Genomic DNA, 461,373 nt, shown 5'->3' with positions numbered 1-461,373 from the left:
TCGGTACCAGCTTCTCGAGGAGGTGGTCGCCGAGCTTCCCCAGAACGTTCATGTGGATTCAGTCCTTCATCGAGCGATGTGGGCAGCCGAAACGTTATTTTGGGGACATACAGCCGCCGATACAGCCGAGCTACAACCGGGCGGTGAGCAGCATCTCCAGCACCGGATCGCGCCGCATCCCGGGCATCGCGAAGAGGACCTCGGCCCTGCGGGCGTCCTCCGCCGCCGCATGCGAGTCGCCCAGCGCGGCACGCGCCCTGGCGAACTGGCGAGTGGCGGCGGCCTGGCCGTAGGTGTCACCGACCTGGGCGGTCAGCTCCAGCGTCTGGGCCAGGTCGGCCACAGCCGCGGCAGGATCACCGTGCCGTAGCCAGATCTCGGACCTGCTGAGCAGCACTTCCCACTCGTCCTCCCGGTTACCGGTCTCCCGGCAGCGGCTCAGCGCGTCCTCGAACGTGGCCAGTGCCTCGCCGCGACGATCGAGCAGGCAGTAGGCACGGCCGAGCGCGGCCAGGGTGATGCTCTCCCCGAACAGGTCACGGTCCGCCCTCCGGACGGACAGGCACCGTTCGAAGCAATCGGCTGCCTCTGTCGAACGGCCGAGCTGGAGCAGGACCTCGCCCAGGTTGTGCCTGACCATGCCGGCCCGGTTCGACCCGTGTGCCTCGATCAGCCGCAGCCCCGCGGTGATGTGGTCGAGGGCGTCATCGAGATCACCGGTGCGCATGCTCAGCCAGCCGAGGTTGTGCAGCGCCAGCCCTTCGGCCTCCTGGTCGCCCAGGCCGCGCCGGAGTTCGAGGGCGCGGTGCAGGCAGTCGCGAGCGGCGTCGATCCGGCCGGTGCGCCATTCCACCACCCCCAGCGTCGTCAGTGTGAACGCCTCACCGGTCGTGTCACCATGCCGCCGCGCCACCTCGATGGCGAGCCGGGCCATGGTCTCAAGCTCCCGCCAGTGACCGCACTTCGTCGCCCGAGCTCTGACCAGCGGCATCAGATCGGTGGCGAAGCGAGCGACCTCGGGCTCTCCGGTCGTCGCCTGGGTGACGGCCGCGACCAGGCACGGCATCTCGGTTTCGAACCACTGCACCGCCTCCGCAGGGCTCCGGAAGGCCACGCCTGTGTCCCGCCCGTCCGGCGGGCCCACTTTTGGCCGCAAGTGCGGTTCCACCAGGTCGCTCATCTGCCGGCACAGATCGAGGTACCAGTCCAGTGCGCGCCGGAGGGCCCGTACCCGATCAGTCGGCACATCCTCGGCCACGGCCAGCTCGGCGGCGAACAGCCTGAGGAGGTCGTGCATGCGAAATCGCCCGTCGCCGGCCGGCTCCAGCAGGCGAACCTCCGTCAGCTCGTCGAGCGCCGCCTCGGCCACCTTCGGCTCGACGTCGAGCAGAGCGGCGGCGAGCTCAAGGCTGACCTCCGGCACATCGAGCACTCCGAACAGCCGGAAGGCGCGCGCCGCCGCGCTCACGCCGCTCCTCAGCGTTTCGTAGCTGATCTCAAAGCAGGATCGGATGGCCAGGTCAGCGGCCTGCAACTCGTCCAGGCGACGCTGCCGGCTCCGCAGCCGCTCGCCGAACCGCTCGAGCGACCAATCGGGGCGGGCGGCCAGACGGGCGCCGGCGATGCGCAACGCGAGTGGGTGATAGCCGCACCGGCGGGTGATGTCGGCCGCCGCCTCGGCCTCGGCGGTCACTCGCGACCGACCCGCCAGCTGCGCGAGCATCCGCACCGAGTCCGCCTCGTCGAGTACCTCGACGGCGACCTGCACGGCCTCCATGGTGGTCAGCGCCGCCCGGCTGGTGACCAGCGCCGCGCAGCCGCCGCTCGCCGGCACCAACGGCGCGACCTGGGCGGCGTCGACGGCGTTGTCAAGAACGATCAGGACTCGCCGGTCGGCCAGCAGAGACTGGTAATGGGTGGCCGCTTCCGCCGGCGCCGCGGGGATGTCGCCGTGCGGCACTCCCAGGGCCCGTAGGAAACGGCCGAGCACCTCGGCGGGCTGCAACGGCGGCAGGCCTGGACTCGATCCCTGCAGGTCGACGTAGAGCTGGCCGTCGGCGTAGCGGCCGGCCATGGCGTACGCCGCCCGCAGCGCCAGCGTCGACTTGCCGACTCCGCCGGGGCCGTGCAGCGTCAGGACCGGCGGTGCGGTACCCGCCTCCGGATGGCCGCGCAGCACGGTGAGCATCCGGGCGAGTTCGGCCGACCGGCCGACGAACATCGTCGGCTCCCGCGGCAGCTGACGTGGCCGGGGGCGCCCGTCCGCGGCTGTCGGTGATCTGGCCGGGTTCCCGCCGGTCGGTGGCCTGCCCGGCGACATCAGATCCGCGTCCCTGCGCAGGACCGCCTGGTGTAGCCGGCGCAGGTCCGGTCCGGGGTCGAGCCCGAGTTCCTCGGCCAGGGCCCGGCGAGCCATCCCGAATACGTCCAGCGCGCCGACCACGTCGCCGCACCGGTACAACGCCACCATCAGCTGGCCGTACAGCCGCTCCCGCAGCGGATGTCGCCTGATCAGCTCGCGCAGTCGCCTGACCACCGTCGCGTGCCCGCCCAGCATGAGCTGGATCTCCGTGTGCTCCTCCACCGCGCTCAGATACTGGTCGCTGAGGCGGGCGACCACCTCCCGCATGGTCGGCCCCAGCGGCACGTCCTCGGCCGCCGTCCCTCGCCACAGTGCGAGAGCTCGGGCGTACGCGTCCTGCGCGGTGCCGAGGTCCCGGCGGGTCAGCGCCTGGCGACCGTGCGCGGACAGCGCCTCGAACTGGGAGAGATCGAACTCGGTCGGCTCGACCCGCAGCAGGTAGCCGGCCTCCGTGGTGACCAGCTGCTCGTCGGCCGGATCGTCGGCGGAGGTCACCAGCCTGCGCAACTGCATGAGGTAGGTGCGCAGGTTCGCCACCGCCGAGTGGGGTGGTCGTTCGTCCCACACCTCCGCCACCAGTGAACGGACCGGGACGACGTGCCCGGCATGGGCGAGCAGCATGGCGAGGACGGTGCGTTGTTTCGGTGCCGCGATCTGTACGGGTGAACCGTCGACCTCGATCCGCATCGGCCCAAGGAGTCGAAACCTCAAGGTCATTCCTTCCTTGCCGGCGTCGGCTACAGGGCCGGTCCGCCCAACCGGCGCAGCGCGACACCGAGCACCTGGTCCGCGGGAAAGAACCCACGTTGCCGGGAGTCGACACTGCCCGCCGGGTTGTCACCGAGAACCACCACCGCCCCGGAAGGCACCTGAGCCACGCCGGCATCGGCCGCGATCCCCGCCGGCACCGGATCACCGGGCAACGCGGTGACCCGTTTGATGTTCCAGCGTCGGCCGTCCAGACCGGACGGCCCGGGCATGTATCGACCGGAAGGATCCAGCGGAGGCTCAAGCACGACGACATCGCCCCGGCCCACCTGATCGAGCCGTCGCCGCCGCACCAGGACGCGGTCGCCGTCGCTCAGCGTCGGCGTCATGCTCGTTCCGTCAACGGTGATCACCACATAGCTTCGGCGGGCCCAGGAAGCAGCTGCGGCCAGGAGGAGAACACCGAAGAGCAGCACACCGATGATCAACGTCACCGTACCTTTCCGCTGCCGGCCCGAGGAAGGGCCGATCCGTTCCGGGAAAACGATCTCCGTTGCGGTGGGACTTGTCAACCTGCGGCTCCGGCGCGGTCCAGGTGTGGTAAAGTCGCCATCGCCGCGGCGATCGGCCTCGTCCTGATTCAGATCGGCGGCATCGCGGTCCACCTGAGCCGCAGTGAGGTCAGGAAGATCGGACTCAACATCGCCCTCCTGGCAGCCACCGCGGCAACCGTCTGGCTCTGAACCGGGCGGGGCATCAGCGTTCGACGATCTCGTTCTTGCCGATGACGACGACGCCGCCCCTGGTCACCGCGAACCGGCTGCGGTCGTACTCCGGGTCGAAGCCGATCCTGGCGCCGTCCGGGATGATCACGTTCTTGTCGATGATGGCCTTGCGGATGACGGCGCCCCGGCCCACCTTCACGTTGCCCATCAGGACCGAGTCCTCGACCTGGGAGTGGGAGTGCAGCACCACGCCGGGGGAGAGGATCGAGCGCTCCGCCAGCCCGCCGGAGACGATCACGCCCGCGGAGACCAGCGAGTCGATCGCCCGGCCCACCCGGTCGCCGTCGTTGTGCACGAACTTGGCCGGGGGGAGCGGATCGTGGCCGGTGTAGATGGGCCAGCGGCTGTTGTAGAGGTTGAAGACCGGATGTGCCGCGATGAGGTCCATGTGGGCCTCGTAGTAGGCGTCGAGCGTCCCGACGTCCCGCCAGTAGCCCCGGTCGCGCTCGGTGGAGCCGGGCACGATGTTGTCGGCGAAGTCGTAGACCTCCGCGCTGCCCGACTTCACCATCATCGGGATGATGTTGCCACCCAGGTCGTGCTTGCTCGTCGGGTCGAGCGCGTCCTCCCTGAGCGCGTCGATCAGCGCCTGGGTCTTGAAGACGTAGTTGCCCATCGACGCGTAGACCTGGTCCGGCGCGTCCGGCAGGCCCACCGCGTCCTTCGGCTTCTCGCGGAACGCGACGATCCGCCGCCCCGCCGGGTCCGCCTCGATGACCCCGAACTGGTCGGCGAGGGAGAGCGGCTGCCGGATCGCGGCCACGGTCACGTCGACCCCGGTCTCGATGTGCTGCTCCACCATCTGCCGCGGGTCCATCCGGTAGATGTGGTCGGCGCCGAACACGATGACGTGGTCCGGCATCTCGTCGTAGATCAGGTTCAGGTTCTGGAACAGCGCGTCGGCGGAGCCGGAGAACCAGTGCGGCCCGAGACGCTGCTGGGCGGGGACCGGCGTGACGTAGTTGCCGAGCATCGCCGACAGGCGCCAGGTCCGGGAGATGTGCCGGTCGAGACTGTGGCTCTTGTACTGCGTCAGCACGACGATCTGGAGATAGTGACCGTTGGCCAGGTTGGACAACACGAAGTCCACGAGCCTGTATATCCCCCCGAAAGGCACCGCGGGTTTCGCTCTATCAGCTGTCAGAGGCATGAGCCTCTTACCTTCTCCACCGGCGAGCACGATCGCGAGGACTCTCATGTGTGGACCTTAACCTGATGAACAGGCGTGAAAACACTAGGCTGATCGTATGCGAGTGGATCTGCTGACCCGTGAATATCCCCCCGACGTGTACGGAGGTGCGGGAGTCCACGTCGAGTACCTCGCCCGGGAGTTGCGCAGGCTCGCCGACACCCGGGTCCGTTGCTTCGGAGCGTCACGGCAGGAGGAGGGCGTCGCGGCCTACCGGGTGCCCGGCGGCCTGGAGGCGGCCAACGCCGCGCTCCAGGTGCTCGGTGTCGACCTGGAGATGGCCGCCGGATGCGAGGGCGCGGACCTGGTCCACAGCCACACCTGGTACGCCAACTTCGCCGGTCACGTGGCCAAGATGCTGTACGGAACGCCCCACGTGGTGACCACGCACAGCCTGGAGCCGCTGCGGCCGTGGAAGGCCGAGCAACTGGGCGGCGGTTACACGCTGTCGTCGTGGGCCGAGCGCGGCGCGCTGGCAGGCGCCGACGCGATCATCGCGGTCTCGGAGGGGATGCGCCGCGACGTGCTGGCGAGCTATCCCGAGATCCCGCCGGAGAGGGTCACGGTGATCCACAACGGGATCGACACCGGGGAGTACGCCCCCGACCGCGGCACCGACGCCCTGGTCCGGCACGGCATCGACCCGAGCCGGCCGTACGTCGTCTTCGTCGGGCGCATCACCCGGCAGAAGGGCCTCGTCCACCTGCTCCACGCGGCCCGTGACGTCAACCCCGACGCTCAGCTGGTGCTGTGCGCGGGCGCGCCCGACACCCCGGAGATCGCCGCCGAGGTGACCGAACTGGTGCGCGGGCTCGATCGCGAGGGCGTCGTCTGGATCTCGGAGATGCTGCCCCGCCCCGAGGTGATCCAGATTCTCACCCACGCGACGGTGTTCGTCTGCCCCTCGGTCTACGAGCCGATGGGCATCGTCAACCTGGAGGCCATGGCCTGCGAGACCGCGGTCGTGGCCACCGCCACCGGTGGCATCCCCGAGGTGGTGGCCGACGGCTCCACCGGCTTGCTGGTCCCGATCGACCAGGCGGCCGACGGCACCCCGCACGACCCCGGCGTCTTCGCCGCCGACCTCGCCGAGCGGGTCAACCGGCTGCTGGCCGACCCGGCCCTCGCGGCCCGGATGGGCGAGGCCGGGCGCCTCCGCGCGGTGGAGCACTTCTCCTGGGAGCGCATCGCCGAGCGGACCATGGAGCTCTACCGGCAGGTCGCGGATGGCCGGACGACGGCCTCCGCCGGGGGGTGAGGGATTCCTCAGGCGGCGATGAAGTGCAGAATCACGTTGTGCACGTGGTGCGCCTTGTTGTCGCCCCGGAACTCCACCTCGTAGGTGTGGGTGCCCACGTGGATGGCGATGGCACCGGAGGAGAAGAAGGAGCCGGCGAGCGACTTGTTGCTCACCACGCTCACCGCTGAGACCCTGGAGTAGGGAATGCTGGTGATGGCGATCCTCTTGCCGACGAACGACTTGTCCTGCACGATCACCCGCTTGTCGGTGAGCCCCAGGAAGCCGGTGCCCGTGCCGATGGCGTCGTAGACCGCGATGATCTGCTCGCCGGGCATGAGACCGCTCGCGATCTGCTGGTACTGCTCCTTGCGGTCGTACACAACCTCCGCCATGACGCTCGCAATCTCTCGGGGGATCCGTGTTCCTGTGAAACGAACGTCCGGGGAACGAGGTTCCTGGGCGAGTAAGGTCGGGGCCGTGCACTTTCAGATGAGGATCACCGATCGTCATGGTGGCGTCAGCGCCGAGCCGTACAGCAGCCGCAACCTCGGAGGGCTGTGCGGTGACGAACCGGGCGCGGTCGCGGCGAACAGGGCCAGGACGGCCGCCGAGTTCGGCCTGGAACGGGTCGTGTTCATGCGGCAGGTTCACAGCGCCGACGTCCGCTACGTCACCGAGCCGTTCGGTGACGACCCGCCGCCGCTGGACGGGATCTGCACCGACGTGCCGGGTCTCGGCCTGGCCGCGCTCTGTGCCGACTGCGCGCCCGTCCTGCTGGCCGAGCCACGGGCGGGCCTGGTAGGGGCCGCGCACTCAGGAAGGGTCGGTACCGTGTCCGGCGTGGTAACGGCCCTGGTCGAGGAGATGGCCAAGCGCGGTGCGGACCCGGCGAGGATGACCGCCCTGGTCGGCCCGATGGCCTGCGGCACCTGCTACGAGGTCCCGGCCGAGCTGCGCGAGGAGGTCGCGGCGCACCTCCCCGAGGCCTGGTCGATCACCTCCAGGGACACCCCGGCACTGGACCTGCGGGCCGCGATCACCTCGCAGCTCGGCAGGGCGGGTGTCGGGGAGATCACCCACGACACCCGCTGCACCATCGAGACCGCCGACCTGTTCTCGCACCGCAGGGAGGGCACGACCGGCAGGTTCGCGGGTTACGTCTGGCTGGAGCCCTGACCGGTTCTCACCCCGGTCCCGCCTCACAGGGTGGTGCGCTCTGGCGCGACCGAAGGTGGTGGAATCCGACCGGTCGCCGTAACGCCGGTCATGAGGCGACGCGTTCCAGCACGACCACCGGAATCTCCCGGCCGGTCTTCGTCTGGTACTCGTCGTAGGCGGGCCAGGCCGCCGTCATGATCTGCCAGAGTTCGGGCTTCTCCTCCGGGGTGGCGGTGCGCGCCCTGGCCGTGAAGCGGTCGCCCAGCACCTGGACCCCGACCTCGGGGTCGGCCTGGAGATTGAGGTACCACAGCGGAGGGTTGTCGGCGCCGCCCTTGGAGGCCACCACGAGGAAGTCGTCGCCGTGGCGCTGGTAGATGAGCGGGGTGTCGTGCCGTTCGCCGCTCCTGCGACCGGTGGTGGTGAGGATCAGGGTGGTGGTGCCCTGCCACTCGTGTCCTTCTGCACCATCGGTCGCCCGGTACCGCGCAACATGTTCTTTTCCGTACAGCATGATCTGTCCCCTCTGACAACGTACGCAGGTCATTACCCGTCAGAGGGGATCCGTCACCTCGGGTCGCTCAGTCCGCCGACAGGATGCTTCCGTAGGCGCGGGCGGCCAGATCCGCGATCAGGTCGTGGGAGCCGAGGAGGTCGGCGCACTCGGCCCCGATCTCCTCGGCCGCCGCGCTCGCGAGCCCCGGGGCCGCCTCGGGACCCAGGACGCACGGGGACAGGGCGATCCGCTGGGCGCCGATGCCGCGGAGCCGCCCGGCGGCGTCGGCTACGGCGGGTGCGCTGTCCAGCGAGGCGACCAGGACGGGCAGCGTCAGCCGAGAGGCCAGCAGCACAGCCGTCGGCTGTGCCTCCGCCGCCGCGTTCTCTCCGCCGGCGGTGGCGAGGATGACCGCGTCGACCGGGGTGTCGACCGGGTTGGAGATGTTGAGCAGCCGCATCCGGTCGGCCCGGGCCAGGCTCTTCTCCGACAGCCGGATGTGCAGTGCCTCGGCGAGCAGCGGGTGCGGCCCCAGCGGGTCGGTGACCGTCACCGGAACGCCGCTGGCCGCGACGGCCATGGAGATCAGCCGGTCCGCGACCGGGTGCGGGCCGGTCAGCAGCGGCACCACGATGGCGGCCGTGGCGTCCTTGGGCCGTTCCCTGGCCGCTGACTCCAGCTCGGAGGTCAGCTCCTTGGCGTCCTCGCCGAGCCCGGCCAGCCTGACCTGGATCTGCGGGTTGTCCACCCGGATGAGGGCCGCGAGCTCCGCGGCGGTGCCGGAGGCGTCGCCGAGCGTGGCCAGCACCAGTGCCGGCGCCTCGGGCGGGAGCTGGGAAGGCACGGGCCTGCGGTGCCTGCCGGAGGGCCGTACCGGGCGCCCTCGTACGGGGAGGATGGGACTCTCACTCACATGCGCGGACTCTAGGGCCATTTGATTCTTCCCGTGACCGGAAACGGCAGCATTTCCGTCACAACATTCTGAAAGGTGAGATGCGCGGGATCATCGGGGACGGGTCTCCCGGTGTCTCCCTTCGCTGCGCGGCCGGGGGATCCTCCGAGGTCAGACATCGCGGTGGCCTTCCCATTCGTCCTCCAGAGCCGAGTGCACGATGGAGTCGCGCCAGGCTCCGCGAGCCCGGACGTGGTGCCTGATCCTGCCCTCCTCGACCATTCCGGCGACCAGCATCGCCAGCTGGGCGGCGGTGTTGGCCGGGGAGCGGGCACCCCAGATGCGGTGCAGACGCAGGTCGCGGAAGCCGAACGCGAGGATCAGCCGGATCAGGTCGGTGCCGATGCCCCGGCCCCAGTGGTCGGGGCGGAGCCCGAGGCCGATCTCCGCGCTGTGCGGGTGGTCGGCCTCGATGTGCAGCCTGGCGACGCCGAAGGCCTCGCAACCGTCGAGGTCGGTCACCGCCAGTACGTAGAGACGCCGGGGCTCGGCCTCCGAGGACTTCATCGCCTCGATGATCGACTCTTCGACCTCCTCGCGTGTACGGGGGTTGAACGGCAGGTGCTCGGTGGCAGTGGGGTCGCCGTATACCGCGTGCAGGGCGTCCACGTCCTCGATGGTGACTTCCCTCAACCGGAGTCTCTTGCCCGAGATCTCAACGTGGCGCATGCGCAGACGCTAACCTCTCGGGAGTTCCAGGACCAGAGATCATTCCAATAAGCGGACATACCATCATTTAATGATCTTATATGTACCGCTTCGTGCCTGCCCAGGCCCAGGACGCCATGTGACCTCGTCGTCGCCCCGGGACGTGGGTGCCGCTCCTCGTGGGGTGAGGCTCGCCCAAGGCGGTCCGGACGTCACCTCGACGGGACGACGACATCGGAGTCTCCCGGAGCGTAGACGGTGATGCCCTCGGGGAGGGCCTTCAGCTTGTCGATCTCAACGCAGGCGCGGCATTTCCGGTAGCTCTCCTGGAGCTTCTTGTTCGCCTCGGCCCTGCCGGAGGCCAGCGCGACCGACGCCTTCGCGTCCGCCTCGGCCTGCCTGATCTTCGTCTCGGCCTCGACGTCGGCCTGCGACGCCTTCGCCTTGGCCTCGGCGATCCCCGCCTGGGCGACCTGGGCGCTGTTCACCGCGGCCTGGATCTCGGACGGCAGCGTCACCCGGACCAGGGTGAACCGCAACCCGGTGAAGAAACGGCCGCCGAGCAGCTGCTCCAGATCGCGCTCCAGGAGCTGGTTGATGCCGTTCTGGGCCCGGGTGATGGAGGCATTGCTGTCGACGGCGGCCGGATCGGCCTTGTCGTTCGAGGTCTGTACCAGCGAGCAGGAGGAGAGCAGGTCGGCGCAGTCGGCGGCGCCGATCTGGGTGCGCAGGGCGTTGTAGACCACCGGGCGCACGGACTGGATGAAGAACGCGTTCCACCCCTCATCCCCGTCCCAGGCGTAGCGGGACTCGCCGTCCTGACCCAGGTAGGTGCGGGTGCCGTACCTGTCATCGAAGCGCTTGAGCATCTCCTGATCGAGGTTGAGCGTGAAGTAGAGCGTGCCCTCGATGCCGAGGTTCACCCCGTCGGCACTCGGCACGGTCACCTCGTCCACGCCGCTGCTGCTGGCCCGCTTGGCGTCGGTGGTGATGGTGTAGATCCGCTGCTGGGCGGGATAGGAGTGCAACGACGACCACAGGCCGACCCAGGTGAGCCCCGAGTCGGGCGGGATGACCTGGCGGATCCCGGTGTCGTCCAGCGGGCCACCGTCCCTGACGACGGCCACCTGACCGGGGTCGGTGCGCTTGAAACCGCCTCCGACGACGATCAGAACGGCCACTGCGGCGACCGCGAAAACCACGGCGATGATGCTCTTGCCAAGGCGCATGCCGGTCCTTTCCGGGGGACGGGCACCGGAGGGCGGTGGCGGGGGGATGGCCCTCCCAGGCCACCGACCCACCCGGCTTCCCTGCGTGGTGGGTTCTGATGGGTTTGACGGGCTGGTGAGCCGATGAGTTCGGTGATTTGTGGAAAAGCTTCGGGAGATGCGTCCGTTGCCGGCCGACCTCCGCCCGGCCTTCCACGTGATGAGAACCCGCGCGCCTTCCACGAGTCCTTCGTGGCCCGCGACCTGGAGTCGATCGGGCTCGTCGAGGACGGTCGTACGCCGAGGCCGAGCGGGTCCTGGGGGCTGTCTGGACGACGCGGAGGAGGTGCTGGTACGGGCGTATAGCCGCGGACCGTAATCACGGAGTAATGCGGCAGAATGGGCGAATGATTCCCTCGAATCTGCATGTGCTCGTGGTCACCGGCCCCGGCCTGGTCGCGGACCTTCGCCTGCTCACCGAGGTGGCCGACCGTGAGTTCGCGGCCCTCGGGGTCGGTGGGACGGTGTCGATGACCTCCGACCTGCCAGGTTTCCGGGCGGCGCTGGAGTCTCCCGGCGCCCTGGTCGTCATGCCGGGTCCGGATCCGGGGGCCCGCGGCCTGTTCGCCGAGTATCCCGAGGCGGTCTGGCTCGACCTGACGAAGTCCGAGGCCCCGCTCCCCGGGGCGGCGGACGGCGCGTCGGGCACCCACCTGCACGGGCGGGGGATCTGGGGGCTGACCTGGGCGATCAGGCACGCCGTACACCGGCTGCGCCGACCGGCGCACCGGGTCGCCTACGGTGATCACCCCGACCAGTGGGCGGAGATACGGCCGCCCTACGGGACCCCGGGGCAGGCGCCCTCGCCCGAGGCCGACGGACAGACACCCGTCGCGGTGCTGCTGCACGGCGGTTTCTGGCGCTCGATCTGGGGTGCGGACCTGATGGACGCGCTCGCCATCGACCTCGCCGAGCGCGGGTTCGCCGCCTGGAACCTCGAATACCGCCGCTCCGACCTGCACGGCTGGGACGCGACCACCGCGGACGTCGCCCGGGGTATCGCTCTCGCGGCACAGGGCGCCCGCGGCCCGCTCGTGGTGATCGGCCACTCCGCGGGCGGGCAGCTCGCCCTCCGCGCCGCCGCCGACGACCATCGGATCTCCCTGGCGGTCTCCCTGGCGGGGGTGCTCGACCTGGCCGAGGGGGACCGCAGGGACATGAGTTCCGGCGCGGTCGCCGCGGCGCTCGGCGGATCCGCCGCCGAGGTGCCCGAGACCTACCTGCGGTCGGGGCCGCTGGAGCGACTCCCGCTGGGAGTGCCCCAGCTCATCGTGCAGGGGGGTGGGGACGACTTGGACCTGGTCGACTTCGGCCGTCGCTACGCGCGAGCCGCTCAGGAGTCAGGTGACCAGGTGATATATCTCGAAATGTCGGGTGATCATTTCGATGTCATCGACCCCGCGTCGCCGATCTGGCGGGCCACCGCCGGGGCGATCACCGAGCACGGCAAGGTCATCTGACGCGGCGGTGGGTCTCAGCCGGACGACAGGGGGCGCCAGGGGACGGGGCTGGACAGCACCATCATGCTCGACGGGTGGCCGTACGGGGCGAGCCGGTCGATCATCTCCTCGAATGTCGTCATCGAGGAGGTGACGACCCGCAGCAGGCAGCAGGCGTCACCGGTCACCCGGTGCACCTCAAGGATCTCCGGCCAGGCCAGTGCCTGCTCGTCGCGGAGCACGCAGCGGGGGCCGTAACACGACATCCTGATCAGGGCGACCACCCCGCGCCCGGCCCGTGACGCGTCGACCCGGGCGTGGTAACCGGTGATCACCCCGGTCTCCTCCAATCGCCGTACCCGCTCCGCCACCGCCGGAGCGGACAGATGCACCCGTCGGGAGAGCTCGCTGTAGGACAGTCGCGCGTCCTGCTGCAACTCGGCCAGCAGTGCCCAGTCCATCGCGTCCACGATCACACTCCGTCATGCCGTAAGTTGATCTGCCTGATGCCTTCCGTTCCGAAGGCACAACCCAATAATCACCTTTCCCGCATTATTTTCGTACAGACCGATACGGAGCACCATGGGGGTGTACAGGCGTAGGAGGAGCGATGACCGCTATCAAGCAGCTCACGGAGCAGGACCGCAAGGCGCGCGCGGAGGCCAACGACGGGCTGCCGACACTGGGCTTCGAAGCCGGCACGCCCTACGACGAATACGTGGGCACCGCCGCCCTCCATGATCTTCAGCACACCGTCACCGACGCCCCGGAGGAACTGGCGTTCCTGGTCACCACACAGGTGATGGAGCTCTACTTCGGGCTGCTCCGCTCGGAGTGGCGCCTGGCCCAGCGGCAGCTCGACGAGGACGACGTCGACGCCGCGACGTGGACGATCAGGCGCACGGTACGGCACTTCGAGGCGCTCAACGCCGCCTGGGCCGCGCTGAGCTGGCTGACCCCGGCGCAGTTCAACACCTTCCGCGACGCCCTCGGCGAGGGATCGGGTTTCCAGTCCGCGCTCTACCGCCATGTGGAGTTCCTGCTCGGCAACAAGTCCGAGGCGCTCATCAGGCCGCACCGCCGCAACCCCGAGGCGCACCGGGAGCTGATGGAGGCGCTGCACCGGCCGAGCCTCTACGACTCGGTGCTCGCCATGCTCGCCCGCGCGGGCCACGCGATCCCCACCTCGGTGCTCGAACGCGACCTCGCCGCGGAGTACGAGCCAAGCGCCGAGGTCGAGGCGGTCTGGGTCGAGGTCTACGCCGGGCAGCTCGCCCCGCTGGCCGAGACGCTGACCGACCTGGCCGAGCAGTTCTCCGACTGGCGCTACCGGCACCTGATGGCGGTGCGCCGCTCGATGGGCGCCAAGCCCGGCTCCGGCGGATCCAGCGGCCTGAGCTGGCTGGAGCGGAGCATGCGGCGGGAGGTCTTCCCCGAACTCTGGACGGCCCGCACCCTGATGTGAGCGCGCCCGACCAGGGCCTGCGAGTCCCCGGAGGCTACTCGATCTCGCCCGGTGCGGCGCCGTCAGCCGGTCTGGCAGGCCGGGCACCAGAAGAGGTTGCGCCCGGCGAGCACCTGCGTGCGCACCTCGGTGCCGCAGAGGAGGCAGGGCATGCCGGAACGCCGGTAGACGTAGACCTCGCCACCGTGCTCGTCGACGCGGGGCGGACGGCCCATCGCCTCCGGAGTGTGCTCGGGCCTGACCGTGTCGATGCGGCCCACCCGGACACCGTCGGCCATCAGCAGCACCAGATCCGCCCAGATCGCCTCCCACCGCTCGCGGGTGAGGTCGCGGCCGGGCCGTGACGGGTTGACGCCCTGCCGGAACAGTGCCTCGGCCCGGTAGATGTTCCCCACGCCCGCGACGACCGACTGGTCCATCAGCAGGACCCCCACGGAGGTGCGGCTGCGGCCGATCCGCCGCCAGGCCGACTCGGGATCGGCGTCCGCGCGCAGCGGGTCGGGGCCGAGTCTGGCGTGCAGCGCGGCCTTTCCCGCCGGGTCGAGCAGTTCGCAGGTGTTGGGGCCACGCAGGTCCGCGTACTCGCCGGTATTGCTCAGGCGTAGCCGCACCATCCCGGTCGGCGCGGGCACGGGAACCGGGCCGAAGGCGTACTTGCCGTAGATGCCCAGGTGGATGTGGAGCCACTGCTCGTCGTCGAAGCCGAGCAGCAGGTGCTTGCCGTGGGCGTCGGCCTCGGTGAGCACCCGCCCGTCGATCCGCAGCGCCCCGGCGGTGAACCGCCCCTGGGGGCTTTCCGCGCGGACCTCACGGCCGCCGAACGCCCGCCGGTGCTCCCCGGCCAGTCGATGAATGGTGTGTCCTTCAGGCATGGTCACGAAATCATACGGCTCCCCGGTGGCGGTCAGGGCGGCGTGGTCACCGGCTCGGGGCGGTGCTCGCGCCGTCGCCTGAGCAGGGCGTGGGCCGAGGCGGCGAGGGTGGCCCCGGCCGCGTAGGCCACCAGGTCGGCCGCGCCGAACGTGCTGCCGAGCACCAGCCTGGCCACCACGCTCACCTCGGAGAGCGCGGCCGGCACGGGTGTCAGCTGGGCGAGCTCGACCGCCCAGCTGAACGCCAGCGCGCCGAGCGCGGCCCGCGCCGGCGTGATCCGGGGCCACACCAGCACGATCAGCGCGTATACCAGCACGGTGTAGAGGGCGTCGCCCGCGTACTTGCCGAACCAGCCGCCGGTGACCGCGCGGACGGTCAGTCCGGCGGCGACGGTCAGGGCCGCGGCGAGCGCGGCGAGCAGACGGGTGCGCAGGGCGGGCGGCATCCACCCACGATAGCGATCACGCTCCCCGGCCGCGCCGGACACCGTCCGGAGGGAGCGGCGCTCAGGGCAGCCGCCACACCGCGGGCAGGCCCTTGCCCGCGCCGTCCTCGGAGTAGTCGTGCGTGACCTCCAGCAGTTCGGCCATCCGGGCCTGCCAGGTGATGTTCACCGGCAGACCGGCCAGCGACGAGAGCAGCGCCTCGTAGTCGTCGCACTCGATCACGTGGAACAGGTCCTGGCCGCTGCGCCAGATCGTCCACTCGTGCGCGCCGCCCCGCTTGATGGCCTCGACCAGCTCGGCGGGCACCTCCCGGTGCGCCTGGTCGTACTCGGACTCCCTGCCAGGCTTGACCCGGGTGTGCAACGCGACGCGCATGTTGTACCTCCACAAAGTTGTAGACCGTTATAGCAGTGGTCCGATGTGGGGAGGCCGGGGAAGGGGGCACGCGGCGCGCCCGTTGACGCTCCTCCGGTGCGGACTTAAACTCATCGCACAGTGAATTTACTGCGGCGAACGGCCGCGCCACAGGCGGCACTGCCGACGCCGTCACCGGCCGGTCGTGACACGGGAGTGTGACGCTGTGCGCAGGACACCCGCGGCCCTCGGGAGCACGATCTTCTTCGCGCTGGCGCCGGGCACCGTGGCCGGGTTCGTCCCCTGGTGGATCACCCGGTGGGAGACGGCGGACCCGATGCCGGCGGCGCCGTCCTGGGGCACGGTCTCGCTACGCCTCATCGGCGCGTCATTCGTCGTCGCCGGGGTCGTGGTGCTGGTCAGGGCATTCGTCCGGTTCGTAGTGGAGGGGCTGGGCACCCCCGCCCCGGTCGCACCGCCCGAGCGCCTGGTCATCGGAGGTCTGTACAGATACGTCAGGAATCCGATGTACGTGGCCGTCCTCGCGACGATCGGCGGGCAGGCGCTGCTCTTGGGCCGGCCCGTCCTGCTGCTGTACGGCGCCGTCACGGCAGCGGCCGTCGTCGCGTTCGTCCACTGGTACGAGGAGCCGAGTCTGCGCCGCAGGTTCGGCGCCGACTACGAGAGGTACCACGCGGCCGTGCCCGGCTGGTGGCCCCGTACACGCGCCTACCGTCCCTGATCCCCGGTCCGGTGGGAGGCGGAGCCGCCGTCACGGACGGGGCAGCCACCCTCTGGTGGCCGCGAGGTAGCCGGCCTGGAAACGGCTGCGGGCTTCGAGCCGCTCCATCAGGTCGGCGGTGACACGACGCAGGGTGCGTACCGAGACGTCGAGCCTGCGGGCCACCGCCTCGTCGGTGAGTCCCGCGGAGAGCAGGCGGAGCACCTCGCGCTCCTGATGGCTGAGGCCCTTCTCGTCGCGCCTGCGTTCCGCACCGAGGGGGGTGGCGGCACCCCAGGTCTGCTCGAACAGCGCGACCAGGGCGGTGACGACGCCCGCGCCGCGGAGCAGGACCGCGCCGACGCTGCTGTCCTCGGGATCCGTCGGCAGCAGGGCCACCCGGCGGTCGAAGACGAGCATGCGGAGCGGAAGGCCGGGAGTGGTGCGCACCTGGCCGCCGCGGTCGGTGAGCCAGGCCGCGTACGCGCTGGTCGGCTGGTCGTTGCGGATGCTGTCGGTGTAGACGACGCGGATCGCCGCACCCCGGTCGAGCAGCGCCTCGTCCAGGGGACGGCTCGCCGCGATGTTGTCCGGCGTCTGGGCGCTCTTCGGCTCGAACCCGAGCAACTCCTGCCGGCACTCGGCGACCTGCTCCTCGATCCTGGTGCGGATCGTGTCGATGCCGACGAGTGACTCGGAGTCCTCGCCGGAGCGCGCCGGGTTCTGGTCGGCGTAGGCCGCGATCATCTGGGCGACGGCCATCCGGCTCCGCTCGATCTCCTGCTGCTTGGCCAGCAGCGCGGCCTCCTCGCGGGCCAGCAGCGCGGCCAGCCCCACCTCCGGCCGGACCAGGCGCAGCACGTCCGGCTCCTCCCAGGAGGGGCGCAGGAGCGACAGCTTGGCCAGCTCGTCCAGCGTGTTGCGGATCTGATGAACCGGCCAGCCCAGCTCAAGGCTCAACTCCACCACGCCGTAGGAGGGATTCTCCAGGATGGTTCGATAGACGGTTTCCTCGGCGGACCCGATGCCAAGCAGCATGAGCACGACTCCTCCACGGTTCGAGCATTACCAAGACCCGATCTGCGGGCAGGGCCCACGATGGTCTCAGCCTGAAACTAGCCAGGCGTAGTGACGACGGGGTTATGCGCTCGCCTCCGGGCACGCCGGGGGTCGGAACGGCGGGTGGCGGGGGCGGGGGAGCCGCCCCGGGCCGGCCCGCGGCACGCTGGCATGACCCTGCCACGTTAGGGACCTGCCAGGGGAAATACCTGTTCTGTTCGCCACATGCCGACCACTGTCGATTCATGTATCTCATCAACGTGCGCCTACGCGCCCCCGAGATCGAAGGCCGCCTGGCCCCACCCGGCGGCCGGATGTCCGCGCGCGAGATCCGGCGTCTGCTCCTGGTACTGGCGGAGCCCGAGGAGGGGCTTGAGCACGTCTACGGCGAGGAACGCGCCGGCGGCGTGGACCTCGGCCTCTTCATTCGCAGACGCACCCTCGACGCCGCCGAGAGCGCGGCGGCCCGGCTCTGCGGGCGCTGTCTCGACGGCGTGCCCGAGCTCGCGGGCTGGTCGCTGCTGGGCTGCGGCACCGACCTCGCCCTCGCCCTCGCCCGTTTCGAGGCCTCCGGCGGCCAGGCCTGTCAGCGTCCTGCCATTGCAGCGCGCTGACAGCCCCGAGGCCTTCCGGAATACCCGGATATCAACCAAGAATCGAAGTGTCAGAACAAAACGGGAAATGTCCGGTGAAAGTAAGCCGGAAGATCACCCGGGAAACAGTGAAAAGGGCGCCGATGATTACCGGCCGAAAGGGAGAAGAACGATGAATGCCGCGGTTTGTCCAGTCGCCCCCGTAGTCGGCGTCCGCTCGCTCACCGTCATCCTCGCGACCGCCGTGGCGGCCGCGACCGCGGCCGGGAAGAAGGCCGGTGGTCCCGCGGCGGCCGCGGCCCTCACCCTGGCCGGCGGAGCCGGCTGGCAGTGAGCCGACCAGGAGAAATCCATTCGTAACGGGCACCGTGCCCGAGAAGTCGTCCGGGAGGCGACCACCGTGAAGCACCAGGAAGTCGAGTTACTCGCCCTCGGCGCAGGGCCGTCCAACCTCGCCCTCGCCGTGGCCCTCGAAGAGCTCGCTCCGGAACTGGCAACCAGAACGCTGATCATAGAGCAGCACGAGAACGTGGCCTGGCAGCGGGGAATGCTGCTGCCCTGGACGCAGAGCCAGGTCTCCTTTCTCAAGGACCTGGTCACCCTGAGGAACCCGCAGAGCAGATTCTCCTTCGTGAATCACCTGCACTCGGTGGGAAGGCTTAGTGAATTCGTCAACCTGGGTAGTTTCACCCCGTACAGAATGGAGATTTCGAATTACCTGCTCTGGGTCGCGGAGTCGCTCGCCCAGGTGCGCATCGAGTACGGCCGGTGTTGCGTGGCTGTCGAGCCGGTCCTGTCCGATGACGGCCGGATCGAGCGCTGGATCGTCCGGCTCGCCGACGGTTCGACCATCGGCTGCCGCACCCTGGTGGTCGGCGCGGGCCGCGATGCGCACATCCCCGAGGTGTTCGAGACGCTCCCCCGCGAGCGGATCATCCACAGCACCGAGTACAGCGAGGGGATCGCCGGGCTCGACCACGACGCCCCGCACCGGGTCGCGGTGATCGGCGGCGCGCAGAGCGCGGCCGAGATGCTGTGGGCCACCCACCAGAGCATGCCCAACGCCGAGTGCACGATGATCATGCGCTCCATCGGCCTCAACGGCTACGAGAGCAGCAAGTTCACCAACGAGCTCTTCTACGCCTCCTTCGTCGACGAGTTCTACGAGTCGCGCCCCGAGGCCCGCCGTCAGCTTCTCAGCGAGATGCACCGGACCAACTACGCGGGTCTCTCCCCGGGCCTGCTCGAAAGCCTCTACCGGCAGATCTACCTGGAGCGCCTCACCGGACAGGAGAGGATCCGGATGATCACGATGGCCGAGATCTCCCAGGCCAGGATCGAGGGCGGCGAGATCGTCCTCACCCTCAGGGACAGGAAGAGCGGCCGTCACAACGAGCTGCCCTGCGACGTCCTGCTGCTCGGCACCGGCTTCGACCGCCGGATGCCCTCGCTCATCCGCGACCTGGCCACCAGGGCCGGCCTCGGCGAGATCGGCGTCGACCGTTCCTACAAGCTGGCCCTGCCCGCCGGGTCGAGCGCCGCCTGTTACCTGCAGGGCGTCAACGAGGACACGCACGGCATCGCCGACTCCCTGCTCAGCACGCTGGCCAACCGGGCGGAGGAGATCGTCGGCGACATCCAGGAGAGCCAGGCCACCGCCGAGCTCCTGTCACCGTTCGTCCTGCCGGTCGCCTCCTGATCCCCCCGAACCCTTCTGAGGAGAATCCCCGTGGACCTCCGTTCCTATGACCCTGCCCACCTGCGCCCGGACAACGGCCTGCTCGCCAAGAGGCTGCTGCCCTGGGAGACGCTGAACGCCCCGTTCGAGGGGGCCTGGTGCGTCATCGCGCCCGGCACCGCCTCGACCCGGCACGCCCACCACGAGTACGAGATCTTCATCGCGGTCTCCGGTGAGGCGGTCCTGGAGAGCGAGGGCGAGCGTGCCCCCTTCGCCGCCGGGGACGTCGCCTACTTCCCGCCCGGCACCGACCACCAGGTGGTCAACGACGGCACCGCCGACTTCGAGATGTACGGCATCTGGTGGGACCACGACCTCGCCCGCGCGTTCGAGACCCGGCACCTGGAGGAGAAATGACGGGGACGATCGTCATCGCCGCCACCCCGACGCCAAACGGCGACCTGCACGTCGGCCACATGGCCGGCCCCTACATCGCCGGTGACGTCTACGCCCGCTACCTGCGGGCCGACGGCCGCCCCGTCAACTACAACACCTGCACCGACGACAGCCAGTCCTACATGATCTCGACCGCCCGCAAGCACGGCACCACGCCCGCCGAGCTGTGCGCGACCTCCACCGCGGCCATCCAGCGGTCGGTCGAGGCGATGGGCATCTCGCTGGCCCCGCTGCCGCCCGTCGACGACGCCTACCGGCAGACCGTGCTCGACTTCGTCACCGCCCTGCACCGCGAGGGCCGCTTCGAGCTCCGTACCGTGCGCATGCCGTACGCGGAGAACGCGGGAACCTACCTGTTCGACGGGCTGGTCAAGGGCGAGTGCCCGGCCTGCCTGACCGAGAGCTGCGGCGGGTCGTGCGAGGGCTGCGGCCACCCCAACCACTTCGACGACCTCGGCGACCCGCGCTCGGTCCTGGACCCCGGCGACCCGGTGACCTCGCGCGAGGTCACCGTCCTGGTCCTGCCCATCGAGAACTACCGGGAGGAGCTCACCGCCTACTACGCCGCCCGGATGAGCACCTGGCGGGGGCACAGCAGGCAGCTCATCCGCGAGATCCTGGCCCGGCCGCTCCCGGAGATCCCGATCACGGTGCCGTCACCGGGGTGGGGTATCGACGCCCCGTTCGCCGAGACCCCCGGCCAGATCCTCTACCCGTGGGTCGAGGCGATGCCCGCCTCGATCTACAGCACCTGGAAGGCGGCCGGCGGGCCCGAGGGACCCGTCGACGGCGCCTGGCGCGCCGACAGCGGCAACCAGCTGGTCTACTTCCACGGCTTCGACAACGTCTACTTCTGGGGCATGGTCGACCTGGTCATGCTGCTGGCCCACGGCGACCGCTACATCACCCCGGACGCCAACGTCTGCAACGAGTTCTACGAGCTGGAGAACGAGAAGTTCTCCACCAGCCGTAACCACCTGATCCGCGGCGCCGACCTGGTCGCCGAGGTGCCGCGCGACCTCGTCCGGTTCTACCTCGCGCTCACCTGCCCCGAGGACCAGCGGGCCAACTTCACCAGGGAGGGACTCGACAAGGTCACCGGCAGGCGGCTGCGCGAGCCGTGGAACGCGCTTGCCGACCGCCTCGACACCCTCGTCACCGACCCGGGGGAGGAGCTCAAGGTCACCGCCGCCGGCCGGCACCGGGCCGCGGTGATCGTCGAGAGGTTCCGGCTCTGCTACGACCTCACCTCCTTCAGCCTGACCAGGGCGGCGGACGGCATCGTCACCCAGCTCGGCAGGTTGCTGACCGCCGAGCGTGACGAGACCGGCGACCTGCTGATGGAGGTACGCACCTTCCTGGCCTGCGCCGCGCCCATCCTGATCGACGTCGCGGCCGAGGCCGAGGCGGCCGGCGTCGAGCTCACCCTCGACACCTCCGCCGAGACGATCGACGCCTTCTCACTACCGCGACTGCCCGGGAGTCCCCGATGAAACTCCTCGCCATTGAAGCCAGACAGAACGCCACCTACTACCAGTCCCGTTACCAGCAGGTTCAGGACTTCGGTGCCGAGCTCTACGTGCTCAACGGCATCGGCACCCCGGACTTCTGGCCCAAGGACCGCTACCGCGTCGCGGGTTCCCAGCGCATCGACGACCTCATCACCGAGGCCAAGGACTGGCACGAGCAGGAGCGCTTCGACGGGATCATCACCTTCTCCGAGTCGGCCGTGACCACGGTCGCGGCGGTCGCGGAGGCGCTCGGCCTGCCGGGCGTGGGCGTCGAGGCGGCCAGGACCAGCCGTAACAAGCTGCTGATGCGCGAGGCGCACCACGGGTACGGCGCCCCGCATCCGGACTTCCGCTTCGTCACAGACCTGCGGGAGGCGCTCGGGGCCGCGGAGGACTTCGGCTACCCGGTCATCCTCAAACCCACGCTGGGCGCCGCGAGCAACTTCGTGTTCAAGGTCGACGACAGCGAGGAGATGGCCGAGCTGTTCCCGCAGGCCCTTGAGGGCATCGAGGGGATGTCGTGGTTCGAGATGGAGGCGCACGGCCTCGACCTCGGCCCGCACGGCCTGCTGATCGAGTCGTTCCTGGACGGCGAGGAGTTCCTCATCGAGGCCGTGGCCTGGGACGACGAGGTCTACCTCGGCTCCATCGTGGACCGGATCACCGTCGAGGGCGGCACCTTCGACGACGACGTGCACCACGCGCCGACCTCGCTCACCACCGAGCAGGTGGCCGCGGTCCACCGGGTGGTCAGGGCCGGCGCGCACGCCCAGGGGCTGCGGCGCAGCGTGCTGCACGCCGAGGTCCGCTTCCACCGGGGCGAGCCGTACCTGCTGGAGATCGCGATCCGGCCCGGCGGCGGAGGGCTGGATCTCATCGCCGGGATCACCGCCACGCACAACCCGATCCGCGCGGTGATGGACGTGGCGCGAGGTGCCACGCCGAGGGTGCGTCACTACCGGCCGACCGGCGTCCACGTCACCGCGATGTGCCTGCTCTGCGACGCCGGCCGGGTCGCCTCGATCGAGGTGCCGGCCGAGGTCGCCGAGTCCGACCGGGTCTTCTTCCTCAAGATCACCGCCAGGCCCGGGGACGTCATCCGGCGCCCGCCGGAGGGCAACAGCATCCTCGGCTTCCTCGGCACCACCGGCACCTCCCTGGAGGACGCGAGGGAGACGATGCTCGACTACGCATCCAAGATCAACGTCACTTTCGTCCAGGAAGGAGAACCGGCATGACACAGCTGGCCACCGAGGCGCCGCAGCGGACCCGGCGGGTGGCGCGCACCCGCCGCTACCTGATGTGCCCGCCCACCCACTTCGACGTCGTCTACTCCATCAACCCCTGGATGAACCCGGACAAGCCGGTCGATGGCGCGCTGGCCAGGCTCCAGTGGGACGGTCTGCTCCGCGCCTTCCTGGCGCTGGGCCACCAGGTGGAGTTCATCGAACCGCTGCCCGGCTATCCCGACATGGTGTTCGCCGCCAACGGCGCGACGGTCATCAACGGAAAGGTGCTGTCGGCCCGCTTCCGGTACGAGGAGCGGGCCGCGGAGGGCCCCGCCTACCTGGAGTGGTTCCGCGCCAGAGGCTACGAGACCCGCGAGGCGGTCCACGTCAACGAGGGCGAGGGCGACTACCTGCACGCCGGCAGGTACCTGCTGGCCGGCACCGGGTTCCGCACCGACATCCGCTCGCACCGCGAGGCGGAGCGGTTCTTCGGGATGCCCGTGGCGGGGCTGCGCCTGGTGGACCCGCACTTCTACCACCTCGACACCGCGCTGGCCGTGCTCGACCACGACCAGATCATGTACTACCCGGGAGCCTTCTCCAAGGAGAGCCAGGGCGTCCTGCGCGTCCTGTACCCCGACGCGATCATCGCCACCGAGGCCGACGCCGAGGTGTTCGGGCTGAACGCCGTCTCCGACGGCCGTCACGTCCTGATGCCGCCCTCGGCCACCCACCTGATGGACGAGCTGCGCGAGCGCGGCTACGAGCCCATCGGCGTCGAGCTCTCGGAGCTGCTGAAGTCCGGCGGCAGCGCCAAGTGCTGCACCCTCGAAATCAGGGCGGGCCGATCATGATCGACTACGACGGGCGCCGCTTCACCACCGGCGGCGTCCCCTCCACCGAGAGGCACCCGATCGCCCTGTACCGCCAGGACGGGGACCTGCTGTGGGGCGAGTTCTCCGGCGGGCACGCCCGCCGGGGGACCCTCACCGGGCTCTGCGCCCCCGACGGCACCCTCGACTTCGCCTACACCATGGTCCTCGACAACGGCGCCGTCGTGTCGGGCCACTGCCGCAGCACCCCCGAACTGCTCCCCGACGGCCGTGTGCTGCTCCACGAGACCTGGGAGCGCTACGGCTCCCACGCGGACAGCGGCGTGTCCCTGCTCGAGGAGATCGACCCGAAGACGTTCGCACAGAACCACCAGACGACTGGGAGCAGGCCATGACCCTGAACACCATCGCCCGACCGAGCCTGGAAAGGCCCGTCGAGGGCGGCACCGTGACCTGGGCCTGCGCGCCGGGATTCCCCCCGTCCATCATCTTCCCCTTCACCCCGCCCGAGCGCTTCGGCACCCGCAACCTGCTTGAGTTCCAGATCCTGATGTACCGGCCGCTCTACTTCTTCGGCACGCACGGCACCCCCGAGGTCGACTACGACCTCAGCATCGGCGAGCCGCCGCAGTGGAGTGAGGACGGTCTGACCGTCACCGTCACCGTCAAGCCCTGGAAGTGGTCCAACGGCGAGACGATCTGCGCGGACAACGTGCTGTTCTGGGTGAACATGATGGCGGTCAAGGGCGAGCGCTACGGCGAGTACGTCCCCGGCTGTTTCCCCGACAACCTGGTCTCCTACGGCAAGCTCGCCGAGGACAAGGTCTACTTCACCTTCGACAAGGTCTACTCCAAGCGCTGGGTGCTGATGAACCAGCTCAGCACCATCACCCCGATGCCCAAGGCGTGGGACCGCACCGCCGAAGGACCATCCGACGCCTCCTACAGCCTGGAGAACGTGGCCGCGGTCTACGACTTCCTGATGGGCGAGAACGGCGGCGTCATCGAGGAGGACAACTCCGACCGGGTGCACTGGGCGACGAGCCCGGTGTGGAGCGTGGTCAGCGGCCCGTGGCGGCTGAAGAGCTACACCATGGAGGGCGTCGTCACCTTCGTCCCCAACGAGCACTACTCGGGGCCGAACAAGGCGCACCTGGACGAGTTCCGGCAGGTCCCCTTCATGTCCGACGGGGAGGAGTACCAGAAACTGCTGGAGGGGCCGGACGGACCCGACGGCGTCCAGGTCGGCTACCTGCCGCTGAGCTTCAGCGCCGAGCCGACGGACGACCCCACCAAGGGCGGCCCCAACCCGCTGGGCGAGAACTACACGCTGGTCCCGCAGGCGGCCTTCTGTATCCGCTACATCCCGCTCAACTACAACAACCCGACGGTCGCCGGCAAGATGCTCGCCCAGACCTACATCAGGCAGGCGATGCAGCACGCCCTCGACCAGGACCGGGCGGCCCGCGACATCTACCACGGCTACGCCTACCGGCAGGACGGCCCGGTGCCCCGCTACCCGGTGAGCGACCTGGTCTCGCCCACCCTGCAGGGCGCGCCGATCCTGCCCTTCGACCCCGACCGGGCCCGCGAGCTGCTGGAGGCCAACGGCTGGGACACCAGCGTGACGCCCGCCGTCTGCGTCAACCCCGGAGAGGAGCCCGGCCAGGCCGGGGCGGGCATCCCCGGCGGTACCGAACTCAGCTTCTCCCTCAGGTACGCCGAGGGCCGGCCCGCGCTCACCCGGCTGATGGAGCAGTTCCGCGACGACGCCGCCAAGGCCGGCATCGAGATGCGCCTGCAGGAGGTCTACGGCTCGGTCCTGGTCGCCGAGGACGCCCCCTGCGTCGTCGGCCCCGACAGCCCCTGCCTGTGGGAGCTGAGCACCTGGGGCGGCGGCTGGGTGTACCACTACCCGAGCGGCGAGATCCTGTTCCGGACCGACGCCGGCGGCAACTTCGGCCACTACACCGACCCCAAGGCCGACGAGCTCATCGACCGCACCCTGACCAGCGACGACCCGGCCGCGCTCTACGAGTACCAGGACTACATCGCCGAGCAGGTCCCGGTCATCTTCATCCCGAACTTCTCGCTGCGGCTGTTCGAGGTGGCCAACAACCTCCGGGGCTTCGAGCCGATCAACCCCTTCGGGATGATCAGCCCGGAGAACTGGTACTACGTCGAGAACGGTGAATGATCCCGTGACGCTCGCCGCGGCGCCGGTCGCCGTCATCCCCGCGCAGAACCTTATGGTCCTGCTGCTGCAACTCGGGCTGCTCCTCGGCCTGGCCACCGTCCTGGGCCGCCTCTCCGTCAGGTTCGGGCTACCCGCCCTGCTCGGCGAGCTCAGCGCGGGCATCCTGATCGGGCCCTCGCTGCTCGCCAACATCGCCCCCGACCTGTCCGCCTGGCTGCTTCCCACCGATCCGGCCAGATTCCACATGATCGACGCCGTCGGCCAGCTCGGCGTCCTGCTGCTGGTGGGCCTGACCGGCATGCATCTCGACCTCGGCTTCATCCGCCGCCAGGGCAGGACCGCAGCCTGGATCAGCGGCACCGGGCTGGTCATCCCGCTGGTCCTCGGCATCGGGATCGGCTTCCTGGCCCCCGCCGAGATGATCGCCGAGGGCGTCGACCACACGGTCTTCGCGCTCTTCCTCGGCGTCGCGCTCTGCGTCAGCGCCATCCCCGTCATCGCCAAGGTGCTGATGGAGATGCGCCTGCTCCACCGCGACATCGGCCAGCTCATCCTGAGCAGCGCGGTGATCGACGACGTGGTCGGCTGGCTGCTGCTCTCGGTGGTCTCCGCGCTCGCCACCGCCGGGGCACGCACCGGACAGGCCGCGCTGACCGCGATCGCGCTGCTCGCCGCGCTCGTACTGGTGGCCGTCCTGCTCGGCCGCCGGGTGGTCGCCACGGTGCTGCGCGCCGCCGACCGGGGCGGGAGCGTCACCACGATCGCCGCGGTGACGATCATGATCCTGCTCTCGGCGGCGGCCACCCAGGCGATGGGGTTCGAGGCCATCCTCGGCGCCTTCGTCTGCGGCGCGCTCGTCGGCTCCTCACCCGACCTGAAGGTAGCCAGGCTGGCGCCGCTGCAGACGCTCGTCGCCGCGGTGCTGGCACCGATCTTCTTCGCCACGGCGGGCCTGCGGATGGACCTGACCGAGCTGACCAAGCCGCCCGTACTCGTGGCGGGGATCGTGGTGCTGGCCGTCGCCATCGCCGCCAAGTTCGCCGGCGCCTACCTCGGGGCGCGCATCGCCAGGCGCACCCGCTGGGAGGCCCTCGCCCTCGGCGCGGGTCTCAACTCCCGCGGCGTGATCGAAGTGATCATCGCGATGGTGGGCCTCCGCCTGGGCGTGCTCACCACCGCGTCCTACACGGTCATCGTCCTGGTCGCGGTCGTGACCTCGATGATGGCGCCGCCCCTGCTCCGCTTCGCGGCCTCCCGGATCGCCCCCACCGAGGACGAGTCCGTCCGCGAGGAGTTCTTCGACACACTGCAGGGCTCCGACCGGGAGCTCGTGACCACCGCCAAGGAGGCGTGAGATGACCACCGACACCAGACCGCTGATCCTGGTGGTCTCGACGGGAATGCGGCACTACCGCGAGTACCTGCTGAGCTCCATCGCCACCGAATACCGCATTCACCTCCTGGTGACCGCCGAACCCGGCTGGGAGCAGGAGTACGTCACCGGCTGGACCGTGGTCGCCGACACGACCGACGGCCCCGCGATGGCAGGCGTCGCACTGGAGCTGGCCGCCCGCGAACCCGTGCACGGGGTGCTCTGCTGGGACGAGGCCAGGATCCTGGCCGCCTCGTACGTCTCCGAGGCCCTCGGCCTGCCCGGCGGCGATCCCGAGATGGTGCGCCGCTGCCGCGACAAGCACCGCACCCGTGTCGCGCTCGACGCGCTCGGCGTGCCGCAGCCCAGGTCGCTGGCCGTCGCCACGCTGGAGGAGGCCCTGCGGGCTGCGGAGGAGGTCGGCTATCCGGCCATCCTCAAGCCGCGCGGCCTCGGCGGCAGCCTGGGCGTGATCAGGGTCGAGGACCCCGCGGAGCTGGCGGAGCGGTTCGCCTTCGTCCGGGAGCTGACGGTCCCCGACGGGGCGACCTACGAGATTCCGGTCCTGGTCGAGGAGTTTGCCGACGGCCCCGAGGTCAGCGTGGACGCCGTCGTCCAGGGCGGTGTGGTGACCCCGCTTTTCCTCGGCAGGAAGGTCCTGGGCTACGAGCCGTACTGCGAGGAGGTGGGTCACTTCGTCGACGCCCAGGACGAACTCCTGCAGGACCCGGAGTTCTGCCGCGTCCTGCAGGACACGCACACCGCTCTCGGGTTCACCGACGGGTTCACCCACACCGAGATCAAGCTCTCCTCCAGGGGACTGCGCGTCATCGAGGTGAACGCCCGCCTGGGCGGGGACATGATCCCCTACCTCGGGCTGCTCACCACCGGGATCGACCCCGGCCTGGCCGCCGCCGCGGTGGCCTGCGGCCGTACCCCCGCGCTCGCCCCCGAGCGCAAGCTCGTGGGCGGGGTGCGCTTCTTCTACGTCGCCGAGGACGACACCACGATCGAGTCGATCGAGTTCGACGAGGCCGGCCTGCCCCCGGAGATCGACCGGGCGATCCCGGTGGTCGCCCCCGGGGCGACCGTCTCGCCACCGCCCAAGGGCACCCTGTGGGGGCGTATCGCCTACGCCACCGCGCTGTCAGAGACCGTCGACGAATGCCGGGCGGCGCTGGACGCCGCCGAGGCCAACCTGAAGGTGAAGGCGACCAAGTGACCGCCGTTATCGAGAACGAGAAGAACGTGCCTCCGGGGCCCCCGGACAAGCCGGACGACGGGGTGTTCGTCACCCTGCGGGAGACCCCGCGCGCCGTCAAGGCGCTGCTCTTCGGCGGCTTCATCAGCAGGCTCGCCGCGTTCATCCAGATCTACCTGGTGCTCTTCCTGACCGACCGGGGCTTCTCCGCCACCCAGGCCGGGCTCGCGCTGGGCGTGTACGGAGCCGGCGCGGTGGTGGGCTCGTTCGCCGGCGGATCGCTCTCCGACCGGCTCGGCGCCCGGACGGTCACGCTGATCAGCATGGCCGGCTCCGCGGTCCTGATCGTGTCCATCCTCTACGCCCCGACCTACGCGCTGCTGCTCGCCGCGGTCTTCCTGGTCAGTACGGTCGGTCAGTTCTACCGGCCGGCGGCCCAGACCATGCTGACCGAGCTGACGCCGAGGCACCGGGTCGTGATGATCACGGCGATGTACCGGCTCGGCCTGAACCTCGGCATGACCGCCGCGCCGCTGATCGGCGCCGCGCTGCTGTCGGTCTCCTACAACGCGCTCTTCTGGGGCGAGGCCGCCGCGGCGCTGATCTTCGGCGTCACCGTGATGTTCGCACTGCCCAAGCGCGCCGCGCACGCCGCGTACGTGGCGAAGGAGCAGGAGGCGGCGGCGGATGCGGACCCGGCACCGCAGGGCCGCTCCGGCTACCTCGCGGTGTTCGCCGACTGGCGCTACAGCGTCTACCTGCTCGCGATGCTGCTCACCTCCATCGTCTACTGCCAGTACACGGCCACCCTGCCGCTGGACATCTCCGCCGCCGGGATCAGCCTGTGGTGGTACGGCGCGGCCGTCTCGCTGAACGGCTTCATCGTCATCACCTGCGAGCTGGCGATGACGAAGATCGTGCAGAAGTGGCCGATCCGGCTGACCGCGCTGCTCGGCCTCGGCCTGGTCTCGGTCGGCTACGCGATCTATGCGATTTCCCCGCTGCCGATCTGGTTCATGATCGGCACCCTGGTCTGGACGCTCTCAGAGATCATCGGCGGGCCCACCACGTTCGCCTACCCCGCCCTGGCCGGCCCCGAGCGGCTCCGCGGACGCTACATCGGCGCCATGCAGAGCGTCTTCGGGCTCGGCACCGCGATCGGGCCGGTGATCGGAACCCTGGTGTGGTTCCAGGTCGGACGCTCGGTGTGGCTGTGGGCGGCCCTGGTCTCCGCGATCGCGACCGTGGCGGGCCTGATCGGCATGCGTGACCCGCACAAGGCCGACGAGTCGCGGCCCGCGACCGCCTCGGCGACATGAACGGAGGGGTGAGATGCTCAGAATCGCTGTTGTGGGCGGTGGGATCGCGGGGGCCATGCTGGCCTGGCGGCTGTGCGAGGTCATCAGGGGCAGCGCCGTCCACCTGTACACCGGAGAGCCACACAGGCGGGCCGACGCCAGCTCTGCCTCAGGCGGCCTGACCAGGGCGTTCGAACCAGATCCCGCGCTCTGCCTGGAGGCCGCCGACAGCCTGGCCGAGCTCCAGTCGAGTCCGGAGCTGCGCCAGTGGGCCTCCTACCGGGAGACCGGCTCGGTATACCTGCTCCCCGGTCTGGGGCCGGGCACCGAGGGCCTGGTGGAACTGGTGCGCAGCCGCCTGCCCGGCTCGATCTCCCTGATCGGCGGCGAGGAGCTCAGCAGCCGCGGCACGTTCCGCGAGCTGCCCGAGGGAAGCGTGGCCGTCGTCGAGAAACGCGCCGGCTACCTCTCCCCGAACGGCTTCCGCGACCGGCTCCTGGTCGAGCTCGCCCGGTCGGGCGCGTTCGTCACCGACGGGCAGGTCGACGGGATCACCGCGGAGGCCGAGGTTCGCCCCGCCGAGGGCAGCCCGGCCAGGTTCGACGCCGTCGTGGTGGCGGCGGGGGCCTGGACCCAGGACCTGCTCGCCCGCACCGGCCTGTCGGACGCGGGACTGCGCACCAAGGTGATCCAGTACGTGCTCGGGCCCGCGGCAGGGAGGAATCCCGGCGCGTTCGTCGACGACACGTCCGGCCTGTACGGCAGGACGTACGCGGAGGGAAGGATCCTGCTCGGACTGCCCACCGACAGATGGGACATCACCCCTGGAACCGCGCCGATCGACCGCGCCCTCACCAGCAGGATCCTGGACGTCGCCGAGTCCAGGATCGGGTACCGCCCGCCAGGTGTGGGGGTCAGGGCCGTCACCGCGGTCGAGTGCTACCACCCTACGGGCGGGCTGTCGCTGCGCCCCTTGGCGAAGGGCGTCTACACCTTCACCGGGGGCAGCGGCGGCGCGGGCAAGACGGTGCTCGCCGCGAGCCGCACGGCCGCGCGAAGCCTGGTCAGGTCACTGCGCTGACCGGGGAGAAGAGGGCCTGGCCGGGGCGCGGTGAACGTCACCGCGGCACCCGGTCAGGTCGTCGCGGTGAACACCAGATAGCAGTAGTCGTCCAGCATCTTCGCCAGCGGCCGGCCAGGCCGGCCCAGCCGCACCGCCAGCGCCTCCTCGCCGAGACCGGCCTCGGCAAGGAGGCGCCGCGCCCACTGGCGGCCCAGCCGCAGGTGCGCGCGGTAGGCGTCGGCGCTGCGGGCACCGTGCAGGGCGTCGGCGATGGCGGCGTCCCAGGGCATCAGCGCTCGCGGGCGCAGGGCGTGCAGCATCTTGGTCGCCGCGGTCGGTCCCAGCGAGCGGGGTCTGGAACCGGGGGCCGCCCGCATCGCCGCGAGGTCCGCGTAGCACTCGCCCACCGTGTCGATCTCGGCGTCGCCCAGCTGGGCGAGTGCGACGTCCCGGCCGGGAAGACGGTCCCGCCAGCGCTCCCACCAGGCGCCGGTCTCCGCGCAGAAGACGTCCGGCTCGCCCTCGCGCGGGTAGCGCAGCCGGCACCCCCAGGCGTTCAACCAGGTCAGCAGTGCCCGGCGATGGGCCGCGAGCGCCGGGTCGACCCACGGCCCGGTCGCCAGCAGCAGCCGTTCCCAGGACCGCTCGGCCGCGGTGTAGCCGGCGAACTCGCCGACCGCCGCGCGCAGGCGCTCCAGGTCGGGCCCCCCGTCCGTGACGGAGCCTCCCGGGCCGGGAACGGCGGACCATGATCCCGTCTTCCCCAACGGAGTCGTCATGGTCACCGGCCGGTCAACGGCGGCCGGCTCCGGCCCCGCATCAGCGCGGCCAGCAGCCGTTCGGTGCGCTCGTTCGGCTCCACCCCGAGGTCGGTGCGGAGCCGGTGACGGCACACCTCGTACCAGCTCAGGACGCGGCCGAGCTCGTCGAGCTCGCCGTGCATCATCATCAGGGTCTGGTAGGTGGCCTCGTGGTGGGGGTCGACGTCGAGGGTCCGGCGACACCAGTGCATCGCGGCCGGCCAGTCCTCTCGCTCCAGCGACTCGCTGCGCAGCGCGGACAGCGCGCGCAGGGCGGTCCCGCGCATCCACTGCCGCTGCTCGTTGATCCAGCCGCCGGTCTCGCCGGTGAGGAAGTCACCGATGTAGAGGTCGGCGGTGCGCTGGAACCACGCGATCGCGGTGTCGTGGTCCTTGGCGACCCAGGCGTCCCGGCCCCGGTCGAAGGCGCGCTGGAACTCCTCGATGTCCACCCACGCGCTGTTCGTCCGCAGCAGGTAGCCGTGGTTCTGGTGGAGCAGGGTGAAACCGTCCCTGTCCTCGAACTCGTTGAGCACCCGGCGTACGCCGTGCACGGCCACCTTGAGCGAGCTGGAGTGGTGGTCCGCTCTTTCCGGCCACAGCACCTCGTGCAGCCGGTCCCGGTGGACGAACCGATCACGGTTGACCAGCAGGTACTGGAACAGGGCCCGGGCCTTGCCGGCGCGCCAGTGTGACACGGCCTGCCCGTCGACCTCCAGACGGAAGTTGCTCAGGCAGCGGGCGACGACAGAGGGCGTGCCCTCGTCGGCTCCGGAGTTGTGGGGGCCAGGTACCGCCAATTGTTGAACAGGCATGTTCGCTTCCCTCAGGAGAACGGACTCCGCCGCTCGCGGAGTCAACCGCGGACGCCGAAATACGTCGTGTACGAGTGCGGTGCCAGCACGACCTGGATGTGATAGGGCATGAACTCGTCGTGCATTCTGAACATCACCGTGACCTCCGGATAGGAGGTGGTCATGCCAAGCCCGGCGAAATAGTGGTCGGTGGCCAGGATGAGACGATAGAGCCCGCGCTCCATGAATTCGTCCATCCATTCTTTTACGTTTCCCTCGATGTCGGTCTCTCCCTCGGAGACCTGCTGCCAGTCCGCGCCCACGGCTCGCTCCAGGCGAGCTCGGACACCGGCCGCGGATCGGCCGTAGACGCCGTCAAGTGCCTGCGTGGCGATGCTCATGGTGAGGATACCCATCTTCTGGTCGGGGCCGCGTGACCTGTATCACGCGACCTCGGTCCCATCAGGTTCCACCGGAGCGTTATCCGTCCGCTTTCGGCTCGCTATCCATCGGCTACCGCTCCCTATCTTTTGCCGGCGAATGGGGCGGATGCCGGATCAGAAGAGATCGGATAAAGGCCGGATAGGGGGGCTGCCTACGTTTTGAAGCAGACAGGCGAACAGCAGCCAGGAAGACACGACAAGAGGTGCAGAAAATGCGGAAATTCGCTAGCTCCAACGCTCTCCGGTTCATCGTCGCCGCCGCCGCCATCCTCGGATGCCTCGGCCTCGGCGCCGTCCTCCCCGCAGTCGCCGCCGGCGGGACCCCGGAGACCGTGGTGCTCGCCAGCAACACTCCCTGGGGCTGAACCGCACCCCCGCCCGGTGGTCACCGGCGGCGGGGATTCGCCGGAGCGGTCGGAGCCGTCCAAGGCCCGGCCGCTTCTTCGCGTCTCAAACCCACCCGTTAGTCGCAAGTCAGGCCAGACCTTAACAAACCCCCCTGGTTCTCCATCCAGTGACGTTGTATGATCCCGGGCAGACACTGGTTCATGCTGATAAAATCACCCACCGTGATCATCGAGTTATGTGCTCGGGATTACGGAAAGCCGAAATTCGGTATATTTCCTTGAATTTATGGTAATAGTCAGATGCCTGACGTCTCTCTTACGCAAAACCATGCGGTGATTTCCTGGACAGGCCGCGACTCTGTAAGGAGATTCGGGTGGAGTATCGGATCCTCGGTCCTCTGGAAGTCGTGGCCGGTTCCCAGCGCCTGGATCTGGGCGCACCCCGGCAACAGGTGGTTCTCGCCTGCCTTCTGCTGGAGGCCAATCGCATGGTCACCATCGGGCGACTGACCGACGCGATCTACGGTGACGACCTGCCCAGCACCTCGCGCGCGCAGGTGCAGATCTGCATCTCCTCACTCCGGCGATTATTCGCCGCGCACGGCAACCTCGACGTCATCGCGACCCATTCCCAGGGATACACCCTGCGGGTCACCGAGGGGCAGCTCGATTCCCAGAACTTCGAGAATCTGCTGAGCCAGGCCCGCCAGGCCCGCGAGAACCGCAACCCGGAGGAGGCGGTCAGACACTACCGGGACGCGCTCGCCCTCTGGCGGGGCCCCGCCCTCGACGGCCAGGAGAGCCGGCTCGTGCAGGCGGCGGTCAGCAGGCTGACCGAGCGCCGGATCAACGCCAACGAGGACTGCGTCGATCTGGAGCTGGAACTCGGCAGGCACCACGAGCTGGTCGGCGAGCTCAGCGAGCTCGTCGAGGAACATCCGCTCAGGGAGCGGCTCCGCGGCCAGTTGATGCTCGCGCTCTACCGCTCCGGGCGCCAGGCGGAGGCGTTGACGGTCTACCGCCGCGCCCGCCAGACGATGATCGACGAGTTGGGCATCGAGCCCAACGAGAGCCTGCAGCAACTCGAGTACGCGATCCTCACCTCCGACGAGAGCCTCGACCCGCCGGAGCGGCAGCAGCAACAACCGCAGCAGCTCCAGCGCCACGGGGAGACGAACGAGGTGCCGGTCGCCCACCGGACCGTACCCCGGCTGCTTCCCACCGACATCGCGGACTTCACCGGCCGGATCAAACTGGTCGAGGCCATCCGCAGGCAGCTCACGTTCGCCGCGGAGGACCGGCAGCGACTCGCGGTGCCCATCATCGCCGTGGTCGGCAAGCCGGGGATCGGCAAGTCCACGATCGCGGTGCACGTCTCGCACAGCGTCGCCGGCCGCTACGAGGACGGCCAGCTCTTCGCCGACCTGCACGGAGGGGAGTCGCGCCCGCTCGGTTCCGGGCAGGTGCTCGAACGCTTCCTGCGGGCGCTGGGCGTGCCGGGCACCGCCATCCCCGACGGGGTGGACGAGCGGGCGGAGATGTACCGCGCGCTGCTCGCCGGACGCAGGATGCTGATCGTCCTGGACGACGCCAGGAGCGAGAGCCAGGTGCTGCCCCTGCTTCCCGGCAATCCCGAGGCCGCGGTGATAATCACCAGCAGGACCCGGCTGGCCGGCCTGCCCGGTGCCGCCCACCTCGACGTGGACCTCTTCGACTCGCGGCAGTCGGTCGACCTGCTCTCCCGTATCGCGGGCGTCGAACGGGTGCAGGCCGAGCACGAGGCGGCGGCCCGGCTGGCGGACCTCTGCGGTCACCTCCCGCTGGCGCTGCGCATCGCGGGCGCCAGGCTCGCGGCCCGCCCGCACTGGACGATCGACCAGCTGGTGGGCCGGCTCGAAGACGAGACCCGCAGGCTCGACGAGCTCAAACACGGGGACCTGGGCATCAGGGCGAGCATCTCCCTGACCTACGAAAGCGTCAGCGAGGACGCGCGGAGGCTGTTTCGGCGCCTGGCCATCCTGGAGTTCCGGCACTTCTCCGGCTGGGTCGCCGCCGCGCTGCTCGACAGCGATCCCTCCGACGCCCAGGACCTGCTCGACGACCTGGCCGACACCCAGCTGATCGAGGCGACGGACACCGGGTACGGCGTGCACGGCCAGTACCGCTTCCACGACCTGATCCGCGTCTTCGCCCGCGAGCGCCTCGCCACCGAGGAGGCGGTCGCCGACCGCAAAGCCGCGCTGGAGAGGGTGCTCGGCGGACTGCTCTTCCTGACCGGGGAGGCGCACCGCCGCGAGTACGGCGGCGACTACGTGCAGGTGCACAGCGACGCCCCGCGCTGGTCGCTGCCCGACCGGCTGGTCGAGAAGCTGGTCATGGCCCCCCTGCCCTGGTACGAGCGCGAGCGGCTGACGCTGGTCGCGGGGATCCGCCAGGCGGCGCAGGCCGGGCTCGTCGAGCTCTGCTGGGATCTCGCGATCAGCGCCGTGACCCTGTTCGAGTCGAGGATCTACTTCGACGACTGGCGGGAGACCCACGAGGTCGCGCTGGCCGCCGCCCGGCGGGCGGGGGACCGCAGGGGGCAGGCGGCGATGCTCTACTCGATCGGCTCGCTCTACATCGCCGAGCAGCGGTTCGGAGACGCGCGCCGCGACTTCGAGGCGGCCGCGGAACTGTTCGAGGAGGCGGGCGACGACCTCGGCGTGGCCCTCGTCATCCGCAACATCGCCTTCCTGGACCGGATCAGCGGCCGGCTCGACGACGCTGTGGAACGCTACGAACGCGCGCTGACCATCTTCCGCAGGACCGGTGACCAGGTCGCCTCCGCCTACGTGCTGCACAGCGTGGCCCAGATCAGACTGGACTGCGAGGACCTCGACGCGGCCAAGCGACTGCTGAGCGAGGCGCTGGAACTCAGCAGGGTCGGCGGCAGCCGGCGGGTGGAGGCACAGGTCCTGCACCGGCTGGGCGAGACCTACCTCCGCTCGGGAGAGCTGCCGTCGGCGGCCGAGGTCTTCGAGCGGACGCTCACCACGGTACGCAACATCGGGGACCCGACCGGAGAGGCGTACGCCCTGCACGGCCTGGGCATCGCGCGGCTGCGCCAGGGCGACTTCACCGATGCCGACCTCATGCTCCAGCGCGCTCTGGAACTGGCGAGCACCATGGGAGAGAAGCTGGCCGAGGCGCGGGTCGTGCTCGGCCTCGGCGAGCTGGCGCTGGCCACCGACCAGACCGAACAGGCCATCGGCCGCTTCCACCAGGCCCTCGGCCTGTTCCACAAGATCGACGCGCCGTTCCACGTGGTCCGCGTCCTGGTCATGCTCAGCGAGGCGTACTCGGCCGTCGGCGAGACCGAGGCGGCGCGGAGCGTCTCGGAGGAGGCGCTCGAACTGGCCGACACGATGCCACCCGCGATCGCCGCCCAGATCCGCACCCAGCTGGCGGATCCTCCCGCCGGCTGACCTCGGCCGTGCCCGGCGAGAGGCGACGGAGACGGCGCGGCCGCGCTCCCCGAACGGGGCGCGGACATGTGGTGCGGTGGGTCGGTCGCCGGCCCCGGTCGAGTGGCCGTTGTCGTTGTGGGCGGTGCGGGCGGTCAGCGGTGGCCTTCGTGTGATGTCGCCTGGCGGCCGGTCGTCCGCCCTGGCGGGACCGGCCGCCGTCGGCGACATCACATGAGGTGGGGGGCCGAGGATCAGCCGATCCGGCGCAGGGCGTCGGCCAGGCTGGACAGGCCGACCGGTCCGAGCTCCAGCGCGGCGGTGTGCCAGGCACGCAGGTCGAAGGCGTCGCCCTGGCGCAGCCTGGCCTCCTCACGGGCCTGCACCCAGGCCCGCTCGCCCAGCTTGTAGGCGATGGCCTGGGCGGGCCAGCCGAAGTAGCGGACCACCTCGGCCTCGACCCGGTGCGGCTCGCAACGGCCCCGGTCGCGCAGCACCTCGCAGGCCTTCTCGAAGGTCCACTTCGAGCCGTCGGGGAGCGGCAGGTCCAGGTGGACGCCCAGGTCGATGACCACCCGGGCGGCACGCAGCGCCGACCAGTTGAGCATGCCCAGCCGGGTACCGGGGTCGGTGAACCAGCCCAGCTCGTCGGCCAGCCGCTCGGCGTACAGGCCCCAGCCCTCACCGTGGCCGTCCACCCAGGAGACCTTGGCGAACCTGGACAAATTATCCCCGGCCATCCGCATCGCGCCGAACTGCAGGTGATGGCCGGGAACGCCCTCGTGGAAGATCGTGGTCAGCTCGGTCCAGGTGGCGAAGCGGGTCCGCCCGCCGACCGGCCACAGCGTGCGGCCGGGCCGCGACAGGTCCTCGCTGGGCGAGTTGTAGGAGGCCGCGCCGGAGGTGGAGCTCACGTCGACCTCGGCCACGATCAGCTGCAGCGGCTCGGGGATGTCGAAGTGGGTGCCGTGCAACTGCTCGATGGCCCGGTCATGGCGCTCCTGCAACCACGCCTGGTACTCCTCCAGGGAGTCGACGGCCTGGGTCTCGTTGAGGATCTCGGTGGCCTCCTCGATGGTCGCGCCCGGCTTGATCCGCTCGACCTCGGCGGCCATCTCGGCCCCGATGCGCTCCAGCTCGGCCCAGCCCCACTCGTACGCCTCGCGCAGGTCGATGTCGGAGCCCAGGCTGATCCTGGCCGCGACCGCGTAACGCTCGGGGCCCACCGCGTCGGCCTCGTCCGCCCTCGGGGCGTACTCCTCGCGCAGGTAGCGCCCGGCGTCGGCGTACGCGGCGTGGGCCGCCGCCGCCGCGCTGAGCAGTTCCTCCTTGACCGGACCCTCGCCGTAGGTGGCGACGAAGGCGTCGTGCGCCGGGGGAGTCCCGCCCGCGCCGGCGAACTGGTCGGCCTGGTCGGCCATGGCCAGCGCCTGCCTGCGAGCACCCCGCAGCCCCGAGGCCAGGCCGGCCTCCAGGCTCTCCCGCCATCCGGCGAGCATCGTGGGGATCGCCGCCAGGCGGGCGGCGACGTCGCGCCACTCGTCGTCGTTGCCGTGCGGGAGAAGGACGACGCTGGAGCGCACCCGGTAGGGCAGCCCGTACGGCGCCGCCACCCAGCGGAGCGGCTCGCCCATGTCGTGCCAGCCGAGCTCGGCCTCCAGCCGCTCCCGCAGGTGGGCGGCCGCCCGGACGTCCGACTCCCCGGTCGGGACCAGCTCGTCGAGACGCTTGAGGGTCGTACGGATCAGCTCGGCCCGGGCGGCGCTCCCGGCGGGGCTGTGGTCGGTGGCGGCGACGAAGTCGGACACGATGCCCTCGGCACCTGCCGCGATCGGGTCGAGGGCCGCCCAGCGGGTGACGTACTCATCGCAAAGCGCAAAGATCGGAGTGCTCATGTCCGAAACGTAGGACGGCTCAACATCCATGCCTTATCGGTTGGCTATCGAGCCTGGTGGTGGGCGTGGCTCAGCGGTGTACGGGTATTTCGGGTCGGGGCTCGATCGCGCGTGGATTCGGTCGTCATCGAAGGTGGCGCCAGGCCGTTCGCCCACCGTCGCCGTGCCTGTCGTCCTTTGCCCCGGGCGCACCCGGGCCGACGCACGGTCCCCGGGCCTCTCGCGCTTTCGCTCTTCTCCCCGAACGGATTCGCGCCACCTTGAATCCCTGTCCGGCCGTCGCCGCGTTTCTGCCGTGTACGGCCCCGGATATTCACTCGTACCCATCATGAAATGGCGAGGGGGCCGGCCTGTGGTGATACTCGTCCGGCGCCTCGCATGCCTTGGAATTCTCTTCTTGTTCTCTGGAATTCGTATGGCCAGCATGCCGAGGAATGGCTACGCTTGGTAGTCGAATGGTTACCGGATTCGATGGTTGGGGTTCGCGTCGTTGTCGTTGAACTCCGGCGAGGAGGGCATCGTGGTCAACCTCTACACGCCTCAGGCGATATGGGGTAGGGAGCTGAAGCACTACCGGAAGGCGGCGGGCCTCACCCAGGGGCAGCTGGCCGAGATAATCCACTTCAGCGAGTCCCTGATCAGCGGGGTGGAGACCGGTCTGCTCCCGGCCAGCCCGGAGTTCGCCGACGCCTGCGACACGGCCCTCAACACGGGCGGTGCCCTCCGCCGCCTCCTCGACTGGCGGAAGGGGCAGGTCTTCCCGTCCTGGTTCGGCAAGTGGCGTGACACGGAACAGTTGGCGACCACCCTTCGGACCTACCAGCCGTTGGTGATTCCCGGTCTCCTGCAAACCGAGGCATACGCTCGTGTGCTGCTGAGGGGAGATGGGGTGGCTGTGGAAGCTCGTCTGGACCGCCAGGCCGTCCTCGTCCGTGAGGATCCCCAGCCGCCGATCTTTCGATGTGTGATTGACGAGGCGGTGCTCCATCGCTCAATCGGCGGACCCGAGGTGATGCGAGAGCAGCTGAAGCATCTCGTCTCGATGACCAATCCTCGGCTGAGTGTTCAGGTGCTCCCGCACGGAATGCACTCGGGCTTGATGGGTGGATTCGTAATCGCGACGATGGATGGAGGAAGCGACATACTGTACGCCGAGACGGCCGTACGAGGTATCACCACGAACGACCAGGAGGATGTCTCCGTGGCTGTGGAGCGTTTCGATGCCATCAGAACCGAAGCGTTTCCGCTAAGTATGTCCATCGATATCATCCAGAAGGCGGTTGAGGAAAAATGGACCTGAGTAACGCCAAGTGGTTCAAGTCGAGTTTCTCCGGAGACAACGGTGGTGACTGCGTTGAGGTCGCGGAGCTCAGAGACGTCGTCGACGGCCCCGGTCCCAAGGCCGAGCGCCCCGACCTGATCGCCGTACGTGATTCCAAGGACCCCGACGGTCCCAAGCTCTTCTTCACCCCCGCCGAGTGGGACGCCTTCGTCAACGGTGTGAAGGCCGACGAGTTCGATCTCGGCTGAGACGCCTCCAACCGGCTGCTGGGAGATCCCCTCCTGGCGGCCGGTTGTCACTGGGGCCGAGTCTCCTTCCGGCCGATGCGGAATGGGCGCCGCGCGATCCTGGCCGGTGCCCACGGGCACGACTCCTACGAGGGGCGCCCAGAGCACGCGGCCCGTACGAAGGTGGAAGGGATCGTTCCGTTACGGTTCCCGCAGCGAGTTCTTCTTTCTCACCCGCCGCCCGAGCCGTCAAAGGAACCCATGGAAATCTGGATAAATCCTGACTGTTCCAAGTGTCGCTCCGCGTTGTCCGTCCTGGACGCGGAGAAGGCCGAGTACACGGTCCGTCGCTATCTGGAGGACCCGCCCGACGAGGGAGAACTCCGCGAGGTGCTGGCCAGGCTCGGCCTCGAACCGTGGGACATCACTCGGACGGGTGAGAGCGTGGCCACCGAGCTCGGCCTGGCCGACTGGCCCCGCACCCCCGAGAGCCGTGACCACTGGATCCGGGCGCTGGCCGCCCATCCGATCCTCATCCAGCGCCCCATCATCACCGCCGACGACGGACCGGCCGTCGTCGCCCGAACCGAGGAGGCCGTCCGCTCGCTGCTTCCGCGTTCGTAGGCGTCGAGCATCCTGGGCACATCCGCGAAACACGGATGACGGCCGGCCGGAAGGCAACGGCTGGCTGTTCCAGCCAGTGACGCCCGCCCCTGGATGTCCACCACGCCCGATCCGGCGGGCATTCCGGCGCGCGGCCGGGTGTCAACCGGTGATGGTGCCCAGCGCCGCGACGAGGTAGAGGCCTCCGGCGGAGGAGACCGCGAGGCCGGCGGCGGCCGGGGCCCAGGCCATTACCGCGGAGGCCAGTGACCACCTGTGGGTTCCGCGGGCCAGCAGGGTGTAGCCCCGGATCGTCACCACGCCCACGCCGGTCAGGGTGAGGGCCATCCCCACGCCGAAGGCGCCGACGAGCGCGACGGCGTCGAAGGCCCGGCCGGTGAGCAGCCCGCTCATCAGGACGACGAACGCCGACGGCGAGGGCAGCAGCCCACCGGAGAGGGCGAGCGCGACGAGGCCCCGGCGAGACCAGGGGTCTGGCCCGTCCTCGATCTGATGCCCATGCCCATGCCCATGCCCATGCCCATGCCCATGCCCATGTCCGTGTCCGTGTCCATGTCCGTGCTGAGCCTGGCGCCGGCGTCCTTGGAGGTGGCGGTAGATCAGGTGGATGCCGACGCAGATGGTGACCAGTCCGGCCAGCACCTGCATCCAGGCGGTGACGCGCTCCGTGCCGAGACTCGCGGCGCTGCTCAGTCCCACCCAGGCGAACGCCAGCACCAGCACCGAGAAGGTGTGCATCAACGCGACGATGACTCCCAGGCGCAGCGCGTCGCGGTAGTTGCCCCGGGTGCCGACCAGGTAGGCCGCGGTGACGCTCTTGCCGTGGCCGGGGGCGACCGCGTGCATCGCTCCGGCGACGAGGGCGACGGCGAGGACCACCCAGAAGACGCCCCTGTTGTCGAAGAGCGAGATGAACCGGCTCTCGAAGCCGCTGAGCTCCGTCATGACCGCGTACCCGTCGTACTCACCCTGCGCCGGGTGCGCAGCATGACGAACGCGCCCGCCCCGGCCAGCAGTACGGCGGCGCCGACGGCGACACTCGTCGTCTGCCAGGACATGCCGTTCCCCGCCGTGCCGGAGAAGCTCAGACGCTGGGTGCTGACCGCCTCGGTGAAGAGCGTCTGCTTGGGGGTGGCGGGCGTGTCCGCGACGAGCATCGTCCGGTACGCCGTGTTGAGGTCGGTCAGGGCGGCGACGGTCACGTCCACCTCGGTGACCGGGCTCCGGCAGTCGAAGACGAACCGGGCGCCGTCGACGAGCAGCGCCCGGAGTTCCGCCAGCCGGCTCTCGCACGGCCGGCCGGCCTGGGCGACCGTGATCCTCTCCAGCAGGTAGTCACGGAGGACCGTCGAGCGCTCCAGCTTCTGCTCACCGGTCAGCTCCGTCGAGACGGTTCCGGTGGACGGGTCCTCGAACGCGCCGAGCGACTGGCCGAGCGCGACCCAGTCGTCCTCGGCCGGGAGCCAGGAGATGGTCACCCGCGAGCCGTCGGCCTCGATCCGCGCGGTGGACGGCGGCCCAAAGGGGTGGGCGGTGGCCGGGGTGGCCCAGCCGGTCAGGGCGCAGACGAGCAGCGCGCCCGCCAGCGTACGGGCATGGACTTTCAACAGATCTCCTGTCCGACAGAACTCCGGCGCGGCTCCGGCATGTCCGGGTGCGGCTCGGCACCGGGAAGACACGGCTCCGGCATGCCTGGGTGTGGGGCCGCCGTGATCGACGGCCCCGCCCCCGGTGGGCTTACTTCTCGTTGACCGTGACGGCCGGGCTGGTGATCTTCTGGTTGGCGCTGTCCAGGTGGACCACGTAGGTCTCGCCCTTCTTCAGGTTGCTCGGCACCCTGAAGGTGTAGGTCAGACGGCCCAGCTCATCGGCGTCCCGGACATCGACCGAGACGCTGTCCTTGCCCCGCGCGTTCGCGTCGGCCTTCCGCAGGGAGACGGAGACGCGCTCGGCCGGGTCGTAGCCGTACGCGGAGACGGTGAGCTCGCCGCGGTGGTCGACGGTGGTCTTGTCGACGGTGACCTGCTCGCCGACGGTGTTCTCCGCGGTACGGAGCTCGTTGACGGTGCGCTCGCCCTTGCCGTTCTTCCGGACGACGAAGCCGTCGTGGTGCTCGCCGTTGGCGTAGCGGGCCTCGAACGTGATCTTGTCGGCCTCGATGTCGATCAGCTGGTAGAGCTGGGTGTTCTGGCTCTTGCTGACGACCTCGGCGCCGTTTCCGGTCCAGTTCTCGCCGTTGTTGAGGGCGTACATCTTGCCGCCGGAGACGGACACGACGTAGGCGACGCCGTTGTTGACCGTGACCGACTTGCGGGCGGTCGCCACGTTGCCACGGCCGTAGGAGTGGTCGTGGCCCTGGAGGACCAGGTCCACGCCGTACTTCTCGAACAGCGGGCCCCACTGGTCGCGTACGGCGGGGTTGTTACGGGTGCCGGTGGTGGAGTAGACGGGGTGGTGGAAGGTCACCACGGTCCACTTGTTCGGGTTGTCCTTGAGCAGCCCCTCCAGCCAGGTGGCCTGCGCGGCCATCAGGGCGGCGTTGCTCTGCACGTTGGAGTCCAGGCCGACGAAGCGCACGCCCTGGTAGTCGACGGTGTAGGCGGTCTGCTTCAGCTCCGGGTTACCCGGTCCGTTGTCCGGATAGGGGAACTGCGGGCGCCAGAAGGTGGACAGGCCGCCGCTGTACTCGTGGTTGCCGGGGATCGAGAGGTTGTTGACCTGGCTGTCGATGAAACCCGCGGCCTTGTACCACTGGCCCCACTGCTCCTCGCTGTTCGCGGAGTCGATGAGGTCACCGGCGTTGACGATCATCTTGGCCTGCGGGCGCTCGGCGAACGCCTGGCGGAAGACGCGCGGCACCGCGGAGTCGATGTAGTTCTGCGCGTCGCCGTAGTAGATGAACGAGAACGGCTGGAGGTCGGCCGCCGCGGTGGTGAAGTCGCTCCACTCGGCCCAGTTGGTGCCGTCGCCGACCCGGTAGCTGTAGCGGGTGTTCGGCTTCAGGCCGGTGAACTCGACGGTGTGGTAGACGGAGGCGTACCCCAGCGTGGTGTTGACCGGGGTGGTGCTGATCGCCTTGACGTTGGTGACCGCGCCCGCGGGCGGTGCGACCCCGCCGAGCGCGCGCGGGGCCTCAAGGATCTCGGCCTGTGCGGACTCGGCGTCGGTCACGGCCCGCCAGGTGACCTTCTGGCCGGTCGACGGTGTGGTGGTCGGGGTGAGGATGACCCGGTCGGGCATGGGGGAGGGCTTGTGGATGTCGGCGGCGGGGTACTTCGGCGGCGCGGCCGCGCCGAACGCCACCGGGCTGAAGGCGAGACCGCCGGCGATCAGCGCACCCGCGCCGACCGCCGCCAGCCTGGTACGCCGGGATCCGGCGGATCGGGGCAGCTTGACTTTGCCCATCATGAGCTCTTTTCCAGGGAGGATCACATTCCACCGAGGGAGTGCGGTGGACGTTGGCATTGATCCAGAAAAGACGGACAAAAGCACATATAGAGCATTACGCCCGGATGAACACCTCCTCTCTGGCATCTCTAGCCCCAAACGCACCATTGATGTCGCCGGAAGGCCGTGCGCTCGACACTTTCCGTTGCCCTCACGTTCGGTGGCGCGCACCTAACATCGTGCGAGCGGGCTCGGGTGGAAAGGGAACGCGTACGCCTACTTAGCGACCTGCGCCACATGGCACGCGGTTTCGCTGAGGGTTCCTCCCGGACCGAGACCGAGGTCGCCGAACGGGAGGTATTCGATGACGGGCCCCCGGCAGGCCGGTGACCGGCGGTCCGCCCGCCGCTGGACGCTGCTTCCCGGCTTCGTGGTGCTCGGCGCGCTCTTCCTGCCGCCGTCCACGTCGGGGACGACGGGTCCGGCGGGGCCGATGGTCAAGGACGAGACCTTCATCACCGCGGAGACCGGCGGGCTCCTGCACATCGAGGCGGGGGAGTGTTTCACCGACCCGGCCTACTCCCCGGAGGCGGCCGAGGTCGTCGTGCTCTACACGCCCTGCAGGGAGCAGGCGGCCAACCAGTCGTACGGCTTCGTGCACGCCCCCGACGGTGCATGGGATCCGGCCACGCTGACCACGTTCGCCCGGGAGAGCTGCCGGCGAGGGTTCGACGGCAACTGGAGCGGTGAGTCGGCCTCGGGACTGGATTTCTACCCGGTCATGCCGACCCGGGAGACCTGGGCCGACGGCGACCGCGATGTGATGTGCGTGGTCTACAGCCCCGAAGGCCCGATGAACGGCTCGGCGCTCCCCCTGGCGAGGTGGTGATCGCAGGTCGTCCGCAGGTAGACCGAGTCCACCGCGCGCAACGTCTCGGTGAGACGGGCGGCGTCCCAGCGCGGCGGCACCCGGACCCCACCGGCCGACCGGGTGCCGGTGGGGTCGTCATCGAGCACGACGGTCTTCAGTCCAGCTCTTCGAGCACCTTGGCGACGACGGTGCCGGTGGCCAGTCCGTACTTCTCGTGCAGGGTGGGCAGGGCGCCGGCGTCCAGGAAGGCGTCGGGGAGGGCGATCGGGACGATCCGCCTGCTGATGCCGGCCCGCACGACCGCCGAGGCGACCGTCTCGAAGAGCCCGCCCACCACCGTGTGGTTCTCCAGCGTGACCACCAGCCGGTCGCTGTCGACCTCGGCGAGGACGGTCTCGGTGTCGAAGGGCTTGATCGTCGGAGTGTGCACCACCGCGACGTCGACATTGTGCCTGGCCAGCTCCTCGGCCGCCTGCAGGGCGCGCATCGTCATCAGGCCGCTTGACACGAACACGACGTCGTTGCCGCCGCGGAGCACCGCCGCCTTGCCGAGCCGGAAGGTGTAGCCGTACTCGTCGAGGACCGTCGGCACCTTGCCGCGCAGCAGGCGCAGGTAGGTCGGGCCGTCGGACGCGGCCAGCTGGGGCACCGCCTGCTCGATGTCGACGGAGTCGCACGGGTCGACGATCGTCAGGTTCGGCATGCCGCGGAAGATGGCGATGTCCTCAGTGGCCTGATGGCTCGGGCCGTACCCCGTGGTCAGGCCGGGCAGGCCACCGATCACGTTCACGTTCAGGTTCGGCTCGGCGATGTCCAGGCACAGGAAGTCGTACGCGCGGCGTGCCGCGAACACCGAGTACGTCGAGGCGAACGGGATGAGGCCGACCTCGGCCATGCCCGCCGCCGCCCCGAGCAGCAACTGCTCGGCCATGCCCATCTGGAAGAACCGCTCGGGGTGGGCCTCGGCGAAGACGTGCATGTCGGTGTACTTGCCCAGGTCCGCGGTGAGTCCCACGACGCGCGGGTCCTGCTCGGCCAGGGCGGCCAGGGCGTGGCCGAAGGGCGCGTTCGCGGTCCGCTGCCCGGGGTCGGCGAATGAGGCGATCATCGCCGAGGTCGTCAGGCGCTTGGCGCCCGTCGCGGTGCTCACAGTGCTTCCACTCCCTCGTACCCGGCCGTCAGCTGCTGACGGCACAGCTGCCACTCGTCCTCGTCGATCCGCATGAAGTGGGCCTTCTCCCGGGTCTCCAGCAGCGGGACGCCCCGGCCGATCCTGGTGTCGCACAGGATCACCGAGGGCCTGCCCTCCGGGCGGGCCTGCTCGGCGGCGGCGTCGAAGGCCGCGAGCAGCGCCTCCACGTCGTTGCCGTCCACCCGCTGGGTGAACCAGCCCGCCGCGACCCATTTCTCCTCCGCCGGCTCGATGCGCATGACCGCCTCGGTCTTCCCGTCGGCCTGCAGGGCGTTCATGTCGACCATCGCGGTCAGCCGGCCCAGCCTGTGGTGGGCGGCGCCCATCGCCGCCTCCCAGGTCGAGCCCTCGTCCAGCTCACCGTCGGACAGGAAGTTGTAGATCCGTGAGTTCGACCCCTGGTGGCGCAGTCCGAGGGCCATGCCGACGGCGACGGTCAGTCCGTGGCCGAGCGATCCTCCGGAGATCTCCATGCCGGGCGTGTAGGACGCCATTCCGGACATCGGGAGCCGCGACCCGTCGGAGCCGTAGGTCTCCAGCTCGTCGAGGGGCACGACGCCCGCCTCGGCCAGGGCCGCGTAGAGGGCGATGGCGTAGTGACCGGTGGAGAGCAGGAACCTGTCGCGCTCGGGCCAGTGCTCGTTGTCCGCCCGGTAGCGGAGCTGGTCGACGTAGGTGACCGCCAGCATGTCGGCGACCCCGAGTGCCTGGCCGACGTAGCCCTGGCCCTGCACCTCGCCCATGTTCAGGGTGTGGTGACGCATCCGGTAGGCCGCACCGCGCACCCTCTCCGCCCGCGCCGCCGGATCGAGGCGGCCGGCCTGCGGTTCACTGAGTGTGGTCATATCTGTTCTCGTTCTCTCTTCAGACGGTCGCGGCCGTGGTCCTGGACGACGCCGGGGTGCCGACCTTGACCGGAGCGGTCTCCGGGGTGAGGGCGGCGGCGATCGTCGAGACCACGCCGAGCAGCATGAACAGCACCGCCGGGCCGATCCACCCGATGGATCCGTACAGGGCGGTGGCCAGGAAGGGCAGCAGGCCGGCGACCAGCGAGGCGCCGTTGTAGCCGAGGGAGATTCCCGAGGAGCGGACGTCGCGAGGGAACTGCTCGGAGAACCAGGAGGACTCCACGGCGAAGATCGGGTCGTGGCTCAGCAGCAGGCTCAGGGCGACCGCGACGACGACCATGACGACCGCGCCGGTGTTGATCATGAGGAACATCGGGACGCCGAACGCGATCGTGAACAGCGAGCCGACCAGGAACACCGGCTTGCGGCCGATCCGATCGGACAGCGCGCCGTACAGCAGGTGACTGGCCAGGCCGAGCGCGGATCCGACGATGGTGCCGATCAGCACGTTCTGCTTGTCGGTCAGCTCGGCGAGCACCACGTACGAGAGCATGAAGCTGGTGGTCACGTAGTATCCGCCGGTCTCCGCGAGCCGCAGCGTCATGATCTTGAGGATCACCCGCCAGTCGCGCCTGATGACGTCCAGCGCCGGAGCCTTGCGGATCTCGTTGTTCTTCTTCATCTCCGCGAAGTCGGGCGACTCGGAGACGCCCATCCGGATGAAGATGCCGACGGCGACCATCACCACGGAGAGCAGGAAGGGCGCCCGCCACACCCAGGAGCCCTCCAGCAGGGCCTCGCTGAGCAGGAACGCGCCGTTGGCCAGCAGCAGCCCGGCCGGGATGCCGATCTGCGGGACCGCGCCGAAGAAGCCGCGGCGGCGTTCGGGGGCGTGTTCGACGGCCATCAGGACGGCTCCGCCCCACTCGGCGCCGAAGCCGATGCCCTGCAGGATCCGCAGCAGGATCAGCAGGATCGGCGCGAGCGCGCCCGCCTGGTCGTAGGTCGGCAGCACGCCCACCAGGACGGTCGCGACGCCCATGAGCACCAGCGACCACATCAGGATCGTCTTGCGGCCGACCCGGTCGCCGTAGTGTCCGGCGAGGTAGCCGCCGAGCGGGCGGAACAGGAAGCCGACGGCGAGCGTGGCGAACGACGCCAGCACGCCGACGAGCTTGTCCTCGGCGTGGAAGAACACCGTGCCGAAGTAGGCGGCCGAGGCGGTGCCGTAGATGAAGAAGTCGTAGCTCTCCACCGCGGTGCCGACCATCGAGGCGAAGGACACCTTTGCCGGGTTGTCCCGGTGAGCACCGGCGACGTTGGATGCAGCGGTCATGTGCCGCTCCTCGCTATCTTAATGATCTTGATTACTTGGGGGGTTCGTAGGTTTCGATGACCCGTGAGTCGTCACGTGTCGAAAGACCCGCGTCGGCGGCCTGCCGGTAGCGAGCCCGGGCGACGTCGAGGAGGGGGGTCTGCGCCCCGGCCGCCCGCGCGGCCTCGTACACGAGGCCGCTGTCCTTGACGAAGATGTTGATCGTGCTGGTGACGTCGACGTCGGTGCCCCGCAGCATGCGCGGCCCACGGTCGGAGAGCATCCATGATCCGGCGGCTCCCCGCTCCACGAGGGAGAGGACCTTCTCCTTGTCCAGCCCGAGCGTGGACGCGAGAGCGAGGGCTTCGGCCGCCGCCACGATATGGACCGAGCAGAGGTGCTGGTTGACCACCTTGATGGCCTGACCGTCACCGAGCGCGTCTCCGACCGGTTGGACCGTTCCAAGCCTGTCGAGGACGGGGCGGGCGGCCTCGATGTCGGTGGCCGGGCCCGAGGCGAACAGGGTGAGCTCACCGGTCCGGGCCCTGGCCACCCCGCCGGTGACCGGCACGTCGACCACGACCGCGCCGGCCACCTGCAGCCGGGCGCCCTGCTCGCGCACCGCCTCCGGGCCCACCGTGCTCATCACGATCCAGCGCTGACCGGTCACATCCACTGCCAGTGCCTCGGTGACAAGGGCTTCGAGCTGCGCCGGAGTGGCGACCATGACGACCACGAACTCGGTCTTGGGCGCTTCGGAGAACCGGGAGACCGCCCGTACGCCGGCGGCCTCGGCCTGCTCGTGCGCGGCCGGTAGCGGGTCCACCCCGGTGACCGCGTAGCCGGCGGACACCAGCTGGGTCGCCATCGGCAGGCCGATGGCGCCGATACCGACGAAAACGACTGTTGGCTCGCTCATGGACATCCTTCTGTTCTGAGTGATCCGGCCCTGTTTCTGGGCATGGCATGGCCCACTGTCCGCGCGGGGGTGGCGTGTCGTTGTCGTGTGGGGGAGACCTAGGGCGAGTGCGTGAGGGAGGACCACACCTCGAAGTGCCTGCGCATCGCGATCCGTGCGCCCTCGCCGTCCCGTTCGCCGATGGCCTCGACGATTCCGTAGTGGACCGTGTCGATGACCCGGGTCTTGCCCGGGGTCAGGGGCTCGCGTTCCACCGCCAGCCGGCGGCGCTCGACGACCTCGCTGCGGAGCACGTGGCTGAGGCCGTCGTGGACAAGGTTGAAGACGGGGTTGTCGACGATCAGGAACAGCCGGTGGTGGAATTTCAGGTCCGCTTCGAGGGCGCGCTCGCCGTCGCCGTCGCCGCTGGCCTTGACCATCTCGTCAACGAGTTCACGCAGGGCGTCGACGTCGTCCGCGGTGGCCAGTCTCGCCGCCGCCTCGGCGACGGACACCTCCAGCATCTTCCGTGCCGACGTGAACTGTTCCTGGCTCAGGTGGCCGAGCTGGACGCCCAGGTCGAAGTAGAGCTGGATGAAACCGGCGTCCGGGGTGCTCAGGTAGGAACCCCTGCCCTGCGTGCGGTCCAGGAAGCCCAGCATCTCCAGCATCGACAACTGCTCGCGCAGGGATCCCCGGCTGACCTCCAGGGAGGTCACCAGCTCGCGCTCGGTGGGCAGGCGCAGGCGGCCGGTGGCGGGCTCAGGGCTCGCCTGCTCGGCAAGGCTCCGAACCAGGGCTGCCAGATCCATACCCATCCCCTCTCGTGACTCTTTGGTCGAACCAATTGCACTGAGGTTAAGGTGGCGTTGCTTCCAGGTCAACAGATTGGTCAAACCTATTTTCGGGCGGGGTGCTCTGCAGGAGAGGTGGGGCCGTCGGCTGTGATCCTTGACAAGATCTCTGGGTCAACAACGGTCTTCCCGCAACGCCGGCGCCGGTGCTGACGACAACCCGGAACGGCGGATATCGCCCGGAGAAGCAAGAAGGCCGCCAAGGCCCCTGAGTCGGGACTTTGGCGGCCGTTTGATCTGGCCGGCATAGATGCCATGGACGGTGGTGGACGATACAGGGATTGAACCTGTGACCTCTTCCGTGTCAGGGAAGCGCTCTCCCGCTGAGCTAATCGTCCGCATGGGGAAGGACCAGAGGTGGAGACGGGATTTGAACCCGTGTAGACGGCTTTGCAGGCCGTTGCCTCGCCTCTCGGCCACTCCACCGGAGTGAGAGCCCGAAGACCCTTCGAGCGGAAGACGGGATTCGAACCCGCGACCCTCACCTTGGCAAGGTGATGCTCTACCACTGAGCCACTTCCGCGTGTTTCCTCCGGGTTTCTCTCCCGGTGGCGACGAGAGAACTCTAGCGGGTTTTCCGCGCGGTTGCGTAACCGTGCGTTCAGCCGCCCGTCCGGTGGCCGTAGGGCGGGCGGCTCAGCCGGTCTGGCCGGTCTGGTGGCGCAACTGACGGACGACGGCGCGTTCCACCGCGGGCAGGGTCAGGAAGATCTCCAGGATGCGGGTGAGACGGTGCACCTCGATGCGGTGGAAGGCGGGACCTTCGGCGCGGGCCAGCAGGAAGGTCAGGGCCAGCGGGGGCAGCGGGGCGGCGATCACGTGCAGGCCGGAGTCGAGGGTGAAGGAAGTCGGGCGGGCGGGGGTCTCGGCGGGGAAGGGGACCTGCTCGGGAGCCCGCCAGCTGGAGTGGACGGTCACGCGAGGGATCTTCTCGGTCGCCGCCGCGGCCCAGTCGGCGCTGAACAGCACGGGCATGGAGTCGATCAGGGTGGCCAGCGCCCGATCGCCCGCCGTGGTGATGTATTTGAGGATCTCCAGCTCCGGGTAGGTGCCCGGTGCCTCGCGCGTGCTCCAGACACCCTCGATCGTCACCCCCGGCACGCTCTCCAACCCCTCGACCAGGGTTTCCCTGGGTGCGGAGTCGGGCCAGTAGACGGTGATGTCGTCCAGCGCCCGGCCCTCGCCGCGCTCCAGGACGACCACCTGGGTGATGTCCGCGCCCGCGACGCCGAGGACGCGGGTGACCTTCCCCAGGGAGCCCGGCCGGTCGGGCAGTGCGATCCGCAGTCGCAGCAGCATCCGCGGCCTCCCATGTCACGTCGGGTTACACCAGGTACACCATATCCAGCGGATGATTCGTCCCGCTCGTCGTGGTGCGGTAGAAAAGCCAGGTGGAGTCGTTGAAACTGGGATCGCTGGAGGTGTGGCCGCCGGTCGTCCTCGCCCCGATGGCCGGGATAACCAACACGGCGTTCCGCGCCCTCTGCCGGGAGCAGGGCGGCGGTCTGTTCGTCTGCGAAATGATCACGACGCGGGCGCTGGTGGAGCGTAGCCCGAAGACGTTGAAGATGATCCGGTTCGAGCCCGACGAGCGTCCCCGCAGCCTCCAGCTCTACGGGATCGACCCGGTGACGGTCGGCAGGGCCGTCCGCATGATCGCCGAGGAGGACCTGGCCGACCACGTCGATCTCAACTTCGGCTGCCCGGTGCCCAAGGTGACCCGCAAGGGCGGCGGCTCCGCCCTGCCGTACAAGCGGAACCTGCTCCGGGCGATCCTGCGTGAGGCGGTGCGCAACGCCGGGACGCTGCCGGTGACCATGAAGATGCGCAAGGGCATCGACGACGACCACCTGACCTATCTGGACGCCGGGCGGATCGCCGTGCAGGAGGGCGTCTCCGCGATCGCGCTGCACGGCCGCACCGCGATCCAGCACTACGGCGGAACCGCCGACTGGGAGGCGATCGCGCGGCTCAAGGAGAGCGTGCCGGAGATCCCGGTGCTCGGCAACGGCGACATCTGGAGCGCCGACGACGCGCGCCGCATGATGGACGAGACCGGATGCGACGGCGTCGTCGTGGGCCGGGGATGCCTGGGGCGCCCGTGGCTCTTCGCCGACCTGGCGGCCATCTGCGAGGGCGGCGACGAGCGGCGCCGTCCCCGGCTGGGCGAGGTCGCCGCGACCATGGACCGGCACGCCACCCTGCTGACCGAGTGCTTCGAGAGCGAGCCGCACGCCGTGGCCGACTTCCGCAAGCACGTCGGCTGGTATCTCAAGGGCTTCACCGTCGGCTCCGCCCTCCGTCGCCGCCTGGCCACCTCCGAGACCCTGGCCGGCCTGCGGGAGGGGCTCGCCGAACTCGACGCCGACCAGCCCTGGCCCGAGGGCGTGGACGTCCCCCGGGGCAAGACCAACCCGCGCGACCGCGTTCACCTGCCCGCCGGCTGGCTCGACGACCCGTACGACCTCACGGTCCCCTGCGCCGACGCCGAGACCGACACCTCGGGCGGCTGACCCGCGGCCCCGCTCCCGTTGCCGAGCCTCGCCGTGTGCCGTCGTTGAGGCGGATGGTCGGCCGGGGCCGATGAACACGCCATCGGTGGCCGCGCGCTCCGATCCTGCCGCCCGGCGCTTCGCCACGCCGTTGGGGTAGAGGTCTCCCACGAGGACGGGCGTGACGCGAATGTGACCCGTCCTGACAGATAAGAGTCAACCTTCTCGGTAATCTGCAGTCGAATATCGCGGCTCACACGTGGAGACGACGGTTGACGAGCACCACATCAGCGGATGAGTTGATCGCGGAGTTCGACGCGGAACGGCCCGCCCGGCGCCTTTCCGGCCGGGTGGCGCAGGCTGTCACGCTGGTCGCCCTCGGCCTGTCGCTGTACGTCCTTTACCGCGCGTTCCGGCCCGGCCCCGTGCTCCCGTACCGGATGCTCTTCCTCGCGGTCGTGCTGCCGCTCACCTTCGTCTGTTACAAGCCGGGGCGGCGGGGCACCGATCGGCCGGGCGCCGGCGACTGGGTGCTCGCCGCACTGGCGCTCGCGGTCTGCCTCTACCCGCTGGCGGTCTTCGACGACTTCATCCGGCGCGCCTTCGAGCCGACGACCCTCGACGTGGTGGCCGGGGCGGTCATCGTCCTGCTGGTGCTCGAGGCCTGCCGGCGCACCGTCGGCTGGATACTGCCCGCGGTCTGCGCCGGGTTCGCCGCCTACGCCTACTACGGCGGCTACCTGCCCTTCGACTGGGTCGTCGGGCACCGCGGCTACGACCTCGACCGGATCGTCGTCTCGTTCGTGATGGGCACCGACGGCGTGTACGGCGTGCCGCTCGACGTGGCGGCCACCTACATCATCCTGTTCACCGTCTACGGCGCCGTCCTCGACCACTCCGGGGCGGGAAAGTTCTTCGTGGACGTCTCCCTGGCCGCGTTCCGCCGCTCGCGCTCGGCGCCGGGCCGCACGGTCACCCTCGCCGGATTCCTGCTCGGCACGGTCAGCGGTTCCGGCGTCGCGACGACGGTGAGCGTGGGCAGCGTCGCCTGGCCGATTCTGCGCCGGGCCGGATACCCGCCCGAGCAGGGTGGGGGAGTGCTCGCGGCGGCGGGCATCGGAGCGATCCTGTCGCCCCCGACTCTCGGCGCCGCGGCGTTCATCATCGCCGAGTACCTGCGCGTGAGCTACCTGACGGTGCTGCTCTACGCCACCATTCCCACCGTCCTGTACTACCTGGGCATCTTCCTGGCCATCGAGATGGACGCCCGCAGGTACGGGACACGGGCGGTCGGGGTGGACGCGCCGAGCCTCTGGCCGCTGATCAGGCGGTTCGGTTACCACTTCAGCTCGCTGTTCGTGATCGTCATCCTGATGGCGCTCGGCCAGTCGCCGTTCCGTGCCGTGGTGTACGCCACGCTGCTCGCCCTCGCGCTCTCCTTCCTCGACTCCGAGCATGCCCTGACCCCTCGCAGGGCGGCGAGGGCCCTGGCCGCGGGGGCGACCGGGGTGCTGCCGGTCGCGGCGACCTGCGCCGCCGCCGGGCTGATCGTCGCCGTCGTCACGCTCACCGGGCTGGGCCTCAAGGCGAGTTCCCTGATCGTCGGCGCCTCGGGCGGGATCCTCGCCGTCACCGCGCTGCTGTGCGCGGTCGCGGTGCTCGTGCTCGGTCTGGCGGTGCCGGTGACCGCGTCGTTCGTCATCGCGGCGGTCGTCATCGGACCCGCGCTGACGGATCTCGGTGTCAGCCAGGCCGAGGCCTACATGTTCATCTTCTACTACGCGGTGCTGTCGGAGGTCAGTCCGCCCACGGCGCTGTCGGCCTTCGCGGCCTCGGCCATCACCGGGGGCAACGCCTACCGGACCATGATGACCACCTGGGGGTACACCCTTCCCGCGTTCCTGGTGCCTTTCGCCTTCGTGCTGACTCCCGGTGGGGCCGGGCTGCTGGCCCAGGGCACGTTCGGGGAGATCCTGGCGGCCACGACGGTCTCGGCGGTGGCGGTCGCCGCGCTGGCCGCCGCCACCGGCGGGCGGCTGCTCGGTCCGGCGGGGCCGGTCGAGCGGGTGCTGTGCGCGGTGGCGGCGATCCTGCTGCTGTTCCTGTCGCCCCTGTCCGTGCTCGCCGGAGCGGTGGTCCTGATCGTGGTCGTCTCCCTCCATCTGATGACCCGCGAACGAGAGGCAGAGCATTGACAGTCAGACGCGTGACCGCCCTGGTGGCGGCGGGGCTGCTGTTCCTTACCGGCTGTGGCGGAGACAGGTCGGCCGACCAGGCCGCGGGCAAGAGGCTGTCGATCGCCACCGGCAACACCACGGGCGTCTACTACGTTCTCGGCGGGGGCCTGGCCGACCAGATCGGCAAGAACATCCCCGGCTACCAGGCCACGGCCGAGGCGACCGGCGCCTCGGTGGAGAACATCCAGCGGATCGTCAGAGGCGACTCCGACATCGCCTTCACCCTGGCCGACTCCGCCGCCGACGCCGTCACGGGCAGGGGCGCCTTCACCACGCCCCAGCCGATCCGCGCGGTCGCCCGCCTTTACGACAACCACACGCAGGTGGTCGCCACCACCGGCTCCGGCGTGAAGTCCGTCGCCGACCTTAGAGGAAAACGGGTCTCCACCGGCTCGCCCAACTCCGGCACCGAGGTGATCGCGCTGCGCCTGCTGAAGGCGGCCGGTCTCGACCCGGAGGAGGACGTCACCCGCCAGTCGCTGGGGCTGCCGGAGAGCGTGCAGGCGCTCAAGGACGGCGACCTCGACGCCCTGGTCTGGTCGGGTGGCCTGCCGACACCGGGCATCACCGATCTGCTGACCTCGCTCAGCGGCCAGGTCGCCTTCGTACCGCTGGACGGGGTGCTGCCCGCGATGCGCGCCGAACACGGCTCGGTGTACGCCCCGGGCACGATCGCCAAGAACGTCTACGACACCCCCTCGGACGTGTCGACCATCTCGGTGACCAACCTGCTCGTGGTGCCCGAGAAGATGGACCCCGCCCTGGTGGAGAGCCTGACGAGGCTGCTCTTCGAGCGCAGAGCGGAGCTGGAGAAGATCCATCCCGTGGCCAGGGAGATCAGCCGCGACAACGCGCCGAAGACCGAGCCGGTGCCCCTGCACGACGGCGCGCGGAAGTACTACGGCTGATTCAGGCCTCGACGGAGCCGCCGCTGCGCCAGTAGAGGTTGTTCTCCCTGCTGAGCATGCCCTCGTCGACCAGGTAACGGCGCAGCGCCGGGTAGTCGTCGTGGAAGGCGCGCAGCGCGACGTTGACCTCCTTCTCCGGGTAGCGGACCCCCGGCTCGAAGACCTGGACCACGTAGTCGAGCACGACCAGTTGCTTGTCCCGCTTGCTGGGGATAGCCCGCAGCCGCCCCTCGACGAGGAAGGAGCGCAGCACCTTCTCCTCGGCAGAGACCGCGGGCGTGGGCTTGGCCGTGGTGTGCAGCAGCTCGCGGAACCGCTCGCGCCGCACCTGCCACTCGCCGCTCTCCTCCCGTACGGCGAGCCCGCCGCGTTCCAGGCGGTCCAGCGCGCGCCTGACCGCCTCCCTGTCGAGGCCGGACTCCTCCTCGGGCTTGCCGCCCAGTGCCAGAGTCGCCAGCACCCGCAGCGTGTCCTCCTGGTAGAGCAGGCCGAGCACCTGCCTGATCGCTTCGTCGCTCATCCCGCCATTCTCGTCGGTCCCGTCTGATATTTCTGCGCCATGGACAGCCAGGGAGTGAGCCCGGAGGAGTTCCTGCGGATGGCACCGGCCTACCCGCCCTCTCCGCCCGGAGGTCGTCAGAGGCGGTTCAGGCCGATGACGTGGACCACGGCGCGGCCCTCCTCGTCGGAGGCGGCCAGGTCGACCTGGGCGTCGATGCCCCAGTCGCCGTCGCCGGCCGGGTCGGAGACGACCTGGCGGACCCGCCAGAACTCCTTCTCCTCCTCGATCCTGAGCAGCCCCGGACCTCGGGCGTCCGGGCCGGTGCCGATCTCCTCGTGGTCGTCGTAGTAGGCGTCGAGCGCGGCGCCCCAGTCGACGTCGGGGGCCAGTTGCTCCAGCTCCTGCTCGTTCTCCAGGGCGGCCAGTTCGATCAGGCGGAACATCGCGTTGCGGACCAGCACGCGGAACGCGCGGGTGTTGGCGGTGACCGGCTTGGTGCTCTCCTCCAGGGAGGGCGCCTCCAGCTCCCCGGTCGGATTCTGCAGCTGCTCCCACTCGTCCAGCAGGCTGGAGTCGACCTGCCGGACCAGTTCGCCGAGCCACTCGATGAGGTCGACCAGGTCCTCGGTCTTGAGGTGCTCGGGGATGGTCCGCGACAGGGTGCGGTAGGCGTCGGCGAGATAGCGAAGGACCGTGCCCTCGGACCGGGTCAGCTCGTAGAACTGCACGTAGTCGGCGAAGGTCATCGCCCGCTCGTACATGTCGCGGATGACGCTCTTGGGGCTGACCGTGTAGTCGCCCACCCAGGGGTGGCCGCGCCGGTAGGTCTCGTACGCGCCCAGCAGCATGTCGGCCAGCGGCATCGGATAGGTGACCTCGTTGAGGAGCTCCATCCGCTCCTCGTACTCGATGCCGTCGGCCTTCATCTGCGCCACCGCCTCGCCGCGCGCCTTGTTGAGCTGCGCGGACAGGATCTGGCGGGGGTCGTCGAGAATCGACTCGATGATCGAGACCATGTCCAGGGCGTAGTTCGGCGATTCCATGTCGAGCAGTTCGAGGGTGGCCAGCGCGAAGGTGGACAGCGCCTGGTTCAGCGCGAAGTCCTCCTGCAGGTCGACGGTCAGGCGGGCCATCCGGCCGTGCTCGTCGGGCTCGTCCAGCTTCTCCACCACGCCTCCGGCCAGCAGCGACCGGTAGATCGCGATGGCCTGGCTGATGTGCCGCCGCTGCCACTTGCGGTCCTCGTGGTTGTCGGTGAGCAGGTGGCGCATGGCCGCGTAGCAGTCGCCGGGCCGGTTGATCACCGCGAGGAGCATGGCGTTGCTGACCTTGAACCGGGAGTTCAGCGGCTCCGGTTCGGCGCCCTGCAGCTTCTCGAAGGTCTCCTCGCTCCAGCCCACGAAGCCCTCCGGCGGCTTCTTGCGGGCGAACCCGCGCCGCCTCTTGGGGTCGTCGCCGATCTTGGCCAGCGCCTTCTCGTTCTCCACCACGTGGTCGGGGGCCTGGCAGACCACGTAGCCGATGGTGTCGAACCCGGCCCGCCCGGCCCGCCCGGCGATCTGGTGGAACTCGCGGGCGCGCAGCCGCCGCACCTTGTTGCCGTCGTACTTCGACAGCGCGGTGAAGAGCACGGTCCTGATCGGGACGTTGACGCCGACGCCGAGCGTGTCGGTGCCGCAGATGACCTTCAGCAGGCCCGCCTGGGCGAGCCGCTCCACCAGGCGGCGGTACTTCGGAAGCATCCCGGCGTGGTGTACGCCGATGCCGTGCCGCACCAGGCGGGAGAGCGCCTTGCCGAACCGGGTGGTGAACCGGAAGTTGCCGATCATGGAGGCGATCGCCTCCTTCTCGGCCTTGGTCGACATGTTGATGCTCATCAGCGCCTGTGCCCGCTCCATGGCCGAGGCCTGGGTGAAGTGGACGACGTAGACCGGGTACTGGTTGGTGGTGAGCATCTCCTCCAGCGTTTCGTGCAGGGGGGTCATCCGGTAGGAGTAGACCAGCGGGACCGGGCGCTCGGTGTTCTTCACCACCGCGGTGGGCCTGCCGGTTCGCCGGGTGAGGTCCTCCTCGAACCTGGTGACGTCGCCCAGTGTCGCCGACATCAGGATGAACTGAACGTTCGGCAGCTCCAGGAGTGGCACCTGCCAGGCCCAACCGCGGTCGGGCTCGGAGTAGAAGTGGAACTCGTCCATCACCACCTGGCCGATGTCGGCCTGGGCGCCGTCGCGCAGCGCGACGTTGGCGAGGATCTCCGCGGTGCAGCAGATGATCGGCGCCCCGGGGTTCACGCTCGCGTCGCCGGTCATCATCCCGACGTTCTCGGTGCCGAAGACCTCGCACAGGTCGAAGAACTTCTCGGACACCAGTGCCTTGATCGGGGCGGTGTAGAAGGTGCGGACATCCTTGGTCAGCGCGGTGAAGTGGGCTCCGGCGGCGACCAGGCTCTTGCCCGAGCCGGTGGGGGTGGCCAGGATCAGGTTGTTTCCCGAGACCACCTCGATCAGCGCCTCCTCCTGTGCGGGATAGAGGGTCAGCCCTCGCTCGGAGTTCCATTCGACGAAGGCGTCGAAGATGGCATCGGGATCGGCGTCGATCTCTTCTGGCAGGCGGTCTACAAGGCTCACAGTCCAATACTGCCGAAGAACTTGTGGTGGTCGAACCGGTGGCGGCAATGGATGACATTACATTTCGCGTAAAGTGTGTAACATTATGTAGTTATGATCACTTTTTTTGGCATAAACAGCTACTAAAAGGACTTGGCGTCGGCTGGAGCGCCGGAGCCGTCAGACGTGTCGCGGGTGATCCGAGGCCGGACGCGGCCCGGGAACGCCCGTGAGGCGGGTGAGGTGCGAAAGGACGGGCCGGTGAGCGCCAGGCCCGCCACGATCGCGCCCGCCCCGAGCAGGGGAGCCGTCCCCGGGACGAAGCCGATCGCGGTGAGCGTGAGCAGCCCCAGCCCCACCAGCACGGTGGCCACGACGATCCTGGCCATCCCTCCGGTGTACGGCCTGCCCGAGGGGGGCGTCTCGAACCGTGCGAGACTCCGCAGCAGCGGCCACATCGCCAGGGTGAGCATGAGCAGCCAGTGCGGCCAGCCGGAGACCCAGGCCGAGGTGCCCGGCTCGGGGGTGGAGACTCCCAGACCCACCACGACCATCGAGACGATGACGAACAGCGCGCTCATGTGCCACAGATAGAGGGTCATCATCCGGCCGCCGGCCCAGCCGAGCGCCCTCGACACCCCGGGCCACTCCGCGAATGAGACGATCCAGCGGCGCAGCGCCAGCGCCAGCCCGATCTGGCCGACCCCGACCGAGAGCAGCGCGAGCGTGGGCGGTGCCATGTTGGAGACGGCGGCACCCGGCATCCCGATCATGCTGAGCGGGTAGGGGCCGAAGGTCACCAGCGCCGCGGCCAGACCGTACCCGGCCGGCGCCAGGATCCAGGGGCGGCCCAGCCGCCCGTCGGCGTACAGGAAGCCGAGCTGGTGCACCGCCAGCCAGATCAGCACGATGTTGGGGAGACCTGCCACCTCCAGGCCACTGGTGAAGCGCAGGAGATCCACCGCCACCGCCCCCGCCGCCAGCGCGGCCGGCACCCGCCAGCCGTACGCCGTGTTGAGCCTGAGCATCGGCGGGGTCAGCGCCACCGCGACAAGATAGATCACCAGGAACCAGAGAAGCTGCCCGGCCAGCCGCGAGGCGGTCATGACCGGCTGCTCCGGCATGCCGAGCGTCAGGAGCAGGTGGGGGAGGGGCAGCCAGACCGCCGCCAGTGGCACCACCGGCCAGGCCAGGCGGCGCAGGCGCGTCGCCAGCCAGGCGGGAGTGGCGTCACCGCGTTGTACGGCGGCGCGCCTGCTGATCGCGCCCGCCGCGCCCCCGGCGAAGAAGACCAGCGGCATCACCTGGCTGATCCACGTGATCATCCAGCCGTTCCCGGTGGCCAGCGCGTTGCCGGTGGTGATCCGGCCGTCGGCGAAGGAGAGCACCGGCATGCTCCAGTGCTGGAGCACCACCAGGGCCATGCCGAACACGCGGAGCACGTCGATGAACGGGTCGCGACCGGCGGGCGCCGGTGCCGTGCGGGCTGTCGGACGCGTTGCCGGGCTGGGGATCACGGCGGTCAAGGGGGTCTCGATTCTCGGAGAGGGCTGTGTGAAAAGCCTCCCGCCGGGACCGCCGCGGCGCAGTGACGTATGCATCAGTCTTCTCGCCGGATCCCCCCACCGCCGAAGGTAGTGCTGGCCCCACCCCGACAAGCAGGTGCGCAGGGTCGCCTGCGGTGGTCCGGCCTCATAGCGTTGGCGGCATGAGAACCCTCCTCGGCCGCATCGGCACCGACACCCGCTACCTGCTGGTGGGCTTTCCCCTCTCGGTCATCTGGTTCGTCCTCATGGTGGCCGGTTTCTCCGCGGGCGCGGGCACGGCCGTCGTGTTCGTGGGCCTGCCCATCCTCGCGGTGACCCTCCTGGTCGCCAGGGGATTCGCCGATGTCGAGCGGCGCTGGCTGCCCGAGGTGCTCGGCCGGTCCGTCGCCAGGCCGAGGTACCGGCCCGCCCCGCAGGACGCCGGATGGTTCCGCAGGATGGTCAACCCGCTCACCAACGGCCAGTCCTGGCTCGACATGCTCTACGGGGTCGTGGCCTTCCCGATCTCCATTGTCACCTTCGTGTTCGCGGTGACCTGGTGGGCCGGGACGATCCTCGGCCTCACCTATCCGCTCTACGGGTGGATCGTCTACGCCATCCCCGGCAACGACGGCGGGCTCGGCCTGCTCCTCGGCCTGGGCGGCGGTCTCTGGGTCGAGGTGGTGATCAACACCGTCATCGGCGTGCTGTTCGCGATCACTCTCTCGCCGGTCGTGCGGGGCGCCGCGCTCATCCAGGCCGGGCTCGGCAGGGCCATGCTGACCGGGGTGGCCGAGCTGCACGATCGCATCGACGACCTGGCCGAGGGGCGGGCCGCCGCGGTGTCGGCCGAGGCCAACGCGCTGCGCCGGCTGGAGCGTGACATCCATGACGGGCCGCAGCAGCGCCTGGTCTCCCTGGCCATGGACCTGTCACGGGCACAGCGCCAGCTCAGGCGCGACCCGGCGGGAGTCGAGCAGATGCTCGGCCAGGCCATCACCTCCACCCGCGAGACGCTGGACGAGCTGCGTGCCCTCTCGCGCGGCATCGCCCCGCCGATCCTCAGCGACCGCGGCCTGACCCCCGCGCTCGCCGCGCTCGCCGGGCGCTGCACCGTCCCCGTCGAGCTGGACGTCCAGGTGGAGGGACGATTCCCCGCCGCCGTGGAGAACAGCGTCTACTTCGTCGTCGCGGAGTCCCTCACCAACATCGCCAAGCACAGCCACGCCACGATCTGCACCGTGACGCTGACCAGGACGGGTGACTTCCTGATGCTGACAATCGGGGATGATGGGGTTGGCGGCGCACATGTCGCCAAGGGGCATGGCCTGTCCGGTCTCGGTGACCGCCTGAAGGCGGTCGACGGCGAGCTGGTGGTCGATTCACCCGTCGGCGGGCCGACGGTCATAGTGGCGGAGGTTCCGTGCGGGTAGTCGTGGCCGATGACGCGGTGCTCATCAGGGAGGGCCTGATCAGGCTCCTGGAGGAGTTCGGCTGCCAGGTGGTCGCCGCGGTGGGGGACGGTGACCGGCTGGTGGCCGCCGTCGCCGAGCACAGGCCCGACGTCTCGGTGGTGGACGTGCGGATGCCGCCCGGCTTCACGGACGAGGGGCTGCGGGCGGCGGTGGAGGCGCGCCGGAGGGTGCCGGGCGCGCCGGTGCTGATCCTGTCCCAGTACGTGGAGGTCTCCTATGCCGACGACCTGCTCGCCGACGCCAGGGGCGCGGTGGGATACCTGCTCAAGGACCGCGTCGTGGATGTGGACGACTTCATGGCGGGCCTGCGCACCGTCGCGTCCGGTGGTACGGTCTTCGACCCCCAGGTGGTGGCACAGCTGATGGTGCGGCGCCGTCGTGACGACCCCCTCGCCCAGCTCACCCCGCGCGAGCGCGAGGTGCTCGGCCTGATGGCCGAGGGCAGATCCAACCCCGCCATCGGCCGTCAGCTGGTGATCAGCGACGGGGCCGTGGAGAAGCACATCCGCAGCATCTTCGCCAAGCTCGGCCTGTACGCCGAGGACGGCGACCAGCACCGCCGCGTCCTCGCGGTCCTGGCCTACCTGCGCTCCTGACCTCGGCGGTCGCGCCGGTCCCGCCCGGCGTACCTCGGCGTCGGACCGGTCACGTCGGACGCCCGCTCGACAGGCTCCGGACACGCGACCGGACCCGGCTCGTGACCGTCGCCTACGACTTGGGCCCGGCCACCTGCCATCGGTTCCGGATATCCGTTGGCGACGAGCTACGCCACCGGCACTTCCGGGGACGTCCGGGAGCGTCGGGACGTATCTGCCGACCAGGTGGTGCCGCCCCCTGCCCGCCGGCTGGAACGCCGCCTACCGCGCGTGCTGTTACTTGATCGTGACTTGACGCCCTCTGTTGCGTGCGAGTTACATTCCCCTGATCCCGTAAACGTTTTCAGTACGTCATCAAGATCACCGTAATCGTTTACAGAAAGGCGTGGTCTCTGTGAGCGACGGGCCGACGATCACTACGATCGCGGAGCGGGCGGGCGTCTCGATCGCCTCGGTCTCCCGCGTCCTCAACGGTTTGCCGACCCGTGAGAACACCGTGCGCCGGGTGCTCAGCGCGGCTGAGGAACTGGGGTACGTCCCCAACTCGGTGGCCCGGTCGCTGAAATCACGCCGGACCAACCAGGTGGCTTTCGCGATGGCGGACATCGGCAACCCGGTCTACCTGGCGATGGTCCGTGAGATCCAGCCGGTGCTGAAGGCCGCCGGATACCGTCTCGTGCTGCACTCCACGGACGCGGACGTCGCCGACGAGATCGATGTGCTCCGCAGCCTCGGCGAGCGCTACGTGGACGGGCTGATCATGATCCCGCTCAGAGTGAGCGAGGCGCATCTGAAGGCCGTCGAGGCGGCCCGCGCCCCCGTCGTCATCATCGGCTCGGTGCCGGACGGCACGCGGGTGGACAACATCCGCACCGACTCCCGCACCGGTGTACGGCTGGCGCTGGACCACCTCCACTCCCTGGGACGCCGCCGGATCGGGTTCGTCAACGGCCCGCTGGACACGGTCCCCGGTTCGGCCCGGTCCACGGCCTACGCCGAGGCACTCACCGCCCTCGGCCTGCCGTACGACGAGAACCTGGTGGAGATCGGTGACTTCTACCGCGCCGAGGGCGCGGCCGCGGTGAGCCGGCTGCTGGCCAGGGCCCCCGACCTGGACGCGATCATGTGCGCCAACGATCTGATCGCGCTCGGCGCCCTGGACGTCCTGCGCCGGACCGGCCGCGGGGTGCCCGAGGACGTGGCGGTGGCCGGCATGGACGACATCGACATGGCCGCGACCGCCTGGCCCGCCCTGACCAGCGTCTCCCTCGGTTCGGCCGAGCGGGGCAGGGCGGCGGCGGAACTGCTGCTGGACCGGCTGGGCAACGGCGAACGGGAGCCCAGAGTGGTCACCGTGCCGCCCCGCCTGGTGGTCAGGGCCTCGACCGTAGGAGAGGAGACGCCGTGACCCTCACCGCCGACCGGCCGGTCAGGACGGCGAGCCCGAGGAAACCCCGGAAGGGCGGGCTGCAGGGGCGTGAGGCGCTGCTGCTGATGCTGCCCGCGCTGGTGCCCGTGCTGGTGTTCAGCGTGGGGCCGCTGCTCTACGGGATCTTCCTGGCGTTCACCGACGCGCGCTCCGGGCGCAACTCGGTCACCTCGTTCGTCGGGCTGTCGAACTTCGGGGACCTGCTCTCCGACGGGGACTTCTGGGCGTCGTTCCGGATCGGGATGATCTGGGCGGTCTCGGTGACGGTGCTGCAGTTCCTGGCTTCGCTGGGGCTGGCCCTGCTGCTCAACCAGGATCTGCGCTTCCGGGGGTTCGCCCGGGTACTGGCGATGGTGCCGTGGGCGATGCCGCCCGTGGTCATCGGGCTGATGTGGCGGCTGGTCTACCACCCGGACGCCGGAATCCTCAACGGCATGCTGGGCACCGAGATCGACTGGCTCAACGACTTCTCCGTCGCGCTGCCCGCGGTGATCGTCGTCGGGATCTGGACCGGTATGCCACAGACCACGGTAGTACTGCTGGCCGGGCTGCAGGGCGTTCCCAAGGAGCTGTACGAGGCCGTCGAGGTGGACGGCGCGGGTGTCTGGCGGAAGTTCTGGAGCATCACCCTGCCCCAGCTCCGCCCGGTCATCGTGGCCATCACCTCGCTCGACTTCGTCTGGAACATCAACCAGTTCGGGCTGATCTACGTTCTCACCCAGGGTGGCCCCGGCGGGCAGACACGCCTGCCCATGCTCTTCGCCTACGAGGAGGCCTTCCGCTACGGCTTCTTCGGCTACGCGGCCACCCTGGGGGTGGCGATCGTGATCGTCGTGCTGGCCGTGCTCGGCGTCTATCTCTGGCGGCAGATGCGGGAGGCAAGCTGACATGGGCAGGTCACTGCGTTATCTGGCCCTGGCCGGTTACCTCGTCTTTCTTGCGTTCCCCCTGGTCTGGCTGCTGTCCACGGCGTTGAAGACGCCGCAGGAGCTGGCGAGCCTGCACCCGACGTGGATCCCGCGCTCACCGACACCGGCCAACTTCACCGACGCCTTCGGCGAGCAGGACCTGGTCGGCAGCGGCGTGCGCAGCCTCGTCGTCGCGGTGGCCAGCGCGGTGCTCACCGTGGTCCTGGCGCTGCCCGCCGCCTACGCGCTGGCCCGCCACCGCTCGCTGGTCAACCGGATCGCGATCGGATGGGTGCTGGTCAGCCAGGTCTTCCCGTTCATCCTGATCATCATCCCGCTGTTCATGGTCCTGCGCGGACTGGACCTGGTGAACACGTTGCCGGGGCTGACCGTCGTGCACGTCACCTTCACGCTGCCGTTCGCGCTGTGGATGCTCCAGGGCTACGTGCGTGCCGTACCGCGTGAGCTGGAGGACGCCGCCGCGACGGACGGGGCCGGGCGGGTGCGCTCGCTGGTGAGTGTCGTCGCCCCGCTGCTGGCCCCGGGAGTGGTCGCGACCCTGCTGTTCGCGTTCATCTCCTCCTGGAACGAGTTCCTGTTCGCTCTGATTGTTCTCAAGGACCCGGATGTGGCGACCCTGCCGCTGACGCTGGTGAAGTTCACCGGCGCCGAGGGCGTCGTGCGGCTCGGGCCGTTGGCGGCCGCCTCACTCCTGGCGACGATCCCGAGCCTGGTGTTCTTCGCATTCATCCAGCGACGGCTGAAGTCCGGCCTGATGGCCGGGGCCGTCAAGGGATAGCCCCACCCCCCGATAGGAGAAGTCATATGCGCATGAGGGTCGTGCTGGCCGCAGGCCTCCTCGTTCTGGCCGCCGGATGCGGTTCGGAATCGCCCGCGGCCGCCCCCGACGAGCCGGTGACGATCAAATTCCAGAGCCTCGCCTGGCAGAAGGAGTCGATCGCCGCGAACAAGGAGCTGGTCGCCGAGTGGAACAAGGCCAACCCCAAGATCCAGGTCGAGTACATCCAGGGAAGCTGGGACAACGTCAACGACCAGCTCGTCACCTCCTTCGAGGCCGGTGACCCGCCGGACGTCATTCATGACGACTCCCCGGCCCTGTCCGGATTCGCCAGCCGCGGCTACCTGATGGACATCAAGGACAAGGTCCCGGCCGAGCTGAAGAGCGACATCCCGCAGCCCGCCTGGGACACCGTCACCTTCGGCGACGGCAAGGGTGGCCAGGGCGTGTACGGTGTGCCGTTCCTGCAGGAGTCGCAGGTCACCATCGCCAACAAGAAGCTGCTCGAGGCGGCGGACGTGCGGATCCCGACCCCGGACAGCCCGTGGACGTGGGACGAGTTCGCCGAGATCTCCAAGAAGCTCACCAAGGGCGACACCTACGGCGTCGCCTGGCCGATGAAGTCGCCGGTCAACAAGGTGCTCAACCTCGCCCTGAACTTCGGCGGCACCTTCTTCCAGACCGACGCCGACGGCAAGACGACTGTCAAGGTCGGAGCCGAGGAGCGCGAGGTGCTCCAGCGCATCCATGACCAGCTCTACAAGGACAAGTCCGCCGACCCGTCCGCGCTCGGCATGGGCTCGGCCGATCCGTTGCCCGGTTTCTACGCCGGTAAGTACGCGATGCTGCCCGCCGGCGTCTACCTGCGCCAGCAGGTCGTGGAGCAGGCGCCGGACGGTTTCGAATGGATCACCCTCCCGCCGCTGAAGGGCGTCGGCTCCGAGCAGGGAGCCGTCTCGCAGACGCTGTCGGTCGCCGCGGACAGCAAATATCCCGAGCAGTCGCTGAAGTTCATCTCCTTCTTCCTCAACGGTGCCAACCAGGTCAGGCTCGCCAAGGGCGACTGGCTGCTGCCGACCTCCGTCAAGGCCGCGGGCGACCCCGCCATGACGGTCGAGGAGAACGGCTGGAACGTGGCGACCGCATCGGCCAAGAACCTCGTGGTGGCGCCGTTCCTGAAGGTCAACGGCTTCGACGAGTGGAAGAGCAAGGTCGCCACGCCGACGCTGCAGCAGTACTTCGCCAACAAGATCACCATTGACGAGGTGGCGAAGAAGCTGGTCGACGAGGGCAACAAGGTGCTGGAGCGATACACCCAGTGACCTTGACACATCGGGGGCGCGCCCGGGGATGTCTGCTCGGCCTCGCGGCCGGCGACGCCCTCGGGCGCCCGGCGGAGAACCTCTCGCCCGAACAGATCGCCGCCCGCTGGGGGAGGCTGACCGAGATCGACGGCGGTGGCACCGACGACACCGAGTACACCATCTTCGCGGCCTCCCTGCTCATCCGGCACGGGCACGCGCTGACCTCTCAGGACGTCGTCCAGGCCTATCGCCAGGAGATCATCCCGCTGATCGACGGGCCGATGAAGGGTGCGGGCTTCTCCGAGCTCGGCGCCATCCAGGCACTACGGCAGGGACTCCGGCCACCGCTGACCGGCCAGTGGCACCGCCACGGCTGGTCGGACGGCCTGGCCATGCGCGCCGCACCGTACGGGATCTTCGCTGCGGGTGATCCCGGCGAGGCCGCCCGTCTGGTGGAGGTCGACGGCAGCGTGAGCAACGCGGGGGAGGGCATCCTCGGCGGACGCGCGGTCGCCGGGGCGGTGGCCGCCGCGATGGCGGGCGCCTCCCCGGACGAGGCGGTCGCGGCCGGCCTCGGCGTGATCCCCGAGGACTCGTGGACCGCCCGCAGCGTCAATCGTGCCCGCAAGGCCCTCGGCCCCGGATCCGGCGACGTCGCCGGGCGGCTGCACGAGGCGGTCGTGGTCCGGCACTACCCGTGGACGGACCTGGCTCCCGAAGCGGTCGCCCTCGCCTTCGCCGCCTACCTGCTGGGCGGGGGAGAGGTCGAGGAGTCCGTGGTGATCGCGGCGAATCTGGGACGGGACGCCGACACCACCGCGGCCATCGCCGGCGCCCTCGCCGGGGCGGGACGCGGCGAGGCGGCGGTGCCGGAGCGTTGGGCACGGCAGATCGGCCCGGTCGAGGGGCGCTGCCTGCCGGTGACCGCGGGACGGCACGTGCTCGACGTGGCCGATCAGCTCCTGGAAGGGACGTAGGGCGATGATGTCGGGGGACAGGATCCTGGGGGCGTTCGCCGGTCTGGCGATGGGCGACGCGGCGGGATGGCCGTCGTCACGGCACCGGGCGGGGGTGCACGCACCGTGGAGCAGACGTCTCCACCGCGAGCTCGACGCCTTCGCCGAGGAGCATCGGGTGACCACTCTGCCGGTGCCGTTCGCGCTCAACCAGCCGGTCGCGCCGCTGATGATGGGGCCGTCCGACGACGCCGAATGGCTCGCCTGGACCGTGCTCACCATCGACGAGGACCGCGTGGCGGCGTTCGCCGGCCTGACCGGCAGGGACGACGTCAGGGCGCGGATCTCGGTGCGGACCGCGCTGGACAACCTCGCGCGTGGTCTCGGCCCTCCCGCCAGCGGGCACGACAACCCGCACTTCTTCGACGACGCCGCAGCCGTGCGGGCGGTCGCCTTCGGGGCCGCCGGGCTGGACCCCACGGCCGACGCCCAGGTCACCAACGCCGGTGACGGCGTGCTCGGAGCCGTCGCGATGGCCCGGGCGATCGGCGTCCTGGTGGACGGCGGTCCGATGGGCGACGCCGTGCGGGCCGCGTTGGAGGCGCTTCCCGACGACACCGTCATCGGCCGCGCGACCCGCACCGCGCTCGCGGTCGCGCGCGAGGCGGGCGATCCGTTCGCGGCGGTGCCCGCGCTGGACGCGGCGCTGTTCGACCACGTCTACAGCTACGGGGTGGCCGCCGCCGAGACGCTTCCGGTGGCTCTCGCGCTGGCGGAGGTCTCCGGCGGCTCGATACGCACCGCCGTGCCGGCCGCCGCCTGCCTGGCCGCCGCGGCGGACTCCGCGCCCGCGCTGACCGGCGCGCTGACCGGCGCGTTCACCGGCCACGACGGGCTGCCGCGGGGGTGGAGCACCACCCTGACGGGCTGCTGCCTACCCGAACTGGCGGGAATCGATCTACTGGACATCGCGAGGGGATGGATCGGATGAGTACAGCGGGCAGGGGCACGCTTGAGGACAGGGCCGTGGGATGCGTGGCGGGTGCCGCGGTCGGCGACGCCCTCGGCGGTGCCACCGAGGGCTGGACGCCCGAACAGATCCACGAGCGTTACGGCGGGTACGTCGAGGGCCTGGTCCCGCCGTACTTCGAGGACTGGCGGAACGCCCGCCCCATCGCGCCCTACCACAAGGGTGACGGCCACATCACCGACGACACCCTGATGACCCACGCGCTGATCCGGGTCTACGAGCGGGTCGGGGGCCACCTGGACGCCTACGCGGCGGCCGAGCACCTGGTACCGGAGATGATGGGGGAGAAGCGCTGGATTCCGGAGCTGGAGGCCGAGGCACTGCCGCTGCAGCGGGTCTTCCTGGCGGAGAAGTGGCTGGTGCTGCGGCTGCACTACGGCCATGTGGACCCGCGTGAGGCAGGCGTCGGCAACATCGTCAACTGCGGTGCCGCGATGTACATGGCGCCGGTCGGCGTGGTGAACGCCGCCGACCCCGACGCCGCCTACGCCGAGGCGATCGAGCTTGCCGGCGCCCACCAGTCCAGCTACGGCCGGGAGGCGGCCGGGGTGCTCGCCGCCGCGGTGGCCGAGGCCATGCGCCCGGGCGCGACGCCTGACTCGGTGGTCGCGGCCTGCCTGCGGTTGGCACGGGACGGTACCAAGGCGGCCATCGACGCGGTGTGCTCGGCGGCCCGCGGCCTCGGCCACTGGGACGGCTCCTTCAAGACGCTGCGCGCCGCCATGAAGCCCTACGACACGGTTGCCGACACCTACCGTGACCAGGGTCTCGGCGCCCGCCGCCCGAGCCGCCTGCACAGCATCGAGGAACTCCCACTCGCCCTGGCCTTCCTGCTGATCGCCAAGGGCGACTACCGCGACACCGTCCTCGGCGGCGTCAACTACGGTCGCGACGCCGATTCCATCGCCTCCATGGGCGGCGCCGTCGCCGGAGCCCTCGGCGGGCGCGAGGCCGTCCCGGCCGACTGGGTGGAGCAGATCTCCATCGCCAGCCGCACCGACCTCCTCACCCCCGGCCTGAGTCTGGCCCGCGTCGCCCGCCGTATCCACGGCGCGGACCTGGAACGCCGCCGCGCCCACGAGTCCGCCTTCGCCGCTCTCGCCGGGGACGCCGGATGATCAGGCTGACCTGGGTGCAGCCGGAGGACCTGGTCGGCCACGAGCTGCGCCAGGCCGCCGAGGACGGCCGCGAGGTGACGGAGATCGCCGCGCGCTGGCACGCCGCGGGAGGACACGACGCCCCGCCCCGGGCGGGAGCCTCGCCAGAGGCTCCGCCGGCGCGGCTGCGCCGCCTGGCCGAGGACCTGCTCGACGAGCTCGCCGCGATCCCGTCCCCGCTCGCCGAGCCCGCCACTCTGGCCGAGATCGTCACAGCCTGCCCGAGGTGGCCGTCACAAAGGGGCACGGCCACCTCGGGCACACAGGTCATGGACCGGATGCTCGGCGGGTGGGTCGGCCGGGCGGCGGGTTGCGTGCTGGGCAAGCCGGTGGAGAAGATCCCCCGGGAGGGGATCAGGGCGATCGCCGAGGCGACAGGGAACTGGCCGATCCGGGGATGGTTCACCGCCAGGGGACTTCCCGCCGAGATCGGCCGGCGCTGGCCGTGGAACCGCCGCAGCGCCGTCAACAGCCTCGCCGAGAACATCGACGGCGTCCCAGAGGACGACGACCTCAACTTCGCGCTGCTCGCCCTGGTCCTGCTGGAGCGGTACGGCCGAGGGTTCGGCACCGACGACGTCGGGCGGCTCTGGCTGGACGAGCTGCCCGGCGGCCGGGTCTTCACCGCCGAGCGCGCCGCCTACCGCAACCTGCTGGCCGGCCTGGAACCGCCCACCCCCCACGACCCGGGAGCTCTCTCCACGGCGACTTTCCGTAACCCGTTCCGGGAGTGGATCGGTGCGCTGATCAGGGCCGACGTCTACGGCTGGGCCAACCCCGGTGATCCGGCCACGGCCGCGGAGTTCGCCTGGCGCGACGCGCGGCTCAGCCATACCGCCAACGGGATCTACGGTTCCATGTTCGTGGCGGCGATGTGCGCCACGGCGCTGACGGCCTCCTCCGCCGAGGAGGTGGTCGCCGCCGGACTCGCAGTGATCCCGCCGGACTCCCGCCTGGCCGCCGCCGTACGGCAGGCCGCCGAGGACGCGCGCCGGGAACCGGACTTCGAACGGGTCGTCGACCGGCTCCACGCACGCCACGGGGAACTGCACTGGGTCCACACGATCAACAACGCCGCACTGATCACGGCGGCACTGGTCCACGGCCAGGGTGACTTCACCGCCTCGATCGCCGGCGCTGTGGCGGGTGGCTGGGACACCGACTCGGCGGGGGCGACCGTGGGCTCGATCGTCGGCGCGTTACGCGGCGCGTCGGGAATCCCGGAGGGGTGGTCGTTGAAGAATCGGCTGTCCAGTAGCATCAGCGGGTTCGACGGCATCGGCCTGGACGAGTTGGCCCGCCGTACGCTGGCCTTGGGGGCGGAGGAATCATGATCTCGGTGTTCGGCAGCGTCAACATGGACCTGGTGGCCTATGTCGACGTCGCACCCGCGCTCGGCGAGACCGTGGCCGGTCGCGCCTTCAGCACGGTTCCCGGCGGTAAGGGCGCCAACCAGGCCATCGCCGCCGCGCGGGCGGGTGCCAAGGTGGCCTTCCTTGGGGCCGTGGGTGACGACGACTTCGGGACCGAGATGCGCAGGACGCTCGCCGAGGCGGGCGTCGACGTGACGAACCTGCGCACGGCCCCCGGCCCCTCGGGCATCGCCCAGATCGTGGTGGACGGCGGCGGCGGCAACTCGATCATCGTGGTTCCCGGTGCCAACGGGACCGTGACCGCCCCCACCGAGGCCGAGATCGAGGTCATCTCCCGCTCCGACATGCTCCTGCTGCAGCTGGAGCTCCCCATCGAGGCGGTCACCGCCGCCGCCAGGGCCGCCCGCGCCGCCGGGACCACGGTGGTCCTCACCCCCGCACCCGTCCAGCCCTTGCCCGCTGAGCTGCTGGAGGCGGTGGACATCCTGGTGGCCAACGAGCACGAGGCCGTCGCGATCACCGGTCAGGCCGACCACGAGCGCGCCCTGGAGGAGCTGAGGGGTACGGTCGGCTGGGTGATCATCACCCTGGGGGCGCGCGGCGCGCTCACTTCCTCCGGCGACGAGGCCGCCGTGTGGGTCGAGGCGCCCAGGGTGAACGCGGTGGACACCACGGCCGCGGGCGACACCTTCGTGGGCGCCCTCGCCGTGGCCCATGTCGAGGGGCGGCCCGCCGACCGGGCCGTCCGCTTCGCCACCGCGGCGGCGGGCCTGTCCGTCCAGCGCGCGGGTGCCAGTAGCTCGATGCCCACCCGCGCCGAGATCGACCGGAGCCTTTCCACGGCCGGTGCCTGACATCCGGCGGGGATTTCCCGGTCGACCTCGGGGGCGGGAGCACTAGCCGCTGATCAGGGAGGTCTCCGAATATATCCCGCTATGACCCTTCCCAGAGGGCGGCGGCGGCCTCGGCGCAGGCCACGTCCTGGCCGATGGTGCCGCCGCTGACGCCGACCGCGCCCACCACCCCGCGGCCGTTGCCGGGCGCCCCGAGCGGGATGCCGCCGCCGAAGCACACGTACCGGTCGCCGGCCAGGCCGTGAAGTTCGCCTCCCGGCAGGACCAGCGGCGCGAGGTCGGCGGTCGGCATGTGGTGGGCCACCGCGGTGTGGGCCTTGCCGGGGGCGAGGACGGGGCCGGAGATCCGCGCGCCGTCCATCCGCTGGAACGCCACCAGATGCCCGCCCGCGTCGACCACCGCGACCGAGATGAGCGCCCCCTCCCGCACGGCCTGCCGCACCGCGGCCTCACACATGCGCAGCGCGAGTTCCAGGTTCACCGGGCTCCTCACCGTTTCGAAGACCGCCGGCTCCGACTGCCGGGTGTGCGGGCGTCGCCGGTCGGGCGATCCGAGGTGTCATAACGATCCGACGCTTGCCCGAGGCTTTCGGAGGACCGGCGCGGGCCGGGACTGTCGCCCGGTGAGACGGGAGAGACCGCCAGGCGACATTCCGACGACGCTTACCAAGAGTGACCTTCATCTTACTTCAGGCTACGATCTTGTCACCGGTGGGATATCGAGGTGTCGTCCAGACGTGGGGAGAGACATGCACGGTCACAACCGCGCGCGCATCGTTCACCGGCTCAGGTACGCCCTTGGCCATCCGGGAAGAGTCCCCCGGCACCTGCGACGGGTGACCAGGAACACGTGGCTGCGCCTGAGCACCCGCGACCACGTCGCCTACTACCGGGCCGTCATGAGGTCCGAGACCGCGCGCAGTCCTCGCGGGGCCGTGGGCAGTAGGTCCTACCGGCGCTGGGTCGCCCTGGGGAAGGCGCAGTTCGACTATCTGGTGCGGCACGGTCTGAAACCCGAGCACCGCATGCTGGAGATCGGCTGCGGCAACCTGCGGGCCGGGCGCCTGTTCATCGGCTACCTCGACACCGGAAACTACTACGGTCTCGACATCTCCCCGGAGATCCTGATCGCCGCCCAGGAGACCCTGGTCACCTACGACCTGCGCGACAAACTCCCCCATCTTCTGCCGGTCGCCGACCTGCGTTTCGCCGCGTTGCCCGGCGGGGCGTTCGACGTCGTCCACGCCCACGGCGTCTTCTCCCACTCCCCGCCGCACGTGATCGAGGAGTGCCTGCGGAACGTCGGACGGATCGTGAGGCCGGGGGGCTGGTTCGACTTCACCTTCGAGCGCACCGAGGGCAGGGAGCACCAGGTCCTGGGCGAGACCTTCTACTACCGGACCGAGACCCTGCTCGACCTGGCCGCCGGATGCGGCCTCCAGGCGACCCTCATGGATGACTGGGAGCGCCTTCCGCAGCGGGAGTCCAAGATCCGCATCAGGTTTCCCGGTCCCGGGCCTTCGACGGGGCACGCCGTACGTGACCAGGACCGGGGAGAAGCGGACCGCCGGAGCGACCTGGACCGCGCAGCCGGGCGGGCGATGTCGGATCTCGGATAGGATCTGGCGCCCTGTGCGACTGAGCTGGAGGAACCGATGCGGGCCCACGACCTGTCCGCCGGGGGCGGCGTGCTGGCCCGTGCGCATGACGTGGCACGTGCGGCGGCGCGGATCCACGGCCTGCCCGACGCCGAGGTCACGCTGATCAACGTGTCGGAGAACGCCACCTACCGGGTGGAGGACCCGGCCACGGGGAGGCGCTCCATCCTGCGGGTGCACCGCCTCGGCTACCACTCCATCCCGGCGATCCTGTCCGAGCTGGCCTGGCTGGAGGCGCTCCGCGAGCAGGAGGGGATCCGCACCCCCCGGGTGCTCCAGGCTCCCGGCGGTTCCCGGGTGCTGACCGTCCCCGGCGCGGAGCCCCGAGAGTGCGTCATGTTCGAGTTGCTGCCCGGTTCCGAGCCGTCCCTGGAGAACCCGGTGCCCGGCTTCGAGCGGCTCGGCGCGCTCACGGCGCGGATGCACCGGCACGCGCGCCGCTGGTCACGGCCCGAGTGGTTCACCCGCTTCCACTGGGACTACGAGGCGGCCCTCGGCGCCGGGTCGCGGTGGGGCCGCTGGCAGGACGGCCTGGGCATGGGGGCCGAGGCGCGGACCGTGCTGGGGCGGCTGGACAAGGAACTGCGTGAGCGGCTCCACCGCTTCGGCCGGGGGCCGGAGCGCTACGGCCTGATCCACGCCGACCTGCGTTCCGCGAACCTGCTCGTGGCGGGTGAGGGGCCGCCCAGCGTCATCGACTTCGACGACTGCGGTTTCGGCTGGCACCTCTACGACCTGGCCGCGGCGGTCAGCTTCATCGAGCACCTCCCCGAGGTTCCCGAGCTGGTCGACGCGTGGGTGCGGGGTTACCGGACCGTCCTGGACCTTCCGGCCGAGGACGAGGCGGAGATCTGGACGTTCGTCATGTTCCGCCGCCTGCTGCTGGTCGCCTGGATCGGTACCCATATCGGCGCGGACATCGCCGCCGAGCTGGGCTCCGGTTACACCGAGGGCACCTGCGAGCTGGCCGAGCGCTATCTCGGCGGCTCGCTCCGCTGACCCGGTCCGCCCCGTGGTACCCGCGGCGTTCCCGGCGGGGCCGTTCGGCAAAGTGGCGCGCTGTGATCGCGCATCGGGAAATCATCCCTACCCACCCCCGGGGCGCGACGGGTCCGTGACGGCGAATACGCGCCGGTGTCCGCATCACCGTGCGGGTAACGCGTAATCCGATAATGAGATTTTCGCGATGGGGATTCCGTCTTCCCGGCCGCTGTTTTCCGACCCACTCCGCCGAATCCGGGGTGTTTTCCGGCCGCCTTCGTCTCCGTGGCCGCGGGCGGCGGTCCGGTGGGGTCAGGATTTCAGCTCGCGCCTGATGTCCTCGTCGTCCGGCGCCAGTTCCAGTGCCCGGGTGAGGTCGGCGACCGCCTCCGTCTCCCGCCCGGCGGCGCGCAGCGCCATCGCCCGGTTGAACAGCAGTGCGGGGTCCGCTCCGGGGTCGAGGGCCCGGGTGAAGTCCGCGACGGCGCCCTCGGGGTCACCGGTCTCGAAGGCCAGCAGTCCTCGGTTCGCCCAGGCGGCCGCCAGCGAGGGGGCGAGCTCCAGCGCCCTGTCGAAGGCGGTACGCGCCCTGTCGTAGCGACCCTCCGCCGTCTCCACCTGGCCCAGCGCGCACAGCAGGTACGGGTTGGCCGGATCGATGGCGAGCCCGGTCTCCGCGTCCGCCCTGGCCTTGCCGTACTCACCGAGGGCGGCCAGCAGCCCGGCCCGGTTGGCCAGGCCGTCCACGAACTCCGGGTCCAGCTCCAGCGCGTGGTCCAGATCGCTGAGCGCACCCCGGTGGTCGCCCCTGGAGAAGCGGATCTCGGCCCGGTTGTAGTAAGGCTCGGGGAAGGGCGGGCCGACCCGCATGGCCGTCTCGTAGTCGTTGATCGCCGCGTCCATCCGGCCCAGCCGGTGCAGCAGGTTGCCCCGGTCGATGTAGTAGTCGGGGTAGACGGGGTCGGCTGCGATCACCGCGTCCAGATCCTCCAGCGCCTCCTCGGGGCGGCCCAGCATCACGGTGAGCTGCGCCCTGTTGGCCAGCAGCACCAGCCGGTGTATCGGGTGCTCGCCGGGACGCAGGTCGCGGTCGGCCAGGGCGACGGCCTCGGAGACCAGTTCCAGTGCCTTGGCGGGGCGGCCTCGCCGTACCTCCACCAGTGCCCGGCCGTTGAGGTCGAACCCCAGCTTGAACGCCCGCTCGCGCGGGTCGGGCAGCAGCGAGGAGATGGCGATCGCCTGGTTCACCAGCGCGAGCGCGGCATCCGGGTCGCGCCGGGCCTGGTCATGGTGGCGTACCTTCAGCATTCCGGTGGCGTAGGCGACCGAGGCGTGGACGGCGGGGGAGACGCTCTCCCGCCTGGCCAGGTCGAACAGGTCCTCGGACTCGTCCTCCCTGCCCAGCGCGGCCAGCGCGGTCGCGGTGCTGTGCAGGAGCCGCCACCAGGTCCCGGTGTCGCCTTCGGGATCGGCGAGGCGCAGGGCGCGCCTGCCGAGATCCACCACGGCGTCATGGCAGCCCGCGTCCAGACACCACTGCACCGCGAACAGGAACGCCTCCACCGCCTTCGAGGTGTCGCCGCCGCGCTCGCGGTGATAGGGGACCGCTCCAAGTCGCGCGCCGACCGTCCCCTCCCGCTCCAGCTCGTCGGCGAGGGCGCCGTGCTCCTCCTCGCTGAGCCGGTCCTCGACGGCGGTCCCCTGGCGGGTCACCACGGTCAGCGACTCCGCGGGGACGCGGCGCCGCAGTACCGTCAGGAGTTCGAGGTCGGTGGGGTCGGCCCGGTCGACGTTCTCGACGACCAGCGTCCGCGGGCCGGTTTCGGCCAGGTGCTCGCGGACGAACTCGGCCAGGCCGTTGGCCAGGCGCAGCGTGCGCCGCGGTGCGTGCACCAGGATCCGCTCCGCGCTGGGCAGGCTCGCGGCCACGGAGTGGCGCCGGTCGGGAACCAGGTCCTGCAGGTCGGGGGCCGCCGCGCGCAGCTCGATGTCGTAGCGGGCGACGAGCTCGGGCCGGGCCGCGGGCGCCAGGGCGGCGACGAGCGCGCCCCCCGCGGTGTAGGGTCCGCGCAGGTGCCGGTCAGCGTCCACCACGAGCGGCGGCACGGGAAGAGACGGGTTTTCTGGCGGTTGGGCTCCCCGACTCACCGGACTCCTCTAAGTCGATTTAGATGATATTCGATGATATATGGCTATGTCCTGCTGGGGGCCGGCGCCCACTGCTGGACGCCGGTGCTGTGATTCGTCTCAGCCGACATGCTTGGCGCTCGCGGTGCCACTGAGCGTGACGGTGCCAGGTTTGTGAACAATAACGCGCTTCATTACAGGCCTCTCTCGCGAATAAGAACAAATCGCAAGTATTCGCAATAATCGCCCATATTGACAAGATCTGTTTCTTATAGTGGCCGCATCCGGACAGCCCTATGGACAGGTGGCGTGTGGTGGTATCCACGAACACCTTCGCGGGTCCATGTTCGGTCTGGCCGCTGTGAGCGGCTCCCAGGGGGGATGAGACCCTGGTCCGGTGACTCCTCCGCTCCCCGAAGGGAACGGCTTCTCGCTAAGCCGCTCGCGCAGCTTCACGAAGGGCAAGCCCTGCCCTCAAGATGTTGATAGCCGCGTTCACGTCGGCGTGCGCGATGTGCCCGCATACCGTACAGGCGAACTCGGCCTGGGTGCGGCGGTTCTCTTTCGCGCAGTGCCCGCACCGCGAGCAGGTGCGGGAGGTGTGGGCGGGGTTCACCGCGATCAGCTCTCGACCGGCGCTTTCAGCCTTGTGCGACAGGATCGTCAGGAACACCCCCCACCCCGCGTCCAAGATGCCGCGGTTCAGGCCCGACTTCGCCGCACCGCCGTTGGGCAGATACCCGCCCTCGCCATCGGGCTTCGGGGCGGCGCGCCTGGTCATGTTCGTGACGCGCAGGTCCTCGCACACGATCACGTCATAGCCGACAACCAAGGCCAGTGCGGCTTTGTGCGCCCCGTCCAGGCGCCTGCGGCGCACCTGAGCATGCAGTGCGGCGACGCGGGCCACGGCTTTGCGGCGACGCGTCGAGCCGCGCTTCTTTCGGGCCAGGTCCCGCTGTGCCCTGGCGAGCCGGTCGGCGGAGACGGCCAGGTGACGGGGGTTGTCGAGGGGGTCGCCGTCGCTGGTGGTGACCAGCGACGCCACCCCCAGGTCGATGCCCACCGCCTTGCCGGTCACGGGCAACGGCTCGGCGGGCACGTCGTCACACGACAGGATCACATACCAGCGCGAACCCTCCCGCTTGACACTGATCGTCTTCACTGTGCCGCGTACCGGCCGGTGCCGGTGCACCCGGACGTGGCCGACGCCCTGGAGACGGACGTAGGTGGCGCTGGGGTGTTCGGGCTGGGAGTCCCAGCGGCAGCCGTCGCCGTCCCTGGGCCACTCGATGGTGTCGAACCGGTCCTTGCCCTTGAAGCGGGGGAAGCCCGGGGTGCGGCCGGCCTTGACGCGGGCGAAGAACGCTTGAAACGCCTTGTCCAGGCGGCGCAGGGTGGCCTGCTGGGAGGAGAACGACCAGCGGCCCTGCCCGTCGGTGTCCTCGGCGCGGATGTACTTCAACTCCGCCGACTGCTCACCGTAGCGAACACTCACCCCTGCCTTGGCGTAGGCGGTGCGGCGGTGCTCCAGTGCGGCGTTGTACAGGGTGCGGTGATCGTCCAAACAGGTGGTCAACGCGATCGCATGCCTGACGGTGGGACGCAACAGGAACTTGTAGGACCTGCGCATCACACCACCGCCCTCACTGGAACTCCTGTTCCCACCGTATCGAATTTGGAAAAGAGGCGACGCGGAATGCGCAGACCTGACAGGTCACCACACGCTCGGGCCTGGGTGGCTCTCCCGCTCCCGATTCCCCCGTCGCCTGAAGGCAACGATCCCCTCGGGAGAGTCTGATGGAACAGAGAAGTCGCTGGGCGGACATCGCGGGAGATGACGCCGGGGAGCGGTATGCGGCGAGGTTCGCCAGACTGGCCGAGTCGGGGGCGGACACGCACGGTGAGGCACGGTTGTGCGCGGGGCTGCTACCGCCGGGCGCGCGGGTGCTGGACGCCGGGTGCGGCACCGGGCGGGTGGCGATCCGGCTGGCGGAGCTGGGATACGACTGCGTGGGCGTCGACCTCGACGCGTCCATGCTGGAGGTCGCCCGGCGGACCGCGCCGGAGCTGCCCTGGATCCTGGCCGACCTCAGCGACCTTGGTGATCTCGGTGACCTTGGTGATCTCGGCGGCTCCGCGGAGTTCGCGGACCGGGCCGTGTCCGGCGAGCGGCGTGGGCAGGGCGAGCGCTTCGATATGGTCGTCGCCGCGGGCAACGTCATCCCCCTGCTGGCCCCCGGGACCGAGGCGCGGACCGTCGCCGGACTCGCGGCACTGCTGCGTCCCGGCGGGCTGCTGGTGAGCGGGTTCGGGCTGGACGCCGCGCATCTCCCGCTCACCTCCGCCACGGTCACCCTGGCCGACTACGACGCCTGGTGCCGGGCCTCGGGGCTCGCCCCGCTGCGGCGCCTGGCGACATGGGACGGCGCACCCTACGACGGTGGTGGATACGCGGTGAGTGTTCACGTACGAACCCCCGGCGGGCGAGGCTTCGAGGGGTAGTAGCTTCATCCCATGCGACTGGGCGTTCTCGACATCGGTTCCAACACGGTCCACCTGCTGGTGATGGACGCGCATCGGGGGGCCCGGCCGCTGCCAGCGTACTCCCACAAGGAGGAGTTGAGGCTCGCCGAGCACATGGACGAGGGCAACCGCCTGTCGGCACAGGGCGCGACGCGGTTGCGGGAGTTCGTCGAGGAGGCGCTGCGGATCGCCGAGGACAAGGGGGTCGAGGACCTCATGGCCTTCGCGACCTCCGCGATCAGGGAGTCGGTGAACGGTGAGGAGGTCCTCGCCGGGATCAAGGCCGACACGCAGGTCGACATCGAGGTGCTGTCCGGCCAGGACGAGGCGAGGCTGACGTTCCTGGCGGTGCGCCGCTGGTTCGGGTGGTCCTCCGGGCGGCTGCTGGTGCTGGACATCGGCGGCGGGTCGCTGGAGATCGCCTCGGGGATCGACGAGCAGCCCGACGTGGCGGTGTCGCTGCCGCTGGGGGCCGGCCGTCTCACCCGCGACCGCTTCACCGCCGACCCGCCGTCGGCCGACGAGGTGCGGACACTGCGCAGGTATGTGCGGGCCGAGATCGCCCGCGTGGTGGGCAAGGTGTCGCGGTACGGCCAGGCCGATCACGCGGTGGCGACGTCCAAGACCTTCAGGCAGCTCGCGAGGATCGCCGGCGCGGCGCCCTCGCACGAGGGGGTGAACGTACGCCGGGTGCTCGGGCACGCGGACCTGGTCGGGTGGACCGACCGGCTGGCCAGGATGAGCACGGGGGAGAGGGCCGGGCTGCCCGGGGTGTCGGAGGGGCGGGCGCCGCAACTGCCCGCCGGAGCCATCGTCGCCGACGCCACCATGGACCTGTTCGGAGTGGCCCAGCTGGAGGTGTGCCCGTGGGCGTTGCGCGAGGGGGTCATCCTGCGCAGGCTGGACGCCATGCCCGAGCAGTAAGGTTTATCCGGCCGTCCGCGGGTTAGCGCGGATAGTCATGAACAGCCCTCAGACTCAGGTGGCAGGTGCCGCTCACAGAGCGGCCAACAGTCAGACGCTGGACAGGTTGGCACGGGTCGGTATGGCCTGCAGGGGAGTCCTCTACGGGCTGATTGGTTTTCTTGCCCTGCAGATCGCCTTCGGCGGTGGAAGCGGCGGCAAGGAGGCCGACAAGACCGGGGCCATTGAGACGGTGGCCGAGCAGCCGTTCGGCATGGCGCTGCTCTGGCTCATGGTCGTCGGTTTCACGGCCCTGGTCCTCTGGCAGCTGTCGGAGGCCGTCATCGGCCGGGGGCAGACCAAGGACCGGGTGGAGTCGGCGGCGCGCACGGTGGTCTACGGGCTGATCGTGACCACGCTGCTCGGTGTCGTGCTGCGCGGAGACCCGGGAAGCTCAACGGACAGTCAGTCCAAGGACCTCACGGCCACGCTGATGGAGCTGCCCGCCGGGCAGTTCATCGTGGGCCTGGTCGGTCTGGGCGTTATCGCCCTGGGGGCCTACTGGATCCACAAGGGCTGGAAGAAGAGGTTCCTCCAGGACCTGCGCACCGGCGAGATGCCTCCGAAGGCGCGTGACCTCGCCGAGAAACTCGGCATGGCCGGCTACCTCGCCCGCGGTGTGATCGCCGCGGTCGCCGGTGTCTTCGTCATCCAGGCCGCGATCACCTACGACCCCGACAAGGCCAAGGGCATCGACTCGACGCTGCGCTCGCTGGCCGACACCCCGGCCGGTCCGTGGTTGCTCGGGGTCGTCGCGATCGGCCTGCTGCTGTTCGCGGTCTACTGTTTCTTCGAGGCCCGCTGGCACCGGATGTGACGGGTGAAACCGCACGGTACGGCAGGTGCGGGCATGCAGCTGAAGGCCCGCCTGGCAAGCCCCACCTGTCTATCCGGTAAGTGATCGCATTCCTACTTTTCCGAGACATCTTCCCTTTCGAGCTCCGCGTCTTCCCAAAGGCAGGAACGGTATCGGAGGGGACATATGGACTCGTCGGAGTACGACGGAAGCGAATGGGTTCTCCGCCTTGCGGGTTCCCCGGACCAGGTGGTCAGAGCCCGCCGCCTGGTCTCGATGACCCTGGGGCGAGACCATCCCCTCCACGACGACTGTGTCCTGCTGACCAGTGAGATCGCCACCAACGCGGTGATCCACTCCCGCTCCGGGGACGGTGGGGCGTTCACGGTCACCGTGGCCTACTCGGCGACGGGCGTGCGGGTCTGCGTCCAGGACGAGGGCTCCTCGCAGGCTCCCTGCGTCTGCCACGCCTCGGCGGACGCGACGGGGGGCCGCGGCCTGCCCCTGCTGGAGGCCCTGGCCCACCGCTGGGGCCTGGTCAGGGAGGCGGGGGCCAACCAGGTCTGGTTCGAGCTGGTGCTCGAACTGGCCGGGATGCGCGCGGGCAGCCTGGCCGGTGCCAGGTGAGCGCCGATCAGACCAGCCGCTCCGAGGGCGAGGCCGGGCGCGTGGCGGGACGGACGTCGAGTTCGGTCAGCAAGCCGGCCATCCGGGCGGCGCGGAGCGGATCGACGGGCAGGACGTGGCCGGTCCACCAGCGGGCGATCTCCGAGGACGGCCCCTCGGGCACCAGTTCCAGGTAGTCGTCCAGCGGAGGGTCGTAGATGAAGCCGGGCACCACGCCCCGGCTCTCCAGCCGGGCGACCACCTCGTCGCGGTTCTCGACCAGCAGGGGCACCCGCAGCAGCGGCTGCGGCGTCGCGTCGCGGACACCCTCGGCCGCCCAGGGCAGGGTACGCAGCAGTTCGACCCCGGCCACCCGCCGGTCGCGCTCGCGGTCGATCACCCGGAAGCGGGAGCGCTGGTAGCGGCGGAGCAGCGGCCCCTGGCGCATCCGCCAGTCGTCGAGGTCGATCCGCAGCCAGTGGTCCATGGCGCGCAGGTCTACCGGATCGCCGGCGAGGGCCGCGCGCAGTTCCTTCTCGCGGGGCGGGCAGCGGTGGCCGGTCCACTGGACGAGGCCGAGCGCTTTAAGGGCGTGCCACATCGGCCGGACCAGCCCGGTGCGGTAGATCGTCTCGCGCAGCACGGGCCGCAGCGTGCCGAGCAGCTGGGCGCGCGCCCCGCCGGGGAGCAGCGATGCGTCCCTGGCCCGGGCCAGCTCGGGCAGCGCGGCCGGATCCCGCGCGGTGAGGAACCCGCCGGACATAGCCCGTCCGTGCTTGGCGAGGCTGAACACCCCGGCGGTGCCGAACGTGCCCGCGGGGCGGCCGTGCACCGTCGTCTGCATGGCGTGCGCCGCGTCGTCGAGAAGGATCACGCCGCGCCGGTCGCACTCGGCCCGCAGCTCGGTCACCCGGTCGGGCTGGCCGTACAGGTGCGTGGTGACGACACCGGCCAGGCCGCTCCAGTCGATGTTGGGGACGTCGATGTTGCCGTCGCGCCAGGAGACCGGCGCCATCACCGGTTCCAGCCCGGCGGCCAGCACGATGAACAGCACGGTCTCGCAGTTCGTCGGTGAGATGAGCACCCGGTCGCCGCGTTCGAACCAGTGCCGCAGCGCCAGGAGCAGACCGAACCTGGCGGAGGGCACGTGCAGGCACTCCTGGCCGATCCGGTCTCGCATGGCCGCCTCAAGCTCGCGGCCGCCGTTCTGCCCGCTCACTGGGCCTTCCCCCGGGTGCGCAGCCGCCCGTACCGCTTCATGGCCCTGTCGGCGGCGCCGTACAGGGCCGGGCTGTCAAGGATGAACCGTCGCACGCGGCGGACCGGGGCGGTGCGCAGCCAGTGCGCCGCCGCGCCGGCCGAACGGCGGCGCGCGATGCCCTCGGTGACTGGAATCGTCCTGCTGCACAGTGCGTCCTTGTACTCCGAGCCGTTACTGATGCCGAGGTCCAGCGCGCTGACACCGATCTTCGCGGCGGCCTCGACCATACGCAGGTGCTGGATCAGGCCGGGGGAGTACTTGGCGTAGTCGGGGTCGTACGCGGGGAACCAGCCGATCATCATCGTGCCGGTGCGCAGCCCGAAGTGGCCCGCGACGGGCCTGCCGTCCGCGTACAGCATGGACAGCGGCCCGGCGAAGTCGGGGGTGTCGATGGCGTGCAGACGCTCGGTCAGCTCCACGACCCATGACTTGGCGAAGCGGTCGGGGCGGCCCATCCGCTGGTACTGGGCCGATTTCCAGCCCCGCAGCAGCCGGAACTGCTCCGCGTCGCGCACCGCGAACTCGGAGGTGATCTCGCCCGTGTCGCGGCCCAGCTTCCGTTCCTTGTACAGGGTGCTCTTGACGAACTTCGGAGAGCGTTCGCGCAACTCGTCGAGGAAGGCCGGGTAGCCGTCGGTGAAGTCGAGGACCACGGCCTCCTGCCTGAGCGTCTCGAACGGCTGGAACCAGGGCTGGTGATCGACCATGCAGCCGAACTCCCACACGCTCAGCCCGCACTTCTTGAGCAGGGTGTTGGAGTCGAATTCGGCGCCGGGCACGTGGACCACGCCCTGGGAGAGCGAGACCCATCCGCCCAGGGCGGTGCCCACCCCGCCGCCGTGCCGCTCGAAGGGGAAGAACCCGACAGGCCCGTCCGACTCGGTGATCACCGCCACCCGCGCTTCGGTGTGGACCTCACCCATCGCGATCGTGAAGTCCGGGCTGAGGAAGGGGTTGGCAAGGTGCGCGCTGGAGCGTTGCATCTCGCGCCAGGCCGCGACCTCGTCCGGGCCCAGCTCCGCCGGCCGGATGACGTCGACCCTCATGCGACCCCTCCTGCCGTGCCGGGGTGACCGGCGACCGTGCCTGCGGTGCGCGTCAACCTACCGTTCACGAGGAAGTGATCCTTTCTCGAAGCCCGGGTAAGGAACTGAACGTCGTCCTCGGAGCGGAGCACGTGCGATCCGACTGGCCCGTGGACATGGGTGATGTGCGTCACGGAGCGCGGGAACCGTCCCGGAACCGGGCAGCGATCCCCCTGCCGCCGCCCGATGCAGTGAATCTACCCAAAAATTAACTTACTTGCTAAGCGATATCGGAGACGGTCGGACTCGGCAGCACCGGGGGAACCCGGCGAGGGGTGGGTGGGATGGCCGGGACGAGCCGTTCGACGACAGGCAGGGCGCGGTGGGCGTAGAGCGGATCGACCGGCAGCACGTGCCGGCCCCACCAGTGCGCGATCTCGGGCTCCGGCGAGGGACTGGTGAATCCGGGCAGGTAGCTGTCGTACGGCGGGTCGTAGAGGTATCCGGTCGCGACCCCGTGCCGCTCCAGCTCGGCGATGGCCTCGTCCCGGCCCGAGACCAGCAGCGGGACCCGGAACAGCGGCTGATCCAGGTGCCGGTGGACGGCCGGCGCCACGGTGGGCAGCGTGGCCAGCGCCGAGACGCCGGCGATCCGCCGCGACCGCTGCCTGGGCAGCGTCCGCAGGCGCCTCGACTGGTACCAGCTTGAGAGGTGGCCACGCCTGGCCCGGTAGTCGTGCAGGTCGGCCTGGACCCAGGAGTCGAACGCCGGTAGCTGCGGCGCGTACTTCAGCGCCCTGACCAGATCCGCCGGGCGCGGGGCGATCCGGTAGCCCTCGCGCTCCTCCTCCATGCCGAACGCGCGCATCGCCCTCAGCGCCGGGCGGACCATGTTCAGGCGCAGCGCGGCGTGCCGGCCCACCGAGGTCAGCACGCTGTGGATCTCCTTCCTGAAGGCGCCCGGCTGCAGCAGCCGGTCACGGTCGCGCTCCAGGGTGCGCAGGTCCTCCAGGTGCTCGACCGCGATCACCCCGCCGGAACCCGCTCCGGCGTGCTTGGACAGGCTGAACACGCCCGCCACCCCGAAGGTGCCCAGCGGCCTGCCGTGCACGCTCGTCTCCATCGCGTGCGCGACGTCCTCGATCAGGATCTTGCCCGTGAACGCCGTCACCCGGTCGGGCAGGCCGTACAGGTTGGTGGTCAGCACCGCGTCGACCGTGTCGAGGTCGACGGCGCCCGCGTCGATGTTGCCGTCGTCGGCGGAGAGCGGGGCGATGACCGGGCGCAGCCCGGCGGCGAGCACGAGAAAGAGGATCTCATCGGCCGACAGCGGCGACATCAGCAACCGCTGGCCGGGACTGCACCAGTGCCGCAGGGCCAGATACAGACCCAGACGGTTGGAGGGCAGCGAAAGGCAGCGGCGGCCCGTTCGCTTCGCCACAATGTGCTCAGGAGTCACTGGAGACCGTTTATCACGTACGAGATCAAGACTGCAAACAGAGCAACGCCGTCCCTAACCTGCGACGACCTGGGACGCCTTGCCGTGGTTGATCACTCTGCGGATGTTCGGGAGGATCAGTAGCGCGACCAGGAGCTGGCTGCCGAGCATCGCGTAGCCCACCGCGGCGATCCCGAAGAGGGGGAACAGCAAGGCGATCGAGGTGAGGACCAGCACCGCCATCCCGATCTGGATGAGTGCGAGCTTGCGGGCCTCGCTCTGCGCGCGCAGCATGCTGAGGCAGATCTCGATCACCGTCTGGGGGAGCACGGCGATCGCCATCAGGCGGAGCAGCGGCGTGCCCGCCTCGGCGAACCCGGGGCCGAACACGCTCAGGATCAGGGGTGCGCCGACCACGACCACCGTGATGACCGGTCCGACGATCAGGAAGGTGCGACGCAGCGCGTTGCGCACGCTCTGCGCCAGCTGGGCGGCGTTGAAGGATCCCTCGACCGTCAGAGACACCGCCATGTTGGCCGCCAGCAGCCCGATCATGGAGCCCAGCGTGTGGGCTATCGAGAAGTAGCCGAACGTCGGCGCGTCGTCGAGCCAGCCCGCGATGATGACCGGGACCAGATAGAGGATCAGCAGGATGGAGAACGCGCCGGGGAAGTCTCCGGCCAGGAAACGCCCCACCTCGCGCAGGCGCGGCGGGTTCGCGGCGCTCTCCTCGGTGTTCTTGACGTGCTTGGGGATGATGACGCCGAAGATGAACCAGCTGATCGGGATCAGCGCCATGGCCGTCGGCACGATCCACGAGACGAAGATCCCGCCGAAGAGACCGCCCTCCGGCAGCGCGACCGCGAGCGCGGCGAGCATGCCCATCTTGACCAGGCCGAACGCCAGGCTGTTGACCGGTACCCAGACGGCCTTGCGCAGCCCGGCCAGGGTCACGTCCTGGAGGGTGAAGACCGTCCAGACGAGAACCGAGACGAGGAAGAACAGTCCGGGGCCGAACCCGGCGAGGTCGGCGTAGACCGCTCCCCACACCGGCAACGTCAGCAGGAACCCCAACGCCGCCACCAGGCCGGTGGCCCCGGCGATCGCGTAGCCGCGCAGGACGAACTCGGCGGTGCGGCGGCCGGCCACCGGGATGAACCTGGCCAGCGCGCCCGCGAAGGCGAGCCCGGTCAGAGAGGCGAACAGCCGCATCGCGCTGATCACGGCCTGGCCCTCACCGAACGCGGCGGCGGTGTACAGGTGCGTGGCGAGGAACCAGTAGCCGAGGCCCAGCACGGCGGTGATCCCGGTATTGATCATCAGTGCGTAGCCCTGGAGGAACAGGGGGTTTCTCAGATCCTTGCGCAGGCGGTCCATCAGCCCGGTCCTGCGCTCCTCGGTCACTGTCCGGCCCATCGCCTGGTCGCCTCCGTCGCGCGTCACCTCGTCATCATCGGGTGGAGCGCTTGCAGCGACCTTGCCGTCGGCTGCACGCAGGCCGGTGGCCGAGTCCGGTCGCGTCCCCGGCAGGTCCGGCCGGGTGCCCGACGGGGGGGTGCCGCCCTCGTGCCAGGCGGGCAGCCCCGTGCCGTTCTCATTCACCTCGACGCCCCCGATCCGCACTACTCTCCGAGGCGGTGCCGGACGCCCGCTCGGCACGCGTGCGGGATGGTTCGACGGCATTCCCGAGGGGAGCGGGATGGCGCCGCACCAGCGTTCGCGTCTCGTCACGAGATCGGCCGGTCACCGAGAGGTACATGAGAATCGGCACGTGAGCCATGATGCCCCAGTTTCAGGCGGGCCGTGTCCGGCATGTATCCGGAAGTACCCGGCAGGGCTCGATCGTGATGGGGAGCGCCCTGTTTTATCCGGGAATGGTGCTGCCACCAGCGGGGGAGGCGAGGAGGCGATCCAGGACGCGGACGCCGAACTCCAGGCCCTCGACGGGAACGCGCTCGTCCACGCCGTGGAACATGCCGAAGTAGTCGAGTTCCGGGGTGAGCATCAGCGGGGCGAAGCCGTAACCCCTGATGCCGAGCCTCGCGAAGGACTTGGCGTCCGTGCCGCCGGACATCACGTACGGCACCGGTCGCGCCGCCGGGTCCTCGGCCACCAGGGCCGCGCCGAGCCGCTCGAAGAAGGGCGAGTCCATCGGGGCGGAGGGGGCGTCCTCCAGGTTGACGAACTCCCTCCTCACCCGGGGGCCGAGCAGGCGGTCGATCGTCTCCAGGAACTCCTCCCGGCCCCCCGGTAGGAACCGCCCGTCGACGTGGCCCACGGCGGTGCCGGGAACCACGTTGACCTTGTAGCCCGCCTGGAGCATCGTCGGGTTCGCCGAGTTCCGGATCTGCGCCCCGAACAGGGAGCCGATCCGGCCGAGCCGTTCGGCCTCCTCCTCCAGCCGGTCGAGGTCGATGCGCTCACCGAGGATGTCCGACAGGCTCTCGATCAGCGTCGCCACCTCGGGCGTCAGCCGCACCGGCCAGTGGTGAGAGGCGATCCGGGACATGGCATGGCAGAGCTCGGCCACCGCGTTGTCCACCGGCGGGCGGGAGCCGTGGCCCGCGACGCCGGTCGCGGTGAGTCTCATCCAGGCGGTGCCGCGCTCGCCCACCGCGACCGGGTAGATCCGTGCTCCGGGAGCCTCGACGCTGTAACCGCCGGACTCGCTGATCGCCTCGGTACAGCCGTCGAACAGCTCGCGGTGGTGTTGCACCGCGTATCGCGCGCCGTACTCGCCGGTGGCCTCCTCGTCGGCGAGGAACGCCAGCACCACGTCCCGCCCAGGCCGTACTCCGCGCCGTGCCCACTCACGGACCAGGGTGAGCGTCATGGCCAGGGTGCCCTTCATGTCGACCGCGCCCCGGCCCCAGACGCAGCCGCCGGAGACCTCTCCGGAGAACGGATGAACCTGCCAGTCGGAGGCGTGGGCGGGGACCACGTCGAGATGGCCGTGGATCAGCAGGGCGTCGGGGGAGTCGCCGGGGATCCTGGCGACCACGCTGGTCCTGTGCCTGGCCGACTCGAACACCACCGGTTCGATGCCGGCCTCCGACAACAGGGTGGCGACGTGCTCGGCCGCCGGACGTTCGCCGGAGCCGGGATTGGTGGTGTCGAACCTGATCAGGTCCGAGCAGATCTGTGTGACCTCACTCATCGAAGAACGCCCCCCGGAGACGATGGCCCAAATACAGGACCAAAGGTGCATACCCCTCCGGAGCGGGAGGGGCACCTCGAGGTTCGCCTCAATGTACTCCCGGTCGGCTGTGACGCCGCTACCTCCAAGAGGGGCCGGGAGCCTGGCCGCTACCGGCCTGATGTGGTCTGCGGGGCCTTCTTGGCCGCCGCCTTGGCCACGCTGGGGTCGCCCGCCGCGAAGGCCTCGGCGACCTTTCCCCCGATGCGCCCGCGCTCACTCACCTCGATTCCGTGGGACTTCGCCCACGCCCGGATCTCGGCGCTCCGCTCGCGGCTGCCGCCGGAACCCTTTGCCCGGCCCTTGCGGCCCAGGGAGGTGCTCGCCTTGCGGGCGGCGGACTGGAAGGGCTTAAGGGCCTCGCGGAGTTTTGTGGCGTTCTTCGTGCTCAGGTCGATCTCGTAGGCGGTCCCGTCCAGGCCGAACGAGACGGTCTCGTCCGCCCGCTTCCCGGTGATGTCATCGGTGAACGTGACGACTTGCTGACGTGCCATTGTGTCACTCCTTAATCTTGGCGCCAGAGTGTGCGGCTGTGAACCCGGCCGGCGATGGCTCCCGCGTCTCTTCCCCGGTAGTAAAACTCTAGCCTCTCCTTTCGCGGTCGCGCCGGAGATCCACTCGCTCGGGTTAATTACCCAAGGTTGAACTCCGGCGTCTCCACGTCATTGGGAAATGCTTCCCGCCGGCGAGGGATTAAAAACGACGGCGGCGCCGGGACCCCCTTGGTGTCTTGTATCCCGGGATCTGTCGGTTACCCCTGGCGGGTTTTCTGGATGGAGGTGTCCGAGCGCTTTGGAGATTCGTGACCTCCGGGTGGTTTCCACCCCGGTCGCCGTGAAAAATCGACTTCGGCTGCTTGGGGGCGTTCGGGTTCATCGTTCCACTGCCGTTCGTTTCGAGGGATCCACCGTGTCGGCCGTGCTGCCCTCCTGGTGTGCGGGTGCGTCCTCCGTGCCGTTTTCGCTGGTCGTGGCAATTGCCGGGATGAGGCGGCGGGGAGCGGCGAGCGGGACCGGGTCCGCCGGGAGGGGCGGCGGAGGGGCGCTGTGAGACCCGCTCCGGAGGTTCGTCGGACAATTCACGCATGCCCGGTGTCTGTCATCGAACGTGTTGCAGGATTTCCGGAGGACAAATGACTTCCTCGCGCTCCGGAATGCGGGCCGTGTGTCCCCGGTTTTGCCGGCCCGCTGGATCCGGATGCGTTCGAAGGTGGTCACCGACACACGGTCGATCACATTGGGGCGTGCTCCCGGCACTCTCGGGTGAGGCAAGGCGCGCCGCGCGGACCGCATGATTTCGGACGTCTCGCATTGCGAGCGAGCGGGAGCCGCCGACCTCGTTTGCTCCTTGACCGCCATTGGCCCGTTCCATCGTCCGGGTGGACCAACAAGCGGTGTTCCCCGAATTGTTCGCGTAACGGCCGGAGAGTGATACGGGCATTGCCCGTTCCCTCAGGGGCGGGTGTGTCGTCGCGCCTCGTCCCGTTCTGTTCCGCCATCCCCGGTTCTTCAGCGGGTTGCTCACCCAGGCCGCATGACCGCGGAGACCTCCCCCCGCCCCGCCGTGCGGGAGGTCAAAGGTAGAGACCGGTGTTCTCGGGGACGGCCGTGCGGCTGAACGCGCCGTCGCGGAGCGCGAAGAGCTCGGCGAGGGTCGCACCGGCGGGAGAGAGCCCTTCGGTGCCGCCGAGCCAGTGGGCGGCCTCGTCGTAGGGGAGAGAACCGATCTCGATCTGGGCGAGGCAGCGGCCCGGGCGGGTGACGGCCGGGTGCAGACGGGCCAGATCCTCGTTGGTGGTGATGGCCACCAGGACGTCACGGCCCTGGCCGAGGAGCCCGTCGGTCAGGTTGAGCAGGCGTGACAGGCCCTGTCCGGTGGCCTCCTTGGCGCCGGATCTGATCAGCTCGTCGCAGTCCTCCAGCACCAGGAGCCGCCACCGCTTACCGTCGTCGTCGTCAAAGCCGACCGCGACCTCCATGAGGTAGCCGGGGGAGTCGAACAGCCGCTCCGGGTCGAGCACGCAGTCGACCTGGCACCATGACCGCCACTCGTGGGCGAGCGTACGCAGCAGCGTCGTCTTGCCGGTGCCCGGCGGGCCGTGCAGCAGGACCAGCCTGCCGTGCGCGTCGGAGGGGGTGACGGACATCAGCCGTGACAGCCGCTCGCCGACCGACCTGGCGTAGTTGCCGGAGATATCCGCCCAGGGGGAGACGGTGATCGGCTTCTCCGAGCGACGGCTGCCGTGGGAACCCTGCCACCAGAAGCCCATCTCGACGTGGCCGCTCTCGGGGGCGGGCTCCTCGGCGTCCTTGACGATCTCGTCGATCACCGAGCGGGCCAGCTCCTCGTCGACCGCGGTCACGCTGACCGTGGCGGCGCGGTTGCGGTGGCGGACCACGCGCAGCGTCCAGCCCTCCCCGCACAGCAGTCGCGAGTCACGGCCGTCCTTCTCCACCGCCGCCCGGAGGAGTGTCCCGGAGGCGGGGGTGAGGGGGGCGTCGGAGCGGACCCGTTCCAGGTCCGCGGTGCACGACCACGGCTGGGCTCCGGTGGCGAACGGCGACAGCGCGAGGGCGTCGATCACATCCACCGCGGAGTCGGCGTCGTCGAGCCAGATCTTCATCGGCAGCTCCACCGGGCGGGGCTCCGGGGAGAAGTGGACCTCCTTGAGTACGGACATGGCGGTAATGATCCTCTTGGGGCGTCCGCCGGTCGACGGGTTTTCGCAAGGGGCCGGGCTCAGGGGGCCGCCGGCGGCGCGGGAGCCTCGGGGGCGGTGCGGAGCAGGGCGTCGACCAGGGGGCTCGGCGGGCGGGTCAGCGGGCCGGTGAGGACGAGGGCGCGGGTCAGGGACGGCTTCAGCGGGATCATGACGAGCCCGGGGGTGAGGAGACCGCGGCCGAGGTCGGGAACCGTCGAGACGCCGATACCCGCGGCGATCATGCCGATGAGCGTGCCGAGCTCGCGCACATGCTGGGCCGGAGCGTAGGGGACGCCCGCCAGGGAACACAGGGTGCGGGTCTGTGGCTCGCAGCCCCCCTTGGAGACGAGCAGCGGATCCTCCGCCAGCTCGGCCATCGTGATGTACGCCTGGCCGGCCAGCGGGTGGTCGGCGCGGATCACCGCGTGGAAGGCGTCGCGGCCCACCACCACATGCGCGGGAGGCGGGGGCACCGGATCGACGAGGATCGCGGCGTCGACGACTCCGGTCTCCAGCCAGGGGGACAGCTCGTCGTCGTCGCCCTCGAAGACCTGCACCTCGACACCGGGAAGCTCCGCGCGCCACGTCCGCATGAGCTGGGGGAGCAGCCCGCAGCAGACCGTGGGCGGGGCGGCGACGCGGACGACTCCGGTGTGCTGCCCCAGATGCGCGGAGACGGCCTCGTCGATGGCGGCGACCGAGGCGAGCGCCGCCTGGGCGTACGGCAGGATCGTCGCCCCCAGGGCCGTGGGTCCCACGCCTCCGTGCCGCAGCACCAGCGGTGCGCCGAGAGCGCGCTCGAGCGCGGCGAGCGCGTGGGAGACCGCCGACTGGGACATGCCCAGCTCCTCGGCGGCCACGCCGAAGCCGCCGTTCGCGATCACGGCGGTGAAGACCCGGAGCTGCGCGACCGTGGCACTCATGAGGACATCTCATCACACTGCTGGGGAAACTCATTGGACACATGATCCGGGCCTGATGAGACTGCTTGGATGACCCGTGAAAGAACCGCCTCGCCATCTCCACCGGTGCGGGCGGTCGACGTCGTACCGTCCCCGGCGAGCCGGTCCGTGCTTGCCCAATATCTCGCGCTGGCCCTGACCTGGGGGGCCAGCTTCCTGTTCATCAAGGTCGCCCTCACCGGGCTGTCTCCCGTTCAGACGGTGCTGGGCCGTCTCACGCTGGGAGCGCTCACCCTCAACGTGATCATGTTGGTGACCCGCCGGAGGTGGCCGAGGCAGGCGAGACTCTGGGCGCACCTGGGGGTGGTCGCACTGCTGCTGTGCGTGGTGCCGTTCCTGCTGTTCGCCTGGGCCGGGCAGTACATCCCCTCGGGACTCTCCAGCATCTACAACGCCACGACGCCGCTGATGACGATGGTCGTGACCCTGGCCGCGCTCCGGCAGGAGCGCCTGGCGGCGGCGGGGGTGCTCGGTCTGCTGCTGGGTGCGGCCGGTGTCGTCGTCGTCCTGGCCCCGTGGAACCTGACCGGGGCCGCCGGCCCCGGATGGGCGCAGGCGGCCTGCCTGGGGGCGACGTTCTGCTACGGCCTGGCCTTCGCCTACACGCGGCGCTTCGTGGTCTCCTACGGCTACGACGCCCCCACGATCGCCGCCGCCCAGATCAGCGTGGCGGCCCTGGTCATGCTCGCGCTGAGCCCGCTGCTGGCCACCGGTCCCGTGCGCCTGGACCTGCCCGTCGTGGCGAGCATGGCCGCCCTGGGCATCCTGGGCACGGGGCTCGCCTACATCTGGAACACCACGGTCATCGTCCGTTGGGGGGCGACGGCCGCCTCGACGGTGACGTACCTGACCCCGCTGGCGGGTGTCGTCCTCGGGGTGCTCGTCCTGGGCGAGGCGCTGACATGGAACCAGCCGCTGGGTGCGGTGGTGGTCGTTGTCGGCATCATGGCCGGCCAGGGCGTGTTCGGTTCCCGGCCTGGCCGCCGGTCTCGGTGACCAGGCCTGCGGGTCAGGGCGTTGTCCTCGCGCCCGGGCCACGCGGCGCCGGCCACGCGGCCGGTGTCGAAGCCGAGGGCGGTCAGGGGTGAGGGGGGCGCGACCATGAGGGCGAGGCCGTCCATGCCCACCCGGAGCGGGAGGTGTCGCGGGTAGGCGAGGTCTGCCGAGAGGCCCGCGGGCGTTTTTCTGGTTTAGGGCGCCCGGCTGCGGTCAGGGGGATGGCTGTTTCGCTGCCCGGCGACCAACCGGAACGTTCCCACATCACGATACGACGATAGATCAGTTGATTAACAGCACCATACGGTGTCGTATCAACCATTACGCTCCGGTAGGGGAATATCACTCAGACAGTGGAGACGTTCCGTGGCCATCGATCTTGTTACTCGCCGCGAGTGGGGCGCTCGCCAGCCGCGCGGTTCCTACAGCGGGCTCAGCTCCACCCGGGGAGTGAAGGTCCACTACACGGGCGGCCAGGTCAGCCCGGATATCGTGAACGACCACGCCAAATGCGTTGCTTTGGTGAAATCCATCCAGAATCACCACATGGACGGCAATGGATGGATTGACGTGGGTTATTCCATGCTGGTCTGTCCGCATCGGAAGGTCTTCGAGGGCCGGGGGCCGAATCGCGTGCCGGCCGCCAACGGCGCCGGTCTCAACAGTGACCATTACGCGGTGCTCGGCCTGGTCGGCTCGTCGGGGCTCACCAAGCCGACCGACGGCATCCTGCACGGCATCCTCGACGCCGTCGAATACCTCAGGGACAAGGGCGGGGCGGGTAAGGAGATCAAGGGCCATCGCGACGGCTACTCGACCAGCTGCCCCGGCGAGCCCCTGTACGCGTGGGTCAAGCGGGGCGCCCCCCGTCCCGGCGGAGGGGCCTCCAACCCGCCGGAACCGCACCCCTCCTTCCCCGGACGCACGCTCAAGCAGCCGCCGATCATGGAGGGTGCGGACGTCCGCACCTGGCAGCGGCGGATGCGCGACCGAGGCTGGAACATCGACGCCGACGGTCTGTACGGCCCTGCCTCCAGCGATGTCTGCACGAAGTTCCAGAAGGAGAAGGGTCTGCCCGTCACCGGCGCCGTCAACCGCGCCACCTGGGACGCGGCCTGGCAGGAACCCGTCAGCTGACCGGCGGCTCCTCCGGATGGTCCGGGAATCCCCCTTCGGCTCCTTCCGACGACTCTCCTGTTGATGTTTGTCCGGAGCCCGGGGAGAGTTCGAAAAAAGGCAACCTTTAGTATCCGGTGCATGACGGTGTCGCCTGAGGAACCCCGACCGGCCGCCGAGTTCCCACCGACCACGCGTGAGCGGTGGCGGGAGCTGGCGCTCGGGGTATTGCGCAAGTCCGGGGTTGAGACCGGCTCCCCGGAGGAGGCGTTGGCCTCCACCACCTACGACGGTGTGACGATCGCGCCGCTCTATGACGCGTCCGATCTGCCCGGCGATCCCGGCCTTCCCGGATCCGCCCCCTACATCAGGGGCTCCGCCCCCGAGGGGGGCTGGGAGGTGCGGCAGCGCCACGAGGTGCCCGATTCCGAGGCGATCCTCACGGACCTGGAGAACGGCGTCACCTCACTGTGGCTCACCCTCGATCCCGAGGACCTGCCGCGGGCCCTGGAGCGGGTCCACCTGGATCTGATCTCGGTCACGCTCGACGCGGGCAAGCGGACCCGCGAGGCGGCCGAGGTGCTCCTCGGGCTGGCGGGTGAGAAGGCCGGCACGCTGAGGGGGAACCTGGGAGCCGACGCGCTCGCCGACGCGGAGACCGCGATCGAGCTGGCCCGCCGCTGCGTTCGGGACCACCCCGGCCTCAGGGCCGTCACGGTGGACGCCACCGTCTATCACGACGCGGGAGGCGGTGACGCCGAGGAGCTCGGTTGCTCCCTCGCCGCCGGAGTCGCCGCGCTGCGTACCCTGACCGGCGCCGGCCTGACCGTGCCCGAGGCGTTCGGGCAGCTGGAGTTCCGGTACGCGGCCACCGCCGACCAGTTCCTCACCATCGCCAAGCTCCGGGCCGCCCGCAGGCTCTGGGCGCGGGTCGCCGAGGTGTGCGGCGCCCCCGACGAGGGACAGCGGCAGCACGCGGTGACCAGTTCGGCCATGATGACCGCCCGCGATCCGTGGGTGAACATGCTCCGTACCACGCTCGCCTGTTTCGCGGCCGGGACCGGCGGGGCCAACGCGGTGACCGTCCAGCCCTTCGACGCCCGCCTCGGCCTGCCGGACGCCTTCGCCCGCCGTATCGCGCGCAACACCCAGTCGCTGCTCGTCGAGGAGGCCGGTGTGGCCCGGGTGATCGACCCGGCCGGCGGCTCCTGGTACGTCGAGCGGCTCACCGAGGACCTGGCCTTCAGAGCCTGGGAGTGGTTCCAGGAGATCGAGCGCGCCGGGGGCGTCGGGGCCGCCGAGGGCTCCGCGCTCGTCGCCGGACGGCTCGCCGCCACCTGGGAGCGGCGCTCGGCCGACATCGCCAGGCGCCTCGATCCGATCACCGGCGTCAGCGAGTTCCCCGACCTCGCCGAGCGGCCCCTGGTCAGGCAGGCCCGGCCCACCGGGGACACCGGGGTGCACTACGCGCAGGAGTTCGAGGCGTTGCGCGACCTGGCCGACGCCCAGGCGAGCCGGCCGAAGGTCTTCCTGGCGACCATCGGCCCGGTGGCCGCGCACACCGCCAGGGCGTCGTTCGCGGCCAACCTGTTCCAGGCGGGCGGCATCGCCACCGTGGCCGGTGGCGCCACGACGGACCCCGCGGAGATCGCCGCCGCGTTCTCCGCGTCCGGTACCGAGGTCGCGTGCCTGTGCTCCAGCGACCGGCTGTACGCCGAACACGCCGAGGCGGTGGCCGCCGCGCTGCGGGGTGCGGGGGCACGCAGGATCTGGCTGGCAGGAAAGGGAGGGTTCGAGGGCGTGGACGCCAACCTCTACACCGGGTGCGACGCGCTCGGCGCGCTCCGGACGACCTTCGACGACCTGGGGGTGGCTCGATGATTCCCGACTTCTCCGAGATCGAACTCGGTGCGCGACCGGCGGTGCCCGGCCCCGCCGCGGGAGACGGACCTCGTGGCCCGGCGTGGGAGACGCCCGAGGGGATCGACGTCAAGCCGCTCTACACCGCCGCTGACATCGACGGTCTCGACTTCCTGGAGACCTACCCCGGCGCCGCGCCCTACCTGCGCGGTCCGTACCCGACCATGTACGTCAACCAGCCGTGGACCATCCGGCAGTACGCCGGTTTCTCCACCGCGGCCGAGTCCAACGCCTTCTACCGGCGTAACCTGGCAGCCGGGCAGAAGGGACTGTCGGTCGCCTTCGACCTGGCGACCCACCGGGGCTACGACTCCGACCACCCGCGCGTCGCCGGGGACGTCGGCATGGCGGGCGTGGCCATCGACTCCATCTACGACATGCGGCAGCTGTTCGACGGGATCCCCCTCGACAGGATGAGCGTGTCGATGACCATGAACGGCGCGGTGCTTCCGGTGCTCGCGCTCTACGTCGTGGCCGCCGAGGAGCAGGGGGTGGCGCCCGAGCAGCTCGCCGGGACCATCCAGAACGACATCCTCAAGGAGTTCATGGTCCGCAACACCTACATCTATCCGCCGGGCCCCTCGATGCGGATCATCTCCGACATCTTCGCGTACACCAGCGAGAGGATGCCGAAGTTCAACTCGATCTCGATCTCCGGGTACCACATCCAGGAGGCCGGGGCCACCTGTGACCTGGAGCTCGCCTACACCCTCGCCGACGGGGTGGAGTACCTGCGGGCGGGTGTCGAGGCGGGCATGGACATCGACAGGTTCGCGCCGCGGCTGTCGTTCTTCTGGTGCATCGGCATGAACTTCTTCATGGAGGTCGCCAAGCTGCGGGCCGCCCGGCTGCTCTGGTCGCGGCTGGTGTCCGGGTTCGACGCCAAGAACCCCAAGTCGCTCTCGCTGCGGACCCACTCGCAGACCTCCGGATGGTCGCTCACCGCCCAGGACGTCTACAACAACGTCGTCCGCACCTGCGTCGAGGCGATGGCCGCGACCCAGGGCCACACCCAGTCGCTGCACACCAACGCGCTGGACGAGGCGCTGGCCCTGCCCACCGACTTCTCCGCGCGGATCGCCCGCAACACCCAGCTGCTGCTCCAGCAGGAGTCGGGTACCTGCCGGGTGATCGACCCCTGGGGTGGTTCCTACTACGTCGAGCGGCTCACCCACGAGCTGGCGACCAGGGCATGGGCCCACATCGAGGAGGTGGAGGCCGCCGGAGGCATGGCGAAGGCCATCGACGCCGGGCTGCCCAAGCTCCGCATCGAGGAGGCCGCCGCCCGTACCCAGGCGCGCATCGACTCCGGGCGCCAGCCGGTCATCGGCGTCAACAAGTACCGGCCCGACGCCGACGAGCCCATCGAGGTGCTCAAGGTCGACAACACCTCGGTACGCGCCCAGCAGCTCGACAAGCTGCGCCGCCTGCGCGCCGAGCGCGACCCCGGGCGGGTGGAGGAGGCACTGGCGGCACTCACCAAGGGGGCCGCGGGCGACGGGAACCTGCTCGCGCTGGCGATCGAGGCGGCCCGTGCCATGGCCACGGTCGGGGAGATCTCCGACGCCCTGGAGCGGGTGTTCGGGCGGCACGCGGCACAGATCCGTACGATCACCGGCGTGTATCGCGAGGAGGTGGGATCCGGCGTGGACGCGGTCCGCGAGGCGTGCGCCGAGTTCGAGCGGCTGGAGGGCCGCCGCCCCCGCATCCTGGTGGCGAAGATGGGCCAGGACGGTCACGACCGGGGCCAGAAGGTGATCGCCACGGCCTTCGCCGACCTCGGCTTCGACGTGGACGTCGGCCCGCTGTTCCAGACGCCCGAGGAGGTCGCCCGGCAGGCGGTCGAGGCGGACGTGCACGTGGTCGGCGTGAACTCGCTGGCCGCCGGCCACCTCACGCTCGTGCCGGCGCTCCGCGAGGCGCTGGCCGAGCTGGGTGCGGAGGACGTCATGATCGTGGTCGGCGGTGTCATCCCGCCGGGCGACTTCGACGAGCTGCGCGCCGCGGGCGCGAGCGCGATCTTCCCGCCCGGCACCGTCATCGCCGACGCGGCCAGGGGACTGCTGGCGGACCTGCTCACCCGGCTGGGTCATGACGCGGACGCTTGACGACTACGTCCAGGGGGTGAAGAAGGGCTCCAGGGTGTGGATCGCGCGGGCGATCACACTGGTGGAGTCCTCCAGGGCCGACCACAGGGAACTGACCCAGCGGTTGCTGGCCGAGCTGACCCCGCTGGCCGGCACGGCGCGCCGGGTCGGCATCACCGGCGTGCCCGGCGTCGGCAAGTCCACGTTCGTCGACGCGCTCGGCACGCGGCTGACCGGGGAGGGGCACCGGGTGGCGGTGCTCGCCGTCGACCCGTCCTCGACCCGTACCGGCGGGAGCATCCTGGGCGACAAGACCAGGATGTCCCGCCTGGCGGTCGACCCGGCCGCCTTCATCCGCCCCTCGCCCACCTCGGGCACCCTGGGCGGGGTGGCCAGGGCGACTCGCGAGGCGATGGTCGTGGTGGAGGCGGCCGGGTACGACGTCGTCCTGGTGGAGACCGTCGGGGTCGGCCAGTCGGAGACCACCGTCGCCGACATGGTCGACACCTTCCTGCTGCTCACCCTGGCCAGGACGGGCGACCAGCTCCAGGGCATCAAGAAGGGCGTGCTGGAGCTGGCCGACGTGATCGCGATCAACAAGGCCGACGGTGCCGAGGGCAGCTCCCACGAGCTGGACGCACGCAGGGCCGCCAGGGAACTCGCCGGAGCGCTCCGCCTGCTGGGCGCGGAGCGGACGCCTCCGGTGCTCACCTGCAGCGGGATGACCGGTAACGGCCTGGAGGAGGTCTGGCAGCAGGTCGTCAGGCACCGCGACGCGCTGGAGGCCTCGGGGGAGCTGGCCGAGCGCCGCCGCCGCCAGCAGGTCCGCTGGACCTGGGCCATGGTCACCGACCGGTTGCTCGCCCGGCTCCGCGAGCACCCCGAGGTCGCGGCGATCATCACCGAGGTGGAACGCGAGGTCGCCGAGGGTGACCTCACCCCGTCTCTCGCGGCCGACCGTCTGCTGGCCGCCTTCACACGTTGACCGGTGCCGCCCGTTCTCCCGCCGACACCCCGCGTGCCCACATCCGCGTGGCGTGTACGACCGGGAGAGCGGGCCGGTCTTCGGAGTGCCCCCGCCTGCCCACATCCGCGTGGCACCCACGGAGCCCGCGTTCGCGCCGTCGTAACCGCCGCCTAACCCCGCACCCGCGTCCGTACAGAATCCGAAAGCTCGGCGTGACACGTGATCATGCTGCTGACCTGCAGAGATGGGTCGCCTTTGGGTAACGTCCACCTTTGATCGTCAGTACGCCGCCGCCGGACGGTTGGACCGTTCACATGGCGGAGTCGAGTGCGGAGGCGACAGGGGGACGGCAGGCGGAGGCCGGGGCCGAACGCGGCCCGTCACCGTCACACGCGACATTAACTATGTCAAGTGGGTGGTCGACGATTTTTGTGTTAATAGCATGTTTCTCCGCATTAAGGCGAAGTATTTTACGGCACGGGTTGATCGTTCCAGGGTGATCATGTGATAATTCGCCCTAACGGTTATGAATGTTGCAATAAATACTGCTTTAGATACGCACCGTATGAGAGAGCGCGATAGGGCATGCGAGGGCTACCGGGGTGACCGGTTCCAGGTTTTTCTCGTACGCAAGCACAGCCATGACGCGGTGGCCCGTTCGCGGATCGCGTCGCCCCGCCCGTGCGCTCCGGCGCGGGTGGTCGTTCACGCTGCGTTGGCTCACACGGCGCGAGGTGGGAGAACATACCGATGTCGATCGACGCGAGCGCTCAGACGCTCCGCCGGGTCAAGACCATCCCCGTCCACCGCGTCCTGCCGGACTTCGCCCGTGACCCCGTGAACGCCCTGGCCGACATCGGCGGGCAGGTGGGTGGCGAACTCGTCCGGTTGAGCCTCGGCCCGTTCCGTCCCTATCTGGTGACGCATCCGGAGCACGTCCAGCAGGTGCTGAAGGGTGACTGGACGAACTACCAGCGCGAGGGCATGTTCTGGCGCCCCCTGCGGCGCCTGCTCGGCGCCAGCATCCTCGGAGAGGGCCGGCCATGGGAGTCCAGCAGGAAGGCGCTGCAACCCCTCTTCACCACGCGCTACGTCGCCTCGATCGCCGACCGGCTGGCGGAGACCATCACCGCGCGGATGGATGAGCTCGACGAGTACGCCGGAAAAGGACAGCCGGTCAACGCCGCGGAGGAGATGGCCGGCATCGTCAACGACGCCGTGGTGAGGGTACTGTTCGGAGACAAGATCAGCCGCGCGGACGGCGAGCGTCTCGCGCCCGCCTACCACACCGCGGCCGGCTCGATCACCTTCCGCCTGCTCATGCCGTTCATGCCCTACTCCATCCGGGTACCCGGCGACCGGGCCTTCATGAAGGCGGTCAAGACGATCGACGACGTGGTCTTCCCGGTGATCAGGAAGGCGCGGGCCGAGCCCGGAGACGGTTCCGACGTGATCTCCGCGCTCTGCGGGCTCCGCGACGACGACACGGAAGGGGCCGGTGACCGGCAGATCCGCGACGACCTGGTCAGCGTCTACGGGGCGGCGTCGGAGTCCACCGCGACGACCCTGACCTGGCTCTGGCCGCAGCTGGACGCGCACCCCGAGGTGGCGGCCAGGCTCTACGCGGAGATCGACCGGGTGGTCGGTCCCGGTCCCGTGAAGCCCGAGCACGTCGCCGAGCTGCGCTACACCCGGATGGTCCTCCAGGAGCTCCTCCGCCTCTATCCGGCGGGCTGGATCTTCCCCCGGATGGCGATGCGGGACGGCGAGATCGACGGGGTGCGGATCAAGGCGGGTTCCCAGATGCTGATCAGTCCCTACGCCACGCACCGGCTGGAGAGGTTCTGGGATCGGCCGCTGGAGTTCGACCCGGAGCGGTTCGCCCCAGAGGAGCAGCCACGCCGGCACAAGTACGCCTACTTCCCCTTCGGAGGTGGCCCGCACCAGTGCTTGGGCCAGCACCTCTTCTACGTCGAGGCGCCCCTGCTGCTCGGGGCGATCCTCAGCCGCTTCCGGATGAGAGTCCGCACCGAGGGGCCCTTCACCCCGGCCCCGGCCGCCTCGCTACGGCCCCGGAAGGACATCGAGCTGGACGTCGTCCGGGTCGAGCGCGTCACCGGAGGCACGCCATGACCGCTCTCCAGGGCCTCGAAGGTTCCGGCGGCCAGGGCGATCTGCCCGACGCCGTCGACAGCGGGATGGTCTGCGCCGTGGCGGGGCAGTCCCAGCGGGACATGCGCGGGTGGACCGCCACCTACCCCGAGCTGTTCTCCGCCAAGCCTTTCGACGCCGCCCTCTACAGCACGCTCTCGCTGGCCATGGCGTTCAGTGGCCCCTGGTTCGACGCCGAGCGGCTGCGGATGGCCAACAAAGCCTGCCTGTGGGCTTTCGGCCTGGACTGGCTCGTCGACTACGTCGCCACCTCGCCCGCCGAGGCCGAGGCCATCGCCCGGCGGAGCCTGGCCACGGCCGAGGGCGCGCCGCCGGTTCCCGGCGACGACCTGACGCGGATGCTGGCCGACATCCGCGACGAGCTCGTCACCTCCCCCGCGTTCCCGGTGCTCGGGCCCGTCTGGCACGAGGAGTTGCGGCTCATGCTGGACGCCATGCTGCGCGAGTGGCACTGGAAGAGCGAGGGAGGCCGGCCTTCGTTCGAGGAATACCTCGGCAACGCCGACAACCTGGGCTTCTCCTTCGCCTTCACCTCGCACTGGATCCACACCGGCGGCCCGGTCGCGGAAGCCGACCTCGCGCCGATCCGGGAGGCGAGCCGGGCGGTGCAGCGGGTGATCCGGCTCCTCAACGACCTGGGCACCTACGAGCGCGACCTGAGCTGGGGCGACCTCAACGCCCTGCTGCTCGGCGTCGACCGCCCCGAGGTCGAGCGGCACGTCGCCGCGCTCGCGGCCACGAGCCGGGAGCTGATCGCCCCCCTACGCTCCGGGCACCCGGAGATCGCCGGCTACCTGGAGCGGCAGATGGACTTCTGCGCGGGGTTCTACCGGGTCGGCGACTACTGGGGAGTGCTGTGAGCGTTCCCGAGCTTCTCGCGTCCGGCCCCGAGCAGAAGCGGGCGATCGCGCGCGTCGACGTGGCCGCCGAGGCGCGCGACCTGGTCGCCGGGCTCGTGGCCGCCCCCTGGGGGCAGGTCTCCGCCTCGGTGTACGAGACCGGGCGGCTGGTGAGCACGGCACCGTGGCTGTCCGGCCATGCCGGCCGCGTACGCTTCCTGCTCGACTCCCAGCGCCCCGACGGGGGCTGGGGCACTCCCGGCGGCTACGCCCTGGTCCCCACACTGAGCGCGACCGAGGCGCTCCTCGCCGAGCTGCGCCGCGGAGCCTCCGCGCGCCCCGCAGGCACCGAACGCGGCGTCACCCGGGACGCCGAGCGGCTCCCCGGCCCGAGTTCCCGCGTCCTGACCGAGGCCGCCGCGCGGGGACTGCGGGCGCTGGAGCGCTGGTCGGGTGAGGAGACGCGAGCGTCCCTGCCCGACATGCCGGCGATCGAGCTCATCGTGCCCACCCTGACCTCCACGATCAACGCTCACCTGGTCTCGGGTGGCGGGAGACTGGAGACGCCCGCGGGCATGGACGGGGTGAAGCTGGCCGCGATCCGCGAGTGGCTCGCCTCGGGCGCCGCCGTGCCCCAGAAGCTCGTCCACGCCCTGGAGGTGATCGGCGAGGTCGCCTCGGAAGCGGCGGGCGTCAGTCCCGTCCCGGTCGGCGTGGCACGGGTCGTGCCCGAGGAGGCCACCGGGGACGGTGATCCGACGACCGCGGCCCCATCGGAGCCGATCGCGGCCGTCGGCGCCTCGCCGGCGGCGGCCGTGGCATGGCTCGGGACGCGGGGCGCCACGGAGCCGGACGATCCGGTGCTGCGCTACCTGGAGGAGGTCGTGGGCAGGAGCGGTGGTCCCGTGCCCTGCGCCACCCCGATCACGGTGTTCGAGCGGGGATGGGCACTGAGCTGGCTGCTACGCGCCGGGGTCACCCCGGTGGTGCCCGCCTCCCTGACGGCGAGCCTGCGCGAGGCGCTCGGCTCCGGCCGCAGCGCGGCCGGCCCGGGACTGCCGCCGGACGCTGACACCACCTCCGTCGCCTTCTACGCGCTGGCCCTGCTGGGAACCCCCCTCGAACCCGCCGGGTTGTGGGCGTACGAGACAGGCACCCACTTCTGCACCTGGGAGGGGGAGGAGGGTGCCTCCCCGACCGTCAACGCGCACGTCCTGGACGCCTTCGGTGAGTACCTGCGGCGCGGTCCGGCCATCCCTGACCCCCGCTATGCCGAGGCCGTGCGAAAGCTGTCGGCCTGGCTGCGAGACCGGCAGGAAGCCGACGGGAGCTGGCTGGACCGCTGGCACGCCTCGCCGTACTACGCGACGGCCTGCTGTGCGATCGCACTGGCGGACTTCGGCGGGGAGGAGTCGGCGGTCGCGGTGCGGGCGGCCGAGAGCTGGGTGCTCGACACCCAGCGCCAGGACGGGTCCTGGGGACGCTGGGAGGGGACCGCGGAGGAGACCGCGTACGCGTTGCAGACCCTGCTGCTGGCCGCAGGTCCCCTGGCACGGCACGACGACGCGCGCGCTGCGGCCCTGGAGCGGGGCCATCGCTACCTGCTGGCCTCCGTCACCGACAGGGGCGAATCCATCGACGCCTCGCCGCTCTGGCACGACAAGGACCTCTACCTGCCGGTCGCCATCGTGCGGGCGGCGGTGCTGGGCGCACTCCATCTCGTGCGCCGGGCACCGTCCTCCACGGCCCGGCGCCCCGCGCAGCCTGACGACCTCCACGCTGTGACGGAAAGTAATCAGGACTCAACGGAGGAAAGCTGACCGGAAAAGGACAAATGAACACAGGGCTCCAATGTCGCCTTGAGTGTATTTGGGGACATTGCTAGGGTTCACCGGGTGTGTTCGTGATGCCGCCGATATGCGTTGTTGGCTGCGATGTGGCATCCGGTGATTCACGCGTATCGATCGCCGTGAAACGCACTGCGAATTTATTTCACTTTCACCGGGATGGATGCTATGCGCGTGCGCAACGGGCGATTGCGGGCCAAGGTAACGGCACTGCTGGTGTCGCTGACCGCGCTCTGGGCGTTCACCGCATGGGTCACGGTGCGTGAGGGTGTGAACATGTTGGGCGTCACCACGCTCGACTCCAACGTCGCCCAGCCAAGCGAGAAGCTCCTCGGCGAGCTGCAGGCCGAGCGGCGCCTCACCCTGGTCATCCTGGGAGATCCGGCCGCCGGCCGCAGATTGCGCGAAGCGCTCTCCGCCCAGCGCAAGCGGACGGACGCGGCCGGCGCGGAGTTCCGTGAGCTCGTCGGCAGCAACGGTGTGCGCACGTTCGGGAGCGCCGAACTCGGTGAGCGCATCACCGACGCGCTCAAGGACCTGGACGGCCTCGCGGCCGATCGCAGGGCGATCGACGCGGCGCGGGTCGACAGGACCAGGGCGGCAGCGGCGTTCACCGGAGTTGTCACCTCCCTGTACCGCATCTACGACTCGATGGCGACGCTGGACGACAAGGAGATCGCCAGCGACACCCGCACGCTGATCGACCTGAGCCGGGCGCTGGAGACGCTCTCCCAGGAGGACGCCCTGGCCGCGGGCGCCCTGGCCGCGGGCCGCTTCACCGATGTCGAGCGCGCCACGTTCACGCAGATCGTCGGTGTGCAGCGCTTCCTGTTCCGGCAGACCGTCGACGAGCTTCCGGAGGCCGACCGCGTCCCCTTCGAGAAGCTGGCCTCTGACGAGCTGTACATCCGCATGCGGACCATGGAAGACCAGATCATCCAGGCGAGGACGGTGGTGAACCTGCCCGAGCCGGTGGAGGCCGCGCGGTGGGCCTCCGCCCAGCCCGTCCTGGACAGGATGCAGCAGGCGATCCTGGCGGCGGGCGACGGGCTCGTCGAGCGCTCCACGCCGGTGGCAGCCGGCGTGATCGTGCGGCTCGCGCTCGCCGGCGGCCTGGGCCTGGTGGCGGTCATCGCCTCGGTCGTCCTGGCCATCACCACGGCTCGCGCCCTGGTCCAGCAGCTGGAGAAGCTGCGGGCCGCCGCCTGGGAGCTCGCCAACGAGCGGCTGCCCTCCGTGGTCGAGCGGATCGGCCACGGGGAGACCGTGGACGTCGCGGCCGAGGCGCCGCCGCTCAAGTTCGGCGACGACCAGATCGGGCAGGTCGGCCAGGCGTTCAACGCCGTACAGCAGACCGCCATCAAGGTCGCCGCGGAGCAGGCCCAGCTCCGTCGCGACATCGCCGACATCCTGCGTAACCTCGCCCGCCGCACCCAGTCGCTCGTGCATCGCCAGCTGAGCGTGCTCGACGTCATGGAGCGGCGCGAGAACGACCCGCAGGAGCTGCGTGACCTGTTCCGGCTCGACCACCTGGCGACCCGGATGCGGCGCTACGCGGAGAACCTCCTCGTGCTCTCCGGCGCGGCGCCCGGCCGTGCCTGGCGCGACGCGGTCCCGATGATCGACGTGGTCCGCGGCTCGCTCGCCGAGATCGAGGACTACACCCGGGTCGACGTGATGCCCCTGGGAGAGGTGGCGCTGGACGGCCGGGCCGTGAGCGACGTGATCCATCTGATCGCCGAACTCATCGAGAACGCGGCGTCCTTCTCCCCGCCCTACACCACGGTCCAGGTCGGCGGCCAGCCCGTGGCCCACGGCTACGCGCTGGAGATCGAGGACCGGGGGCTGGGCATGAGCGCCGCGGACATCGCGAGCGCCAACGAGCGGATCGCCAACCCCCCGGAGCTCAAGCTCTCCGGCAACGCCAGGCTGGGCCTGTACGTCGTCAGCCGCCTGGCCGAACGGCACGACATCCGGGTGACCTTCAAGGCGTCCCCGTACGGCGGCACGACCGTCGTCGTCCTCATCCCGCAGGACCTGATCAACGAGGAGCAGCCGGAAGCCTCCGTCGGCGTCGGCGTGCCGCAGGCACGCCCGGCGAGCACCGGCGAGATGAACGGCACCACGTCCGCGGTCGCCGCGGTCCGCGGCCGGCCCGGCGATCCCCTGGGCATCACCGCCGGCCCGGTGCGGATCGGCGGCGCCGAGGGAGAGCCCGTCGACGAGTCCGTCCCGGGGGCCTGGCCCGAGGCGTGGGAACCCATGTCTCCTGGCCGCGTCGCAGACCAGGGCCTTCCCGCGGGTCTCGCCGATCCGGCGGCCCCCGGCCGTTTCGCCGATCCCGCGGCACTCAGGCAGCTGCCCGACTCCGGAGCACCTATGAGCCTGCCCGACTTCACGAACCCCGGGCCCCCCGCCGCACCGGGCGCGCCCGACGGCTCCGCCGCTCCCGGACGTTCGGGCGGCCCGGGGGCGGCACTGCCGCCCGTGCTGCCCCCGCCCGACAGCAGCCACACACCGGGTGGCCTCCCGAGGCGTGTTCCCCAGACGCATCTCGCCGCCCCGCTGCAGGACGACGAGGTGGCGGCGCCGGTGCCCCCGGACGACGACGCCGACGGGCGCTCCCCGGAGATGATCCGCGCGGCCATGACGTCCTTCCAGGCGGGCACGCGCCGCGGCCGCGACGACGCGGCCCAGCTGACCAGGCGGGCAGGCGATCCCGTGGACGAGGGTGGGCCCGTCGCGTGATCCCGAATCCCAATGTGTGAGCGCGTGCCGGGCCGGTGCCGATGAGGCACCGAGGACCGGCGACGGAACATCGGCAGGCAGAAGGAGAGGACAACGAGTGGTGCAGGGAACAGGATCTTTCACGGACCTGGCCTGGTTGCTGGACGACCTGGTCTCGCGGGTGGAGGAAGCTCAGCACGGAATCGTGTTCTCCACGGACGGCCTGCTGCTCGCCGCGTCGGCGGGGTTCTCCCCCGCCGACGCCGAACATCTGGCCGCCGTCGGATCGGCGATCCAGAGCCTGGGCCGGGGGGTCAGCGACCGGGTCGGTGGCGGGCCGATGCGCCAGACCATCATCGAGATGCGGACGGCGTACCTGATCGTGACGGCCGCCGGGCAGGGGGCGTGCCTGGCGGTGCTCTGCGGAGCCGATGCCGACGTCGGCCTGGTCGCCTACGAGATGGCCATGCTCGTCACCCGGGTCGGCCAGTACCTCACCTCGCCCACCCGGACTGCCGACTCCTCCTTCAGAGGCGACGGCACGCGATGAGCATCTTCGACGAGCAGCCCGAGGCCCAGTGGGTCGGCGACGAGGCGGGGCCGATCGTCAGGCCGTACGTCCTGACGCGGGGCAGGACCGAACCGACTCGCGGCAGGTTCGACCTCATCACCCTGGTGGTGACCATCCGGCAGGTCTCGTCGAGGGAGCCGGGCCTGGACCCGGAGTGCCTGGCCATCGTCCGGCTCTGCCAGTTGGCCCAGTCGGTCGCGGAGATCGCCGCCCACATGAACCTTCCGGCAGGCACGGTCCGTGTCCTGCTCAGTGACCTGCTCGACCAGGGATTCATCGCCATACAAGAACCGCATTCGGAGACGGACATGCACGACGAGATGCTGTACAGGGCGGTGCTCGATGGACTCCGTGCGCTCTAGCCGTGACGCCGGGCGCGCGAAGCTGCCCAAGGCGATCAAGATCCTGGTCGCCGGAGGATTCGGCGCGGGCAAGACCACGCTGGTCGGCGCGGTCTCCGAGATCGAGCCGCTGCGCACCGAGGAGACCCTGAGCGACCGGGGTATCGGTGTCGACGACCTGTCGGGCGTGGAGACCAAGCAGACCACCACTGTCGCGATGGACTTCGGCCGCATCACCATCGGCGACGACTACCGCCTCTACCTGTTCGGCACGCCTGGGCAGGAGCGCTTCTGGTTCCTCTGGGACGAGCTGGCGCTGGGCGCGCTGGGCGCGGTGGTCCTCGCCGACACCCGCAGGCTGGCCGACTGCTTCCCCTCGCTCGACTACTTCGAGCGGCGCGAGACGCCCTTCATCGTCGCGGTCAACTGCTTCGACGGGGCTCGCCGCTACGAGCTCGACGAGGTCAGGCTCGGGCTGACCCTCCACGAGGACATCCCGATCGTGCTGTGCGACGCCAGGCAGCGGGAGTCGGGCAAGGAGGTGCTCATCGCCCTCGTGGAGCACGCGATGCGGATGCGGCTGGGCATGCCGTCCTCTCCGGGGAGCGTCGAACCCTCCGCGGAGCGGACCGGGACCCGCTGACGCCCGTCCCCCTTCCGGGGCGGACGGATCCAGCGAGACCGTCCTCCCCGTGTAGCGGGTGGTCCCGCACGGTGGGCACGCCCACCTCCGGGGCGGATCGTCACCGTCTCGGGAGCGTTTTTGTCCCTCCGGCAGGGATGAATCCCTCCCCTTCGGACACGTGTACACGATGCCCCGTGCCCGGTGTGTCACGATAGCGGCGATCACCGGGAGTCCTACCGCGCGGAGAGCCCTATGTGTGACGATCCGAACATGCCTCTCACCGTGGCGCGGGCGCTCGGAGAGTACCGGGCGCTGCTGGCCGAGCACGGGGTCACCTGGGGTGAGGATCCCATCTTCTACGTCAAGTCGATGGCCACCGACGCCTACCTGATGGGCACGACGACCTTCTGGGAGGTCTGCTACGGCACGCTCGGCGCCCGCTACCCGGGAATGCCGTTCAATGAGCTCAGGGACCGCCTCGACGAGCTGGACATGGACGAGGTGGTCCGCGGCGTTCTGGCGGGCAGGGTGCTCGACAACCTCGCCGCGCTCCGCCTCACCAGGGAGGGCGCCGCGGTCGAGGCACGGGCGCGGGCCGTGCTGGACGGCAGCCCCCTGCGCACGACGCTGCTGGTCGACTCCACCAGGCCGGAGCCGGTCACCGTGCTGGTGGACGGGCGGGCGCACGTGGTCGGCCCCGGCGGTGCCCGGCTCATCAAGATCACGAACCGGAGCGAGGTGGTCGCCGACGGCCTACCGGTCGACCTGTCGTCACTGGCACGCCGGGCCCCCGCGGCCCGCCTGCGGGTGCGCGCGGGCCTGGCGTGCAAGTGGAGCGTGTACGGCGAGCACGGGCAGGGCTGGTATCCCGAGGGTGCCCCCGACAGGTACGACTACCACGTGATGCCCTACTTCCACGGCGACGACCTGGTCCTGGACGTCCCGGCCGAGACGCTGACGGTTCGGGTCTCCAGGGGCATGGAGTACGGCTCCGCCGAGGTCACGCTCACCCCGGCCGCGGGGGAGGAGACCCTCGTCGAGCTGACCCCCGAGCGGCTCTACGACGCGGCGGCCCTCGGCTGGTACGGCGGGGACATGCACGTCCACCTCAACTGGGCGGGCGACATGGTCGGCACGCCCGAACTCGCGGGGGCCATGCAGCACGGCGAGGACCTGCACGTCCTCAACCTGGTCGCGGGGAACGTCTCCTCCGAGCGGGTCTACGACTCCGAGGCGCTGGAGCACTGGGCGGGACGTGACCTGCCCTGGTCCGACGCCTCGCACGTGGCCAGGATCGGTGTGGAGTACCGCAACGACCTGCTCGGCCACCTCTACGCCTTCGGCGTCTCGGCTCCGCCCTCACGGTTCCACACGGGTTTCCTCGGCACCGCCGACTGGCCGCCCAACAGCGTCGCCTGCGAGGAACTCCGCGGCCTCGGCGCCGTGACCGGCTACAGCCATCCCTTCCACACGCCGTTCGCGGACGCCGACGCACCGGACAAGGCACTGCTGTGGGGACGCAACTGCTCCTCCAGGGAGATCGTCGCCGATGCGGCCCTCGGCCTCGTCGACACCCTCGACGTGCTCAGCCAGACCTCGATCACCGCGACCGCCACCGTCTACCGGCGCCTGATCGGGGCGGGCAACCGCATCGCGGTCACCGCGGGGACCGATGCGATGGTCTCCTTCGCCCGGCGGGGAAACCAGTCCAACCCGCCCGGCTGGGCGCGGGTCTACGCCCGGGTGGACGGAGCGCTGACCGCCGCGTCGTTCGCCGAGGCGGTCAGGAGGGGCCGTACCTTCGGCACCACCGGTCCCTGGCTGGAGCTGTCGGCCGGAGGCCACGGCCCCGGTGCCACCCTGGACCTGTCGCCGGGCGAGCGGATCACGATCACCGCCCGGTCGGTGGGTCCCGAGGTGCAGCGGCTGGAGATCCGCACAGCCGACGGCGTGCTGGCCGAGGGGCCGCCCGGCGAGCTGACCGCGGAACTGGTCGTCGGCGACCCCACCTACGTGGTCGCCCTCGCCACCGGCGGCCCGCACGAGCGGTCCTTCACCGGCGAGGTGTACGCCCACACCAGCCCGGTCTACCTCGACGTGGGCGGCCGTCACGTGGCCAGGGCCGAGGACGTCGGCTGGTGCCTGGAGTGGCTGGACACCCTGGAGGCGCTCCTTCGCGAGGAGGGCGTCTTCGAGACGGCCGGGCAGCTCACCGACCATCTCGACCTGATCGGCCGGGCCAGAGAGGTCTACCGGGAGCGCCTGACCTGACGGCACGCGACCGGAGCCGCTCTTCGGGAATGCATACGGGATGGGACATGCGAGGCTTGTCAGCATGAATCGCCTGGCTGAGGTTGACCTGTCACGGAAGCTCACCAAGAACGAGGCCTCCGAGCGTCTCGACGCCGCTCTCGAACGCCTGCTCCACCTGCGGCTCACGCTCGGAGGTCAGATCGGCGAGCAGCGCATCGGTCCGCCGCTGTGCGTGGTCTTCGAGGGGTGGGACGCCTCGGGCAAGGGGGGTGCCATCAAGCGGCTGGTGCGCCCGCTGGACCCGCGCCACGTTCGCGTCGCGCAGTTCGCCGCGCCGACCTACGACGAGAAGCGCCACCACTTCCTGTGGCGGTTCTGGCCGGTCCTGCCCGGCTGGGGCGGGATGACCGTGCTCGACCGCTCCTGGTACGGCCGGGTGCTGGTGGAGCGGGTCGAGGGCTTCGCCGGCGAGGAACAGTGGTCCCGCGCGTACGGGGAGATCGTGGAGTTCGAGCGGACCCTCACGGCCGAGGGCATGATCTTGGTCAAGTTCTGGATGCACGTCTCCGAGGACGAGCAGCTACGGCGCTTCCAGGACCGGGCCGGTGACCCGCTGCGGGCGTGGAAGCTCACGGACGAGGACTGGCGCAACCGCGAGAAGCGTCCACTGTACGAGGCGGCGGTGGAGGACATGCTCGCACGTACCGACCATCCGAAGGCACCGTGGCACGTGGTCCCCGGCGACGACAAACGCCTGGCCCGCGTCACGGTGGTGGAGACCGTCTGCGCCGCGATCGAGGCCGAACTCGCCGCCCGGGGCTACGAGCAGGCGATCCCCGCCGCGCCGGAGGCCGGGGCGGAGGGTGTGGCGGACGAGTAGTGGGACCGTGTCGTTAAAGCCGTTCTGACAAGAAGTATGGAAGCGGTGGGGACGCGCCGGGCACCGCCTGTCGGGGTAGGCGGCAGAATCAAATGACTGTCCGTTCGTCTGTCATCGTTCTTCGTCGTCGCGGGAGGGTGTGACGCATGCGGTTGAGCTCGCGGCTGAGCAGGCTGGACCGGAGGGTGTTCGCCATGGTGGCGAGCGCGAGGTTGCCCGGTCTTGAACGTGTCGTGCCCGCGCTGTCACGCGCGGCGGACAACTCCCTACTGTGGGCCGGGGTGGCCGGAGCGTTCGCGGTCAGCGGGCGCCGGCCGTTGCGCCGCGCCGCGACCAGAGGGCTGCTCGCGGTCAGCCTGGCCAGCCCGCTGGTCAACCTGGTCGGCAAGCAGGCCTTCCGCCGGAGCCGGCCGTCGGCAGAAGGGCTCCCGCTCGCCCGGCTGATCAAGATGCCCACCTCGGCGTCGTTCCCCTCGGGCCACTCCGCCTCGGCGGCCGCCTTCGCCGCGGCCGTGGCGATGGAGGCGCCTCGCGCGGTCGCGGTCCCCGTCGCGCTTCTCGCGGCCGCCGTCTGCTTCTCCCGCGTCTACACCGGCGTGCACTATCCGGGCGACGTGCTCGCGGGGGCCGGGATCGGCGTGGCGGCGGGACTGGTCACCCGCCGCATCTGGCCCGACGCCGGAGAGGCGGGGCACGCCCGCGCCGCCCTCACGGCGCCCTCCGCGCTGCTCGACCCGGAGGGCGAGGGGGCGGTCGCCGTGGTCGACGGCGCGGCCGACGCCGTCGCGGGAACGGCGGAGACGCTACGCGCGGCCCTTCCCCGGGCCGAGGTCGTCGAGGTGGCGCCGGGTGCCGACCTCGGGGCCGCCGTGCGGGACGCCGCTTCGCGGGCCAAGGTGCTCGCGGTGGCCGGAGGGGACGCCGTGGTCAACCTCGCGGCACAGGAGACGGCGGGCGCGGCGACCCCGCTGCTGGTCGTCCCCACGGGCGTCCGCGGCCGATTCGCCCGCGCGCTCGGAGTCGAGACCGTGCAGGAGGCGGCTGAGGCGTACCGCAACGGTGACCTCGTGGCCGTCGACGTCGGTGAGGTTGCGGGCCGGACGTTCGTCAACTCCGTCAGTGTGGGCCTCTACCAGGCGCTGGCGGAGCGCAGGGAACGACGGCAGAGCCGGATCGGCACGTGGCCCGCGCTGTTCTGGGCCATGGCCGAGGTCCTCGGCCCCGGGGGCGCGCGGCCGGTGGATCTCATCGTGGACGGTGTGTCCAGGCGTGTCTGGACGGTGTTCGTGGGCAACTGTCGTTACGAGGCACGCGGTGCTGCTCCCGCCAGGCGGCAACGCCTGGAAGACGGTCTGCTGGACATCCGCGTGCTCGCCGCCGCCGACCGGCTGCCCCGGGCGCGGGTGTTTCTCAGCCTGCTGGCCGCAAGGGTGAAGCTCTCACGTCACTACCAGCAGTGGCAGGCCGACACGCTGCGCCTCTCGGCTCCCTCGGGCCGGCTGCCGCTGGCGCGTGACGGTGAGACGTTCACGGTCATGGGCGAGGTGGAGTTCACCAAGCGCCCGCGCTCGCTCCTCGTGGTCCGGCCATCCGGCTGAGATCCGGGTGACGCCTCGACAGTGATCGGGATTCGCACCGGTCGCCGAGGGCGACCGGTGCGGAATATCCCGATCTGTTGACGCGGGCTCACTGCCGGAGCCGTCCCGATCGTCGGGCGGGCGCCGATGTTTCTAGCGGTCTCGGGTGCATCTGGCGATGGTCTCCGAGGCTGTCGGTGGATCAGCCGCCGCCGCCACCACCGCCACCACCGCCTCCGCCGCCGCCGCCGCCTCCGCCGCCACCGCCGCCACGGGGGCCGCCGCCTCCGCCGCCGCCTCCGCCGCCGCCACGGGGACCGCCGCCTCCGCCGCCTCCGCCGCCGCCGCCGACGATGTTGGTGTTGGTGTTGACGTTGCTGACATTGGCGCCGCCGCCGCCGCCGCCTCCGCCGCCTCCGCCGCCGCCTCCGCCGCCTCCGCCGCCGCCTCCGCCGCCACCACCGCCGCCTCCGCCGCCACCGCCACCGCGCCTGGCGAAGCACCTCGCGGGATTCGCGTGTTCCCTGCAGGGCTTCTGAGCGGCGGTGAGGACGGTCGTGGCGGCCTTCTGTGCCACGGTGCCCGCGCTGGCGGGCTGGGCCGACATCGCTACGGGGGCGGCGAGGGTCGAGACGACCATCGCGCCGGCTGCGAGCATGTTCCTAAGGATGATCATGAGAGATCACTCCCTGCCGAATCGGTGGAACCCTGGGAGATACCCGGGCTGCCAAGACGCCTGACCGGTATCGAGGACGACACCCGACCTGGCGTCCGGATCTGACTCACGCTAGGTGCGAAGCGTGAGAACGGTCATCTCAGGGAGGCAAAGGTAGCGGTTCAGTCTGATTGCCCTGGGGTTTCCGACAAGAATTAATCAAAGGCGTTTAATCACTTTGAGCTACACCTCAAGTGGCGAGGGTAGTTGTTTTCAAAGTTCTCCTGATCCGATGGCATGGTTTTTCCGGGAACTCCTCATGGCGCGGGCGGCCTTCTGGCGCGAAAACCTTGTTTAGGTAAGCAACGGAGCCTTCCGTCGCACACTCCAGCGGGAGCCGGGCCGACACGGAGCACGCGCCGGCAGGCCGGGGGGAACATGCCACCACCCCGGCTCTCCAGGTGAGACGGGGGTAGATCATGCTGTTCCGCCCGCGGTGATGAGCATGACCTTAAACCGCCATATTGGAGCCATATCGGAGCCGTAGGGTGCCATGAGACTCCGGCGTATTGGATGAATGTCCCGCAGCCGGCCAGGCGTTGGGGGCCTACCGGCGCACATGTCGTCGTCAGCCACGACCTGCGCTTCCCGAGGACCGCCGGTATCAGGGGAGATACCGCTGAATCCCGGCATTGTTTCACGCGCAATGATCGATGCGGCAATAGGTGGGATAAGTGACTGCCCCTCGTATTCTTGCCTGTGCCGTGGTAACCCTGGCGGCCCTGACCGCCTGCACCCTGATCCCTGACGAGCCCGTGGCCGGGCCGGCCACCGCGGGTGGCGTGGTTGGAGTGGGTCGGGGGGCCGGTGGCCAGACCTCTTCATCGCCCACCGCCTCACCCACCGTCGTGACGCTGACGCCCGAGGAATACCGGACCGATCTGGAAAAGGCGCGCGAGCCGGTGCGTGACGCGATGAAGAAGCTGGCCGCGCCCGGCGGGCTGAAGACCCTCGACAAGCGGCTGAAACAGACCGTCACCGCGGTGGACGACGCGGTGACCCGGCTGGCCGAGCTGGCCCCTCCCGCGGAGGTGAAAACCCAGCACGACGACTATGTCGAGGCCCTGCGCGCCCTGTCGGCCTCCTTCGGAGACGCCCGCCAGGACGCCGAGGCGCAGCGGCTGTGCACCGGTCCGGCCGTGCTGACCAGCATGGACAGGGCGGGTGAGCTGTCCGAGGTGGAGAAGGCCGCCGACGCGCTGAGCGGATATCCGGCGAGCGTCATCTCGGTCAAGGCGCCCAAGAAGCGCACCCGCCGACTCTCCAGCGGCAAGTTCATCACCTCAGAGAGGCGTCCGGGGCGTGCCTTCCTCGAACTGCGCAACGGCAGCCGGCAGGACGCCATCGTCGTCCTGGTACGCGGCAAGCGGAAGGCCGTCACCGTATACGTCAGAAAGAAGTCGAAGTTCAAGATCCGGGGGGTACGGGACGGCAGCTACAAGATCTACTACGCCTTCGGCGAAGACTGGGATTCCAAGGCCCGCAGCTTCACCCGGTCATGCTCCTTCGAGCAGTTCGGCAAGTCCTTGAGGTTCAGGACCGTCCACACCGCGACCCAGGTCCGCTGGACCGACTGGACGATCACAATGCACAACGTCACCGGTGGCAATGTGAAGGGCAAGCGGATCAAGCCGGGCGACTTCCCCGGCTGACACTCATCCCGCCGGCCCGCCAGGGATGCGAAGACCGCGATCTCGTCGTGAGATCGCGGTCCCTGTGTTCCCCCGGCTCCGATCAGGTCGAGAAGAGCATCCCCACCCAGCTGCGCTGGCGGTGGTGACCGTAGTGACCGTGGTGCGGTGCACCCCAGGCGGGAGCACCGTAGCCGGGAGCGCCGTGCACGGGCGGCGGCGGAGGAGGCGGCGGAGCAGCGTGGGACTGCTGTGACCACTGGCTCTCCATGCGGGTCAGCGTCTCAAGCTCGCCGTAGTCCAGGAAGATTCCGCGACAGCTCTCACACTGGTCGATGTGGACGCCGTTGCGCTCGTAGGTGCGCATGGCGCCCCGACACTTGGGGCACTGCATCTGGCTGGTCTCCTTTTTCGGGCGTGATTACCAAGTAACCACAACCTACTGCGTGGGCACAGCATGGCAGGCGCTTCTGTGCCGGACAATCCTCAGGCACGCCTCGACGAGGATCTCCTCGACCTCGTCCAGCGGGCGCCCCGCCCGCCCGGCGGTGGCCACCGCCGCCGCCGCGAGCTGTACGGTCATCGCCTGCGCCGGGATCTCCAGCCGTTCCCACGGGTCACCGCTCGGCGGGACGGCGCCCCCGCCCGCGGCGCGGTAGGCGTCCAGGAAGCGGTACCACACCTGCGGTTCCAGCAGCCCGGCCGCGAACCAGGCGGCCGGCCTGGACAGATCCCATGCCTGGTCGCCGACGCCCAGGTCGTCGATGTCGATGAGGATCCACTCGTCCGGCGCGCGGACCATCTGGCCCATGTGCCAGTCGCCGTGGGTCAGGCCGCCGGGGTCCGCGGCAGGGGAGGGCAGGCAGCCGAAGGCCCGGCGTACCGCCAGTTCGGCGGCGGAGCGGTCGCCCAGGCGGGCGACGGTCGCGGCCACCCGGCTCGGTCCTCCCGCGGCTCCCAGCGGGGGCACGGTCCGCGCGGGTACGGCGTGCAGCCGCGCCAGCAGCCGGGCGGCGGCCTCCCAGGGCGCCGCGTCCGGATCCTCGGGGTTCACCGGAGTTCCGGCCGGCCAGACGGTGACCAGCCGATCCCCGGCGGTCATGACCTCCTCGGTCACCGGCTGGAGCATGATCTGGCGCAGCGCCGGGTGGGCGGCGGCCCGCATCCGCTCCACCAGCGGTTCCCGCTCCGCCCCTGGTGCGTGCGCCTTGACCACGACGGAGCCGGCCCGCATGATGATCACGTCCGGCCTGGTCGGCAGCACGGTGCCGGCCACACCGCCGTACTCGACGCCGATCCGGCGTAATGTGTCGATCAGGTCGTCGCTGTCCACCGGGCAAGTGAACCACTCGATCCAGGATCTTGCCGAGCAGCCGCATAAAGTACGAGATATGAGGATCGGGTTTGCGGTGCCGGTGTCGGGATCATGGGCGACGCCGGGCAACATGACGCGGGTCGCACGCCGGGCCGAGGAACTCGGCTACCACGAGGTGTGGACCTTCCAGCGTCTGCTCTATCCGCAGGGGCACGACATGGGCCCGATCTACCGTAGCGTGCACGATCCGGTGGTCACGCTCGCCTACCTGGCGGGGTTGACGAGCCGGATCAGGCTCGGGGTCGCGGTGCTCAACATCCCGTTCGCCTCGCCCGCGCTGCTGGCCAAGCAGCTGGCCAGCCTGCAGGCGGTCTCCGGCGGGCGGCTGGACGTGGGACTCGGGCTGGGCTGGCTGCCCGAGGAGTTCGCCGCCTCGGGGGCGTCGTTCGAGCGGCGCGGGCGGCGCGGGGAGGAGTTCGTCCCGCTGCTGCGGCGCCTGTGGACGGAGGAGGTCGTGGAGCACAGCGGCGAGTTCTACGAGCTGCCGGCCGCGTACCAGGATCCCAAACCGCCCACCGTGCCGCCGATCCTGCTGGGCGGGTCGGCAGAGGTGGCGCTGAGGCGCGTCGGGCGGCTGGCGGACGGCTGGATCAGTTCGAGCCGCGAGGACCTCGACGAGATCGACAAGAAGATCTCCGTCGCCAAGGAGGCGGCTCGGGACGCCGGGCGCGATCCCGAGGCGCTGCGCTTCGTCACCCGGGGCGTCACCCGCATCCGCCCCTCGGGGACGGCCGGACGAGAGCCGCTGACCGGCTCGTTCGAGGAGATCAGGCAGGACGTCGACAGGCTCGCGGCCAAGGGCGTCACCGACGTCTTCCACGATCTCAACTTCGATCCGGAGATCGGATCGCCCGACGCCGACCCCGAGGAGTCGATGCGCAGGGCGGAGGCGGCACTGGAGGCACTCGCGCCCTGATCAAGCGTTTGGTTCGATAGGGGTATGAGGGCACAGGAGATGGCGGACCGGCTGGAGATCGGCGAGTTGCTCGCCAGATACGCCTACGCGGTGGACATCGGAGACTGGGAGCGGCTCGACCTGGTCTTCACCCCGGACGCGGTGATCGACTACACCTCGGCGGGCGGCATCAGGGGCAGTAGGGACGAGGCACGGCGATGGCTCGCCGAGGTGCTGCCGACCTGGCCGGGACGCCAGCACCTGATCGGGGCGACGACCATCAGGTTCGACGGGGACGAGGCGGCGGTCACCGCCTCGTTCACCGACACGCTCGCGCCGTCCAGGGACATGATCGCCGCCGACACCGCGGGGCTCATCCGCGGCGGCGGCTGGTACCACCACCGCCTGGTCCGCACCATGTACGGCTGGCGCAGCAGAGAACTGATCGAGGAACAGACCTGGCGGACCGTGTGTTAGGCCATGGCCCCTGGGTCTTTCGCGCACCGTTCCCCGCCACGGCAAGATCCGCGGACAGGGGTCGGCGAGGGAGCGGGTAGAGGCGGTCCGGCACCGTGCGATGGCCGTTCAACTGCGCGATGCTCTGATGTACGGGCCTGATGGCGCATTGTCGGTCTTGCCCTGTCATCCTGGTTCTCGTACATATACGTCCGGAACTGGGGAGAGCGGTGGACGAGCGCAAGCCGATCGAGTGCTGGCTGTCGGACATGGATGGGGTTCTCGTCCATGAAGGACACCCGGTGCCCGGTGCAGACGAGTTCATCCGCCGGCTGCGCGAGTCCGGCAAGCGGTTCCTGGTGCTGACCAACAACTCCATATACACCCCGCGTGACCTCGCCGTACGGCTGCGCGCGGCAGGCCTGGACATCCCGCCGGAGTCGATCTGGACCTCCGCGCTGGCCACGGCCAGGTTCCTGGACGGCCAGCGCCCCGGAGGCTCGGCGTACGTGGTCGGGGAGGCCGGCCTGACCACGGCCCTGCACGAGATCGGCTACGTGCTCACCGACATCGCCCCCGACTACGTGGTCCTGGGCGAGACCCGCACCTACAGCTTCACCCAGATCACCCGGGCGATCCGGCTGATCGAGGGCGGCGCCCGGTTCATCGCCACCAACCCCGACGCGGTCGGGCCCTCCAACGAGGGGTCGCTGCCCGCCTGCGGTGCGGTCGCCGCGATGATCACCAAGGCGACCGGGGTGGAGCCCTACTTCGTGGGCAAGCCCAACCCGATGATGATGCGCAGCGCGCTGCGGGCCATCGACGGCCACAGCGAGAGCACCGCGATGATCGGTGACCGGATGGACACCGACATCGTCTCCGGCATGGAGGCGGGGCTGCACACGATCCTGGTGCTGACCGGGGTCGTCAGCAGGGACCAGATCGACCGCTACCCGTTCCGTCCCTCCCTGGTGGTCGACTCGGTCGCCGACCTGATCGAGCTGATCGACTAGGGCCTGTCCGCCGGGCGGGGAGTACCGGAGGCGTCGAGTCCAGCGGGGCACATTCCTCTCGTGATCTGTCAGGTACGGGTGCCATGCTGTCGCGCATGACGCGTGTTTACCTGGAGATCGGCCCCAAGAAGGTCTTCGCCTGCTCGGCGGAGTGGCCCGTCCGCTACGCCGCCCGCCGCATCGCCTGGCACGTCATTGACCACCTGTGGGAGATGGAGGACCGCCGGACCTGGTAGGGCTTGGTTGTCGGTGGATCGCCAGGGAGGAACGGACCTGGAAATCGGCCCAGCCGAGCTCGTCCTTGACCTGCTTGTAGCCCTGCTCGATCCACGATCGCAACGCGTACAGACGCACGACGTGCGCCAGGTCGGCCGGTGTGCGGCGAGAACACTTGAACGAGCATTAATAGGGTGATATCCGGTACGCAGCTTGATCCAACAGACTACCGATACCTCCGCAACGATTCCCTTAACCCATCCCGAAGCCCGATATTTCAGTCGATCAGTGGGATGGGTATCCGCCGCAGGGCCGGCACGGCAAGGCCGATCTGGGCACCCAGCGCGTCCGCGTCCACCGTGTCGAGCGACTTGAGAGCCGTCGCGCCGAGACGCGCCCAGGCTGCTCCACCCGGTGAACCAGGCTGGTCGCGAATGGCCGCCAGAGTGATGTCCGGCTGCAGTTCCAGGGCGCCGAGCAGCCGCTGCCAGTCGTGGCGGTGCGGGCATGGCACGGCCTCCCCATCGGGACCCGGAGGGTGGGGCGGCCTGTCGCCGATCACCAGCAGAGCCGCCCGCTGGGGACGGGGAGCGGTTTCGAGTCGGCGCACCACCTCGGCCAGCATGTCCTCAAGCTGGGCGGCGCGGGGGTACCCGAGCTCTGCGGTGCCGAGCCAGCCAAGTGACTTCAGCGCGTCCTCGGGGGCCGCGAGCCAGTCGGTCACGATCACACGGTCGCTGCGGCCGCCCCGGTCGAACCGGTGCCCTCCGTAGGCCAGGAGCCCGATGCGGAGCCGACCGGGCTGGGGAAATTGCCGGTGGATGGCTTTGATGACCTTCTCGGCGCAATCGAGCCGTGCAGCCACCCGGGCGGCTGGTCCGGCGACCTCGACGGCACAGATGAAGTGGGCCTGCTCGACAGGATCAAATGAGCGGGGGATCGCCGCCATCAGCTCGGCCACGCTGCGTGGGTCCCTGGTCAAGCCGGGCGGTGAAAGGAAGTCGACCGCGCCGGGCAGGCGAAGCCTGGCCTTGACGCGGTACGGGCCCGGCCGCAAGTGGGCGGATTCGGCCAGCAGGAGTGTTGGCGTGGAGTCGTTCCAGGCGACCACCGCGAAGACGACGGCGCGCCCGTCGGCGGCCTCACTCCGCACGGTCACCTCGGCGATGTCCCCGCGTCTCGCACCGATGGGGAACAGCCGCTTGGAAGCGAGCTTGATCTGGCCGGTGTGCGGGTCGGCGCGGGCGACGAGCAACCCATAGCTGCGCCGGATCGGGGATCCGGCGCCGGCCTCTGCCACCAGCTCGCCGACGTCCATCCCGGCCTCGGTCCAGACCGGGGCGTCCGGACGAGCAGCGCGAAGCCGGTCCAGCGTTACCATGGCACCCGGTTCGTCCGCGACGCAATTCACGATGAAAAGGTCACCCGCGGGCTCCGGCCACACAATTTCGGCATTCCAGTCGCCAACCGGGTGCCGAGATACCCGCAGAACACCCGAATCATCAATGTCGATCTGAAATGTCACAGGTCCAAGAGAGGTGACCTCTAACACGGTGAGCGACTTGCCGTGGGTGAGCTTCGCGACGGCGGTGGCGAGCGCCTCGCGCAGCGGCTTCCCGTCATACCGTGTCAAATCGCGCTCCCATCAAAGCGGCTCATGAGTGTCGAGCAGCCGCAATCGCATGTGGCCATAGGTCGCTTTCCGCATGATCTCACCTCGAGGCGGAGGATTGGCCTAAAATCGCCATGCCGAGCGGCTCACAGCGATGGGGAAGGGCGGCGATGCTGCGGCTCCTGATCTTCCTGTCCGGCGCCCGGCGCGATGTTCTCGAGAGATGTCCCACCGAAACCGGCAAGTTCGCGGGGCTCGGCTCTGCGCTGCTCATCACGAGCACCCTGGCCTGCGTCTCCATGACTTTCACGCTGGCTTCGCTGCTTGGCGTCAACCTCGTCCTTGCCGTGATCTTCGGCCTCGGGTGGGGGCTGAGCATCATGTCGCTGGATCGGTGGTTGATCGGCTCCATCAACACGGACGGTCCGGGACGGCTCTGGCTCGCACTGCCCAGGTTGGCGATGTCCCTTCTCCTGGGGATAGTGATCTCCACTCCGCTGGTCCTGTACATCTTCAAGCCGGAAATCGACACGCAGATCGTCCAGATCAAGCTGGAGCGCGCGAACACATTTGATCAGCAGCTCGCCCGTGGAGACGTCGGCACGGAAATCTCCCGCCTGACCAAGATCATCAACGATCTCCACAAAGTGATCGAATCGAGGGGTGATGTCGCGCTCGATCCAGCCAAGGATCCGACTGTCAAGACGTTGAGCACCCAGAGGGACGCAGCGCAGCGCCAGGCGAACACGTCCTACGACAGGTGGCAGTGCCAACTCTACGGCGGATCGCAGTGTCCAAAGGCGATAAAGGGGAATGGCTCGCAGGCGCAGGCCGCCGAGCAGAGCTACAGGGCCGCCCGGCAAGAGATCGAAAAGCTCAACACGCAGATCGTGGACCGCACTCGCGCTCTCACCGCGAGCAGTGAGAGCGCGAGGCGAGCCCGGCTCGCACAGGCCCAGGCGGACCTGCCGGGATATCAGGAGCAACTGGACCGGCATCTGCGACAGCAGAACGCCCTGCGCGCCCAGTTCGATGCGCAGAACCAGAACCCGGACGGCCTGCTCCTCCGGCTCACGGCACTGAATGAGATATCAGGCACGAACACCTCTCTGAGCCTCGCCCTGCTCCTGCTCTTCCTGTCCCTGGTATTGGTCGAGTGCCTGCCTGTGATCGTCAAGCTCATGCAGAGGCCGGGCACCTACGAGAAAATCCTCGCGATCATCGAACATCGCGAGTTCCTCATGGCGCGCGAGCGGTTCCTGTCCGCCGAGACGGCGCTGGGCGAGGCCTCCGGCAAGGTCAGCCTTGAAGAGGTCTGGAATCGCGAATCGTACGGGTCCCGGCATCCACCACAGCCTCCTCCCGACATCCTTCGTCCGGAGGAGGAGGACGTCGAGGACCAAGCGTTACGTGGCATGAAGGACGCGCGTACCTCGCCCTCCCCGGACGACCAGGTGGTACGCCCCCCGCAGGGCGGCGGCGGCCATGGCTGATCTCGAGACAGCGGGTCCCGGACTGTTCCCCTGGGACGAGCTGGCCGGCAGCTGCCGGGACGATCCCCGCATTCGCTTCTACGTCGATCGAAAATCGCCACATGACATGGCCGCACAGCAGCTCGTGGACTGGGCTCAGGTACTCACGAGCAGCAGCAGGGACAGGGCCTTCCGAGACTCGACGGCCCTGGACAGCTACGCCGAGTTCGCCGAACTCGCCAATGCCGCCACGCGGGCGAAGGCGGACTTCGAGGAACTCACCGCCGGGTTCAGCCTCGCGGCCGTCCGGCGGTTCATGTCCACGAGGACGACTGTCCTTCTGGTCGCCGCACTCTCACTGCTCGTCACCTCGTGGGCCGATCTCGTGCTGCTGGCATGCCAGGTCGTGGCCATCGCAGTCGTACCGTCGGCCGGTCTGTCCTTACGCGCCGCCCGCACCACAGGCAGCCTCCCGAAACACCTGTTCGCCGCCTCGTGCTTCGTGACGGGCCTGGCCTTGCTGGCGGTGCCACCAATGTTCGGGCTGCCCTTCTCGTTCGCTTCGGTCCTCCTCATGGGCGCGTTTCTCGGCCTCGCGTGGATTCTCAGTCTGGACCACACCGGCCGCCCACTGCGTATGACCATGAAGATGTATCTGCTGCTCCCCGCAGCCCCCGGCCTGGAGAGCCGAGCCGGGCGCGCACGTCGGCGCTGGCTCGAAGACGCCTGCGAGAACGCGGTCATGCCCGAGCTCATCCAGACGATCAACCGGCTCCTGCAACCCCAGCTGGACAAACGGCTGCTCGTCCAGGACACCACGCGGCTGCGCGCGATCTATCATGCGGGGCTGCTGGTGCCCACACGGGCAATTCACCGTGCCCAAGAGGCCCTGCGCCGATCGGATGGCGCCAGCATCGCCGTGTCAGGGCTGCGCGGCTCCGGAAAGACGACCTTGTTACGGCGCCTGTGCGCGGGCGAGTCGCAGTTCTCGGTCTTGGTGTCGGCGCCCACGCAGTACGTGCCGAAAGAGTTCCTCATCGAGCTCTTCCAGCGCCTGTGCGCCGCGTACATCGCCGACCAGGGGTTCACCGTCGAACGCCCCACGATGCTGAAAAGGCGCAAGAACCTCTTCCGCTACCTGAGCGGGGCCACCGGGCCGATCGTGCGCATGATGCTGGCCTGCCTGTTCACCGGTGTCCTGATCTGGACGCTCACCACCGAGCTGTCCCACATGGCCGCCATCGCGGCCGCTAGCGTGGACGAGGGCCTACGCGAATTACGAGAATGGTTCGCGTCCTGGTGGGCCGGTCACCGGCTGTTCGTCCAGATCTCACTGCTCTTCCTCATCTTCGCTGCTGTCCCGAAGCGGAACTGGCGGCGGCTCTCCTGGCCGTCCGAGCCGGAACTGGTCACGGAGGCCAGGCGGCACTATCAGCGCCTGCAGGCCGAACAGACGGCGACGGTGCAGGCCGGCGGCGCCCTGCCCGTCCTGCAGGCCGGGTTCAACCGCAGTGTCGCGACGAAGGCCCTGCCCTGGACCATGCCGGAACTGGTTGGACATCTGTGCCGGTTTCTGGAGGCGGTCACCAAGGCCGAGCAGGCTCGTGGGCGCAGGGTGCTGATCTGCATCGACGAAGTCGACCGGATCGGTACAGCGGAGGAGGCCACCCGATTCCTCAGCGAGATCAAGGCGGTCTTCGCGTCAGTGCCCTGCCACTTCCTCATCGCCGTCGCCGACGAGCTCGGCGCCGCGCTCGCCCGCCGGGTCATCACCGGGCATTCTCACATCGAGAACGCCTTCGACGAGATCGTCTCGCTGGAACCGATGCCGTTCGAGCTCTCCCGGCAGCTCCTGCAACGACGCGTCCCGGGATTCACCGATTCATTCGTGTGGCTCGGCGTGGCGCTGTCCGGTGGCCTGCCCCGCGAACTCATCCGGGTGGCACGCCGGCTCGTCGAGATCAACATAGAACACGAGTACGAGTTGTGGCTCTCGGAAATCGCCGACCGGCTCATCCGAGAGGAGGTGCAGGGGGCGATCACCGGCACCCGCGGCCTGATCGCCAGGCTGTCCGCCAGCGCGGAATGGGGAGCGGTCCTCGACCGGCTGCGCCTGCTCGCCCGATTCTTCGAGCCGGACGCCGGTCTCGCCGAACTCCTGCCCGCATTGAAGGAGCTGGCCGACCTGTCATCCGAGCAGCCGTCCATGAGCGCTCCAGATGAATCACCGATCAAAATGGCCATCGCTGAGTTGTCGGCGTTCGCCTTTCTCGGCATGACCATCTGCGACGCGTTCAAGGACCGCTGTTTCGACTCCGCCGGAACCCGCGACCCGGCCCCGGACTCGACCGGGCCGTACGTCGAGCTCGCAGCGGCGCGTCGCGAGCTTGGCGTATCGGCGGAGAGTTGCCGGGCGGCGGTCCGGCGGATCAGGCTCGGGCTCAACCTCCCATGAGCCCTATGTCGGGCAGCCTGGAGGGATCCCACCGTCCGGCTCCCGCGGATCCGTACGTAACCGGGGTGGCGCAGGACCGCCTAGACCTGTTCGGGGTCCGGGATCAGGTCCACGGGTCCGCCGTCGCTTCCCCGGTCGAGCCCGGCGCAGTCTGCCCGGCTGGGGCGGTACCTGGAGCAGGGCCTGCTCTGCCGGCCCAAGGAGGCATGGGCCTGCGCACCCGGCGGGCGCCAAGAGCTCACTCCCGCCCGACCGCCGGCCGGGGGCGGCGGTCGGGCGGCTCCGGCCTGGCGTCGGCAGGGCGCGGCCTGCCGAAAGCCATGCGAGGCAGCGGGGGCGAACTTAGCGATGTTCCGCACCGGACGTACAGATCCACCTTGGTCCTGGCATTAGGAAGGCAGACCCGACAATCTCGGTTTCCCCGCAGCGTGTTCGCAACCTCCGCTGAGGCTGGCCCTCGCCGTTTTGGATGTCACGCGGGTGAACCGCCGGATCCTCGGGAATCTTCGCGGGGAGTCCTCCGCCACGGTCCGACCCCGCCCAGTCATCGCATCATGCTGATCATAGTGTGAAATAGCACGATGTGATGGGTGTTGTGGAAAAAGTCATGGTTCGGCCACGTGGCCGAACCCGCCTGCCGGAGGTGATCCCGGCGGTGGTGGCGACGGTGATCAGCCTCTGGGGCATCGCCACCCCCTCGTTCTGGCGGGACGAGTCGGTCAGCGTGCTGGCCGCCGCGATGCCCGTCGGCGACCTGTGGAACCTGCTCGACAGCATCGACCGGGTGCACGCGCTCTACTACCTCATGCTCCGGCCGGTCGCCGCGATCTCGACCGGAGAGCCGGCCATGCGCCTGCCCTCGGTCCTCGCCACGGCCGCCGCCGCGTACGGCATCGCGGTTCTGGGCGGGAGGCTCGCCACTCCGAGGGCGGGCCTGCTGGCCGGACTGTGCTACGCCGCGCTGCCGATGGTGAGCCGGTACGCCCAGGAGACCCGGAGCTACGCCATCGTGACGGCGGTGGCCGTGCTGGCGACCTGGGTGCTCATCGAGGCGACGCGACGATCGAGCCGCCGGTGGTACCTGGGCTACGCGGCCTGCCTGGTGCTGCTCGGCTGGCTGCACGTCTACGCCCTGCTCCTGGTCGTCGCGCACGCGGTGACGGTGGCGGTGTGGCACCGCCGCGATGACGTCTCGTCCACCGAGGCGTCCCGCCAAGGCATCGCGCCGGTGCTGTCGCCTCGTCATGATTCCTCGTCGGTGACCGCGTCCCGCCCAGGGATCGCGCGGTTCGCCGGGGCGCTGACGGTGGCCGGGGCCGGGATCGTCCCGCTCGCGCTTCTCGCGGCCGGTCAGCGCGAGGCCCAGCTGTCGTGGTTGCGATCGCCGGAGTTCGTCGACGTCGCCAGGTTCGGGAAGGAGATCGCGGGCAACACGTGGCTGGTGCTGCCCCTGGCCGCCCTCGTGATCTTCGGGGCGATCTCCGGCGGGCGGCTGACCGGGGTCGCGCTGCCCTGGGCGCTGCTGCCGTTGCTGTCCATGGCGATCTCGCAGATCCATCCGGTCTACCAGAATGTGGGCCAGTGCTCTGGCGTTCACGCCGGGGGTGAAGGCCCACGCGGGAGTGCCCGCCAGGGCGCGAGCGTGCCCTGACCTTTCGGATTTGTCGGCAGCTTCACTCACACAGGTCGTTTCTGCTGCTCGATGTACTGTTTGAGCACGGTGAGCGGCGCCCCGCCGACCGACCCGGCGAAGTAGGAGCCAGACCAGAAATGTCCGCCCCAGAGGTATTCGCGGACGTGTGTGCTGTATTCCTTACGAAGCATCCGAGCCGAGACCCCCTTCAGCGAGTTGACAAGTTTGGACAGGGCGACCTTGGGCGGGTAGTGGACCAGCAGGTGGACGTGGTCGTGCTCGCCGTTGAACTCGCGCAGCTCGACCTCGAAATCGGCGCATACCTCGCGCATGAGTTCCTCGCAGCGGATCAGCATCTCGTCGGTGAACACCCCACGCCGGTACTTTGTCACGAACACCAAATGGGCGTGGAGGTTGTAGACGACATGTCGTCCCGTTCTCACATCGGGGTTCGGATTCCATCGCGGTGACATAAACCAAACGATATGATCAGTGTGTGGAGAAGGTGAAGCGGGCTCGTGCGCACGTGGCGCGACTCGACCTCAATCCGGCCCAGATGGCCGTTTTGGACGGTCAAGCCCACACCGCGCGCGCCTTGTGGAACGTGCTCCATGAGTTCACGACCTTCCGCCAGGGCCGGTTCGCGTCACCGAAGGAGTGCGACGCGGCGATTCGAAAAGCACGCCGCGAGATCGAGTGGATGGGGCAACTCCCCGCTCAGGCCGCGCAAGCCGTACTGAAAACCTACCGGCAGGCGTGGGCGAACTTCTTCAACCCCGACCACCCGGCCAAGCGCCCGACGTTCAAGAGCCGGTTTCGGTCCCGATCCCGGATGGCCGTGGACGTCCCCCAGGCCCGCGACCTGCAGATCAGCCGGATCAACCGCAGGTGGGGCGCGGTGAGTCTGCCCAAGGTCGGACGGGTGAGGTTCCGGTGGACAAAAGACCTGCCCGGCATCACCAAGGGCGGACCGCCGGGCAGAGTCACCGGGGCTCGCCTGGTGAAAGAAGCCCACGGGTGGAACATCGTCTTCCGTATCGAGCTGCTCGTATCGGCCCCCGTCGCGCACACCGGGCCGAAGGTCGGCATCGACCGGGGCATCACGGTCCCCCTGGCCCTGTCCACCGGGCAACATCTTCGGCACGGCCTATGGCTCACCGGCGGGCAGAGCGAGCGGCTCTTGCGTCTGGAGCGCAAAAGCGCCCGTCAGCGTGCCACCCGCGAGAAAGGCGACCCGGTCTCCAACCGGGAACGCCGCACCTACGACCAGATCGCCCGGCTCCGCGCGACAGCCAAGCGCCGAGCCGTCGACTGGCAACATCAGAGCACGACCGATCTCGCGCGGCGATTCAGCGCGATCGTGGTCGAAGACCTGAAAATCACCACCATGATGGCCTCGGCGTGTGGGACCGTGGAGGAGCCGGGGGTCAACGTCGCCCAAAAGCGGGGCCTGAATCGCTCGATCGCGGGCGAGGCGTGGGGCCGAGCGGTGGAGTTGCTGACCTACAAGAGCGCCGATCGTGGCGGTCTGGTCGCCAGGGTCCGCCCGCACGGCACCAGCCAAGAGTGTCACCGCTGTCACACCACCACCGCGGGATCACGCGAAACGCAGTCGCGGTTCGCGTGCAAGAACGTGGCGTGCGGATGGATCGGCAACGCCGATACCAACGCCGCCCGAAACCAGCTTCATCGGTACAACTCTGCCGCCGGACGGGCGGTCACAGGGCGTGGAGACTCCGGGATACCGGGGCCTGTGAAGCGTCAAGCATCCTGTTCCACAGTCTCGCCCGCACCCGCGCTGCGAGCTGCTGCGTAAGCAGCACAGGAATCCTCCACATTTATGTGGAGGAGCACGTCAAAGTCCGAGATACCTGCTCTTCGCCGTTCCCGCCATGGCGCTGCTCGCGGGGGCGGGCCTGGACGCCCTGCGGCCCCGGGCGTCGGCCGGGGCCGGACTGGTCCTCGTCGCGGCGCTGACCGTTCCGGCGCACCTGACGATCCGCGAGCCGGACACCCGCCCCGACGATCTGCGGAGCATGGCGGCCACGCTGCTGGCCGAGCAGCGACCCGGTGACGCCGTGCTGTACGTGAAGGAGAACTGGCGCCTGTTCGCCGCCGTGTACGGGGACGCGTACCGGAACCTGCGCGATCTCACCTACGCTCCCGGCCAGGTCGCGCCGAGAACCGCCGCGCAGTTCACGGCCGCCCTGGACGGCGTCGAGCGCGTCTGGGTGGTCACCGGCGGGAGGAAGCGCCAGAACAGCGCCTTCCTGGAGGACGACGAGCGCTATCTCGCCCTCATGGGCAACCGTGACTTCGAGCTGAGATCCACCGATGATTTCGGGTATTCGTGGATCGGCCTCTATGTCCGCAGGCCGGCCTGCTGCGGTGCCACTGCCTCGCCCGGCGCGAGCCGGTGAGGCCGTTCGAGATGACCTCGGCGGGCCCCGGTGGACGGGAAGGTCAGGAGATCAGGCCGGGCAGCAGGGTGACGGTGCCCGCGAGGTAGGTGCCGAGCTCCGGGGGGACGAGGTTGATGGCGGAGATCTCGGCCGGGTCGAGCGGGAGCCGCACCACCTCGTAGTGGCCACGGGCGGGATCGTCGAACTCCGGGCCGCAGCGCAGGGCGAGATCCATCGAGACCAGGCGGCAGCCGTAGACGTGCTGGGTCTTGATCCCCTCGTCGCGCACGCATTCCAGGGTGGTCAGCGGGGTGACGCCGGAGACCACGGCGCCCAGCTCCTCCATGACCTCGCGGTGCAGGGTGTGCTCCAGCGAGGCGTCCTCGGGCTCGACATGGCCGCCGGGGACGGACCAGTAGAGCTCCTTACCGGGGACCGTACGCCGGAAGACCACCAGCCGGTCGTCGTCGAGGAGGACGGCGCGAACACTCGGCACGTCAGGCATGGGGCCCATTGTGCCACCGACCCGGTGACGCGATCCGCATCCGGGCCCCGGGGAGGCGGGATTTCCGTACGGCACGGGCGGCTGTTCACCTTTGGAAGGGAGGTTTCGGCGTCAGGCACTTTGGTCCGTCCCGTGTCCCGCCGAGGTCCGGCAGAGAGGGGCGGCTCTGGTCACCCTGCGTACCAGTGTGCATGGCAATGTGCCGCATAAAGGATACTTGTCATGTTTTCGGGGTGAACCACATTAGGGTCGTAAGGTTCATGGAATTCCATGATGGCGAACGCCCTAGCGGTGGCGGGATGGAACTCTGCGTTGAACGGCAACACCTGGATCATGATGTTGTCTCGGTCGGCGAATTCGACGAGCTTGGCGTACTGATCACGCATGGTCTCCGCTGAACCGGCCCGACGGGTGAGAGCGGCATTGGGGTCCGAGTTTTACGGCAAATCGAACGTGCACGAGTAACCGCCGAGCAGTCGCATTGCTGCACCGCACGAGTGTCACCCGCCGGTAATTCGCCAGGTGAATCCATATGGTGACGGCCATGGCGCATCCAGGTAGAGATCCAGTTATCCGAGGGTGAACGGGGTCGGCGGAGTCATCGAGAGTGGCGGTCCGGACACCACGTTCGGAGGGCAGGCGAGTCTCATCGCCTCAACGGGTGTCATCACCGGCAGTCGCAAGACGCCGCCCAGCGCATTTTGCATTGCCGTTCGTTCCTCCCCGGAACCACGATGATTTCGTCCGCCGCGGCAGGACGGACCGCAGCCAGAGGTGCGGGGTTCGGTCAACGTGGCCGTGGCCGAATGTCGGGAAGGCCCACGAAATGGCCGTGCAACGCCCTACATGGGTCGTAACAAAGTGTCATCCTTAGCGTGATGGCTGCTCTTTCCAGAAGAGCGGGCTGATGAAGCTTTTTTCAGGCGCATTGATTGCCGGAAATGCAGATGTTGACAGGGGACTCGTGAACGATTGTCGCGTTCTGTAATCACGCTGATGCGGGGTCGAGGGCGGAGGGCCTGCGAGTGGCGCGGCGTCTTCCCGTCACAGAATGTGTGATAAGGCGGATGGGGCTGGCGATAATACCTCTCGCGCCGCGTGCGTGTGAGAAGGGTGCGGAGTTGCGGATGTCACATCGTGGGGCTTAGTTGATCGCCAAAATCTCTTGCGGAGTTGATCACGAAGCTGCTTAGGATGAGCCCGACATGTCCTGCGAGAGTGGGATGTGTCGCTCGCACTCATTGCCTTGAGGGGGAGATCGCTCTCTGGTGGCTGGTTACGGGGGACAAGGCAAGATAGCGGTCATCGGCGTGGCCTGCCGCTTTCCGCAGGCAGCAGACATGGCAGCCTTCTGGAAGGTGTTACGCGATGGCACGGACGCTGTGGCGGACATGCCGGGCGAACGACGGGACGATGAGCCGGGCTTCGCCGACGCGCCGGCGTACACGCTGCGGGGCGGCTGGCTGGCCCACGTCGACCGGTTCGACGCTGCGTTCTTCGGCATCTCGGCCCGGCAGGCCGCAACCATGGATCCGCGCCAGCGGCTGCTCCTCGAACTGAGCTGGGAAGCGCTGGAGGATGCCCGGGCGGTGCCCGAACGATGCCAGGGCAGCCGTACCGGTGTCTTCGTCGGTGCGATGTGGGACGACTACGCCGCGCTCGCTCAGCGCTATGCCGCAGGTCCCAGGTCGCCGTACGAGATGAGCGGTCTGCACCGCGGGATGCTTGCGAACCGGATCTCCTACTTCCTCCGGTTACGGGGCCCCAGCCTGGTAGTGGACACGGGACAGTCGTCGTCGCTGGTCGCCGTTCATCTCGCGGCCGAGAGCCTGTTACGCGGTGAGTGTGATGTGGCTCTGGCGGGCGGGGTGAACCTGGTGCTCGATCCGGGCAGCGCCGCCACGTCGGCGGCGTTCGGCGGGCTGTCGCCCAGTGGCCGGTCCGCCACCTTCGACGCCGAGGCCGACGGCTACGCGCGTGGCGAGGGCGGCGGAGTGGTCGTGCTCAAGCCGCTCGAGACGGCACTCGCCGACGGTGACCGGATCCACTGTGTGATCCTCGGCAGCGCGGTCAACAACGACGGTGGGGGCGAGACGTTCACCACCCCTGACCAGGAGGCGCAGGAGGATGCCATCCGGTGGGCGCACGCCTCGGCCGGGGTCCGGGCCGCCGAGGTGCAGTATGTCGAGTTACACGGCACCGGGACCTTCGTGGGCGATCCCATAGAAGCCATGGCGTTAAGGACGATCTTCGGCCGAGGCGATCCGGGCGCGTTACGGGTCGGATCGGTCAAGACCGGCATCGGGCATCTCGAAGGGGCCGCCGGGATAGCGGGCCTGATCAAGACGGTCCTGTGCATCAGGAACAGGAATCTTGTCCCCAGCCTCCACTTCGAGCATCCCCACCCGCGCATCCCGCTGGACGAGCTGGGACTACGCGTCCAGACCGAGACGGGGCCGTGGCCGGAGCCACACCTTCCGCTGATCGCGGGGGTGAGCTCGTTCGGGATGGGAGGCACGAACTGCCATCTCGTCCTCGCGGAACCGCCCGCCCCTCATCCCGCGCCACCGGATCCCCGGCCCGGCGCGGACGCATCGTCCCGGCCGGTTCCCTGGGTACTGTCAGGACGGAGCCGAGAAGCGCTCCGCGACCAGGCACGACGACTTCTCGACCAGCTGCACGAGTACCCGGCTCGCGACCTCGATATCGGCCTCTCCCTTGCCACGACGCGGACCGCCTTCGACCACCGGGCCGTACTCCTCTCCACCGACCGCGCCGGGTTCGAGCGCGGACTTGCCGCCCTCGCCGCCGGACAGCCCGCCCCCGGACTCGTGGAAGGCGGCGCCGGACGCCGGGACGGGGTCGCGTTCATATTCCCTGGGCAGGGATCGCAGTGGACGGGTATGGCGGTTCCTCTTCTGGAGAGCTCGCCGGTCTTCCGCGAGCACATGCACGAATGTGCCGATGCCTTCGCGCCCTACCTTGACCGGCCGTTGCTGGACGCCCTCGACGACCCGGCCACGTTGGAGCACTCCGATCTTGTGCAGCCCGCACTGTTCGCGGTGATGGTGTCGCTCGCCACCCTGTGGAAGTCCTTCGGGGTACGGCCATCGGCGGTCGTCGGGCACAGCCAGGGAGAGGTCGCCGCCGCCTACGTCGCGGGCGCGCTCACCCTGCCCGACGCCGCGCGCATCGTCGCCCTGCGCAGCCGGCTGCTGATGAGACTCGCCCACCGTGGCGGGATGCTCTCGATCGTGCTCCCGGTCGAGGACGTCATGAGGCGACTGCCCGATGGCCTGACGATCGCCGCCGTGAACGGGCCCGGCTCGACCGTGGTGTCAGGCGACCTCGACGCGCTCATGGCGCTGCAGGAGCGATACGACGCCGAGGGGGTGCGCACTCGCCGGGTGGCGGTCGACTACGCCTCGCACTCGCACCAGGTCGAGGCCATCCGCGCGGAGATGCTGGAGGCACTCGCCCCGATTCGTCCCGTCGCCACCCGGGTGCCGTTCCACTCGACGGTCACGGGAGGCCGGTTGGCCGGCGAGGAGTTGACCGCCGAGTACTGGTATCGGAACCTGCGGCACCAGGTCAGCTTCGCACAGACCATACGGACGACCGGCTGCGGGGTTTTCATCGAGGTCAGCCCGAACCCGGTCCTTACCGGAGGAGTGCGGGACACCGTGCCGGAGGCGGCGGTACTGGGAACGCTGCGCCGGGGTGAGGGTGGGCTGGACCGCTTCCTCACCTCGCTGTCCGAGGCGTACGTCGCCGGGGGCATGGCCGCCTGGGACCGCTGCTTCGCGGGGACCGACGCCCGGGTGGTCGACCTGCCCACCTACGCCTTCCAGCGGCAACGGCACTGGCTGGACACGAGCGAGCGCGTCGCGGATTCGCCTGTGAGGCAGCGGGCCGAGGTCGCACGGGTTGTCGATGAGACGCCCCCGGATCCGGTCGAGCTGGTGCGGACGCAGGTGGCGGCGTCGCTCGGGCACCACGACCCGGGCGCGGTGGACATGACGTCGACGTTCGCGGAACTCGGGTTCGACTCGCCGCTGACGGTCGAGCTGTGCAGCCGGCTCGCCGCCGCCACCGGTCTGCGCCTGCCGGTCGCCGTGGTGTTCAACCATCCCACGCCCGCGCGCCTGGCCGAGCACCTGCGCTCGGAACTGCGGCCGCCCAACCCGCTGAGCACGATGCTCGACCGGCTGGCCGACGCGCTCAACGCTCCACCTGCCAACGAGGGGGAGCGTGCGGAGGTCGCCGCTCGTCTGGCGGCGCTGGCCGACCGGATGGCGGCGTGGGCGCAGGCGCCATCGCAGGCGGAGACGCCACCGGCGGACGAGGTCGCCGGGCGGCTGCGAACGGCTTCGGTGGACGAACTTCTCAGCTTCATCGACGGGGAACTCGGATGAGCCACGGCGGGACGGACTCGGGGGCGGGCGGATGACGGACAACGACCAGCTGGTGGAGTATCTGCGGCGGGTGACCGTCGAGTTGCACGAGACCCGGCAGCGGCTGCGGGAGGCGGAAGAGCGCGACCGCGAGCCGATCGCGATCGTGGGGATGGCGTGCCGGTATCCGGGTGGGGTGGGCTCGCCTGAGGATCTGTGGGAGCTCGTGGCTTCGGGTGGGGATGCGATCGGGGGTTTTCCGACGGATCGGGGCTGGGATCTGGGGGCGTTGTTCGATCCGGATCCTGAGCGGTCGGGGTGTTCGTATGTTCGTGAGGGCGGGTTCTTGTATGACGCGGCGCAGTTTGATGCCGGGTTTTTCGGGATTTCGCCGCGTGAGGCGTTGGCGATGGATCCGCAGCAGCGGTTGTTGCTGGAGACGTCGTGGGAGGCGTTCGAGCGGGCCGGGATCGATCCACGTACGTTGCGTGCCACCCGTACGGGCGTCTTCGTCGGCGCCGTCCCGCAGGACTACGCCGCTCCTCTGCACGCGGCGCCCGAGGGGTTCGAAGGCCACATGCTGACGGGGACGACGCCAAGCGTCGCGTCGGGCCGTGTGGCGTACGCGTTCGGGTTGGAGGGCCCGGCGGTGACGGTGGACACGGCGTGTTCGTCGTCGTTGGTGGCGATGCACCTGGCCGTTCAGTCGCTGCGCCGCGGTGAGTGCACGCTGGCGTTGGCAGGGGGCGTCACCGTCATGGCGAACCCGGGGATGTTCGTGGAGTTCAGTCGTCAGGGGGGGTTGGCGGTCGATGGGCGGTGTAAGTCGTTCGCGGAGGGGGCGGATGGGACGGGGTGGTCGGAGGGTGTCGGGGTGTTGGTGCTGGAGCGGCTGTCGGATGCCAGGCGTAACGGCCATCGGGTGCTGGCTGTTTTCCGTGGTAGTGCGGTCAATCAGGATGGGGCGTCGAATGGGTTGACGGCTCCGAACGGTCCTTCGCAGGAGCGGGTGATCGGTCAGGCGTTGGCGGATGCGGGTCTGGTTCCGGGTGATGTGGATGTGGTGGAGGCGCATGGGACGGGGACGGCGCTGGGGGATCCGATCGAGGCGCAGGCGTTGCTGGCCGCCTACGGTCGTGATCGGGTCGGGCCGTTGTGGTTGGGGTCGGTGAAGTCGAATCTTGGTCATGCGCAGGCGGCGGCGGGGGTTGCCGGTGTGATCAAGATGGTGTTGGCGATGCGGCATGGGGTGTTGCCGCGGACGTTGCATGTGGACGCGCCGTCATCGCATGTGGATTGGTCCTCGGGTGCGGTGGAACTGCTGACCGAACAGCGGCCGTGGGTGGTGGGTGGTCGGCCGAGGCGGGCGGGGGTGTCGTCGTTCGGGATCAGTGGTACCAACGCGCACGTGATCCTGGAGGAGGCGCCGCCGGTTGAGGAGCCGGTGGTCGAGGCTGCCGGACCGGTGCCGGTGGTGCTGTCGGCCAAGACCGCCGAGGCACTGCGCGATCAGGCGGCGCGGCTGGTACCGGTTGTGCGAGCGCATGGCCCGGCCCGGGTGGCGGCGGAACTGGCGCGTCGGTCGGTGTTCGAGCATCGGGCCGTGGTGATGGACGGCGTGGAGGGGTTGCGGGCCCTGGCGGAGGGTCGTGAGGCGTCGGGTGTGGTGCGGGGGGTGGCGGGGGGTGATGGGCGTGTGGTGTTCGTTTTTCCTGGTCAGGGGTCGCAGTGGGCGGGGATGGGGGTGGCGTTGCTGGATGCGTCGCCGGTGTTCGCGCGGCGGTTGGGTGAGTGTGCTGAGGCGTTGAGGGAGTTTGGTGTTGTGGATGTGGAGGGGGTGTTGCGGTCGGGGGTGGTGCCGGAGCGGGCCGAGGTGGTTCAGCCGGTGTTGTGGGCGGTGATGGTGGCGTTGGCGGAGTTGTGGCGTTCGGTGGGGGTTGTTCCGGCGGGGGTGGTGGGGCATTCGCAGGGGGAGATCGCGGCTGCTGTGGTGGGTGGTGCGTTGTCGGTGGAGGACGGTGCGCGGGTGGTGGCGTTGCGTAGCCGGGTGTTGGGGCGGTTGGCGGGCCGGGGTGCGATGGCGTCGGTGTCGCAGTCGGTGGAGTGGGTGGAGCGGCGGCTGGGGGAGGGGGGTTTCGCGGGGGTGTCGGTGGCGGCGGTCAATGGTGTGGCGGCGACGGTGGTGTCGGGGCCGGTGCGGGGTGTTGAGCGGTTTTTGGAGTTGTGTGCGGGTGAGGGGGTGTGGGGGCGGCGGATCGCGGTGGATTATGCCTCGCATGGTGCTGCGGTGGAGGAGGTCGAGGCTGAGGTTCGGGCGTTGGCGGTGTCGCCGCGCCGGTCGGAGGTGTCGTTCTTTTCCTCGGTGACGGGTGGGTTGATTGATACCGGTGGTTTGGATGGTGATTACTGGTATGTGAATCTGCGGCAGCGGGTGCGGTTCGCTGCTGCGGTGGAGGCGGCGCGGGCTGCTGGTCTGGGGGGTTTTGTTGAGGTGAGTCCGCATCCGGTGCTGGGGGTGCATATCGATGGTGCGGTGGGGACGTTGCGTCGTGATGAGGGTGGGCTGGATCGGTTCTTGTTGTCGGTGGGTGAGGCGTTCGTTCGTGGGGTGCCGGTTGAGTGGCCTGGGGTGAGGGGGGTGCCGGTCGATGTGCCGACGTATCCGTTCCAGCGCCGGCGCTACTGGCTGAAGACGCAGCCATCACGGACCGACGTCCGGCACCTCGGCCTGAGCTTCGCCGACCACCCATTCCTCGGCGCCACCCTGGACACCGCCGACGGCGGGTCCACCTGGACGGGGCGGATCTCGTCCGATACCCATCCCTGGCTGGCCGACCACGCGGTGTGGGGCGAGGCGCTGCTGCCGGGAACGGCGTTCGTGGAACTCGCACTCCAGGTCGGTGACCAGATCGAGGAACTCACCCTGCACGCGCCGCTGACCCTGCCCGAGCAGGGCGGCGTCCGGCTCCAAGTCGTCACCGGGCCCCAGGACGAGGCGGGACGCCGCACCGTGGCCGTTCACTCACGACCCGAGGACGCCAAGGACGATGTCCCGTGGACCAGCCACGCCACCGGCGTGGTCGTCGGCTCCGACGCGGGCAGCGTGGGCGTTGTCGAAGGGCCGGCTGCCTGGCCGCCACCGGAGGCGCGGCGGATCGAGGTGGCGGACCTCTACGACCGGCTCGCCCTGCAGGGGTACGACTACGGGCCGGCCTTCCAGGGAGTGCGGGCGGCCTGGCGGCGTGGGAACGAGGTGTACGCCGAGGTGGTCCTGCCGGAGGAGGCGGAGGTACGAGGCTTCGCCGTACATCCTGCGTTGCTGGACGGAACCCTGCACGTGATCGGGCTGGGCGCGCTCACCCCGGCTGCCGGACCGGATGAGATCCTGTTGCCGTTCGCCTGGAGTGGTGTGCGCGTGTACGGGACCGGCGCCTCGATCTTGAGGGTACGGCTCCGACCAGGCCGTGACGGCGCCATCCGCCTGGAGGCGACCGACGACCAGGGGCGGCCGGTGGTCTCGGTGGACGCCCTGGCGATGCGGGCCGCCTCGCGGGGGCGGTTCAGGACGACCCGGCACGACTCGTTGTTCCAGGTCGGCTGGACCGAGATCGGCGACGTCCCCGACCTGGCGGCGGCACATCCGACGACGGTGATGTGCCCCGAGGGCTGGGATGATCCCGGGAACGCGGCGCGGTGGGCGCTGGCGCGGGTCCAGGAATGGCTGGCCGAAGGCGGGAGCTCGCCTCTGGTGGTGGTGACTCGCCAGGCTGTGGCGACGGACACCGGCGACGAGGAGATCAACCCTGGTCAGGCGCCGGTCTGGGGGCTGGTACGTTCGGCCCAGTCCGAGCACCCTGGCCGGTTCGTGCTGCTCGACGTGGACGACCTGGAGAACGTGGCGGAAACGGCACTCCTGGCCGTGGCGTCCGGTGAACCCCAGCTCGCCCTCCGTGGCGGCCGGCTCCGCGCGCCGCGCCTGACCCACGCGGAGAACACCACGGCGCTGAAGACCACGGCGTTCGACCCGGAGGGGACGGTACTGATCACCGGGGGGACCGGAACCCTGGGCGGAGAGGTGGCGCGGCACCTCGTGGCCCGGTACGGCGTCCGCCGGCTGCTGCTGGTGGGCCGGCGTGGCAAGGACGCGCCGGGCATGGGCGGGCTGATCGCCGAGTTGGAGGCGGCGGGCGCGGACGTGACGGTGGCAGCGTGTGACGTGGCGGACCGGAACGCGCTGGCAGCCGTGCTGGCCGGAATGCCCGCCGATCGGCCGCTGCGGGGTGTCGTGCATGCCGCCGCCGTGCTCGACGACGGCGTGGTCGAGGCGTTGCGGCCCGAGCGGGTCGACCGGGTACTGCGGCCAAAGGCGCTGGCCGCCTGGCATCTGCACGAGCTGACGCGGGACCTCGACCTGTCGGCGTTCGTCCTGTTCTCGTCGATGTCGGGCGTGCTGGGCGCGGCCGGCCAGGCCAACTACGCGGCGGCGAACGCCTACCTCGACGCGCTCGCCGCCTACCGCCGCTCTCTTGGACTTCCCGCGATCTCCCTGGCATGGGGGCTGTGGGAACAGCGCAGCGCCCTGACCGGAGGCCTGCGGACCGTCGAGCTCGGCTGGTGGCGGGAGGCGGGCGTCACGTTCATGCCGACGCGGGATGGTCTCGCGCTGCTCGACGCCGCCCTCGCCGCTCCGTCGGCCGCGTTGCTGGTGCCCGCCCACCTGGACGCCCGCAGGGCCACGGATCCGGTGCCGCCGCTGCTGCGCGACCTGGCACGCCGTACGGCCAGGCGCCGCCCGTCCACCGGAACGGAAGGGACGTTGTGGCAGAAGCTGGCAGGGACGCCGGAGGCCGACTGGGATCGGGTGCTGCTCGACCTGGTACGCGCACAGGTCGCCACCGTCCTGGGGCATGCCGACGGCAGCGCCATCGAGCCGCGACGGACCTTCAGAGAGCTCGGCTTCGACTCCCTGCTGGCCGTGCGCCTGCGTAACACGCTGAACAGCGTCACCGGCGTCGCGCTGCCCACCACGGTCGTGTTCGACCACCCGACGCCGGAGGCGGTCGCGCGACGGCTGCGCGAGGAGCTGTCGGGGAGCACGGCCGCGGCACCGGCCGTGCCGGTGCGGGAGGAGGCGCACTCCGCCGACGACCCGATCGTCATCGTGGGGATGGCGTGCCGGTATCCGGGTGGGGTGGGCTCGCCGGAGGATCTGTGGGAGCTCGTGGCTTCGGATGGGGAGGTCGTCGGGGACTTCCCGACCGACCGGGGCTGGGATCTGGCCGCGTTGGCCGACGCCGGGTCGGGCCGGTCGTCCGATACCCGGTTCGGCGGTTTCCTGAGTGATGCCGCCGATTTTGATGCCGGGTTTTTCGGGATTTCGCCGCGTGAGGCGTTGGCGATGGATCCGCAGCAGCGGTTGTTGCTGGAGACGTCGTGGGAGGCGTTCGAGCGGGCCGGGATCGACGCGGAGTCCCTGCGTGGCAAGGACGCGGGGGTGTTCGTCGGCGCCATGCACCAGGAGTACGGCCCCCGCACCGACCAGGTCGGCACCGGCGCGGACGGGTACCTGCTGACCGGTGGCGCGGCCAGCGTGCTGTCCGGGCGGATCGCCTACACGTTCGGCCTGGAGGGTCCGGCCGTGACGGTGGATACGGCGTGTTCGTCGTCGTTGGTGGCGATGCATCTGGCGGCGCGGGCGTTGCGGAGCGGGGAGTGTTCGCTGGCGCTGGTGGGTGGGGTGACGGTGATGTCGTCGGCCGGGGTGTTCGTGGAGTTCAGTCGTCAGGGGGGGTTGGCGGTCGATGGGCGGTGTAAGTCGTTCGCGGAGGGGGCGGATGGGACGGGGTGGTCGGAGGGTGTCGGGGTGTTGGTGCTGGAGCGGCTGTCGGATGCCAGGCGTAACGGCCATCGGGTGCTGGCTGTTTTCCGTGGTAGTGCGGTCAATCAGGATGGGGCGTCGAATGGGTTGACGGCTCCGAACGGTCCTTCGCAGGAGCGGGTGATCGGTCAGGCGTTGGCGGATGCGGGTCTGGTTCCGGGTGATGTGGATGTGGTGGAGGCGCATGGGACGGGGACGGCGCTGGGGGATCCGATCGAGGCGCAGGCGTTGCTTTCGGTTTATGGGCGGGATCGGGTCGGGCCGTTGTGGTTGGGGTCGGTGAAGTCGAATCTTGGTCATGCGCAGGCGGCGGCGGGGGTTGCCGGTGTGATCAAGATGGTGTTGGCGATGCAACACGGCCTGCTGCCGCGCACGTTGCACGTGGAGCAGCCGTCATCGCATGTGGACTGGTCCTCGGGTGCGGTGTCGTTGTTGACCGAGGAGCGGCCGTGGGTGGTGGGTGGTCGGCCGAGGCGGGCGGGGGTGTCGTCGTTCGGGATCAGTGGCACCAACGCGCATGTGATCTTGGAGGAGGCGCCGCCGGTTGAGGAGCCCGTGGTGGACGAGCCCGGGGTGGTGCCGCTGGTGCTGTCGGCGCGTGGTCCTGAGGCGCTGCGGGTGCAGGGGCAGCGCTTGCTGTCCTATCTGGAGGAGCGTCCGGAGGTGAGCGCTCGGGACGTGGCGCACACGTTGGCGACCGGTCGTAGCGTGCTGGAGCACCGTGCCGCCGTCGTGGGCGCGGATCGTGGCGCGCTGATGGCCGGGCTCGCCGCGCTCGTCGAGGGTCGTGAGGCGTCGGGTGTGGTGCGGGGGGTGGCGGGGGGTGATGGGCGTGTGGTGTTCGTTTTTCCTGGTCAGGGGTCGCAGTGGGCGGGGATGGGGGTGGCGTTGCTGGATGCGTCGCCGGTGTTCGCGCGGCGGTTGGGTGAGTGTGCTGAGGCGTTGAGGGAGTTTGGTGTTGTGGATGTGGAGGGGGTGTTGCGGTCGGGGGTGGTGCCGGAGCGGGCCGAGGTGGTTCAGCCGGTGTTGTGGGCGGTGATGGTGGCGTTGGCGGAGTTGTGGCGTTCGGTGGGGGTTGTTCCGGCGGGGGTGGTGGGGCATTCGCAGGGGGAGATCGCGGCTGCTGTGGTGGGTGGTGCGTTGTCGGTGGAGGACGGTGCGCGGGTGGTGGCGTTGCGTAGCCGGGTGTTGGGGCGGTTGGCGGGCCGGGGTGCGATGGCGTCGGTGTCGCAGTCGGTGGAGTGGGTGGAGCGGCGGCTGGGGGAGGGGGGTTTCGCGGGGGTGTCGGTGGCGGCGGTCAATGGTGTGGCGGCGACGGTGGTGTCGGGGCCGGTGCGGGGTGTTGAGCGGTTTTTGGAGTTGTGTGCGGGTGAGGGGGTGTGGGGGCGGCGGATCGCGGTGGATTATGCCTCGCATGGTGCTGCGGTGGAGGAGGTCGAGGCTGAGGTTCGGGCGTTGGCGGTGTCGCCGCGCCGGTCGGAGGTGTCGTTCTTTTCCTCGGTGACGGGTGGGTTGATTGATACCGGTGGTTTGGATGGTGATTACTGGTATGTGAATCTGCGGCAGCGGGTGCGGTTCGCTGCTGCGGTGGAGGCGGCGCGGGCTGCTGGTCTGGGGGTTTTTGTTGAGGTGAGTCCGCATCCGGTGCTGGGGGTGCATATCGATGGTGCGGTGGGGACGTTGCGTCGTGATGAGGGTGGGCTGGATCGGTTCTTGTTGTCGGTGGGTGAGGCGTTCGTTCGTGGGGTGCCGGTTGAGTGGCCTGGGGTGAGGGGGGTGCCGGTCGATGTGCCGACGTATCCGTTCCAGCGCCGGCGCTACTGGCTGGAGCCCACCCGCCAGGACCACGCGGACACCGAGCTCTGGCGGGCCGTCGAAGGCGGCGACCTCGACGGTCTCACCCGCAGGCTCCACCTGGAGGGTGACCCACCGCTCAGCTCGGTCCTGCCCGCGCTCGCGAGCTGGCGCGACCGCCACCACACCCGTTCCATGCTGGACAGATGGCGCTATCGCGTCACCTGGCAGCACGCCGAATCCCCACCTCCCGCGCTCTCTGGCTCCTGGCTGGTCGTCGTGCCGGAGAGCCACACCGGCGACGCGACGGTGGAGGCGGCCGTACAGGCGCTGAAGAGATTCGGCGCCCTCCCGATGACGTCGGTCAGTCCTGACCGGGCCGCGCTCACGGCGGCGCTGGCGGCGGAGCCCGCAGGCGTGCTGTCGCTGCTCGCCCTTGACGAACGGGCCGGGCAGGACGGCGTGCCCGGCGGTGCGGCGGCCACGCTGGAACTGATCCAGACGATGGCGGCGGCCGGAAGCAGGGCCCCGTTGTGGTCGCTCACCAGCGGAGCCGTCGCAGCCGGGCCGGACGACACGCTGCGCAACCCGGCGCAGGCGACCGTCTGGGGTCTGGGACGGGTGGCGGCGCTGGAGCACCCAGAGCTGTGGGGCGGCCTCATCGACCTGCCGGAAGACCCCGACGAGGCCGCGTACGAGCGGGTCTGCGCCGTACTGGCGGGGCTCGGCGAGGAGGATCAGGCCGCGGTGCGGTCCGCAGGGGTGTACGTCCGGCGGCTCATCCGCGCCCCGCTCGCGGGAAGCCCCGCCGCCGAGGTTCGGCTACGCGGTACGGCGCTGCTCATCGGCGGCACCGGCTCCATCGCCCCGTACATAGCCCGCTGGCTGGCCGGGCAGGGTGCCGAGCACGTCGTCCTGGTCAGCCGCCGGGGCCCGGACGCCCCAGGGGCCGCCCAACTGGTGGCCGAACTGACCGCGATGGGCACCCGTACGAGCGCCGTGGCCTGCGACGTGGCCCACCGGGACGCGGTGGCCGGCCTGCTGGCCCGGCTCGACGCCGACGGGCAGACCGTGCGGACGGTGGTGCATGCTGCCACCGCCACCCGGCTGGCCCCGCTCGCCGACGTCACGGTCGCCGAACTCGGCACCGTGGCGGCGGCCAAGATCCGCGGTGCCCGGTATCTGGACGAGCTCCTCGATCCCGACCAGCTCGACCATTTCATCTGCTTCTCCTCCGTGGCGGGGTTGTGGGGGAGCGGCGACCACGCCGCGTACGCGGTGGGCAATGCCTACCTGGACGCCTTCGCCGAGCATCGGCGGGCGCGGGGCAGAGCCACCACCTCGATCGCCTGGGGCGTCTGGGCAAGCGAGCGCATGCCCGAGGAGGTGGACGAGGCGCACCTGCGCCGCCAGGGACTGCCGACCCTGCCGCCCGAACTGGCACTCACCGCCCTGGCGCAGATCCTGACGGAGGACGAGACGTGCGTGACGGTGGCCAACGTCGACTGGGCGGTCTTCGCGCCGGTGTTCGCCTCTGCCAGGTCCCGGCCGCTGCTCGCCGCCATCGAGGAGGCACGTGCCGACGGCGACGCGCCGGCCGCGCCGTCCACCGGGGAGTCCTGGGCGGATCGGCTGGCCAGGTCGCTGCCCGCCGAGCGGGAAGCCGAGGTGCTGGCGCTCGTCACCGAGCATGCCGCCGCCGTACTCGGGCACGCGACGCGGGACGCGATCGATGCCGAGCGGCCCTTCAAGGATCTGGGCCTCGGGTCGCTGAGCGCGGTGGACCTACGTAACCGGCTGGGTGCGGCGACGGGTTTGAAGTTGCCGGTCACTCTCGTGTTCGACCATCCCAGCCCGGCCGCCCTCGTCCGCTATCTCTGTACGGAGCTGGAAGGACCGTCCACGGTGTTCGACGATCTCGACCGGCTGGAGGCGGCCGTCGCGGCGATGCCGGCCGACGGCCCGGACCGCGGTCACGTCCAGCGCCGCCTGGCCGCACTGGCGGCCAGATTCGGCGGCGCCGCCCAGGACGAAGTCACCTCCGTCTCCGTCGACGACGACCTCGAGTCGGCGACCGACATGGAGATCTTCGACCTCATCGATCGCGAGCTCGGCAACCCCTGAACAGCCCGGCGACCAAGGACGGCGGTTTCGTATGTCCGAAGACGAGAAGCTTCGCGAATATCTCAAGAAGGTCACCACCGAGCTGCGGGCCACGCGCAGGCGGCTTAAGGAGAACGACGATCGTGATCGGGAGCCGATCGCGATCGTCGGCATGGCCTGCCGTTACCCGGGCGACGTCGACACGCCCGGCCAGCTGTGGGAGCTGGTCACGGCGGGCCGGGACGCGACCTCCGAGCTGCCGGGGGACCGGGGCTGGAACCTGACCGCGCTGTACGATCCCGACCCGGGCCGGTCGGGGACGACATACGTCAGGCGCGGCGGCTTCATGAGCGAAGTGGCCGACTTCGATGCCGGGTTTTTCGGGATCTCCCCGCGTGAGGCGCTGGTGATGGATCCGCAGCAGCGCTTGCTGCTGGAGAAGTCGTGGGAGGCCCTGGAGAACGCCGGGCTCGATCCCCAGGGACTGCGGGGCAGCCAAACCGGCGTGTACGTCGGCATCAACTACCAGGAGTACGGCCCGCTGTTCCACCAGGCGCCGCCGAACGTCAAGGGTCACGTGGTGACCGGTGTCGTGCCGAGCGTGGCCTCCGGGCGCATCTCGTACACACTGGGACTGGAGGGCCCGGCGGTCACCGTTGACACCGCCTGCTCGACCTCGCTGGTCGCACTGCACCTCGCCGCGCGCGCCCTGCGCAACGGCGACTGCGACCTCGCCCTGGCCGGAGGCGTCACCGTACTGTCGTCTCCCGGCCCGCTCGTGGAGCTGGGCGGTCAGCGGGTGCTGGCGGCCGACGGCCGCTGCAAGGCGTTCTCGGCCGGGGCCGACGGCATGGGCATGGCCGAGGGTGTGGGCGTCGTGGTGCTGGAACGGCTCAGCGACGCCCGCCGCCACGGCCACCGGGTGCTTGCCGTGGTACGGGCCAGCGCCATCAACCAGGACGGCGCGTCCAACGGCCTGACCGCGCCCAACGGGCTGGCGCAGCAGCGGGTGATCCAGCAGGCGCTGACCGCCGCGGGGCTGTCGTCCGATCAGGTGGACGTGGTGGAGGCGCACGGCACCGGCACCGAGCTCGGCGACCCGATCGAGGCACGCGCCCTGCTCGCGACGTATGGGCAGGGCCGGGAGCGTCCCCTGTGGCTGGGGTCGGTGAAGTCCAACATCGGGCATACGCTCGCCGCGTCGGGCGTGGCCGGCGTCATCAAGATGGTGCAGGCCCTGCGGAACGGCACGCTCCCGCGCACCCTGCACGTGTCCGAGCCGACACCCCACGTGGACTGGGACGCTGGTGGACTGGCGTTGCTCGCCGAGCCTGTGGAGTGGACGCGAGGTGAGCAGCCACGCAGGGCGGGCGTGTCGTCGTTCGGGCTGAGCGGTACCAACGCGCACGTGATCCTGGAGGAATTCCCCGAAGAGGCCGTCACAGATCGCATGGACGTGCCCGTCATGCCGGTCGTGCTGTCGGCCAAGACGGCCGAAGCACTGCGCGCCCAGGCGCGGCGGCTGCTGAAGGCCGAACACGAGGCGCTCGATGTCGCCTACACCACGAACCTGCGGTCGGTGTTCGAGCACCGGGCGGTCGTGGTCGCGGGCGACCGCGAGGAGCTCGTGGCCGGGCTGGCCCGGGTCGCCGAGGGCTCGTCGGAGGCTGTCGGTCCTGGCAAGGTGGCGTTCCTGTTTTCGGGTCAGGGGTCGCAGCGGCCGGGGATGGGGCTGGAGTTGTATGGCCGCTATCCGGTGTTCGCGGCGGCTTTTGATGAGGTGTGCGCGGAGCTGGATCCGTTGCTGGGCCGGTCGTTGCGTGAGGTGATCGCGGCTGATGGGCAGGCGCTGGATCGGACGGTGTACACGCAGGCGGCGTTGTTCGCGGTGCAGGTGGCGTTGTTCCGGTTGGTGGGGTCGTGGGGGGTGCGGCCGGATTATCTGCTGGGGCATTCGATCGGTGAGGTGGCGGCGGCGCAGGTGGCGGGGGTGTTGTCGCTGACCGATGCGTGTGTGCTGGTGGCGGCTCGGGGCCGGTTGATGCAGGCCCTTCCCGCTGGTGGGGTGATGTGTGTGCTGGAGGCCGGGGAGGCGGAGATCACTCCGTTGTTGTCGGAGGGGGTGGAGATCGCGGCGTTCAACGGCCCCGGGTCGGTGGTGGTCTCCGGTGATGCCGGGCAGGTCGAGCGGATCGAGGCGCGGGTGGCCGGGCTGGGGCGGCGTACCCGCCGGTTGCGGGTCAGTCATGCCTTCCACTCCCATCGGATGGATCCGATGTTGGGGGAGTTCGCCGGGGTGGTGCGGGGGTTGAGGTTTCAGCCGCCGTCCATTCCGATCGTTTCCACCCTCACCGGTGAGCTCACGCCTGACATCGCCACTGCGGGCTACTGGGTGCGGCAGGTGCGTGAGCCGGTGCGCTTCGCTCAGGCGTTGGAGTGGTTGCGGGAGGTGCCGGTGCTGGTGGAGGTCGGTCCGGACGCGGCGCTGACCGCGATGGCCGCCGACCGCGAGGTCATCCCCCTGCTGCGCAGAGGCAAGGACGAGCCTCGGACGCTTCTCACCGCGCTGGGTGAGGCTCACGCGCGCGGGGCGCGTGTCGACTGGCGCGCCATGCTCACCGGCACCCTGATCGACCTGCCCACCTACCCGTTCCAGCGGCAGCGCTACTGGCTGCCACCCGCCTCCAGTACCGACGCGAGCGGTCTGGCCCCGACGGGCCACCCGTTGCTGAGCGGGGCCGTGGAACTGGCCGAGGGCGACGGGATGCTGCTCACGGGCCGGATCTCCCCGGCCACGCAGCCGTGGCTGGCCGACCACGTCGTGCTCGGCACCGTGCTGCTGCCCGGCACCGCCTTTGTCGAGCTGGCGCTACAGGCGGTGGCCCGCGTGGGCTGCGACCAGATCGAGGAATTGACCCTTCAGGCGCCCCTGGTGCTGCCCGAGCATGGGGCTGTACAGGTCCAGGTAGAGGTCGGTCCGGCGGACGAGTCGGGGCGGCGTGCCCTCGCGATCCACTCACGGCTTGAACAGTCCGACGACGCGGACCACGGCTGGGTCCGGCACGCGGGCGGCTTCGCGGGCGTGCGGACCGACCCGGAATCCACCCCGGCTGACCTGGCCACCTGGCCGCCGCCAGGTGCCGAACCGGTCGAGATCGAGGGGTACTACGAACTGCTGGCCGGGCGTGGCTACCACTACGGGCCCGCCTTCCAGGGGTTGCGCGCGATGTGGCGGGCGGGCGACGAGATTTACGTCGAGGTGGCGGCCGACGTCGACGCGGGAGCGTACGGGCTGCACCCGGCGCTTCTCGACGCGGCTCTGCACGCCCTCGCCTCCGGAGACCTGCCTGAGGGGCGGGTGCTGCTGCCGTTCTCCTGGGCCGACGTCTCCCTTCGCGCTTCCGGCGCGGAGACCCTGCGAGTACGCCTGCGGCACACCGGCCCCGACACCCTGTCCATCGACGTGGCCGACGGCTCCGGGACCCCGGTCGTCTCGGCCGGAGCGCTCACCCTTCGGCCGGTGACCGCGGCTGCCTTGTCGCGGGACCGGAAGAACCCGGGCGCCCTGTACCGGGTCGAGTGGAAGCCCATCGAGGCGCCTGCCCCTGAGCCTGCCCGCTGGACGCTCCCGGATGACTGGGACCTGGCCGCCTGGCCCCACTCCGATGCCGCTGACACGCCCGACGTAGTGATCGTCCCCTGTGTGGGAGAGGACGCCGTCGGCGCCGTACATCGGGTGCTGGGCATCCTGCAGGAGTGGCTCGCAGGCGACCGCTCCGGTGGCTCCCGGCTGGTGCTGGTCACGCAGGGGGCGATGGCCCTTGACGGCGAGGTCGCCGACCCGGCCGGCGCGGCGGTGTGGGGGCTGGTGCGGTCTGCCCAGACCGAGCACCCGGACCGGTTCACGCTGTTCGACCTTGACGCGGACGGCGCGGGCCGCGGCCTGCTCCCCGCCGCGCTCGCCACCGGAGAGCCCCAGGTCGCGATACGCGGAGGCGAACTCCACGTGCCACGCCTGGCCGAGCACCCGACCGCGGCCGTGCCCTGGACGGCTCCCCAGGGGACGGTGCTGGTCACGGGTGGGACCGGGACGCTGGGCCGGTTGGTGGCGCGTCATCTGGTGTCGGTGCATGGGGTGCGGGATGTGGTGCTGGTCGGGCGGCGGGTGGTCGCGGGCTTTGACGAGTTGCCGGGTGTGCGGGTGGTGGCGGCTGATGTGATGGATCGTTCGGCGATGGCGGCTTTGGTGGGGTCGTTGCCGGATCTGTCGGTGGTGGTGCACGCGGCGGGTGTGGTGGATGACGGGGTGGTCGCCGGGCTGAGCGCCGAGCAGGTGGGTCGGGTGCTGGCCGCGAAGGTGACCGGCGGCACCGTTCTGCACGAGGTGACCCGGGATCGGGATCTGGCGGAGTTCGTCGCCTTCTCCTCGGCTGCCGGAACACTCGGCGGAGCCGGACAGGCCGCCTACGCGGCCGCGAACGCCTTTCTGGACGGCCTGATGTCCTGGCGGCGCGGCCACGGACTGCCCGGTACCTCGCTCGGCTGGGGGCTGTGGGCGGAACGCAGTGACATGACGAACCAGCTCAGCCAGGCCGACCTGGCCCGCTGGGAGCGGATCGGACTCGGCGCCATGGAGACCGGCACCGCCCTGCGGCTCCTCGACCGGGCGGTCGCGACGGGTGAGGCCGCGCTGCTGCCTCTCCAACTCGACCTGCCGACGTTGCGCGGGACCGCCGAACAGGTTCCCCTCATGCTGCGGGGGCTGTCCAGGGTGCCGGGGCGGGGGGGCCGTACGGGGGCGCGCGAGATCCTGCGGCAGCGCCTCGCCGACCGGCCCGCCGCCGAGCGGGAACGGCTGGTGCTCGACCTGGTACGCACTCATGTCGCCACCGCCCTCGGGCACCCGTCACCGGCGTCGGTCGAGCCAGGACGTTCCTTCAAGGACCTGGGCTTCGATTCGCTCACCGCGGTCGAACTGCGCAACCGGCTCACCACCGCGACCGGGCTGCGGTTGTCCGCCACGCTGATCTTCGACTATCCCGAACCCGCCGCTCTGGCCCGCCACCTGCTGGGGGAACTGGCCGGGACGCTGCCGAGCCGCGCTCCCGCACAGGCGCAGCGGAAGGCCGCCGACGATCCGGTGGTGATCGTGGGGATGGCGTGCCGGTATCCGGGTGGGGTGGCCTCGCCTGAGGATCTGTGGGAGCTCGTGGCTTCGGGTGGGGATGCGATCGGGGGTTTTCCGACGGATCGGGGCTGGGATCTGGGGGCGTTGTTCGATCCGGATCCTGAGCGGTCGGGGCGTTCGTATGTCCGTGAGGGCGGGTTCTTGTATGACGCGGCGCAGTTTGATGCCGGGTTTTTCGGGATTTCGCCGCGTGAGGCGTTGGCGATGGATCCGCAGCAGCGGTTGTTGCTGGAGACGTCGTGGGAGGCGTTCGAGCAGGCCGGGATCGACACGGCGTCCCTGCGTGGTAAGGACGCCGGGGTGTTCGTCGGCCTGATGCACCACGACTACTCGGCCCGGCTGCACACCACACCGGCCGATCTCGAAGGCCACCTCGGCATCGGTAACTCCGGCAGCGTCGCCTCCGGTCGGGTGGCGTACACGTTCGGGTTGGAGGGCCCGGCGGTGACGGTGGATACGGCGTGTTCGTCGTCGTTGGTGGCGATGCACCTGGCGGCGCAGGCGTTGCGGCGCGGGGAGTGTTCGCTGGCCTTGGCGGGTGGTGTCACGGTGATGGCGACGCCGGGTGTTTTCGTGGAGTTCAGTCGTCAGCGGGGGCTGGCGCCGGATGGCCGGTGCAAGTCCTTCGCGGAGGGGGCGGACGGGACGGGCTGGGCGGAGGGTGTGGGCCTGGTGTTGCTGGAACGGCTGTCGGATGCCAGACGTAACGGCCATCGGGTGCTGGCTGTTTTCCGTGGTAGTGCCGTCAATCAGGACGGCGCCTCCAATGGTTTGACGGCTCCGAACGGTCCTTCGCAGGAGCGGGTGATCGGTCAGGCGTTGGCGGATGCGGGTCTGGTTCCGGGTGATGTGGATGTGGTGGAGGCGCATGGGACGGGGACGGCGCTGGGGGATCCGATCGAGGCGCAGGCGTTGCTGGCCGCCTACGGTCGTGATCGGGTCGGGCCGTTGTGGTTGGGGTCGGTGAAGTCGAATCTTGGTCATGCGCAGGCGGCGGCGGGGGTTGCCGGTGTGATCAAGATGGTGCAGGCGATGCAACACGGCCTGCTGCCGCGCACGTTGCACGTGGAGCAGCCGTCATCGCATGTGGACTGGTCCTCGGGTGCGGTGTCGTTGTTGACCGAGGAGCGGCCGTGGGCGGTGGCCGGTCGGCCGAGGCGGGCGGGGGTGTCGTCGTTCGGGATCAGTGGTACCAACGCGCACGTGATCCTGGAGGAGGCGCCGCCGGTTGAGGAGCCGGTGGTCGAGGCTGCCGGACCGGTGCCGTGGGTGCTGTCGGCGCGGAGTCCTGAGGCGTTGCGGGAGCTGGCGGGCAGGCTTCTCACGGTCGTCGATGACGCGGACTCCCACGACGTGGCGCGCACATTGGCGACCGGTCGTAGCGCGTTGGAGCACCGCGCCGCTGTCGTAGGCACGGATCGCGACGCGCAGAAGGCCGGGCTCACCGCGCTCGCCGAAGGCCGTGCGACACAGGGGCTGATCACTGGTCAGGCGACCCCTGGGCCGTTCGCGTTCCTGTTTTCGGGTCAGGGGTCGCAGCGGCCGGGGATGGGGCTGGAGTTGTATGGCCGCTATCCGGTGTTCGCGGCGGCTTTCGATGAGGTGTGCGCGGAGCTGGATCCGTTGCTGGGCCGGTCGTTGCGTGAGGTGATCGCGGCTGATGGGCAGGCGCTGGATCGGACGGTGTACACGCAGGCGGCGTTGTTCGCGGTGCAGGTGGCGTTGTTCCGGCTGGTGGGGTCGTGGGGGGTGCGGCCGGATTATCTGCTGGGGCATTCGATCGGTGAGGTGGCGGCGGCGCAGGTGGCGGGGGTGTTGTCGCTGACCGATGCGTGTGTGCTGGTGGCGGCTCGGGGCCGGTTGATGCAGGCCCTTCCCGCTGGTGGGGTGATGTGTGTGCTGGAGGCCGGGGAGGCGGAGATCACTCCGTTGTTGTCGGAGGGGGTGGAGATCGCGGCGTTCAACGGCCCCGGGTCGGTGGTGGTCTCCGGTGATGCCGGGCAGGTCGAGCGGATCGAGGCGCGGGTGGCCGGGCTGGGGCGGCGTACCCGCCGGTTGCGGGTCAGTCATGCCTTCCACTCCCATCGGATGGATCCGATGTTGGGGGAGTTCGCCGGGGTGGTGCGGGGGTTGAGGTTTCAGCCGCAGTCCATTCCGATCGTTTCCACCCTCACCGGTGAGCCCACGCCTGACATCGCCACTGCGGGCTACTGGGTGCGGCAGGTGCGTGAGCCGGTGCGCTTCGCTCAGGCGTTGGAGTGGTTGCGGGAGGTGCCGGTGCTGGTGGAGGTCGGTCCGGACGCGGCGCTGACCGCGATGGCCGCCGATCGCGAGGTCATCCCCCTGCTGCGCAGGGGGATGGGCGAGACCGAAGCGGTGATGCGCGCCTTGGCCGGCCTGCACGTGCGCGGCGCGCATCCGCACTGGCCGGCCGTGCTGTCCGGCCGGCTGGTCGACCTGCCCACCTATCCGTTCCAGCGCCGCCGCTACTGGCTGGCCCCCACTTCGGGCGCGGATGCCGCCGGGCTGGGGCTGACCCCGGCCGGGCACCCGCTGCTCGGCGCCGCCGTCACCCTCGCCGACGGTGACGGGCTCCTCCTTACCGGGCGACTGTCCGCGCAAACCCACCCATGGCTGGCCGACCATGCGGTGGCGGGAGCGGTGATCGTCCCCGGGACCGCCCTGACCGAGCTGGCCTGGCAGGCCGTCGAACATACCGGGCACGCGGGGATCGAGGAGCTCATCCTGCACGCCCCGCTGGTATTGCCGCAGACGGGCGGGCTGCAGATCCAGGTGCGGGTCTCCGCCCCAGCCCCGGACGGTCGTCCGGAGCTGACCGTGCACGCCCGTGCCACGGACGACCAGCCATGGGTACGGCACGCGGCGGGGACACTGGCCGACGTTCCGGCCGCTCCGGCCGGAGATCTCGCCGTCTGGCCGCCGCCCGGCGACCCGATCGACGTGGATCTGCTGTACGAGGAGCTCGCGTCGGCCGGACTCCACTACGGTCCCGCCTTCCGTGGGCTGGTGAAAGCCTGGCGCGACGGCGACGACACCTATGCCGAGCTGGCACTACCGGAGTCGTTGTCCACGGACGCCGACCGCTACGCCTTTCATCCGGCCTTCCTCGACGCGGTCCTGCACCTGCTGACGCCGGACGGCAGCGGGATGGCGCAGGTGCCGTTCTCCTGGCGGGGCGCCTACCTGCACGCCGCCGCCACCACCCGGCTGCGCGCCCGGGTCACCGCTGTGGCACCCGACCAGGCGTCGATCATCGTCGCCGACGACACCGGCAGGCCGATCGCGGACGTCGACGCCGTCGCCGTCCGCCCGCTGGACATCGGGGCCGTCCAGCGGGTTCCCGCCGCTGACGCACTGTTCGACGTTGAGTGGATCCCCCTGCCTACGCTCCCGGCCGCCCAGACGACCCGATGGGCCGTCCTCGGGGAGGCGGAGCCGGGGCTGGAGGGCGACCGGTACCCGGATGTGGAGTCGGTGGCCGCAGCGGGTGTGCCGGATGTGGTGCTTCTCCCGCTCGGCGCCGCCGAGCCCTCACCGTCGCGCGCCCGTGAGGCCGTGGCGGTAGTGCTGCGCACGCTGCAGAGCTGGCTCGCCGATTCCCGCCTCACCCACTCCCGGCTCGTGGTCGTGACCCGCGACGCCTCGTCCACCGACCCGGTGGGGGCAGCGGTCTGGGGCCTGGTGCGGTCGGCCCAGGCCGAGCATCCTGACCGCTTCACACTGCTCGACCTCGGTGAGGACGCCGCCGCCGCGCCTGCCGCGCTGGCCGCCGAGGAACCGCAGCTGGCCGTGCGGGGCGGCGCCGTTCTCGTGCCCAGGCTGATCAAGGTCACGCCCGGAGGAGGCGATCTCGGGGGCAACGCGCCGCGCACCGGCTGGGACCCCGACGGCACCGTGCTCATCACCGGTGGCACCGGCACCCTGGGATGCCTGCTCGCCCGCCACCTGGTGGCCACGCACGGCGTACGGCGGCTGGTGCTGGCGAGCAGAAGCGGCCCCGGCGCACCGGGTGCGGCCGATCTGGCCGACGAGCTCACCCGCCTGGGGGCGAGCGTCCGCGTAGTCGCCGTCGACGTCGCGGACCGCGCAGCCCTGGCAGCGTTCCTCGCCACGCTCGACCGGCCGTTGACCGCAGTGGTACACGCGGCGGGGGTGACCGACGACGCGCTGGTCGAGTCGCTCACCCCGGACCGGCTCGACACCGTCCTACGGGCGAAGGCCGAGGCCGCCTGGAACCTCCACGAGCTCACCCGTGACCACGAACTCACCGCGTTCGTGATGTTCTCCTCCGCGGCAGGTGTGCTCGGCAATCCGGGGCAGGCCAACTACGCCGCCGCGAACCAGTTCCTCGACGCGCTGGCCAGGCGCCGCCGGGCTGCCGGACTCCCCGCGACCTCGCTGGCCTGGGGGCTGTGGGCGGAGGCCAGCGACATCAGCGAGGGACTCAGCGTGGCCGACCACGCCCGCATCGCCCGGCTCGGCATCCGGCCGCTGGCCACCGACGAGGCACTGGCTCTGTTCGATGCCGTGCTCGCCGACAACCGGGCCACCGCCGTACCGGTCAAACTCGACCGTGACGCCGAGCGCGTACATCCGCTCCTGCGCGGCTCCTCGCCCGCCGCGCGGAGGGCGAAGCGCCCCGCGGAGCCGCTGCTGGAACGGCTGGCGGCACTGCCTGACGCCGAAGCCGCGAGCCTTCTCCTCGATCTGGTACGGCGGCACGTCGCGAACGTGCTCGGCCACGCGGACACCGGCGAGATCGACCAGGACCGGCAGTTCAAGGAACTCGGCTTCGACTCGCTGACCGGTGTGGACCTGCGCAACCGCCTGCGTACCGAGCTCGGGCTGGACCTGCCCGCCACGCTCGTCTTCGACTACCCGACGCCGGAGGCGCTCGCCGGGCACCTGCGTGAGCGGGTCCGCCAGGCGGCCCCCGACCTGGTCGGCGCCGCGTTCGACCGCTTCGAGGCCATGCTGACCGCGCAGCAGGACGACGCGTCCCGCGACCGGATCGTGGCCCGGCTGCGCGCACTCGTCTCGCAACTGGCGCCGGAGGCCACCGACCTGGTCACCGCCAGCGACGACGAACTCTTCGACCTTGTTGAGAACCTGGGGGCTGACACCGTATGACGAACGCCAACGAGGACAAGCTTCGCGAATACCTCAGGCGGGCCATCGCCGAGGCCCAGGACGCCCAGCGGCGCCTGCGCGAGGTCGAGGAGGCGGGCCGCGAGCCCATCGCGATCGTCGGCATGGCCTGCAGGCTCCCCGGCGGGGTGACCTCGCCGGAAGAGCTGTGGGAGCTCGTCGCGGCGGGGCGGGACGCGATCACCGAGTTCCCCGCCGACCGGGGCTGGGACCTGGCCGCGCTGCTCGGCTCCGGGACGGGGCCGGGCACCTCCTCCACCCGGTACGGCGGGTTCCTGCAGGACGCTGCCGATTTTGATGCCGGGTTTTTTGGGATTTCGCCGCGTGAGGCGTTGGCGATGGATCCGCAGCAGCGGTTGTTGCTGGAGACGTCGTGGGAGGCGTTCGAAGGGGCCGGGATCGACCCCGGGACATTGGGCGGCAGCCGTACCGGTGTGTTCGCCGGGCTGATGTACCACGACTATCAGTCGCGGCTGCACAGAGTGCCGGAGGAACTGGAGGGCTTTCTCGGCAACGGCAATGCGGCGAGCGTCGCGACCGGGCGGATCGCCTACACGTTCGGGTTGGAGGGGCCCGCCGTCACGATCGACACCGCCTGCTCGTCATCCCTGGTGGCACTGCACCTGGCCGTTCAGTCGCTGCGCCGCGGTGAGTGCACGCTCGCCCTGGCGGGCGGGGTCACCGTGATGGCGTCGCCGAACACCTTCGTGGAGTTCAGTCGTCAGCGGGGGCTGGCGGTCGATGGGCGGTGTAAGTCGTTCGCGGAGGGGGCGGATGGGACGGGGTGGTCCGAGGGTGTCGGGGTGTTGGTGCTGGAACGGCTCTCTGATGCCATCCGCAACGGCCGCCGGGTGCTGGCGGTGGTGCGGGGGAGTGCGGTCAATCAGGATGGGGCGTCGAATGGGTTGACGGCTCCGAATGGTCCTTCGCAGGAGCGGGTGATCGGTCAGGCGTTGGCGGATGCGGGTCTGGTTCCGGGTGATGTGGATGTGGTGGAGGCGCATGGGACGGGGACGGCGCTGGGGGATCCGATCGAGGCGCAGGCGTTGCTTTCGGTTTATGGGCGGGATCGGGTCGGGCCGTTGTGGTTGGGGTCGGTGAAGTCGAATCTTGGTCATGCGCAGGCGGCGGCGGGGGTTGCCGGTGTGATCAAGATGGTGCAGGCGATGCAACACGGCCTGCTGCCGCGCACGTTGCACGTGGAGCAGCCGTCATCGCATGTGGACTGGTCCTCGGGTGCGGTGTCGTTGTTGACCGAGGAGCGGCCGTGGGCGGTGGCCGGTCGGCCGAGGCGGGCGGGGGTGTCGTCGTTCGGGATCAGTGGTACCAACGCGCACGTGATCCTGGAGGAGGCGCCGCCGGTTGAGGAGCCGGTGGTCGAGGCTGCCGGACCGGTGCCGTGGGTGCTGTCGGCGCGGAGTCCTGAGGCGTTGCGGGAACTGGCGGGCAGGCTTCTCACGGTCGTCGATGACGCTGACCTCAACGACGTGGCGTACACACTGGCCACCGCGCGGGCGGGGCTGCCGCATCGGGCTGCTGCCGTCGGGCGGGACCGGGAGGAACTGACCCGGGAACTCGCCGCGGTGGCCTCCGGAGCGCAGCCGGCGAACCCGGTCAAAGGCCCGGTCAAGGGCAAGGTGGCGTTCCTGTTTTCGGGTCAGGGGTCGCAGCGGCCGGGGATGGGGCTGGAGTTGTATGGCCGCTATCCGGTGTTCGCGGCGGCTTTCGATGAGGTGTGCGCGGAACTGGACCCGGGGTTGGGGCGGTCGTTGCGTGAGGTGATCGCTTCCGGGGGGGAGGCGCTGGATCGGACGGTGTACACGCAGGCGGCGTTGTTCGCGGTGCAGGTGGCGTTGTTCCGGTTGGTGGAGTCGTGGGGGGTGCGGCCGGATTATCTGCTGGGGCATTCGATCGGTGAGGTGGCGGCGGCGCATGTGGCGGGGGTGTTGTCGCTGGCGGACGCGTGTGTGCTGGTGGGGGCGCGGGGCCGGTTGATGCAGGGGTTGGCTCCTGGGGGTGCGATGTGTGTGCTGGAGGCCGGTGAGACGGAGGTGGCTCCGTTGTTGTCGGAGGGGGTGGAGATCGCTGCGTTCAACGGGCCGGGGTCGGTGGTGGTGTCGGGTGATGTGGTGGAGGTGGAGCGGGTCGAGGCGTTTGTGGCGGGGTTGGGGCGGCGGACGCGGTGGTTGCGGGTTGGTCATGCGTTTCATTCGCGGCGGATGGAGCCGATGTTGGAGGCTTTCGCCGGGGTGGTGGGGGGGTTGACGTTTCATGAGCCGTCGATTCCGATCGTGTCCACGTTGACGGGTCGGCCGACGTCGGAGATTGCTTCGGCGGGTTATTGGGTGCGGCAGGTGCGTGAGCCGGTGCGCTTCGCTCAGGCGTTGGAGTGGTTGCGGGGGGTGCCGTTGCTGGTGGAGGTCGGTCCGGATGCGGTGTTGGCCGCGATGGCCGGCGACCGTGAGGTCCTGCCGTTGCTGCGCAGGGGGGTGGGTGAGGTCGAGGCGGTGATGATCGCGCTGGCCGGCCTGTATGTGCGCGGGGCCGGTCTGCGGTGGCCGGCGGTGTTGTCGGGTCGGCTGGTCGATGTGCCGACGTATCCGTTCCAGCGCCGCCGCTACTGGCTGGCCCCCACTTCGGGCGCGGATGCGGCCGGGCTGGGGCTGACCCCGGCCGGGCACCCGCTGCTCGGCGCCGCCGTCACCCTCGCCGACGGTGACGGGCTCCTCCTTACCGGGCGACTGTCCGCGCAAACCCACCCATGGCTGGCCGACCACGTTGTCGCGGGCACGCCCATGCTGCCCGGCACCGCCCTGGTGGAGCTCGCAGTACGAGCCGCCGACCAGGTCGGCTGTGACCACCTGGAGGAACTCACGCTCGAGGCGCCACTCGTGCTGCCGGAGCGCGGCGCGGTGTCGGTCCAGCTCCTGGCCGGCCCGGCCGACCAGGCCGGCAGGCGTGAGGTGAGCATCTACTCCAGCTCCGAAGGGGAGGACTGGACCCGGCACGCCACCGGAACGATCACTCCGGGACCGGCCGGGCGCGGCACCGGCGGGCAGACGCTCGGGGTCTGGCCGCCGCCCGGCGCCGAGCCGGTCGAGCTGGACGGCCACTACGAGGCCCTCGCCGAGGCGGGTCTCGGCTATGGTCCGGCCTTCCAGGGATTACGGGCGGTCTGGCGGGCGGGTGACGACGTCTACGCGGAGGTCGTCCTGCCCGAGGCGGCCGGGGCGGACACGTACGGACTGCATCCGGCGCTCCTGGACGCGGTCCTGCACGCCCTCGCGGTCGCGGCGCCTCCGGCGGCCGGGCAAACGCCTCGCATCCCGTTCTCCTGGTCCGGGGTGACGCTGCACGCCGCCGCGGCGACCACGCTGCGTGCGCGACTGTCACCGGCCGGCGCGGACGCCGTGTCGATCGTCACCGCAGACGCCACCGGCGCGCCCGTCATCATGGTCGACTCGCTCGTTCTCAGACCGCTGGCGGCCGCCGCTCCCCGGCATGACGACTCCCTCTTCCGGGTCGAGTGGACACCGGTGCCGGTCGAGGCAGGAGAGAACGCGGGCGTCACCGTCGTGCACTGCGAGCCGCACGAGACAGGCGACCTGGCCGCGGATGCCCATGCCTCGGTTCACGGCGCGCTCGCCGCCGTTCAGGAGTGGCTGGCCGCGGAGCCCGGTGGCGACGCCCGTTTGATGATCGTCACCAGGCGAGCGGTGGCCGCGGTCTCCGGCGATCCCGCGCCAGATCCGGCCGCCGCAGCGATCTGGGGACTGGTCCGCGGCGCGCAGGGGGAGCATCCCGGCAGGATCCTGCTCGTCGACACCGACACGCCCGCCGACTCCGCGGGGCTGATCGTCTCCACCGAGCCCCAGATCGCGATCCGGGCCGGCACGGCCTACACTCCCCGGCTGGCACGCATGTCCACCCATCCCGGCCTGGTGCCGCCCGCGTCGTCGGACTGGCGGCTGGAGGTGACGGCCAAGGGCACGCTGGACAACCTGACCCTGTCCGTACATACGCCAGAGGAGCTCGCGCCCGGCCAGGTGCGCGTCCGGGTGCGCGCGGCGGGCGTCAACTTCCGGGACGTGCTCATCGCACTGGACATGTATCCGGCCGATGTGCCACTCGGGGGTGAGGGCGCCGGAACCGTCATCGAGGTGGGCTCCGGAGTGACCGGGCTGGCGCCGGGAGATCGGGTGTTCGGCCTGTTCTCCCACGCGTTCGGGACGAGCGCGCTCGCCGATCATCGGATGCTCGCGCGGATCCCGGGCGGATGGTCGTACGAGGAGGCGGCCTCGGTCCCGATCGCCTACCTGACCGCGTACCACGGCCTGGTCGAACTCGCCCGGCTGGAGGAGGGGGAGCGCGTCCTGGTGCACGCCGCGACCGGCGGTGTCGGGTCCGCCGCCGTCGCGCTCGCCCAGCACCTGGGCGCCGAGGTGTTCGCCACCGCGAGCCCCGGCAAGTGGGACGCCCTGCGCGAACGTGGCCTGGACGACGCGCACATCGCCTCCTCGCGCACCCTGGACTTCGCCACGGCCTTCACCGGCGGTATGGACGTGGTTCTGAACTCCCTCACCGGTGAATTCCTCGACGCCTCGCTGCGGATGCTGGCGTACGGCGGCCGGTTCCTGGAGATGGGCAAGACCGACCTGCGCTCTCCCACGAGCCTGCCCGGGATCGACTACCGGCCGTTCGATCTGATGCTGGTCGACCCCGCGCGCATCCAGAGCATGCTGGCCGACCTGCTCGCCCTGTTCGAGTCCGGCGCCCTGCGGCTGCCGCCGATCACCACGGGGGACGTGCGGCGCGCGCCCGAGGTGTTCCGCCATGTCAGCCAGGCCCAGCACATCGGCAAGGTCGTCCTGACCGTGCCCCGTCCCCTCTGGGACCCCCAGGGGACGGTGCTGGTCACGGGTGGGACCGGGACGCTGGGCCGGTTGGTGGCGCGTCATCTGGTGTCGGTGCATGGGGTGCGGGATGTGGTGCTGGTCGGGCGGCGGGTGGTCGCGGGCTTTGACGAGTTGCCGGGTGTGCGGGTGGTGGCGGCTGATGTGATGGATCGTTCGGCGATGGCGGCTTTGGTGGGGTCGTTGCCGGATCTGTCGGTGGTGGTGCACGCGGCGGGTGTGGTGGATGACGGGGTGGTCGCCGGGCTGAGCGCCGAGCAGGTGGATCGGGTGCTGGCCGCGAAGGTGACCGGCGGCACCGTTCTGCACGAGGTGACCCGGGATCGGGATCTGGCGGGCTTCATCGTTTTCTCCTCGGCTGTCGGGACGCTCGGCGGAGCCGGACAGGCCGCGTACGGCGCCGCGAACGCCTTCCTGGACGCCCTGGTCGCCCAGCGGGTCGAACGGGGACTGCCCGGCGTGTCGCTGGCCTGGGGACTCTGGGCGGAGTCGAGTGGCATGACCAGCGGGCTCGGCGCGGCCGACCTGGCCAGGATGGCCCGCTCCGGTGTCGCCCCGCTCACCACTGAGCACGCGCTCGGCCTGCTCGACGCCGCCCTCACCGTGGCCGAACCAGTGCAGGTGCCCATCGCTCTCGACCTCGCCGCCCTCCGTGGCGGCGCCGAACTGCCCACGATGCTGCGCGGCCTGGTCAAGGCGCCGGTTCGCAGGACGACCGCACGGTCCGCGACCGAGACCTCCTACGCCCAGCGCCTGGCAGCCATACCGGATGCGGACCGGGACCGCGCGCTCCTCGACCTCACCCGCGAGCACGCCGCGGCCGTCCTGGGACATGCCGGGCCGGATGCCGTCGACGGTGAGCGGCCGTTCAAGGATCTCGGCTTCGACTCGCTGACCGGCGTCGAGTACCGCAACCGGCTCACCGCCGCCACCGGGCTGCGGCTGCCCGCCACGCTCACCTTCGACTATCCGACGCCGGTCGCGCTCGCCGCCCATCTGCGGCATGAGCTACTGGGGTCGTCGCCGGTCGGGACCGCGCCGGTGGTCGCCGACGTGTCCGGCGATCCGGTGGTGATCGTGGGGATGGCGTGCCGGTATCCGGGTGGGGTGGCCTCGCCTGAGGATCTGTGGGAGCTCGTGGCTTCGGGTGAGGATGCGATCGGGGGTTTTCCGACGGATCGGGGCTGGGATCTGGGGGCGTTGTTCGATCCGGATCCTGAGCGGTCGGGGTGTTCGTATGTTCGTGAGGGCGGGTTCTTGTATGACGCGGCGCAGTTTGATGCCGGGTTTTTCGGGATTTCGCCGCGTGAGGCGTTGGCGATGGATCCGCAGCAGCGGTTGTTGCTGGAGACGTCGTGGGAGGCGTTCGAGCAGGCCGGGATCGATCCGGCGGCGCTGCGCGGCGAGCCGGCCGGGGTGTTCGTCGGAGGGATGTACCAGGAGTACGGTCCGCCCTTCGGCCAGGGCGCAGAGGGGGTGGAAGGGCATCTGCTGACCGGCAGCGCGGCCAGCGTGCTGTCCGGGCGGATCGCCTACACGTTCGGCCTGGAGGGTCCGGCCGTGACGGTGGATACGGCGTGTTCGTCGTCGTTGGTGGCGATGCATCTGGCGGCGCGGGCGTTGCGGAGCGGGGAGTGTTCGCTGGCGCTGGTGGGTGGGGTGACGGTGATGTCGTCGGCCGGGGTGTTCGTGGAGTTCAGTCGTCAGGGGGGGTTGGCGGTCGATGGGCGGTGTAAGTCGTTCGCGGAGGGGGCGGATGGGACGGGGTGGTCGGAGGGTGTCGGGGTGTTGGTGCTGGAGCGGCTGTCGGATGCCAGGCGTAACGGCCATCGGGTGCTGGCTGTTTTCCGTGGTAGTGCGGTCAATCAGGATGGGGCGTCGAATGGTTTGACGGCTCCGAACGGTCCTTCGCAGGAGCGGGTGATCGGTCAGGCGTTGGCGGATGCGGGTCTGGTTCCGGGTGATGTGGATGTGGTGGAGGCGCATGGGACGGGGACGGCGCTGGGGGATCCGATCGAGGCGCAGGCGTTGCTTTCTGCGTATGGGCGGGATCGGGTCGGGCCGTTGTGGTTGGGGTCGGTGAAGTCGAATCTTGGTCATGCGCAGGCGGCGGCGGGGGTTGCCGGTGTGATCAAGATGGTGCTGGCGATGCAACACGGCCTGCTGCCGCGGACGTTGCACGTGGATGCGCCGTCATCGCATGTGGATTGGTCCTTGGGTGCGGTGGAACTGCTGACCGAACAGCGGCCGTGGGTGGTGGCCGGTCGGCCGAGGCGGGCGGGGGTGTCGTCGTTCGGGATCAGCGGCACCAACGCGCACGTGATCCTGGAGGAGGCGCCCGCGCAGGCACCCGTGGCGGAGGCGTCGGGGGAGGCGCCTGTTCTCCTGTCGGCGCGCAGCGCGGACGCTCTGCGGGTCCAAGCGGCCGAGCTCGCGGCATTCCTGCGGAAGAACCGGGAGGTGCCGGTGGGGGACGTGGCCTATTCGTCCGCCCAGCGCCCGGTATTCGCACACCGTGCCGCGATCGTCTCAGGCGACCGCGACGAACTGCTCGCCAAGCTGACCGAGGTCGGCGAGACCGCACCTGTCAGCCCCGGCAAGGTGGCGTTCCTGTTTTCGGGTCAGGGGTCGCAGCGGCCGGGGATGGGGCTGGAGTTGTATGGCCGCTATCCGGTGTTCGCGGCGGCTTTCGATGAGGTGTGCGCGGAGCTGGATCCGTTGCTGGGCCGGTCGTTGCGTGAGGTGATCGCGGCTGATGGGCAGGCGCTGGATCGGACGGTGTACACGCAGGCGGCGTTGTTCGCGGTGCAGGTGGCGTTGTTCCGGCTGGTGGGGTCGTGGGGGGTGCGGCCGGATTATCTGCTGGGGCATTCGATCGGTGAGGTGGCGGCGGCGCAGGTGGCGGGGGTGTTGTCGCTGACCGATGCGTGTGTGCTGGTGGCGGCTCGGGGCCGGTTGATGCAGGCCCTTCCCGCTGGTGGGGTGATGTGTGTGCTGGAGGCCGGGGAGGCGGAGATCACTCCGTTGTTGTCGGAGGGGGTGGAGATCGCGGCGTTCAACGGCCCCGGGTCGGTGGTGGTCTCCGGTGATGCCGGGCAGGTCGAGCGGATCGAGGCGCGGGTGGCCGGGCTGGGGCGGCGTACCCGCCGGTTGCGGGTCAGTCATGCCTTCCACTCCCATCGGATGGATCCGATGTTGGGGGAGTTCGCCGGGGTGGTGCGGGGGTTGAGGTTTCAGCCGCCGTCCATTCCGATCGTTTCCACCCTCACCGGTGAGCCCACGCCTGACATCGCCACTGCGGGCTACTGGGTGCGGCAGGTGCGTGAGCCGGTGCGCTTCGCTCAGGCGTTGGAGTGGTTGCGGGAGGTGCCGGTGCTGGTGGAGGTCGGCCCGGACGCGGCGCTGACCGCGATGGCCGCCGACCGCGAGGTCATCCCCCTGCTGCGCAGAGGCAAGGACGAGCCTCGGACGCTTCTCACCGCGCTGGGTGAGGCTCACGCGCGCGGGGCGCGTGTCGACTGGCGCGCCATGCTCACCGGCACCCTGATCGACCTGCCCACCTACCCCTTCGAACGCGAGCCGTACTGGCTGGCGCCCACCCCTGGCGGCGACCCGGCAGGGCTCGGCCTGGTTCCGGCCGGGCATCCGCTGCTCGGCGCCGCAGTCTCCCTCGCCGAGGAGGGCGGGATCGTCGTCACCGGCCGGCTGTCCACGCGGTCCCACCCGTGGCTGGCCGACCACGTCGTGGGCGGCGCGCACGTGATCCCCGCCGCCGTCTTCGCCGAACTGGCCCTCCACGCCGCCGCCCACGCCGGCCGCGACCAGATCGGCGAGCTCTCCCTCGAAACCCCGCTCGTCATCCCGGAAAACGGCGAGGTCACCGTCCAGATCCGGGTGGACCCCGACGGGCACGCGCTCATCGTCCACGCCCGCCCCGACACCCACCAGCCCTGGACGCGCCACGCCACAGCCACACTCGGCACCGCGCCACCCGAGAGCGGTCCGGAGCCGGACCTGGCGAACCGGCCTCCCGGGGCCGACCCCGCCGACGTCGACACGCTGTACACCGCCCTGTCCGCGGCCGGGCTGAACTACGGTCCGGCCTTCCAGGGGCTCCAGGCCGCATGGCGACACGGTGGCCGGGCGTACGCCGACGTCGCACTGCCCGAGCCGCAGCGGCCGGGCGCCGACCGGTACATCCTCCACCCGGCGCTGCTCGACGCGGCACTCCACGCGGCCGTGCTCGGTGTGCTCCCCGACACGGAGGCGGCGCGGATCCCGTTCGTCATGACCGGCGTCCGCGTGCGGGTACCCGGCGTGACCGCGGCGCGAGCCCGCCTGACGCCGCTCACCCCGGACTCGCTGGCCCTGACCCTGGCCGACGCCACCGGCCGCACGGTCGCCACCGTGGACGCGATCACCTTCCGTCCGCTCCCGCACGCCCGGCTCGACCGCGACATGTACTGCGTGGACTGGGCCGAAGTCGAGGCACTCGACGCCGTTCCCGAGGCCGGTGTCGTCGTTCTCGGTGAGCCGTACGACGGGATCGCCGCACCGGCCTACCCCGGCCTGGCAGCTCTGCCCATCGGCGCGCAGGCGCCGGAGTTCGTACTGGCCCCCCTGACGGCGGCGCTCGAGACCGGCCAGGCCAGGCGGCGGGAAGACGAGGTGACCGCCGTGCACAGGACGGCCGAGCGCGCGCTGGCGCTGGCGCGCGACTGGCTGGCCGACGACCGGCTCCCCGGCGCCCGCCTTGTCCTCCTGACGCGGGGGGCGATGGCGCCACGATCAGGGGACGACGTCACGGACCTGGCCGGCGCGGCGGCGTGGGGTCTGCTCCGCTCCACGCAGTCCGAGCATCCGGGCCGTTTCGTCCTCCTCGACCTTGACGGGACGGCGGAGTCCCAAGACGGCGTGCGGAACGCACTCGCCACCGGCGAGCCACAGCTGGCGCTGCGCGGCGGCAGGATCCTGGCGCCACGTCTGGCCCGCGCGAGGATCCAGGACGAGGCCCCCACCGCGTACGACCCGGAAGGGACGGTACTGATCACCGGCGCGACCGGGGCGCTGGGCACGTTGCTCGCCCGGCACCTGGTGGCCGAGCACGGCGTGCGCAGGCTGCTGCTTGCCGGCCGGAGCGGTCCGGATGCTCCCGGAGCCCCCGGGCTGCGGGCCGAGCTGGAGGGTTTGGGAGCGCACGTCGAGTTCGTGGCGTGTGATGTGTCCCAGCGCGACCAGGTCGCCGCCCTGGTCGGTGCCGTCGATCCCGAGCACCCGCTGACGGCCGTGGTGCACGCGGCCGGTGTGCTCGACGACGGCGTGCTGGAGTCCCTCACCCCCGAACGGCTCGCCGCCGTGCTCCGCCCGAAGGCCGACGCCGCACTACACCTGCACGACCTCACCCAGGGCCTGGCCGCGTTCGTCCTGTTCTCATCGGCCGCCGCCACGTTCGGAACGCCCGGCCAGGCGAACTACGCCGCCGCCAACGCCGTGCTGGACGCGCTCGCGCAGCGCCGCCGGGCCCGCGGCCTTCCGGCGACCTCGCTCGCCTGGGGTCTGTGGGACGTGGGGACCGGCATGGCGGGCACCGCCAGGCCCGGGACCGCCGCGCTGACGCCCGAAGCGGGACTGGCCTCGTTCGACACCGCCGACCGGTATGGCCAGGCCGTCCTGCTGCCCGCCCGCCTGGACCTCGCGGCGGCCGCACGCTCCGGCGAGGTGCCGCACCTGCTGCGCGGTCTGGTCCGTACCCGCCGGCGTCCCGCGGAGTCCGGCGGCCCACAGCTGGCACGCCGCCTGGCCGGGCTGTCCGGCGAGGAACGGGAGCGGGTCGCCCAGGAGGCGGTGCGGGCCGAGGTCGCGGCGGTTCTCGGGCATCGCGGCCCGGAGGCCGTACCGCTCACCGCGACGTTCGCCGAGCTGGGCCTGGACTCGCTCACCGCCGTCGAGCTGCGCAACGCCCTCGCCACCCGCACCGGCGCCCGCCTGCCCGCCACCCTGGTCTTCGACCATCCGACGTCCGCCGCATTGGCCGCATTCCTGCTGCAGGAGCTCCTGGACACTCCGGCGGCGCCCGCCCTCATGGTCGAGAACCGGCCGAGTGCGGACGAGCCGATCGCGATCGTGGCGATGGCCTGCCGCTACCCAGGCGGCGTGCGCTCGCCGGAGGACCTGTGGGACCTGGTCGCGGCCGGCGGCGACGCGATCTCCCGGTTCCCCACCGACCGGGGCTGGGACCTTTCCGCCCTGTACGACCCCGACCCGGACCGCCCCGGCACCAGTTACACCCGCGAGGGCGGCTTCCTGTACGACGCCGACCGGTTCGACGCGGACCTGTTCGGCATCGGCCCCCGCGAGGCCCTGGCGATGGATCCGCAGCAGCGGTTGTTGCTGGAGACGTCGTGGGAGGCGTTCGAGCGTGCGGGGCTGGACCCCACCTCGATGTCCGGCAGCGACACCGGCGTCTTCGTCGGCGTGATGTACCACGACTACGTCACGCTCGTGCCGTCCGTTCCCAGCGACCTGGAAGGCTATGTCGGCACCGGTACGGCGGGCAGCGTCGCCTCCGGCCGCCTCGCGTACACGTTCGGGTTGGAGGGCCCGGCGGTGACGGTGGATACGGCGTGTTCGTCGTCGTTGGTGGCGATGCACCTGGCGGCGCAGGCGTTGCGGCGCGGGGAGTGTTCGCTGGCCTTGGCGGGTGGTGTCACGGTGATGGCGACGCCGGGTGTTTTCGTGGAGTTCAGCCGTCAGCGGGGGCTGGCGCCGGATGGCCGGTGCAAGTCCTTCGCGGAGGGGGCCGATGGGACGGGGTGGTCCGAGGGTGTGGGCCTGGTGTTGCTGGAACGGCTGTCGGATGCCAGGCGTAACGGTCACCGGGTGCTGGCGGTGCTGCGGGGGAGTGCCGTCAATCAGGACGGTGCCTCCAACGGGTTGACGGCTCCGAACGGTCCTTCGCAGCAGCGGGTCATTCGGCGCGCGCTGGCGGATGCGGGTCTGGTTCCCGGTGATGTGGATGTGGTGGAGGCGCATGGGACGGGGACGGCGCTGGGGGATCCGATCGAGGCGCAGGCGTTGCTTTCGGTTTATGGGCGGGATCGGGTCGGGCCGTTGTGGTTGGGGTCGGTGAAGTCGAATCTTGGTCATGCGCAGGCGGCGGCGGGGGTTGCCGGTGTGATCAAGATGGTGCAGGCGATGCGGCATGGGGTGTTGCCGCGGACGTTGCATGTGGACGCGCCGTCGTCGCATGTGGACTGGGCCTCGGGTGCGGTGTCGTTGCTGACCGAGGAGCGGCCGTGGGCGGTGGCCGGCCGGCCGAGGCGGGCGGGGGTGTCGTCGTTCGGGATCAGTGGCACCAACGCCCACCTGATCCTCGAAGCGGCCGTCGCCGCCGAACCCGAGCCGGTGGCAGACCAGGAAACCGGGCCGCTGCCTTGGGTGCTGTCGGCGGCGACCGAGCCCGCGTTGCGCGAGCAGGCCCGGCGCCTGCTGACCCGCCTGGAGCGCGACCCCGCGCCCGACCTCGCCGGTCTGGGCCTTGCCCTCGCCACCACCCGAGCGAGCCTGGAACGGCGCGCGGTGCTGGTGGGTGACGACGTGCCCGCCTTCGCCCGGGGGCTGGCCGTGCTCGCCGAGGGTGAGCCGGCAGCCGGAGTCGTGCGGGGATCCGCCAGCGCCGAGACCAGGGCGGTGTTCGTCTTCCCCGGTCAGGGACCACAGTGGCTGGGCATGGGCGCGGCGCTGCTCGACTCCTCGCCGGTGTTCGCCGCGCGGATCGCCGAGTGCGCGCAGGCGCTCGCGCCCTACGTGGACTTCTCCCTTGAGGACGTGCTGCGCGGGAAGGGCGACCTGCAGCGGGTGGACGTGGTCCAACCCGCGCTGTGGGCCACGATGGTCGCCCTGGCCGAGCTGTGGCGCGCCCACGGTGTGGAGCCCGCCGCCGTCGTCGGACACTCGCAAGGGGAGATCGCCGCCGCGTGCGTGGCGGGCGCCCTGTCGCTGGCCGACGGCGCGCGGGTGGTCGCGCTGCGCAGCCGCGCGCTGCGTGCGCTCGCCGGTACGGGCGGGATGGCATCGGTACTGGCGCCGCCGGACCGGCTCGACCTGCACGGCACCGGGCTCGCCGTCGCTGCCGTGAACGCTCCGTCGGCGGTGGTGGTCGCGGGCGACGGTGCGGCCCTCGACGCCCTGATCGTCCGGTGCGAGGCCGAGGGCATCCGCACCCGTCGGCTGCCCGTCGACTACGCCTCCCACTCGCCCGGAGTCGAGCCGATCCGCGACGAGCTCCGCGCGGCGCTGGCCGGGATCGTGCCCCGCCCGCCCGCCGTGCCGTTCCTGTCCACGGTGACGGGGCAGTGGGTGGAGGGTGACCTGCTGGACGCGGAGTACTGGTACCGCAACCTGCGGCAGCCCGTCCTGTTCGCCGAGGCCACCCACGCGCTCCTTGGCCGGGGGCACCGGACGTTCCTGGAGGTCAGCCCGCATCCCGTGCTCGCCCCGAGCCTGCAGGAGAGCGGCGAGCAGGCGGAACTCGCCGTTACCGTGGCGGCGACGCTCCGACGTGACGACGGCGGCCTGGATCGCTTCCTGACCGCGCTGGGCGAGGCGTATGCGGGTGGCGTGCGCGTTGACTGGCGGGCGGCCTACGAAGGCCGTACGGCCACGAGGGCCGAGCTGCCCACGTACGCGTTCCAGCGACGGCGGTACTGGCTGGAGGGCGCCCCCTCGACCGCCGGAGCCGACCCGGCGGAGACCGCCTTCTGGGAGGCGGTCGCGAGTGCGGACGCCGATCAGGTCGCCCGCACGCTCGGCGTGGACGATCCCGGTTCGCTCGGTACGGTGCTGCCCGCGCTGACCGCCTGGCACGCCGGGCGCCGCGAGCGGACCGCGACGACCTCCTGGCGCTACGAGGTCACGTGGACGCCTGTCGCACCCGAGGCATCCGGACTGTCCGGCACCTGGCTCCTGGTCGTTCCCGAGACCTCCGCTGCGAGCGCGAGCGCCGCGTTCTGCGCCGCCGCGCTCGCCGAGGCGGGCGCCGAGGTGGTGACCGTCACCCGCGGCCTGCGATGCGCACTGCCCGACGGGCTCGCCGGAGTGGTGTCCCTGCTCGCGCTCGACGACGCGCCCGTGCCCGGACACCCCGCCGTCTCCGCGGGGCTCGCCGCCACAGTCGCGCTGGTGCAAGAGCTGGACGGGGCCGACGTCCCGCTGTGGCTGGTGACGCGCGGTGGCGTGCGTACCGGCGGGTCCGACGGGCCGGGCGAGCCCGGCCAGGCGCAGGTGTGGGGGCTGGGACGTACCGTCGCGCTGGAACTTCCGCGTCTGTGGGGCGGCCTGGTCGACCTGCCCGCCGCGCTCGACGCCCGCGCCGCCACTCACCTGACGCGCGCTCTCGCGGGCGCGGGAGGCGAAGATCAGCTCTCCGTACGGCCCAGCGGCCTGCTGGCCCGCCGCCTGACCCGATTGCCGACCCCGGCGTCAAAGCCGGGCTTCCGCCCTCGCGGCACCGTACTCGTCACCGGAGGGACCGGCGGCTTCGGCGCGCACGTGGCCCGCTGGCTCGCCGACCTGGGCGCCGAGCACCTCGTGCTCGTCCCGGAACACCCCGGAGCCGACGACCTCGACCCCGGCGCGTTCGGCGGCACCCGGGTGACCGTCGCCGCCTGCGACCTCACCGATCGCGTCGCGCTGGCCGCCCTGCTCGCCGAGCATCCGCCGACCGCCGTCTTCCACACAGCGGGCGCGCTGAACGCCGTCGCGCTGGCAGGCACCACTCCGGCCGAGCTGGACACGGCCCTCGGTGCGAAGGCCCTTGCCGCCACGCACCTGCACGAACTCCTCGCCGGACACGAACTGGACGCCTTCGTGCTGTTCTCCTCGATCGCCGGCACCTGGGGCAGCGGCGGGCAGGCCGCCTACGCCGCCGCGAACGCCCACCTCGACGCGCTGGCCGAACACCGCCGAGCCCAAGGCCTGCCCGCCACCGCCGTGGCGTGGGGCCTGTGGGCCGAGGTCGATCTCGGCGACCCGGCGGCCGAGGCCGGACGCCGTGAGCAACTGCGCCGCCGGGGTGTGTCGCCGATGCCGCCGGCGCTCGCGCTGGCCGCGCTCGGCCAGGCACTGGGGGAGGACCGTCCGGCCCTCGTCCTGGCCGACATGGACTGGGAACGGTTCGTGCCCACCTTCACCGCGCTGCGGCGACGGCCGTTCGTCGAGGACCTGCCCGAGGTGGCCGCTCTCCTGCGCGCCGCCGCCGAGAGCCGGCTCGCCGACGCCGCAAGCGCCGAACTCCCGCGCAGGCTCGCCGGGCTCACCGATGCCGAACGGCGCCGTCGGTTACTGCGAGCCGTACGCGGCGAGATCGCGGCAGTGCTCGGCCACGACGGCGTGGACGCGGTCGAACCCGGCCGTCAGCTGCGGGAGCTCGGCCTCGACTCCCTCGCCGCAGTGAACCTGCGCAACCGGCTCGGCGCCGCCACCGGGCTCGACCTGCCCCCCACACTCGTCTTCGACCATCCGACGGCCGAGGACCTGGCGGCACACCTGGGCGCTCGCCTGGACGAGGCCGCCGGCCCGTCCCTGGACGACGCGCTGGCGGAGGTGGCCGCGGCGATGGCCGCGATCCCGCCGGGCGATCCTGCGGCCGAGCGGGCCGCCGCCCGGTTGCAGGCGCTGCTCGGCGAGCTGGCCGCACGCCACGAGCCGCCCGCCCCGCCGTCCGAAGCCGTGGCGGAACGGCTGCGCGTGGCCAGCGACGCCGAACTGTTCGATTTCCTCGACGCCGAGCTGGAGGGGTGAGGATTGGTGACCGCTGGCGCCGCGCCGACCGGAGAGTCGGTCGAGGACAAGCTGCGTGATTACCTCAGACGGGCCACGCTGGAGCTGCATGAGACCCGCCGCAGGCTCCGTGAGGCCGAGGAACGGCAACGCGAGCCGATCGCGATCATCGCGGCGAGCTGCCGTTACCCCGGGGGCGTACGCACGCCCGAGGACCTGTGGAAGCTCGTGGCCGGGCAGGTGGACGCGATCGGTCCGTTCCCCGCCGACCGGGGCTGGGACCTCGAGTCCCTGTACCACCCCGACGCCGACCATCCCGGCACCACGTACGTCGTCCAGGGCGGGTTCCTCGACGACGCGGGCGACTTCGACGCGGCCTTCTTCGGCATCTCCCCGCGCGAGGCCCTGGCCATGGATCCGCAGCAGCGGCTGCTGCTCGAAACCTCCTGGGAGCTGCTCGAACGCGCCCGCCTCGATCCGGAGTCGACGCGCGGCAGCCGGACCGGTGTCTTCGTCGGCACCAACAACCAGGACTACGCCACACTGCTCGACCCCGTCCCTGACGAGCTGGAGGGCTACCTGCTGACCGGGGTGGCGGCGAGCGTGCTGTCAGGCCGGCTCGCCTACAGCCTGGGGTGGGAGGGGCCGGCGCTCACCGTCGACACCGCCTGCTCCTCCTCACTGGTGGCGTTGCACCTGGCCGCACAGTCGCTGCGGCAGGGGGAGTGCACTCTGGCCGTGGCGGGCGGTGTGTCGGTGCTGTCCACTCCCTCCGGGTTCGTGGAGTTCAGCAGGCAGCGAGGGCTGTCGCCGGACGGCCGCTGCCGGTCCTTCGCCGCCTCCGCCGACGGCACAGGCTGGGCCGAGGGCGTGGGCCTGCTGCTGCTCGAACGGCTCTCCGACGCCCGCCGCAACGGGCATCGGATTCTCGCCGTGATCCGGGGCAGCGCACTGAACCAGGACGGCGCCTCCAACGGCCTCACCGCGCCGAACGGCCTCGCCCAGGAGCGAGTGATCCGCGCCGCGCTCGCCACCGCGGGGCTGACGCCCTCCCAGGTCGACGCCGTCGAGGCCCATGGTACGGCGACCGCGCTCGGCGACCCGATCGAGGCACGGGCGCTGCTCGCGACCTACGGCCAGGACCGGGACCGGCCACTGTGGCTGGGATCGATCAAGTCCAACCTGGGGCACGCCGCGGCCGCCGCCGGGGTGGCCGGGGTGATCAAAATGGTGGAGGCGATGCGGCACGGCCTGCTGCCCGCCACCCTGCACGTGGACGAGCCGACACCCAGGGTCGACTGGTCACGCGGCAACGTCGCCCTGCTTACCGAGGCTCGGCCGTGGCCCGACACGGACGAGCCGCGCCGGGCGGGAATCTCGGCGTTCGGCGTGAGCGGCACCAACGCTCACGTCATCCTGGAATCCGCGTCACCTCCGGAGCTCAGCACGGAGCCCGAGCCCACGACGGGCGTCGCCGGGGGAACAGCCGTCGCGTGGCTGCTGTCGGCCGGATCCGAAGCCGCACTCCGCGCCCAGGCCGCCCGCCTGCGCCCCTACGCCGAAGGCCCGCCTGCCCCCTCGGGGGCGGATGGGATCACCCACGTTCGTCAGGTCGCCTGGTCGCTGGCGACCACGCGGGCCGCGCTCGACCATCGTGCGGTGCTGGTCGGCGCCGAGCCGGCCGACTTCGCCCGCGGTCTCGACGCGCTGGCGGCGGGAGAGTCCGCCGCCTGGCTCGTGCGGGGGAGGACCCAGCCGGGGGCGCAGGTCGCGTTCGTGTTCTCCGGGCAGGGCGGGCAGTGGGCGGGGATGGGCCGGCAGTTGCTGCGTTCCTCTCCGGTGTTCGCCGAGGAGATCGGTCGCTGCGCCGACGCCCTGGCGCCGTACGTCGACTGGTCTCTGACCGAAGCCCTCGACGGTGGCCCGAACGCCCCCGACCTGCGTCGCGACGACGTGGCACAGCCGGTGCTGTGGGCGATGATGGTGGCGCTCGCCGGATTGTGGCGGGCGGCAGGGGTGGTCCCCGACGCCGTGGCGGGGCACTCGCAGGGAGAGATCGCCGCCGCGACCGTCGCCGGCGCGCTGTCCCTGGACGACGGCGCCCGGGTGGTCGCGCTGCGCGCCCGGCTGATGGCCGAGGCGGGCGGCGCAGGCGGACTGCTCGCGATCACGCTGCCCGCCGACGAGGTCGAGCGGCGCTGGGGCGATCTGGTGACGGTCGCCGCCGACACCGGGCCGCGCTACACGACCGTGGCAGGAGAGGAGGGGCCGCTGGCGGAGGTGCTGGCCCAGTGCGAGGCCGCCGGGGTGCGGGCCCGCCGCATCGAGGTCGGCTACGCGGCCCACTCCCGGTACGTCGAGCCCGCCCGGGACCGGCTGGTCGCCGAACTCGCCGGCCTGACGCCCGGCACGGCGCGGATCCCGTTCTACTCCTCCGTCACGGGCGGGTCGCTCGACGGCCGTGAACTCGGCGGCGACTACTGGGGGCGGAACCTGCGCGATCGTGTCCGCTTCGCCGACACGATCCGGGCGCTGCTCGCCGACGGCGCCACCCTCTTCGTGGAGCCCGGACCGCACCCCGTGCTGACGGCGGGCGTGGCGGCGACGGCGGAGGCGGCGGGCTCACCTGCCGCCGTGCTCGACACGCTGCGCCGCGACTCGGGCGACCTGCGTCGTTTCCTCACAGCGCTCGGCGAGGCCCACACGCACGGGGCACGGGTCGACTGGCAGGCCGTCCTTGCGCCCGCACCCCCGATCGATCTGCCGACGTATGCCTTCCAACCACGGCGTTTCTGGCTCGCACCCCGCAGACCGGCCACCGGCGGGGCCGACTCGTGGCGCTACCGGCTCAACTGGCGGCCCATGCCCGCGGCGGCTTCGGTGCCTGCACTGTCCGGCACCTGGCAGGTGCTCGTCCCCGCGGCTCACGAACGGCACGAACTGGTCGAGGACGTCGTCGCCGCCCTCGTCGAGCACGGTGCCAAGGTCGAGACGAGCAGCGAGGCGCGGCCAGGGGCGTACACGGGAGTGGTGTCGCTGCTGGCCCTGGACGAGTCCGCACATCCGGAACATCCCGCGCTGAGCCGGGGCCTGACCGCCACGCTGACGCTCGCCCAGCCCGGCGGCCTCGACCGCGGACCCCTGTGGCTCGTCACTCAAGGCGCGATTCCCGACGCGGGCGGCGTCGCCGGGGATCCGGCCCGCTCCCGGATCTGGGGTCTGGGACGGTGTCTCGCGCTGGAGCGGCCCGAGCTGTGGGGCGGCCTCATCGACGTGCCGGAACGGCTGGATGAGCGGGCGCGCGCCGCTTTCGCCCGCGCGCTCGCGGGACCGCCCGGCGGCGAGGACCAGGTGGCGGTGCGCGGCGGCACGCTGCTCGTCCCCCGCCTGAGTCACGCGCCGCACGCGGCGCCGGTGTGGCAGGCCGGCGGCACTGTCCTGGTCAACGGCGGATCCGGCCCGTACGGACCACACCTCGCCGGCTGGCTGGCCGACTCCGGCGCCGACCGGGTCGTCCTGGTCGCCGACGAACCGGTCGCGGACCTGGGGGAGCGGATCACCGTCGTCGTCGTCGACCCCTCGGACCCGGCCGCGCCCGCCCGGCTGGTCGCCGAACACCAGCCGTCCCTGGTGGTGCACGCGGCCGACCATCTGGAGGAGAGCACGCTGGCCGGGCTCACCCTCGACCGGCTGGAACGCGTCCTGGTCGCCAACGCGGCCGAGGCCAGGGCGCTCAGCGAAGCCACCGAGACGGACCTGGTGCTGTTCTCCACGATCGCGGCCACGTTCGGCGGTGTCGGCCAGGCGGCATACGCCGCGGCGGGCGCGGAGATAGAAGCGCTGGCCGGGCGCCGGCGCGCTCTCGGCCGTTCCGTCATGACGGTGGCCTGGGGGCCCTGGCTCGAACCCGACAACGGTGAGCGGGGCACGCGCCTGGAGGGCCAGGGCGTGGCGTTGATGCGGCCCGGCCCCGCTCTGGAGGCGCTACGGCGCGAGCTCTCCGCAGCGGGCGCCGGCGGTACTGCCGCGATCGCCGATCTCGACTGGCCCCGGTTCACCTCCGCCTACGCCGCGGCCCGCCACCGTCCCCTGATCGCCGATCTGGACGAGGCTCGGCCGCGCGGCTCCGTCACCGCGGGCGACACCGCCGCGCAGATCGGCGCCCTCGACCAGGAGAGCCTGATCACCCTTGTCCGCGGCCACGCCGCCGCCGTCCTCGGCTACGACAACCCCGCCGACATCGACGCCGACAGCCGCTTCACCGACATCGGCTTCGACTCACTGACCGGGCTGAGGCTGCGCAACGCCCTCGGCGGGATCGTGGACCACCGCCTGCCTCCCGACCTCGTCTTCGAACATCCCACCCCACGCCGTCTCGCTCAGCACCTTGAGCGGATTTTGAAGGAGCACGACCGATGAACCAGCGCGGCAAAGTCCTGATCGTCGGAGCCGGGCCCGTCGGGCTGCTGGCGGCATGTGAGTTCCGCCGCCGTGGTGTCGAAGCGGACATCGTGGACGCGGCGCCGGATCCCGGCGCCGGATCCCGCGCCATCCTGCTGTGGCCGCCGTCTCTGGAGATCTACCGTGACCTCGGCATCCTGCAGGAGGCCCGCAAACGTGGCGTGGCGGTCGACGCGCTGAGCTACCACGTCGGCGGCACCACGCTGCGGCTGCCGCTCGCCCTGGCCATGTCGCCGCTCATCCTGCCGCAGCAGGACACTGTCGAGCTGCTGCAGGAAGAGCTGCACAGGCTCGGCGGCGAGGTACGGCGCGGCCTGCAGGTGGTGGCCCTGACCCAGGATCGGGACTCGATCACCGTGAACGCCCGCGGCGCGGATGGCCGTGAGACGACGCTGGAAGCGGAGTGGCTGATCGCGGCCGACGGCTTCCGCAGCACCGTACGGGACCTGATCGGCGCGGACTTCACCGGCGCGCCCTTGCCGATCACCTTCCTCCTCGCCGAAGGCCGGCTGGAGGGCGACTACGACACGCAAGCGGTGAACTACTACCTCGGCCGGGCCGGGGTGGTGCTCGTGGCGCCGCTGCCCGGCGGCCGGGTACGGATCTCGGGCGCGGTCCCCGACGGCACCGAGCTCACCGCCGAGACGGGACAGCGCCTCCTGGACGAGCGCGGGCCGGGCGGCCTGCGGCTCACCGACCTGACCATGAACACGCTGTTCACCAGCCACGAGCGGATCGCCTCGCCGCTGCGGGCCGGTCGCTGCTTCCTGGCCGGTGACGCCGCGCACGTCCACTCCGTGGTCGGCGGGCAGGGGCTCAATCTCGGGTTCGGAGACGTACAGAACCTGGCGTGGAAGCTGGCCGGCGTCCTTGACGGCAGGTACGCGCCGGACATCCTGGACAGCTACCACATCGAGCGCCGCGCCGCCGCCGAGCAGACCGTGCAGGCGACCGGCCGGATGGCCAGGCAAGCGGTGCTCAGCCCGGTCGCGCACCGGATCCGCGACCTCGTCATGACACTCATGCACCGCACCGGCGTGCTCGGCCGCCGGATGCCGCCGCTGCTGTCGGGCCGGCTGATCACCTATCCGGACACGCTGATCCCGGCCGCGGGCAAGGTGCCGCCGGGGCTGCCCAAACCCGGTACCCGCCGGCCGGAGTGGGCGCTCGAACCCGACGCCGCCGACCGTTTCCAGCTCATCACCACCGGGCCGGACGGCGGCCGGGCCAGGAGCCAGGGGCAGGCGCTCGCCGACCGGCTGCCCGAACTGGTCGCCCATCACCACCGGCCGGGCGCCGTCGACGGGTTCGTGCTGCTCCGTCCGGACGGCTTCGTCGGCGCGAGTGGCCCGGCCACCGCACTTCCGCATGCCGCCATTGCTCTGGAGCGGCTCGCCCCCGACGCCTCGCACCACGTGAAGGGACAATCCTGACTTCCTCTCCTCCCTTCCCCGCGGCGCCGTGCCGCGTTTCCTCCCCACGCCTCAAAGCGGGGGTCTCCACGCTCAAGGAGATTCGATGACCGAACAGCAAGAGCTTCCCCCCGTACTCGACGGGTTCGACCTTTCTGACCAGAGCCGGTTCGGCGACGGGTTTCCTCACCACGTCTTCACCCGGTTGCGCGAGGAGGCGCCGGTCTTCTTCCATCCGCCGGGCACCACCGCCGACGGGGAGGGGTTCTGGGTGTTGAGCCGCTACGCGGACATCCGGGCCGCGGCGGCTGATCCGGCGTTCTCCTCCCAGGGCGGGGGCGGCCGGGCCGGCGGCGGCACCCACATCGACGACCTCGCGCCCGGCGTCCACGCGGGGACCATGCTGAACATGATGGACGACCCCCGGCACCAGGCGCTCAGAGACCTGGTCAGCCCCTCGGTCGACGGTGAGACGGTCGCCTCGCTGGAGCCGGAGCTGCGCGCCATCGCGGAGAACCTGGTCGCCCAGGCCGTGGCGGACGGCAAGGGCGACCTGATGGTGGACATCGCCGGGCCGTTCGCGATCCAGACGGCGCTGCTGACCCTCGGCGTGCCCCGCCGTGACTGGCCCGTCCTGCACGCGTGGGCCGACGTGAGCATGGGCTTCGACGACCGCGAGGTCGGCGAGGACACCGAGCGCTCGCAGATGTCGCGGCTCGGGCTCTACCAGTACGGCAGCGGAGCACTCAAGGCACTCGCCGCCGAGCCGGGCCCCGGGCTGCTCTCGCTGGTCGCCACAGGCGAACTGCCTGAGGGGGAGCGGTCCCTGTCGGGCTACGAGCGCGAGGTGTTCTTCAACCTGATCCTCGGCGCCGGCTCCGAGCCGCCGCGCAATGCGATCGCGCATGGCCTGCTGGCCCTGGCCGAACATCCCGGCCAGTGGAAGGCGCTGCGCGAGGACCGTTCGCTGATCCCGGGCGCGATCGAGGAGATGCTGCGCTGGTCGTCGCCGACACCGTACAACCGGCGTACCGCCACCCGTGACGTGCAGGTGGGCGGCATGCAGATCAAGGCCGGGCAGAAGGTGACGTTCTGGTGGGCCTCCGCCAACCGGGACGAGGAGGTCTTCGCCGACCCGCACACCTTCGACATCCGCCGCGAGCACAACCCCCACCTCGCGTTCGGGTTCGGCACCCATGGCTGCATGGGCGAGCGCCTGGGCCGGCTGGAACTACGGCTGGTCCTGGAGGCCCTGCTGGACCGGGTGGGCGAGCTGAGCACGGCCGGTCCTGTGAGGTGGGCCAGCAGCAACAAGCACACGGTGATCCTGCGCCTGCCTGTCACCTACGGCGGCCTCACCCCGGCCGACCCGCCCGAGCTGCCAGAGCAGCCGCCGCCCACGATCCCGGCCAATCCCGGCCAGTACGCCATCGGCAGAATGCTGCCGTTCAACCCCTTCGATCCGGAGTTCCGCGCGGACCCGTACCCGGTGTACCGGCGGATCGCCGAGAACGGCCCGGTCATCCGAACTCCGGGCGGCATGATCGCCGTGACGGGTCACCGCGAGGTATCGGACGCGCTGCGAGACCCGCTCATCGGCTGGGGAGACGGCCAGGCGGTGGCCGAGCACTTCGGCCGCGATCCCGAGGGCAGGCCGGTGCGCCAGTTCATCTTCATGGACCCGCCCGACCACACCCGGCTGCGATCGCTGGTGAGCGGGGCGTTCACCGCCCGCGTCGTCGAACGGCTCCGCCCGCGCGCCATCGAACTCACCGACCGGCTGCTGGCCGCGGCCGGATCCTCTTTCGACCTGATGGACGCCATCGCCCATCCTCTTCCGGCGCTGCTGCTCGGCGAGCTGATGGGTGTGCCGGAGCAGAACATGGATCGCTTCCGCGGCTGGTCGGCGGCGATCGGACGGGGCCTCGACCCCGACTTCGTGCTCACCAGGGCCCAGGTCGCGCAGCGGCAGGGCGCGCGGGAACAGTTCAACCAGTACTTCACCGAGCTGGCCGCGCAGCGCCGCGAGGAACCCGGTGACGACCTGCTGAGCAAGCTGGTCGCGGTCGAGCAGGAAGGCGACCGGCTCACCGAGACCGAGCTGGTGACCACCTGCACGCTGCTGGTCTCGGCAGGGTACGCGTTCACCGTGCACCTGATCGGCAACGGCATGCTCGCGCTGCTGCGCGAGCCCGGCCAGCTTGCCTGGCTGCGCGCCAACCCCGACCGGATCGGGCCCGCCGTCGAGGAACTGATCAGGTACGACGCGCCCGCCCAGGTGATCTCACGGACGGCCTTGAGTGACACGGTGATCGGTGACACACCGATCCAGCAAGGCGAGTCGATGCTGCTGGTGCTGGGCGCGGCCAACCGCGATCCGGTCGCCTATGACGAGCCGGACCGACTCGACCTCGCCCGCCCGGCGGCGGCGCGCCACCTCGGCTTCGGGCACGGCATCCACTTCTGCCTCGGCGCGCCGCTGGCCCGCCTCGCCGCACAGGCCGTGATCGGACGGCTGGCCGAGCTGGACCTCACCATCGCCGACCCCGGCCCGCAGCACACCGAGGGCATGGTCATCCGGGGCCTTGCCTCCCTCCCGGTGGTGGCCGGATGACCGCGCTCGACCCGGATCTCTGGCTACGCCGTTTCCACCGGGGGCCCGGCACGGGGCCACTGCTGGCGCTGCTCCCGCACGCGGGCGGCTCGGCGACCTACTACTACGGCCTGTCGGAGCTGCTGGCCCCGGCGCTCGACGTGATCGCGGTCCAGTACCCCGGTCGCCAGGAACGCCGCGGCGAGAGGGCCGTCGAGGACATCCGGGTACTCGCCGACCAGATCACCGCCGTCGTGACGGCTGCGGCGGCCGGCAGGCCGGTCGCGTTGTTCGGGCACAGCATGGGGGCCGGTGTCGGCTACGAGATGTCGTTGCGGCTCCAGGCGGACGGCGTGGAGGCGGTACGGCTGTTCGCCTCGGGACGCCGGGCGCCGAGCAGGCGGCGGCAGGAGGTCCCGGGTGGGCAGGACGACGGGTCCCTGCTGGCCGAACTACGCACGCTCAGCGGCACCGACGCCCGCCTGTTCGACGACCCGGAGGTGGCGGAGATGATCCTGCCCGCGCTGCGCGCCGACTATCGGGCGATCGAGGCGTACGCGTGGCGGCCCGGCGAGGTGCCGAGGTGCCCGATCACCGTCCTCGTGGGGGACGCCGACCCCCGGGTCAGCAAGGACGACGCGCAGGCCTGGGCCGAGCACACGAGCGGCGACTTCGAGCTGGTCACCTTCAGCGGCGGCCACTTCTATCTGGCCGAGCAGAGCGAGGAGGTGGCGAAGACCATCGTCGCCCGCCTCACCTGATGGTGAGGACGGCTCCCAGCGTCACCGCAGTGGCTTGAACACCCGCACACCGGCCCGCCCGGACTCGCCCCGGGCAGGCCGGGCGCGGCAGCCGCCGACTGAGCTTGGAGCCGCCGAGTAGTTGGGTGGCCTCCACGCACAGCTGCAGGTGGGTGCCGACGTCGGTCGTACGCAGCTCCGCGGTGAACGCCTCGACGGCCTGCCAGGCCCGCTCCCGCTGCCGAGGCCCGTCATTTGCGTGGGCCCGTTGAAGGAGGTGCGGTAGGCGACGCGCCGCTGGGAGGGCAGGGAGACCCGCTTGCGGCGCGCGGACCTCCTGGGGTGACCGGTGAATCACTAGGGTATGAGCCAGCCCCTTGCCGAGCTGGTCAAACAGGACGATCGTGACGACTGCGAGCGGGCTTCGACGCGATGGACTTTCCTACTCTACTAGGAAGGACCCTCCTAGTGGAGTATTCTCACAGGTGTGACCGAGGTTCCTCCACCACACATGCGCCAGCTCGCCGAGGTAGCAGCGATTGTGGCCGCCGCAGGCGCCACAGCTGACTGGCTGTATCACCTCAAGGGTGACATGTGCGCGCTGCGTGTGATCAAGGATGGCATCATTTCGGTTCCCGTCATGATCCCTGCCGACCCGGATCGTGACCCGGAGCTTTTTCGTGAAGCCCTCAAACGCCTGGAGGCGGTCGCAGAAAGGATGAGCCGATGAGTAAAACGATCACCTATGTCATCACCTTTGAGAACGAGCGATGGGTCTCGCGCTGCCCCACCGGGGAGGTGGAAGGAGTCGGTGTGGCCCGCTCCTTGTCGCAGTTGGAGCGTGACTTGGCGGAGATTCACACCTGGGCCTGGCCTGAGAACACCCCTGGCGTGAAGTTCGTCTTCGATTTGCCCGAGGATGTGGCCGCGGTGGTGGCCGAATACAACCGTGAGAAGGAGCTGGCTGAAGCTCACACCAAGCGCGTCGCGGAGCTGGCCGTCAAGGCTGCGAAGGTGCTCACGAGCCACTGGTCGGAGCCGGATGCGGCACGTGTCATGGGTCTGTCCAAGCAGCGCGTCCACCAGTTGAAGGTCAGCGCCTGACGGGTGCCGGACCCCTCTGCGTCAAGCTCAAGTTCGTGTCGGCAGTGTTAAGGCGCCCGAAGCTCGAACCCGGAACCTACCAGGGCCCCGGCGTTGATTCACTCTGTCCCGGTTCGTCGGATTGATCAGATGGTGTAGACGGCGAAGGCGTCACCGTGGTCGAGGAGGTCACGGCGGGCATGGGCGATGTTGGCGCGGTCGGCCAGCCGGGCGGTGCTGATCGCCAGGTTTCTGAAGCCGGCCAGCGCTCTGGGCGCGGTTCCCGACCTGACCTGGGAGTGATCCTCCCGGAAGGTCACGTCGCGGACCCGGTGGAGACGGTTTTCCACGCCCCAATGCGCCCGTTCACAGTGGTTGAGATGAGCGGGCCCGGCCGCTTCGGCGGGCAGGCCGGTGATGCCGTACACGATCTCCTTGCTGGTCCAGACGCCGTCCAGGTCGCCGACGTCGCGGCGGAGCCGGAAGGCTTGGCGGGCGCCGGGGAACAGGGCGTCGTCTGCTTTGGCGGTGCGGATGGTGCGGCGTTCGGTGCGGTCGTGCCCGTGATCGTCATCGATGGCGGTGGTCGCGGTCCAGTCGGCATCCGGGCCGGTCAACAGAGCCTGGGCGGCCGCACGGGCCAGCGGCTGGTTACCCTTCAAAATGAGGATGTGGTGGGCGTCCGGATGCTGGGTGATCAGGCGGGCGGTGGCCTTGGTGGTGTGCGGCGCGTCCAGGGTCAAGACCGTCCCGGCCACGTCCGGCTGGGCCAGCAGAGCACGGGCGGCGGGTCCCTCCCCGTGCTTGTCGGCGACCTGGCATTGGCCCAGGATTACGCCGTGCTCGTGGCTGATCGCCCCGACCAGGAAGACCCGCCCGCCCTGCTCGGTCCGGGCGTCGCGACAGGCCTTGCCATCCAGGGCGGCGCCGGGCAGCAGCCCGGCCGGGGCAGGATGGGTGACCTGTCGCTGGGCTACGCGCCGCTGCTCACGCTCGACGGGTCCAGGGGTGTGGGGAATCCGCGGCGCCGGCGCCGCCCGGCGCACCACCTCGGCCACGTAGCCGCTGATCGCCGTGTCCAGCGCGTCGGCGTCCAGGTCGGCCGGGACCCGACGGAAAGTCCGCTCACCGGGCACGACGAACAGGCCGGTGAACGGATCGCGATAGGCGCCCAGCCGCTCCAGCACCGTTTGCGAGGTCCGGGCGGCCCGCTGCCGGATCGCCGCGACGCTGTCGCCGCCGACCACGAGGGTTGCGCACGCCGTCAACGTCAAGATGACCAGCAGCGGATGCCGCAGCCCGCAGGCCGAGCGCCGCTCGGGCACGGCCGCCAATCGGCGTATCAACGCCGATTCCACCACGGCCGGATCAGTCGCCAACTCGGCTTCCCGCAACGCCAGGTCGGCGAACCGGTCAAGACACGGGACGAGACGAGAGCTGGTCAGGGAAGATGGGGACACGAGCGCGACTCCTGCGGCGATCTTCGGATTCGAGACCTGAAAGATCAGCAGAAGTCGCGCTCTTTCGTCTTTCACCTGGCCAAACACTCAACGTCGGCATACCGCATCAGAACCCGGGAACGCCGGGGCCCTGGGTCCATGTGGAGCTGCACTCCAGCATCACCGGCTCCGCGGTCATTCTGGGCCGTCCCCCCGAGGGCGTGACGGACGGGTGGCGGCGTGATGTCCGCCGCGCTGACGACCGGCACCGGTACCTCACCGTCCACGTCGGACGCACCCGTATCACTGTTCATTTAGACCCAGTCACCACGGCCGATGGATGGCAACTGGACCGTAACCACCACCGTGTCGTCGCCGAACGTGACGATGTGGTTCTCCACGACCAGGTCATTGAGGACTCCCCGCTACGGACGGCCATCCGCGAGGCCACCGATGCGCTTACCGGTCTCCGTCCGTTGCCACCGCTGGACCTGGGGCCGTTGCGGCGCATCACCGCGCTGGCCGAGCACCTGCGTGCTCGGCGGACCGAAGCGCTCACCAGGGACCCGGACTTGTTCCAGTTCGAACGACGTGGGACCTGCTTGTCTAGTGGTGGTCCCGGCGCAGGCGTTTGAGGTCGGAGCGTTGTTTCTTGGCGGTGATCCGCCGTTCGATCGCGCCCCTGCTCGGTTTGGTCGGGCGGCGTTTCTTGGGGGGCGGGGCGATCGCCTCGCGGAGCAGCTGGGCCAGGCGCATCTCGGCGGCCTCGCGGTTGCGCAGCTGGGAGCGGAACTCCGAGGCGGCGATGGTGATCACGCCGTTCACCAGGCGGGAGGCGAGGCGTTCGAGGGCCCGGGCCTTGAGGACGTCGCCGAGCGCACCGGTGGCGGTCAGGTCGAAGCTGAGCTCGACCCGGCTGTCGGTGGTGTTGACCCCCTGGCCGCCGGGGCCCGAGGAACGGGAGAACCGCCAGCCGAGCTCGGCCTCGGGGACCGAGACCGAACCGCTGATCTGGAGCGGACCGGGCATGGCGGTGACTTCCTTCTCGCAGGGGGTGTGTTCTCAGGGTACCGAGGAGTGACAAGCATGGACCAACTGGTTTTATGCCTCGTTTCTCGATGTGCGATGGGCTGTGCAGCGGTACACGGGCAATCTTCCGCCCCTTGACGCTGCTCCCGGACCGGAGAAACCACAGGCCGTACGGGGGCGGCCGTACCGGATGAAACTTTCAACGGCGGTTGACGCGCGTGGCGCCAGCCCACAAGATCATGGTGCCTCCCTGGTCAGGAGGGGGCGTCGACTGGATTCCGCTACCGAATTGCGGGCCAGTGCTCCGGCCTTCAGGACTCCGTTGCCCAATTCGTTCTCGATCTCCGCAACCTGCGTGCCCGGCACCGGATAACGACGCCAGACGTCGACCGGCGGCAATTAAGCAACGGAGTCCTTCAGGTCGGGGGTGAAGGCCCGCGCGGGAGTGCCCATAGGGCGCGAGCGTGCCCTAGCGGGCACCTTTGGCTTAGGTGTCAGGGGTGGGGTGTTTGCGGGCAGGGTGGGCGGCCCGCCAGGCGTCGAGTTCGGTTTTCGGCCAGAGCAGGGTTCGCCCGACGCGGGCAGGCTGGGGGAAGCCTGCCAGGCGTCGGGCGAAGGTGTAGACCGACGTCACCTTGACGCCCAGGTGTTCGGCGGCTTGTTCGGTGCTGAGGAAACCGTCTGTGTTCACAGTGACTACGATACGTGCGCTAGACTATTCGCAGTCAGTGTGAACAGTGAGAGGGTGTGGGATGCAGCTCAGGTACAATTTCCGGCTCTACCCCAGCGCTGCTCACGAGAGTTCCCTGGCGCGGGCGTTCGGGTGCGCCCGCGTGGTGTTCAACGACGGGCTGCGCGCCCGCCAGGAGGCCCACGAGAACGGTTTGCCGTATATCGGCGACGCCGACCTGTCCAAGCGGGTCATCACCCAGGCCAAGCAGACCCCGGAGCGGGCGTGGCTGGGCGAGGTCTCGGCGGTGCTGCTCCAGCAGGCGCTCGCGGACCTGAACACCGCCTACCGCAACTTCTTCGCCTCCCTGTCCGGCAGGCGCAAGGGCCGCAAGGTCGCCGTGCCCCGGTTTCGGTCCCGCAAGGACAACCGCCAGACGATCCGGTTCACCAAGAACGCCCGCTTCACGATCACGGCGGGCGGGAGACTACGGCTGCCGAAGATCGGGGATGTACCGGTCCGCTGGTCACGCTCCCTGCCCGCCGGCCCGTCCTCGGTCACGGTGATCAAAGACGCGGCCGGGCGGTACTTCGCCTCGTTCGTCGTCCAGACCACCACCGAGGCGCTGCCCGAGGTGCTGCCCGGGCCGCCGAACGAGGTGGGCATCGACCTGGGGCTGACCCACTTCGCGGTCACCTCCGACGGCACGAAGATCGACAACCCGCGTATTCTGCGGCGCGCGGCCAGGAAACTCCGCAAGGCACAGAAGGCGCTGAGCCGCACACAGAAGGGTTCAGCCAACCGGGTCAAGGCCAAACTGAAAGTCGCCAAGGCGCACGCCGGGGTGACCGACACCCGCCGGGACTGGGCACACAAGCTCTCCACCACGCTGATCCGCGACAACCAAGCGATCTATGTGGAGGACCTCGCCGTGTCCGGATTGGCCCGCACCCGCCTGGCCAAGAGCGTGCATGACGCCGGGTGGTCACAGTTCGTCGCGATGTTGGAGTACAAAGCCGCCCGATACGGGCGGACGTTCGTCAAGATCGACCGCTGGTTTCCCAGCTCGAAACTGTGCTCGGCGTGCGGAACCGTCGCCGACTTCATGCCGCTGAACGTCCGGTCATGGGTGTGCGCCTGCGGCGCCGTCCACGACCGCGATGTCAACGCGGCCATCAACATCCTGACCGAAGGACAACGAATCGTCGCCGCTGGACGGAAACCTCCCCGCTGAAAAGCGGAGAGGAGGCGGAGACGTTAAACGCCCGTGGAGGCCAGGTAAGACCACCGCTCGCGGTGGCACAGGCCGATGAAGCAGGAAGCCTCAGAGGTGCCGCGTGACGCGGCACGGGCTGAATCTCCGGCCTTCGGGCCGGAGAGCGCGTCAAACGGTCAACGTGATCGCGCGGGACGGCGGCGGCGGTGTCTCGCCGGCCTCCCCGCCCCTCACGTTCACGACCGGCACGCCCGCCTCCAGCTCCTGCGCGGTCCGGCTGAGTAACCAGTCCGACTGGGGCAACGGCTATGTCGGCGCCATCGACATCACCAACAACGGCGCGCCGATCAACGGCTGGACCCTGAACTTCAGCTGGCCCAGGACGTGGCAGAGCCTGGGCGGCGGCTGGAGCGCCGTCTGGACGCAGAACGGCTCGAACGTCAAGGTCGTCAACGAGCCCGGCAACGGCTCGCTGCCCACCGGCGCGTCGACCACGATCGGCTTCGTCGGCAACTACAGCGGCCCGAACGTCCTCCCCGCCGTCTTCACCCTCAACGGAACCGTCTGCACGACGCGGTAGAGCAGTCCGGGGCCGTCCCGTGCGGACGGCCCCGGACACGCCCACCGCGTGTCGCAACCCGGTGAACCTATCTGGTCAGCTGTGGTCAGCGCAGTGGTGGGTTTTCGAGACCGCCGCGGTCAGGTCATGGGCCGATCCAGGGCGGCTGCCCCTCGCAGGAAGAGGTCGACGACTTCGCAGGCCCGCTGATCGGCGGGAGGCGGAGCGGGACGCTCCTGCGAGGGCATCGCCACATCGGCGGGCATGGGCTGGAGCATGCCGGCCAGTTCCATGAAAGCCATGGCCAGGAAGCCCGGATCAGCCTTCCGTAGCTCGCCCGTCTGCACTGCCTGGGCCATCAGGTCGGTGACGGGCGTGATCAGACCACGCACGTAGGCGCGCGAGATGTCGGCGCGCTGTGCGTCCTCCAGGTGGCGGGTGGCGTAGTAGATCTGGTCACCGAGAACGGAGTCGTACGTCCCCCGCGCATAGGTGTCGGCGAGGGCGAGGAGGCGGTCGCGGAGATCGCCGTCGCCCTCCAGCGCCTGCTGGAGCGCGGCGGAGGTCTCCTCGATGTAGTGGTGGGCGACTTCCATGAACAGGGCGGGCTTCCCGCCGGGGAAGTGGTGGTAGAGGCTGGCCTTCTTCACGTCCACGGTTCTGGCGATCTCGTCGAGGGAGACCCCGAGGTAGCCGTGTTCGGCGAGGAGACGGGCGAATTCATCGCGGGCGCGGACGCGGGTATCGGCTTGGCGTGGCATGGCGGTTCAGACTCCTGTACGGGTACGGCGGATAAGGGCGAGGCGGGCCGCGACAGCGCCCGCGGCAAGAATGCCGGCGGTGACGAGAGTGCCGGAGAGAAGGTTCTGCTCGCTCCAGGGTGAGGTGAGCAGGCCGCGCATCGCTTCCAGTGGCGGGGTGAGGGGGTTGATGTCGGCCGCGTAGGCCATCCAGCCGTCGAGTTGGTCACGCGGTACGAAGGTGGCGGTGAAGAACGAGAGAGGGAAGAAGATCAGGGTGACGGATCCGATCGCCGAGCCGTTGCCGGTGTGGAGGGCGACTGCGGCCGTCAGCAGCTGGAATCCGGTGCCGAGGAGTACGGTCGCGCAGACCAGGGCGAGCAGGGCGGGGAGGCCGGAGACGGGACTCAAGCCGAGCAGCAGGCCGAGTGCGGTGAGCGCGCCGGCCTGCACGGTGAGGATGAGGATCCCCGCCAGGACGGGGGCGGCGATGAGCGTCCAGCGGCCCACCGGGGTGAGCCATAGCCTGGCGTGATAGCCGGAGCCGATGTCGCGCACGAGGAGCTGGCCGGCGGTGGCGCCGCCGGTGAAGGCTGTGGTGAGCAGGCACAGCGGCAACACCACGTCGATGTAGCGTCCGCCGGGCGTGGTCGCGGAGACGACCGTGGAGAGCTGCGCCTCGTAGACGATCAGGAAGAACGCGCTCATGAACAGCGGTGAGTAAAGCAAGGAGGGTGTGCGGGCGCAGGCCCTGAGCGAGCGGGCGGTCAGGGCCCGGAACGCGGCGAACGATGCCGGCGCTGCGGACAGGGGCATGCGGTCGGCATCGAGGGCGGTGACGGTGGCCGGGGCGGTGTTCATGCGGCGGATTCGCCTTTCGGCGTGGTGGCGAGGCGGCCTTCGCGCAGGATGCCCACGCGGTCGCAGAGCTGGTCGGCCTCCTCCAGATACTGGGTGGTCAGCAGGACGGTCACGCGGTGGCCGGCGGACAGGGTGCGGATTTCCTCCCACAGGCGGCGTCGGCTGACCGGGTCGAGGCCGGTGGTGGGTTCGTCCAGGAAGAGGACCAGGGGGCGCTGGACCAGGGCGACGGCGAGGTCGACGCGGCGGCGCTGGCCTCCGCTGAGCCGGCTGACGGGGGTGTCGGCGAACTTCTCCATGGAGAAGGAGGCGAGGAGTTCGGCACCGCGGTCACGGGCCTGCCGGGTGGTGAACGACTGCAGCCGGCCCTGCAGGTACAGCAGTTCGCGGGCGGACATGAGGGGGTCGAGGGCTGTTTCCTGCAGGACGATTCCGATGCGGCGGCGCACGGTCTCGGGATCGCGGGTGATGTCGGCGCCCGCGACGTGGGCGGTGCCCCGGGAAGGGCGGAGCATCGTGGTGAGCATGCGGACGGTGGTGCTCTTGCCGGAGCCGTTGGGGCCAAGCAGTCCGTAGACCTCTCCGGCGTTCACTTGAAGATCGAGCTGGTGCACCGCGGAGCGGTCTCCGAAGTCCCGGCCGAGTCCGGCTACACGAATGGCCGGTGGGGTGGTTCTGTCCATTCGCAAAACCTACCTATCGGTAGGTAGATTTTGCAAATGGTCATCCTGTGCCGCGGTGGACCGGCGGCCATCACCACCCGGCGAGGTGAACCGCTGACGTTCACCGGTCATCTCATCGGTGCGCCTGTCGTTGACCCTCGGCGCACAGACCTCGATCGCGCCGGCCCGCGTGGCACGCGGGGGTGCCGTCTTGTTCGAGGAGGGGCAACGCGACAGTCACCCGGTGCCGAGTCGTCCCTGATCACCAGATCTCAGGTGGAGTCGCGCTCGACCAGGGCATGGGTCCACAGGGTGAGGACCGCGACCGGGCGTAGCTCGGCCCAGGCGCGGGCGGCGGCCATGCCTTTCAGGTGGCGCGCGCCGTACTGGATCATGGTGTATCCGAGCCGGCTGAGCTCGCGGTCCAACTCCTCCATCAGGCCGACGGCGAGCGGGCCGTACGGGATGTCGGCCAGCGGCACCAGCACCAGTCCGCTGTGCCCGGTCCGCGGCGTCCGGGCTCCGGCGTGCGGCACGTACCCGAGCCTGTCGACGGCCTCTTGGGCGCGCGCCCGCGTCTCGTCGCTGATCCGCGCCCCCTCGCGGTTGTTGAGGACGTACGACACCGTCGCCTGAGAGACCCCTGCCTCACGGGTGACGTCGAGACTGGTGGGTGGCTTGGCGGACATCGAGTCCATTCTGGATCATCGCGAGTTCGTTAAGGCCGGAGCCGTGCCCTTGTCGCCTTGCGAAGGCGATGCTATCAATTGCTTATACGTATAAGCGATCTCGGCGGCGGCGGGGTGACCTGCGGGGGCGCCACCTCTCGTCGGCGCGGCCGCCATCCTGTTGATCACGTCTGTGAAGGAATCCAATGCTGCACACTCGCGAATGGGGCCGCGGTGACCGGGTCGCCGTGCTGATCCACGGCATCATGGCCGACTCCCGTTGCTGGTGGCGGGTCGGCCCGGCGCTGGCCGAGCGTGGCTACCGGGTCGTCGCGGTGGACCTGCCCGGCCATGGCGAAAGCCCCCGTGCCGAGGAGTACACCCCCGAGCTGTACGCCTCAAGCGTGCTGGAGTCGGTCCCGGCCACCCCCGAACTGGCCATCGGTCACTCACTCGGCGGCCTCACCCTGTCGCTCGCGGTCGAACGGCTCAGGCCGGGAAGGGCGATCTACTCCGACCCGGCGTTCCGCTTCCCCCGGATCGACGGAGTGGACTTCGGTGCGATGATGGCCGCGGCCAAGGACCAGACCGTGGAGATGGTGCGGCAGGTCCATCCCGGCTGGTCCGCCGAGGAATGCGCCCTGGAGATCGAGATGCTGGCCAGGTGGGACCCGGCCACCGCGATGGCGCTGAGCTCGTTCGCCGGCTCGGACTTCACGCCCGAGCCGGTGGTGCCGTCACTGGTTCAGCAGGCCGACCCGAGTGAGCTGATCTCCCCGGAGGCGGCCGAGGCCCTCGTCTCCAAGGGCTTCGAGGTGCGCGTGGTGAAGGGCGCCGAGCACACGATCCACCGCCACCTGTTCGAAGACTTCATGGCCGGGCTCGACGGCTGGATCTAGATCTTTCCGACACGGCTGCTCGCGCCGCTCGTCGCCGTCGTGGTGGAGCCGACCGTGCTCCCCGTCAAGTCCGTCCGCCGATCCGTACCGCTCCGGACGCGGAAACCCGGCCTGGCGGGGAGCACGATGAGTCCAGGGCTCTTCCGGTCGCCGGCCCGGAGGTACGAGACGAGCGCGCGGAAGCTCGCGGACGAGGTCCTGGACGAGTTGTCCCCCGGCCGCGCCGCGCGTCCGGACGGCCGGCGTCAGAAGGCCGGATCGGTGTGGACCCGATCGCCCTCGACGTAGGTGGCCAGCACCGTGGTCTCGGCGATCTCGGTGGCCGGAATCGAGAAGGGGTCGCGGTCGGTGATCACCAGGTCGGCGAGCTTGCCCTTCTCGATCGTGCCGGTCCGGGTGTCCAGGTGATTCACCCGCGCCGTGCCGATCGTGTAGGCGGCCAGCGCGGCCGTCAGGCTCAGACGCTGTTCCGGCAGGAACACCGTGGCGCTCTCGCCGGGGATCGTCCGGTTGACCGCGACGTGGATGCCCAGGAACGGGTCGGGGCCGCTGACCGGCCAGTCGCTGCCCGCCGCGAGCGGAGCGCCCGTGCGGGCCAGATCCCCGAACGGGTACTGCCAGTCTGCCCGTTCCGGGCCGAGGAACGGAATGGTCAGCTCGTCCATCTGCGGCTCGTGCGCCGCCCACAGCGGCTGCATGTTCGCGGTGATCCCAAGAGCGGCGAAGCGCGGCACGTCGTCGGGATGCACGACCTGCAGGTGCGCGATGTGGTGGCGGAGGTCGTTCATGCCGTTGGCGGCCCGCGCCGCCTCGAACGCGTCCAGGGCTTCGCGGGCCGCGCGGTCCCCGACGGCGTGCACGTGGATCTGGAAGCCTTCGGCGTCCAGGCGGGTGACGTACGCGCGCAGCGCCTCCGGATCGACGAAGCTGATCCCCTGGTTGCCGGTCCCGCACCCGCAGCCGTCCAGATAGGAGGAGGTCATCGCGGCGGTGAAGTTCTCCGCGACCCCGTCCTGCATGATCTTGACGCTGGTGGCGTGGAACCGTCCGGCCGTGCCTCTGCGCGCGAGCAGTTCGGGGATCTGCTCCTCGCCCCTGTCGCGGTCCCACCACAGCGCGCCGATCACCCGGGCGGTGAGCAGCCCGGACTCGGCCGCGGTGAGGTAGGCCCGCTGCACCGCGGGGTCGACCATGGCGTCCTGCCAGGCGGTCACACCGACGGAGTGCAGCCGATGCTGACCGGCCCGCAGGGCGGCCAGCATCATGTCCGCGGTCGGCTCGGGGACGTGCCGGGCCACCAGGTGCGACGCGCCTTCGTGGAGCGTTCCCTGCGGGGTGCCGCCGGCCTCCCGCTCGATGCGCCCGTCGACGGGGTCCGGGGTGCCGGCGTCGACGCCGCACAACTCCAGGGCCCTGGTGTTGACCCAGGCCCCGTGGCCGTCCCGGTTGATCAGATGGACGGGCCGGTCGGGGACCACCGCGTCCAGCAGCTGCCGGCTCGGCGTCCCGCCCGGAAACCATTCCATGGACCAGCCGCCTCCGCTGATCCATTCGGCCTCGGGGTTGGCCTCGGCGTAGGCGCGGACGGCGGCGACGGCCTCATCCGCGTCCTCGGCGTCGTGCAGGTCGCACTGGATCATGGTGAGGCCGGCCAGGACGGGATGCACGTGGGCGTCCTGGAACCCGGGGAGCAGGGCGCGGCCGGCCAGGTCGACGACCTCGGTGGCCGCGCCGATCAACGGCCGGACGTCCGGGTCCTCGCCGACGGCGATGATCCGGCCGGCCCGGACGGCGACCGCCGTGGCGGTGGGGGCGGCGGGTCCGAACGTGTGCACCGGACCACCACGGAGGACGAGGTCGGCGGGGGCGGTCATGCGGATTCTCCTCGAGATGAGATCAGGGGGTTCACAGCGACTCCGGGCGGTAGGCCCAGGGGCGGACCCGCTCGACGGCGGCGCCGACCTGGAAGACGGTCGCGTCGTCGTAGCTGCGGCCGACGATCTGCACCCCGGTCGGCATGCCGTTGGACGCGCGGCCGGACGGGACGTTGAGCACCGGGCAGCGGCTGGCGATGTTGAAGACCGGAGTCAGCGCGTACTCCAGATAGTTGTCGAGCTCCACGCCGTTCACGGAGAACTTGGTGTCGACGTACTCCTCACCGGCGAGCAGGCCGGTGGCTCCGGTGGTCGGGCAGATCAGCGCGTCGTAGCGGTCGAGCAGCTCGCCGATCGGCGCGTAGATCGCCGCCTCCAGCTTCAGCCCGTGCAGGAAGGCGCCGCTCTCTCCCATGGCCCGCTCGGCCCTCGCGGCGAAGTCGAGGGCATAGGGGTTGAGCGTGTCGCCGTGCTCGGCCGCGACCTGGCCGACCATGGGGCCGAAGATGGCGCCGAAGTGGATGAAGACGGCTTTGGTGACGTCGGCGCTGCGCAGGCCGACCTCGACCTCCTCGACGATCGCCCCGGCCTCCCGCAGCGCCTCGGCCACGGCCCGGGTGTTGGCCGCGATCTCCGGCTCGATCTCCCAGTCGCCCAGGTTCGGCGCGTACGCGATGCGCAGGCCGGTCACGTCGCCGAGCCGCTCGGGGACGCGCACGGCGGGGCGGAGCGAGACCACGTCGTGGGGGTGCGGGCCGACGATGACGTTCTGCAGCAGCGCGCAGTCGGCGACCGTGCGGGCCATCGGCCCGTCGTGGCAGTAGTGGTCGAGGTTGAACGGCGGCATCGCGGGCACCCGGCCGTAGGGCGGCTTGTAGCCGACCGTGCCGGTGTTGGCGGCGGGTAGCCGGATCGAGCCGCCGATGTCGGAGCCGGTCGCGAGGGTGGCGGTGCCGGAGGCGAGCGCCGCGCCCGCGCCGCCCGAGGAGCCGCCGGGGGAGTAGTCCAGGTTCCACGGGTTGCGGGTGATTCCCCACAGCCGAGAGTGCGTGAAGCCCGCGCAGCAGAACTCGGGCGTGGTGGTGCGGGCGTGCACGATGCCGCCGGCGGCCAGCACCCGCTCGATGACCGGATGGGTCACCTCGGCCACCTGGTCGGCGTAGGCGAGGGAGCCGTCCGTGGCGAGCCGCCCGGCGATCGGCTGCTCGTCCTTCGTGGCCACGGGAATGCCCTCCAGCGGGCGCGGCGAGCCGTCGCGGTAGGCGCGCTCGGCCTGCTTGGCCTGGAGGAGCGCCTCGTCGAAGGTGCGCTCGCTCAGCGCGTTGACCTGAGGCTCGACGGCCTCGGCGCGCTCGGCGACGGCGGTCATCAGCTCGACGGGGGACAGCTCGCGGGACCGGAACAACCGCAGGGCCTCGGTCGCGGAGAGGTAGGCAAGGTCTGTCATGAGAGCTCCTTCGAATCGGTCGCGAGGGCACGTCGGTCCGCCGCGATCTGGGCGGGGTCCCAGCCGGGGCGCGGCACCGAGTGCAGTAGCAGGCGGGTATAGGGATGCTCGGGGGCGGCCAGCACCTGCCGGGTCGGGCCGTACTCGACCACGCGGCCCTGGTAGAGCACGAGGATGTCGTCGGCGATGTGCCGGACGAGCGCGAGGTTGTGGGTGACGAACAGATATCCGACGCCGGTGTCACGGTGGATCTCCGAGAGCAGGTCGAGGATCTGGGCCTGGATGGACACGTCGAGTGCGGCAGTCGCCTCGTCCAGGATCAGCACCTTCGGCTCGGTCGCCAGCGCGCGGGCGATGGCGACCCGCTGGCGCTGGCCGCCGGACAGCCGCCTGGGGAGCGCGTCCGCCTCCCGCTCGCCGAGACCGACCCGCTCCAGCAGTTCGTCGCGGCGGGCCCGCCGTTCCTGCGGGCTCATCCCGAAGTGCAGGCGCAGCGGTTCCTCGACGCACTGCGCGACGCTGACGCGGGGGTCGAGCGAGAGGTAGGGGTCCTGGAAGACCATCTGGAGCTCTCGGGCACGGGCAAGCCGGGTCGCCCTGCCGCGGGCCACATCCGAGCGGTCCCGTCCGCCGACGCGGATCCGGCCGGCGTCCGGCCGCTCCAGGCCGACGAGCATCCGCGCGGTCGTCGTCTTCCCCGATCCCGACTCGCCCACGATGGCCAGGGAGCCGCCGGGTTTCAGCGAGAAGGAGACGTCGTCGACGGCCACCTGGTCGCCGAACGACTTGCGCAGGTTCTCGACCTCCAGCGTGTACTCAGTCATGGATGAGCTCCTCCGCGCGCAGGCAGGCCACCTGAGCACCGTCGATCTCCCGCTGGACGGGTTCCTCCTGTGTGCAGGCGGGCTGGGCGTGGGCGCAGCGGGCCGCGAAGGCACATCCGGCCGGGCTCTCGGCGAGTGACACCGGACGTCCGGGGATGCCGTGCGGCGGCTCGTCCGACCCCAGTCGCGGGGTCGCGGCCAGCAGTCCCGAGGTGTACGGATGGCGGGGCCGGCCGAAGAGCCCTTCGGTGGACTGCGCCTCGACGATCCGTCCCGCGTACATCACGTAGATGCGGTCGCAGATCGCCGCGGCCAGCTCCAGGTCGTGGGTGACGAAGAGCATCCCCATGTCCCGCTCGGCCCGCAGCCTGGTGAGGATCGAGATGACCTCGGCCTGGGTGGTGACGTCCAGTGCCGTGGTGGGCTCGTCGGCCAGCAGCAGCCGGGGCCCTCCGGCGAGCGCGCCGGCGATCATCACGCGCTGCAGCATGCCGCCGGAGAACTCGTGCGGGTATCTGCGCAGCGCCGCGCGCGGCTCACGGATGCCGACCGACTCCAGCAACTCCCCGGCCTGCTTGAGCGCTTCCTTCCGCGACACACCGCCGGCCCGTATCCCTTCGGTGACGAAGTCGCCGATCCTGCGCAGCGGGTTGATGGAGGCCCGAGGGTCTTGGAAGATCATGGAGGCGTCGCGGCGGCGCAGCTCGCGAAGCCGGGTGGGGGACATCGTCAGGACGTCCTCTCCGTCCACCCGCAGGCTGCCGGCGGCCCGCGCTCCCTCGGGGAACAACCCCAGCACCGAGCGGCAGGTGACGGACTTGCCCGATCCGGACTCGCCGACCAGCCCGACGGCCTCGCCCCGCTCGACGTGCAGCGACACACCGTCGAGGATGGGGCGCGCGGCCTTGCCGGCCGCGAGCCGCACGTTCAGGTTCTCGATCTCCAGTAGCCGAGTGGTCATCGCTCCTCCCGCCTCGCGACGCGGTCGGCGATGGACTCGCCGACGATGCTGAACGCGACCACCGTGATCACGATGGCGACGCCGGGGGCGAGTGCGGGGAGCATCGCGCCCTGGAGCAGGGCCGAGGAGCCCTCGTTGATCATCGCGCCCCAGTCGGCGGTCGGCGGCTGCACACCGAAGCCGAGGAAGGACAGCGCCGCGAGATCCATGAGCGCGTACCCGAAGTTGATCGCGGACTGGGCGAGGATCAGCGGAGCGATGTTGGGAAGCAGATGCTTCACGCAGATCACCCAGCCCGACCAGCCCTGCACCCGGTACGCCTGGATGTAGGGGCGGGCCTTCTCCTGCAGAGCCACGCTGCGTGCCAACCGGCCGACGTACGGGGCGTAGGCGACGCTCATCGCGATGACCGGAGCGGTCAGCCCGACACCGAAGAGCGCCACCAGGATGATGGCCAGCAGCAGGGCGGGGAAGGAGAAGACGAGCTCCATGGCGCGCGACAGCACGGAGTCGACGACTCCGCCGTGCCAGGCGGCGGCCACCCCGATCAGCGTGCCGAGCACCGTCGAGACGACCACGACCACCAGCGGGCCGAGCAGTCCCGTCCGGGCACCGAAGATCAGCCGGGACAGGACGTCGCGGCCGGACTGGTCCGCGCCCAGCAGGTGCTCGGGGGTGGAGCCGCTCAAGGTCGCGGACAGGTCGACGGCGTCGGGGTCGTGCGGAGCGATCAGCGGGGCGAGGACCGCCGCGATGATCAGCACGGCCAGCACGGCGAGGGCGGCGGTGACGAGCTTGTCGCCTCCCGCGAGGCGGGCCAGCGGGGCGAGGAACCTGCGCCGGTGGACGGGCAGGGTGGTCATCGTGTGCCTCCCTTCGCGGGGGACAGGCGGGGGTCGATGAGCGGATGGACCAGGTCGACGATGAGGTTGGCGGAGACGAAGGCCAGCACCACCAGCAGGCTGACGGCCTGCACGACCGGGAAGTCCTTGACGGTGACGGAGCTGACCAGCAACTGGCCGACCCCGGACAGGCCGAAGGCGGTCTCCACGATCGAGGTGGCGACCAGCAGGCCGGCCACGATCGTCCCGGCCACCGTGGTGATCGGGCCGAGGGCGTTGCGCAGCACGTGCCGCCGTACCACGTCCGAGCCGGGCACCCCGCGTGAGCGGGCCACCTCGACGTGCTCGCGTCCCAGCTCCTCCAGCATCGACGTCCGGGTCACCCGGGCCAGCAGGCCGACGAAGGTCAGGGCGAGCGCCGCCGCCGGGAGCGTCAGATGGTAGATCCGGTCACCGAGGCCGCTGCCGTTGCCGAAGGCGGGGAACCAGCCCAGCTGGACGGAGAACAGCGAGATCAGCCCGATCGCGGCGACGAACGAGGGGGTGGCAGTGGCGACGCCCGTGCCGATGAGGACCGCCCGGTCGACGACGCCCCGCCGCAGCGCGGCCAGCGCCCCGAACGCCAGCCCTCCGACCAGGATGAGCAGGCCGGCATAGCCGATGAGCCACAGCGTCGTCGGCAGCCGGGCGGCGATCAGACCGCCCACATCCTGCCGGAACTGCGCGGACTTGCCGAAGTCGCCGGTGACGACGCCGCCGATCCACTTGGTGTACTGGACCAGGAACGGGTCGTTCAGGTGGTACTGCTCTTTGATGGCCGCGACCGCCGCCGGTGACGCCGAGCGCCCTCCCATGAGGAAGGTCGCCGGGTCACCGGGGGCGAGATGGACGGAACCGAAGACCAGGAACGACGTGATGAGCAAGGTCACGACGATCCCCGCGAATCGGCGGAGGAGGAAGCCTGCCATGGTCGAACTCAACCGGCCGAACCCAGACGAGCGGCCCACGGATAGACGAGCTGGGAGATGCTGGTCGGCGCGCCGGTGAGCCGCTTGTTCAGGAACAGGTTGTGCGGCGGCTCGTACAGCGGGATCCAGACCACGTCGCGGACGGCGATCTCCTGCAGCTTGGCGACCACCGCGGCGCGCGCCGCCGGATCGGCCTGGGTGTTCGCCTCATCGACCAGGGCGTCGTACTCGGAGTTGGAGTAGCCGCCGTAGTTGGCGAAGTTGCCCGTCTTCAGGATCCCGTAGAACTCCAGCGGGTCGGGGGTGGAGTCGTACCAGATCGTCATGACCAGGTCGATGCCCTCGCGGGCCTTCGGGTCGGAGAACAGCGCCGTGTAGGCATCAGGGGCGACCGCCTTCAACTCGACCTGCAGGCCGATCTCCCGCCCCGCCGACTGCACCGCGTTGGCGATGACGCCGATCTCGGGGGCGAGCGTGCTGGTCGCGATCACGATCTTCTTGCCGGAGGCGCCGGCCTCCTCGATCAGCTTCTTCGCCCCGGCGACATCCCTGGTGAGGGGCGGAAGCTTGGCGTAGTACTCCTTGGCCGCCTCCGGGGCGATGCCCCAGGCGCCGATGGCGCCGGGCGCCTTCGCGGGTGCGGCGGTCCCGCCCGTGGCGGCCTTGATGATGCCGTCGCGGTCGAGCGCCATGGACAGCGCCTTGCGGACCTTGACGTCACCGAGCGTGCCCTTGAGGTCGGTGGGGATCAGGTTCACGGCCGTCGTGTTGGGGCCGAAGTAGAGCGTGCCGCTGCCGGCGGTGCGGAGCTTGGGGAACCCGGGGGGCGGTAGCAGGTAACCGCCGTCGACCTCGCCGGAGAGCAGCGCGTTGACGCGGGCGGCGGGGTCCGGGATGAACACCATCTTGAGCGTGTTCACCTTGGGCGCGAGCGACGGGTCCCAGTAGTCGTCGAACTTCTTGAGGTTGATCGCCTGGCCCTTCTGCCATGAGTCGAGCGAGAAGGGGCCGGTGCAGTTGACTCCGGCATCCGGGGTGCCGTAGCCCTCCTTGGCCAGGGAGGCGGCGCTCTCGATGGTTCCGGCGGAGGTGCCCATCTCCTCGTTGAAGAGCTGGTCGGGCTGCTTCAGATGGACCGTGACCTCCATCGGCCCGGTCTTCTCGATCTTGTCGACGTTCTCGTAGGCGGAGACCCAGTACGAGCCGACCTCGGGGTCGAGGTGGCGGCGCATGCTGGCGACGACGTCGTCGGCGGTGAGCGTGGAGCCGTCGTGGAATTTCACCCCGGAGCGGATCGTGTAGACCCAGCGTTTGGGATCGGGGGAGGTGGCGGCACTGGCCAGGCCGGGCTCCACCTTCAGGTCGGGAGTGATCCGCATGAGCTGCTCGCATATGTTGGCGAGCACGGTGTTGGGGTGGTAGTCGAAGGCGTACACGTAGTCCAGGGACTGCGGTTCGGCGTACAGCGACCAGGTCACCGAGTCCACGGCGCCCTTGGCCGCCGGAGTGTCCTTCGTGATCTCGAAAGCGGCGGAGCCGCCGTCCTTACCGGCGCTTGTGGCGCCGCCGCAGGCGCTGACCGCGAGGGCGAGCAGGGCGGTCGCCGCGACCAAACGGGAGGTGCACATCAGATCACCTCTTTCTGAACGGGCCGCAACGATCCGATGTGCGGCTGAGATTGCAGTGAGTATTCGTGAAGGAACGTTCCTGCACAAGAGGTTGGCGGAACGATTCTGCAATGCTTGGATGGGTGGCGGCAGCGCCCGGCAGGATGACAGGATCGTTTTCATGAGCCAGCCAGAGCGCACGGCCCGGGTTCGCCTCGTGGATGTGGCCCGTGCCGTGGGGGTGTCCAAGACGACCGTGTCGGACGCGCTGAACGGGACCGGCCGGCTTCCCGCGGCCACCCGCGAGCGTGTGCAGAGGGTGGCGCGATCGCTCGGCTACCGCCCGAACGCCACGGCACGGCTCCTACGCAGGGGACACACCCGGCTGCTCGGCCTCGCGGCACGTGAGCACGTCGAGACACCGTGGGTGTACGCCGATCTGGCCTACTTCTCACAGCTCGTCATCGCCACGACCCAGGTGGCTCTGTCCCATGGATATGGCGTCGTCCTGTTGCCGACCTCAGGGCCGGAGGACTGCTGGCTGGACATGCCGCTGGACGGCGTGTTCGTCGTCGACCCGGTCGCGGGAGATCCGATGGTCGGAGACTTCCTCGCGGCGGGCGTCCCCGTGGTCTCCGATCGCCGGGCCCTGGCGGAGGTCACGAACGGAGTACGGGAGGTCGGCCGGTGGGTCGACTTCGACTACGACGGCGCCGTACGCCAGGTCCTCGATCACCTGGAGGACGCCGGTGCCGAACGGATCGCGGTCGTCGCGGCCGCGGCCACAGCCTGCTTCCACCAGCAGTCCGTGGGCGCCTACCAGGACTGGTGTGCCGAGCGGGACCGTGAACCCTGGATCGTCTACCTGCCCGGCCCCGGTGTGCAACAGACGCTCGACGCCGTGCGGGAACTGCTCGCCGCCCCGGTCCCGCCGGACGCGCTGTTCACACTGGTCGAGGTCAGCTCGCCGCTCCTGCTGGACACGATCCGCAGGCTCGGCCGCTCCATCCCCGACGACCTGCTGCTTGTCTGCACCACGGAGGATCCGGCGGCCGCCTACACCGACCCGCCGATCAGCACGCTCAGCTTCCTGCCCGGCGAGACCGCCCATGCGGCGGTGGAACTGCTCGTCGACCGCATCGAAGGGCGCGAGGGTGACCACGGCCGCCTCTTCTCGGCCGACTTCCAGATCCGCGCGTCTTCGGCCTTTCCCGGACGGCGGCGGACGCTGCGGCCGGCGGTGTCCACACTCACTCCCGGGTGACGCTCGTGACCCGTCATGTGGCTCCAGAACCGGGTCACGCCGACGATCCCGGCGGGAGAGCCTCGCTGTTCTCCTACAGGGGTATGGCGGTGGTGAGGCGGATGTCGTCGAGTGAATGCCCGGTCTGGAGCACGTAGTCCCCGGAGACCAGGCGCCATCCGTGCTCGCTCCAGACCTCGGCCGCGCGGCGCGGGATCTCGACGGATACCTCGGCGGTCTCGCCGGGGCCGGTCTCGGCGACGGCGAACCCGACCAGCCAGCGGGCGGGCCGGGACTCGTCGGGAACCGTGGGTGCCAGGTAGACCTGTACCACCTCGCGGCCGGGCCGCTCGCCGGTGTTGCGCACCCGGACGGTGAGCGTCCCGTCGGCGTACCCGGCGTACTCGTAGTGCCAGGTCGTGTATCCGAGACCGGCTCCGAACCCGTAGGCGGGAGCCGTACCCGACCGCTCCCAGGCGCGGTAGCCGACGAAGACGCCCTCCTCGTACCGCAGCACACCGTCGACGGGGGTGACGTCGATGACCGGACAATCCTCGAGCACGCCGGGCCAGGTGGTCGGCAGGCGGCCGCCCGGCTCCGTACGGCCGAGCACTACGTCGGCCAGCGCGTGGCCACCCTCCTGGCCGGGGAACCAGGTGAGCAGGATGGCCGCGACCTCTTCCCGCCACGGCATCTCCACCGGGGAGCCGGCGTTGACCACGACGACCGTCCGCGGGTTGGCGGCGGCCACCCGGGACACCAGCTCGTCCTGGCGGCCGGGCAGCTTCAGCGACGTGCGGTCGAAGCCCTCGCTCTCCACCTCCTTGGTCGTGGCCACGACGACCACGGCGACGTCCGCCGCCGAGGCGACCCGTACGGCCTCCTCGATCAGTTCGTCCGAACCGGGCGACGGCTCCCGGTGACCGAGCGTGGCGCCGACGAAGGGGAACGACAGCGGTGAGGACCGGGACACCGTGTGCTCGAGGCTGATGTCGACCGGTTCCCCGGCGCGCAGCTCCACGTCGACGACGGTGTGCGGCGGCGCCATGAACAACGCGATCGGGTCATCGCTTTCCGGGACCATCGTCCCGTCGAAGCGGGTCTGTCCGTCGACGACGAGCCGGAAGCGGCCGACCCCCTCGATCGAGAGCCGGTGCACGCCGCCGACCGCGGGAGTGAACGTGCCGGTGATCTCGACGCTGCGCAGCTCGTGGAAGGCCACGCCTTCCGGCATCTCGCCGAGCCACTGGATCGCCCCCTCGGACAGTGGGAGGTCGCCGAGCATCCGCCCGTCCTCCGACCGGCAGACCACACGCAGCGGGAAGCGTGCCGGGTTGAATCTGCCGCTGGGGTCGGCCCCGCGGGCGTACGCCATCCGGACCCCCGCGGACGCGAGCCCCTCGTACGGCGACACGACATGGGAGGGGAAGACCTGCGCGCTGCCCCCGCCCATCACGCGGGCCTCCTTCGCCGCTCCTCCGACGAGGGCCACGCTCGTGTCCGGGCCGAACGGCAGGACGCCGTCGTTGCGCACCAGCGTGAACGACGCCGCCGCGACCTCGCGGGCCAGCGCCTCCCCGTCGACGGCCGGAAGGGGCTCGGCGCGGGGCGCGCCCTTCAGGGCGCCCACCCGGCGGGCCAGGGTCAGCACCCGGCGTGCGTGTTCGTCCACGACCTCCTCGTCCAGCTCTCCGGCGCGTACGGCCGCCGCGAGCGCCGGGCCGTACACGGTGTGGGGGCCGGGCATGGCGATGTCGAGCCCTCCGAGCGCGGCGCGGATCGTGTCGCGGGCAGCCGTCCAGTCGGAGACGATGACGCCGTCGAATCCCCACTCCTCGCGCAGGACCTTGTTCTGCAGCTCGTCATGCTCTGTCATGGTGGGCCCGTTGACCCTGTTGTAGGCCGCCATGACGCCGAACGGCCCCGCCTTCCTCACCACGATCTCGAAGGGGGCCAGGTAGAGCTCGCGCAGGGCGCGCTCGCCGATCAGGACGTTGGCGGTCATCCGCTCGGTTTCGGAGTCGTTGGCCACGAAGTGCTTGACCGTGACGGCGACCCCGCCCTCCTGGACTCCGGTGACGTACGCGGCGGCGATCTCGCCGCTCAGTACCGGGTCCTCGGAGTAGCACTCGAAGTGCCGGCCGCCGAGGGGGGAGCGGTGCAGGTTGACGGTCGGCGCCAGCAGCACGTGAACGCCCTTGCGTCGGGCCTCCTGGGCCAGCAGGTTGCCGACGCGGCGGGCCAGCGCCACATCCCAGGTCGCGGCCAGGGCGGTCGGGCTCGGCAGGGCGACGGACGGGTCGTCGGCCGTCCACCTGGCGCCTCGGACGCCGATCGGCCCGTCCGACATGACGATCGAATCGAGGCCGGCGCCGGGCGCCGCGGGCAGGCTCCACATGTCCTGACCGGCCAGGATGCGCGCCTTGGTGTCCAGGTCGAGTTTGCTCAGCGCCTGTTCCACGATGTCGTCGTGCTCGATTCCCGACACGGTCAGTGAACCTCCTTGATGCGAGTGACCAGAACTGTGCCCACGATCACGCTGATCGGGGCGCAGAGGAAGAGTGCGGGCCGGTTTCTCCGGCGGTCGTGCGGAGCGTCGCCGGGGAACCGGGGCCGGCGAGGGCGAGGCGGCGCGCGAAACCAGAACGTGCGGTGGCCGGGAGAACGCCGGGCCTCCCTGGACCGACGACGAGGGGGTCGGCCACGTGATCTCCTTGAATCTCGCGGTACGCGCTTTCCTTCGGGAGTATGCTCACAATTACCGAATAGTCGGTAGGTCATGATATGCAATTGTTATTCTTGGTGATCGCGTTAGGCTCGGCGCGACGAGAGGAGCTGACGCATGGTGCGACGCCGAGGATCACGCGAGAGCCGGCGGGAGGAGATCCTGCTGGCCGCGCTCGACGTGTTCGCCGAACGCGGCTACACGGGGGCGTCGATCGCGTCGATCGCCGAGCGGGTGGGCCTCAGCCAGCAGGGGGTGCTGCATTACTTCCCGAGCAAGGATCGGCTGCTCGCCGAGGTTCTGCGGTTGCGCGACGAGCGCAATCTCGATGTGCTCGTGCTGCCCGGTGAGGGAGGAGCGATCACGCTGGACACCGTGGCCGCGCTGGTCGAGTACAACGCACAGCGCCGCGGCATCGTGCAGTCCTTCACCGTGCTCTCCGCGGAGAGCGTGATCGAGGACCACCCGGCCAGGGATTTCTTCAAGGAGCGCTACGGAACCTCCCGCGTCTGGATGGCCGAGGTGATCCGCGCCGAACTCGGCGACGATCTGCCCGCCGGCCTCACCCCCGAGCAGGCCGCGCCGCTGATGTTCGCGGTGATGGACGGACTCCAGCTCCAGTGGCTGCTCGCCCCCGACGAGATCGACATGCCGGGGCTGTTCCGGGCCTTCCTCTCCCTCCTGAAAGCCCGCCACCCGGTCTCCGAATAGCACTCCATCCGGCTCAGCGGACCGACTTGACGGGGATCACGGTCAGCGCCCCCACGATCGCCACCACGGCGGACGCGATGAAGAGCGTCGGGTAGCCGCCCAGGCCGATGAGGAACGCCGCGGCGAACGGCGCGAACATCTGCGGTCCGGCGTTGGCGATGTTGAGCACGCCCAGGTCCCTGGCGGCGCTCTCCGGGTTGGGCAGGACGAGGGTGACCAGGGCGGTGTCGACGGCGTAGTAGGCGCCGAAGCCCACCCCGTTGACGGCCGCGAAGATCATCATTCCGGTCCAGGTAGGCGACAGCAGCAGGATCAGCATGGCCAGCCCGGTGACCGCGCTGGCGATGAAGACGAACATCCGGTACCGCTGCAGCTTGTCGGCCAGCGGCCCGGTGATCAGGCTGGCGACGATGGAGGCCACCGTGTTGATGATGGTCACGGTTGCCACGGCTCCGACGGCGGTCATGCCCGAGGGGAGCGCGATGTAGTCCTGGAGGATGTAGAGCTGGAACATCAGCACCATGAAGTAGCTGAGGGTCATCAGCGCCCGGCCGATGAACACCCACATGAAGTCGCGGTACCTCAGGGCGGACACGAAGTACGCCAGCGCGGCGAGCGGCGACCTGCGCTCCTTGGCCACCACCGCGTACTCCCCGGGGCGGGGGTCCCTGCTGAACAGCACCAGGAGCACCGCCGACGCGACCACGCCCGCGCCCAGCAGCAGGTAGCCTGCGATCGAGCCGATGTACGCGGCCGCGATCTGGGTGCCGACGACGGCCGCGACCGAGGTGGCGATGCCGATGACGGCCGAGGCGGTGCCGCGCAGTTCCCTGGGCACGCGGTCGGGGACGATGGCCGTGAGCGCGGCTTGGAAGAGGTTCATCATGGCCTGGGCGATGGACCAGGTGACCAGGATCACGATGATGCTGTCGGCCGTGCCGAGGAACCACAGCGTGGCGAAGGCGCCCAGAGCGCCGCCGAGCAGCCAGGGGTTGCGGCGGCCGAACCGGGAGTGCGTGCGGTCGGAGAGTGCTCCGCCGATCGGGTTGAACAGGGTGGCGAAGATCGCGCTGACCCCGGCGACCATGCCTGCGTTGGCCACCTTGTTGACGGGGTCGACGACCTCGATGGCGCTCTGCACGAGCAGGCCGCCCACCCCGAAGTAGAGGGCGAACATCGCGGTGTTGGCGAAGAACAGGAGCCCGAAGAGGCCGGCCTGGCGGGTCCCCGGGCGAGAGGTCCTGACGGTCATGATGCTCCAAGGGGGTGATCGGCATCAGTGGTTGCGACGTGGCCCGCCTCGTGCCGGAGCCGTACCGGGGACTGGTGGGTTCGGAGGAAACGCCGGCGAACGACCGGTCCGAAGCGGTTCTCCGAGGTCAGCGCAGACCGGCGAGGCGGGCGGCGGTCGTGGCGTAGGTCACCGGGGCGGCCGTCCAGTCGGCGTCGATCGGGGTGATGCTGACCTTGCCCTGGATGAGGGCGGCGAGGTCGCTCTTCGCCTCGCCCTCGGTCTCGTTGAAGGCGGCCTCCAGCGTGTAGCTGTCGCCGCCGTTCGACTTGTAGGCCACGCTGAACAGCGCCTCACGGGTCTGCTGGGTGAGCGTGATGCCGGTGGGCGAGGCCAGACCGGGACGCGTCGGATAGTTGACGTTGAGACCGGCGTACTTGGGCAGTAGGGGCCCGCCGCGCGCCGTGCGCTGAAGCTGCGCCACCAGCCTGGCGACGAAGTCCCCCGTGGCCGGCATGTTGGCGATCGTGTTCCGCGGGTTCTCGAAGTCGATCTCGGTGCTCACCGCGATGGCCGGCATGCCGAACTCGATCGCCGTGACCGCCGCGCCGACGGTGCCGGAGTTGTTGACGATGCTGCCGATGTTCTGCCCGAAGTTGGTTCCGGAGACGACCAGGTCGACCTTTTGACCCGCGAGGACGTGGCCGAGGCCGAACATGACCGAGTCGGCCGGAGTCCCGTCAACGGACCAGACCTTGTCGGCCACCTTCTTGGCGGTGAGCTGGGCGCCCTCGTCGATGGTCCGCTTGACGCTCGCGCCGCTCTGGTTGGTGGCCGGGGCGACGATGGTGACGTCGTGTCCCGCGGCGGTGAGCTTGTCGAAGACGGCCTTGATACCCGGGGCGCCGTAACCGTCGTCGTTGCTGAGCAGGATGGTCAGCGGCCTGGCGGGCTCGGAACGCGGGGCGGAGGCGACGGCGGAGGCGGTCGGAAAGGCGGCCGTGGTCACGGCTACGGCGGCGAGGAAGGCGGCGCGTCGGTGGCTCGGCTTCATGGGGGCTCCGAATCTCGGCGAGGGGGTGTCGCTGAGCAGGAGCATGAGCTATCAGACCGAGTGCTCGGTAGATCTTATTGCTGAATTGTTATTCATATCGGGCCGAACCGTGATCCATTAGGAGGTATTCACTACGGCTTCGGTGCCCCGCCCGCGTCGTCGGAGGCTCCGCCCGTGCCCTCCGGACGCGACTCCAGGCCGGCGACGAACAGATCGGTCAGCCGGGAGACGGCCGCACCGACCCGTTCGTCCGTCCACAACCCGGGGTCCTCGGTGTCGGCGATATAGAAGCCGCGAAGCAGCAGGTAGAGAACATCGGCCGCGAAGCCGGTGTCAGTCACGCCCGCCCACGCTGCCCGCGGGAGGGATCCGCGCACAGCGACGCGTCATGTGCGATCCACGGATCATGAGCCCGTCGCCGGGTTTCGCCGGTGCCGCCGTGGTCTTGTGGCGCGGGGCTCGCTTCCGCCACAGTTGCTCGGGGCGAATGTCATCGACACCCGTGAAAACCGGGCATCCAACACAGAAGGCGGGGGCGGATGGACACGATCGTCGGGGTGCACGGTATCGGTAAGTACCGCTACTACCGCGACGCGGGTAACTCGGTCAGCGGCGCGGCCGTCGCGATGCGCGACAAGTGGGACCGCTACCTGCACAAGGGCCTGACCGGCGGCAAGCCGCACGCCAAGGAGCGCTACATCACCGAGATCGCCTACTACGCCCACCTGCTGGGTGAGAGCAAGGACGACTCTCCGCGCGCGGTGCGGAACATGAACGTCGGCGCCCAGGAGGTCTTCGTCGCCTGGGCCAAGCAACTCGACTCGGTGGGGGAGGGGCTGACCGGCGCCCTGCACCGGATGACCGGCTGGCTGCTGGACCGGTTGCAGGGCAACGCCGCCGACTTCGCCAGGTTCTTCTGTCCCGAGGTCGCCGCCTACATGGCGGCCGGAAGCGAGGCACGCGAGAAGTCGAGGGCGGCCGTGGCCGAGGTGATCAGGCGGAACCGGCCCAGGGTGGTGATCGCGCACTCGCTGGGCAGCGTGGTGACCTACGAGACGCTCTGGGCCAACCCCGACCTGGAGGTCGACCTGCTGATCACCCTGGGCAGCCCGCTCGGCATGCGCAATGTGATCTTCGAGCGCCTGATGCCCGCACCGGTCAACGGCTGGGGAGGCCGGCCCTCCAAGGTCAGGCGGTGGGTGAACATCGCCGACAAGGACGACATCGCGGCGATCCCGCCGGGGCTGCGGACCTGCTTCACCGGCGTCGACCAGGAGGCGCTGGTCAACCTCGACTGGCTCGACTTCCACACCGCGGAGAAGTACCTGGGCTGCGGCGCCCTCACCCCCCACCTCAAGCCCTACCTGGGTTGACGCCATCCGGCACGCTCGACCACATCAGCAGGTGCGGCGCTCCGGCGAAGACCGGTGCCCGGTTCACCATTCCGGCAGGACAGGCGGCACTGACCTAAAGCGCCAGAGGAATTTCTGAAGAGTTGTTGGATGATGCCGCTTATGAGTCCCCTCACCACGCGACTCAGCGTCGCGGCTCTCGCCATGGCACTGGGTGGCACCCTCCTCGTCCAGACCCCCGCCTCGGCCGCCAGGTCCGCCCCACCCGCCCCATCCGCCGTGTCACCCGCCGCCGCGGCGCCCACCGACTTCAGGTACGTGATCTTCTTCCCCAAGCACGTCCGCCGGGGTGGATCCCTCGTCTACACGGTCAAGGTCAGTAACAGGAAGGCCCGCGGCCAGCACTACGTGGCACTCGTCGGGGACTTCTCCAGCCGGTTCCGCAAGATCAAGGTGATCTCCAAGCCACGCAGCGTCAAGTGCTCGGTCAAGCGCCGTGACCTTTCCTGCTGGATCACCTCCCTCGACAAGGGCGACTCGACGACGGTACGGATCCGCGCCTGGGCGGGCTCGCGCCGGGGCGTCGCCACGGTCAGGTTCGGTGTGATCGTCACCACCGACGCGAAGGCCGACATCGATAAGCTCCGCAAGGAGATTCGCCGCCCGGTCAAGGTCAGCACGCGTATCCGTTAGCCTCCCGGCGGACCGGGGTCGTGCGGCCCGGCTCTCCGGTGTCCCGGCCGCACGGGACGGGCCCCTCCCGTCCTGCTGCGGAACGAGCCGGAACGAACGGTCAGATCCCGGCGCGGTTCCGGGGACGCCGGGGAGCGCCGTTCGGCTTCGAGGTCGTGCCGGCCTGCAGGAAGTTCTCGATCACGAGGGTGGCCGCGCCCAGTGCGACGGAGTCGACACCGAGGCGGCCCAGACCGATGGAGACCGTCTTGTACGGCTGCGCCAGGCAGTTGTCCGCGGCGACCTTCCTGATCCTCGTCAGCAGGTGCTCGCCGAGCAGCACGCCGGCCCAGCCGCCGATGATGATCCGTTCAGGGTTGAACAGGTTGATCAGGTTGGCCAGGCCGATGCCCAGATAGGTGACGGTCTCGTCGATGACGGGGGAACCACCGGCCACCAGTTCGGCCAGTGCGGCCTGCTCGTCGACGCTCTCCGTCCAGACCCCGGCACGTTCCAGAATGCCCCTGGCCCCCACGTACGCCTCCAGGCAGCCCTCTCCGCCGCAGCGGCACCGGTGCCCGCCGACCATGATCTTCGTATGGCCCCACTCGCCGGCGCTGCTGTTGGCCCCCAGGTACGTGGTTCCGTCGGTGATGATGCTCGCCCCGACTCCCGAGCCGATCAGCACCACCACGGCGTGCCTGGCACGGCGCCCGACGCCGAACCACAGCTCGGCCTGCCCCATCGACTTGGCGCCGTTGTCCACGAAGAGCGGCAGGTCGGTGCCCGCCCGCAGGAGCCTGCCGAGGGGGACCGCGTCCCAGCCGAAGGTCGGGGCGTGGATCAGGGCGTCGGGCCCCGTCTCGACGACGCCGGGAACGCCCACCCCCACGCCGAGCACCCGCTCGGCGGGCACGCCGCTCTCGTTCAGGACCACGTCGATGCCCTCGATGATGTGGCGGACGACCAGATCGACGTCGTGCCGGGTCGGGCGGAGCGCGTACTCGGCCCTGGCCTGGCGGTTCATGTCCAGATCGAAGAGTTCGACGTGCACGTGCGTCTCGCCGACGTCGACGCCGATGGCGTAGCCGTGGGTGGTGTTGACCCGTAGCAACACGCGCGGCCTGCCTCCGTCGGAGTCGGCCAGGCCCGCCTCGACGATGGTCCCGCTCGCCAGCAGATCTCCCGTCACGTTGCTCACGGTGGCGGGGCTGAGCCCGATGGTCTCACTGAGCTCCTGGCGGCTGGCGGGCCCCTCGAAGTAGAGGGCGCGCAGCACTATCGCCCGGTTGCCTCGGCGTAGGTCGCGGACGGTCCTGTGCTGTGCGTCGAACATGACCATCATCTTAGGTAGCGAGTCGAAGAAAACGGTCGTCTACCGGGGTGAGGACGAGTTTGTCAGGGCGTAACCGAACAGGGTGCCCTTGGCGGCGCCTGCCGGCGTCCTCGCCGTCGACGGACGGATACCGGGGTAGGGGCCCTTCCGCACGGTCCCGCGCGGCAGGGTGAGCCTGTCGTCGCGCGGGGCGGCGACGACCAGGCCGTGGCCCGCTGGTTCTCGGTCAGGCCCTCGCCCGGTACGCCGATCGCCAGGTCGGCGCAGCGGTCGCCGTCGAAGTCACCGGTCGCCAGCGCCGAGCCGAACGCGTCCCCGGTCTCGCTCTCGCCGGGCACGCCGGGCTCGTCCTGGGCCGGCCTCCGGGCGGTGCGCATGTCGTACAGGACGGTGACCGCCCCCGCGCGGACGTGGCCGCCGGAGCGGGTGTAGGGCGCGGCGACCGCGAGATCGGCCCGTCCGTCGCCGTCGAAGTCGGAGGGTACGCCGGAGCAGGCGCTCGCGTTGGAGGGGGAGATGGAGACCAGAAGGGAGGTGAAGGCGATGGAGACGAGAAACACGGCTCTCATAGCCGTAATGATTTCCGATAATTCGGACACGCGGCCCACAAGGCTATGAAATTCACGTGGCCGGTACGGATAAAGAACGTGCCAGGATTGGAAGTATGGAAATCGACCTGGCCGACCTGGGATTCTGGCGGCGGCCGCTCAAGGAGCGGCATGAGGCGTTCGCGCGGCTTCGGGATCTCGACCGGCCGGTGTTCTTCGAGGAGAAGCGGGTGCCGTTGCTCCGCTCGGGCAAGGGTTTCTACGCGCTGGTCAGGCACGCCGATGTGGTGGAGGCCAGTCGCAACGCCAAGGTGTTCTCCAGCGAGCCCGGCGTGACCAGCCCCGAGCCGCCCGGCTGGGTCAAGCACGTGTTCGGTGAGTCCATGGTCAACATGGACGACCCCCGGCACGCCCGGCTCCGCCGCATCGTCTCCCGTGCGTTCAGCCCGAAGATGCTGAGCAACCTGCAGGGCGACATCGACGCCGCGTGCGCGCGGATCGTCGACGACGTGACGGCCTCGGGACCCGGCGACTTCGTCACGCAGGTGGCCGCCAAACTGCCCATCCACGTCATCTGCGACATGATGGGTATCCCCGACGACGTGCGGGCCAGGGTCCACCAGCACGTCGACATCTCCACCGCCTACTCCGGCGTGCGGCCCAGCCTGGCGCACACGGTCAGGATGGCCGCCCAGAACACGCTCGCGCTGCTCGCCCTGCAGCGCCTGGTGATCAACCTGGGCAGGGAGCGCTCGGGGGCACCGGGCAACGACCTCGTCTCCGCGCTGGTCACCGCCAACGTCGACGGTGAGAGGCTGACTGACAGGGAGCTGGGGTCGTTCTTCACGCTGCTGCTCGTGGCGGGCAACGAGACGGCCCGTAACACCATGGCGCACGGTATCAAGCTGCTGACCGACAACCCCGAGCAGCGGCGCCTGCTGACAGACGACTTCGACGCCCACATCGGCGGCGCCATCGAGGAGATGGTCCGTTACGTCTCACCCATCATGCAGTTCCGCCGCACCGTCACCGAGGACTACGATCTGCGCGGCCTGCAGCTGAAGGCGGGCGACAAGGTGGTGCTCTTCTACGGCTCGGCCAACCGCGACGAGACGGTCTTCCCGGACGCCGGCCGGTTCGACATCACCCGGGACACCAAGCCCCACGTGGGTTTCGGCGGCCCGGGGCCGCACTTCTGCCTGGGGGCCAACCTGGCCAGGCAGGAGATCAGGGCGATGTTCCGCGAGCTGTTCACCCGGCTGCCCGAGGTCCGCTCGGTCGGCGAGCCGGAGCTGCTGGTGTCCAACTTCGACAACAGCGTCCGCAGCCAGGCGTTCACCTTCTGAGGGCGGTCACCTGCCGGGCTGGGGAGCCGTCACCGGGCAGCCGGTCTTCGGCTCCGAGCGGATCAGCACGTTCTCCCGGATGGTGAGGAAGGTGAGCAGCGCCGCGAGGCCCATCATCGACGCGCTGACCAGCATGGTCGTATGGAATCCGGTGGTGAAGATCGCGGGGGAGTCGAAGGCGTCACCGGTCAGCCCGGCCAGCGGGGGGATCGCGGCCACCGCGAGCAGCCCGCCGGTCCTGGCGACGGCGTTGTTGACGCCGCTGGCCACCCCCGCGTGCCGCTCGTCGGCGCTGGCCAGCACGGTCGCGGTGAGCGGCGCGACCGCCGCCGACAGACCCAGGCCGAACAGGGTCGTCACGGGCAGCACGTCCACCACGTACGACGAGCCGGGGCCGATCCGTGACATCAGCAGCAGGGCTCCCGCGCAGACCAGGATGCCGATCGTCATCGGCAGCCGTGGCCCGACGCGCCTGGCCAGCTCGCCCGCGCGCGACGACAGCAGCAGCATCAGGATCGTCACCGGGATCATCGCGGACCCGGCCAGCAGCGGGGAGAAGCCCGCCGACACCTGCAACTGGACCACCAGCAGGAAGAACACCACGCCCATCGCGGCGTACATGACGAACGTGACGACGTTGACCGCGGTGAACACCCTGGAGGCGAAGATCTCGACCGGTACGAGTGCCCTGGGCGAGCGCCTGATCTCCAGCCAGACGAACGCGGCGCCCAGCGCCACGCCTGCCACGATCGGGACGACCTCCAGGCCGATCAGGCCGTAGGTGATCCCGGCCAGCGCCAGCGCCGCCAGCGCCGAGCCGAGAACGTCGAACCGGCCGGCGGCCTCGGCGTTCCTGCTCTCCGGGACATGCCGCAGGGCGACCAGCACGACGAGCGCCGACAGCGGCAGGTTGATCAGGAACACCCAGCGCCAGCCGGCCGTCTCCACCAGCCACCCGCCGAGCAGCGGGCCGATGGCCGCGGCCACCCCGCCCAGACCCGACCACGCCCCGATCGCCCTGGGACGGTCCTCGCGGTCGAAGGAGGACTGGATGATGGCCAGGGAGCCGGGGGTGAGCAGCGCCCCGCCGATGCCCTGCAGCGCGCGGGCCGCGACCAGCGTCTGCACGTTGGGCGCCAGGCCGCACAGGGCGGAGGCGAGGGCGAACCAGACGACGCCGATCAGGAAGATCCTGCGCCTGCCGTACCGGTCACCGAGCGAGCCGCCCAGCAGGATCAGACCCGCCAGGGTGAGGGTGTAGGCGTTGACGGTCCACTGCAGACCGGCCATGTCGGCGCCGAGGTCGGCGCCGAGGGCGGGCAGCGCCACGTTGACCACCGTGCTGTCCAGCAGGGCGATGCCGGAACCGAGCACCGTGGCGAGCAGGATCCAGCGTCCCGCCGCAGAATTGAGACGGATGTGACCGTTGTCCATGCCGTCCATCATCGCCGGGCTTTCACGTCTGTCTGACCTGCGCACATGATTCTTAAAGTGTCGTGCACCTCTGGTAGGACAGGTTCTGTCGTGTCACGCCTGACGGGAGTCTCCGATGGACTACAGCGAGTTCAACGACGATGTCGATGGTCTCTACCGTGGGGAGTACGCGGGCCTGCCCATCGTGAGCCTGCGTCCGCCGGGGGCGCCCATGCCCGCGGCGGGCGAGGCGGCGTGGCGCATCTCGGTCCGCGTCCACGACGCCAAGGAGACCTTCGAGGAGCACTTCGCGCGCTTCGTCGAGACCGTCGACACCACCGAGGTCAGGGCGATCATCGTCGGCGGCTGGGATGAGGCCTACGAGGTCGACGCCTCGGGTCCCATCCGGCTGCTGGCCGGGAACGCGGCGCGCCTTCCCAAGCTGCGATCGCTCTTCTTCGGCGCGATGCCCTCGGAGGAGTGCGAGATCTCCTGGATCGTGCAGAGCGACGTCACCCCGCTGCTGGAGGCGTTCCCGCTGCTGGAGCGACTGGAGGTGCGCGGCGGCACCGAGCTGAAGCTGCGGCCTGTCCGGCATGACAACCTCAAAATCCTCCGGTTCGAGACCGGCGGCCTGCCTCCGGCCGTGGCCAGGGCGGTCGGTGCGAGCGATCTTCCCGCGCTGGAATACCTGGAGCTCTGGCTCGGGGCGGAGAACTACGGCGGAGACACCACGGTGGCCGATCTGGAGGGCATTCTGTCCGGCGAGCGGCTGCCCGCGCTCCGGCATCTCGGTCTGCAGGACAGCGAGATCCAGGACGAGGTCGCCGCGGCCGTCGCCTCAGCCCCGGTGGTGGCCCGGCTGGAGTCGCTCGCCCTGTCGATGGGCACGCTCACCGACACCGGCGCCGAGGCGCTGCTCGCAAGCCGGCCGCCGGCCCACCTCAGGCGGCTGGACCTGCACCACCACTTTCTGAGCGACGCCATGGTCGAGCGCCTCAGGGCGGCGTTCTCCGGCGTCGAGCTCGACCTGTCCGAGCAGGAGAAGCCCGACGACGACTGGTATTACGTCGCGGTCTCCGAATGACCGCGCTCGCCGTCGTCGGCACGCCGGGGGAGCGGCGGGTGACCATGTTCGCCGGCGCCTGCGTCCGGCAGGGACTGCGCGAGCCCGCGGTCCTGCCGTGGACGTCCGTGCTGCGCGGCGCGGAGATCCGGATCGAGCCGGAGACACTGGTACGGATCGACTCGCCAGGGGAGGACGCGGAGACGGACGAGCTGCTGCGCGGAGGTGGCGAGCCGTCCCGGGTCGGTGGCGGGGCCCGCTGGCACGCCGCGTTCGTCGCCGGGGCGGCGCGGGTCCGCGAGGCCGTCGGCCAGGCTCCGGGGGCCGTGCTGCTCGCCGACGTCGACGACATCTCGGTGATGTTCGACAAACGACGCTGCCACGCCAGGCTGTCGGCGGCCGGGGTGCCGGTGCCGCCCGCGCTTCCCGGACCGATCCGCGGCTATGCCGAGCTGCGCGAGCGGATGGGCGAGGCCCGCTGGGGGAGGGTGTTCGTCAAACCGGCCCATGGCTCGTCGGCCTCGGGGGTCGTCGCCCTGCACGCGTCGGGCGACCGGGTCAGGGCGATGACCTCGGCGGAGCTGACCTCCGAGGGGCTGCGCAACTCCCTGCGAGTCAGGTGCTACGAGGACGAGTCCGACCTGGCGGCGATCGTCGACCTGCTGGCCGGAGACGGGCTGCACGTCGAGCGATGGTTTCCCAAGGCGAGCCTCGGCGGGCGCGCGATCGATCTGAGGGTGGTCGTCGTGGACGGCACGCCCACCCACGCGGTCGTCCGTGCCGGGCGCGGCCCCATGACCAACCTGCATCTCGGCGGCACCCGGGGTGACCTCGGCACGGTCACGGCCATGCTCGGTCCCGAGCTGTGGGCACGGGCACTGGAGGTCTGCGCGCGGGCGGCGGCCTGCTTCCCCGGGAGCCTGGCCGTGGGAGTCGACCTGATGGCCGGGACCGACTGGCGGAGCCTGGCGGTGGCCGAGGTGAACGCGTTCGGCGACCTGTTGCCCCGGCTGGAGGGCCTGCCGGGTAGCGGCGCGGAGGGCCTCGACACCTACGGCGCCCAGGTCCGCGCGATCCTCGCCCGGCACTCGCCACAGGGGCCTCGTGACATCGGGGGCGAAGGAGGGCCCGATGCGTGACATGAACGAGATCGTGGGCAGCCACGATCTGCTGCTGGTGACACTCGACACGCTCAGGTACGACGTGGCGGAGGAACTGCTGGCCGCGGGGCGGCTGCCCGCGCTGGCGCGGGCGCTGCCCGGCGGACGCTGGGAGCGCAGGCACAGCCCGGGGAGCTTCACCTACGCCGCGCACGCGGCGATCCTCGCCGGTTTCCTGCCGACCCCGGCCGGGCCGGGACCGCACCCCCGCCCGTTCGCCGCCGTGTTTCCCGGGAGCGAGACCACGGCCCCGGGCACCTGGGTGTTCGACGCGCCCGATCTGCCCAGCGGGCTGGCCGGGGTGGGGTACCACACGGTCTGCGTCGGCGGGGTGGGGTTTTTCAACAAGCTGACCCCGCTCGGGTCCGCGCTGCCGGCGATGTTCGCCGAGAGCCACTGGGAGCCGGGGTTCGGGGTCACCTCGCAGACCTCGTTCGAAGCGCAGATCGCATGTGCCGAGCGGGTGGTCACCGGGGCGGACGGTCCGGTGTTCCTGTTCGTCAACGTGTCGGCCCTGCACCAGCCGAACTGGTTCCACCTGCCGGGCGCCACTCGCGAGCACGGTGACAGCCGGCGGAGCCACGCCGCCGCACTCGAATACGTCGACCGGCACATCGGCAGGCTGTTCGCGCTGATGAGCGAACGGCGCCCCGGGTTCGCGATCGTCTGTTCCGATCACGGCACCGCCTACGGTGAAGATGGATACGTCGGGCACCGGATCGGTCACGAGGTCGTCTGGACCGTGCCCTACGGTGAGTTCACCATGGAGCGAGGGGAGTGGCGTTGACTCCGAGTCCTGGCCGGACACCAGAGGTGGTGGACGGCGAGCGGCGCGCATCCGCGCCGCCGCCGGACGCCGCCTCACCCGATGCGGGGCCGTACCAGGGGTACGTCTACGCCTACCCGCACAAGACCGCCTACCGGCCGCTCGATCCACGTCCGTCACTGGCGGAGGTGTGGGCCAGGGAGCCCGTCGACCACCTCTTCCTCTACCTGCACATCCCGTTCTGCGAGATGCGCTGCGGATTCTGCAACCTGTTCACCCGCACCGGCGCCCCCGAGGAGCTCGTCGACGCCTATCTCGGCGCGCTGGAACGCCAGGCGAGCGCCGTACGGGACGCCCTGAACGGTCCCCGCTTCGTGGCGGCGGCGGTCGGCGGCGGCACGCCGACCTATCTCAAGGCCGCCGAGCTCACCAGAATGTTCGACCTCGCCGAGCAGATCATGGGCGCCGACCTGCGGGCCGTCCCGATGGCCGTGGAGACCTCCCCGGTGACCGCGACGGCCGACCGGCTCGCGGTCCTCGCCGAGCGGGGCACGACCCGCGTCTCGATCGGCGTGCAGAGCTTCGTCGACGCCGAGGCCCGCGCGGCGGTCAGGCCGCAGCGGCGGCAGGAGGTCGAGACGGCGCTCGGCCGGATCCGCGAGGCCGGGTTCGAGACGCTCAACATCGACCTGATCTACGGCATCGACGGGCAGACGGAGGCGTCCTGGCGTTACTCGCTGGACGCCGCGCTCGCCTGGAAACCCGAGGAGATCTACCTCTACCCCCTGTACGTCCGCCCGCTCACCGGTCTGGGCCGCCGAGCCCGCGACTGGGACGACCACCGGCTCACCCTCTACCGTCAGGGCCGCGACCACCTGCTCGCCGCCGGGTACGAGCAGATCTCGATGCGGATGTTCCGGCTGCCGGGGCGCTCCAGCCCCGCCGAGTACAGCTGCCAGAGCGACGGCATGGTCGGCCTCGGCTGCGGCGCCCGCTCCTACACCTCTCATCTGCACTACTCCCACGAGTACGCGGTCGGCGCCGGCCGGGTGCGCGCGATCATCGACGACTACGTGCGCCTGGCTCCCGGGGAGTTCGCGGTCGCAGCCGTGGGTTTCCGGCTGGACGGGGAGGACCGGCGCCGTCGCCACCTCATCCAGTCGCTGCTCCAGGCCGACGGGCTCGATCCCGAGGTCTACCGTGCCCGCTTCGGAGCCGGGGCCGAGGCCCACTTCGGCGAGGAGCTGGAGCGCCTGACGGCTGGGGGCCTGCTGGAGCGGGACGCGCCGCCGCCGGGCGGAGAAGGGACGCGCCCCGGGTGGCTCCGGCTCACCGCCGAGGGGCTGGCCCGCTCCGACGCGATCGGTCCCGCGCTGTTCTCCGGCAGGGTCCGCGAGCTGATGGCCCGATACGAGGAACGGTGACAGGCCTGGCCGGCTCACCCGGCGCCCCCGCCTCCGGAATCCGCCACCTGCCGCTCCTGCCGGGCAGGCCCGGTGGATCAAGCGATCCGAGCGCCGACGGCGAAGGTCGCGATCACCTGACGATCCTCTACCGGGGGCCGCTGGCGAGCTGCGACTACGACTGCCCCTACTGCCCGTTCGCCAAGCGGCGGGACGACCCGGAGCAGCTGAGCCGGGACCGGGCGGCGCTGGAGCGGTTCACCGCCTGGGTGGCGGGACGGGGCCATCCGGTCTCGGTGCTGTTCACCCCGTGGGGCGAGGGCCTGGTCCGCTCGTGGTACCGCCGGGCGATGGTCGAGCTGAGCCACCTCCCGCACGTGCGGCGGGTCGCCATCCAGACCAACCTCAGCTGCCGGCCCGGCTGGCTGGCCGAGGCCGACCTGGACACGCTCGCCCTCTGGGTGACCTACCACCCCGGCCAGGTCACCCACGAGCGCTTTCTCACCCGCTGCCGCGACCTGGTCGCGCGTGGGGTCCGTTTCAGCGTCGGCGTCGTCGGGCTGCCCGAGCACCTCGGCCACGCCCGCCGCATCCGGGCCGATCTGCCCGCGGAGGTCTACGTCTGGGTGAACGCGGCGGAGGGCACCGCCTACACCGACGACGAGGCCGCCGGCTGGACGGCGATCGATCCGCTCTTCCGGCACAGCCGGACACCGCACCGGAGCGCCGGCCTGCCCTGCCGTACCGGCGACAGCGTGATCTCCGTCGACGGCGACGGCACCGTGCGGCGCTGCCACTTCGTCCCGGCCGTGCTCGGAAACCTCTACGAGGGCACGTTCAGGCCGAGGGCCACGGTGTGCCCGGCGGCGATCTGCGACTGCCACATCGGCTACGTGCATCTGGAGGCGACCGGTCTCTACGACGTCTTCGCCGGGGGAGTCCTGGAACGCATCCCCGCCCGCTGAGGTCGGATGACGAACGGCCAGGCGTGCCAGGCGGCCCGTCAGGATGTTCCGCGACCGACATGGTGCCGGAAAAATGGCGGCGCAAGAGCCGTGCCGCCTCGTCAAGCAGATGCCGCCCCCCTGTCATCAAGCCGTCTCCGGATGACTCCCGGCAACCAGGCGAGCGCGAGAACCGCCACGAACACCGGAAACCAGGCCAGCCGGTGCAGCAGCCAGACCGGCTCGTCCGGCACGGCCAGCAGGCCGGGGACGTCGCCGAGGCGCAGGGCGGCGACGGCGATCACGGCCGGCGCGCTCTGGTGCCACAGGAAGAGCGTCATCGCCGACAGGTTGGCCAGCGCGACCGTCGCCCACAGCCGGGGACGCCGCATCAGCCGGGCCAGCGGAGCGCGGGCCAGCAGCGCGAGCCCCACCTGGGCGAGCCCGAAGCAGACCACCGCCAGGGTGGGCGGAGACAGGTTGGAGAGCCTGACCCCGGTCACCCCCACCATGCTCGCCGGATACCCGAACCCGGCGACCAGCAGTGTCGCCCCGGCCGCCCCGCCGGCCAGCAGGCCCACCGCCACCCGGCGCGAATCGAGCAGGCCGCTCGCCCAGGCGATCCCCAGCGCGTACGGCACCAGCCAGCCGGCCGCCAGGTTCGCCCATCCCAGCCAGGCGGGACCACCGAGCCAGAATCTGGCCAGGTCCACCCCGAGCACCACCGCGAACGCCGCGGCGGCCGTGACAGTCGGACGCGCCCGCAGGAGCAGGGGAGTGGCCGCGGTCAGCGCGGCGAAGACGGCCAGGAACCACAGCGGCCCCACCGCCGGGAACATCATCGACCTGATCAGCCCCACCGGCGCCCCACGCAGCGCCATCCCCGTTGCGATTCCCGTCCAGACCAGGGCGAGCGGCACCACCGGCCCCAGCAGCCTCCCCATCCTGGCCCGCACCCACGCCCCCGCTGGAGCGCCTTCCGGCCTGAGGGCCGCCGGGCGGAGGCCGCGCGCCGCCGCGTAGCCGCCGACGAAGAAGAACACCGCCAGTGTCTGGAACACCCAGGACAGCGGTGTCAGCGCCGGTAGGTGGCTGAGCGGGCTGGCCAGGTACACCGCCCCCGCCGGGCCCGGCGCCCACGCCGTCACCAGCCAGTGCCCCAGCACCACGCCCAGGATCGCCAGCGCCCGCAGCGCGTCCACCCCCCTGTCCCGGCCGGCCGGGGTGGCCGCCTCGATCCCGGCCGTGAGGCTAGCCACTGGACACCTCGCCGCCTCGGCCGAGGGCGATCAGGGTCAGGTTGCGCAGCGACTCGCTGCCCGGCTTGAGATAGTCGTCGTGCCCGGCGGCTTCGGTCCCGAACGGGTGGGCGCCGAAGGCCGGGGCGGCGGGATCGGGGCCGAAGCCGAACGGGCCGATCCGGAGTTTGGGCACCTCGCGCATCCAGTCGAGGGCGCCGCTGCCCACCCACAGACGGGTGCCGCCCAGCTCGGCGGCCGAGGAGACGCCCAGTCCCGGGCTGCCGAAGACGGCCGTGTCGGCGACGCCGGAGGCGGGTACGGCTCCGGCGCACACCACCGAGCCGTAGCTGTGGCACAGCAGGCTGACCCACTTGCCTCCCAGGGCTCCGGTGACGTAGCGCCGCAACTCCACCGCGCCCCGCTCGGCGGCCCCGCCGGTCATCACGCGAAGGCTGAGCATCGCCGGGCTGTCATAGCCGAGCCAGGCGACCACCGCCAGCCTCGCCTCCGGATCCAGCGCCCGGGCCTCGGCCAGCACCGCCCGCGCCCCTCCCCCCGGCGTGCTGTACCGCTTGGCCCTGCCGCCGTCGAAGGTGGCGGCCGTGGTGTCGGCCCCGGGGACGATGACCGCGACGTACTCGGCCGCGGCGAGATCGCCGTAGACCCGGACCACCCGGTCGCCCACGGGCGACGGGACCATCAGGTAGGCGAGCGCCGTGGCGACGGCCACGACGAGCGTGCGGCGGAACATACGAGCCTCCTGTCCGGCCTGCGGGATTGGACAGGAGGCTAGGAACCGCGGCCCGTCGATCGCATCACCCCGGGGAGGTGTCTTCGCGATCCCTCTCGGGGGTGAGGCGGGCTCACCCGGCGAACGAGGCCGGTGCCATCAGGGCCCTCAGGCCGGAGGTGGGAACCCGGCCGGGGGCGAGCGTCCGGTGACCGGTCGCGTCTCCACGCGAACCGTTCGTCGTCCGGTGCCGTGTCCGGCGGGCGGGGGGCGGGGGAAGGTGACTCCGGAGGCCCCGAGGCGCCACGGACTCATTCGCCTGGGCGTACCAGGCCCGTCTCGTAGGCGTGCACGATCGCCTGGGCGCGGTCGCGCAGGTTCAGCTTCGCGAGGATCCGGCCCACGTGGGTCTTGACGGTCTGCTCCGACAGGATCAGCTCCTCGGCGATCTCCTGGTTGGACCTGCCCCGCGCGATGAGCGCGAGCACCTCGGTCTCGCGTCCGGTGATGTCGTCCAGGCGCCCGCGCGGGCGGCGCGGGCCGACGCGGGCGAACTCCGCGATCAGCCGCCGGGTCACCGAGGGCGCCAGCAGCGCCTCCCCGGCCGCCAGCACCCGTACCGCCTCGGCCAGCTGCTGCGCCGAGGCGTCCTTGAGCAGGAACCCGCTCGCCCCGGCCCGCAGCGCCTCGTAGACGTAGTCGTCGAGATCGAACGTCGTCAGAATCAGGATCCTCGGGGTGGGACCGGTGGACTCCATGATCTCCCGTGTCGCCGCGAGGCCGTCCATGACCGGCATCCGCACGTCCATCAGCACGACGTCGGGCCGCAGCTCGGCCGTCCGGGCCACGGCCTCGCGCCCGTCGGCGGCCTCGCCCACGACCTCGATGTCCGGCTGCGAGCTCAGGAAGACGGTGAAGCCGGTCCGTACCATGCCCTGGTCGTCGGCTATGAGCACCCGGATCGTCATCGAATCTCCTTGAGCGTGGAGACCCCGGGCTTCGGCCACGGGGCAGGAGGTCAGGCGTTCTCCGTGATCGGCAGTATGGCGGTGACCGCGAAGCCCGTCCCGACCGGCCCGGCCCACAGGCTTCCGCCGAGTACGGACACCCGTTCCCGCATCCCGATCAGGCCGTGCCCCATGCGCCGGGATTCCCCGGGGGAACGGCGCCCGGCGTCGTTCGTCACCTGGACGTGCAACTCGGCGCCGTACCGGGCGATCCTCATCGAGACGGCCGAACCGGGGGCGTGCCGCATGGCGTTGCTGAGCGACTCCTGGGCGATCCGGTAGGCGGACAGGCTCACCGCCGTGGGCAGCCCCGTCAGGTCGCCGCCCACCTTGAGCGTCACGGTGAGCCCCGCGGAGCGCGCGGTGTCGACGAGTTCCTCCAGGCGGCCGAGGCCCGGCTGCGGCGCGATGTCCGGGTGCCCGTCGTCATCCCTCAGCACGCCCAGTACGCGGCGCATCTCGGTCATGGCCGCGAGCGACAGCGCGCGGATCTCTCTCAGCCCTTCCTCCAGGCGCTCCGTGTCTCCGGCCGCTCGCAGCGGAACGGCCTCCGCCTGGATGGCGATCACCGACATGTGGTGGGCGACGACGTCGTGCAGTTCCCTGGCGATCCTGGCCCGCTCCTCCAGCACGGCCTGTCCGGCCAGTGCCTGCCGGCTGCGCCGCTCCTCCTGGGCCAGCAGGCCGATGGCCAGCCGCCGGGCGCGCACGTTGTGGCCGAACAGGACGGTCGCCGTGACAATGCCGGTGACGACGGCCAGCGAGCCGGGGTGGATCATCCAGGCGACGAGGACCGAGACGAGCCACACGCCCACGGTGATGTGCCGCTCCGAGCGGACCGCGACCGCGTAGACCACGAGTACGTACATGATCGCGGCAGCGGTGCTGTACGGAGGATCGGACAACTGCCGCGAGACGACCGTGCCCAGGGGGATCAGCACGATCGCCATCCGCCAGGCGGCCAGTGGCCACCGGCCACGGAGCGCGAGCGGCAGGGAGAAGGCAAGGGCCGCGAACGTGAGCCCCTCCGCGTCGAGCGGGGAGTGCGCCCGGATCGCCTCATCCCTGAGCAGGGAGAGACCGGCGTCGAACAGCATGAAGGTCAGCGCCAGGTCGGCCAGCAGGACCAGGTCGATCGTCTGGAACGGCAGCAGCCCCAGCGCCCTCGGCATGCGGGGGCGGAGGCGGCGTGACCGGGGGCGGCCGGCAGGATCGGCCGCCCCGGTCACCAGCGCCTCGACGAGGGGGTGGGCCAGTCGCGCGGCGGCCTCCCGTACCGGCCGCGCGTGCCGTGCGAGGGCCTGCCGCGCGGAGCTGGGGATCACCCGGATCAGCCTAGGCGGCGCGGCCGTGGTCCGCGTCCCACCAGGGGGTGATCTTCAGTGTCACCCGCCTCCGGGCCGCGGCCAGGACGTCCCGCACCATCCGGTGGGCTCAGGCCGTGCTCAGGCCGCGCAGCACGAAGCCGGAGACCATCTCCGCGGCCTCCTCGGGCGTCACCGCGCCGCTGAGCAGCGGGACCCGCTCGGCGCCGATGACGGCGAGGATGAAGCGGGCGGCGACCTCCACGTCGGGGGCGTGGAAGTCGCCCGAGGCCACGCCGCTGTCGATGATGCCGGTCAGGATGCGCTGCATCGGCTCGACATGGTCGGCCAGACGCTGGTAGGCGTCGGGGCCCAGCGCCGCGGACAGGTCGGCGGGGCCGGGATGGGGGTGGGCGAGCAGCCCGTCGAGCTGGAGCCTGACGAAGACCCTCAGCCGCTCGGCGGGTGAGGCGTGCTCGGGCAGCTCCCGCTGGTAGCTGTCGATGAAGTAGTGCGTCACCCGCTCGGTGAAGGCCAGCAGCAGCGCGGCCTTGTCCGGGAAGTAGTTGTACAGCACGGTGCGGGTGATCTCGGCCTCGCTCGCCACCTCGGTCATGGAGATGGCGTCGATGCCCTGCTCCCGGGAAAGACGCGAGACCGCCCGCAGGATGCGGTCCTGTGTCTGGGCGCGGTGCTCGCCGATGGTCGCGGCCGAAATCCGGGGCATGGCCCCATGGTCGCACAGTGCCGTCGCCGGCTGTCAGGTCGTTCCGGGTCCGGCCGCGAGGTCAGCGCTGGGGGCGGGCCGAACTCATGGCGGCGTTCAGGTCCTTGGTGCTGGGGGCCGGGGGGAGCGGAGGGCCGACGCGGTCGGCGCGGCAGGCGTCAAGGATCAGGCCGATCAGCCGCCGCCACGCCTGAGGGGCGGTGCAGCGGGTGGAGCCGAGCACCCCGGCGTTGGCCATCATGATCAGCATAAGGTCCTGACCGGTGAAGTCGGCGCGCAGCGTCCCCGCGCGGCGGGCCCGCTCGATCACCCGGTCGACCGCCGCCATCGCCCGCGCTCTCGGCGCCTCCAGCGCCGCGGTGGGGAAACAGGTGGTGAGGGCCTCGGTCACCCCCCGGTCGGCGGCCTGCATCCCGCAGACGTGTTCGACCAGCCCGGCGAACGCCTCCCAGGGGTCGTCGGCGAGCTCCGCCGCCTCGGCGGCCTCGACGAAATCGGCCATGTGGTCGGCCAGGATCGCCTCGATGAGCGCCTCGCGGTCGGGGAAGCGCCGGTAGAGCGTGGCGATGTTCACCTCGGCCCGGCGGGCGATCTCCTCCAGGGGCACGTCGAGCCCGCGCTCGCGGAACGCGCCGCGCGCCGCCGTCATGATCCGTTCCCGGTTGATCTCGGCGTCCTTGCGCAACCTCCGCCGTTTGCACGCTTCCATGAGCCGATTCTACAAAGTGAAGGCTGCCCTGCGGTTATGCTACGGTGGCGACAAACGAAGGTATGCCTTCACTTATTTTTCGGAGCGCCTCATGAACGTTGTCCTCTGGGTCGCACAGGGCCTGCTCGCCGCGATGTTCCTCATCGCTGGTCTCACCAAGTCCACCCAGCCGCGCGAGAACCTGATCGCCAACTTGGGGGGATGGGTGGAGGATTTCTCCGGCGGACAGGTCAAGGCCATCGGCATCCTTGAGGTGCTGGCCGGGATCGGGCTGATCCTGCCCGCCCTCACCGGCATCTTGCCCGTGCTGACCCCGCTCGCCGCCGCCGGCCTGGTGATCACGATGATCGGCGCCATTATCGTGCACGTCCGGCGCAAGGAGTATTCGGCACTCGCGATGAACCTGGCGCTCCTCGCGCTGGCCGCCTTCGTGGCCTGGGGCCGTTTCGGGCCGTACGCCTTCTGAGCACCGTATGTCTTTTGGGGCCTTGCCGGGACCGTGCGACCTCCGAAGACCGGAGGGCGCCGGACAGGCGAACGCTCCGGCACGGAGAATCCGTGCCGGAGCGTTCACTCGTGCTGTGGGACGACCTGTGGGACGACCGGGTTCAGGCGGCGACCTCGGACCGGGCCACCCGGCCGAGCTCGCCCAGGACCTCGGTGTTGAGCAGGTAGGCGAGCTTGGTCTCGCGGATGAGACGCTGCTTCTCGGCCTCGTCCAGGGATAGTGCGTCCAGCCGGGCCCGGTACTCGTTCTTGAAACGGGGCAGGCTGCCGATCTCGTCGAACAGGTAGAAGTCGACGCCGCCGCCCGGCTGGTAGCCGTAGATCTTCTGCAGCTCCATCCGGATGAACTGCCCGCCGGACAGGTCGCCCATGTAGCGGGTGTAGTGGTGGGCGATGTAGCCGGCCGGCCAGATGGCGACCTGGTTGATGCGGGCGACCAGGGTCAGGGTCGGCTTGGAGGGCTCGATCCTGGACCGCCAGTCGGATCCGTAGATCGTCTCCAGGTCGCGGACCAGGGCCTCCTCCCGGTAGAGCTCGGGAAAGACGAACGGTGCCGCGACGGGGTCCTCGGCGAGCGACCGTGCGGCGCCGTCCAGGGCCACGTAGGCGAAATAGTGCTGGGCGACCATCTCGCCGTACGCCTCGGCGGTGAGCTGGCCCGCCATCAGGGCTTTGAGGTAGCTCTCGTCCTCGGCGGATTCGTGGTCGCCCCAGGTGGCGTTCCTGAGGACTTCGGAGAACGGCGACTCACTCATGATCACTCCGCGGCGAGGAAACTTTTCATGACGCAGTGTCACAAAAATCGCACCCTCCCGTCAAGCCGATGACGACACCTCGTCATTAAACCGGCCGCCCGTCGTGTCGGGTGTCGGGTGGGGTTCTCGGTGCGAGCGGGTGGGACATGTCGCCGGGAGCCGGGCGCATCGGATGGTGCCGTGGTTTCCGGGGGGGTGCCTTCGCCGCCAATCTACCCTTAGGTTAGGCTCGGCTAACTTTTACAGCGTTGTCGAAGCCGTGATCGGACTCCTCTCGATCGACAGAAGGAAAACACAGCCATGCCCGCTGAACCTCCCAAAGCTGTGCTCGCACCGGCAGCGGGTGCCCTGCTGCTCGGACCCGCCGCCTGCGGAAACGATTCCGGGAGCGGCTCCGCCGCGATGGCCGGCCGGCTCCTCGAAGAGGGGGGCCGGTCTCCGGCGGACGCGTTCTTCGCCCAGGACGCCGGCGCGCTCCAGGTTCCCGCGGTGGATCTCAACGATCTCGGTCGGCCTGGGACCACGATCGCGTTGATCGGGGAACCAGGACTCGTCTGCTGACCATGCGACTGCATCTCGCCAAGCGGGTCCGCCACGACGGACCCGCCCCATGGTCGTTCGGGCGTGTCCTGCCGGTGGCCGGACGTCCTCGCAGGCCGCTACTGCTCGCCCTGTCGGTACTGGCCGTCGCGGTGGCCCTCATCCCGGTGCTCTATCTCGGCGTGCGGACGGCCGAAGCGGGCTGGGAGCGTATCGCCGAGGAGGTGTTCACCCCGCGAGTCGCGCTACTCGCGCTCCGTACCCTCGGCCTGGCGGTGGTGGTGAGCGCCGGTTGCCTCGTGCTGGGGGTCGGCTCGGCGTTCCTGGTCGTGCGGACAGATCTGCCCGCCAGGCGCGCGTTCGCGGTCCTGGCGGCCCTGCCGCTCGCGGTGCCGACCTATATCGCGGCATTCGCGTGGAGAGCGACCGTGGACGGGTTCGAGGGCTTCTGGGCGGCGGCGCTGGTGCTGACGCTGTGCTCCTATCCCTACGTCTTCCTGCCCGTCGCCGCGGCGCTCAAGGGCGCCGACCCGGCCCAGGAGGAGGTGTCCCGGTCGCTGGGCAGAAACGCCTGGCGCACCTTCACCGGCGTGACACTGCGGCAGGTTCGTCCCGCGGTCGCGGGCGGCACGCTTCTGGTGGCACTGTACGTTCTGTCGGATTTCGGCGCGGTGTCGATCGTACGGGCCGACACCTTCACCCGGGCCATCTTCGTCGCCTTCGACCTGGGCTTCGACCGGACCGGGGCGCTGGTGCTGTCAAGCGTGCTGGTCATCCTGACGATGCTGATACTCGCGGGTGAGACGGCGAGCCGCCATCGCGGTGCCCGCTACGCTCATCTGGGCGCCGCCCGCCGGGCCCCGGCCCGGTTCCGCCTCGCCCGGACGCGGTGGCCCGCCACCTTCGTGCTGCTCGCTCTCGCCGGGCTCTCCCTCGGTGTCACCGTGGTGAGCCTCGGCCACCGGATGATCGAGGGTGTCTCGCGGCCGGGGACCTGGTCCGAGGTGGCCGCCGCCGCGGGAAACTCGCTCTGGCTCTCCTTCGCGGGCACCGCGCTCACCGTGCTGCTCGCGCTGCCGCTGGGCGTGCTCACCGCCAAGGCGCCAAGCCCGCTGACCACACTGCTCGATCGTCTCGGCTACCTCAGCCACGCCCTGCCGGGTCTGGTCATCGGACTCTCCCTGGTCTCCTTCGGAATCAGCCTCGCCTACCCGATCTACCAGACGACCTGGCTGCTCGCGCTCGGCTACGCCGCCCTGTTCCTTCCGCTGGCGGTGGCCGCGGTCACCGCGGCGGCGGCCCAGGCGCCACCCGTCCTGGAGGACGTCGCCCGATCACTGGGCCGAAGACCGCCGGCCGTGCTGCGCACGGTGACCCTGCCCCTCACCCTGCCCGGGATCGGGGCCGGCGCCGCGCTGGCCTTCCTGGCCTGCATGAAGGAACTGCCCGCTACGCTCCTGCTGCGCCCGACGGGTGTCGACACCCTCGCCACCGAACTGTGGACGCACACCACCGTGGCGGCCTACGCCGCCGCTGCCCCCTACGCGGCGTTGCTCGTGCTGCTGTCATCGGTGCCCGCGTGGCTGCTCACCACGCGCACCGGCATCCTCACCAGGGAGTCCACCAGATGAGCCGGCTGGAACTGAGTGGTATCGCCAAGAGGTACGGCGCGATGGCCGCGCTCGCCGGAGTCGACCTCACCGTGCCGAGCGGCACCCTGACCGCCGTACTCGGCCCTTCGGGGTGCGGCAAGACGACCCTGCTGCGCTGTGTGGCGGGTTTCGAACGGCTCGATGCCGGTGAGATTGCCATTGACGGGCGGATCGTCGCGGGTCCGGGGACGCACACATCCCCGGAACGCCGGCATGTCGTCACCGTCCCGCAGGAGGGTGCGCTCTTCCCGCACCTGTCGGTGGGCGACAACGTCGGGTACGGACTGAACCGGGAGGAACGGCGTTCGGACCGCGTCGAGGAAGTGCTCACCCTGGTGGGCCTGTCCGGACAGGGGGAGCGGATGCCGCATCACCTGTCCGGCGGGCAGCAGCAGCGCGTGGCGGTCGCCAGGGCGCTGGCACCGCGTCCCTCCCTCATCCTGCTCGACGAGCCGTTCAGCGCGCTGGACGCCGGATTGCGCGCCGACCTGCGGCGCGACGTGCGCGCCGCGCTACGGGCCGACGGGGCGACCGCCATCCTCGTCACCCACGACCAGGGCGAGGCCCTCTCCAGCGCCGATCAGGTCGCGGTGATGCGCGACGGCCTGGTCATCCAGAGCGGACCGGCGGTCGATGTCTACCGGGAACCGGTGGACCCATGGGTGGCGGCGTTCGTGGGCGACGCGGTGTTCCTGCCCGCCGGAACCGATATCGGCCCGGGCACGGGTGGCACCGTGCTGTCCACGGCACTCGGTCACATCCCGGTGGGTGGGGTACCGGCGGGGACCGGGAGCCTCACCGCCATGGTGCGTCCCGAACAGATCCGCCTCACCACGGCGTCGACCGGTCCGGCGGTGACCGCGACCGTGACCGGTTACGACTTTCACGGCCATGACGCGATCGTCACGCTCCGGCTCGCCGACGGCACCCAGATCATCGCGCGAGTACCCGGCCACGCGGCCCCGGTGGCGGCGGGATCCGCTGTCGGGGTGCTCGTGGAGGGTGTCTGCCAAGCCTGGCGCCGGTCCGTGTAGCACGGGTACGGCGTCCCCGATGACATCCGGTGCCGCGCCGACTCGGTGGCCGGCCGACCGTCCACCGAGTCGGCGCGGCTGCCACCGATGTGGCTGAGCCGCCGCACTCCTTCGTCGTTCCAGGCAGGATCACGGAGCGGGGAGGCGATGAGGGTGGCGTCGAGCTGAGGCAGTCCTATTCTGTGGCGGTCTGTGGCGGAGTGGCGCCAAGAGTACCGGTCTCGGGTGGTGTGGAGTCAGGGTCCGCGGTTGGCGGCAGGTCGCCGAGTGCCAGGAGTATCGCGATCGCGATCGACTCGAGCAGATCGATGGTCTGCTCGGCCTGCTGTGCGGTGATGGACTTCTTCTGGCCGGAGCGCTCAGGGTCGTGATCGGCCGTGTGCGCGATGTTGTTCCGACGCCAGGCGATTCGGGGTCCGGCCATTGGAAGTCCGATGAGACGCGCCCGTTCGCCTGGAGCACCCGGTAGGCGTTCTCGCCCGCGGCGGACGAGGTCGTAGACGACCTCTCCGGTGGTGAAGTCGCGGACGTAGCTACCACCGGGCCGCACCGTACCCGGGGTCTTGTCGCGGTGATGACCGATCATCATGAAGTTGGGCGCGTGCAGCAGGCCCGCGTCGAACGCGAACACCGGGGCGCGGGAGAGCGACTGGCGGGCCGCCGGACGGCCCACCCCTCGGATGAGAGGGGGTGGGCCGTCGTGGGGATCGCCGCTCAGACGGTGGCGTGTTCGGCCACCTTGGCCGGGGTGAGCGCGATGTCCAGGACCTCGCGCACGTCGCTCACCGTGTGGACGGTGAGCTCGTCGCGGACGGCCTGCGGGACGTCGTCCAGGTCGGGCTCGTTGCGCGCCGGGATCAGCACCGTCGTGATACCCGCCCGGTGGGCGGCCAGCAGCTTCTGCTTGACCCCGCCGATCGGGAGCACCCGGCCGGTGAGGGAGACCTCGCCGGTCATGGCCACGTCGGCGCGGACCTGACGGCCCGACAGCAGCGAGGCCAGAGCCGTGATCAGGGTGACGCCCGCGGACGGGCCGTCCTTGGGAACGGCGCCGGCCGGGAAGTGGACGTGCACCGAGCGGTCCTTGAGGGAACCGACGGGCAGCTCCAGCTCCGCACCCCGCGAGCGCAGGTAGGAGAGCGCGATCCTGGCCGACTCCTTCATCACGTCGCCGAGCTGGCCGGTCAGGGTCAGGCCGGTGTCGCCGGTCTCGGGGTCGGCCAGGGACGCCTCCACGTAGAGCACGTCACCGCCCGCCCCGGTGACCGCCAGGCCGGTCGCCACGCCGGGCACCGCCGTGCGCTGGCTGGACTCGGGAAGCGAGGACTCCGGCACGTTGCGCGGGCGCCCCAGATAGGGGACCAGGTCCCCCACCGTCACGGGCAGCTCGCCCTCGCCGAGCGCGACGTTGGCCGTCACCTTGCGCAGGATCCTGGCGATCGAGCGCTCCAGGGACCGGACCCCGGCCTCCCTGGTGTACTCACTCGCGAGCCTGCGCAGCGCGTCCTCGTCGACCGTGACGTCCTCGGCGGTGAGGCCGGCCTTGTCGAGCTGGCGCGGGAGCAGGTGGTCCCGGGCGATGGCGACCTTCTCGTCCTCGGTGTAGCCGTCGAGCGTCACGATCTCCATGCGGTCCAGCAGCGGGCCGGGGATGGCCTCCAGCACGTTGGCGGTCGCCAGGAAGAGCACGTCGCTGAGGTCGAGCTCCACCTCCAGGTAGTGGTCGCGGAAGGTGTGGTTCTGCGCGGGATCGAGCACCTCGAGCAGCGCCGCCGTCGGGTCGCCCCGGTAGTCGGAGCCGACCTTGTCGACCTCGTCGAGCAGCACGACCGGGTTCATCGAGCCGGCCTCGCGGATGGCCCTGACGATGCGGCCCGACTGGGCGCCGACGTAGGTGCGCCGGTGACCGCGGATCTCGGCCTCGTCCCGGACACCGCCGAGGGCGACGCGGACGAACTTGCGGCCCATCGCGCGGGCGACGGACTCGCCGAGGGAGGTCTTGCCGACCCCGGGAGGGCCGGCCAGCGCGAGCACGGCGCCGCTGCGACGGCCGCCGACCACGCCGAGCCCCTTCTCCGCCCTGCGCCCGCGGACGGCGAGGTATTCGATGATGCGGTCCTTGACGTCGTCGAGACCGGTGTGGTCGGCGTCGAGGACGGCGCGGGCCGCGGCGATGTCGTACGAGTCCTCGGTCCGCTCGTTCCACGGGATGTCGAGGACGGTGTCGAGCCAGGTACGGATCCAGCCGGTCTCGGGAGACTGGTCGGAGGTCCGCTCCAGCTTGTCGACCTCCTTGAGCGCGGCCTGGCGCACCTTCTCGGGCAGGTCGGCGGCCTCGACGCGGGAGCGGTAGTCCTCCTCCTCGGAGGCGGAGGTGTCGCCGTTCAGCTCGGCGAGCTCCTTGCGGACCGCCGCGAGCTGCTGGCGGAGCAGGAACTCGCGCTGCTGCTTCTCCATGCCCTCCTGGACGTCCTTGCGGATCGTCTCGGCCACGTCGATCTCGGCCAGGTGCTCGCGCGACCACTCGACCAGCTTCTCCAACCGGTCGGCCGGGTCGGCGGTCTCCAGGATCTCCGCCTTGCGCGAGGTGCTCAGCCAGGGGGCGTAGCCGGAGTTGTCGGCCAGGACCGAGGGATCGTCCATCTGGTTGACCGCGTCTACGACCTGCCAGGCGCCCCGCTTCTGCAGGATCGTGGTGGCCAGCGCCTTGTACGCCTTCGCCAGCTCGTGGGCGCGCTCGTCCGCCGCGACGACGGGAACGCGGGTGGCCTGCACCCACAGGGCCGCGCCCGGACCGGTCGTGCCGGTGCCCACCCGGACCCGGTCGACTCCGCGCAGCACGGCTGCCGGCTCGCCGCCGGGCAGCCTGCCCACCTGCTCGACGATCGCCCGCACGCCCACCGAGCCGTATCTTCCGTCGATCCGGGGAACGAGCAGGACTTCGGGCTTGTTGTCAGCGAGAGCCTGCGCCGCGTCGATCGCGGCCCGGACCTCGGTCTCCGACAGGTCAAGCGGGACCACCATGCCCGGCAGCACGACCTCGTCGTCGAGCGGCAGGACCGGGAGGATCAAGCTCTCACTCATGGGAACTCCAAGGGTTGAGTTGTACTCACTCAATTAATGGGAGCCTGAGAATGTTCCCGAGGTTGAGCGTGTTCGCTGTGAGCGATCGTAATTGTGTAAGTGTTGCTATCCGAGCATCCGGGGCGCCACATCATCCGGCCTGATGAGCCGAGGCGCGCCAGTTGTCACATAGGCAGGCTTTCGGGCACCAGAAGGTTTTTGTTGATCTTTGCGTCTGTCACCCCCAGTGCCTGCAGGCGCATTCCCAAGACCCTGCACATCTTGCGGATGTTCGGCAAGCTCAAGCGGTGGCGGGGGATCGCCATCCGCTTCTACGAGGGCCCGGACGCCGAGCGGGTGCCGGAGCTGATGGCCGAGCCGGTCGCCTGGCTCAACGAGGGCGACCCGGCGGCGCCGAGCTACGTGCGGGCGGCGATGGCCCACTTCAACCTGGTGAGCATCCACCCCTGGCGGGACGGGAACGGCAGCATGTCGCGGGCGCTCCGGACACTGCTGCTCGACCGGGTCCCCTCGTGAGACTCGATGGTCACCACGCGGTGGCCTTGGTGGCCTTGCCGGGCGCGGGTGCTCATGAGGCCGGTCGCCTTAACATAACATGTCGGGAATGATGGTAAACGGGGGTAGCGTTGGGTTGGGCGTGAAAGTGGTCGGCAAGGCCCGAGGCCATGATCTTTTCGGCAGATCATCTCCTCCCGCGCCATCTGGGCCATCCGCCCCCGCCCCCGCCCCCGGAGGCCCGTCGGCGTCCCACCCGTAGCCCTGCCAAGACCCGTTTCGTTTTGAGGAACAGCTGTGATTGACGTGTCGGACCTGCGAAAGGTCTATCAGGATCGGGGACGTGAGGTGGTCGCCGTCGACGGCGTGGACCTCCATGTCCGCGAGGGTGAGATATACGGCGTGCTCGGGCAGAGCGGCGCCGGCAAGAGCACCCTGCTGCGCTGTGTGAACCTCCTGGAGCGGCCCACCTCCGGCACCGTCTCGGTGGCGGGCCAGGAGCTGACCGGCCTGGCCGAGCGGGACCTGCGCAAGGCGAGGCAGCGGATCGGGATGATCCACCAGCATTTCGCGCTGCTCTCCTCCCGCACCGTCGCCGGCAACGTCGCCTTCCCGCTTGAGGTCATGGGGGTGGCCAAGGCCGAGCGCGCCAGGCGGACCGCCGAGTTGCTGGAGCTGGTCGGGCTGGCCGACAAGGCCGGGGCGTACCCCGCGCAGCTGTCGGGAGGGCAGAAGCAGCGGGTCGGCATCGCCCGCGCGCTGGCCGGCAGCCCTCCGGTCCTGCTGTCGGACGAGGCCACCTCGGCACTCGACCCCGGCACCACGCAGTCGATCCTGGCCCTGCTCAAGAGCCTCAACCGCGAGCTCGGCCTGACCATCCTGCTGATCACCCACGAGATGCACGTGGTCAAGTCGATCTGCGACTCGGTCGCGGTCATGCGCGACGGCCTGGTCGAGGAGTCCGGGACCATCCCCGAGCTGATCTCCAGGCCCGGCTCCCGGCTCGCCGCTGAGCTGTTCCCCCTCCCGGAGCCGGGGCCGGGCAATGTCACGGTCACCTTCACCGGTCAGGCCGGTGAGCCCGTGGTGTCGCAGGTGATCCGCAAGTTCGATGTGGACGTCAACATTCTCGGCGGAGCCCTGGAGGAGGTGGCGGGCGTCTCGACGGGGCGGCTGCGCCTGCTGGTCACCGGTGACGAGCGCGCCGCCGCGCTCAGCTACCTGGCCGAACGCGGCCTGCTGGTCGAGGAGGCCCGATGACCTGGGACGAGATGTTCCCGATGCTGCTGGAGTCGACGGGCCAGACCGTCGAGATGGTGCTGTGGTCGACACTGTTCACGGTGCTGCTCGGGCTTCCGCTCGGGGTGGCGCTGGTCGCCACCGACCGGGGCGGGCTGTTCCCCTCCGCGGTGCTCAACCGGGTGCTGGGGCTGGTCGTCAACCTGGGCCGCTCGCTGCCCTTCATCATCCTGATGATCGCGGTGATCCCGTTCACCAGGCTGATCGTCGGCACCACCATCGGCACCATCGCCGCGGTGGTCCCGCTGACGCTCGGCGCGGCGCCGTTCTTCGCCCGGCTGGTGGAGACCGCGCTGCGCGAGGTCGGCAGGGACAAGGTGCAGGCGGCCCAGGCCATGGGAGCCGGCCGGGCGACCATCGTCGGCAAGGTGCTGCTGCCCGAGGCGATGCCCGGCCTGATCGCGGGGCTCACGGTGACCGTGGTCGCGCTGATCTCGTACTCGGCGATGGCCGGGGCGATCGGCGGGGGCGGGCTCGGAGACCTGGCCATCCGTTACGGCTACCAGCGCTTCGAGACCACCCTCATGATCGTCACCGTTGTCGTGCTGGTCGCCGTCGTGCAGCTCGTGCAGAGCCTGGGCGACACCGTCGCCCGCCGTCTCGCGCGCGACTGACCGGTGCGCCGCCATGCCGGGGCGAGCCGGGGATTGGGAGCGCTTCCAGGGCCACGGAAAACCGTCATCCACCGGGCCGCGACCTCGTCCGCGAGGTCGCGGCCCTGCCGGTTTCGAGTACTTCTCACCGAACCTGAAACCGAGTAATGTTCCGCTCCATGCACCCGGGAGCCATCGCAGCAGTTTCGCCGGACAAGCCCGCTGTGATCATGGCGGGCTCCGGGCGGATCGTCACCTACCGCGAGCTGGACGAGGAGTCCAACCGCCTCGCCCGGCTCTTCCACGCGGCCGGTCTGCGGCCGGGTGACCACATCGCCTTCATGCTGGAGAACCATCCGCTCTTCCTGGTGGTCGCCTGGGCCGCGCACCGCTCGGGCCTGTACTACACGGCCATCAGCTCGCGCCTGAAGACCGACGAGCTCGCCTACATCGTCGACAACTGCGGGGCCCGGGTCTTCATCTCCTCGGCCGCCCTCGCGGACGTTGCGGTCTCCATCGCCGATCTCACGCCCCAGGTCGGGCTCAGGCTCATGCTGGACGGTGTCGCCCCTGGCTTCGAGTCCTACGAGAAGGCCGTCGCGGCCCACCCCGCCACGCCCGTCGAGGACGAGTGTCAGGGGGTGGACATGCTCTACTCCTCAGGCACCACCGGGCGGCCCAAGGGTGTCAAGCCCATGCTCTCCAAGGCGCCGCTGGATCATCCGGGGCCGCTGCTGCAGCTCATCCAGTTCCTGTTCGCCCCCTCGGCCGACAGCGTCTACCTCTCCCCGGCTCCGCTCTACCACGCCGCCCCGCTGCGCTACTGCCTGAGCTTCCAGCGGATGGGCGCCACGATCGTCGTCATGGAGAGGTTCGACCCGGAGCAGGCGCTCGCGCTCATCGAGAAGTACTCCGTCACCCATTCGCAGTGGGTGCCGACCATGTTCATCAAGATGCTCAAGCTGCCCGCGCGGACCCGTGCGCGCTACGACCTGTCGTCGCTGGCCTGCGCGATCCATGCCGCCGCCCCCTGCCCCATCCCGGTCAAGGAACAGATGATCGACTGGTGGGGGCCGATCATCCACGAGTACTACGCGGGGACCGAGGGCAACGGCTTCCTGTACGTCGGCTCGCAGGACTGGCTCGCACACAAGGGAACGGTCGGCCGCCCGCTGCTCGGCGTCATCCACATCTGCGACGAGGAGGGCAACGAACTGCCGCCGCGCGAGCACGGCACCGTCTACTTCTCGGACGGCCCCCAGTTCGTCTACCACGGCGACGAGGGCAGGACGGAGGCGTCCCGCGACCCGCTGGGACGGGGCTGGACCACCCTCGGCGACATCGGCTACCTCGACGAGGAAGGGTTCCTCTACCTCACCGACCGCCGCTCCTACATGATCATTTCTGGCGGGGTCAACATCTATCCGCAGGAGGCCGAGAACGTCCTGTCCGTCCATCCCAAGGTGGCGGATGTGGCGGTCTTCGGCGTTCCGGACGAGGAGATGGGCGAGCAGGTCAAGGCGGTCGTCCAGCCGGCCTCCATGGACCTGGCGGGCCCGGAGCTGGAAGCCGAGCTGATCGAGTACTGCCGTTCCCGGCTGGCGCCCTACAAGTGTCCCAGGTCCGTCGACTTCCGCGAGGAACTGCCCAGGCACCCCACCGGGAAGCTCTACAAGCGCCTCCTGCGCGACGAGTACTGGCCCGCCGGCTCCTGACCCGCCCGGCCGCGACGACGATCGTCGCCACATCGCGTCGCCACGCCCCTCTCCGGCCGGTCGCCGCACCGCGAGAAGGCTCGGCCGAAAGGCGCCTTACCGCCTATTGCATAGGAAGGTTTCCTATTTAATACTGTGGTCGGCGCAGCGTATCCCTATCGCGCCGCACTCCGCCACGCTCAGCCGCCCCGCTCTCCGTGTCGCACGCCTTCCTGGATCCCGGAGGTCCTTCATGCCTCGTCGTGTCGTCGCGCTCGCCACCGTCGCGCTCGCCTGCCTCGGCGCACTTGCCGTCTCCGCCGTCCCCGCGCAGGCCGCCCGTTCCGCGGGCGTTCTCGAAATCGTGTACAGCCCGCTCTCGCTCGGTGAGTACTGCGCGGCTAACGTCAACCCCTCCTCCATCGTCGGCTTCTACAACGGCAGCCTGGGCTGCTACCGCTGGAACGGCACCCAGACCACCTACGTGGGCAGCGGGAGCCCTTCCGCCGCGTGTGCCTACTTCCACCCCACCTACGCCTACATCGGCCACGCTCAGGGCGGCAGCCAGGCGTTGATCTGCAAGTACTCGGTCTGACCCGTCCCCTCACCCCTCCTCGCGGCGTCGCCCGCACGGATACGGCGGGGCGACGCCGGTGGAGGGTGCGCGTGCCTCGCTGCGCGCGGATTGTGTGCGGCCACCTCTCGGGCGGCCCGGTCCCCGATGGGGGACGGATGCTCATTGCCCCCTCGACCGTCCAAGCCTCGAAAGAGTGGCCGAGAAAGATTTTCGAGCTGCCACCCAGGGGCTGAGCACGGCTGATAAAGCCGTTGTCAGAAGATCCCGATCACCAGGATCAACCTCTTAACCTGCGCTTATACGCCGTCGGGCATCGTTTGTGTCAACCGGTGAGCACCGGCTTCCACCCCGTCGAGGCGGGGGGATGTTGGACGTGGGGGAAGACATGGACCCGAACAGGAACGAGCAGCAGGACACACCGACCGAGGCGACCCCCGGGAACGACGGCTGGACCCAGTTCGGCAAGGTGCCGCCACGCGCCGGCGCCTATCGTGCCGGTGAGGAGACCGGACCGCAGCCGACGCTGATCCACCCGGTGCCGGAGCAACTCGCCGCCGAGGCTCCCGAGAAGACCGGAGGACCGGTGACGGTCCCCGCGCAGCGCGGCAGGCTCACCGCCGGGCAGAAGATCGGCGCCGGTCTCGCGCTGGCGGCCATGGCCGTCGGGGGCGGGGTCGCTGGGGCCTTCGTCGCGACGAGCCTCAACGGTTCCGCCACCGTGGTCTCGTCATCCAGCCCGATCGTCAGCCCGGTCGGCAACGTGACGACGGTCGCCGACATCGCCCAGCTGGTCCAGCCCTCCGTGGTGTCCATCGAGATCAGGACCGCCGCGGGCGGGGGCGAGGGGTCCGGGGTGGTGCTGTCGGCCGACGGCCTGATCCTGACCAACAACCACGTGGTGGCGGCCGGCGGCCAGGCGGGCCCGGACAGCCGGGTGACCGTCAAGTTCAGCGACGGCAAGACCGCCACCGCGAAGGTCATCGGCACCGACCCGGCCACCGACCTCGCGGTCATCAAGGCGGAGGGCGTCTCCGGCCTCACCAAGGCCTCGATCGGCGACAGCGACCGGCTCAAGGTGGGTGACTCCGTGCTCGCCATCGGCAGCCCGCTCGGTCTGTCCGGGTCGGTCACCGCCGGGATCGTCAGCGCGCTGAACCGCACGCTCACCGTCGGCGGAGACCAGGGACAGCAGCAGCTCCCGCCCGGCTGGGGCAGGCCGCAGGAGAGCGGCCAGAGCCCCACCACCATCGGGGGCGCCATCCAGACCGACGCGGCGATCAACCCCGGCAACTCGGGCGGCGCGCTGGTCAACGCCGCCGGTCAGGTGGTGGGTATCAACACCGCCATCGCCACCAACGGCGGGGAGGGCAGCATCGGTGTCGGCTTCGCCATCCCGATCAACACCGCCGGCCACGTCGCCGAGCAGCTGATCAAGAGCGGCAAGGTCTCCCACGCCCTCCTGGGCGTGAGCGTGACCGACGCCACCGGGGACGCGGGCGGCGCCCTGGTCGGCCAGGTCACCGAGGGCAGCCCCGCGGCCAAGGCGGGCATCAGGCAGGGCGACCTGATCACCAAGATCAACGACACGCCCGTGGACGGGGCGGCCACCGTGGTCGGAGCCGTCCGCGGCTTCAAGCCCGGCCAGCAGGTGACCGTCGCCTACGTCAGGGACGGGCAGTCCCAGACCGTCACGGTGACCCTCGCTGAGAAGACCGGCGAGTAGTCCCATCGGGGTGGTGCCGCCGGGGGCCCCTGTGACCCGGCGGCACCACCCGTTCGCGGGACTCAGGAGAAGCGGCGGCCCTCGTCACGCCGGTAGGCCCACACGGCCAGGGCTCCGGCCACCAGGGTCCAGAGGCCGAACATGGCCATCGACAGTGTCCCGGGGGTGCCGTGGCCGACCGCGGCCCAGACCAGCTCGACCGCGCCCCGGCTGGGCAGGAAGGGCGCGACCAGCTCGATGAACGCCGGTGCGTCCACCGGATTCATGAACAGCCCTCCGCCCACCGCCATCGGGAACAGCGTCAGCTGCACCACCGCGATCGCGGCCTTGGCGGGCAGCGCGTAGCCGATGAACAGGCCCAGGAGCTGAAACGGGACCGAGGCGACCACCAGGGCGCCAAGGCCGAGCAGCAGCCGAGCCGGGGTCACGACGGCCTCGGTGAGCAGCGCGGCCACCAGCAGCACCGGCACGATCCCGATCGTCGTCATGGCCAGCGCGTTGAGGATCCGGGCACCGAACCTCGGCCAGGGGCCCGCGGGAAGAGTACGGGTGTAGGGGTCCCAGGGCTGGGCGCGGTCCTCGGCGATGCCCAGGCCGTGGGTGAACAGGGCGCTGGACATCACCGCGAAGACCAGCATCGACGCGGTGGCCAACGTGGCCCCGACAGGATGGTCCCCGGCGAACGGCACCACGAAGAAGAGCATCGAGGCGGCGGGGAAGAAGCCGTTTCCGATCAGTGCGATCGGCACCCGGATGTTCTCCATGAACTGATACCGGGTATGGGTGAGAAGAAGCGACATGGGTGATCCTCCCAAGAAGACTGGACGGGCCGTATCGCCTCCCGCTGAGATGCCGGACGGGAATCCGTGAGCTCCGGGGGGCGAAGGTTCAGGTGGTCCGGGACTGACGGGCGGTGATGGTGAGGAACGCCTCCTCCAGCGAGGTGGCGCGGATCTCCAGGTCGGAGAAGGGGATCTCGGCCCGGACCAGAGCGCGGACCAGGGCGTCCGCGTCGGTGGTGAGCAGGTGGGTCCGAGTGCCCTCCCGTTCCGTCCGCAGGACGCCGGGCAGCTCGGCCAGGTCGCCGGCGGTCAGGGTGACGCGGCGGACGCCGGCGATGCCCCGCACCTCCGCCGTGGTGCCGTCGGTGAGCACGCGGCCCTGCCCGATGACCACGACCCGCTCGGCCAGCGCCTCGATCTCCTCCAGGTAGTGGCTGGTCAGGACGACGGTGCCACCGTCGGCGTGGAAGTGCCTGATGCCATCCCACAGCGCCCGGCGGGCCTCGACGTCCAGTCCGGTGGTCGGCTCGTCCAGGAAGACCACCCGGGGCTCGCCGACGAACGCCAGCGCCACCGCGAGCCGCCGCTTCTGCCCGCCTGACAGCCCGCCGACCTGGCGGCGCTCCAGCCCGGTCAGGGCGAACCGCTCCAGTAGCGCCCCCCGGTCGACACGGCGCGGGTAGTGGGCGGCGACGAAGTCCACCACCTCGCCGACCCGTAGTGCGGCCGGTAGTCCGGTCTCCTGTGGGGTGACGCCGATGCCGAGCCGCCGCGCGGGGTCGGTGGGAGAGCCGCCCAGCAGCTCGACCCGGCCTGAGCTGGGCCTGCGCAGTCCCACGAAGAGGTTGATCAGGGTGGACTTGCCCGCGCCGTTGGGGCCGAGCAGGCCGACCAGCTCGCCGGCGTGGATGTCGAGGGAGAGGTCGTCGAGCGCGAGTACGTCGCCGTAGCGCCGGGTGACCCTGACGGCACGTGCCACGATCTCCGCCACCGGTCTCATCGGCTGGTCTGGCATGGGGGCCTTCTTTCTCGGTTGGTGGGGTCAGCGGTCGCCGGCGGGTGGTGTCGTGGCCGGGTTCAGTAACCGGTGGATCGCCGCCGTGTAGTCCTCGAAGGCGAGGCGCCCACGGCGGGTGAGGGCGACGTAGGTGACGGGGGTGCGGCCCCGATGGGTCTTGACGATCTCCACGTAGCCGGCCTCCTCCAGCTTGCTGAGGTGCACCGACAGGTTCCCCGCAGTCATCCCGAGGAGGTCCTTCAGCCCCGGGAAGGTGATCCGGTCCCCGTCGCCCAGGGTGTTGAGCGTGACGACCACCCGCAGCCGGGCCTGCGCGTGGATCACCGGGTCGAGTTCGGGGGTCACCGGCCGGCGCTCCGGCGGAGCACCAGCCCGGCGGCAATGGATCCGCCTCCCGCGCCCAGCGACATCAGCAGGGCGTGCCAGCCAGGCCCGGCCGCCGTGCCGATCGCGTTGAGCACGGCCAGCCCCGCGCCGAAGACGAACATCGACCGGAGGAGCCAGATGGCCCCACCCGCCATGTAGAGGACGGCGACCACCGTCATCGACAGGCTCGCCCACAGCAGGCTGCCTTCCGCGGAGGGAAGCTGCGGGGCGAACCGTATCCCGGCCACCCAGACGGCGAGGGAACCAAGGAACCAGGCGAGGCCGTACATCGTGCCGCGCTGCTGGGACACGCCCCGCACCGGGCTGCCCGGCTGCCAGATGGTCAGCACACTGACCAGCATCGCCGCCGACATCGACCCGAACAGCAGTGCCAGCACCGCCGGGAACGGGATCGGCGCGTACGGCGTGCCGGACAGGCCGTGGTGGAGGAACATCGCGCTGTATCCCACCAGCCAGGCGACTCCCCATGCCAGGTAGTGCGGCACCGGGTCGGGGGTGAGCCGGTTGGCCGCCGCCGAGCCCTGCTGCTCGATCAGCCGGAGCGTCTCCTGCGGGCTCAGTTTCCGTTCGGCGTCGTCCACAGCAGTCCTCTTCAAGGTTCAAATTGGTTTGTATCGCAAACTCGCTGGTTTGAAATATAAATCACATTGCCCTGCAAACTCAAGAGGGAGTGCTCGTCGGCCCTCACCAAGGACCCGAGGGGCCCAGGTGGACGCGCGCCCCTCGACGGCCGGCGGGCGCTCCCGCGAGGCGATTGGAGAACGACACAACGGATCGGGTCCGGTTCGTCGTGGAGGCCGAAGAAGCGTCGCCGGGGTGGGCTTAACGTTCGGACATGCCCCGCCTCTCCCTCAGCGACCTGTATCACATCGCGATACCGGCGGATCCCCGGCTGCACCCCGGCGCAAGCAGCGTGGCCTACGTGGTCACCACCGCCGATCGGGAATCCGACGAGAACCGGTCCGAACTCTGGCTGGCCGCACCCGGCGTCGAGCCGCGCCGTCTGACGGGTGGCCCACGCGACTCCTCCCCGCGCTGGTCGCCCGATGGGAGCTCGCTGGCCTTCCTCCGCCCCGTGGAGGGAAGACCACAGCTTCATCTGCTGCCGATGGACGGCGGAGAGCCCCGCGTCCTCACCACCGCGGCACTGGGCGCGGGCCCGGCGGTCTGGTCCCCCGACGGCACCAGGATCGCGTACGGCGCGCCGCACGGCGACCTCGACCGGAACGCCCCGGTGGTGGCCGACAGCCTGGAGTACAAGGCCGATGGCGCGGGCCTGCTGCGTGGTCTCACCACGCACCTCTTCGTGGTGGACGTGGCGACGGGTGAGACCGGGCAGCTCACCGCGGGCGACTTCCACGCGGGTGAGCCGTCCTGGTCGCCGGACGGCCGGCGGCTCGCCTTCACCGCGAGTATGGAGCCCGATCGCGACCTGGTCGTCAGCAGCGAGGTCTACTCGGTGGACGCCTCCGGCGGCGAACCCGAGCGGCTCACCGGCCCCGGTGTGATCTGCACGGGGGTCTGGTGGCTGGGCGGACGGCTGCTGGTCGCCGGATACGCCGGTGACCCCGTCGGGCACGTCCGCCTGTTCGAGCTCGGGACGGACGGGCTCGTGGAGGTCAAAACCGGACTCGACCGCAACGTCATGCTCGGCGCGCCGGGCTATCCCGGCGCGACGCCTCAGCTGGCGGGGGACGACCTGATCTTCTGCGCCCGTGACGGTGGCTTCACCCACCTCTACCGGGCCCCCGGCGAGAAGATCGTCGGTGGGGACCGGGTGGTGTCCGGGGTCAGCGCCGTGGGGGGCAGGATCGCCTACGTCGCCGCGACGCCGGACAGCGCGGGAGAGGTCTATCTCGCGGACCTCACCGCGGGCCGGGCCGGTGCCCCGTCAGGCGATGTCCCGGCCGTACCCGGAGTGACGGCGCCGGAGACGACAAGGCTCTCCGCCTACGCGCTCCCCGGCGTCGAGCTGTTCACCCCGCGAAGCCGTACCTTCACCGCCCCCGACGGGACACCGGTCGAGGGTTTCGTGCTGCGGGATGAGACGCTCACCGAGCCCGGGCCGCTTCTGCTGGACGCGCACGGCGGCCCCCACAACACCTGGGCGCCGGTCTTCGACGGCGTGCACCTCTACCACCAGGTGCTCGCCGCACGGGGCTGGACCGTGCTCACCCTCAACCCCCGGGGCAGTGACGGGTACGGCGAGGCGTTCTACACCGCCGCGCTCGGTGCCTGGGGCCTCGCCGACACCGGTGACTTCCTGAGCCCGATCGACCAACTGGTCGCCGAAGGCGTCGCCGACCCCGACCGGCTCGCGGTGACCGGCTACAGCTACGGTGGCTACATCTCCTGCTGGCTGCCCACCCAGACCGGCCGGTTCAAGGCCGCCATCCCGGGCGGGTGCGTCAGCGACCTGGTCAGCATGGCCGGCACCTCCGACGCGGGACATCTCCTGAAGACGTACGAGTGCCGCGGCGACATCGCGGCCCAGTCCCCGATGAGCCACGTGGCCCAGGTGACCACGCCCACCCTGATCCTGCACGGTGAGAACGACGACCGGTGCCCCGTCGGCCAGGCCGAGCAGTGGTTCGCCGCGCTGCGCGAGCGGAACGTGCCGGTACGGCTGGTTCGCTACCCGGGTGGCTCTCACCTGTTCATCCTCAACGGCCGTCCGTCCCACCGGGTGGACTACAACGAAAGGATCGTCGAATGGCTGGAGCAGTGGATCCCGGTCACTGGCACGCCCGTCTCGCCGAGCTGATCACCGAGTACGAGGTTCCCGGCGCGAGCCTGGCCTTCCTGCACGAGGGGGAGGTGCACGAGTTCGCCGCGGGCGTGCTCAACGTGGAGACCGGGGTGGAGACGACCACCGACTCGCTCTTCCAGATCGGCTCGGTCACCAAGGTCTGGACCGCCACCCAGATCATGCTCCTCGTCGAGCGGGGCGAGCTGACGCTCGACACCCCGGTCGCCGAGGTCCTGCCGGAGTTTCGGGTCGCCGACCCCGAGGTGACCAAGACCGTCACCGTCAGGCACCTGCTCTCGCACACCTCCGGCATCGACGGGGACCTGTTCCTCGACACCGGCCGTGGTGACGACTGCATCGAGAAGTACGTCGAGGCCTGCGCGGACCTCGCGCAGAACCACCCCCTCGGCGCCACCCAGTCGTACTGCAACTCGGGTTTCATCATCGCCGGGCGCGTCGTCGAGCGCCTCACCGGCAAGGGGTGGGACGCCGCGCTGCGCGAGCAGATCGTCGAGCCGCTCGGCCTGACCCACACCTGGACCCTGCCGGAGGACGCGCTGCGCTTCCGCGCCGCCATGGGCCACGTCGACGGCGCACCCGCCTCCGTCTGGGGCCTGATGCGCTCCTGCGGCCCGGCGGGGTTGATCTGCGCACGTCCCGCCGACGTCGTGGCCTTCGCCCGCGCGCACCTGGGCACCGGGCTGCTCGCCGACCCGCAGGCGATGTGGGAGCCGCAGGTGGACATCCCCAACCCGCACACCCTCGGGAAGCAGTGGGGTCTGGGCTGGATCCTGGACGAGTGGCAGGGGCGCCGGATCATCTCCCACGGCGGCAACACCATCGGTCAGGCGGCCATGCTCTGGGCGGTCCCCGACACCGAGACGGTCGTTTGCGTGCTGGCCAACGGCGGCCACAGCGCCGCGTTCCAGCATGCCCTGGCCACCGAGCTCTTCGGCGAGCTGCTCGGCCTGGCCGTGCCGCCCGTGCTGGGACCGCCGGCCGAGCCGTTCGAGACCGACGTCGAGCGGTACGCCGGCGTGTACGAGCGGGCGGGCAACCGGATGACGCTGACGGTCCGCGACGGCAGGCTCTCGCTGTACAGCGAGGCCACCGGAGCCCTCGCCGGGCTGCAGCCGCCCATGGAGTTCGACCTCGTGCCGGTGGACGACGTCACCTTCGTCGGCCGCCCGGAAGGAGAGCCGCAGTGGCTGTCGGCGGTGTTCTACGAACTCCCCGACGGTTCGCCGTACATTCACCTGGGTGTGCGTGCCACGCCCAAGATCGCTTGAGGAGCCGGCATGTTTGAGAACCTGCGGGAGCGTTTCGACGAGGCGGCACGGCGGCACGGCGTGCCCGGCGCCGCGCTCGCGGTCTGGGCGGGCGGCGAGCTCGTCGAGGTCGCCACCGGCGTGGTGAACAGGAACACCGGAGTGGAGACCACGACCGACAGCGTCTTCCAGGTCGGCTCCACCACCAAGGTCTGGACCGCCGCCCTGGTGATGCAGCTCGTGGACGAGGGGCTGGTCGAGCTGGACCGGCCGGTCCGCGACTACCTGCCGGAGTTCGCCGTCGCCGACGGCGCGGAGAAGTCCATCACGGTCAGGCACCTGCTCACCCACACCGGCGGCTTCGACGGCGACCTGTTCGAGGACACCGGGCGCGGCGACGACTGCCTGGACAGGTATGTGGACTTCCTGCATGACGCGGGCCACGTGCACGACCCCGGAGCCCTGTTCTCCTACTGCAACGCCGGGTACTGTGTGCTCGGCGCCCTGGTCGCGCGGGTGCGTGGCACCACGTGGGAGCGGGTGATGCGCGAGCGTCTGCTGGACCCGCTCGGCGCCACGCACTCGGCGCTGCTGCCCGAGGAGGCGATTCTGTTCCGGGCGGCGGCCGGTCACGTCGGCCCCGAGGGCGCCGTCCACCACAGGTGGGACATGCCGCGCTCCAACGCCCCCGCGGGTTCGACCATGTGCCTGGCCCCGCGTGAGCTGGTCCGCTTCGGCCGGATGTTCACCGCAGGGGGCTTGACGGAGGACGGCACCCGGCTGCTGTCTGAGGAGTCGGTCGCGGCCATGCGGACCAGGCAGGTCGACGTGCCCGGGGTCTCCGGGCTACTCGCCGACCGCTGGGGCCTGGGCTTCGAGCTGTTCGACTGGGGAGGGGAGGTCTACGGTCACGACGGCGGCACGATCGGGCAGAGCACGTTCTGGCGGGTCGCGCCGGGAGCGGACTTCGCGATCGCGATGAGCGCCAACGGCGGCGGCTTCCTCGGCCTGCTCGTCGATGTGGTGCTACCGGTGATCCGCGAGGCCACCGGGCTCGCGGTCCCGGACTTCCCGGTTCCGGCCGGGACGCCGCAGGTCGTGGACCTCACGCCGTACACCGGCAGGTACCAGGGGCCGATGATCTCCTATGAGGTGGCCGAGGTGGACGGCGGCCTGGACATCACCATGATCCCCGGCGAGTTCATGACGAACGCGGGCACCCCGCGCACCACCACCCGCTTCGTCCACCACTCCGACCACTCCTTCATCGCGGTGGAGCCGCAGGACAGCAGGCACGAGACGATCACCTTCGTGGTCGAGGACGGCCGCGCCTCCTATATCCACAACGGACGGGCGCTGCCCCGTGCGTGACGCGCTGCGTGAGGTGTTCGACGACGCGGACGTGGAGGGCTTCATCCACGTCCGCGACGTCGACGGCGACACCGAGACCGGCCTCGGTGCAGACGAGCCGGTCGTGCTCGCCTCGGTGTTCAAGATCCCAATCGTCCTGGAGTACGCCAGGCAGGCCGCGGCCGGGACCCTGGAGCGCACCGAGCGGCTGACCGTCACCGCCGCCGACAAGGACGGCGGCATCGGTACCTCCGGCTGCGCCGACGACGTCTCGCTCACCCTGCGCGACCTGGCCCACTTCATGATGACGATGAGTGACAACGCGGCCACCGACGTGCTGCTGCGCCGGGTCGGGCTCGGCAACCTGCATGCCACGCTGCGCGAGCTCGGCCTGGAGCGCACCCGCCTGATCGGCGGCTGCGCCGAGCTGCTCGGGAGCGTCGTGGCCGAGCTGGGCCTCTCGGGTGAACTCGGCGTCTCCGACGAGGAGCAGCTCGCCGGGGTGAGCGAGGAGCGGATCCGGGCGCTGTCGGTCCTCGACCCGGAACGGACCACCTCGGGTACGCCCCGTGAGACCACGACCCTGCTGAGCAGGATCTGGCGGGACGAGGCCGGACCTCCGGAGGCCTGCGCGGAGGTGCGGAGGATCATGGGCAACCAGATCTGGCCGCACCGGCTCTCCTCCGGGTTCGGCGACGAGGTGAAGGTCTCCGGCAAGACCGGCACGCTCTGGGGCATCCGCAACGAGGCAGGTGTCGTGGAATATCCGGATGGGAGGCGCTACGCCGTCGCGGTCTTCCTGCGGACCGGCTCGCTTGGTCTCCGGTTGCCCAAGGCTGACGCGGTGATCGGCCGTGCGGCTCGCATGGCTATTGATCACCTAAGAGAATAATGTCGCTTTATGTCCGTTATCGTGAGCGGATGACCAATCGGCCACGGGCAAGCCTGCAGCGGATCCTGGAGGATCTGGGCAGTAGCGTGCTGGACGCGGCAGCCTCCCCCGAGGAGCTCGACGCCGAGGTAACCGGCGTGCACATCTACGACCCCCTCGACGAGTTGCTGCTCCCGGCGGGGAGCATCCTGCTCGCCGTCGGGGTCGACCGCGCCGAGCAGATCTGCGCCCTGCTCGACGCGGCGGGTCAGGCGGCGGGGGTGGTCGTCAAGCAACCGGTGGACATCGACGAGCTCGTCCGAGCGAAGGTCCGCCAGACCGGGGTGGCGGTGCTGGGCCTCACCCGGGCCGCCTCGTGGGCGCAGGTGGCCGCGCTGCTGCGTTCCCTGCTGGCCGAGGGCGACCTCGCCGAACCGGGGGAGGACCCGCCGGACGACCTGTTCGCGCTGGCCAACGCCGTGTGCGCGCTCCTGGACGCGCCGGTCACCATCGAGGACCGGTCATCGCGGGTGCTGGCGTACTCCGGGCGGCAGGACGAGGCCGATCCCGGCAGGGTGGCGACCGTGCTCGGCCGCCAGGTGCCGGAACGGTACCGGCGGATGCTGGAGGATCGCGGATTCTTCCGCAGGCTCTACCAGAGCCGCGAGCCGATCTACATGGAACTGGACGACGACAGCATCAACCGGGCGGCGATGGCCGTCCGGTCCGGAGACGAGATCCTCGGCTCCATCTGGGCCGCGGTGCGGGAGCCGCTGAGCGATCAGCGGCAGCGCGCCCTCGCCGACGCCGCCAAGATCGTCGCACTGCAGTTGCTCCGGCAGCGGGCCGGGGCGGACACCAGGCGGCGGCTCCGCGCCGACCTGCTCTCCACCGTGCTGGCGGGTGGCCGGGACGCGGCGGAGGCCGCCGGGCGGCTCGGCATCGCCAGCGGCCGGCTGTGCGTGCTCGCGGCTCAGCTCAGCGGCGGATCCCACGTCGACGCCGCACACCGGGAGAGCGACAGGCAGCGATTCTGCGACGCGCTCGCCCTGCACGTCGGGGCCATCCACCCCAAGGCCGCCGCCGCGCTGGTCGGCTCGGTGGTCTACGCCGTACTGCCACTGCACGCCGGTGGCGAGGAGGAGTCACGGGCCGTGCGGGTCGCCGAGAGCTTCCTCGCCCGGGTCGGTCCCCGGCACGCGGCCAACATCGGCGTGGGGCGCCTGGCGGGCAACCTGGCCGAGGTGGCCAGGTCCAGGGCCGACGCCGACCGGGCGCTGCGGGTGCTGCGTGCCCGCGAGGCGTCCGGCGCGGTCGCCGGCTACACCGGTGTGCACTTCGAGGCGCTGCTGCTGCAGCTGTCGGACCTGGTCGAGGCCGAGGAACAGGTTCCCACCGGGCCCTACGAACGGCTCGTGAGGCACGACGCCGAGCACGGCAGCGAACTGGTCGCCACTCTGCGGGCCTATCTGGACGCGTTCGGCGACGTCAACGCCGCCTCGGCAAGGGTGCACGTGCACGCCAACACCTTCCGCTACCGGTTGAAGCGGCTCATCGAGATCAGTGGCCTGGATCTGGCCGATCCCGACGCGCGGCTGACCGTGATGCTCCAGATGCGGATTTTCGGACGGTAGCACGATGGATTACGGGCTTTTCGTGGTGGAGGACGAAGAAGGATCGCCGGGAAAAGGCAAATGTGGGGCATCACCCCCACCTCCTTGGAGTCCCGATGAGAAACGCAGGAGCGGTGGCCGTGCTCGGCGCCCTCAGCCTGTTCGCGGCCGCGTGTGGCGGTACGGCGGACTCCCCGCCGGCTGGAACCGCCGGCGGCGGCACCTTCAACTTTGCGATCGCCAGTGACCCCGGGGTGCTGGACCCGGCCATGGGCGTGCTCTCGGTCACCAACACGGTGCTGTCGCTGGCCTACGACACGCTGACCCGCGTCGGCCCCGACGGTAAGATCATCCCCGGTCTGGCCGAGAAATGGGACGTCAAGCCGGACTCGGTGACCTTCACCCTCCGCAAGGACGTCACCTGCTCCGACGGCTCCAAGCTCACCCCCGCCGATGTGGCCGCCAACATCAACCACATCGCCGACCCGGCCACCAAGTCGCCGGTCTACGGAGTGCTGGTGCCCACCGGGATGAAGGCCGAGGCGGACGACACGGCCGGGACGGTGACGCTCTCCACCCCGAAGCCCTTCAGCTTCATCCTGCAGAGCACGCCGATGGTGTTCATCGTCTGCGGCAAGGGGGTCGAGGACCGCTCGGTGCTGGCCCGCGGCACCTCCGGTTCCGGGCCCTACACGCTTACCGAGGCGGTGCCCGGCGACCGCTACACCTTCCAGATCCGCGAGGACTACGCCTGGGGGCCGAACGGCGCCACCACGAAGGAGCCGGGCCTGCCCGCCAAGGTCGTGCTGAAGGTCGTGCCGAACGAGCAGACCGCCGCCAACCTGCTGATCTCCGGTGACCTCAACGGCGCGGTCATCTACGGCGCCGACCGCGCCCGCCTGGAGGCCAGCCCGGGAATGGGCAGCACCACCCCGCCCATGGGCAACGGGCAGTTCTTCTACCACCAGGGCGACGACCGGCCCGCCAAGGACCCGGTGGTGCGCAAGGCGCTCACCCAGGCGGTCAACCTCAAGGAGCTCGCCGGGATCGCCTCCAGCGGCACCGGCCGTCCGCCCACCGGGCTGGTGCTGGAACCGCGGCCGTGCCAGGGCGACACCGTCACCGGCCACCTCCCGGCATTCGACGAGGCGGCCGCGGGCGCCGCGCTGGACGCCGCCGGCTGGAAGGCCGGCGCCGACGGCATCCGTGCCAAGGACGGCCGGAAGCTGGAGTTGCGCCTGCTCTACATCACCACCAGAGGACCGGGCGTGCAGGCCGCGGCCGAATACCTCGCCGCCGGGTGGAAGAAGGCGGGCGTCGACGTCAAACTGAACGGCGTCATCGACACCAAGTTGTCGGAGTCGCTCAACACCACCCAGGACTGGGACGTCGTCTGGCTGCCGATCGGTGTCACGCTTCCCACCCAGCTCGTCGGCTTCCTGTCCGGCCCGGCGGCGCCGAAGGGCGCCAACTTCTCCCACCTGGCCAACGCCCGCTACCAGAAGCTGGTGGCCGAGGCCCAGCTCAAGCCCGCCGAGGAGGGCTGCAAGCTCTGGCTGGAGTCGGAGTCCGCGCTGTTTGAAAACGCCGACCTGGTGCCGGTCGTGGAGAACACCGTGCTGATCGCCGCAAAGAACGCGAAGTTCAACATGATGGCGGGCCTGTTCTCCCCGACCTCCATCCGGATGACCGAGGCGGGCTGAGTGGCCGAGACCTCTCGCCCGCAGGCCGGCGGGCACCTGCCCGCCGGCCGGGTGCTTTCTGGGCGGACGCTATCCGGCCGGGCGCGCGGCGCGTTCGCGCTACGGCACCTCGTCCGCTTCGTGATCTCGCTGGCCGTGCTGCTCGTCGCGTCGTTCGCGATGATCCATCTGATCCCGGGCGACCCGGTGCGTGCCTCGCTCGGCCCCGCCGCGCCGGTCGAGTTGGTCGCCGCCAGGCGGGCGGCGCTCGGGCTGGACCAGCCGGTCCTGTCCCAGCTGGTGTCCTACGTCCGCAACGTGCTGGGCGGGGAGTTCGGCACGTCGTTTCTCAGCGGGGAACCGGTCGGTGAGGTCATCGCCACCCGGCTTCCCAACACGCTCGCCCTCGCCCTGCTCGCGACCGTCGTGGCACTGCTCGTCGCGGTGCCGCTCGGCATGTGGGCGGGGGTCCGCACCGAGAACGGCCGCCACCGGGGCACCGAGGCGACCTTCACCTCGGCGACCGGCGCGGCCGTCGCCGTGCCCGAGTTCCTCTACTCGATCGCCTTGGTGACCGTGTTCGCGATCGGTCTCGGCTGGTTCCCGCCGGCGGGCAAGGGCGGGCCGGAATCCTATGTGCTGCCGGTCCTCGCCCTGGCCATCGCGCCGGCGGCGATGATCGCGCGTATCTCCCGGGTGGAGACGTTGCGCGAGCTGGGCAGGGACTATGTGCGGCTGGCACGCGCCAAGCGGCTGCCCGCCGCCCGGCTGTACGTGCGGCACGTGCTGCCCAACACGCTCACCGCGACCCTCACCGTGGGCGGGCTGCTGCTCACCGGCCTGATCGCCGGAAGCGTGCTGGTCGAGTACGTCTTCGCCTGGCCGGGTCTCGGCCTGCGGATCGTGGAGTCGATCACCCAGAAGGACTATCCGGTCGCCCAGGGCGTGATCCTCGTCTACGGCGCGATCGTGCTCGCGGTGAACCTCCTCGTCGACCTGCTGCTCGGCGTGCTCGACCCCACGTCCGCCCTGAAGGAGAGCTGATGCGGCACCTGCTGCGGACCCCCGCCGGGCTCGCCGGGACCACGCTGGTCGCGCTCATGGTGGTGCTGGCGATCGCCGGGCCGCCGATCTGGGGCGCCGAGGCCGAGCGCATCGACCCCGCGGCCATCCTCCAGGGAGTCTCGGCCGCGCATCCGCTCGGCACCGACAACCTGGGCCGCGACATCCTCGCCCGGGTGCTGGTCGCCGGCCGGCTCTCGCTGGCCCTCGCCCTGCTGGCCACGCTCATCGGCGCGATCGGCGGGACCGTGCTCGGCGCGCTCCCCTCGGTACTGCCCCGTCGTGCCGCGCGCCTGGTCAACGGCATGGTGAACGCGCTGGTCGCCTTCCCGGGACTGCTGCTGGCCATGTTCACCGCGGTGATCGCGGGGCTCGGTGCGCGAGGTGCCGTGCTGGGCATCGGCGCCGCCATCGCGCCCGGTTTCGCCCGGCTCACCCAGACGCTCGCCGCCTCGGTCGCCGGGGCCGACTACGTGTCGGTCGCCCGTATGCTCGGGGTCCCCCGGCGGCGGATCATGGCGCGTCACGTCCTGCCCAACATCGCCGAGCCGTTGATCCTCAACCTCACCCAGGCGCTGGGCGGCGCGCTGCTCGGGCTCGCCGGGATGTCCTTCCTCGGCCTGGGGGTGCAGCCGCCGTCGTTCGACTGGGGGCGGTTGCTGTTCGACGGCTTCGGCCGCATCTACTCCACCCCGGCCGTCGCCCTCGGACCCGCCGTCGCGGTGGCACTCGCGGGCATCGGGTTCAACCTGCTGGGGGACGTCCTGGCACGTGCCGCGTCGCGCACCGCCGTACCGGCGGGGAAGGCCCGTCCGCAGGCCGTCTCCGCGCCCGGAGAGCCCGGAGAGCCCAGAGAGTTCGGCGAGCCCGACCCGGAGGCGATACTGGAGGTGCGCGACCTCACCGTCACCTTCCCCGGCGGCGTGACGCCGGTGCGCGGACTGTCGCTGACCATCGCGCCCGGCGAGATCGTCGGCCTGGTGGGGGAGTCGGGCAGCGGCAAGAGCCTGACCGCGTCGGCGATCGGCGGGCTGGTTCCCTACCCGGGCGAGGTGAGCGCGGCGCGGCTGCGGTTGTGCGGCGCCGACCTTGGCGAGCTGCCGGAACAGGAGCGCCGCAAGCTGCTCGGCACATCGCTGGCGATGGTCTTCCAGGACCCGATGGCCTCGCTCAACCCGGCGCTCAGGGTCGGCGGGCAGCTCGCGGAGGTGGCGACCGTGCACCAGGGCGCGAGCCGTGCCGAGGCCCGGACCAGGGCCGTGGACCGGCTCGGGCATGTGCACATTCCGGAGCCGGGCAGGAGGGCCCGGCAGCACCCGCACGAGCTGTCCGGCGGCATGCGGCAGCGTGCGGTGATCGCGATGGGCCTGATGGGCACACCGCGACTGATCATCGCCGACGAGCCGACCACCGCTCTCGACGTGACCGTGCAGCGGCAGATCCTGCGCCTGCTGCGCGAGGTGACCGGCGAGGCCGGCGCGGCGACCCTGTTCATCTCCCACGACATCGCCGTGGTCGGCGAGCTGTGCCACCGGGTCGTGGTGATGTACGCGGGCCGGGTGGTGGAGGAACTGCCGGTCGAGAAGCTGGCCTCCGGCGCCGCGCACCCCTACACCCGCGCGCTGGTCGCCTCGCTGCCCGACATGGACACCGACAGGTCCCTGCCGCTGGCCAGCATCCCCGGCCATCAGCCCGCACCCGCCGAGGTCGGCGGGGGGTGCGCCTTCGCGGCCCGCTGCGAGCTGGCGACCGACCGCTGTGCCGAGCGTCCGCCCCTGATCCCGTACGGCAAGACGCATCAGGTCGCCTGCTGGGAGGTTTCATGATCATTAAGAACCTGGCGGTGCGGTTCGGCGCGTTCACCGCCGTCGACGACGTCACGCTGGAGATCCCGGCCGGGGCGATCGTCGGCCTGGTGGGGGAGTCCGGGTCGGGGAAGTCCACGCTGGCCAGGGCGGTGACCGGGCTGGTGCCGTACACCGGTGAGATCGTCGGCGGTGATCCGCGGCGGATCCAAATGATCTTCCAGGATCCCTACGCCTCGCTCGACCCGCGGATGACCGTGGGCGCGTCGGTGGCCGAGGGGCTCCGCGTGCCCCGCGCCGCCTGCCGGGCGGAGGTGGAGCGGTTACTGTCGCTGGTGTCGCTGCCCGTCTCACTGGCGGGGCGCTATCCGCGTGAGCTGTCCGGTGGTCAGCGCCAGCGGGTGGCGGTCGCCCGGGCGCTGGGCGCGCGCCCCGAGCTGCTGGTCGCCGACGAGATCACCTCCGCCCTGGACGTCTCCGTCCAGGGGGCGGTGCTCAACCTGGTCCGCTCGCTGCGCGCGGAACTCGGGCTGTCGATGCTGTTCATCTCGCACAACCTCGCCGTGGTCCGGTACGTCTCCGATGCCGTCGCGGTGATGCACCGGGGCAGGCTGGTCGAGATGGGGGCGACCGAAGACGTGGTGGGGTCGCCCCAGGACGACTACACCCGCTCCCTGCTTGAGGCGGTGCCCCGCCTCAGGCGCAGCTGAGAGACGGCCGGTCTCCCGCCTCTCTCCCGTCCGGAACGGGGGAGGCGGAAGACCGGCCGCGTTGTGGGAAGTTCCGGCCGCGGCGTGTGCCACGACCGGCTCCCCTTCCCGCTGATTCCCACTGAGGCGGGAAACGCCCGCTAGACGGTGATCCATTCGGTGGAGACGGTGACCTCGTCCAGGATGTCGTGGACGGGGTCGACGCCGATGCCGGGGCCGGTGGGGACCTCCAGATGGCCTTCGTGCAGCTCGAAGGGGGCGGTGACGTCGGTGGCGTAGTAGCGGCGGGAGGCGGAGGTGTCGCCGGGCAGGGTGAAGCCGGGCAGGGCGGCCAGGGCCAGGTTGGCGGCGCGGCCGATGCCGGTCTCCAGCATGCCGCCGCACCACAGGGCGACGCCGTGGGCGCGGGCCAGGTCGTGGATGCGGCGGGCTTCGAGGTAGCCGCCGATCCGGCCGGGTTTGACGTTGATGATCGAGCAGGCGCCCAGGGTGATGGCGGCGGCGGCGTGTTCGGCTGATTCGATGGATTCGTCCAGGCAGATGGGGGTGGTCAGCCGGGTGGCGAGCCGGGCGTGCTGAACCATGTCGTCGTCCGCGAGGGGCTGTTCGATGAGCAGCAGGCCGAAGTCGTCGAGTCTGGCCAGGTGGGGGGCGTCGGCGAGGGTATAGGCGGCGTTGGCGTCGACCTGTAGCAGGAGATCGTCGCCGAAGCGTTCGCGGACGGCGCGGACGGGGGCGAGGTCCCAGCCGGGTTCGATCTTCAGTTTGATCCGGGCGTAGCCCTCGTCGAGGTAGCCGGTGACGGCGTCGAGGAGTTGGGGGATGGAGTCCATGATGCCGACCGACACTCCGCAGGGCACACGGTCGCTGTCCGCGCCGAGGAAGGAGGCCAGGGACTGGCCGCCGGTGCGGAGCTGAGCGTCCAGGACGGCGGTCTCCAGGGCGGCCTTGGCCATCCGGTGACCTTTGAAAGGCCGCAGGGCGCGGCCGGTGGTGTGGGCGTCGGCGTGGGCGGGCAGGGCGGGGATGAGGAAGCGGCGCAGGACCTCGGCGGCGCCGTCGACGTATTCGGAGGAGTAGAGCGGCTGGGACATGGCGACGCATTCGCCCCAGCCCTCGGCGTCGGGGGTGACCACGCGCAGGAGCAGTATGTCGCGTTCGGTCTCGGTGCCGAACGAGGTGCGGAAGGGGGCGACCAGCGGCATCCTGATCCGCCGCAGTTCGATTCCAGTGATCTTCATCATGGTGTGCGGCCTCCGCCGCGTCTCCTTCCGATAGCGCCGCCGGTCAGGCGACCCTGTTACAGGATGTCGCGCGGCTCGCGCCGCGTCCTTCTCCGAGTGCCCCGCCGACCGGCTCCCGGTGGTCTCCCGGCCCGTGCCGGCCTTCCGCCGCAGGCCTTGCCGGTCAGGGCGGTCAGACGGTCCGTTCCACGAGGTAGTGGCCCTCGCCGGTGAACCCGGTCACCCGGGCACCTTCCCCCATCAGCGTGCCCAGCACATCGCGCACGGCGTGGCGCCATGTCTTGGCCGCGCCGGGGTCGGTGCGGCGCAGCGCCTCGATGTCGGGCGGGACCGCGACCAGCAGCGTCCGGGCGTCGGTCCGTCCGGCGACCGGGCGGCCGTCGCGCTCGGCCAGGGCGGTCACCGCGTCCGGCGGGATCTTCGGCCGGTGCGGCTCGCCTCGTACGGCGGCCAGTACCCGCGGCTCGGTCAGCCGCCAGACGGCGAGTATCCGGTCGGACTCGTCGCCGGTGTTGATCGCGTCCTCCATGACACCGTAGAAGGACGGCAGGTACTTCTCGGGGCGGGCGCCGAGTTTGACCAGGTTGAAGTGAGCGTTGCGGCGTATCAGCGGGTCGTAGGTCCAGGTGATGCGATCCAGGCCCCGGTCGAGTGCCCAGCCGCGCTGGTGCAGCTTGAGCGCGAATCCGATCCCGCGCCCGATGGCGGAGCCGGTGATGTGCGAGTGCAGCACCTGCCCGGCCGGGGCCGCGAGGAAGCCGACCGAGGCGCCCACCAGGCGGTCGTCCTGGTAGGCGCCGGTCACGTAGTTGCCCGCGTGTGACAGCGCCCGCATGAGCTCGACGGTGATGGGCTCGCTGCCGGGATCGGGGTGCCAGATGCCGTCGAACAGCCGGAAGACCTCCTCCAGTTCCTCGATGGAGCGAAGTTCGCGCAGTACCACGCCGTTCACCCGAGCATCGCCCGGATCAGGCCGGTCAGCAGCGCCGTACGGCCGGGCATCTCGGCCACGAGCACATGCTCACTGTCGGCGTGGGCGCCGCCGCCCACCGCGCCCAGCCCGTCGAGGGTGGGGCAGCCGGCTCCGGCGGTGTAGTTGCCGTCGGAGGCCCCGCCCACTCCGACACCGGAGAGCGGGGCGAGTCCGAGGCCGGCGGCGATCCGCTGGGCGACGGCGAACAGCCCGGCCGATGAGGCCTCCTCCAGGGGAGGACGGTTCGGGCCGCCGATCACCTCCAGCCGGGTTCCGGCGAGCCGGGGGGACAGTGCCCTCATCAGCTCGTCCACCCGCTGCTGCGCGGCGAGGGTGGGCACCCGCACGTCCACCGACACGCGGGCCAGCGCGGGCACGGTGTTGACCGTGGTCCCCGCCGACAGCACCGTGGGCGTGACGGTGGTCGGGCCCAGGTCCGCGGGTCCGCCGGGTGCCGCCGTGCCGAACGGCGTCCCCGGTGCCGTGGAGCCCGGCCGCCGACCTGGAAGGAGGGGCAGCCCGCGCGTCGCGGCGGGTGACGTCTCCGCCGTCCTCATGGCGGAGGGGCCACCGTTCACCTGATCGGCGATCCCGGTGACGGCGAGGATCTGGTGGGCCAGCTCGATCCCCGCGTTGGCCCCCTTCTCGGGCTCCAGACCGGCGTGTGCGGCCGTTCCGCGCACCACGAGCTCGTAGACCGACGTACCCTTGCGCGCCGTCTTGAGCGCTCCGCCATCGGCGCTCGCCTCCAGCACGAACGCGGCCGCGCGGCCGCGCGCCGACTCCTCGATCAGCGCGCGTGAGGACGGTGAACCGACCTCCTCGTCGCCGGTGACCAGCACGCACACCCCATCCGGCGACGGCAGCGCGGCCAGTGCGTGGAACGCCTGCACCAGCCCGGCCTTCATGTCGAACACCCCCGGCCCCCGGGCGATCCCGCCGGCTACCGACCAGGGGCGCTCGGCCAGCGTCCCGAGCGGCCAGACCGTGTCGTGGTGGCCGACCAGCAGGACCCGGGGCGTGCCGAAGGTCCACCGCAGGTGGGTGACCCCGCCGATCACGATCGTCTCGGGGCGTGCGCCGAGCCTCCTGAACCCCTGGTCGGCGACCACCCGGGCGCTACGGGCCACCGCCTCGTGGTCGGCGGAGAACGACTCGCACGTGACGAGCTCCTCCAGGTCCTCAAGCATGACGTCCAGGTTCACCGTGGTCGTCCCAGCTCCGCGCGGAACAGTCGCAGGACGTTGCCGCCGAGGATCTTCACGATCTCCTCGTCGGCGAAGCCGTGCTTGAGCAGGGCGTCGGTGACCAGGGGCAGGCCGCTCGGGCCGGACAGCCCGGGCAGGACGGCCAGGGGGTCGATCTCGCCGTATCCGAGATCCTCGCAGCACGGAGGTGTGACGTCGGTCAGCACCTCGCGGACGAAGTCCGGGCCGAGGCCGACGTGGTCGATGCCGCCGACCTGTGCGATGTGCTCGATGTGGTCCACCAGGCGGTCCACGGTGAACTCCGCGGGGTCCGCGGCAAGGAAGCTCGGCACGAAGTTGACGCAGACCACGCCGCCGGTGGCGGCGACGGCGCGGATCTGGTCGTCGGTCAGGTTGCGGTGGTGGTCGCGGAGCGCGCGGGCCGAGGAGTGGGTCGCCATCACCGGCCTCCTCGCCAGCTCCAGCACGTGCCCCACCCCCGAGGCGCCCAGGTGGGAGATGTCGAAGATCATGCCGAGCCGTTCCATCTCCCGGACCGTCTCCACCCCCGCCGCGGTGAGCCTGCTGCCGGTGGCGTCCTCGCCGCTGCCGTCGGCCAGCGCGGTACGGCCCCAGTGCGCGATCGAGGCGACCCGCACGCCCAGCCGGTGCAGCGTGGCCACCAGTTCGACGGCCGAATCCAGGCCGGGCATGCTCTCCAGCGCCAGGACCAGGGCGATCCTGCCCTGGGCGAGCGTCTCGTCGATCTGCGCGCCGTCCAGGCAGAGCCGTACGGCGTCGGCGTTGCCCTCGGCCAGCACGTGGGCGCACTCGATCATGCGCAGTGTCTGCCGGAGCGCGCCCTCGGGGCGGTACTGGTCGTCGATGAAGACCGGCAGTACCTGGAGGTTCACCCCGCCCTCGCGCAGTTGCGGCAGCCAGCGCTCGCGGAAGAACGACGCCCAGCGTTGCGGCGGACGCGCGGTGACCGCTATCAGCAGGTCGTTGTGGGTGTCCGCGACGACGGCGCGGTGATGGAGCTCAACGGACACGTGCCAGCCCTCCGATGCGTGGTTACCGCGACGGTATGACAGGTTGGGGGTGGCGGAATTCGTCCGGTTTTCCTAATAGCGGTGAGTTGTTCGTCCATTCGGCCAAGATCACTAGACGATCGGGACGGTGTGCGGGCGGCGCGGGTGGCCGGCAGGCGAGTAAGGCGTCACCGGCCGGCGGTCAGCGCCTCGGAGTGCCACAGGTCGCGGTAGTAGCCGGGGGAGGAGACCAGCTCCTGGTGGCTGCCCCGCTGCGTCACCGAGCCGTTCTCCAGCACGACGATCTCGTCCACCCGCTCCAGCCCGCGCAGGCGGTGGGTGACGAGCAGCGTCGTGCGGCCGTGGGTGGCGTCCAGCAGGTCGGCCATCAGCGCGTCCGCCGTCGTCTCGTCCAGTGCCTCGGCGGGCTCGTCCAGCAGCAGCAGCGGAGGGTCGTTCAGCAGCGCCCGGGCCAGTGCCAGCCGCTGCAGCTGCCCACCTGACACCGTCCGCCCGTCCTCCCCGAGGACGGCGTCCCAGCCGGTCCGCTCCACCCAGCGTTCCAGGCGCGCCCGCCGCAGGGCCTCGGTGAGCTCCTCGTCCGAGGCCTCGGGACCCGCCAGCCGCAGGTTGTCCCGTACCGAGGCCTGGAACACGTACGGGTCCTGCGTCAGCCCGGTCATCACCCGCCGGACGTCGTCGGAGGCCAGTTCCCGGACGTCCACCCCGCTGACCCTGATCGTCCCCGACTCGGGCTCGACCAGGCGCATCAGGGCGGACAGCAGGGTGCTCTTGCCGGCACCGCTGGGGCCGACCAGGGCGACCCGCCTGCCGGGAGTGAGCGTGAGGCTGACCCCGTCCAGCGCGGGGGCGCGGCCGGCGCCGTGCCGGACCACCAGGTCCTTGATCTCAATGGTCGGCGCCCCGGCGGGCACCTCGACCGCGGTGGCCGGCTCCGCCACCGCCGGAGCGGTCGCGCCGACCTCCCGCAGGCGGCGCAGGGCGGCGAGCACCCCGGTCAACCGCTCGGCGGCCGAGGCCATCGGCAGCACCGGCTCGAAGGAGACCAGCGAGGTCAGCGCGAGCACCGCGGTGGCCACGGAGCCCGCCCCGGAGTTCTGCGCCACCAGGACGACCGCCGCCACGGTCAGGCCCTGGGTGAGCACGCCCAGGGCGGAGGCCACCGCGTTCGCCCGTGCCTGCCGGCGCTCCAGCGCCGCCAGCCGGGTGTCGGCCTCGGCGGCGGCGGCCAGAGCCCGCTCGTTCGCCCCGTAGGCGGCCAGGTCGGCCGCGCCGTGCACCAGGTCGGCGACCCGGGCCGCCAGGTCGGCCCGTGCGGGGGCGATCCGCGCCGACCAGCGCCGTGCGGCGGCGGCCGTGCCCGCGGGGATCACCACCCCGGCCACCAGCAGCCCGGCCAGCAGCACCAGCGCCGCGGCCGGGAGCAGGAACAGCCCGATCACCATCGCGGCCACACCGGTGATCAGCGCCGCGGTGGCGGGAAGCAGGCACCGTACGAGCAGGTCCTGCGCCGCGTCGGTGTCGTCGACCATGCGGCTGAGCAGGTCGGCCCCCCGCTGGTTCAGCGGTCGTGCGGGGATGAGCGCCTGGTAGAGCCGCTCCCTGGTCGTCGCCTGGGCTCGCAGCGCCACGTCGTGCCCGGCGAGCCGCTCCCCGTACCGGAAGACCCCCTTGGTCGTCGCGAACGCCCTGACCCCGACGATCGCCACGCTCAGTGCCGCCAGCGGCGGCTGCTCGGCGGCCCTGGTGATGAGCCACCCGGCGGACCCGATCAGCCCGAGCCCGGCCAGCTCGGCCGCCGCCCCCGCCGCCACGGCAAGGGTCATCCGCCCGCGCGTCCTGCCTGCCGGGATCTCGTTGACATCGGTCATGGGGAGGCGATCTCCTCTCGCGCCCCGGCCACCACGCGGCCGTCGGTGATCCGGATCACCCGGTCGGCCAGCTCGATCATCGCGGGCCGGTGGGCGACGATCACGGCGGTACGGCCCTCGGCGAGGTCGCGGGTCGCGCTCACGACCGCGCTCTCGCTGCGGCCGTCGAGCCGCGCGGTCGGCTCGTCCAGCAGGAGCAGTCCGGCTCCTGGGCGGCAGAACGCGCGGGCGAGCGCGACCCGCTGCCGCTGCCCGGCCGACAGGTTCGTCCCGCGCTCGCCGAGCACCGTGTCGTAGCCCTCGGGCAGCGCCAGGATGAACTCCTCCGCCTGCGCGGCCCGTGCCGCGGCCCTGACCTCGTCGATCGTCGCGCCGGGGGCGCCGAGCCTGATGTTGTCGGCCACCGAGGTGGCGAAGAGGTGCGGGCGCTGGGGCACGAACGCCAGGCGCGCCCGCCAGGGGTCGTGGTCGCCGATCTCGGCGCCGTCGACGAGCACCCGGCCCTCGGCAGGGGTGACGAAGCCGAGCAGCAGGTGGAGCAGGGTGCTCTTGCCCGCGCCGCTCTCGCCGACCAGGGCCACTCGCTCGCCGGGGGCGATCACCAGCGACACGTCCTCCAGCGCGGCCTCCTCCCGGCCCGGGTAGCGCACCGTGACATGCTCCAGCCGGATCTCCGGCGCCGTCGTCGCCCCGGGGCCCGGGTGCCCGGTGGCGGGCGCGCCACGTGGAGCCTCCGCGTGGCCGTCGAGCACGGCGAACGCCTCGTCGGCGGCGGCGACGCCCTCCATCGCCGCGTGGAACCTGCTGCCCATGTTGCGCAGCGGCAGGTACGCCTCGGGTGCCAGGAGCAGGACCAGCAGCGCGGTCGACAGGTCAAGGGAGCCCGACAGCAGCCGCAGGCCCACCGGCACGGCGACCAGGGCCAGTGAGAGCGACGCGGCCAGCTCCAGTACCAGTGAGGACAGGAAGGCCACCCGCAGCGTGCGCATCGTCGCGACCCGGTGGGCGTCGGCCACCCGCTGGATCACCTCGGCCTGGTAGCGGGCCCGGCCGAAGGCGCGCAGCGTGGGAAGGCCCCGGACCACGTCCAGGAAGTGCCCGCCGAGGCGGGACAGGGCCCTCCACTGGCGTTCGGTGACGGCCTTGGTGTGCATGCCGACCAGCGCCCCGAAGATCGGGATGAGCGGCAGCGTGACCAGCACGATCACCGCGCTGGCCAGGTCGGCGGTGAAAAGCCGGACGAGCACCGCGATCGGCACGACGCCCGCGACCGCCACCGCGGGCAGGTAGCCCGACAGATAGGGGTCGAGGGCGTCCAGACCGCGGCCGGTCAGCGTCACCAGCTCTCCCGAACGCACCGAGGCCGGCCTGGCGGGGCCGGCTTCCTGCAGCCGCGCCAGCAGGCGGTGGCGCAGGGTGGACTTCACCCCGCCGCTCATCCGCCCGGCGGCCGTTCCCTGCACCAGGGTGAGCAGCCCCCGGGCGCCGACGACCACGGCCAGCAGGATCAGGGCCGGGGCCGCGAACCGCCCGGACAGCACCCCGGCGAGCAGCTCGGCCTGGAGGAGGATGAGCAACCCGGCCAGGACTGCGGCGGCCAGGCACACGGCCAGGTGACGGCGGACGGCCCGCTCGCCCAACGCCAGCCGTACCAGATCCTTGTGCATGCCAACCCTAGAGACCTCAGAAGAACGACGGAACCCGACCGGCGGCACGCTCGGGGCCGAACGTCCGCCACACCCATACTTGCGCACCCACCATGATCGGTGCGAACGGCAGAATCATGACACTCAGCACACTTAACGTACCGGCGGGCGCCATATGGTCCAGCAGCCAGGGGGAGAGCACGGCGAGCAGCGCCGCGACGGGCGCGGCCGCGGCGCACGCCGAGCCCAGGAGCGCCCACCCGGTGCGGTGCGCCCCGGTCATCCGCTCGGGCAGCCGCCAGGAGAGGAACGTCCAGCCGTGCAGGGCGAACAGCGCGGCCATCACCAGGGCGCCCGCCAGCCCGAGCAGGCTGATCGCCGGCCCCGACAGGCCGCCGGCCAGCGCGACCAGTGCCATGCCCCAGCTCAGTGCCAGGCCGCAGGAGCCGGCACAGATCGCCCAGTCCCAGGTCGTACGCCATGCGCTCCCGTCGGCACGGCGGCGGAACCAGAGCCCGGCGTCGCGCAGGATCCACGACACCAGCAGCAGCACCACCAGCGGGTAGAGGCCGAACAGCACCTCTCCCTCGATCGCGGGGAAGGCACCGAACAGCACGCCCGCCACGGCCACCAGCCACACCTCGCCCGCCAGGACGAACGGCGCCATGGCGGTGACGATCTCGTCCCGGTCCCGTTGCGTCCTGCCGAGCACGGGCAGCAGCATGCCCACCCCGATGTCGAAGCCCTCCAGGGCGAAGTAGCCGATCAGCAGGAGGGCGAACACGCCCAGCCAGAGGATGTCCACGATCGGCTCCCTAGTAGCTGAGCGCGTGCGCGCGCTCGGTGGGGTCGGCGGGGGCGTCCGCGCCGAGGGTGGCGGCGGCGGGCCCGCGCCGTACGGTACGGGCGATCAGCAGGTAGTCGACGAGCGCGAGCAGGCCGAGCAGGCCGCCGAAGGCGATGAGCGAGACGGTGACCATCCCCGAGGTCAGCCCGGGGGACATGGCGTCGGCGACGGTGAGCCTGCCATTGATCATCCAGGGCTGCCGCCCCGACTCCCTGGCCAGCCAGCCGAGGATCGCCGCCAGGAAGGGCAGCGGGGTCATCGCCATCAGCAGGGGGTGCGCCCAGCGCCAGCGCGGCAGCCAGTACACGGTCGGTGCCAGCACGAACATGATGAGGGCCTGGAACAGCTGACCAATCATGATCATGAAGCCGAGTCCGGTGCCGGCCAGGGCACCGTCGAACTTGTCCGGCTGGAACTGGGAGATCGGGCCGAACTGCGCGTAGCCGAAACCGACCGTGATCAGTGAGCCGACCAGCGAGACGATCACTCCGGTACGGAGCGAGCTCGTGAAGAACTCCCGCTCGGCGGTGTGCCTGAACAGCTGGTACGCGCTGGCCCCCAGCATCACGAAACCGCCGGTCCACAGGCCCGCGCCGAGCACGTGCGGCAGCGCCATGGTCAGCATCGGGTTGGTGAGCAGCGCGCCGAAGTCGGTCAGCACCAGGTGGCCGTCCCGCTCCACGGCCCCGGCGGGGTTCTGCAGGAACGAGTTGGCCACCATGATCCAGAGGGCGGAGGCATAGGCGGTCAGCGTCACCACCCAGATGCACGCCAGATGGAGCCATGTGGGCAGCCGGTGCCAGCCGAAGATCCACAGACCCAGGAAGGTGGACTCCAGGAAGAAGGCGCCAAGCGTCTCGATCGCGAGCGGTGCCCCGAAGACATCGCCGGCGTAGTGCGAGAGACCACTCCAGTTCAGGCCGAACTGGAACTCCATCACCAGCCCGGTGAGGATGCCGAGCGCGTAGTTGATCACATAGATCTGGCCCCAGAAGCGGGTCGCCCGCTCGTGGACCGGCCTGCCGGTGATGGCGTGGCGGGTGTGCATGATCGCGATCAGGGGGGCCAGGCCCAGGGTCAGCACGACGAACAGGAAGTGCAGACTTCCCGTCACGGCGAACTGCGTCCGGGCCAGGTCGAGCACGTCCACACTCTCACCTCCGTTGTTATGTCTGTCTACCTATAGACACTCTACATGTAGGATGCCTACATGTAGAGTGTCTATGCGAAAGGTAGGCTGACGACGTGAGTGAGCGAAGCGAACGGGCCGCCGGGTGCGGCGACGAGGGATCCGCCCGGCCCGCGGAGGCGATCGCGTGAACCCCGACGCGCTCCGCGGCCACATGGACGCCCTGCTGCTCTCCGTGCTGGAGCACGAACCGCTGCACGGCTACGCGATCATCGAGGCGCTCCAGGCGCGCAGCGGCGGCGCGCTGAACGTGCCGACGGGCACGGTCTACCCGGCGCTGCGCCGGCTGGAGCAGGCGGGATACCTGGCCAGCGAGTGGGCCACGGTGGGCGGGCGCAAGCGGCGCACCTACCGGCTGACCTCCTCAGGGCGCACGGCCCTCGCCGGCGAGCGCTCCGCCTGGCAGCGGTTCGCCGGAGCCATCGGCAGCGTCCTGGAGCCGCGGACCACCCGCTGACCCCGGCGGGGGCGGGGACTATGCGCAGGCGAGGACGGGGCCACGGCGGGTGAGGCTCAGGCATTTGAAGGCGCCGTAGAGCTGCAGGCCCCAGAACAGGAAGCTCACCAGCGCCGCACCGACCCCCGGCAGGTAGCCGCCGAAGCCGGTCGGCCCGCTGGAGCCGAACATCAGCGCCCCGGACAGCACGAGCATGACCGGCAGCATCGCCCAGACGAGCAGGCCGAGGAAGCGGGTGACGAGCCGGGGCCGCCTGATCCTGCGCAGACCCCGGCCCAGCGCGAACAGCGCGACCCCGCCGAGCACGCCGATGAGCATCTGGAGGATGTCCAGGCCCCGGGCGACCGGGACGAACCAGGCGGGGCTGGTCTGGTAGGCCGTCGGGGCAGTGGGAAAGATCTTCCAGATCACGCTCCACATGACCGTGGTGAGCGGCACGGTGAGGAACAGCACGGCGGCCAGCCTGCGGCCCGCCGCGATGGACAACTCCTCCTGGTAGCCCGGCGCGATCTCACCGATCGTCCCGAACTCCTCGACCGCGGTCCGCTCGGCCTCCTCGCGCCCCAGGCCGTCGCCCTCCAGCGCCTCGGCGGTGTCGAGCAGGCTGTCGCGGGCCTCGGTGATCATGTCAAGCCTGGGGCCCCTGGGACCTCGGAGAGCGCGGCTGAGCCCGGTCACGTAGTCGTCGATGACCCCGCTGCCTGCCATGTGCTCTCCAGATGCTCTTCAGCGGCCCGATCCCCGTTCAGGGTACGGGTCTCCCATCCTGGTCGCCCGTCCGTGACCCCGCATCGGGGACCACCCTGAGAAGACCCGGAGTCGGCACCCGTTCGGATCCCGTACGGTCTCCCGCGGGCGGGTCTCAGCCGTGGTTCGGGGCGCGCCGCAGGGGCCACCAGCGCAGTCCCGGCCATGACCTGCGCGGGACGACGGCGAGCGCGCAGCCGCTCAGCCGGAGCCCCTCGGGATGGCGGATTCCGGTGAAGAGGCAGGTGCTGAGGTCCAGGTCGGAGAGTTCCAGTTCCTCGGCGTCCACCTCGTGCAGCGAGGTCACCCGGGCGCCGTCCCGGCCCCGCACCGTGGCCGGGCCGCGCAGGGTCGCTCCCTCCAGGTCGGCCCGCGCGTTGTCGAGCCGGACGGTCAGCCGCCCGTCCACCTCCAGGCGCCGCAGGTCCACCGAGCATCCGCCGGTGGTCACGTCAAGGCCCTTGCCCGCCCACGCCCCGGCGAGGGTCAGGTGGCGGCCGACCGAGATCGGGGCCAGGTAGCCGCCCGCCGAGAAGCGTGCCCCGTCGAACCCGGCCAGCCCACCGAAGCTCGTCTTGCGAAACGACACGGTACGGCGGAACCTGCAGCCCCTCAGGGTCGCGTCGCCGGTGAATCCGGTGCCGTCGAAGGTGACGAAACCATGGAAGTCGGCCTGCTCGAAGGACGCGGTCCGGTCGAAAAGCGCTCCTCCGAACAGCGCGTCGCCGTCGATGGACACCCGGTCGAAGGCCGCGTGCCCGATGATGGCGACACCGTGCAGGGAGAGTTCCCGATCGAACCTGACCTCCCTGAAGGAGACGTTGCGGGCGAACCTGGCGTTGAAGAACGAGGCGAGGCGCTGGAAACGCGCGTGGTCGAAGGAGACGTCCCCGCCGAACACGATGTCGCAGAACCGCACGCTCTCGGGAAAGGTCGCCCAGTCGAACCGAGCCCGGCCCAGGCGCCCGCGGGTCGCGGACAGGATCCGCTCCAGCAGGTTCCGGCCGACGACGGTGGCCCGCAGGTCGATCGCGGAACCGGGGGAGAGGCCGCGGACGACCTCGTCGAGTTCGGCGGCGTCCAGATGGGCCAGGCAGCGTCCGTAGGGCTGCCGCGCGGATCCGGCGCACTCCAGGGAGGCGGCGCAGGTGTCCCAACCCACGTCCAGAGTTCTCATAACCGCAGTGATACCCACAGGCGCCGAGGCAAGCGACTTCTAGGTCAAGGAAAGCCATATCTGGCCGGGCTGGATAGACATGAAGTGTCAAGATTCTTGAATTCGCCTTATATCCACTTATGGGTTGATGTCCTGGAATCCATCCAGCTCTACGCTCCCGGTCATGCGTGCTTTATCCCGGGCGTTCGCCGCCCTCGTGACCGTTGGCCTCGCCGCCACCGGCGTCGCGACCCTCGCCTCATCCCCGGCCCTGGCGGAGCCGGGCACCGTCGTCATCAGCCAGGTCTACGGCGGTGGCGGTAACGCCGGCGCGTCGCTCGCCAACGACTATGTCGAGCTGTTCAACCGCAGCGCCGCGCCCGTCGTCCTGGACGGCTGGTCCGTCCAGTACGCCAGCGCCACCGGCACCGGAAACTTCGCCGCCAACCCGGTCGTCCCCCTGGCGGGTACGCTCGCGCCAGGTCAGTACCATCTCCTCCAGCTGGCCGGCGGCGCCAACGGTTCACCGCTGCCCGCCCCGGACGGCACCGGGACGATCAACCTGAGCGGCTCCGCGGGCAAGGTGGTCCTGGTCCGCTCGGCCCAGGGCCTGGCGTGCAACGGCGGCTCGGTCCTGTGCGCCCCGGAGCAGGCGGCGCTGATCGCCGATCTGATCGGCTACGGCACCGCCAACTACTTCGAGGGCACCGCGGCCCCCGGGCTCTCGATCACCACGGCGGGGCTGCGCAAGGACCACGGCTGCGCCGACACCGACGACAACGGTGCCGACGTGGAGGCCGCGGCCCCCTCGCCGCGCAACCGGGCCACCGACGCCGCGCCGTGCGGCGACGTCGATCCCACGCCGACCCCCACCCCCACGCCGACCGTGGAACCCACGCCGACCGTGGAACCCACGCCGACCCCCACCCCGACGGGGGAGCCGTGTGAGATCCCGGTCACCCACCAGATCGCCCAGGTGCAGGGCAGCGGTGACGTCAGCCCGCTGGCCGGCCAGGTCGTCCGCGTCGAGGGCGTCGTGACCGCCGACTTCCAGGAGACGAGCCAGCTCAGCGGGTTCTTCTTCCAGGACCCGACCCCGGACGCCGACCCGGCCACCTCCGAGGGCCTGTTCGCCTTCGCCCGTAGCTCCTTCAAGGACGTCAAGGTCGGCGACCGGGTCCTGGTCACCGGCAGGGTCGTGGAGTTCAACGGCTGGACCGAGCTGTCACCGGTCACCGCGGTGGACGTCTGCGGCACGGGCACCATCGCGCCCGCCAAGCAGAGCCTGCCCCGCGCCGAGGGCACGACCTTCGAGTCCGTCGAGAACATGCTCGTCACCTTCCCCGAGCCGCTCACCCTCAGCGACCACTACAACCTGGGCCGGTACGGCGAGATCACCGTCTCCTCCGAGGGACGCATCTTCCAGCCGACCGACCGGCCGGGCGTGACCACGGCCAAGAACGCGCGGCGTAGCCTGCTGGTGGACGACGCCTCCACGGTGGAGAACCCGCCGGCGATCCCCTATGTCGACCGGCGCCTCCGCCTGGGGGACACCGCCTTCGGCGTCACCGGCGTCATGGGGTACGGCTTCGGCAAGTACCGGCTCCAGCCGACCAAGCCGCTCAACTTCCTGCCGCTCAACCCGCGCCTGCCCGCCCCGTTCCCGGTCATCGGCAACGTCAAGGTGGCCAGCTTCAACGCACTCAACTGGTTCACCACCCTTCGCTCGCGCGGCGCGAGCAGTCCCGAGGAGCAGCAGCGCCAGCTCACCAAGCTGGTCGCCGCCCTCAAGGGGGTCAACGCCGACGTCGTCGGCCTCATGGAGATCCAGAACAACGGCCAGACCGCGATTCAGGCCCTGGTCGACGCGCTCAACGCCGAGGTCGGCGCGGGTACCTACGCGGCGCTTGCCCACCCCTACCCGGGCACCGACGTGATCCAGGTGGCGATGATCTACAAGCCGGCCAGGATCCAGCTGGTGGGCGCGGCGCAGTCCTCCACCGACCCGGTCTTCCGGCGGCCTCCGCTGATCCAGACCTTCCGCCGGGTCCAGGGCGGTAAGTCCTTCACCGTGCTGGTCAACCACTACAAGTCCAAGGGCTGCGACACCGAGGCCGTGGGCCCCGACGCCGACCAGGGCGACGGGCAGAGCTGCTACAACGGCGAGCGCGTACGCCAGGCACAGGCCACGCTGGGTCTGATCAAGGACCTGAAACTGACCAACCCGATGGTGCTCGGCGACCTCAACGCCTACGGCGAGGAGGACCCGATGGACGTCCTGGAGGCCGGTGGCCTCAGCAGCACGACCAAGAGGTTCGTCCCCGAGCCGCTGCGCTACAGCTACCTGTACGAGGGCCAGCTCGGCGAGCTGGACCACGCCCTGGTTGGGGAGGACCTGCTCAAGCGGGTGACCAGCGCGACGATCTGGCACATCAACTCCGATGAGAGCCGGATCTACGACTACAACCTCGAGTACAACCCGCCGGGCCTGTACAGGCCCGACGCCTTCCGCGCCTCCGACCACGACCCCGTGATCGTCGGCCTCACCCTGTAGACCGATCCCTGCGGGCCTCCCCCCGCAGGCCGACAAGGGCTGACAGGCGGTGGCCCGGTGCCGATCGGCACCGAGCCACCGCCCGTTCTCCCCCCGACAGGTCGCTGGGCCGGCGAGCCGGACAGCTCCGCGACGACCGGGGAAACGATCATGGGGGCGTCCTGGCCGGGCGACCGGCGTTTTCGCCGGGCCGGTGAACACCGGAGTCGCGCCGAGCCCGGGTCCCGTGGCCCCCACGGCCGGCGATCTCCCAGGTCACCCGGTTCGAGGGGGACGGAGCCTGCGGGATGGAATGCTCGTGGACGGGAAGTGGTTATGCCAGCCAAACAGATGTGAACAACAGAAGGAGCCAACGGTGGCCACCATCGAGGTAACCGAGAAGAACTTCAACGACATCGCCGATGAGGGGATCGTCCTGCTGGACTTCTGGGCGGCCTGGTGCGGACCGTGCCGCACCTTCGGGCCGATTTTCGAGAAGTCCTCCGCGAAGCACACGGACATCAAGTTCGGCAAGATCGACACCGAGGCCGAGCAGGCCCTCGCCCAGGGATTCGAGATCACGTCGATCCCGACGATCATGGCCATCCGGGACGGCATCGTCGTCTTCGCCCAGCCGGGCGCGCTGCCCGAGCCCGCTCTCGAGGACCTCATCGGCCAGGTCCGCGCACTCGACATGGACGCGATCCGTGCCGAGCTCGCCAACGAACTCGGTGTCCAGAAGGGCTGACACGGACCGGGGCCTTCGTACGATCGGGGATCGCCTCCGCGAACCTGTGAGCTTCTTCGTGGATTCTCGATCGTTCGCGTGGAGCCGGACCCCCTCGCGGCCCCAGGGCCCCGGCGTTCCCGGGTTCTGATGCGGTATGCCGACGTTGAGTGTTTGGCCAGGTGAAAGACGAAAGAGCGCGACTTCTGCTGATCTTTCAGGTCTCGAATCCGAAGATCGCCGCAGGAGTCGCGCTCGTGTCCCCATCTTCCCTGACCAGCTCTCGTCTCGTCCCGTGTCTTGACCGGTTCGCCGACCTGGCGTTGCGGGAAGCCGAGTTGGCGACTGATCCGGCCGTGGTGGAATCGGCGTTGATACGCCGATTGGCGGCCGTGCCCGAGCGGCGCTCGGCCTGCGGGCTGCGGCATCCGCTGGTGGTCATCTTGACGTTGACGGCGTGCGCAACGCTCGTGGTCGGTGGTGACAGCGTCGCGGCGATCCGGCAGTGGGCCGCCCGGACCTCGCAAACGGTGCTGGAGCGGCTGGGCGCCTATCGCGATCCGTTCACCGGCCTGTTCGTCGTGCCCGGTGAGCGGACTTTCCGTCGGGTCCCGGCCGACCTGGACGCCGACGCGCTGGACACGGCGATCAGCGGCTATGTGGCCGAGGTGGTGCGCCGGGCGGCGCCGGCGCCGCGGATTCCCCACACCCCTGGACCCGTCGAGCGTGAGCAGCGGCGCGTAGCTCAGCGACAGGTCACCCATCCTGCCCCGGCCGGGCTGCTGCCCGGCGCCGCCCTGGACGGCAAGGCCTGTCGCGACGCCCGGACCGAGCAGGGCGGGCGGGTCTTCCTGGTCGGGGCGATCAGCCACGAGCACGGCGTAATCCTGGGCCAATGCCAGGTCGCCGACAAGCACGGGGAGGGACCCGCCGCCCGTGCTCTGCTGGCCCGGCTGGACGTGGCCGGGACGGTCTTGACCCTGGACGCGCCGCACACCACCAAGGCCACCGCCCGCCTGATCACCCAGCATCCGGACGCCCACCACATCCTCATTGTGAAGGGTAACCAGCCGCTGGCCCGTGCGGCCGCCCAGGCTCTGTTGACCGGCCCGGATGCCGACTGGACCGCGACCACCGCCATCGATGACGATCACGGGCACGACCGCACCGAACGCCGCACCATCCGCACCGCCAAAGCAGACGACGCCCTGTTCCCCGGCGCCCGCCAAGCCTTCCGGCTCCGCCGCGACGTCGGCGACCTGGACGGCGTCTGGACCAGCAAGGAGGTCGTGTACGGCATCACCGGCCTGCCCGCCGAAGCGGCCGGGCCCGCTCATCTCAACCACTGTGAACGGGCGCATTGGGGCGTGGAAAACCGTCTCCACCGGGTCCGCGACGTGACCTTCCGGGAGGATCACTCCCAGGTCAGGTCGGGAACCGCGCCCAGAGCGCTGGCCGGCTTCAGAAACCTGGCGATCAGCACCGCCCGGCTGGCCGACCGCGCCAACATCGCCCATGCCCGCCGTGACCTCCTCGACCACGGTGACGCCTTCGCCGTCTACACCATCTGATCAATCCGACGAACCGGGACAGAGTGAATCAACGCCGGGGCCCTGCTCGCGGCCCGGGCCCCTTCGAAGGGGCCCGGGCCGCGAGGGGAGCGGGTGTCAGACCGAGCGGTAGAGCTCGGCCACCCGGAAGGCCAGGTCGAGCGACTGGCCGCGGTTGAGACGCGGGTCGCAGGCCGTCTCGTAGCGCCGGGCCAGGTCGTCCTCGACGATCTCGGCACCGCCGCCCACGCACTCGGTGACGTCGTCGCCGGTGAACTCGATGTGGACGCCGCCCGGGTGGGTGCCGAGCGCGCGGTGCACCTCGAAGAAGCCCGCCACCTCATTCAGGACGTCGTCCAGGCGGCGGGTCTTGTGGCCGCTGGGCGCCTCGAAGGTGTTGCCGTGCATGGGGTCGCAGATCCACGCCACCTGGGCGCCGCTCGCGGTCACCTTCTCCACCAGCTCGGGAAGGTGGTCACGGATCTTCGACGCGCCCATCCGGGTGATGAAGGTCAGCCGCCCCGCCTCGTTGTCGGGGTTGAGCTTCTCGATCAACGCGAGGGCGTCCTCGGCGCTGGTCGTCGGGCCGAGCTTGACGCCGATCGGGTTGCGGATGCTGGCGAAGAACTCGACGTGCGCGCCGTCGAGTTGGCGGGTGCGCTCGCCGATCCAGACCATGTGCGCCGAGACGTCGTACGGCTGGCCGGTCCGCGAGTCGATCCGGGTGAGCGCCTGGTCGTAGTCGAGGATCAGTGCCTCGTGCGAGGAGTAGAACTCCACGGTGTGGAACTCCTCGGGCTCCGCCCCGCAGGCGCGCATGAAGGCCAGCGCCTGGTCGATCTCGCGGGCGAGCTGCTCGTAGCGCTTGCCGGCCGGGGACTCGCCCACGAAGTCCTGGTTCCAGGCGTGCACCTGGCGCAGGTCGGCGTAGCCGCCCTTGGTGAAGGCGCGGACCAGGTTGAGCGTCACCGCGGAGGAGTGGTAGGCGCGCAGCAGCCGGCCCGGGTCGGGGACGCGGGAGTCGGTGGTGAAGTCGAAGCCGTTGACCATGTCGCCCCGGTAGGCGGGCAGCTCGACGCCGTCGCGGATCTCGGTGTTCTTCGAGCGGGGCTTGGCGAACTGCCCGGCCATCCGGCCGATCTTCACCACGGGGACCTTGGCCGCGTAGGTGAGCACGATCGCCATCTGGAGCAGCGTCTTGAGCTTGTTGCGCACGTCGTCGGCGGTGGCGCCGGCGAAGGTCTCGGCGCAGTCTCCGCCCTGCAGGACGAAGGCCTCGCCCCGTGTCACCGCCGCCAGGTCCGCCTTGAGGTTGTCGCACTCGCCCGCGAAGACGAGGGGCGGGAGTCCCTTCAGCTCGGTGACGACCTTGTCCAGCTCGCCGCGGTCAGGCCACACGGGCTGCTGCGCCGCAGGCAGCTGCCGCCAGGAATCGAGGTTGATGCTCACGACATACCAGGCTATTGCAACCGGCTGTGCGAACGGACCCGATTGTCCACATGGTGAGAAGGTCTTTATGCCTGCTGAGACCCCGAGGGGTCGGCGACGTGCTCGGGCAGGACGCCCAGGCCGATGAAGCGTCTGGCCAGCGGGCCCAGTACGGGAAGGCGGGAGACGCCGCGCGGCAGCCGCACCGGGCGGGTGCGCTCGGTCAGCGCCGGCTGGATCAGCCGGTTCTGGACGACACGCTGGGCGAACTGGGTGATCACGGTGGGCGGGGTGCGCCGCCGCTGGACCCTCGCGAGCAGCGACTCGGGGATCTCGGCCCCGGCGGCGAGCGGTCCGGCCAGCAGGTTCGCGGCGGCGACCGCGTCCTGCACGGCCAGGTTGATGCCGACGCCGAAGACCGGCGACATGGCGTGCGCGGCGTCCCCGATGATCAGCAGCCCCGGCCGGTGCCAGCGGCGCAGCCGGTTGAGCGCGACCGACAGCACGCTGACGTCCTCGAAGCCGGACAGCAGCCCTACCCGGTCCGCCAGGAAGGGCAGGAGCCTGGCGACCTGCTCGCGCAGCGCCGCCATCCCTGCCGAGCGCAGTGCCTCGAAGCCGTTCTTGGGGATCACGTAGGCGAGTTGCCAGTAGGTCTCGCGGTTGATCGACACCATCAGGTGGCCCGCCGACACTCGCAGGAACGCCGTCTCGGAGTCGGTGGGCTCGCGCGGCAGCCGGAACCAGACCACGTCCATCGGGGCCCCGTGCTCCACGGGGACCAGCCCGGCGGCCCTGCGCACGTCGGAGTGGCGGCCGTCGGCGGCCACGGTGAGCGTCGCGCGCAGCTCGTGCTCACCGGAGGCGTCCCGGTAGCGCACCCCGCGCACCGCGTCGCCTTCGCGGATCACTCCGTGGACCTCGGACTCCATGAGGAGGTGGAAGTTCGGATACCTGGCGGCGGCACGGGTCAGCAGGTCGAGGAACTCCCACTGTGGCACGAAGGCGATGTACTGATATTTGCCTTTAAGTCCTGACAGGTCGGCGATCGGCACCGTGGTGTCGTCGGTCTGGATCTCCATCCCGTACATCTTGCGGTGCGGGAGCCGGTGAAATTCCTCGGCCAGGCCGAGCTCGTCGAGGATCTGGAGGGTCGACGGGTGGATGGTGTCGCCCCTGAAGTCGCGCAGGAAATCGCCGTGCTTCTCCAGGAGCGTCACCTCGACACCGGCCCTGACCAGCAGCAGCGCGAGCATCGCCCCGGCGGGACCGCCTCCGGCGATCACACACGTGTTCCGAGTCATAATTCATCACCCCATGAAATTCTGGCACGGGATGCCGCCGAAGAGAACCGCGGGCGCGGTCTTTTCCTCGCGGGCGCGTGGCCGGCCGGGGTGCCCTCCGGTCAGCGAATGCCGACGTAGAACCGCGTCTGGTCGCTGCGGTGCAGCGCGTAGTAGGCCTCGAACCGCGTGCCGTCGGGCATCCAGGCGACCGACTCGATGCCGAGCAGCGGCGTCGAGGTGGAGACCTCGAGCAGCGCGGCGTCCTCGCGGTTGGGGAAGGCGGCCTCGATCCACCGGTCGGCGGCGGCCGGCTCGATCCCGTAGCGCCGCCGCAGCAGGTCGTACAGTGACTGGTTCTCCAGCACGGCGCGCTCCAGGCCGGGCACCAGACGGGCGGGCAGGGCGGTGTCGACGAGCAGCCAGGGCTGCCCGTCGACGCGCCGGAGCCTGCGCAGCCTGACCACCTGTTCCCCGGGCGGGATCCGCAGCAGGGCGGCCTCCCGCTCGTCGGCCTCGCCGAGCGACTGGCGGATGGTCCGGGTCGTCACGCGGCGGCCGGACTCCCGCAGGTCGTCGGCGGAGCCGGACATCGACCCGATGAAGTTCAGTTCGGTCTTGCGCGGTGAGACGAAGGCGCCCCGCCCCTTGATCTTATAGATCAGGCCCTGCTGCACGAGCTCGCGCAGGGCCTCCCTGACGACGGTTCGGGAGACCCCGAACATGTCGGTGAGCTCGGCCTCCGACGGCAGCGGCCGGTCCGCGCCGAACTCGCCGCTCTCGATGGTCGCCCGAAGTGCGCGCATCAGCTGCATCCACAGCGGCTCCGTTCCGTCGCGGTCGAGGCGCGGATACGTCATCGTCACGGGAACCTCCTCGGGGGGCGTCCAGGAAAGCATTTCATATGGGCAGACCTGTCATGACAGGGTGGTGATCCTGTCGTGACAGGAATCCGGCGATGCCGGGTGGATTCCCGTCTATCTACCTACTGAGCAGGAACGAAAGAGGCTGTTGACATCCATGTAACGTGGATTTAGTGTACCTGTCACTACAGGTCTGTAATGACTACACTGCTACGCCCCCTATGAGCGATGAGTTCACGGCCTCGACTCGCACCGCCTCGGCGGACCTGCCCTCTCTGGAGACCATGATGCGTATCCGTCCCACATCCCGGCACTGGCGTGCGGCCTCGGCGGCGTCACTGACCGCCCTCGCGGTCCTGGCGGCCGGTTGCGGCTCCGGTGACTCCGCTGCCGGCACCTCCGGCGGCGCCGCGGAGACCTCCGGTGAGAAGCCGTTCATCGCCCTGAGCAACGGCTTCATCGGTAACGGCTGGCGCCAGACGATGATCGCCAAATTCGAGGCGGCGGCGGGCCAGGCCCAGGCCGACGGCCTGATCAGCAAGTACAAGGTCGTCAACGCGCCGGGAGAGAACTCCGCGACCGAGCAGGTCGCCCAGATCAAGAGCCTCCTGCTGCAGAAGCCGGACGCCCTGCTCATCGACCCGGCCTCGCCCACCGCGCTCAAGCCGGTCATCCAGCAGGCGTGTTCCGCGGGCGTCACCGTCGTGGTCTTCGACTCCGCGATCGAGTCGGAGTGCGCCTACGTGCTGCAGAACAGCTTCGTCGACTGGGCCACCTACGCGGCCAAGCCGCTGCTGGAAGGCATCGGAGGCAAGGGCAACGTCATCGTCAGCCGGGGTGTCGTCGGCTCGCAGCCCGAGGCCGAGATGCTCGAGACCACCAAGAAGATCCTCGGTGAGTACCCCGGTGTGAAGACCGTCGCGACGGTGAACGGGATGTGTGACGGCGCCACCGCGCAGAAGGCCGTGCTCGGCGTGCTGTCGAGTGTGCCGAAGGTCGACGGCGTCGTCGGCTGTGGCGACGGCTACGGCGTCGCCCAGGCCTTCGCCACGGCGGGCAAGCCGGTTCCCGCGGTGACGTTCGAGACCAACGGCCGCGCGCTGAGCTACTGGAAGGACAACAAGATCGACAACGGTTCGGTGGCCGTCATGTCCGACCCGGGCCAGTCGGTCGCCGCGCTGTGGCAGGCGCTCGACCTGCTGGAGAAGCGGGACATCCCCAAGCACATGACCTTCCCGATCGTCCTGGTCGAGCAGAAGGACCGTGACGCCTGGGCCTCCGTCCTCAAGCCCGACGAGTACGCCGCCTGGCCCTGGACGCGTGAGCTCTTCCGCGAGCAGGTCAAGGCCGTGCAGACCGGTGGAGCGCCGGTGCAGCCGCCGATCCCGACGGCCGCCGGTTAGGCGGGGAAGGCACGGAGGAGGCCACCTCATGCACGTCGACAACTTCGCCGCCAAGCCGTTCGCGGCTTCGCGGGAGAAAGGCGGGGGACCGTCCGAGCAGCAGCCCGTCGTGATCGCGAGGGGCGTGGCCAAGACGTACGGGCGCACCCGGGCCCTCGCCGGTGTCGACCTTGAGGTACGGGCCGGCGAGGTGCTCGGCCTCGTCGGACACAACGGAGCCGGCAAGAGCACGCTGATGCGGGTCCTCGCCGGGCTGGAGGCCTGCGACGAGGGCACGGTCACGGTGTGCGGGCGAGACGCCTCGGGCGAGGCCGGGCCGAGGGCCGGGGACTTCCGCGGCGTGCGGATGGCCTACCAGGAGACGTCGCTCTGCCCCGACCTCACGGTCGCGGAGAACATCTGGGTCTCCTCACGCCACTGCCTTCCCCGGCTGGGCTGGCGGCGGGCGGCCGGTGACGGCGTACGGCGCAGGCTCGACGAGATGTTCCCCGGCCACGGGGTGGCACCGGGCGACCGGGTCGAGGACCTGTCGCTGGCCCAGCGCCAGATGGTCGAGATCGTCCGGGCCAGCCTGGTCGACCGGCTCGACCTGCTGATCCTCGACGAGCCCACCGAGTCCCTCGGCCCGGACGCCGCGCGCTCGCTGTACGACTACGTCCGCACCCTCACCGCGGGCGGTGTGGCCGTGCTGCTCATCTCGCACCGCATCCGGGAGGTCCTTTCGGTGGCCGACCGCGTCGCCGTGCTGCGCGACGGGGCGGTCATCGCCGAACGGCCCGCGAGCGGACTCGGCGAGCACGACGTACTGACCCTGATGGGGGCCGAGGTCGCCGCGAGGACCGGGAACGAGCGGATCACGGCCGCCGAGGGCGGTTCCGGGGATCGGCCGGTGCTGGCGGAGTTGCGCGGCGCCACCGGTCCCGGACTGCGTGACGTCTCCGTACGGGTCGGTGCGGGTGAGGTCGTGGGCCTGGCCGGGCTGGCCGGTCAAGGCCAGCAGGAGGTGCTCGAACGCCTGTGGCACCCGGTGCGGCGTGACACGAAGGTGCGCGGCACCCGGGCGTACGTGCCGGGCGACCGGCAGCGTTCCGGGGTGCTGCCGCTGTGGAGCGTGGCGGAGAACCTCGTGGTGACCGCGGCACGCGGTATCGCGCGCCGCGGTCTGCGCCGCCCCGCCGAGGAGCGCGCGGTCGTGCGGAACTGGGTCGATCGCCTCGCGATCCGAGGTGGCCCGGACGCGGCGATGACCGAGCTCAGCGGTGGAAACCAGCAGAAGGTGATCGTCGCCCGGGCGTTTGCCTCGGCGGCCGACCTGGTCCTGCTCGACGACCCCTTCCGGGGAGTCGACGTGCACACCAAGACCGACCTGTACGGCCTCATCCGCCAGGAGGCGGCCCAGGGCCGGAGTGTCGTCTGGTATTCGAGCGAGAACGCCGAGATGGCCCACTGTGACCGGGTCTACGTCTTCCGGGCCGGCCGAGTGGTCGCCGAGCTGGCCGGGACGGAGATCTCCGAGGAGAGGATCATCGCCGTCTCGTTCGCCGAGTCCGATGGAGCGCAGAACCATGAGTGAGACTCTCGTGCCGGCCCTGCCGAGCCGGGCGCGGATGCGCCGGACGGCCCCGGCCGTGGTCAGCGCCGTCGCGATGATCGCGATGATCGCCGTCTGCGCGTCGTTGCAGCCGGACGTGCTGAGCGTGGCCGGGCTGTCGCTGGTCCTCTCGGCGACCGTGCCCCTGGTCATCGCGGCCCAGGCGCAGATGACGCTGATGGCGGTCGGCGACATCGACCTCGGCATCGGCACCTTCGTCGGCCTGGTCACCGTGATCACGGCGACCAGGCTGGTGACCTCCCCGCTCGTCGGAGTCCTGATCCTGCTCGGGCTCGTCGCGTCCTACACCGTTCTCGGCGTTCTCATCCACCTGCGCAGGGTGCCGTCGCTCATCGCCACCCTCGGCGCGTCGTTCGTCTGGCTGGGGCTGGGCATGTTCGTCCTGCCGACACCCGGCGGAACGACCCCGGAGTGGCTGGCGGCCTTCGGCATGTGGCAGCCCGCCGGGTTCCCGGCGCCGCTGCTGCCGATCCTCCTCGTCGCCGCGCTGGTCTACCTGCTCAGCGCGCGCAGCACCCTCGGGGTCAGGATGCGCGGCCTGGGCAGCAACCCGGTGGCCCTGGAGCGGGCGGGCCTGCGCCCGCTGGCGTCGCGGGCCATCGCCTACACCGCCGCGGGCGCGCTCGGCGTGCTGTCCGGGCTCGTGCTGGCCTCCCAGACCGGGGGCGGCGACGTGTCGTCGGCCTCCAGCTACACCCTGATGACGGTGGCGGCGGTGATCCTCGGTGGCGGCTCCTTCCACGGCGGCAGCGCCGTGCCCTGGGGAGTGGTGGTCGGCGGCGTGACCCTCGGCCTGGTCAGCGTGGTCCTCAGCCTGCTCGATGTGCCGACCAACATGCAGTCGGCGGTTCAAGGCGTGATCGTCCTGGCCGTGCTCGCCGGACGCGTCCTGGTCGGAAAGGTACTGCGATGAACATCCGCGCGCTCGTCGCGCGTCCGTGGATCTGGGGTTTCGCCGCCGCGGCGCTCGTCTGGCTGATCATCCTGGCGATCTCAGGTCAGGGGGGCGGCCAGACGGTCTCCCTGGCCCTGTCCCTGGCGCCCTACCTGGTCATCGTGGGACTCGGGCAGATGCTCGTCATCACCGCCGGTCCCGGCAACATCGACGTCTCCGTGGCGCCGATCATCTCCCTCGCCGGATTCGCCTCGGTCCTGGCGGCCTCGTCCACCGGCTCGGCGACGTTGGGAATCCTCGCGGGCGCCGGTGTGGGTCTCGTCATCGCGGCGATCAGCACGGTGGCGATTCTCGGCCTGTCCGTTCCGCCGATCATCGCCACGCTGGCCGCCGGGCTCATCGCCTCCTCGGGCACGCTGTCGCTGGCGAACGGTTTCAGCGCGGTGCCCGATCCGGGGCTGCGGAGCCTGCTCAACCTGCGCCCGGCGGGCATCCCCATCCTCGCCGTGGCCATCGCGGTGGTGACCGTCCTGGTCATCGCGCTGCTGCGCGGCACGATCTACGGCCGTTCGCTGATCGCGGTGGGGCAGAACCGCCGGGCGGCCGAGCGCGCCGGAATCCCCGTCGCGCGGATCATCGCGGTGACCTACCTGGCCAGCGGCGCGCTGGCCGGCCTGACCGGAGCCCTGCTGGCCGCCTACATCGCGCCCTCCGCGGACCTCGGCACGCGCTACCTGCTCGACTCGGTGGCCGTCGTCGTGATCGGCGGAACGCTCATCTCGGGCGGGCGGGCCGTGCCCGTCGGCGTCTGGGGGGCCGCGCTCTTCTTCATCCTGCTGGACGGCCTGGTCAACCTCGTGGGCTGGAGCAGCGCGGCGCAGAACCTCCTCAAGGGCGGTCTGGTGCTGCTGGTCCTCTTCCTCGCCGGCGGCGGTGACCGCGTCGCCGGCACATCCCCCCGTTTCCGACGGCGGCCGCGACCCGCGGCCGTCACCACCACAACCACTGGAGAGAACACCCATGGCTGACACCGACGGTCTGCTCGACGCCCGCGACTTCGGCGGCGCCGCCTCCGTGACCGGCGGCTTCCACGTCAAGGGCGCACAGGCCCAGGACTGGGGCCTGCAGAACCGGCTCGCGAGCATCTTCAGGGCCGACACCGGCCGGACCGTGATGCTCGCGTTCGACCACGGCTACTTCCTCGGCCCGATGGCCGGCCTTGAGCGCATCGACGTCAACATCGCCCCGCTGGTGCCCAACGCCGACGCGATCATGCTGACCCGGGGCGTGCTGCGCACCAGCATCCCGCCGGCCACCGACGCCGGCATCGTGCTGCGCGCCAGCGGCGGCCCGAGCGTGCTGCGCGACCTCTCCGACGAGCACATCGCCCTGGACATGGAGGACGCGGTACGGCTCAACGCCGCGGCCGTGGCCATCCAGGTCTTCGTCGGCAGCGAGAACGAGTCGCGGTCGATCGCCAACCTCGCCGCGCTGGTGGACGCCGGCCAGCGGCACGGTGTCGCCGTGCTCGGCGTCACCGCCGTCGGCAAGGACATGGTCCGTGACGCCCGCTACTTCCGGCTGGCCACCCGGATCAGCGCGGAGATGGGCGCGCACATCGTCAAGACGTACTACGTCGAGGAGGGCTTCGAGACCGTCACCGCGAGCTGCCCGGTGCCGATCATCGTCGCGGGTGGCAAGAAGCTGCCCGAACTCGACGCCCTGACGATGGCCTACCGGTCGATCCAGGAGGGTGCCGCCGGCGTCGACATGGGCCGAAACATCTTCCAGAGCGAGAACCCTGCCGGCATGCTCGCGGCGATCCGCGCCGTCGTGCACGACGAGATGAAGCCCGAAGAGGCCTACCAGCTCTTCAAGGACCACTCGGCCGCCGGCACCGCGTCCTGACCCCTTCTGGGGCTCGGGCCCCGGCGCGAGACCGCCGGGGCCCGGTCCCGTCATCTCCCGGGAGCTCCCATGTCGCAACAACCAGCCGGATCTGACGACGTCGTCGACCTCGCCGTCATCGGAGCCGGTATCAACGGGCTCGCCATAGCCCGTGACGCCGCCACCCGTGGCCTGCGTGTCGTCGTCGTCGACCGCGCCGACGTGGGCTCGGGAACGTCAAGCACGTCCAGCCGGCTGATCCACGGCGGGCTGAAGTACCTCGAACGCTACGACCTCAACCTTGTGCGGGAGTCGATCCGTGAGCGGCACCTGCTGTTCCGCAACGCCCCGCACCTCGTTCGCGACTACCCCATGCTGATCCCCTCCTACGCGGGCGACAGCAGGCCCGGCCCGCTGATCCGGCTCGGCCTGGCCGTGTTCGACGTCCTGTCGACGGGGCGCAGGCACGGTCGCAGCCGCAGTATGTCCCTCCGCACGGTGGCCCGCAGGTGGCCCACGCTGTCGAGGCGCGGCCTGCGCGGGGCCTCGCTGTTCCCCGACGCGCAGGTGCCGTGGGCCGAGCGGCTCTGCGTCGAGTTGCTCCTCGACGCCCGGCGGCTCGGCGCTCGGGTGCTCACCCACACCACGGTCACCGGGCTGATCGTGGAGAACGACCGGGTCGCCGGGATACGGGCCGAGGACAACGCCTCCGGCGCGCGAACCGAGATCCGGGCCGCGATCACGGTGAACGCGGCCGGCCCATGGATCGACAGGATCCTTGACGGGCAGGTGGCCAGCCGGCGCCTCAACGGCGGTACCAAGGGCAGCCACATCGTCGTCGACGCGTTCCCGGGCGCGCCCGACACCTGCATCTTCTTCGAGGCGGCCGCCGACCATCGGCCGATCTTCGTCTTCCCCTGGGAGGGCCGCTACGTGCTGGGGAGCACGGACCTGACCTATGAGGACGATCTCGACGAGGTCATCACCAGCGACGAGGAGATCGACTACCTGCTCGCCGAGACCAACCGGATCTTCCCGAGCGCCGGCCTCACCCCCGGCGACGTGCTCTACAGCGTGGCCGGCGTCCGGCCCCTGCCGTACACCGCCGGGATCTCCGACAACGCCAAGATCAGCCGCGGGCACACGGTGCACAGCCACGCCCCGGCCCACCCGGGGCTGTTCACGGTCATCGGCGGCAAGCTGACGACCCACCGCGCCCTCGCCGAGGACGTCACCGACGCGGCGCTGCGCGCGCTCGGCCGCACTCGCCGGCGCTGCCTCACCCGATCCCGGGCCTTCCCCGGAGCCGACACCGCCGACTGGCCGACCTTCAGCGCGGACTTCATGCGCTCCTCGCCGCTCACCCCGGCGCAGTCGCGCCGGCTGCTCGACGTCTACGGCGTACGGGCCCGCAGGGTGCTCGAACTCGCCGAGACGGACGACACACTCGCCGAGGTCGTCGACGAGGAGACCGGCGCGCTCGCCGCCGAGGTGGTCATGGCGGTGCGCGAGGAGGGCGCCGTGACGCTGGGGGACATCCTGCTACGACGTACCCTGATTGGACTCGGCCCCGACATGGGCCTGAAGGCGGCCGCGGCCTGTGCCGACATCGCCGTACGTCACCTCGGCTGGGACGAAGGGCGGGCCCGCGCCGAGATCACCGGCTACGAGGCCGAACTGCGGCGCTTCAGGCCGCGGGTTCTGGCCACGTCGGTCACACCGCCGGACACACTACGGAGCAGCGACAGGAGGACCTCGTGACAGCCCCGGACACGTGCTACATCGGCGTCGACATCGGCCTGACGGCCTCGAAGGTCGCGGCCTTCGACACCGAGGGACGGGAACTCGGCGTCGTGCACGCCCGCACCCCCCGCACCAGCGTGACCGCGCACCGCCACGACGTCGACATGCTCGGGCTGGCCGACACGGTCATGTCGCTGCTCGGCGAGCTCACCGGGAAGCTGGCCGCCGACGGATACACCCCGGCGGGCATCGGGGTGGCGGCCCACGGTAACGGACTGTATCCGGTCGACGCCGCTCTGAGGCCGGTCGGGCCCGCCATCGCGTCGTCGGACAGCCGGGCCCAGCGGATCGTGGACGCGATCCCGGAGCGGGAGGCCAGGCGGCTGGCCAGGGAGACCGGCTCCATCCCGTGGGCCGCACAGCCCGCCGTGCTACTGCGCTGGTTGCACGACGTCGAGCCGGAGGGCTACCGGGCCACCCGGTGGGCACTGTCCTGCAAGGACTGGGTCACCGCGCAGCTCACCGGCGTGCCGAGCGCCGACTACAGCGACGCCAGCGCCTTCGGCATGGTGGCTCTCGACACCCGCACCTACACCCCGACGGCGCTGGAGCTGGTGGGGTTGCCGGCGAGTGACCTCGACCGGTTCCCCCCGCTGCGCCAGTCCAGTGACGTGGTCGCCGGGCTGAGCGCGGCGGCCGCGGCACGCACCGGACTCCCCGAGGGACTGCCGGTGATCGCCGGTTGCATGGACTGCGTGGCGGCGACGCTCGGCGCAGGGGGACGCGGCCTCGGAGACGTGACGATCATCGTCGGGACGTGGGCCATCAACGGGGCCGTGGTGCCCGCCCGCACCCCGGCGCCCGAGGTCACCATGAGCGCGCTGATGCCCGACCCGGCCACGATGCTGGCCATGGAGGTCGCGCCGACCTCGGCCGCCAACCTCGAATGGCTGGCGTGCGCGTCGGTGCCGCACGACCAGGTCGGTGGCCTGCTCGCGGCGGACCTGCTCAGGGAGGCGGCCATGGTGCCGCCGGGCGCGGAGGGCCTGCTGTTCCTGCCCTTCGTCAACGGGGCCCCCGAACACCCAGCGGCGTCGGGGACCTTCCTCGGCATCTCCGGCGTGCACCGCCGCGGGCATCTCACCCGCGCGGTCATCGAGGGGGTCGCCCAGTACCACCGGGTTCAGCTCGACCGGGTCCTGGCCAGCGGGGCCGACATCGGGGGCCGGCCGTGGCGGCTGGCCGGTGGCGGCGCCCGATCCGAGGTCTGGGCGCAGATCTTCGCCGATGTGCTGGGGCGGCCGGTCCGCCGTCAGCTCACCAGCGAGCTGGGAGCACGCGGGGTCGCCTCGCTGCTGCCCGCCGCGCTCGGCCACGATCTCCAGCCGTGGTCGGTCAGTGACGAGGCCGACCTGTGCGTGCTTCCAGGCCCCCAGCGGGAGGCCTACCTGCGGCACTCGGAGGTCTTCGACCGGACGCTGGCCGGCATGTCGTCCGCCTGGTCGGAGGTCGATCGGTACCGTACGGCCGGTCCCGCCGACGCCGGGTAAGGCCGGGAGGGCACCGGGCCGGCCGGTCACGGCCGCCGCCGGGAACCTGCCGGGGCCCCGGGACGCGGGCACCGGGCCGTAACCGGGCCGGGGTGAGGTGCGGAGCCGTCCGGACGCGGGCGGGGCGGTGGAACCCCACCGCCCCGCCCGCGTCGTGGTACCGGCCGAGGCTCGGCTCCGTTCCGCCCGGCGCGCCGAAGGCCACCGGAAGGGGGGCGCCTCAGGCGGAGGATCGCTCGACCAGATGGGTGTCGAGTATCACCACCGGCTGCTCCAGGTGCTCGCCGTTGATGCGGGAGACGAGGAGGTGGGCCATCTGCCGGCCCATCGACTCGGTGGGCTGGTGCACGCTGGTCAGGGCGGGGGAGGAGTGCGCCCCGGCGGGCGAGTCGTCGAAGCCGATCACCGCGACGTCGCCGGGGATGCTCTTGCCCTCCTCACGCAGCACCCGCATCGCGCCCAGCGCCATCGGGTCCGAGGCGGTGAAGACGGCGTCCAGGTCGGGGTTCTCGGCGAGCAGCTTGCGCATTTCGGCCATGCCGCTCTCCTCACTGAAGTCGCCGTACGCCACGATCTCGCTCAGGCCGGTCGCGAGCAGCGCGTCGCGGTAGCCCGCGAGCCGGTCCACGCCCACGCCCATGTCCTGTGTTCCCGCGATGGTGGCGATCCGGCGACGGCCCCTGCCCAGCAGGTACTTGACCGCCTGCCTGGCTCCGGCCCGGTTGTCCACGTCGACGTAGCTGTAGGGGGTGAGGCCGACAGGGCGGCCTCCGATGACCGTCGGCACGCCCATCGCCTCCAGCCTTCCCGGCAGCGGGTCGGCGCCGTGCAGGGAGATCAGCAGCACCCCGTCGACGTGCTGTCCGGTCAGATAGTGCTCCAGCCGCTCGTGCTCCTGCTTCGACTGGGCCATCGCGAGGATCAGCTGCAGACCGGTCTCGGACAGTGCGGAACCGATGCCGCGGATGGTTCCCGCGAAGTACGGCTCGTCGAAGACCCGCAGCTCGGACTCCGATACGACCAGCGCCACGGTGTCCGTGCGCCGGGTGACCAGCGCGCGCGCAGCCCGGTTGGGCACGTAGCCCAGTTCCTGGATCGCCTGCAGCACGGCGTCGCGGGCCTTCTCGCTCACCTTCGGTGAACCGTTGATGACCCGCGACACCGTGCCTCGGCCGACTCCGGCCAGGGCCGCGACCGCCTCAAGCGTCGGACGACGGTCGCCGTTCATGTGTTTCAGCTCCCCCGTGGTGAATTCGCCGGCCCCTATTCTGTCGGACCGTTCAGGCCTCCGCGCCTGATCGTCCCGGCATACCAGAGAGCGCTCTCTTTGGGAACTCTAGTTTGCGTCTCATAGTCGACGTGCACCAGTCCGAACCGCTTTCCGTACCCCCACGCCCACTCGAAGTTGTCCATCAGGGACCAGGCGAAGTAGCCCTCCAGCGGGATCCCCGCCTCGATCGCGGTGTGGCAGGTACGCAGGTGGGCGTCGATGTAGTCCACCCGGTCGCGGTCGTGGACGACGCCGTCGGATCCCACGACGTCGTCGAAGGCCGCACCGTTCTCCGAGATGACCAGCGGGACGCGCGGGTACTCGGCGGCCAGCCGCTGCAGGATCTCCAGCAGCCCCGAGTCGTCGATCTCCCAGCCCATGGCCGTCACGGGACGCCCGCCCCCGACGAACGAGACGTGCTCGCTGCCGACCCAGGGTGACCCGGCGTCGGTGGGCGCCGCCGCGGCCGACGCCGCGCCGCCGGGGGTTCCGGAGACGGTGAAGCGGCTGTAGTAGTTGATCAGCAGCTTGTCCAGCGGCGTTGAGATGATCTCCATGTCCCCGTCCTGGACGAGCCCGGCCGGTCGGCCGAGGTCCTCCAGCACGTCGGCCGGGTACTCACCCTTGAGCAGGGCGTCCAGGAAGAAACGGTTCTGCAGCCCGTCGATGCGGCGGGCGGCGTCCTGGTCGGCCTCGGAGGCGGTCTGCGGCGTGATCGCGTACAGGTTGACGCAGCCGCCGATGACGCTCTCCGGGCGCTGGGCCCGCATCGCCTGCGCGGCCAGGCCGTGCGCGAGCAGCAGGTGGTGGGCGGCGTACACCGCCCTGTCGGGCTCGCGCCGCCCGGGGGCGTGCTCACCCGAGGCGTACCCGAGGAACGCCGAGCACCAGGGCTCGTTGACGGTGCTCCAGTTGCGGACCCGGTCGCCCAGCGCGTCGTGCACGGCCGCCGCGTAGTCGGCGAAGCGCTTCGACGTGTCCCGCGACGGCCAGCCGCCCGCGTCTTCCAGATGCTGGGGCAGGTCCCAGTGGTAGAGCGTCACCCAAGGGTCGATGCCCCGGGAGAGGAGTTCGTCGACCAGGCGGCTGTAGAAGTCGATGCCCTTGAGGTTGACGGGGCCGTGTCCCTCGGGCTGGATCCGGGGCCAGGAGATGGAGAACCGGTACGCGCCGAGGCCGAGTTCGGCCATCAGCCGCACGTCGTCCCGGTAGCGGTTGTAGTGGTCGATGGCGACGTCGGCGTGCTCGCCGTTCACCACCCGGCCCGGCTGCTTGACAAAGGTGTCCCAGATGGAGACGCCGCGGCCGTCCTCCGAGACGGCGCCTTCGATCTGGTAGGCGGAGGTGGCCGCGCCCCAGACGAAACCTGTCGGGAACACCAGATCCGGGGTCTGAATCTGCGTCTCTTGCGTGGTCACGCTTTAACCGCACCTTCCATGAGTCCGCCGACGATCTGACGGCCGAACGCGATGAAAACGATGAACAGGGGGAGGACCGATGCCGCGGTGCCGGTGAACAGCATCACGTAGTCGGTGCCGTGGGCCTGGTTGAGCGCGGCGATCGACGTCTGGACTACCGGGTTGTCCGGGTTCAGCACGATCAACGGCCACATGAACTCGTTCCAGGTCTGCATGAAGACCAGCAGCGCCAGCACTGCCATTCCCGGCCGTAGCGCCGGCAGGATGACGTTCGCGTAGATGCGCATGGTGGAGGCGCCGTCGACGCGGGCCGCCTCCACCAGTTCGTCCGGCACCGCCTGGGTGGCGTACTGGGTCATCATGAAGACCCCGAAGCCGTTGACCAGGAAGGGCAGGATCACCGCCTTCAGCTGGCCGGTCCAGCCGAGCGTGACCATGAGCTCGTACAGCGGCACGATGCCCATCTGCTGGAGCGGGACCATCATCGTCACCAGGATCAGGCCCAGCAGGATCTTGCCGCCCCGGAAGCGCAGTTTGGCGAAGGCGAAGCCGGCCAGGGTGGAGATGAGCACCACGGAGAGGGTCACGGTGACCGAGACGATGGCCGAGTTGACCAGGCCGGTCATGAAGTAGGCGTCCTCGGTGGACAGGAGCCGCGAGATGTTCTCGCCGAGGTGGCCGCCGGGGAGCAGCGGCGGCGGTACGTCGATGGCCTCCTCGTTGGTCCGGGTGGCCATGATGAACATGTAGTAGATGGGGAACGCCGACAGCACGAGCGCGAAGGCCAGGACGACCTTCGTCAGCGGGCCGGCGTCCCAGATGCGGTTGCGCGCGGGCGACGGGCCGGAAGGCCGTCGTGAATGCGCCGGGGGCCGTCGGGACTGGATGGCCGTCACTTGGAACCCCCGATACGGCGGGTGAAGGAGTAATTGATGAGCGTCCCGAGGAGGATCAGTGCGAACAGCAACCACGCGGCGGCCGAGGCGTAGCCGAAGTCGAAGTCGCGGAACGCCTCCTTGACGATGAACATGGCCACGGTCTGGTACTGGCCGGTGGCGCCGCCGGCCATCGTCGGGTTGCCTTCGAACATGACCGGCTCGGTGAACAGGGTCAGGCCGCCGATGGTGGAGATGAACACCACGAAGACGATCGTCGGGCGCAGCATCGGGACGGTGATCTGCCAGAACTGCCGCCTGGCCGTGGCACCGTCGATGGCGGCGGCCTCGTAGAGGTCCTTGGGGATGGTCTGCATGGCGGCCAGCAGGATGATCGCGTTATAGCCGGTCCAGCGCCAGTCGATCATGGTGGAGATCGCGATCCACGCGGACCACTTCTCGTTCTGCCAGTTGATCGCGTCGGCTCCGAAGAGGCCCAGGAACCAGTTGATCATGCCGTAGTCACGCCCGTACAGCTGGGTGAAGACGACGGCGACGGCGACGACGGAGGTGATCAGCGGCAGCAGCACGCCGAGGCGGAAGAAGAGCCGTCCCCGGATGCGCTTGTTGAGCGCGTTGGCCAGCACGAGGGCGAGGACGAGCTGCGGGATCGTCGACATGACGAACATGCCGAGAGTGTTGATCACCGCGTTCCAGAAAGCCTCGTCGACGATCAGCTCGATGTAGTTCTCGAGGCCGACGAAGGACTTGTCACCGGCGAGCTCCCAGTCGTGCAGCGAGACCCAGAGGGTGTAGCCGAGCGGGAAGATGCCGAAGATCGCGAAGAGCAGGAAGTACGGGGAGACGAGGAAGTAGGGGGTCGCCCGGAGGTCGAACCGGGCCCATCCACCGCCTCGCCGCGGTCCGCGTGCCCCCGCCGACCGGCGGGGGCCGGGCTGTGGAGGGGCGGCCGGGGAGTCGACGTGCAGTGTCATCAACGGAGCCTTTCAGCGTGGGCAGGCGACCGGCCCGGCAGCGGGATCACCGCCGCCGGGCCGGTGCGGGTCGGTACGGGGATCAGCCCGCTGCCTTGACGCCGGCCTCGATGAACTTGGTCCAGGCCTGGTCGTAGGGGACCGAACCCTGGTCCATGCCCTCGAGGACCTTCTCCACCGCGGTCTTGACCTGGGCGTGCTTCTCGCCGAGGAAGACGGGAAGCAGGTCCTTGACCGACGCGCCGAAGATCTGGCCGGTCGGCGCGTCGTTGAAGAACGGGTTCTTCAGGTCGGCGACCGCCGGGTCCTGCTGCGCCGGGATGGAGCTCGGGAAGGCCGCGGCCTCCTGGAAGGCCATGACGTGGCCCTCCTTGCCGGTGAGGTAGTTCAGGACCTCGGCGGCCTCCTTGGGGTGCTTGCTCTGCTTGGGAACCGCGAGGTAGGAACCGCCCCAGTTGCCCGCGCCGCCGGGCACGGACGCGACGTCCCACTTGCCCTTGTTGCCGTCACCGGCCGCGCCGGAGACCACACCGAGCATCCAGGCCGGGCAGCCCATGGTCGCGAAGCCGCCCTTCTTGATGGCGGCGTTCCACGGCGGGGTGAAGGAGGCGAGCTTGGCGGTCAGGCCCGCCTCGCTGAAGTCCTTGACCGTGTCGAAGGAGGTCTTGATGGCGGGGTTGCTCTCGACGACGAGCTGGTTGCTCTTGTCGAAGTAGGCGACGTTGCCGTTCTTCGGCGCCTCCTGCGACAGGATCACGTTGTAGAGCGTGTTCGGGCCGTCGAGGAACTTGGGGTCGCCCTTGCCGGGGTTGGCGGCCTTGAACTTCTCGCCGATCGCCTTGAAGGCGCTCCAGTCCGGCCAGAGCTTGCCGACCTCGTCGCGCTCGGTGGGCAGGCCCGCTTTCTCGAACAGGTCCTTGCGGTAGCACATGGTCATGCCGCCGATGTCGGTGCCGAGAGCGAAGAGCTTGTTGTCGGCGTTGATGCCGTTGTCCCACTTGGCCGCGGGGAAGTCGGCCTTGCGGCTCTCCAGCCCGTACTCGGCCAGGTCGGTGAAGAACTGCGGGCGGGCCTTCATGAGGCCCATCGCGCCCTCGTCCAGGGCGATGATGTCGGCCGCGCCGCTGCCGGCCTGCAGGCGCTGGAGCAGCTGCGGGAGGTAGACGTCCTCGAACCGGTCGGTCAGGTTCTGGTACTTGACCTGGATGTTCGGGTGTGCCGCGTTCCAGGTCTCCACGGCCTTGTCGTAGCCGAAGTTCTCGCCACCGCCGAAGGTGTGCACGGTGATGGTCACCGGCTCGGCCGCGGCGGAGGCACTGCCGTCGCCCGCGGCGGGTTTGGCGGGCTCGCTGGAGCCGCACGAGGTGATGGCCAGGGCGGTGGCCGCCATGACCGCTACGGCGGCGAGCTTGCCGTGCCGCTTGTTGTTCAACATTTCCGGACCCCTCTCAGGTGGTCGCCCGAATCATTGGGAGGTGACACCGGGGCCGGTCCCCGACAAACACGGCCTCGCGGTGCGGTAGTTCCTCAATGTGCTTTGGGAGCGCTCCCACGAAGAGTGGACGATGGGCAACCAGGACGTCAATATGCCGAAACTCAACCGTTACATCCGACTGCTTTGGGTGGGACTATCGGCATGAAGTAGGTATATATGTCTCATTAGGGCGATTGGGAGCGCTCCCATCTCACGGACATACAGTCGGGGCATTTCGTGTCCGTGCGGAGGCTCGCCGGGGGCCGCGGACAGCCCGCCGATCTCCGGTCGAGGGCCTCCGCCCCCGGTCCGGTGAAACCCGTTGGGCTTATCCGATATGTTTAAATATGCCTGAGATGCCACACTCGATGCGTGCCGAACGCTCGCGATCGGGAGACCTGGTGGCGGGGAGGCAGCCGGCGGGCTGTCCGGGCAAACTGTGCCCATGAGTCGACGTTCACGGCGGGCGGCGCTCCTGGCGGGATCCGTCGCCGTCCTGATGGTGGCGGGCTGCACCGCTGACGGCGGAGCGCTCCGACCCGACACGGAGCTGACCAGGGTGTCGAACCCCAGCGCCACGCCCGGCCTTGGCCTGTTCGCTGTCAACTCGCAGCGGCTCGGCGGCCTCATCGTCATCGACGTCCAGGGATACGTCCTCTACCGCAGTGACGCCGACGACGCGAGCCCGTCACGTTCGGCCTGCGTCGGCGAGTGCGCCGAGATCTGGCGCCCGATGCCGGTCAGCGACATCGGGAGGCTGCGGATCGTCGGCATAGACCGGGGAAAGATCGGCAGGGTCGTCAGGCCCGATCGCACCGAGCAGCTCACCCTCTCGGGGTGGCCGCTGTACGGCTACAGCGGTGATCGCATGCCCGGTGACACCAGCGGGCACGGCCGAAACGGCTGGTTCGCCATCTCGCCCGCCGGAGCCAGAGCAGGCCTCCGCTCCCTGACGCCGCCCCGTCACGGCACCGCGGCGAGCGTCATCGCCTGGCGGGTGGCGGATCGTCGGGCAGGATCATGATCGCGGCAGTGCCCCCTCCGGGCGCCGGATGAAGCCGCAGCGCCCCACCGTGCAGCTCCGCCACCCATTGCGCGATGGTCAGCCCCAGACCGGTGCCGTCCGCCGCGTCGCTCCGGAAACGCTGCGCGGGGCGACCGTCCAGACCCGGACCGGCATCCTTGATCATAACCATGCCGGTGGTGACGACGAGGGTGATCGTCGCGGGTTCGGCACCGGTCCGGCCATGCCGAACGGCGTTGTGGACCAGATTGCGGATGGCGATGCGGACCAGGGTCGGGTCACCGCTCGCCACCGTGGGCGAGACCGACACCGCCGCCGTGTGCGGCGGCTGCACGGTCTCGGTCACCACCTCTTCGGCCAGCTGGTCGAGGCGGAACGGCTGCCGCTGGAGCTCCCGCAGCCCGGCGACGAGACGCGCCCGCATGAGCAGCGCCTCAACCGAGTCGGCGAGCCGTTCAGCAGAGCGCAAAACCTGCCGCAACGCCTGAGACTGCTGGCCGGGATCTTTGATCGCGGCCTCCGACAGGGCCCGAATGACCGTCAGAGGGGTGCGCAGCTCATGCGCCGCGTCGGCGACGAACCGCTCCTGCTGGCCCAGCGCCTCGACAGCCGGGCGAGTGCCCCGCCGGGCCAGCAGATGCCCGCCGAAGCCGGCCAGGAGTGTGAACACCGCTCCCCCGGCGAACAGGATCCACCCCAGCCGCCGATGGGCTCGCTGGACGGGCTCAAGATCGACCGCGACCACGACGGTGCCCGACACCGCTCCGGTGACGGCGTGCGAGAACGGGACCGCGAGCAACCGTGAACGACGCCCCGCGCCGGTGACGGTCGCGGCGAGCTCGCCGCGGCCCTGCCAGACGGGCCGGGCGAGGCCGCGCAGAACCTCTGGCGTGATCACCGGCAGACTCGACGGGTATGCGAAGACGAGGCGAACGTCGGTGCGGGTACCTTCGTACACGTATACCGCGGTCGGCCCCTTCGATGCCGGATCGGCGAAGAGGCGGTCCAGCCGCAGCGCGCCGGACTCGTAGTACAGCAGGGCTTTCGTGGTCCGGGCGGTGCGCTCCAGCTCCGCTGAGACGAGACCGTCGCGCTGCTGCTGGTCGACGACCATCGCGACGGTTCCCATGCCGGCCAGACCCACCATATTGAGAGCCGTCAGCAGCAGGGCCAGGCGGACCCGAAGCCCGTTGAGACGCCCGGTCGTCTGCAGGTGGGCCGGCTGCTGCGTCCCCTTCTGGCCCCTGCCGCCGGGACGGGGGCCGCGAAGACGTAGCGGGTTCACAGCCGCGCGGGCCCGGCCCGGTAGCCGGTACCCCGCATCGTGAAGATCACGGCAGGCTCACCGAGCTTGCGTCTCAGCTGGTTGACGACGACATCCACCACATTGGACGCCGGGTCGGCCCGCTCGTCCCAGCAATGCTCGATGAGCTCGGTACGGGTGACGACAGCCGGTTGGTGGGTCATCAGGGTCTCAAGGACCGCGAACTCCTTGGGGGTGAGGGTCTGCAGCACCCCGGCGCGGCGAACCTCCCGGCGGGCCACATCGAGTGTGACGTCGCCGACGCGCAGGATCGGCGGGACCATCGTGGTGCGGCGCCGGCACAGGACGCGCACCCGCAAGACCAGTTCATCGGTGGAGAACGGCTTGGTCAGGTAGTCGTCGGCGCCGGCCTCCAGGCCCGCCACCCGGTCGCTGATGTCGTCGAGTGCGGTCAGCATGATCGCTGGTATGGCTATGCCGGCTTGACGGCGCCGGTGGAGCTCGTCGGCCGAGTCGCCTTCCGGGAGCATCCGGTCGAGGATCAGGCAGTCGTAGTCGTTGACGCTCATGCTGAGGTCGGCCTGGCTCCAGTTGGCCGCCTCGTCGACGGCGAAACCGGCCGAACGCAGCCCGGAGACGACGACACCGCGCACGTCGGGATCATCCTCGACGACGATGACACGCATGGGACGAGAGTAGCGACCCGTCGGGGGAGTTCAACCAGCCGCGTGCGGTGCGGGCCGGAGGCATCGGGTGTTCACCCACCCGATCACCGTGTGTGATCACAGGGCGTCACGGAACTCGCATGAAGGCTCCTGATGAACCCCCCCTCCGGCGATCGGATCCGTTCCCGTTTCCGCTGCCCATCTCACCCTTCACCGGATCTTCATCGAATCCTCATGATCGTCATTGCAGAATTCATGGTGGGTGCCCGCGGCGCGGAACGCCCCCGTACGCCGTGGTCCCCGCCAGGCGGCGGCTGGACGGCCGGTACCTGGAGGTGATCGATGCGCAGTGCCCGCCGGTTGACCACCTTCGCCGCCGCGGTGCTGCTGGCAGCCGCGGCGGGGTGCGCCGGCACCGAGGGAGGCCTCCCGGATCCGGGACGCTGCGGCCTGCGTGTCGCCTTCTTCGGGCCACTCACCGGCGAGTCCATGAACCTCGGGCGCAACATACGCGAAGGCGCGCTGCTCGCCGTCGAACAGCACAACGCCCGAAATCCGGCCTGCCCCGTCGGGCTCGTCGACTTCGACACCCAGGGTGATTCGAAGCAGGCGCCCGAACTCGCTCAGCAGGTCGTCGCCGACCCCGCGATCATCGGTGTCGTCGGGCCTGCGTTCTCCGGCGAGTCGCAGGTCGCCAACCCGATCCTGAACCAGGGCGGGGTCAGCACCATCACCCCGGCGGCCACCGACCCCGGCCTCAGCCGCTGGGGGCGATCGACGTTCCATCGCATCCTGGGCAGCGACGCCGCGCAGGGACCGGCGGTCGGCCGGTACATCAAGGAGAGGCTGCTCGCGCGGAAGGTTTTCGTCATCGACGACATGAGCCCCTACGGGCGCGGCCTCAGCGAGCTGGTCATGAAGGAACTCGGCCCGCTGGTGGTGCAGAGCGCCTCGGTCCAGCCGAATCTGGTCGACTTCCGCGGCGCGGTCTCCGAGGTCGAATCGGCCGCCCCCGACGTGCTCTTCTTCGGCGGTTACTACACCCAGGCCGGCCGGCTCCTGCGCGAGCTGCGCGACGCGGGCGTGAGCGCCGCCTTCGTCTCGGGCGACGCGGTCAAGGACGACGGGTTCGTCCGCACGGCGGGGGCCAAGGCCGCCGAGGGCGCGGTTCTTACCTGCCCGTGCCGCCCGCCGGAGGAAGATCCCGGGTTCGCCCGGCGCTACCGGATCCGTTTCGACCGCGACCCGGGCACCAACAGCGCGGAGGCCTACGACGCCGCCACCGTCTTCCTCCGGGGCATCGACGCCGGCCGGACGCGACGCTCTGAGATGGAGGAGTTCGTCGACGGATACTCCGGCGCCGGTATCACTACGAAGATCCGATTCAACGGTGACGGCGAGCTTGCCAGATCCTCGGTCACGGTGTGGGCCTATCGCGTCCGCGACGGCCGGATCGTTGCCGACGGGCCGATCCCCGGAAACTGACCGCACAGGAGATCAGAAATCATGACGAGCACTCCGATCGCCGACCGTATCTCCCGCCCGACCGCGTCGCCGCCCCTCACGAGGTCACCGTCCGCCGGATGCCTCGACCACGCGAGCGGCACCATTCACCGCGCCCTCGCGGAGGCTCCGATCGGCGAGTACGGCATGCTGGAGGCGGCGCTCGCCTGGCAACATCTGCGCCCCACCGGAACCGGGAACACAGGCGAGGGGACACACGCCACGGCGTCGCGCCATCTTCCCATCGTGGAGACGCGCAGCGAGGCGGTGGCGGCCCGGATGGCCCGGTTGCTGTCAGGGCTGGCCTGGGCCATCGTCACCCAGGCCGACGCCGGCGACACCGGCTTCAAGGGGTCGCCGGCCGTGCGCGTCGAGGTGCCCAGAACGCTACACCGCAGGGTCCTGCGGGCGTTGACCAACGCGTGGCGCGACGCCCGGCGGCAATTCGATCCGCGCGTCCCGGGCACTGCCGCCCACGCCGACGCGGCCGTCGCCTTGTGGCGCATGGGCATTCTTGTCGCCGGGTTCGGTCCCAGCCATAACATGATCTACCTGAACACCGGCACGTTCATGATGGCCGAGATGATGGCAGCCGCCGCCAGGCGTCTCGGCCTCACTCCGATCGTGGACAATGTCCACGGCGTCCCGGCGGTAACCCTCTACCATCCGGGTGAGGTGCAGCGGCTGCTCGCGGAAGCGGGAGCGGGAGGCGCGGCGACCGTGTGGGTGCGCGGCGGCCGTCCTGCCGGTATCGCCAGGTAGCGGCCGTACAGGGCGAGGGCTTTCGACGGTGCGGGGTGTTCGGGTGGGGGGCGGGAGCGAGCGCGAGCCCGGCATCGATCGCCTGGCGAGGCGTACGCGGTCTGCTGGGCCGTCCGTCCACGTGGACGGAACCGCTCTCGCGGCGTCGTGTGCCGTACAGGCATCGTCGTCAAGAAGGAGTTCGTAAAGGCGGCCGGGGGAACGCGTCAGGGGCGCCGCTCGTGTTCGAGCGGCGCCCCTGGGGGCGTGCGGACCGGCCCGCGTTCGCCGGCGGGGTGCCGGGTACCCACACCACGGGGGATGGCGCGGACGACGGGTGGATCAGCCGGCGTAGACCGGGTAGCCGTAGCCCACGACCTGCGAGGTGGGCCGGATGCGCTGCTCGACGTTGCCGTTGCCGGTGTTGCCCTCGATCGTGGTGATCGTGCCGTCTCCGTTGTCCTTCTTCACGAAGCCGACGTGGTCGATGCCGCTGAGGTTCTTGCCGCCGGCCCAGTCGAAGTAGACGACGGCGCCGGGAGTGGGGGTGGTACCCCAGTGCTGGTTGTCCTTGAACCACTTGGCGTGGGTGACGGTGTAGGCGTCCCAGCCCATCGTGGGCCGGATGCCGGCCATCTCGCCGACCCAGGAGACGAACATCGCGCACCAGGGGGCGTTGGCGTAGCCCTGGATGCTGCCGCCGTCACGGGCGACGGTCTCCTGGGCGCGCGGGGAGGACATGTACCACGAGTGGAACTTGGTCCCTCCGCCCTGGGAGTTCTCACGGACGCCGATCTGCTTTGAGGCGAGGTCCAGGACCTGTGCGGCGGAGACCTTGGGCAGTCTCTCGGCCGCGACCTCGAGCGGGGTACTCGCGGGCCTGTTCTGGGCGGTGTGGCTGTCGGCCAGGGCCGCGGAGCCCACGGAGCCGGTCGCCAGGACGACACAGGCGCCCAGGAGGGCGCTCGCCACGCGGGGGGCGCTGAGGGTGGGGATGAGGCGGTGCTTGGTCATACCGGGGTTCGACTCCTTGCTTCGCTTCCATGCCGCCTACCGGGTTAGCTGACGGGTTCGGGCTGGGAAGTGCCCTACGGCGCGAGAACGCGCTGATTCACCCCAGGAACGTGGTTCCCCGGTTCCGCAGACTTCGCGGATTCGGCGGCCGTGCTCACCGCGGGCGGAGGGTTCCGCCCAGGTGGAACACGGTCGGGCAATGTGACGGCAATGCTTAGATCTATACAGACCCGGGCATTTGCCTCGAATGGGACGAACGTACGCCACTCGGGCAGACGATTACAAGTAGGGCACATTGCCTTGACTTGGTGATACGTCCAAATCGCGGGGGTAGGACGGGGGGTCGCTTGGCCTGGGAAGGAGGTGGGGCGCACCCGTCCTCCGGCCGGTCGCGGCGGGCGGGGGCGCGGCCTCGTCGCGGGCGGGATCCCCTGTCTCTTCGGCGATCCGGCTGTGCGGTACCCGCCGGTCGATCGCCTGACCCGGGATGGTATGGCATGATCGTGAGGCTCGCCGGAAGGGTGTCGGACCCCAGCTTTTGAGGGACAAATATTCGATAGTAAAAAGTGTGGAGCGGGTGCGTCCCGCCCTCCGGAAAACCCGAACGAGGTTCGGTGCCCCAGAGGTCCGCCGGGGGCAGGGTGGGCCTCAGCTCTCCTGGCCGGACCAGGAGCGGAACAGCGGGAGCAGGAACCGGTCGACCGTGTCCTCGACGAACTCCCGGTCCAGTGGCTTACCGGTGAAGAGCAGCCGGTACCACACCAGTGCCTCGGTGGCCTTCCTGAGCTCCGCGGGGTCCACCGGCCCTGGCAGCTCGCCGCGCTCCCTGGCGCGTTCCAGCAGCGGGACGGTGCCGGTGATGTCGGGGCGGGGCACGTTGTCGCGCAGGGCGGAGGCCAGCTCGGGGGAGGTGAGGAACGCCGGAAGCAGGCCGAAGATCATCGCCTGTTTCCGTTCCAGGATCCGGCAGAACCCGTCCACGACCCCGATCAGGTCCCCGCGCATCGACCCGGTGTCGGGCGGCGGCACGACGTCGATCTCAAGGTGGTTGCAGATCAGATCCACGACCAGCGCCTCCTTGCCCGCCCAGCGACGGTAGATCGTGGCCTTGCTCGCGCTGGCCCGCCTGGCGATCTGATCGATGCGGTTCCGTACACTACGGTAAAGATCGAGCGCAAGCACGCGTGGGCGGCTGTTCATCCGTGGTTCCCCGGCGCTTAAGGCCACCGGGTTAGCTTGGGTCAGTCGTGAACGGGTCATCACCCGGCGTGGAGGACGGTCGAGACCACGCGCGGGATCAGGGTTCGGCCATCGCCTGGGTGGAATCCCCGCTGCAGATGCTCTGCGCCGTGGAGGCCCACCACGCGGGGCTGCTCGGTGCCCGCAGCCACCTCGTGCCCAGGGCGAGGCTCCGCCCCCTGGCCGCCACAGGGCGCGAGCTCGGGCGCCTCACCCTGCCGCCGGGCCTGGAGCTCACCGCCGCGCGGCCGGACATGCCCAGGCCGCGCCGGGGCGTGACCTGGGCGGTGGGCGACGCCTTCTCCGGCAAGGTCCAGTTCCGCTGGCTCACCGGGCGCCCCGGCCGTATCGTGATCGTCGACGACGGGCTGGCCACCATCAGGCTCCTGGAACTGCTCGTCGGCCACGCGGGTACGCCCCTGCTGAGGGCCCGCGGGAAGGCGGGACGGCTCAGAACCGCCCTCGGCGCGGCGGCCGGACTCAGGTTGCGCGCCGCAGCCCGCTCGGGGCGGCTGTCGATCTTCACAGCGCTGCCCGTTCCCGCGGACCTGGCGAAGGCCGTACGGGCGAGAGGGGCCGAGCTGGTCACCCACGACTTCGCCTGGCTGCGGTCGCAGCCGCTGCGCGTGCCCCGTCCCAAGGAGCTCACGGTCGTCCTCGGCACCTCGCTGGTCCGCAACGGCCTGATCCACCGTGACCACTACCTCGGCTGGCTGGCCGCTCTCGGCTCGGCCGGGCCGGTGGCCTACTTCCCGCACCGCAGGGAGGACCCCCACGATCTCGCCAGAGTCGGGGAGCAGCCCGGGATCACCGTCTACGGCGGCGGGATCCCCGCCGAGATGACCCTGCGCGGGCTGGCCGCCGGGCAGCGGGTACTGAGCCTGCCGTCCACCGCGGTCACCTCCCTGCGGGTCCTGCTTTCGGCCAGGGGTGTCCCGGTCGAGACGGTGGACGTCCCGGACGAGTGGTGGACGGTGGAGGCGGCCCCCTCGCTCCGCTCCCACCTGTCGATGTTCGCCCATCACGACACGGGAGCCACCGGGGCATGACCTCGTGAACTCGTGACCCCGCGGCCGGAGGCCGGTGGCGTGCCGCCCCGGGATGCGAGCCGCGCCGGGTCTGCCCATGTGAAATCGGATATGAAGCGGGGGATCCCCGTTGGAGGTTCTCGTTGAAGGTCCTGGCCGTGGCCGACTCTGACTCCTACCTGAAGTGGGCGGCCTGCCTGCTGCGGGACCTGCCCTCGGGATGCACGAGGGAGCTGGCGGTCATCCGCACCCCCATCACCCCGTCCCCGGCGCAGATCAGTGCCGCGGTCGCGGGTTCGGCGGCGGATCCGCCCGTGCTCTCGGCCCGCGCGCTGCGCCGGGCCGCTGAGCGGCTCGGGCCCGACGTGGTACTCGCCGCCTGCACGGGGCCCGTGGTGGACGTGCTGGTCGGCGAGGTGCTGGCCGGGTTGCGGCCACGGCCGGTGTTCGTCTCGGGCCTGCCTGGCATCTCCGTCCCCGCCACCGAGAAGGCCTGGCTGTTTCGCAGCGGATGCGAGCTGTTCGTGCTGCACAGCGGGCGGGAGGTCGAGGAGTTCTCGGCGATGGGCCGCGAGCTGGGCGGGGGCGGCCAGGTGGGGCTGGCCCGGCTGCCGTTTCTGCGAGGTCAGCAGGAGATCGCCCGCATCGGGCCGCGGGACCGGGTGGTATTCGCCACCCAGGCCAAGGTGCCCAAGCGGAGACAGGAGCGTGAGAGCATCCTGCTCGCCCTGGCCGAACTGGCCGGGCGGCGGCCGGATCTGGACGTCGTCGTCAAGCTCCGTGCCCTGGACGGCGAGCGGCAGACCCACAACGAGCGCCACCACTACCAGCGCCTGTGGCAGTCGCTCGTGGAGGAGGGCAGGGTGCGCGCCGGGGCCGTGCGCTTCGCGGCGGGGCCCATGCACGAGCACCTGGCCCACGCGGCCGGGTTCGTCACCGTCAGTTCGACCGCCGCGCTGGAGGCGATCGCCCAGAAGGTGCCCCTGCTGGTGCTGTCGGACTTCGGGGTGGGTGCCGAGATGATCAACCTGGTCTTCGAGGGCAGCGGCCTGCTCGGCACCCTCGACGATCTTTCCGCGGGGCGCTTCCTGGACCCGGACGACGGCTGGTGCAGGGACAACTACTTCCATCCCGGTGACGAGAGCGACTGGGTCTCGCGGATGGTCTCCCTGGTCGGGCAGGCACGCTCGGGACGCCTCGTCCCCGCCAAGTCCCTGCTCGACGGCCCCGAGTACGCCGCCGCCCGCCGTCGCGCCCGGATGCGCGTGGAGGTCCCACCGAACGTGCTGCGCATCGGCTACCGCGCCAAGCGCCGGATGCGCCGCTACCTGAGTTGTCCGTAGTGCTCCGCCCCTCAGGCCGAAGAGCGCGTCGACGCAGGGCACCGGGCCGGCACTCGCGCCCCGCCTCCGGGCCGGAGGGGACGGCGCGGCACGGGGGCGCGGGGCGATCCGCCGGTTCCCGCCCGTGCCGTGCCGTTGTGGCCGTCCGGCTCAGGGAAAGGTTCTCGACAGGCGGCTGCGGAGCCTGCCCAGGGGGCTCCGCTCCCGGGCGGCGGCCGGGGCGCCGGCCGGGGCGGTGGCCGATGTGGTGGCCGGGGTGGTGATCAGGTCCAGGGCGGCGAGCCGCCGGTGCTTGAAGTAGCGGTCGGGGCCGCAGGCCTGGAGATAGGCCGCGGCCTGCTCGCGCAGCCCCGGATAGGCCTCGCTCCGCATGCAGTAGCCGACCGCGCCCACCAGGGCGGAGACGTCCACCGGCGGGGGCTCCCACAGCGAACCGTCCGTCGACAGGCGGGGCAGCAGGGCGTCGGTGATGGTCGCCGGGATCCGGTTGCTGTTCTCGTACGGGGAGAGCCGCTCCAGGATCAGCTTGCCGCCCACCGTCGCCACCGGGAGCCCGAAGTATCGCCCGGCGGTGATCAGAGCGGTGGAGAAGCAGCCGACCACGAGTTCGGGCCCGAGGGTGGCGAAGCACGACTCCGCCGGGACGGTCTCCGCCACCACGTCCAGCTCGACGCCCAGCCCGGCGGCCGTCTCGCGCAGCCGCTGGGCGTGCCGCCGCCCGGCGGCCGGGTGCGGTTTGAACAGCACGCGCGAAAACCCCCGGGCGACGAGGCCGCGCAGCATGTCGGCGTGGAGCTCCGCCTCCTCCTCGGAGGTGACGATGCCGAGGGCGGACAGGTACTGGCCGAGGATCATCGCCCGGCCTGAGGGCGGGTCGTCGGCCCGGTGGCCGACCACGTCGAGGAAGGCCCGGTCGGAGAGGGGTTCGGCGGGCACCCCGTACTCGGAGAGCAGCAGCGGCCGAAGACCGGGCACCAGGTCGAGATGGAGCAGGCGGGTGATCCGCCCGTAGATCTCCTGCGGCAGCGGGTCGCGGGTCGGGCCGTAGCTCATCAGGCCGTCGGAGTAGACCGAGATCGGGCAGTCCCTGACCAGTCCGGCCAGCGTCCTGGCAGGGGGGACCGCGACGGATTCCAGGACCAGCTCGGCGGGACCGGCTCCCAGGGACAGGTGCGAGCGGAGCAGGCGGCCCAGCATCGGCACCTCGACGACGCGTGCCTTCCAGTCCGATGGATGCAGCGGGGCCACGATCTCGTTCCACGAGTGGATCTCGTCGAAGCGCGGGCGCAGCGCGGCGAAGCCCGGGGTCTCGTCCAGAGCCGGGATGATCTCCGGGATGGCCGCGTTGTTGGAGACCAGCAGGATCCGGCGCCCCTGGCGGGGACCGAAACGGCCGTCGTCGATCGCCGCCGCCAGCGTCATCGCGCCGAACAGGGTCGAGGCGTAGAACAGCTGCGTCATCGGCGATCCAGGAGGTCGAGCAGGATCTGATCGCGTTCGGGATCCAGGGCGGTCCCGGCGAGCAGGTCGGCGGGAAACCGCCTCAGTGTCGTGGCACCGCGCTCCTCGAAGCGGGCTCGAAGCTCGGGGGAGAGGCGTTCGCCCAGCTCCAGGTGGTGGGCCAGCAACGCGCGGAAGGTACGCACCGCCTTGGGCATGAACTCCTCCTCCAGGTCGGCGAAGACCAGGTCGAAGGCGTCGAAGAAGTGCAGTTGCCTGGCGTCGCCGGTCTGCGTCAGCGAGCCCGCCACCATCCGCCGGTAGAACAGCCCGGCCAGTGACACCACCGCGAACGAACCCGCGTCGCGGTGCAGCCGCCAGATCCACGGCCTGTCCTCGGCGGTGTGCAGGTGCCCCGGGAAGGTCAGCAGGTCGCCGAGGTCCCGGCGGTAGATCCCCGCCCAGGCGTACGGGTAGTCCACCATGGTCCTGGCGTGATCGGGCAGGATGTGGTCGCGCGGCTTCAGCACCACCTCGCGGGTGGCGAGCGGCGCCCGGTGGATCGTCCGCTTGCGGCCCTCCGCCTGTACGTGGTCGACCCGGACGAAGTCGCAGTCCAGCCGCTCGATCGCGCCGACCAGGTCCCCGAGATACCCGGGCGCGAGCCAGTCGTCGCCGTCCATGAACGTCAGGTAGCGGCCGGAGGCGAGGGAGATCCCGAGGTTACGCGCGTCGGCCAGTCCGACCGGCGCGTCGTTGCGGACCACCACCAGACCGGGCAGGTCACGGCAGAAGTCCTCGACGATCTGCCCGGTCGCGTCCGCCGACCCGTCGTCCACCACGATGAACTCGAAGTCCCGCCGCGCGTTCCTGGCCAGCGACGCCAAGGCGTCCCCGACGTAGCTCTCCGCGTCCCGCACCGGAACCACCACCGACAACTTGATCAACTTCACCCTCCCGTCCCGAACTCAGACGACCCACCCAAGAACCCTCACATCGACCACCCTCACCTCCCCCCCCGACGGGACTACCCGCGAGGCCGCGCCGACGACTGGACTGAGGAGCGAAGGGGTCCCAACGCAGAAGCCCTGTGTCGCCCCCCTCACTTTCCCCTTGACGGACTACCCGTGAGGCCGCGCCGGCGACTGGACTGAGGAGAGCGGGGGCGCGAGGAACGAGCGGCCCCGGTCGACGAGGGAAGGAGCCGGGTAAGAGCGGCCTCACCGCGACGCGCAGCGTCGCAGTCAGCACAGCGTCGCCATCTACACAGCGATGCGGCGGAGGCGGGACTTGGGGGCCTGCTCGCCGGGATAGACCCGCTTGACACCGTCACCCAGGGCGGTCTCGATGATGCGGATGTCGCGGACCAGGTGCTCAAGCCCGGAGGGCTCCAGCGAGGCGGCGTGGTCAGAGCCCCACATGGTGCGGTCGAGCGTGATGTGCCGCTCCACGGTCACCGCCCCAAGGGTCACCGCGGCGAGCGAGATCTGCAGGCCGCGCTCGTGGCCCGAGTAGCCGACCGGCACACCGTACCGCTCCTGGAGGGTGGTGATCGTGCGGAGGTTGGCCTCCTCGGGGGGGAGGGGGTAGGTGGAGGTGGCGTGCATCAGCACCAGCTTGGAGGTGCCGAGAAGCTCCACCGCCTGGTCGATCTCCTCCAGCGTGGACATGCCGGTGGACAGGATGATCGGCTTGCCGGTCGCAGCGAGCGCGCGGAGCAGCTCCAGGTCGGTCACGCTCGCCGAGGCGACCTTGTGGGTGACCACGTCCATGGACTCCAGGAACCCGACGGACGGCACGTCCCACGGCGAGGCGAACCAGTGCAGGCCCCGCTTCCGGCAGTGCTCGGCGATCTGGGAGTACTCGTCCAGGCCGAACTCGGTCCTGAGCTTGTACTCCATGTAGGTCATCTCGCCCCACGGCGTCTGCCGGATCTGGTCGCGCTGCTCCAGCGGCACGCAGATCTCCGGCGTGCGCTTCTGGAACTTGACGGCCTGACAGCCGGCCTCGGCCGCCACGTCGATGAGCCGACGCGCGATGTCCAGGTCGCCGTTGTGGTTGATGCCGATCTCACCGATCACGTAGACCGGCTGTCCGGCGCCGATCAGCGCGTCGCCGATCTGGACGGGCCTGGCGACCGGGGCGAGCCTCAGCTCGGCGCGGGGCGCGGTCCCTGCGGTGACCTTCTCGTCCGTCGGGCGGGCCGCGAGGACCCGGTCGCACAGCTCCCGTACGGCCCCGGCCCCGCCGGGCCTGGTCAGCACGGTCCTGGCGGCGGCGCGGACCTTCGGGTGGGCGTCGGGGACGGTGACGGGCCAGCCGACGTCGCTCATCGGGCCCAGGTCGTTGACGTCGTTGCCGACGTAGGCGACGCGGGCCGGGTCGATTCCCTCGATGGCCAGCCAGTCGCGCAGCACGGTCCGCTTGTCGGTCAGGCCCTGCAGGACGGGCACGCCGAGCTTGCGGGCGCGGGCCGCGACCACCGGGTTGTGCTCGGTGGACATGATCATCAGTTTGACGCCGGAGCGGCGCAGCAGTGAGATGCCCATACCGTCGGAGCGGCTGACCGCGACCATCTCGCGGCCGTCCTGGTCGACGTAGGCGCGGTCGTCGGTGTGCACGCCGTCGAAGTCGGTGATCACCGCGTCCACGTCGATCGGCTCGGGCCGGTCCACGAACGGTGCGAGCGCCCGTACGATCTCCAGATCCTCGGGGGTGTCCACCTCGACGGCGTGGTGCGGGGAGACCCGCTGCACGGCGACGGCGCCGAAGAAACGGTGGCCGTGCTCGCGCAGACCCTCGGCGCGCATCACGTAGAAGGCGCCGGTCTCGCGGAACTGCGGTTCGCGGTCCTGGCGGCGCGGCCGGTGGGAGGGGTCGTGGTTGACGCCCGCGCCGTTCACGCTCCACAGGAACTCGTGCGTCTCCAGCCCGGAGAACACCACGTCGGCGCTGCCGTCCAGGACCTTGGCGATGGCGCCGTCCAGATCGGCGGGGTCGATGAACGCGCTGGTGCACTGCACCAGGATGACCACGTCGGGGACGTCGGGGGTGTGGTCGAGCGCGTGGAGCACCGCGGACTCGCTGGAGGCGGTCCCGCCGCTCAGCTCCTCCGGCCGGTCGATCACGGTCGCGCCCGCGGCGCGGGCCACCTCGGCGATCCCGGCGTGGTCGGTGCTGACCACGACCTCGTCGACCAGCTTGGCCCGCACACAGGCCCGTACCGCGCGGGCGACCAGGGGACTGCCGCCCACCGGGGCCAGGTTCTTCAGGGGAACGCCCACCGAACCTCCGCGGGCGGGGACAACGGCCAGGACTCGCAAGGTGGCTCCTCGTGACATGCGGCAAACGCCCCTGAACTGGGGTGTTTGACGAACGCTAGTCACGAGGGTGACCGGCCAGGGGTGCCTGAGCTGAACGCCCAGAGTCATCAGCCTTAACTTTCGGCGCCCCGACGCACGGGTGGGTACACCCCCGAGGAGGTGTCCCAGATCGTCAGGGAGCGGCGTCGATGGAGTCCATGAGCATGGGGAGCGCGCGTTCGAGGCCGCGGCTCCAGTAGGGCCAGCTGTGGGTGCCGGGCCCGTAGAAGTCGACGGTCACGTTGACGCCGTTGGCCCCGGCCCGCTCGGCGAAGGTCACGGCCTGGCGGAGCAGGGCGGCCTCGCCCTCGTCCCGCGGCTCGGAGGTGCCGTCCAGCGGGCCGGGGGAGCCGTCGCCGCTGGAGACGAAGAGCCGTACCCCGCGCAGCGCGCCGGTGAGATCGGCCGGGTTGTGGGCGGCCCATTCGGGGTCTCGCGGGGGGCCCCAGAGCTTCGCGGAGTCCTCGCCGTTCCGGTTGAGCAGCCAGTCGACGCCGCCGTTGCCGTCGCGGGTGTGCAGCACCCCGGAGAAGGAGGCAGCCGCCTGGAACATGCCGGGATGGCGGGCCGCGTACGACATGGCCCCGAACCCGCCCATGGACAGTCCCGCCACCGCCCGCCGGTCCCCGGCGCCGTAGTCGCGCTCCAGGATCCGCCGTACCTCGGTGAGGTGGAAGGTCTCCCAGCCGGGGCCGTCGCGCCAGTCGGAGTAGAAGCCGACGGTGCCGCCCTCGGGGATGACCACGATCGCCCGGTAGCCGGAGGTGAGGCTCGCGGCCTTCCCCTTGGTGACCCAGGTGTCGTAGTCGGACTGGCAGCAGCCGTTCAGCAGGTACAGCACCGGCCACGGACCCGAGTCCGGCGTCCAGCCCTCGGGCAGCAGGACCCGGACCATGCCCTCGCGGCCGAGCGCGGTGGAGGTCACGGTGAGCTCGTGGTCGCGGCCGCCCAGCTTCTTCACCGCGACGGCGGGGGTTCGCGAGGCGCCACCGTCAGGACTGCCGGGCGAGGACGGTGGCAGCAGTGCCAACAGCACCGCCACGACCGCCACGGCGGCCAGCAGGAACACTCCCAGACGTACAGCTGTGCGGTTCACGCCGCCAATACTCCCGCTTCCCGCCGATCACGTGAAGCCTACTCGACACGTCGAGGGCCGATCGGACGGACAAAGTTCTCCATATCCACCGGGTCGCCCGGCGACGGCTCAGAGAACCGGGTCCGGTGAAGCGTTCCGGTCGTGGGAGGCCCATCGGGCCCGAGTGGACGCGCGGACCACGAGTTCGGGCTGGAAGAGATACTCGGCGGCCCTGGCGGGGCGCCCCTTGATCTCGTCGAGCAGGGCGCGTACGGCCGCGACCCCCATGGCCTGGACGGGCTGGCGGACCGTGGTGAGCGGCGGGTCGGTGAAGGACATCAGCGGGGAGTCGTCGGCGCCCACGACCGAGACGTCCTCGGGCACCCGCAGGCCGTGCCGCCGTACCGCGCGCACCGCGCCCAGCGCCATCAGGTCGCTGCCGCAGACCAGAGCTGTGGCGCCCCGCTGCACCAGCAGGGACGCGGCGCTCTGGCCGCCCTCGACGTCAAAGGGCGACAGTTCGACCAGGTCGTCGGTGTCGTGCCCCAGGCCCAGTTCCCGCAGCGAGGCACGGAATCCGGCGAGCCGCCGCTGGACCGTGGAGTAGCGCAACGGGCCGCTGAGGAACCCGATGCGACGGTGGCCCAGTTCGACGAGGTGGCGCGCGGCGATACGGCCCGCGGTGACGTCGTCACAGGAGACGCAGGGAACGCCGAGGCCCGGGATGTCACCGTTGACGAACACGATGGGCAGCCGCCGCCGCCTGAGGCCGTGGTAGCGGGAGCGGTCGATGGTCGTGTCGGCGTGCAGCCCGGAGACGAAGATGATGCCGGAGACGCCACGGTCCAGCAGCATCCCCACGTATTCGTCCTCACCTGCCCCCTCGGGGGTCTGCGTGCACAGAACCGCGGTGTATCCGTGGCGCGCCAGCCCCGTCTCGATCACCTGGGCGAAGAACGGGAAAACCGGATTCTGTAACTCGGCGGTGATCAGCCCGACCAGCCCTGAGCTTCGCGGGCGCAACCCGTTCGGACGCTCGTAACCGAGCACGTCCATGGCGGTGAGCACCGCGCTCCTGGCCCTCGGGCTCACCCCGAGGCGCTCGTTGAGCACCCGGGAGACCGTCGCTTTGCTGACCCCGGCCTGCCGGGCGATCTCGTCGAGTCGTGCCGCCATGGTCAGTGATTGTGGATCAGCTTTCTGAAACTCTGCAAGAGATTCTGAAACATTGCCGCAATTTCCTGCAACGCATTCCAGGCTGGATGAACCCTCTGTTAACTTCGGCGCACATCACGGTGCACCCCCTGAAAACCCCCTCCCACCTGGAGCTCAAGCGTGCGCAGACCCATGAAGACCCTCGCCGGAGCCCTCGCGCTCGGCCTTGTGCTGACCGCCTGCGGCGGAAACACGCAGGCGCAGGGACAGCCCTCCTCGGCCCCGGCCGCCGTCGGCGACACCACCCTGCTCATCTGGGCCGACCAGATGCGCTCGGACACCCTCAAGCCCTTCGCCGAGGCCTTCGCCAAGGAGAACGGGATCAAGGCCGAGGTCGTCGTCGTGGCCCAGAACCAGCAGCAGACCTTCACCACCGCCTCCCAGGCGGGCAAGGGCCCCGACGTGGTCGTCGGCGCGCACGACTGGATCGGCAACCTGGTGCAGAACGGCCTCATCGACCCGATCCAGATGACGGAGGACCAGCTCGCCGGGTATGTGGACGTGGCTCGCAAGGCCGTCACCTACGACGGCCAGGTGTACGGCGTGCCGTACGCGGTCGAGAACCTGGCACTGTTCCGCAACACCGAGCTGGCGCCGGAGGCCCCGGGAAGCTTCGACGAACTGGTCGAGACGGGCAAGAAGCTCAAGGCCGCGGGGAAGGTCAAGGAGATCGTCGGCTATCCGGTCAGCCAGCAGGACGGTCAGTCCGGCGACACCTACCACCTGTACCCGCTCTACACCTCGGCGGGCGCCCACCTGTTCGGCACCACTCCGGGTGGCGACCCCGACCCGTCCGAGCTGGGAGTGGGCGAGAAGGAGTCGGTGGAGGCGTTCGAGAGGATCGCCAGGCTCGGTGAGAAGGGGGACGGCGCGCTCAAGCGCTCCTTCACCTCCGACAACTCGGCGGCCGCCTTCAACGAGGGGAGGACCGCGTTCATGGTCGCCGGGCCGTGGCGGCTGGCCGACGCCCGCAAGGCGGGCGTGAAGTACGACATCACCCCGGTGCCCGGTTTCAAGGGGGCCGAGCCCGCCCGGCCGTTCGTGGGCGTGCAGTCCTTCTTCGTGGCGAGCAAGGGAAAGAACAAGGCGCTCGCCCAGGAGTTCGTCACCGGCACCCTGGCCTCGGCCGAGGTGGCGCGGGCGCTGTTCGACGCCGAGCCGCGGATGCCCGCCCTGAACGAGGCCCTGACGTACGCGGCGGGCAAGGACCCCGATGTCGCCAAGTTCCAGGCCGCCGCGGAGAACGGCACGCCGCTGCCCGCGATCCCGCAGATGGTGGCCATCTGGGGGCCGTTCAACACGCTCATCCACGCCGCGGTGAAGGGTGAGCCGGTACCTCCGGCGGTCGAGGCGGCCGCCAAGGCCATCGCCGAGCAGCTCGAACAGTGAACACCAGACGATTCCGGAGCGGGGAGGGACGTCGTCCTCCCCGCGAGGGGGATGTCCTTCTCGACATCGGGCGCGGGCGCGCGGCCCAGGGAGGCAGGGGGGCTCGCTCACCCCAGGCGCCGCCTCCGCCCGACCGGCCCCGCCGCGGACGCGGGCGGGCCGTGGCGACCGGGGCATGGCCGGGAAGCGCGGGCGGGGTCGCGCTGCGGGTCCTGGTGCTCGGGCTCATCGTCGCCGTCGCGCTCTGGGCGGTCGCGCCGCTGGTGGCGGCGGAGAACTGGATCGGGGTGGGGATCGTCGTGGTCGTCACCGCCGCCGGTCTCCTCGTCTACCTGACGCCGCGGCGGCTGCCCGCCAAGTACCTGCTGCCCACCACGCTCCTGGTCCTCGCCTTCCAGGTGTTCCCGGTGGTCCACACGATGTCGCTGGCGCTGACCAACATCGGCGACGGCCACCTGGGGAGCAAGCAGGACGCGATCACCGCGATCGAGACCTCCTCCGTCAAGCGCCAGCCCGGTTCCGCCGAGTTCCGGCTCACCGTGGCCGAGAAGGACGGAGACCTGATCTTCCTGCTGGCGGCGGGAGGACGCGCCTACGCCGGCACCGCCGAGGGGCTGCGCCCCCTGAAGGGTGCCACCCTCGGCGCCGGCGGCCGGATCACCGCGGCCGACGGCTACACGGTGCTGACCGCCGCGCAGGCCTCCGCCAGGGGCTCGGAGATCACCGAGCTGGTCGTGCCCGTCGAGGGCGGGGCGATCCGCAGCCAGGGCCTGTCGAGGGCCTACCGGGGTACGGCGACGCTCGCCTACGACGAGGTCTGCGACTGCGTCACCGGCCAGGACAGGATCTGGCGGGCCGACGAGGAACAGGGCAGGTTCGTCTCCGACGACGGGCAGGCGCTGGCGCAGGGCTGGCAGGTCGGCGTCGGCCTGGCCAACCTCACCAACGCGCTCACCAACCCGAAGATCAACGCGCACTTCCTCGGCGTCTTCGGCTGGAACCTGGTCTACGCCACGTCCGTCGTGGTGCTGACCGCCGCGCTCGGGGTGGCGGTCGCGCTGGTGCTGCACCATCCCCGGATGCGTGCCGTACGGGCCTACCGGACCCTGATCGTGCTGCCGTACGCCATGCCGGCCTTCGCGATGCTGCTGGTCTGGCGGGACATGTTCAACACCGACTTCGGGCTGATCAACAAGATGCTCGGGCTCGACGTCGACTGGCTCGGCGCCCCGCCACCGCCCGCCTGTCGGTGCTGCTGGTCCAGCTCTGGCTGGGTTTCCCCTACATGTTCCTGATCGCCACCGGGGCGCTGCAGACGATCCCGTCGGAGTATCTGGAGGCGGCCCAGGTGGACGGCGCGACCGCCTGGCAGCGGTTCGTGAAGGTCACGCTGCCGCTGCTGATGCTCGCGCTGGCCCCGCTGCTGGTCTCGTCGTTCGCGTTCAACTTCAACAACTTCAACGGCATCTTCCTGGTCACCGCCGGAGGCCCGTTCCCCGCCGACAACCCGACGATGGGGGCGACCGACCTGCTGATCACCTACACCTTCCGGCTCGCCTTCGGGCAGCAGGGCGCGCAGTACGGCCTGGCCTCCGCGATGTCCATCTACGTCTACCTGATCGTGGCGGTGCTCTCGATCATCAGCTTCCGGCGTACCCGGGCCTTCCAGGAGGTGGACCGATGAGGAGCGGACTGGTCCTCCGGCACCTGGTGGCGATCACCGTCACCGCCTTCGCCCTCTTCCCGATCCTGTTCGTGATCTCTTCGGCGCTCAACCCGCTCGGCACGCTCAGCTCGGCGACCCTGTTCCCGAGCGGCGCAGGCCTCGCCAACGTCACGGACCTCTTCGAGACCACGGCCTTCCCGACCTGGTACCTCAACTCCGTTCTGATCGCCGGGCTCACCGCCGTCCTGTCGGTGACGGTGTCGGCGGTCTCCGCCTACGCCTTCAGCCGCTTCCGCTTCGCCGGTCGCCGTACCGGCCTGGTGGCGCTGCTGGTGATCCAGGCGTTCCCGCAGTTCCTGGCCATCGTCCCGCTGTACGTCATCTTCAGCGTGATCAGTGACAACTGGCCCGTCTTCGGGCTCAACAGCGTCTGGGGCGTGGTCCTGCTCTACATCGGCGGCCAGGTCGGCGTGAACACCTGGCTGATCAAGGGTTTCTTCGACACGATCCCCCGGGAGCTCGACGAGGCCATGCTGATCGACGGCTGCACGCCCACCCAGGCGTTCCGCAAGGTGATCCTGCCGCTCTCGGCGCCCATCCTGTCGATCAGCGCGCTGCTCGTCTTCATCGGGACGATCAACGAGTTCCTCATCGCCAGCGTCTTCCTCACCGGCGACGACGCCCGCACCCTCGCGGTCGGGCTGTTCAGCCTGCTGGCCGACCAGCGCAACGCCAACTTCGGCATGTTCGCGGTGGGCACGCTGCTCACCGCGATCCCGACCGTTGTCGTCTTCCAGTTCCTGCAGAGATACATCGTCCACGGGCTCACCGCGGGCGCGGTGAAAGGTTGATCATGATAGACCGGGGATTCCATCACGACGGCTCGCCCGACCACGTCAGCACGGAGGCGCCGGAGCCGGGAGAGACGGTCACCGTCTTCGTCCGCACCCCGCGAGGCCACCGCTCCGGCGTGCACGTGCGGACCACGCCGGACGGCGAACCGCACTTCACCGAGGCGGTGATCGACCGCGAGACCGAGTGGGAGACCTGGTGGCGGGCCGACATCGTGGCCCGCAACCAGGTGACCGGCTACCGCTTCCTCATCGGTGGTCCGGACGGCTACCGCTGGCTGACCGCCTCCGGCCTGGCCACCCACGACGTTCCGGACACCACCGACTTCAGGCTGGTCACCCACGCCGCCCCACCCGAGTGGGCGGCCGGCGGTGTGATCTACCAGATCTTCCCCGACCGGTTCGCCTCCTCGGGCACGGCACGCGACCTGCCGCCGTGGGCGATCCCTCGCGGCTGGGACGACCCCGTCGCGGGGAGCGGGCCCGACACCTCGCGGCAGATCTTCGGCGGCGACCTGGACGGTGTCCGCTCCAGGCTGGACCACATCACCGCCCTCGGCGCGGACACCCTCTACCTGACGCCGGTCTTCCCCGCGGCCTCCAACCACCGCTACAACGCCTCCTCCTTCGCCGAGGTCGACCCGCTGCTCGGAGGCGACGCGGCCTATCGCGCGCTGATCGACGAGGTGCATCGCAGAGGCATGCGCATCCTGGGCGATCTCACCACGAACCACTGCGGCGACACCCATGCCTGGTTCCAGGCGGCGCTGCGGGACAAGGGCGCCGCCGAGCGGGAGATGTTCTTCTTCACCGACGACGACCTGGGCTACGAGGCATGGATGGGTGTTCCCTCCCTGCCCAAGCTCGACTGGTCGAGCGAGCGGCTGGCGGAGGCGATGGAGGAGGTCGTCCGCGGCTGGCTCCGGTTCGGCCTGGACGGCTGGCGCATCGACGTGGCCAACATGACCGGCAGGCTCCGCCAGGCGGACCACGCGCACGAGGTGGCCAGGCGCATCCGGCGGGTGATGACCGACGAGTGCCCGGACCGGCTGCTCGTCGCCGAGCACGCGCACGACGCCACCGGCGATCTCGACGTCGGCGGCTGGCAGGGGACGATGAACTACGCCGGCTTCACCCGCCCGGTGTGGAGCTGGCTGCGAGGTCCAGAGGTCCACCTGCCGTTCCTCGGGGTTCCGGCGGAGGTGCCCAGGATCGGCGGCGGCGACGCGGTGGCGACGATCCGTGCCTTCTCCGGCCACATGTCGTGGCGCTCGCTGGTCCACTCCTGGTCGATCCTCGGCTCCCATGACACCGCCAGGATCCGCACGATATGCGGAGGGGATCCAGCCCTGGTGGAGGTCGCCGCCGGGCTGATGCTCACCTTGCCCGGCACGCCCATGGTGTTCGCGGGCGACGAGATCGGCCTGGAGGGCGCGTGGGGAGAGGACTCCCGCCGGACCATGCCCTGGGACCGGCCGGAGAGGTGGGACCAGGGCACCTTCGGTGTCTACCGCGACCTGATCGCGTTGCGCCGGGGCGAGGTCGCCCTGCGCCACGGAGGCCTGCGCTGGCTGCACGTCTCCGAGGACGCCGTGGTCTACGTCCGGGAGCGCGCGGGCGAACGCCTGCTGATCCTGGCCGCCCGCGCCGCCCACCGGCCGGTGCGGCTCCCGCTCGGCGCCCGGTGCCTGCCCGTGTACGGCGACGCGGAACTGTCCCCCGAGGCCGACGGCACCGTCACGCTGCCCGCTGACGGCCCGGCCTTCCACATCTGGCGCCTGGCCCGGAGCTGAGGACCCGGGGCGGGCAAAGTTCTCATCAAACGGCGTTACAAGCCACCTGCGGCCGGGGACTTGCGACAGTACGTCGTGATTCACGGAGGCTGTCATGGTCAAGGGAGCCGTCGCCGCACTGGATGGCAGAGCGGGCGGGTCGGAGCGGCCGCACGTCAGCCTGCCGGTGATCGGCACGCTGACCGTGCCGCCGGCGGATCGACTGGTCTTCTACGGTGTGCTGGGCGCGCTGGGCGCGTTCGGAGTCGTCGAATGGCCTCTCGTGCTCGTCATCGGGATCGGTCACTATCTGACCGAACAGCGGTTCTCGCCCTTCCTGCGGGAAGCCGGGCAGGCCGCGGAGACGGCGTAGCGAGGAAAGAGACGCCGAGCGGCGGCCCGGCCCTTCCCGGTGGACAGGGCCGGGGCTCGACCTGGAGGTGGCGGCGTTGGCACCTCTCGGTGACCTGGCGGGACAGGGCTGGACGCAGATCGGCGAGCTGGCCCTGGCATTCGTGCTCTCGGCCGCGATCGGCCTGGAACGGGAGATCCGCCAGAAGAGCGCGGGACTGCGCACCCACACCCTGGTCGGCTTCGCCGCCGCTCTGATCATGCTGGTGTCGAAACACGGCTTCGCCGATGTGCTGGGAGAGCACGTCTCCCTCGATCCGTCCCGGGTGGCCGCCCAGATCGTCTCCGGCATCGGCTTCATCGGCGCCGGCCTGATATTCGTCCGCGGTGACGCGGTCCGGGGTCTCACCACCGCCGCGGCGATCTGGCTCACCGCGGCGGTGGGCATGGCGGCGGGAGCGGGACTGTGGTTGCTGGCGGTAGTCGTGACCGTGGGACACTTCGCGACGGTGTTCGTGCTCACCCCACTGGCCGACCGGCTTCCCCGGTCCAGGTACGCACCCTCGCGGCTCCATCTGACCTATCTCGGCGGGCGGGGCGTGCTCCGGCTGGTGCTGGCCGAGTGCACGCACCGGGGATTCGTCGTGGACGAGCTCTCCGTCGACCAGCGCGGCGAGCGGCACGTCCCGGAGAGCGTCTCGCTCTGGCTCACCGTGCACGGCTCCGGCCTGGTGACCGAGCTGACCACCGCGCTCTCCGAGATCGACGGGGTGCTCGCGGTGGTGAGCCAGGACGCCAACGCGCCAACGCTCTGAGCGGGATTTTCGGATGATGTCCCGGTGCGGACCGGCCGCCCCCGGGCGAAACGGCGGGCGGTGCGCCCGCCCCGGCCGCCCGGGGCGGGCGCACGGCCGGTTAGTCCCAGCGGAAGAACACGGCCGCGACGACGCTGCCGAACACGAGGCTGGCGGCCAGGCCGATCAGGTTGGACGCCTCGATGGGCGCACCGATCCAGGCGGCCGACAGGGCCTGGCTCCCGGCGCCGAACGGCAGCCACTGCCCGATCGTCGTGATCACCTCCGGGAGGCTGTCACGCCCGCCGAACATGCCGCCGGTGGCGCCCAGGGCGAAGAAGACGCTCAGGCCGATCGCCACGGAGGAGTTCGGGGTGGGCGACAGTGCGGCGACGATCAGGCCCACGGCGTACATGGCGGCCACCGTCAGCGCCAGCACACCGAGCGCCGCGCCGACGCGCACCGGGGGTTTGGCGCCGAACGCCAGGATGGCCAGGATCCAGGCGGCCGCGATGCCGACGGCGATCTGCAGCACGCCGGCGGCCGCCTGGGCGACGAGGACCAACGCGGGCGAGGCGGGCGTCACCCCGAGGCGTCGCAGGATGCCGCTGCGACGGTAATAGGCCAGGAAGCTCGGCATGTTGACGATGCCGGTCGTGGCCACGACCATCGTGAACACCAGCGGCAGCACGTAGACGTCGAACGCCGTGCGGCCGTGCGCGATCGTCTCCCGGCCGGCGGACGAGGCGTTCGTCACCAGGATGAGCATGGGCAGGCCGATCGGCACGATCAGCCCGGCGGTGTCGCGGGCGACCATCTTGAGCTCGCAGATCAGCAGTCCGGCCCAGGCGCGCGGGCCGGGGCGGTGGACGGTGATGTCGGTCAACGGATCGTCTCCTCGGTGTCGAGCCGGTGTCCGGTCAGGGCGACGAAGGCGTCGTCCAGGCCGGCCTGTTCGCTGCGTGTCTCGGTCGCCACTACGCCGGCGCGTACGAGCGCGACACTGACGGCCTGGAGCAGGTCGCCGCGGCCTTCGACGACGACACGGTCGCCGTCGGCGCGTACCCGCTCGACCTCGTCGAGTCCTTCGAGCAGCCCGTCCGGCACGGGGGCGGCCGTGCGGAAGGTGACCCGTTGAGCGAACCCGGCCCTTCGAACGAGCCCGGAGGGCGAGTCGAGGGCGACGACCCGTCCCGCGTCGAGCAGCGCGACCCGGTCGCACAACCGTTCGACCTCCTCCATGGCATGGCTGACGAGCAGGACGGTCACGCCGGACTCGCGCAGCCGCTCCAGGGTCGCCCACATCTGGCGGCGTGCCTCGGGGTCGAGACCGGTGGTGAGCTCGTCGAGGATCACCACCCGGGGCCGCCCGACGAGGGCGAGCGCGATCGACAGCCGTTGCTGCTGGCCGCCGGAGAGGTTCTCGAAGCGGGTGCGGCGGGAGGCGGTCAGGCCGACCGACTCGATCAGGTCGCCGGTCGGCAGCGGGTCGCGGTAGAAGCTCCCGTACAGGCGGACCAGCTCGGTGACCGTGAGCGCGGAGTGCAGGGTGGCCTCCTGCAGCTGGACTCCGAGGACCTGGCGCAGCCGGGCCCGGTCGCGCCGGACGTCCAGGCCGAGCACGCGGACGGTGCCGCGGTCGGGCCGCCTGAGCCCGGCGATCAGCTCGACGGTGGTCGTCTTGCCGGCTCCGTTGCGTCCCAGGATGCCGAAGATCTCGCCGACGGCGACCGAAAGGCTGACCTCCTCGACGGCGACCTTGGAGCGGTAGCGCTTGTGCAGGCGGTCCGCTTCGACGGCGGGAGATGACGTTGTCGCATGCATGTCGTCGAGGTTAGGGAGGGCGAGCCCCTGGCGCCTGTGCCGATGGTCAGCATCGGCACCCATGACTTTCGGCACCCCAGCGCGGATGCGAGCGCCAGTACAGTGATGATATGCGGCGAATCGAGCCGGACACGTGGGCAGGGCTGGCGGTACTGCTGGTGTGCCTCGCGGTGGGCGCCCCGACGCTGCTCGGCGCGGCCCCGACACGGATGCCCCAGCTGGTGTGGGACGTGCTGTTTGTGGCGCTGCTGGCCACGTCGCTGACCGCCGCAGTCCGGGGGGCGCGGGTCTGCTACGGCGTGGCCGTCGTGCTGGGGTGGCTGACGGTCCTGACGGCGCCCGGCTCAGGGTGGTTGCCGATCCTGCTGGTCTTCACCGCGGTCTTGAGCGCGTACATCGCGCCACTGTGGGCGGGCCCGCTGGTGGTCGCGCTCAACACCGTCGTCATCGCGGTGGCCGTGAGCCTCACCGGCGCCACCTTCACCGAGATCAGCCTCAGCGCGCTGCTGTACCTGCTGATCCAGACCGCGACGCTGCTCAGCTCGCTGGCGATCATCCGGGAGCAGCGGATGCGCCGCGAGCTGGTCAAGGCACATCTGGAGCTGCGGGCGGCGAGCGTCATCCTGGCCGACACCGCACGCGCCCACGAACGCCTGCGCATCGCCCGGGAGCTGCACGACCTCATGGGGCACCAGCTCACGGCGCTCACCCTGGAACTGGAGGTCGCCCGGCACCACGACGGCTCCGGCGCGCGCGTGCACATCGAGCGCGCCGACCGGGTGGCGCGGGACCTGCTCCGCGACGTGCGCACGACCGTCGGGCAGCTGCGCGCCGACGCGCCCGATCTGCGCGAGTCCCTGAGCGCCGTGGTACGCGACATTCCCGGCCTCGACATCGGCGTGTGGATCGACGACGACGTACGCCCCACCGAGGAGGTGACCATGACGCTCATCCGCGTCGTCCAGGAGATCGTCACCAACACCATCCGGCACGCGAACGCGACCTCGCTGCGCATCCGGATCGAGAACACAGCGGACCAAGCCGTGAGACTCACCTCCGTCGACGACGGGCGTGGCAGCCCTCAGCTGCGGCCCGGCAACGGGCTGCGCGGCCTGAGCGAGCGGATCGACGCGATCGGCGGCGACGTGCGGCTCGACGGCAGCGACGGTTTCCGCGTCACCGCCAGGGTGCCCGCGCGATGATCCGGGTGATCGTGGTCGACGACCAGACCCTGGTGCGGCAGGGCATCCGCAGCCTGCTCGACCTGACCGACGACATCGAGGTGGTGGGGGAGTCCGACGACGGCATGTCCGCGCTGGCGGCGATCGAGGAGCACGCCCCCGACGTCGTCCTGCTCGACCTGCGCATGCCTCGCCACGACGGCATCTGGACGCTCAAGGCGTTGCAGGAGCGCGCGGCCGACGCGCCACCGGTGCTCGTGCTGACCACGTTCGACAACGACACCCTGGTGCTGGACGCGATGCGGGCGGGGGCATGCGGCTACCTGCTGAAGGACGTGACGCTCGAACGGCTGACCCGGGCCATCCGGGTCCTGGCCGACGGAGGGACGCTGATCTCGCCGTCGATCACCGATCGGCTACTGCGCGCGGTGCACCGCCGCCGGCCGGCGGATGACGACGACCTGCCCGCGATTCAGCAGCTCACCGAACGAGAGGTGGAGGTGTTGCGGCTCGTCGCGGAGGGTTACAGCAACCGTGAGATCGCCCAGGCCCTGTTCCTGGCCGAAGGCACGGTGAAGAACCACGTCTCGACCATGCTGCTCAAACTCGGGGCGCGCGACCGCACCAACGCGGTGCTGCGCGCCCTGCACGCCAACATCCTCGACTGATATTCAGTAGGCATTTGGTCTAATTTGCCGATGCTGGCATGCTCTTTTCCGGGACTCGGCTGCCCGGAACCCGGCGCGTGCGGCAGGGCGTTGGCCGCCGGACCACTCGGGCGGGCTCGTGGCGGGGGAGGAGCACGATGGCCGGTACGGAGCTCAGATCCGGCGATCCCACGGCCTTCGGGCCGTACGCGATCGAGGCCAGGCTCGGTGAGGGCGGGCAGGGAACGGTCTACCTCGGACGCGACCCGGCCGGTGGGAGCGTCGCGGTCAAGGTGCTGCACCCGAAGTTCGCCGCCGACCAGGTCGCGAGGACGCGCTTCCAGCGGGAGATCGCCGTCGCCCGGCAGATCGCCGAGTTCTGCACCGCCCGGGTGCTCGACGCGGGGGAGAGCGGCGACCGCCTCTACGTGGTGAGCGAGTTCGTCGACGGGCAGTCGTTGCAGCAGGCGGTCGAGAGCGAGGGGCCGCGCGACGGCGCCGCCCTGCAGCGCATCGCGATCAGCACCGTCACCGCGCTCGTCGCCATCCACCAGGCGGGCATCGTGCACCGCGATTTCAAACCGGCCAACGTGCTCCTCGGCTTCGACGGCCCGCGGGTCATCGACTTCGGCATCTCCAAGACGCTCGACGCGACCGCCCACACCAGCGGCGCGATCGGAACCCCGGCCTACATGTCGCCCGAGCAGATTCGCGGCGAGCCCGCCGCCGCCCCCTCGGACGTGTTCAGCTGGGCCGTGACGATGGTGTTCGCCGCGACCGGAAGTCCCGCGTTCGGCCAGGACACCATCCCGGCCGTGCTGCACCGCGTCCTCAGTGTCGAGCCCGACCTGTCCGGGGTGCCCGAAGGGCTGCGGCCGCTGCTGCGCGACTGCCTGGCCAAGTCACCCGCCGACCGTCCCGTGGCATCCGAGGCGCTGTTCAGGCTGATCCGCCAGCCGTCGACGGGCACCGCCGCCGCGCCGCCCCGGCAGCCGTCGCAGGCCGAGCGGTCGCCGGAGTCCCGGCGACCGTCCGCCCACGACCTGCCGCCGTCCCCCCAGCCGCCACCGTGGCGCCCTTCTCGTGCCGAGCAGCCGCCACCCGGCCGGAGCACGGCGCCCCAGCAGTGGGAGCCGGCCGGTCACGGAAGGGTGCCCGCACCCGCTGGGCCGGTCCCGGCCGGGCCCGGCGTGCCCGCCGGGCAGGGCGGCCCGGGAGGCGGCGCCCCGGCCGTGACCGTGCCGGTAGCGGCCGATCGGTCGCGCCTGTGGTGGATCGCCGTCGTCGCCGCCACCACCCTCGCGGTCTCCGCGGGAGCCTTCGTGCTCCCGCCGCTGCTGTCGGGAAGCGAGAAGGGGGATGCGGACCCCACCCCCGTGGCACTGACCGGCTCCCCGCCATCGGTTTCTCCGTTGCCGGTCTCGGACGTCTCCCCGTCCCCCGACGGGTACCCGTCGGGGGACGGGTCGTCGCCCCCGCAGAGCACGGGGCAGCCCTCTCCCGCGGCCACCCCCACCTCGGTCACCGGAGACTGGAAGAGCGCGCCGGTGGGCGGCCCGCTCCGGGGCCACCGCGACGACCTGCAGGCGGTGGCGGTCGCCAGGGTGGGCGACAGGTCCGTGATCGTCTCCGCCGCCTACGACCGCACCGTTCGCCTCTGGGACCTGGCCACCCGCAGGCCGCTGGCCACGCTCACCGGGCACACCAACTGGGTGCGCTCCGTCGCCGTCGCCGAGCTGGACGGCAGGACGATCGCGGTGTCAGGCGGTGACGACGGGACCGTACGTCGCTGGGACCTCGCCGCGAGGAAGGCGGTCGGCAAGCCCATCGCCGCCGCCGAGCCCGTCTTCTCCCTGGCCGTGGCCACCCTCGACGGTGAGCCCGTGGTCGTGACCGGCGGCCGCGACGGGGGCCTGCGGCTGTGGAACCTGAGAACCGGCGCCGCGATCGGCAAGGTCCGCCGTGCCTCCAGCGGGGCGCTGTTCGGCCTGGCGACCGCCGAACTGGACGGCGAGCCCGTCGTGTTCACCGGGAGCGGGGACGGAACGGTGCGCCGCTGGCCGCTCCGCTCGGGCCGCGGCGAGACGATCGCCACCCAGCGCGCTCAGGTATCGGTGGTCACCACCGCCGAGCTGGACGGCAGGCTGGTGGTGCTGTCCGCCGGCGGTGCGCAGGACATCCACATCGACGACGCCGCCGGCGCCGGTGAGGCACGCCCGCCCATCCGCGACCACAGCGGCTGGATCTACTCACTGGCCGTCGGCAGGGTGGGGTCGCTCACCGTCGTCGTCTCCGGCAGCAACGACGGCACCGCGCAGGTCCACGACCTCGACACCGGAGCGTCGGCCGGGCGGCCGTTCAAGGGCCACGACCACAACGTGTTCGGCGCCGCGGTGGCCGAGCTGGGCGGGCGTCCCGTCGCGGTCACCGGCGGCGGCGACGACACGGTCAGGATCTGGCGCCTGGGCTGACCGGCCACCACCGTGGCGAGCTCCACACGGAGAACGCCCTGGTCCCGGGCGGCATGAGCTGGAGGGGCGCCCGGGAACCCAGAGCCTGTCCCTTGGTCAAGCAGTGAGGCGCGTTCGTGCGATCACGTCTTCGATCGCCTGGTCGAGCATCTCCAGGCCGAGGGTGATCTCGTCTTCGGTGCTGGTGAGAGTGGGGGCGATCCGGAACGTTCCCCCGATTCCCGGCAACTGCACGATGTTCATGTGGAGGCCGAGTTCGAGGCAGCGGCGGGTGATGGCCGCTCCGAGCTCATCCGAGCTCTCCTCGGCGCCGGTGCCGGCGCCGGGCGCGAGTTCGATTCCCTGGAGGAGCCCGCGGCCACGCACGTCGCCGACGATGGCGTGCCGGCTCTGGATGGACAGCAGACCGGCGCGCAGGAACGCCCCCAACTCGGTCGCTCGCGCATCGAGCGCGTCACGTTCGAGCACGTCGAGCACGGTGTTGCCGACGGCGGCGACCAAGGGGTCGGAGACGTGCGTGGTGAAGAAGAGGAACCCCCGCTCGGCGGCGGCCTGTTCGATCTCGGCCGAGGTGATGACCGCGGCGAGTGGCAGGCCGGCGCCGAGCGTCTTCGACAGGGTCAGGATGTCGGGAACGACACCGTCGCGCTGAAAGGCGTACCAGGTACCGGTACGGCACAGCCCGGTCTGAGCCTCGTCGAGGATGAGGAGCATCCCGCGCTCCACGCACTTGCGCTTGAGCGCCGCGAGGTAGCCGAGCGGCGGTTCGATGACTCCCCCGGAACTCAAGATCGGTTCGACGATACAGGCGGCGAGGTTTCCGGTGGACTGCGCGTCCACGAGCCCGAAGGCGACGTCGAGCTGACGCCGCCAGTCAAGTCGCCCCTCTGCGTCGACGAAATCGGGCCGATACTCGTAGGGGACCGGGATCGGGATGTTGCCCGGGGCGGTCGGACCGTATCCCTTGCGTCCTGCGCTGTAGGTCGCCGCGGCTGCGGCCTGGGTCATGCCATGCCAGGACCGCGCGAACGACACGATCTCATGCTTTCCGGTGACAAGCTTCGCCATCCGGATCGCCGCCTCGTTCGACTCCGCACCCGTGCTCAAGAGCAAGGTCTTGGTGAGAGGGTCGGGCAGCGTCTCGGCCAGGCGTCGTGAGAGCTCGACGACCGGCCTGGAGAGCATGCCGCTGTAGAGGTGGTCGAGATCGGCGACCTGGCGCTGCACCGTCGCCACGATCTCCGGGTGCGAGTGGCCGAGGATGGAACTCATCTGCCCCGACGTGAAGTCGAGGATCTTCCGCCCGCTTTCGGTGTAGACGAAACTCCCCTCGGCGCGCGCGATTATCTCCGGAACGAACGAGGCGCCGTACCGGATGACGTGCTTGTCAACATCTGACCAGAACGCGGCATCGGAGACGAGTGGGGATTCGGAGGCGATGGACGACATGGTTCGACGGTACTGACGTCAGACTGTGCATGTCCATCACAGTATTTCCATCATTCTGTTCGGTTACATCGAACAGTAGGCTGTGTGTCATGACTCTGAACCCGTGGCGACTTCGGCTTCTCGATGTGTTCGAGCGGGTCGGAACCGTGCGCGCCGTGGCGGCGGAACTGATGTTGAGCCCATCGACGGTGTCGCAGCAGTTCACAGTGCTGGAGGCCGAGACGGGAGCGCAGCTCTTCGAACGGGTCGGTCGAACCCTCACCCTCACGCCGACCGGTGCGACGCTCGTGGAACGGGCGCGCGAGCTGCGCGACCACATGGATGCCATCGAGGCGGAGCTGGCCGAGGTCACCACCGAACCCGCGGGACAATTACGCGTGGGCGGGTTCGCCAGCTCGATCGCCCCGATCCTGATCGAGGCGGTGACGGCTGTGGCGCGCGCGCACCCGCGGCTGAGGCTGGAGCTGCTCGAGATCGAGCCGCGCGAGAGCATGGCGGCGCTCCATCAGGGCCGCTGCGATCTCGTGGTCACCGTCGACGAAGCCGACGGCTCGCTCTTGAGCCCCACCATCACGGTGATCCCGCTCGCGACCGACCCGCTCCTGCTTGTCGCGCCCGCGGCTCATGTGGTGGGGGAGTTCGATGTCGTCTCGCTCACCGATCTCGCCGCGGAGCGGTGGGCGCTGGACCACTCGGGCACGTACCTGGGTGAGCTCGTGCCTCGTCACTGCCGGCTCGCCGGATTCGAGCCGATCGTCGCCGGTCGCTTCTCCAGCTACGGTGTGCTGCTCTCCCACGTCGCCGCCGGCCTGTCCGTCGCGGTCCTCCCCGAGCTCGCGGTCGAGCCCAGGGCCGGCGTCGTCGCTCGCCCGATCATCGGTCTCTCCGATCGGAGGATCGTGGTCGCCGTTCGCTCCGGCAGCGCGCGACGGCCTGCGATCACGGCCGTGATCAAAGCACTTCGGCAGGCATCCACTCACGCCTCATAGCGCCCGCATGCGCTCTCAGGAGACGGCACTTCGTCACCACGTTCGCCCAGACGATGGACGGATCTCGGATCACCCGGCTCCCAGCAGGGCGATGACGGACAGGGTCACCAGGGACAGGAGGCTGGAGACGAGGATGGCGTCGCGGGGCAGTTCGGTGGGACGGCCGTGCTCGGCGGCGTACACGTACGTGTTCTGGGCGGTCGGAAGCCCCGCGAACAGGACCGCCGCGAAGAGCGCGGGACCGTCGAGATCGAGGAGGAAACGGCCGGCCAGGAGAGCGACCAGCGGCTGGAGCAGTAGTTTGAGCATCACCACCGGTCCGATTCCGCGCCAGGCGACGGCCGAGCCGCTCAGGGACATGCCCAGTGAGAAGAGCGCCAGGGGCACCGCGGCGCCACCGAGGATCTCCAGGGGGCGCAGCGCGAGGTCGGGCAACCGCCAGCCGAGGGCGGACACGCCCAGGCCGAGGATCGAGGCCGCCACGATCGGCGTCCGCAGCGGGGCGAGGAAGGACGAGCCGCCGGCCCCGAGACCGAGGAAGAGCAGCGGGGAGACCACCAGGACCTGGAACATCAGGACCGACACCACGAACGTCGCGTCGTGCAGGACGTAGAGGCCGACGGGGATGCCGAGGTTGCCGGCGTTGACGTAGGACGACGCCATCGCGGCGGTCACCCGGTCGGGCAGCTTGCCGCGGAACAGCGCTAGTGCCAGCAGGCCGACGGTGAAGGTGCTGATCGCGAAGGCGAGCAGGGGACCGGGCTGGATCTGGCTGAGCGGGGTACGGCTGAGTGTGGTGAACAGCACCGAGGGCATCGCGATGGTGAACGCGAACCTGGTCAGCGCCTGCCGGACCTGAACGCTCGCCGATCCGGAACGGGCGGCCAGCCAGCCGAGGGCACCGATGCACCATATCGGGACGAACGCCGCAATAACCGCCTGCACCCGGCATACCGTATCCAGCCTCCGCGCCGGAGAATCGAGGGGGTACGTCCTGTTTAACGTTCTTGGAATGGTGCGGAGATTCACGCTCACCGGCCAGGGGTATTCCCGTGCCGCCGGGTCATCTCACTCATGGGCCGGGAAGGAGCGGGCGAGGGGGACGGCGATGCGCGGGCTCGTGTGGCTGAAGGACGAAGGAGCCGAATACGCGGAGGTCGACCTCACAGAGGAGATGATCGCGGTCGGCGTGGCGATCGGCACGGATCCGGTGCCCTACCGGCTGGAGTACACGGTGCGCGTGCTGCCCGGATACATCACCGAACTGCTGACGGTACGGGCTCACGGCGCGGGCTGGTCCCGGTCCCTCGATCTGCGCCGCTCCGTCCACGGAGCCTGGTCGTGTGAGACCTACGAGGAGGGGCGCCTGGACGGGGCGTTGCCCGGCGGGGACATGAACGTTCTGAACGACGCGCTCGACTGCGATCTGGAACTCTCGCCGCTGACGCACACCATGCCGGTCCTGCGGCACGGCCTCAACAGGTCCAAAGGGCACGTGGACATCGTCACGGCCTCGGTCCAGGTGCCCCACCTGCACGTGAGCCACCATCCCCAGCGCTACACCCACCTCGGGCCCAACCTGGTGCGCTGCGAGAGCGGGGGCCTGCACGCCGACCTCGTCTTCGACGACGACGGGATCGTGGTCGACTACCCGGGCTTCGCGAAGCTGATCGGCTCCTGACGGCCCGCGCCCGCCGGCGGGGGAGTGCGGCATCGCGCGTGGTGAAGGGCACGACGACACCGCCCGGATCCGGCCTCCGAGCCGATCCGGGCGGTGCCGTCGGGCGCGGTTACCTCAGGTACGGTCCCGCGACGCCGATCTTGCCGGGAGCGGGGTTGCCGGGCAGCGTGAGCACGTAGGCCCTCATATTGCCCTTGCCGCTCAGGGAGATGGTGAGCGTTCCGCCGGTGACGGTCCTGCTGTCACCGGTGACGGCATCGACGTAGGTGCCGTTGGGGATGCCGGTGAAGGTGGCGTTCCCGGAGACCGAGACCAGCACGAAGCTGTCCACGGACCCCTGCGTGAAACGGCGCTTGTAGGCGATGCCGCCCGAGACACCCTCGGTGGAGTACTGCCCCTTCTGCAGCGCCGGGACGGCCCTGCGGATCTGGTTGAGCCGCTGCACGTGCTTGACCAGCGGCTTGTCGAGGGTCTGCGCCACCGTGCCCGAGGCACTGGACACCGTACCGAAGCCCGAGGCGGTGACCGATCCCGCCAGGTGGTCACCGAAATAGGCGCGTCCCGTCGTGGCCAGCGGGCAGGTCGGCCCGCAGTCGATCGGTTTGCCCGCCTGGAACTCGATCTCCGAGCCGTAGTAGAGCGTCGGAATGCCGCGGAAGGTCCACATCAGGCTCATGTTCTCCGCCCAGGCGTCGGTGCCGCCGTCGTAGCGGACCGAGGACTTGTTCGGGCCGTAGTCGTGGGAGTCGACGTAGACGGTGTTGTAGGTGGCGTCGTTGTAGCTGTCGTCGGAGTCCTTGCCGTTGCCGAACGCGTTGGACGCCTCGCCGAAGTTCATGTGCATGCGCATGTCGATGACGTTCATGCCGGAGAACCTGCTGTGGTCGGGCGCGTGGTAGGTGTTGCCGTTCAGCGTGGCGTTGGTGCTGGTGGGCTGGTTGCCCGAGCCCATCAGGTTCTCGTAGTCGTACTGCTCGATCGCCGCTCGGACGTCGTCGGCGCTGTACTCCTTGCGTTCCTTCCAGGTGAAGAACTGGGCGGAGTGGTTCACCGAGCCGCGGTTCCACTTGTCGTGCACGAACGCGGCGACCTCGCCGAAGACGTAGAAGTCCTTGGCCTTCTCCGCCCCGAACCTCGCGGTCGCGTGCTCACGGATCGCGGGCAGGAACCGGCGGTTCCAGGTGACCCTGGGAATGTGCACGGCGGTGTCGACGCGGAAACCGTCCACGCCCATGTCGATGTACCTGTTGTAGACGTCGATCAGGTAGTCCTGGACGACCTTGCTCTCCGTGTTGAAGTCGGCCAGGTCGTCGTGGAGCCAGCAGCTGCGGGAGTCCTCGCCCTCCCAGTTGCCGATCCAGCACTGGTGGTAGTAATTCGACGAAAACATGCCGGAGGTCGGGTTCGGCCACTGGCAGTTGTAGATGCGGTACCCCTCGGGGCTGCTCCACTGGGTGGGAGTGCCCCAGTTGCGGCAGGTGTTGCCCGCCGGCTCGGTGGTGGACCACTGGTCGCCGTTGTACGGCCTGCCCTTGGCCATCGCGTTCTGCGCGGCCGTCAGGTCCGGGGCGTTCCCCTGATGCTCCTGCATCGGGTCGTACTCCCGGCCCGCCGCCTTCTCGCTGTAGAGCCACTTCCACTGATCGTCGCGCGCGCCCCACACGGTGGGGGTGAACAGGCCCTTGGCGCCCCAGCGGGAGCTGTGGTTGTAGACGACGTCCTGGTAGATCTTGATGCCCTTGGCGTGGGCGGCGTTGATCAGATCCTGGTACGACGTGCCCTCGGACTCCAGGCGGGGGTCGACCCGGTAGAAGTCCCAGCCGTGGTAGCCGTGGAAGTCGTAGTCGGAGCGGTTGAGCACGACCGGGGTGATCCACAGGGCGGAGAAGCCGAGGCCCTTGATGTAGTCGAGCTTGTCGACCAGGCCCTTGAAGTCACCGCGGAACATCGGGTCGTTGTTCGCGGCGTTGCCCGACTTCACGTGCTGGCTGCCACCCCGGTTGTTGGAGGTGTCGCCGTCGGCGAACCGGGCGGTCATCACGAAGTAGATGGAGTCCTCGCGTGGGTCGCCGCCGAGCGGGGTGCCGCCCTCGGGCTCCTCTGGCTTCTTCCCGGTGGTGGCGGTGGCCTCCTCGCTCGCCCCGGAGAGGTTGCCGGCGGCGTCCCTGGCCTGGACGGTGTAGCGGTAGAGGGTGTTCTCCGCCAGGCCGGTGTCGGAGTGCGCGGTGGCCGTCACGTCGACGACCTTGGTTCCCCCGGTGCCGCCGGTGCGGGTGACCTTGTAGCCGGTCACCCCGACGTTGTCGGTGGCGGCGCTCCAGGCCAGCGCGATCGAGACACCGGTCGCGGTCGCTGTCACACCGGCCGGTGTGCTGGGCTTCTCGGTGTCCGGAATCTCGGGGGCGCATGGGTCGGCGGCGTTGCCGGTCACCACGCCGTTCTTGACGGTGCTGACGCCGGTGCCGATGGTGTAGTCGGCGCCGCCGTTGTTGTCCCAGGTGCCGGAGCCGTTGTTGAAGGCGGCCTTGAGCCCGGTGGCGGTGCCGAGGTTGACGGTCTTCTTGGCCCAGTCGGTGCAGGCGGTCTCGTTCATGGGGACGCCGGGGACGGTGGTCCAGGCGCCGCCGGTGGGCTGGTAGTGGATGTTGGCGGTCGTCCAGCCCCTGGTCTTCTTGTGGAAGTAGACGACGGCCTGGTTGTCCGGTAGTTCGCCTCCCGGGCACGGGTTGCCCGACGTCACCTGGCCGCCGGAGACCTTCACGGTCCCGGTGCCGATGGTGTAGTCGGCGCCGCCGTTGTTGTCCCAGGTGCCCGAGCCGTTGTTGAAGGCGGCCTTGAGCCCGGTGGCGGTGCCCAGGTCGACGGTCTTCTTCTTCCAGCCGGCGCAGGCGGTCTCGTTCATGGGGACGCCGGGGACGGTGGTCCAGGCGCCGCCGGTGGGCTGGTGGTGGATGTTGGCGGCGGTCCAGGTGGTGGAGTAGTAGACGGTGACGCTGTTGGCGGCCAGTGCCGCGGACAGCGGGACGAGGGCGGAGGCCAGGCCGAAGATCGCGACGACGAGCAGCCTGAGCACGCGTTGGGGGGATGAACGCATGGGGATTCCTCTGTGCGAGGCGGAGAGGGGAACCTCGGGCGTCGGCGGACGCCCGGGGCGGATGGGCCGGATACGGCCCGGAGGTCAGCGCCAGGTGTCGTTGCGCGTCGCGGTGCCGCTCGCCGGGGTGGTGAAGGACCGGTTGGGGTCGCTCTCCCACGTCACCGAGCCGTCGGAATTCTTCTTGATGTACTTGTAGGAGACCGCAGTGTTGGCCGGCAGGTTGGCCGTGACCTTCCAGACCGGGTAGCCGGCCGAGGAGAGCGCCACCGCGTTGGCGGGGTTCCAGCCGCCCAGCTCGGCGATGTCGCCGACCACGAAGACGTTCTGGCCGTAGGAGGTCGTCACGTTCGCGTTGAAGGAGGTGGCGACCTTACCGGGGTTCACCGTCGGGGTGGGGCTGGGTTCGGGGCCGCAGGGGGAGGTGGCGTTGGCGGTCACCACGCCGTTCTTGACCGTGCTCACCCCGCGGCCGATGGTGTAGTCGGCGCCGCCGTTGCTGTCCCAGGTGCCGGAGCCGTTGTTGAAGGCGGCCTTGAGCCCGGTGGCGGTGCCGAGGTCGACGGTCTTCTTCTTCCAGCCGGCGCAGGCGGTCTCGTTCATGGGGACGCCGGGGACGGTGGTCCAGGCGCCGCCGGTGGGCTGGTAGTGGATGTTGGCGTTCGCCCAGGTGGTGGAGTAGTAGACGGTCGCGTCACCGGGCGGCGGGTCGGTGGGCCTGACGCCGCCGGTGTGGATGGCGACCGCGCTCTTGCCGGGGACGGTCACCGAGGCGGAGCCGTTCGAGCCGACGGTCACCGTGCCGCCGCCCACGTCGTTGGCGTAGGTTCCGGCGGGCAGGCCGGTGGAGAAGGTACGGGTGACGCTGCCGCTCTCGTTGTTGATCGCGACCCAGCCCCTGTCGCCGCGGCTGAAGGCGATCACGTTGTTGCCGTTGTCGTACCAGTTGCCGACCGAGGTGCCGGCGACGGCGCGGTTGAAGCCGACCATCCCGCTCATCTGGCGGTGGAAGCAGGTCCACTGGCCGTTGCCGCAGTCGACGTCGGTGACGAAGCCGCCGCCTGCGGACGGCGGGCCGCCCTCGCTGTTGCCCCAGGTGAACCCGGAGTAAACGCGCTGCGTGCCGTACGGCCAGGCGAGCATGAAGACGTTGGCCAGCTTGTAGGCGTCGCCGTACTTGTAGTTCATGGTCGAGCCGTTACGCTCGGTGTCGTGGTTGTCGATGAAGACCACGGCCTTGTCGCTGGGCACCGACAGCCCCCAGCTCTGCCCGAAGCTCTGCAGGTTCTTGATCTGCCCGGAGAACTGCTCCTTGAGCTTGCGCCCGTACACGAACTCGTGCACGTCGCCGATCCCGGTGTACTGGCTCGGCGTGATCGCCTCGTTGTCGCCCTGGATGACCTCCTGGTGGATGTAGGGCGAGCTGGTCAGCTTGCCCTTGATCGCGGCCAGGTCGCCAGGGTTGATGTGCTTGGCGGCGTCGATGCGGAAGCCGTCCACGCCCAGGGAGGTCAGCTTGTTGAGGTAGCCGGCGATCTGGTTGCGGACGTACTCGGAGCCGGTGTTGAGGTCGGACAGGCCGACCAGCTCGCAGTTCTGCACCCGCCAGCCGTCGTTGTTGTAGTCGGAGTTGTTGATTCCGCAGACGGGGGAGTGGAAGTCGGCGGAGGAGTAGAGCCCCGGGTAGTCGTACTTGCCGAAGCCGTAGCCGCCGTAGCTGGTGCTGCCCTGGCCGGTCATGTGGTTGATGACGGCGTCGGCGTGCACCTTGACGCCCGCCGCGTGGCAGGCGTTCACCATGTTCCTGAACGCGTTCTCGTCACCGAACTTGCTGGTGAGGGTGTAGCGGGCGGGCTGGTAGATGTCCCACCAGACCGAGCCGCCCTTGGACATCGAGTCACTCGGCGGGGAGACCTGCACGGCGGAGTAGCCGGCCGGGCCGAGGACGTCGGTGCACTCCCTGGCGACGGAGTTCCAGTTCCAGTTCCACAGCTTGACGATCGGGCCGGGGGTGGGCGGTGCCGCCTGGGCGGGGGCGCTCAGCACGGCGGGCACCACGACCGCGGCGCTTGCCAGCGCGCTTAACGCCGTGGCAACGATGACTCTGTAGGGTTTCATGAGTGGGGGCCTCCAGGATCGATGGACGGGTTCCCTGGCCGGGCCGGGTGCTGCAACACCTGGCCCGGCCGTCTTTCCGGGGTATGCGGGGGTCAGGGCTGGACGAAGACGGCGACCGTGCGTGCCGGGACCGTCAGCGTGCCCGTGGCGGGGTCGAACGTCGACTGCTTCACGACGGCGTCGTCGCCGGCCGTCTGGACGGGGTGGAGCGTCACCTGGGTGCCCTTCAGCGCGGCGACGCTCTGCGGCCGCGTCTCGGAGGTCGCGTTGAAGACGACGGTGATCGACTTCCAGCGCGGGTCGATCCCCGAGGCGTCCAGGTGCATGGTCACGACACCCGGGGTCTCCGAGGTGCCGCTGGTCGGGAAGGTCAGGCGCTTCTGCACCTCGGCCAGGCCGGCGAGACCGAAGGCCGGGGAGGACGAGCGGATCTTCAGCAGCTCGCCGTAGCGGGCGCGGGCCGCGCCGATCGCCGCGCAGTCCGGCTTCAGCGCCGGGTCGGCGAGCAGCGGCCTGGCGTACTGCCACTTGTCCTCGTTGTCGGCCTTCGGGGGGAGCCCGGCGCCGAAGCCGTTGCCCGCCGAGCAGTCCCAGAGCAGCCGGTTGAACCAGTCGCCGGAGTCGTAGGAGTTGCGGTCCAGCGACTTGGATCGGAGCCGCTCGCTGCCGGCGTGCACGAACGAGGTGCCCTGTCCGAGCACGGCCGTGGCCAGCGAGAGCGACTGCATGCGCACCCGGTCGGCCATGGTGGTGGCCTGCGGCAGCTTGTAGGCCAGCGCGTCGAACAGCGTCTCGTTGTCGTGGGCGTCGACGTAGGTGACGACCTCGCCCGGCGAGGCGGTGTATCCGGCGGGGGAGCCGTTGTAGTCGACCTGCGAGCCCTTGACCTCCTTGCCGTTCGAGGCGGTGAAGGTGTAGTCGCGGAGGTTGCCGGCCAGCCCGACCTTGATCAGGTCCTGGTAGCCGAGCAGCCGGGCCCGCTGCTGCGCCTCGTCGCCGTTGGCGGGCGAGGCGTTGGGCGCCCCGGCCAGTCCCGAGCCGAAGCCCTGGACCCGCGGGTCGGGGTCGAACGGGCTGCCGCCGCGGACCGCGTCACGGAGCCGGTCGTTGAAGGTGCCGATCCCGGTGCCCGCCATGTTGGCCTGGGTGGCCTGCTCGAAGCGGGCGTTGTCGGCGACCTCGCCGAAGTTCCAGCCCTCCCCGTACAGGATGATCGACTTCCCGTCCACGCCGTCGCGGGCCACGGTCAGCCGGTCCAGGGCGGCGCGGACCGCGAGCATGTTCGTCTTGGGGTGGTGGCCCATCAGGTCGAACCTGAAGCCGTCCACCTTGTACTCGCGGGCCCAGGTGACGACGGAGTCGACGACGAGCCTGCCCATCATGGCGTGCTCGGGCGCGGTGTTGGCGCAGCAGGTGGAGCTGGCCACGGTGCCGTCGTCGAGCAACCGGTGGTAGTAGCCGGGCACGATCCGGTCGAGCACCGAGGTGGGGTCCTGGCCGGCGGCGTGGGTGTGGTTGTAGACCACGTCCATCACCACCCGCAGCCCCGCCCCGTTCAGCCCGCCGACCATGCTCCGGAACTCCCTGATCCGCGAGGACCCCTCGGGGTCGGCGGCGTAGGAACCCTCGGGCACCGTGTAGTGCAACGGGTCGTAGCCCCAGTTGAAGGAGTCTCCTGCCGCGGTGCGCGCGACGCAGGCCTGCTGCTCCTCGGAGTCGGGGGGCATCGAGGCCAGGTCGCAGCCGGGCTCGGTCCGCTCGGCCCTGCGCTCGGGGACCGTCGCGATGTCGAAGACGGGCAGCAGGTGCACGTGGGTCAGGCCGTCCCTGGCCAGCCCGCGCAGCTCCTTCATCCCCGCCGAGTCGCCGGTGAAGGCCGAGTAGGTGCCGCGCCTGGCGGCCGGGACCGTGGTGTCGGAGGCGGAGAAGTCCCGCACGTGCAGCTCGTAGATCGACGCCTTCTCCTGCGGCACCGCCCTGGGCTTGGCCAGTGACGACCAGCCGTCGGGCCGCAGGGAGCGGTCGGACAGGTCGACGAGCTGGCTGCGGCCCGAGCCGGCGGCCAGCGACAGGCTGTAGGGGTCGGTCACCTCGTTGGTGACGATCCTGCCCTCGGCGGGCGCGTAGACCGTGACCAGGAAGGTGTAGTAGCGGTTCTTCCAGCCCTGCTGCCCGCGGACCGACCAGATGCCGGTGCCGTCGTCACGCCGCATGGCGTGGACGGTACGGGCCCCGCCGGAGGGGTCGCGGTAGAGCGCCAGCTCGACCTTGCGCGCCGTCGGCGCCCAGACCGACAGACCGGGCGTGCCACCGCTCCACGAGGGGCCGAGGCCGGCGGTCGCCGCCTTGGCGTGCAGGTCGTCGAGTACGCCGGGCAACTGCACGCCGGTGGCGGCCAGCAGCGCGCCCGAGGCGTCGCGCTCGACGGCCACGACCTGGCCGCGCAGCGCCTTCCCGACGAGGTCGGCGTCGCGCGGGTCGATCGTGAACGCGGCGTGCCCGGCCAGGTGCGGCCACTTCGCCCGCTGCGCCTCGGTGAGCGCTCCGGGAAGCAGACGGATGATCCGGATGTCGCCGGTCAGCTCGCCCTTGGCATAGGTGATGTCGCCCTTCTCGGAGAAGGCCAGGGAGTGCCGGAGCGAGGACGACGGCTCGACCTTCCACACCACGGTGCCGCGGTCGATCCAGTGCGCCGCGGACTTCGACAGGTCGGCGTCCGCGCCGCGGGCCGCCGGCTGTGGCAGCAGGTGACCCTCGGTGGCCGCGATCCGCCAGGCCTCGTGGCCGGTCGCGGTGAGGTCCAGCGACTGATTGTCGGGAAGATCCTTCTCGTCACCCTTGTGGATGATGTAGCTCACGTTCTTGGCCCCCTCGGTCAGGGGGACGCGGAAATGGACGCCGAAGGCGTCTTCGCCCGCGGGCTGGAGCGGGGTGGCCCACTCGGTGGGCTGGGCCACGTCACCCCACAGGTGCAGTCCCCAGCCTTCATATTTCCCGTCGGGACGGTGGTAGTGCAGGATCGCCACGTTCTCGGCCGCGGCCCGGGTCGGGTGGACCTTCGCCACGCCCGAGACGACGGCGGCCTCCGGCTGGAGTGCCGGGGTGAACGACTGGTCGGGGCCCGGGTCCTTGGTGTCGCCCTTGTGGATGATGAAGTTCACCGGCGTCGAGGCGTTCTTCAGCGGGACCTTCCAGAACGCGCCGTAGGAGTCGGTGCCGTCCGGCGGGCGCGGGGTGGCCCACTCGGTGGGCACTCCGTCGGCGAGCCCGTCGCCCCACAGGTGCAGGCCCCAGCCGTCGTAGTTCTTGTCCGGCCGGCTGTAGCGGATCGTCGTGTGGCCCTGGGCGGCCGCGCGGGACAGGTGCGTCTCCGCGTTCCCCTCCGCGAGCCAGACCTCACCGTTCCTGGTGGGGTTGACGACCCGGTCGCCGCCGTCCTTCTCGTCACCCCTGTGGGCGATGATCCCGACGTTGGACGCGCCGGGCTTGAGCTTGATCCAGGCGAAACGGCCGTAGGCGTCCTCACCGGTGAGCTTGAGCGGCTCGGCCCATTCCGTGGGGTTCTCGACGTCGCCCCAGACGTGCAGGCCCCAGCCGTCGTAGTTCTCGCGCTGGTAGTGCACGACCAGCCAGTCGCGCCTGACCGCGCCCGGCTCCTCGGGGGCCGGCTCGGCGCCGACGGTCGCGGTCGCGCTCGCCGAGGCGAAGCGGCCCGCGGAGTCCTTCACCACCGCCTTGTAGGAGATCTTCGTGCCCGCCGCGATGCCGCGCAGGTCGTGGAAGACCCGGAAGGTACGGCCCGCGGGGGAGGCATTCGGCGCGTCGTCGGTGCCGATCACCCGCCAGGCGTCCTCGCCGACCTTGGCGGCGAAGGTGACCTGGTCGAAGCCACCTCCCGGTACGGTCGCGGTGACCGGGATCCGGCTGTCCTCGGCGGTGCCCCTGATCTCGGCTCCCGGCAGGGCGATGGAGACGGCCGGGGCCGCGGCCGGGGCGGTGAGCTTCGCGGACGCCTTGTAGACCACCGCCGACAGGGCGGGGACGGTGAGCGCGAGCTTCGTGTCCGAGCCGGTGGTGAGCGCGGCGGCGCCCTCCCCGTACACCCGGGTGAAGGCGGCGCCCGCGGAGAAGGTGGGCACGCTCGCGTTCGCCGGCTGTTCGGCGTTGTTGACCGCCACGACGTACTCGACCTGCCGCGCGGCGTCGATCCTGGAGAAGGCGTAGACGCCGCCTGAGGCGAGCCGCTCGATCTGGGCGCCGTCGGCCAGGGCCGGGTGGGCGTCGCGTAGCGCGGCCAGGGCGGAGATGCCCCGGTACAGCGGGTGGGTGGGGACGAAGTTGTCGCGAGCGTGGGTCGCGTCGGTGCCGATCAGGTCGTCGCTCAGGTAGCTCTCGGTCTTCGAGGCGAACATGGACGCGCGGGCGTCCTGGTCGCCGCCCTTGCCGGTGAAGCCCTGCTCGTCTCCGTAGTAGACGACCGGCTGGCCCCGGGTGAGGTACATCAGCTCGTGGGCGAGCAGGTCCCTGCGGAGCAGCTCGGAGTCGGGCGCGCCGGGGTTGTCCTGGGAGATGAAACGGCCGATGCGGCCCATGTCGTGGTTGCCGAGGAAGGTCGGCAGCGACGCGGCGTTGCTGTCGGCGTCGGTGTGGTGGTCGTCGCCGGCGTACAGCTGGGCCAGCCGCGCCGCGCCCGCCGTGCCGCCGCTGAAGGAGCGGGCGGCCTCCTGGAACGGGAAGTCCAGGGTGGCGTTCATCTGGCCCCGGGTGGAGTAGCGGCTGGTGAAGGCGGGCTCGCTGGAGTAGACCTCGCCGAACATGAAGAACCGCTTGTTGCCGTGCTGGGCCGCGTAGCCGCGCAGGGCCGGGGAGAACCTCTCCCAGAACTCCATGTTCACGTGCTTGGCGGTGTCGACGCGGAAGCCGTCGAGGCCGGTCTCGCGCACCCATGTCTGGTAGACGTCCGTCATGCCCCTGACGACCTCGGGACGCTCGGTCCACAGGTCGTCGAGGCCGAAGAAATCGCCGTACTGGTCGTTCTCACCACCGCTGAAGGTGGAGTCGCCCCGGTTGTGGTACATCGTCGGGTCGTTCAGCCAGGACGGGGTCTTGGCCTTCTTGGGAGCGACCGGGGTGTACGGGAACGAACCGGTGTCCACCTTGGGGAAGGTGTTCCTGCCCGCGTAGGCCCGGTCGTCGAACGGCACGCCGTCGGTGTCGACGTAGGGGTAGGCACCCTTGGGCCGATAGGAGTAGGTCTTCTCCGCGTAGTCGATCACATCGGCCGTGTGGTTGGTGATGATGTCGAAGAAGACCTTCATCCCGCGCCGGTGCGCCTCGCGCACCAGCTCCTTCATCTGGGCGTTGCTGCCCAGGTGCGGGTCGATCCTGGTGAAGTCGGTGATCCAGTAGCCGTGGTAGCCGGCCGAGACGTTCGCGCCGGTGCCCTGCACTGGGCGGTTGACGAACGCCGGAGTGATCCAGATCGCGGTGCTGCCCAGGTTCTTGATGTAGTCGAGCCTGCCGAGCAGCCCCTTGAGGTCGCCGCCCTGGTAGAAGCCCTTGTGGGCCGGGTCGAAACCGGTGCTGAGCCGGTCGCCGGACAGGCCGCCCCGGTCGTTGCCGGTGTCGCCGTTGGCGAACCTGTCGGTCATCGCGAAGTAGAAGCGCTCGCGGCTCAGGTCGGCGCGGAGCGCGTCGCGGGCCAGGTCCCGGTCCGAGGGCTCGGCGGTACGGCTCAGCGCGGAGACCACGGGCTCGGCGGGGCGTTTTGAGACGGGGGCCGAGACAGGGGCCGAGACGGAGGCCGGGGCGGAGGCCGCGGACCCGGAGGTACCGGTGGCGGAGGCGGCGGCGGGGAGGGGGGTGGCGGCGAGGGGGGTGACGATCAGGGCCGCCGCGAGCGCGGCGCCCCTCAGGAAGGTGCTTCTCGCGCGCCGTGGGGGGAGTGGCCAGACCACGGGGGGCCTCCACGGGAGTTGTTTCGAGGGTGTTGCCCGGAAGTTACTCACTGGAATTGCTCTATGCAATCCCTTGCGGCAATTTTCTGAATTTGAGAAAACCCGGAGGAGGCCGTAGCAGGCCAGCGAGGGGATAAAAGTGTACAAATAGTACTTTTTGCCACCCGGAGGGTGATGGCGCCTCCGTCGCGGTCTCCGGCCCGAGGTCTCTTGCCTCCCGGTTTTGGAGTACTTTGTAACGACTTTGCAGACTCTTGCAGAAAGTTCTTCCAATGGGGTTCACGTCGGCGTAACGTCCGGCGTACTCCAGACCCGGCCGGGCGGCTTCCCCAGCCCCTGGCCGGCCCCCTTGAACCTGAGGAGAAACACATGCGGCGAGCCTTCTCGGCTGCGACGATCGTCGCGGCCCTCGCCCTGGCGGTCTCCGCCTGCGGTGGCGGTGACGCCGGCACGGCGGCCCCCGCCCAGCCCGCGGCGACGGACCCGTCGAAGATCAGCGGCGAGATCACCTGGTGGGACACCGTCCGGCCGGACAGCGAGGGTCCGACGTTCCAGGCGCTCATCAAGGAGTTCCAGGCGAAATATCCGAACATCAAGGTCAAGTACGTCAACGTCCCCTCGGACCAGGCGCAGAACCAGTTCCAGACCGCGGCGCAGGCGGGCACGGGGGCCCCGGACGTCATCCGCTCGGAGGTCGCCTGGACCTCCCAGTTCGCCTCCCTGGGCTACCTGCAGCCGCTGGACGGCAGCCGCGCCGTGGAGAACGAGTCCGACTTCCTGGCCGGTCCGCTGAGCAGCACCAAGTACAACGGCAAGACGTACGCGGTCCCGCAGGTCACCGACACCCTCGCGCTCATCTACAACAAGCGGCTCCTGGCGGAGGCCGGCCACGAGAAGGCCCCCGCCACCGTCGAGGAGCTCAAGCAGGCCGCGCTCGACGTCAAGGAGAAGACCGGGGTCAACGGCCTCGCGCTCAACGTCGACTCCTACTTCCTGCTGCCCTTCATGTACGGCGAGGGCGGTGACCTCCTCGATGTGCAGAGCAAGAAGATCACCGTCAACTCCCCGGCCAACGTGAAGGCGATGGCCTCGGTGGCCGACCTGGTCACCTCCGGAGCCGCGCCCAAGCCCGCGATCCAGGACAGCTACGCCAACGCGATGACCGCCCTCAAGGACGGCAAGGCCGCGATGATCTACAACGGCCCGTGGGCGCTGTCGGAGATCTACCAGGGCAAGGAGTTCAAGGACAAGGAGAACCTGGGCATCGCCCCCGTCCCGGCGGGTTCGGTCAAGGCCGGCGCCCCCACCGGCGGCTGGAACCTGGCGATCTACGCCGGTTCCAAGAACATTGACGCCTCCTACGAGTTCGTCCGCTTCATGAGCACCCCGGAGGCCCAGGCCAAGGTCGCCAAGGAGATCAGCCTCCTGCCGACCCGCGTCTCCGCCTATGACAACCCCGACGTGCAGGCCAACAAGGACGTCGCCGTCTTCAAGCCCATCATGGAGACCGCGACCGCGCGGCCGTGGATCCCCGAGGGCGGCCAGCTCTTCCAGCCGCTCCTTGAGGGCTACCAGTCGTTGGTCGGCGGCAAGACGACCCCCGAGGACATGCTCAAGAAGGTGGACGACCAGTACCGCGGCATCTTCAAGGACTGGAGCTGATCCGTGGCGCTCTCGACTGGACGTGTGAACAGCACGGCCAGGGCCGCCACCAGGGCACCGGCCCGTTCCGGCGAGCGGTGGGCAGGCACTGGTACGCCTGGGCCATGGTCGCCCCGGTGATCCTGGTCACCGGCCTGCTGATCGGCTGGCCGCTGGCCCGAGGCGTCTACCTGTCCCTGACCGACGCGACCGAGGCCAACATCGGCCGCACGATCGGCGTCAACGTCATCCCCTCGACCTACGAGTTCGTCGGGCTCGACAACTACATCGCGATCCTGACCAGCGGCCTGTTCTGGGAGAAGCTGACCTGGACCGTCGTGTGGACCGTCGCCTGCGTCTCGCTCCACTACGGCCTGGGCCTGGGCCTGGCGCTGCTGCTCAACCGCAGGGTCAAGTTCCGCTCGGCCTACCGGCTGCTGCTCATCCTGCCGTGGGCGATCCCCGGGTTCGTCTCCGCGTTCATCTGGCGCTACCTCTACAACAGCGACTTCGGCGTGATCAACGCGATGCTCAAGGCCGCCGGCCTCGGCGCGGTCGGCTGGCTCGACGACCCGACCACGGCGAAGATCGCGGTCATCGCGGTCAACGTCTGGATGGGCGTGCCGTTCATGATGGTCGCCGTGCTGGGCGGGCTCCAGTCGATCCCCGGTGAGCTCTACGAGGCGGCGGAGGTGGACGGCGCAACCCCCTGGCAGCGCTTCCGCTTCATCACCCTCCCCGGCCTGCGCACCGTGTCGAGCACCGTCGTCCTGCTGGGCACGATCTGGACCTTCAACATGTTCCCGGTGATCTACCTGATCAGCGGGGGAGGGCCGGGCAGCTCCACCGAGATCCTGGTCACCTACGCCTTCCGTGAGGCGTTCACCGGGGTCCGCAACTACTCCAACTCCGCGGCCTGGGGAGTCATCGTCCTGCTGCTCCTCGTCGTGCTGGCCGTGGTCTACCGGCGCTCGCTGCGCAAGCAAGGGGAGGTCTGGTGAGCACCGTCACCACCACCACCGGTGCGGCCCGTGCCGGGCGTGCCCGCAGCCGCGGGGAACGCAGCACGGGAAAGTCGATCCTGCTGCACGGGACCCTGCTCGCCGCGGTCGCCGTCTCGCTGTTCCCGATCGTCTGGCTGGTCCTGACCTCGCTCAAGCCGCGCGACGGCTGGCTCTCCAGCGAGCTGGAGATCTTCAACCAGCCCTCGCTGGACAACTACGTCCGAGTGCTGACCGAGACGCAGTTCCCGACCTGGCTGCTCAACTCGGTGATCGTCGCCGGGCTGACCACGGTCATCGGCGTCTTCCTGGCCTCGACGACCGGGTACGCGATCAGCCGCTTCCGCTTCCCTGGCCACCGCGGGGTGATGTGGACGCTGCTGGTCACCCAGATGTTCCCGGTGGCGATCCTGATCGTCCCGCTCTACAACCTGATGGCGGGCCTCGGGCTGCTCAACCAGATCGCCGGGCTGGTCATCGCCTACATGACCGTGGCGGTGCCGTTCTGCGCGTGGATGATGAAGAGCTACTTCGACTCCATTCCGCGCGAGATCGACCAGGCCGGAATGGTCGACGGCCTGACCCCGTTCGGCACGTTCTGGCGGGTCATCCTGCCGCTGGCCAGGCCCAGCCTGGCGGTCACCGCCTTCTACTCCTTCATGACCGCCTGGGGCGAGGTGGCCTACGCCACCGTGTTCATGTCGCAGGAGGAGAAGCGCACGCTCGGCATCGGCCTTCAGCAGTTCGTCGGCCAGCACTGGTCCGACTGGGGCCTGCTCACCGCCTCGGCGGTGCTGATCGCGGTGCCCGCGGCGATCGTCTTCCTGCTCGTCCAGCGACACCTGGTCGCCGGGCTTACCGCCGGTGCCACGAAGTCGTAACACCACCGTGCTATCACGTCCTGACATGTCACCTGATCGGGGGATTTAACATGACCGAGCTTGTCTACGCGGACCGTGCTGCCGGGACCGCCACCCGATGGTGGCGCGACGCGGTTATCTACCAGGTCTACGTGCGCAGCTTCGCCGACGGCAACGGCGACGGTGTGGGTGACCTGCTCGGCGCGCGCGGCAGGCTCCCGTACCTGGCGGACCTCGGGGTCGACGCGATCTGGCTCACCCCGTTCTTCACCTCGCCGATGGCCGACTTCGGCTACGACGTGGCCGACTACCGGGACGTGGACCCGATCTTCGGCTCGCTGGACGACGCCAGGGCGCTGATCGACGACGCGCACGACCATGGCCTGCGGATCATCGTGGACGTGGTGCCCAACCACACCTCCGACCAGCACGTCTGGTTCGCGGAGGCGGTGGCGGCGGGTCCGGGAGCCCCCGCGCGTGAGCGTTACATCTTCCGCCAGGGCCGGGGCGCGGCCGGAGAGCTGCCGCCCAACGACTGGGAGTCGGTCTTCGGCGGCTCCGCGTGGACCCGGCTGCCGGACGGCGAGTGGTACCTCCACCTGTTCGCACCCGAGCAGCCCGACCTGAACTGGGAGAACCCCGAGGTTCACGCGGAGTTCGAGTCGATCCTGCGGTTCTGGCTCGACCTGGGGGTCGACGGCTTCCGTATCGACGTCGCCCACGGCATGGTCAAGGCCGAAGGACTGCCCGACATCGGGCACAGTGACCAGATCCGGATGATCGGCGCCGACGTGGTGCCGTTCTTCGACCAGGACGGCGTGCACGAGATCCACCGCGCCTGGCGCAGGCTGCTCGACTCCTACCCCGGGGAGCGGATCGGCGTCGCCGAGGCGTGGGCACCGTCCCCGCAGCGGCTGGCCAACTACGTCCGCCCCGACGAACTGCACCAGGCGTTCAACTTCCACTTCCTCAACACCCCCTGGGAGGCGGAGGGGTTCCGGGCGGTCATCGAGGAGTCGCTGGCGACCGCCGGGCTGGTCGGCGCGCCCAGCACCTGGGTGCTCTCCAACCACGACGTCAAGCGCCACCTCACCCGGTACGGCGGCGGCGAGGTTGGCCTGCGCCGCTCCCGCGCCGCGGCCCTGCTGACGCTCTCCCTGCCCGGTTCGGCCTACGTCTACCAGGGTGAGGAGCTCGGCCTTCCCGAGGTCCTCGACCTGCCCGAGGAGTTCCTGCGCGACCCGCAGCGGCTCCGCAACCCCAACGACGGCCGTGACGGCTGCCGGGTGCCGCTCCCCTGGTCCGACGGCGAGCCGCACTTCGGCTTCAGCCTGTCGGGCGTCAACGGGACGTGGCTCCCCATACCGTCCTCCTGGGGCCCGCTCAGCGTCGAGTCCCAGCTGGAGGAGCCGCTCTCCACGCTGAACCTGTACCGCGACGCGCTCCGGATCAGGCGCGAGCGGAGGGCCTTCGGTGACACTCCGCTGGCCTGGCTCGACTCCCCGGAGGGAACGCTGGCCTTCACCCGCGACGCCGGCTTCACCTGCACCGTCAACCTCACCGGCGCCCCGGTGGAGCTGCCCGCTCCCGGGCGGGTCCTGCTGGCCAGTGCCGAGCCGGTCGTCCAGGGCGGCGTCGCGTGCCTCGCACCCGACTCCGCCGTCTGGTGGCAACGTGATGACGCCTAGTGCCGTCGGCCCGCTCGGCAACGGCACCGCCCGGCTGACCGACATCGCCGCGCAGGCCGGGGTCAGCGAGGCAACGGTCAGCCGGGTGCTCAACGGCAAGCCGGGGGTCTCCGGCGTCACCCGGCGCTCGGTGCTGGCCGCGCTGGACGTCATGGGGTACGAGCGTCCGCAGCGGTTGCGCCAGCGCAGCAACGGGCTGATCGGCCTGGTCACCCCGGAACTGGACAACCCGATCTTCCCGGCGTTCGCCCAGGCGTTCGAGAAGACATTGACCCAGTACGGTTACACCCCGGTGCTCTGCACCCAGCTGCCCGGCGGCGCGGTCGAGGACGAGTTCACCGAGCTGCTCGTGGAGCGCGGGGTCAGCGGCATCATCTTCGTCTCCGGGCTGCACGCCGACGTCACCGCGCGTTCGGACCGCTACACCCAGCTGATCGGGCAGGGCGTGCCCATCGTCCTGCTCAACGGGCACGCCGCCGACGTCCCCGCCCCCTTCATCTCACCCGACGACCGGGCCGCGGCGCGGCTGGCCGTTCAGCACCTGGTCGACCTGGGACACGAGCGGATCGGCCTGGCCGTCGGCCCCAGCCGGTTCGTGCCGGTGATCAGGAAGATCGAGGGGTACCGGCGGGCGATGGCGCAGCTGCTGGGGGCGACGGAGGTCGACGAGCTGATCTCGCATTCGTTGTTCTCCGTGGAGGGCGGGCAGGCGGCGGGGGCGCAACTGCTTGAGCGCGGTTGCACGGGGATCGTGTGCGCGTCGGACCTGATGGCGCTGGGGGCGATCCGGGCCTGCCGGGACCGGGGGCTCTCGGTGCCGGGGGAGGTGTCGGTGGTGGGGTTCGACGACTCGCCGCTGATCGCGTTCACCGACCCGCCGCTGACCACCGTGCGCCAGCCGGTCCAGTCGATGGTGACCGCCGCCGTCCACACCCTGCTGGAGGCCGTCGCAGGCACACCGGGACAGCACTCCGAACTGATCTTCCAGCCCGAGTTCATCGTCAGGGGATCGACGGGATCCGGCCCCAAGGTGCTCCGGTGACGACCTTTCTCCCCTGATCCCTCCCCGTCGCTCGAATCCACCCCTTCCCCTCTCATCAAGGGGACCGGCATCACCGCCGGTCCCTCTCCCCGGCATGTGCACCATCCGGACCGCTCACGGTCCGGACCCTCACTCCCGTTCGATCCAGCGATCCCGAGCGCCCAGGAGGCCGGCATGAGTGTGCACGACCCGGCTCCGCCCACCGTTCCCCGGCTGCTCGCAGCACGGGCGGAGACCGATCCCGACCGCCCCGCCCTCGTCGCCGGTGAGCCCGGCGACGGATCGGGCGACCTGACCTTCGGCCAGTGGGAACGGCGTTCCAACGCCGCCGCCCGCGACCTGTTCGCGCGCGGGCTCCGTCCCGGAGACCGCGTCGGCCTGCTGTTCGGCGGGGACGAGTGGCCCGCCTTCGCCGTCGCCTTCTGCGCCGTGCTCAAGGCCGGCGGCGTGGCGGTGCCGCTCTCCGCCCGCCTCGGCGACCACGAGTTACGCGACACCCTGCGGCGTTGCGACGCCACGGGGGTGCTGCACGGGCGAGAGGCTCCCGCACCTGCCCTGGAGGACCCCGGGCGGTGGTGGTCACCGGTGCCGGACAGCGGCGACGGCTCGCCGGTCGGCGGCGTCGAGGCGCGGCCGGGCGACCTCGCCCAGATCATCTACACCTCCGGCACGACCGGCATCCCCAAGGGCGTCGGCGCCACCCACGCCAACCTGACCCACGGCCGCCCGCTACGTCCTCGCCGCCGGGCCTACGCCCACTCCGAGCGCTTCCTGCACGCCTTCCCCATCGGGACGAACGCCGCGCAGATGATGCTGATGGACGCCCTCACCGCCCACCCGGCCGCGCTCACCCTGCCCGGATTCGAGCCCGAGGAGTTCTGCCGCCTCATCGAGGCCCACCGGGTGGGCACCGTCTTCCTCGTCCCGTCCATGGCCATCGAACTGCTCGGTTCCGGTGCCCACCGCAGACACGACCTGTCCGGGGTGCTGCTGCTCAGTTCCTCGGCCGCCGCGCTGCCCCCGTCCGTCGCCCAGGACCTGGCCGTCGCCTTCCCGGGGGCGACGCTGGTCAACTACTACACCTCGACCGAGGCGGTCCCCGCCCAGACCACCATGATCGTCGACCCCGCCAGGCCCACCTCCCTGGGCCGCGCCACCGACCCCGGTGACCTGCGCATCCTCGGTGAGAACGGGGAGATGCCGCCTCCGGGCGAGACGGGAGAGGTCTGGCTCCGCTCCCCGGCGCCGCCGCGTTCCTACGTGGGCGACCCCGATGGCAGCGCGCTGGTCTTCCGCGACGGCTGGGTCCGGATGGGCGACGTAGGCCACCTCGACGCCGACGGCTACCTCTACCTGTCCGACAGGGAGACGGACGTCATCAAGTCGGGTGCCCTGAAGGTCTCGACCGTGCGGATCGAGGCGGTACTGCACGAGCACCCGGCGGTGGCGGAGGCCGCCGTCGTCGGCGTCCCCCACCCCGTGATGGGCGCGCTGCCCGCCGCCGCCGTACGGCTGGCCTACCCGGTGCCGGTGGACGAGATCCGCGACTTCCTGTCCGGGCGGCTGGCCCGCCACGAGCTGCCGACCAGGATCGTGCCGGTCGAGGAGTTCCCCCGCAACGACCTCGGGAAGATCCTGAAGTCCGGGGTCCGCGAGCTGTTCACCGCGCGGGGCCGCCGAGTCCCGCTGACCGCGGGGCAGGCCGGACCGCCGGCCCACGGGGAGACGGTCCGGGTGGCGATGCGGGTGCGCGACACCGTCGACCCGGGGATCCTGCGCAGGGCGCTCCGCGAGGTCGCCGCCGCCCACGAGGCACTGAGGCTCACCTTCCCCGTGCTGGACGGCGTCCGCGTCGCCGAGATAGCGCCGGAGGCGGAGCCCGAACTCGTCCGCGTCCCGGTGGAGGCCGCCGTCGAGTACGAGCTGTCCCGGGGGTTCGACCTCGAACGGGGGCCGCTGCTCAGGACGATCCTGACCGACCCCACCCCCGGCGGGTCCCTGCTGGTGCTCTGCGCCTCCGCGCTGGCCTGTGACGACTGGTCACTGGAGACGGTCCTGTACGAACTCGGCACCGCCTACGCCGCCGCTCTCGCGGGGCGTACGGCACCGGCCCCGCCGGCCACCGCGAGCTACTCCGGCTGGGCCGCCACCCGCCCCCCGGCCACGGGCGTCCCCCCGTCCCGGCCGGTGTCGCCGCCCCCGCACCTCCCGGCCGGTGTCGCCGGGGCATACGGCTTCGGCCTGCCGCCTGAGACGGCCGGGCGGCTGCGGCAGGTGGCGCGGGCCCGCTGGGTGGCACCCGCCGAGGTGGCCCTGGCCTGCTGGGCGGCCGCGCTGTCGCGGGCCGGGGGCCTGTCTGAGCCGACGGTGCTCGTGCGCGAGCCGGGGCGCTCGGAACCCGCCCACGCCACCCTGGTCGGCCCGCTCGCGCTGGACGTGCCCGTCCGGATCACGATCCCCGGCGACCCCGGCGACCTCGTCGATCCCGCCGCGCTGATCGGCCTCGCCGAAGCGGTGCCGGAAACAGCGGGGCACGCCGGCCGGTTCCGTTTCGAGGGCTTCCGCCCTGAGCCGTACCTGCCCGGCCTGAAGTCCGAACCGTACCCGCTGCCCGCGGCTCCGCCCGCCGACGGCGGGCCGTCCCTCACCCTCACCGAACAGCCGGACGGATCCATGTCCGGCGTCTGCGCGGGGCCCGTCGCCGATGACCTCGGCCGGGGGTTCCAGCGCCTGTGCGACCTTCTCGCTCCCTGATCGACCCCTGACTCCCCCTGATGAGCTCTCTTCGCCGAGCCCTCATCTGAGATCGGAAGTGATGCCAGTGACGTCCGAGATCGTCTCCGCACCCGTTCGGGCCTCGCTCGCCCAGCAGGGAATATGGTTCAACGAACGGCTGGGCGGCATCGGGACCGTCTACACGATGCCGTTCTCCGTCACCTTCGACGGCCCCCTCGACGCGGACGCCCTGGCCGCCGCCTGGGAGGGGCTCGTCGCCCGCCATCCCGTGCTGGCCCGCGCGGTCGAGGAGCGGCAGGGCGTGCCCTACCTGGTACCCGCCGTCCCACCCGGGCTGTGCGTGGTGGACACCCCGCGGGAACGGCTCGCGGAACTGGTACGAGCCGAGATCCTGCACCCCTTCGACCTGGCCGCCGGACCCCTGGCGCGGACGGTCCTGTACCGGGAGGGCGCCGGGCGGGCGACGCTGCTGGTCGTGGCACACCACGTCGTCTTCGACGGCGAGTCCACCTCGGTGCTCCTGCACGACCTCGCCGAGCTCTACCGGGCCGAGGTCACCGGAACCTCCGCGGACCTGCCCGAGCTGCGCCACGAGGAGCCGGGCACCGGGCGCGTCGAAGCCGGGCTCTCCTTCGCCAGGGAGTTCTGGAACTCGCGGTGGCGCCAACCGGCGGAGGTGATCCTGCCGGGACCGGCGGGGGAGGCGGCCCCAGTGGCCGAGGGTGCGGCCGAGGGCGCCGCCGTGGAGTTCGCACTGGCGGACGAGGCACGGGAGGCACTGACCCGGCTGTCGGAGGAGATCGGTGCCAGCAGGTTCGAGATCGTGCTCGCCTCGCTGCACGCGCTCCTGTACCGGTACGGCAACGCCGAGCCGACCGTCGCGGTCGATCTGGGCACCCGATCGCCGGAGACCCGCCACCACCTCGGCGCCTTCGTCAACGAGTTGCCCGTCACGGCCAGGCTCCAGCCGGACTGGAGTTTCCGCCGGTTCGTCGCCGATCAGCGGTTCGGCTACGGGCTCCGCTCCGATCTGCGTGGCCTCTACCGGGTCAGGGAGGTGCCGCTGTCGCGGGCGGTCAGCGGCGTACGGCCCGGCGTCTCGCTCGCGCCGGTCTCGCTCGGCTACCGCAGGCGCGAGGCCGCGCCCGCCTTCTTCGGCGTGGACGCCCACGTGGAGTGGGCGCTCTTCAACCACACGGTCCGCGGCGCCATGCGCGTGCACATCGTGGACGGGCCGGACCGGTTCGGCGTCGTCCTCCAGTACGACCCGGGGGCCATGGGCCGCGACGACGCCGAGCGGGTCGCCGCCCACTGGCGGACGCTGCTCGCCGCGGCGGCGGCCGAACCGGACGCGCCCCTGGCCGGGCTGCCGCTGCTCGGCGCGGAGGAGACCGGACTGCTGCTGTCGGGCTGGAACGACACCACGATCGACTACCCCGAGCTCACCCTGCCCGAGCTGGTGGCCGTGCAGGCGGCCCGTACCCCGGACGCCACGGCCGTCGAGTGCGGCACGGACTCGATGACCTACGCGGAGCTCCGCGCGGCCGTGGACCGCCTGGCCGGGCGGCTGCGCGCCGAGGGGGTGGGCCCGGGGGCGCTGGTCGCGATCTGCGCCGAGCGCTCACCGGCGACCCTGGTCGGGCTGCTGGCCGTGGCGCGGGCCGGGGGAGCCTACCTGCCGCTCGACCCCGGACACCCCGAGGAGCGGCTCCGTTTCGTGCTGGAGGACTCCGGCGCCGGGCTGCTCCTGACCGATCTCGCGACACGGGACCGCCTGTCCGGATTCGAGATCCCCACCCTCGTCCTCGAAGACCAGGCCGGCCCGGAGGAGCCGGCCGGTCTCGGCCGGCCGTCGCCGGAGGATCTCGCCTACGTCATCTACACCTCCGGCTCCACCGGGCGCCCGAAGGGCGTGGAGATCCCGCACCGAGCCCTGACCAACCTGCTGCTCGCCATGCGCGACCGGCTCGGTTCCCGCCGGGGGGACGGCTGGCTCGCCCTGACCTCGCTGTCGTTCGACATCTCCGCGCTGGAGCTCTACCTGCCGCTGGTCACCGGCGGCCGGGTCGTCATCGCCCCCGGCGACGTGGTCAGGGACGGGCGCGAAATCGTCAGGATCGCCGGGTGCGGCGTGACCCACGTGCAGGCCACCCCGTCCGGCTGGCGGATGCTGCTCGACTCCGGGCTCGACCTGCCGCACGTGACGGCGCTGGCCGGTGGGGAGGCACTGCCCGCCCCGCTGGCCCGTGAGATCCTGCGCAGGACCGGCCGTCTGATCAACGTCTACGGGCCCACCGAGACGACGATCTGGTCGATGAGCGCGGAGATCACCGAACCCGTCACGGCGGTGCCGATCGGCGAGCCGCTCGCCAATACCCGGGTCCATGTGCTCGACGAACGGCTCGGCCTGCTCCCGATCGGGGTGCCGGGTGAGCTCTGCGTCGCGGGCGACGGCGTCGCCGACGGCTACCGGAACCGGCCCGAGCTGACCGCGGATCGGTTCGCGGACGACCCGTTCGGCCCCGGGCGGCTCTACCGCACCGGCGACCGGGTGCTCAGGCGGGCCGACGGCCTGATCGAGTTCATCGGCCGGCTGGACGACCAGATCAAGCTCCGCGGCCACCGCATCGAGCCGGGCGAGATCGAGGCCCGGCTGCTCGAACACCCTCGAATCCGCCGCGCGGCCGTGCTCGCCCGGGAGGACGACAAGGGCGAGCGGCGGCTGATCGCCTACCTGGAGGCCGAGGCCGTCCCCGGTGACCTGCGGGAGCACTGCGCGAGGACGCTCCCGCCGTACATGGTCCCGAGCGACTTCGTGTGCCTGTCCCCGCTGCCGCTCACCGCGAACGGCAAGCTCGACCGGACCGCGCTGCCCGCCCCCGGCACGGGAGGAGAGCGGGAGGCGAAAGCGGGCTCGGCGGTGCCGGTCACCTACAGCGGCGTGGCCGCCGAGCTCCACGAGATCTGGTGCGAGGTGCTGGGGGCGGCGGGGGTCGGCCCGGAGGAGGACCTGTTCGAGCTGGGCGGGCACTCGCTCACCATCACCCAGATCGCCTCCCGGGTCCGCCTGCGCCTGGGCGCCGACCTACCGCTCCACGTCTACTACGACGACCCCACGATCCAGGCGGTCGCCGCCGCGGTCGAGCGCCTGCGCGGGGAGGGCTGAGCACGTGCCGACCCACCTGCGGGACGCCGCCCGCGCCGACGGCGTCCCGCTCTCGCCCGGCCAGGAACGGCTCTGGTTCCTGGATCAGCTCAACCCCGGTGACGCCGCCTACAACGTCTACGTCTCGGAACGGCTGCGCGGACCGCTGGACGCCGCGGCGCTGGCCCGCGCGTTCGGCGAGGTCGTGGCCAGGCACGAGGTGCTGCGCACCCGCTACCCGAGCATGGACGGCCGGCCGGTCCAGGTCGCCGAGGAGTCCGGCCCAGGACTGGAGCAGGTCGACCTGTCCGGTGAGACCGTGCCGGATCCGGTCGTGCGGGCGCGGGAGCTGGTGGCCGAGCTGACCAACCGGGGGTTCGACCTGGCGGCAGGGCCGGTGCTGCGCGCCGCCCTCATCCGGCTGGCCGCCGACGACCACGTGCTCTGCCTCGTCGTCCACCACATCGCGGTGGACGGCTGGTCGCTGGGCGTGCTCCGCGGCGAGCTGACCGCCCTGTACGAGGCGTTCGCCGCGGGGCTGCCCTCGCCGCTCCCGCCGCCCGCACTGCAGTACGCCGAGTACGCCGCGGCCCGCCGTGAGGCCCCCGCCGAGGAGGACCTGAAGTACTGGCGGGCCAAGCTCGCCGATCCGCCGGTTCTCGCGCTGCCCACCGACCGCCCGCGCCCCCGGATCAGGACCGCGCGCGGCGCCTACGTCTCGCGGATCATCCCCGGGCCGCTGGCGGCCGAGGTGGCCAGGCTGGCCAGGAGCGAGCGCTGCACGCTGTTCATGACGCTCACCGCCGCCTTCCAGGCACTGCTGGCCCGCCACACCGGGCAGGAGGACATCTGCCTGGGCACCCCGGTCGCGGCCAGGGACCGGCCCGAGCTGGAGGGAATGATCGGTTTCGTCGTCAACACGCTCGTGCTGCGGGGCGACCTGTCGGGCGACCCGACCTTCCGCGACCTGCTGCGCCGTACCCGCGCGACCGCGCTGGAGGCGTACCAGCGCCAGGACACGCCCTTCGACGTCCTGGTCAACGAACTCGGGGTGGACCGGGACCTGTCGCGCACCCCGGTCTTCCAGGCCCAGCTGGTCCTGCACGGCCGGGACCAGGAGGGGCCACCGCTGCCCGGGATCACCACCGAGCTGTTCGAGGGCGGCTTCGCCCTGTCCAAGTTCGACCTCTCCCTGGAGATCGGGCACGACGGCGACGGGCTACGGGCGCACCTCTCCTACAACGCGGACCTGTTCGAACCCGGCACCGCCGAACGGCTCGCCGCCCACTTCGAGAACCTCCTGCGTTGCGCGACCGGTGCCCCGGACACCCGGCTGTCGGAGCTGGAGCTGCTCGGCGAGGACGAGCGCGAGCTGGTCCTGGAACGATGGAACGGCAGGGCGTCACGTCCGGGCGCCGCCGGTGAGGTCACCACCCTGCACGGGCTCGTGGAGCGTGCCGCGGCCCGCTCGCCGGAGGCCGTCGCGGTCGTCTTCGGCGCCACCGAGCTGACCTACGGTGAACTCGACTCCCGAGCCGACCGGCTCGCCCGGGTGCTGCGCGGTCACGGGGTGGGCAGGGACGACCGCGTCGCCGTCTGCCTGGAACACTCGCCCGACCTGGCGGTGGCCGTGCTGGCCGTGCTCAAGGCGGGGGGCGCCTACCTGCCGCTCGACCCGGAGCAGCCCGCGGACCGGCTCGCCCACCTGGTCTCCGACTCGGGGACGACGGTGCTGGTGACCGCTCCGGCGCTGGCCGATCTGCTCCGCGCCCGGGTCACGGTCCTGCTCGACGGGGGCGAGGTCGTGGACCCGGGAAACCCCGCGGATCCTCAGCACCCCGCGGAAGCGGGACCGGACGACCTGGCCTACGTGATCTACACCTCGGGCTCCACCGGCCTGCCCAAGGGCGTCGCCGTGCAGCACAGGCAGGTCCTCAACTACCTCGCCGACGTGCGCGAGCGATTCGAGATCGTGGACGGCGCCCGGTACGCCCTGCTGCAGTCGCTCTCCTTCGACTTCGGAGTCACGATCTTCTACCTGGCCCTGGCCACGGGTGGATGCCTGCATCTCGTCCCGTCGCGGATCTCCGGCCCGGACCTCGCCGACTACGCGGACCGGGTGGGGATCGACTACCTGAAGATCACTCCCTCGCACCTGGGAGCGCTCACCGCCGAGGTCGACCCGCGCCGGATCCTGCCCCGCCGCATGCTCATCCTCGGCGGCGAGGGCTCGGTCTGGGAGTGGACCCGCGAACTGGCCGCCCTCGGCGTCTGCCGCGTGGTGAACCACTACGGCCCCACCGAGGCGACCGTCGGCGCGACCACGTACGAGGTGGCGGCCGAGGACGACGTCCGGGGGCCGATCACCCCGATCGGGCGGCCGCTCGGCCATGTCCGGGCCTACGTCCTGGACGCCGGCCTCAGGCCGGTGCCGATCGGCGTGGTCGGTGAGCTCTGCCTCGGTGGCGACCGGCTGGCACGCGGGTATCTCGGCCGCCCGGACCTGACCGCCGCCGCCTTCGTCCCCGACCCCTACGGCGGGCCGGGGGACAGGCTCTACCGCACCGGTGACCTGGCCCGCAGGCTGCCCAGCGGCGACCTGGAGTTCCTGGGCCGCCGCGACCTCCAGGTCAAGATCCGCGGGTACCGGGTCGAGCTGGGCGAGGTCGACGAGGCACTCCGCGCCCTCCCCGGCGTCGCCCACGCGGTGGTGGACGCCCGCGGCCGGCCCGGAGCACTGGAACTGGTCGCCTACCTGGTCGCGGCGGGGACATCCGGGGACCCCGAGGCCGAGGGCGCCGGTCAGGCCCCCTCGGGACCGGGCGTGGCCGAGCTGCGCGGGCGGCTGCGGGCCGTGCTGCCCGACTACATGGTGCCGACCCGCTACGTCTGGCTGGAGCGGCTGCCGCTGAAGTCGCACGGCAAGGTCGACAGGGCCGCGCTTCCCGACCCCGGGGCGGCCGGGCCGGATCGGACCGGGGAGTTCGAGCCGCCCTCCGGGATGGTCGAGGAGGCCGTCGCGGCGGCGTTCGCACAGGTGCTCGGGGTGGAGCGGGTCGGCGCCGGGGACGACTTCTTCGACCTGGGCGGGCACTCGCTGCTCGCCGTGCGGGTGGTCGCCAGGCTCCGCCGGAGCCTGGACGGCATGCGGCCGGTCAGTGTGATGGACCTGTTCGGCCATCCGAGCCCGCGAGCCCTGGCCGCCCTCGTCGAGTCGGACGACGGCGGGCCCCGCGGCCTGCTGTACGAGCTGACACCTCCGATCGCCACACCCGAGCTGTCCCTGGTGTGCGTGCCGTACGGCGGCGGCAGCGCGGTGGTCTACCAGCCGCTCGCCGACGCCCTGCCCGCCGGGTGCGCGCTGCACGCGGTGGCGGTGCCCGGCCACGACCTGGGGCTGGCCGAGGAACCACGCCCGCTGGCCGAGGTCGCCGCCGAGTGCGTGACCGAGATCCTGGCCAAGGTGTCCGGGCCGCTGGTGCTCTACGGCCACTGCGGGGTGGGCGGCGCGCTGACCGTCGAGATCGCCCGCCGGGTGGAGGCCGCGGGACGCCCGCTCGAGGCGGTCTACCTCGGCGGGCTGTTCCCGTTCGCCCGGCCCACCCACGGTGTGCTCGGCCGCTGGGCCCGTCTGACCCGGCTGGAACGGCTGCGCGCCGACCGGGGCCAGGTGAACTGGCTGACCGGAATGGGCGCCGACCTGTCCGGGCTGACCGAGGAGCAGCTGGCGTTCGTCGTGCGCAACATGCGGCACGACTCCCGCGAGGCGGAGGACTACTTCACCCGGCTGGTCGAGGAGGGGGCGGAACCGCTGAGGGCACCGATCATCTCGGTGGTCGGCGAGCGCGATCCCAGCACCGAGTTCCACCGCGAGCGCTACACCGAGTGGGGGTTCCTGTCGTCCCGTACCGCCCTCGCCGTGCTCGACGAGGGCGGCCACTACTTCCTCAAGTACCGGGCCGGGGAACTGGCCGAGATCGTCACCACGGTCCACCCGGCCCTCGCGGAACCTCCGGTGCCGGGGGCGGGGCCGCCGGAGCCCACCGGCGGCACCTGGCGCCTCGCCGCCAGTTCCGGCACTCCCGGCGTTCCGGGTGGCCCAGGCCGCTCCGGCGGGTCCGGCGGGCCGCACGGCCGGGAGGCGCCCGAACCGAGCCTGGCGCGCTTTCTGACGATCGCGGTCGGGCAGCTGGTCACCATCGTGGGGGCCACGCTCACCGAGTTCGCGATCCCCATCTCCACCTACCTGGACGGCGGATCGCTCACCCGGTTCGCCGTGCTCCAGGTGCTCGCGCTGATCCCCGGAATCCTGGTCGCCCCGCTGGCCGGAGCGATCGTGGACCGGTCGAGCAGGCGGGCCGTCATGCTCGGCGGCAACGTCGCGGCGCTCGTCGTGCAGCTGATCACCGGCATCCTGGTGTGGAGCGGCGGTCTGGCGGTCTGGCACCTGTACCCGTTGCTCACCGCCCTGTCCGTCGCGCTGACCTTCCAACGGCTGGCCTATGTCTCGGCCATCCCGCAACTGGTCCCCAAACGCTATCTCGGGCACGCCAACGGGGTGGTCCAGGCGACCACCGGTGTGGCGCAGTTCATCGCGCCGCTCGGCGCGGTGGGGCTGCTCGCGCTCACCGGGCTGGGAGGCATCCTGGTGCTCGACGTCGCCGGGTACGTCGCGGGCGTGATCGTGCTGCTCTGCGTCGCCTTCCCCGCGACGCTGGCCGGCGAGCGCCACGAGTCCGTCGCGGCGGAGATCGCCGGGGGCTTCCGGCTGCAGATGGGCCGGCCCGGCTTCCGGGCCATGCTGGTCTTCTTCGCGCTCTTCAACCTGGTGCTCTCCCCGGTGTTCCTGCTCTTCTCGCCGCTGGTGCTCTCCTTCGGGACGCTCGGCGACGCCGGGTTCGTCGCGCTGCTCGGCGGCGCGGGCGCGGTGACCGGCGGCCTGGTCATGAGCGTGTGGGGCGGCCCGGCGCGCCGCCGGATGTTCGGCGTGCTCATGGGGACGCTGGCGCTGGCGGCCTGCTGTCTGGTGACCGGCGCGCACGAGTCGCTGCTGTTCGTCGGGGCCGGTGCGTTCGGGGTGTCCTGCTCGCTCGCGCTCGTCAACGGCGTCTACGCCACCATCGTCCAGGTCAAGGTGCCCCAGCGGTTCCACGGCCGGGTCTTCGCGCTCAACCAGATGGTCGCGCTGTCGACGATCCCGCTCGGCGTGGCCCTGATCGCGCCGTTCGGCGAGCGCCTGCTGGAGCCGATGTTCCTGCCGGGCGGCCTGCTGGCCGATACGGCGGGCGCGGTCATCGGGGTGGGGCCGGGCCGCGGCATCGCGTTCATGTACATCGTGTGCGGCCTGCTGGTCGCGCTGATCGCGGCCGGCGCGCTGCGCAGCCGGGCGCTGTCCCGTTTCGACGACGAGGTGCCGGACGCCGTGGCCGACGACCTCGTCGGTATCGAGGCCCTGAGCCAAAGGACCGGCCCGGACGGAAGAACAACGAGAAAGGAGCCGGTCCAGTGTCCCTGACCGTCCCCGCAGTCCACGTCAACTGGACCGGCCCGTACCGGGCCGGCCTCCGCCGCCACCGGGACCGGGCGCTGGAGAACGGACCCTACGGCCTGCCGGTCGAGGAGATCCTCACCTGCGTGCACAGCGTCCATGCCTGGCGCTCCTTCCACGGAGGCGTCGAGCTGGTGACCGACGAGCTGGGAGCCTCCTACGCCGCCGCGCAGGGGCTCGACGCGCTCTACGACCGGGTCGACACCCGCCTGGACGAGCTGGACGCCCTTGACGTCGATCCGCTCCTGTACTTCGCGGCGGGCAAGAGCCACGCGGCCCTGTCGCGGACCGCGCCGTTCGCCGTGGTCGACACCGACCTCTACCTGCGCCGCCCCATCGACCACCTGGAGCGCGGCGGGTTCGTCTTCGCGCACTGGGAGTCGGTCGGCAACTCCGTCTACCCGCCGATCGAGGAGATCCCCAATCTCGCGGGCCTGGACCTGTCCCGCTGGACGTTCGACACCCCGGCCGCGAACATGGCCGTCTCGGTCTTCCTCGACGACCGGCACCGCGCCGAGTACGCCGAGGCGGCGATGGCGTTCATGACCGGTAACGCGGGCCCTTCGAGCACCGACCCGATCGTCCGCCAGACCTTCGCCGAGCAGCGCATCGCCCCCGCGGTCGCCCGCTCCCTCGGCGTGGACCCGCGCCCGGTCACCGAGCGCTTCTGGATCGTGGAGACCGAGGAGTGGGACGGGCCCTCCTACGCCGACCGGTTCCACCACACCTGGAACCAGAAGCGCCAGCTGCGCCAGTTCCCCGAGCTGCGCCCGGCCTACTGGCGCTACCTGCTGGAGGACCTGCTCTGGAACCACCCTTCCGCCGCCGACCTGCTCCTGTCGGTGCCCGCGCTCGAAGAGTGCGCCGACCTCATCCGGGCCGTCCGGCGCGACCTGGCCGCACACGGCCCCAGCATCCTCGACTGGAGGAGACCGTGACCCCGTACCGAGACCGAACCCGGCTGGAGGAAGAATGACCGCGCAGAGCACCGAGACGGAGCTGGGCGCCCTGTGGCGTCAGGTGCTCCGTGTCCCCGAGGTCGCCCCGGGCGACAACTTCTTCGAGCTGGGCGGCGACTCCTTCAGGGCCGCCCAGTTGGCCTCCCTGATCGGCGACCGCCTGGGTGTGCCCGTCACCCCGGCCCTGGCCTTCGACCGGCCCGAACTGGGAGGACAGGCCCGCTGGATCGACGACGCCCGCGCCTCGGCCGCCCCGGCCGCCGCCGCTCCGGCGACGGGCGGGGGAGCGGCGCTCAGCACCCAGCAGGAGGAGTTCCTGCACTGGATGTTCGAGAGCGAGCCGGTCCGCGACATAGGATCCTGCGCCACCGCGATCCGTATCCGGGACGCCCTCGACGTGTCGCTCCTCACCCGGGCGCTGGAGGCGGTGATCGCCCGGCACGAGCCGCTGCGCACCGTCGTCACCGCGTCGGGGCGGGTCCTGGTCGCGGACGAGCTGCCTCCCGAGGTCGCCGAGGTCGCGGCCTCCGGTGACACGCCGTCGGAGCGCGAGCGCGACGCCGAGCGGATCGTCTGGCGCGAGCGCATGCGTCTGGACAGTGTGCTGCGCGGCCCGCTCGTCCGGGCACTGGTGGTGCGCGTCGACGAGGACGACCACGTGCTGGTCCTCGCCGTGCACCACTTCGCCTTCGACGGGTTCTCGCTGGGCGTCATGCTCAGGGAACTGGGCATCGTCTACTCGGCGCTGCGCACCGGCCATCCCAGCCCGCTGCGCCCGCTGCCCGTGACCTTCGCCGACCACTGCGCCTTCGCCCGGGAGCAGTGGCCGCGCAACCGGGCCTACTGGGACCGGGTCCTGGACGGCGCCCCCCGCGACCTCACGCCGTTCCCCGGCCGCCGGGACACCGCCCTGTTCTCCCGGCGCAGGCACGCCTTCGAGATCGACGCGGGGCTGGCCCGCGGGTTGCGGGAGACGGCCCAGGCGCGGGGCGCGACCACGTTCATGGCGGTGGCGGCCTGCTGGACCTGGCTGCTCCGCCAGTGGACGGGGATGACGGATCTGGTGGTGATGTCACCCGTGCCGGGCCGTACCGCTCCCGAGCACGAGGCGCTGATCGGCTGCCTGGTGCAGTCGCTCGTCCTGCGCTTCGACGCCTCGGGAGAGCCCGCCTACTCAGAGCTGCTGGACCGGGTCAGGGAGGTGTCGGTGGGGGCGGTGACACACCAGTTCCACTCCTACCTGGAGACCAGGCTGCGGGTGCCGTTCCCGTCGCGGATCCACTACGAGAGCTTCGGCGCCCCGCACTTCCCCGGCCTGATGTCGGAGGCGTTCCCCTTCCCCCGCGAACAGGAGGGGCTCGACTGGGCGGCGAACCCGGGCGAACTCGACCTCAGCGCTCCCGAGCTGATCGTCGAGGAGCAGCGGGCCGGCTCCATGCTCGCCGCCGTGGTCTACAACCACTACGGGTACGCCCCCGAGACGGCCGCCGAACTCGCCGGGGCCTTCCAGCGCTACGCCCGCATCGCGGTCGAGCACCCGGACAGGCCCCTCCCCGGGCTGGGTATCGGCTAAGGGGGGCGTGCGGGCGGGCCCCTGGTTGTGCGCTACCGCCTGCGGGAAGTTGGGGCGCGGCGGCGCGGGAGGTGGGATCGCCGCGCCGCCGCGCTGCTCAGGGTGGATCCACCGGCCCGGCGTAGTGCTTCCCGAGCCGTCCGGCGATGCGGCGCGCGACCTGCGGCAGGTCCTCTGATGGCGTGGTGCTCGGCGAGTTGCTCGGCGGCCACGGGCAGCTGGCTTTAATCTTGCTCAGGGCTCGCCGTCTCGCCGGAAATCACTCCGGTGTGCCCCCTGACGATGGGCGACCGGTCAGCCTGAGCCGGACATGACGACGCCCCGCCGGTCACCTTCCGGCGGGGCGCTTGCCTCCCTCACACGGGCCGGTACGAGGCCGGGCGACGACTCCGCCCCCGACTGTGACGGGCACTCCTCCCGGCGGCTGGGCCGCGGTGGGATCCAGGCCGTCGCCGACCTGCCAGGAGCACGTAAGTGAAGCGGAGGTAACGGCTGGCTGTGGGTCTGTCCTCACGGATCGCTGACCAAACCCCGGTTGTGCGAAGATCTGCGCCTGACACACCCATGGTGACGGCGATGGAGCGTAGCAGAATGAACTCGACGAGACGGTGGGCCACTCCGGTGGCAGGGGCTTTCCTGGCGGGAGGCATGCTCGTCGCACTACCCGAGGCCACCGTGGCGGCGGCGGGCACCGTGTACTACGTCGATTCCAAAGCGGGAGACGACGCCGCGGCGGGCACCTCGGCTGCGGCGCCCTGGCGCAGCCTGGACAACGTCAACGCCGCCACCCTGGGTCCCGGTGACATCGTGCGTCTCAAGCGCGGCAGCGGCTGGCCGGGGGCGCTGAGGTTGTCCGGCCGGGGCACCGCCGCCGGCCCCATCCTGGTCGAGCCCTACGGCAAGGGTGCGGCCCCGAAGATCAGCGGCAGGGGCGAGGACTGCGTGGTGATCTCGGGCTCCTACGTGCGGGTGGTGGGGGTGCGGGCCAGCAACTGCCGGTGGGCCGGTTTCGAGGTCGGCGGCAGCCGCAACGAGCTTGACCGGATCATCGCCGACCGTAACGTCACCGGGGTCCAGTTCCTCGGCGCGTACAACGTGGTCAAGAACAGCGTGCTGAGCGACAACAACCGCATGAGCGTCAACGACGAGGGCGGTGACAACGACTCCGGCGCCTTCGGCGTGCTGCTCAACGGCGACGACAACCTGGTCACCGGGAACCTGATCACCGGCAGCTACTCGAGCAGCAAGGACTACGGCACCGACGGCGCCGCGGTCGAGGTGTTCAACGGCGACCGCAACCGGATCACCCACAACGTGGCCAGGGAGAACAAGACCTTCGTCGAGCTGGGCGCGCAGAAGGGCAAGACCGCCGAGGGCAACGTCTTCGCCCACAACGTGGTGACCGCCTCGCGCAAGAGCACCTCCTTCCTCGTCACGCGCGGCGCCCGCCACGTGGTCGGGCCGGTGAAGGGCACCATCGCGGTGCACAACTCGGTCTACCTGTCCGCCCGCAGCACCCTCGGCTGGGCCTGCCACGACGGTTGCTCGCCGAACATCCTGAAGCTGCGCAACAACGTCATCGTGGTCGGCGGGCAGGTGGGCTTCGAGGACGGCAAGGGAGCCGATGAGGACGCCGGTGTCTACAAGGGCCGTTCCCTCAAGTTCAAGCTCGGCCCCAGGTCGATCGTGGCCGATCCCCGCTTCAGAAGCCGGCAGGACCTGCGCCTGAGCCCCGGCTCCCCGGCGCTCGGCCGTGCTGTCAAGCTCAACCCCGCCTGGTACGGGGGCGCGAGCCTGGCCCGGGACCTTTCCGGCGCCGCGCTGCCGGTAGCCCCCGCCGCCGGAGCATATCAATCCTGATTTTTACCTGTTTTGGGTCTTAGTCTGGACATCTCCCCGGAACCTTCGTGAAACCTGGCTAGGACAGTCTGGTGCGCAGAGCGAGGTGATCGGTGATGATGTTGCGGCTCCGTGTTTCCTTCCCCGACAGGCCGGGTGCCCTGGGCCAGGCGGCCCGGGTGCTCGGCACGCTGGGCGCGGACATTCTCCAGGTGACGGTCCTGGAACGTGAGGTCGGCCGGGCGGTGGACGACTTCACGGTCTCCTGGCCCGGCAGCGTGGACGCCGAGACGGTCAGGGACCGTCTCTCCGGCGTCCCCGGGATGAGGGTGGAGGGCGTCTGGCCCACCCGTGAGATCCCCGGCGCGGCACCGGACTACGACCTGCTCAAGTACGTCGCCGCCGATCCGGGCAGGGCGCTGGCCACCCTCGTGGACGCCATGCCGGACCTGGTGAGCGCCGAGTGGGCGGTGACCATGTCCTCGGAGAGCGGAGAGTTCGTCCACCGCAGCTGGCAGGCGCCGGCCGGCCTCGACGGGACGGACGGTCTCCCCGGTGTCAGGAGGGCGGACCTCGCTCCGCTGCGACCGGCCGTCCTCGGAACGGACGATCACCAGCTGATGAGCATTCCGGTGCCGGAGATGAGCCTGCACCTGGTCCTCGCCCGCACCGACGGCCCGCCCTTCCACCGTGTCGAGCTGGACCGTGCCATCCGGGTCCTGGAGATCGTCTCCATCATGGGGCGTGCCTCCCGGGCCTGAGTGTTTCCGATATGTCGGCTATTGGGTAGAAAGCGAGAAGTGGTGTGCTGCCACTTCCCGCGACCGTGCCTCGCCGTCCGTCGCGACCGGCTCCGTCGGGGCCGTCCGGCCACGGCCTGGCAGGAGGGTAACCACCGCGCACGTCCGCGTCGGCTCTCCCCCCGATAGACAGCGCAGGTCATATCGGTACCGGGCCCTCGCGGGTCCGCGAGGAGGGCAGCCTGATGCCTAACCGCCACCACACCGTGGCCATGAGCCTGCTGGGGCTCTGCCTGGGAACGAGCACGGCCTGCGGGAGCGGGGACTGGATCGCCGAGGTAGGGGTTCCCGCCGGCCCCGCCCGAAACTCCAGCCCCGGGCAGAGCGCCGAAGCCACCACGAGCCCAGGTTCCGTGAGCCCCACTCCCGGGCGGAGCACCGGTGCGGCACCCGTTCCCAACGGTTTCAAACCGATCGGAGGCCCCGCCAACGGCGTCAGCGTCGCGGTCCCGAAGGAGTGGGTCGCGATCGACCTGACCAAGGATGACCTCAACAAGGGGCTGAAGAGCAGCGGACTGTCCGGCCCCACCCTGGAGCAGGCCAAGAAGAGCCTGCAGACCCTGGTCGACAACAAGGGAATCTGGGCGGCGGACCCCGAGTCGGCCAAGACCTCCCCGAACGGGTTCCCGACCAACCTCAACGGCTTCTGCCAGGCCGGGCGGCAGATCTCGACGGAACAGCTGATCAAGGAGACCAGATCCCAGTTGGAGCAGCTCAAGGCCAAGGTCATCGCGGCGGGGAAGGTGACGATCGGCTCCAGGGAGGCGGCACGGATCGTCTACACCTTCCCGACCAACGGCGTCGACGTCAAGGGCGCCCAGTACTACGTGCCGACCGAGAACAAGACCTGCATCGTGACGCTCAGCACCGACGCCGACGGCAAGCAGGAACTGTTCGACCGGATCGCTCAGACGATCCGGCCGGTCTGACGGCCGCTGAGGATCCGCAGCGGCCGCCACGGCGTTGCCGGGCCCACGATCGCCCTTCCGGTGGCGCTCCGGATCAGCGCTGCGGAGGGTCGATGCGGGCGCCGTCCATGGTGAAGAGCATCAGGCGGGTGACGTCGACCCCCACCCTGGCGGACTCGCCGGCCCGCCAGACCGGGCGGGAGCCGAGGCGGACGATGAGGTCGGCACGGCGGTGGTGGCCGCTGACCTGCTCCTGCTCCTGCTGCGGCTCGGCGTCGGTGTCGAAGAGGTTGCCGGGGATCAGGCGGCGCAGGACCGACCGGACGCGGCTGCCGGCGAGGGGGGAGGCGCCCAGGCCGCTCGTCCCGCGGCGGGGGTCCGGCGGCTCGGGCACGGCCACGGAGGTCAGGCCACTCTCGACGTAGGCGAGCCATTCGTGACCGTGGTACTCCAGGGCACGGACGCGGCCGAGGAAGGTCGGCCCCTCGAAGGTGTCGGGAACCGGGGCCAGGCAGTCAGGGCGCAGGCCGACGATGATCTGGTGGCCGACGTGCTGGGAGATGACGTACGCCCTGGGATCGGTCCAGGGGATCATGATCTGGTGCGGGCCGAAGTCCAGCAGGATGAACTGGTTCTGCGGGGTGCGGACGGTGGCCGCGAGCAGGTTGAGCTGCTGGGAACTGAGGAAGGCCGCGGTGAAGGCGGTCGCGGGGTCGTTGTACACCTGGGCGGGGGTGCCGACGTCCTGCAGGACGCCGCGGTTCATGATGGCGATCCGGTCGGCCAGGGTCAGCGCCTCGACCTGGTCGTGCGTCACGTAGATGGTGGTCACCCCGAGGGAACGGACCAGCGACGAGATCTCCATCCGGAGCTCGGTGCGCATGCCCGCGTCCAGGTTGGAGAGTGGCTCGTCCATCAGGAAGAGCGAGGGCTGGCGGACGATCGCGCGGCCCATCGCGACGCGCTGGCGCTGGCCGCCGGAGAGCGTTCCAGGGCGCCGCTCCAGGGTCTCGTCGATGTGCAGCGCCTTGGACAGCTCCGTCACGCGTTCCCTGACCATCGTGGGGTCGGCCTTGGCGATCTCCAGCGGGAAGGCGATGTTGCCGCGCACGGTCCGGTGCGGGTAGAGCGCGCCGTTCTGGAATACCATCGCCACGTCACGGTCGCGGGGAGCGAGGTCGTTGGCGAGCGTGCCGCCCAGCCACAGGTCCCCTTCGGTGACCTCCTCCAAACCCGCGATCATCCGGAGCAGCGTGGACTTGCCGCAACCGGAGGGCCCCAGCAGAACGAGCAACTCTCCGTTTTCCGCGCGCAGGCTCATGCGGTCGACCGCAAGGTATCCACCCGGGTATACCTTGCTCACATTGTCGAGGACGACGGTACTCATGCTCGCTCGTTCCTCCCGGGGCGCCCCCGCCCGGATCCAGCCGTGTGATTGATGAGGTAGTACATCGCGACACTTGCCTGTGTGTCCATAGATGTCGTTAGAAATTGCTTATCTGATGGTTACTTCTACGTTCCCTGATGTGACGGTCAGTCGTGACCGGAGAGCTTTACTCGAATGCCACTACGGGGGTTGAGATGTTACAGTTTGCGAAAAGTTGCAGAAACGAATTTCACGGCGGGTGTCAGATGCCGATCGGCTTGCGCCTGATTCGGCCACATGGTGGGGTGGCTCATTGATGGACGGTGAACTCGCGCAGACCTCACGCTCCCGCTCCGACGGGACGGCGATTCGGCTGGCCGACATCGCCGCGCAGGCCGGGGTCAGCGAGGCCACGGTCAGCCGGGTGCTCAACGGCAAGCCCAGCGTGTCGCAGGCGACCAGGCAGGCGGTGCTGACCGCGCTCGACCTGATGGGGTACGAGCGCCCACAGCGGTTGCGCCAGCGCAGCAACGGGCTGATCGGCCTGGTCACCCCGGAACTGGACAACCCGATCTTCCCGGCGTTCGCCCAGGCCATCGAGAAGGCGCTCACCCAGCACGGCTACACCCCGGTGCTCTGCACCCAGCTGCCCGGTGGCGCTCCCGAGGACGAGTTCACCGAACTGCTGATGGACCGCGGGGTCAGCGGCATCGTCTTCGTCTCCGGGCTGCACGCCGACACCACGGCCAAGATGGACCGATACACCCGGCTGACCGAGCGCGGGCTGCCGATCGTCCTGCTGGACGGCTACAGCGAGCGGATCGACGCCCCCTTCATCTCTCCCGACGACCGGGCCGCGGCGCGGCTGGCCGTTCAGCACCTGGTCGACCTGGGTCACGAGCGGATCGGCCTGGCCGTGGGGCCACGCCGGTTCGTGCCGGTGATCAGGAAGATCGAGGGGTACCGGCGGGCGATGGCGCAGTTGCTGGGGGCGACGGAGGTCGACGAGCTGATCTCGCATTCGCTGTTCTCGGTGGAGGGCGGGCAGGCGGCGGCGGCGCAGCTGCTGGCGCGCGGTTGCACGGGGATCGTGTGCGCGTCGGACCTGATGGCGCTGGGGGCGATCCGGGCCTGCCGGGACCGGGGGCTCTCGGTGCCGGGGGAGGTGTCGGTGGTGGGGTTCGACGACTCGCCGCTGATCGCGTTCACCGACCCGCCGCTGACCACCGTGCGCAAACCCATCGGCGCGATGGCCTCGGCGGCGGTGGCCACCCTCCTGGAGGAGATCAACGGGGTCCGCGCCAAGCACGTCGAGCTGATGTTCCAGCCCGAGCTCGTCGTGCGCCGCTCGACCGGTTCAGGCCCGCTGGTCAACCGCTAGCTCGTCCACGGTCGCCGCCGGACCTCGCGGTACCGCACCGCGTTTTCTCCCCGTGGCCGGAGCCCGGGGTCTCCACACCCAGGGAGATTCGATGAACAGTGGTCACGACGTCGTCGTCATCGGCGGCACCGGGGTCGACACCACCGCCTACGTGCCCTCGCTGCCCCTGCCGTACGCCGACACCTACGCGGTCCCCCCGGTGGTGGACCGGATCGGCAACACCGGCAGCGGGGTCGCCCTCGGCTGCCACGCGCTCGGGTTGAGGGTCAGGCTGGTCGACCTGATCGGCGACGACCCGCAGGGCCGCTTCATCCGGGCCCATTTCGAGGCCAGGGGGGTGGAGACCGGCTGGGCGCCCGCCCCGCAGGGGACCCGGCGCAGCATCCTGCTCGTCGGCCCCGACGGGCGGCGCACCTCGCTGTTCGACCCGCGCGCCGCGGCGGGCGAGCGGCTGCCCAGGGAGCTCTACCTGGACGCGGTCCGCGTGGCCCGGCACGTCCATGTGTCGATCACCGACTTCTCCCGGCACGTCTACCCCGACCTGGGCCCCGGGTCCATCTCCACCGACCTGCACGATTGGGACGGCGAGAACGACCACCACAGAGACTTCGCCTACTCCTCCGACCTGGTCTTCCTGTCGGCCACCGCTCTCGGCCCGCGCCGCGACGAGGTCATGCGTGACATCCTGGCGCGCGGCCGGGCCAGGGCCGTGGTCTGCACCGAGGGCGCGGAGGGCTGCCACGTCCTCGACGAGAACGGCCTGCGAGGCTTCCCCGCGGCACCGCTTCCGGGGCCGGTGGTCGACAGCAACGGCGCCGGGGACGCGTTCGTCTCCGGCGTACTGTACGGCCTGCTCTCCGGGCGCTCCCTCGACGACTCCATCCCTCTCGGGGCCCTCGCCGGGGCGCACGCCTGTACGTCGGAGGGCACCCACGAGAACCCCATCGGCGAGCCGGACCTCCTCGATCGTGCCGAGCGGCTCGGCTGCCTCCCGGTATCGGCTGTCCGCCGATGACGGGGCAGGACACCCGCCTCTGCTCGTCTCTCGCCTGACAGAGGGGTCCCCGGGCGGGGCGCCGTGTCCGGTGAACGGGAGCCGTCAGGATCGAACGGACGAGGATGGCGGCCATCCGCCGGGTGTGCCCCGGGCCGGCCTCATTCGGGGATGTTGACGACGCTGGTGAGGATGACCGCCGAATCCTCGCCGGCCTCCAGTGAGTGACGTCGCTGCGGGATCGGGACGGCCTGGCCCGTGCCGACCTCGACGCTCCGCCCCTCCTCGACGATCCGTACCCGCCCGGACAGGACGTGCAGGCTCGCGGCCGGCGGGGCGTCGTGGTCACCGAGGACCGTCCCCGCGGTCAGCGCGATGACCGCCTGGCGTAGCGTGCCCTCGTTGAGGTAGGTGTGGGCGCTACGGCCGTGCGCGCTCTCCCTGGCGAGGGCGAGATGTTCCTCGGCGAGAGCCAGTACGTCGATCATTGAGGTTTCCTCCCGGTCGTTCTGAACCTGCCCTGGGTGAGGAATGCGCAGCGCCAGGCGGAGGTAAAGTCATCCGTCCCGGGTGGGGGGCCGTTCGCCGAAGCGGATGGCCCGGAGCAGGTCCGCGGCGGGACGGTCGAGGATCGTGACGCCCGTGGCCGGCGGGAGCACGCCGCCGCGGGCGCGCTCGATGAGCACCCGCCAGCGGCGGCAGTGCCGGGCGAAGGTGGTGTCCGTGACGACCCGGCCGCGCGAGAGTTGTCCCTCGCGGGCCGCGCTCGGCTCCACGTCGAGCAGGATCAGGTGGATCTCGCTGCCGACCGCGCGCGCCAGCCAGGCGAAGCCGTACAGGATGTGCGGCCAGGTGCCGCGGGTGTGCGCGACGACGCCGTGCCCCCGCAGCAGGGCGCGGGCGATCCGCGCCACATGGGTGGTGTGCACGATCGGGGTGCGGGCTCGCGGGGGGATCGGGCCGAGATAGCGGGCCCACCAGTTGCGGGACTGGCGGGAGTCGATGACGCGGACCTCCCCGGCGCGGACCGGTTCCCGCTCGTCGCCGCGCAACCCGTACAGCCGGTCGAGCAGGGTGCTCTTGCCCGCGCCGGGGAGCCCCGCGAGGAGCACCAGCGTCCCGGCCGGATAGCGCAACTCCTCGACGGAGGACCGGCCGGCCGATGTGGTGGCCATCGCGTGCACCTCGCAGGAAAGGGGACTTCTCCCATCATGCGTCCCGGGGCACCGCCTCGGTGGAATCCGGTTCGCCGCCGATTCGGCGGGCACCGGAGGGGACTGCGCCCGGGCGGAGGAACGCCGGGAAGGTGGTACCTGCGGGAGACCGTCGGTGGGCATGCTCACTCCTCGAATGCGCTCGGTCATTCGAGGTCTCCTTCACCCGCACCTCGCGGGCAACCGTCCGGGGACACCACAGGGCGTCCGTACTGACCGGGGCGGCTCTTGGGAAGTACTCCCCTCGTTCGTTCAAGGGTAGGGGAATCCGGGCGGTGGCGTGGTCACCGGAAGGAGACTCTCCGGTAAACGCGCGGCGCCGGCACCTTTTGGCGGTGGGGCGCCGGCGCCGCCCGCGAGGCCCGGGGCCCTCGTGCCCGTCGGCCGTTCGTCAGTAGCCGGAGCCGTTGAACCGGCTGATGAACCCCTTGCCCCGCCCGGCCACCGACCGTTTCCCGGTGGCCGGAACCGGCCAGGAGCCGGCCGAGCGGAAAAGGGATGGCCCATGGCCGCCGGGTAGGGCGGCCATGGGCCTGATCTCACGAGCGTCACACCGGGTCACGGCCGGCTCATGACCGCGGGCGAGCCAAGGGAGGACAGGCACGCCCACGGAGTCCTGCCGGCGAGCTAGCGGCGGAGGGCGGCCGCCTCGGCGGCCAGCTTCTCGATCCGCGGGTAGTCACCGGTGGCGAGCGCGTCGGCGGGAGTGAGCCAGGTACCGCCCACGCAGCCCACGTTCGGCAGCGCCAGGTAGTCGGGGGCGGTCGCGAGCCTGATGCCGCCCGTCGGGCAGAACCTGATCTGCGGCAGTGGGCCGCCGAGCGCCTTCAGGTACGGCAGGCCGCCGGCGGCCTCGGCCGGGAAGAACTTCATCTCGGTCACCCCGCGCTCGGCCAGCGCCATGACCTCGGACGCGGTCGCCGCGCCGGGCAGGAACGGCACCCCGCAGGCCTCAAGGGCGTCGACCAGTTTCGGGGTGGTTCCCGGGCTGACCAGGAAGGCGGAACCGGCCGCCACCGAGGCGGCCACGTCGGCCGGGGTGCGGACGGTGCCCGCGCCGACCACCGCCTCGGGGACCTCGGCGGCGATGCGCGCGATGGCGTCCAGGGCGGCGGCGGTGCGGAGGGTGACCTCGATGGCCGGCAGGCCGCCCGCCACCAGGGCGCGGGCCAGGGGGACCGCGGTCTCCGGGTCGTCGATCACGACCACCGGGATGACGGGGGCGATGTCGAGCAGGCTACTCACACGTACTCCAGGTTGGACAGGTGCTGGTTCAGCCACGCCGCCGCGCCGACCAGGGCGGGTTGTGGGGCCACGATCAGCGTGGTGGCGATGCCGGAAAGGTAGTCGTTCAGGGTGGGGGTGGCTTCGAAGCGGCGGCGGAAGTCGCTGGAGCGGACCCGGTCCACGATACGTGGCAGCACGCCGCCGCCCAGGTAGACCCCGCCCCGGGCACCGAGGGTCAGGGCGACGTTGCCGGCGAAGGTGCCGAGCATGGCGCAGAAGACCTCGATGGTCTGCGCGCACAGCGAGTCGTCCATCCGGGCCACGATGTCGGAGGCCGACAGCCTCGGCGCGTCCACCCCGCGGACGAGGGCGATCCCCCGGTGCAGGCGCGACAACCCCGGCCCGGAGAGCAGGTGCTCGGCCACCACGTGCTCCATGCCGTCCGCGCGCAGCGCCCGGACGATCTCGTGGTCACGCTCGTCGAGGAGCGGCATGGTGACGTGGCCGCCCTCCCCGGGGATCGGCACCCAGCCCTCGGCGGTGGGCACCAGGCCGCCCACGCCGAGGCCGGTTCCGGGCCCGAGCACGGCCTTGACGCCGCGCGAGGGCTCCGGGCCGCCCAGACAGACCAGGTCCTCGCCCCGCAGGTACGGCAGGGACGCGGCCAGGGCCTCGAAGTCGTTGAGCAGCCAGGCGTTCGGGATGCCCAGCTCGCTCACCGACCCCGTCCACCCGGCGTTGGTGAGCCGGTAGCGGTCGCCGTCCACGGGTCCTGCGATCGCGATGCACGCGGCTCCCGGCCGAACTCCGCCCGCATGGTCTGCGAGATAGGCGGCTACGGCTTCGGGAAGGCCGTCGTGTTCCGCGCCCGCGAGCACGGCCACGGTATCGGGCCGGCCACCGGCCTCGGTGACCAGTCCGAACCGGGCGTTGGTGCCGCCGACGTCCGCGACGAGCCAGGGAAGGCTCACCTGATCTCCTTCGCGGGCCGTACCGGGGAGACGGTGTGCGCGATCATGCCCGGCCGCCGTTCGCGACGGCCTCGGCGTGGCCGTTCAGGGGGAAGATGCCCGCGCCGCGCTCGGCCGGGCCCGCCGCGCGGCGGAAGGCGCCGAACAGCTCGCGGCCGGTGCCCACCCACTGGGCGTCGGTGAGCGGCGCGCCGTGCGGGGACCGGGCGGCCAGCTCGTCGGCGGGGACCAGCAGCTCCAGGGTGCCGGCGGCGGCGTCGAGGCGGATCGGGTCGCCGTCCAGCACCAGCGCGATGGGGCCGCCGTCGGCGGCCTCCGGCGACAGGTGGATGGCGGCGGGGACCTTGCCCGACGCGCCGGACATGCGGCCGTCGGTGACGATCGCCACCCGCTGTCCCCGGTCGAGCAGCACCGCCATCGGCGGGGTGAGCTTGTGCAGCTCGGGCATGCCGTTCGCGCTCGGTCCCTGGTATCGGATGACCGCGACGAAGTCCTGCCCGTCGAGCTCGCCCGCGTCGAAGGCGCGCAGTAGCTCCAGCTGGTCGTCGAAGACCTTGGCGGGGGCCTCGATGACCAGGTGCTCGTCCTTGACCGCGGAGACCTTGCTGACCGCGCGCCCCAGATTGCCGTTGAGCATGTGGATGCCGCCGTCGGCGGAGAACGCGTCGGAGACCGGGCGCAGCACGTCCAGGTCGGTGCTGCCCTCGGTGCGCTCCTCCCAGACCAGCTCGCCGTCCTTGAGCTCGACGGCCGAGCGGTAGTGGTCCAGACCGCGCCCGGCGACGGTCAGCACGTCGCCGTGGAGCAGCCCGGCGTCCAGCAGGTCGCCGATGAGCACCTGCATGCCGCCCGCGGCCTGGAAGTGGTTCACGTCCGCCTGGCCGTTGGGGTACATGCGGGTCAGCAGCGGCACGACCTTCGACAGCGCGGCCAGGTCGTCCCAGAGGAGTTCGATGCCCGCCGCCGCGGCGATGGCGACGATGTGCATCGTGTGGTTGGTCGAGCCGCCGGTCGCCAGCAGCGCCACGCAGGCGTTGACTATCGCCTTCTCGTCGACGACCTCGCCCACCGGGGTGTACTCGTCGCCGTGCGCGGTCAGTTCCACCGCCCGCCTGCCCGCCGCCTTCGTCAGGGCCTCGCGCAGCTCGGTGCGCGGGTTGACGAAGGTCGAGCCCGGCAGGTGCAGGCCCATGACCTCGATCATGACCTGGTTGGAGTTGGCGGTGCCGTAGAAGGTGCAGGTGCCGGGGGAGTGGTAGGACTTCGCCTCGGCGTCGAGCAGTTCGTCCCTGCCGACCTTGCCCTCGGCGAACAGCTGCCGGGTACGGGCCTTGACCTTGTTGGGCAGGCCGGAGGTCATCGGCCCGGCGGGGACGAACACCGCGGGCAGGTGGCCGAAGTGCAGCGCCCCGATCAGCAGGCCGGGAACGATCTTGTCGCAGACGCCGAGCATGAGGGAGGCGTCGAACATGTCGTGTGAGAGCGCGATCGCGGTGGCCATCGCGATGACCTCGCGGCTGTAGAGCGACAGCTCCATGCCCGCCCGGCCCTGGGTGATGCCGTCGCACATCGCGGGCACGCCGCCGGCGAACTGCGCGACACCGCCGGCCTTTCTGACGGCCGCCTTGAGGATCGCCGGGTAGGTCTCGTAGGGCTGGTGCGCCGAGAGCATGTCGTTGTAGCTCGACACGATCGCCACACCGGGCCTGACGCCTGCCCGCAGGTCGCGCTTGTCGCCTTCCCCCACGCCGGCGAAGCCGTGGGCCAGGTTGGCGCAGCCCAGGCTCGCCCTGGCGGGACCGCGCCGGCGGGCCGCCTCGGCCTCGGAGCGCAGCCGGGCCAGGTACGCGGTACGGCTGGGGCGGCTCCGCCCGACCAGGCGGTCCGTCACTTCTTGGATCACGGGATGCATCCGGCCTCCTGCGTCACGGTCGGTTCGGTCTGTGCGCTGTTCCCGGCCGCTCACGCCAGTCCCTCCCCGTGCCAGGTGCGGCCGCTGCGGCCGACGAGTTCGTGAGCCGAGGCGGGGCCCGCGCAGCCCGCCGGGTACGGCTCGGGGGCCGTGCCCCGCGACTCCCACTCGCTGATGATCGGATCGATCCACCGCCAGGCGGCCTCGACCTCGTCGCGCCGCATGAACAAGGTCGGGTTGCCCGCCAGGACGTCCATGAGGAGTCGCTCGTAGGCGTCGGGCACCCGGCCGGTGAAGGTCTCGGCGAAGCTGAGGCCGAGCGGGACCGGCTTGAGCGCCACCTCGCCCGCGCCGGGCTCCTTGGCCATGATGTTCAGCTGGATGCCCTCGCTCGGCTGCAGCCGCAGCACCAGCCGGTTGGGCGTGCTGCCCGGGAAGATCGAGTGGGGCACGTCCTTGAACTGCACGACGATCTCCGAGCAGCGGTACGGCATCCGCTTGCCGGTGCGCAGGTAGAACGGCACCCCCGCCCAGCGCCAGTTCTTCACCTCGGCGCGGATCGCGGCGAAGGTCTCCACTCGCCGGGAGGCCTCGGTGGGGGCGGTGCGGTCGGGCTCGTCGAGGTAGCCGGGGACCCGGGCGCCGCCGGACTCGCCCGCCGTGTACTGGCCGCGTACGGTGAAACGGTCGACCTCGCCGCCGGTGACGGCCCGCAGCGACTGGAGCACCTTGACCTTCTCGTCGCGGATCGACTCGCGGTCGTTGCGCGAGGGTGGCTCCATCGCGACCAGGCAGAGCAGTTGGAGCAGGTGGTTCTGCACCATGTCGCGGAGCGCGCCCGCGTGGTCGTAGTAGCCGCGCCGGCCAGGGGTGCCCACGGTCTCGGCGACGGTGATCTGGACGTGGTCGATCCAGAGGGAGTTCCAGATCGGCTCCAGGAACGCGTTGGCGAACCGGAGCACGAGGAGGTTCTGGACCGTCTCCTTACCCAGGTAGTGGTCGATGCGGTAGACCTGCCGCTCGTCGAAGATGGCGCCGACCTCGTCGTTGATGCGCAGCGCGCTGGTCAGGTCGCGCCCGAGGGGTTTCTCCAGCACCACTCGTGAGGCGGGGGTGACCAGACCCGCGCGGTGTGCCTCCCGGCAGAACGGGCCGAACGTCATGGGCGGGCTGGCCAGGTAGAAGACCCGGGCGCGGTGCTCGTACCCGGCGAGCAGCCCGGTGAGCCTCGCCCACCCGGTCGGGTCCTGGCCGCCGATGTCGACGCTGACGTGGTGCAGGCGGCCGAGGAAGCGCTGCCAGGTGCCCGGGTCGTCCACCGGCACCGAGCCGCGCACCTCCGCGTCCACCTTGCCGCGGAAGTCGGCGTCGTCGAGCCCGCCGCGGGACATCGCGATGACGCGGGTCGCGGGGGCGAGGAGGCCGGCGCGGTCGGAGTGGTAGAGCGCCGGGAGGAGTTTCCGCATGGAGAGGTCACCTGTGCCACCGAAGACGATGAGGTCGGCGGGTTGCGGGGTCTCGGACATGGGGGAGCGCTCCGTGATGATCTACCGAAATTGGGGATAGATCGGACAGTAGCCATATCTTGCGCTCTACACAAGGCGAGTTTTGTCATTTGAGATGAGAAAGTACGACGTTTTCATTTCCTAAGCAGGTGTGGTTCACTTAGCCGATGCCTCGACGTCCCGCTGCCGCGCTGGCCACCAGCGGTGAGGTGCTACGCCTCATCCGCTCCGGTGAGGCGGTCACGCGCGCCGACATAGGGCGCGTCACCGGCCTGTCCAGGCCGGCCGTGTCCCTGCGCGTCACCGAGCTGCTGGAGCAGGGCCTCGTCGTGGAGGACAGCGAGGGCCCCTCCACCGGAGGCCGTCCGCCCACCCGCCTGGTCCTGAACGCCTCGGGTGGCCTCGTCCTGGTCGGCTCGCTGGGCGCGAGCCGCGCGCAGGTCGCCGTCTGTGACCTGGCGGGCGAGGTGGTGGCCCGCGCCGGACTGTCCGTGGACGTGGAGGAGGGCCCTGACGTCGTCCTTCCGCTGGTCATGCAGACCTGGAGTGAACTGCTCGGCGACCGCCCCGCCTCCCTGGTCCGCGGCGTCGGCCTGGGTGTCCCGGCCACCGTCGAGTTCGCGGCCGGGCGCACCGAGAGTGCCCGGATCATGGCCAGCTGGACGGGGGTGGCCATCCCGCCGATCATCGCCGAGCGCTTCCCCGTTCCCGTCCTCCTCGACAACGACGTGAACGTCATCGCCATCGGCGAGCACCGCGCGATCTACGCGGGTGAGGCCGACGACCTGCTGTTCATCAAGGTCTCCACCCGGATCGGCTCCGGCGTCATCGCCGGCGGCGAGATCCTGCGGGGGGCACTGGGCGCCGCCGGGGAGATCGGGCACATCCCGGTCCGCGACGGCGGGGGAGTGCTCTGCCGCTGCGGCAACATCGACTGTGTCGACTCGGTCGCCAGCGGCACCGCGATCCTGCGCGAGCTCCGTGCCCGGGGGCACGAGGTCAAGACCATGGCCGACGTGGTGAGCCTGGTCCGGGCCGGCGACGCGGAGACCATGACCGTGGTCCGCAACGCCGCCCGGATGCTCGGCGAGGTCGTCGCCAGCGCGGTCAACCTGCTCAACCCCGCGGTGGTCGTGCTCGGCGGCGACGTGGCGGAGACCTTCCAGCCGATGGTCTCAGGGGTTCGCGAGGTGATCCACCGCCGCTCGACGGCCCTGGCGACCCGTAACCTGCGCATCGAGCGCAGCCGCCTCGGCCCGGGCGCCGGGATCGTCGGCTGCGCCCACATGGTCCTGGATCACATCCTCTCCCCCGAGGCCGTCGACTCCGCCGTCTGGCAGGCGGTCCGCCCCGTCCGCTCCCTGGCCTGACAGCCCGACTCCGCCGCCCGGCGGTCAGGCCATCAGCGATCAGGTGCCGGCCAGGACGAGGCTGAAGTCACCGGTCGGGTCGGTGTAATGGCTGATCATCCCGAATCCGGCGGTGACCAGCTCTTGCCGCAGGCCCTCAGGGCGGAACTTGGCGCTGATCTCGGTGCGCATCTCCTCCCCGGCCACGAAGGGGACCCGCAGGCCGAGATCGGGAATCCGCACGCGCATGGCGCGGCTCGCGCGCAGCCGCATCTCGATCCACTCGTGCCGCGCGTCGTACAGCGCGACGTGCTCGAAGGCGTCCGGGTCGAAGTCGGCGCCCAGCTCCCTGTTGATCACGTGCAGGACGTTCCGGTTGAAGGCGGCGGTCACCCCGCTCCCGTCGTCGTAGGCCGCGACCAGCCGGTCGGTGTCCTTGACCAGGTCCGCACCGAGCAGGAAGGTGTCGCCGGGGCGTAGCGTGGCGCGCAGCTCCTTCAGGAAGACCTCGCGCGCCGCCGGGGCGAGGTTGCCGACGGTGCCGCCGAGGAAGGCCACCAACCGCCGTCCGGTACGGGGCAGCAGCGCCAGATGCGCCTCGAAGTCGGCGCAGATCGCGCGGACGGTCAGGCCGCGGTAGCGCCAGGCGAGCCACCGCGCGGCGTCGCACAGGGTCGCCCCGTCGACGTCCACCGGGGTGTAGACGCGCAGCGTCCCCGTCGCGGAGAGGGCGTCGAGCAGCAGCACGGTCTTCTCGCTGGTCCCCGAGCCGAGCTCGACCAGGGTGTCGGCGCCGGAGCGCGTGGCGATGTCGAGGGCGTGCCGGCGCAGGATGGCCAGCTCGCGGCGGGTGGGGTAGTACTCGGGCAACCGGGTGATCCGGGAGAACAGCTCGCTGCCGGCCTCGTCGTAGAACCACTTGGGCGGCAGCCACTTGGGCGTCGACGTCAGCCCGGTGCGGACGTCGTGTTCGAGTGCCTGGTGAAGGTGGTCACGGCCGAGATGGTCCACCAGGTGTACGGCTGACTGGCTGACTGACACGGGGCCTCCTGGGGCTGTGGGTCACGGGTCCCGCTCGCCGGTCCGTGACCGGGGTGCTGTGTTCTCCTGTGGTCCGGCTCCTCCCTGTCGCGGTGCTGTCGCGGTGCTGCCGCGACCCTGTCACGGCTCTGTCACGGCTCTGTCACAGCTCTGTCACAGTGGCTGGACGCGCACGCCGTCCGCGGAGGCGAGGACCAGGGTCCGATCCGGTACGGCCTGCCAGCCGGGCCGGTCGTCCAGCGGTTCGCTCGCCACGAGCACGCCGTCGCGCGGGTGGTCCCCGAGGTGGAGAAAGAGCGTGTCGCCCCAGGCGGTCGCGGCGATCGACCGGCCGTCGCAGGCGAGCAGGTTCAGCCGGGCGTCGGGGTCCTTCACCCCGGTGTGGGTGACGACCTCCGTCAGGGCCTTTCCGAGCGGGTCGCCCACGCGCCGCCGGGTGAACACCGCGGCGGCGAGCCACGCCGAGTCGCAGCGGCTCTCCGCGTCCTCGGCGAGTTCCCTGACCGCCTCCCGCGCCACGCGGCCGTTGTGGCTGAGCAGCCACGGCCCGTCGGCGAAGGGCGCGGTCGCGCTCTCCTCGATCGGCATCCCGGCGGTGGCCGACCGTACGGCGGCCAGCAGGCAGCCGGAGCGGGCGACCCGTGCGAGGTCCGTCAGGTTGGCGTCCGCCCAGATGGGGACCGTACGGCGGTAGCGGACCGGTTCGGCGCGGGAGGCGTCGTACCAGCCCATGCCGAAGCCGTCGGCGTTGACGGTGCCGTAGCGCTGCAGGCGCGGGGCGTGGGACTGCCGGAGCAGGCCGTGGCCGGGCTCGTGGATCAGCGAGGACAGCGGACGGGGAGCACCCAGCCAGGCCGCGTGGCGGCACATCTACCGCTGCCCCGGTGAGCGCCCGGAGAAGTGCTCCGGAAAGTGGCCAGGGGATTCCTCCGCTGAGTCCTCGGGGAAGGCCGAGCGGGCACACCGGAAGCCGGAGAAGATCTGCCTGCGGGCAGGACGGTCCCAGTTCCTGAACGTGGTGCGGGCCACGGCCGGGTCGGACGCCCAGGATCCGCCGCGCAGCACCCGGTGTCGAGAGTCGAAGAACACCTCGCTGTACTCGGGGTAGGGGAAGCTGCGGAAGCCGGGGTGGGGCAGGAACCACGAACCGGTCCACTCCCACACGTCCCCGATCATCTGCTCGGTGCCGTAGGCGCCCGCTCCCGCGGGGAAGGCGCCGAGCGGTGCGGGCCGTGCCGCCCTGTGCCCGAGGTTCGCCGTGGCGGGCCCGGGATCGTCGTCCCCCCACGGATATCTCCGCGCCCGCCCGGCCTCGGGGTCCCAGCCACAGGCCTTCTCCCACTCGGCCTCGGTGGGCAGTCGCCTGCCGGCCCACCGGGCGTAGGCGTCGGCCTCGTACCAGCACACGTGCTGGACGGGCTCGTCCATGGGGACGGGCTCGGTCCGGCCGAAGCGGGTACGCCACCAGGTGCCGTCATCGGAGACCCAGAACAGCGGGGCGAAGGCGCGGCTCCGCCGCAGCCAGAGCCGGCCCTGCGGAGACCACCAGCGGGGGTCGTCGTAGCCGCCATCGGCGATGAAGTCCGTGTAGGCGCGGTTGCCGACGGGGAGCCTGTCGATCCAGTAGCCGGGCAGGTCGAGCCGGTGGGCCGGGCGCTCGTTGTCGTAGGCCCACGGCAGGGTGTCGGTGCCCATCGTGAAGGGACCCGCGGGAACGAACACCTCGTCGGACCCCGAGGGCCGGCCAGGTGGCAGTTCGCCGTCGCGGACCAGGCCGGGCGCACCGGACAGCTGCAGGGTGGCGAGCATCGTCTCGTCGTGCTGGTGCTCATGCTGGATCACCAGGCCGAAGACGAAACCGTCCCGGTGCAGGGGGTCGGGACCGTACGGGTCGATCGCGTCCAGGACGTCCAGCACCCGGCCGCGCACGCCCTTGATGTAGCGGCGCGCCTCCATCGGTCCCAGGATGGGCAGGGCCGTGCGGTTCGCGCGCGGATGCCGGAACGCGTCGTACAGGTCGTCGATCTCCGGGCGGAGCGGGGTGATCCCGCCGGCCTGCCGCAGCACCCACAGCTCCTCGTAGTTGCCGACGTGCGCCAGATCCCACACCAGCGGCGACATCAGCGGCGAGTGCTGTCTGACCAGCAGGTCGTCCTCGGCGTCGGTGTAGGCGGTGGACCGGCTCCGCGCGGCGGTCAGCCCGGCGGCGATCCGTTCCTTGAGGTCGCTCATCAGATACCTCCGTGCTGGAGATTCCGCTCCCCGGTCCCGGGCAGGTCCCGAGCCGGCCTTGACGAGGGCGTCAGATCCGTCCTTCCTGGGCCAGCCAGTCGGGCAGGCGCCGTTCCGGTCCGCCGGCCAGGTTCAGCAGGTCGGCGGCCGGGGAACGGCCGGGGCTCACGTGGCGGTTGGCGAACGCGGCGACCTCGCAGACCAGGGCCGGTGTCGCTCCCAGCCTCGGCAGCGCCGCGAGGGCGGCGCGGAAACAGGCGTCGGCGGCCCTGCGCAGCAGGGGGTCGGCCAGGCCGCGGCGTGCCGCCCGCAGCCACATCCCCGCGCACGGCTCGGCCGCGGCCAGCGCCGCGTCGGCCGCGCGGTCGTCCGTCACCAGGGCGTGGGTCACCGCCGCGCACACCGGCCAGCTCGCCGGGTGCTGGGCGTCGAGATAGCGGATCTCCAGCCAGCCGCGTGGCCGTACGGGCGGGAAGAGCGTCGTGGCGTGGTAGGTCAGGTCTGCCAGGGTCGGCGGCCGCGCGGACGCGGTCAGCCGGTCGCGGAAGGTCGAGCCGTCACGGACCGGGCGGTACCGCGCGTCCCCGGGACTCTCCGGGTTCTCCGGGTTCTCCGGATTCTCCGGGCTCTCCGGGGCCTCGCGCACGGCCATGAGGCGGGCGTCGAGCAGGTACTCGGCCCAGTCGGCGGCGGGGTCGCCGCCGGCGGGGACAGCGGCCGTGCGAGTGCGGTCGAGCCGATCCCACACCGCCTGGCGGCCCGACATCCACCCGCACGGACGGCTCCCGCTGAGCGGCGAGTTGGCGAAGGCCGCCACCAGGACGGGACCCAGCAGGTGGGCGCGCTCCCACCGGGTCGCGGGTCTGGTGCCCAGGTCCAGGTTGACCTGGATCGAGGCAGTCGAGCACATCATCAGCGCCCCGTACGGCATGCCGAGGAACTCCGCCATCGCCTCGTACCGGGGCAGGCGCAGCTGCCGCCACGCCGGCCGCAGCGGGTCGAGTCCCACCCCGGCCGGCACCAGGCCGGCGTCCCGCAGCGCTCCGCGCGCGGCGGCCAGATCGGCGGTGAGGCGGGTGATCGCGTCGGGCAGCGAACCAGGTGGCCCGGAGAGCTCCAGCTGGCCGCCCGGCTCGAAGGTCACCACACTCCCGCCGGGTAGCGGCGGCAGGACTTCGGCGATCCTGGTCCACGGAACCTGGCGGGCGGGAGCCGTGCGGTCGAAGACCAGGAACTCCAGCTCGACTCCCAGCTGCTCGCCAGGGGAGGCGAGAAAGCACTGTCGTGCGAAGGCCTCCACGTCCGAGGCGTTCCGGATCAGCGTGTTCTCGGTCGCCAGACCGGTCATCCCCATCCCCTTTCAACATTTATCTGCGGACCTACAGACTTGTGCGATGTTCAGGGGGTGGGCGGTATCGGTGAGTCACGATGGGGTGGCGCTCTGTTCCGGCTCCCGGGCGTCGCGGCGCCATGTCCGGTGAGACGCTCAGGGAAGCGGTTAGGTGTCTAGGGGGAAAGTTCCCGTTATGGGCGATTTCGACACATTTCTCGGCCCGGCTGATCGCCCGCCGCGGCGTCCGTGACCGGGCCGGAGGCCGTGTGCCGCCGGCCGCGCCGCTGTATCGCTGTGCCGCTGTGTCGCGCGGTGTCGTCAGCGGTCCCCGAAGGGGTGGCCGCCGGGGAGAAGCGCCGAGACCTCCTCCGGGCCGGGCGGCTCCGGCCAGCCCGTGGCCGGTCCGGTGCCGGAGAGGCCGAGGACCGCGCAGGCCAGCCAGTGCTCGCCCGGCTCGTGCTCGCCGCGCAGCGTGGGGATGATCGTGCGCGGGACGATGACGTTGGTACCCGGCAGGGGGAGGACCAGTTCCCCGCTCCGGGTGCCGCGGAGGTCCTCGATCACGCACAGCCCGGCGGGGGAGTCGAGGCGGGCGTGGCCGGGGCCCTCGGCGGTGCGGTGCGCGGTGGGGTCTCGGTCGACGGCGAACGCCCCCTCGGCCGACAGCAGCCCGCGCCCCGACCGCAGGCGGTGCACCCGTACGTGCCACGGAGGACTCGGGAGCAGCCAGGTGTCGACCTCCACGTCCGGCCATGGCGTCCAGCGGGCGTGGAGCAGGCCGCCGGATGAGGAGAAGTCCTCGGGCACCTCGCAGGGCCGCCAGTGGGTTCCGTCGTCGCTCAGTGCCAGGGTGCTGTCGAAGGCGCCCTGCTCCAGCCCCCACGAGCCGCCCGGCACGCTGAACCCGAAGGACGTCGAGTAGGCGAACTTGGCGTACTTCGCCGCCCCGTGCCGCACCCACGTGTGGTGCTGCCCCGCGCTCAGCATGACGACCTGCCGTCCCCGCTCGCACCGCATCAGCGCGACCCCCGCCTCCGGCTGGACGCTGGTCGCGGCGAGTTCCCGCGCCGCCTCCTCATCGGCCGCCCAGAAGGGATGCTCGGCGGCGAGTGCCAGCGGCAGGAACGCCTTCAGCGCCCAGTACGGGGAGCCGGGAGCGTTGTACTGCTCGGCGAGAGCGGGCTGGGCGTAGCCGTACCCCAGGGTGAGCAGGCCGCCGGAGTCGCGGATCGGCAGCCCAAGCCACCAGCGCAGATGCCGCATTAGCTGCCCCTTCACCTCCCCCCACGGCAGGGCCTCGACTCCGGCGAAGGCGAGGGCGCCCCAGAAGGCTCCCTGCGCGAAGCGGTAGGTCAGGCTCCGGCCGAAGGGCACGGCGGCTCCGCCGGAGGTGAACCAGTGCTGGAAGTCCAGCGCGAAGGCCGCCGCCCGCTCACGCAGGCGCCCGGCGCGGCCGGGATCGCGGTCGGCGGCCAGGGCGGCGTAGACCAGGCCGTAGTAGTGCATCGCGAAGGGGACGTAGTAGTCGCGCTGGGCGGTGGGGCCGTCGCCGTACCAGCCGCCGCCCAGCGCGAAGGACTCCAGCCGCTCCAGACGGGCGAGGTTGGGCCCGGGGTCGAAGCGAACCCCGACGCGGTCCAGGCCGAGCCCCACCATGACGGGGAAGAACTGCCAGTTGTTGTCGACGGCCTCGACACTCATCGAGTGGAGCAGCCAGGCCGCGAGGCGGTCGCGTTCCCGGCCGCTCAGCGGGTCCCACACGGCCTCGGGCGCGAGGGCCAGTGCCAGGCCGATCGCGGCGGTCTCCACCAGCCGCTGGTCGACGTCGGTCACCGCCCCCCAGAACTCCTCGTGCCCGGGATCCGTCCCGGCGGCGAGCCCTCGGCGCCAGAGCTCCCAGTGCTCGAAGGATCCCCCTCCGGCCGCCAGCGGCGCCAGCCCCCACAGCGGCCGGGCGAACGCCTCCAGCTCGGCGGCCGCGTCGCCGTAGTGGGCCGCGTTGCTCCCGAGCCGAAGTCGCGCCCGACCCGGACTGAGGTGGGGGACCAGCGGCAGGACGAGCTCGGTCACGAGCCGGTGCATGTCCTCACGGTCACGCGGTGTCCCGCTCCCGCCCGCCCCCGGCGCCGACGATGACGTGGCTGATCGTTCCACTGTCGCGGAACCCCCCCTCTGGTGATCGGTGACCGTGGCCGCCGGAGGCCCTGCCGTCCGGGCCGGACCCGCGCCGGGAGCGCGGTCAGCTCTTGAGCCCGGTGAACGCGATCCCCTGCATGATGCGGCGCTGGAAGATCAGCAGGACCACGATGACCGGGATGACCGCCAGGGCGGCGCCCGCCATGATGTAGTACGCCCGTCCGGACTCGCTGCTGGCCAGCTGCTGCAGGGCCAGCGGCAGCGTGTAGAGCTCGGGGTCGTTGAGCACCACCAGGGGCCAGACCAGGTCGTTCCAGTGGAAGATGAAGCTGGTGATGGTCACGACCGCGAGCACCGGCTTCGACAGCGGGATGATGATGCGCCAGAAGATCTGCATCCGTCCCGCGCCGTCGATGCGCGCCGCCTCCTCCAGTTCACCGGGCAGCGACATGAAGAACTGGCGCAGCAGGAAGATGTCCAGGACCGAGGCGACGTTGGGCAGGATCAGGCCCCATCCGGAGTCGAACATGCCGAGCGCCTGGGTGACGTGGATGCGTGGCACCAGCAGCGTGATCGTGGGGACCATCATGCCCGCGAGCAGCACGACGAACAGCTTGTCCCTGCCGGGAAAGGGGATCCTGGCGAAGGCGTAGGCGGCCAGCGCGTCCACCAGGAGCTTGCCCGGAACCAGTATCAGGCAGACCCAGACGCTGTTGAGGAACGCCTGGCCCAGTCCGCCGACCTGCAGGACGTGCTCGTAGTTCTCCAGCGTGGGCGACCACTCACCGGTCTTGCGATCCAGCGGAAGCAGGCTGGGCACCTTGGTGTAGACGTCCGAGCCGTGTTTGAAAGAGGTCGCCAGCATCCACAGGAACGGGATCACCGATATGGCCGCCAGCAGCACCAGGGCGATGTAGACGGGCGCGAGCCGTGCTTTCCCGGCCGTCCTCACGACGCCTCCTGCTTGACGAACTTGAACTGCAGCGCAGTGATGATCATGATGAAGAGGAACAGGATGAACGACATCGCGCAGGCCGCGCCCATCGCGTCGTAGCGGAACGCGAACAGGTACAGGTGCAGGACGTAGGTCAGGCCCGACTGCTCGGGGCCGCCGGTGACGCTCCTGCCGCCGCCGCCCGAGAAGATCACGTACACCAGGCCGAAGACCTGCAGCGCCGCGATCACGCCGGTGACCAGCAGGTAGAAGGTGGTGGGACGCAGCATGGGCACGACGATCCTCCGGAACCGCTGGACGGGGCCCGCGCCGTCGATGATCGCGGCCTCGCGGATCGAGTCGGGGATGCCCTTGAGCCCGGCGAGGTAGATGATCATTGAGATGCCGCACTGCCAGGCGGCGATGAACGACAGGGCCGGGATGACCAGTTCGGGGGTGTTGAGCCAGTTCTGCCCAGGGATGCCGAACAGGCCGAGAAAGCTGTTGACCAGCCCGTACTGCGGGTCGTACAGCCAGCGCCAGATGGCGCCGACCGCGGCCTCGGCGGTCACGACCGGCAGGAACAGCAGCAGCCGGAAGAGGTTGGAACCGCGGCGGATCGTGTTGATCAGCAGTGCCTGGGCGAGCGCGGTGACCAGGGTCAGCGGCACGGCGATCAGCGTGTACTGCAGGGTGACCCGGATCGACTTCCAGAAGTGCGGATACCGCACGTCGTCGAAGAGCAGGTCGGAGTAGTTGGCCAGTCCCACCCAGTTGGGTGCCGACCGCAGGTTCCAGTCGGTGAAGCTGTAGTACAGCGCGGCCAGCGCGGGGTAGAGCAGGAAGATCACGAAATAAATCACCGCGGGGGCGATCAGGAGCCACCCGATGACGTGGTCGCGCCGCCCGAAACCCGGGCGGCGGCGCCGCCCGGGGAGGGGCGTCACGGCGGGCTTGTCAGCCAGCACCGGAGATGCCACGTTTGCCTCGCTTTCGCGTTAGCCGTTCCAGCCGAGCAGCGCGCGGGTCTTGGTCGCCGCCTCGGTCAGCGCCTGCTGGGAGGTGACCTTGCCGCTCAGCGCGGACTCGATCGCGGGGGCGATGATCTCGTCGTTGATCTGGATCCACTCCGGCAGGGCCGGCCGGGCGTGGGCGACCTTGAGCTGCTCGAGGAAGGCCGCCTGGTCGGGCCCGAAGGTGGCCGCGTCCCTCTCCGCCGCCGCCACATTGGTCGGGAAGCCACCCAGCGCCTGAGCCAGCGTGGTGTTGTTGTCGGCGTTGGTCAGGAAGGTGAGCCACTTCCACGCCAGCTCGGGGTTCTTGCCCTTGCTGAAGACCACCGCGTTCTCGCCGCCGATGTTGCCGGCGGGCTCGGTCTTGTACGGCAGCGGGGCGGTGCCGAACTCCAGGTCGGGGAACTGCTCCTTGATGTTGGCCACGTCCCACGGGCCGGAGATCATCATGCCGGCCAGACCGTTCTCGAAGGCCTTGTCCGAGTCGGTGATCGCCCTGGGGGAGGACGGCAGCAGATCCACCCAGAGCTGGAGCGCGTCGACACCGGGCTGCTGGTCGAACAGGATCTTCTTGTCCTTCTCGTCGACGAGGGAGCCGCCGGCGCCCGCGAGGAAGCCGGGCCACATCCAGCCGCCGTAGCCGTCGCCCTTGGGCACCACCATGCCCGCGATCTTCGGATCGTCCTGGTGGACCTGCGCGGCCGTCTGCTTGAGCTCGTCCCAGGTCTTGGGCGGCGTCGGCACCAGCTTCTTGTTGTAGAAGAGCGCCACCGCGGTGTGGTCCAGCGGCAGGCCGTAGATCTTGTCGTTCACCTTGTTGGTGTTCAGGGCGCCCGCGTAGTACGTCTTCTCGTCGGCGGTGCCGGCGGGCATCTCCCCGATGGTGCCGTCGAGTGCGTACCTGGCCACCAGCGGCTGGTCCAGGATGCCGACGTCGGGGACGGTGCCGGCGGCGACGGCGCTGCCCAGCTTGGTGTTGTAGTCGTCCTTGGGGATCTTGACGATCTTGACGGTGACCTTGTTGGCCTTCTCGAAGTCGGTGCGCAGCTTCTCGACGACCTCCCCCGCCTGCGGGGTGCGGTCCTGGAACATCCAGTAGGTCAGTGTGGTGGCCTCCGAGGCCGTCCCGTTGTCGCCGCCGCATGCGACAAGCCCGGCCAGCAGTGCCATACCCGCCGCGGCCCCTGTGACTCTCCTGATCATTTCTTCCTCCTGTTGGGGGGTGCAACGGAGGATAATGTAAGGTGTGAAAAAAGTTCAGTCCCCTTGAGAAACGCTTTGGTAACACGGAGGAGAGGGAGGTGTGGGTCATTCGTGAGGTGCGGTTCCCGGGGAGCGGGGCGCCGGGTGGACGCCCCGTCGCGACGGGGCGTCCACGGCCGGGCCGCTCACTACGCGGGAGCCCCTGAGGTGCCGCGAAGACGATACGGCGGGTTCACGCCGGGGAGAACGTCACGATGCCTTGTACCTAAGGGTGTAGGAGCCGGAGCCGCTCGCGGAGGTCACGCGGTAGCGGTAGTAGCCGCGCGTGCCGGTGTAGTTGATCCGCTCGTGGGGTCCGGGGCTGTCGGAGGTGGCGACGGTGACCCAGCTCGCGCCGTTCCACTTCTGGAGGAAGAGGTCGAAGTCGACGTTGTCATCGCTGTCCAGGCAGGCGGACTGCTGGCCGGGGGCCGTCGTCTGGTAGTACCTGTTGTTCGGCTGGTAGGCGGACTGGCCGCTGTTCAGCCTGCCGGTGACCGTCTTCGGGTAGCCGCTGCAGGGGGACGTGCCCGGCGGGGTGGTGGCGTGGGCGGTCGTCAGGGCCAGGCCGTAGGCGGTGAGAATCTCGTTGACCGGCTGGAAGTAGGTGACGCCGCCCTTCAGGCAGTTACCGGAGCCGCCGGAGGTGACTCCCTGGGCCTGGTCCACCGAGATGAACGAGCCGCCCGAGTCGCCAGGTTCGGCACAGACGTTCGTGCGTACCAGTCCGTAGACGGTGCCCTGGGGGTAGGTGACGCTGGTGTCGCGTTGCTGGATGGTGCCGCAGTGCCAGCCAGTGGTGGAGCCGGACCGGCAGACCGAGGCGCCCTCGATGGCCGGCTTGGAGCCGGTGACGGGCACGGTGTTCCCGGTGCCGTTGTTCACCGTGGGGGTGGGTGTCCAGTTGGCGTTCACCGAGACCCAGGCGTAGTCGCTGCCTGGAAAGACCGACCCCTGGAAGACACCCTGGGGGAGCCGGTTGAAGCCGCTCGTGGTGTCGCCCCGCTTGCCGCAGTGACCGGCGCTGACGAAACCGTTCTGGGGGCCGGTCACCGAGAAGCCGATCGAGCAGCGCTCCGTGGTGCCGATGTAGTAGGCGTTGCCGCCCACGAGGTCGTCGAGCAGGCGGGGGGTCTCGTCGGAGGGCTCGACCCTCACCGCGACCGGGTCCGTGCCGGAGTTCTCCAGGACGTCTGTGGCCATCGCGGCCTCCTTGGAGAGGACGACCACCTTGTTGGTCCGCACGTCGACGTAGCGCACGGCTCCCGTACTCTCGCGGGCGGCCAGAGCGCTGTCCACCTGTTCCTTGATGGCGGCCAGGTCCGCCAGGGAGCGGGTGACGATCTCGGCTCGGGCACCCGTGGCGACGATCTGGGGGATGTCGGCCGCGGAGGTGGTGGCGACCACGAGTCGCTGCGCGACGGTTCCGACGAACCAGGAGCCGGCGAAGCGCTCGCCGAGCCTCCCGCGCAGGTCCGCCTCGACCGCTGTCAGGCGGGTCTCGTTGACCAGGCGGGTCTGGGCCTGCTCCCTGGTGATGTGCAGGTCGCGCTGGAGTGCCTCGATCATGCCCGCCGGGGGTTTCCAGGCGCCCGGGACGTTCGCCTTCCGAGGCTGGGCGGCGACCGGGACCGGGGCCAGAGCGAGCGCGGCGATGACTAGGACGCATCCCGTGGTGATGGCGTGTCTGCGGGACATGGGTCTCTCCTCGACCTCGGCTTTCCGGGCGTGAGGGGGGAGAACGCCACGTATCGCAGGTTGATCATGCGATGTGGGCGACGCCATGCTAATCCAGCCGTTGCCGGTCAAGGCCTCAATGCCGCGCGCCACGCGGAGGATGGTTCCGGCGGAGGTCTGCCGCCGTGTTCCGCCCGTGGCCCGGTCGATCGTCGGCTACGCCGAGGTGACGGCCGCCGGACACAGGTTCAGGCGATCATTTCTTCCTCGGGGAACGCTTTCTCGGGTCACCCGTGAGGTGGGGTTTTCGGGAAGCGGGGCGCCGGGTGGACGCCCCGTCGCGACGGGGCGTCCACGGCCGGATCGTCCGCTACATGGGAACCCTAGGACGTCTTGTACTTCAGGGTGTAGGAGCCGGAGCCGCTCGCGGAGGTCACGCGGTAGCGGTAGTAGCCGCGCGTGCCGGTGTAGCCGATCTGCTCGTCGGGTCCGGGGCTGTCGGAGGTGGCGACGGTGACCCAGCTCGTGCCGTTCCACTTCTGGAGGAAGAGGTCGAAGTCGACGTTGTCATCGCTGTCCAGGCAGGCGGACTGCCGGCCGGGGGCCGTCGTCTGGTAGTACAGGTTGTTCGGCTGGTAGGCGGACTGACCGCCGTTCAGCTTGCCGGTGGCGGTCTTCGGGTAGCCGCTGCAGGAGGAGGCGCCCGGAGGGGTGGTGCTCGGCGGGGTGCTGCCAGGCGGGGTGCTGCCAGGAGGGGCGGCGGTCGGCGGGGTGCCGGCGCTCACGGTCGTCAGGGTCAGGCCGTAGGCGGAGAGGATCTCGTTGACCGGCTGGAAGTAGGTGACGCCCCCGGCGGTGCAGTTGCCGGAGCCGCCGGAGGTGACTCCCTGGGCCTGGTCCACCGAGATGAACGAGCCGCCCGAGTCGCCCGGCTCGGCACAGACACTGGTCCGGGCCAACTGGTAGACGGTGCCCTGGGGGTAGGTGACGCTGGTGTCGCGTTGCTGGATGGTGCCGCAGTGCCAGCCCGTGGTGGAGCCGGATCGGCAGATCGAGGCGCCCTCGATGGCCGGCCTGGCGCCGGCGACGGGCACGGTGCCGCCGGCACCGTTGTTGACCGCGGGTTTGGGGGTCCAGTTGGCGTTGACCGAGATCCAGGCGTAGTCGCTGTCAGGGAAGCTCGACCCCTGGAAGACGCCCTGGGCGGTCCAGTTGGAGCCGCTCGTGGTGTCGCCCTGCTTGCCGCAGTGACCGGCGCTGACGAAACCGTTCTGGGTTCCGCGGGTCACCGGGAAGCCGATCGAGCAGCGCTCCGTGGTGCCGATGTAGTAGGCGTTGCCGCCCACGAGGTCGTCGAACAGGCGGGGGGTCTCCTCGGAGGGCTCGACCTTCACCGCGACCGGATCCGCGCCGGAGGCCTCCAGTGCGTTCGAGGCCATCGCGACATCCTTGGAGAGGACGACCACCTTGTTGGTCCGCACGTCGATGTAGCGTACGGCTCCGGTGTCCTTGTGGGCGGCCGGAGTGCTGTCCACCTGCTCCTTGATGGTGGCCAGGTCCGACAGGGAGCGGGTGACGACCTCGGCCCGGGCGCCCGCGGCGACGATCTGGGGGATGTCGGCCGCGGAGGTGGTGGCGACCACGAGTCGCTGCGCGACGGTTCCGACGAACCAGGAGCCGGCGAAGCGCTCGCCGAGCCTCCCGCGCAGGTCCGCCTCGACCGCTGTCAGGCGGGTCTCGTTGACCAGGCGGGTCTGGGCCTGCTCCCTGGTGATGTGCAGGTCGCGCTGGAGTGCCTCGATCATGCCCGCCGGGGGTTTCCAGGCGCCCGGGGCGGCGGGAGCGTTCGCGGCCCGGCCCTGGGCGATGGCCGGGGCGGGCACCAGAGTGAGCGTGGTGATCACTAGGACGCATCCCGTGGTGATGGCGTGTCTGCGGGACATGGGTCTCTCCTCGACCTCGGCTTTCCGGGCGTGAGGGGGGAGAACGCCACGTATCGCAGGTTGATCATGCGATGTGGGCGACGCCATGCTAATCCAGCCGTTGCCGGTCAAGGCCTCAACGCCGCGCGCCACGCGGAGGATGGTTCCGGCGGAGGTCTGCCGCCGTGTTCCGCCCGTGGCCCGGTCGATCGTCGGCTACGCCGAGGTGACGGCCGTCCGCCGTCACCGGGGCGCGGCCGGTGCCGCAAGCGCACATGGGGTCAGGACGGCCTCGCGGACGGGGAGCGGTGGAGCCACCGGATCGTGCGCGGCGGCTCAGCCCGCTCCCGTCGCCGTCTTCGGGTATCGCGCGACGAGGGTGAAACACCCATGCCTCGCGAGTGAAACCGCCGTCTCCGGCGTGAAAACGAAATGGCCGGTTCTCCGCTTTCAGCGGAAAGCGCTCACAGCGAACGAACGGAAATCATGCTTCCGTGCGGGGCTATGGTCACGGGTATTCGTTATTCGCAAACCTCGGGTTCGGAGTAGGTGGAGAACATGAGCGGTCCCCAGATCGTCCCCGAAGACCAGTTGTACCAGCGGCTGCTGCGCAAGCGGATCGTCGTGCTCGGCGGCGAGGTGAACGACGAGGTCGCCAACCGGATCTGCGGGGAACTGCTCCTGCTCTCCGCCGACGACGAACAGCGCGACATCTGGCTCTACATCAACTCACCCGGCGGTTCGGTGTCGGCGGGCATGGCCATCTACGACGTGATGCAGTACGTCCCCAACGACGTCGCCACCGTGGCCATGGGCATCGCCGGGTCGATGGGGCAGTTCCTGCTCTGTTCGGGTGCGCCCGGCAAGCGTTACGTCCTGCCGCACGCCAGAGTGATCATGCACCAGCCCTCGGGAGGCCTGGGCGGCACGGCCGCCGACATCGCCATCCAGGCCGAGCAGATGCTCTACACCAAGCAGATGATGCGCGAGCGGATCGCCTTCCACACCGGCCAGCCACTGGAGCGGATCGAGGAGGACTGGGACCGCGACCGCTGGTTCACCGCCACCGAGGCCAGGGACTACGGTTTCGTCGACCAGGTCATCAGGAACACCAGCGAGGTGGCGTCCGAGAACTGATATTCCGTTCCCGAGGCGATTTTCGCTCGGGATGGTTTTCGCGGAGAGCGATCCTGCTCTCGGCGCGGTTTCGCCCGGAATAGCGTGGCTCCGTTTCCGGCAGCTGCCGGAAACGGAGCCACGGGGTAAAGCGGCGTCGGCCGTTCTCCGGCGCTTCCTCCGCTCCTCCCCGGCCGTTTGGCCGGACTTTTCCAGCCACTGCCCGGGCGCACTCGGCCGCTCCGTCAGCGGTGGCAGAGCAGGCAGCGTACGGCGTGTTCGAGAGACTCGGCGTCGGTCATGGGCGAGGGCCAGGGGAGCCGGATCAGGGTCGGGTCCTCGACGCCGCAGCGGACCGTCGCCCCGAAGCGGTCGAGCTCCCAGAGCCAGGCCCCCGGCACCGGCTCGGCGAGCAGGGACCCCAGGGCGGCTTCCAGTTGCCTGCGATGGGCGCCGTTGACGTGGTGGAGCATGCGCTCGGCCTCGCCCATCAGCGGGTCGGGGGCGGCGCCGAGATACTCCTCGGCGTCCAGTACCCCCGACTCGGGGCCGGTCAGATAGATCACCCTGCCGACGTCGACCCGTAGCAGCCTGGGGCCGTTCGTCCCCTCCAGCACCTCGAACAGCGCCTCGTCGGGGCAGCGCTCGGCGATCGCCACAGCGGTCCGCCGCGCCTCGGCCACCGGCACGGCCTGCGCCCATCCCTGCACCTTGAGCAGGCCGCGCGCGAGCTCGTGCTCCCCCAGCGAGCGGTTCGACGTCAGGTCCACTGTCACCACGGGCTCGTCCCGGGCGCCATAGAGCGGGTCGCCCGGCAGGACGAGCAGCACCGGCCGGCCGGCGCCGTCCACACCACCTCTGGTGGGCATCGCGGGGCTGGTGCCTCCGGTGATGGACACGTGGGTGGGAGTGGCGCCGGCGGCGAGGGTGCGGACCCGCTCGGGGATCGGCGGAGCGGTGACTGGCTGCATGGACCGGCTCTCCTTGAGGTCGGGGAGAAACTGCTGTATAAGATTAGCCTTGCCTAACTAAGGTAAACCTAACCACAGAGGAGCGAGCGTGCGCTACACCGGACCGAAGGTGCGCCTGTCCCGCCGGGCGGGCGTGCCGCTGACCCGCAAGGCCGTCCGATACTTCGAGGAGCGCCCCTACCCGCCGGGTGAGCACGGTCGCAAGACCAACCGGCGGCAGACCGGTGACTACGGGCTGCGATTGATGGAGAAGCAGAAGCTGCGCTGGTACTACGACGTCTCCGAGCGCCAGATGCGTCGCTACTGGGACCTGGCGCTGCGCGGCGGTGGCCGTGCGGGCGCCGAGCTGGTGGTGCTGCTGGAGACGCGCCTGGCCTCCCTGGTGCTACGTTCCGGCCTCGCCCCGTCCATCTACGCGGCCCGCCAGTACGTCGCCCACGGTCACCTCACCGTGGACGGCCGCAAGGTCGACATTCCCAGCTACCTGGTCAGGCCGGGGCAGGTCGTCGCGGTGCGCGAGAAGTCGCGCCGGTTGCACCCCTTCGTCGCCGCCTCCGAGGGCGTGTACGCGGACGACAGGATCGCCCCCTACCTGGGTGTCGACCACGCCGAGCTCCGGTTCACCCTGCTGAGCCGCCCGCTGCGCGAGCAGGTCGTGGTCCCGGTGGACGAGCAGCTCGTGGTGGAGTTCTACTCGCGCTGACCTGACGCCTGTCAGCGGCGCCGGCCCGCCGCCTTCCGGGTGGCGGGCTTTCTCGCGCCGTTGCCTCCCGCGCCCTTGCTCCCCGTGCCGTTGCTCCCCGTGCCGTTGTTCCCCGGCCCGCCGTTCGTGGTCGTACCCGGACCGCGGCCGCGCGTCGCGGGGACCTGGTCCCGCAGTTCCCGCACCTCGGCCCGGAGCGCGGCCAACTCGGCGAGCACCGCCCTGCCCAGCTGCTCGGTCGCCTGCGCGGACTCCTCGGCGTGCTCCTCCTCCATCGCGCTGACCACCACCGCGATGAACAGGTTCAGCACCACGAACGTGCACACCAGCATGAACGCCACGAAGAACACCCACGCCTCCGGGTGCTCGTCCATCACCTCGCGGGTGATATCGGACCAGGCGTCCCCGGTCATCATCTGGAACAGGGTGAACAGCGAGGTGGGCAGGTCGCCGAAATACTCAGGAGCGGTGGCGTGGTAGAGCTTCGTGCCCATCACCGCCGCGACGTAGAGCACAAGTCCCAGCAGCAGCACGATCGAGGTCATCCCCGGCACCGCGGTGAGCAGTGCGGTCACCACCCTGCGCAGGCTCGGCACCACAGAGATCAGCCGTAGCGCCCGCAGGATCCGCAGCGCACGCAGGACCGAGAGCCCACCCGCGGTGGGCAGCAGCGAGGCCGTCACGATCGCGGCGTCGAACAGGTTCCACGGGTTGCGGAAGAACCGCCGGCCCTGGGCGTAGAGCTTGACGGCCAGTTCGGCGACGAAGATGTAGAGCGCCAGATGGTCGATCACGGTGAGCACCGTGCCGTACCGTTTGACGGCCTCGGCCGAGGTCTCCAGCCCGAGGGTGGCCGCGTTGATCACGATGACGGCGGTGATGAAGTGCTGGAAACGGGACGTTTCCAGCACGGCGCGGAGACGCTCGCGCGTCGGCACGGAGGGCTCCTGGGGGTCGGAAAGCCGAGGGCAAGCCAAGATCGTAACGTGTTGGCGGCGCTCCGGTTCCGCCGGGGGCGAGGCGGGTCAGCTCACCGTGAGGTGCTCGGTGATCTGACGCAGTAGCCGCCGATGCCCGACTCCAGCAGTTCGAAGGCGTGCTCGGCCTGCCGCCGCAGGTCGGGGGCGATGGCGTCGGGGGTCTCGCCCGCGAGCATGCGCCGGACGGCGTGGGCCGTCAGCCCGCGCAGCACCGCGCAGATCTGGGCGGCGGCGAACACGGGGGTGAGGTCGTCGGGGCCGGCGTCGGCCTCGTCGGCGAGCGTCCTGGCCAGGGCCTGCTCGCGTGCCTCGTTCATCTCCCGGATCCGGGCGTTGAGCGAAGGACTCTCGGCGATCATCCGGGTGAAGGCGTCACTGCCTTCGTGGAAGCCGTAGCGGTGGTGCCGCGTGTCGAGCGCGTCGAGGAAGTCGCGGCGCAGCGCCTCCAGCGCGCTCTCTCCCGGCCCGCGCTCCCGCACCACCCTGCTCGGCAGGTCCTCCACCTCCCGCTGCCGGTCGAAGAGCAGGTCCTCCTTGGTGCCGAAGTAGTTGAAAACCGTGTTGACCGACACGTCGGCGGCCCTGGCGACCTCGGTCACCGTCACGTTGTCGAAGCCTCGCATCATGAACAGCCCGGTGGCGATGTCGGAGATGCGCTCCCTGGTCTCCCGCTTCTTGCGCTCACGCAGGCCCTCGCTCATGAGGTCATCCTATGGGGTCGGATAAATTTTGCTGTGACTCCAAGTTTGGTGTTACTTTATAAATGGAGGCGATCAAATGATCAAGACATCAGCTCTGAGCAAGACCTTCCCCGGCGGTGTCGAGGCCGTCCGGGGCGTCGACCTGGCGGTGGAGGCCGGGGAGATCGTCGGGTTCCTCGGTCCCAACGGCGCGGGAAAGACGACCACGATGCGCATGCTGACCACCCTGCTCCGTCCCACCGGAGGCAGTGCCACGGTCGCCGGGCACGACCTGATCACCGACCCGAAGGGCGTGCGGCGGAGCATCGGCTACGTGTCCCAGAGCGGCGGGATAGCCCCGGCGAACCCGGTGGGGGAGGAGTTGGAACTCCACGCGATGCTCTACGGCATGCGCCCGGCCGCAGCGCGGGAGCGGGTCGCCGAGGTGCTCGGCCGACTCGGGCTGAACGCGCTGCGGGAGCGGCCGGGCGGGGCTCTCTCCGGCGGCCAGCGCCGCCGGTTCGACCTCGCGTTCGGGCTGGTCCACGACCCGGCACTGCTCTTCCTCGACGAACCCACCACGGGCCTGGACCCGCAGAGCCGGGCCGCCCTCTGGGACCAGATCAGGGAGCTGCGCGCCGCCACCGGCCTCACGGTCTTCCTGACCACGCACTATCTCGACGAGGCGGACACGCTCGCCGACCGCCTGTTCATCATCGACCACGGCGTGATCGTCGCCGAGGGCACCCCGGCCGAGCTCAAGGGCGGCACCGGCACCCTCGACGATGTCTTCCTGTCCATCACCGGCCGATCCCTGAGAGACGACCCGCCAGATGGTGAGCCGCCCGGCGAGGTGCCCGGTGGTTCCCGTGAGGGAGGCGCGACGGCCTTCAAGATCCGCGCCGCCGATGGAACGGCAGGCGGGCGGCGAGAGGCTCGCGCGGCGGGTGAGGAGCGGTGAACGGCTCGATGGGCGTCGTCCGCGACACCTGGCTGATCTTCCGGCACAACGTCCGGATAGCCTTGCGGCAGAAGGCGGGGATCGTCTTCGGGGTACTGCAGCCCCTGCTCTATCTGGTGTTGTTCGGCCCGCTGTTCGCCACGATCGGCACCTGGGAGACGCTGATCCCCGGCCTGCTGGTCCAGGTCGGGCTGTTCAGCGCGGGTCTGTCCGGCTTCGGCATCGTCTTCGACGCCGGGGCCGGTGTGCTGGACCGGCTGCGGGCCACCCCGGCACACCGCGTCTCGCTGCTGCTCGGCCGGGTGCTGGCCAGCTCGCTCACCCTGCTGATCCAGTCGATCATGCTGATCGCGGTGGGTTACGCCTTCGGCCTGCGCGCGGCGCTCCCCGGCGTGCTGCTCGCGCTCGCCCTGATGACGCTGCTCGGGGTCAGCCTGGCCGCGCTCTCCAACGCGATCGCGCTCGTCATGGACCCCGACGCGTTCGCACCGGTCATGAGCACGGCGGTGGTCCCGCTGGTTCTGCTGTCCGGTGCGTTCCTGCCGATGTCGATGGCGCCCGGCTGGCTGGACGCGCTGTCACGCCTCACACCGTTCCGCTACGTGCTGGAGACCATACGTGAGCTGTTCGTCGGCCACTACGCGACGATGACCGTGGTCGTGGGCGTCGCGGTGACCGTGGTCCTCTCCGTGGTCTGTGTCTCGGTGGGCACCCGCGTCTTCAACCGCGAGAACGCCTGACCGTCGAGGTCGCCGGATGCCGCGCCGACCGCGCCTTTCGGTCCTCCGCCACGAACCCGGCCTGGCGGTGCGCGTTCAGCGGGCCAGGTCGCGGGGGTGTCCCGGCAGCGCGCCGTGCCGGCTGAGAAGCCGCGTGACGACCGGCGTCGGCCGATCTCGGCCGGCACTGATACGCGGTGATCTCCGGGGACCTCAGGCCGGGGGGCCGTACGGCTCGATCCTCGGGTCGGCGTAGGGGCCCTCGCCCGCCGCGGGGTCGACACGGCGGGCCGCGGCCTCGGTCACCCGCAGCCCGTACAGGCCCTGATCGGGGTCGATGAGCACCAGGCCGTAGCCGGTGTCGACCTCCTCCTTGGGCAGTCCCAGGTGCCGCTTGGCCTGCGCGAGCGTCGCGTCGGGCGGGAGCCGTACGGTGATCAGGAGCGTGACCTCACGGTACGCGTTCGGCGCGGCGGCGCAACGAGGCGAGGATCCCGGCGGCGTCGACGACGCCGTAGCCGTGGTCGTGGTCGAAGCCGACGTCGCTCCGGTCGTCGGCGGTGCGCCGGAGCAGGGTGCGCAGCTGGGCGGGGGACAGGCGGGAGGAGGACCACCGGGTGCGCACGGCCGCGACCAGGCCGGCGGTGACGGGGCACGCGGCCGAGGTGCCCGAGTCGGCCTCGTCGTCGCCGAAGGCCCGGGAGCCGGAGAAGTGGGTGTAGGCGCACAGGTCCGGCTTACGGGCGACGAGGCGGCCCGGCCCCTGAGAGGAGTAGCCGACCCGCTCGCCGCGGGTGTCGACGCCGCCGATCGACAGGACGCGCGGGTGGGAGTTGGCGCCGGTGATCGGCCGGTCCGGGTACGCGCACCGGCCGTCGGGGCAGTCGCGCCCGCAGTTTCCCGCGGCGAACAGCACGTCGGCGCCCGCCCGCTCCAGGCTGGAGACGATCAGGTTGAACGGGTGGGCCGGGTTGTCGGAGTAGTTGCCGGGGTGGCCGACGGGGAAGTCCCAGCTGGGAGAGAAGGAGCCCCAGCTGTTGCTGACGACCAGGGACCGCGAAGCGGCGGGCTGGGCCTCCAGGACGGTGCGCAGGTGGGCGAAGGCCGCCACCGCGTCCGACAGCAGGCCGTCCAGGGCCGAGCCGCCGGGGCGCCGGGAGAGCAGCACCGGCACGTCGATCAGTGACGCCCTCGGGGCGGCGATGAGCGCGTCGAAGGCGCACATCGTGCCGTGGTCGACAGGGAACTCACCCGCCCTGCCCTGCACCCCCGACGGTTTCCAGCTGCGCTGCTCGTCGACGGTGACATCGCGGCCGAGGTGCCGGGCGACGTGCGCGGAGTTGATTCCGGTGTCGAGTACCGCGAGCGCGACGCCCGAGCCGTCGAGGCCGTCACCGGCCAGCTCGGTGACGTGCAGCAGTCGCTCCACGTCACGCCAGTCGCCCACCGGGGGCGTGCCGCCGCAGGTGAGGCCCCGCTCGATCACCGGGTCGGCGAAGATCCCCACGACGTCGGGGCGGAGCGTGGGCAGCAGGGTGATCCGGGTGGATGTCTCGTCGTCGGAGATCTCCCCGCGGACCAGGACGGAGGCCTCGTCGGCGGAGAAGGAGAACGTCAGCGGCTGGTTGAGTGAGAGCGGGTCGCCTCCGGCGCCGGGCACCGGGCGAGGTACGACGACGGGCGAGAAGGAGGGGTCCACGACGACCCCTGGCAGCGGGTCGGCGACGTCGGCCGCCGCCGTGCTCACCGAGGGGTCGGCCACGGCCGCGACGACGTCGGGGGAGGGGCGGAGCTGGAGCAGGACTCGCATGTGCACCACCGGGACTCGGGGGAATCGGATTCCACCACGTTCCTGCATCCGCCTCGATCGCGTCCAGCCGCTGAAACCATCTTCTATCAGGCTCCAAACCGCCTAACCGGTGCAAATGGCGAGCATGGATTTCCTTCCCTGAGCGGGTGCCGGTCACTAGCGTTGGGCGGCATGACCGCAGCGGCGGAGACGACGCCAACCCCCAATCCGACCGGGGCGTCGACCTGGCGGTGGAGGCCGAGGAGATCGTCGGGTTCCTCGGCCCCAACGGCGAGGGGAACGCGGTCACGGCGCTGGAGCGGGGGCCCGTGCCCTCTGGGATGTCGACGCGTCCGGTGACGTCCATGTCGACGGGCGGCACCACCGGGTCCGCGGGGCGCACCGTAGTCTCGGCCTGGGCATCGCGCGCGTTCCGAATTTAGGAACGGTGTTTCCCACTGCTCGCGGCGTGATCCGGCCGGGGTCGAGAGGCGTCAGGCGACGGTGGCGGCGGTGCAGGGGTGAGCTTGCCGTCGGTCATCGTCAAGACGGCGTTCACCATTGCCAGGGTGGCGAGGTCGTGCGTGACCATTACGGTGGCGAGCCCGTTCTCCCTGGTCAGTTCGGCCAGCAGGGAGACGATCTGCTCACCGCGATGGTGGTCGAGCGCACTGGTGGGTTCGTCCACCAGCAGCACCTCGGGCGAGTTCATCAGCGCACGCGCGATGTTGACCCGTTGCCGCTCACCGCCGGAGAGCTGATGCGGCCGCTTGTGCTCCTTGCCTGCCAGGTCCATGGCCAGCAGCAGCTCCCTCGCTCGCACCGCCGCCTCACGGACGCTGCGCCCGGCCAGGTGCGCCATGACCAGGAGCTGGTCGAGTGTGGTGAGGGAGGCCAACAGGTTGGGCTGCTGGAACACGATCCCGATGTGGTCACGGCGTATGCGAGTCCTGAAGTCCGGGCTCGCGCCGGACACCTCGTGGCCGGCCACCGAGACCGTGCCGGAGGCCGGGGAGATGAGGGTGGCGGCGACGGCCAGGAGACTGGACTTGCCCGAGCCCGAGGGGCCGACCACGGCGGTGAACTCGCCCTGCTCGACGGTGAGATCGACATGGTCAAGCGCGGTGAGCGTGCGGTCACCGTCGGGGTAGGTGAGGACGATGTCGGAGAGTTTGAGGGTCATCGGGAGGCTCCAAGCGCGGTCAACGGGTCGACAGAGGTGATCTTGCGGATGGCCAGGGCGGCACCCGTGGCGCCGAGCAGGATCATCACGGCGACAGGGACGACGACGGTGGCTGCGGACAGGACGAACGGGACGCTTTCCTCGGCCAGCGCTCCCAGACCGGCGCCCACCGCTCCTCCGGTTCCGGCGCCCAGCAGCAACACCATCATCGCCTGGGCCAGGGCGTCGCGCAGCAGGTAGCCGGTGCCGGCGCCGAGCGCCTTGAGCACTGCCACGTCGCCGCGCCTCTGGATGGTCCACACGGTGAAGAACGCGCCGATGACCAGGGCGGAGATGGCGAACAGAAAGCCGCGCATGAGCTGCAGCGAGCCGTTCTCGGAGGAGAAGGAGCTGATGGCGGCCGGGGCGTCGCCGCGAGTCACGGTCATGGTGCGCAGTCTTTTGTCGGCCGTGACGAGGTCAGGATCGCCGGTGGTGCGTAGCGCGAGCACCGTGGCGACCGCGTCGGGGCTGCCCTGGCGGCCGCTCCACTCCCAGTCGCCGATGCTGATCCACGCCACGGGGGTGTGACTGTAGGAGGCATCGGCGCCGATCCCGCCCACGACGAAGTCGCGGCCGAAGAGCTGCACCTTCGACCCCGGGCGCAGCCCGCTGTCCTCGGCGAGCGCGGCGGACAGGAGGAGTGTGCCGGTGCCCACCGTTCCGCCCACCCCCTTGGCGAGCTCACCACCCGGCTGGATACCGAACACCGCGGCTCCAGCGCTGTCGTCCCCGAAAGTGAGCCTGCCCATGGTGATGCCGAGCCGTTCGGCGGCGGTCACCCCGGCTACCTTCTGCCACTCCCGCCACGTCTCCTCAGTGATCCGGCTGTCGGAGAAGGACGTTTTCTCGCTGTCGGAGAAGACGATGTGATCGGCCCTCAGATCTTCGATCGCGGAGATGTTCTCTTGGGCGAGGCCGGCGGTCAGACCGGACAGCATGGTCACCAGGAGCGTGATGAGGAAGACGACCGTGCCCATGAGGGCGAACCGTCCTTTGGCGAAACGTAGGTCTCTGAGCGCTACGAACACGGCGCATCTCCCTGTCGTCTGTGGGTTGATCCGGGTCTCCAGTGTGTGTCACCCACCTCTCCCCACAAGTCGTGAGGATGTTCAGCCCTAGCTCGCTCCTTCGGTCAGCCAGAAATACACCTTTTGAACGATGTGGGATGCGATGTCGGCCGCTTACCCTGTGTTAGAAATGATGGACCTTCCGTTCCCTCCCGCGCTCAGGTTGCTGAGATGGGCCATCCATGGCACCTTCACAGTCCTGCTCGTGATCGCGGTGGCTGGAAGCATCAGTGAGGACCGCATGGTCCTCGCGGTCGGCGGCTTTATCCTGGGAGCGCTCTACGGAGCGGGGATCGCCGTTGAGGACCGCCTACCGCATTTCGGTGGTCGCACCCACCTGTTCCTGAGGCGTGTCTGGCTGGTTCTGGTCACGCTCGGATGGGCGGTCCTGGCGATGAACGGGCCGCAGTTCGTCTGGCTGGCCTTCCCGCTCTTCTTCGCCTACCTGCACCTGCTGCCGCTGGTCGTCGCACTGCCCGGCGTCGCCGCGCTGACCTTGGCCGCGATCGCGGCAACCGGCTGGCACGCGGGTGGTTTCAGCACACCTCAGCTGATCGGGCCGACCATCGGCGCCACAAGGCGCTCTTCTCGGAGAGTGAGCAGCGCCGAGTCCTGATCGACGACCTGATCCGCACCAGGGGCAGGCTGGTCGAGACGGAGAGACAGGCCGCTCGCCTGGCCGAGCGGGAGCGTCTCGCGCGCGAGATCCATGACACCCTCGCCCAAGGCATGTCCAGCATCATCCTGCTACTGCGCGCCGCTCGCCGGGACCTGGAGGACAGGCCGACGGATGCCGAGCGGCGCATCGCCGAGGCCGATCGAGTCCGCCCCGGGAGAGGGCACCGCCGTCGTCGCCACCCTGCCGCTGAGAGAAGGCCGATGATGTCGCCGATACGCATCCTCCTGGTGGACGATCACCCTGTGGTGCGTTCGGGCATCCGCGCGATGCTCGCCGGTCAGCCCGACTTCGAACTGGTGGGGGAAGCCGCCACCGGTGAGGAGGGCGTCGAGGCGGCACGCCGGCTCCGCCCCGACGTGGTTCTGATGGATCTTCAACTCGGCCCGGGCGTCCACGGGAGTCAGGCCACCAAACGCATCGTCTCCGATGGCGGCCCCCGGGTGCTGGTGCTCACCACCTTCGACACCGACGCGGACATCCTGGCCGCGATCAAGGCGGGAGCTACCGGCTACCTGCTCAGAGACGCCCCCTCCGATGATCTGCACGCGGCGATCCGCTCCGCGGCGACCGGTGCCAGCGCCCTCGCGCCCAGTGTCGCCTCCCGCCTGCTGGGCCGGGTACGCGCCCCGGACGCCACGCTGAGCCCCAGGGAACTGGATGTGCTCGGCCATGTCGCCGAGGGCCTGACCAACCGGCAGATCAGCAAGTGGCTGTTCCTGAGTGAGACCACCGTCAAGACGCACCTGGTGCACATCTATACCAAACTCGGCGTCGACTCCCGCACCGCCGCGGTAGCCGCCGCTACGAAGAAGGGGCTCATCCGTTCCCCGTGATGGCCCCCGCCCCGTTCATCTCACCGCATGCCCGAGGAGTGAGTCCATGCTGCCGCTCGCCATTGTGATCATTACACTGGCCCTCTTGTTCTACACCGTCGGTGTCTGGGCCGAACGCCTGCGGAGGTCGCTGAAGTGGTGGCACGCGGGTGCCTTCCTTCTTGGCCTGATCTGCGACGCCACCGGCACCTTCCTGATGAGCCTGATCGCCGACGACCGCGCCGCCGCCGGCGAAACGGCCTCAGTCCTCAACTCGATCATGATCGTCAGTGGTGCCCTCGCCCTGATTCTCATGGCTGTCCACCTGATCTGGTCCGTCATCGTGCTGGTGCGCGATCGGCCGAGCGAGAAGCGGAGCTTTCATAGGTTCAGCCTCTTTGTCTGGGCGATCTGGCTGTTCCCCTACGTCACGGGGGCGGTCGGCGCCATGTGACAGTTCGGGGCCGTGGGCCGGCGACGGCCTTGATCTGGATCGTCGCGGTGCCGCCAGCCGTGCTGTCGGGCTTCACCCAGGCAGATGCTCGCCCCGGATCAGGGCGCTCGCCACCGTGTACGGCCCGGAGAACTTCGCGTGGTACGCCGTACGCGGCCGCACCTTCTCCTCGTACGGCTCGCCGATCGTGCGCAGCGGCGCCGCCGCCACGTCGAGCTCGATCTCCGCACCTGGCTCGGCGGCCGGGTAGAGCATGGACTCCCAGACGTGATCACGCATCACCGTCGTCGCCGCTACCGATACGGACAGTAGCGGTAGCGGCGACGAAGCCGGTCACGGCGCGGTGTCGCGCGGGCCTCACCCGGCTGGAGAGCACGTGGTCACCACCGATGTCAGTGCCACCACGGGTCGGGCTGGGCGGAGTTGTTGATCAAGTAGGAGCGCCGGCGCAGGAAGCGGTTCAAGGATGCGTGCCCCATGCGTGAGCTGCCGAGCCCGGAACTGTTGAAAGAGTTCTTCTCCCCTTCGTGGACGAACGCGGTGAGCGCGCAGTCGTTGATGCTGACCGCTCCGACACGGAGACGTTCGGCGACGGCCAGCGCGGCTTCGGCGTCGGCGGCGAAGACCGCGCCCGACAGCCCGTAGACCGAGTCGTTGGCCAGCTCCACCGCGTGGTCGGCGTCACGGGCGGCCATGACGGGGATGACGGGTCCGAACGTCTCCTCGGTCATGACGAGCATGCCGTGGTCGACGTCGGTCAGCACGGTCGGCCGGCACCACCTGCCGCCGCCGAGGCGCTCGATCCGCCCCCCGCATCGGACGGTGGCCCCCTTCTCCAGGGCATCCGTGAGGTGCCGCTCGATCACCTCCGCCTGCGCTGGATCGATCACGGGGCCGATCTGGCCGGCATCTGGCTGAGGATAGGCGAGCTTGAGCCGCTCGGCCTTGTCCACCAGCCGGCTCACGAACTCATCGAAGACGGTCTCCTCGACGTAGACCCGCTCGATCGACAGGCAGGACTGGCCGGCGTTGGTGGTCGCGCCCCACAGGATCGACGAGCTGGCCCTGTCGAGGTCGGCGCCCGCGACGACGATCGCGGGATCCTTGCCACCCAGCTCAAGGAAGGCTGGGATGAACAGCTCGGCCGCGGCGGCGGCCACGATCCGTCCGGTCGGGACGCTGCCGGTGAAGGCGACGGCGTCCACCAGGTTCACGACGATCGCACCGGTGGCGCCGTCGCCCTCGACGACCGCGACGACCTCGGAGAGCTCAGGGACCCGGGCGACGGTCTTCATCAGGGGGACGATGAAACGGGGCGTGACCTCGCTTGGCTTTACCAGCACGGCACAGCCCGCTGCCAAGGCGGGGATCGCGTCGATCAGCCCCAGAAGCAGCGGAAAGTTCCATGGGGAGATCACGCCGACGAGGGGATAGGGCACGCCGCCGGCACGGATCTCGATGCCGGGCACGGCCGCCTGCCGCGGCGTCGGCGGCGCCAGCAGCGCGGGCGCCTGAGCGGCCCAGCGTTCCAGCATGCCAAGGACGCTGTCCACTTCGATCACGGATTCGGTGAGCCGGCCGGTGTCGGCGGTGAGCGCCGCCACGAGCTCGTCCCGCGCCGAGGCGATCTCCTCCCGCCACGCCAGGAGCGCCGCCGCGCGTCGGGTGGGAGGGATCGCGACCCAGCGTGGTTGGGCGGTGCGCAGCCGGGCCGCCAGATCGGTCAGCCCTGCCGGGGTGGGCGGACGCAGGGGTCGTTCGATCTCGTCGGTGCGCGGATCCCGAACCTGGTACGTTCCGGCAGTCACTCGATCACCCCCGCCGCTCGCAGGCGTGTGATCGTCTCCGCCTGACGCTCTTTGAACCACGCGCGATCCGGAACCTTCCCATCCAGCCCGTTGGGCTGCTCACCTTCGTGGCGGCCGTACTCGGCCGCCCACAGTGCCGGTTTGGCGCGGGAGAGCAGGTTGCCCATGCCGGGGCGGCCTCGGAAGCGGCGCAGCGCACCGAGATCGAGCTCGGCGGCGGCCACCAGGCTCTCTCCCGAGCCGGCCTGGGCCAGGGTGCGCCCCTCGAAGTCGATCAGTTCGGAGCCGCCGGAGGTGGAGTCGGCGGGGATGCCGAGGCCGGTGAGACCCCCGGTGTTGGCCGAGACCACGTACGCGAGGTTCTCGATCGCGCGCGCCCGGCGCGCGATCGCCTTCGGCGTGAGGAGCGGGCTGGACGACTCGGAGGTGGGATGGCACAGCACCTCCGCTCCGCGCAGGGCCAGGGAGCGGGCCAGCTCAGGGTAGAGGATCTCCTCGGACGAGATGGCCGCGAGGTTGCCGATCGGGGTGCGAGCCACGGGAATCAGGGCGTCGGCACCGTGGACGTCGAGGTAGCGGTCCCAGACGTCGAACGGGGTCGGGGAGTACATCGAGTACAGCCGGCGGCAGCGCAGCACGACGTCGCCGGCCGGGTCGATGACGAACGACGTCTGGAAGTACAGCTCAGGGAAGTGCTCGTCGCTCTCATAGGCGTTGCCCGCCAGGTAGACGTCCTGCTCCTGGGCGATGGCGGCGAGTGCCTCGTACTCCGGGCCGCCCGGGTCCAGCGCCGCCTTCTCCCGCCACAGCGGGATCGACTCGCCGAGCGGGAATCCGGTCAGTGCGTACTCGGGGAGCACGATCAGGCGCAGATCTGGCCCTATCCACTGCTTCGACGCTCTCACCTGCGTGGCGATGCGCGAGACGGCGGTTCTCATCGCCGCGCGGGCGTCGCCGACTGACATCCCGCTCACCGAGTGCGTGGCGGTCTGCAGGGCGAGGGCTCGGTACGAAAGGTTCGTCACAAGGCCTTCCCAAAATGAAATTGCGTTCCTATAAATGGAAATTAACACTCGGGCTGAGATGTGGGTAGTGCGTGGACCATTGACGCGAGGAGCGATGTGGCGCTGCACGAGGCAAGGCCAGGCCGGTATTACGAGGACTTCGAGGTCGGAGACGTCTACCAGCACCCGCTGGGGCGTACGATCACCGAGGCGGACAACACGTGGTTCACGCTGCTGACGATGAACACCAATCAGAACCACTTCAACGCCGACTTCGCCGCCCGGGCGCCATACGGCAAGATGATCGTCAACTCGGGTCTGTCGGTGGCGGTGGTCCTGGGCATCTCGGTCTCCGACATGAGCCAGAACGCGATCATGAACCTGGGCTGGGAGGAGATCAAGCTCAGCCATCCCGTGTTCGTCGGGGACACCATCTACGCCGAGTCGGTCGTCCTGGACAAGCGCGAGTCGCGGTCGCGGCCCTACGCCGGGATCATGACGTGCCGTACCCGCGGCCTGAACCAGGACGGGGACGAGATCATGTCCTGGCGGCGCAGCGTCATGATCTACCGGCGCGACGCCCCCCACGACAAGGACTACTTCCCCGTCGCCAAGTCAGGTCCGCTCACATGAGGATCACCTATGGCCCATGGGGGGAGACCCTCGACGAACTCGCCGCGGCCGGCAAAGCCGCGGAGGAGGCCGGCGCCGAGGTCCTGTGGGTGCCCGAACTGCACCGAAGTGCGATGATTCCCGCAGCCGTCCTCGCCGCCGCCACCAGCACGGCGGGGATCGGCACCGCTATCGCGCTCGCCTTCACCCGCAGCCCTGTGATCACCGCGCTGGAGGCGCTCGACCTGGATGAGGTGTCGGGCGGGCGGTTCATTCTCGGCCTTGGCAGCGGCGTTCGGCGGATGAACGAGGACTGGCACGGGGTGCACTGGGACAAACCGGTCGCGCGGCTGCGCGAGACCGTGGCGTGCGTGAGGCAGTTCGTGGCGACCTGCGGCTCCGGCGAGCCGATCGAGCTGACGGGGCAGCAACAGAGCCTGCGGATCAGGGGATATCAGCGGCCCTTCCCGATCGTGCGAGACCGCATCCCGGTCTACGTCGCCGCTGTCGGCCCCGCGATGACCCGGATGGCCGCCAGGGTGGCCGAGGGCTGGATCTCCCACGAGCTGTGCTCGCCCGCCTATCTGGGTGAACGGCTGCTTCCCTGGATCGAGGAGGGCCTTTCTGGGGCAGGCCGCAAGCGGAGCGACTTCGATGTCGTGGTGTCCGCCTGCTGTTCTATCGACGACGACCCTCGTGCGGCCTATCGAAGGGCCGCGGGGCTGGTCGGCTTCTACGCGTCGGTGCGGACCTACGCCGGCTTCTTCGACTTCCACGGCCTGGCCGCCGAGCAGGGCGCGGTCGTCGAGGCGTTCGCGGCAGGGGCCGCCGCCGACGACCTCGCCGACGTCATCCCCGACCACATGGTCGATCGGCTCACCTTGTCGGGCACAGCGGCCCAGGTGCGGGAGAGGCTCGCCGCCTACGAGGGCTTGGCCGACACCGTCAAGCTCACCCCGCCCACGCACGGCATCTCGGCCGAGGAGACCCGGCGGGCCCAGGAACGGATCATCGAGCTCATCGGAGACCTGACGTGAAGCGTCCTCTTGAAGACGTACGGATCATCAGCGTCGAGCAGTACGGCGCCGGCCCCTTCGGCTCGCTGCACCTGGCCGACCTCGGCGCCGAGGTCATCAAGATCGAGGAACCGCGTTCCGGAGGAGACGTCGGCCGCTACGTGCCGCCCTACGCCGAGGGCGAGGATTCGCTGTTCTTCGAGGCGTTCAACCGTAACAAGCGGTCGCTGTCGCTGGACCTCACGACCCCTTCCGGACGTGAGGTGTTCGAGGACCTGGTACGCGGCGCGGACGCGGTCTACTCCAACCTGCGCGGTGACGTGCCGGAGAAGATCGGCATCACCTACGACGCGCTAAAGCACCTCAACCCCCGGATCGTGTGCTGCTCGCTGACCGGCTTCGGCATGACCGGGCCGCGTGCGAGCGAGCCCGGGTACGACTACATCCTGCAGGGGCTGGCCGGGTGGATGGACGTCACCGGTGAGCCCGAGGGGCCGCCGACCAAGTCGGGCCTGTCGATGGTCGACTACTCCGGCGGGTTCGTGGCTGCGCTCGCGCTGCTGGCCGGGTTGTACGCCGCGCGCCGCGACGGGGTGGGGATGGACTGCGACGTGTCGCTGTACGACACCGCGATCTCGCTGCTCACCTATCTCGGAGTGTGGCACCTCAACGCGGGCCACAGCCCGGCGCGCACCCGGCACTCGGCGCATCCCTCGCTGGTGCCGTTCCAGGTCTTCCGCACCTCGGACGGCTGGATGGTCGTGGGATGCGCGAAGGAGAAGTTCTGGCAGCGGCTCGCCACGCTCCTCGGCCACCCGGAGTGGGCCGCGCCGGACTCGCCGTACGCCACCTCCGCCGGACGCGGGGCGCGGGCGGCCGAGTTGCTGCCGCTGCTGGAGGATGTCTTCAGCACCCGCACCACCGCCGAGTGGCTGGCCGAGCTGATCCCGGCAGGGGTCCCCTGCGGCCAGGTCAACACCGTGGAACGTGCGCTGACCGAGCCGCACACCATCGCGCGTGATCTCATCGTGACCACGGAACATCCCCGGTACGGCACGCTGCGGAACCTGGCGTCGCCAGTGCGGGTGGGTGACCAGCGTCCCGGCTACCGCCGTGCGCCGCGCCGGAACGAGGACGCGGGGTACGTGCTGGGTGATCTGCTCGGCTACGACCAGGCGTGGATCGACACGCTGGGAGAGCGCGGCGCCTTCGGCCCCCTGGGGGCCGGCGGAGACGCCTCATGACCAGCGGGCCCGATGCCACGGTCGCGGCGCGCCTCGCCGACTGGGCGACCCGGCTACGCCCCGGCGACGTGCCAGAACGGGTGCGGGCGGCGGCGCTGCGGCACCTGCTCGACGGCCTGGCCACCGCGGCGGCCGCGGTCAGGCACTGCACGGCGCAGGCCGCCCTCGCGGTGGCAGCGGATCTCGGCGGGCCGCCGGAGGCGTCCATCATCGGGGGCGGACCCAAAGTGGGAGCTCCCGCCGCCGCGCTGGCCAACGGGACGCTCGTCCACGCGCTGGACTTCGACGACACCCATGCCAGAGGGCTGGTGCACGCCACCGCGCCGGTGCTGCCCGCCGTGCTGGCGGTCGGCGAGGAGACCGGCGCGAGCGGAGCGGAGGTGCTGACGGCGGCAGTCGTAGGACTGGAGACGATCTGCCGGCTGGGGGCCGCCGCCCCGCACGGCTTCCACGCACGGGGGCTGCACGCGACGTCGGTGTGCGGCGTGTTCGCCGCCGCACTGGCCGCGACCCGCCTGTACGGCCTGGCCCCCAGCCAGGTCGTGAACGCCCTGGGCATCGCGGGAAGCCAGACAGGCGGTCTGATGGAGTTCATCAACACCGGCGCGTCGACCAAACAGCTGCATCCAGGGCTGGCCGCGCACGGCGGCATTCTGGCGGCTCGGCTGGCCGCCCGTGGCGCCACCGGCCCGGCCAGCGTGTTCGAGGGCCGATACGGCCTCTACGCGGTGTTGGCCGACCGCCGGATCGACGACCGGATCGCTGCCGGGCTGGGGGAAGACTGGGAGCTGAGCCGGATCACTGTAAAGCCGTATCCCGCCTGCCAGCTCAGCCACGCGGCACTGGACGCGGCGGCACAGCTGCGTCCCCGTCTCGCCGGGCGCGCGGTCGACGAGATCATGGTCGAGATCCACCCCGACGCGGCCCAGTTCGTGTGCGGGCCCGGCAAGGAGCGGCCCGTCTCGCCCTACGCCGCGAAGTTCTCCCTTCCGTGGTGCCTGGCCGCGATGCTGGTCGACGGCGCGGTCACCGCGGACACCTTCGAAGACCTCGGCCGGGCGGACCTGTCCTTCCTCGCCTCCCAGGTACGGCACCGGGTCGTCGACTTCGGCGGGGCGGCAGCCGACCAGCCGGGCAGGGTGACCGCGCTACTCACCGACGGCTCTCAGGTGACGGCGGAGGTGCAGCGCAGCGGAGGCGGCCCCGAGGATCCCGGCCTCGACGACCTCGTCCGGGCCAAGGCCCTGGCCAACCTGGGCGGTGGTACCACCGCCGAGCGCGTCGCGGAGATCGTGGCCGACCTGGAGGCACAGCCCTCGCTCGTCCCGCTCATGACCGCGTTGACCCAGGTGCAGGCGGCGGCGCCGGGCGCCAGGCGTTGACCCCGGCGGGCGAGGCCGGGGAGCGAGTGTGTGCGGCAGGGTCGGCGCCCGCTTCGTGAGGACCATGGATGAACACATTGGAGAGGATCGGATGACCGTCTATCTGCCCGCCGTACCCGGCTATGCCGGCGCGGAGGCCGAGCTCCGCGCGGCCAGGCTGGGTGTCGCCGACGTGGTACACATCGTCGAGTACGTCACCGCGGCGGCGTTGGCCGACTACGAGGCCATCACCGTCGCCAGGACGCAGTTCCTCGGCGGCCACGCCGTGCCGGTCGCGACCGTCCCGGTGGCGGCGCTCTTCGACGCGGCGGAGTCCTACGCGATCGAGCTGACCGCCTACCCAGGAGGCGGGGAACCGGTCGAGGTCCATCCCGACGAGGGCTTCCACCGCGGCACGCTGATGGTCGCCGGCGATGTCATGTATCTGCCGGGCATCGCGCCCTGCGACGTCGGCGGACTCGTTCACCCGGGTGACTTCCGCGCGCAGTACCGTTACTGCCTGGACCGCGCCGCCGACCTGCTCAAGGCGGTGGGGCTCGGCCCCGAAGCGCTCGTAAGGACCGTCGACCACACCACGACCGAGACCCGCGCCGAGTATCCGCGCTGTGGGCGGCCACGACGCGAGGTCCTCGGCGGGACGGGCACCGACGGTGCGCCCGTGTTCCCCGGCGCCGCCGGCATCCTCGTCGACCAGCCGCTGCTGCCCGGCGCGCTGGTATCGCTGCACGCGATCGCTTCACGCGCCCCGCTACGCACAATCAACCCCGGGTGGCGGCGGTATGAGACGTTGACCTACAAACCGGGTCTCGCGGCCGGCGAGACGCTCTTCATGTCGGGGTTCGGCGCCCTGGAGCCCGCCACGCAGAAGGCCATCTTCGCGGATGACCTCCTCGCGCAGGCGGAGTTCACCTACGCGGGCATCGTCGCGGTGCTCCGCGAGGCCGGGCTTGGCGGCCGGGATGTGACCCATCTCATCGAGTACGTCACCCCCGAGGGGGCGGCCGGGTACCCCGGGATCGCCGACCTGCGTGCGTCGTACTTCGGGGACGCGACGGTGACCGCCGTCGTCTGCTCCGCCCTGCTCCGCCCGGAGTTCCTCATCGAGGTCGTCCCTGTGGCGGCGTCGCGGTGAGCGGCATGCTGACCGACGAGATCAGGGCCATGGTCGGGCGGGAGGCCGTCTATACGGCGCCCGAGCCGCTGGGCCGTGCCGCGCTTCGCTACTACGCACTCGCCGTCGGGGACGACAACCCGCTTTACACCGACGCCGAGTACGCCCGGGCCCACGGCCACCGCGACGTCATCGCGCCGCCCACGCTGATCTGCGAGACCAACCAGTACGCGGGGCTGCCTCGCGACGACGACGGATACGCCGGACACAGCTGGAACATCGACATCCCCGGCACCCGGTTGGTACGCGGTGGCAACGACTACACCTTCCATCGCCCCGCCCACCCCGACGACGTGATCACCGCCACCTGGCGTGTCGAGAGCGTGACGGAGAAGGCGGGCAAGGTCTTCGTCATCTCCCGGGCCGTCTACACCAACCAGCACGACGAAACGCTGGCCACCAACGAGGAGACCCTGATCTACGTGGAGGCCGGATGAAGACCGGCGATGTGGCCCCCGCGCTGGAGCGCACGATCCAGGTGGCCGACATGGTCGCCTACGCGGGCGCCACCTGGGACTGGCACCGCCTGCACTACGACCTCGGCTATCTGCGGGAGCGTGGGCTTGACGCGCCCGTGGTGGACGGACAGGTGCTGGGCGCGCTCCTCGCCGAACAGGTGCAGGACTGGCTCGGCCCGCGGGTCTTGCTGCGGCGCCTGCGGTTCCGGCTTACGGCGATGGTCTTCGCCGGGGAGACGGTACGTGTCACCGGCACGGTCACCGCCGTGGACGGAGGGCGGGCCACGATCGAGCAGCGGATCACCGTGGGCGAGAGGGGGGTCGCCACCGGCGTCGCCGAGGTGGCGCCGTACTCCTCTCCGGAGGTGCCGGATGTGTGAGAGGGGCATCGTCATCAGCGAGCGGATCGGTGGGTACCGCGCCGTCGGCGAACGCGGCTGCGAGTCGGGGGAGGCGGCATGACCGGTGTGGCGATCGTCGGGGCCGCCGAATCCGACCTCGGTGTCACGGGCAAGTCGATCTTGACCCTGCAGGCGCAGGCCATCACCAGGGCGCTCGCCGATGCCGGGCTTCCCCTCTCGGAGGTGGACGGCCTCGCCACCTCGGGCGTTTCCCGCTTCTCCGCCACACAGATGGCCGACTACCTGGGTATCCAGCCCGTCTGGACCGAGTCCACCTTCGCCGGAGGCTGCGCGTTCGAGATGTACGTCGCGCGCGCCGCTCAGGCCATCGAAGCGGGACAGTGTCGTACCGTGGTGATCTCCTACGGGTCGAACCAGCGGTCGGCCCGCTCCCGGTCACTGGCCGGCGTGGTCGAGGAGCACACTCCGGAGGCGCGGTTCGAGACGCCGTACGGCCCGCTCTACCCCTTCTCTTACTACGCGATGGCCGCGCAGCGCTACCTGCACACCTACCGGGCCGGGCGGGAGTCGCTCGCCGAAGTCGCGGTCGCGGCCCGGGAGTGGGCGCTGCTCAACCCCAAGGCGTTCAGGTACGGCGCCGGACCGCTGACGGTCGACGACGTGCTGTCGGCTCCGCCGGTGTCGTCGCCGCTGACCGCGGCGGACGCCTGCCTCGTCACCGACGGGGGCGGCGCCGTCGTGCTGACCTCACGGGAACGCGCGCGCGATCTGCCCCGGCCGCCGGTGCTCGTGCTCGGGTACGGCGAGTGTGCCACCAACACGTCCATGACCGCCGTACCGGACCTGACCGTCACCGGCGCCGCCCGATCGGGGGAGGCCGCGTTCGCACGCGCGGGACTGACCGCCGCCGACGTGGACGTCGCCCAGATCTATGACTCCTTCACCATCACTGTGCTGCTCACGCTGGAGGGGCTCGGCTTCTGCGGGGCCGGTGAAGCGGGCGAGTTCATCTCGAACGGCCGAATCCGGCCAGGCGGCTCGTTCCCGCTCAACACCAGCGGAGGCGGCCTGTCCTACAACCACCCCGGCCAGTACGGCCTGCTCCTGCTCGTCGAGGCGGTCCGGCAACTGCGAGGCGAGTGCGGCACGCGCCAGGTCGAGGGCGCCGAGGTCGCGCTGGCGCACGGGACGGGTGGCATCCTCTCCGCCCATGCCACCGTGCTGCTGGGAGTGGATCGATGAGCGCGCACGACGAGGTGTCGGAGGCGTTCTGGGATGCCACGCGAGAGCGCAGGCTCGTCCTCCAGAGCTGCCGGGCCTGCGACCACCGCCAGCACTACCCGCGTCTGCTCTGCACCTCCTGCGGAAACACCGAGCTGGAGTTCGCACCGATCTCCGGCCTCGGCGTGGTCGACTCCTTCACCGTCGTCCACCGCGCCCCGACGCCCGGCATGGAACCGCCGTACGTCGTCGCCCGGGTCCGGCTCGCCGAGGGGCCGATCCTGCTCACCAACCTGATCGGCGACGCCGACTGGGTCTGTGACATGCCGGTGCGCGTCGACTGGCGGCCGCTGCCTGACGGCCGTCACCTCCCCGTTTTCCGGCCGATGGAGGACTGAACAATGGATTTCGAACTTTCCACCGAACAGCGGCTGTTCCGCGACACGCTGCGCGAGTTCGCCGACAAGGACATCCGCCCGGTGGCCCAGGAATGGGAGGCGACCGACCGCTATCCCACCGAGATCGTCGACAAGATGAAGGACATGGGCCTGTTCGGGCTCACCGTGCCAGAGGAGTACGGCGGACTCGGAGCGGACATGGTGTCCTTCGCCCTGGTCTTCGAGGAGCTCTCCAAGGCGTGGATGGGCGTGGCCGGGACGATCGGCTCTCACTCGCTGGCCTGCTGGATGATCGCCAGGCACGGCACCGAGGAACAACGCGCCCGTTTCCTTCCCGACCTCGCCACCGGGGTGCGGCGCAGCGGCATCGGCCTGACCGAGCCGGGTGCCGGAAGCGACCTGCAGGGGATCACCACCACGGCGCGCCGTGACGGCGACTCCTACGTCATCAACGGCGCCAAAACGTGGATCACCAACGCACGGTACGCCGATCCGCTGCCGGTACTGGTCAAGACCTCCCAGACCACCCCGGCGCACCTGGGCATGTCGGTGATCCTCGTCGAGCGCGAAACGCCCGGCTTCACCGTGCTGCGCGATCTCCCCAAGCTGGGCTACAAGGGCACAGAGTCGTGCGAGGTCCTGCTGGAGGACGTGCGCGTACCGGTGAAGAACCTGCTCGGCGGCGTCGAGGGGCAGGGCATGAAGCAGGTGCTGTCCGGGCTGGAGACGGGACGGATCAACGTCGCCGCGCGCGCGCTCGGCGTCGCCCAGGCGGCATACGACGAGGCGCTGCACTACTCAGGGCAGCGTCAGGCGTTCGGCCACGCGATCCAGGACTTCCAGGCGGTCCAGCTCAAACTCGCCGAACTGGCGGTCAAGGTGCAGGCCGCCCGGCTCCTGGTCTACTGGGCCGCGTCGCGTGCGGACGCGGGTGAGCGGGTCGACCTGGAGTCCGGTATGGCCAAGGTCTTCGCCTCCGAGGCCGCCCAGGAGTGCGCGCTGATCGCGATGCAGATCCACGGCGGCTACGGGTATTCCAAGGAGTTCGTCGTCGAACGGCTCTACCGCGACGCGCCGCTCATGATGATCGGCGAGGGAACCAACGACATCCTGCGCATAGTGATCGCCAAATCGCTGATCACTGGGAAGGGGCGTATCGGATGACCGCGCGCTCGTATCTGTACGTCCCGGGCAACGCGCCGGACAAGCTCGCCAAGGCGGCCGGCCGCGGAGCCGACGCGCTCATCGTGGACCTGGAGGACGCGGTTCCACATTCCGGAAAGATCGCGGCCCGGGCGGCCGTCGCCGACTGGCTGTCGAACCTCGCCTCCTCCGGTGGTAGGCCCCCCGGCGGTCCCGAGATCTGGGTACGGATCAATCCAGGGGAGGCTGGGCACGCGGACGCCGACGCCATCGCCAGGGCCGCGGAGGGGCGAGCGCTGGCCGGCCTGTGCGTGGCGAAGACCGAGAGCGCAAAAGAGATCGAAAACCTGGCCAAGCTGCTGGACGCGATCGAGACGCGGTCCCGGCTCGCGCCCGGCGCGGTCGCGCTGACGCCGCTGCTGGAGTCCGCGGCCGCCTTGTTCGCCGCCCCCGCGATCGCCCGCGCTCCTCGCGTCGTCCGCCTGCAGCTGGGGGAGGCGGACCTGGCCGCCGACCTCGGGGTCCGACCGGGACCGGAAGCCAGGGAACTTCTGTGGGCGCGCTCGCAGGTGGTGGCGGCGAGCGCCGCCGCCGCGATCACGCCCCCCGTGTCACCCGTGAGCGTCGAGATCCGCGACCTGGACGCCTTCCGCGAATCCACCCACGCTCTGGCACGTCTTGGCTTCCTCGGTCGTGCCTGTGTCCATCCGGCCCAGATCCCGGTGGTCCACGAGGTGTTCACGCCGTCGTCCGAGTTGCTCGCCGCGGCCAGGGAGGTGCTGGCGAGGTACCAGGACGCACTGACCGCCGGGTCGGCGGTATGCCTGGACGCCCATGGCCGGCTGGTCGACGAGGCCGTCGTGCGCTCGGCGCGACGGGTCGTCGAGTTGGCCGGTTGATCACGCACCTGGATCGCGACCTGCCCTGGCGCGGGTTCGCGATCCCCCAGTCAGCCCCCGAGGTTTCCCTGGCCGCGCTGCACGCCGACCCCGCCAGCGGATCCTTCCTGGTGCTCGTCCGTTTTCCGGAAGGGTGGGCGCGTCCGGGCCGTGGACACTACACCTGCGACGAGGAGTTCGTCGTGCTCCAGGGCGAGATCGAGGTCTCGGGAACCGTCTTCCGCGCCGGTGCGCGCGGCTGGTTCCCGGCGGGCCGGGAGCGGTCGGACTCCCGTTCCACCTCGGGAGCCATCGCCTTGGCATGGTTTTCCGGCCCAGCCGTATGGGTGACGGGCTCTGAACCGGACCCACGGCGGCCGGCGTGATGTGCCCGTCCTGAGGCCGACACGAGTGTCAGAAGACGATGGCCGTGGTCTGCCGTCGACCGGTCGCCCACGGCTCATCCTCAGATCGTCACTTCTTCTCGAGTTCGAGATAGCCCATCTGCGCCGAGAGCCGGCCGGTCGCTTCGAGCAGGACCTCTGCGCAATGCTGTGCTTCGCCCTGGAACCGCTCCAGCGGGCCACAGACGCTCACGACACCGGCAGGCCTGCCATGATGATCGAAGATGGGTGCGGCGACCGAGGCTGAGCCGGGCTGACGCTCGGCATTGGATTTGGAGTATCCGCGACGCCGGATCGCGGCGATGTCCTTGTGCAGGACGTCCGGATGCACCAGCGTGCGCTCGGTGAGCCGGGTCAGCGGGACGGTCCTCATGTAGGCGTCGATCTCGTCGTCCGACAAGAAGGCGAGGAACGCCTTGGAGGAGGCCCCGGCATGGAGGGGGTAGGGGACGCCGAGAGACGGACATGATCACTTCACGGTTTGGGGTGACCTGATCGACGTACACCCGGGTCGACCCGGTACGAATCGACAACGTGGCCGTTTCCGAGAGCGACCTCGACAGGGTGACCAGCTCGGGGGACGCCAGTCTCCGCACGTCGAGCCTGTCGAGATAGGCCAGCCCCAGCCGCATGGTCATCAGGCCCAAGGAGTAGCGCCGGGTGTGATCGTCCAGCTTGATCAGCCCGCGAAGTCGCAACGACGCCAGAATCCGATGCACGGCGGCCTTCGACAGGCCGAGCTTCTCGGCGATCTCGGTGACCCCCAGCGTGGTGGAATCGGGTTCGGCGAAAAGCGCGAGCACGTCGGCAGCACGCTCGACGGTCGCGGCCGTCTGGCTAGAGGCTTCCGGCGTACGGCGGCGCAACGGCTTGGAAGCCTCCATTGAAGCGGCCCCTTAACCAGCGATGACGGCGCACCCTAGCGGCGGGAGAACCCAACAGGCACGGGTGTGTCGGTGACGATCCTTGTGTCAAGGAAATCCCACCACGATTCCTGGGATACTCGCTCCAACTCCCACGATTGATCGGCCTTGAGATCGGCGAGGGCGGCCCGGTAGGCGCCCCAGGCCGCCTCGTCATCGAAGGCGGCCCAGTTCTCCAGAACGTAGACGTCGCCGACGACGCTGTAGTACCAGCGGAGCTCTTTGACCATCGGCAGGTCGCGGTAGAAGAAGCTCTCCCGCTGTTCCAGCCACTTCCAGAAGGCTTTCATGTCGCGCCGGGCGCTCTCGGTGAGCCGCATCCGGTAGACAAGATAGATCATACTTTCCTCCCTGATTCGTAGGTCGGCTGGGGTTCGTGTGCGCGTCGCCACAGCCGTTTTCGTCTCTGAAACGATCTTCCGGGACTCGGGCGACGTGAGTCGGGGGCTCCGGCGACGGAGCCCGTGCCGGATGGACGGACCGGCCCGCGACGCTCTCCGTCGAGCGCCGTGAGCCGGGAGTCGCATGCGCGGCACAGGCTGGATCCCCGGCTTTCAGTCAGGCCGGGGAGCGCGTCACATGCCATCGGAGTCCCAACGGCCGCGGGAGCGGCTGCGGACCGGAAGGGTGGAGAGGATCGGGGCGGGAATGGGGTCACCGGGCTTCCAGGGACGCCCCTGACCCCAGTTGTGCGCGCCGGCGTCGGTGCGCTCGTCGCGGTGTTCCAGTGAGCCGGGGTCGGCGCCCCAGTCCGCTCGTAGCTCGTGGCCGTGGTCGTGCTCATGGCCTTGGCCGTGGCCGCCCTGCAGGTTGGACGCGTCCAGGGCCTTGGCCATCGCGATCAAGCTCTTGTCGGGACCCACGCCGTTCGGGACGTAGTCGCCGTCGTCCGCGCCCTGTTCCCGCTGGTACCGCACGGACGCGGCGAGGTCGGCCAGGTCGCGCTCGCTGCGCCGGGCCGAGCCCTTCCCGAGGTCGTGCGACGACTGCGACCAGCGCATCCGGGTGCCGTCGGGCCCGTAGTTGACCGCCTCGCCGCCCCAGCGGAGCCACTCGTTCTGGGTGTACCAGTTGTACAGCTCGCCGTCGGAGCGCAGCAGCATGGTCATGCCGCCCTCCATGGTGGTGAAGTGGCCGTGCTTGACCCGGGCCGGGCGGAAGAAGTAGCTGCCCTGATCGAGGGTGCCGAAGTTGTACTCCAGGTGGCCCTGGGTGGTGTACGCCTCCTCGTAGCAGGGATGGTGGGCCAGGCGGTGGTCGGTCCAGCCCTCCTGGCAGTACACCAGCCGGGTGTAGAACCCGGTGATGGGGTCGACGTGCAGGTACTTGATGAACAGACCGGGCATGGGGCCGGGGTTGGGCACGGCGTCCCACGTCATGGCCTCGCTGTCGATGACGATGACGTCCTCCCGCGCGCCGGCCCGGCGAGGGGCGTTCAGGCCGTCCACGGGGTCGAAACCGGCGTCGCCGTACTCGCGGTAGTGCAGAATCCGGGTGCCCTCGGCGAAGGTGATCGCGTCGGTGGGCACGCCCTTCGGCGCGTGCACGTAGCCGCCCTTGCCGATTTGGCGGCCGCCGTAGGTCATCGAGCCTTCGAGCACGTAGTACTCGGTGTCGGCGTGGTGGATGCCCGGACCCCGGCCCCAGTCGGTGTGGAAGTCGATCCGCAGCGAGGAGGAGCCGTCCTCCTCGTCCACCGAGAGACGGCGTTCGCTGGCCCGCCCCTCACCGCCGACGAGCTCGGCCGCGTGCCAGATGTAGTCGTCGTCGTGGATCAGTTCAACGTGTGGGCGCATTCAGGCTTCCTTTCTGAGCTCGCGCTTCAGGACCTTCCCGGCACTGTTGCGCGGCAGTTTCGGTATGAAGTGGATGATCTTGGGGATCTTGTAGCCGGCGATCCGGGGGCGAAGGTGGGCCTCGATCTCAGCCGCCGAGGCGTCGCCGACCACGTACGCGACGACCCGCTCGCCCCAGGTCTCGTCCCGCTCGCCGACGACGGCGGACTCGGTGACGCCGGGGCAGCCGTCGATCGCGATCTCGACGTCACGCGGGTAGACGTTGACGCCACCCGAGATGATCAGGTCTTTCTTGCGGTCGACGATCCGGATGAACCCCTCGTCGTCGCTGACCGCGATGTCGCCGCTGGTGAGGAAGCCGTCATCGGTCGTGCAGGCCTTCGTCGCCTCGGGGTTTCGCAGGTAGCCGTTCATCAGGTAGGGGGACCGGCTGAACAGCTCGCCAGGGGTTCCGGCCGGTACGGGGACGCCCGCGTCGTTCACGATCCTGACCTCGGTCATGAACCAGGGGTGGCCGACGGATCCGGCCTTGCTCCTGGCGTCGGCCGGGCGCAGGTTCGTGATGATCCCGGCTTCGGTCGAGCCGTACAGCTCGTGCACGCCCACGCCGGGAAAGGTGTCGAGCACCCATTCCTTCAGCGGGACCGGCAACGCGGCGGCGTTGAAGAACAGGGTGTCGAGGCTGCTCAGATCGCTTCGGCGCAGGACGAGGTCGCCGAGCGCGCGGATCGTCTGGGCGTGGGTCGGCACCATGAAGACCGACTGCGCCCGGTCCTTCTCGATCATCGCGAGCAGCCTGTCCGGGTCCCATGAGCGGAGCATGGAGACGGTTCCGCCCGTGTGGATCGCGGCGTAGCCGAACGCGAAGCCCGCCCCGTGGTACATCGGCGCGACCGCGATCGAGCGACGCCCCGGCCCGAGCCCCCACTCCAGGGCCGAGGCGTAGAAGGTGAGCGCCCGGGAGCGGTGACTGATTACGACGCCCTTCGGGTCGCCGGTCGTCCCGGAGGTGTAGGCGACGCAGAACGGGTCGAGTTCGCTGACGCTCACGCGCGGATCGCTCCCCGGGGCGAAGGACAGCGCGGCCTCATAGGATCCGCCGGACCCGGTGACCAGCACGTTCTTCAGCGTGGTCTCAAGGATGTCGGCGGCGGTGCCGGCCAGGTCGGCGAGTGCCGCGTCGACGATCAGCGCCCGGGCGCGGGAGTGGTCGACGACGAACGCGATCTCCGGTGGTGTCAGGCGCGGGTTGAGGGGGACCATGACGAGGCCCGCCTTGGCCAGGCCCGCGGCGGCCTCGGGGTACTCGAGCTGGTTGGCCAGGAGGAGGGCCACCGTGTCCCCGGGGAGCAGGCCGAGGGAGAGCAGTGCGTTCGCGAGGCGGCTGGACCGGTCGTGAAGCGCCGCGTAGCTGAGTTTCCTGTCACCGTCGATGACCGCGATGGCCGAGGGGGTGGCGGCGGCGAACTCGCGCACGCCGCCGGCGATCGACAGCTGCGCTCTCATGCCACGACGCGTGTCTCGTTGATCAGAGTGCGCTGAAAGCAGGTGCCGCCACTGATCCACTGCCAGACGCGGTTCCGGTGGGCACCGTCCTCGCTCAGCACGATCAGTTCGAACAGGCGCAGGTCGGCGCCCTTCTCCTTGTAGATCCACGAAAGGTAGATGGTGCTGTCGTCGACGCCCCAGAATTCGCCCTTGAGGCGGTCGGTGTCGAAGGCGCAACGGCCTCCGCCCAGGTAGGTGCCGGGGAAGCGGTGCTCCTCGGTCCTGCCGTCGTCCCAGGTGTAGACGTTGACCTGGTGGTAGTCCCAGCCGTCGGTCCCGTCGCCCAGGGTGCAGGTGAGCCGGGACCGGTGCGAGTCGATGATCTTTCCGGCGGCGTCGACGTAGGTGTAGGTGCCCTCCCACTCGCCCTCGTGCCGGGCGAGCAGCGGCATTTCTTCTCTGATACCCATGATGACTCTTTCCGTTGCCAGGACTAGGGGAGGCTGGTGCCGACGAGGCTGCCGATGCCGAAGGTGGCCGCCGCGGCGAACCCGCCCAGCAGCAGTTGGCGGATCGCCCCCAGCCACCAGGGGCGTGCCGTCAGCCGGGCGACGATCGCGCCGAGGCCGAACAGTCCGAGCATGCTGATCACAGCGGCCACGGCCAGCCCGGTCACGCCGAGGATGAACGGCAGCACCGGGATGATCGCCCCCAGCGTGAAGGCGGTGAAGGAGGAGAAGGCGGCGACGTAGGGCGAGGGCAGGTCGTCCGGGTCGACGCCCAGTTCTTCGCGGACATGGACGCGCCAGGCGAGTTCGGGCTGCTTGGTGAGCTGCGTGGCGACCAGCGCGGCGGTGTCCGCGTCCAGTCCGCGGGCCTCGTACAGTGCGGTGAGCTCCGCGAGCTCGCCTTCGGGATCGCGTTTCAACTCGGTCTTCTCAATGTCGATCTCGGCCTGAATCAGTTCGGTCTGGGAGGTGACCGAGGTGTACTCACCCGCGGCCATGGCGCAGGCGCCGGCCGCCAGCCCGGCCAGGCCGGTGATCACCACGATCGCGTTGGGGGCGCCGCCGCCCACCACGCCGGCGATGAGGGCGAAGTTGGAGACCAGCCCGTCCATCGCGCCGAACACGGCTGGTCGCAGCCAGCCACCGGTGACGTCGCGATGGTGCTGGTGTTTTTCGACGGGGGGAAGGGCCATGTCCACGCTCATATGCGTCCTTTTCGCCTACCGCTTCGAGGGGAGGGAGGCCGGGAATCGGCTCGGGGAAACAGGGAGCCTCAAGTCTCTTGTTTTGTGACACTATGTCGTGAAACTGTGTTCCGCAAGTGACTCGGGGACCCGATCGGGATCGTTTCGGAACACAAGGAGGCGCTCATGCCCCGGAACTCTTCAAGGCGCGCATGGTTGGTCAGCGCACTGGCCACCATCTTCGTCATCACCATCGCGCTCGCCGGCGAGGCCGCCGCGGCGCCGGACAAGCCCAAGCTGACCGCGAGCCAGACCGAAGACCTTGCCTCCGGAACCGAGATCACAGTGACGGGGAAGGGGTTCACGCCGAAGACGACCCTGTTCGTCGCGCTCTGCGACACCAAGCAGCCCCCCGGGAAGGCGTGCGACACGGCGAACTTCGCCCGGGTCACCACCGACGCCGACGGCGGGCTGGAGACCACGATGACGCCGGGCGCCGTCTTCGGCCCCACGGACTGCACCGTGACGACCTGCGCCCTCATGACCAACGACCCCGCCAACCCCCGGGACACCGCCAACTTCACCCAACTGCCCCTCACGTTCGCCGCCGCCGCGCCGAGCCCGGCCGCGTCGTCGGTCGCGCCCGCTGAGACTCCAGCCGTCGTTCCGTCGTCCACGACCCCCGCCGCGTCACCGGTCGCCTCGGATGAGGACGGGGGAACCTCGGTCCCCCTCATCGTGGTCATCGCCGTCGTGCTCCTCGCGGTGATCGTCACTACGATCTTCCTTATGAGGCGCCGCGGGACCAAGCACTGAGCGCTGCGAAGCACCGCTCAGTCGTAGGGCGGGCCGGTCGACACCGGCCCGCCCTACGCGTGTGCGGGGATTTCGCTGTCCCGTAGACACGCGCTGGTCCTGTCACCGATGGCGAGCAGAAGGGGGACCTGGTCCCGGCAGGCGTCGGCCACGTACGGGCAGCGGGGGTGGAAGGCGCATCCGGGAGGCGGATAGACGGCCGAGGGAACCTCTCCGGTGAGCGCGGTCAGGCCTCGGCGAGTGGGGTCGGGAACCGGGATGGCGGCCAGCAGCATGCGCGTGTACGGATGGCGCGGAGCCGTGAAGATCTTCTCGGCGGGGCCTTGCTCGACGATCCTGCCCAGATACATGACGGCGACATGCGTGGCGAGGTGCCGGGCGATGTCGAGCTCGTGCGTGATGAGCACGTAGCTCAGGCCGAGTGAGGTCCGCAGGTCCAGCAGCAGGTTGATCACGGTCGCTTTGACGCCTACGTCCAGGCTGGCCGTCGGCTCGTCCAGCACGATCACGCGAGGCTGGGCGGCGATCGCCCTGGCCACGGTGATCCGCTGCAGCTCGCCGCCGCTCACTCCGCTCGGACGGCGGGCCGCGTACTGCGCGGGCAGGCCGACCTGTTCCAGCAGCTCGGTCACGCGCGCGGCCCGTTCGGCGCCGGACGAGCACAGGCCGTGCACGGCGAGAGGCTGGCCGACGCTGTGGCCGATGGTCTTGCGCGGATTCAGCGCCGACCAGGGGTTCTGCGAGACGAACTGCACGTGGCGGCGCGTCGCCCTGTCCATGCGCGCGCGCACGGGCGTGCCGTCGATGCGTACGGTGCCCAGCGTGGGGGTGATCAGGCCGACGGCGAGCCGGGCGACCGTCGACTTGCCGCAACCGGACTCGCCGACGATGGCGAGCGTCTCGCCGGGCCCGAGCCGTAAGGAGACGTCCTCGACCGCGTGGACGGTCTGGCCTCGTCTGAGAGGGAAACGCCGGGTGACGTGGTCGAGTTCGAGCAGTGGTGTCATGCGTCCTCCTCGGCGCGATGGCAGCGCACCACATCCGCACCGGTGGTGATCGGCCGCGGATCTTCCTCGTGGCATCGGGCGAAGGCGACGGGACAGCGGGGGGCGAACGCGCATCCCGCGGATCGGCCCCGCGCGTCGCCGGGGATCGTGCCCAGACGTACGCCTGGCCGGGTGCGGCCGGGCAACGCGGCCAGCAGGGCCTGGGTGTAGGGGTGGCGGGGGGCGTTGAAGATCTGATCGACGGTGCCGGACTCGATGAGCCGACCGGCGTACATCACCCCGACCCGGTCGCAGATCTGGGCCACGACCGCGAGGTCGTGGGTGACGTACAGCATCGCCAGCCCCAGCCGGTCACGCAGGTCGAGCAGCAGGCGGAGCACTTGGGCCTGCACGGTGGTGTCAAGCGTGGTGGTCGGCTCGTCGGCGATGAGCAGGTCGGGCTTTCTGGCCAGCGCCGCGAGCACGATGAGCAGGCGCTGGAGCTGCCCGCCTGAGAAGCGGTGCGGGTAGTCGCGTGGCCGGTCGATCACGGTCTGCAGACCCACCTGGCCGAGCAGGTCGGCGAGGTCGGGCTGGTCGTGGTACCAGCGCAGCTGGCGCAGCACGGGAGAGGAGGGGCTGAGCGAGGTCATGGGCCGCTGGGGCACCAGGCCGATACGGGAGGCCCTGATCCGCCGCATGTCCTCGTCGGACTGTTCGGTCAACTCCCGCCCGTCGAAGCGCATCTCGGCCGCGCGGACACGAGCGCCGGGCGGGAGCACCTTGGTGATCGCCGAGCAGAGGCTGGTCTTTCCGCTGCCCGACTCTCCGACCAGGCCGAGGATCTCTCCCTTGCGCAGGGTGAGGGAGACACCCTGTACGGCCGGCCGTCCCCCATAGTCCACGTGCAGGTCCGAGATGGTCAGAAGGTCAGCCACCGGAGTTCCCCACTGGCCGCAGGCGGGCGGTGCCCAGCCTGCTGATCCGCATCCGTCCGGGATCCAGCGGGCTCACGCCGGTTCGCTGTCCCAGGATCATCTTCGGGTAGACGGGCGGGAACATCACCGCCTCCTCGGCCAGGGTCGCGTTGACCTGCTTCAGCAGCACGTCACGCTCGGCCTGGTCGGCTGTGGCCCACACGCGGTCGAGCGCGGTGTCGACGGCGGCGTTCTCGTAGCCGCAGGACAGAACGCTCTTGGACTGGGCGGGGGAGAGGGCGAGATAGTTGGCGTCGCCGCTGGTGAAGCCGCTGGAGAAGCGATTCATGATCATCTGATAGGCGCCGGAGATCCAGCGTTGCGCCCATGGGCCACCCTGCAGCACCTCCAGCTTCACGGTGATGCCCGCTCGCTGCCAGCCCTGTATGAGGATCTGGGCGATGTCCTCCATGACCTGCCCGGCGCTGATCGTGAGCGTGAAGGAGGGGTGGCGGACCCCGCTGAGGAGCTCGCGTGTCCGGGTCAGGTCGGGCTGGTCCGGGAAGACCCGCAGGTTCGGGTCGTAGCCGCGTTCGGCGGGGCCGATGGGGCCCTGGCCGAGGATCGCCGCGCCGCCGAAGACCTTCTCGTTCACTCCCTGACGGTCGGAGGAGTAGGCCACCGCGCGGCGGAAGTCCACGTTGTCGAACGGCGCGTCGCCGACCTTGACGTAGGTGAGGATGTCGATCGGGGCGTCCACCCGGTGGACGGTGACCTGCGATTGGCCGCTGAGGAGCGGCAAGGAGGCCACGGGCAGTTCGGTGGCGATGTCCACGTTGCCCGCGCGCAGGTTGACCGCGCGGGTGGAGCCGTCCGGAATGATCTTGAATTCCATCCCCGAGTAGGCGGGGGCGGGGCCGTGGTATCCGCGATGGGCGGTCATGGTGTAGCCCAGGCCGGCCGAGACCTTCTCCAGCTTGTACGGGCCGGTGCCCATCATCGTGTCCTTGCGGTCGGCGAAGGACTTGTGGGTGATCGGCAGGTTGGTCAGATGGGAGTGGAGTAGGCCGTAGGGGCGCTTAAGCTTGATCTCGACGGTGTTCGGGTCGACGGCGCGGGCGCCGGAGTAGTAGCCGAGGAAGTAGATGACCCACTCGCTGCCGCTGGCGAAGGCGGCCACGTGGTCGAGCGAGGCGACGACGTGCTCGGCGGTGAAGGCGTCGCCGTTGTGGAACTTCACTCCCTGCTTGAGCGGGATGGTCCAGGTGAGTCCGTCACCGGAGATCGCCGGCGCCGCCGCGGCGAGCAGGGGCACCGGCTGGAGCCGCTCGTCGTAGTCGTAGAGCGTCTCCATCACCGGTTCGGCGATCCAGCGGGTGACCTCGCTGCCGGAGTCGAGGGGGTTCAGGTTGCTCGGGCCCGCAGCCACACCGATTCTGAGCGTCCCGCCGCCCGCCGGGGAGGGGGAGGAGCAGGCGGCGGCCAGTGACACCGCGGGAAGCAGTCCGAGGAAGCGTCGTCGGGACCAGGAGGGGGGAGGTGCCATCACGTCTCCTTGTGAGTGCCGCGCCCGCTGAGGGAGTCGGACAGGGCGTCGCCGATCAGGTTGAAGCCGAGGATCCCGGCGAGCATGATCACGCCGGGTAGGACCGAGTACCACCAGATGCCCGCGGGCAGGTAGCCCGTGCCGCCGCCGGTGAGGTTGCCGAGTGTCGCCTGGGGCAGCTGGATGCCCAGTCCGAGGAAGCCGAGCCCGCCCTCGGCGAAGATCGCCAGGGCCATCGCGAGGAACGCCTGGACCACTATGGTGGGCGCGACGTTCGGCAGCAGCTCGCCGAAGAGGATCCGGATGCGCGGCACGCCCACCACCCGCAGCGCGGCCACGTATTCCTGGCCGGTCTCGGCCATGGTCGCGGCCCGTGCCACCCGCGCGAAATAGGGGACGAACGCCAGGCCGAGCAGCAGTACGACCTTGGTCGGCATGGTGATCGGGATTGGACCCAGGTGCGCCGTGGCCGTGCCGCTGAGCCCGATGACGAACATCGCCAGCACGAACATCGGGAGCGCCTGGACGATCTCCAGCACCCTCATGATCAGGTCGTCGAGGAGGCGGCCGCCGTGGTAGCCGGCGAGGATGCCGAGCGGCAGGGCCAGCAGCAGGCCCAGCGCCACGGAGGCCAGGCTCACCGTCAGCGACACCCGGGTGCCGGCTGAGATGCGGGCGAGCAGGTCACGGCCAAGCTGGTCGGTGCCGAACGGATGCGCGAGGCTCGGGGCGGCGAGCACGTCGGGTCCGGCGGTGTTCGGGTCTCCGGCCAGCAGCGGCCCGAGTGTGGCGAGCAGACAGAACAGCGCGGCGCAGGCGGCGCCGAACCAGGTGAGGCCATCGCGTGGGAGGAACCGGGCACGGCCCGGTGCGGAGAGGACGGCGCTCATCGGGACTTCCCCCCGTTCAGGACGCTCTCGCGGATGCGCGGGTCGATCGCCAGCTGGGCGATGTCGACCAGCAGGTTGGTGAGGAGGTAGAGGACGGCCACGGCCAGGCAGCAGCCGGCGGCGACGGGGTAGTCCTGCCGGCGGAAGGAGTCGACCATGAGCTGGCCCAGACCCGGTACGCCGAACACGTTCTCCACCAGGATCGCGCCGCTGACCAGCATGCCGAGCATCAGCCCCACGACGGTCACCAGGGGGATCGCGGCGTTGCGCAGCGCCACCCTGGCCACCAGCGTGCGGCGTGGCATGCCCATCGACGTGGCGAAGGCGACGTAGTCGCGGTCGAGCACCTCCAGGACGGAGGCGCGGAACGTGCGGGCCACGACCGCGAACGCGGGCAGGCCGAGCACGAACGCCGGCAGGACCAGGCTGCGCAGGTGGGGGCCCAGACCTTCGGCGAGCGGGACGTACCCGCTGACGGGCAGCACCCCGGGGATGTAGACGCCGAAGACCAGCACGCAGACGAGGCCCAGCCAGAAGCTCGGCAGCGAGAGCGCCACCACGCTGGTGACGCGGACGAAACCATCGATTGGGGAGTGGTGCCGGAGCGCGGCGAGCGCTCCGGCGAGGACACCCAGTGCCATCCAGACCGCTCCGGCGATCAGACCGAGTTCGAGGGAGACGGGTAACCGTTGGGCGATGAGATCTCCAACGGACTGTCCGGAGAACACGGATGTGCCGAGATCCCCGCTGACCAGTTGCCGTAGGTAGCGCGCGTACTGCTCGGGGATGGAGGCGTTGAGGCCGAGCCGCGCAGCGACCGCGGCTCGGCCTTCCTCGTTGTAGCTGAACCCGAGCAGAGTGTACAGCGGGCTTCCAGGCGATAGCCGGAGGAGGACGAACACCAGCGAGATCACCACGAAGACGGTGGTCACCAGTGCAATCAGACGTCGGAGGAGATAGGAGGCGATGGCGAACCACCTCTCACAGAGTTCCGATATACGGAATGACGTATATGTGAACGGAATGCTAAAGGGTATGCCTCTTCATGGAAAGGGGTTTGGTGACAGCTCGTCATCATTCGAACGATGGATTGCCGGCGGCCTGCTTGCGGAAATAGGTCCAGCTCGTCTCGTTCGGCGCCGACCATGCCTGTGGAGCGTGGGCGAACTGCGGGCCGTGTTCGTCCACGTATCGTCTGGTCCGCTCTGGGACATCCGCCCAGCCTGCCAGCTTCGCGCCCCGGCAGTGGTAGACGAGGACGCCCGGCCGGTCGGCCATTCGCATCCACGGGAGCCAGGGCGCCACCCGCGTCCAGGACAGCGTGCAGGGAATGTTCGTCACGCCGGGATCGTCCACGTCGGCCGCTCGGGTGAAGAACTGGAACAGCTCCATCGCCCGGTAGACGTCACTTCCGGAGTTGTCAGGGAACTCTGCGACGGGGAGGGGTGAGGGGTAGGCGAGCAGGACGTCGGTGTTGAACATCACGTCCTCCCCGGTCCTGACGCGGGGGCTGCGGAAGGGGCCGTATGGACCGTCGGCCAGCCAGCGCTGGTTGACCGGGTCGTTCCATACGTGGAGCACGTCCACGCGCTCGCCGGTGAACTCGTTGTCCCATCCGTCGAGGATCTCCCTGGATCGGGGGTCGAGATAGAACGCGGCCTCGCGGGTGAGCAACTCGTAGCCGCCCTCCACGGGCATCGCACGAGCCACGTTGACCCCCTCGAATCCGAACAGGTGATGTGGCCCGCTGTCGGGGATGGACGCGTAGACGTCACCCGCCCACCAGACGACGACCTCGGAGCCTGCGAGGTCGGCTCGTACCCGGACCATGTCCATCAGTTCCTGCATCGTGTTCGCCTCTCGATCGTGGTTGCATGGCAGGCGGGGTTTCGTGACGATATGTCGTATAATTCTTGACCGTCGCTCACCTTTCTGACACTGTGTCGTGAAACACCATTCCGATGCAAGGGGAGTCCGGGCATGACTGCAACCGAGACATTCGCCGACCAGCTCAAGAAGGCGACCTGGAACGATCATGAGGAGGCGGAGCGCACCGCCTACCTCGACGCGCTCATGGCTGGACGCGTCTCCCGGGAGGGGTACGCCGACATGGTGGTGCAGCACTACTACGCCTACGTGGCTCTCGAGGAGGCGGGACGATCCCTCGCCGACGACCCGATCGCCGGCCCGTTCGTCAGCCCGGAACTTGAGCGCATCCCCTCCCTGGAAGCCGACTTGGAGGAGCTGTACGGGAAGAACTGGCGTGACGAGATCACCCCCTCCAAGCCCACATTGACCTACGTCGCCCGGATTAACCAGATCGCCGACTGGCCGGGCGGGTTCATCGCCCACCACTACACCCGCTACCTCGGCGACCTCTCCGGCGGCCAGGTGATCCGCAAGATCGTGGAGCGTGCGTACAATTTCGAGACCTCGGCGGGCATCCAGTTCTATTTGTTCCCCGGCATCCCCGACCTCAAGGCGTTCAAGATCAACTACCGGGACCGGCTCAACGCGCTGAACCTGGACGAGGTACAGGCCAAGAGGGTCATCGCCGAGACCGCGCTGGCCTATCAGCTCAACACCGAGGTCCTCGTCGAGATCGGCAAGCGCCTGCCCGAGTATCTGGTGGCATGAGCTTTCCCCTACCGATCCGTCCGCTCCGGAACGCGCGCCTGCTCGGTTTGGAGCCGGTCGGGGCGGCGAGCGGCGCGGACGCCTCCGACCTCTCGGGGCCCGAGATCATCGAGATCGCCGAGGTGGCGGGCGTGCGCGGGCGCGGCGGCGCGGGTTTCCCGCTGGCCGTCAAGCTTCGCTCGGTCGCCTCGGCCGCCGGCTCCGCCCGCTACGTCATCGCCAACGGGGAGGAGGGTGAGCCCGCCTCCGTCAAGGACCGGTTCCTGTCGCGCGAGCGTCCGGAGCTGGTGCTCCACGGCCTGGCGCTGGCCGCCCGCGCCGTGGGCGCCGATCGCGCCTACGCGTACGTCAGCGACCTGGTCGCCGCCCGTCGCCTCGCCGAGGCGCGCGGCGGCGACCTCATGGACGTCGTACGGGTGACGCCCGGATATGTGGCGGGGGAGGAGACGGCGGTCGTCCGCGCCGTCGGCGGCGGACCGGCACTGCCCACGGCGAAACCGCCCCGTCCCTGGCAGGCGGGGCTGGACGGCGCGCCCACCCTGGTGAGCAACGTCGAGACGCTCGCCCAGCTCGCGCTCGCCGTCCGGCTGGGACCGGACGCCTACCGCCGGCTCGGCACCCCTGAGTCGGCGGGAACGTTCCTGGTGACGCTATCGGGCGCGTGGGCGGCCCCCGCGCTGTACGAGGTCCCGTACGGCGTGCCGCTGCGCGAGCCGGTGACCGCCCACCTGGGTACGGCCGACGGGGTGACCGGGGTGCTGGCCGGGGGCTTCGCGGGAGGACTACTGCCCCCCTCGGCCCTCGACCTCCCGCTCACCCACGCCGCGCTGGCGGGAGCGGGCAGCACCCTCGGCTGCGGCGCGTTCGTCTTGCTGGCCGGGGATTGCCCGGTCGCGGTGGCCGCCGACGTGGCGGCCTTCTTCGACCGGGAGAACGCCCGGCAGTGCGGGCCGTGCGTCAAGGGCACGGCGGGCGTGGCCGGCGTGCTCGCCGATCTGACCGTCGGCGCCGCGACGTGGAGCGACGTCGCGCGGCTGGAGCGGTGGGCGCAGGCGCTGGCCGGGCGGGGCAACTGTGCGACGCCCGACGCCGTGACAGTCTTGGTCGGCTCGCTCTTCCGGCGCCACGGCGATCTCGTCGGCGAGCACCTCGCCGGAGAGTGCGGGCGATGTGCTGTCTCCCATGTCACCGCGGACACGAGGTTCCGCATCTATCTGGAGGAATAATGAAGGTTGTGATCGACGCCGCCGTGTGCGACGGCAAGGGTTACTGCAAGCGGTTCGCCCCCGAGGTGTTCGCGCTTGACGAGTGGGGCTACGGCAAGGTCCTGGTGGACGAGGTCCCGCCGGAGGCCATGGCGAACGCCGAGGCGGCCGTCGAGGCGTGCCCGTTGCAGGCTATCCGGACGGTATAGAAGCCGATCTTCTCCGCAACGCACGATTTCACCCTGGAAGGCCGCCCTCCACCGGAGAGCGGTCTTCGCGCGTCAGGAGATGCCGAACTCCTCACCCAGCTCGACCGTGATCGCCGTGTTGCCGCGGAAGGCGTGGTTGCCTTCCTCCACCAGCGACTCGATGTCCTCGGCGGTGACGGGCACCGCGTTCATCCGTGCGTGGTAGCCGGCGATGAAGGCGTGGTTGTCCTCGATCTCGGCGAAGTCGTAGAACGTCACGCCAGCCCCGTCGGGAAGGTCGTACGTCGTGCTGAGCAGCTTGGCGAGCGTCGCCCCTCCGTGCAGGTAGCCGGCGTAGCGGATCCAGTGGTGGGGGACCAGGCCGAGCGGCCACTCGTCGCGGACCCGGCGCAGCCGCGCCACGTACGCGTCGGTGGCCGGAGAGATGCGCAGGGAGTCGCGCCAATCCGGGCCGTAGAAGTACGCGAGATCGCGTTCGATGGCCTCGGTGCGGTTGAGCTGGGGCAGCCAGAGGGAGCCGACGGACGGGTCCGCGCGCAGGGCCTCCGCCGTCTGCTCCAGCTCCGAGTACACCGCGTGGAACCGGACCAGCCACGCGGCGTAGGCGTCCTTGGCCAGCTTGCCCTGGAACAGGGCGAGCATGTACGGGGTGTTCTCGGCGATGCGATGTGCCTCCGACGTGCCGTGATAGAGCAGCTTGGACAGCGGATTGCGTTCCTGGGCGGTGTTGGTCTCCACGCCTGTCCTCCATTATATGACGACTTGCCATAAAGATAACGACAACTTGTCGTTAAAACAACAGGCTGTGGAAATAGACTGGAGGGATTGGTAACCACATGCTCGGTGTATGTGAAAGTGAGACATGCCTAAGATCTCTGCCCCTAATCTGCGCGAGCACCGTGAGCGGACCGTGAACCGGATCGTCGACGCGATAGCGCGGCTCTCGAAGGATCGAGGCATCGACGCGATCACCATGACCGACGTCGCGGTCGAGGCAGGCATCACACGCACCGTGCTCTACAACTACTTCCCCGACAAGGCCGCCCTGCTGCTCGCGTTCAGTCAGCGGGTCACTGACTCCCTGATCGGCAGCTTCGACCAGGACCTGCCCAAGAACGCCACCGCGGGCGCACGGATGGAGTCCTTCATCCGGCTCCAGCTGAAGGGCCTCCTCGACTACCCACATCCGGGCGCCGCCGAGATCACTGCCGCGCTGGGCCCCGACGCATACCAGGCGCTCGCCGGACACGTGGCGCCCATGAACAAGATTCTCTGCGAGATCCTCGCTCAGGGCATGGAGTCGGGGGAGTTCCGCTCACTCGACGTGGTCGCCACCGCGCGAAGCGTCCTGGCCGTCATCGGGGCGGAGCGGATCCCCCTCGTCAACGGCGAGGTAACACTGGCGGCAGCGCAAAGCAGCGTGATCGCCTTCGTCGGCAGCGCACTCAGATCGACTGAGAAGTGATCGGCGGGTAAAGCCGTCGCCTCCCGCTCGACGGGGGCCTGTCGCGTCAGCCGATGATCGGCCACACTCAACCGGTCAGGTCCTTTGATGTCCAATATCGGGCCACAACGTGCCATGTCTTCTCGGGCTTAGCCCCTCAAGAGGCTTCAGCCTGGATGCGGTGACCGCCAGCACACGCTGGCTCTCCTCTTTGACCACCCCGCCCGCGCATCCGGTGCATACACGCCCGGTCCGCGGAACAGGTTCCCACTCAGCCGCGTCGAAAGCTTTGAATATCTCGGCCACGCCGTGTCGGGGATCGACCTCGATCAGGAGCTGTGCTCCCTCGTACGCCGAGTCACAACCGTTCAACTTCGATTCCACGATGTTCCTGAGGCTTCGATTCTCCCTTTCTGCCCATAGTTGGCTCCGAGAACAGAGCAAACGATCTTCGGGAGAAGTGTTGCTTTGCATATGTTCTCCCATGCGACGACCTCCGGGGACCTCAGGCCGGGGGGCCGTACGGCTCGATCCTCGGGTCGGCGTAGGGGCCCTCGCCCGCCGCGGGGTCGACACGGCGGGCCGCGGCCTCGGTCACCCGCAGCCCGTACAGGCCCTGATCGGGGTCGATGAGCACCAGGCCGTAGCCGGTGTCGACCTCCTCCTTGGGCAGTCCCAGATGCCGCATGGCCTGCGCGAGCGTCGCGTCGGGCGGGAGCCGTACGGTGATCAGGAGCATGACCTCACGGTACGCGTTCGGCGCGGCGGCGCAACGAGGCGAGGATCCCGGGAGTGTCGACGGCGCCGTGGGCGTGGCCGGTCAGAGGCGAGGCGAGAGGCGGAAGACGCGCAGTTCGCGGTCGGCCGCCCGCTCGGTGTAGCGGTCGTAGACCGGCCAGGCCCCGACCAGCCGTGCCCAGGCGTCGGCCCGTTCGTCGCCGGTCAGCAGGCGGCCGGTGACCGGTGACACCCGGCCCCGGAAGCTCACCGTGGCCTCCGAGGTCGCGATGAGGTTGCCGCTCCAGGCGGGGTGGTTCGGGCGGCCGAAGTTGGAGCCGACCAGCAGGAAGCCGCCGTCCTCCTCGGGCAGGCAGGAGACCGGCACGACGCGCGGCTGACCGCTTTTGCTGCCGGTCGTGGTGAGGATGAGGGTGGGCAGCATCTGGTCGCTCAGCACGACCCTGCCCCGGGTCAGGCGGTGCGCGGCCCGGTCCATCCCGGGCACGATCCCGGGGGCGATCCTGGCGAAGGCGTCGGTCGCCGACAGCCACTGGACGAACGGCCTGAGCATCCCGATGAGGCGTCGACCCACGGCGATCTCGCAATCTCTCGCCCCGATCCGGTGTGCGCCCCACCATAAAGTGTAGCAAGCGCTAGGTCAATTCCCGGGTCCGGAGTCCACGACTTCTTCGTGGATCGGGTCCTCCCCGAGCGGGCGCCGAGGTCCTGACGAGTCAGGCGTGGCTCGGCCGCCTGTTGTGAGACGGTCCCCCGGACGAAAGGCCGGCCGGGGGAGCGTACGGCTCGATTTCCGGGCGCTCCCTTTCCGGCGGCCCCAGGTGCCGCTTGGCCTGCGCGAGCGTCGCGTCGGGCGGGAGCCGTACGGTGATCAGGAGCGTGACCTCACGGTACGCGTTCGGCGCGGCGCCGCAACGAGGCGAGGATCCCGGCGGCGTCGACGACGCCGTAGCCGTGGTCGTGGTCGTGGTCGAAGCCGACGTCGCTCCGGTCGTCGGCGGTGCGCCGGAGCAGGGTGCGCAGCTGGGCGGGGGACAGGCGGGAGGAGGACCACCGGGTGCGCACGGCCGCGACCAGGCCGGCGGTGACGGGGCACGCGGCCGAGGTGCCCGAGTCGGCCTCGTCGTCGCCGAAGGCCCGGGAGCCGGAGAAGTGGGTGTAGGCGCACAGGTCCGGCTTACGGGCGACGAGGCGGCCCGGCCCCTGAGAGGAGTAGCCGACCCGCTCGCCACGGGTCGCCTCCGGCGTCGGGCACCGGGCGAGGTACGACGACGGGCGAGAAGGAGGGGTCCACGACGACCCCTGGCAGCGGGACTGCGACGTCGGCCGCCGCCGTGCTCACCGAGGGATCGGCCACGGCCGCGACGACGTCGGGAGAGGGGCGGAGCTGGAGCAGGACTCGCATGTGCACCACCGGGACTCGGGGGGATCGGACTCCACCACATTCCTGCATTCACCTCGAGCGCGTCCAGCCGTTGAAACCTGTCCCCATCAGGCTTCAAGTGTCCAATCGGTGCAAATGGTGGGTGTGGATTTCCTTCCCTGAGCGAGTACCGGTCACTAGCGTTGGGCGGCATGACCGCAGCGGCGGAGACGACGCCAACCTCCCATTCCGATGTCCGGCACACGCACTGGCTGGGCACCCGTCCCAGGCTGATCGTGGCCAGTGCTTTCATGCTCTTCCTGGAACTGGCCCTGATCCGGTGGACCGGGTCGAACATCGTTCACCTCAGTTACTTCACCAACTTCGTCCTGCTGGGATCCTTCCTCGGCATCGGGCTCGGCTTCCTGCGGGTGGGACGCAGTACCCGGCAGCCCTACTACTCGCCGATCGTGCTGGCGGTCCTGGTCCTGGTCGTGCTGCTCTTCCCGGTGACCGTGGACCGCCAGACCGAGGGCGTCCTGTACTGGACGAGCCTGAGCGAGAGCGGGCCGCCCGCCTGGCTGATCCTGCCGGTGATCTTCGCCGCGGCGGCGATCGTGCTGATGGGCCCGGCCGAGCTGGTCGGGCGGTGCTTCCCCGAACTCGAACGGCTGGAGGCCTACCGCTACGACCTGATCGGCAGCCTCAGCGGCATCGGGCTGTTCACCGCGCTGTCGTTCCTCAGCGCGCCCCCGGTGGTGTGGGGCACGATCGCCGCGATCGCCTACGCGGTGCTGCTCTGGCCCCGCAGGGTCTGGGCCCGCGTGGCGCTGCTGGTCCCGTCGCTGGTCATCGTCGGCGCCCTCGCGATGGAGACGCTGACGGCCGGGGCGCTGTGGTCGCCCTACTACAAGGTGACCTACGTGCGCGGCCACTGGAACGACGTGCCGCTGATGGACATCAAGGTCAACGGCATCCCGCACCAGCAGGCCACCCCGGCCAGGAGCCGCCTGGAGTGGGAACGCCAGTACGCCCTGCCGTACGAGCGGGCGGCCTCCGGCAGGCTGGACGACGTGCTGATCGTGGGCGCGGGCAGCGGCACCGACGTGTCGATCGCGCTGTCCAAGGGCGCCAAGCACGTGGACGCCGTGGAGATCGACCCCAAGCTGCTCGAACTCGGGCGCTCCTACCACCCGGACAGGCCCTACGACGACCCCCGGGTCACCACCCACGTCACCGACGGCCGCGCCTTCCTGGAGAGGACCTCCGGCAAGTACGACCTGATCCTCTTCGCGCTGCCCGACTCGCTCACCCTGGTCTCCGGGGCGAGTTCGCTGCGGCTGGAGAGCTACCTGTTCACCCAGCAGGCGATGGAGGCCGCCAGGGACCACCTCAAGCCCGGCGGCGCCTTCTCGATGTACAACTACTACCGCGAGACCTGGCTGGTGGACCGCCTCGGCTCCACCATGCAGGCCGCCTTCGGCCACAAGCCCTGCGTCGACATCGTCAGCGAGACCGGCCAGCAGGCGGTGATCACCGCGGGTCTCACCACCGAGGCGCAGCGGTGTGACTCCGAGTGGGCCGGGGCGACCGCCGACACACCGCCGCCGACCGGCGACGACCGGCCCTTCCTCTATCTGAAGGACCAGACGATCCCGCAGATCTACATCATCACCCTCGGGCTGATCCTCCTCGTCAGCCTGCTCGCCGTCCGCGCCGTCGCCGGTCCGTACCGCCGGATGCGCCCGTACGCCGACCTCTTCCTGCTCGGAGTGGCGTTCCTGCTGCTGGAGACCAAGAGCGTCACCGGGTTCGCGCTGCTGTTCGGCACCACCTGGGTGGTGAACGCGATCGTGTTCGGCGGGGTGCTGGTCGCCGTGCTCGCCGCGGTGGAGGTGACCCGCCGCTTCCGGGTGCCGTCTCTACCCGTGATGTACGGCGTGCTGCTCGCCGGGCTGGTCCTGGCCTGGCTGGTGCCCAACTCCTGGCTGCTGGGCCTGCCGCTGCCGCTGCGCGCGGTGGTCGCCGTGGTCGTGGCGTTCCTGCCGATCTTCGCGGCCAACGTGGTGTTCGCCAAGCGCTTCGCCGACTCCGCCGACGCCACCGTGTCCTTCGGCGCCAACCTGCTGGGCGCGATGGTCGGCGGCTGCCTGGAGTATCTGGCGCTGGTCATCGGCTACCAGGCACTGCTGATCGTGGCGGGCCTGATCTATCTCGGCGCCTTCGCCCTGCTGCCCAGGACCGCCAGAACCGCCGGGACCGGCTGAGCCGGGGACGCGCGGTCCCGGCGGGCGCCGGTTCGAGAAAGAAGTACGGCCTGTCCTCCCCGGGGAGGACAGGCCGTACTTCGCGGGACCGGTCAGAACCCGCAGGCCTCGTCCAGTGACTGGGCGGACTTGCCGTTCTGGGTGGGGGTCTGGCTTGGCTGGACCGCCGTGCTCCTGGAGGGCTTGGGCGTGGCGGTGGGCGTCGCGCCGCTCGCGCCGGGGGAGGCGGTCACCCCCGCGGCCTGGGGGCGGCGGGCGGGCCGCACCGACTGGCGCAGCGTCCTGGCGGTCGCGGCACGGATCTTCTGCCAGTCCGGCGAGCCGGTGTAGAACTCCGGCGGCACGAACTGGAGGCTGACGATCCTGGCGTCCTTGACCTTCAACCCCAGTTCGGTGATGTGCTCAAGCAACTCGCGGGGGATGTCGGTCTTGGCGGACTTCTTGGCCACACCCGCGATCTTGGCGAAGTTGGTGAGCACCACCGAGGGGGTGGCCTGCTGGGCGAAGGCACCGATGACGCAGCGCTGGCGGGCCATCCGGGAGAAGTCGTCACTGCCGACGCGGGAACGCCCGTACCAGAGCGCCTCTTCGCCGGAGAGCTTCTGGTATCCGGCCTTGATGGTCCCGGCGGTGCCGTAGAGGCCGCCCCACGGGACGTCGCGCTCCACCTTGATCTTCAGGCCGCCGATGGCGTCGACCAGGTGGGCGAAGCCGAACATGTTCACCAGGGCGTAGTAGTCGATCTTCAGGTTGAGCGTGTAGCCGATGGCGTCCATGAGCGCCGCGGGGCCTCGCTGCCCCGTCTTCTTGCCGGGCATGACCTCGGGGTGGTCCTCGGCGTACTGCCAGACCTCGTTGAGCAGGCCGCCGTTGGGCAGCTCGCGCATGAAGCCGTTGGGGAACTGCTTGGCGAGCGCGGTGCCCGGTGTGAAGCGGACGTGCTGGAGGTTGCGGGGAAGGCTGAACATGGCGGTGTTGCCGGTCGCGACGTGCACGCTGGCCACGTTCATGCTGTCGGTCCGCACGCCTTCCCGGTTCCCGGCCCCGTCGCCGCCGATGAGCAGGAAGTTCACCCGATCGCGCCCACCCCACGGATCCTCATGCTTGACGGGGGCGGCGGTGGGGTTGCTCGCGTTGCTCTCGAAGATGGTGTTGGCCGCCTCCTTGAGGGTCAGCACGGTGCTCGCGGTCAGCGCGAACGGCGCCATCACCGACACGCACAGCACGCCCACCGCGATGCCCGACACGATCTGCCCCCTGCCGCTGAGCCTTTCCGGCCCCAGGGAGATGTAGGAGAAGAGCACCAGCAGGAACCAGGCGATCGCGCCGGCGATGGCCAGGGCCGCCCCGGTCAGCAGCGTGCTGTCCCGGGCGACGAAGCCCGTGTTCCCGCCGCCGATGATGAGCCCGCCGACCAGGGCGGCGAGCAGTAACGCGCCGAAGATCGTTAGCAGAATGTATCCGACGCGGCGGCGTCCCGATCGCAGGTGCGCCGCACCGGGGAGGATCACCGACAGCGCGGTCCAGCCGATGAGCGCGCCGACCGTCAGCGGCCTGGCGAAGCGGGGCCGTCCCCCGGCCGGGCGGGACGGTCCGGCGGGCCCCGGACCCGCCCCGGCGTGCGAGAGGGGCGTCCCCTGCCCGTCGCGCGCGCCCTGCGGGGGGAGGGTCTCACGCCCGTCGCGCATGCCCTGTGGAGGAAGCGTCTCCTGCCCGTCGGAGGGACCCCGCGTGCCGGGCTGAGCCTGCGGGGGGAGCATCCCCTGCCCGCCGGGAGCACCCTGGGCACCGTCGGACACGTTGTGGACCTGAGGTGCGGGAGGGGAGGCCTGCGTTTTGGCCGGACCCTGTGCGCCGCCGTGGCTCGCACCGGAGCCCGCACCGGAGTCCGCCCCGGGACCCCCGCCGCGGCTCCCGCCGCGGCGCCGGGGGCGCCGTTTCCCGCTTTCGCCGGCGAGATCCCCCGAGTCTTGCCCAAGGTGCATCGTCACACCGCTTCCTACTACGTTTTGCCCCGGTCCACCTGGCAAAACAGCCAAGGCTCCCCGATTGAACGGAATTTGCCAGGATTCTAGTCCCCATACATGGACATGGCAGACAGATGACCAATCTACGGTAAATGGTCTCTTAACCTATGACGCCAGTACGGGGTCGGTGTCGGCCTGATGTCGCACCGCCATGCCTCGTTCTTCTCGCGGCCGATGCGGACACCGGTCGTCGCTCACCGGCAAACCCTGGTCACGGGGGTGCCGCGAGGTGGGCACGGAGTTTTTCCGGCCGGTGCGGTGCAGGCCGAGGGCGGCCCTGAGCGGCCCTTACGGGTGGTGCCGGATTGCTCTGTCCCCGCGGTGGAGGGTGTCGTTCGTTGGCTGCCAAGCTGTCTCCCCGCGAACCCGAGCCCCCGGTCTGCGCTACAGGTCCGGACCTTTGCCGAATTTGGGGCGTAAGCATACTGATTTATCATCCGTCACGGATGTCGCTGCGTTCGATTACATTCCGAAATCAGCCGAGGTGATCTCCGCGATGTGCCGGACCGATCCGGGGCTTGTGACCTAGCTTCAAGTCATGAATCTGCAGCAGCTCCGCTATGTGGTCGCGACGGCGGAGCATCGCACCATGACCGACGCGGCCAGATCGCTGTACATCGCACAACCCGCGCTCTCCCGTGCGATCAGGGATCTGGAACGAGAGCTCGGGATGACATTGTTCGCGCGTTCCGGACGTGGCGTGGTCGTCACGGCACAGGGGCGCCGGGTGGTCAAGCTGGCCAGGGAGGCACTCGATGCCGTTCGCGAGATCGAGGCACTGTCCACGCACGGCCACACCTCCGAGGCGGAGCTTCGCATCGCCTCGATACCCAGCCTCGAACCGGGGCTGGCCGGACGCCTTCTCCCCGCGTACACCGCGGAACATCCCGGGGTACGCATTCAGATTGTCCGCTGTGACGGGCGGGACGGCGTGGTGAGCGCCATCAGGGACCAGCGGGCCGACCTCGGCCTGACGGACCTGCCCGTCCCCACCGATCTGGTCAGCCACCCGCTGGAGCGCCAGGAGATCGTGCTGATCTCCCCGCCCGGCGTGGACCTGCCCGACCCGGTGCCGGTGAGGAGACTCAACGGCATGCGTCTGGTGCTGCCGGTTCCCGGCAGCTCCCGGCGCAGGGAGTTCGACGCGCTCTTCGCCAAGCACGGTGTGGCCCCCGTGGTGGCGACGCAGCTCGACGAGCGCGGCAACTGGCTGAGCACCGTCCGTTCGGGTACGGCCTCGATGCTCTGGTACCGGGGGATGGCCGAGCAGGCCGCCCGCGCCGGACTCGTGGTCCGCACCCTCGATCCCTCGGTCCGCCGGGTGATCGCCATCGTTCACGCGCGACGGCGGCTGCCCGCCATCGCCCAGGAGTTCCTGTCCGTGGCCGAAAGTGGGTCGGCCGCGTAGGAGCCCCGAGGCTCGTCAGTTTCCCCGGTTTTCCCCCAGTTTTCCCCCAGTTTCCCCCCAGAGGCGGCGCAGGTGGGAGCGCCGTCCTCTCCGACACCGGGCTATAGGCTCGGTCTCGATGACTACTTTGCACCTGCGAGGCCGTGAGTTCCGGCCCGGTGAGTTCGCGATCATGGCGGTGGTCAACCGCACCCCCGACTCCTTCTTCGACCGGGGAAGGACCTACGGTTTCGCGGCCGCCCTGGAGGCGGTGGACGGTGCCGTCGCCGGAGGCGCGGACATCGTCGACATCGGCGGCGTCAAGGCGGGTCCCGGTGACGAGGTCGACCCCGCGGAGGAGATCCGCAGGGTGGCCGACCTGGTCGCCGAGGTCAGGCGGCGCCACCCCCGGCTCATCATCAGCGTCGACACCTGGCGTGCGGAGGTCGGCGAGGTCGTCGCGGCGGCGGGCGCCGACCTGCTCAACGACACCTGGGGCGGGGTCGACCCCGACCTGGCCTCCGTCGCGGCCAAGCACGGCATCGGCCTGGTCTGCGCGCACGCGGGACGGGTCGCTCCCCGCACCCGCCCGCACCGCATCGCCTACGCCGACGTGGTCGCCGACGTCATCGGCTACACCGTCGACCTCGCCGAACGCGCCGTCGCCGCGGGAGTGTCCAGGGAGTCGATCCTCATCGACCCGGCGCACGACTTCGGCAAGAACACCTGGCACTCCCTGGAGATCAGCCGCCGCCTGGACGAGATGGTCGGCACCGGCTGGCCGGTGCTCGTCGCGGTCTCCAACAAGGACTTCGTCGGTGAGACCCTCGGTGGGCTCCCGGTGGACGAGCGCCACGCGGGAACCATGGCCACGCTGGCGGTCTCCGCCTGGCAGGGCGCCCGGGTGTTCCGGGTCCACGACGCCGCGTCCGCCCGCGCCGCCCTGGCGACCGTCGCCAGGCTCCGGCGATGACGCGGCGCGTCAGGAGTAGATGACCGACAGGAAGCGGATCAGGACCGCCTCCCGGCGGTCGGCGGGAAGGGCGTCCAGGACGGCGTTGACCACGGCCATCTCCGGCTGGCCGGAACCGCCCAGATCCACCCCGACCGAGGCCGCCAGCTCGCCGAAGGTCTCGTCGTCCAGCGTGTCCAGGTCCAGTTCCGCGATCAGCTCCACCAGCCCCTCGGGCAACCGTGCGGGGCCGCGCCCGCGGGCCGCCTCCGCCGCCTCCGCGATCACCTCCAGCATCGCCTCGACACCCCGCAGGGTCACCCCGGTCACCGTGATGTGGATGTTGGCCGGGATACCCGCGTACGACAGCTGCGGCTGCAGGAACCACCCCCGCTTCCTGGCCTCGTCGGACAGTACGAACACGTCCACCTCGTCCGAGCCGAAGGCGACCAGCGCGGACTCGGGGTCGCCGAGCACCCGCAGCCCCGGGATCTTCGCGATGCCCTCGCGGAGCATGCGGGCCGCCGCCAGGGTGGTGCGGCCGAGTTCCAGATAGCCCTCCCTGCCCAGGGCCTGGAAGGTGGCCCACGCGCCGCCCAGCGGGCCGGCGGACTTCGAGCTCTGCACCGTGGCGTTGATCACCGTGTAGCCGGGCCACGACGCCGAGGCGAAGTACGCCCGGCGCCGCAGCGCCGGGTCGGCGAACAGCACGACCGACGCGCCCTTGGGGGAGTAGCCGAACTTGTGCAGGTCGCACGAGAGAGACGTGACCCCGGGAACCGACAGGTCGAAGGGCGGAACACTCGCCCCGGCCTCGCGCAGCCACGGCAGCAGCCACCCGCCCACGCAGGCGTCCACGTGACACGGCACGCCGCGCGCGGCGGCGATCGCGGCTATCTCGGAGATCGGGTCGATCACGCCCTGGGGGTAGGACGGAGCCGAGGCGACCACCAGGACGGTGTCCTCGCTGATCGCGGCCTCGACGGCCGCGGGGGAGGCCCGGAAGGTCACCGGGTCCACCGGCACCGCGTCCACCACGACCCCCAGGTAGTGCGCGGCCTTGTGGAAGGCCGGGTGCGCGGTCACCGGGACCGCCATCCGGGGGCGGCCCTCGGTCTTCCCGGAGTCCCGGGCCGCCTTCACCGCCAGCATGATCGACTCGGTGCCGCCGCTGGTGAAGATGCCCCAACCCCCGCCGAGCAGCTCGGCGACCGCGCCGACGACCTGCTTCTCCATCTCCACGACGCTGGGGAACGCCGTCGGGTCGAGGGTGTTGACCTCAAGCATCTCGAAGTAGGCCCTGGCGGCGGCCTCGTGCACCTCGGGGCGCCCGGTGTCGTAGACGTACGCGGTCACCTTGCCGCCGCGCACCGGCAGGTCGTCCCGCCTGAGGCGGGTGATCTCGGCGAGCAGTTCCTCGGTGCTGCGGCCCTTGTCAGGCAGGCTCATCGGTCTCCTCGGGGGGACGGCTCGCACGGCTCGCGTGCCGGAAGGGACGCGGCCCGCAGAGGCCGCAGGGGAATACCCCAGGATCATACGGACCAGATCATCGACCGGAAGGCGTACTCCAGGTCGACGTCGGGGCCGATGCGCCCCGCCTCTGACAAGCCTTGGTCAAGACAGCGGAAGTCGTACGACCGCCCGGAGACCGGGCGAGGCGTCCTCCAGGTGGACCGCGCCGCCGTGGGCGTGCACCGTCTCGCGCACGATCGCCAGGCCAAGACCGGCCCCGCCCTCGTCGCGGCTGCGCGCGCTGTCCAGCCGGGTGAACCGGTCGAACACCCGCTCCCGGTCGAACTCGGGAATGCCGGGCCCGTCGTCGGTGACGGTCAGCACGGCGTCGGCCCCCTCGTCCCGCAACTCGACCAGCACAACGGTGCGGGTGTGCCGCAGCGCGTTGTCGACCAGGTTGACCAGCACCCGTCCCAGATCCAGCGCGTCCCCCGTCGTCACCATCGGACCGTCGTCCGGGCCATCGCCGATCTTCACAGTGACGGCCTGGCCGTACCGCTCGACGGTCTGCTGGACCAGCTGGTCCAGTTCCACCGGTTCCCTGCGCGCCGGTGTGCCGCCGCGCTCGTCCAGGCGGGCCAGCGCGAGCAGGTCCTCGGCCAGCCGGGACAGGCGCATGGTGTCCTCCAGCACGCCCTCGGCCGTCTCCTGCCAGTCCTGCCCCCCGGGATGGCCGAGCGCCACCTCCAGCTGGAGCCGGATGCTCGCCAGCGGGCTGCGCAGCTCGTGCGCCGCGTCCGAGACCAGGGCCCGCTGCCGGACGTCCGCCTTCTCCAGCCGGGCCAGCATCGCGTTCAGCGTCGTGGCCAGGCTGTGTACCTCGTCGCGTGCCTCGGGCACCGGCAGGCGATGGGAGCGAGCGGTGTCGGTGATCTCCTCCGCGCCCCGGCGCAGGGCCGCGATCGGCCGCAGGGTCCCGCCGATGATCACCCAGCTGGCCCCGGCGAGCAGGATCAGCAGCAGCGGCGTGCCGACGAGCAGCACGTGCCCGGCCGTGGAGATGCTGGTCTGCACCTCGCTGAAGGGGCGCGCCGCGATCACCGTCCTGCCCTTGTCGGCGCTGAGCACCCGGACTCGCAGCACGTGCGGGATGCCGTACGGCTTCCCGTCCAGGAAACGCGCCTCGGCCGTGTCGATCGCCTTGGCCCGGCAGGTGGCGTTCAGCAGCGGCACCAGCCGGTCGGTGCCGGCGGTGGTGTGGGTGATCCGCCCCGCGCCGTCGATCACCTGCAGGAGCGTGCCGTCCGGCGAGGTCATCTCGTTGGGCAGCCGTTCGGCGTCGGCCAGCGAGACCGTCTCCCTGGCCCGCTGGTAGATCGAGTCGTCGATGGTGCTCAGCAGCGCGTTGCGGAGCACACCGATCATCACGTACGCCGAGACCACGAGTGCCACCGCCAGCACGGCCGAGGCGACCGCGGTCAGCCGGAAGCGCAGGCTCCGGCGCCGCCACAGACCGGCCGCGCGACGCCTTCCCCCCGCTGTCGCGCCGGTCGCCGGGGGCGGGCCGGCCGGGGGAGCCTGGCGGGGCCGGGGCGCGGGAGCAGCCGCCATCTCAGCCACCGTCGCCGGCCAGCCGGTATCCCGCTCCCCGCACCGTCTGCAGCGCGTTCCTGGAGAACGGCACGTCGATCTTGCGCCGCAGATAGCCGACGTAGACCTCGACCACGTTGGGGTCGGTGTCGAAGGTGTCCCAGACGTGCTCCAGGATCTCCGTCTTGGAGACCACCTCGTCGTGGTGGCGGATCAGGAACTCCAGCAGCGCGAACTCCCTGGGCGTCAGCTCCACCGGCGTCTCGCCCCTGGTGACGCGCCGCCGCGCCGGATCCAGTGCCAGGTCTCCGGCCCTCAGCACGGACGGGCGCCGGTGCGCGCCGCGCCGCAGCAGCGCCCTCAGCCTGGCCACCAGCACCACGTACGAGAACGGCTTGGTCAGGTAGTCGTCGGCGCCGAGGTCGAGCCCGTCGGCCATGTCGTACTCGCCGTCCTTGGCCGACAGCATCAGGATCGGCACCCAGTTCTCCTCCGCCCGCAGCTGCTTGCAGACGTTGTAGCCGGAGATCCTGGGCAACATGATGTCCAGCACCATCACGTCGTACTCGCCGTGCCTGGCCGCATGGAGGCCGTCCTCCCCGTCGTGCGCGAGGTCGACCACGAACCCCTCGGCCTGCAACCCCCGCCGCAGGGCCGCGGCCATCCGCCGCTCGTCCTCCACGACGAGAACCCGCATGATCCACCCCTTCTCTCACCTTGGACGTTCCCATCCTCGACCACCCGGCCTGAGAGGTGGCTGAGAATCCTGTGAGCCCTCTCAGTCTGTCTCAGCCTCGGCACAGGAGCCGTCCCGCAGGCTGCTGTTCACAGGCACTGACGGCATAGCGTGGAGGAATGAGATGTCAGAACGAGCGAGACGTGGACGCGCGGTGAGGTGGGCCGTGCCGGCCGCCGCGATCGCGGTGATCGCCGGAGCCATCGGAGCCGGGCCGGTCATCGCCGCCGTCCAGGGGGATCCCGTCCTGCCCGAGCGTACCGCCGAGCAGCTGCTCGCGAGCGCGGCCCAGGCCGGCCGGGCCGGGTTGAAACCCATGTCGGGCACCGTCATGCAGACCGCCTCACTCGGGCTGCCGGGGCTGCCGGAGGTGCCGGGCATGGGCGGGTCCTCGCCCATCGCCCTACTCTCGGGCTCGCACGAGCTCAAGGTCTGGTACGGAGGGGCGGACAAGGTCCGCTTCGCCCTTCCCGGCCGGATGAGCGAGACCGACCTGATCACCAACGGCGACCAGATCTGGCTGTGGCAGAGCGACGAGAACAAGGCCACCCGGGTCAAGGCCGGGAGCGGGGAACAGGGCGGGGAAGCGGCCCGCGCCCACGAGGCGCTGCCCACGGCGACCACGCCGCAGCAGCTCGCCCGGCAGTTGCTGCAGCGGGTCGGCGCCGACACGGTGGTCAGCGTGAGCAACACCGAGAAGGTCGCCGACCGCGCGGCCTACCAGCTCGCGTTCGCGCCCAAGGACACCTCGTCCCTGGTCAAGGAGGTCAAGCTGGCGCTGGACGGGGAGACCCTGGTTCCGCTACGGGTCCAGGTCTACGCCAGGAGCGCGGCCGAGCCCGCCTTCGAGGTCGGTTTCACCTCGGTCACCTTCTCCCCGCCCGCCGCGGAGAACTTCACCTTCACCCCGCCCGCGGGCGCCAAGGTCGAGGAGACGTCGATCGCCGAGATCCTCAAGGAGCGGGGGCCGGAGCAGGGCGAGAACCTCGAGGACGCGGAGAAGCTCAGGGGCGAGATCAGCACCGTCGGCGACGGCTGGACCACGGTCGCGGTGATCCCCGTCTCCGAGCAGGACCTCGCCGGCCAGGGATCGGGCCAGGGATCGGGCCAGGGCGAGGCATTCGCGGGAGCGGGCGTCGGCGCGATCGGCGACGCCCTGCTGAAGTCGGCCAAGCCGATCAGCGGGACCTGGGGCAGCGGCAAGGTCATCCAGACCAAGCTGGTCTCCGCGCTGCTGACCGACGACGGCCGCCTGCTGGTCGGCGCCGTCACCCCGGAGAAACTGTCCGAGGCGGCCGGTCGGAAATGAGCCGGATGCCGACAGACGCCGGGCTCGCGGCGGACGTCCCCGGATCCCGTGTCGGGGATCCGGGGGGCGGTGCCCGGAGAGAGGCGCCCGGCGCGGAGCTCTCCATCGTCACCAGCGGGCTGACCAAGCGGTTCGGGAGCGGGCAGGTGGCCGTGGACGCCCTCGACCTCGCCGTGCCCAGCGGGTCGGTGTTCGGCTTCCTGGGCCCCAACGGCTCGGGCAAGACCACCACCATCCGCATGCTGCTCGGCCTGGTGGCGCCGACGGCGGGCGAGTGGCGGCTGCTCGGCACGCCGATGCCCGGCGGGGTGGGCGGCGTGCTGTCGAGGGTGGGAGCGCTGGTCGAAGGGCCGGCCTTCTACCCCTACCTGTCGGGCGAGGCGAACCTGCGCCGCTATGACGCCGCCGACCCGTCGGCCGACCCGCGCACCGTCTCGGCCAGGATCGGACTCGCGCTGGAACGGGTGGGCCTGGCCGCCGCGGCGGGCAAGCGCTACCGGGCCTACTCGCTCGGCATGCGCCAGCGGCTGGCCATCGCCGCCGCCCTGCTCGGCCCCAGGGAGTTGCTGATCCTCGACGAGCCGACCAACGGGCTGGACCCGCAGGGCACCCGTGAGGTGCGCGGCCTGGTCAAGGAGATCGCCGCCGAGGGGACCACCGTCTTCGTCTCCTCCCACCTGCTGGCGGAGGTGGAGCAGATGTGCTCCCACGTCGCGGTCATGCGGGCCGGACGGCTGGTCGCGCAGGGACCCATCGCCGACCTGCGGGCATCGGAGACGGTCAGGATCCGGGTGGAGACCCCCGACGTCGAGGCGGCGGCGGCGGTGCTCGCTGGGCTCGGCCTGCCGGAGATCCGTCTCGGTGACGGCGACGTCAGCGCGGCACTGGGAGCCGGCCTGCCGGAGCAGGTATGCACCGCCCTGGTCACCGGTGGCGTCGCCGTCCGCGGCCTGGCCGTCCAGCGACCCACTCTTGAGGACGTGTTCGTGGGCCTGACCGGGGAGGGATTCGATGTCGACGGTTAGCGGAAAGGAAGCCGTGTCCACAGAGAACGTCACACGCGCCATCCCTGACCACGACCCGGCCCGGGGGAGGGCTCCGGTCATGACGGCGGGTCAGGCCGCCGGTGGGCGCCCGATTCCCCCGCCGCGGGCGGTGAGCGCCCCCAGGGCGTGGCTGCGGCTGCTCGGCTCGGAGGTCGGCCTGACCTTCCGGCGGCCCAGGAACCTCGCCATGCTCGGGGTGCTCACCGTGATCCCGGTGCTGATCGGCATCGCGCTGCGGATGTTCGCCGGGACCGGCGGGGACGGGACCGGTGCTCCGGCGATCTTCGAGCAGGTCACCGGGAACGGGTTGTTCCTCACCTTCGCCGCGCTCTCGCTGCTGGTGCAGTTGCTGCTGCCGGTCTCCGTCGCGATCGTCGCAGGGGACTCGATCGCGGGGGAGGCGGGCATCGGCACGTTGCGCTACCTGCTCGCGGCCCCGGCGGGCCGGACCCGCCTGCTGGCGGTCAAGTACGCCACCGTGGTCCTCTTCTGCCTGGCCGCCGTCACCGCGGTGGCGCTGTCCGCGCTCCTGGTCGGCCTGGTGCTGTTCCCGGCGGGCCCGATCACGCTGCTGTCGGGAGGGACGATCCCCTTCCTCGACGGGGTGCTGCGGATCGGCGTCGTCGTGCTGTACGTCACCGCCGGCATGGCGGCCCTGGCCGCCATCGCACTGGCCCTGTCGACCCTGACCGAGGTGTCCGTCGGAGCCATCGCCTCGACAGTGGTCATCGTCATCGTGGCCCAGGTCCTGCGAGCGGTTCCGCAACTGTCCGCGCTCCAGCCGTACCTGCTCACCGAGTGGTGGAGCGGCTTCGACGGTGTTCTGCGGGACCCGGTGGCCACCGGTGACATGGGGCAGGGCCTGCTGGTCTTCGCCGCCTACGCAGCCGTCTTCTGCTCCATCGCCTGGGCACGCTTCACCGGCAAGGACATCACCGCCTGAGCTCAGGCGCGCTCCCGGGGGCCACGTCGCGGCCACGCTCGCCCGTCACAGGCTCTCGTACCAGACCAGGGCGAGCTCGCGGTGGCGCGGGGCGCCCTGGTGCGAGTCGAGTACGGTGGCGTACTTGACCGCCGGCAGGCGGGTCCGGCCCGCCGGGGCCGCTCACCGGCAAGGTCGTTGACTCGCCCGTTCCGCCGGAGAACACGGGACGGCCCCGGATGGGTGCTCTCCGGGGCCGTCCCGCGCTGGATCAGGAGGCGCGGCCGCCGCGGCGCAGGCCGAGGGCGCCGACCACGGTCCCGACGAGCCCGAGCAGCAGGCCGGCCCCGCCGAGCAGGCGGGCGGTTCCGTCCGAGCCCTCGGACGCGGAGGCGGGGGCCACCGAGGGCGCGGCCGACGCGGCCACGGCCGACGGCGTGGCGGTGGCGGTGGCGCCGTGACCGTCACCCTCGGCGGAGGCGGGGGTGAGCTTCAGCACCGGGGCCGGACGCTCGGCCTCGGAACCGTCGGCCTTGGGCTCGTCCGCCCACTTGACGACCTCGCCACCGGTGTAGGTCTGGGTGGTGGGGAAGACGAGCTGGTCGGTGTCGGTGGGCAGCTTGCCCATGGACACCTCGAACTCCTGGAACTGGCCGGGTTCGATCTTTCCGCCCGACCAGATGACCTTCGTGACCGCCTCGGTGAGCTCGCCGTACTCGGTGGTGACCGGCTTGGGCAGCTTGCCCTCGACCACCTTGACCTTCCAGCCGGGTACCGGCTTGACCGAGACGAACGCCAGCGGGTGGTCGACGGGGAAGGTCACCTCCAGCTTGTTCGTGGAGGCGTCGTCACGCTCGTTCGGGACCCGGAAGGCGACCTTGGTGAAGCCGCCCTGCTGGGCGCTGTTGGGATTGATGGTGACGTGCGCGAGAACGGGCAGGGCGAGACCGAGGGTGAGGGCGGTGACACCGGCGGTGACGGTGGCCAGACGGCGGGCATGGGAAAGCGGCATGGGGGTTCTCCACTTCGGGATTTCAGGATTTCGGGGGGCGGGTCAGGCGGCGGGGAGTGGAGGACCACGCCGGCTGACGGAGTGACGGAGAACGGCGTGCGCGAAGACGGGCGTGACCGGGGTGCGGGCGGGCCCCGGCGGAGCCGCGGCCACGGCCGGGAGCCGCAGCAGCCGGAACATCGCGCCGAGGCGGTGCCGGGCCGAGCGGAGCAGCGCCCACAGGGCGGTCTCGCCGCGGGCCAGCCACCATCCGGTGACCAGCGTCGCGGTGAGGTGCGCGACGAGCATGCCGAGACTCTCGCCCAGCCCCTTGACGTGCGGGTGCGAAGCCACTGGAGTCCCGGTGGCGTCACTGAGGAGGAACAACTCGTGCAAGGACAGTTGCAGGACGGACAGCACGGTGCTGATCGCCACGGTGGACCGCTCGCGCCCGGCGAGCAGCACGCTCACCGCCATGACCGCGGCTCCGCCGCTCGCCACCGCCCACGGCTCCGGCCCGGAACCGCCCGCGACCACGTGGCCGAGGACGGCGAGCGTCACACAGACGGCCGAGAAGGCGGCCGCGCGCGTGAGGCGCAATGGGAGACGGGCACGCATGGTGCCCCATATGCTCTCACGTCTCTGGGATGTCTGCCGTTTTAAGATTTTTGTCGCTATGGTGGCCGCGATCCTGACAGATCCTTCAATCCAAGGTGGTAGGGATGCGGCACGTTTTTGGGGTGCTTGTCGGGTTGGTTGTGGCGGCGGTGCTGCTCTTCGGCGCCGGTTGGGCGGTGCAGGAGGCGGGGGCGAGCCTGGCGCCCCTTCCCGCGGAGAGCGGCTCGAGGATCTGGATCGCCCTCGGGGTGATGGCCGCGATCGGCCTCCTGGTCGGCCTGGTGGTCGCCGGTCGTGTCTCCCCGCTGGCCACCTTCGTTCCGTCGATGGTGCTGCTGGCCTGGACCGTGGTCTACGCCCTGGACGTCCGCCGCGCCATGGGCCTGGTTCCCGACGATCCCACCTTCCACCGGTTGCTTCTGCAGGCGGGGCGCGGTATGGGCCTGCTGCTGACCACCGGTGTCTACGCCCTCCTCGGCATCCTGCTGTTCCTGCCGGTGCTGATGCCCTCCCGCTGGGCGCCGCGGTTCCAGGACGAGGAGGAGTACGAGGAGTCCGGCGAGCAGGACTACCGCTGAGCCTCCGGCCACCGGCCTTCCCGGGGATCAGGGGGAGTAGAGGCGGGCGACCACGTCCTCCATGGAGGCCTCCCCGGGGGCGGTGGCGCGCAGGTCGTCGAGGGTGCCGTCGAAGGCCAGGCTGCCGCGGTCGATCAGCATGACGCGGCGGCAGAGCTTCTCCATGTCGCCCAGGTCGTGGGTGGTGAGCAGGACGGTGGTGCCGCGCTCGGCGTTGAGGCGGAGCAGGAAGTCGCGCATGGCGGCCTTGCTGACCACGTCCAGGCCGATCGTGGGCTCGTCGAGCACCAGCACGGCGGGGTCGTGCAGGAGCGCGGCGGTGATGTCGCCGCGCATGCGCTGGCCGAGGCTGAGCTGGCGGACCGGAGTGCCCATGAAGTCGGCGAGGCCGAGAAGTTCGGTCAGCTCGGTCAGCCGTCGCCGGAAATCTTGCTGATCTACTTTGTAAAGGTGTCGGACCAGTTCAAAACTGTCCCGCAGCGGCAGGTCCCACCACAGGGTCGTCCGCTGGCCGAACACCACCCCGATCCTGCGTGCCAGCGCGGTGCGGCGGCGCGTCGGATCGAGCCCGGCCACCCGGATGCTTCCGGAGGTCGGCGCCAGGATGCCGGTGAGCATCTTGATGGTCGTGGACTTGCCCGCGCCGTTGGGGCCGAGGTAGCCGACGAACTCCCCGGCTTCCACGCTGAACGACAGATCCCGTACGGCGTGCACGGTTTTTTTGGTTCTGCGGCGGCCCACGGTGAACGAGCGGCCGACCCGGTCGAGTTCGATCATGTGTCAACTTCCCGTCGAGCGGTAGCGGCGGATGCCCGCCCGCCAGGCCAGGGCGGCGACGGCGGCCAGGGCGACGGCCGCCGGGGGCGAGGCGAAACGGAGCCAGTACGGCAGGCCGAAGGGGTCCTCGCGGTCGAGCACGAACAGCGCGGGCTGCCAGTTCACGAAGGCCAGCGGCACGACGAAGGTGACGCCCTTGACGAGTTCGGAGCCGTAGACGCTCAGCGGGTACTGGGTGAGGGTGCTGCCGCCGTAGGTGAAGGCGTTGGCCACCTCGGGGGCGTCGGTCAGCAGGAACTGCATGGCGCCGCCGAGGGTGAAGACCGAGGCGAAGATGACGATCCCGCACAGGACCATCAGCGGGATCATCCAGATCCTGCTCCAGGCGAGGCCGAGCTGGGGCAGGGCGACGGCGAGTACGACGGCGGCCTGTACCGTCCTGCCGAAGCGGTGCACGCTGAAGCGGTCGACGGCCATCTGGGTGAAGGCGCTCGCCGGGCGGATCAGCATGGTGTCGAAGCTGCCGCTCCTGATGTGCTGGCTGAGTCGGTCGACGTTGCCGAAGAGCATGTCGGCCAGGGCGAAGGACAGGCCGGAGGTGCCGTACAGGAACATCACCTCGGGCAGGCCGAAGCCGCCCAGCGACCCGGTGTGCTCGAAGATCACCAAGATCGCCGCCACGTCCAGCGCGTTGACCGCGAACGAGCCCAGTATCATCATGATCAGCGGCCCCGGGTACTGTGCCGAGGCTCTCAGCCAGGTCCAGGCCAGCAGGAGGTACGTCCTCACCGCCGGCCGCTCGTCCCGGTGGTCCTCCGCGTGCCGTCAACCACCCTGGATCACGACCTTCCTGCGGGCGGCGCCCGTGGCCAGGGCTCCCAGGGCCAGTAGTGCCACCGCCCAGACGAGCTGGAACCCCAGGGCGTCCAGGACGTCTCGCTTGCCGAGGTAGAGGTCGGCGGGTACCTGCACCATGGCCGACCACGGGAGCGCCTCGGCCAGGGTGCCGAGCCAGCCGGGGAAGAGGTTCAGCGGCAGGACCATGCCGCTGAAGAAGAGCGTTGTCACCAGCGACAGCGACTGCACGCCCCGGTCGTCGACCACCCAGCAGGCGGACAGCGCCACCAGGTAGCGCAGGGCGAAGCTGACGACCACTCCCAGGATGAGGCCGGCTGTGAAGGAGAGGCAGGTCACCGGGTCTGCCGGCGCGACGAGGCCGAACAGCGCGGCGCCGACGGCCGTCGGCGGCAGGCTGCGTAGCAGGAAGAGGTATGCGGCCCTGCCGAGATCGTCGGCGAGGCTCCACATCTGCAGGGAGGCGGGGCGGACCAGGTCCAGGGCCACGTCTCCGCTGCGCACGCGTTCGGAGAGTTCCAGGCCGCCGCCGAAGACCTGCATGGGGCCGATGAACGCCTGGCTGAGGAAGCAGAAGGTGACGGCGTCGGCGAGGTCGTACCCGGCGAGGCCGGGGCGGGCCTGCCAGAGGGCGATCAGGACGTAGGCGCGGAGGATGCCGAAGGCGGTATTGGTGAAGGCTCCGGCGACGGCGGCGGCGCGGTAGGTGGAGTGGCGGCGGAAGCCGTACCCGGCGATACGCGCGTAGAGCAGGAAGACTGCCTCCCGGTGGGTGTCAGAACGGCCCTCCCATCCTCCTGGGTGGTCTGGGGAGGGGCAATGGATTTTTGGCGACGAGCGGGTGCGAGCCGGTCACGGGATCCGGAGGGCCCGGTCCGATGTCGGGCTTTCGCCGGGATTCGGTCATGTCCCCAGCGTGTTGTATACCGATGCGATACACAGTTGCAATCTGTCTGATATGTAGAATCGCCGATAAAAGTATGTTATGAGGGGAATGTCCTTTTGTGGAGGTCCCCCATGCGCCATGAGATAGATATGGACGTCAGTCCGGCCTACCCCTTCAGCTGGCAGGCCGCGACGCTCAACGCGATCATGCGCGGCACCTTCAAACCCGCCTCCCAGCTGCTGCTGAGAACCGACATCGGTTTCGTCGCGGCCTCGCGCATCGTGGCTCTGGCGGGCAGGGTTCCGCTCCGCCTGCCCGTCCATGTGCGGGTGACACCCGACGAGGCCGGGCCGTGTCCGGGAGAGTGGGTCCGCGCGGGCGAGGAGCTCGACGAGCGCAAGGTCCTGCTCTACTTCCACGGCGGGGGCTACTTCGCCTGCTCCCCGGTCACCCACCGGCCGATCACCTGGCGCCTGTCGGCCGCGGCCCGGCGGCCGGTACTGGCGGTCGACTACCGCCAGGGCCCGGTCCACCGGCCGGCCGAGGCGCTCGCGGACGCGATCGCCGCCTACCGGTGCCTCCTGGAGCAGGATTACGACCCCGCCGACATCGTCTTCGGCGGGGACTCGGCCGGCGGCCACCTCACCCTGGCCACCCTCCTGGCGCTTCGCGACCAGGGCATGCCGCTGCCGGCCGCCGCCGTGTGCCTGTCACCGTGGGCGGATCTCACCGATGCGCCCCGCAGGGTCAACCGGATGCTCGATCCGCTGATCCCGGCCGGCCGCGTCGACTGGCTCGCCCGCCGCTGGACGGCCGGTCTCGACCCCCATGACCCCCTGCTCTCCCCGGTCCTCGGTGACTACACCGGTCTGCCGCCGCTGATGGTCGTCACCGGCTCCACCGAGGTCCTGCGCGACGAGGGCCGCCGGGTGGCCGAGCGGGCCCGCTCGGCCGGGGTGCCGGTCACCTACGAGGAGTGGCCCCGTATGCCGCACGTCTTCGCCATCCTCGCCGACGTCGTCCCCGAGGCCCGCAAGGTCTACTCGCATATCGCCCGCTTCCTCACCGCCGCGCAGGACCTCCCGCCCACCGGCGAGGTCTCCGTGCGGGACCTGCTCGCCCAGGACGTACCCGGCCAGGGCCTCGCCGCCCAGGATCTCCTGGCCTCGGACCTTTCCGCGTCCGGCCTTCCCACCGGGGACGCCTCCGTTCTCGGGACCCCGCCCGCGCAGTCCGGTTCCGCGGCGGCCTGAGCGCGCAGGGGCAGCGGGCCCGCCGCGGTCCGGGTTTTCGATGTCCGGCGGCGACCTGTTCGGCGGTGTTCAGCCGCGCGGGCCTTTCCCGCTGGTCACGCCGTCCCGTCCAGGCTCAAAGGCATCCCGCACACCACGGATTTCTTACCCTCAGGGATCATTCGTCTTACCTCTCATATCCCTTCTGGCCTGTCGGCAGCGAAGGGCGCTCGAATCCCGTCACAGTGTGCTTGCCGTAGCCCGCGCACGAGAGGCTCAATGAGGGTCACCGACCCCCTCCTGAAGGAGGGGGCTTGAGGTGCAGCGATGCGCCTTGAAGCCCCGCGTTGACCAGCCCGAGTCATCAGCTCAAGGAGGTGCATTTCGATGACTACGTTTCACGTAGGTGAGCAGACCCACCGGCAGGTGCTTCCTCAGCCTGCCGCTCTGGAATCCGCAGGAGCAGACAACCCCGAGGGTGGGGACGAAACGGCCTGCGGACTCCCGGCATCGCCGGGCACCGGCGTGGAACATGGGCGAGGGGAGACCGGTCCGGGCGGCACCCGCCTGGGCCGGCGTCACCCCGAGGGCGTCTCGGCGCCTGAGGGAGCGGCCCGTGAGGGCCATGTGGCCGTGTTCGTCCTGGACGCCCACGGCCACCCGCTTGACCCGTGCCATCCGGCCCGTGCCCGCCGTCTGCCGGCATCCGGCCGGGCGGTGGTGGCCCGGCATACCCCGTTCGTCGTCCGGCTGAAGGACCGCACCCGCGCCAACTTCACCGTCCAAGGCGTCACAGTCGGCATCGGCCCCGGCAGCAAGCACACCGGCATCGCCGTGTTCACCGAACACCACGGCAGCCGGGCCGGGAAGTATGCGATCCAACTCGACCATCGGGGCGCGACGATCCGCGACCGGCTCGCCGCGCGGGCCACCTACCGGCGCAGCCGCCGGTCGCGGAACCTGCGCTACCGCGCCCCCCGGTGGGCGCTGTGGCGGGCCCTGACCGCCACCAGGCTGCCCGTAGCCACGGCGTCGGGTGGCCGCACGAAGTGGAACCGATCCCGTACCGGCGCATCGAAGTCCCACACCCTGGACGCGCTGCACGTCGGCGAGTTGGAGGCCGTCACCGTCTGGCCGTCGACGGTCCTGGTCGTCCGAGCGACCGGGCGCGGCACCTACTGCCGCACCCGCACCGACAAATACGGCTTCCCGAGGTTGCGGCTGCCCCGGATCAAGCAGGTCAAGGGGTTCGCCACCGGCGACCTGGTCCGCGCCGTCGTGCCGAGCGGCAAGAAAGCGGGCGTCCACACCGGCCGCGTCGCGGTCCGCTCCAACGGCAGCTTCAACATCACCACCAGGCACGGCACCGTGCAGGGCATCGGCCACCGCCAGGTGCGTCTGCTCCAGCGAGCCGACGGCTACGGCTACGGCACCCGACCAGAAGCGCGGCGCCGTGCCGCGTTTCCTCCCGGCTCTGAAGGACCGGGTTTCCATGCTGGAGGTAATCGATGAGCGGCATGCCGGCCGGTGTGCGGCCGCTGACCGTCGGGGACCCGGTCATCATCGGCCGCTACCTTCTGCTCGGCCGCCTCGGAACGGGCGGCATGGGCATCGTCTATCTGGCCCAGCACCCGCAGGGCGGGGTGGTGGCGATCAAGACCCCGCACCCGATGCACCTCAACGATGCCACGCTCCGCGCCCGTTTCGCCGAGGAAGTGAGATTCTCCCGAAGAGTGGTGCCTTTCTGTACCGCCGCGGTGATCGAGGACGGCACCGACAAGGACCGCCCCTACCTGGTGTCGGAGTACGTTCCGGGCCCCGCGCTCTCCCAGGTGGTCTCCACGCACGGCCCGCTCACCCCCGACCTGGCCTACGGCGTCGCCCTGGGGGTGGCCGCCGCGCTGGTCGCGGTGCACGAGGCCGGGCTGGTCCACCGAGATCTGAAACCGGGCAACGTGCTGCTGTCGGACACCGGTCCGCGGGTGATCGACTTCGGCATCGCCAGGGACATCGACGTCCTCGCCGCGCACACGCAGGCGGGGCAGGTCATGGGCAGTCCCGGCTGGGTCGCCCCGGAGCGGCTCACCGGCGGGCTCGCGCTGCCCGCTTCCGACATCTTCGCCTGGGGCTGCCTGGTGGCCTACGCGGCCGGCGGCCACCATCCCTTCGGCACGGGTGAGGCGGACGTGCTGACCCGGCGCATCATGGTCGAGCCGCCGAGGGTGGCCTCGGTGCCCGCGCTGCTGCGCCCGGCCGTCGAGGCATCCCTGGCCAAGGACCCCGCCGAGCGGCCAGGGGCCGCGGACCTGCTCGGCGCGCTGCTCGCCGCGGGCGGTGTGGGCGACCCGTGGGATCTGCGTGAGGCGGTCGCGGAGGTGCTGGCGGAGATCTGGACCCCGGTTCCCCACGCGCCGGGAGCCGGGAGGGTGCGGCTCGCGACGCCGCCCTCGTTCCACGACGAGCCCTCGGTCCCGGTGGAGATCCCCGCCAGGGCTTCGCGCAGGGCCAGGCCGAGCAGGGGAGCGCACCTGTCGCAGGCCGGCTTCGCGGCGTTGGCCACGGTCTCCATGGCGGCGGTCACCGTGGCCGCCGCGGCCGGTGGCGGCGGGATCGGTTCCGGCGCCGGCTCGGTCATGCCCGAGCCGGCGCCGCTGGTCCTGCCCGCCGATGGTACGCCCTCCGGCTCGGTCTTCCGCGGCGGCACCCGGCCGCCCGCGGGCAGGCCGCGGACGGTCCTTCCGGCCACCCCCTCCACGGTCCAGATCACCACTACCAGGACTGTCTCGCTGCCCGTCACCGGCCACGACGGCCAGGACGGCCGTGACGACCGCGAGGAGCCGGCGCCGGAGCGTCCGCGCGGCTCGGGCGGCTCGCCCGACGACGATGACGACCGGCAGGACTGCGCGGACGCGACCGCGAAGGGCAGAGGGAGGAACAGGGACTGCCCGGCGGCCTCGAGCAGTCCCAAACCCTCCTTCACCCAGATCCCGCAGACCGGTGACGGGGAGAGCCCGTCTCCGACGCCCACCGCTCCCGCCCCCTCGGGGACGACCATCACCCCCGTTCCCACTCCTTCCGTACAGATGGGCTGAGTGGCCCGTTCGGGCGATTTATCAGGAAATATCGCTGGATCGGTTAAAGTGAGCGCCGCGAATCGAGGCGGAGGGGGAGACCGATGGGCGAGCCTGTGCCCGGTGCGGTGGAGCTGAGCGGCGTCGGGGTCCGGGTGGTCGGCCGGACCCTGCTGGACGGCATCGGCTGGCGGGTCGGGTACGGAGAGCACTGGGTGGTGCTGGGCCCCAACGGGGCCGGCAAGACCACGCTGCTGTCGCTGGCCGCCGCCGTCCGGCATCCCACCGAGGGGGCCGTCACCGTGCTCGGCCAGCGGCTGGGCCGGGTCGACCTACGGGAGTTGCGCCGCCACATCGGCCTCGTCGCGGCCAGCCAGCGGCTCGTCGACGAGGAACTGCTGGAGGAGGAGGGGGCCACCGCGCACACCGTGGTCCTGACCGGCTACACCGGGTCCAGCGTCCCGCTCTGGGACCGCTACGGACCCGCCGAGCACGAGCGCGCCCACCGCCTGCTGGCGGACCTGGGCTGCAAGGACCTCACCGATCGGCTCTTTCGCGTCTGCTCCCAGGGCGAGCGGGCTCGCGTCCGTGTCGCCAGGGCCCTGATGGCCGACCCGGTGATCCTGCTGCTGGACGAGCCGTTCGCCGGACTCGACCTGCCCGCCCGCGAGGACCTGATCACCGCCGTGGAGGACCTGGCGGCGACCCGTCCGGTGCTGACCACGGTCACCGTCACCCACCACCTGGAGGAGGTCCCGGCCACCACGACCCACGCCCTGCTGATGCGCGACGCCCGGATCCAGGCGGGTGGTCCGGTGACGGAGATCCTGACCGCGGAGAACCTCTCGGAGTGCTTCGGGCGGCCGCTGCGCGTCGACCACCTCGACGGCCGCTGGTCCGCCCGCGCGGTACGCGACTGAGAGCCCCGCGCATGTCGAAGCGGGGCGCTCCCTCCCGAAACGGCCGGATCAGCGGGTGATGCGGATTCGCACGATGTCGGTGCGGTGCAGGGCGACGCCGTAGGCGAGCGGCACGTCGCCGTGTCCGAAAACGGTCTGCAGCGTCCGGGCCAGGGGATAGCCCACGGGGACGCGCAACGCGTCGGCCCCCTGATCGGAGGCGAGCACGGCTTCGAGGTCGGTGGTCACCTGGGCGGCCGGGCGCAGGACGACCCGGTCGAGGAACATGAACAGGTCGGTGTCGATGCCGAGCATCGGACTCGGGTCGATCTCGTCCGCGCCGATCCTCAGCGGCACGTAGTCCCGCATGTACGCGGCCCGCACGTCGTCGACGCTGAAGATCCGTGTCACCTGCCACACGGGTGACCGCGCCGGCAGGCCCAGTGCCTCGGCCGCCGCGGGCGGGCTCGGCACGGTGTCGCACGACGACGTGACCAGCTCGGCCGTGTGCCCCGCCATCTGGATACGGTCACGGTAGGCGAGGATCTTCGACATGCTCAGCGGCGCCAGGTCACGGGTGCCGGCGACGAACGTGCCGATTCCCCAGCGCCGGATCACCGCGCCCTCGATGGCCAGGACGCCCAGCGCCTCGCGGACGGTGCCGCGGCTCACGTCCAGCATCTCGGAGAGGTCCTGCTCGGTCGGCAGCCGGTCTCCTGGCTGGAACTTCTCCTGAAGCAACGCCCGCAGGCCGTGCAGCGTCGCCTGCGCCGCGGTATCACGTCGGCCCATCGTGGATTCCCTTCGTCACGCTGCCCGAGTGCCCCCCGTGTCCGAGGACGCCGGGGGGCGAAGTCCTACCAGACATGATCGAGCACCCGGAGCGTGTTCCCGCCAATGACCTTGCTGATGTCGTCGTCGCCGTAGCCGTGTTTGACGAGCCAGCCGACGATGTTGGTGAAGTTCTCCGCCGGGTTCTCCAGGCCGTCCACGTAGGCGACGCTCGGGTGGTCGGGTGCGGCGTCGCGGTTCTGGGCGTAGTTTCCGGCGTAGGTCTTGTGCACACCCACATGGTCGCCGAACATCGTGTCGGGGCCGAAGGTGACGTGGTCGATGCCCACCAGGTCCACGCAGTAGGTGAAGTGGTCCATCACCGACTCCAGGGAGTGTTCGCGGTGCCTCTCCGACAGCGTGGTGTGCGGGGCCGCCTCCAGGCCGATGACGCCGCCGCGTTCGGCGCACGCCTTGATGACCTCGTCGGGCTTCATCCGGTTGGTCGGCCAGATCGCGCGGGCTCCGGCGTGGGTGATGAAGACCGGTACGGTCGAGTGCTCGATGACCTCCAGGCTGGTGCGGTCGCCCGAGTGCGAGATGTCGATGGCCATGCCTAGTCTGTTCATCCGCTCCACCGCGCGGCGGCCGAAGTTGGTCAGCCCGGCGTCGGCGCGCTCGGCCAGCCCGGAGCCGAGCTGGTTGGACTGTGAGTAGGCGATGCCGATCTGGCGGACGCCGAAGCCGTACAGGATGTCCAGGCGATCGAGCTCGTTCTCGATCATCGTCGCCGACTCCAGCCCGGCCACCAGCGCCATCCGGTCGTCGCGCTTGGCCGCCCTGATGTCCTCCACGGTCAGCGCGTGCACCACGTAGTCCTGTTTGGCGATGTCCGCGAGCCGCAGGCCGAGGGCGTAGATCATGTCGTTCCACTTCCAGCCGTTCTCGCTGGTGACGCATGACGCCCCGGCCATGAAGTTGTCGAATACGGCGGTCATCCCCGAACGCGACAGGCCCTCGTAGCCGGTACGCTGCCGGCCGGTGCGGTTGTATCGGCGCAGTTCACCGACGTCCTTGGGGAGAACCACCGCGTGCTCGTGCAGTGAGATCACGATGTGCTCGGCCATGATCCGGCTGACCCGTTCGGACTGCTCGGCTGACACTCCACCGTCGTAGGCGGGTACTCGGCCGATCTGTTCGGCCAGCTCGAAGTCGGCGTAGTCGACGCCCGGTTCGAGATAGCCATAGGCCTGGTGACCGCGGTAGGAGGCGGAAGGTGACTGCATGGCGGTGAATCCTCCAGATGTAGTGATGTCGTGGTGGCCCGGGGCCGGGTACCGGTGACGGTCGGTCATGCCCCGCCGAGGCGGGCCAGGGGGGTCTGCTCGGGGAAGTGACAGGCGACCTCGACGGCCGACGCGGACCCGATCCGCAGCACGGGCTCGGTCTCGGCGCACACGTCCCGAGCCTTCGGGCAGCGCGTGTGGAACCGGCACCCTGACGGCGGGTCGACCGGACTCGGCGGGTCGCCGGCCAGCAGGGTTCGCGTGCGCGAGGTCCGGCCCCGCGGCTCGGGGACGGGCACCGCTTCGAGCAGCGCCCGGGTGTACGGGTGCTGGGGACGCTCGTAGACCTCCCGGCGATCGCCGACTTCCACGACCTTGCCCAGGTACATCACCGCCACCCGATCGGAGATGTGCCGTACCACCGACAGGTCGTGCGCGATGAACACGTAGGACAGGCCCAGTTCCCGCTGCAGCCGCCGCAGCAGGTTGACGACCTGCGCCTGCACGGAGACGTCCAGCGCGGAGACCGGCTCGTCGCAGACCACGACCTCCGGCTCCAGGGCGAGCGCGCGGGCGATCCCGATGCGCTGGCGCTGCCCTCCGGAGAACTGGAAGGGGTACCTGTCGAGGTGGTCCGGGTTGAGCCCGACCACGTCGAGCAGTTCTTTCACCCGGTTCAGCCGCCGCTCCCGAGGCAGCACGTCCGGGTGGATCTCGAACGGTTGCGTGAGCAGGTCGCGGACGGTCTTCCTGGGGTTCAGCGACGTGTAGGGGTCCTGCAACACGATCTGGACGCTGCGCCGCAGCGTGCGCAGCGTGCGGCCCGACGCGGCGTGGATGTCCACGCCGCGGTAGCGCACGTGCCCCGACGTCGGCCGGTCCAGGCCGACGATCGTGCGGGCCAGCGTCGACTTGCCGCACCCCGACTCGCCGACGACGCCGAGGGTCTCGCCCCGCCTGAGGGTGAACGACACGCCGTCGACGGCCTGTACGGCACTGCGGCGCCGGTTCAACAGGCCGCCCCCGACCGGGAAGTGCCTGACCAGGGAATCAACCTCGAGCACGATTTCACGCTCGCCCATCGAACACCTCCGCGCGCAGATGGCAGGCGCTGGTACGGCCTGCCGCGATCACCTCAAGCTGGGGCTGCTCGGATCGGCACAGGTCGATCGCGATGTCGCAGCGCGGATGGAACGCACACCCCTTCGGCGTCAGCACCGGGCTCGGCGGTGCGCCGGGGATGGCCCACAACTCGTCGTCCTCCCGGTCCGTCCGCGGCATCGAGCGCAGCAGCCCCCGGGTGTACGGGTGGGCCGAGTGTTCGAAGAGCTCCTCCACGGAACCGCGTTCGACGATCCGGCCCGCGTACATCACGGTCACGTCGTCGGCCACCTCGGCGACCACTCCGAGGTCGTGGGTGATGAGCACCATGCCCATCCCGTTCTCGCGCTGGAGCTCGGTCAGCAGCTCCATGATCTGTGCCTGCACCGTGACGTCCAGGGCTGTGGTGGGCTCGTCCGCGATGAGCACGCGCGGGTCGAGCGCGACCGCCAGGGCGATCATGATCCGCTGGCGCATGCCGCCCGAGAACTGGTGCGGATAGTCGTCGACGCGGCGGGCCGCGGCGGGGATCCGCACCCGTTCCATCAGTTCGACGGCTCGGGCGCGCGCGGCGGAGCGGGACATCCTCCGCCTGACCCGCAGCAGTTCGCCGATCTGATGGCCCACCGTGTAGACGGGGTTGAGCGCGGACAGTGCGTCCTGGAAGACCATGGCGACGCCCTCGCCGTTGACCTGCCGGCGGACCCGCTCGGGCGCGGTCACCAGGTCGGTGCCCTCGAACATGATGCTTCCGGAGGTGATGCGTGCCGGCGGCGTGTCCAGCAGCCCCATGATCGCCTGGGCTGTCACCGACTTGCCCGACCCCGATTCGCCGAGGATCGCGAGCGTACGGCCGGCGAAGACCTCAAGGCCGACGTTGCGTACCGCGCGGACCGCCCCCTCGCGGGTGGCGAACTCCACGCTGAGGTCGTCCACTCGCAGGACGGGCGCGTTCACGGCCTGCCTGCCCGAGGGGCGAGCACGCCCGCCCTGGTCAGGAAGTCGCGCACCACCTGCTGGAAGAGTTCCGGCTCCTCCAGCTGGGGTGAGTGACCGGACTTCTCGAACACCACCAGCTCCCCGTCGGGGACGAGGTCGGCGATCGCCTGGGAGGCCGGCACCGGCGTGCGCCAGTCGTGCCGTCCCACGGTCACGAGCGTCGGGCAGGTGATCTCGTGCAGCCGCGGGGTGAGGTCGTAGGCCGGCATGTTGACGCCGAACGCCTCGTTGTGGGTCCTGTAGTGGTAGGAGGTCTGCGCGACCCGCCGCTCGACCGCCTCGGGATCGTAGGTGTGGTCGTAGAGGGGCAGGATGGCCCGCCAGTACTCCCTGAACTCCTCGTTGCCGGTGAAGTGACCGGTGCCGATGCGTTCGATGACCCATTCGGGGATCCGTACCCGGTCCGTCGTCCGGGCCCGTTCGACCGCGAGGTGGTCGTAGTCGGTGTTGGCCGCGGTGTCCCGCAGGATGAGCGCGGCGACGTTCTCCGGGTGGGCCAGGGCGTACTCCATCGCGATGAAGCCGCCGTACGACCCACCCGCCATGACGATTCGGCCCAGATCGAAGTGCCGGCGGATCGCCTCGACGTCGGCGACCCACTGGGCATGGCTGAAGGGCCCCGCGTCACCGGACTCACCGGATCCGCGCGCGTCGAAGACGACGACGCGAAGCCGGTCGGAGAACGGTCCGAACGACCGGCGCGGTTCGGCCCGGCCGCCCAGCCCGGGAGCGCCGTGGTGCACGATCATCGCCGGCGCGTTCTCGGGTCCCATGACCTCCACGGCCAGGGGGTTGCCGTTGATCTCCACGAACACCGTGTCCTCCTCGGTCTGTTTCCGGCTCTTCGTCATGGCGCGATCACGTTCTCTTCGAGGCCGCGCGGATAGCTGGTCAACCGTTCGGGTCCCGCGTCGGTGATCAGCACGGTGTCGGAGATGCGGTAGCCGCCGTGGCCCGGCACGTACACGCCCGGCTCGCTGGAGAGCACCATTCCGGCCCGGAGCACCGTGTCGTCGCCGTCCTCCACCCACGGCGGCTCGTGCTGCTGGACACCGATGCCGTGCCCCTGGCGGTGCCGGATGTGCTCGCCGAGCCCGTGCCCCCTGATGACATCGAGACACTCGCGGTTCACCTCCGCGCAGGTACGGCCGGCGCGCAGGCCCGCCGTGCCGATCTCCTGAGCCTCCGCCGCGACGGCGAAGTAGCGCCGCTGGTCGGCGCTGGGTTCGCCGATGACGAACGTCCGTTCGCTCTCGACGAAGCGGCTGCCGACGGCGGCGCCCAGGGAGAGGATGACGGTGTCGCCGATCTCCAGCCTGCGCCTGCTGGGCAGTCCGTGCGGGTTCGCGGAGTTCGGGCCGGCGTACACCAGGCCGCCGGCCAGCTTCGTCGTGTAGATGACATGGTCGTAGCGTTGGTACATCGCGTCGGAGCCGTACCCGATGACGTGCCGCGCGAGATCGCCCTCGCTCGGCAGCGGGCGCCCCGCGCGCAGCGCGTCCTCGATGAGCGCCCGGCCCGCCGCGAGCATCTCGTCACAGATCCCGGCCGCCTGGCGGTGCCAGGCGAGCTCTTCCGGATGCTTGATGAGCCGCAGGTTCGACACCACCGAACTGGTACGGAGTTCGGCCGTGCCCAACGCCTCGGTCAGCGCCCGGTGGCCGGCGAGGCTGAGCCCGCCCGAGACGCCGATCCGGGCCGCGGGCCGGCCCGTGCCTCCGATCTCACGCGCGAGTACGGCCTCGGCCGGATCGAGGCCGGGAAACTCGGCGTAGGTGACGACGTCGGCTTCGATGCGCTGCAGCGCCGCGTACTCCTCATCGAGCTTCGGCACCACGCACAGGGGGCGGCCGTCACGAGGGAACCAGAGGTAGACCGGTCGTTCGGTGACGGCGTAGAAGAATCCGGCGAGGTAGGCGACGTCACTTGGTGCTGTGGCCAGGAATCCGTCCAGGCCGTCCTGGTCCAGGGCGTCCCTGAGCGAGGAATGGACGTCCGCGTAGTAGTCGGAAGAAAGGCGCATAGGTCACCGGTCCTTCAGCCGAGGGTCGCGTGAGTCGTTGAATCGCACACCGGCGATCGTCGCCGAGAGCACGAGCAGCAGGATCGCCAGTGACGGGAACAGCGTCTGCCACCACGCGGTGGAGATCACGCCACTGCGCTGGGCGTTGAGGATGATCCGTCCCCACGACCAGGAGTCGGGGTCGCCGAGCCCCAGGAAGCTCAATCCCGCTTCGGAGATCACCGCTCTGGCCGCGGTGAGCAGCACGCTCACCACGATCAGCGGCACCACGGCGGGCAGTACCTCACGGGTGACGATCCGCCAGCCTGTCGCGCCGAGCGCGCGGGCGCCGTCGATGTAGGGCATGGACACCACGACCAGGCCGTTCGATCGGATCAGCCGCGTGACCTCGGGCCAGGAGAACAGCCCGATGACGAACGTCAGCGTCGTGACGCTCGGGCCGACCAGCGCGGTCACCATGATCATGAGCGGCAGCAGGGGGAGCGACAGCATCAGGTCGGTCACCGTGGTGACCCAGGCGTCGGCCCGCCGGGAGTAGGCGCCGAGCAGGCCGAGGGCCGTGCCGATGACGATCGCGATCGCCGACGCCGCGATCGCCACCGTCAGGCTGACCCGGGTTCCCCACACCACCTGGGCGAACACGTCCTGGCCGAGATCGTCGGTGCCGAACCAGTGCGCGACCGACGGCGACCGCAGGATTTCGGAGCCGAGCCCGCCCGGCCGGTCCACGAAGAGCGGGCCGAGCAGGCCGGTCACCAGGAACACCAGCAGCATCGCGATCGACAGCGCGCCGCTGGGCTTGGCCAGGAATCGCCGGAGGCTCTTCATCGCCGACGGCGGGGTGCTCGCCGCCGGCTCGTCCAGCGCGACGGCACCGGCGGGCCGCACGTCGGGAGGCGTCGCGTTCATGCGCGAATCCTCGGGTTGAGCAGCATGCTGACCACGTCGGTGATCAGGTTCGCGACGACCACGGTGATCGCGAGCATGATGAACGCTCCCTGCAGCAGCGGATAGTCGAGTTGGCCGACGGCCTCGTAGATCAGCCGTCCGACGCCGGGGTAGGCGAACACGGTCTCGGTGAGCACCGCTCCGCCGACCAGGGTGCCGAGCTGAAGACCCATCAGCGTCAGCGCCGGGAGGAACGCGTTGCGCAACGCGTGCCGCCACAGGGTGCGCTGCGGCGACAGGCCACGGCCGCGGGCGCTCTTGATGTAGTCCTCACCGAGGACTTCGAGCATGTTGGTGCGCAGCGTGAGCGCGTACGGCCCGAGTTGCACGACCACGAGGCTCAGCAGGGGCAGCGCGAGATGGTGGAACAGGCTGACGTACGCGTCGATGCCCCGGGTGTCGGGGTCGATCGCGCCGCCGATCGGGAACCAGCCGAGCCACGAGCCCGCGACCACGAGCAGCAGGATCCCGATGCTCGGGACGAACAGCGCGTGCCCGGTGATCCCGAACATCTGGACGATCCGGTCGACGCGCTTGCCGCGATGGGCGGCGGCGTACACCCCGAGCGGGATGCCGAGCACGATGGTCAGCACGAACGCCGAACCGGCCAGGAGCGCCGTCCACGGCAACCGCGACACGATGATGTCGGTGACCGGCTGGAGCTGCCTGAACGACGTGCCGAGGTTGCCCTGCACCAACTCGGTCAGATACAGCCAGTACTGCATGAGCATGGGCTTGTCCAGCCCGTACTGCTCCCGCAGCGCCTGCTGCATCTCGGGGGTCATGTCCCCTTCGACGACCAGAAGGGTGGGATCACCCGGCAGCAGTCGAAGCAGGAAAAACGTCACGGTGACCGCGATCCAGATGGTCAGGATCGCACGCATCGCCCTTCTGGCGATGAATCCAGCCATGGGGTGACCCCACCTCCTCTCCGTTCCTCGTCTCAGCCGGCGGGCCGGACCTGCGACAGCGAGTAGCCGGTCACCATGCCGAGCAGATCGCTGGGCGAGGGCTGGAAGCCGGTGAACTTGCCGGCGTTGTAGGCGAACTGGATCTTCTCGACATAGAGCGGCGTCAGCAGCGCCTGCTCGTGCACGTAGCCGTCAAGCTCCTTGATCTTCCCCACGAACTTGTCGCGGTCGGTCGTGACGGCGGCCTCGTTGATGAGCTTGTCGAGCTTGGGGTCCTTGACCAGGTTGTAGTTGATGCCGCCCGGGTTGCTCGACAGGTAGGTGCTGCGGAGCTGGTCCATCGGGTTGTCGAAGACGGCCCACTGCGAGACGTCGATGTCGTAGTCACCGCTCTTGGTCCTGCTGAGGAACGTGTTCCGCTCGACGCACGAGGCGACGAGTTCGATGCCGGCCTTGGCCGCGTCCTCCCGGACCACCTGGGCGACCCGGGTCAGGTTCGGGTTGCTCTGGTCGCAGACCATCTCCAAGGACAGGCCGTCGAGCTTCCCGTCGCCGTTCTTGTCTGTGTATCCGTCCTCTTCGAGGAGCTTGCGCGCGGCGGCCGGGTCGAACGGGTACGGCTGGAGCTCGGTGTTGTCGTACTCCCCGAAGATCGGTGAAATCGGGCCGGTCGTCGGTGTGCCCTCACCCTGCAGCACCGTCGAAATGATCGACTTGGTGTCGACGACCATCGACAGCGCCTGCCGGACCTTCGGGCGGGCCAGATGCTCGTTGGTGACGTTGTAGGTGATGTGGGCGAAGCCCAGCGAGCCGACCTCCTGCAGCTTGATCTTCTCGTCGCCCTTGAACGAGGCGACGGCCGAGGCGGGCACCGGCGTGCCCATCAGGTCGATGTCGCCGTTGCGCAGTGCGAGCTGCATGGTGTTGACGTCCGGGTACAGCCGGTACTCGACGGTGTCGACGGCCGCGCCGCCCGCGGGCGCGTAGGGGTACTTGTCGTTGCGCGTCATCACGTAGCGCTGACCGGGCGTGGCGCTCTTCAGGATGTACGCGCCCGCGCCGACCCAGTCGGAGTTGTTGGCGAACTTGGTGATGTCGCCGGCCTTTTCGAAGATGTGCTTGGGGACGACGGACATCCAGAAGCCCACGCCTTCGGCGAACGGCGCGTAGGGCTGGCTGAGCTTGAAGACCACCGTGGTGGCGTCGGGCGTCTCGATGCCCTCGACCCAGGTGAGCTTCGCGGCCACGTTCCCCAGCTTGTTCTTCATGATTGTTTCGGCCGAGTACTTCACGTCGGCCGACGTCACCGGGGTGCCGTCACTCCACACGAAGTCGTCGCGCAGGGTGAAGACGACCGACTTGCCGCCGTCTTCGTGGGTGTACTCGCTGGCGAGCTCGGGGACCTTCTTGGCGTTCCCGTCGATCCGCAGCAGGTGCGGGTACATCGCGTTGAGAATCCAGTTGTCGGTCTTGCTCAGCGACTGCAGCGGGTTGAAGTTCGCGACGTCGGTGGTGGTGCCGATGCGCAGCGTGGTGGAGCTGTCGCCGCCGGCCGGCTTCGAGGCCTCCTGGCTCTCGTTGAGGCCGCACGACGTGAGCGCCAGCGCGGTCACGACGGCCGTGACGGCGCCGGACAGGCGTCCGAGGGTACGCATGTTCACCAGACTTCCTTGAGTACGCGCAGGATGTTCCCGCCGATGACCTTGCTGATGTCGTCGTCGCCGTAGCCGTGCTTGACGAGCCAGCCGACGATGTTGGTGAAGTTCTCCGCCGGGTTCTCCATACCGGCCACGTACGGCACCCGCGGGTGCTCGACATGTCCGTGGGCCTGGCCGATCGAGAGGTGACCGGTGAAGGAGTCGTGCAGCCCCACGTGGTCGCCGAAGTTGGTGTCGGGGCCGAAGGCGACGTGGTCGATGCCCACCAGGTCCACGCAGTAGGTGAAGTGGTCCATCACCGACTCCAGGGAGTGTTCGCGGTGCCTCTCCGACAGCGTGGTGTGCGGGGCCGCCTCCAGGCCGATGACGCCGCCGCGTTCGGCGCACGCCTTGATGACCTCGTCGGGCTTCATCCGGTTGGTCGGCCAGATCGCGCGGGCCCCGGCGTGGGTGATGAAGACCGGTACGGTCGAGTGCTCGATGACCTCCAGGCTGGTGCGGTCGCCCGAGTGCGAGATGTCGATGGCCATGCCGAGCCTGTTCATCCGCTCCACCGCGCGGCGGCCGAAGTTGGTCAGCCCGGCGTCGGCGCGCTCGGCCAGCCCGGAGCCGAGCTGGTTGGCCTGTGAGTAGGCGATGCCGATCTGGCGGACGCCGAAGCCGTACAGGATGTCCAGGCGATCGAGCTCGTTCTCGATCATCGTCGCCGCTTCCAGCCCGGCGACCAGCGCGAGCTGCCCGCTCGCCTTGGCCTTCTCGATCTCCGCGACCGTGCGGGCCAGGACGACGAAGTCCTGCTTGGCGATGTCCGCGAAGCGCAGGCCGAGGTCGTAGATGACGTCGTCCCACTTCCAGCCGTGCTCGCTGGTGACGCAGTTGGTGCCGTTCATGAAGTTGTCGAAGAGCGCGGTCATGCCCGACCGCGACAGGCCCTCGTACCCGAGCACGTTGCGCCCTGTCCGGTTGTAGTCGCGCAGTTGCGTGACGTCCGCGGTCAGGACCTTGGGGTGCTCGTGCAGCGAGATGGCCATGTGCTCGGTCAGGAGGCGGCTGACTCGCACGGACTGCTCAGCCGACAGGCCCAGGTCGTACGCGGGAACACGGTCGAGTTCGGGGGCGAGGTCGAAGACCTTGAAGTCGGTATGCGGCTCCAGATAGTCGAACGACCGGTATCCCCGATAGCGATGGTTGGGGGGCTGCATGGGAGCGCCTCCTAAAGGTTTGACCTTAAACGTCTGAGGTGCAACCTTCCATAGGAGACCTCTGGGCTACAAGAAGCCGGATGTGACATTCGGGTTACGGCGGCCAGGTGTGCGGCGCGGGTCCCGGGGGTGTCCGGTGGCGAAACACGGGGCGGGGACGGAGTTTTTCGCGCGGTCGCCGGGTTGGCGGAGATCTGTGGGTATGAGCGGAATCACACTTGGTGGATCGCGCGACATCTCATACGGTGATCATATAATCACAGATCGTGACATGTGGGATCGTGTCGGGCTCGCGAGAACCCCTCGTCCAAGGGGGAGGGGCGGCCGCTCAAGCTCAGGCTCTCGCTCCAGGCCCGGCGTTCGCCGCCGGGCACCGGATCGGCCGGGTACGGGCGAAGACGGTCGAGTGCGCGTTCCGGGGAGCTTGCCGGGTCCGCTCGGCGAGCCGGGAGGGTGTCAGTCCTTCTTGCGCTGGCGGATCAGGCCCATGAACCCCGGGCTGGGCTTGAACTTCGCCGTCCAGGTCTCCGCGATCTCCAATGGCTCGCCGGTCTGTGGGTTGCGCCCGGTCCGTGCGGGTTTGTGGACGATCTCGAAGGATCCGAATCCGGGGATCGCCACCTTGTCCTCGGCCGCCACCGCGGTCTGGATCGTCCCCAGGATCGCATCGAGAGCCGCGGCCGTCTGCCGTCGGGTGAGCCCTGCCTCGGCGGCGGCCTTCTCGATCAGCTCGCGCTTGTTCATCACATCTCCTTGAGCGTGGAGACCCCGGCCTCAAGCCGTGGAAAGGAGGTCAAGGAGAAAGCTAACGCCATCCCCACCCGATGGTCGCCGGTGGGACGGGGCCCGCCCGGTTCGTGGGACGGGCGCCCGCCCCCGTTCAGCGGTCGGGCTGGGCGGCCAGCCGTTCCGCCTCGGTGTGCAGTGCCTCGACGAGGATGAGCTCCAGGCGGAGATCTTCGTCAACGAGGCCGACCAGAACATCCATCGAGCCTCCCTGACCAGTCTGACGCCCCAGTGGGCGCAGAAGTTGACAGCCGTACCGAATTGGACTCGGTCGTGGTCCAACCCTGAGTGTTCGCCTACGCGGGGACGAGCTCCGCCAGATCGACGTGCTCTCCGACCTCGCGGATGTTCATGCAGTACGCCACGAGAACCCGCCGCCCGTCGATCCGGCGGGTGACCAGCAGACAGGGGCCGTCGTGAACCACGATGGCCTCAACCTCTATGCCCTGAGGGCTTCGCCAGATACCCATGAGCCCGAGGCTACGGAGGGCCGGGTAAGGGCGGGGTAACCAAACGGGCATATCGTGATGCACAGTACGGGTCCTGTGGATCTATCCGTAGGCTCTCCGATGATTAACCCAGTCGCTTTGGGTAACAGGACGCTGGAATTACCGTCATCAGGGAGAAAACACCATGGCTTTGCCCAAGCTCACCCCCGAACAGCGTCAGGCCGCCCTGGTCAAGGCCGCCGAGACCCGCACGGCCCGCGCCAAGCTTCTCGCCGAGGTCAAGAACGGCGCCCTCAGCCTGGAGCAGCTGCTTGGCCGCGAGGACGACATCGCCAAGCGCATCAAGGTCTCTCAGGCTCTCCGGGCGCTGCCCGGCGTCGGGACGGTCAAGGCCGCGCAGCTGATGGCGCAGGCCGATGTGGACGAGGCGCGCCGGCTGGGGGGTCTCGGCGCCCAGCAGCGCCGCAAGCTCATCGAGGCCGTCGGCCGCTGAGGCGCCGCCCGCCCCCGCGGCCGCGCTTGGAGCGCGCCGCGGCGCGCGGGACGGGTACGGGAAGGCCCCGCCGTACGGATCAGGGGGAGATCCGCACGGCGGGGCCTCGGTCGACGACCTGGTCATCGCGCTCGCCCGGGGAACCGTTCCATGCCCCGGAAGTCGTCTGGGCGAGCCCGGTCCGGAGAGTCAGTGAGCCTCTGCGAACTGCTCCTCCTCCGTCGACCCCTTCAGGGCCGTGGTGGAGGAGTCCGGCGCGATGGCCGTGCTGACCAGGTCGAAGTATCCGGTGCCGACCTCGCGCTGGTGGCGGGTGGCGGT

General features: G+C 70.4%; 373 protein-coding genes, 3 tRNA genes, 4 pseudogenes and 1 riboswitch (2 of these 381 only partly in view). Of the genes and pseudogenes, 192 read left to right on the top strand and 188 right to left on the bottom strand.

Annotated features, from left to right (window positions below):
- From ACQP0P_RS30360 to ACQP0P_RS30345, 4 genes are all read right to left on the bottom strand, one after another.
- A protein-coding gene (locus ACQP0P_RS30360) for a hypothetical protein (protein WP_433360938.1) crosses the window boundary here: on the bottom strand, positions 1–52 show its 5' portion. 137 nt of this gene lie to the left of the window's left edge; the window shows 52 of its 189 coding nt (coding positions 1–52); the start codon lies at positions 50–52; its stop codon lies beyond the left edge, outside the window.
- Between the two features lie 78 nt (positions 53–130).
- On the bottom strand, positions 131–3,073 hold the full coding sequence (locus ACQP0P_RS30355; protein WP_433360936.1) for a BTAD domain-containing putative transcriptional regulator: 2,943 nt from the start codon (positions 3,071–3,073) through the stop codon (positions 131–133).
- Positions 3,074–3,099: 26 nt separating this feature from the next.
- The gene (gene lepB / locus ACQP0P_RS30350) at positions 3,100–3,735 is read right to left on the bottom strand and encodes a signal peptidase I (protein WP_433360933.1); all 636 of its coding nucleotides are present in this window, start codon (positions 3,733–3,735) and stop codon (positions 3,100–3,102) included.
- Between the two features lie 91 nt (positions 3,736–3,826).
- Positions 3,827–5,005: a glucose-1-phosphate adenylyltransferase gene (locus ACQP0P_RS30345; RefSeq protein ID WP_433360930.1), complete on the bottom strand. Its 1,179-nt coding sequence runs from the start codon at positions 5,003–5,005 to the stop codon at positions 3,827–3,829.
- 97 nt (positions 5,006–5,102) lie between these two features.
- On the opposite strand from ACQP0P_RS30345, the gene glgA reads away from it, so the two are divergent.
- Positions 5,103–6,302, top strand: coding sequence for a glycogen synthase (gene glgA, locus ACQP0P_RS30340; protein WP_433360927.1), 1,200 nt, complete (start codon positions 5,103–5,105; stop codon positions 6,300–6,302).
- Positions 6,303–6,310: 8 nt separating this feature from the next.
- Here glgA and ACQP0P_RS30335 read toward each other — a convergent pair whose 3' ends face one another.
- A complete protein-coding gene (locus tag ACQP0P_RS30335) occupies positions 6,311–6,676 on the bottom strand; it encodes a PH domain-containing protein (protein WP_350919960.1) in 366 nt (121 codons plus the stop codon).
- A gap of 97 nt (positions 6,677–6,773) precedes the next feature.
- Here ACQP0P_RS30335 and pgeF point away from each other — a divergent pair, with 97 nt between their 5' ends.
- Positions 6,774–7,460: a peptidoglycan editing factor PgeF gene (gene pgeF / locus ACQP0P_RS30330; RefSeq protein ID WP_433382185.1), complete on the top strand. Its 687-nt coding sequence runs from the start codon at positions 6,774–6,776 to the stop codon at positions 7,458–7,460.
- Positions 7,461–7,548: 88 nt separating this feature from the next.
- On the opposite strand, the gene ACQP0P_RS30325 is transcribed toward pgeF, so the two are convergent.
- The 4 genes from ACQP0P_RS30325 to ACQP0P_RS30310 all read right to left on the bottom strand — a co-directional run bounded on the left by ACQP0P_RS30325 (position 7,549) and on the right by ACQP0P_RS30310 (position 10,767).
- Entirely contained in the window at positions 7,549–7,956 is a 408-nt protein-coding gene (locus tag ACQP0P_RS30325) for a nitroreductase family deazaflavin-dependent oxidoreductase (protein WP_433360923.1), read from the bottom strand.
- 67 nt (positions 7,957–8,023) lie between these two features.
- Entirely contained in the window at positions 8,024–8,851 is an 828-nt protein-coding gene (locus ACQP0P_RS30320; RefSeq protein WP_433360920.1) for a sirohydrochlorin chelatase, read from the bottom strand.
- A 150-nt stretch (positions 8,852–9,001) separates the two neighbouring features.
- Entirely contained in the window at positions 9,002–9,559 is a 558-nt protein-coding gene (locus tag ACQP0P_RS30315; RefSeq protein ID WP_433360917.1) for a GNAT family N-acetyltransferase, read from the bottom strand.
- Between the two features lie 191 nt (positions 9,560–9,750).
- Positions 9,751–10,767 carry an SPFH domain-containing protein gene (locus tag ACQP0P_RS30310; RefSeq protein WP_433360914.1) on the bottom strand — a complete coding sequence of 339 codons (1,017 nt, stop codon included), beginning with the start codon at positions 10,765–10,767 and terminating at the stop codon, positions 9,751–9,753.
- 386 nt (positions 10,768–11,153) lie between these two features.
- Between ACQP0P_RS30310 and ACQP0P_RS30305 the strand changes: the two genes are divergently transcribed.
- Entirely contained in the window at positions 11,154–12,266 is a 1,113-nt protein-coding gene (locus ACQP0P_RS30305; RefSeq protein WP_433360911.1) for an alpha/beta hydrolase, read from the top strand.
- A 14-nt stretch (positions 12,267–12,280) separates the two neighbouring features.
- Here the strand turns inward: ACQP0P_RS30305 and ACQP0P_RS30300 are convergent, their stop codons facing one another.
- On the bottom strand, positions 12,281–12,706 hold the full coding sequence (locus ACQP0P_RS30300) for an Lrp/AsnC family transcriptional regulator (RefSeq protein ID WP_433382182.1): 426 nt from the start codon (positions 12,704–12,706) through the stop codon (positions 12,281–12,283).
- A 149-nt stretch (positions 12,707–12,855) separates the two neighbouring features.
- Between ACQP0P_RS30300 and ACQP0P_RS30295 the strand changes: the two genes are divergently transcribed.
- Positions 12,856–13,710, top strand: a complete 855-nt coding sequence (locus ACQP0P_RS30295; protein WP_433360909.1) for a tryptophan 2,3-dioxygenase — start codon at positions 12,856–12,858, stop codon at positions 13,708–13,710.
- Positions 13,711–13,772: 62 nt separating this feature from the next.
- On the opposite strand, the gene ACQP0P_RS30290 is transcribed toward ACQP0P_RS30295, so the two are convergent.
- From ACQP0P_RS30290 to ACQP0P_RS30280, 3 genes are all read right to left on the bottom strand, one after another.
- Positions 13,773–14,582 carry an Fpg/Nei family DNA glycosylase gene (locus ACQP0P_RS30290; RefSeq protein ID WP_433360906.1) on the bottom strand — a complete coding sequence of 270 codons (810 nt, stop codon included), beginning with the start codon at positions 14,580–14,582 and terminating at the stop codon, positions 13,773–13,775.
- A 32-nt stretch (positions 14,583–14,614) separates the two neighbouring features.
- Entirely contained in the window at positions 14,615–15,028 is a 414-nt protein-coding gene (locus ACQP0P_RS30285) for a DUF2809 domain-containing protein (protein ID WP_433360903.1), read from the bottom strand.
- A 61-nt stretch (positions 15,029–15,089) separates the two neighbouring features.
- Positions 15,090–15,404, bottom strand: a complete 315-nt coding sequence (locus ACQP0P_RS30280) for an L-rhamnose mutarotase (protein WP_343965211.1) — start codon at positions 15,402–15,404, stop codon at positions 15,090–15,092.
- A gap of 205 nt (positions 15,405–15,609) precedes the next feature.
- Between ACQP0P_RS30280 and ACQP0P_RS30275 the strand changes: the two genes are divergently transcribed.
- Complete coding sequence (locus ACQP0P_RS30275) at positions 15,610–16,125, top strand: methyltransferase family protein (RefSeq protein WP_433360900.1); 516 nt, start codon at positions 15,610–15,612, stop codon at positions 16,123–16,125.
- 30 nt (positions 16,126–16,155) lie between these two features.
- Here the strand turns inward: ACQP0P_RS30275 and ACQP0P_RS30270 are convergent, their stop codons facing one another.
- On the bottom strand, positions 16,156–17,142 hold the full coding sequence (locus ACQP0P_RS30270) for a LuxR C-terminal-related transcriptional regulator (protein ID WP_433360897.1): 987 nt from the start codon (positions 17,140–17,142) through the stop codon (positions 16,156–16,158).
- Between the two features lie 266 nt (positions 17,143–17,408).
- Here ACQP0P_RS30270 and ACQP0P_RS30265 point away from each other — a divergent pair, with 266 nt between their 5' ends.
- The 13 genes from ACQP0P_RS30265 to ACQP0P_RS30205 all read left to right on the top strand — a co-directional run bounded on the left by ACQP0P_RS30265 (position 17,409) and on the right by ACQP0P_RS30205 (position 30,612).
- Positions 17,409–17,777, top strand: coding sequence for a hypothetical protein (locus ACQP0P_RS30265; RefSeq protein ID WP_355554189.1), 369 nt, complete (start codon positions 17,409–17,411; stop codon positions 17,775–17,777).
- A gap of 151 nt (positions 17,778–17,928) precedes the next feature.
- Complete coding sequence (locus ACQP0P_RS30260) at positions 17,929–18,090, top strand: hypothetical protein (RefSeq protein ID WP_433360894.1); 162 nt, start codon at positions 17,929–17,931, stop codon at positions 18,088–18,090.
- A 66-nt stretch (positions 18,091–18,156) separates the two neighbouring features.
- A complete protein-coding gene (locus ACQP0P_RS30255; protein ID WP_433360891.1) occupies positions 18,157–19,455 on the top strand; it encodes a SidA/IucD/PvdA family monooxygenase in 1,299 nt (432 codons plus the stop codon).
- Positions 19,456–19,485: 30 nt separating this feature from the next.
- Entirely contained in the window at positions 19,486–19,851 is a 366-nt protein-coding gene (locus ACQP0P_RS30250) for a cupin domain-containing protein (RefSeq protein ID WP_355624194.1), read from the top strand.
- Entirely contained in the window at positions 19,848–21,383 is a 1,536-nt protein-coding gene (locus ACQP0P_RS30245; RefSeq protein ID WP_433360888.1) for a class I tRNA ligase family protein, read from the top strand. The genes ACQP0P_RS30250 and ACQP0P_RS30245 overlap by 4 nt, the downstream gene beginning before the upstream one ends.
- The gene (locus tag ACQP0P_RS30240) at positions 21,380–22,639 is read left to right on the top strand and encodes an ATP-grasp domain-containing protein (RefSeq protein WP_433360885.1); all 1,260 of its coding nucleotides are present in this window, start codon (positions 21,380–21,382) and stop codon (positions 22,637–22,639) included. The genes ACQP0P_RS30245 and ACQP0P_RS30240 overlap by 4 nt, the downstream gene beginning before the upstream one ends.
- A complete protein-coding gene (gene ddaH / locus ACQP0P_RS30235; RefSeq protein WP_433360882.1) occupies positions 22,636–23,484 on the top strand; it encodes a dimethylargininase in 849 nt (282 codons plus the stop codon). The genes ACQP0P_RS30240 and ddaH overlap by 4 nt, the downstream gene beginning before the upstream one ends.
- Positions 23,481–23,858, top strand: coding sequence for a hypothetical protein (locus ACQP0P_RS30230; RefSeq protein ID WP_433360879.1), 378 nt, complete (start codon positions 23,481–23,483; stop codon positions 23,856–23,858). The genes ddaH and ACQP0P_RS30230 overlap by 4 nt, the downstream gene beginning before the upstream one ends.
- The gene (locus tag ACQP0P_RS30225) at positions 23,855–25,660 is read left to right on the top strand and encodes an ABC transporter substrate-binding protein (RefSeq protein ID WP_433360876.1); all 1,806 of its coding nucleotides are present in this window, start codon (positions 23,855–23,857) and stop codon (positions 25,658–25,660) included. Before ACQP0P_RS30230 ends, ACQP0P_RS30225 begins: the two co-directional genes overlap by 4 nt.
- Positions 25,653–27,014 (top strand): cation:proton antiporter, encoded by a 1,362-nt coding sequence (locus ACQP0P_RS30220; RefSeq protein ID WP_433360873.1) that lies wholly within the window; start codon positions 25,653–25,655, stop codon positions 27,012–27,014. Before ACQP0P_RS30225 ends, ACQP0P_RS30220 begins: the two co-directional genes overlap by 8 nt.
- A 1-nt stretch (position 27,015) precedes the next feature.
- A complete protein-coding gene (locus tag ACQP0P_RS30215; protein ID WP_433360870.1) occupies positions 27,016–28,254 on the top strand; it encodes an ATP-grasp domain-containing protein in 1,239 nt (412 codons plus the stop codon).
- Positions 28,251–29,552, top strand: coding sequence for an MFS transporter (locus ACQP0P_RS30210; protein WP_433360867.1), 1,302 nt, complete (start codon positions 28,251–28,253; stop codon positions 29,550–29,552). Before ACQP0P_RS30215 ends, ACQP0P_RS30210 begins: the two co-directional genes overlap by 4 nt.
- 13 nt (positions 29,553–29,565) lie before the next feature.
- Positions 29,566–30,612 (top strand): FAD-dependent oxidoreductase, encoded by a 1,047-nt coding sequence (locus ACQP0P_RS30205; RefSeq protein WP_433360864.1) that lies wholly within the window; start codon positions 29,566–29,568, stop codon positions 30,610–30,612.
- A gap of 53 nt (positions 30,613–30,665) precedes the next feature.
- On the opposite strand, the gene ACQP0P_RS30200 is transcribed toward ACQP0P_RS30205, so the two are convergent.
- From ACQP0P_RS30200 to ACQP0P_RS30190, 3 genes are read right to left on the bottom strand one after another with little or no spacing between them, the layout of a single operon-like run.
- The gene (locus tag ACQP0P_RS30200; RefSeq protein ID WP_433360861.1) at positions 30,666–31,373 is read right to left on the bottom strand and encodes a hypothetical protein; all 708 of its coding nucleotides are present in this window, start codon (positions 31,371–31,373) and stop codon (positions 30,666–30,668) included.
- 2 nt (positions 31,374–31,375) lie between these two features.
- Positions 31,376–32,209 (bottom strand): AfsR/SARP family transcriptional regulator, encoded by an 834-nt coding sequence (locus ACQP0P_RS30195; RefSeq protein ID WP_343965246.1) that lies wholly within the window; start codon positions 32,207–32,209, stop codon positions 31,376–31,378.
- A gap of 41 nt (positions 32,210–32,250) precedes the next feature.
- Complete coding sequence (locus tag ACQP0P_RS30190; RefSeq protein WP_433360857.1) at positions 32,251–32,589, bottom strand: hydroxyisourate hydrolase; 339 nt, start codon at positions 32,587–32,589, stop codon at positions 32,251–32,253.
- A 254-nt stretch (positions 32,590–32,843) separates the two neighbouring features.
- Here ACQP0P_RS30190 and ACQP0P_RS30185 point away from each other — a divergent pair, with 254 nt between their 5' ends.
- Both ACQP0P_RS30185 and ACQP0P_RS30180 read left to right on the top strand, forming a co-directional pair.
- The gene (locus ACQP0P_RS30185; RefSeq protein WP_433360854.1) at positions 32,844–32,996 is read left to right on the top strand and encodes a hypothetical protein; all 153 of its coding nucleotides are present in this window, start codon (positions 32,844–32,846) and stop codon (positions 32,994–32,996) included.
- Between the two features lie 356 nt (positions 32,997–33,352).
- Entirely contained in the window at positions 33,353–36,442 is a 3,090-nt protein-coding gene (locus ACQP0P_RS30180; protein WP_433360851.1) for an AfsR/SARP family transcriptional regulator, read from the top strand.
- A 233-nt stretch (positions 36,443–36,675) separates the two neighbouring features.
- On the opposite strand, the gene ACQP0P_RS30175 is transcribed toward ACQP0P_RS30180, so the two are convergent.
- Entirely contained in the window at positions 36,676–38,316 is a 1,641-nt protein-coding gene (locus ACQP0P_RS30175) for a DUF885 domain-containing protein (protein WP_433360848.1), read from the bottom strand.
- 520 nt (positions 38,317–38,836) lie between these two features.
- Between ACQP0P_RS30175 and ACQP0P_RS30170 the strand changes: the two genes are divergently transcribed.
- The 3 genes from ACQP0P_RS30170 to ACQP0P_RS30160 all read left to right on the top strand — a co-directional run bounded on the left by ACQP0P_RS30170 (position 38,837) and on the right by ACQP0P_RS30160 (position 40,449).
- Positions 38,837–39,616, top strand: a complete 780-nt coding sequence (locus ACQP0P_RS30170; protein ID WP_433360845.1) for a helix-turn-helix domain-containing protein — start codon at positions 38,837–38,839, stop codon at positions 39,614–39,616.
- Complete coding sequence (locus ACQP0P_RS30165; RefSeq protein WP_433360842.1) at positions 39,607–39,846, top strand: DUF397 domain-containing protein; 240 nt, start codon at positions 39,607–39,609, stop codon at positions 39,844–39,846. Before ACQP0P_RS30170 ends, ACQP0P_RS30165 begins: the two co-directional genes overlap by 10 nt.
- A 240-nt stretch (positions 39,847–40,086) precedes the next feature.
- The gene (locus tag ACQP0P_RS30160; protein ID WP_433360839.1) at positions 40,087–40,449 is read left to right on the top strand and encodes an arsenate reductase family protein; all 363 of its coding nucleotides are present in this window, start codon (positions 40,087–40,089) and stop codon (positions 40,447–40,449) included.
- Positions 40,450–40,590: 141 nt separating this feature from the next.
- Here the strand turns inward: ACQP0P_RS30160 and ACQP0P_RS30155 are convergent, their stop codons facing one another.
- The 3 genes from ACQP0P_RS30155 to ACQP0P_RS30145 form a co-directional block, all read right to left on the bottom strand.
- Positions 40,591–41,394: a nickel/cobalt transporter gene (locus tag ACQP0P_RS30155; RefSeq protein WP_433360836.1), complete on the bottom strand. Its 804-nt coding sequence runs from the start codon at positions 41,392–41,394 to the stop codon at positions 40,591–40,593.
- Positions 41,391–42,056 carry a hypothetical protein gene (locus ACQP0P_RS30150; protein WP_433360833.1) on the bottom strand — a complete coding sequence of 222 codons (666 nt, stop codon included), beginning with the start codon at positions 42,054–42,056 and terminating at the stop codon, positions 41,391–41,393. The genes ACQP0P_RS30155 and ACQP0P_RS30150 overlap by 4 nt, the downstream gene beginning before the upstream one ends.
- 130 nt (positions 42,057–42,186) lie before the next feature.
- Positions 42,187–43,857 (bottom strand): fibronectin type III domain-containing protein, encoded by a 1,671-nt coding sequence (locus ACQP0P_RS30145; protein ID WP_433360830.1) that lies wholly within the window; start codon positions 43,855–43,857, stop codon positions 42,187–42,189.
- A 343-nt stretch (positions 43,858–44,200) separates the two neighbouring features.
- Here ACQP0P_RS30145 and ACQP0P_RS30140 point away from each other — a divergent pair, with 343 nt between their 5' ends.
- The gene (locus ACQP0P_RS30140; protein WP_433360827.1) at positions 44,201–44,725 is read left to right on the top strand and encodes a hypothetical protein; all 525 of its coding nucleotides are present in this window, start codon (positions 44,201–44,203) and stop codon (positions 44,723–44,725) included.
- On the opposite strand, the gene ACQP0P_RS30135 is transcribed toward ACQP0P_RS30140, so the two are convergent.
- The 10 genes from ACQP0P_RS30135 to ACQP0P_RS30090 form a co-directional block, all read right to left on the bottom strand.
- The gene (locus ACQP0P_RS30135; protein WP_433360824.1) at positions 44,671–44,853 is read right to left on the bottom strand and encodes a hypothetical protein; all 183 of its coding nucleotides are present in this window, start codon (positions 44,851–44,853) and stop codon (positions 44,671–44,673) included. The genes ACQP0P_RS30140 and ACQP0P_RS30135 overlap by 55 nt on opposite strands.
- 8 nt (positions 44,854–44,861) lie before the next feature.
- A complete protein-coding gene (locus ACQP0P_RS30130) occupies positions 44,862–45,857 on the bottom strand; it encodes a transketolase family protein (RefSeq protein WP_433360821.1) in 996 nt (331 codons plus the stop codon).
- On the bottom strand, positions 45,854–46,744 hold the full coding sequence (locus ACQP0P_RS30125) for a transketolase (RefSeq protein WP_433360818.1): 891 nt from the start codon (positions 46,742–46,744) through the stop codon (positions 45,854–45,856). The genes ACQP0P_RS30130 and ACQP0P_RS30125 overlap by 4 nt, the downstream gene beginning before the upstream one ends.
- A 19-nt stretch (positions 46,745–46,763) precedes the next feature.
- A complete protein-coding gene (locus ACQP0P_RS30120) occupies positions 46,764–48,083 on the bottom strand; it encodes an MFS transporter (protein ID WP_433360815.1) in 1,320 nt (439 codons plus the stop codon).
- A gap of 31 nt (positions 48,084–48,114) precedes the next feature.
- A complete protein-coding gene (locus ACQP0P_RS30115) occupies positions 48,115–48,981 on the bottom strand; it encodes an NAD(P)-dependent oxidoreductase (RefSeq protein ID WP_433360812.1) in 867 nt (288 codons plus the stop codon).
- 98 nt (positions 48,982–49,079) lie between these two features.
- Positions 49,080–49,772 carry a FadR/GntR family transcriptional regulator gene (locus ACQP0P_RS30110; protein WP_433360809.1) on the bottom strand — a complete coding sequence of 231 codons (693 nt, stop codon included), beginning with the start codon at positions 49,770–49,772 and terminating at the stop codon, positions 49,080–49,082.
- Between the two features lie 305 nt (positions 49,773–50,077).
- A tRNA-Val gene (locus ACQP0P_RS30105) sits at positions 50,078–50,152 on the bottom strand.
- Positions 50,153–50,169: 17 nt separating this feature from the next.
- Positions 50,170–50,240, bottom strand: a tRNA-Cys gene (locus tag ACQP0P_RS30100).
- Between the two features lie 25 nt (positions 50,241–50,265).
- Positions 50,266–50,337 (bottom strand) — tRNA-Gly (locus ACQP0P_RS30095).
- A gap of 113 nt (positions 50,338–50,450) precedes the next feature.
- Positions 50,451–51,113: an amino acid-binding protein gene (locus tag ACQP0P_RS30090; RefSeq protein WP_433360806.1), complete on the bottom strand. Its 663-nt coding sequence runs from the start codon at positions 51,111–51,113 to the stop codon at positions 50,451–50,453.
- 92 nt (positions 51,114–51,205) lie between these two features.
- Between ACQP0P_RS30090 and dusB the strand changes: the two genes are divergently transcribed.
- The 3 genes from dusB (at position 51,206) to ACQP0P_RS30075 (ending at position 55,451) form a co-directional block, all read left to right on the top strand.
- Positions 51,206–52,327, top strand: a complete 1,122-nt coding sequence (dusB, locus tag ACQP0P_RS30085; protein WP_433360803.1) for a tRNA dihydrouridine synthase DusB — start codon at positions 51,206–51,208, stop codon at positions 52,325–52,327.
- 251 nt (positions 52,328–52,578) lie between these two features.
- The gene (locus ACQP0P_RS30080; protein ID WP_433360800.1) at positions 52,579–54,501 is read left to right on the top strand and encodes a TRAP transporter permease; all 1,923 of its coding nucleotides are present in this window, start codon (positions 52,579–52,581) and stop codon (positions 54,499–54,501) included.
- 11 nt (positions 54,502–54,512) lie between these two features.
- Positions 54,513–55,451, top strand: a complete 939-nt coding sequence (locus tag ACQP0P_RS30075) for a TAXI family TRAP transporter solute-binding subunit (RefSeq protein ID WP_433360797.1) — start codon at positions 54,513–54,515, stop codon at positions 55,449–55,451.
- 1 nt (position 55,452) lies between these two features.
- Here ACQP0P_RS30075 and ACQP0P_RS30070 read toward each other — a convergent pair whose 3' ends face one another.
- The 3 genes from ACQP0P_RS30070 to ACQP0P_RS30060 all read right to left on the bottom strand — a co-directional run bounded on the left by ACQP0P_RS30070 (position 55,453) and on the right by ACQP0P_RS30060 (position 60,076).
- Positions 55,453–55,971 carry a DUF2087 domain-containing protein gene (locus ACQP0P_RS30070; protein WP_433360794.1) on the bottom strand — a complete coding sequence of 173 codons (519 nt, stop codon included), beginning with the start codon at positions 55,969–55,971 and terminating at the stop codon, positions 55,453–55,455.
- 116 nt (positions 55,972–56,087) lie between these two features.
- Positions 56,088–58,580: a DEAD/DEAH box helicase gene (locus ACQP0P_RS30065; RefSeq protein ID WP_433360791.1), complete on the bottom strand. Its 2,493-nt coding sequence runs from the start codon at positions 58,578–58,580 to the stop codon at positions 56,088–56,090.
- Positions 58,581–58,702: 122 nt separating this feature from the next.
- Positions 58,703–60,076, bottom strand: coding sequence for an acyltransferase family protein (locus ACQP0P_RS30060; RefSeq protein WP_433382179.1), 1,374 nt, complete (start codon positions 60,074–60,076; stop codon positions 58,703–58,705).
- A 191-nt stretch (positions 60,077–60,267) separates the two neighbouring features.
- On the opposite strand from ACQP0P_RS30060, the gene ACQP0P_RS30055 reads away from it, so the two are divergent.
- The 11 genes from ACQP0P_RS30055 to rbsK all read left to right on the top strand — a co-directional run bounded on the left by ACQP0P_RS30055 (position 60,268) and on the right by rbsK (position 71,966).
- Complete coding sequence (locus ACQP0P_RS30055; protein ID WP_433360788.1) at positions 60,268–61,518, top strand: sensor histidine kinase; 1,251 nt, start codon at positions 60,268–60,270, stop codon at positions 61,516–61,518.
- Positions 61,509–62,156 carry a response regulator transcription factor gene (locus tag ACQP0P_RS30050; RefSeq protein ID WP_355548456.1) on the top strand — a complete coding sequence of 216 codons (648 nt, stop codon included), beginning with the start codon at positions 61,509–61,511 and terminating at the stop codon, positions 62,154–62,156. The genes ACQP0P_RS30055 and ACQP0P_RS30050 overlap by 10 nt, the downstream gene beginning before the upstream one ends.
- 394 nt (positions 62,157–62,550) lie before the next feature.
- Positions 62,551–63,564 carry a LacI family DNA-binding transcriptional regulator gene (locus tag ACQP0P_RS30045; RefSeq protein ID WP_433360785.1) on the top strand — a complete coding sequence of 338 codons (1,014 nt, stop codon included), beginning with the start codon at positions 62,551–62,553 and terminating at the stop codon, positions 63,562–63,564.
- The gene (locus ACQP0P_RS30040; protein ID WP_433360782.1) at positions 63,561–64,472 is read left to right on the top strand and encodes a carbohydrate ABC transporter permease; all 912 of its coding nucleotides are present in this window, start codon (positions 63,561–63,563) and stop codon (positions 64,470–64,472) included. The genes ACQP0P_RS30045 and ACQP0P_RS30040 overlap by 4 nt, the downstream gene beginning before the upstream one ends.
- Position 64,473: 1 nt before the next feature.
- Positions 64,474–65,292, top strand: coding sequence for a carbohydrate ABC transporter permease (locus ACQP0P_RS30035; RefSeq protein WP_433360779.1), 819 nt, complete (start codon positions 64,474–64,476; stop codon positions 65,290–65,292).
- Positions 65,293–65,318: 26 nt separating this feature from the next.
- Positions 65,319–66,614, top strand: coding sequence for an ABC transporter substrate-binding protein (locus ACQP0P_RS30030; protein WP_433360776.1), 1,296 nt, complete (start codon positions 65,319–65,321; stop codon positions 66,612–66,614).
- The gene (locus ACQP0P_RS30025; protein WP_433360773.1) at positions 66,611–67,573 is read left to right on the top strand and encodes an ADP-ribosylglycohydrolase family protein; all 963 of its coding nucleotides are present in this window, start codon (positions 66,611–66,613) and stop codon (positions 67,571–67,573) included. Before ACQP0P_RS30030 ends, ACQP0P_RS30025 begins: the two co-directional genes overlap by 4 nt.
- Before the next feature lie 4 nt (positions 67,574–67,577).
- The gene (locus ACQP0P_RS30020) at positions 67,578–68,543 is read left to right on the top strand and encodes an ADP-ribosylglycohydrolase family protein (RefSeq protein ID WP_433360770.1); all 966 of its coding nucleotides are present in this window, start codon (positions 67,578–67,580) and stop codon (positions 68,541–68,543) included.
- Positions 68,540–69,700, top strand: coding sequence for an ADP-ribosylglycohydrolase family protein (locus tag ACQP0P_RS30015; RefSeq protein WP_433360767.1), 1,161 nt, complete (start codon positions 68,540–68,542; stop codon positions 69,698–69,700). The genes ACQP0P_RS30020 and ACQP0P_RS30015 overlap by 4 nt, the downstream gene beginning before the upstream one ends.
- A complete protein-coding gene (locus ACQP0P_RS30010; protein WP_433360764.1) occupies positions 69,697–71,073 on the top strand; it encodes an ADP-ribosylglycohydrolase family protein in 1,377 nt (458 codons plus the stop codon). The genes ACQP0P_RS30015 and ACQP0P_RS30010 overlap by 4 nt, the downstream gene beginning before the upstream one ends.
- The gene (rbsK, locus tag ACQP0P_RS30005) at positions 71,070–71,966 is read left to right on the top strand and encodes a ribokinase (RefSeq protein ID WP_433360761.1); all 897 of its coding nucleotides are present in this window, start codon (positions 71,070–71,072) and stop codon (positions 71,964–71,966) included. The genes ACQP0P_RS30010 and rbsK overlap by 4 nt, the downstream gene beginning before the upstream one ends.
- 79 nt (positions 71,967–72,045) lie before the next feature.
- Here rbsK and ACQP0P_RS30000 read toward each other — a convergent pair whose 3' ends face one another.
- On the bottom strand, positions 72,046–72,447 hold the full coding sequence (locus tag ACQP0P_RS30000; RefSeq protein WP_433360758.1) for a GlcG/HbpS family heme-binding protein: 402 nt from the start codon (positions 72,445–72,447) through the stop codon (positions 72,046–72,048).
- A gap of 268 nt (positions 72,448–72,715) precedes the next feature.
- Between ACQP0P_RS30000 and ACQP0P_RS29995 the strand changes: the two genes are divergently transcribed.
- On the top strand, positions 72,716–73,585 hold the full coding sequence (locus ACQP0P_RS29995) for a class I SAM-dependent DNA methyltransferase (protein WP_433360755.1): 870 nt from the start codon (positions 72,716–72,718) through the stop codon (positions 73,583–73,585).
- Positions 73,586–73,621: 36 nt separating this feature from the next.
- On the top strand, positions 73,622–74,623 hold the full coding sequence (locus tag ACQP0P_RS29990; protein ID WP_433360752.1) for a phosphotransferase enzyme family protein: 1,002 nt from the start codon (positions 73,622–73,624) through the stop codon (positions 74,621–74,623).
- A gap of 294 nt (positions 74,624–74,917) precedes the next feature.
- Here ACQP0P_RS29990 and ACQP0P_RS29985 read toward each other — a convergent pair whose 3' ends face one another.
- Both ACQP0P_RS29985 and ACQP0P_RS29980 read right to left on the bottom strand, forming a co-directional pair.
- Entirely contained in the window at positions 74,918–76,711 is a 1,794-nt protein-coding gene (locus tag ACQP0P_RS29985; protein WP_433360749.1) for a tetratricopeptide repeat protein, read from the bottom strand.
- A 454-nt stretch (positions 76,712–77,165) separates the two neighbouring features.
- Entirely contained in the window at positions 77,166–78,362 is a 1,197-nt protein-coding gene (locus ACQP0P_RS29980) for an RNA-guided endonuclease InsQ/TnpB family protein (RefSeq protein ID WP_433360746.1), read from the bottom strand.
- Between the two features lie 167 nt (positions 78,363–78,529).
- Here ACQP0P_RS29980 and ACQP0P_RS29975 point away from each other — a divergent pair, with 167 nt between their 5' ends.
- The 4 genes from ACQP0P_RS29975 (at position 78,530) to ACQP0P_RS29960 (ending at position 81,641) form a co-directional block, all read left to right on the top strand.
- Positions 78,530–79,234, top strand: a complete 705-nt coding sequence (locus ACQP0P_RS29975; protein ID WP_433360743.1) for a class I SAM-dependent methyltransferase — start codon at positions 78,530–78,532, stop codon at positions 79,232–79,234.
- 12 nt (positions 79,235–79,246) lie between these two features.
- On the top strand, positions 79,247–80,179 hold the full coding sequence (locus ACQP0P_RS29970; protein ID WP_433360740.1) for a Ppx/GppA family phosphatase: 933 nt from the start codon (positions 79,247–79,249) through the stop codon (positions 80,177–80,179).
- 106 nt (positions 80,180–80,285) lie between these two features.
- Complete coding sequence (locus ACQP0P_RS29965; RefSeq protein ID WP_433360737.1) at positions 80,286–81,035, top strand: DUF1206 domain-containing protein; 750 nt, start codon at positions 80,286–80,288, stop codon at positions 81,033–81,035.
- Between the two features lie 165 nt (positions 81,036–81,200).
- Positions 81,201–81,641, top strand: a complete 441-nt coding sequence (locus ACQP0P_RS29960; RefSeq protein ID WP_433360734.1) for an ATP-binding protein — start codon at positions 81,201–81,203, stop codon at positions 81,639–81,641.
- A 7-nt stretch (positions 81,642–81,648) separates the two neighbouring features.
- On the opposite strand, the gene ACQP0P_RS29955 is transcribed toward ACQP0P_RS29960, so the two are convergent.
- The 8 genes from ACQP0P_RS29955 to ACQP0P_RS29920 all read right to left on the bottom strand — a co-directional run bounded on the left by ACQP0P_RS29955 (position 81,649) and on the right by ACQP0P_RS29920 (position 92,164).
- Positions 81,649–82,839 (bottom strand): DegT/DnrJ/EryC1/StrS family aminotransferase, encoded by a 1,191-nt coding sequence (locus tag ACQP0P_RS29955; RefSeq protein WP_433360731.1) that lies wholly within the window; start codon positions 82,837–82,839, stop codon positions 81,649–81,651.
- Positions 82,836–83,927 carry a GNAT family N-acetyltransferase gene (locus ACQP0P_RS29950; protein ID WP_433360728.1) on the bottom strand — a complete coding sequence of 364 codons (1,092 nt, stop codon included), beginning with the start codon at positions 83,925–83,927 and terminating at the stop codon, positions 82,836–82,838. The genes ACQP0P_RS29955 and ACQP0P_RS29950 overlap by 4 nt, the downstream gene beginning before the upstream one ends.
- Positions 83,928–84,186: 259 nt before the next feature.
- The gene (locus ACQP0P_RS29945; RefSeq protein ID WP_433360725.1) at positions 84,187–85,347 is read right to left on the bottom strand and encodes a DegT/DnrJ/EryC1/StrS family aminotransferase; all 1,161 of its coding nucleotides are present in this window, start codon (positions 85,345–85,347) and stop codon (positions 84,187–84,189) included.
- 72 nt (positions 85,348–85,419) lie between these two features.
- A complete protein-coding gene (locus tag ACQP0P_RS29940) occupies positions 85,420–86,946 on the bottom strand; it encodes a lipopolysaccharide biosynthesis protein (protein WP_433360722.1) in 1,527 nt (508 codons plus the stop codon).
- 262 nt (positions 86,947–87,208) lie between these two features.
- Positions 87,209–88,501 carry a M20/M25/M40 family metallo-hydrolase gene (locus ACQP0P_RS29935; protein WP_433360719.1) on the bottom strand — a complete coding sequence of 431 codons (1,293 nt, stop codon included), beginning with the start codon at positions 88,499–88,501 and terminating at the stop codon, positions 87,209–87,211.
- A 149-nt stretch (positions 88,502–88,650) separates the two neighbouring features.
- Positions 88,651–89,034 carry a histone-like nucleoid-structuring protein Lsr2 gene (locus ACQP0P_RS29930; RefSeq protein ID WP_433360716.1) on the bottom strand — a complete coding sequence of 128 codons (384 nt, stop codon included), beginning with the start codon at positions 89,032–89,034 and terminating at the stop codon, positions 88,651–88,653.
- A gap of 1,079 nt (positions 89,035–90,113) precedes the next feature.
- The gene (locus ACQP0P_RS29925; protein ID WP_433360713.1) at positions 90,114–91,220 is read right to left on the bottom strand and encodes a DUF5925 domain-containing protein; all 1,107 of its coding nucleotides are present in this window, start codon (positions 91,218–91,220) and stop codon (positions 90,114–90,116) included.
- 59 nt (positions 91,221–91,279) lie between these two features.
- Positions 91,280–92,164, bottom strand: a complete 885-nt coding sequence (locus ACQP0P_RS29920) for a LysR family transcriptional regulator (RefSeq protein WP_433360710.1) — start codon at positions 92,162–92,164, stop codon at positions 91,280–91,282.
- A gap of 69 nt (positions 92,165–92,233) precedes the next feature.
- Here ACQP0P_RS29920 and ACQP0P_RS29915 point away from each other — a divergent pair, with 69 nt between their 5' ends.
- From ACQP0P_RS29915 to ACQP0P_RS29845, 15 genes are all read left to right on the top strand, one after another.
- A complete protein-coding gene (locus tag ACQP0P_RS29915) occupies positions 92,234–93,199 on the top strand; it encodes a DMT family transporter (protein ID WP_433360707.1) in 966 nt (321 codons plus the stop codon).
- Between the two features lie 546 nt (positions 93,200–93,745).
- Positions 93,746–94,336 (top strand): peptidoglycan recognition protein family protein, encoded by a 591-nt coding sequence (locus ACQP0P_RS29910; RefSeq protein ID WP_433360704.1) that lies wholly within the window; start codon positions 93,746–93,748, stop codon positions 94,334–94,336.
- Positions 94,337–94,456: 120 nt separating this feature from the next.
- Positions 94,457–96,196, top strand: a complete 1,740-nt coding sequence (locus tag ACQP0P_RS29905; protein ID WP_433360701.1) for a methylmalonyl-CoA mutase family protein — start codon at positions 94,457–94,459, stop codon at positions 96,194–96,196.
- Positions 96,193–98,343: a methylmalonyl-CoA mutase gene (scpA, locus tag ACQP0P_RS29900; RefSeq protein WP_433360698.1), complete on the top strand. Its 2,151-nt coding sequence runs from the start codon at positions 96,193–96,195 to the stop codon at positions 98,341–98,343. Before ACQP0P_RS29905 ends, scpA begins: the two co-directional genes overlap by 4 nt.
- Positions 98,327–99,307: a methylmalonyl Co-A mutase-associated GTPase MeaB gene (gene meaB / locus ACQP0P_RS29895; RefSeq protein ID WP_433360695.1), complete on the top strand. Its 981-nt coding sequence runs from the start codon at positions 98,327–98,329 to the stop codon at positions 99,305–99,307. Before scpA ends, meaB begins: the two co-directional genes overlap by 17 nt.
- Before the next feature lie 732 nt (positions 99,308–100,039).
- The gene (locus ACQP0P_RS29890) at positions 100,040–101,422 is read left to right on the top strand and encodes a cytochrome P450 (RefSeq protein ID WP_433360692.1); all 1,383 of its coding nucleotides are present in this window, start codon (positions 100,040–100,042) and stop codon (positions 101,420–101,422) included.
- Positions 101,419–102,321 (top strand): terpene synthase family protein, encoded by a 903-nt coding sequence (locus tag ACQP0P_RS29885; RefSeq protein ID WP_433360689.1) that lies wholly within the window; start codon positions 101,419–101,421, stop codon positions 102,319–102,321. Before ACQP0P_RS29890 ends, ACQP0P_RS29885 begins: the two co-directional genes overlap by 4 nt.
- A complete protein-coding gene (locus ACQP0P_RS29880; RefSeq protein WP_433360686.1) occupies positions 102,318–104,120 on the top strand; it encodes a prenyltransferase/squalene oxidase repeat-containing protein in 1,803 nt (600 codons plus the stop codon). Before ACQP0P_RS29885 ends, ACQP0P_RS29880 begins: the two co-directional genes overlap by 4 nt.
- Positions 104,121–104,315: 195 nt before the next feature.
- On the top strand, positions 104,316–106,895 hold the full coding sequence (locus tag ACQP0P_RS29875) for a nitrate- and nitrite sensing domain-containing protein (RefSeq protein WP_433360683.1): 2,580 nt from the start codon (positions 104,316–104,318) through the stop codon (positions 106,893–106,895).
- Positions 106,896–106,992: 97 nt separating this feature from the next.
- The gene (locus ACQP0P_RS29870; RefSeq protein ID WP_433360680.1) at positions 106,993–107,424 is read left to right on the top strand and encodes a roadblock/LC7 domain-containing protein; all 432 of its coding nucleotides are present in this window, start codon (positions 106,993–106,995) and stop codon (positions 107,422–107,424) included.
- Positions 107,421–107,807 carry a DUF742 domain-containing protein gene (locus ACQP0P_RS29865; protein WP_433360677.1) on the top strand — a complete coding sequence of 129 codons (387 nt, stop codon included), beginning with the start codon at positions 107,421–107,423 and terminating at the stop codon, positions 107,805–107,807. Before ACQP0P_RS29870 ends, ACQP0P_RS29865 begins: the two co-directional genes overlap by 4 nt.
- Complete coding sequence (locus ACQP0P_RS29860; RefSeq protein WP_350919684.1) at positions 107,788–108,429, top strand: GTP-binding protein; 642 nt, start codon at positions 107,788–107,790, stop codon at positions 108,427–108,429. Before ACQP0P_RS29865 ends, ACQP0P_RS29860 begins: the two co-directional genes overlap by 20 nt.
- A gap of 252 nt (positions 108,430–108,681) precedes the next feature.
- Positions 108,682–110,682, top strand: coding sequence for a CehA/McbA family metallohydrolase (locus ACQP0P_RS29855; protein ID WP_433360674.1), 2,001 nt, complete (start codon positions 108,682–108,684; stop codon positions 110,680–110,682).
- A gap of 64 nt (positions 110,683–110,746) precedes the next feature.
- Positions 110,747–111,544, top strand: coding sequence for a polyphosphate kinase 2 family protein (locus tag ACQP0P_RS29850; RefSeq protein WP_433360671.1), 798 nt, complete (start codon positions 110,747–110,749; stop codon positions 111,542–111,544).
- A 146-nt stretch (positions 111,545–111,690) separates the two neighbouring features.
- Positions 111,691–113,142, top strand: a complete 1,452-nt coding sequence (locus ACQP0P_RS29845) for a bifunctional phosphatase PAP2/diacylglycerol kinase family protein (protein WP_433360668.1) — start codon at positions 111,691–111,693, stop codon at positions 113,140–113,142.
- A 181-nt stretch (positions 113,143–113,323) separates the two neighbouring features.
- On the opposite strand, the gene ACQP0P_RS29840 is transcribed toward ACQP0P_RS29845, so the two are convergent.
- On the bottom strand, positions 113,324–113,797 hold the full coding sequence (locus ACQP0P_RS29840) for a hypothetical protein (protein ID WP_433360665.1): 474 nt from the start codon (positions 113,795–113,797) through the stop codon (positions 113,324–113,326).
- A 713-nt stretch (positions 113,798–114,510) separates the two neighbouring features.
- On the opposite strand from ACQP0P_RS29840, the gene ACQP0P_RS29835 reads away from it, so the two are divergent.
- Positions 114,511–115,488 carry a hypothetical protein gene (locus tag ACQP0P_RS29835; RefSeq protein WP_433360662.1) on the top strand — a complete coding sequence of 326 codons (978 nt, stop codon included), beginning with the start codon at positions 114,511–114,513 and terminating at the stop codon, positions 115,486–115,488.
- Positions 115,489–115,570: 82 nt separating this feature from the next.
- Here ACQP0P_RS29835 and ACQP0P_RS29830 read toward each other — a convergent pair whose 3' ends face one another.
- Complete coding sequence (locus tag ACQP0P_RS29830; RefSeq protein WP_350919669.1) at positions 115,571–115,861, bottom strand: zf-TFIIB domain-containing protein; 291 nt, start codon at positions 115,859–115,861, stop codon at positions 115,571–115,573.
- Positions 115,862–115,906: 45 nt separating this feature from the next.
- Positions 115,907–116,800, bottom strand: a complete 894-nt coding sequence (locus ACQP0P_RS29825; protein WP_433360659.1) for a phosphotransferase family protein — start codon at positions 116,798–116,800, stop codon at positions 115,907–115,909.
- Between the two features lie 58 nt (positions 116,801–116,858).
- Here ACQP0P_RS29825 and ACQP0P_RS29820 point away from each other — a divergent pair, with 58 nt between their 5' ends.
- The 4 genes from ACQP0P_RS29820 (at position 116,859) to ACQP0P_RS29805 (ending at position 119,442) form a co-directional block, all read left to right on the top strand.
- A complete protein-coding gene (locus ACQP0P_RS29820; protein WP_433360656.1) occupies positions 116,859–117,758 on the top strand; it encodes a TIGR03619 family F420-dependent LLM class oxidoreductase in 900 nt (299 codons plus the stop codon).
- 24 nt (positions 117,759–117,782) lie between these two features.
- Complete coding sequence (locus tag ACQP0P_RS29815; RefSeq protein WP_433360653.1) at positions 117,783–118,214, top strand: nuclear transport factor 2 family protein; 432 nt, start codon at positions 117,783–117,785, stop codon at positions 118,212–118,214.
- Between the two features lie 209 nt (positions 118,215–118,423).
- A complete protein-coding gene (locus ACQP0P_RS29810) occupies positions 118,424–119,206 on the top strand; it encodes an HAD-IIA family hydrolase (protein ID WP_355548600.1) in 783 nt (260 codons plus the stop codon).
- A gap of 95 nt (positions 119,207–119,301) precedes the next feature.
- Entirely contained in the window at positions 119,302–119,442 is a 141-nt protein-coding gene (locus ACQP0P_RS29805) for a hypothetical protein (protein ID WP_433360649.1), read from the top strand.
- Positions 119,443–119,452: 10 nt separating this feature from the next.
- Here ACQP0P_RS29805 and ACQP0P_RS29800 read toward each other — a convergent pair.
- Positions 119,453–119,593 (bottom strand): annotated as a pseudogene (locus ACQP0P_RS29800) (IS701 family transposase); the annotation flags it as partial.
- A 106-nt stretch (positions 119,594–119,699) separates the two neighbouring features.
- Entirely contained in the window at positions 119,700–120,833 is a 1,134-nt protein-coding gene (locus ACQP0P_RS29795) for a hypothetical protein (protein ID WP_433360646.1), read from the bottom strand.
- A 371-nt stretch (positions 120,834–121,204) separates the two neighbouring features.
- Between ACQP0P_RS29795 and ACQP0P_RS29790 the strand changes: the two genes are divergently transcribed.
- From ACQP0P_RS29790 to ACQP0P_RS29780, 3 genes are all read left to right on the top strand, one after another.
- Positions 121,205–122,527 (top strand): DUF4407 domain-containing protein, encoded by a 1,323-nt coding sequence (locus tag ACQP0P_RS29790; RefSeq protein ID WP_433360643.1) that lies wholly within the window; start codon positions 121,205–121,207, stop codon positions 122,525–122,527.
- Entirely contained in the window at positions 122,520–124,961 is a 2,442-nt protein-coding gene (locus ACQP0P_RS29785) for a hypothetical protein (RefSeq protein WP_433360640.1), read from the top strand. Before ACQP0P_RS29790 ends, ACQP0P_RS29785 begins: the two co-directional genes overlap by 8 nt.
- Before the next feature lie 607 nt (positions 124,962–125,568).
- A complete protein-coding gene (locus tag ACQP0P_RS29780; RefSeq protein WP_433360637.1) occupies positions 125,569–126,612 on the top strand; it encodes a glycosyltransferase family 39 protein in 1,044 nt (347 codons plus the stop codon).
- A gap of 26 nt (positions 126,613–126,638) precedes the next feature.
- On the opposite strand, the gene tnpA is transcribed toward ACQP0P_RS29780, so the two are convergent.
- Positions 126,639–127,067: an IS200/IS605 family transposase gene (tnpA, locus tag ACQP0P_RS29775; RefSeq protein WP_433360634.1), complete on the bottom strand. Its 429-nt coding sequence runs from the start codon at positions 127,065–127,067 to the stop codon at positions 126,639–126,641.
- A 23-nt stretch (positions 127,068–127,090) separates the two neighbouring features.
- Between tnpA and ACQP0P_RS29770 the strand changes: the two genes are divergently transcribed.
- Both ACQP0P_RS29770 and ACQP0P_RS29765 read left to right on the top strand, forming a co-directional pair.
- A complete protein-coding gene (locus ACQP0P_RS29770; protein ID WP_433360630.1) occupies positions 127,091–128,410 on the top strand; it encodes an RNA-guided endonuclease InsQ/TnpB family protein in 1,320 nt (439 codons plus the stop codon).
- Between the two features lie 76 nt (positions 128,411–128,486).
- Positions 128,487–129,014: a hypothetical protein gene (locus ACQP0P_RS29765; RefSeq protein WP_433360627.1), complete on the top strand. Its 528-nt coding sequence runs from the start codon at positions 128,487–128,489 to the stop codon at positions 129,012–129,014.
- Between the two features lie 43 nt (positions 129,015–129,057).
- Here ACQP0P_RS29765 and ACQP0P_RS29760 read toward each other — a convergent pair whose 3' ends face one another.
- Entirely contained in the window at positions 129,058–129,501 is a 444-nt protein-coding gene (locus ACQP0P_RS29760) for an NUDIX hydrolase (protein ID WP_433360624.1), read from the bottom strand.
- A 170-nt stretch (positions 129,502–129,671) separates the two neighbouring features.
- Complete coding sequence (locus ACQP0P_RS29755; protein WP_433360621.1) at positions 129,672–129,887, bottom strand: Scr1 family TA system antitoxin-like transcriptional regulator; 216 nt, start codon at positions 129,885–129,887, stop codon at positions 129,672–129,674.
- A 954-nt stretch (positions 129,888–130,841) separates the two neighbouring features.
- Here ACQP0P_RS29755 and ACQP0P_RS29750 point away from each other — a divergent pair.
- The 10 genes from ACQP0P_RS29750 to ACQP0P_RS29705 all read left to right on the top strand — a co-directional run bounded on the left by ACQP0P_RS29750 (position 130,842) and on the right by ACQP0P_RS29705 (position 180,029).
- Positions 130,842–133,916, top strand: coding sequence for a type I polyketide synthase (locus tag ACQP0P_RS29750; protein ID WP_433360618.1), 3,075 nt, complete (start codon positions 130,842–130,844; stop codon positions 133,914–133,916).
- A gap of 31 nt (positions 133,917–133,947) precedes the next feature.
- Positions 133,948–143,691, top strand: coding sequence for a type I polyketide synthase (locus ACQP0P_RS29745; protein WP_433360615.1), 9,744 nt, complete (start codon positions 133,948–133,950; stop codon positions 143,689–143,691).
- 31 nt (positions 143,692–143,722) lie between these two features.
- Entirely contained in the window at positions 143,723–154,009 is a 10,287-nt protein-coding gene (locus tag ACQP0P_RS29740) for an SDR family NAD(P)-dependent oxidoreductase (protein ID WP_433360612.1), read from the top strand.
- On the top strand, positions 154,006–169,740 hold the full coding sequence (locus tag ACQP0P_RS29735) for a type I polyketide synthase (protein WP_433360609.1): 15,735 nt from the start codon (positions 154,006–154,008) through the stop codon (positions 169,738–169,740). Before ACQP0P_RS29740 ends, ACQP0P_RS29735 begins: the two co-directional genes overlap by 4 nt.
- A gap of 6 nt (positions 169,741–169,746) precedes the next feature.
- On the top strand, positions 169,747–174,138 hold the full coding sequence (locus ACQP0P_RS29730; protein ID WP_433360606.1) for a type I polyketide synthase: 4,392 nt from the start codon (positions 169,747–169,749) through the stop codon (positions 174,136–174,138).
- A complete protein-coding gene (locus tag ACQP0P_RS29725; RefSeq protein WP_433360603.1) occupies positions 174,135–175,613 on the top strand; it encodes an FAD-dependent oxidoreductase in 1,479 nt (492 codons plus the stop codon). Before ACQP0P_RS29730 ends, ACQP0P_RS29725 begins: the two co-directional genes overlap by 4 nt.
- 85 nt (positions 175,614–175,698) lie before the next feature.
- Complete coding sequence (locus tag ACQP0P_RS29720) at positions 175,699–178,206, top strand: cytochrome P450 (RefSeq protein WP_433360600.1); 2,508 nt, start codon at positions 175,699–175,701, stop codon at positions 178,204–178,206.
- The gene (locus ACQP0P_RS29715) at positions 178,203–178,946 is read left to right on the top strand and encodes a thioesterase II family protein (RefSeq protein WP_433360597.1); all 744 of its coding nucleotides are present in this window, start codon (positions 178,203–178,205) and stop codon (positions 178,944–178,946) included. Before ACQP0P_RS29720 ends, ACQP0P_RS29715 begins: the two co-directional genes overlap by 4 nt.
- Before the next feature lie 466 nt (positions 178,947–179,412).
- A complete protein-coding gene (locus ACQP0P_RS29710) occupies positions 179,413–179,655 on the top strand; it encodes a hypothetical protein (RefSeq protein ID WP_433360594.1) in 243 nt (80 codons plus the stop codon).
- A complete protein-coding gene (locus ACQP0P_RS29705) occupies positions 179,652–180,029 on the top strand; it encodes a hypothetical protein (RefSeq protein WP_433360591.1) in 378 nt (125 codons plus the stop codon). Before ACQP0P_RS29710 ends, ACQP0P_RS29705 begins: the two co-directional genes overlap by 4 nt.
- Positions 180,030–180,154: 125 nt before the next feature.
- Here ACQP0P_RS29705 and ACQP0P_RS29700 read toward each other — a convergent pair whose 3' ends face one another.
- The 3 genes from ACQP0P_RS29700 to ACQP0P_RS29690 all read right to left on the bottom strand — a co-directional run bounded on the left by ACQP0P_RS29700 (position 180,155) and on the right by ACQP0P_RS29690 (position 183,167).
- Positions 180,155–181,468, bottom strand: coding sequence for an ISAs1 family transposase (locus ACQP0P_RS29700; protein WP_433360588.1), 1,314 nt, complete (start codon positions 181,466–181,468; stop codon positions 180,155–180,157).
- A 585-nt stretch (positions 181,469–182,053) separates the two neighbouring features.
- Entirely contained in the window at positions 182,054–182,476 is a 423-nt protein-coding gene (gene arfB, locus ACQP0P_RS29695; RefSeq protein ID WP_433360585.1) for an alternative ribosome rescue aminoacyl-tRNA hydrolase ArfB, read from the bottom strand.
- Positions 182,477–182,963: 487 nt separating this feature from the next.
- Entirely contained in the window at positions 182,964–183,167 is a 204-nt protein-coding gene (locus tag ACQP0P_RS29690; RefSeq protein WP_433360582.1) for a helix-turn-helix transcriptional regulator, read from the bottom strand.
- A gap of 61 nt (positions 183,168–183,228) precedes the next feature.
- Here ACQP0P_RS29690 and ACQP0P_RS29685 point away from each other — a divergent pair, with 61 nt between their 5' ends.
- Together ACQP0P_RS29685 and ACQP0P_RS29680 are read left to right on the top strand one after the other, a co-directional pair.
- Positions 183,229–184,380, top strand: a complete 1,152-nt coding sequence (locus ACQP0P_RS29685; protein WP_433360579.1) for an RNA-guided endonuclease InsQ/TnpB family protein — start codon at positions 183,229–183,231, stop codon at positions 184,378–184,380.
- A 163-nt stretch (positions 184,381–184,543) separates the two neighbouring features.
- A complete protein-coding gene (locus ACQP0P_RS29680) occupies positions 184,544–184,942 on the top strand; it encodes a cellulose binding domain-containing protein (protein WP_433360576.1) in 399 nt (132 codons plus the stop codon).
- 119 nt (positions 184,943–185,061) lie between these two features.
- Here ACQP0P_RS29680 and ACQP0P_RS29675 read toward each other — a convergent pair whose 3' ends face one another.
- The 4 genes from ACQP0P_RS29675 to ACQP0P_RS29660 form a co-directional block, all read right to left on the bottom strand.
- Entirely contained in the window at positions 185,062–185,682 is a 621-nt protein-coding gene (locus tag ACQP0P_RS29675; RefSeq protein WP_433360573.1) for a TetR/AcrR family transcriptional regulator, read from the bottom strand.
- A 6-nt stretch (positions 185,683–185,688) separates the two neighbouring features.
- Positions 185,689–186,522, bottom strand: a complete 834-nt coding sequence (locus ACQP0P_RS29670; RefSeq protein ID WP_433360570.1) for an ABC transporter permease — start codon at positions 186,520–186,522, stop codon at positions 185,689–185,691.
- Positions 186,519–187,205 (bottom strand): ABC transporter ATP-binding protein, encoded by a 687-nt coding sequence (locus tag ACQP0P_RS29665; protein ID WP_433360567.1) that lies wholly within the window; start codon positions 187,203–187,205, stop codon positions 186,519–186,521. The genes ACQP0P_RS29670 and ACQP0P_RS29665 overlap by 4 nt, the downstream gene beginning before the upstream one ends.
- A gap of 251 nt (positions 187,206–187,456) precedes the next feature.
- Positions 187,457–187,873, bottom strand: coding sequence for a LacI family DNA-binding transcriptional regulator (locus ACQP0P_RS29660; protein ID WP_433360564.1), 417 nt, complete (start codon positions 187,871–187,873; stop codon positions 187,457–187,459).
- Between the two features lie 185 nt (positions 187,874–188,058).
- On the opposite strand from ACQP0P_RS29660, the gene ACQP0P_RS29655 reads away from it, so the two are divergent.
- Positions 188,059–188,751, top strand: coding sequence for an alpha/beta fold hydrolase (locus ACQP0P_RS29655; protein WP_433360561.1), 693 nt, complete (start codon positions 188,059–188,061; stop codon positions 188,749–188,751).
- A gap of 245 nt (positions 188,752–188,996) precedes the next feature.
- Here ACQP0P_RS29655 and ACQP0P_RS29650 read toward each other — a convergent pair whose 3' ends face one another.
- The 7 genes from ACQP0P_RS29650 to ACQP0P_RS29620 are packed head-to-tail and all read right to left on the bottom strand — an operon-like array spanning position 188,997 to position 197,295.
- Positions 188,997–190,625 carry an amidohydrolase gene (locus tag ACQP0P_RS29650; protein ID WP_433360559.1) on the bottom strand — a complete coding sequence of 543 codons (1,629 nt, stop codon included), beginning with the start codon at positions 190,623–190,625 and terminating at the stop codon, positions 188,997–188,999.
- A 31-nt stretch (positions 190,626–190,656) separates the two neighbouring features.
- Complete coding sequence (locus ACQP0P_RS29645) at positions 190,657–192,072, bottom strand: amidase (protein WP_433360556.1); 1,416 nt, start codon at positions 192,070–192,072, stop codon at positions 190,657–190,659.
- Positions 192,069–192,896, bottom strand: a complete 828-nt coding sequence (locus ACQP0P_RS29640) for an ABC transporter ATP-binding protein (RefSeq protein WP_433360553.1) — start codon at positions 192,894–192,896, stop codon at positions 192,069–192,071. Before ACQP0P_RS29640 ends, ACQP0P_RS29645 begins: the two co-directional genes overlap by 4 nt.
- A complete protein-coding gene (locus ACQP0P_RS29635) occupies positions 192,889–193,857 on the bottom strand; it encodes an ABC transporter ATP-binding protein (RefSeq protein ID WP_433360550.1) in 969 nt (322 codons plus the stop codon). The genes ACQP0P_RS29640 and ACQP0P_RS29635 overlap by 8 nt, the downstream gene beginning before the upstream one ends.
- On the bottom strand, positions 193,854–194,720 hold the full coding sequence (locus tag ACQP0P_RS29630) for an ABC transporter permease (protein WP_433360547.1): 867 nt from the start codon (positions 194,718–194,720) through the stop codon (positions 193,854–193,856). Before ACQP0P_RS29630 ends, ACQP0P_RS29635 begins: the two co-directional genes overlap by 4 nt.
- Positions 194,717–195,667: an ABC transporter permease gene (locus tag ACQP0P_RS29625; protein ID WP_433360544.1), complete on the bottom strand. Its 951-nt coding sequence runs from the start codon at positions 195,665–195,667 to the stop codon at positions 194,717–194,719. The genes ACQP0P_RS29630 and ACQP0P_RS29625 overlap by 4 nt, the downstream gene beginning before the upstream one ends.
- Before the next feature lie 8 nt (positions 195,668–195,675).
- Positions 195,676–197,295 (bottom strand): ABC transporter substrate-binding protein, encoded by a 1,620-nt coding sequence (locus ACQP0P_RS29620; protein ID WP_433360541.1) that lies wholly within the window; start codon positions 197,293–197,295, stop codon positions 195,676–195,678.
- A 160-nt stretch (positions 197,296–197,455) separates the two neighbouring features.
- Here ACQP0P_RS29620 and ACQP0P_RS29615 point away from each other — a divergent pair, with 160 nt between their 5' ends.
- The gene (locus ACQP0P_RS29615) at positions 197,456–198,538 is read left to right on the top strand and encodes a LacI family DNA-binding transcriptional regulator (RefSeq protein ID WP_433360538.1); all 1,083 of its coding nucleotides are present in this window, start codon (positions 197,456–197,458) and stop codon (positions 198,536–198,538) included.
- 73 nt (positions 198,539–198,611) lie between these two features.
- Here the strand turns inward: ACQP0P_RS29615 and ACQP0P_RS29610 are convergent, their stop codons facing one another.
- Complete coding sequence (locus ACQP0P_RS29610; RefSeq protein ID WP_433360535.1) at positions 198,612–201,005, bottom strand: glycoside hydrolase family 3 protein; 2,394 nt, start codon at positions 201,003–201,005, stop codon at positions 198,612–198,614.
- Positions 201,006–201,359: 354 nt separating this feature from the next.
- Here ACQP0P_RS29610 and ACQP0P_RS29605 point away from each other — a divergent pair, with 354 nt between their 5' ends.
- Positions 201,360–201,953: a TetR/AcrR family transcriptional regulator gene (locus tag ACQP0P_RS29605; RefSeq protein WP_433360532.1), complete on the top strand. Its 594-nt coding sequence runs from the start codon at positions 201,360–201,362 to the stop codon at positions 201,951–201,953.
- 13 nt (positions 201,954–201,966) lie between these two features.
- Here the strand turns inward: ACQP0P_RS29605 and ACQP0P_RS29600 are convergent, their stop codons facing one another.
- The 3 genes from ACQP0P_RS29600 to ACQP0P_RS29590 form a co-directional block, all read right to left on the bottom strand.
- Positions 201,967–203,205, bottom strand: a complete 1,239-nt coding sequence (locus ACQP0P_RS29600; RefSeq protein WP_433360529.1) for an MFS transporter — start codon at positions 203,203–203,205, stop codon at positions 201,967–201,969.
- A 127-nt stretch (positions 203,206–203,332) separates the two neighbouring features.
- Positions 203,333–204,238 carry a 5'/3'-nucleotidase SurE gene (gene surE / locus ACQP0P_RS29595; RefSeq protein ID WP_433360526.1) on the bottom strand — a complete coding sequence of 302 codons (906 nt, stop codon included), beginning with the start codon at positions 204,236–204,238 and terminating at the stop codon, positions 203,333–203,335.
- 131 nt (positions 204,239–204,369) lie between these two features.
- Positions 204,370–204,579 carry a hypothetical protein gene (locus ACQP0P_RS29590; protein ID WP_433360523.1) on the bottom strand — a complete coding sequence of 70 codons (210 nt, stop codon included), beginning with the start codon at positions 204,577–204,579 and terminating at the stop codon, positions 204,370–204,372.
- A gap of 198 nt (positions 204,580–204,777) precedes the next feature.
- On the opposite strand from ACQP0P_RS29590, the gene ACQP0P_RS29585 reads away from it, so the two are divergent.
- Both ACQP0P_RS29585 and ACQP0P_RS29580 read left to right on the top strand, forming a co-directional pair.
- Positions 204,778–205,611 (top strand): hypothetical protein, encoded by an 834-nt coding sequence (locus tag ACQP0P_RS29585; protein WP_433360520.1) that lies wholly within the window; start codon positions 204,778–204,780, stop codon positions 205,609–205,611.
- Positions 205,612–205,752: 141 nt separating this feature from the next.
- Positions 205,753–206,283, top strand: a complete 531-nt coding sequence (locus ACQP0P_RS29580) for a hypothetical protein (protein WP_433360518.1) — start codon at positions 205,753–205,755, stop codon at positions 206,281–206,283.
- Positions 206,284–206,383: 100 nt separating this feature from the next.
- On the opposite strand, the gene ACQP0P_RS29575 is transcribed toward ACQP0P_RS29580, so the two are convergent.
- Positions 206,384–207,598, bottom strand: coding sequence for an ROK family protein (locus ACQP0P_RS29575; protein WP_433360516.1), 1,215 nt, complete (start codon positions 207,596–207,598; stop codon positions 206,384–206,386).
- A gap of 62 nt (positions 207,599–207,660) precedes the next feature.
- Positions 207,661–208,167, bottom strand: a complete 507-nt coding sequence (locus ACQP0P_RS29570) for an FG-GAP repeat protein (protein ID WP_433360513.1) — start codon at positions 208,165–208,167, stop codon at positions 207,661–207,663.
- A gap of 95 nt (positions 208,168–208,262) precedes the next feature.
- On the opposite strand from ACQP0P_RS29570, the gene ACQP0P_RS29565 reads away from it, so the two are divergent.
- Positions 208,263–209,492 (top strand): cytochrome P450, encoded by a 1,230-nt coding sequence (locus ACQP0P_RS29565; RefSeq protein WP_433360510.1) that lies wholly within the window; start codon positions 208,263–208,265, stop codon positions 209,490–209,492.
- Between the two features lie 6 nt (positions 209,493–209,498).
- Here the strand turns inward: ACQP0P_RS29565 and ACQP0P_RS29560 are convergent, their stop codons facing one another.
- A complete protein-coding gene (locus ACQP0P_RS29560; protein WP_433360507.1) occupies positions 209,499–210,926 on the bottom strand; it encodes an MFS transporter in 1,428 nt (475 codons plus the stop codon).
- A 115-nt stretch (positions 210,927–211,041) separates the two neighbouring features.
- On the opposite strand from ACQP0P_RS29560, the gene ACQP0P_RS29555 reads away from it, so the two are divergent.
- The 5 genes from ACQP0P_RS29555 to ACQP0P_RS29535 are packed head-to-tail and all read left to right on the top strand — an operon-like array spanning position 211,042 to position 216,265.
- On the top strand, positions 211,042–211,992 hold the full coding sequence (locus ACQP0P_RS29555; protein WP_433360505.1) for an STM4015 family protein: 951 nt from the start codon (positions 211,042–211,044) through the stop codon (positions 211,990–211,992).
- Positions 211,989–213,110, top strand: a complete 1,122-nt coding sequence (locus ACQP0P_RS29550) for an STM4014 family protein (RefSeq protein WP_433360502.1) — start codon at positions 211,989–211,991, stop codon at positions 213,108–213,110. Before ACQP0P_RS29555 ends, ACQP0P_RS29550 begins: the two co-directional genes overlap by 4 nt.
- Complete coding sequence (locus ACQP0P_RS29545; protein WP_433360500.1) at positions 213,103–213,918, top strand: STM4013/SEN3800 family hydrolase; 816 nt, start codon at positions 213,103–213,105, stop codon at positions 213,916–213,918. Before ACQP0P_RS29550 ends, ACQP0P_RS29545 begins: the two co-directional genes overlap by 8 nt.
- 29 nt (positions 213,919–213,947) lie before the next feature.
- The gene (locus ACQP0P_RS29540; protein ID WP_433382176.1) at positions 213,948–215,321 is read left to right on the top strand and encodes an STM4012 family radical SAM protein; all 1,374 of its coding nucleotides are present in this window, start codon (positions 213,948–213,950) and stop codon (positions 215,319–215,321) included.
- 56 nt (positions 215,322–215,377) lie between these two features.
- Entirely contained in the window at positions 215,378–216,265 is an 888-nt protein-coding gene (locus ACQP0P_RS29535; RefSeq protein WP_433382173.1) for an STM4011 family radical SAM protein, read from the top strand.
- A gap of 101 nt (positions 216,266–216,366) precedes the next feature.
- Here the strand turns inward: ACQP0P_RS29535 and ACQP0P_RS29530 are convergent, their stop codons facing one another.
- The 6 genes from ACQP0P_RS29530 to ACQP0P_RS29505 form a co-directional block, all read right to left on the bottom strand.
- Positions 216,367–217,503: an acyltransferase family protein gene (locus tag ACQP0P_RS29530; protein WP_433360497.1), complete on the bottom strand. Its 1,137-nt coding sequence runs from the start codon at positions 217,501–217,503 to the stop codon at positions 216,367–216,369.
- Entirely contained in the window at positions 217,496–218,236 is a 741-nt protein-coding gene (locus ACQP0P_RS29525) for an alpha/beta hydrolase (RefSeq protein ID WP_433360494.1), read from the bottom strand. The genes ACQP0P_RS29530 and ACQP0P_RS29525 overlap by 8 nt, the downstream gene beginning before the upstream one ends.
- A gap of 290 nt (positions 218,237–218,526) precedes the next feature.
- Positions 218,527–219,183: a response regulator gene (locus tag ACQP0P_RS29520; protein WP_433360491.1), complete on the bottom strand. Its 657-nt coding sequence runs from the start codon at positions 219,181–219,183 to the stop codon at positions 218,527–218,529.
- Positions 219,184–219,233: 50 nt separating this feature from the next.
- Entirely contained in the window at positions 219,234–220,547 is a 1,314-nt protein-coding gene (locus ACQP0P_RS29515; protein WP_433360488.1) for a sensor histidine kinase, read from the bottom strand.
- Between the two features lie 109 nt (positions 220,548–220,656).
- Positions 220,657–221,253: a TetR/AcrR family transcriptional regulator gene (locus ACQP0P_RS29510; protein WP_433360485.1), complete on the bottom strand. Its 597-nt coding sequence runs from the start codon at positions 221,251–221,253 to the stop codon at positions 220,657–220,659.
- Positions 221,254–221,314: 61 nt separating this feature from the next.
- Positions 221,315–221,962, bottom strand: coding sequence for a TetR/AcrR family transcriptional regulator (locus tag ACQP0P_RS29505; protein WP_433360482.1), 648 nt, complete (start codon positions 221,960–221,962; stop codon positions 221,315–221,317).
- Between ACQP0P_RS29505 and ACQP0P_RS29500 the strand changes: the two genes are divergently transcribed.
- On the top strand, positions 221,961–222,428 hold the full coding sequence (locus ACQP0P_RS29500) for a DoxX family protein (protein WP_433360479.1): 468 nt from the start codon (positions 221,961–221,963) through the stop codon (positions 222,426–222,428). The genes ACQP0P_RS29505 and ACQP0P_RS29500 overlap by 2 nt on opposite strands.
- Before the next feature lie 142 nt (positions 222,429–222,570).
- Here ACQP0P_RS29500 and ACQP0P_RS29495 read toward each other — a convergent pair whose 3' ends face one another.
- Positions 222,571–223,224 carry a heme oxygenase (biliverdin-producing) gene (locus ACQP0P_RS29495; protein WP_433360476.1) on the bottom strand — a complete coding sequence of 218 codons (654 nt, stop codon included), beginning with the start codon at positions 223,222–223,224 and terminating at the stop codon, positions 222,571–222,573.
- A 300-nt stretch (positions 223,225–223,524) separates the two neighbouring features.
- Between ACQP0P_RS29495 and ACQP0P_RS29490 the strand changes: the two genes are divergently transcribed.
- From ACQP0P_RS29490 to ACQP0P_RS29480, 3 genes are read left to right on the top strand one after another with little or no spacing between them, the layout of a single operon-like run.
- Positions 223,525–223,785, top strand: coding sequence for a hypothetical protein (locus tag ACQP0P_RS29490; protein ID WP_433360469.1), 261 nt, complete (start codon positions 223,525–223,527; stop codon positions 223,783–223,785).
- Between the two features lie 2 nt (positions 223,786–223,787).
- Positions 223,788–225,395 carry an ABC transporter permease gene (locus tag ACQP0P_RS29485; protein ID WP_433360466.1) on the top strand — a complete coding sequence of 536 codons (1,608 nt, stop codon included), beginning with the start codon at positions 223,788–223,790 and terminating at the stop codon, positions 225,393–225,395.
- Positions 225,392–226,450 carry an ABC transporter ATP-binding protein gene (locus ACQP0P_RS29480; protein ID WP_433360464.1) on the top strand — a complete coding sequence of 353 codons (1,059 nt, stop codon included), beginning with the start codon at positions 225,392–225,394 and terminating at the stop codon, positions 226,448–226,450. The genes ACQP0P_RS29485 and ACQP0P_RS29480 overlap by 4 nt, the downstream gene beginning before the upstream one ends.
- A 175-nt stretch (positions 226,451–226,625) precedes the next feature.
- Here the strand turns inward: ACQP0P_RS29480 and ACQP0P_RS29475 are convergent, their stop codons facing one another.
- Both ACQP0P_RS29475 and lon read right to left on the bottom strand, forming a co-directional pair.
- Positions 226,626–227,123 carry a hypothetical protein gene (locus ACQP0P_RS29475; RefSeq protein WP_433360461.1) on the bottom strand — a complete coding sequence of 166 codons (498 nt, stop codon included), beginning with the start codon at positions 227,121–227,123 and terminating at the stop codon, positions 226,626–226,628.
- A gap of 41 nt (positions 227,124–227,164) precedes the next feature.
- The gene (gene lon, locus ACQP0P_RS29470) at positions 227,165–229,534 is read right to left on the bottom strand and encodes an endopeptidase La (protein ID WP_433360458.1); all 2,370 of its coding nucleotides are present in this window, start codon (positions 229,532–229,534) and stop codon (positions 227,165–227,167) included.
- A gap of 201 nt (positions 229,535–229,735) precedes the next feature.
- On the opposite strand from lon, the gene ACQP0P_RS29465 reads away from it, so the two are divergent.
- From ACQP0P_RS29465 to ACQP0P_RS29440, 6 genes are all read left to right on the top strand, one after another.
- Positions 229,736–230,050: a Fic family protein gene (locus tag ACQP0P_RS29465; RefSeq protein ID WP_433360455.1), complete on the top strand. Its 315-nt coding sequence runs from the start codon at positions 229,736–229,738 to the stop codon at positions 230,048–230,050.
- 276 nt (positions 230,051–230,326) lie between these two features.
- Positions 230,327–231,289: a methionine ABC transporter ATP-binding protein gene (locus tag ACQP0P_RS29460; protein ID WP_433360452.1), complete on the top strand. Its 963-nt coding sequence runs from the start codon at positions 230,327–230,329 to the stop codon at positions 231,287–231,289.
- The gene (locus ACQP0P_RS29455) at positions 231,286–231,942 is read left to right on the top strand and encodes a methionine ABC transporter permease (protein WP_343966585.1); all 657 of its coding nucleotides are present in this window, start codon (positions 231,286–231,288) and stop codon (positions 231,940–231,942) included. The genes ACQP0P_RS29460 and ACQP0P_RS29455 overlap by 4 nt, the downstream gene beginning before the upstream one ends.
- 209 nt (positions 231,943–232,151) lie before the next feature.
- Entirely contained in the window at positions 232,152–233,636 is a 1,485-nt protein-coding gene (locus tag ACQP0P_RS29450) for an acyl-CoA synthetase (protein ID WP_433360449.1), read from the top strand.
- A gap of 232 nt (positions 233,637–233,868) precedes the next feature.
- Positions 233,869–234,210, top strand: coding sequence for a hypothetical protein (locus ACQP0P_RS29445; protein ID WP_433360446.1), 342 nt, complete (start codon positions 233,869–233,871; stop codon positions 234,208–234,210).
- A gap of 367 nt (positions 234,211–234,577) precedes the next feature.
- Positions 234,578–235,915 carry a S1C family serine protease gene (locus ACQP0P_RS29440; protein ID WP_433360443.1) on the top strand — a complete coding sequence of 446 codons (1,338 nt, stop codon included), beginning with the start codon at positions 234,578–234,580 and terminating at the stop codon, positions 235,913–235,915.
- Positions 235,916–235,977: 62 nt separating this feature from the next.
- Here ACQP0P_RS29440 and ACQP0P_RS29435 read toward each other — a convergent pair whose 3' ends face one another.
- The 4 genes from ACQP0P_RS29435 to ACQP0P_RS29420 all read right to left on the bottom strand — a co-directional run bounded on the left by ACQP0P_RS29435 (position 235,978) and on the right by ACQP0P_RS29420 (position 238,698).
- Positions 235,978–236,715 carry an ABC transporter permease gene (locus tag ACQP0P_RS29435; RefSeq protein WP_433360440.1) on the bottom strand — a complete coding sequence of 246 codons (738 nt, stop codon included), beginning with the start codon at positions 236,713–236,715 and terminating at the stop codon, positions 235,978–235,980.
- An 88-nt stretch (positions 236,716–236,803) separates the two neighbouring features.
- Complete coding sequence (locus ACQP0P_RS29430; protein WP_433360437.1) at positions 236,804–237,712, bottom strand: ABC transporter ATP-binding protein; 909 nt, start codon at positions 237,710–237,712, stop codon at positions 236,804–236,806.
- Between the two features lie 27 nt (positions 237,713–237,739).
- Positions 237,740–238,060 carry a transcriptional regulator gene (locus ACQP0P_RS29425; protein WP_433360434.1) on the bottom strand — a complete coding sequence of 107 codons (321 nt, stop codon included), beginning with the start codon at positions 238,058–238,060 and terminating at the stop codon, positions 237,740–237,742.
- Entirely contained in the window at positions 238,057–238,698 is a 642-nt protein-coding gene (locus ACQP0P_RS29420; protein ID WP_433360431.1) for a hypothetical protein, read from the bottom strand. The genes ACQP0P_RS29425 and ACQP0P_RS29420 overlap by 4 nt, the downstream gene beginning before the upstream one ends.
- Positions 238,699–238,937: 239 nt before the next feature.
- Between ACQP0P_RS29420 and ACQP0P_RS29415 the strand changes: the two genes are divergently transcribed.
- The 9 genes from ACQP0P_RS29415 (at position 238,938) to ACQP0P_RS29375 (ending at position 251,212) form a co-directional block, all read left to right on the top strand.
- Complete coding sequence (locus tag ACQP0P_RS29415; protein ID WP_433360428.1) at positions 238,938–240,866, top strand: S9 family peptidase; 1,929 nt, start codon at positions 238,938–238,940, stop codon at positions 240,864–240,866.
- Positions 240,815–242,140 carry a serine hydrolase gene (locus ACQP0P_RS29410; protein ID WP_433360425.1) on the top strand — a complete coding sequence of 442 codons (1,326 nt, stop codon included), beginning with the start codon at positions 240,815–240,817 and terminating at the stop codon, positions 242,138–242,140. Before ACQP0P_RS29415 ends, ACQP0P_RS29410 begins: the two co-directional genes overlap by 52 nt.
- Before the next feature lie 9 nt (positions 242,141–242,149).
- Positions 242,150–243,490, top strand: a complete 1,341-nt coding sequence (locus ACQP0P_RS29405) for a serine hydrolase domain-containing protein (protein ID WP_433360422.1) — start codon at positions 242,150–242,152, stop codon at positions 243,488–243,490.
- Positions 243,483–244,361 carry a serine hydrolase gene (locus ACQP0P_RS29400; RefSeq protein WP_433360419.1) on the top strand — a complete coding sequence of 293 codons (879 nt, stop codon included), beginning with the start codon at positions 243,483–243,485 and terminating at the stop codon, positions 244,359–244,361. Before ACQP0P_RS29405 ends, ACQP0P_RS29400 begins: the two co-directional genes overlap by 8 nt.
- A 29-nt stretch (positions 244,362–244,390) precedes the next feature.
- A complete protein-coding gene (locus ACQP0P_RS29395) occupies positions 244,391–245,974 on the top strand; it encodes a PucR family transcriptional regulator (protein WP_433360417.1) in 1,584 nt (527 codons plus the stop codon).
- Between the two features lie 95 nt (positions 245,975–246,069).
- Positions 246,070–247,656, top strand: coding sequence for an ABC transporter substrate-binding protein (locus ACQP0P_RS29390; RefSeq protein ID WP_433360415.1), 1,587 nt, complete (start codon positions 246,070–246,072; stop codon positions 247,654–247,656).
- Positions 247,657–248,679, top strand: a complete 1,023-nt coding sequence (locus ACQP0P_RS29385; RefSeq protein WP_433360412.1) for an ABC transporter permease — start codon at positions 247,657–247,659, stop codon at positions 248,677–248,679. It abuts the gene before it with no gap.
- A complete protein-coding gene (locus ACQP0P_RS29380; protein WP_433360409.1) occupies positions 248,679–250,523 on the top strand; it encodes a dipeptide/oligopeptide/nickel ABC transporter permease/ATP-binding protein in 1,845 nt (614 codons plus the stop codon). The genes ACQP0P_RS29385 and ACQP0P_RS29380 overlap by 1 nt, the downstream gene beginning before the upstream one ends.
- Complete coding sequence (locus ACQP0P_RS29375; protein ID WP_433360406.1) at positions 250,520–251,212, top strand: ABC transporter ATP-binding protein; 693 nt, start codon at positions 250,520–250,522, stop codon at positions 251,210–251,212. The genes ACQP0P_RS29380 and ACQP0P_RS29375 overlap by 4 nt, the downstream gene beginning before the upstream one ends.
- 140 nt (positions 251,213–251,352) lie before the next feature.
- Here the strand turns inward: ACQP0P_RS29375 and menC are convergent, their stop codons facing one another.
- The 8 genes from menC to ACQP0P_RS29335 all read right to left on the bottom strand — a co-directional run bounded on the left by menC (position 251,353) and on the right by ACQP0P_RS29335 (position 261,182).
- Positions 251,353–252,453 (bottom strand): o-succinylbenzoate synthase, encoded by a 1,101-nt coding sequence (gene menC, locus ACQP0P_RS29370; protein WP_433382170.1) that lies wholly within the window; start codon positions 252,451–252,453, stop codon positions 251,353–251,355.
- 175 nt (positions 252,454–252,628) lie between these two features.
- Positions 252,629–253,408, bottom strand: coding sequence for a GNAT family N-acetyltransferase (locus ACQP0P_RS29365; protein ID WP_433360403.1), 780 nt, complete (start codon positions 253,406–253,408; stop codon positions 252,629–252,631).
- Positions 253,405–254,634: a M20 family metallopeptidase gene (locus ACQP0P_RS29360; protein WP_433360400.1), complete on the bottom strand. Its 1,230-nt coding sequence runs from the start codon at positions 254,632–254,634 to the stop codon at positions 253,405–253,407. Before ACQP0P_RS29360 ends, ACQP0P_RS29365 begins: the two co-directional genes overlap by 4 nt.
- Positions 254,631–255,668 (bottom strand): dipeptidase, encoded by a 1,038-nt coding sequence (locus tag ACQP0P_RS29355; RefSeq protein ID WP_433360397.1) that lies wholly within the window; start codon positions 255,666–255,668, stop codon positions 254,631–254,633. The genes ACQP0P_RS29360 and ACQP0P_RS29355 overlap by 4 nt, the downstream gene beginning before the upstream one ends.
- Before the next feature lie 167 nt (positions 255,669–255,835).
- Positions 255,836–257,539, bottom strand: a complete 1,704-nt coding sequence (gene cydC, locus ACQP0P_RS29350) for a thiol reductant ABC exporter subunit CydC (protein ID WP_433360394.1) — start codon at positions 257,537–257,539, stop codon at positions 255,836–255,838.
- The gene (gene cydD / locus ACQP0P_RS29345) at positions 257,536–259,206 is read right to left on the bottom strand and encodes a thiol reductant ABC exporter subunit CydD (protein ID WP_433360391.1); all 1,671 of its coding nucleotides are present in this window, start codon (positions 259,204–259,206) and stop codon (positions 257,536–257,538) included. The genes cydC and cydD overlap by 4 nt, the downstream gene beginning before the upstream one ends.
- 16 nt (positions 259,207–259,222) lie before the next feature.
- Positions 259,223–259,990, bottom strand: coding sequence for a cytochrome d ubiquinol oxidase subunit II (locus ACQP0P_RS29340; protein WP_433360388.1), 768 nt, complete (start codon positions 259,988–259,990; stop codon positions 259,223–259,225).
- A 10-nt stretch (positions 259,991–260,000) separates the two neighbouring features.
- Positions 260,001–261,182 carry a cytochrome ubiquinol oxidase subunit I gene (locus ACQP0P_RS29335; protein ID WP_433360385.1) on the bottom strand — a complete coding sequence of 394 codons (1,182 nt, stop codon included), beginning with the start codon at positions 261,180–261,182 and terminating at the stop codon, positions 260,001–260,003.
- Between the two features lie 166 nt (positions 261,183–261,348).
- Here ACQP0P_RS29335 and ACQP0P_RS29330 point away from each other — a divergent pair, with 166 nt between their 5' ends.
- Positions 261,349–261,678: a PadR family transcriptional regulator gene (locus ACQP0P_RS29330; RefSeq protein ID WP_433360383.1), complete on the top strand. Its 330-nt coding sequence runs from the start codon at positions 261,349–261,351 to the stop codon at positions 261,676–261,678.
- A gap of 18 nt (positions 261,679–261,696) precedes the next feature.
- Here the strand turns inward: ACQP0P_RS29330 and ACQP0P_RS29325 are convergent, their stop codons facing one another.
- Positions 261,697–262,386 carry a permease prefix domain 1-containing protein gene (locus tag ACQP0P_RS29325; protein WP_433360380.1) on the bottom strand — a complete coding sequence of 230 codons (690 nt, stop codon included), beginning with the start codon at positions 262,384–262,386 and terminating at the stop codon, positions 261,697–261,699.
- A 154-nt stretch (positions 262,387–262,540) separates the two neighbouring features.
- Complete coding sequence (locus tag ACQP0P_RS29320; protein WP_433360377.1) at positions 262,541–263,602, bottom strand: pentapeptide repeat-containing protein; 1,062 nt, start codon at positions 263,600–263,602, stop codon at positions 262,541–262,543.
- Positions 263,603–263,765: 163 nt separating this feature from the next.
- Here ACQP0P_RS29320 and ACQP0P_RS29315 point away from each other — a divergent pair, with 163 nt between their 5' ends.
- From ACQP0P_RS29315 to ACQP0P_RS29305, 3 genes are all read left to right on the top strand, one after another.
- Positions 263,766–266,135: an ExeM/NucH family extracellular endonuclease gene (locus tag ACQP0P_RS29315; protein WP_433360374.1), complete on the top strand. Its 2,370-nt coding sequence runs from the start codon at positions 263,766–263,768 to the stop codon at positions 266,133–266,135.
- Positions 266,136–266,490: 355 nt separating this feature from the next.
- Entirely contained in the window at positions 266,491–266,862 is a 372-nt protein-coding gene (gene trxA, locus ACQP0P_RS29310; RefSeq protein WP_030908921.1) for a thioredoxin, read from the top strand.
- Positions 266,863–267,098: 236 nt separating this feature from the next.
- Positions 267,099–268,412 (top strand): ISAs1 family transposase, encoded by a 1,314-nt coding sequence (locus ACQP0P_RS29305; RefSeq protein ID WP_433360371.1) that lies wholly within the window; start codon positions 267,099–267,101, stop codon positions 268,410–268,412.
- 96 nt (positions 268,413–268,508) lie between these two features.
- Here the strand turns inward: ACQP0P_RS29305 and ACQP0P_RS29300 are convergent, their stop codons facing one another.
- From ACQP0P_RS29300 to ACQP0P_RS29290, 3 genes are all read right to left on the bottom strand, one after another.
- Complete coding sequence (locus ACQP0P_RS29300; protein ID WP_433360368.1) at positions 268,509–269,840, bottom strand: class II 3-deoxy-7-phosphoheptulonate synthase; 1,332 nt, start codon at positions 269,838–269,840, stop codon at positions 268,509–268,511.
- A 65-nt stretch (positions 269,841–269,905) separates the two neighbouring features.
- A complete protein-coding gene (locus tag ACQP0P_RS29295) occupies positions 269,906–271,123 on the bottom strand; it encodes an FAD-dependent oxidoreductase (RefSeq protein ID WP_433360365.1) in 1,218 nt (405 codons plus the stop codon).
- 101 nt (positions 271,124–271,224) lie between these two features.
- Entirely contained in the window at positions 271,225–271,962 is a 738-nt protein-coding gene (locus ACQP0P_RS29290; RefSeq protein ID WP_433382167.1) for a GntR family transcriptional regulator, read from the bottom strand.
- 224 nt (positions 271,963–272,186) lie between these two features.
- On the opposite strand from ACQP0P_RS29290, the gene ACQP0P_RS29285 reads away from it, so the two are divergent.
- The 7 genes from ACQP0P_RS29285 (at position 272,187) to ACQP0P_RS29255 (ending at position 281,055) form a co-directional block, all read left to right on the top strand.
- Positions 272,187–273,368: an ABC transporter substrate-binding protein gene (locus ACQP0P_RS29285; protein WP_433360362.1), complete on the top strand. Its 1,182-nt coding sequence runs from the start codon at positions 272,187–272,189 to the stop codon at positions 273,366–273,368.
- 28 nt (positions 273,369–273,396) lie between these two features.
- The gene (locus tag ACQP0P_RS29280) at positions 273,397–274,941 is read left to right on the top strand and encodes a sugar ABC transporter ATP-binding protein (RefSeq protein ID WP_433360359.1); all 1,545 of its coding nucleotides are present in this window, start codon (positions 273,397–273,399) and stop codon (positions 274,939–274,941) included.
- Complete coding sequence (locus ACQP0P_RS29275) at positions 274,934–275,893, top strand: ABC transporter permease (RefSeq protein ID WP_350930376.1); 960 nt, start codon at positions 274,934–274,936, stop codon at positions 275,891–275,893. Before ACQP0P_RS29280 ends, ACQP0P_RS29275 begins: the two co-directional genes overlap by 8 nt.
- Positions 275,890–276,903 (top strand): ABC transporter permease, encoded by a 1,014-nt coding sequence (locus ACQP0P_RS29270; RefSeq protein ID WP_433360356.1) that lies wholly within the window; start codon positions 275,890–275,892, stop codon positions 276,901–276,903. The genes ACQP0P_RS29275 and ACQP0P_RS29270 overlap by 4 nt, the downstream gene beginning before the upstream one ends.
- Entirely contained in the window at positions 276,896–277,783 is an 888-nt protein-coding gene (lsrF, locus tag ACQP0P_RS29265; RefSeq protein ID WP_433360353.1) for a 3-hydroxy-5-phosphonooxypentane-2,4-dione thiolase, read from the top strand. The genes ACQP0P_RS29270 and lsrF overlap by 8 nt, the downstream gene beginning before the upstream one ends.
- A gap of 69 nt (positions 277,784–277,852) precedes the next feature.
- Positions 277,853–279,523, top strand: coding sequence for a glycerol-3-phosphate dehydrogenase/oxidase (locus ACQP0P_RS29260; RefSeq protein WP_433360350.1), 1,671 nt, complete (start codon positions 277,853–277,855; stop codon positions 279,521–279,523).
- Positions 279,520–281,055, top strand: a complete 1,536-nt coding sequence (locus ACQP0P_RS29255) for an FGGY-family carbohydrate kinase (RefSeq protein ID WP_433360347.1) — start codon at positions 279,520–279,522, stop codon at positions 281,053–281,055. The genes ACQP0P_RS29260 and ACQP0P_RS29255 overlap by 4 nt, the downstream gene beginning before the upstream one ends.
- A 220-nt stretch (positions 281,056–281,275) precedes the next feature.
- Here the strand turns inward: ACQP0P_RS29255 and ACQP0P_RS29250 are convergent, their stop codons facing one another.
- The 5 genes from ACQP0P_RS29250 to ACQP0P_RS29230 form a co-directional block, all read right to left on the bottom strand.
- Positions 281,276–282,283, bottom strand: a complete 1,008-nt coding sequence (locus ACQP0P_RS29250) for a LacI family DNA-binding transcriptional regulator (protein WP_030908950.1) — start codon at positions 282,281–282,283, stop codon at positions 281,276–281,278.
- A gap of 35 nt (positions 282,284–282,318) precedes the next feature.
- Complete coding sequence (locus ACQP0P_RS29245; protein WP_433360343.1) at positions 282,319–283,743, bottom strand: GH1 family beta-glucosidase; 1,425 nt, start codon at positions 283,741–283,743, stop codon at positions 282,319–282,321.
- Entirely contained in the window at positions 283,740–284,639 is a 900-nt protein-coding gene (locus ACQP0P_RS29240; protein WP_433360340.1) for a carbohydrate ABC transporter permease, read from the bottom strand. The genes ACQP0P_RS29245 and ACQP0P_RS29240 overlap by 4 nt, the downstream gene beginning before the upstream one ends.
- Positions 284,636–285,613, bottom strand: a complete 978-nt coding sequence (locus ACQP0P_RS29235) for a carbohydrate ABC transporter permease (protein ID WP_433360337.1) — start codon at positions 285,611–285,613, stop codon at positions 284,636–284,638. The genes ACQP0P_RS29240 and ACQP0P_RS29235 overlap by 4 nt, the downstream gene beginning before the upstream one ends.
- A gap of 82 nt (positions 285,614–285,695) precedes the next feature.
- Positions 285,696–287,048 carry an ABC transporter substrate-binding protein gene (locus tag ACQP0P_RS29230; RefSeq protein WP_433360334.1) on the bottom strand — a complete coding sequence of 451 codons (1,353 nt, stop codon included), beginning with the start codon at positions 287,046–287,048 and terminating at the stop codon, positions 285,696–285,698.
- A gap of 484 nt (positions 287,049–287,532) precedes the next feature.
- Here ACQP0P_RS29230 and ACQP0P_RS29225 point away from each other — a divergent pair, with 484 nt between their 5' ends.
- Positions 287,533–288,111, top strand: coding sequence for a hypothetical protein (locus ACQP0P_RS29225; protein ID WP_433360331.1), 579 nt, complete (start codon positions 287,533–287,535; stop codon positions 288,109–288,111).
- On the opposite strand, the gene ACQP0P_RS29220 is transcribed toward ACQP0P_RS29225, so the two are convergent.
- Positions 288,071–289,396, bottom strand: a complete 1,326-nt coding sequence (locus tag ACQP0P_RS29220; RefSeq protein WP_433360328.1) for a sensor histidine kinase — start codon at positions 289,394–289,396, stop codon at positions 288,071–288,073. The genes ACQP0P_RS29225 and ACQP0P_RS29220 overlap by 41 nt on opposite strands.
- The gene (locus ACQP0P_RS29215) at positions 289,393–290,061 is read right to left on the bottom strand and encodes a response regulator transcription factor (RefSeq protein ID WP_433360325.1); all 669 of its coding nucleotides are present in this window, start codon (positions 290,059–290,061) and stop codon (positions 289,393–289,395) included. Before ACQP0P_RS29215 ends, ACQP0P_RS29220 begins: the two co-directional genes overlap by 4 nt.
- A gap of 321 nt (positions 290,062–290,382) precedes the next feature.
- On the opposite strand from ACQP0P_RS29215, the gene ACQP0P_RS29210 reads away from it, so the two are divergent.
- Together ACQP0P_RS29210 and ACQP0P_RS29205 are read left to right on the top strand one after the other, a co-directional pair.
- Complete coding sequence (locus ACQP0P_RS29210) at positions 290,383–291,525, top strand: branched-chain amino acid ABC transporter substrate-binding protein (protein ID WP_433360322.1); 1,143 nt, start codon at positions 290,383–290,385, stop codon at positions 291,523–291,525.
- 21 nt (positions 291,526–291,546) lie between these two features.
- Positions 291,547–292,305 (top strand): hypothetical protein, encoded by a 759-nt coding sequence (locus ACQP0P_RS29205; RefSeq protein WP_433360319.1) that lies wholly within the window; start codon positions 291,547–291,549, stop codon positions 292,303–292,305.
- 321 nt (positions 292,306–292,626) lie between these two features.
- On the opposite strand, the gene ACQP0P_RS29200 is transcribed toward ACQP0P_RS29205, so the two are convergent.
- Together ACQP0P_RS29200 and ACQP0P_RS29195 are read right to left on the bottom strand one after the other, a co-directional pair.
- The gene (locus tag ACQP0P_RS29200) at positions 292,627–293,298 is read right to left on the bottom strand and encodes a CHAP domain-containing protein (RefSeq protein ID WP_433360316.1); all 672 of its coding nucleotides are present in this window, start codon (positions 293,296–293,298) and stop codon (positions 292,627–292,629) included.
- A gap of 18 nt (positions 293,299–293,316) precedes the next feature.
- Positions 293,317–293,455: riboswitch (cyclic di-AMP (ydaO/yuaA leader) on the bottom strand.
- 491 nt (positions 293,456–293,946) lie between these two features.
- Positions 293,947–294,498 (bottom strand): TetR/AcrR family transcriptional regulator, encoded by a 552-nt coding sequence (locus tag ACQP0P_RS29195; RefSeq protein WP_433360313.1) that lies wholly within the window; start codon positions 294,496–294,498, stop codon positions 293,947–293,949.
- Between the two features lie 119 nt (positions 294,499–294,617).
- On the opposite strand from ACQP0P_RS29195, the gene ACQP0P_RS29190 reads away from it, so the two are divergent.
- Together ACQP0P_RS29190 and ACQP0P_RS29185 are read left to right on the top strand one after the other, a co-directional pair.
- Positions 294,618–295,586: a hypothetical protein gene (locus ACQP0P_RS29190; RefSeq protein ID WP_433360310.1), complete on the top strand. Its 969-nt coding sequence runs from the start codon at positions 294,618–294,620 to the stop codon at positions 295,584–295,586.
- A 137-nt stretch (positions 295,587–295,723) separates the two neighbouring features.
- Entirely contained in the window at positions 295,724–296,908 is a 1,185-nt protein-coding gene (locus ACQP0P_RS29185) for a DUF6716 putative glycosyltransferase (protein WP_433360307.1), read from the top strand.
- A gap of 150 nt (positions 296,909–297,058) precedes the next feature.
- Here ACQP0P_RS29185 and ACQP0P_RS29180 read toward each other — a convergent pair whose 3' ends face one another.
- From ACQP0P_RS29180 to ACQP0P_RS29160, 5 genes are all read right to left on the bottom strand, one after another.
- Positions 297,059–298,369, bottom strand: a complete 1,311-nt coding sequence (locus ACQP0P_RS29180) for an alpha-2,8-polysialyltransferase family protein (RefSeq protein WP_433360304.1) — start codon at positions 298,367–298,369, stop codon at positions 297,059–297,061.
- Entirely contained in the window at positions 298,366–299,301 is a 936-nt protein-coding gene (locus ACQP0P_RS29175; protein ID WP_433360301.1) for a glycosyltransferase family 2 protein, read from the bottom strand. The genes ACQP0P_RS29180 and ACQP0P_RS29175 overlap by 4 nt, the downstream gene beginning before the upstream one ends.
- A gap of 309 nt (positions 299,302–299,610) precedes the next feature.
- The gene (locus tag ACQP0P_RS29170; protein ID WP_433360298.1) at positions 299,611–301,632 is read right to left on the bottom strand and encodes an N-acetylneuraminate synthase family protein; all 2,022 of its coding nucleotides are present in this window, start codon (positions 301,630–301,632) and stop codon (positions 299,611–299,613) included.
- 211 nt (positions 301,633–301,843) lie between these two features.
- The gene (locus ACQP0P_RS29165) at positions 301,844–302,806 is read right to left on the bottom strand and encodes an alpha/beta hydrolase (protein WP_433360295.1); all 963 of its coding nucleotides are present in this window, start codon (positions 302,804–302,806) and stop codon (positions 301,844–301,846) included.
- Between the two features lie 108 nt (positions 302,807–302,914).
- The gene (locus ACQP0P_RS29160; RefSeq protein WP_433360292.1) at positions 302,915–303,961 is read right to left on the bottom strand and encodes a LacI family DNA-binding transcriptional regulator; all 1,047 of its coding nucleotides are present in this window, start codon (positions 303,959–303,961) and stop codon (positions 302,915–302,917) included.
- A 159-nt stretch (positions 303,962–304,120) separates the two neighbouring features.
- Here ACQP0P_RS29160 and ACQP0P_RS29155 point away from each other — a divergent pair, with 159 nt between their 5' ends.
- From ACQP0P_RS29155 to ACQP0P_RS29130, 6 genes and pseudogenes are all read left to right on the top strand, one after another.
- Entirely contained in the window at positions 304,121–305,389 is a 1,269-nt protein-coding gene (locus ACQP0P_RS29155; protein WP_433360289.1) for a sugar ABC transporter substrate-binding protein, read from the top strand.
- Positions 305,390–305,454: 65 nt separating this feature from the next.
- A pseudogene (locus tag ACQP0P_RS29150) lies at positions 305,455–307,073 on the top strand (ABC transporter permease subunit).
- Entirely contained in the window at positions 307,070–307,906 is an 837-nt protein-coding gene (locus tag ACQP0P_RS29145) for a sugar ABC transporter permease (RefSeq protein WP_386309035.1), read from the top strand. Before ACQP0P_RS29150 ends, ACQP0P_RS29145 begins: the two are co-directional and overlap by 4 nt.
- A 2-nt stretch (positions 307,907–307,908) precedes the next feature.
- Entirely contained in the window at positions 307,909–309,699 is a 1,791-nt protein-coding gene (locus ACQP0P_RS29140; protein ID WP_433360286.1) for an alpha-amylase family glycosyl hydrolase, read from the top strand.
- A gap of 94 nt (positions 309,700–309,793) precedes the next feature.
- On the top strand, positions 309,794–310,051 hold the full coding sequence (locus ACQP0P_RS29135; protein ID WP_433360283.1) for a hypothetical protein: 258 nt from the start codon (positions 309,794–309,796) through the stop codon (positions 310,049–310,051).
- A gap of 67 nt (positions 310,052–310,118) precedes the next feature.
- Positions 310,119–310,844, top strand: a complete 726-nt coding sequence (locus ACQP0P_RS29130; protein ID WP_433360280.1) for an MgtC/SapB family protein — start codon at positions 310,119–310,121, stop codon at positions 310,842–310,844.
- 100 nt (positions 310,845–310,944) lie between these two features.
- Here ACQP0P_RS29130 and ACQP0P_RS29125 read toward each other — a convergent pair whose 3' ends face one another.
- Positions 310,945–311,709, bottom strand: a complete 765-nt coding sequence (locus ACQP0P_RS29125; RefSeq protein WP_433360277.1) for an ABC transporter permease — start codon at positions 311,707–311,709, stop codon at positions 310,945–310,947.
- Positions 311,706–312,647 (bottom strand): ABC transporter ATP-binding protein, encoded by a 942-nt coding sequence (locus tag ACQP0P_RS29120; protein ID WP_433360274.1) that lies wholly within the window; start codon positions 312,645–312,647, stop codon positions 311,706–311,708. Before ACQP0P_RS29120 ends, ACQP0P_RS29125 begins: the two co-directional genes overlap by 4 nt.
- A gap of 110 nt (positions 312,648–312,757) precedes the next feature.
- Here ACQP0P_RS29120 and ACQP0P_RS29115 point away from each other — a divergent pair, with 110 nt between their 5' ends.
- The 3 genes from ACQP0P_RS29115 to ACQP0P_RS29105 all read left to right on the top strand — a co-directional run bounded on the left by ACQP0P_RS29115 (position 312,758) and on the right by ACQP0P_RS29105 (position 316,946).
- Positions 312,758–313,849: a histidine kinase gene (locus ACQP0P_RS29115; RefSeq protein WP_433360271.1), complete on the top strand. Its 1,092-nt coding sequence runs from the start codon at positions 312,758–312,760 to the stop codon at positions 313,847–313,849.
- Entirely contained in the window at positions 313,846–314,496 is a 651-nt protein-coding gene (locus ACQP0P_RS29110; protein ID WP_433360269.1) for a response regulator, read from the top strand. Before ACQP0P_RS29115 ends, ACQP0P_RS29110 begins: the two co-directional genes overlap by 4 nt.
- Before the next feature lie 137 nt (positions 314,497–314,633).
- Positions 314,634–316,946, top strand: a complete 2,313-nt coding sequence (locus tag ACQP0P_RS29105) for a WD40 repeat domain-containing serine/threonine protein kinase (RefSeq protein ID WP_433360266.1) — start codon at positions 314,634–314,636, stop codon at positions 316,944–316,946.
- Positions 316,947–317,042: 96 nt separating this feature from the next.
- Here the strand turns inward: ACQP0P_RS29105 and ACQP0P_RS29100 are convergent, their stop codons facing one another.
- The gene (locus tag ACQP0P_RS29100) at positions 317,043–318,395 is read right to left on the bottom strand and encodes an aspartate aminotransferase family protein (protein ID WP_433360264.1); all 1,353 of its coding nucleotides are present in this window, start codon (positions 318,393–318,395) and stop codon (positions 317,043–317,045) included.
- Positions 318,396–318,550: 155 nt separating this feature from the next.
- Between ACQP0P_RS29100 and ACQP0P_RS29095 the strand changes: the two genes are divergently transcribed.
- Positions 318,551–319,384 (top strand): LysR substrate-binding domain-containing protein, encoded by an 834-nt coding sequence (locus ACQP0P_RS29095; RefSeq protein WP_433360261.1) that lies wholly within the window; start codon positions 318,551–318,553, stop codon positions 319,382–319,384.
- Between the two features lie 69 nt (positions 319,385–319,453).
- On the opposite strand, the gene ACQP0P_RS29090 is transcribed toward ACQP0P_RS29095, so the two are convergent.
- Positions 319,454–320,329: an AEC family transporter gene (locus ACQP0P_RS29090; protein ID WP_433360258.1), complete on the bottom strand. Its 876-nt coding sequence runs from the start codon at positions 320,327–320,329 to the stop codon at positions 319,454–319,456.
- Between the two features lie 163 nt (positions 320,330–320,492).
- On the opposite strand from ACQP0P_RS29090, the gene ACQP0P_RS29085 reads away from it, so the two are divergent.
- Complete coding sequence (locus ACQP0P_RS29085; RefSeq protein WP_433360255.1) at positions 320,493–321,065, top strand: putative glycolipid-binding domain-containing protein; 573 nt, start codon at positions 320,493–320,495, stop codon at positions 321,063–321,065.
- A 109-nt stretch (positions 321,066–321,174) separates the two neighbouring features.
- Here the strand turns inward: ACQP0P_RS29085 and ACQP0P_RS29080 are convergent, their stop codons facing one another.
- The 3 genes from ACQP0P_RS29080 to pulA all read right to left on the bottom strand — a co-directional run bounded on the left by ACQP0P_RS29080 (position 321,175) and on the right by pulA (position 332,234).
- A complete protein-coding gene (locus ACQP0P_RS29080; RefSeq protein WP_433360252.1) occupies positions 321,175–324,159 on the bottom strand; it encodes a carbohydrate binding domain-containing protein in 2,985 nt (994 codons plus the stop codon).
- An 84-nt stretch (positions 324,160–324,243) separates the two neighbouring features.
- Positions 324,244–326,277, bottom strand: a complete 2,034-nt coding sequence (locus ACQP0P_RS29075) for a carbohydrate-binding module family 20 domain-containing protein (protein ID WP_433360249.1) — start codon at positions 326,275–326,277, stop codon at positions 324,244–324,246.
- 92 nt (positions 326,278–326,369) lie between these two features.
- Positions 326,370–332,234 carry a pullulanase-type alpha-1,6-glucosidase gene (gene pulA, locus ACQP0P_RS29070; RefSeq protein ID WP_433360246.1) on the bottom strand — a complete coding sequence of 1,955 codons (5,865 nt, stop codon included), beginning with the start codon at positions 332,232–332,234 and terminating at the stop codon, positions 326,370–326,372.
- 369 nt (positions 332,235–332,603) lie between these two features.
- Between pulA and ACQP0P_RS29065 the strand changes: the two genes are divergently transcribed.
- The 13 genes from ACQP0P_RS29065 (at position 332,604) to ACQP0P_RS29005 (ending at position 355,995) form a co-directional block, all read left to right on the top strand.
- On the top strand, positions 332,604–333,896 hold the full coding sequence (locus ACQP0P_RS29065; RefSeq protein ID WP_433360243.1) for an extracellular solute-binding protein: 1,293 nt from the start codon (positions 332,604–332,606) through the stop codon (positions 333,894–333,896).
- Positions 333,897–333,973: 77 nt separating this feature from the next.
- A complete protein-coding gene (locus ACQP0P_RS29060) occupies positions 333,974–334,876 on the top strand; it encodes a carbohydrate ABC transporter permease (RefSeq protein WP_433360240.1) in 903 nt (300 codons plus the stop codon).
- Positions 334,873–335,757, top strand: coding sequence for a sugar ABC transporter permease (locus ACQP0P_RS29055; RefSeq protein ID WP_433360237.1), 885 nt, complete (start codon positions 334,873–334,875; stop codon positions 335,755–335,757). The genes ACQP0P_RS29060 and ACQP0P_RS29055 overlap by 4 nt, the downstream gene beginning before the upstream one ends.
- Before the next feature lie 50 nt (positions 335,758–335,807).
- Entirely contained in the window at positions 335,808–337,424 is a 1,617-nt protein-coding gene (locus ACQP0P_RS29050) for a glycoside hydrolase family 13 protein (RefSeq protein WP_433360235.1), read from the top strand.
- The gene (locus tag ACQP0P_RS29045; protein WP_433382165.1) at positions 337,414–338,466 is read left to right on the top strand and encodes a LacI family DNA-binding transcriptional regulator; all 1,053 of its coding nucleotides are present in this window, start codon (positions 337,414–337,416) and stop codon (positions 338,464–338,466) included. The genes ACQP0P_RS29050 and ACQP0P_RS29045 overlap by 11 nt, the downstream gene beginning before the upstream one ends.
- A gap of 174 nt (positions 338,467–338,640) precedes the next feature.
- A complete protein-coding gene (locus ACQP0P_RS29040) occupies positions 338,641–341,220 on the top strand; it encodes an AMP-binding protein (RefSeq protein WP_433360232.1) in 2,580 nt (859 codons plus the stop codon).
- A gap of 61 nt (positions 341,221–341,281) precedes the next feature.
- Entirely contained in the window at positions 341,282–344,368 is a 3,087-nt protein-coding gene (locus ACQP0P_RS29035) for a non-ribosomal peptide synthetase (RefSeq protein WP_433360229.1), read from the top strand.
- Between the two features lie 4 nt (positions 344,369–344,372).
- Positions 344,373–349,862, top strand: coding sequence for an amino acid adenylation domain-containing protein (locus ACQP0P_RS29030; protein WP_433360226.1), 5,490 nt, complete (start codon positions 344,373–344,375; stop codon positions 349,860–349,862).
- Positions 349,853–350,833, top strand: coding sequence for a hypothetical protein (locus ACQP0P_RS29025; RefSeq protein WP_433360223.1), 981 nt, complete (start codon positions 349,853–349,855; stop codon positions 350,831–350,833). Before ACQP0P_RS29030 ends, ACQP0P_RS29025 begins: the two co-directional genes overlap by 10 nt.
- 34 nt (positions 350,834–350,867) lie before the next feature.
- Positions 350,868–352,427, top strand: coding sequence for a condensation domain-containing protein (locus tag ACQP0P_RS29020; RefSeq protein ID WP_433360220.1), 1,560 nt, complete (start codon positions 350,868–350,870; stop codon positions 352,425–352,427).
- Between the two features lie 591 nt (positions 352,428–353,018).
- Positions 353,019–354,287 (top strand): hypothetical protein, encoded by a 1,269-nt coding sequence (locus tag ACQP0P_RS29015; RefSeq protein ID WP_433360217.1) that lies wholly within the window; start codon positions 353,019–353,021, stop codon positions 354,285–354,287.
- Positions 354,288–354,382: 95 nt separating this feature from the next.
- Positions 354,383–355,027: an amino acid-binding protein gene (locus ACQP0P_RS29010; protein WP_433360214.1), complete on the top strand. Its 645-nt coding sequence runs from the start codon at positions 354,383–354,385 to the stop codon at positions 355,025–355,027.
- 224 nt (positions 355,028–355,251) lie between these two features.
- Complete coding sequence (locus ACQP0P_RS29005; RefSeq protein ID WP_433360211.1) at positions 355,252–355,995, top strand: hypothetical protein; 744 nt, start codon at positions 355,252–355,254, stop codon at positions 355,993–355,995.
- Between the two features lie 73 nt (positions 355,996–356,068).
- Here the strand turns inward: ACQP0P_RS29005 and ACQP0P_RS29000 are convergent, their stop codons facing one another.
- Complete coding sequence (locus ACQP0P_RS29000) at positions 356,069–357,361, bottom strand: ABC transporter ATP-binding protein (protein ID WP_433360208.1); 1,293 nt, start codon at positions 357,359–357,361, stop codon at positions 356,069–356,071.
- 295 nt (positions 357,362–357,656) lie between these two features.
- Here ACQP0P_RS29000 and ACQP0P_RS28995 point away from each other — a divergent pair, with 295 nt between their 5' ends.
- Positions 357,657–358,721, top strand: a complete 1,065-nt coding sequence (locus tag ACQP0P_RS28995; RefSeq protein WP_350920523.1) for a LacI family DNA-binding transcriptional regulator — start codon at positions 357,657–357,659, stop codon at positions 358,719–358,721.
- 91 nt (positions 358,722–358,812) lie between these two features.
- Positions 358,813–359,736 (top strand): carbohydrate kinase family protein, encoded by a 924-nt coding sequence (locus tag ACQP0P_RS28990; RefSeq protein ID WP_433360205.1) that lies wholly within the window; start codon positions 358,813–358,815, stop codon positions 359,734–359,736.
- A gap of 140 nt (positions 359,737–359,876) precedes the next feature.
- Here the strand turns inward: ACQP0P_RS28990 and ACQP0P_RS28985 are convergent, their stop codons facing one another.
- From ACQP0P_RS28985 to zwf, 6 genes are all read right to left on the bottom strand, one after another.
- On the bottom strand, positions 359,877–360,203 hold the full coding sequence (locus tag ACQP0P_RS28985; protein WP_433360202.1) for a cupin: 327 nt from the start codon (positions 360,201–360,203) through the stop codon (positions 359,877–359,879).
- Between the two features lie 69 nt (positions 360,204–360,272).
- Positions 360,273–360,890, bottom strand: coding sequence for an AAA family ATPase (locus ACQP0P_RS28980; protein WP_433360199.1), 618 nt, complete (start codon positions 360,888–360,890; stop codon positions 360,273–360,275).
- Between the two features lie 666 nt (positions 360,891–361,556).
- Positions 361,557–362,174, bottom strand: coding sequence for a bifunctional 4-hydroxy-2-oxoglutarate aldolase/2-dehydro-3-deoxy-phosphogluconate aldolase (eda, locus tag ACQP0P_RS28975; RefSeq protein ID WP_433360196.1), 618 nt, complete (start codon positions 362,172–362,174; stop codon positions 361,557–361,559).
- Positions 362,171–363,127, bottom strand: coding sequence for a glucokinase (locus tag ACQP0P_RS28970; protein WP_433360193.1), 957 nt, complete (start codon positions 363,125–363,127; stop codon positions 362,171–362,173). The genes eda and ACQP0P_RS28970 overlap by 4 nt, the downstream gene beginning before the upstream one ends.
- A gap of 43 nt (positions 363,128–363,170) precedes the next feature.
- A complete protein-coding gene (edd, locus tag ACQP0P_RS28965; protein WP_433360190.1) occupies positions 363,171–365,039 on the bottom strand; it encodes a phosphogluconate dehydratase in 1,869 nt (622 codons plus the stop codon).
- 50 nt (positions 365,040–365,089) lie between these two features.
- The gene (gene zwf / locus ACQP0P_RS28960) at positions 365,090–366,565 is read right to left on the bottom strand and encodes a glucose-6-phosphate dehydrogenase (protein ID WP_433360187.1); all 1,476 of its coding nucleotides are present in this window, start codon (positions 366,563–366,565) and stop codon (positions 365,090–365,092) included.
- Positions 366,566–366,711: 146 nt separating this feature from the next.
- On the opposite strand from zwf, the gene ACQP0P_RS28955 reads away from it, so the two are divergent.
- On the top strand, positions 366,712–367,914 hold the full coding sequence (locus ACQP0P_RS28955) for an ROK family protein (RefSeq protein ID WP_433360185.1): 1,203 nt from the start codon (positions 366,712–366,714) through the stop codon (positions 367,912–367,914).
- Positions 367,915–367,953: 39 nt separating this feature from the next.
- Here ACQP0P_RS28955 and egtD read toward each other — a convergent pair whose 3' ends face one another.
- The 10 genes from egtD to ACQP0P_RS28905 all read right to left on the bottom strand — a co-directional run bounded on the left by egtD (position 367,954) and on the right by ACQP0P_RS28905 (position 381,444).
- Entirely contained in the window at positions 367,954–368,934 is a 981-nt protein-coding gene (gene egtD / locus ACQP0P_RS28950; protein ID WP_433360182.1) for an L-histidine N(alpha)-methyltransferase, read from the bottom strand.
- A 153-nt stretch (positions 368,935–369,087) separates the two neighbouring features.
- Entirely contained in the window at positions 369,088–369,804 is a 717-nt protein-coding gene (gene egtC, locus ACQP0P_RS28945) for an ergothioneine biosynthesis protein EgtC (RefSeq protein WP_433360180.1), read from the bottom strand.
- Positions 369,805–371,166 carry an ergothioneine biosynthesis protein EgtB gene (gene egtB, locus ACQP0P_RS28940; RefSeq protein ID WP_433360178.1) on the bottom strand — a complete coding sequence of 454 codons (1,362 nt, stop codon included), beginning with the start codon at positions 371,164–371,166 and terminating at the stop codon, positions 369,805–369,807. It lies immediately after the preceding gene.
- A 70-nt stretch (positions 371,167–371,236) separates the two neighbouring features.
- Complete coding sequence (gene egtA / locus ACQP0P_RS28935) at positions 371,237–372,514, bottom strand: ergothioneine biosynthesis glutamate--cysteine ligase EgtA (RefSeq protein ID WP_433360175.1); 1,278 nt, start codon at positions 372,512–372,514, stop codon at positions 371,237–371,239.
- 303 nt (positions 372,515–372,817) lie between these two features.
- A complete protein-coding gene (locus ACQP0P_RS28930; protein ID WP_433360172.1) occupies positions 372,818–374,581 on the bottom strand; it encodes a DUF2264 domain-containing protein in 1,764 nt (587 codons plus the stop codon).
- Positions 374,582–374,738: 157 nt separating this feature from the next.
- Positions 374,739–375,587: a carbohydrate ABC transporter permease gene (locus ACQP0P_RS28925; RefSeq protein ID WP_030909114.1), complete on the bottom strand. Its 849-nt coding sequence runs from the start codon at positions 375,585–375,587 to the stop codon at positions 374,739–374,741.
- A complete protein-coding gene (locus tag ACQP0P_RS28920) occupies positions 375,584–376,549 on the bottom strand; it encodes a carbohydrate ABC transporter permease (protein WP_350920475.1) in 966 nt (321 codons plus the stop codon). Before ACQP0P_RS28920 ends, ACQP0P_RS28925 begins: the two co-directional genes overlap by 4 nt.
- Before the next feature lie 18 nt (positions 376,550–376,567).
- The gene (locus tag ACQP0P_RS28915; protein WP_433360167.1) at positions 376,568–377,785 is read right to left on the bottom strand and encodes an ABC transporter substrate-binding protein; all 1,218 of its coding nucleotides are present in this window, start codon (positions 377,783–377,785) and stop codon (positions 376,568–376,570) included.
- A 249-nt stretch (positions 377,786–378,034) separates the two neighbouring features.
- On the bottom strand, positions 378,035–379,522 hold the full coding sequence (locus ACQP0P_RS28910) for a S1 family peptidase (RefSeq protein ID WP_433360164.1): 1,488 nt from the start codon (positions 379,520–379,522) through the stop codon (positions 378,035–378,037).
- Positions 379,523–379,884: 362 nt separating this feature from the next.
- A complete protein-coding gene (locus tag ACQP0P_RS28905; protein ID WP_433360161.1) occupies positions 379,885–381,444 on the bottom strand; it encodes an alpha-lytic protease prodomain-containing protein in 1,560 nt (519 codons plus the stop codon).
- Positions 381,445–381,981: 537 nt separating this feature from the next.
- Here ACQP0P_RS28905 and ACQP0P_RS28900 point away from each other — a divergent pair.
- A complete protein-coding gene (locus ACQP0P_RS28900) occupies positions 381,982–382,560 on the top strand; it encodes a ClpP family protease (protein WP_433360159.1) in 579 nt (192 codons plus the stop codon).
- Positions 382,561–382,784: 224 nt separating this feature from the next.
- Here the strand turns inward: ACQP0P_RS28900 and ACQP0P_RS28895 are convergent, their stop codons facing one another.
- Positions 382,785–383,510, bottom strand: a complete 726-nt coding sequence (locus ACQP0P_RS28895; protein ID WP_433360156.1) for a DUF2470 domain-containing protein — start codon at positions 383,508–383,510, stop codon at positions 382,785–382,787.
- A gap of 88 nt (positions 383,511–383,598) precedes the next feature.
- On the opposite strand from ACQP0P_RS28895, the gene rpsD reads away from it, so the two are divergent.
- Positions 383,599–384,213: a 30S ribosomal protein S4 gene (gene rpsD, locus ACQP0P_RS28890; protein ID WP_433360153.1), complete on the top strand. Its 615-nt coding sequence runs from the start codon at positions 383,599–383,601 to the stop codon at positions 384,211–384,213.
- A gap of 11 nt (positions 384,214–384,224) precedes the next feature.
- On the opposite strand, the gene ACQP0P_RS28885 is transcribed toward rpsD, so the two are convergent.
- Together ACQP0P_RS28885 and ACQP0P_RS28880 are read right to left on the bottom strand one after the other, a co-directional pair.
- Positions 384,225–385,151 (bottom strand): ion transporter, encoded by a 927-nt coding sequence (locus ACQP0P_RS28885; protein WP_433360150.1) that lies wholly within the window; start codon positions 385,149–385,151, stop codon positions 384,225–384,227.
- Between the two features lie 92 nt (positions 385,152–385,243).
- The gene (locus tag ACQP0P_RS28880) at positions 385,244–385,894 is read right to left on the bottom strand and encodes a TetR/AcrR family transcriptional regulator (RefSeq protein ID WP_433360147.1); all 651 of its coding nucleotides are present in this window, start codon (positions 385,892–385,894) and stop codon (positions 385,244–385,246) included.
- A 76-nt stretch (positions 385,895–385,970) separates the two neighbouring features.
- On the opposite strand from ACQP0P_RS28880, the gene ACQP0P_RS28875 reads away from it, so the two are divergent.
- On the top strand, positions 385,971–386,834 hold the full coding sequence (locus ACQP0P_RS28875; RefSeq protein WP_433360144.1) for an ABC transporter ATP-binding protein: 864 nt from the start codon (positions 385,971–385,973) through the stop codon (positions 386,832–386,834).
- Positions 386,831–387,574 carry an ABC transporter permease gene (locus ACQP0P_RS28870; protein WP_433360141.1) on the top strand — a complete coding sequence of 248 codons (744 nt, stop codon included), beginning with the start codon at positions 386,831–386,833 and terminating at the stop codon, positions 387,572–387,574. The genes ACQP0P_RS28875 and ACQP0P_RS28870 overlap by 4 nt, the downstream gene beginning before the upstream one ends.
- A gap of 192 nt (positions 387,575–387,766) precedes the next feature.
- On the opposite strand, the gene ACQP0P_RS28865 is transcribed toward ACQP0P_RS28870, so the two are convergent.
- Positions 387,767–387,898 (bottom strand): hypothetical protein, encoded by a 132-nt coding sequence (locus tag ACQP0P_RS28865; RefSeq protein ID WP_433360138.1) that lies wholly within the window; start codon positions 387,896–387,898, stop codon positions 387,767–387,769.
- Between the two features lie 106 nt (positions 387,899–388,004).
- On the bottom strand, positions 388,005–389,363 hold the full coding sequence (locus ACQP0P_RS28860; RefSeq protein WP_433360135.1) for a S8 family peptidase: 1,359 nt from the start codon (positions 389,361–389,363) through the stop codon (positions 388,005–388,007).
- Positions 389,364–389,509: 146 nt separating this feature from the next.
- Here ACQP0P_RS28860 and ACQP0P_RS28855 point away from each other — a divergent pair, with 146 nt between their 5' ends.
- Positions 389,510–389,785, top strand: a complete 276-nt coding sequence (locus ACQP0P_RS28855; protein ID WP_433360132.1) for a hypothetical protein — start codon at positions 389,510–389,512, stop codon at positions 389,783–389,785.
- Here the strand turns inward: ACQP0P_RS28855 and ACQP0P_RS28850 are convergent.
- Together ACQP0P_RS28850 and ACQP0P_RS28845 are read right to left on the bottom strand one after the other, a co-directional pair.
- Complete coding sequence (locus ACQP0P_RS28850) at positions 389,782–390,525, bottom strand: ABC transporter ATP-binding protein (protein WP_433360129.1); 744 nt, start codon at positions 390,523–390,525, stop codon at positions 389,782–389,784. The two genes, ACQP0P_RS28855 and ACQP0P_RS28850, sit on opposite strands and share 4 nt — an antisense overlap.
- On the bottom strand, positions 390,522–391,595 hold the full coding sequence (locus ACQP0P_RS28845; protein WP_433360126.1) for an FtsX-like permease family protein: 1,074 nt from the start codon (positions 391,593–391,595) through the stop codon (positions 390,522–390,524). Before ACQP0P_RS28845 ends, ACQP0P_RS28850 begins: the two co-directional genes overlap by 4 nt.
- Before the next feature lie 169 nt (positions 391,596–391,764).
- Between ACQP0P_RS28845 and ACQP0P_RS28840 the strand changes: the two genes are divergently transcribed.
- From ACQP0P_RS28840 to ACQP0P_RS28830, 3 genes are all read left to right on the top strand, one after another.
- Complete coding sequence (locus tag ACQP0P_RS28840) at positions 391,765–392,250, top strand: hypothetical protein (protein WP_433360123.1); 486 nt, start codon at positions 391,765–391,767, stop codon at positions 392,248–392,250.
- Between the two features lie 113 nt (positions 392,251–392,363).
- Positions 392,364–393,146 (top strand): response regulator, encoded by a 783-nt coding sequence (locus tag ACQP0P_RS28835; protein ID WP_433360120.1) that lies wholly within the window; start codon positions 392,364–392,366, stop codon positions 393,144–393,146.
- Between the two features lie 46 nt (positions 393,147–393,192).
- A complete protein-coding gene (locus ACQP0P_RS28830; RefSeq protein ID WP_433360117.1) occupies positions 393,193–393,579 on the top strand; it encodes an HsmA family protein in 387 nt (128 codons plus the stop codon).
- A gap of 72 nt (positions 393,580–393,651) precedes the next feature.
- Here ACQP0P_RS28830 and ACQP0P_RS28825 read toward each other — a convergent pair whose 3' ends face one another.
- The 3 genes from ACQP0P_RS28825 to ACQP0P_RS28815 all read right to left on the bottom strand — a co-directional run bounded on the left by ACQP0P_RS28825 (position 393,652) and on the right by ACQP0P_RS28815 (position 396,412).
- Positions 393,652–393,858: a hypothetical protein gene (locus tag ACQP0P_RS28825; protein ID WP_433360114.1), complete on the bottom strand. Its 207-nt coding sequence runs from the start codon at positions 393,856–393,858 to the stop codon at positions 393,652–393,654.
- Positions 393,859–393,971: 113 nt separating this feature from the next.
- Positions 393,972–395,387: an aldehyde dehydrogenase family protein gene (locus ACQP0P_RS28820; RefSeq protein ID WP_433360111.1), complete on the bottom strand. Its 1,416-nt coding sequence runs from the start codon at positions 395,385–395,387 to the stop codon at positions 393,972–393,974.
- Positions 395,384–396,412, bottom strand: coding sequence for a nitrilase-related carbon-nitrogen hydrolase (locus tag ACQP0P_RS28815; protein ID WP_433360108.1), 1,029 nt, complete (start codon positions 396,410–396,412; stop codon positions 395,384–395,386). The genes ACQP0P_RS28820 and ACQP0P_RS28815 overlap by 4 nt, the downstream gene beginning before the upstream one ends.
- A gap of 96 nt (positions 396,413–396,508) precedes the next feature.
- Here ACQP0P_RS28815 and ACQP0P_RS28810 point away from each other — a divergent pair, with 96 nt between their 5' ends.
- The 12 genes from ACQP0P_RS28810 to ACQP0P_RS28755 all read left to right on the top strand — a co-directional run bounded on the left by ACQP0P_RS28810 (position 396,509) and on the right by ACQP0P_RS28755 (position 406,662).
- Positions 396,509–397,024: a MaoC family dehydratase gene (locus tag ACQP0P_RS28810; protein WP_433360105.1), complete on the top strand. Its 516-nt coding sequence runs from the start codon at positions 396,509–396,511 to the stop codon at positions 397,022–397,024.
- Positions 397,021–398,040 carry an LLM class flavin-dependent oxidoreductase gene (locus ACQP0P_RS28805; RefSeq protein ID WP_433360102.1) on the top strand — a complete coding sequence of 340 codons (1,020 nt, stop codon included), beginning with the start codon at positions 397,021–397,023 and terminating at the stop codon, positions 398,038–398,040. Before ACQP0P_RS28810 ends, ACQP0P_RS28805 begins: the two co-directional genes overlap by 4 nt.
- Positions 398,037–399,263: a CaiB/BaiF CoA transferase family protein gene (locus tag ACQP0P_RS28800; protein WP_433360099.1), complete on the top strand. Its 1,227-nt coding sequence runs from the start codon at positions 398,037–398,039 to the stop codon at positions 399,261–399,263. Before ACQP0P_RS28805 ends, ACQP0P_RS28800 begins: the two co-directional genes overlap by 4 nt.
- Complete coding sequence (locus tag ACQP0P_RS28795; protein WP_433360097.1) at positions 399,260–400,645, top strand: MmgE/PrpD family protein; 1,386 nt, start codon at positions 399,260–399,262, stop codon at positions 400,643–400,645. Before ACQP0P_RS28800 ends, ACQP0P_RS28795 begins: the two co-directional genes overlap by 4 nt.
- 91 nt (positions 400,646–400,736) lie before the next feature.
- Entirely contained in the window at positions 400,737–401,777 is a 1,041-nt protein-coding gene (locus ACQP0P_RS28790; protein WP_433360094.1) for a Rid family hydrolase, read from the top strand.
- Between the two features lie 5 nt (positions 401,778–401,782).
- A complete protein-coding gene (locus ACQP0P_RS28785) occupies positions 401,783–402,253 on the top strand; it encodes a MaoC family dehydratase (protein WP_433360091.1) in 471 nt (156 codons plus the stop codon).
- Entirely contained in the window at positions 402,250–402,654 is a 405-nt protein-coding gene (locus ACQP0P_RS28780; RefSeq protein WP_433360088.1) for a MaoC/PaaZ C-terminal domain-containing protein, read from the top strand. The genes ACQP0P_RS28785 and ACQP0P_RS28780 overlap by 4 nt, the downstream gene beginning before the upstream one ends.
- Positions 402,655–402,732: 78 nt before the next feature.
- On the top strand, positions 402,733–403,878 hold the full coding sequence (locus ACQP0P_RS28775) for an acetyl-CoA acetyltransferase (RefSeq protein ID WP_433360085.1): 1,146 nt from the start codon (positions 402,733–402,735) through the stop codon (positions 403,876–403,878).
- Positions 403,875–404,255, top strand: coding sequence for a Zn-ribbon domain-containing OB-fold protein (locus ACQP0P_RS28770; RefSeq protein ID WP_433360082.1), 381 nt, complete (start codon positions 403,875–403,877; stop codon positions 404,253–404,255). The genes ACQP0P_RS28775 and ACQP0P_RS28770 overlap by 4 nt, the downstream gene beginning before the upstream one ends.
- Positions 404,256–404,258: 3 nt before the next feature.
- Complete coding sequence (locus ACQP0P_RS28765; RefSeq protein WP_433360079.1) at positions 404,259–405,419, top strand: acyl-CoA dehydrogenase family protein; 1,161 nt, start codon at positions 404,259–404,261, stop codon at positions 405,417–405,419.
- The gene (locus ACQP0P_RS28760; RefSeq protein ID WP_433360076.1) at positions 405,416–406,297 is read left to right on the top strand and encodes an HpcH/HpaI aldolase/citrate lyase family protein; all 882 of its coding nucleotides are present in this window, start codon (positions 405,416–405,418) and stop codon (positions 406,295–406,297) included. The genes ACQP0P_RS28765 and ACQP0P_RS28760 overlap by 4 nt, the downstream gene beginning before the upstream one ends.
- Complete coding sequence (locus ACQP0P_RS28755) at positions 406,294–406,662, top strand: cupin domain-containing protein (RefSeq protein WP_433360073.1); 369 nt, start codon at positions 406,294–406,296, stop codon at positions 406,660–406,662. Before ACQP0P_RS28760 ends, ACQP0P_RS28755 begins: the two co-directional genes overlap by 4 nt.
- Positions 406,663–406,750: 88 nt before the next feature.
- On the opposite strand, the gene ACQP0P_RS28750 is transcribed toward ACQP0P_RS28755, so the two are convergent.
- Together ACQP0P_RS28750 and ACQP0P_RS28745 are read right to left on the bottom strand one after the other, a co-directional pair.
- On the bottom strand, positions 406,751–407,080 hold the full coding sequence (locus ACQP0P_RS28750) for an IclR family transcriptional regulator (RefSeq protein ID WP_433360070.1): 330 nt from the start codon (positions 407,078–407,080) through the stop codon (positions 406,751–406,753).
- Between the two features lie 121 nt (positions 407,081–407,201).
- Positions 407,202–407,447 (bottom strand): annotated as a pseudogene (locus ACQP0P_RS28745) (helix-turn-helix domain-containing protein); the annotation flags it as partial.
- Between ACQP0P_RS28745 and ACQP0P_RS28740 the strand changes: the two are divergent.
- Positions 407,343–407,567, top strand: a complete 225-nt coding sequence (locus ACQP0P_RS28740; protein ID WP_433360067.1) for a hypothetical protein — start codon at positions 407,343–407,345, stop codon at positions 407,565–407,567. The pseudogene ACQP0P_RS28745 and the gene ACQP0P_RS28740 overlap by 105 nt on opposite strands.
- Before the next feature lie 32 nt (positions 407,568–407,599).
- Here ACQP0P_RS28740 and ACQP0P_RS28735 read toward each other — a convergent pair whose 3' ends face one another.
- The 5 genes from ACQP0P_RS28735 to ACQP0P_RS28715 all read right to left on the bottom strand — a co-directional run bounded on the left by ACQP0P_RS28735 (position 407,600) and on the right by ACQP0P_RS28715 (position 412,100).
- Positions 407,600–407,944, bottom strand: coding sequence for a hypothetical protein (locus ACQP0P_RS28735; RefSeq protein ID WP_433360064.1), 345 nt, complete (start codon positions 407,942–407,944; stop codon positions 407,600–407,602).
- 234 nt (positions 407,945–408,178) lie between these two features.
- The gene (locus ACQP0P_RS28730; protein WP_433360061.1) at positions 408,179–409,399 is read right to left on the bottom strand and encodes a DUF4437 domain-containing protein; all 1,221 of its coding nucleotides are present in this window, start codon (positions 409,397–409,399) and stop codon (positions 408,179–408,181) included.
- Positions 409,400–410,905: a class I adenylate-forming enzyme family protein gene (locus ACQP0P_RS28725; RefSeq protein ID WP_433360059.1), complete on the bottom strand. Its 1,506-nt coding sequence runs from the start codon at positions 410,903–410,905 to the stop codon at positions 409,400–409,402.
- Entirely contained in the window at positions 410,902–411,357 is a 456-nt protein-coding gene (locus ACQP0P_RS28720; protein ID WP_433360057.1) for a DUF3598 family protein, read from the bottom strand. Before ACQP0P_RS28720 ends, ACQP0P_RS28725 begins: the two co-directional genes overlap by 4 nt.
- A gap of 23 nt (positions 411,358–411,380) precedes the next feature.
- Positions 411,381–412,100: a VIT1/CCC1 transporter family protein gene (locus ACQP0P_RS28715; protein WP_433360054.1), complete on the bottom strand. Its 720-nt coding sequence runs from the start codon at positions 412,098–412,100 to the stop codon at positions 411,381–411,383.
- Positions 412,101–412,295: 195 nt separating this feature from the next.
- Between ACQP0P_RS28715 and ACQP0P_RS28710 the strand changes: the two genes are divergently transcribed.
- Entirely contained in the window at positions 412,296–412,895 is a 600-nt protein-coding gene (locus tag ACQP0P_RS28710) for a neocarzinostatin apoprotein domain-containing protein (protein ID WP_433360051.1), read from the top strand.
- A 53-nt stretch (positions 412,896–412,948) separates the two neighbouring features.
- On the opposite strand, the gene ACQP0P_RS28705 is transcribed toward ACQP0P_RS28710, so the two are convergent.
- The 6 genes from ACQP0P_RS28705 to ACQP0P_RS28680 form a co-directional block, all read right to left on the bottom strand.
- Positions 412,949–413,902, bottom strand: a complete 954-nt coding sequence (locus ACQP0P_RS28705) for an oligopeptide/dipeptide ABC transporter ATP-binding protein (RefSeq protein ID WP_433360048.1) — start codon at positions 413,900–413,902, stop codon at positions 412,949–412,951.
- Entirely contained in the window at positions 413,899–414,819 is a 921-nt protein-coding gene (locus tag ACQP0P_RS28700; RefSeq protein WP_433360045.1) for an ABC transporter ATP-binding protein, read from the bottom strand. The genes ACQP0P_RS28705 and ACQP0P_RS28700 overlap by 4 nt, the downstream gene beginning before the upstream one ends.
- Positions 414,812–416,344 (bottom strand): ABC transporter substrate-binding protein, encoded by a 1,533-nt coding sequence (locus ACQP0P_RS28695; RefSeq protein WP_433360042.1) that lies wholly within the window; start codon positions 416,342–416,344, stop codon positions 414,812–414,814. Before ACQP0P_RS28695 ends, ACQP0P_RS28700 begins: the two co-directional genes overlap by 8 nt.
- Positions 416,344–417,234, bottom strand: coding sequence for an ABC transporter permease (locus ACQP0P_RS28690; protein WP_433360039.1), 891 nt, complete (start codon positions 417,232–417,234; stop codon positions 416,344–416,346). Before ACQP0P_RS28690 ends, ACQP0P_RS28695 begins: the two co-directional genes overlap by 1 nt.
- Positions 417,231–418,166: an ABC transporter permease gene (locus tag ACQP0P_RS28685; protein WP_433360036.1), complete on the bottom strand. Its 936-nt coding sequence runs from the start codon at positions 418,164–418,166 to the stop codon at positions 417,231–417,233. Before ACQP0P_RS28685 ends, ACQP0P_RS28690 begins: the two co-directional genes overlap by 4 nt.
- 142 nt (positions 418,167–418,308) lie before the next feature.
- The gene (locus ACQP0P_RS28680; RefSeq protein ID WP_433360033.1) at positions 418,309–419,082 is read right to left on the bottom strand and encodes a DUF1838 family protein; all 774 of its coding nucleotides are present in this window, start codon (positions 419,080–419,082) and stop codon (positions 418,309–418,311) included.
- A gap of 132 nt (positions 419,083–419,214) precedes the next feature.
- On the opposite strand from ACQP0P_RS28680, the gene ACQP0P_RS28675 reads away from it, so the two are divergent.
- The 3 genes from ACQP0P_RS28675 to ACQP0P_RS28665 are packed head-to-tail and all read left to right on the top strand — an operon-like array spanning position 419,215 to position 421,285.
- A complete protein-coding gene (locus ACQP0P_RS28675) occupies positions 419,215–419,871 on the top strand; it encodes a heme oxygenase (biliverdin-producing) (protein ID WP_433360030.1) in 657 nt (218 codons plus the stop codon).
- A complete protein-coding gene (locus ACQP0P_RS28670; RefSeq protein WP_433360027.1) occupies positions 419,868–421,097 on the top strand; it encodes an NADH-ubiquinone oxidoreductase-F iron-sulfur binding region domain-containing protein in 1,230 nt (409 codons plus the stop codon). The genes ACQP0P_RS28675 and ACQP0P_RS28670 overlap by 4 nt, the downstream gene beginning before the upstream one ends.
- Entirely contained in the window at positions 421,097–421,285 is a 189-nt protein-coding gene (locus tag ACQP0P_RS28665) for a ferredoxin (protein WP_433360024.1), read from the top strand. Before ACQP0P_RS28670 ends, ACQP0P_RS28665 begins: the two co-directional genes overlap by 1 nt.
- Positions 421,286–421,357: 72 nt before the next feature.
- On the opposite strand, the gene ACQP0P_RS28660 is transcribed toward ACQP0P_RS28665, so the two are convergent.
- Positions 421,358–422,023: a heme oxygenase (biliverdin-producing) gene (locus ACQP0P_RS28660; protein ID WP_433360021.1), complete on the bottom strand. Its 666-nt coding sequence runs from the start codon at positions 422,021–422,023 to the stop codon at positions 421,358–421,360.
- Between the two features lie 124 nt (positions 422,024–422,147).
- Here ACQP0P_RS28660 and ACQP0P_RS28655 point away from each other — a divergent pair, with 124 nt between their 5' ends.
- On the top strand, positions 422,148–422,750 hold the full coding sequence (locus ACQP0P_RS28655) for a TetR/AcrR family transcriptional regulator (protein ID WP_433360018.1): 603 nt from the start codon (positions 422,148–422,150) through the stop codon (positions 422,748–422,750).
- A gap of 484 nt (positions 422,751–423,234) precedes the next feature.
- Here ACQP0P_RS28655 and ACQP0P_RS28650 read toward each other — a convergent pair whose 3' ends face one another.
- From ACQP0P_RS28650 to ACQP0P_RS28635, 4 genes and pseudogenes are all read right to left on the bottom strand, one after another.
- The gene (locus ACQP0P_RS28650) at positions 423,235–423,468 is read right to left on the bottom strand and encodes a hypothetical protein (RefSeq protein WP_350920441.1); all 234 of its coding nucleotides are present in this window, start codon (positions 423,466–423,468) and stop codon (positions 423,235–423,237) included.
- A gap of 81 nt (positions 423,469–423,549) precedes the next feature.
- Positions 423,550–424,041 (bottom strand): nitroreductase family deazaflavin-dependent oxidoreductase, encoded by a 492-nt coding sequence (locus tag ACQP0P_RS28645; RefSeq protein ID WP_433360015.1) that lies wholly within the window; start codon positions 424,039–424,041, stop codon positions 423,550–423,552.
- 311 nt (positions 424,042–424,352) lie between these two features.
- Positions 424,353–424,646, bottom strand: a pseudogene (locus tag ACQP0P_RS28640) (S8 family serine peptidase); the annotation flags it as partial.
- The gene (locus ACQP0P_RS28635) at positions 424,645–424,872 is read right to left on the bottom strand and encodes a hypothetical protein (protein ID WP_433360012.1); all 228 of its coding nucleotides are present in this window, start codon (positions 424,870–424,872) and stop codon (positions 424,645–424,647) included. The pseudogene ACQP0P_RS28640 and the gene ACQP0P_RS28635, both read right to left, overlap by 2 nt.
- Before the next feature lie 170 nt (positions 424,873–425,042).
- Here ACQP0P_RS28635 and ACQP0P_RS28630 point away from each other — a divergent pair, with 170 nt between their 5' ends.
- The gene (locus ACQP0P_RS28630; protein WP_433360009.1) at positions 425,043–427,097 is read left to right on the top strand and encodes a spermidine synthase; all 2,055 of its coding nucleotides are present in this window, start codon (positions 425,043–425,045) and stop codon (positions 427,095–427,097) included.
- A gap of 92 nt (positions 427,098–427,189) precedes the next feature.
- Here ACQP0P_RS28630 and ACQP0P_RS28625 read toward each other — a convergent pair whose 3' ends face one another.
- Complete coding sequence (locus ACQP0P_RS28625) at positions 427,190–428,896, bottom strand: LCP family protein (RefSeq protein ID WP_433360006.1); 1,707 nt, start codon at positions 428,894–428,896, stop codon at positions 427,190–427,192.
- 766 nt (positions 428,897–429,662) lie between these two features.
- On the opposite strand from ACQP0P_RS28625, the gene ACQP0P_RS28620 reads away from it, so the two are divergent.
- Both ACQP0P_RS28620 and folP read left to right on the top strand, forming a co-directional pair.
- Positions 429,663–430,532: a LysR family transcriptional regulator gene (locus tag ACQP0P_RS28620; RefSeq protein WP_030909189.1), complete on the top strand. Its 870-nt coding sequence runs from the start codon at positions 429,663–429,665 to the stop codon at positions 430,530–430,532.
- 118 nt (positions 430,533–430,650) lie between these two features.
- Positions 430,651–431,484 carry a dihydropteroate synthase gene (folP, locus tag ACQP0P_RS28615; RefSeq protein ID WP_433360003.1) on the top strand — a complete coding sequence of 278 codons (834 nt, stop codon included), beginning with the start codon at positions 430,651–430,653 and terminating at the stop codon, positions 431,482–431,484.
- Between the two features lie 9 nt (positions 431,485–431,493).
- Here the strand turns inward: folP and ACQP0P_RS28610 are convergent, their stop codons facing one another.
- From ACQP0P_RS28610 to ACQP0P_RS28600, 3 genes are all read right to left on the bottom strand, one after another.
- Entirely contained in the window at positions 431,494–432,912 is a 1,419-nt protein-coding gene (locus ACQP0P_RS28610; protein WP_433360000.1) for a pyridoxal phosphate-dependent decarboxylase family protein, read from the bottom strand.
- Between the two features lie 165 nt (positions 432,913–433,077).
- Positions 433,078–434,526: a sensor histidine kinase gene (locus ACQP0P_RS28605; protein WP_433359997.1), complete on the bottom strand. Its 1,449-nt coding sequence runs from the start codon at positions 434,524–434,526 to the stop codon at positions 433,078–433,080.
- Position 434,527: 1 nt separating this feature from the next.
- A complete protein-coding gene (locus ACQP0P_RS28600; RefSeq protein ID WP_433359994.1) occupies positions 434,528–435,202 on the bottom strand; it encodes a response regulator transcription factor in 675 nt (224 codons plus the stop codon).
- Between the two features lie 193 nt (positions 435,203–435,395).
- On the opposite strand from ACQP0P_RS28600, the gene ACQP0P_RS28595 reads away from it, so the two are divergent.
- The 3 genes from ACQP0P_RS28595 to ACQP0P_RS28585 all read left to right on the top strand — a co-directional run bounded on the left by ACQP0P_RS28595 (position 435,396) and on the right by ACQP0P_RS28585 (position 438,539).
- Complete coding sequence (locus ACQP0P_RS28595; protein ID WP_433359991.1) at positions 435,396–436,550, top strand: LolA family protein; 1,155 nt, start codon at positions 435,396–435,398, stop codon at positions 436,548–436,550.
- 5 nt (positions 436,551–436,555) lie between these two features.
- On the top strand, positions 436,556–437,575 hold the full coding sequence (locus tag ACQP0P_RS28590; protein ID WP_433359988.1) for an ATP-binding cassette domain-containing protein: 1,020 nt from the start codon (positions 436,556–436,558) through the stop codon (positions 437,573–437,575).
- Positions 437,576–437,654: 79 nt separating this feature from the next.
- Positions 437,655–438,539, top strand: coding sequence for an ABC transporter permease (locus ACQP0P_RS28585; protein WP_433359985.1), 885 nt, complete (start codon positions 437,655–437,657; stop codon positions 438,537–438,539).
- Positions 438,540–438,789: 250 nt separating this feature from the next.
- On the opposite strand, the gene ACQP0P_RS28580 is transcribed toward ACQP0P_RS28585, so the two are convergent.
- Both ACQP0P_RS28580 and ACQP0P_RS28575 read right to left on the bottom strand, forming a co-directional pair.
- A complete protein-coding gene (locus ACQP0P_RS28580; protein ID WP_433359983.1) occupies positions 438,790–439,530 on the bottom strand; it encodes a YcnI family copper-binding membrane protein in 741 nt (246 codons plus the stop codon).
- 42 nt (positions 439,531–439,572) lie between these two features.
- Complete coding sequence (locus ACQP0P_RS28575) at positions 439,573–440,127, bottom strand: MFS transporter (RefSeq protein WP_433359980.1); 555 nt, start codon at positions 440,125–440,127, stop codon at positions 439,573–439,575.
- A 104-nt stretch (positions 440,128–440,231) separates the two neighbouring features.
- Between ACQP0P_RS28575 and ACQP0P_RS28570 the strand changes: the two genes are divergently transcribed.
- A complete protein-coding gene (locus tag ACQP0P_RS28570) occupies positions 440,232–440,705 on the top strand; it encodes a hypothetical protein (RefSeq protein ID WP_433359977.1) in 474 nt (157 codons plus the stop codon).
- Positions 440,706–440,732: 27 nt separating this feature from the next.
- Here the strand turns inward: ACQP0P_RS28570 and ACQP0P_RS28565 are convergent, their stop codons facing one another.
- Genes ACQP0P_RS28565 through ACQP0P_RS28555 form a run of 3 tightly spaced genes read right to left on the bottom strand, consistent with a single transcriptional unit; the run spans position 440,733 to position 442,973 of the window.
- Complete coding sequence (locus tag ACQP0P_RS28565; RefSeq protein WP_433359974.1) at positions 440,733–441,482, bottom strand: ABC transporter ATP-binding protein; 750 nt, start codon at positions 441,480–441,482, stop codon at positions 440,733–440,735.
- 3 nt (positions 441,483–441,485) lie between these two features.
- Positions 441,486–442,271, bottom strand: a complete 786-nt coding sequence (locus ACQP0P_RS28560) for an ABC transporter permease (RefSeq protein WP_433359971.1) — start codon at positions 442,269–442,271, stop codon at positions 441,486–441,488.
- A 36-nt stretch (positions 442,272–442,307) separates the two neighbouring features.
- Positions 442,308–442,973 carry an ABC transporter permease gene (locus tag ACQP0P_RS28555; RefSeq protein ID WP_433382162.1) on the bottom strand — a complete coding sequence of 222 codons (666 nt, stop codon included), beginning with the start codon at positions 442,971–442,973 and terminating at the stop codon, positions 442,308–442,310.
- A gap of 399 nt (positions 442,974–443,372) precedes the next feature.
- On the opposite strand from ACQP0P_RS28555, the gene ACQP0P_RS28550 reads away from it, so the two are divergent.
- The 4 genes from ACQP0P_RS28550 (at position 443,373) to ACQP0P_RS28535 (ending at position 448,446) form a co-directional block, all read left to right on the top strand.
- Positions 443,373–444,476 (top strand): alpha/beta hydrolase, encoded by a 1,104-nt coding sequence (locus ACQP0P_RS28550; RefSeq protein ID WP_433359968.1) that lies wholly within the window; start codon positions 443,373–443,375, stop codon positions 444,474–444,476.
- Positions 444,477–444,842: 366 nt separating this feature from the next.
- Positions 444,843–445,967, top strand: coding sequence for an RRXRR domain-containing protein (locus ACQP0P_RS28545; protein WP_433359965.1), 1,125 nt, complete (start codon positions 444,843–444,845; stop codon positions 445,965–445,967).
- Positions 445,964–447,547 (top strand): serine/threonine-protein kinase, encoded by a 1,584-nt coding sequence (locus ACQP0P_RS28540; RefSeq protein ID WP_433359962.1) that lies wholly within the window; start codon positions 445,964–445,966, stop codon positions 447,545–447,547. Before ACQP0P_RS28545 ends, ACQP0P_RS28540 begins: the two co-directional genes overlap by 4 nt.
- Positions 447,548–447,630: 83 nt before the next feature.
- Positions 447,631–448,446, top strand: coding sequence for an ABC transporter ATP-binding protein (locus ACQP0P_RS28535; RefSeq protein WP_433359959.1), 816 nt, complete (start codon positions 447,631–447,633; stop codon positions 448,444–448,446).
- 48 nt (positions 448,447–448,494) lie between these two features.
- Here the strand turns inward: ACQP0P_RS28535 and ACQP0P_RS28530 are convergent, their stop codons facing one another.
- The 12 genes from ACQP0P_RS28530 to ACQP0P_RS28475 form a co-directional block, all read right to left on the bottom strand.
- The gene (locus ACQP0P_RS28530) at positions 448,495–449,217 is read right to left on the bottom strand and encodes a GntR family transcriptional regulator (RefSeq protein ID WP_433359956.1); all 723 of its coding nucleotides are present in this window, start codon (positions 449,215–449,217) and stop codon (positions 448,495–448,497) included.
- Positions 449,218–449,282: 65 nt separating this feature from the next.
- Positions 449,283–450,482 (bottom strand): dipeptidase, encoded by a 1,200-nt coding sequence (locus ACQP0P_RS28525; protein WP_433359953.1) that lies wholly within the window; start codon positions 450,480–450,482, stop codon positions 449,283–449,285.
- A gap of 65 nt (positions 450,483–450,547) precedes the next feature.
- Positions 450,548–451,564 carry an ABC transporter ATP-binding protein gene (locus tag ACQP0P_RS28520; RefSeq protein ID WP_433359950.1) on the bottom strand — a complete coding sequence of 339 codons (1,017 nt, stop codon included), beginning with the start codon at positions 451,562–451,564 and terminating at the stop codon, positions 450,548–450,550.
- The gene (locus ACQP0P_RS28515; protein WP_433359947.1) at positions 451,551–452,540 is read right to left on the bottom strand and encodes an ABC transporter ATP-binding protein; all 990 of its coding nucleotides are present in this window, start codon (positions 452,538–452,540) and stop codon (positions 451,551–451,553) included. The genes ACQP0P_RS28520 and ACQP0P_RS28515 overlap by 14 nt, the downstream gene beginning before the upstream one ends.
- On the bottom strand, positions 452,537–453,433 hold the full coding sequence (locus ACQP0P_RS28510; protein WP_433359944.1) for an alpha/beta fold hydrolase: 897 nt from the start codon (positions 453,431–453,433) through the stop codon (positions 452,537–452,539). Before ACQP0P_RS28510 ends, ACQP0P_RS28515 begins: the two co-directional genes overlap by 4 nt.
- Positions 453,430–454,605 carry a M24 family metallopeptidase gene (locus tag ACQP0P_RS28505; protein ID WP_433359941.1) on the bottom strand — a complete coding sequence of 392 codons (1,176 nt, stop codon included), beginning with the start codon at positions 454,603–454,605 and terminating at the stop codon, positions 453,430–453,432. The genes ACQP0P_RS28510 and ACQP0P_RS28505 overlap by 4 nt, the downstream gene beginning before the upstream one ends.
- 3 nt (positions 454,606–454,608) lie before the next feature.
- Entirely contained in the window at positions 454,609–455,514 is a 906-nt protein-coding gene (locus ACQP0P_RS28500) for an ABC transporter permease (RefSeq protein ID WP_433359938.1), read from the bottom strand.
- Entirely contained in the window at positions 455,511–456,464 is a 954-nt protein-coding gene (locus ACQP0P_RS28495; RefSeq protein WP_433359935.1) for an ABC transporter permease, read from the bottom strand. Before ACQP0P_RS28495 ends, ACQP0P_RS28500 begins: the two co-directional genes overlap by 4 nt.
- A 32-nt stretch (positions 456,465–456,496) precedes the next feature.
- Positions 456,497–458,119 (bottom strand): ABC transporter substrate-binding protein, encoded by a 1,623-nt coding sequence (locus ACQP0P_RS28490; RefSeq protein ID WP_433382159.1) that lies wholly within the window; start codon positions 458,117–458,119, stop codon positions 456,497–456,499.
- Positions 458,120–458,121: 2 nt separating this feature from the next.
- Entirely contained in the window at positions 458,122–459,324 is a 1,203-nt protein-coding gene (locus ACQP0P_RS28485; RefSeq protein ID WP_433359932.1) for a dipeptidase, read from the bottom strand.
- Positions 459,325–459,780: 456 nt separating this feature from the next.
- A complete protein-coding gene (locus tag ACQP0P_RS28480; RefSeq protein ID WP_030909250.1) occupies positions 459,781–460,068 on the bottom strand; it encodes an HU family DNA-binding protein in 288 nt (95 codons plus the stop codon).
- Between the two features lie 338 nt (positions 460,069–460,406).
- A complete protein-coding gene (locus ACQP0P_RS28475) occupies positions 460,407–460,580 on the bottom strand; it encodes a hypothetical protein (protein WP_350920360.1) in 174 nt (57 codons plus the stop codon).
- 163 nt (positions 460,581–460,743) lie between these two features.
- Between ACQP0P_RS28475 and mihF the strand changes: the two genes are divergently transcribed.
- On the top strand, positions 460,744–461,052 hold the full coding sequence (mihF, locus tag ACQP0P_RS28470; protein ID WP_364226202.1) for an integration host factor, actinobacterial type: 309 nt from the start codon (positions 460,744–460,746) through the stop codon (positions 461,050–461,052).
- Between the two features lie 189 nt (positions 461,053–461,241).
- Here mihF and aceA read toward each other — a convergent pair whose 3' ends face one another.
- A protein-coding gene (gene aceA / locus ACQP0P_RS28465) for an isocitrate lyase (protein ID WP_433359927.1) crosses the window boundary here: on the bottom strand, positions 461,242–461,373 show its final stretch. The gene runs 1,161 nt beyond the window's last position; 132 of the gene's 1,293 nt are visible here — the last part of the coding sequence; its start codon lies beyond the right edge, outside the window; it ends in the stop codon at positions 461,242–461,244.

This window comes from Streptosporangium sp. CA-115845 (assembly GCF_050943795.1).
In the GTDB taxonomy this organism is placed as follows: Bacteria; Actinomycetota; Actinomycetes; order Streptosporangiales; family Streptosporangiaceae; genus Streptosporangium.
The sequence above is the reverse complement of the archived record's forward strand: the minus strand, read 5'-3'. Positions and strand labels throughout refer to the sequence as shown.

Excerpts from the sequence above, each read along its gene's own strand:
- ACQP0P_RS30110 (WP_433360809.1), bottom strand. The coding sequence starts at position 49,772 with ATGGATCTGGCAGCCCTGGTTCGGAGCCTTGCCGAGCAGGCGAGCCCT.
- ACQP0P_RS30055 (WP_433360788.1), top strand. The coding sequence starts at position 60,268 with ATGAGAACCCTCCTCGGCCGCATCGGCACCGACACCCGCTACCTGCTG.
- ACQP0P_RS30195 (WP_343965246.1), bottom strand. The coding sequence starts at position 32,209 with ATGCCTGTTCAACAATTGGCGGTACCTGGCCCCCACAACTCCGGAGCC.
- ACQP0P_RS28690 (WP_433360039.1), bottom strand. The coding sequence starts at position 417,234 with ATGAGCGCCGTCCTCTCCGCACCGGGCCGTGCCCGGTTCCTCCCACGC.
- ACQP0P_RS30175 (WP_433360848.1), bottom strand. The coding sequence starts at position 38,316 with ATGAGCACTCCGATCTTTGCGCTTTGCGATGAGTACGTCACCCGCTGG.
- ACQP0P_RS28550 (WP_433359968.1), top strand. The coding sequence starts at position 443,373 with ATGGACGTCAGTCCGGCCTACCCCTTCAGCTGGCAGGCCGCGACGCTC.
- ACQP0P_RS29035 (WP_433360229.1), top strand. The coding sequence starts at position 341,282 with ATGCCAGTGACGTCCGAGATCGTCTCCGCACCCGTTCGGGCCTCGCTC.
- ACQP0P_RS29445 (WP_433360446.1), top strand. The coding sequence starts at position 233,869 with ATGCCTCGTCGTGTCGTCGCGCTCGCCACCGTCGCGCTCGCCTGCCTC.
- ACQP0P_RS29075 (WP_433360249.1), bottom strand. The coding sequence starts at position 326,277 with ATGAAACCCTACAGAGTCATCGTTGCCACGGCGTTAAGCGCGCTGGCA.
- ACQP0P_RS29670 (WP_433360570.1), bottom strand. The coding sequence starts at position 186,522 with ATGAACACCGCCCCGGCCACCGTCACCGCCCTCGATGCCGACCGCATG.
- ACQP0P_RS29630 (WP_433360547.1), bottom strand. The coding sequence starts at position 194,720 with ATGACCACCCTGCCCGTCCACCGGCGCAGGTTCCTCGCCCCGCTGGCC.
- ACQP0P_RS28635 (WP_433360012.1), bottom strand. The coding sequence starts at position 424,872 with ATGCGAGTCCTGCTCCAGCTCCGCCCCTCTCCCGACGTCGTCGCGGCC.
- ACQP0P_RS29725 (WP_433360603.1), top strand. The coding sequence starts at position 174,135 with ATGAACCAGCGCGGCAAAGTCCTGATCGTCGGAGCCGGGCCCGTCGGG.
- ACQP0P_RS28990 (WP_433360205.1), top strand. The coding sequence starts at position 358,813 with ATGAACAGTGGTCACGACGTCGTCGTCATCGGCGGCACCGGGGTCGAC.
- ACQP0P_RS29140 (WP_433360286.1), top strand. The coding sequence starts at position 307,909 with ATGATAGACCGGGGATTCCATCACGACGGCTCGCCCGACCACGTCAGC.
- ACQP0P_RS29845 (WP_433360668.1), top strand. The coding sequence starts at position 111,691 with ATGCGGTTGAGCTCGCGGCTGAGCAGGCTGGACCGGAGGGTGTTCGCC.
- ACQP0P_RS28545 (WP_433359965.1), top strand. The coding sequence starts at position 444,843 with ATGACTACGTTTCACGTAGGTGAGCAGACCCACCGGCAGGTGCTTCCT.
- ACQP0P_RS28910 (WP_433360164.1), bottom strand. The coding sequence starts at position 379,522 with ATGTCCCGCAGACACGCCATCACCACGGGATGCGTCCTAGTCATCGCC.
- ACQP0P_RS28850 (WP_433360129.1), bottom strand. The coding sequence starts at position 390,525 with ATGACCCTCAAACTCTCCGACATCGTCCTCACCTACCCCGACGGTGAC.
- ACQP0P_RS29575 (WP_433360516.1), bottom strand. The coding sequence starts at position 207,598 with ATGTTCGACGCACAGCACAGGACCGTCCGCGACCTACGCCGAGGCAAC.
- ACQP0P_RS28880 (WP_433360147.1), bottom strand. The coding sequence starts at position 385,894 with ATGAGCGAGGGCCTGCGTGAGCGCAAGAAGCGGGAGACCAGGGAGCGC.
- ACQP0P_RS30295 (WP_433360909.1), top strand. The coding sequence starts at position 12,856 with ATGACCGCTATCAAGCAGCTCACGGAGCAGGACCGCAAGGCGCGCGCG.
- ACQP0P_RS29375 (WP_433360406.1), top strand. The coding sequence starts at position 250,520 with ATGATCATTAAGAACCTGGCGGTGCGGTTCGGCGCGTTCACCGCCGTC.
- ACQP0P_RS29160 (WP_433360292.1), bottom strand. The coding sequence starts at position 303,961 with ATGGCGGCACGACTCGACGAGATCGCCCGGCAGGCCGGGGTCAGCAAA.
- ACQP0P_RS30285 (WP_433360903.1), bottom strand. The coding sequence starts at position 15,028 with ATGCCGCCCGCCCTGCGCACCCGTCTGCTCGCCGCGCTCGCCGCGGCC.
- ACQP0P_RS29685 (WP_433360579.1), top strand. The coding sequence starts at position 183,229 with ATGCAGCTCAGGTACAATTTCCGGCTCTACCCCAGCGCTGCTCACGAG.
- ACQP0P_RS29950 (WP_433360728.1), bottom strand. The coding sequence starts at position 83,927 with ATGAGGGTCGACGTCATCCGGCCGGCGGAGCTGGGCCCGGACGAGGTC.
- ACQP0P_RS29040 (WP_433360232.1), top strand. The coding sequence starts at position 338,641 with ATGAGTGTGCACGACCCGGCTCCGCCCACCGTTCCCCGGCTGCTCGCA.
- ACQP0P_RS30215 (WP_433360870.1), top strand. The coding sequence starts at position 27,016 with ATGACCACCGACACCAGACCGCTGATCCTGGTGGTCTCGACGGGAATG.
- ACQP0P_RS30090 (WP_433360806.1), bottom strand. The coding sequence starts at position 51,113 with ATGCTGCTGCGACTGCGGATCGCACTGCCCGACCGGCCGGGCTCCCTG.
- ACQP0P_RS28875 (WP_433360144.1), top strand. The coding sequence starts at position 385,971 with ATGATCAAGACATCAGCTCTGAGCAAGACCTTCCCCGGCGGTGTCGAG.
- ACQP0P_RS28575 (WP_433359980.1), bottom strand. The coding sequence starts at position 440,127 with ATGCGTGCCCGTCTCCCATTGCGCCTCACGCGCGCGGCCGCCTTCTCG.
- ACQP0P_RS30010 (WP_433360764.1), top strand. The coding sequence starts at position 69,697 with ATGATCAGGCTGACCTGGGTGCAGCCGGAGGACCTGGTCGGCCACGAG.
- ACQP0P_RS28720 (WP_433360057.1), bottom strand. The coding sequence starts at position 411,357 with ATGGGTATCAGAGAAGAAATGCCGCTGCTCGCCCGGCACGAGGGCGAG.
- ACQP0P_RS28715 (WP_433360054.1), bottom strand. The coding sequence starts at position 412,100 with ATGAGCGTGGACATGGCCCTTCCCCCCGTCGAAAAACACCAGCACCAT.
- ACQP0P_RS30230 (WP_433360879.1), top strand. The coding sequence starts at position 23,481 with ATGATCGACTACGACGGGCGCCGCTTCACCACCGGCGGCGTCCCCTCC.
- ACQP0P_RS28790 (WP_433360094.1), top strand. The coding sequence starts at position 400,737 with ATGACCGTCTATCTGCCCGCCGTACCCGGCTATGCCGGCGCGGAGGCC.
- ACQP0P_RS28985 (WP_433360202.1), bottom strand. The coding sequence starts at position 360,203 with ATGATCGACGTACTGGCTCTCGCCGAGGAACATCTCGCCCTCGCCAGG.
- ACQP0P_RS29995 (WP_433360755.1), top strand. The coding sequence starts at position 72,716 with ATGCACGGTCACAACCGCGCGCGCATCGTTCACCGGCTCAGGTACGCC.
- ACQP0P_RS29855 (WP_433360674.1), top strand. The coding sequence starts at position 108,682 with ATGCCTCTCACCGTGGCGCGGGCGCTCGGAGAGTACCGGGCGCTGCTG.
- ACQP0P_RS29410 (WP_433360425.1), top strand. The coding sequence starts at position 240,815 with ATGGCTGGAGCAGTGGATCCCGGTCACTGGCACGCCCGTCTCGCCGAG.
- ACQP0P_RS29430 (WP_433360437.1), bottom strand. The coding sequence starts at position 237,712 with ATGCCAGACCAGCCGATGAGACCGGTGGCGGAGATCGTGGCACGTGCC.
- ACQP0P_RS29230 (WP_433360334.1), bottom strand. The coding sequence starts at position 287,048 with ATGTTGAACAACAAGCGGCACGGCAAGCTCGCCGCCGTAGCGGTCATG.
- ACQP0P_RS30205 (WP_433360864.1), top strand. The coding sequence starts at position 29,566 with ATGCTCAGAATCGCTGTTGTGGGCGGTGGGATCGCGGGGGCCATGCTG.
- lsrF (WP_433360353.1), top strand. The coding sequence starts at position 276,896 with ATGGCTGACACCGACGGTCTGCTCGACGCCCGCGACTTCGGCGGCGCC.
- ACQP0P_RS30265 (WP_355554189.1), top strand. The coding sequence starts at position 17,409 with ATGTATCTCATCAACGTGCGCCTACGCGCCCCCGAGATCGAAGGCCGC.
- ACQP0P_RS28510 (WP_433359944.1), bottom strand. The coding sequence starts at position 453,433 with ATGACGAAGAGCCGGAAACAGACCGAGGAGGACACGGTGTTCGTGGAG.
- ACQP0P_RS30315 (WP_433360917.1), bottom strand. The coding sequence starts at position 9,559 with ATGCGCCACGTTGAGATCTCGGGCAAGAGACTCCGGTTGAGGGAAGTC.
- ACQP0P_RS29545 (WP_433360500.1), top strand. The coding sequence starts at position 213,103 with ATGCGTGACATGAACGAGATCGTGGGCAGCCACGATCTGCTGCTGGTG.
- ACQP0P_RS29110 (WP_433360269.1), top strand. The coding sequence starts at position 313,846 with ATGATCCGGGTGATCGTGGTCGACGACCAGACCCTGGTGCGGCAGGGC.
- ACQP0P_RS30115 (WP_433360812.1), bottom strand. The coding sequence starts at position 48,981 with ATGAGCGAGCCAACAGTCGTTTTCGTCGGTATCGGCGCCATCGGCCTG.
- ACQP0P_RS28475 (WP_350920360.1), bottom strand. The coding sequence starts at position 460,580 with ATGGGTATCTGGCGAAGCCCTCAGGGCATAGAGGTTGAGGCCATCGTG.
- ACQP0P_RS29935 (WP_433360719.1), bottom strand. The coding sequence starts at position 88,501 with ATGAGTGAGGTCACACAGATCTGCTCGGACCTGATCAGGTTCGACACC.
- ACQP0P_RS29145 (WP_386309035.1), top strand. The coding sequence starts at position 307,070 with ATGAGGAGCGGACTGGTCCTCCGGCACCTGGTGGCGATCACCGTCACC.
- ACQP0P_RS29915 (WP_433360707.1), top strand. The coding sequence starts at position 92,234 with ATGACCCGTGAAAGAACCGCCTCGCCATCTCCACCGGTGCGGGCGGTC.
- ACQP0P_RS30225 (WP_433360876.1), top strand. The coding sequence starts at position 23,855 with ATGACCCTGAACACCATCGCCCGACCGAGCCTGGAAAGGCCCGTCGAG.
- ACQP0P_RS29000 (WP_433360208.1), bottom strand. The coding sequence starts at position 357,361 with ATGAGTACCGTCGTCCTCGACAATGTGAGCAAGGTATACCCGGGTGGA.
- ACQP0P_RS29285 (WP_433360362.1), top strand. The coding sequence starts at position 272,187 with ATGAGCGATGAGTTCACGGCCTCGACTCGCACCGCCTCGGCGGACCTG.
- ACQP0P_RS30020 (WP_433360770.1), top strand. The coding sequence starts at position 67,578 with ATGATGTCGGGGGACAGGATCCTGGGGGCGTTCGCCGGTCTGGCGATG.
- ACQP0P_RS28730 (WP_433360061.1), bottom strand. The coding sequence starts at position 409,399 with ATGCGCCCACACGTTGAACTGATCCACGACGACGACTACATCTGGCAC.
- ACQP0P_RS29780 (WP_433360637.1), top strand. The coding sequence starts at position 125,569 with ATGGTTCGGCCACGTGGCCGAACCCGCCTGCCGGAGGTGATCCCGGCG.
- tnpA (WP_433360634.1), bottom strand. The coding sequence starts at position 127,067 with ATGTCACCGCGATGGAATCCGAACCCCGATGTGAGAACGGGACGACAT.
- ACQP0P_RS28590 (WP_433359988.1), top strand. The coding sequence starts at position 436,556 with ATGCCGACAGACGCCGGGCTCGCGGCGGACGTCCCCGGATCCCGTGTC.
- glgA (WP_433360927.1), top strand. The coding sequence starts at position 5,103 with ATGCGAGTGGATCTGCTGACCCGTGAATATCCCCCCGACGTGTACGGA.
- ACQP0P_RS28570 (WP_433359977.1), top strand. The coding sequence starts at position 440,232 with ATGCGGCACGTTTTTGGGGTGCTTGTCGGGTTGGTTGTGGCGGCGGTG.
- ACQP0P_RS30070 (WP_433360794.1), bottom strand. The coding sequence starts at position 55,971 with ATGAGCGACGAAGCGATCAGGCAGGTGCTCGGCCTGCTCTACCAGGAG.
- ACQP0P_RS29655 (WP_433360561.1), top strand. The coding sequence starts at position 188,059 with ATGCTGCACACTCGCGAATGGGGCCGCGGTGACCGGGTCGCCGTGCTG.
- ACQP0P_RS28980 (WP_433360199.1), bottom strand. The coding sequence starts at position 360,890 with ATGGCCACCACATCGGCCGGCCGGTCCTCCGTCGAGGAGTTGCGCTAT.
- ACQP0P_RS29050 (WP_433360235.1), top strand. The coding sequence starts at position 335,808 with ATGACCGAGCTTGTCTACGCGGACCGTGCTGCCGGGACCGCCACCCGA.
- ACQP0P_RS28785 (WP_433360091.1), top strand. The coding sequence starts at position 401,783 with ATGCTGACCGACGAGATCAGGGCCATGGTCGGGCGGGAGGCCGTCTAT.
- ACQP0P_RS29550 (WP_433360502.1), top strand. The coding sequence starts at position 211,989 with ATGACCGCGCTCGCCGTCGTCGGCACGCCGGGGGAGCGGCGGGTGACC.
- ACQP0P_RS30290 (WP_433360906.1), bottom strand. The coding sequence starts at position 14,582 with ATGCCTGAAGGACACACCATTCATCGACTGGCCGGGGAGCACCGGCGG.
- egtB (WP_433360178.1), bottom strand. The coding sequence starts at position 371,166 with ATGAGCGACCTCAAGGAACGGATCGCCGCCGGGCTGACCGCCGCGCGG.
- ACQP0P_RS29840 (WP_433360665.1), bottom strand. The coding sequence starts at position 113,797 with ATGATCATCCTTAGGAACATGCTCGCAGCCGGCGCGATGGTCGTCTCG.
- ACQP0P_RS28655 (WP_433360018.1), top strand. The coding sequence starts at position 422,148 with ATGCCTAAGATCTCTGCCCCTAATCTGCGCGAGCACCGTGAGCGGACC.
- ACQP0P_RS30165 (WP_433360842.1), top strand. The coding sequence starts at position 39,607 with ATGGACCTGAGTAACGCCAAGTGGTTCAAGTCGAGTTTCTCCGGAGAC.
- ACQP0P_RS29405 (WP_433360422.1), top strand. The coding sequence starts at position 242,150 with ATGTTTGAGAACCTGCGGGAGCGTTTCGACGAGGCGGCACGGCGGCAC.
- ACQP0P_RS30325 (WP_433360923.1), bottom strand. The coding sequence starts at position 7,956 with ATGCTGTACGGAAAAGAACATGTTGCGCGGTACCGGGCGACCGATGGT.
- ACQP0P_RS28695 (WP_433360042.1), bottom strand. The coding sequence starts at position 416,344 with ATGGCACCTCCCCCCTCCTGGTCCCGACGACGCTTCCTCGGACTGCTT.
- ACQP0P_RS30280 (WP_343965211.1), bottom strand. The coding sequence starts at position 15,404 with ATGCGCGTCGCGTTGCACACCCGGGTCAAGCCTGGCAGGGAGTCCGAG.
- ACQP0P_RS29525 (WP_433360494.1), bottom strand. The coding sequence starts at position 218,236 with ATGTTCCGCCGCACGCTCGTCGTGGCCGTCGCCACGGCGCTCGCCTAC.
- ACQP0P_RS30030 (WP_433360776.1), top strand. The coding sequence starts at position 65,319 with ATGCGCATGAGGGTCGTGCTGGCCGCAGGCCTCCTCGTTCTGGCCGCC.
- ACQP0P_RS28735 (WP_433360064.1), bottom strand. The coding sequence starts at position 407,944 with ATGATCTATCTTGTCTACCGGATGCGGCTCACCGAGAGCGCCCGGCGC.
- ACQP0P_RS28505 (WP_433359941.1), bottom strand. The coding sequence starts at position 454,605 with ATGCGCCTTTCTTCCGACTACTACGCGGACGTCCATTCCTCGCTCAGG.
- ACQP0P_RS28480 (WP_030909250.1), bottom strand. The coding sequence starts at position 460,068 with ATGAACAAGCGCGAGCTGATCGAGAAGGCCGCCGCCGAGGCAGGGCTC.
- ACQP0P_RS29705 (WP_433360591.1), top strand. The coding sequence starts at position 179,652 with ATGAGTAAAACGATCACCTATGTCATCACCTTTGAGAACGAGCGATGG.
- pgeF (WP_433382185.1), top strand. The coding sequence starts at position 6,774 with ATGAGGATCACCGATCGTCATGGTGGCGTCAGCGCCGAGCCGTACAGC.
- ACQP0P_RS29210 (WP_433360322.1), top strand. The coding sequence starts at position 290,383 with ATGCGCAGTGCCCGCCGGTTGACCACCTTCGCCGCCGCGGTGCTGCTG.
- ACQP0P_RS28525 (WP_433359953.1), bottom strand. The coding sequence starts at position 450,482 with ATGCAGTCACCTTCCGCCTCCTACCGCGGTCACCAGGCCTATGGCTAT.
- ACQP0P_RS28530 (WP_433359956.1), bottom strand. The coding sequence starts at position 449,217 with ATGGGCCGACGTGATACCGCGGCGCAGGCGACGCTGCACGGCCTGCGG.
- ACQP0P_RS29970 (WP_433360740.1), top strand. The coding sequence starts at position 79,247 with ATGCGACTGGGCGTTCTCGACATCGGTTCCAACACGGTCCACCTGCTG.
- ACQP0P_RS29660 (WP_433360564.1), bottom strand. The coding sequence starts at position 187,873 with ATGTCCGCCAAGCCACCCACCAGTCTCGACGTCACCCGTGAGGCAGGG.
- ACQP0P_RS28770 (WP_433360082.1), top strand. The coding sequence starts at position 403,875 with ATGAGCGCGCACGACGAGGTGTCGGAGGCGTTCTGGGATGCCACGCGA.
- ACQP0P_RS29960 (WP_433360734.1), top strand. The coding sequence starts at position 81,201 with ATGGACTCGTCGGAGTACGACGGAAGCGAATGGGTTCTCCGCCTTGCG.
- ACQP0P_RS29415 (WP_433360428.1), top strand. The coding sequence starts at position 238,938 with ATGCCCCGCCTCTCCCTCAGCGACCTGTATCACATCGCGATACCGGCG.
- egtA (WP_433360175.1), bottom strand. The coding sequence starts at position 372,514 with ATGACCGGTCTGGCGACCGAGAACACGCTGATCCGGAACGCCTCGGAC.
- ACQP0P_RS29565 (WP_433360510.1), top strand. The coding sequence starts at position 208,263 with ATGGAAATCGACCTGGCCGACCTGGGATTCTGGCGGCGGCCGCTCAAG.
- ACQP0P_RS29925 (WP_433360713.1), bottom strand. The coding sequence starts at position 91,220 with ATGTCCGTACTCAAGGAGGTCCACTTCTCCCCGGAGCCCCGCCCGGTG.
- ACQP0P_RS28830 (WP_433360117.1), top strand. The coding sequence starts at position 393,193 with ATGCTGCCGCTCGCCATTGTGATCATTACACTGGCCCTCTTGTTCTAC.
- ACQP0P_RS29205 (WP_433360319.1), top strand. The coding sequence starts at position 291,547 with ATGACGAGCACTCCGATCGCCGACCGTATCTCCCGCCCGACCGCGTCG.
- ACQP0P_RS29585 (WP_433360520.1), top strand. The coding sequence starts at position 204,778 with ATGGACACGATCGTCGGGGTGCACGGTATCGGTAAGTACCGCTACTAC.
- ACQP0P_RS29620 (WP_433360541.1), bottom strand. The coding sequence starts at position 197,295 with ATGTGCACCTCCCGTTTGGTCGCGGCGACCGCCCTGCTCGCCCTCGCG.
- ACQP0P_RS29290 (WP_433382167.1), bottom strand. The coding sequence starts at position 271,962 with ATGACGTATCCGCGCCTCGACCGCGACGGAACGGAGCCGCTGTGGATG.
- ACQP0P_RS29120 (WP_433360274.1), bottom strand. The coding sequence starts at position 312,647 with ATGCATGCGACAACGTCATCTCCCGCCGTCGAAGCGGACCGCCTGCAC.
- ACQP0P_RS29080 (WP_433360252.1), bottom strand. The coding sequence starts at position 324,159 with ATGCGTTCATCCCCCCAACGCGTGCTCAGGCTGCTCGTCGTCGCGATC.
- ACQP0P_RS29200 (WP_433360316.1), bottom strand. The coding sequence starts at position 293,298 with ATGACCAAGCACCGCCTCATCCCCACCCTCAGCGCCCCCCGCGTGGCG.
- ACQP0P_RS29195 (WP_433360313.1), bottom strand. The coding sequence starts at position 294,498 with ATGAACAGCCGCCCACGCGTGCTTGCGCTCGATCTTTACCGTAGTGTA.
- ACQP0P_RS28905 (WP_433360161.1), bottom strand. The coding sequence starts at position 381,444 with ATGTCCCGCAGACACGCCATCACCACGGGATGCGTCCTAGTGATCACC.
- mihF (WP_364226202.1), top strand. The coding sequence starts at position 460,744 with ATGGCTTTGCCCAAGCTCACCCCCGAACAGCGTCAGGCCGCCCTGGTC.
- ACQP0P_RS29930 (WP_433360716.1), bottom strand. The coding sequence starts at position 89,034 with ATGGCACGTCAGCAAGTCGTCACGTTCACCGATGACATCACCGGGAAG.
- ACQP0P_RS29500 (WP_433360479.1), top strand. The coding sequence starts at position 221,961 with ATGAGCCGATTCTACAAAGTGAAGGCTGCCCTGCGGTTATGCTACGGT.
- ACQP0P_RS28895 (WP_433360156.1), bottom strand. The coding sequence starts at position 383,510 with ATGCAGCCAGTCACCGCTCCGCCGATCCCCGAGCGGGTCCGCACCCTC.
- ACQP0P_RS29105 (WP_433360266.1), top strand. The coding sequence starts at position 314,634 with ATGGCCGGTACGGAGCTCAGATCCGGCGATCCCACGGCCTTCGGGCCG.
- meaB (WP_433360695.1), top strand. The coding sequence starts at position 98,327 with ATGACGCGGACGCTTGACGACTACGTCCAGGGGGTGAAGAAGGGCTCC.
- ACQP0P_RS29910 (WP_433360704.1), top strand. The coding sequence starts at position 93,746 with ATGGACGGCAATGGATGGATTGACGTGGGTTATTCCATGCTGGTCTGT.
- lon (WP_433360458.1), bottom strand. The coding sequence starts at position 229,534 with ATGAGTGAGAGCTTGATCCTCCCGGTCCTGCCGCTCGACGACGAGGTC.
- ACQP0P_RS29555 (WP_433360505.1), top strand. The coding sequence starts at position 211,042 with ATGGACTACAGCGAGTTCAACGACGATGTCGATGGTCTCTACCGTGGG.
- ACQP0P_RS29905 (WP_433360701.1), top strand. The coding sequence starts at position 94,457 with ATGACGGTGTCGCCTGAGGAACCCCGACCGGCCGCCGAGTTCCCACCG.
- ACQP0P_RS29990 (WP_433360752.1), top strand. The coding sequence starts at position 73,622 with ATGCGGGCCCACGACCTGTCCGCCGGGGGCGGCGTGCTGGCCCGTGCG.
- ACQP0P_RS29850 (WP_433360671.1), top strand. The coding sequence starts at position 110,747 with ATGAATCGCCTGGCTGAGGTTGACCTGTCACGGAAGCTCACCAAGAAC.
- rbsK (WP_433360761.1), top strand. The coding sequence starts at position 71,070 with ATGATCTCGGTGTTCGGCAGCGTCAACATGGACCTGGTGGCCTATGTC.
- ACQP0P_RS29980 (WP_433360746.1), bottom strand. The coding sequence starts at position 78,362 with ATGCGCAGGTCCTACAAGTTCCTGTTGCGTCCCACCGTCAGGCATGCG.
- ACQP0P_RS29820 (WP_433360656.1), top strand. The coding sequence starts at position 116,859 with ATGAGGATCGGGTTTGCGGTGCCGGTGTCGGGATCATGGGCGACGCCG.
- ACQP0P_RS29485 (WP_433360466.1), top strand. The coding sequence starts at position 223,788 with ATGCGACTGCATCTCGCCAAGCGGGTCCGCCACGACGGACCCGCCCCA.
- ACQP0P_RS29480 (WP_433360464.1), top strand. The coding sequence starts at position 225,392 with ATGAGCCGGCTGGAACTGAGTGGTATCGCCAAGAGGTACGGCGCGATG.
- ACQP0P_RS29885 (WP_433360689.1), top strand. The coding sequence starts at position 101,419 with ATGACCGCTCTCCAGGGCCTCGAAGGTTCCGGCGGCCAGGGCGATCTG.
- ACQP0P_RS29790 (WP_433360643.1), top strand. The coding sequence starts at position 121,205 with ATGCTGCGGCTCCTGATCTTCCTGTCCGGCGCCCGGCGCGATGTTCTC.
- ACQP0P_RS29625 (WP_433360544.1), bottom strand. The coding sequence starts at position 195,667 with ATGGCAGGCTTCCTCCTCCGCCGATTCGCGGGGATCGTCGTGACCTTG.
- ACQP0P_RS28605 (WP_433359997.1), bottom strand. The coding sequence starts at position 434,526 with ATGGCGGCTGCTCCCGCGCCCCGGCCCCGCCAGGCTCCCCCGGCCGGC.
- ACQP0P_RS28860 (WP_433360135.1), bottom strand. The coding sequence starts at position 389,363 with ATGCGAGTCCTGCTCCAGCTCCGCCCCTCCCCCGACGTCGTCGCGGCC.
- ACQP0P_RS30120 (WP_433360815.1), bottom strand. The coding sequence starts at position 48,083 with ATGACCGCTGCATCCAACGTCGCCGGTGCTCACCGGGACAACCCGGCA.
- ACQP0P_RS29615 (WP_433360538.1), top strand. The coding sequence starts at position 197,456 with ATGAGCCAGCCAGAGCGCACGGCCCGGGTTCGCCTCGTGGATGTGGCC.
- edd (WP_433360190.1), bottom strand. The coding sequence starts at position 365,039 with ATGCATCCCGTGATCCAAGAAGTGACGGACCGCCTGGTCGGGCGGAGC.
- ACQP0P_RS28485 (WP_433359932.1), bottom strand. The coding sequence starts at position 459,324 with ATGCAGCCCCCCAACCATCGCTATCGGGGATACCGGTCGTTCGACTAT.
- ACQP0P_RS28725 (WP_433360059.1), bottom strand. The coding sequence starts at position 410,905 with ATGAGAGCGCAGCTGTCGATCGCCGGCGGCGTGCGCGAGTTCGCCGCC.
- ACQP0P_RS29650 (WP_433360559.1), bottom strand. The coding sequence starts at position 190,625 with ATGACCGCCCCCGCCGACCTCGTCCTCCGTGGTGGTCCGGTGCACACG.
- ACQP0P_RS29250 (WP_030908950.1), bottom strand. The coding sequence starts at position 282,283 with ATGAACGGCGACCGTCGTCCGACGCTTGAGGCGGTCGCGGCCCTGGCC.
- ACQP0P_RS29005 (WP_433360211.1), top strand. The coding sequence starts at position 355,252 with ATGCCTAACCGCCACCACACCGTGGCCATGAGCCTGCTGGGGCTCTGC.
- cydC (WP_433360394.1), bottom strand. The coding sequence starts at position 257,539 with ATGACCGATGTCAACGAGATCCCGGCAGGCAGGACGCGCGGGCGGATG.
- ddaH (WP_433360882.1), top strand. The coding sequence starts at position 22,636 with ATGACACAGCTGGCCACCGAGGCGCCGCAGCGGACCCGGCGGGTGGCG.
- ACQP0P_RS28955 (WP_433360185.1), top strand. The coding sequence starts at position 366,712 with ATGCCTCGACGTCCCGCTGCCGCGCTGGCCACCAGCGGTGAGGTGCTA.
- ACQP0P_RS28495 (WP_433359935.1), bottom strand. The coding sequence starts at position 456,464 with ATGGCTGGATTCATCGCCAGAAGGGCGATGCGTGCGATCCTGACCATC.
- ACQP0P_RS29450 (WP_433360449.1), top strand. The coding sequence starts at position 232,152 with ATGGCGGGCTCCGGGCGGATCGTCACCTACCGCGAGCTGGACGAGGAG.
- ACQP0P_RS28500 (WP_433359938.1), bottom strand. The coding sequence starts at position 455,514 with ATGAACGCGACGCCTCCCGACGTGCGGCCCGCCGGTGCCGTCGCGCTG.
- ACQP0P_RS29785 (WP_433360640.1), top strand. The coding sequence starts at position 122,520 with ATGGCTGATCTCGAGACAGCGGGTCCCGGACTGTTCCCCTGGGACGAG.
- ACQP0P_RS29270 (WP_433360356.1), top strand. The coding sequence starts at position 275,890 with ATGAACATCCGCGCGCTCGTCGCGCGTCCGTGGATCTGGGGTTTCGCC.
- scpA (WP_433360698.1), top strand. The coding sequence starts at position 96,193 with ATGATTCCCGACTTCTCCGAGATCGAACTCGGTGCGCGACCGGCGGTG.
- ACQP0P_RS29580 (WP_433360518.1), top strand. The coding sequence starts at position 205,753 with ATGAGTCCCCTCACCACGCGACTCAGCGTCGCGGCTCTCGCCATGGCA.
- zwf (WP_433360187.1), bottom strand. The coding sequence starts at position 366,565 with ATGTCCGAGACCCCGCAACCCGCCGACCTCATCGTCTTCGGTGGCACA.
- ACQP0P_RS28760 (WP_433360076.1), top strand. The coding sequence starts at position 405,416 with ATGACCGCGCGCTCGTATCTGTACGTCCCGGGCAACGCGCCGGACAAG.
- cydD (WP_433360391.1), bottom strand. The coding sequence starts at position 259,206 with ATGCACAAGGATCTGGTACGGCTGGCGTTGGGCGAGCGGGCCGTCCGC.
- ACQP0P_RS28795 (WP_433360097.1), top strand. The coding sequence starts at position 399,260 with ATGACCAGCGGGCCCGATGCCACGGTCGCGGCGCGCCTCGCCGACTGG.
- ACQP0P_RS29560 (WP_433360507.1), bottom strand. The coding sequence starts at position 210,926 with ATGGACAACGGTCACATCCGTCTCAATTCTGCGGCGGGACGCTGGATC.
- ACQP0P_RS28490 (WP_433382159.1), bottom strand. The coding sequence starts at position 458,119 with ATGCGTACCCTCGGACGCCTGTCCGGCGCCGTCACGGCCGTCGTGACC.
- ACQP0P_RS28840 (WP_433360123.1), top strand. The coding sequence starts at position 391,765 with ATGATGGACCTTCCGTTCCCTCCCGCGCTCAGGTTGCTGAGATGGGCC.
- ACQP0P_RS30245 (WP_433360888.1), top strand. The coding sequence starts at position 19,848 with ATGACGGGGACGATCGTCATCGCCGCCACCCCGACGCCAAACGGCGAC.
- menC (WP_433382170.1), bottom strand. The coding sequence starts at position 252,453 with ATGAAGATCACTGGAATCGAACTGCGGCGGATCAGGATGCCGCTGGTC.
- ACQP0P_RS29045 (WP_433382165.1), top strand. The coding sequence starts at position 337,414 with ATGACGCCTAGTGCCGTCGGCCCGCTCGGCAACGGCACCGCCCGGCTG.
- ACQP0P_RS29920 (WP_433360710.1), bottom strand. The coding sequence starts at position 92,164 with ATGAGTGCCACGGTCGCGCAGCTCCGGGTCTTCACCGCCGTGATCGCG.
- ACQP0P_RS30125 (WP_433360818.1), bottom strand. The coding sequence starts at position 46,744 with ATGACCACACTCAGTGAACCGCAGGCCGGCCGCCTCGATCCGGCGGCG.
- ACQP0P_RS29280 (WP_433360359.1), top strand. The coding sequence starts at position 273,397 with ATGCACGTCGACAACTTCGCCGCCAAGCCGTTCGCGGCTTCGCGGGAG.
- surE (WP_433360526.1), bottom strand. The coding sequence starts at position 204,238 with ATGAAGCCGAGCCACCGACGCGCCGCCTTCCTCGCCGCCGTAGCCGTG.
- ACQP0P_RS29325 (WP_433360380.1), bottom strand. The coding sequence starts at position 262,386 with ATGGCAGGCAGCGGGGTCATCGACGACTACGTGACCGGGCTCAGCCGC.
- ACQP0P_RS28995 (WP_350920523.1), top strand. The coding sequence starts at position 357,657 with ATGGACGGTGAACTCGCGCAGACCTCACGCTCCCGCTCCGACGGGACG.
- ACQP0P_RS28900 (WP_433360159.1), top strand. The coding sequence starts at position 381,982 with ATGAGCGGTCCCCAGATCGTCCCCGAAGACCAGTTGTACCAGCGGCTG.
- ACQP0P_RS28630 (WP_433360009.1), top strand. The coding sequence starts at position 425,043 with ATGACCGCAGCGGCGGAGACGACGCCAACCTCCCATTCCGATGTCCGG.
- ACQP0P_RS28520 (WP_433359950.1), bottom strand. The coding sequence starts at position 451,564 with ATGGGCGAGCGTGAAATCGTGCTCGAGGTTGATTCCCTGGTCAGGCAC.
- ACQP0P_RS30035 (WP_433360779.1), top strand. The coding sequence starts at position 64,474 with ATGGGCAGGTCACTGCGTTATCTGGCCCTGGCCGGTTACCTCGTCTTT.
- ACQP0P_RS28580 (WP_433359983.1), bottom strand. The coding sequence starts at position 439,530 with ATGCCGCTTTCCCATGCCCGCCGTCTGGCCACCGTCACCGCCGGTGTC.
- egtC (WP_433360180.1), bottom strand. The coding sequence starts at position 369,804 with ATGTGCCGCCACGCGGCCTGGCTGGGTGCTCCCCGTCCGCTGTCCTCG.
- ACQP0P_RS29510 (WP_433360485.1), bottom strand. The coding sequence starts at position 221,253 with ATGCCCCGGATTTCGGCCGCGACCATCGGCGAGCACCGCGCCCAGACA.
- ACQP0P_RS30190 (WP_433360857.1), bottom strand. The coding sequence starts at position 32,589 with ATGAGCATCGCCACGCAGGCACTTGACGGCGTCTACGGCCGATCCGCG.
- ACQP0P_RS29570 (WP_433360513.1), bottom strand. The coding sequence starts at position 208,167 with ATGAGAGCCGTGTTTCTCGTCTCCATCGCCTTCACCTCCCTTCTGGTC.
- ACQP0P_RS29235 (WP_433360337.1), bottom strand. The coding sequence starts at position 285,613 with ATGACACTGCACGTCGACTCCCCGGCCGCCCCTCCACAGCCCGGCCCC.
- ACQP0P_RS30240 (WP_433360885.1), top strand. The coding sequence starts at position 21,380 with ATGAAACTCCTCGCCATTGAAGCCAGACAGAACGCCACCTACTACCAG.
- ACQP0P_RS28680 (WP_433360033.1), bottom strand. The coding sequence starts at position 419,082 with ATGCAGGAACTGATGGACATGGTCCGGGTACGAGCCGACCTCGCAGGC.
- ACQP0P_RS29115 (WP_433360271.1), top strand. The coding sequence starts at position 312,758 with ATGCGGCGAATCGAGCCGGACACGTGGGCAGGGCTGGCGGTACTGCTG.
- ACQP0P_RS29635 (WP_433360550.1), bottom strand. The coding sequence starts at position 193,857 with ATGACCACTCGGCTACTGGAGATCGAGAACCTGAACGTGCGGCTCGCG.
- ACQP0P_RS30185 (WP_433360854.1), top strand. The coding sequence starts at position 32,844 with ATGCGGAAATTCGCTAGCTCCAACGCTCTCCGGTTCATCGTCGCCGCC.
- ACQP0P_RS28665 (WP_433360024.1), top strand. The coding sequence starts at position 421,097 with ATGAAGGTTGTGATCGACGCCGCCGTGTGCGACGGCAAGGGTTACTGC.
- ACQP0P_RS30260 (WP_433360894.1), top strand. The coding sequence starts at position 17,929 with ATGAATGCCGCGGTTTGTCCAGTCGCCCCCGTAGTCGGCGTCCGCTCG.
- ACQP0P_RS29455 (WP_343966585.1), top strand. The coding sequence starts at position 231,286 with ATGACCTGGGACGAGATGTTCCCGATGCTGCTGGAGTCGACGGGCCAG.
- ACQP0P_RS29830 (WP_350919669.1), bottom strand. The coding sequence starts at position 115,861 with ATGCAGTGCCCCAAGTGTCGGGGCGCCATGCGCACCTACGAGCGCAAC.
- ACQP0P_RS29760 (WP_433360624.1), bottom strand. The coding sequence starts at position 129,501 with ATGCCTGACGTGCCGAGTGTTCGCGCCGTCCTCCTCGACGACGACCGG.
- ACQP0P_RS29295 (WP_433360365.1), bottom strand. The coding sequence starts at position 271,123 with ATGACTCGGAACACGTGTGTGATCGCCGGAGGCGGTCCCGCCGGGGCG.
- ACQP0P_RS29735 (WP_433360609.1), top strand. The coding sequence starts at position 154,006 with ATGACGAACGCCAACGAGGACAAGCTTCGCGAATACCTCAGGCGGGCC.
- ACQP0P_RS30015 (WP_433360767.1), top strand. The coding sequence starts at position 68,540 with ATGAGTACAGCGGGCAGGGGCACGCTTGAGGACAGGGCCGTGGGATGC.
- ACQP0P_RS29100 (WP_433360264.1), bottom strand. The coding sequence starts at position 318,395 with ATGTCGTCCATCGCCTCCGAATCCCCACTCGTCTCCGATGCCGCGTTC.
- arfB (WP_433360585.1), bottom strand. The coding sequence starts at position 182,476 with ATGCCCGGTCCGCTCCAGATCAGCGGTTCGGTCTCGGTCCCCGAGGCC.
- ACQP0P_RS29740 (WP_433360612.1), top strand. The coding sequence starts at position 143,723 with ATGTCCGAAGACGAGAAGCTTCGCGAATATCTCAAGAAGGTCACCACC.
- ACQP0P_RS29260 (WP_433360350.1), top strand. The coding sequence starts at position 277,853 with ATGTCGCAACAACCAGCCGGATCTGACGACGTCGTCGACCTCGCCGTC.
- ACQP0P_RS28675 (WP_433360030.1), top strand. The coding sequence starts at position 419,215 with ATGACTGCAACCGAGACATTCGCCGACCAGCTCAAGAAGGCGACCTGG.
- ACQP0P_RS29015 (WP_433360217.1), top strand. The coding sequence starts at position 353,019 with ATGAACTCGACGAGACGGTGGGCCACTCCGGTGGCAGGGGCTTTCCTG.
- ACQP0P_RS30200 (WP_433360861.1), bottom strand. The coding sequence starts at position 31,373 with ATGACGACTCCGTTGGGGAAGACGGGATCATGGTCCGCCGTTCCCGGC.
- ACQP0P_RS29675 (WP_433360573.1), bottom strand. The coding sequence starts at position 185,682 with ATGCCACGCCAAGCCGATACCCGCGTCCGCGCCCGCGATGAATTCGCC.
- ACQP0P_RS28805 (WP_433360102.1), top strand. The coding sequence starts at position 397,021 with ATGAGGATCACCTATGGCCCATGGGGGGAGACCCTCGACGAACTCGCC.
- ACQP0P_RS29495 (WP_433360476.1), bottom strand. The coding sequence starts at position 223,224 with ATGAGTGAGTCGCCGTTCTCCGAAGTCCTCAGGAACGCCACCTGGGGC.
- ACQP0P_RS29860 (WP_350919684.1), top strand. The coding sequence starts at position 107,788 with ATGGACTCCGTGCGCTCTAGCCGTGACGCCGGGCGCGCGAAGCTGCCC.
- ACQP0P_RS29320 (WP_433360377.1), bottom strand. The coding sequence starts at position 263,602 with ATGAGAACTCTGGACGTGGGTTGGGACACCTGCGCCGCCTCCCTGGAG.
- ACQP0P_RS29315 (WP_433360374.1), top strand. The coding sequence starts at position 263,766 with ATGCGTGCTTTATCCCGGGCGTTCGCCGCCCTCGTGACCGTTGGCCTC.
- ACQP0P_RS29440 (WP_433360443.1), top strand. The coding sequence starts at position 234,578 with ATGGACCCGAACAGGAACGAGCAGCAGGACACACCGACCGAGGCGACC.
- ACQP0P_RS28825 (WP_433360114.1), bottom strand. The coding sequence starts at position 393,858 with ATGCGTGATCACGTCTGGGAGTCCATGCTCTACCCGGCCGCCGAGCCA.
- folP (WP_433360003.1), top strand. The coding sequence starts at position 430,651 with ATGACTACTTTGCACCTGCGAGGCCGTGAGTTCCGGCCCGGTGAGTTC.
- ACQP0P_RS29085 (WP_433360255.1), top strand. The coding sequence starts at position 320,493 with ATGCGCGGGCTCGTGTGGCTGAAGGACGAAGGAGCCGAATACGCGGAG.
- ACQP0P_RS30310 (WP_433360914.1), bottom strand. The coding sequence starts at position 10,767 with ATGCGCCTTGGCAAGAGCATCATCGCCGTGGTTTTCGCGGTCGCCGCA.
- ACQP0P_RS30335 (WP_350919960.1), bottom strand. The coding sequence starts at position 6,676 with ATGGCGGAGGTTGTGTACGACCGCAAGGAGCAGTACCAGCAGATCGCG.
- ACQP0P_RS29505 (WP_433360482.1), bottom strand. The coding sequence starts at position 221,962 with ATGGAAGCGTGCAAACGGCGGAGGTTGCGCAAGGACGCCGAGATCAAC.
- ACQP0P_RS29275 (WP_350930376.1), top strand. The coding sequence starts at position 274,934 with ATGAGTGAGACTCTCGTGCCGGCCCTGCCGAGCCGGGCGCGGATGCGC.
- ACQP0P_RS29765 (WP_433360627.1), top strand. The coding sequence starts at position 128,487 with ATGGCGCTGCTCGCGGGGGCGGGCCTGGACGCCCTGCGGCCCCGGGCG.
- ACQP0P_RS30300 (WP_433382182.1), bottom strand. The coding sequence starts at position 12,706 with ATGGACTGGGCACTGCTGGCCGAGTTGCAGCAGGACGCGCGACTGTCC.
- ACQP0P_RS28540 (WP_433359962.1), top strand. The coding sequence starts at position 445,964 with ATGAGCGGCATGCCGGCCGGTGTGCGGCCGCTGACCGTCGGGGACCCG.
- ACQP0P_RS28915 (WP_433360167.1), bottom strand. The coding sequence starts at position 377,785 with ATGATCAGGAGAGTCACAGGGGCCGCGGCGGGTATGGCACTGCTGGCC.
- ACQP0P_RS28930 (WP_433360172.1), bottom strand. The coding sequence starts at position 374,581 with ATGCACCGGCTCGTGACCGAGCTCGTCCTGCCGCTGGTCCCCCACCTC.
- ACQP0P_RS29645 (WP_433360556.1), bottom strand. The coding sequence starts at position 192,072 with ATGACAGACCTTGCCTACCTCTCCGCGACCGAGGCCCTGCGGTTGTTC.
- ACQP0P_RS28835 (WP_433360120.1), top strand. The coding sequence starts at position 392,364 with ATGTCCAGCATCATCCTGCTACTGCGCGCCGCTCGCCGGGACCTGGAG.
- ACQP0P_RS29225 (WP_433360331.1), top strand. The coding sequence starts at position 287,533 with ATGAGTCGACGTTCACGGCGGGCGGCGCTCCTGGCGGGATCCGTCGCC.
- ACQP0P_RS30140 (WP_433360827.1), top strand. The coding sequence starts at position 44,201 with ATGACGGGCCCCCGGCAGGCCGGTGACCGGCGGTCCGCCCGCCGCTGG.
- ACQP0P_RS28600 (WP_433359994.1), bottom strand. The coding sequence starts at position 435,202 with ATGCGGGTTCTCGTCGTGGAGGACGAGCGGCGGATGGCCGCGGCCCTG.
- ACQP0P_RS29600 (WP_433360529.1), bottom strand. The coding sequence starts at position 203,205 with ATGACCGTCAGGACCTCTCGCCCGGGGACCCGCCAGGCCGGCCTCTTC.
- ACQP0P_RS29805 (WP_433360649.1), top strand. The coding sequence starts at position 119,302 with ATGACGCGTGTTTACCTGGAGATCGGCCCCAAGAAGGTCTTCGCCTGC.
- ACQP0P_RS30155 (WP_433360836.1), bottom strand. The coding sequence starts at position 41,394 with ATGACGGAGCTCAGCGGCTTCGAGAGCCGGTTCATCTCGCTCTTCGAC.
- ACQP0P_RS28610 (WP_433360000.1), bottom strand. The coding sequence starts at position 432,912 with ATGAGCCTGCCTGACAAGGGCCGCAGCACCGAGGAACTGCTCGCCGAG.
- ACQP0P_RS29520 (WP_433360491.1), bottom strand. The coding sequence starts at position 219,183 with ATGACGATCCGGGTGCTCATAGCCGACGACCAGGGCATGGTACGGACC.
- ACQP0P_RS28765 (WP_433360079.1), top strand. The coding sequence starts at position 404,259 with ATGGATTTCGAACTTTCCACCGAACAGCGGCTGTTCCGCGACACGCTG.
- ACQP0P_RS28620 (WP_030909189.1), top strand. The coding sequence starts at position 429,663 with ATGAATCTGCAGCAGCTCCGCTATGTGGTCGCGACGGCGGAGCATCGC.
- ACQP0P_RS28535 (WP_433359959.1), top strand. The coding sequence starts at position 447,631 with ATGGGCGAGCCTGTGCCCGGTGCGGTGGAGCTGAGCGGCGTCGGGGTC.
- ACQP0P_RS28565 (WP_433359974.1), bottom strand. The coding sequence starts at position 441,482 with ATGATCGAACTCGACCGGGTCGGCCGCTCGTTCACCGTGGGCCGCCGC.
- ACQP0P_RS29715 (WP_433360597.1), top strand. The coding sequence starts at position 178,203 with ATGACCGCGCTCGACCCGGATCTCTGGCTACGCCGTTTCCACCGGGGG.
- ACQP0P_RS29490 (WP_433360469.1), top strand. The coding sequence starts at position 223,525 with ATGCCCGCTGAACCTCCCAAAGCTGTGCTCGCACCGGCAGCGGGTGCC.
- ACQP0P_RS28775 (WP_433360085.1), top strand. The coding sequence starts at position 402,733 with ATGACCGGTGTGGCGATCGTCGGGGCCGCCGAATCCGACCTCGGTGTC.
- ACQP0P_RS29010 (WP_433360214.1), top strand. The coding sequence starts at position 354,383 with ATGATGTTGCGGCTCCGTGTTTCCTTCCCCGACAGGCCGGGTGCCCTG.
- ACQP0P_RS29395 (WP_433360417.1), top strand. The coding sequence starts at position 244,391 with ATGACCAATCGGCCACGGGCAAGCCTGCAGCGGATCCTGGAGGATCTG.
- ACQP0P_RS30345 (WP_433360930.1), bottom strand. The coding sequence starts at position 5,005 with ATGCCTCTGACAGCTGATAGAGCGAAACCCGCGGTGCCTTTCGGGGGG.
- ACQP0P_RS28705 (WP_433360048.1), bottom strand. The coding sequence starts at position 413,902 with ATGACACCACTGCTCGAACTCGACCACGTCACCCGGCGTTTCCCTCTC.
- ACQP0P_RS29605 (WP_433360532.1), top strand. The coding sequence starts at position 201,360 with ATGGTGCGACGCCGAGGATCACGCGAGAGCCGGCGGGAGGAGATCCTG.
- ACQP0P_RS29745 (WP_433360615.1), top strand. The coding sequence starts at position 133,948 with ATGACGGACAACGACCAGCTGGTGGAGTATCTGCGGCGGGTGACCGTC.
- ACQP0P_RS29640 (WP_433360553.1), bottom strand. The coding sequence starts at position 192,896 with ATGACTGAGTACACGCTGGAGGTCGAGAACCTGCGCAAGTCGTTCGGC.
- ACQP0P_RS29215 (WP_433360325.1), bottom strand. The coding sequence starts at position 290,061 with ATGCGTGTCATCGTCGTCGAGGATGATCCCGACGTGCGCGGTGTCGTC.
- ACQP0P_RS29750 (WP_433360618.1), top strand. The coding sequence starts at position 130,842 with ATGGCAGCCTTCTGGAAGGTGTTACGCGATGGCACGGACGCTGTGGCG.
- ACQP0P_RS29815 (WP_433360653.1), top strand. The coding sequence starts at position 117,783 with ATGAGGGCACAGGAGATGGCGGACCGGCTGGAGATCGGCGAGTTGCTC.
- ACQP0P_RS30160 (WP_433360839.1), top strand. The coding sequence starts at position 40,087 with ATGGAAATCTGGATAAATCCTGACTGTTCCAAGTGTCGCTCCGCGTTG.
- ACQP0P_RS29890 (WP_433360692.1), top strand. The coding sequence starts at position 100,040 with ATGTCGATCGACGCGAGCGCTCAGACGCTCCGCCGGGTCAAGACCATC.
- ACQP0P_RS30145 (WP_433360830.1), bottom strand. The coding sequence starts at position 43,857 with ATGATGGGCAAAGTCAAGCTGCCCCGATCCGCCGGATCCCGGCGTACC.
- ACQP0P_RS29065 (WP_433360243.1), top strand. The coding sequence starts at position 332,604 with ATGCGGCGAGCCTTCTCGGCTGCGACGATCGTCGCGGCCCTCGCCCTG.
- ACQP0P_RS29380 (WP_433360409.1), top strand. The coding sequence starts at position 248,679 with ATGCGGCACCTGCTGCGGACCCCCGCCGGGCTCGCCGGGACCACGCTG.
- ACQP0P_RS29135 (WP_433360283.1), top strand. The coding sequence starts at position 309,794 with ATGGTCAAGGGAGCCGTCGCCGCACTGGATGGCAGAGCGGGCGGGTCG.
- ACQP0P_RS29665 (WP_433360567.1), bottom strand. The coding sequence starts at position 187,205 with ATGGACAGAACCACCCCACCGGCCATTCGTGTAGCCGGACTCGGCCGG.
- ACQP0P_RS28670 (WP_433360027.1), top strand. The coding sequence starts at position 419,868 with ATGAGCTTTCCCCTACCGATCCGTCCGCTCCGGAACGCGCGCCTGCTC.
- ACQP0P_RS29865 (WP_433360677.1), top strand. The coding sequence starts at position 107,421 with ATGAGCATCTTCGACGAGCAGCCCGAGGCCCAGTGGGTCGGCGACGAG.
- ACQP0P_RS28780 (WP_433360088.1), top strand. The coding sequence starts at position 402,250 with ATGAAGACCGGCGATGTGGCCCCCGCGCTGGAGCGCACGATCCAGGTG.
- ACQP0P_RS29720 (WP_433360600.1), top strand. The coding sequence starts at position 175,699 with ATGACCGAACAGCAAGAGCTTCCCCCCGTACTCGACGGGTTCGACCTT.
- ACQP0P_RS29875 (WP_433360683.1), top strand. The coding sequence starts at position 104,316 with ATGCGCGTGCGCAACGGGCGATTGCGGGCCAAGGTAACGGCACTGCTG.
- ACQP0P_RS29180 (WP_433360304.1), bottom strand. The coding sequence starts at position 298,369 with ATGACGCAGCTGTTCTACGCCTCGACCCTGTTCGGCGCGATGACGCTG.
- ACQP0P_RS29020 (WP_433360220.1), top strand. The coding sequence starts at position 350,868 with ATGACCGCGCAGAGCACCGAGACGGAGCTGGGCGCCCTGTGGCGTCAG.
- ACQP0P_RS29390 (WP_433360415.1), top strand. The coding sequence starts at position 246,070 with ATGAGAAACGCAGGAGCGGTGGCCGTGCTCGGCGCCCTCAGCCTGTTC.
- ACQP0P_RS30270 (WP_433360897.1), bottom strand. The coding sequence starts at position 17,142 with ATGCTGCTTGGCATCGGGTCCGCCGAGGAAACCGTCTATCGAACCATC.
- ACQP0P_RS29435 (WP_433360440.1), bottom strand. The coding sequence starts at position 236,715 with ATGTCGCTTCTTCTCACCCATACCCGGTATCAGTTCATGGAGAACATC.
- ACQP0P_RS29975 (WP_433360743.1), top strand. The coding sequence starts at position 78,530 with ATGGAACAGAGAAGTCGCTGGGCGGACATCGCGGGAGATGACGCCGGG.
- ACQP0P_RS29755 (WP_433360621.1), bottom strand. The coding sequence starts at position 129,887 with ATGCGTGATCAGTACGCCAAGCTCGTCGAATTCGCCGACCGAGACAAC.
- ACQP0P_RS28585 (WP_433359985.1), top strand. The coding sequence starts at position 437,655 with ATGACGGCGGGTCAGGCCGCCGGTGGGCGCCCGATTCCCCCGCCGCGG.
- ACQP0P_RS30305 (WP_433360911.1), top strand. The coding sequence starts at position 11,154 with ATGATTCCCTCGAATCTGCATGTGCTCGTGGTCACCGGCCCCGGCCTG.
- ACQP0P_RS28650 (WP_350920441.1), bottom strand. The coding sequence starts at position 423,468 with ATGCTCCTGATCACCGTACGGCTCCCGCCCGACGCGACGCTCGCGCAG.